Raw genomic sequence first — 461373 nt, 5'->3', positions numbered from 1 at the left:
CTGAATATGCAGAAGGCGAAGCGCGCTCACTGGCTCTGATTAACGGTGTTGTCCAAGAAAAGGCTGACAGCAGGTTCACGCTGCTGAACAGCTCGAACTGGAACCGTCCGCGTTATGCACTGCTGCCTATAGGATCAGCAGATTCCGCAAGTGTTCATGACGCAGACGGGAACCGGCTATGGCAGCAGCGGACGGCAGACGGGGAAGTATTTGTCTATGTTCCGTCTGTGCCTGCACTGGGCACGGCGGTGCTGAAGGTAGTACACGGACAAGCAGGCGAAGCCACCCAGGAGCCGCAGATTCAGCCGCTTGCAGCTGTATCCGGCAACACGCTGAGCACACCGCTTGTGGAAGTGGTGTGGAATGAGCAGGGGCATTTCACTTCGATGATCGACCGGAAGAGCGGCCGTGAGCTGCTGGCTCCCGGGCAGCGCGGGAATGTACTACAGGTGTTTGAAGATAAGCCGCTGGATTTTGAAGCGTGGGATATCGATATTTTTTACCAGGAAAAGATGACCGAGATCTCGCAGCTGACCGGATGTGAGCTAACCGAGAATGGTCCGCTGCGGGCGGTGCTGCGTATGACCTGGACCTATCACCGCACAGCGGTTACCCAGGATATCATCTTCTACCGTGATACTGTGCGGATTGACTTCCATACTGAGCTGGATTGGCACGGACATAACCAGCTGCTGAAGGTGGCTTTCCCGGTGGATATTCATGCGCTGGAGGCTACCTATGATATTCAGTTCGGTAACGTGAAGCGTCCTACACACTGGAATACGAGCTGGGATTACGCCCGCTTCGAAACGGTGGGCCATCAGTGGGCGGATATCAGCGAGAAGGGGTATGGCATTGCGCTGCTTAATGACTGCAAATACGGCTACGATATCAAGGATAGCGTGCTCCGGCTGACGCTGCTGAAATCGGCGGTGCATCCCGATCCGCAGCAGGATCAGGGGCATCATGAATTTACGTATGCCCTGTACCCGCATACCGGTGATTTCGTCGAAGGCAGGGTGGTCCAGGAGGCGTGGGAGCTGAATAACCCGCTGCGCAGTGTCGCAGGCGAACTGGAAGGGAACCCGCTGCTCTATATCGATGGTGCGAATGTGACAGTGGATGCTATCAAACGTTCGGAGGACGGCAAGGATGTGGTGCTGCGCCTGCATGAGTACGCAGGTTCCCGGACGCAGATAACTGTAGACAGTGCTTACTCTATAGACTCCTGGCAGGAATGCAACCTGATGGAGGAGCCGCTGGGAGACTGGCAGGAAGCAGAGGAGCTGAGCTTCCAGGTGAAGCCTTATGAGATCAGAACGTTCAGAATCAAGCTGCGCGGGGCGCAGAGCTGAGAGGAGAGAGGCTAGGATGGGAGCAGGAGAGAAGCAAGCGGTGCCGGTTAGCTGTGTGAGCAAGGAAGAGGTTATGCAGAAGCTGGACCTGGTCACGAATAAGCTGCTGAAGCTGGGCCGGCCGGATAATGAAGCGGAATTGCAGAACCTGGGGGAAGACGCGGGACGCCGGGGGTATTTTGCCAGAGACTTCGGGATGGAAGAGTGGGATTGGCCGCAGGGAGTGGGGCTGTATGGCCTGCAAAAGCTGGACCGGCATTTCGGGGACGGCCGTTATGCGGCATACACCAAGCCGTGGATGGCCCGGCAGCTGGAGAAGGGATTGCCCAGCCGGAATATTAATACGACTGCCCCGCTGCTGTCGCTGATGGAGCTGGAAGAGGCCAGAGAGCTGAGTCTCGAATGGATAGATTGGCTGATGCACGGCCTGCCCCGGACGCTGGAGCAAGGCTATCAGCATGTGACTACGGGGACTCAGAAGCATGAGGTCTCGCTTCATGAGAACGAGATCTGGATTGATACGCTGTTCATGGCGATTCTGTTCACTGCCAAAATGGGTGTGAAGTACGACAACCCGCAGTGGCGCGAGACCTCGCTGCATCAGCTGCTGCTGCATATTAAATATCTGTATGACAAAAAGACCGGCTTCTTCTTCCATGGCTGGCATTTTGCAGAGCGTCACAACTTCAGCGAAGCTTTCTGGTGCCGTGGCAACGGCTGGTTCGCGCTCGGTCTGCCGGAATATCTGGAGCTGATGCGGCCCTATCTGGCAGACGGAGTCTTCAGCTATCTCCAGCAGACGCTACAGGCCCAGGCCGAAGCCCTGCTCGCATGTCAGAGCGAGGACGGATTATGGCATACCCTGCTGGATGATCCCGGCAGCTATACCGAGACTTCGGGTTCGGCTGCGATTGCCGCAGGTATCCTGAACGGTGTGCGCCGGGGACTGCTCCCGGAGGCCTATAGCGAACCGGCTCTGCAGGCAATCCGTGCCATCCTGGACAGAATTGACGGCGAAGGCACAGTGCTCGGGGTGTCCGGCGGCACTCCCATCGGCGCAGCCAAGGAGGACTACAAAGGGATCATCATTGCCCCGATGGCCTACGGCCAGGCGATGGCGCTGGTCGCGCTGGGCGAAGCGCTGCATTACTGCTGAGGCGGGAGTCTAGACAGGGGCGAAGCGGGCTGAGTGATAAGAATTGAACAAGCGGCAGCCATGGACGAATGATTCGTCTGAGGCTGCCGCTTGTCGTATTGTTGGGGGAACGCACTGGGGACGGGGGCTGGCCTGTATGCGCAAACCGAATACATTTGGCGTTGGCGAGAGTGTGTGGCCGAATGTAATCGGAAAACCGATCACAATTGGTGTTGGCGAGAGTGTGTGGCCAAATGTAATCGGAAAACCGATCACAATTGGTGTTGGCGAGAGCGTATGGCCAAATGTAATCGGAAAACCGATCACATCAAGTATCCAATCCGTGGTCCTCATCAATGCACCAATGGAATTCGTCAACAATGGCCATCACCAACCCGGTTATCGCACGCTCCAATGGCTCATCTATCTTAGTTGCCGGCAGAATGACCTCGACCAGGTTCACCGCTTCAATCCCCTCCAGAGTGTAGTAAGCATAATTGCCATCCGAATTTGCGGAGATTCCCTTTACCCCGATATGCGCTCCATGGAATGCCTTCGAGAAAGATAAAGGACCGATTTTGTCAAAACCCATTAAACTAATAAAAAACCGCTCCAGTACCTCCGTCCTTACAGTCTTGGCGTAGCCCACAGAATGAATACTGATATAGTCATACACTTCACTCACCTCACGTATGCATATACTCAATCTTGCTTCTGTACAGATTCAGAATCCGCACCTGTTCCTCGCTAAGCTCCTCGAAGTTCCAATACATATGCATCAGGTTGTATTCAAACAGCTCTTTCAGTCTCATAAACAGCGGCAGTTTTCTGGACATCTCAGCGGAGAGGGGATGCTCTTCCTTATATCCGTCCGTGATTGCCTTGGTAATCGTGCGCTTATAATCCATAAGGTTCTGTCCGCCCGCGAATGAGTACTCCAGTGCAGAATAGATGGGCACAGCTAGATCGTAGGCATAATAATGTCGCTCACAATCCTGAAAATCAATCATCGTCAGGGCAGAGTCACTGTCCACCAGGGTATTGTTCAGCCACAGGTCGCCGTGGATGATGCCGTAGTTCGCCTCATCTTTGGGCAACATTCGGATCTGCTTGAGCACATCCTTCGCAATATCCCGTATGGCCCGCTCTTCAGCAGGAATGTACTTGAGAAAATCATATTCATCGTTATCATACCAATGCGGAATCGGCTGGGCAGCGTCAGACTGCTGATATTCTTTGCTCACCTGATGCATTCTGCCTATTTGCTGTCCGAGGGTTCTGAGGATGGTTTTGTCCCATTTGGCGCGGGGCAGGTGGATTCCGGCTGCCGCCCGGAACAAGACCACGAACTTCTCTTCTTCATTCAGCAGCAGGGTGCTGATAAGCGAATTATGTTCAGTAGGTATAACCTCCGGCACCCGTACGCCCCGATTGAACAGATAGGTTGTCCAGTTCACTTCAGCTAATTGTTCTTCATAGGTCTTATAATTCGTAATTCGGGCGAAAAATGTCTCCTTACCCGAGTGACAACGGTACATTTCGTTGGTGACCGCCTCCACATTGGAGAGTTGAACCGGATAGGTAGTATTCAGAAATTGCAATATTTGTGCTTGCATAGGTTGGTTAACCTCCATTTGACTTACAGATCCTGAGACAGGCGGATCATATCCATAACCTGCATCCCGTTCTCATAGATTTCTTCACTATAATGTCTGATGAAAAAGTCCCTGTCGATCCCCGTGATTCTGAATCCGCATTTCTGATACAACGCAAGCTGGCCGATACTAGAGTTGCCTGTGCCGATCTCCAGCGTTTTGAATCCGAGATGCTTAGCCTCCTGAATCGCGTGATTCACCAGTTGCTTCCCGATCCCCCGGCCTTGGAACTCCTCATCCACTGCAATATTGACCAGCTCGGCGGTCTCCGGTCTGGTAGGCAGTAACACATAGACTCCGACCACTTGTTGATCCGCCTCAGCAACGAAGCATTGTCCTCTTGCAATATAGTCCTTAACCAGCTTCGGTGCAGGGTCTGCCAATAAAAGCAATCCGGTTGGGGGCGGTTCATCTGTGTGTAACGCTCTAATTTCCATTCTAGCATTCGCTCCTTATTCATTAACAGGCCAGATGCAGCCAGTCCGTGATATGAAAGCTACCCTATTAACATTCGTGAAGTCCTGTTAGAGTCTCACAAAAGTGATGTAATCAACGGGAGCCGGTTCTGCCGATTCCATACGAAGGGCCCGGTTGATCTGTCCCCGGTGATATTGCCCATGTAAAAGCACCTGCAGCAGGATGTCCCGCACGGAGGTCTGGAACGAGGTTCCATTTTGGCTGCTGTAGCTAATCATCTGATCCAGCGCAGATTCTTCCAGCTTGCCGATATAGCTGCGGTATTGCTCAGCATTCTCTTCGAACAGTTGCCGGATTGCCGTCAGGTCTTCCGCTTCTTCCCATAATGCGTATTGTGTGCTGCCCTTACCCTGCAAGCGCGACAGCCAGACTTGCTCCGCCACCGCCACATGCCGCACCAGCTTCAGCAGCTCCGCGTCCTTCGTGTGACTCGCTTCAAGCGCTTCCAAAATCCGTCCGTCCGCCCAGTACAGATGGTCCATCATGCGCAGGATTGTCTTCATTTGAGTTCCTCCTTAGAGTTTTTTAGCTTATTTCCACTCATTCAGCCTATACAGAAAAGCTATTTAGGTAAGCTCCATGAATGAATTAGGGTCCCGTTCTTTTCCAATTGGCTGTAACGTATAGCATTCCTGTTCTTGAGTTCATCAAACAACTGATAATAGTCCCGTTCCAAGGCTTCCCAATCGCTATAATGTCCATTCCCCGCCGATTCTCCGCTTGGACAGCTGACATTGGTCTCATTGTACAGGATGCCATGGGAAGTTTGCCATTCAGGCAGGATGTCCTTCCATTCTCCAAATACATGCCCCCGCCACTGCTCCCCTAAAGCCGACCGTAACAGATTCTTATTCACAGGATCAACTGCCCTGAACATTTCCAGTCCGGCAGGACCAAGATCCATGAAGAGGTTCCCGCAATTGGAGCACTGGTAAGCGGATTTGAACAGTCTAGTGATTAAGGATCTAATCCTCATAGCAGCTTCTTCCTTATCCCGCGGCGTCGGACCCGATTTCTCAATAGCATCGTCAATCTCATCCATAAGATCATCCTGATCCTGGTCCGCAAGGAAGTATCCTTTATAGGGCAAATAATCCGTATTGTCGTGGATTCGGTGTCCGCATTCACATCTGAAATTCATCGGCTCACCTCGCATCAGAACGCAGGCTTGCGTACCAGGAAAGCGCCTGTTGTTCCATCGAGCTCACAAATGCTTTTTTGGCCGGGCCGTACTGGCTGGTATCCTCGAAGTGATCCGCTAATTCTTGTTTGAACTGACTGTATCTTGCCGCTTCCGCCGGATGGGCTCTTAAATAATCTCTGAATACGAGATGCCGTTCAATCTGAGGGTTGTCTGCCTGATAACAATGAATATGATGCGTTCTTGCCTCACCGCCTTTGCGGAATAGCCTTCTGCCGGGAATCCCCCAATCTCCACCTGCATCATATCCGAGCAAATGCATCCTATCGTTATATAAGTCTATCTTGTTAATGTCTTTTACAATACACATCATATCAATGACGGGTTTAGCTTTTAAACCGGGTACTGAGGTGCTGCCAAAATGCTCAAAACGTACAATTTCATCTGTGAATATTGTAGTTAAAAACGAAGCTTCCTCTTGGTAACGGTTAACCCAGTCCGGATTATAATCGCTTAGTCTAACTTTCATGAAAAACCCTCCTACGATACAGTTACTACAGGATCACCCTCTGAGTTGATTGGAACAACGGTTTCGCTAGGCTGTAATGCTACATTTCGAGACACAGCACCCTTATGAAAAACGGCTTCCACGAATGCGGCTGCAGCTTCTGCGGTAACGGCATGAATTGGAGCTGCATGGTTATCACCATAATGAAGCGGGATGTCAGAAAAATACATATGCTGAGCACCTTTTATCCGATAGAAATGCGCACTCTCCAAGGATGTAAAGGCATGGCGTTGACCTGTTAATAATTCTAATTACTCCCGCGTTATCCTACTCATCGAGTATAGTGGCTAGAGTGACCGCCAGGATTATTGGAATTAACATTGCAATTGTGCTGATTATTATAGCGATTAAGGATTTCTTTCTATCAGCCTTCATTTGTTGCAAACTCAAAGCTATATTAATGATTCCAAAGACAACACCAATCAGCGACGAGATGAACATGCCTCCAGTTAAGGCAATGAAACTAAGAATAAGTGCTATATTCCTATTAGCTTTCATAAGTAATCTATCCTTCTCTTAGATGCTTCCGGCAACACCTTTAATTTCCAATCTGCTTTTCCCAATTGAATAGACGTATGCTTGCCTGGGGGGGGCGGTAGTCTAAGCACTGGCTAACGAATTAACTGTTTTGAGAGAGTTCTTTCTTCAAATAATAATGAGTATGGCTGCCGGCATTATGTATCGTTCCGAACACTTCATACCCTTGCTTTAAGTAAAAGTCCAATGCCTGAAAGCTTAGGGTATCTAATTTGATGAAATCACATTTTTTTTCTTTAGCCATTTTTTCGGCTTCGAGCAGCAGTTTCTTTCCATATCCGAATTTCCTGTAGTCCTCGTCAACGAATAGATACTGTACCTCTAACCAGTTCCAGCATATTTCACCAGTTAGTCCGCCGTATACATTTCCATCGCTATCCTTCAAAAGAAGGTTGACGGCTTGATATCTGCCCTTCAATTCGTCAGGGAAATGTTTGAGATTGAATTCAATCATTTTGTTTGTAACATAAGATGTATCGTTTGTGCCGGGCGCTTTCACTATTCGTAATTGCATTTGGAACACTCCTTCAAGCAAGAGTTATGATAGCTTAAGTGTATCATTGAGTACCCGTATTTAGCTGTAAAGAACATTTAAAATTAAGCAATACTGCCCCTGCAACTACGTTTATCAATTCATGCTAAGTTCCTACAGGTTCACCCTCTGCGTTGATGGGAACAACGGTTTCTCCAGACTGTAAAGCGAAATTTCGGCCCGCCTCACCCTTACAAAAGACCGCCTCCATGAATGCGGTTGCAGCTTCTGCGGTAACGGCATGAACGGGAACTGCGTGTTGATCACCGTAATGAAGCGGAATATCCGAAAACGACATGTGCTGAGCCCCTTTTACCCGATAGAAATGGGCATTGTTCAGAGAGTTGAAGGCATAGCGCTGCCCATCGATATAGTCGTATGCAATGGTCTCATTCATTGATGCTGCCATCTCCCGGTACGCCGAAGCTTCTTGCCGCAGCAGCAGAACTGGGACAGCAGACTGTACGTCTTCGCGGCGTATGAGGTGAAAACTGGGATCGAGCAGGACAGCCGCCTTGATCCGGTGATCCTGCTTGGCGGCCTCCAGGGAGGCGGCACCTCCGAGCGAATGTCCCAGGACAGCAACCTTATCCAGGTCGAACAGCCCGGCGAGCTCAGCATCATCGGAGCAGTTAAGCGTCTCAAGAACGTCCATAACTGCGTGTATATATTGAACCCGGTTGTGGAGCAGACGGGACCAACTGGTGTAGTCGCTGCTTGCCAGCTCCGCCATTTCTGGTGCCTGCTTGAGATAGCTGCCATCTGGAAATACGGTGAAGACAGACTCATGCGGGGCGCTAATCGTAATTACCACGTAGTTTTTGGAGACTAACTTGGAAATCACTCCGAGATACATATCGCGTTCCACACCGAATCCAGGGGAGAAGAGTACGACGGGATACCCTTCTTGTTTTGGAGCCACTGCCCCGCCTGTTGTTACACTGGCAATGTTCAGGTTGTCCAGCTCAACGCCCATCTCTGTCAAAAGCTTAGCTGCCTCAGCCTGGCAAGGTGCGTACAGGTCGATACCCTTCACCGGTTCTCCCCCGATGGCTGGATAAAAAATGCTAATAACGAGTCTTGGGCTTCCTTCCAGAACCCTTATGAATCTCCCAAGCATGTTAGCTCACCTTTCTTAATGGATATATATTCCTACTAAATAGACGCCTGCTTGTCTGTTTGGTTGCGATGATTATCTCTTAATAAACTCAGTACTGAATCTACGACAGCTTGCGGATAATATAGTTGAATGGAATGCCAGCTGTCCTCTATCACGATCTGCCGGGTTTTTGCGGTTAACTGGAGGAGCTTCTTCTGCGCTTGTTGCCAATCCTCATTCTGCCTTCCGGCAGATAATACGATGATTGGTAATTCCGGAACTAAAGGCTCTGACTCTATTAATTGGAGGGCACTTTCTATAGTGCAGAGAGATTCCAGATATGCCGCTTTATACGCATTATTTCGATATCCGAGTGTATTCACTGTATGTTGAACTGGTGGAGGCAGCCGTTTGGCACCAATAGGTTGTTTTAATAGACGGGGCAACCCTATAGGGGAGAAAAGATAACCCATTCTTAGCCGTCTCAGGTGCCGCAGCCGCTCTTCATATCTGATTTGAATGAAAGTGGAGTCTATGTATCTTTGCTCATGTGTGGAGTCCACAAGAATAATCCCGGAGACCTCTTCAGGATACTTAGAAGCAAACAGCCGCATGATCATTCCACCATAGGAGTGCCCTACAAGAATGTATGGGGGTACTAATTCAAGCTGCGTCAATAATTCCCGCAAATCACGAACATAGCCTTCGCAAGTCGGCTCACTTATAGGTGTAGTGCTCCAACCGAAACCGGCCCGGTCATAGGAGAGGACCTTGGTATGCTTGGCTAATGCGGGCTGAACCAATGACCAATCCAGAGCACAACCGCCCATTCCTGCTTCTAATAGAATCGTCGGAAGATTACTTGTGTTGCTGCCGGTAACCATCGCATGGAGATGATGTGAGCCAACTGAAATCTTTTCTCCTGGAGCTTTATATTTATGGAGAAGGTATCTGGAAAGAGCCGCTTGAATCCATGTGAATGGAAGTCCGATCAGAGAAATAATTACACGAAGCAGGCTTTCGGTAAAATTAATTTTGCTCATGAGACAACACCTCTTTTCCTGTTCTAACTTGCATAATATAGGATTCATTTAATTGTTAAAGAGAAATCTCACGGTATCTATTTCCTATTTTATTTCGGCGTACGCTTATCTGATCTTTTTGAGAAAAGATTTGCTTGAAGCTTTCCCGGGCATGAAGTATACTATTCTCGGGAAGGTTAAGCGCTTACCCTCTGAGGAGGATAAGCGAACATGGTTAAACCGATTGTAGTTGGCATTATCGGAGCGGGAAGAATCGGCCGCCTCCACGCAGACAATCTGCGTGCGATGCCGTCGTTCAAGCTGAAGTCCATAGCTGAAGCTATGATGAGTGAGGAATTGCTGGCCTGGGCAGAGAGCAGGGGGCTTGGCTCTGTTTTTGCTGCGGGTGAAGATATACTGAATGATTCTGAGATTGAAGCGGTGTTCATCTGCACGCCAACCGATTCGCATGCGTCATGGATTGAGCGGGCTGCGCTTGCGGGTAAACATATCTTCTGTGAGAAGCCGATTAGCCTCTCCTCGGAAGAGACCCAGCGGGCTTTGCAGGCGGCAGAGGACGCTGGCGTGCTGCTGCAAGTCGGCTTCAACCGCCGGATGGACCCCAGCTTCCGCAAGCTGAAGCGGCTGGTTCAGTCCGGAGAGCTGGGGAATCCTCATATTGTGAAGATTACCTCACGTGACCCGCAGCCTCCCGGTGAAGCTTATGTACGTTCTTCCGGTGGGATGTTCATGGATATGACGATTCATGATTTCGATATGGCCCGTTATCTGGTAGGCAGTGAAGTGGCTGAGGTCTACACCCGGGGGGCGAACCTGATTGATCCGATGTTCGGCCGTTGCGGGGATGTGGACACCGCCGTCATTACACTGACGTTCGTGAACGGGGCGATCTGCGTGATCGACAACAGCCGGCAGGCCGTATATGGCTATGATCAACGGGTCGAGGTTTTCGGGACGCTGGGTTCGGCGACCGCCGACAACTGCCGCCCGACAACAGTGGAGGTATCCACCGCGACTTCGGTTACCCGCGATCAGCCGGAGCATTTCTTCCTGGAGCGCTATAACCAGGCATTCACGGAGGAGATTGTTGCGTTTGCCCGTTCAGTAAGGCTACAGGAGCCGGTGATCTGCAGCGGCCGTGACGGCGAAGCCGCACAGCTCATTGCTGAAGCAGCCAGAGCATCGTATCTGAGCGGACTTCCCGTCAAGCTGTCTGTAACTGCTGCGGAAGCGGGATTTTCTGAACTGCAGGCCTTGTAAGCGGATACAGATTCTTAAGACAGAGGAGGATGGATGAAGATGTCTGATCTACTGATTAAGGCCGGAGCGCCGGATAAGGATGGCTGTATCGCTGCGGTCAGCCCCGAGAGTGCCGGATGGAAGTATGTCGGGTTCGAGGTGTACCAATTGCAGGCCGGGGCTACCCTTACGCGTGATAGCGGGGGGAACGAGATCTGTCTGGTGCTGCTGGCAGGGAAGGCTGATATTCAAGTGGATGGCGAACGGTTCGCAGGTATCGGCGGACGCATGTCGGTCTTTGAAGATATGGCTCCTTACGCTGTATATGTTCCCGCCGGATCTCATTATGAAGTTACTGCACTGACAGAGCTGGAGCTTGGGGTTTGCCTTGCTCCGGGCAACGGCAAATATCCGGCACGGCTGATTACCCCGTCGGATGCGGCAATCGAGGATCGCGGCTATGGCAGTATGTCACGCAAGGTTGTTAATATCCTGCCTGAGCAGAGTGTGGCCGAGAGCCTGCTGGTGGTCGAGGTGCGCACGGGCGGAGGCAACTGGTCCAGCTATCCGCCGCACAAGCATGACCAGGATAACCTGCCGGCCGAATCCTATCTGGAGGAGACGTACTATCACCGGGTCAATCCCGCCCACGGCTTCGTGGTGCAGCGGGTCTATAATGATGACCGCAGTCTCGACGAGACTATTGCTGTTCCGGATAAGAGCATTGTGCTTGTGCCGGAGGGCTATCATCCTGTCTCAGCACCGCCGGGATATGACTCGTATTATCTTAACGTCATGGCCGGACCGGTCCGCACCTGGGTATTCCACAATGATCCCGATCATGAGTGGCTGTTCAAGCCGGGACAGAGCGTGCCTGCGGCTGCGTCAGCAGCAGAGTGAATAGAGTCGATTAGGGTAGAAGGTTATCTGGCGGCTAGGTAGACAAGTGAATGGATAATTATGGGGCTTCCGCGCAGCGGGAGCCTTATTTAGTATAGAGGAAATTGTGGATAAGTGGCGCGCAGGCGTGTAGCTCGAATATATGCGGAAAACAGCATACATTTGCTGGCGCGCAGGCGTGTGGCCCGAATGTATGTGAAAAACAGCATACATTTGCTGGTACGCAGGCGTGTGGCCCGAATGTATGTGAAAAACAGCATACATTTGCTGGTACGCAGGCATGTGGCCCGAATGTATGCGAAAAACAGCATATATTTGCTGGTACGCGCAGGCGTGTGGCCCGAATGTATGCGGAAAACAGCATACATTTGCTTGCGCGTAGGTAATCTCATTCACCTATAAGGGTTAATTAATAGCTGCGTTGGAGAAGACACACATACCCGATAGATAGACAGCGTGGGAGGACTTCCTTATAATCGAAGGATAAGAAGGCATGAACGCAAAGGCGGGCTTAATAACGATGAAACCTACGATCTATGATGTGGCACGGGAAGCAGGCGTATCTATCGCTACGGTGTCCAAGGTATTGAATAAGAGCGGCCGGATCAGTGACAAGACGCGGGAAAAGGTAGGGCGGGTCATGGAGGAGCTGAACTACCAGCCCAGTCTGGTAGCTTCTGCGTTGACCAGCCGCCGGACGGGTACCATTGGGCTGATGATCCCCGATATTGCCAATCCGTTCTTTGCGGAGACGGCCCGCGGCATCGAGGATTACGCCCAGGAGCAGGGCAGCGACTTAATCGTGTGCAGTACGGACCGCAGCGATGAGAAGGCGGCCCGGTACATCTCGCTGCTGCTGCGCAAACGGGTGGATGGCCTGATTATTGCCTCTCATACGGGGAATCCTGAGCTGATTCGCGGAATGGTGGCTGATCATGTGCCGCTTGTGCTGTTCTCAGCCGATATCCGTATGCTGGAGAGCAACAGCGTCACCGTCGATGATTACAAAGGCGGCTATCAGGCCACGGAATATTTGCTGTCCCTCGGTCACCGCAGGCTGGGAGTGATCTCTGACAATCTGCCGGGGAGCAGGCTGCGGGTGGAAGGATTCCTGGATGCGCTGAAGGCGGCGGGAATTTCTTTTGACAATCCGGCGAATATGATCCACACCTCGGCAACGCTGGAGAACGGGCGTACGGCAGCAGCAGAAATGTTGAACCAGGCACAGAACATACGCCCGACCGCCATCTTTGGCTGCAATGATCTACTGGCGATCGGGGTACTCAAGGAGGCGCGCAGTGCGGGCCTGTCCATTCCCCGCGACCTGTCCGTAGTCGGCTTCGACAATACGATGCTGGCAGAAATCTGCCATCCCTCGCTGACCAGTATCGCCCAACCTCTGCGCGAGATGACCGAGCAGGCGATGCTTCTGCTGAATGAATCAATCAGTAACCCCACCAGCCCCAAGCGCAAAATCATGCTGATGCCCGAGCTGGTCATCCGTCATTCGACGGGTCCGGTTCCGCACTAACCACACATTATCTATTCAAGACCTGTTCCGGCTGCGGCTGGGAGCGGGTCTTTTTTTGCGTGCTGTATTAGTGTGGAAGAGCGCGATTGTGTGGAGGGACATGGACCGGATGTATGTGGAAAACCGAACATATTGGGTCAGTGAGCCGGTGAGTAGGCAGATGTATGCGAAAAACCGAACACAATTTTTCCACCTGTTGTTCCGAGGGGGATCTTCCCCTTCAGTGCATTCCATGCGATTATTGATATCGCTTTCAAATTGAGGATTGCCAAAAGCGCGCTTCTAAACTATACTAAAGTAGAAAATTAGGTTAAGCGCTTACCCTCCCCCAGAGATGAAATGAAACATTCTGATCCAAAGGCAACAATCAATCGTTGAAATACTCAACCTACACGCCAAGTTATACGCCAAATGACTCTTACAGCAGCATATCAATCTAACCTTACGTTAATGCGATGTATAGCTTCATTGTACGAATTACAACTTTACTGTGTAATTTACAGCCTCACTGTCCAATTAATTTCATTGTCCGATGTACAGCCATTCGTGTTACCGAACGAATTACCTTTTCCCTAGCTTGATCAAGGAGGCATCACTATGAACGGTTTACAGTTCGACCCTGACCGGCGGCTGGATGTAGTTGCTGTTGGCCGGTTGTGTATTGATTTGAACGCCAATGAGACCGGGCGGCCGATGGAAGAGACGATGACCTTCACCAAATATGTCGGCGGCTCTCCGGCCAATATTATCATTGGTGCAGCGCGGCTCGGGATGCGTACCGGCTTCATCGGCAAGCTGGCCGACGACCAGATGGGCCGCTTCATCCGCAGCTATCTGCGCAAGGATGGCATCGACGACAGCCAGGTGTGCGTGGACCGGACGGGTGCGGTGACGGGGCTGGCTTTTACAGAAATTAAGAGCCCGCAGGAATGCAGCATTCTAATGTACCGCGACCATGTGGCCGATCTGCTGCTGAACACGGAGGAGATCTCGGAGGAGTACATTGCCAGCTCCAAGGCGCTGCTCATCTCCGGTACGGCGCTGGCCCAGAGCCCTTCCCGCGAAGCGGTGTTTCTGGCGCTGGAATTCGCCCGCAAGCATAATGTGACCGTGTTCTTCGATCTCGATTACCGCCCTTATACCTGGACATCAGCCGCTGAGACAGCGGTCTACTATAACCTCGCTGCCGAGAAAAGCCACTGCATCATCGGCACGCGCGAAGAATTCGACATGATGGAGAATCTGTATAATCTGGCAGGCGCCGATGATCAGGCGACGGCAGCGCGCTGGTTCTCTCATCAGGCGGAGCTGGTGGTCATCAAGCACGGCGGCAGCGGCTCGATTGGCTATACAGCGGATGGGCAGAGCCACCGGAGCGGGATTTTCCCGGCTAAGGTCCTCAAGACGTTCGGTGCAGGCGATTCCTATGCGTCAGCCTTCATCCACAGTCTGATGAGCGGGCACAGTGTCAGTGAGGCGATGCGGCGCGGCAGTGCCTCGGCCTCGATTGTCATCTCCCGCCACAGCTGCTCCGATGCTATGCCAACCCTGGAGGAGCTGGAGGAATTCCTGCGAACGAACGAGGAGGTTACGGCAGGAGCGCAATAAGTAAGGGTAGTCGGCAGACTTTATATAGAACAGAAGGAGTGGACATGAATGACAGAGCAAACGGCACAAGTACTCAAAAATTATATCAACGGGCAATGGGTAACAGCCGATACGGAGCAGACGGAGCCGGTAGTGAATCCGGCCACAGGTGAGCTGCTGGGCAGAACGCCTCTATCCGGCAGAGCCGATGTGGACCGGGCGGTGGCGGCGGCTAAGGCCGCTTTTGCAGGCTGGTCCGCAACACCGGTTCCGCGCAGAGCACGGATTCTGTTCAAATATCAGCAGCTGTTGGTCGAGAATTGGGAGAAGCTTGCGAAGATCATCACCCTGGAGAACGGCAAAAGCTTCAAAGAAGCCTACGGCGAGGTCCAACGCGGCATTGAATGCGTAGAATTCGCAGCAGGTGCTCCGACACTGATGATGGGCCGGCAGCTGCCGGATATTGCGACTGGCATCGAGTCAGGCATGTACCGCTATCCGATTGGGGTGGTCGGCGGGATTACCCCGTTCAATTTCCCGATGATGGTGCCGTGCTGGATGTTCCCGCTGGCGATTGCCTGCGGCAACACCTTTGTGCTGAAGCCTTCGGAGCGTACACCGCTGCTGGCGGCCCGCCTTGCGGAACTGCTGGAGGAAGCCGGACTGCCTAACGGTGTGCTGAATGTGGTGAACGGCGCGCATGAGGTGGTGAACGGGCTGCTGGAGCACCCGGATGTGAAGGCGATTTCTTTTGTCGGATCGCAGCCGGTGGCGGAATATGTGTACAAAAAAGGAACAGACCACCTGAAGCGTGTCCAGGCGCTGGCCGGAGCGAAGAACCACTCCATCGTGCTGGCGGACGCGAACCTGGAAGCCTCAGCCTCCCAGATTGTGAATGCGGCCTTCGGCTCTGCCGGGGAACGCTGCATGGCCTGCTCGGTGGTAACGGTGCAGGAGGAAGTGGCCGATGAGCTGATCTCCATTCTGCTGCGGGAGTGCAATAGCATGACCATCGGGAATGGGCTGGAGGAGGATACGTTCCTGGGGCCGGTGATCCGTCAAGGCCATAAAGAACGGACGGTTAGCTACATCGAACAGGGCATCGCCGAAGGCGCGAAGCTGCTCAGGGATGGCCGTGAGGATGCGGCGGTACAGGGAGACGGTTATTTCATCGGACCTACGCTGTTCGACGGGGTGACAGAGGAGATGAAGATCTGGCAGGAGGAGATTTTTGCGCCGGTGCTGTCGGTGATCCGGGTGAAGGATGTAGCCCAGGCGGTGGAGATTGCGAATCGCTCGCGGTTTGCGAACGGAGCTTGTATCTTCACCAATGATGGCGGTAAAGTCCGTTACTTCCGCGAACATATCGAGTCCGGCATGCTGGGCGTCAATGTTGGAGTGCCTGCACCGATGGCGTTCTTCCCGTTCTCGGGCTGGAAGGATTCGTTCTACGGCGATCTTCATGCGAACGGAAGCGACGGGGTGGAATTCTATACGCGCAAAAAAGTCGTCACTGCCCGCTGGCAGTAGACAAGGCGAAGGGAGGACATGAAGTGGAACGTATCCGATTAACGACAGCGCAGGCGCTGGTTAAATTTCTGAATCAGCAGTATGTGGATTACGGCGGCGGGCCGGAACGCTTCGTGCACGGGGTATTCACCGTGTTCGGGCATGGCAATGTACTTGGATTGGGGCAGGCACTGCAGGAGGCACCGGGAGAGCTGACGGTGTATCAGGGACGCAATGAGCAAGGGATGGTTCACGCGGCAACCGCGTTCGCCAAGCAGAGCCGCAGACGGAAGATTATGGCCTGTACGGCTTCAGTAGGGCCGGGAGCTGCTAATATGCTGACGGCTGCTGCAACAGCAACGGCGAATCAGATTCCTGTGCTGCTGCTGCCGGGAGATACCTTCGCTACCCGCCAGCCTGACCCGGTGCTCCAGCAGATGGAGCATACGTATAATCTGTCGATCACGGTTAATGACGCCTTCAAGGCAGTCAGCAAATACTGGGACCGTGTCACCCGGCCGGAGCAGCTGATGTCGGCCATGCTGAACGCGATGCGGGTGCTGACGGATCCGGGAGATACCGGGGCGGTTACGATTGCGCTGCCGCAGGATGTGCAGGGCGAAGCCTGGGAGTATCCGGCTGATTTCTTCCGCAAGCGGATTCACCGGGTCATCGCCCGGCTGCCTCATCCACAGGAGATCGCGGCTGCGGCTGAGCTGATCGCCGGCAAGCAGCGGCCGCTGCTGGTCTGCGGCGGGGGCGTCCGGTATGGGGATGCCGGAGCGGCGCTGCGTGCTTTTGCCGAGAAATTCGCCATTCCGTTCGGAGAGACCCAGGCCGGCAAAAGCGCCGTAGCCAGCAGCTTCGAGTACAACCTCGGCGGCATCGGCGTCACCGGCAACGGCTGCGCGAATGCGCTGGCCCCGGAGGCCGATCTGGTGATTGGCGTCGGCACCCGGTTCACGGACTTCACCACCGCCTCGAAGAGTCTGTTCAGTCATCCTGAGGTGGAATTCCTGACGCTGAACGCTTCGCCATATCATGCGGCCAAGCTGGATGCGCTGGCCGTGGTCTGCGATGCTGCCGAAGGCTTGAACGCCTTAGCCGCAGCGCTGGAAGAGCGGGGATACCGCTCTGCGTATACGGCTGAGATCGCCCAGGCAAAGAAGTCGTGGGCTGCGGAGAGAGAACGCTTAGCTGGCGTGGAGTATCCGGCGAACACCGATAACACAGGGGCGTTCATTCCCGAGGTAGCCGGTCATCTCGATGAGAAGCTCCCGGAATATGCAGAGGTGTTAGGCACTTCGCTGACCCAGACGCAGGTGCTGGGGATCATTAATGAAGCTATTCCGCAGGATGCGATTGTCATCGGAGCCGCAGGCAGTCTGCCGGGAGATATGCAGCGGATGTGGAACTCGGAGGTGCCGGATACCTATCATATGGAATACGGCTTCTCGTGTATGGGCTATGAGATTGCCGGGGCGCTGGGCATCAAGCTGGCTGAGCCGGGGCGTGAAGTCTACGCGCTGGTCGGAGACGGCAGCTACCAGATGCTGCATTCCGAGCTGGTAACCAGCTTACAGGAGAACCGGAAGATCAACGTTCTTCTGCTGGATAATGCAGGCTTCGGCTGCATTAATAACCTGCAGATGGAGCAGGGAATGGAGAGCATGGCAACAGAATTCCGCCACCGGGGTACGGACGGCCAGCTCAGCGGTGAGCTGATGCGGATCGACTATGCGGCGAGTGCGGCCGGTTATGGGGTGCAGACCTTCCGCGCGTCTACAGTTGAGGAGCTTCGCACGGCCCTGGCGGCGGCCCGCCAGTCGGAACGTTCCACGCTGATCGACATCAAAGTGCTGCCGAAGACGATGACTCACGGCTATGGGGCCTGGTGGAATGTCGGGGTTGCGGAAGTGTCCGGCAAGGAAGCGGTGCAGGAGGCTTATGACCGGAAGCGCAGCGGACTTAAGACAGCCCGGAGCTACTGAGCGGGCGCTGAATGTGCGCGAAGCAGGGCAGACGGCGCACAGGGAATCAAGGATTCTGCCACACTTGGGATAGTGGAAGGGGTAGAACATGAGCATGTTCAGAGACAATGCCGTCCGGCTGGCGATCGCTCCGATTGCCTGGACGAATGACGATATGCCTGAGCTGGGGGGCGGCAATACGTTCGAGCAATGCATCAGCGAGATGGCGCTTGCCGGATATGAGGGCAGCGAGGTGGGCAACAAGTATCCGCGTTCCCCGGAGCGGCTGCACAGGGCACTGGAGCTGCGCGGTCTGAGTATCGCCAGTGCCTGGTTCAGCGCCTTCCTGACGGTGCGCCCATATGAGGAGACAGCGGAAGCCTTCCGTGCGCACCGGGATTTCCTGCATGAGATGGGCGCCAAGGTCATTGTCGTATCCGAGCAGGGCCGGAGCATTCAGGGGCAGATGGATACGCCGTTGTTCGCTGATAAGCCGGTATTCACCGATAGCGAATGGACCACGCTCGCAGAGGGTCTGGGCGGACTCGGGCGGCTGGCGGCAGAGAAGGGCATGACGCTGGTGTATCACCATCACATGGGCACCGGGGTGCAGACCGCAGCGGAGATTGCCCGGCTGATGGAGCTTACAGATTCTAATGAAGTATCACTGCTATACGATACGGGACATCTGGCCTTCTCCGGCGAGAATCCTCTGGAGGTGCTGCGTGAGCATCTGCCGCGGATTAAGCATGTTCATCTGAAGGACATCCGGCCGGAGGTAGTCGAGCGGGTGAAGGCAGAGAACCTAAGCTTCCTTCAGGCGGTAAAAGCGGGAGCCTTCACTGTACCGGGGGATGGCTGCCTCGCGTTCGGAGAGATTTTTGCCGAACTGGCTGCCTCGCCCTATACGGGATGGTTCGTTGTTGAAGCGGAGCAGGACCCGGCGCTGGCCGATCCGCTGGAATATGCAATCAAGGCGCGGCGGTATATCCGGGAGCATAGCGGTTTGTAGCCTGCGGGTTTAGGGTGACCGCCTTAGGATAGTTGATGTATAAAAGAGTATATGGTTTGAACATCTCACCCTTCGGGGTGATTTTGTTATTGTACGGGCTGCGGGTGGAATGACTTTATCTGGTTAGCTGGAGGGGAAGCGCATGTGCTATAATGGCAGGAATTCGAACGGCGGTTAGTTCTGCCAGTTGCACAGTTGAAATAGGCCTGATGTCCAGGATTGCCGCAGAGCACCTTTGGATGACGGGTGTTTGAAGCGGCCGGATACGGCCGGGTATCCTGATGGTTGTGGAGGAGGTTGACGAATGTCCCGTTCCTGGTATCGCCGGTTGCTGCTGTCTTATTTCCCTATATTTCTGCTGACGGTGACGATTCTGATCTTTGCCTCATTTGTGTTCATTAATGATATCTCCCGGACGGAGACGAAGAAGGCAGACCGCATCTCCGCCAGCTATCTCAGGGATAGTGTAGACCGGACGATCAAAGAAGCCGAGCTGTCGGTGCTGGATGCGGTAGAGCGGAGCGAGGTCTACAAACGTTATTTCAATACGCAGAGCCAGCCGGACCAGGCGACGATCTATGCGGTTGCCCAGAGTCTGCGCAATCTGATACAGGAATCCTCATATATCCAGTCGGTGTATTTATATGACCGGGTGCGTGGAAGCGTTCTAACCGATACGGGGCTGAAGGAGCTGGAGGGATTCGCCGATGAGGACTGGATCAGGGCCATGACTTCGACTCCGGCAGTACCGGAAGGCTGGCAACCGGTCAGGGATTATCATTCCGGTCTGTCCCAGCGTACAGAAATTCGCGTACTGACTACCAATAAAGCAATGCCGCTTCCTTTCGGCTCCGGGGGGATACTGGTCATCAATATCAAAATGAGTGCCCTGGAGCAGCTCATCGACAGCATGGTTAACCAGCAGCTCTCGTTCATGACTATTCTGGACGGCAATGGCAACACCGTATACCAGGCTCATTCCGATACAGAAGGTGCTGCTGACGGCAAGGTGCTGAACACACTTAAGCTGGAGAGAAACGGCTGGACGTTCGCAAGTGGAATCAAGGCGGGGAATCTGTTCAGCTGGGTCTCTGTGATCTCTTATCTCTGGGTAGCGATTGCGGTGGGAACTGTGGTCTGTGCGGTATTGTATCTGATCTATGTCACCCGGCGCAATTATAAGCCGATCCAGGTGATTATGAACCGGATTGAGGGCCATCAGATCCGCACGATGGATCAGTCTACCGACAGGCCGGACGAGATGATGCTGATTGACGGCGTGCTGGAGAATCTGATTAACCACATGACCGATTATGATACCAAAACCAGGGAGAACCTGCTGCTGCAGCGCAGCAAGCTGTTCACCGATCTGCTGCACAGCGAGCGGCTGGAGCAGGTGACCCAGCGGCTGGAGGAGCTGTCGCCGCTTACCGGCGCCCAGGCCTCATCGCGCTTCATGGTTGTATTAGCCGAGATTAACCGGTATGAGCAGGTCTTCGAGGACCGCTATACCCGCGGCGACCAGAATACGCTCAAGTTTGCCCTGATGAATGTGTTCCAGGAATTGGCGCGGAGTGCGGAGCTGCAGGGCTGGGCAGAGTGGGTAGGAACCGAACGTGCCGCGATTCTCTTCCTGGCAACCGGCAGCGATAAGGAGATGGAGGCCAAGATCCGCATCTTCGCGGAGGACTGCCGCTCCTGGGTGGAGCAGAATCTGCGGATCTCGCTCAGCTTCGGGATTGGCTCCGCAGCAGCCGGGCCGGCCAAGATCCGGGAGTCTTATGCGGCAGCCGAATATGTCATGCAGCATAAGCTGCTGATCTATGGGGATATCGCTCTGGCAGAGAGCGGTGAAGCGCGCCAGCCGCTGCTGGAGACGTATAAATATCTGCAGATGATCGCGGAGTTCGTGAAGCACTTCCGCATGTCGAGCGGACAGTGGCGGGAGCAGCTTGAGCGGATCTTCGAGGCGTTTGAGCAGGATTTCCTGAAGGACGAAGAGATCCGTTCCTTAATTCAGGCTATGCTGCAGATGCTGGGCCGTGAAGTGGCCGTAATGTCCGAGCAATTGCAGGACGAGCTGTCGGCGGAGAATGCGCAGGTTCGGCTGAAGCAGCTGGAAGAGGCCGAGGCGATTCATGAAGTGAAGGCTATTTTATTCGAATATGTCACCGATTTATTCCGCACCTATGTCTCTGTCAGCGAGACCAAAAGCTACCGGGCCATGGTCAATGAGATGAAGGATTATATCGAAGAGAATTTCGCTAATCCCGATCTGTCGCTGAAGCATCTGAGTGACCGGTTCCAGGTCTCCGGCAAATATGCCAGCTATCTGTTCAAGACGGAATTCAAAATGAAGTTTGTAGACTTCCTCACGGAACTGCGGATGAAGGAAGCGGAGCAGCTGCTGGCGGAGACGGATTATTCCCTGCAGGATATCGCGCTTCAAGTAGGGTATGCGAATGCCATTTCCTTCGGCAGGGTATTCAAACGGATTGCCGGCATCACACCGGGCGATTACCGTTCTTCCAGACGCCGCGAAGCAGCCTCCAGATTGGAGCCGCAGGACTAGAGGAAGTTTCACTATGGAAGGAATTCCGTTAGCCAGTGAAGCATAGGATTCATCTGCTACAACCGTGTAAGCTCCAGGCCGCATCCCTCGTCCGCTAACCTCCGAAAAAGGGTGCGAACAGCGATGCGGCCTGTATTTTTGCCCATGTGAAAGCGGTTTATCGTACGAAAATCGTTGGTCGGATAAACCGGATGTCCGAATTCAGGCGCTTTTGCCCATCCGAAACAGGTTTATTGTCAGACCCCCAAAGGTATGGAATACTGTGGTCATCCCGAAGCAACAAGCAAGCAGCCTTGAACACCACAGGCCGAAATTGCTTGAGGGACACTGCTAAGAATCGGGCACTATAGAAGCTCGGGGGTATCATGAAGTCACCATTATAGCCTGCTAAGGCGAGGGAGATGGAACAATGACAGTGAACGTAAACCAAAGAGTTCTGAAGAAGGCAATCGGCATCGGGTTAACCGCAGTAATGGGGGCTACTCTGCTTGCAGGCTGCTCCTCTGACGGCAAGAGCAATTCGGCAGCCGGAGGTACAGAAGCACCCGGTAAAGCCGAACGCGTCACTCTAAAGGTAGAGATCTTCGACCGTGGTAAAAGTCCGAAGCAATACACCATTACCAATAACTTTATGTCCCAGATGATTCAGAAAAATTTCGGTGATCCCAATAACATTGACGTTCAATTTGTACCAGTGCAGCGCTCCGAGGAAGTCACGAAGCTGAATGTACTTATGGCGAGTAACTCCGATGTGCCGGATATTGTGTTTACTTATGATTCCAGTGTTTTCTACCGTTATGCCCAGCAGGGCGGTCTGACGGAGGTCGGTCCCCTTCTTGAAGAGCATGGTCAGACGCTGAAAAAATTCATTGGTGACGAGACGTTGGCCTTCGGCCAGCTCGACGGCAAGCAGTTCGCCATACCGGGCAAACGGGCCATCACAGGCCGCTACGCCTCATACATCCGCCAGGATTGGCTGGATAAGGTAGGTCTTCCGGTACCGAAGAATACCGATGAGCTGTACACTACTTTGAAAGCGTTTAAGGAGAAGGACCCGGGCGCGCTTGGCACCAAAACGATCCCGATGGGCATGTCCCTCGGCTCGGCTCAGTTAGAGACCCTGATCTACTCCTTCATCAAGCCGATCAGCGGCGACCTGACTTACAGCCAGCGCTACGAGCTTCCGCTGCATGAGGGCTTCAAGGATGCGGCACAGTTCCTCAACAAGCTCTACAATGAAGGGCTGGTCAGCAAGGACTTCAGTCTGGATGAAGACAAGGCCCAGGTGTCCAAGGACATTCAGAACGGCAACGTCGGCTTCTTCTCCGAGGATGTGGATAGCCTGTTCTATGCCGACGGCACACTTGAGAATCTCTACAAAAACGTGCCGGGCAGCAAGCTGCTTCCGGCGGATGTCCTCACCAATGCCAAGGTGGACAATAAGTATATCAAATCCCGTTATGCCTCGAACGGCATGTACATCATGATCCCTAAGAGCAGCAAACGTGCAGTAGAAGCGGTGAAATACCTTGACTGGATGGCGACAGGCAACAATCTGATTGACATCTACAACGGTGTTGAAGGAGAGAACTACGATATGGTGGACGGCATCCCGGTCGTTAAGGCGGATGTATCCCAGGAATTCCAGGACCGTCTGTTCACTTCCGGGGACACCGCGATTATCTCCAACGGCAAGAATCTCGGTGACCAGGCTATGAATGAGAAAGCGTGGATCAGCGGATTCCCTGTGAACAACCAGGAACCGCTGAAGCAGTCGATTGATATTGCCAACACGGATACCGTGGGTCCTATCGTCTTCGGTAAGCCGATTGAGGCAGAATCGAAATACGGCACTACGCTCAGCGACAAGCTTAACGTTATTATCGTGAAGACCGCGATGGCGAAGCCGGATCAATTCGATGCTATATTCGAGCAGGAAATGAAGGACTACATGTCTCTGGGCGGAGACAAGCTGAAGGCGGAGCTGGAGCAGGCGCTTACAGAGATTTCAGCCAAATAAACTAAAAAAAAGTGAAAACCGGGGGGAGCTGGCATGCTGCTCTGCCCGGTTTTTTCTCCATAGGAGGAGAGTAACTTGAGCAAAGCGTCCTACATCAGACGGTACTGGCAACTATACGCGCTGCTTTCACTGCCCATTATGTATTTCCTGATTTTCCGCTACGGCCCGATGTATGGGGTACAGATTGCCTTCAAGGATTTCAACCTGTTCCAGGGGATTAACGGCAGTGAGTGGATCGGCTTCGACGCCTTCCGCGAGGTCTTTGGTATGAAAGAGTTCTACAGCAGTCTGCGCAATACGTTTTTGTTGAACTTTCTGGATTTGGTAGTATCTTTCCCGGCTCCGATTATTCTGGCCATTATGCTGTATGAAGTGAAGTCGGTATGGTTCAAAAAAATATCACAGACCCTTCTCTATATTCCCCACTTTATTTCCTGGGTGATTATCGGGGGAATCGTCTATCAATTGTTCGGCAACCAATCCGGTATGGTGAACGGTTTGCTGGAGAGCATGGGGCTGAACCCCATTCCTTTTTTGACCGAAAAAAATCCATGGCTGATTACCTATCTGTTCACTGGTGTCTGGCAAAGTGCCGGCTGGGGAACCATCCTGTATCTGGCAGCGCTTACCGGTGTCAACCGCGAGCTGTTCGAGGCTGCTGAAGTGGATGGGGCAACCCGACTGAAGAAGATACGCTACATTACGCTGCCCAGTATCAAACCAACCATTATTACCCTGCTGATTCTCAATCTGGGGAAAATGGTCAGCATCGGCTTCGATCGTCCGTACATCATCGGGAATACGGCAGTGCGTGAATATTCCGATGTGCTCAGTACCTTCGTCTACCGGGTTGGTCTGGAATCGGGCCAGTATACGCTGGCGACTGTAGTTGGATTGTTCCAGGCTGTGGTTGGACTGGTATTCATCCTTGGCTCCAATTATATATCGAAAAAAGTGACCGGCGACGGCATTCTATGATCATGAAGAAAGGAGGCGGAGTACTATGAGTGAACGTACCTCAAACCGGATATTCGATATCGTTAACGTTACCTTTATAGCTCTGTTCGTACTGTTTTGTCTGGCTCCGTTTGTACACGTGATTGCGGTGTCCCTCAGCTCGACGCGGGCCATTACCTCCGGGGAAGTCACGATTTTCCCGATTGAACTGAACTGGAAGGCTTATGTGCAAGTCTTTACTGACAGTGCAATGATCCGCTCGCTGATCTTCACTATTATCCTGACCGTGGCCACTACAATATTATGTATGCTCTTCACCGTTGCAGCTGCCTATCCGCTGACCAAAAGCAAGCTTAAGGGCCGCACTATGTTCATGTATCTGATCATCATCACCATGTTCTTCAGCGGCGGGATTATTCCCGAATACCTGCTGATCCGTGATCTGCATATGATTGATACCGTCTGGTCGCTGATTCTGCCCGGTCTGGTCAGCCCGTTCAACCTGATTATCCTGATCTCGTTCTTCCGCAGCATCCCGCCCAGTCTGGAAGAATCAGCTGAGATCGACGGCAGCTCGCATTTCCGCACCCTGATGAAAATTGTTCTGCCGTTATCCATGCCGGTTATGGCTACACTCGCGCTCTTCTACGCGGTCGGCCGCTGGAACGGATTCCAGGATTCCCTGATGTATATCAATAATCCTGATCTGTATCCGCTTCAGCTGAAGCTCTTCCAGATGGTTCAGAACAATATGATCTCTGAGCTGACACAGCTGGAGGGGGCTGTCCGCGCCAAGCTGCCGCCGGAGAGCCTCAAGGCTGCTACTGTCGTCTTCGCTACCGTTCCGATTCTCGTAGTCTACCCATGGCTGCAGAAATATTTCGTCAGTGGTGTTATGCTTGGTGCGGTCAAGGGCTAACCTGCAACACTGCGTTATAGGGAAAGGAGAGAAGGATATGGAGGATAAAGGCGAATTCTCATTCTCCACCTGCTGGAACATCAGACGTCACACTACAGGTGACGGGATGCTGAATGAGATCCGTGAGCTGGGCTTCCGGCGGGTGGAGCTGAATTATAATGTGACGGAGGAAATGCTGGCTACGATCGAACCGATGCTGGAGCGCGGGGAAATCGGCGTATCCAGTGTGCATAATACCTTCCCCCACGTGGCGGACCCTGATTATGGCACGGATTCCGTGCTGCTGGGCTTCGCAGACAGGGAGAAGCGGAAGCGGGCAGTAGACCTGCTGGTCCGCTCTGCGGAATACGCCCATCGCTATGGCGGTGAAGCCGTGGTGGTGCATCCCGGCGAAGTGCCTTTTCCGGGGGATATCTCCGGGGAGCTGGAGCAGCTCTATGGCGGGCAAGGCAAGGAATCGGCGGCTTACCGCAGGAAGTGGGCAGAGCTGATGGAACGGCGTGAAGCCTATAGCGCGGGTTATGTGCAGACCATTATCGAAAGTCTGGACGAGGTGTGTAACCGTGCGGTGTCCAAGGGGCTGAATGTCCGCTTCGGCATCGAGACCCGCTCCAAGCCGCAGCAGATTCCCACGCTCGCGGAAGCTAAGACGATAATCAATGCTTTAAAAGGAGCGCCGGTCGGCATCTGGTATGATACCGGCCACGCCATTATGATGGACCGTCTGGGACTGTACGACAGTATAGGGGAAATGGAAGGGCTGATGGATGATATCGTCGGCGTCCATATTCATGAGACGATCGGCCTCGCCGACCACTGGTGCCCTTATGTGAACAGCGGTGATCCGGATTTCTACGATGCCTATGTGCCGATGATTGAACGGGCGCAGGTCAAGGTGTATGAGCTGAAGGCTGCCTGCCGCCCGGAAGAGATTCATGAGAGCCACCGTCTGCTTACGGCTAAGCTGGCGGGCAGGGGATAGGGCAGAAGGCTGATTGGCGAGAGCTTCGAGATTTCCGAGATTGCCGCAAGGAGGAAGCGCAATGTATAAGCAACTGGTAGATAGTAATGACAGAGCAGTAGAGCAGGGAATTCCCCGGCAGGTGCTGGATCAGAGCAATCTGTATTATGGAGGAACCCTTGATCCCCATACTGGGATTGCCTGGGTGAATCACACCACCGGCACCCCGACGGATATGTGTTACTGGGGAGCCGCCCTGATCAACCCTGATTCCAAATACTACCGGGATGGGGAGCTTCTGGACCGGTTGAAGCTGGCAGCAGAGTTTGTGCTGCGCTTTCAGCATGCGGACGGCTCTATTTCGCCGGGCTGGACGAACTATCATTCGCCGCCGGACACAGCCTTCGTTGTGGTCGGGTATGCCCAACTGTATCAACTCCTGGTCAAGCAGGAATGGGCACCGCTAGAGCCGGTGCTGGACCTGATGCGACTGTTCCTGGAGCGGAGCCTTCCCGTGATGCTCACGGGCGGCATACACACCCCGAATCACCGCTGGGTCATGTGTGCCGCGCTTGGATTTCTACATGAGCTATTCGGCGTGGAGGAGACCCTGCAGCGCGCAGACCAGTGGCTCGCCGAAGGCATGGATATTACACCGGACGGGGAATGGACCGAGCGGAGCAACGGCATCTACAGTGCTGTAAGTGATATTATGCTTATCCATGCGGCCCGGCTGCTTGATAAGCCGGAGCTGCTGGACCCGGTACGCCGGAATCTGCATATGATGGTCTACCTTGTTCACCCGTCCGGCGAAGTCGTGACCGATTATTCCGGCCGGCAGGATCTGGGGGTGCTCCATGATCTGTCTCCTTATTATCTGCCGTATGCGATTCTTGCCCGTTCGGACAAGGATGCCGTGCTGGCCGGTATGGCCGAATGGGCTGGACGCTCCTTGTCCAATCCGGGCGTCTGCTCGGTGAACGCCCTGGTTCGGATGCTGCTGGAGCCGGAGCTGCAGCAGCATCCGGAGGTTACAGCGGAGCTGCCTGTGCAGTATGAGAGAATACTGAACGGTGATTTCCTGCGGAACGGTTATCTGGAGCGGATGGAGTCGGCCGGCCATCAGGGACGAATCTATCACAGCCGGCTGCATACCGACTTCGGCGCGCCTGTGGCCCGGCTTAGAGACGGGGCGACCAGCGTGACGCTGATCACGGAGACACATTCGTTCTTCGCGATGCGCCACGGCGCTGTAAGGCTGCTGGCCGTGCAGTTGAATACCAGCTTCTATCCCGGGTTCGTGCCGATGCAGGAGATGACCCGGCTGCCGGAGGGCTACCTGCTGAAAGGCGTGCAGAAGAAGGGCTACTACGGTCCGGTGGAGGGAGCGCTTCTCCCGCCGGAGGCGGGTACGGCTGTCAGTCCGTGGTATCTTTTGCCGCATCAGAGCCGTCCATTGACCCATGAACAGACGCTATCTGTGGAGACAGAGGTGCACCGTACAGAGACGGGCTGGACTATCCGGCTACATTGCGCGGAGCCTGCCCAGGTCCTGGCTCAGCTATCCTTCAAATTCGGCTGGGAAGGTAATTTCACTTCGGGAGAGCTACAGACACTGGACGAGGATAACTTCCTGTGGAGCGGCGGGCAGATTCGTTATACTTCTGGCGGAGACTGGATCGACCTGACGGGCGGCGAAATGGCGCATCTCGGCAGAACCGCCCCGGAACCCGGAGCGCACAAAAGCTACAAAACCGTGCAGGTTAACCTGGTTACTCCGTTCGACAAGACATTTACGCTTACGCTGTCTCCTGCGCAGTAGAGTTGGCTGGATTTTGAGATAGGATTATGTGGGCGCTGTCATGTTCGCTTGGACATGCGCAAAGACATCAGCATCTTCGGAGGCTGGTGTCTTTGGCGTGAGGATACGGTTGGCACAATGATGAGGAGCATTAGTGCACCTGATTTAGGGAGAAGTTGAGAGAAGTTGGCGGAATACAATAGGCTGGCTGCTATAGCTCTGCAGATCGGAAGGTTTTTCTATTTTCCTGTTCTTTATATCATTTAATAGATTATTTCCTATTTTATGACTTTTATCATAGTTGTCCATTAGGAAAAGTTTTACATTATTTACAAGTTAGTAAATGCAACTCTATCAGTCCTGAGGAGGATGAGGGCGTATGAGATTGTCTAAGTATAACTTCAAACACAGATTAAGCGATGATGTTCTGCTGATCATGAATACATTAACCGGCGCTGTAGACTTGGTTGAGCCCAAGGTAGCCCGTGTTCTTTTTAATAGAAGCTCCGATACATCTGCATTAAACGATCTGGACCCGGAAACGCGTACCCTGCTTAAGAGCAGAGGGTACCTCACGGACATGAACGAAGAACAATATGTCCGTGAATCACTAGAAACCTACTACCGCTCTCATCCGGCCTTACAATTCACAATCTGCCCCACCTACAAATGCAACCTCGCTTGCCCTTATTGCTTCCAATCGGACATTCACCAGGACTCGCCGACGCTTGACCTTGCACAGATTAATGAGATATTTCAGGCCATGGATCAGATGGTGCATCTGAAGCCTGAGGCGGCCGTCCAGTTCGAGCTTTTCGGGGGCGAGCCCTTCCTGGCCCGTAATCAATCTCAGGTGGAGTATATTTTACAGCAGGCTATTGAGCGGAGTTGGCCTATTCTCTCCATTACGAACGGTACCGAACTCGGTGCGTATTTCCCTTTTCTGCAGAAGCATTCGGCGCATTTCCGCCATATGCAAATCACACTGGACGGCCCGAAGGAGATCCACGACCAGCTGCGTAAATACAGGAACAACAGCGGCAGCTATGATCTTATCTGCTCGAACATTACTTTTCTCCTGGAGCACCATATACCCGTAACCGTCCGAATCAACACAGGCCGGGGGAATGTCCGGCATTTGCCGGAGATGTTCGCCGGGTTCGAGCGGCTTCAGTGGACAAGCTCACCTGATTTCTCCTGCCAGATTGCCCCTATCAATGATAATTTCAATACGGGGAAGGTTGCCGGCTTCCAGCCTGAATCTGATCTTCTGAAGCAGCTTCATTTACTCTTCCCGGATTGGGAAGCCACCCGGCGCAGGTATAAGGTCAGCCTGGGGTATTTCATGGAGAAGAAGCTGCGGATACTCCGCAAAGCTATGTTTGACACAGACGATGACCACTATTACTTCGATCTGTCCGGCTGCAGTGCTTCAAAGCGTCATAATCTCGTATTTGGTGCAGACGGGCGGCTGTATCCTTGTGTTGAAACCGTCGGATTCCCGGATTATTCGATTGGAAGCTACCTTCAAGGGCTGCATTTGGATGAAGAGAAGTGGCAGAGATGGCACCGGGATATCGTGGTGAATGACAAATGCAGACACTGTAATCTTGCGCCTCTCTGTGGGGGCGGCTGCGTACTGAAAGGAAGCAGAGACGGGGAATTAAGGGATTTCGAATCGAACTGCAGCGATACAAGGCAATATCTGAAGACCTATCTCGATCTTCACCGGGACCGTCTGCTCGAAAGCTATTGCCAGTGAACTCCATTACCCTGATGTCAAGGTATTTACCTTGCCATAAATATTCTTAGAGGAGAGGAGGTAATGTACATGAAATCACTGACGAAGAACAAGGATCTCTGGACGAATCTCTCAGCCAAAGACCTTGAAGAAATTACGGTTCCAATGGCATGTTGCCAGAAAGCATCCATTCAAATCAACAATCCTGCCAAAAAAGCCATCTAACAGCATCCTTATATTTGGGAAATAGCGGGAAGCGCATCCTTATGCCTTCCCGCTCTTCATACCAGGGGGGATAGATATTGTATATTTCAGAATATATTCTTACGTATCGCTTAAGAAACGGCCGTCATCTTATCTTCAATTCCCTGTCAGGCGCAATGGATATTGTGGAAGAGCATATCAGCCAGTTCCTCCAGAAACAACAGCCTGTTGCCTATACTCTCACCGCTGATGAAGAACAGTTTCTGGCCGGCAGAGGTTATCTGTACAGGGAGCGTGAAGAGGAGCAAGCCCTGATCCGCCGGTACCAAGAATACCAGGATCAGCATGGATCAGGTGACATTTCCTTTGTGTTCTGCCCTTCCATGACCTGTAATTTGAAATGTGTCTACTGCTTTGAGCCTCAAGAGATCCGCTCCAGCCATGAACGGATGACTGAAGATCAGGTGCAGGCTGCCTTCCTGGCCATGGATCAAATCATGCAGCAGCAGCAGTCCACCCGGCATCATTTTGTTATTTTTGGCGGAGAACCGCTCCTGCCCCTGAACCGCTCCATCGTCGGGCTTATTCTTGAGCAGGCCAAAGCAAGGGGAGTCACAGGAACGGTCATATCAAATGGGGTGTTCCTGTCACACTATCAGGAATTGCTGGAGCCTTACAAGGACATGCTCAGAATCCAGTTAACCATAGACGGCCCCCAGGCGGTTCATGACCGGCGGCGGATCACCCGGGCCAATGAGGGAACCTTTATGAAAATAACCGCTCAGATTGACTCCCTCCTGGAGCATGATTTCGACATCGCTATTCGTGTCAATCTGGATGGTGAGAATATAGAGCATCTGAATGAACTCCTGGATTTCTTCCAGGAACGGCAATGGAATGATTACCCTAACTTCTCGGTTTCACTGTCTCCCGTTGAGAATTATGCAGGGAATTCCGCCCCGGGCCTGCTGCCCAGTTATCAGCTCACGGAATTTATCAAAGCGCATGTGCCAAACGATAAACTACAAAGGCTCAATGCCGCGTTAAACAGTGATCTAACCAGACTCTCCCTGCCATTTGAGAACGTGCTGGGAACAGGTCTCGCTAAAGATAGCTATTTTCCTAACTGTTACTTTTGCGAGGCGGCCGGAGGAAAAACATTCACCTTCTCGCCGGACCACCAGGTCTATCCTTGCACCAGTATTATAGGGGATCAAAAATGGAGTCTCGGAACGTATTACCCGCAGCTTGAGCTGGATGAACAGAAGCTGGCGCTCTGGAAGGAACGTCATGTCTTGAATCAGCCGGAGTGTAAAGCGTGCAATATCGCTTTTCTATGCTCCGGGAATTGTCCGGTTCAAGCCGCCCGAACCACCGGTTCGATCTTAGGCGCCTACTGCGGAAATGTGAAGCGTGACCTTGACAGCCATCTGGAGCTGCTGAATGATTCATTAACCGCCTTAAGTTAAATCTTCTCTTACGTGAGGTGATTGGGAAATGATCCAATTGATATGTCCGCCCTATAATGCAGCTGTGGATACCGTTGATCCCCCGCTTAACCTGCTTGTGCTCGGCGCTGCACTTCTTGAAGCGGGGTACGGGGTGTGTCTCACCGATCTGGCATTACTCTATTCAGGCACCAGCCATTTCGATGCAGCAGCCCTTGCCGGTATTGCCCGGTTAATCATCGGCAAGCCATCCAGAGTTCTCGGATTCACGGCGATGTGCGGCAATTATTCGATCGCACTGAGAATTGCGGAGGAATGCAAACGGCTGGACCCGGACAGAATCATTATTCTTGGCGGACCCCATGCGAGCTTCGTAGCGGCTGAAACCTTAACCCATTTCCCAGCGATAGACTATATCGTTGCCGGAGAAGGCGAGCTGACGCTGCCGGAGCTGATTGCGGCCCTGGAGTCGGGCCATCCGCTCTCAGAGGTAGAAGGAATCTGCTACCGTGAAGAGGGGACAATCCGCACCAATCCGCCGCGGCCGATTCTGAGGAATCTCGATGATACGCCATTCCCTGCCTTTCATCTAATCGAGGATATTGAAGCTTATTTTAGCACTCCGGAGAGCCGTTTTTTTCCGGTTGAGGCGGGACGCGGCTGTCCCTTTAATTGCAGCTTTTGCAGCACCTCGACCTTCTTTTCACGAAAATACAGAACTAAAAGTCCTGCACGGATCATCGCCGAGATGAGATACGTCAGGGATCGTTGGGGAATCACCCATTTCAGCTTAACGCATGATAATTTCACGGTTAATCAGAAGTTTGTCAGACAATTCTGCCGGGAGCTGCTGGATTGCAGCGAGCCCTTCACCTGGAGCTGCTCCTCCCGGACGGACCACGTTAATATAGAACTGTTTGAGGTGATGATGCAGGCCGGATGTAATGGCGTCTTCTTCGGGATTGAGAGCGGCAGCCAGCCCATCCAGCAGGTCATTGGCAAAAAGCTCGATCTGAACCAGGCTTATGAGCTGCTCCGCGAGCTTCATCGGCTGGGTCTGTCATGTACGGCTTCATTTATTACCGGATTTCCTGAAGAGACAACCGAAGACCTTAATCAGACGCTGGATATGATTGTCCGGCTGCTCTCCATAGGAATAGCGGATGTGCAGCTGCATCAACTGTCCCTTTTTCCCGGAACCCAATTGTTTGACGCAGCGAAGGGCAGCCTTGTGCTGGACGAGCAGTTCTGGAGCACGAACGATATGAACAGTGATTTCCAGCTATCCGGCATTGAAAAGAACTGGATTGCCAGCTACCCGCAAATTTTCAGCAACTATTACTCCTTGCGGTATGTGGATACACACACTCTGCACAGGATCAGAAAGCTCTACTACCCGCTGGCCCGTTCGTTCTTCCGCACCTTGTATTATCTCAATCATCTGGCGGCTGTTCCATACACCCGTACAATTGATTATGTCTCTGCCAGGCTGGATATGCATGAGGCAATGCCGCCGGAAGCGGAGCTGGCCCTCATTCTTGATGAGCTGGTGCAGGATCTTGTGCCGGAAACCGGGCGGGTCCTTAAGGACTTCCTGTCTTATGAGCGTGCGGTGATGGAACTGATGCAGCAGGATACAGCAACGCAGGACACAACTGCTATGAAGCCTGTCAAAGTGATGCAGCCGCACTATTCCATCCCTGCGCTGAAGCTGCACAGTCCCCTTCCTGCAGAGCTTGAACTTGCGGAAGGGCATGAAGATTGGATTCTGCTGGTGCTGGAGAGCGCACCGGCTCTTGAAGGGCGCAGGCGCTACGTCCGGGTGATGAGCATGGACCCTTTAAGCATTGCTATTATTCAACAGATGGAGGACGGGAGCGACTTCCGGACGGTTGTACACAACCTGGCGTTAGAGAATCCTTTTGCTGCCAGCGAACAGGATCGGCAGGAATGGATCAGCCGGGTGTACGACCATTTCCATACGCATGAATTGCTGACTTCCTAGGGTGACAATACCGAAAGAGAGGGGGGCCTTTCCTTGTGGAGTATGCTGAAGAACGGAGTGTTCCGCCGGTTATGGTGCACGCAGACCTTATCCTCTGTAGGAGATGAGATCAGGAACTGGGCCATCCTGTTCTGGGTATTTGCGGAAGCGGATCAAGCTGTCTTTTACCGGACGGCTCTTTTGTTTGCCCAGATGCTCCCGGTCTTTATCATGGCTCCTCTTGCCGGAACATGGGTTGACCGCAGGAAACCAAAGAAGGTGCTGCAGGCGACACTGGTGATCCGGGCTGCGATGTCTTTTGTACTGGCCGGATTGATCTGGATGGAGCAGGTGCCGCTTTTGCTGGTCATGCTGGCCTTCACGTGTACGGTTCAGCAATTTTTTCAGCCTGCCATCAGTAAATTAACGGTCACAGCCGTGGACAACGAGGATTACGGTACCGCCAGTTCCTCTGTAAAGACGGTAGATACGCTGATCAGTCTTGCCGGGCCTGCAATCGGAGCCTTTGTCTATGAGTGGTGGGGGGCGTCAACTTCTTTAATTGTGGACGGCTTTTGTTTCATCGCAGGCAGCCTGTTCATTCTGAGTCTTAAGGTGAGCCCGGCCCCCCTGGCAGCACCCTCCGATTCCGGTCCGGCAACCTCCTTTTGGATGGATGTCCTGGAAGGCTTCCGGTATATCTTCGCTTCTGCGCTCACCAAACGCTTATTTATCATGTTGGCGGTAATGGGGGCGTGCACAGGGGCGATTAATCTGTTAAATATATATTTCGTGGTGAAAGAGCTGCATTTAGACCAGAATTACTTAGCCTGGGCAAGCACCGCCGGGGGCATCGGTATGTTCGCGGGGGCGCTCGGTCTGAACCTGCTTGGGGCGAAATTCAAAAATTATGTGCGAATCAACATTTGGGGAGCAGCGGTCATGACTCTGGGGCTGTTGCTGCTCACGCTCTCCTTCGGCTCTTGGTCCATGCTGCTCAGCCGTGTCATTATCGGGATTGGCATATCCCTGCTGAGCATTACGCTGTCGACTCTGTTAATGACCTATGTTCCTGAGAACCTGCTCGGACGCGTCGGTTCCGTGTTTGAAGGCGGTCCGCTGGCGACCAATATGCTGTCTTATCTATTCTTCGGATGGTTGTATGTGTACAGTGGCGCCAGATTGATCTTCGGCATCTCCACTATGCTGTTCTTCATGGCGTTTCTGCTGGCTCTTAGCCTTCAGTCTGTACTCTCCCCGGCCCGGAGAGTCCGTGCCGAACAGCAGGAGTTCATCAGCCCGTCCCAGTAATAGTCTAACCCGGGATGCACCGGCGGGATGAGCGAATGAGGTGAAAACTATCACTACATGAGATGAGCCCCCAGGCTGCTGAACTACAGCAGCCTGGGGGCTCTAGTGTCAATTGTATCAGTCTCCGCCACCGCCGCCGGAATCTCCACCGCCGGAATCTCCACCACTGCCGGAATCACCGCCTCCATGGTTGCTGTGACCGCCGCTGTCCCAGCCCCCGTGGCTGCCGTGATTATGATCATGGGTATGATTCCCGTGGTGGTGACCCTGATGATGGCTGGCGCTGCTGTGTCCGTCCGAGTCCGGATGAATTTTGTGCCGGCTGCCTTCGTTAAAGCTGCCCGCATCGGCTCCGGTACCTGTGATGAAATAATGATCCCCCGAGTGAGATCGGGTTCTATTGCCGTAATTTTTGTACCGGGCATTACGATTGCTTCGATTAATAGCCATCACTGCAACGAATATAACTGCTACTACGAATATTAAGCTTCCCATCATGCAGCACCTCTCCTTTAACCAAATGTAGGATTGCCCTCATAGCAGAATCATACCATAATTCTGGAAACTACTTGGAGTGCTGCTTGAATTGTCTCGGGGTGAGGCCAGTATACTTCTTGAATACCTTGGTAAAATAGCTCTGGTCGTTAAAATGCAGACGGGTAGCGATATCCGACAGCGTGATACCGGGCAGCTGGATCAGACGCTTGGCTTCTTCGATCCGCTGCTGCTGGATATAGTCGCTGATGGCGGTGCCGGTTTCTTTTTTGAACAGCTGGGACAGATAACTGGCGCTCATTCCGGCGTATTCAGCCAGCCTGCCGAGTGGCAACTCCTCATACAGATGATTGTAAATATAATTCCGGCACCGGTCGGAGATGCGGGAATGTCTTGCGCTACGGCTGCCCTCCACCTGATCGGCGAAGTCGCATAGAGCGGCCAGCATGGCGCTGTCCACCGCCGGAATATCGCGAAGCTCCTCAATATGCTGGATATGGAAGTCACTCAGGGTATAGGCAGCCTCCCAGAACAGCCCGCCTTCAATTGCCGCGCGGGTGGCCAGCGTGATGGAGGAGACGGCCAGATTTTTTTTGCTGCGCAGCTGGCTTTTACGGGACAATCTTCCGTAGCTCTCCTCGCCAAAAGAAGCATGGGTCCGCAGCAGCCCTGCCTTGTCCCCATTCGTAATATAGCGGAACATTTCGCGCTCCTGCATCGGGTCGTGGTGCAGCCACGTATGCTCACGGCGGTAGGACAAGTCCAGATCCGGGCTGTCGTCCGCGCGCGGTAAAGGTTCCGCCAGCTTACCCGCCGCCAGCAGCAGCTCTGTAACCGATAACGCCTGCCCGGTGACAAGCGTGTAGAGCAGCAGCGCCGCATGATACCAGCGCTTCCGGCTAATTATAGGCAGGTTGCCGTAATACTCTAGCCAGCTTGCCTGCTGCCCGGGCGGGATGTTGTGGTCACGCAGCAGGCTGGTTGCATTATCACCGGTAACAGGTGTGTTCAGCACAGGGCCGATGACGATGGCACCGTCAGCGCCGGGAAGCTGGAGAATAATGAAATTCTCCAGAAATCCAGTCGCGTACAGACACGGTACCGCAGGTGCGGCTGCAGCAGCAGCTCTGCCCGTCACCGCGTTGAGCGTCCCGCCTTCAACTGCTGTCTTGCTGCTAACCGTACTATACGACTCGTCCGTCTCCACATTGAGCGTCCTGCCCGCTGCCGCTCCTCCGTGCCCCCGGACTAGCTCCATCACCTCAACCGGCAGGCCGCCCGTTCCCTGAACGGAGGGCCGATCCGCAACAGGCGGTTCCATAGCTAGACGGGGCGCAGTCGCTTCATCAAGCCACAAGACCGGGACCCGGTAAGCTTCGTAGATCAGCTTGCAGATGTACTGTATACCTTCGTCATTCCCGATTCCCTTCGCCATAGGCCGCCCCCTCTATTCTCTACTTAGAATACCAAAAATCGAATGAAACTACCATAATTGGCCGGAACAGTCCTATAGAATGGAGTCAAGAAACCGTATTCATAGGAGGCTATATAATGGCAAAGGACGTAACAGAGCTTCAAAAGCTCATTTCGCAAATGACACTGGAAGAGAAGGCCGGACTCTGCTCCGGGCTGGATTTCTGGAACACCAAAGGCATTGAACGTCTGGGTATCCCCTCAGTGATGGTAACAGACGGTCCTCACGGTCTCCGCAAGCAGCAGGGTGACGCAGACCATCTTGGATTGAATAACAGTGTACCGGCAACCTGTTTTCCGTCAGCGGCCGGACTGGCCTCCTCGTGGGACCGTGATCTGATCTTCCGGGTGGGCGAGGCGCTGGGAACGGAATGCCAGGTGGAGAATGTCGCCGTTCTGCTCGGACCAGGCAATAATATCAAGCGCTCTCCGTTGAATGGGCGGAACTTTGAATATTTCTCGGAGGACCCGTTCCTGGCCTCAGAGATGGCTGCGAATCATGTGAAGGGTGTGCAGAGCCAGGGAGTGGGGACGTCGCTGAAGCATTTTGCCGCCAATAACCAGGAACACCGCCGCATGTCAGTGGATGCGGTTATTGATGAGCGGACGCTCCGCGAGATTTATCTAGCCAGCTTCGAAGGCACCGTGAAGCAGAGCCAGCCGTGGAGTGTGATGTGCTCGTACAATCAGGTGAATGGAGAGTATGCTTCCGAGAGCTATGAGCTGCTGACCAAGGTGCTGCGCGAGGAATGGGGCTTCGAAGGCTTCGTCGTGTCCGACTGGGGAGCTGTCAATGAGCGGGTAAAGGCACTGGCAGCAGGGCTGGAGCTGGAAATGCCGTCAAGCGCAGGAATCGGAGACGCCAAGATTGTAGCGGCTGTGAAGAGCGGAGAATTGGCTATGGAGACGCTGGATCTCGCTGTAGAACGGATACTGGCCTTTATCTTCAAAAGTGTCGAAAACCGCAACCCGCACGCGGTCTTCGACCCGGAGAAGCATCATCAGCTTGCGCGCGAAGTGGCCCGGGAGAGTATGGTGCTGCTGAAGAATGAAGGCGGGATTCTGCCACTTGTGAAGAGTGGCCGGATCGCCGTGATCGGTGAATTCGCCAAGCAGCCGCGTTATCAGGGCGGGGGCAGCTCGCATGTGAATCCATCCCGGATGGATGATGCCTTCGTTGAATTGCAGGCCGTTGCCGGGGATGCGGCCAGCTTCCTGTACGCACAGGGCTATGAGCTGGAGAGCGATGACATCAATGCGGATCTGCTGCGCGAAGCCTGTGATACAGCAGCTAAGGCGGATGCAGCTGTGCTGTTCCTTGGTCTGCCTGACCGCTACGAATCGGAGGGCTATGACCGTAGCCATCTGCTGCTTCCTGCGAGCCATAAGGCGCTGATCGAAGCGGTGGCCGAGGTTCAGAGCGAGATTATTGTAGTGCTGAGCAACGGCGCGCCGGTCGAGATGCCTTGGCTGCATAGGGCGAAGGCGGTGCTTGAAGGCTACCTGGGCGGTCAGGCTTTTGGCGGTGCGGTTGCGGATCTGTTATTCGGCGATGTGAGCCCGAGCGGCAAGCTGGCGGAGACCTTCCCGATGAAGCTGAGCGACAATCCGTCCTTCCTGAACTTCCCCGGTGAAGGCGATACGGTGGAGTACAAGGAAGGCTTGTTCGTAGGCTACCGCTATTATGATAAAAAAGAAATCGAGCCGCTGTTCCCCTTCGGCTTCGGACTAAGCTACACGGAATTTGAGTACAGCAACCTGGTGCTGGATCAGACCCGCATTCAGGATACAGACACTGTGCAGGTATCGGTCACCGTTAAGAATACCGGCAGCAGAACAGGCAAGGAAGTTGTGCAGCTGTATGTCAGTGATATGGAGAGCAGTGTGATCCGTCCGCTGCAGGAGCTGAAGGGCTTCGCCAAGATCGAGCTGCAGCCTGGGGAAGAACGCATCGTAACCTTCACCTTGGATAAGCGTTCTTTTGCCTACTACAATGTGAAGCTGGCTGACTGGCATGTAGAGAGCGGGATGTTCACAATCTCTGTCGGATCTTCGTCACGCGATATCCGTCTGAGCACGCAGCTTGAGCTGGAATCCACCGTGAAGCTGTCCGGCCGCTTCCACCGCAACACCACAGTCGGCGATCTGCTCGCCAATCCGCTGACGGAGGAGAAGGCGAAGAGCTTCAGCAGCGTGTTCGGGCTGGAGGATGTGCTTGGCGACAATCCGGAGATGCTGCTGGCCATGATGAAATATATGCCGCTGCGCGCCATGATCGGCTTCGGCCAGGGCAAGTATACCGAGGCGGATCTGGAAGCGGATCTGCAGGAGCTGAACAGGCTGGCCGGACAGGAGTAAGAGATGCAGGGGTTGCATTCCGCAGCGTAGTTTGCTAACATACGGTGTAAGTTCATAAGCAGTTAATAGTTCTCTAGGGTTCCGCAGCAGGTACACACCGCTGGCCTGGTCCGAGGGAGAACACACGGATGAAGCCAATCCGTGTATACACGGAGGGACAAAAGCCCGGGAGGTATCGTCAATAATGACGATAACCTTCCGGGCTTATTTTATGAAACAGGAGGCAGGAGAAATGAAGAAGAGCACTAAGAGCTGGATCATGATTGCAGGCGCTGCTTGCTTTGAAGTGGTATGGGTCATCGGGCTGAAGCATGCCTCCGCTCCATGGGAATGGGCGGTTACGGCAGCGGCGATACTGATCAGCTTCTACGCCCTCATCTGGGCCAGCGGCAGGCTGCCGGTCGGGACGGTCTATGCTGTATTTGTCGGACTTGGAACCGCGGGTACCGTTCTTGCGGGCGGAGTCCTGTTCGGTGAACCGCTGCGGCCGCTGAAGCTGCTGCTGATTGGCCTGCTGCTGGCAGGGGTCGTCGGCCTGAAGCTGGTTACCCCGGCTCAGGCTGAATCTGAACAGACAAAGGGGCTGAACTGATATGGCATGGGTTATGCTGATTGCCGCCGGTATATGTGAAATGTTCGGGGTTGCCATGATTGGCAAGCTGCACAAGGACCGCAACTGGCAGTCTGTCTGCCTTCTGATTCTAGGCTTCGGGGCAAGCTTCCTGCTGCTGTCTCTGGCGATGGAGAGTCTGCCGATGGGGATTGCCTATGCGATCTGGACAGGGATTGGAGCATCAGGGGCAGCGGTTATGGGCATGTTGTTCTACGGTGAAGCCCGCGATCCGCGGCGGATCTTCTGCATTGTGCTGATCCTGGGAGCCGTAGCCGGCTTGAAGCTGATTGGCTGAGAATTCCGCTGAAACGTTACTGAGTTGGACACTTAACGGATGTTTCGCTGCCCCGGATATGGTAAGTATAGTTAGTAAGAACATTATTCTTAATAAGGAGACTTATCACATATGAGCAGACCTGTATCTGAGAATATCCGCCTGAAGGACGGAGCTGTGCTGCCCAGACTGGGGCAGGGAACGTGGAGGATTGGCGACCAGCCGGCGAACCGGGCAGAAGAGATTGCTGCGCTTCGCCAGGGTGTGGAGCTGGGTATGAATCTGATTGATACGGCTGAGATGTACGGGGACGGCCGTTCCGAGGAGCTGGTTGGTGAAGCGCTGCGGGGAATCCGCGACCGCGTATTCCTGGTCTCCAAGGTCTATCCGCATAATGCGGGCGGGACTAAGCTGATTAACAGCTGCGAAGCCAGCCTGAAGCGGCTCGGCACGGACCATCTGGACCTGTACCTGCTGCATTGGCGCGGCAACATTCCTCTGGAAGAGACCGTGGAGGGGATGGAGGCACTGGTTGCTTCCGGTAAAATCGCCCGCTGGGGCGTATCCAATCTGGATACGGCAGATATGCAGGAGCTGCTGAGTATTCCCGGCGGTAATCACTGCGCAGTCAATCAAGTGCTCTACCATCTGGGCTCAAGAGGGATCGAGCATGATCTGCTGCCCTGGCTGAGAGGACATAAGATTCCTGTCATGGCCTATTCTCCGCTGGCCCAGGCAGGCACGCTGAGAAAAGGGCTGATTGAGAATGAAGCTGTGCAGCAGATTGCCCGGAATCATGAGGTCACTCCGCTGCAGGTTCTGCTGGCCTGGAGTATCCGGGACGAGGATATCCTGGCTATCCCCAAAGCCGCCACCCGCGAACATGTGAATGAGAATGCAGCTGCCGCGAAGCTTGTGCTTTCAGACGAAGAGTTGTGGCAGCTCGACGATGCTTTTCCCCAGCCGTCGTGGAAGATTCCGCTGGACATGATTTAATCATAGCTTAACCGCTGCTGTATGGCATAGCTGTCTCCGCTTAAGGGGCGGCTTTTTTGTTGTTCTAGGAGACAAAAATATGAAGCTGCTAAGGTGCGCGGGCCGAATGTATGTGGAAAACCGAATACAATGTGCTGGCGCAAAGGTGTGTGGGCCGGATAGCGGCTACAGACCGCCAATGAGGAGCGTACATAGGTTAGATGATATTATACGGGAATTTGTGCATCCTATGAGGAAGCTTGTAGGCCGTTGGAAGCAAGGCGGATACTGGACTTAAGCCCCTTGGCAGGAGCTCTTAAATGTTGTCAACAATGTTCATGCCGAAACCGTGTTTTCAATTTGGTGACAAAGAAAGCGCTTTGATTTACGATGTGTTCAAAGGGAAACACCTTTCAGGAAGAGTTGCGGAAGGTTCCCGTTCATTACAATAAGGGGGCATCTTAAATGGCCACAACGGCAACGAAACAAGCTTCATCCGGCGGTGGAAGGGTGAAGGTTCAACAATTCGGACGTATGCTCAGCGGTATGGTTATGCCGAATATCGGCGCTTTTATCGCTTGGGGATTAATTACAGCATTATTCATTCCGACCGGCTGGTATCCCAATGAAAGCCTGGCAGCACTGGTAGGCCCAATCATTACTTACCTGCTTCCGCTCTTGATCGGGTACACCGGCGGACAGATGGTTCACGGCAAACGCGGTGCAGTTATCGGCGCGCTGGTGACCATGGGAGTAATCGTAGGTACAACCATTCCAATGTTCCTGGGTGCGATGATTGTCGGTCCGCTGGCTGCTTGGATTCTGAAGCAGTTTGACAGAGCAATAGACGGCAAAATCAGAGCCGGCTTCGAAATGCTGGTAAACAATTTCTCACTGGGTATCATCGGCGGCGCTTTGACGCTTGGAGCCTTAAAAGGCGTTGGACCGCTGGTTCAAGGATTGACCAATATTCTATCGAATGGCGTGGAGTTCCTGGTGAACCATAACCTGCTGCCGCTCATCAATATCATCATTGAGCCGGCCAAGGTTTTGTTCTTGAACAATGCGATTAACCACGGCATCTTAACTCCTATTGCTACAGAAGAATCTTTAAGAATAGGTAAGTCTGTTCTTTACATGTTGGAATCCAACCCTGGTCCCGGACTTGGTATCTTGCTGGCTTACTGGCTGGTGGGTAAAGGCTCTGCGAAATCTTCTGCACCAGGCGCAGTAATCATTCACTTCCTGGGCGGGATTCATGAGATCTACTTCCCTTACATCCTGATGAACCCGCGTCTGATTCTGGCAGTCATCGGCGGCGGTGTTTCCGGTACATTCACGTTCCAGCTTCTTGGCGCAGGACTTACAGCGTCACCTTCTCCTGGTAGTATCTTTGCCTACTTCGCAATGACGCCAAAAGGTGGATACCTTCCAATGCTGGCAGGGGTAATTGTTGCTACGGTCGTATCCTTCCTGCTTGCAGCTCTCCTGCTGAAGTCTGTGAAGAAGAATGATGATGAAGAGATGGATCTGGAAGACGCAGCAGCTAAAATGAAAGACATGAAGTCGGCCGGAACTGCAGCTCAGACTGCGGCTACAGCAACCGTGGCTTCCAATATCCGCAACAAAGCAAGTGTCCACAAAATCGTATTCGCTTGTGATGCAGGGATGGGATCGAGTGCCATGGGGGCATCGGTGCTGAGAAAGAAACTGCAGAACGCAGGGGTCAACATCACGGTGACTAACTCTGCCGTCAGTGAAATTCCTGCCGACGCGGATATCGTGGTTACCCAGAAGACGCTGACGGACCGGGCGATTGCCAGCAATCCGAATGCCGAGCATATTTCTATCGATAACTTCCTGAAGAGCCCGAAATACGATGAGCTGGTGGAACGTTTGAAGTAAGAGGCATACGTGTACAATTTAAGTATATAGTTCTCGCAGAAACGGATGCCGTCCCTTATAGGACGGTATAGCCGTTTTTGCTTGATGCAAGGCGGAGGGTTAGCGGAAATGACGAAAATTACCGCCAGACAGCGCCAGATCCTGTGGCTTCTGCTTGAAGCGACCGGAGAGATTACCGCTGTAAAAATTGCCGAGGCTACCGGGGTCAGCGTAAGAACCGTACACCGGGAGATGGAGGATATAGAGTCCGCGCTTGAGGACTTTGGTCTTGATCTGATCAAAAAATCAGGCAAAGGAATTGGGCTGAGCGGCCCGGAGGCCGGTCTTGCGGAGCTGCGCCTGTTCCTGCGGGAAGAGAAGCCGGCGGATTATTCCGGCGAAGACCGCAAGGTATTTGAGCTCTGCGTGCTGCTGGAGGCAGAAGAGCCGGTGAAGCTGTTCACACTTGCGCATTCCCTCAAGGTTACAGTTGCTTCTATTAGCTATGATCTGGATGAACTGGAGCATTGGGTCCGTAAGTTCGGCCTGGAGCTGGTCCGCAGACGGGGCTACGGCGTAGAAATCACCGGCAGCGAGATCGACAAGCGCCGGGCGATTGGCCGGTTAGCCGCAGAGCATCTGGATTTGTCTGATCTGGTCGGCCATGGTTCTCTGGCTGAGAGCAATCCGGCTTTTCGTTTTCTATTAACTACAGTTGGAAAGTCCAACCTTATGGAAGTAGAGAATACCCTGTGGGATATGGAATGGAAATGGACCGCGGAGCTGCCCGAAATTGTCTATATGGAGATGCTCCTGGCCCTTGCTGTCACTACCCGGCGGATTGAGCTTAACCGGAGCATCGACAGCGGGGCGGAAGCGGGCTATTCCAGGGTGTCCGATCACCGGAACATTGCCGGAGCCGAGCGGTTTGTGGGGCAGCTCGCTGAGGTGCTTAAGCTGAAGATCCCCCGGGTAGAGATTCTGTATATCGCCGGGCTGTTCGACCGGGTCCAGGATTCCTTCTCCTCGTCGGGCTACGCCTATGGCGATATTGAATTAATGGAGATTGTCTACAAGCTGACGGAGAGTGTGGTCAAGCGGACAGGGCTGCCCTTCCAGAGTGACCGTTCCCTGCGCGAGGGGCTGCTGGAGCATATTGATCCGGCGCTGAAGCGGATCCGGGAAGGCACACGCATCCGCAACCCGCTGCTCGGCCCGATCCGCAGGGATTACGAATATCTGTTCAACATCATCCGCGCAGCCGTGGAGGATATGGAGCTGGAGCTTGAGATTCCGGATGAAGAAATCGGATTTCTGGTCATGCATTTCGGAGCTTCTGCAGAGCGGCTGAACCAGCTAAGGCGCAACGTAAGAGCCATTCTGGTCTGTGCCAGCGGCCTCAGCTCTTCCCGTCTGCTCGCCACCCGTCTGACCAAGGAAATGCCGCAGATTGAGATTCTCGGCAACATCTCCTGGTATGAAGCGGCACGCCTGCCGGATGAAGATTACGATCTGATTATATCTACCATTGATCTGCCGATTGATAAGGAGCGTTACATTAAGATCAGTCCCCTGCTCACAGCGGAGGAGATTGAGAAGCTGCTGAATTACATCCAGAATACTACCCTGCGGGAACGAGGGAAGGGGATGTCCGGTGAACCGGAACATGCGGCACGGGAGGAAGCCTCGCTTGAACGGCTCAGGAGCTACAAGGGCATTCTGGATGAGATCGTCAGCCTGCTGGAGCGGTTCCGCTTCCATCCGATTGATAATAAGGGGATGGATCTGTCAGCGACGATAGTGGAGATGCTGGAGACACTGAATGGAAACGGTGTGGTCGGGGATGCCGGTATTGTGCTGGAGCGTCTGCTCGAACGGGAGCGGATGACCAGCCAGGTGATCCCGGATACCGCATTGGCGCTGTTCCATACCAGAAGCAGCCATATTCACCTGTCCTCGCTGACCCTGTACCGGCTCGATCAGCCCGTAATTCTGGAGGGGGATACAGAGGTCAGAGTCATTCTGCTCATGCTGGCTCCGCGCAGACTCTCCAAGGAGAGCCTGGAGGTGCTCAGCGAGATCAGTGCACTGCTGCTGAACTCCGAGCTTGTTCAATTGCTGGAAGAGCGTTCAGAGTCAGAGATCCGGGGGTATTTGTCCTCGGAGCTGCTTCATTTTTTCCAAAATAAAAGTTGAAAGCGGGAGAAACCATATGAGTATACTGTCAGAAAATAAAGTGATTATGCACGGTGCAGCAAACGATAAATACGAAGCCATCAAGATGGCGGGCAAGCTGCTGGTTGATGCAGGGCATGTAACGGAAGAATATGTTCCCAAGATGCTGGAGCGCGAGGAAGTGGTGTCCACTTATATGGGCGGCGGATTGGCTATTCCGCATGGTACCAAGGAAGCGCGGCCTTTTATTAAGTCAACCGGATTGTCGATCATCCGTTTTCCGGACGGGGTGGATTTCGGCGGCGATGAGCCGGCGTTTGTTGTCATCGGCATTGCAGCCGCAGGTGACGGGCATATGGAGGTTCTGACGAACGTGGCGATGATATTCACCGAGGATGATGCCATTGACCGCGTCATGAACGCCCCTACGGCTGCTGATGTTATCGCAATCTTCGAAGGGGGACTGGAGTAATGAAGGCGGTCCATTTCGGCGCGGGCAATATCGGCAGGGGCTTCATCGGGCTGTTGCTGTCGCAGGCGGGCTATGAAGTTACTTTTGTGGATGTGAATGAGGCCTTTGTTACCCAGCTTAAGGAGCGCGGCGAGTATCCGGTCACGCTGGCCAGCGACGGTCAGGAAACGGTCATCGTGAAGAATGTAACGGCTCTTAGCAGTGTCACGCATGCGGATGAAGTGGCGGCCGCCATTGCTGAAGCCGATCTAGTTACAACTGCAGTCGGCGTGTCCATTCTGAAGCATATTGCCGGTACTGTGGCAGAGGGTATCCGCAGAAGATTGGCTGTCTCCTCCGCGCCGCTGCATGTGATCGCCTGCGAGAATGCCATAGGCGGCAGTGCACAGCTCAAGGAGCTGGTATATGCGAAGCTGGATGATGAGACCCGTGCGAAGGCTGAATCTTCGGTTGCTTTTCCAAACGCGGCTGTGGACCGGATCGTTCCGCTCCAGCAGCATGAGGATATTCTGAAGGTGGTCGTGGAGCCGTTCTATGAATGGGTGGTGGACGCCTCGCAGATGATCCCGGGCTATACGCCGGTTGAAGGTGTGCATTATGTAGAGAATCTGGAGCCGTATATTGAACGCAAGCTCTTCACTGTGAACACGGGGCACTGCTCTGCGGCGTACCTTGGCTATCTGCAGGGCTACGAGACCATACAGCAGGCTATGGCGGATGAGGCGTTAACGGCGAAGGTTCGCGAGGTACTTGAGGAGACCGGCGCGGTGCTGGTCCAGAAGCACGGCTTCGATGAAGCGGAGCATAGTAAGTATATCGATAAAATCCTGGAGCGCTTCCGCAATCCGGCGCTGACCGATGAGGTGTCCCGTGTAGGCCGTTCGCCGCTGCGCAAGCTGTCGCCAAATGACCGTCTGGTATCTCCTGCAACGCAGGCGTATGACAGAGGGCTGAGCTACAAGGCGTTGACACGTTCCATGGCCGGTGCGCTGCTGTTCAAGGCGGGGGATGACCCGGAAGCGGTGGAGCTGGGGGCCGCAATCGCGGAGCTTGGAGCAGAAGCAGCGCTGACGAAGTACACCGGGCTTGCTGCTGACCATCCGATCCATCAGTCTGCGATGGAGCAATACGCGATTTTGAGATGAGAACATAAAAGTACAGCCGCAGGGAAAGCCTATAAGCTTATCCCTGCGGCTGTTTGCGTTAATGTGTGACTCTTAAAAGTCTGGGGTCCCCGCAAAGAACCTGAATAGGCTTCGGAGCTAAAGCCTCACTTTGCGGGGAGATTGATTAGCTGTTCTCCAGAATCGTCTGCAGTGTCGTGCGGTCCAGTCCTTGCACCAGTTTGATCAGCAGCTCCTTGGCTGCCGCATAATCATCACTGTGGATGATTGAGGTTGCCGTGTGGATGTAACGGGAGCAGATCCCGATCACCGCTGAAGGAATACCGATTCCGCTGAGATGCACCTGACCCGCATCCGTTCCTCCCTGGGAGACGAAATACTGGTATTTGATCTTATGGGTATCAGCTGTATCCTGCACATATTCAATCAGTCCCCGGTGGGTAATCATCGTCGGGTCAAAAATACGCAGCAGCGCGCCCTGGCCCAGATGGCCGAAGGCCTGGCGGTCGCCGGTCATATCGGCAGCGGCGCTGGCATCCAGCCCGAAGAAAATATCCGGTGCCAGCAGATTTGCAGCTGTCCGGGCACCGCGCAGCCCGACCTCTTCCTGAACGGTAGCCCCGCAGTAGAGCGTATTCGGCAAGGCTTGCCCGTGCAGTTCCTTCATTAATTCAATAGCCAGTCCAACGCCATAGCGGTTGTCCCAGGCTTTGGCCATAATCTTCTTCGGATTGGCGAGTGGTGTGAACGGGCAGACCGGCACGACCTGCTGTCCTGGAGCTACACCGAAGCTCTGCGCCTCTTCCCGGCTGTCTGCGCCGATATCGATGTACATCTTGCTGATCTCCCCGGCTTTGCCGCGTTCATCCGCGCTCAGCAGATGGATAGGTGTACTGCCGACCACGCCGTTCAGCGTACCCTTCGGCGTAATAATCTGCAGGCGCTGTGAGGCCACGGCCGAAGCCAGCCATCCGCCCAGCGGTGTGAAGCGGATCATCCCGTTGTCTGTAATGCCGGTAACCATGAAGCCTACCTCATCGAAATGGCCGGCCACCATAATCTTGGGACCGTTAGCTTCACCGCGCACCACACCGAACAGGCTGCCCAGCCGGTCCTGTACGAATTCGTCCGTATAAGGCGTCATAGCCTCCTTGACATAAGCGCGCAGCTCGCGCTCGAAGCCGGAGGCTGAGGGGAATTCTGTTAATGTTTTGAACAATTCAAGTGTGTCTGTATTCATACATATATCGCTCCTTTATGTTATGACATCTAGTATGAACATTCTTACTCCGCTTGTCCATGCCGGGAGGGCAAATGAACACAGAGACTCCCTGTGCGAATACTATACCGTAAGGGCTCTGCAGGCAGGAGCCGGAGAAAGGAAGCGAGGAGAATGTGGCTCTCGGGGAGCGTAGCCCAGGCAGGCAGCCGGAGCGGATTCCGGAAAGTGCCGGCCCGCAGGCAGGGCTTGCCCAGGCGGTACCGCCGCCGGTACGGGCGGGAGAATGAGGCAGTGCTGATCCTGGTGCTGTTTCTGCTGCTGATTGTTGTGCTGTTTTATTTTTCCTGAGCAGGAGGGACATAACGGGGCCGCCTGAAGTGAACAATAAGGAAAACTTAATTCCGCACAGCACGAAGGGACGGGACTACAGCACAGCTTACCCGCTGCCCGTTCCCTTTCGTATCCAACAGTTCAGGGGGTGTCTGCATTGCCGGCAAAAACAAAAAAGTCAGGCGTCAAGCTGAACCTTGACGGTCTGACCCCGAAGTCTTATCAGGAATTGGCCAAGCCTTATGTACCCTCCCGTCCGATATTCAAGAATTGTATACGTGCCTTCCTGTCGGGAGGCTTGATCTGTGTGCTGGGACAAGGCATCCAGGAAGCGTTCATGGCGATATTCGATATGACCTCCCGGGAGGCGGCAAGCCCGACAGTTGCCATTCTGATTCTGCTCTCCGTCATACTGACCAGCTTCGGGGTGTATGATAAGCTCGCCCAGTGGTGCGGTGCCGGCACAGCGGTTCCGGTCACAGGATTCGCCAACAGTATGTGCTCCGCCGCACTGGAGCACCGGGCTGAAGGGCTGGTGCTGGGTGTGGGGGGGAACATGTTCAAGCTGGCCGGGTCGGTTATTGTGTTCGGTGTCGTTGCCGCTTTTATCGTGGGTGTAGTGTATGCCGTTATGGGCTGGGGAGGTGCACATTAAACGATGAAGCAGCTCGGCAGTCAGACCTGGGAATTTACGAACCGTCCGGTGATCCTTGGGACCTCCGCTGTGGTGGGACCTGAAGAAGGGGAAGGGCCGCTGGCCTCAAGCTTCGACTTCATCTATGATTCGCTGGAGATGGGCGAGAAGACATGGGAGAAGGCAGAACGCGCTCTGTTCGAAAAAGCCGCCAAGCTCGCCCTGATGAATGCGAATCTGGAGCAGGATAAGCTGGAATTCTTCGTCGGCGGGGATCTGATGAATCAGATCATCAGCAGCTCCTTCGCCGCGCGGAAGCTCGGCGTGCCTTACTTGGGAGTGTTCGGTGCCTGTTCCACCTCGATGGAGAGCCTCGCCATCGCCTCCATGATTGTGGATTCCGGCGGCGGCAAGTATGCGCTGGCCGGTACATCCAGCCATAACTGTACAGTTGAGAAGCAGTTCCGCTACCCGACAGAGTATGGCTCGCAGAAGCCGCCCACCGCCCAATATACCGTTACAGGCTCCGGCTGCGCAGTGGTAGGAGTGAACGATGGGGCGGTTCAAGGGCCGCAAGTGGTGTACGCAACTCTTGGGCGCATCATGGATCTGGGGCTGAAAGATCCATTCAATATGGGAACTGCTATGGCCCCGGCAGCCGCCGATACCATCACGGCACATTTCCGCGATACGGGGCTGTCGCCCGGTCACTATGATCTGATTGTTACGGGCGATCTGGCTTCCGTCGGCTTGCCGATTGCCAAGGATCTGCTGGCCAAGGAAGGCATCCCGATGGAGGAGACGGTCTTCAATGACTGCGGACTCATGATGTACGACCTGGACAAGCAGAAGTATGTCATTGCCGGGGGAAGCGGCGCGGGCTGCTCCGCCACGGTAACCTACGGGCATATTATCGGCCGGATGAAGAAGGGGGAGTTGAAACGGGTATTGATCGTGGCGACTGGAGCGCTGCTCTCGCCGCTGTCTTATCAGCAAGGGGAGAGTATTCCGTGCGTAGCCCATGCGGTAGCCCTGGAGATCGGAGGTGAGGGAGCATGATTTATTTATGGGCTTTTCTGGTCGGGGGTGCGATATGCGTGATCGGCCAGCTGATGTTCGATGTGCTGAAGCTGACTCCGGCCCATACCATGAGTACGCTGGTGGTGCTTGGTGCGGCTGCCGATGCTTTTGGCATCTACGATCCGCTCGTGAAATTCGCCGGAGCCGGGGCCAGCGTGCCCATTACCAGCTTCGGGAATTCTCTGGTCCACGGCGCGCTGACTGAGCTGGAACGCGATGGCTGGGTCGGTGTCGTCACCGGGATCTTCGATGTGACCAGCGCCGGGATTTCCTCGGCGATTGTCTTCTCTTTCCTGGCGGCGCTGGTGGTCCGGCCGAAGGGGTAACTGACGGTAGATGGAGCGTATACAGATATGTTAATTCCGGGATCGCCCATGGCGGTCCCTTTTTATATGAAGGGGGTGTACGACGCCGGATGCGGGTTTCTTTTAGACAAATCTAGCATGCCGCTCTATAAATTCACTTGGCCTAACATGTACTTTCGGTACTCCTATCATGTAAAATGTATATATTACTGCTTATTCTGATATAGGAGGGTTTAACATACATGCCCGTACGTCAAGAATCCACGCAAATTATGAACGCTGTCCGCACTAATCTGGAATCCTGTATTCTCGGTAAAAGCTTTGAAATAGAACTGCTGCTGACTGCACTGTTAGCGGGCGGACATGTCCTGATTGAGGATGTTCCGGGGACTGGCAAAACCCAGCTGATCCGCGCGCTCTCCCGGTCGATGTCCGGCGAATACCGGCGCATCCAGTGTAACCCGGATATTCTTCCGAGTGATATTACCGGCGTATCCGTCTATCATCCGCGTGATGAGATGTTCCACTTCCGTCCGGGTCCGGTGATGACCAATATCCTGCTGGCCGATGAGATCAACCGGGCGACCACCAAGACCCAGTCCGCACTGCTTGAGGTAATGGAAGAACGCAATGTTACGGTCGATGGAGAGACCTATCCCCTTCCGCATCCGTTCATGCTCTGTGCGACCCAGAATCCGATAGATTTCGAGGGAACCTATACCCTTCCCGAAGCTCAGCTGGACCGCTTCATGCTGCGCATCAGCCTGGGCTACCCCGATGCCGATACCGAGAAGAACCTGCTGCTAACCCATCAGCAGGGCCAGCCGGTGGACAGGCTGGCTCCCGTAACCAGCATGGAGACGATTGCTGCCATTCAGGAGGAGATCCGTGATGTGTTCATCAGCGAGCCGGTGCTGAACTACCTGCTGGATGTGGTCCGCCAGACGCGGGTACATCCGCTGGTGATGCTGGGCGCAAGCCCCCGGGCATCCTTATCGTTCATGATGGCCTGCAAGGCCTACGCTTTTCTCCAGGAACGGGATTATGTGCTGCCTGACGATGTGAAGACCCTGACCCCGTATACACTGGGACACCGGATCCTGCTGCGGCCGGAATCACGCCTGGACAACGTCAGCATGGACTCCCTGCTGCAGAAGCTGCTTCAGAGCATTAATGTGCCTGTAACCATGAGGCAATAAGATGAGGGCCTTACTTACGCGGGCTGCCGCTGCGGTTCAGCTGAGGAAGTTCACGGGCGTTCTGGCAATTTGGGTCATTACACTCTTCTACGTGCTGTTTCAGGGCGGCAAAACCTCGTTCATGCTGTTCATCATGGTCTCTGTTCTTTTTCTGTATCTGTTCATTGGCGGTCTTGAAGGGGTCCGGCGGGCCAGAGGTGCACGCAGCTTCTATTCCGAACAGGATAAGCCGGATCTGCTCTATGCCGGGGGTTTTCTCAAGGTGAAGCTGGAAGTGACCATTCCGGGATTTCTGCCTTTGCCCTACGTGGTTGTAAGAGAAATTCTGAAGCGCCATAACGGAGAGTCCTGGGTGTTCGAGGAGAGCCTGATTCCGAACATGGGCGGACGGGGCGAGCTGCTGTTCCAGACGCCGCTGCTGGAGCGGGGCCGTTATTCTTTTGAGAATACGGATATTCTCAGCGAGGATATCTTCGGTCTGATGGAGCATAAGGGGACCTTCAAGGCAGAAGGCCAATTCCGGGTGATGCCACGGGCCGTCGTAGTGCCGCGCTGGCAGCTGTATGAGCGAAAGGCGCGCCTGTCGGGGCCGCAGGTATCACTGCTTCAGTCCAGGCGCGAGACCACGCAGATCAACGGTGTCCGTGATTATGTCTACGGGGACCGGCTGACGCGCATTCACTGGAATGCAACGGCGAAGACCGGCGAGTGGAAGTCGAAGGAATTCGAGCATGAATCCGTTCCCAGAACCATTCTGGTGCTGGACGGAACCTCCAGCGGCTATTATAACTCTGCACAATTCGAGCTGGCAGTCTCGGTCACGGCTTCTCTCCTCGGCTTCGGCATCCGGGAGCGGATCGGCATCGGCCTGTGCTGTCTGGATAAGCATAATAAGGTGTTCAGTCCGGCGGAAGGCAATGCCGAGCGGCAAAAGATGATTCAGTATCTGATTGACATCAACGCAGAAGGCAAGGGGCCGCTGATTGACAGGCTGGAGAGTGTCCAGCGGCTGTTCCCCAAGGGGTCGTATTTCGTACTGATCAGTCCGCAGAGCGGCAGAGTGGTACTGGATACGCTGCGCTGGGCGGAGAACCGGGGGATGACCCCTTCCCATATTCATGTTCTGCATCCTTCCGGGAAATACCGGGCCGGAGAGTGGCAGAATATTCTGCACTCGCATGGCGTTACCGGACATAGCATCAGCACACTTCAGGAGCTTCCTGCGGTACTTGGAGGTGATTCTGTCCGATGAAGCACTGGTTCCAGGCGATACGTTCCTCATGGCATCACGGGCTGACGCTGCTATGGCTGAGCATTATCGCCATGCAGTGGGTGTCCTATACGGTGCCCTTCTGGCTGCAGGAGACCACCGTTTCTGTGGCGCTAACCCTGCTGGCTGTTACAGCTATTGAAATCATTTTTCCGTTCAAAAGAGTGTACCGCATGCTGCTGGAAGGCGCGGCAGTGGTATTAATTGTATACAACGTGATTATCAGCTACGGGATTTACATTCCCGATCCTCTGCTGCCGGCATTTCTTGACCGGCTGCCCGGGATAGCGGTATCGATGATTCCGTACATGTGGTTTGTGCTGGGGGCTTGGGCGCTGCTGCTTATGTCCGCTTGGTGGGTGAACGGCAAGGCGCGGATTCTGATGTTCATCGCGGCGAATATCACGGCCTTCGCCGCGCTGGATTCATTCACGACAGCGGTAATGTGGCAGGAGGTAGCCTGGACGGTCTTTGCCGGGATGGGCTGGCTGGTCACCCGGCATCTGAGGAATTTCCAGCTGCATTATCCGCGCGGCTGGACCTATATGCTGAGGTATCCGATGAAGGTTGCCTTGAATATAGCGATAGTTTTCTCACTGGTCATCCTTGCCGGGGTGAATATGCCGGGCGTGCGTCCCACCTTGACCGACCCTTATACCGCCTGGCAAAAGTGGAATGGGAACTCCGTCTCTTCCAGACCCTCCTCCGGGAGCGGGGACGCTGCAAGCGGCGGGTCAGCGGCGAACGGGACGACCTCGGGCTACAGCCTGAACGATGACAATCTGGGCGGGGGCTTCAACTTCGATTATTCGCCGGTCATGCAAGTGACCTCCGATCTGCGCACCTATATGCGCGGCGAGATCCGCAGCGTGTATTCGGGCAAAGGCTGGACAGACGATGATACCTCCGGCCGGGGAACGCATAACGAGGTGCAGGTGGGCGAGCCGCTGGAACGTGCTGCCGCCTCCAAGACAGAGACGCGTACGCTCAAGCAGACTGTCAAGCTGCTCGGAGGGAACAGTTATCCGGTTCTGTTCGGCGGCTATTCGATCTCGGGGGTAGACTCGGTGGACGGGCAGGAACAGAGCACCGGCTTGTCCTGGCGGAGTGAAGACAGTGAGCTGCTGTGGAATCCCGGAGGCAAAACAAGAGCTTATCCGCAGACCTATGTGGTAACCTCGGAGGTGCCGGTGGTTCCCCTTCAGGAGTTAAGCAAGCAGACCTTCGAGCAGCTCTATGGGAACAAGAATATCGACCCGCAGTATCTTCAGCTCCCGGATAACTATCCCGAGCGGGTGAGCGCGCTGGCCAAGGAGATTACGGACAGAGCACAGACGCCTTACGAGAAGACGATCCTGCTGCAGCAATACCTGCAAGCAACCTTTCCCTACACGAATCAGCCGGATACCTCACGGGCCAGAAGCAAGGACATGGTCGAGAGCTTCCTGTTTGAGATCAGGGAAGGATACTGCGACTACTATTCCACGGCGCTTGTCACCATGGCGAGGTCACTGGATATACCGGCCCGCTGGGTGAAGGGATATGCTCCCGGGGAGCAGGCCGAGATTCCGGATAGCGTAATGCTTCAGCAGGGTGCTGCCGGTTATGTAAATAACAATTACACGATTACCAATGCAGACGCCCACTCCTGGGCCGAGATCTATTTCGGCGATTACGGATGGGTTCCTGTTGAGGCAACGCCAGGATTCGATGTTCCGGTGCTGACGCAGAGTGAGCAGGATAATCCGGACCAACCTGAGGTAGAGGTAGAGGAGCCTGAAGAGCTTGAACCGGCGGCAGCGGGCCAGACGGACAAGTCTTCCGGATTCCATCCCGGCACCTGGGCCGTGGCTGGAGCAGCGGCTGTACTCCTGCTCTGGACCCTATTCCTGATCTGGCAGCGCCGGCTGAGCCTGCGCTTCCTGATTACCCGTATCCGCCTCGGCGGCCAGCCCACTCCGGCGCAAAAAGTTGCCGCAGAAACGGAGCGCTGGGTAAGGTATATGCGCAGGAAGGGTATGCTGAAGAAAGAGCATGAAACCCTGCGCGAATCCGTGGCACGGTGGAGCGTGGAACGCCCGCAAGCTGCAGGCAGTCTTGCTGCACTGCTGAAGATGTTCGAGCGGGCGAATTACAGCCCTGAGGTTATTGAAGACAAAGACTGGCACAGCGTGTATACTGAAGCTTTGCGGCTGCGAAAAATCATGAAGTCCGGCAAGTAATGCCCACTGGTGGTGAAATGCTGCCGGACCCTGGGATTTTTGCAGTCCTATAGAGCCGGGTTACAAGTTTCCTGTATGAAAATGAGGTGAATGTATTGTTTGAAAGATTAGTCCCCAAGCTCCGGGTCAACACGGTGTTTGATATCGCTCTGGAGGAGCTGTACCGCCAAGGCTACCGGGGAATTATTACGGATCTGGATAATACGCTGGTCGGCGCCAAGGCGCCGCTGGCTACTCCTGAGCTGCTGCTCTGGTTCGCCAAGGTGAAGGAGCTGGGCTTCAAGCTTGTGATCGTATCCAACAACAATATGGACCGGGTGTCGCGTTTTGCCACCCCGCTGAATATTGAATTTGTACATCAGGCCAAGAAGCCCAGCAATTCCCCGTTCCTGCGGGCGATGAAGCTGATGGAGCTGGGACCGGAGCAGACAATTGTGGTTGGCGACCAGATGCTTACGGATGTATATGGCGGCAACCGGCTGGGTCTGTTCACGGTACTCGTGCTGCCGATCTCCGTCAAGGATGAAGGAATAGGAACAAGAATTAACCGCAGAGTGGAGCAGATAGCCTTGACCCGTCTGCGTAAGCAAGGATTGTGGCAAGAGGAGGATAAATCTTAATGAATGCAATGAACGATGGAACAGCGCGGCCTGAGAAATGCAGCGGCTGCGGCATTAAGCTACAGAGCGTAGACAAGGAGCTCCCCGGCTATATTCCGGAGGTCGCCTTCGAACGGGAGCCGGTAATTTGCCAGCGCTGCTTCCGGATCAAGAATTACAATGAAGCCTCTTCCGTATCGGTGAACCAGGATGAATTCCTGAAGCTGTTAAGCGGAGTAGGCGAGAAGAATGCACTGGTAATCCATATTGTGGATCTGTTCGATTTCGAGGGCAGTCTGATTTCCGGGCTGCAGCGGTTTGTCGGCAATAATCAGGTCATTCTGGCAGTGAACAAGATTGATCTGCTGCCGAAGGTGACCAACTGGAACCGATTGCGCAACTGGATGCAGCAGCGCTGCAAGGAAGAGGGACTGCGCACGGCGGAGATTGTCCTGGTCAGCGCGAAGCGTAATCAGGGCTTCGACCGTCTGCTGGAGGCCGTTACCGAGCTGCGCGGCCAGCGTGATGTATACGTTGTCGGGGCTACCAATGTAGGCAAGTCCACCTTGATTAACCGGCTGATCTCCGATTACAGTGACCTGGAAGAGGAGCTGACGACCTCCCGTTATCCGGGCACTACCCTCGATATGGTCAAAATCCCGCTGGATGACGGCCATTCCATCATTGATACGCCGGGAATCGTGTACCCGTGGCGGTACAGCGAGCTGGTCGAGCGCAAGGATCTGGGCGCAGTGATGCCCGAGAATCCGCTCAAGCCTGCGGTCTATCAGCTGAATGAAGGCCAGTCGCTGTTCTTCGGCGGACTGGGACGCTTCGACTTCATTCAGGGGGAACGCCAGTCCTTCACCTGCTTCATCAGCGGCACACTGAAGATTCACCGCACGAAGCTGGAGCGTGCAGATTCTCTGTATCAAGACCACCGGGGCGAGCTGCTGTCTCCGCCGGGAACGGCCGACATGGATAAGCTGCCGCAGTGGCAGCGCCATGAATTCCGTATCGCCAGGAATAGTGAGACCGACCTGTTCATCTCCGGTCTGGGCTGGATCAAAGTGAACGGTACAGCCGGAGCGGTAGTAGCTGTCCATGTGCCGCGCGGCGTCAAGGTGCTTACCCGTCCTTCGCTGATCTAATTGTACAGGAGGAAGGCGACATGACTGAGACAAACAGGAACACGCAGAGTCACGGGGAGCTGCTGCTGGGCGTGATGGGTGACCCGATTGCCCAGTCCAAATCCCCGCTGATGCACGGGGCGGCGCTCCAGGCGCTCGGTCTCTCCGGGGCTTATGTGCCGCTGCACATTACGCCTGACAAGCTGGGCGATGCGGTGCAGGCGATACGGACGCTTGGCTTCCGGGGCGTGAATGTAACGATCCCCCATAAGGTTGCCGTGATGGAGTATCTGGACCGGCTGGATTCAAGTGCGGTGGATGTCGGCGCAGTCAATACCATCGTCAACGACAATGGCATACTGACCGGCTTCAATACGGATGGCATCGGTTATGTCCGCTCACTGAAGACAGAGGCTGCGCCGGATCTTACCGGCGCCCGCATCCTCGTGATTGGAGCCGGCGGTGCGGCCAGAGGGATTGTCTCGGCGCTGCTGAAGGAGCAGCCGGCAATGATCCTGATTGTGAACCGAAATGAGGAACGGGCCCGTCAGCTGGCAGACAGCTTCAGCAGCCGGGGCAGCTTAACCGGAGCAGGGATGGATGCCGTTCCCGGCGTGCTGGGCAGCATGGATATTGTAATTAATACGACATCCGTAGGCATGTATCCGCATATGGAGGACATGCCGATCGATCCGGCGGGGCTGCACGAAGGGATGATCGTCAGCGATCTGATCTATAATCCGCTGCATACCCGGCTGCTTACAGAGAGCCTGAAGCGCGGCTGCACCGTTCACGGCGGGCTGGGCATGTTCGTCTACCAGGGAGCTTACGCCCTGGAGTATTGGACGGGGCTTACGGCTCCCGCAGCGATTATGCGGCAGACTATTGCGGATTGTCTCGGCCAGGTGCCGGGCAAATGATTTTCACTGAACAGGGTAATAATATATGTTAATTAAGGAGTTTTCACATTTATGTTAACAGGCAAACAAAAACGTTATTTGCGCTCTTTGGCTCATCATCTGGATGCTGTATTCCAGGTTGGCAAAGGCGGCGTAAACGATCATCTGATCCGTCACATTGAAGAAGCTATTGAGAAACGCGAGCTGATGAAGATCAGTGTACTGAATAACAACGCTGATGATCCCAAGGAAATTGGTGCCGCGCTTGCCGAGCAGTCCGGTTCGGAGCTTGTTCAGGTTATCGGCAAGACTATCGTTCTGTACAAGGAATCACGCGACAACAAAACGATTGAGCTTCCAAGATAGGAGGTTGACCTCTTGAGAGTAGGCATAATGGGAGGGACCTTCGATCCTCTGCATATCGGCCATATGATGGCCGCTGAGACGGCGCGCGAGAGCTACGGTCTGCAGGAGGTCTGGTTCATGCCTTCGCATATTCCGCCTCATAAGCATGAGGCCGGGGCAACCGGTGAAGAGCGGCTGGCAATGGTGGAGGGAGCGGTGAAGAATCACCCTTCCTTTGGCATTCTTGACTGGGAAATCGTGCGGGGCGGAGTATCCTATACGCTGGAGACGGTGATTAGTCTGCAGGAGGAATATCCGCAGCATGAGTTCTTTTTCATCGTGGGTGCGGATATGGTTCAGTATCTGCCCAAGTGGCAGGGGATCGAAGAGCTGGTGCAGCGGCTGACCTTCATCGGTGTCGGACGTCCGGGCACTCCGCTGGATCTGGGACTGCTGCCGGAGTTCATTGCCGGTAAAGTGCTGCTGGCGGATATGCCGCTGGTCGATCTCTCCTCCACCATGCTCAGAGCCCGGGCCGCCGAAGGAAAGTCGATCCGCTATATGGTTCCGGATGCTGTATATGAATATGTTCAAAGGAGTGGATTGTATGGAGTACAGCCGTGAAGCGCTGATTGAGGCGGTATCCGGCCAGATGCCGGACAAACGCTGGAAGCATACACTCGGTGTGATGGAGTCTGCTGTGAAGCTGGCGCAGCGGTATGGCGCTGACCCGCAGCGGGCCGAGACCGCTGCCATCCTGCATGATGTGGCCAAATATTGGCCGGTGGAACGGATGCGGGAGATCATTGAACAGAATGGATTATCCGCTGAGCTTTTGAAATATGACAAGCAGCTATGGCATGCTGAGGTTGGTGCTTATACCGCCGAGCATGATTATGGCATTACGGATTCGGAGGTACTGGATGCGATCCGTTACCATACCTCGGGCCGGGAGAACATGAGTCTGCTGGAGCGGATCGTCTGTCTGGCTGATTATATTGAGCCTGGACGGGACTTCCCCGGTGTGGAGGAGATCCGCAGGCTATCGAAGGTCAGCCTGGAGGAAGGGCTGATTGCCGGACTGGATTCCACTATACGAGTGCTGCTGGAGAAGCGCCGGGTCGTATTTCCGCTTACGGTGCTGGCGCGCAACGATTTAGTTAGAACATTGGAGGATAAACTATGAGTGTACAATCAAACAAGCTGTTTGAGCTGGCGTTACACGCCGTTCAGGATAAAAAAGCAATGAATGTGGTGGCTCTCGATCTGCGCAGTGTGTCGCCGATCAGCGATTATTTCATCATCTGCCACGGTAATTCCGATACCCAGGTTCAGGCAATTGCCACTGAGGTGCGCAAGGTTGTTCATGAAGCTGGCGGAATGATCAAAGGCATTGAGGGGATGGATGCAGCACGCTGGGTACTGATGGACCTTGGCGATGTGATCGTCCATGTCTTCCACCGCGATGAACGTGAATATTACAATATTGAGCGTCTGTGGTCGGATGCCAAGGTCGTGGAGACGGTATGAGTCTGATTGCAGGAACTAAGGTTACGCTTGAAGTGATGCGGGAGGTATCCCCTTACGGGTACTTCCTGAGCGCAGGCGACCAGGATATCATGCTTCATTACACCGAGCTTGTGGGCAGCAAGCCGAAGATCGGCGACAAGGTGGAGGTATTCCTCTTCTTCGATACCGAGGACCGTCCTGCGGCGACGATGAAGAAGCCGTATCTGACGCTTGGCGAGATGGCGCTGCTGGAAGTGGCGGATATCCATCCGCGGCTGGGCTGCTTCCTGGAGATGGGGCTTGGACGGCAGCTGCTGCTGCCGCTCAGCGAGCTTCCCGAGCTGGTGGAGCTGCGTCCGCAGATTGGCGACAAGGTCTTCGCAATTATGGAGCATGACAAGCAGGGACGTCTCCGTGCCAAGCTGGCCGGAGAGCAGGAGCTTGCGCCGCTGGCCTTGCCTGCACCGGAATCGTGGCAGGGGCAGACGGTCACAGCTCGGGTATACAAGCCGCTGCAGATGGGCACCTTCGTGCTTGTAGATGCTGGTGTGCTCGGCTTCGGCATCATCGGTATGGTCCACTCCTCTGAACGCGTTCGCTTGCTGCGTCTGGGTGAAGTGATTGAAGCGCGCGTGGCCCATATCCGTGAGGATGGCCGCGTCAACCTCAGCATGGGCCACCGCAAGGAAGTGGGCCGTGATGTGGATTCGGCGGCTCTGTTAGATTTTCTGGCTTCCCGTCCGGGCGGCGGAATGCCATATTCGGATGCTACGCCTCCCGATATTATCAAGCAGCGCTTCGGCATCAGCAAATCAGCGTTCAAGCGCGCGCTGGGCAAGCTGATGAAGGAAGGGCTGGTTGTCCAGAAGGAGAACTGGACCTATCTGGCTTCCCGCGAAGAGGAACAGGCCGGACCGGACAGCGATTCTGACAACCAATAGTATAGAGAAAGCGGTGTACGCAGTGTCTTCCTATGGCAAATTTGCTTATGTATACGATGCGCTTATGGCGGATATGCCGTATCCGGATTGGCTGGCCTTTGCCGAGACGGCATGGGGCAAATACGGCAAGCCGCGCACGGTAGCCGAACTCGGCTGTGGTACCGGCAGCCTGACGATTCCGCTGGCGGGGGCAGGGTATCACATGACGGGGATTGATCTTTCTTCGGACATGCTGTCCGTTGCCCAGCGTAAGCTGGAGCAGCAGCCGCAGGGACGGCGCTTTTTGCGGGAGGGCAGTGTGCAGTGGGTTCAGCAGAACATGAAGGAATGGGAGCTGCCGGAGCCGGTGGATTCCGTGATTTCCTTCTGCGACTGCCTGAATTATGTGCTGGAGGAGCAGGACATCCGGAAGGTATTCTCCTGCACGTATGGCGGGCTTAAGCCAGGCGGGACCTTCCTGTTCGATGTGCATCATCCGAACACGCTGATCCGCTATGAGGAAGAGCAGCCCTTCGTGCTGGATGAGCCGGATGTATCCTACATCTGGACCTGTGAGCTGGATGTGCCGCGCCGGGAGATTGAGCATCACCTGTCCATCTTCGCCCGCGAGGAGGGCCGCTCAGACACGTACCGGCGCTTCGAAGAGACTCATACCCAGCGTGCCTATGACCCGGAGTGGATGAAGCAGGAGCTGCTTGCCGCCGGATTCAGCGAGGTGTCGGTGTATGCGGACTTCGAGTGGGTGGCGGCAGATGATTCGGCGCAGCGGCTGTTCTATGTGGCTGTGAAATGAAGCTACAAAAGGAACCTTGAAGCGTAATCGTCACTGCGGAGAACATTTGGACTTCTAGAGCACATAAGAACTTTAAGCGTAAATCGTCACTGCGGAGAACATTTGGACTTACGGCCGCTGTTGTCTGCAGATTTCATGATCTAATACCGCTGTTCGCGGTAGAAATCCGCAGACAAAGGCGGACGCTACCGCTCCTACAGTTCCAAATTTCCCCTCCGTTCCTTTTTGCTTCTCGTTAAATTCTTTAGAGCTTCATATATGGTTGAGGTAGTATGGAGGTCCTTACCCGAAATTGGGTAAGGGCCTTCTTTGATCTTGATATGGACCAAATGTATGCGGAAAACCGAACACAATCGGCGCTGCTTAGGTGCATAGACCAAATGTATGCGAAAAACAGCATACAATCGGCGCTGCTGAGGTACATGGACCAAATGTATGTGAAAAACAGCATACAATCGGCGCTACTGGGTCACATGGACCAAATGTATGTGAAAAACAGCATACAATCGGCGCAACTGAGGCCGCGTGGAGCAAATGTATGTGGAAAACAGCATACAATTGGCGCAACTGAGGCCGCGTGGAGCAAATGTATGTGGAAAACAGCATACAATCGGCGCAATGTGCTGGTGCGAGGGCGAGTGAGGCAGATGTACAAGTACCATCTGTACAAAAGGACGCATCAGCCGTTCTAATCTGCATGACATAGCAAACCGGGCCGTATCTTCAGATACGGCCCGGCCATCTTCCAAGCAGGCTTACCGGTGTTCGAACAAATCGATGGTGCCGAGTACAATATGCGCCAGACCAAATCCAAGAATGCCGGTTGCCGCGATCTTATATCTGCTCCCCAGAAAAGCTGCACTCGAAGCAGTAACTACGGTCCCCAGTACGGCGGGTATCATCCCTTCACGCATTCGAAACACTCCCTCACGGTAGTTTGAAAGACATTCGTTAGTGTGGGTTAAGGCCCGGACAATTATACTTCGAGTTTATGCCAGCGGCGGCAGGGAAGCGGCTGTCTGTTATAAACGGTCAATCTGCCACTCCTGCTGTGGTCACCCGGCCGGAAGGGTCTTCGACCTCATGCACATTGTAGAGCACGCGCGCCAGCAGATCCTGGCTGTAATTGCCGAAATGCTTACCGTAGATCGTCAAGCCGCGCTTGTTCACCGGTTTGTCGGTGACGGCAATGCGGAAGGTCAGCTCGCTTTTGTAATCCAGCTTGATGTCGTCAAGGGTAATGTCTGAGATGCGGCAGCCGTCAATGAAGCTGCCCTCCTGATTGATGCGGATCAGCTTCAGCATGCCGTACTGGTTGAGGTGGGGAGGCCACCAGTCCGGGTTGAAGGTGCCGCGCGCATCGCCGAAGTCACCGGGGCTGGTCCAGAAGCCGATCTCGATGCCGTTCACATAGAAATACAGATCCGAGGGATAATTGTCGCTGAACCCGGGAGCCTCGGAGCCAATCTCCATGGAGAACTGGATTTCCCGGAAGGTCTGGTTGGCTTTGAGATAGTTAGGGATGCGGTATTCCAGGAAGCCTTCGGCCATCCAGATGATCTCGGAGTCGATCCGCTGGGGATCGGCGAAGTAACGCGGCTCGTCGAAGTCCCCGATAATGCTGTCCTTGGTGGCCAGTCCGCAGGTCGGAACAGCCTGATAATTACTGTAATGGCCCACCTGAATCTCGACCTCGTACAGATTATCGACATCCTTGCTGCGCAGATCCACCATCAGCTTATCTTTATTCAGGTAGCAGACCTTCTGAATTCCGTGCTTGCCTACGGCCGTATTAATCTCAATTAAGCCGCTCTCCTCCAGCTTCTTGATATGCATGGTAATAGCCCCGTTGCTGAGATTCAGCTTCTTGGCAATTTCGTTGAGATTCAGGGCCTGATTGGTCGCCAGCAGCTCAAGAATCTGGATGCGGATTTCCGAGCTGAGCGCCTTGAAGATATCAATCCCGCTCATCAGATCTTTAATATAAATCATATTTAGAGTACCTTCTTCCACTGAGGTCATGAGAATCGAAACTATTTTATAAAATTATAAACTAACCGACCCTAAAAGGAAAGTATTCTGCCTTTATTTGTAGAAATCGATTAAATTTAAGCTAAAAGTAAAAGTTAAAGGCTGTTTGTTTTATATAATTATGAATACTTAATGCGCGGTTAAGTCAATATTAAATGATTTTTTTCAGTAAAAAGACAATAAACAACGTTTAGTTTGAATGTATTTAAAAAGATTTAAACTTTTATATTTACACTCCACTTTATATATGCTATTTTATACCTGTAAGCGAATACATTCAATTGAATTTCAATTATTTAATTAAAGAGTGAAACATAATGCGTCATGCGGTAGCTTGAACTAACAGAGCCGGTGAGGTTCCCTAGTTCTTCTATATAGATTGTATCAATCGAATTGCTCAGCAAATCCTAGGAGGGGTTACAGTGTTAAAGAAAAAGGGCTGGTTCACACTGCTGTCGTTGGTTCTGATGGTATCGGTTGTACTTACAGGCTGCGGCGGGAAGAACAATGCATCGTCCGGGGGCAATAGCGGAAGCGAAGCTACGGCGAATGCCGGCAGCAAGGATTCCAAGGAAACCAAGAATCTCACCTTTATGTTCCGCGGGGGAACCGATGAGCAGAAGGCCTATGAGGGTGTTGTGAAAAAATATGAAGCCGATCATCCGAACGTCAAGGTTAAGATCGTTGTGACTGCGGCGGATCAATATGCGACTAAGCTGAAAGCCTCTATTACGGGGAACAGCGTTCCGGACGTTTTCTATTTTGAATCCGGTGACCTGAAGGCTTATGTGAACAGCGGCGTGCTGCTGGACCTGACCAGCTATGTGGAGAAGAACCCTAACATTGATTTGAATAACATCTGGAAATATGGCGTGGATCTGTACCGTTACGACGGCACCATGGCCGGGCAAGGCAATCTGTACGGGATGCCTAAGGACGTAGGCCCTTTTGCACTCGGCTATAACAAGACCATGTTCGAAGCTGCGGGTATCCCGCTGCCGGACAAAGACAAACCGTACACCTGGGATGAATTCATCAAAGTCGCTCAGCAGCTGACGATTGACAAGGACGGGGACGGCAAGCTGGATCAATTCGGCGCAGGCTTCAACGTACAGTGGGCCTTGCCTTCCTTCGTCTGGAGCAACGGGGCGGACTGGCTGGATGCGACCAAGACCAAGGTTACCATTGATGATCCGAAATTCATCGAAGCCCTGCAATTCTTCACTGACATGCAGCTTAAATACGGCATTACGCCGTCTACAGAACAAGCACAGACTCTGGATACCTACCAGCGCTGGATGAAAGGTGAAATGGCCTTCTTCCCTGTAGGTCCGTGGGATATGAGCACTTACGAGAAGCTTCCCTTCGATTATGACCTGATTCCATATCCTGCCGGCTCCACAGGCAAATCCGCCACATGGACCGGCTCACTCGGCATCGGTGCTTCCGCCAAAACCAAGCATCCCGATGAAGCCGTGGATCTGATCAACTATCTGACGGCCTCCAAGGAGGGAATGGAAGCGCTGGTGAAGGCTAAGGTGCAAATTCCGAACCTGATGGATATGGCTAAGGAATGGGCTGCTGATACTACGACCAAACCGGCGAACAAGGAAGAATTCCTCCAGGTCGTGAATGAATACGGACGGGTGCTGCCTGGCCACTACACGTACAATGCTGAATGGTATAACCTGTTCTACACGGACATCCAGCCAGTGCTTGACGGCAAGGTTACCCCTGAGGAGTACGTGAAGACGGAACAGCCGAAGATGCAGAAGCTGCTGGATAAAGCGGTTGAGCAAGAGGCGAAATCTAAGAAATAAGCGGTACACATCGTTCTTATCCAGCATAACAAGTGATGTCCGGTCTCCTGTAACAGCGGGCCGGCATCACTTTGTTGCTGGACCATCCGAATTTGAGGTGATTCTAATGAACACTAAGCTGGGTCTGTACCGCAAGGAGAAAATCTACGGATTTCTGTTTATCCTGCCTCCGCTGCTGGGACTGCTGATTTTTACGCTGTATCCGATGATCTATTCGATCTATGGCTCATTCACGGATTGGGATGGGCTCGGCCAGATGAACTTCATCGGCCTCGGCAACTTCAAGGATCTGTGGTCGGATGAGCTGTTCCATAAGGCCTTATTCAATACTTTGTTTATGATGCTTGGCATTCCGATCGGCATTACGCTGGCGCTGCTGCTGGCGCTTGGGCTTAACCGGGGGGTGCCCGGGACTACAGCGTTCCGGGTCATCTATTATGTTCCGGTCATTTCTTCTCTGGCCGCAGTATCGATCATGTGGAACTGGGCCTATAACGGTGATTATGGTCTCGTCAACCAGTTCCTTGATCTCTTCGGAATCAGCGGGCCGAACTGGATGGCGAATAAATATACGGTCAAGCCGGCGCTGATCATTATGGCGGTATGGAAAGGCCTCGGGTATACGATGCTGCTCTATCTGGCGGCGCTGCAGAGTGTCTCCAGATCTTATTATGAAGCGGCGGAGCTGGACGGAGCCAGCGGCTTCAAGTCCTTCTGGCATATCACCTGGCCGATGGTGCGCCCGGTAACCTTTTTCATCATCGTGACCAACATTATTGGAGGATCGCAAATTTTTACCGAGATGAACATTATGACCCCTACAGGCGGGCCTGAATATGCTTCAGCCTCCGTGGTGTTCTACATTTGGCAAAAAGCCTTCGGCAACTTCCAGATGGGCTATGCCTCTGCTATGGCGGTATTCCTCGGCGTGTTCATATTTGTTGTGACTCTTATCCAATTCCGAATGAACGAGAAGCAATCGTTCGATGTCGATTAACTGAAGAGGGAGGAGACCATAAATATGACGAGCAGAAGAAGAGTTACCCATAGCATTATCTTTGTTCTACTTTTAATCGGCGCGGTGTTCATGATCGGCCCGCTGCTCTGGATGCTGTCCACCTCATTCAAGGATAAGCAGGATGTGTTCGCCCTGCCTCCGGTGTGGATTCCGCGGCCGTTCCATTTCGATAAATACAGTGAGATCTGGACGGCGGGTCCGCTGCTAAGCGGGATCAGGAACAGCTTGATCATCGCGGTGACGGTGACGATTGTAGGTACGTTCACCTCCAGCCTTGCGGCGTTTTCCTTTGCTAAATTGCGGTTTCCGGGTAAAAATAAAATATTCCTGCTGATGCTGTCATCCCTGATGATTCCGTATCCGGCAGTCATGATTCCGCAGTTCTTCATGTTCTCGAAGCTGGGCTGGATTGATACGCTGCTGCCGCTGATCGTGCCGGGCCTGTTCGGCAATATCGTCATGATCTTCTTCCTGCGGCAGTATCTGAGCAGTGTGCCCAATGCCATTATCGAAGCGGCCAAAATCGACGGAAGCTCGTACTTCCGCCTGTACAGCTCGATTACCTTCCCGCTGATCAAGCCGGCGGTGGCAGCGCAGCTGATCCTGTGGTTCATGGGTATCTGGAACGACTACCTGTCTCCGATTATCTATCTGAATTCACCGGAGAAGCAGACCCTCCAGCTGGTTATCGCCAACTTCAATGCGACCTATGCGATCCAGACAGACTATCCGCTGATTATGGCGGCTTCGATTATTGCCCTGCTGCCGATGCTGATTATCTTCCTTGTATTCCAAAAGCAAATTATTGAATCTGTTGCCATCTCCGGAGTGAAGGGCTGACCCTTCCTTCGGAATACCGAATTACCGGCTGAGCACCGCCAGCCACCAGTTCAAGACCAAAGGAGAAACCATAATGAATACAAATAGAGAGTACACTAACCCGCTTGTCGAACAGCGTGCAGATCCCTGGGTATACAAGCATACCGACGGCTATTACTATTTCACTGCTTCTGTGCCGGAATATGACCGGATTGAAGTACGCAGAGCGTTAACGATTGAGGGGCTTCGGGAAGCACAGCCGGTAGTCGCCTGGCGCAAATATGAGAGCGGCCCGCTCAGCGCCAATATCTGGGCACCCGAAATCCATTATATTGATAGCAAATGGTATATTTACTTCGCGGCGGCCCGCACCACGGAGACGAAGGAAGGGCTGTTCGACCATCGGATGTACGCCCTGGAGAATACTTCAGCGAACCCGCTGGAAGGGGAGTGGACCGAGAAGGGGCAGGTGAGAACCGCCTGGGAATCCTTCGCCCTGGACGCTACGACGTTCGAGCATAAGGGCGTGCATTACTATGTATGGGCGCAAAAGGACCCTAAGATTGACGGCAACTCCAATCTGTATATCTCAGCCATGGAGAACGGCTGGACGCTCAAGGGTCCGCAGACGATGATCTCTTCGCCGGAGTATCCTTGGGAGGTCATCGGCTTCAAGGTAAACGAGGGTGCTGCCGTACTGAAGCGGGGCGGCCGGATCTTCGTGAGCTTCTCGGCCAGCGCCACCGATCACAACTATTGTATGGGGCTGCTCACTGCATCGGAGGACAGCGATCTGCTGGACGCCGTATCCTGGACCAAGCATCCTGAACCAGTGTTCCAGACCAGTGAGGAGAACGGGCAGTACGGCCCGGGACATAACAGCTTCACGGTGGACGAGCACGGCGGGGATGTTCTGATCTACCATGCCCGCAGCTATAAGGAGATCACCGGAGACCCGCTCTACGACCCGAACCGCCACACCCGTGCGCAGCGCCTGCGCTGGAACGCGGACGGCACGCCGGATTTCGGCGTGCCGGTGAGGGATGGCGTGAAGTAGGGCAGAGTTCAGTCGGGAAGAGAGTAGGATAGCACGCAGAACTGCGGAGTTCCGTTGAAGTGCATTTCGCAGGCGGGCTACCGGCTGCAATAATGGAACAGGACAGGAATAGCTGTATTGCCTGTACCCGATAAAATGCAAAGAGTCCCGCAACCCTTTGGAGGGGAGCGGGACTCTTTGTGCTGAGCCTCTGGATTAGCCAATGGTCTGGTGGCAGAGCGCCCTGGTAAGGCATCTGCCGTTGCATTTTATGCAGGATTTCCGCACAGGCCGCTCTTATTGGGCTACATTGTTGCATTTTATGCAGGATTTCCGCACAGGCCGCTCTTATTGGGCTACATTGTTGCATTTTATGCAGGATTTTTCTGAATTTGTTACTGTCTGTGGCACATTGTTGCACTTTATGCAGGCGTGTTGATTACCCATATTATGGGATGACAAAAACACCTAGATGATCTTTATGCCGTAGCATCCCCCACTGAACCTGCCACTCCAGCGGAAGATTAAATATACGCCAATGCTGCATAAATTCCCAAAGAGTCAGTTCGGCAAAGACCGGTACCTTCGGATGAATTTCATCAAAAATGTACTTCAAAAGCACATACACAGCAAGGGCCACAAACAATTGGTTATATACTGCATTTTCGGTGGTTCCAAATAAACAAGGGACATTCAGATGCTGCTTCATCCAGCGGAAAAAGACTTCAATCTTCCAGCGTGCTTTGTAGATTTCAGCAATCACCTGAGCAGACTCTTTTCTCAAATCGGTCACGACTCGCACCACTTCACCCCGGTCGTTTTCAAATTCAACGACGCGGTGGCGCTGGGTAGATTGATGTTTCCCTTGACCAATATAACAAGTGATATCGCGTACAATTTGGGTGTCTCCCTCTGCCGGTCGCTGAAGCTTTCGCGGCTTTACCAAATGGAGATTGTCTTTTAGACGAATCACAAAAGACTGACCTTGCTGCACATATTGATCCAATCGACCGATTTTTCCATACGCTCGATCCTGAACTAAAATGTAGTCCTTATGGGCCAAGACTTCTCCAAATGGAGCGTCATTGCGCCGGGCAATCGATTCGACCACCTTCAAGGGGGAATGCTGGCCATGCGAATGAGCGACATGCAGCTTCAGGCCCCCTCTGAATTTTTTATACGGAGCCCAAGACATGCGGGAGTTCGCCGCCGTAACCGTCGTCGAGTCAATCAGCAGCAGATCTTTAGGCAGATTCAGGTGACGCCGGGTTTGCCGGTTACATTTCTGGACAAGCAGTTGAAACAAACGTTTGAAGATATCGTAAGGAACTTCACCGGCTTTGCCCGAAAGAGTGGAGTAATGAACCTTAGGCAAATCGAAGTTCGAGCCCACGCGGGCACTTTGACGAAAGCCATCCCATTGGTGGTAGCAGGCTTGGACAAAGTAGTCGAACAACACACCAACGGTCATTTTGGTTCCGGTATCCTCGTAGTCCTCGGTTTGCCCGGTCACCATTTCAACTTCTTCTGGAGTTAATACTTGTTTGAATACGGCTAAGAATGGGGTATTATTATTCATGAGGTCGCCTCATTTCGGTTTGGTTTGGTCGTACTTACCATTACCCGAAATGACGGCCTTTTTTGTCCCTTTTATTGGGAAATCAACACGCTTGCACTTTATGCAGGAATTCCAGCAGTTTGGTGCTGATTTAAGTTGTAATGTTGCATTGTGTGCAGGATTTCCGCACGGGCCGCTCTTATTGGGCTACATTGTTGCATTTAGTGCAGGATTTTCTCATAGCCGGTTCTATTGAGCCGCATTGTTGTATTCCGTGCAGGATTGTCGTGCTAACTGGTCGCCGTGCTTTATTCTGCGCAAACACCCTTATTTGTCCCCTAGAGGAACCGGAACAGTCTGTCTATAGAACTTAATATAGTGGAAGCCATCCATCATCAGGAATTCCGGCTTCTCCGTGGTCTGGAAGGAATATGTGCGTTCCCACAGGATATTGCCGTTCTTGAGATCCCACGGGCGGGAATCGGATATCGAACTGACGGGAACGGCGGCTCCTCCGGCTTGAACAGCCAAAGTGTCCTTGTCCAGCATAGTGAACTGCTTCCCGGCAATCACGATATCATAGCCGTTAGCAGTCCTAGTGACACTGCGAATCCAGAGCTTCTCCTCGCCGACCAGAACCGACCGGTCCGAAGGCAAGGCCAGAGAGATCGGCTCTTCAACGTTCTGGTATCCGCTGAAATTATCCAGTACAAGTTCAACACTCTGCGGCTTGTCTGTCGGCAGCACATCGTATTCTATGATAAATTCCGGGGCTCCCTTTTTACTGGAATTCGTACCCCGCATCGACCGGAAATCAACCTCAGTCCCATTCACATATAGTTTGGTTACAGCAGAGAATCTTGGATTTTCGCCATTATCCATCTTATAATGTCCTTTTACGATGGTTGACGTAGGAGAAGCCGTAATCGTGTCATAGTAGACGGTTCCCTGATCCACCGGTACAGCCTGGTCAATATCTGCGACGAGCAGGCTTTTCATGGCAAGGTTCGGGTCATATTTGAAGGAGATAGGATAGTGTGCCACTTTCCCGTTCTCCAGCAGTTCGCTGAAGGTAACGGTCAATGTTCTGGAGAAGGGGCTGGCCGGCTCGAATTTGTATACTCCTTCGAAGCGGCTACTGTCCTTGCTGCCGCCGCCGCTCCCCCCCAGCGGATCTGAATCCGTCATGAACCCTTCCAGTTTATCTACTCCGTAACGGAGTGAATAGTTGCCGTCAGGGAAGTCGCCGGTATATATACTGCCTGAAGCCGGATCAATGCTGTAATACATCGTCAGGGCATTGTCGTCTGCAATTACCCCGTTAATGGTAATCACCGTTCCGTCACCTAATGTTTTGCTTTTATTGACGCTTTGACCGTATCCATGGTCCGCCAATTCAGAAAAGGCCATGGTATTCAGCTCAGTCTGACTGAACAGCTTCCCGCCGTAATAGGCCAGCGCAGGATACTGATAGACGCCCACTGTCAGTAACATGGCTGCTGCGGCTGTGGCGACCCAGGACCGTGCCCGTCCAGCCCGTGATTTCCGTCTAACCGGAGCCTGCTCCAGCGCCTTCCGCAATCTGCCTTCAAGTTCTGACGGCGTCTTGATCTGCTGATGTTTCTGTAATCTCTCCTCGATCGTTCTCATAACGGTCACCTCCAATCATAGCTTTTAGTTTCTGTATCCCCTGCGAGATTCTGGACTTGATCGTGCCGACCGGCGCTTCGGTGATATCGGCAATGGTCTGATACGGCAGATCGTGGACATAACGCAGCTCAATCGCCTCCCGCTGCCGGGGATTCAAATGTGCGAGCAGAACGGACAGATCCATTTCAGACTCGGTATCGCGGTACGGGTTAGTTGCAGTCCATGCCTCCATTGCAGGCTCCGGCGCCTCGTCCTCCTCCAGGGGAACGAACCGGTTCTGGTTGCGGAGGACCGTTTTGCAGCGGTTAACCAGAATGGTTTTGCTCCAGCTGTAGAAGGCCTCGCTCTTCTTCAGTTGCGCAAGCTTCTCATAGAGCGTGACGATCATGTCCTCCATTACATCCATCGCGTCATGCTCATTCCTCATGTAGCTATAGGCAAGACGGTAATAAGCGTCCTGTTCGGCTAGGATCAGTTCTAATAATGCTTCTTTGTTGCCGCGCTGTGCGGCTCTGACAAGACGGCTTATATTCATGTGCTCACCCCTTTCACAGATAAGAGTGCGTAGCAGCCCGGAAAGTTCATTATGCTCTCAAAAAAATATCCACAGCCTATTCCAGAGGAATTCTTAGTCTCTGGAGGGCTGTGGAGGGAGCGAGGAAGAGGCAGGAGCTGGCGGATGCTCTCACGCTCATTCGTAGAACAGCAGGCGCTTGGCATAAGCGTTGCGGAACTCGGTGGGAGTGAGGCCGACAATTTTTTTGAACGATTTCATGAAATTATGGCAATCCTTATAGCCTAGCTGCAGTGAGACTTCGCTGACATTCTGGTTGGTGTCGGTCAGCAGGAATTTCGCCAGCTCCATCTTCTGCTGCAGAATATATTGCTTCAGGGAGATCCCGGAGATGACGGTGAACAGATGGGAGAGATACTTCTCGTTATAGCCGAAATAGGCGGCGATCTGGGATACCTTAATATGCTCGCTGCGGCTCCATTTAATGTAGTCCACAATATCGTGGTAGAGCTGCTCCTGCTTCGTTCTTTTGAACGGATCGGCATCGGTTGGCAGGGTCTGGCTATACAGCTCGCACAGAATAACGGTAGACATATAGTTGCCCAGCACCGTCTGATTGTAGCTCCGCACCGAGTCCTGGAGCTGCTTCATCATGACGATGATTTTCTCGACATTCCGCAGGGTTCCGTATTGGGGCAGGTGAATAACGTATTCTTCCTTGTCGCCGTTTGACGGAGGGGGGGCCGCAGTCTGACTACCGTTCGCAGCATGAAAATGCAGCCAATAAAAGCTACAGTCCGAAGACTTGTACCCGTATTGTCTGGTAAGCGGAGGCAGGAGCAGGAACTCGCCTTTGGAGACCACGAACTGCTCGTTGTCACCCGCCAGATAGAGCACGCCTTCGGTCATAACAATCAGCTCATAATCCTGTAAAATCCGGCTTAAGTGAATCCACTCCGCCGAGGGGGCCACGAATTTGCCGGTCATCTCCAGATGTACCGGCTTATCTACCAGCAGTGTGAATGCAGTCATGTTATCATCCCCCTCGGTGTGGAAATAGTCTTATCCTATTACCATATCAAATAAGGGCTATCTTGCATACAGCAGAAGCTGCATCCGAGATAACCCTTGTGTGGAACAGTGTGTTGCATTATGCCAATGGTTATTCTTTCACAATCTGAAGCTTATATTCCTGCACGGTGACATGATCCTCCGCCTTGACCGTGAGCTTCACCTCAGTGCGGCTATGCGGCAGCTTGATCTCGCGCGGGAGTGAATCCTCGATCAGAATCCCGTCTGCATAGACCAGGGCATTGTGATGGTGTGGTGTAACGTTCAGTTGTACCTGGCTTGCCGCTTGCGGAACGCTCAGGCTATACGTGGTTATGCCGCTGCTGAAGGAGGTAGACAGCGTTCCTTCACTGAAGGCAAGCTGGCGCAGTCCGGCATTGTGATCATAACCGGTCATCATGCGCAGCAGGTCGAAGATGCCATTTTCCTTCTCAGGAACCACGAATTTGACTTCCACCTCAGTCTTGCCGCCAATTGCTTCAGCAGGAATCAGATAACTCCGCTCGTAGAAGCTGCGGGCTTCATCCGTATGCAGCACCTCGCTCGCAATCAGCTCCCCGTCTACATAAATCGCTATTTTCTTACCATTATTTCCTGAGAAATAAGTGACCGAGAGGTAGTTGTCCGTGCGCGGTGCCACCTTCATCCGGTAGCTGAACCAGCCGCCGTTCTCCGCTTTGCGGATGTTATATCCGTCCCAGGTGGCTACAGAGGTGTTCTCTCCCTCAATGCCATGCTCCAGCTCATACTGGTCATTGCCGACAGGCAGGCTGTCCAGTGTAGCGTCCTGCACACGCTGCCGGATTTTGCCCTGTAAAATATGCTTCTGCAGCTCAGCCGAATCCGCCTCGACCAGACGCCAGTAGATGCCGTAACGCTCACTATGCTGCTTATAATGCGGGGTGAAGACCAGCCGCTGATCCTCATCCGTTCCCCGCAGCGCAAAGGCCAGTTCTTCCTGCTCCAGCCGGACTACACGGTCCGCAAGCTGCTCCAGCCACTCCTGCGGGCTCTCGTTCACCGTCGTGATGAAGTCCTTCACCAGCATGTTGCGGGTCGGCACACTGACAGCAACCCCTGTAGCGGATACGGACAGGTCACTCTGGCCCAGAGCGGCGCTCAGCACCACCGGCCCATACTTGAACGCGACCACCTGGCGGGCATCCGGCAGGCTGAAGTGCGTCAGCTTCACCGGCAGCTTGAGCTGAAGCATGTCGCCGTCTTCCCATACTCTGCTAGTCACGATGTAATTTCCGCTGACCGCTGAGTTCACAGGCTGCCCGTTCAATAGAAGCTCAGGTTCTCCGGCCAGCCAATCCGGCAGACGAAGCTTCAGCGTGGTGGACTGAGCCTGAGGCTGTATCACTGAGATCTTGAACTCTACAGTATCACTATAAGGCAGATTGGCCGACTGGATCAGCATCAGGCCGTGCGCGGCAGAATCCAGGGTAGAGCTAAGGTACTGGTTGACCACTATGCTGTCCGCATCGTAGAAATACAGGCTGTCATTCAGCTTGGTGAAACTCTCCATGCCGGTTCCCGTACAGCACCAGAAATGCTCGAACGGCGAGCTGTACACCTTGAAATACCCGGTCGCCATAGGCTGGAAATACATCGTCATCCCGGTAAGCGGGTGCTGTGAGGACACAATAGCATTCAGATACGTGTTCTCGTAGAAGTCGGCGTAACGGGTATCTCCCGTGAGTTTGAACAGCTCGCGGGTCAGCTTGAGCATATTGTAGGTGTTGCAGGTCTCCGCTGTGAAGTTGGAGCGTTCCCGGTCCAGCATATCCGGATCACCGAAGTGCTCCCATTCGCTGTTCCCTCCGGTGATGTAGCTGTGATGATGGACAACCATCTCCCAGAACTGCACCGCCGCTTCCAGATAAAAGGCTTCACTCTCCCCAAGTGTCCGGTAACGGTTCAGCGCACCGAGGAATTTCGGAATCGTGGTATTAGCGTGCTTGCCCTTGAGAATATCCCTGCCCTCATGGACAGGAGTGAAGAGAGTCAGCTCGTCGAAGCTGTGTGCGGCGCTTAAATGGTCTGCTTTTCCGGTGATTCTGTACAGGTCGTAGAGGCAGTCATTCATCCCGCCGTATTCCACCGATAATACACGCTGATGGACCTCTTCAGACCAGGAGGCTGTGCGGCGGTATACCCAGTCACCGAGCTTATCCGCCAGGGCATAGGCCGTCTTGCTGCCGGTGGCAGAGTAGGACGCTGTGAGTCCGGCGATGATTTTGTGCATCGTATACCAGGGGACCCAGGCCGGCTGCTTGTTCTCCACATGATCGAAAAGGCGTTCCTCGAATGCGGACAAGTAACCGCTCTCATGCTGACACAGGGCCAGCTCTTCCAGGAGATAGTTCAATCTGAGCGCCAGCCCGTCATCCCGCGTACAGGCATAGGCCTGGGACAGCGCCGACAGATAGTGGCCCAGCGTGTGTCCGCGGATCTCTGTGTTCTCCCAGCCGGGATATTTGTCGGCACGCTTCGGCAGTCCCCGGTTCTCGCGGAAGCCCGCCAGCAGACGGTCTGGATCATAGCTGGTCAGATAATCAATCTCCTTGGCAAAGGCGTTCGCGATATACGGATCGGACACACGGACCTGGTCCATGCGGTATTCCTCGTACAAAGGCTTACCCTGAATCGGGGCCGCAAGCGGCTGATGGGGTGTAATTGTCATTTTGTATCCTCATTCCTATAGGTTCTGTAGGGTTACTGCTGGATGAATATCCTATATTTAAGCTTATAGATAAAGGGCTGGTGGGTAAATAGTGATTGGATTGAATATGTGTGAAAAGGTTAGATTAGTGGAGGGAGACGCAAAAAAGCCACAACCGCTGCTGGGCAACAGGCTGTGGCTTAAGGTTTGTGAAAGGTAAGGGATTAAGGAGGTAGGAGCTCCTTATGGAGTGTACTGCTGCACGATCGATACAATCTGGCCATCCTGAATCGTGAGGTGATAAGGCGAACCGCTTAGATCGAATATATCCGTCTTGGCGAATTCATGAATGAACTGCTTCAGCGTGAGCGATTCGTTCCAGTTAATGTCCAAGTCTTCGAGCTTGCCGGTGCGGTCATAGATCTGCATGGTGACCTTGGCATCCGGGGCTACCGTATAAGTGGTCAGCGTGTCGCTGTCATTCACGATATAGTAACCGTCCGGGGCACCGCCGATTTCGGCTGCGGATTCCGGCTCCCGCTGAGCGAAGACCGCGTCGGCTGCCGCGCCTTCATACCATTCGATTTCATCTCCGGTGAGCGTCGTCTGACCGTTATGGTTCTCTAAGGAATGTATATACACTGTCAGATGCTGGGCCAACCCCTCACTCTTGGCATCTGCGGTTTTTATGGTTGTGCTCGCCGTAGTCACGAGGGAAAGAAACAACAGGACCAGTACAGGAAGCAGGTAGACGTTTTTGTTTTTTAACATTATGAATTTCCCCCTTGGCGTAATCTTGCGCGGCATGAGTCTACACTCCTTATTTACCCTGCCGGAATATTCTCAAACTTGTTTATACCCTAATAAACGTTGGTTCAGCAGAAATGTTGCAAAAGATTTTTTAACTGGGTATATATAACAAATATTCCGTCTTTGTCAACCTCTTTTGAACCGTTCAAACCAGATTGACCTGCCTAATTAAGGGATTTATGATATAGGAATATCTGGATTTTTACTAGAATATCTGGTTCTTGAGGGGCGGTATTGGTTTGCAACAGCACACTACAATTCAAACAGAACTGGCTGCTTTTCTTAGAAAAGAAGGCCAGACAATCAATCAGTTCGCAGGAATCTCCGGTGTCAATTCGGGAACGCTCAGCAGCATTATTAATGGTAACCGTCCTATTGCCATGCAGCAGCTGGACCGGATTACCGCCGGAATGGGGCTTCCTGAAGGAGCATTTTATGAGTTATATATAGATGAATGTGTCGTACATTCCGCACCCGACTGGCGGCGGCTGGGACCCTTCCTGCACCGCTGTGCGGAGCTGGACAAGCTGGAGTGTATCCGGCAGGTGGTTCAAATCATCATGGACAATATTACATATGCCCCGCTACTGTTCGATACGGCGGAGGAATTCTACGGGCAAGGCAAGCTTCAGGCAGCGGCTCTGCTGTATGAAGGGGTAGCCGACACTGAGAAATATCAGCATTCGGAGCGGCTGGCCCTGTGTCAGTACCGGCTGTTCACGATCCGGATCGGCCAGAGCCCGGAGGCGGATTTCCGTGCGGCGACCCGGTTTGAATATTTTGTAGAGCGCCTGGAGGAAATAGACCAGCTGGAAGCGCTTCGGCAGCTGGCGGATATCTATATAGCTCTACAGCACTGGGAGAAGGCCAGACTACTGGCAGAGGAGCTGCGTCATAAGACATCTATCCAGTACGAAATCAGATTCTACAAAACGAAAAAGAAGAAGGAGCTGAGGCAGGCGCCCAGACCTCTTTGCTTCTATATATTGTATGCTTACTGGCTGCAATCCAAGGTATGCGAGGAATCCGGTGAATATGAGCGGGCGCTGGAATATGTGGGCCTTTACACTGAAATGAGCTGGATTGTCGAGGAATCAGAAGAGGTTCAGCAGATCCGGGCGCAGTTCAGCAGGCTGGGGACAGTCTGCAAGTCTCTATACCGTCTGATGTGCGGTGAGCTTGAGGCTCTACCCGAGGTGATGGAATCTATCGGCACCCCCGGGCTTGGACTGCTGGACGGGCTGCTTAAGACAGTTCAAGCAGCTAACCGTTATGGCTGGGAAGTGGACGGGCTTATCAGCCGCTTCCAGCCGCTGCTTACACCGGAGGGAGCAGCCTTCGGGCAAGCCGAAGGAACTCCGGGCAGGGAGACGCCGGAGCAATATCCGGTACTGCTCTATGAGCTGGCGCTGTACTCTCTCAAAGCAGAGAAGATAGAGCAGGGGATACGTTATATCTTCGGGAGCCTGGAGGCTTCCGCCGCACTTGGCAGCATAGCCTGTGTGATCCGCTGTGTAAGATTATTCGAGCAATTCCGGCCGCATGCTTCAGCAGAAGCTCAGGATCGGTATAAGCAGCTTATTAATAGGGTGCAGATTGCTCATGCAGAGCAGACGGTTAAGACACAAGACCAGTTGTAGTATGCCATAGTTCGTATGCAAGGAAGCCCCTTCCGGGATGGAGGGGGCTTCTTAGGATGGACCGAATGTATGCGGAAAACCGAACACATTGCGTCAGGTGGTGGTATGCGGGCGTAATGTAATCGAAAAACCGATCACATTGCGCCGGGTGGTGGTGTGCGGTCCGAATGTAATCGAAAAACCGATTACATTACGCTGGGCGGTGGCGTGCGGTCCGAATGTAATCGAAAAACCGACTACATTGCGCCGGGTGGTGGTGTGCGGGCGTAATGTAATCGAAAAACCGATTACATTGCGCCGGGTGGTGGCGTGCGGTCCGAATGTAATCGAAAAACCGACTACATTGCGCCGGGTTGGTGGTGTGCGGGCCGAATGTAATCGAAAAACCGACTACATTCCGCCGGCCGCCAAGCCATTTCCACTCCATCTCGCCCTTACCACGCCCCGGCCCCACCACGCCCCGGCCCCACCACGCCCCGGCGCCACCACGCCCCGGCCCCACCACGCCCCGGCCCCACCACGCCCTTGCCCTACCCTCCCACTCGCCCCGGCCCTATCGCGCCGGTGCGAAGCCGGCGACCTCGCTGAGGATCGCATCGATCGCCTTCAGTGTATCCGGCTGAAGCTCAGCCTCCACGGCCTGCGAATTCTCCCGCACCTGCTCCGGTCTGCTGGCGCCGATCAGCGCCGAGCTTACGCCGGGCTGGCGCAGTACCCAGGCCAGGGCAAGCTGGGAGAGCTTCAGGTCCAGCTCACCGGCAAGCGCATCCAGCTTGCCAACAACCTCCAGCACATCATCTCGCAGGTAGCTGCGGATGACGCCGTTCACGGACGCATCCGCGCCGCGCGTACCGGCCGGGGGCTGTTGGCCCGGCTTGTATTTGCCGGTCAGAATGCCCTGGGCCAGCGGGGAGAAGACCACTTGTCCCAGGCCTTCCTGCGCCGATACTTCCAGCACCTCGTCCTCGATATACCGCTCGAACATGTTATAGATCGGCTGGTTAGCAGCCAGCGGACGCAGATTCAGCCTGCGGCTGATGCCAGCCGCCTGGGAGATCTGGGCGGCGCTCCATTCGCTGACGGAGGAGTAGAGGATTTTTCCCTGGGCCGTGAGGTCGTCAAGAGCGCGGAGTGTCTCCTCCACAGGCGTATCCTGATCGAAGCGGTGGCAGAAGTACACATCGATATAATCCGTGCCCAGCCGGCGCAGGCTGGCTTCGCATTGCTCCATAATATGCTTGCGCGATAACCCGCGGTCATTCACCCCGTCCCCCATCGGAAAATACACCTTGGTGCTAAGGACATAATCGGAGCGCTTGTACGCGCGGAGTGCAGCACCCATGGCTTTTTCGCCTTCGCCCCGGTTGTAGGCATTGGCCGTATCGAAGAGATTGATACCGCATTCAAAAGCAGCGGCAATACACTCATCCGCCGCCTTCTGCTCGGCAGCCGTGCCGTATGTAAGCCAGCTCCCCAGGCCAATCTCGCTAATCTTAAGTCCGGTGTTGCCCAGTCTTCTGTATTTCATATTATATTCATTCCTTCCATAGAAGATTATGATGAAGAACGATCCCGTCTATCGTATCATATCCGCCGCGTCAAGCGAATGCACACCGGGTTATTCCCCCTTTTGCTGGAGGGCGTGCACGTTTTCCTTGTAGATAAGCCTGTACATATGTCAGCACATACGTCTGTACATACGGTAGATCCATCGTCCGCATACGGTGAATCTACTTTTTCATCTGCTGTGTATTGTCGGAGCGGACGTTCAGGTGACATAATCGAAGAGCAGAGCATCTGCACACAGGAAGGCGTGAAGGACTTGAACTATTTCCGGAAGCAATCATTCAGCAGCAAACTAAAAACCGCATTCTTGGCCGTGATCCTCCTCTCCGTACTGATGACCGGGGGATTGTCGTATTCCATCTCGGCGGCGACTCTGGAGAAGAATGCGCTGAAGCTTACCCAGGATAACGTTGTCAAATCGGCGCAGATTATCGACGAGAAGCTGAACAAGCTGATGCTGATTATGATGACCTTTATGATCAGTCAGCCCTTTCACGATATGATGAGGGATGTCGTCACCGGGGACACGGGCCGGTATTATACTCACCTGAATGATCTTGATAACGTTTTCTCACAAGCGCGGATTGCGGAGCCGCTGATCCATTCGATCTATGTGTCCACGCCGATCGGGGAGTTCTACCCTTCCTCGATGAACCGGAACCGTCTGACGGAGTTCAAGGATACCTTACTATATGAGCGGATCGAACAGGAGAAGAAGAATACATGGGTGGAAGGCCATGAGGACATGCTCTTCTCCGGGAAGGAACGGGTGATTTCACTGATTCTGGAGCCTATCTTTGATACAGCGGTCCGCGGGGTCTATATTATCGTCAACATCCGTGAAGACGGCTTCCGCAAGCTGGTGAGCGGGGACACCGGCGGAGGGGCGCGCAGCTTCCTGCTGAACGCGGCAGGCAGTCCCGTCTATTCTGTGAAGGACCCGCTCGTTCTGCAGGCGGTGGAGGGGAGTGATCTGACCGGAATGATCAGCAGCAGCCGGGATCTCAGCAATACCTTCAAGCTGGGAGGCGAATCGTATCTGCTGAACTATGCCCATCTGGGCATTGCCGATTGGACGATGACCACGATTCAGTCCAAGGCCGGCGTGCTGAAGGATATGATCTATGTGAAATGGCTGCTCGTGGTGGTAGCCCTCTTCGCCTTCACGGTTACAATGATGGTATCAGGAGCCTTTACCCGTTATCTGCTGCGTCCGCTGCAAGGTCTGATGAAGGTGATGAGGCGGGTGGAGAGCAATGATCTGACTGCCAGATTCGAGAGCGGGAGCGGGGACGAGCTGGCCCAGGTCGGGATGCGGTTCAACCAGATGCTGGAGCAGATTGTAGTGCTGATCGGAGAGGTCACACAGGCGCAGACCAATAAGCGCTCGGCAGAGATCAAGGCCTTGTCGGCCCAGATGGACCCCCATTTCCTGTACAACACGCTGAATACGATCTACTGGAAGCTCAATCTGCAGCAGGTGAAGCAGTCGCAGAGCATGGTCATGTCGCTGTCCCGGCTGTTCCAGCTCGGGCTGAACAAGGGGCAGGAGATCACTACGCTGTCTAAGGAACTGGAGCATGTCCGCATGTATCTGGAGCTGCAATGCAGCTGCTATGAAGGGTTATTCCGTTATGAGATCTTTGTCGAGAATGAAGCGCTGGTTACCCTCCCGATTCCGCGCATTCTGCTGCAGCCGCTGGTCGAGAACAGCATTCTGCATGGCTTCCGCAACCGGGAGAGCGGGGGGCAGATCGATATCGAAGTCTTCGATGAGGGAGCACGCTGGTGTCTTAAGGTCAGTGACAATGGAGCTGGTATGGACGAGGAGGCGGTCCGTGCGCTGTTCCGGCGGGAATCGGAGAAGGGCTATGCCGTATCCAATCTGATCCGCAGGCTGCAGCTCTATTATGGGGACAGTGCAGCATTACGGGTGGACAGCGGCCTTGGCCGGGGGACGGCGGTTATCATATCTTTACCCAAACGGGAGGAGCATCAGGATGGACGATCATAGTGTAACCCTGTGTATCATTGATGATATTAAAAGCGTCGTGGAAGGTCTGACCTGCATGAATTGGGCGGAACACGGCATCCGGGTGGCAGGAACGGCGGCTAACGGTGAGGATGGGCTGGACCTGATCGCGAAGCAGCAGCCGGATCTGGTCATTACGGATATCCGTATGCCGAGGATGGACGGGCTGGCCATGCTGCGTGCCGTACTGGAATACCACCGGAACTGTAAAATCATTCTGGTCAGCGGGTATGCCGACTTTGAATATGCGCAGCAGGCGGTACAGCTCGGCGCGTTCGACTTCGTGGTCAAGCCGTTCACGGAAGAGGAGATTATGAAGGCGGTGCTGCGGGCGAAGTCGGAGATTATGGAGGCGCGTTCCAGACAGGATACCCTACGGGAGATGGAGAACAAGCTGCGGGAGAGTCTGCCGGTGCTGCGGCAGGAATATTTCGCTCTGCTGGTCAGCCACAGAACGTCGTGGGAGCAGGCGAAGGCGCGCTGGGAATTCTTAGGCATCGATCTGAACCCCAAGGGGTTCGTGGTGATGCTGCTGGAGATCGATCACTTTCAGGAGCGGGCAGCAGAGCTGTCCATCCGCGAGGTGGAGCTGATCCGCTTCTCCCTGCTGAATATCACCCAGGAGACTATTGCCGGGCATACGCGCTGCGTGGTGTTCCGGGCCAAGCATAACCGCTATCTTGCGGTGATGAATGACTGTGGTCCGGCCAGTGCAGTGGAGATTGCCGAACGCTGCTGCAAGAACATTGAACGGTATACCAAGTTCACGGTATCGGCCGGGGTCGGAGGCCGGGTGGAAGAGACCAGCGAGCTGCCGGATTCCTACCGCCAAGCGCACCGGGCGCTGGCCCATCATCTGTTCACCGGAGGCAATGCGGCCATTATGTATACAGATGTTCACCAGAACGGAAGCCAGGAGCCGCTGGCGCTGGAATATAAGGACGAGCTGCTGCTGGCGCTGCGCTCCGGCAATGTCAGCCGGACTGGCGCGATCCTCGCAGCGATCTCAGAATCGCTGCAGAATCTGAGCTCCGGGCACAATCCCGATTATTTGCTCGCTCTGTATGAGGAGCTGGCCGCATCAGCGATCCGCACCTTCTATGAGCTGGTCCCGTACGGGGAGATTCAGCCGCTGATCCAGCGGTTCCGGGCGGTGCAGGGAACAGCGGGACTGCCGCTTGCCACTCTTCAGCGGCTGCTGCTGGAGCTGTGTACAGAAGGGGCCGCCCTGGTGCGCAGAAGCAGCTTGTCCGAAGGGCAGAAGGTGATCTATGAAGCGGTAGAGTATATCAAAGGCCGTTTGTCCGAGGACATCACGGTCGGGGAATGTGCGGCACATGTTCATCTCAGCCCCAGCTATTTCTCCAGCCTGTTCAAGAAGGTGAACGGAGTGACCGTTACCCAGTATATTACCGCAGAGCGTATTCACCGGGCCAAGCTGCTGCTGGTGGAAGGGGCGCAGGTGCAGGAGGTGGCTGCCGCTGTGGGGTATGAGGAGCGCAGATATTTCAGCGAGATGTTCAAGAAAATCACCGGCCAGACGCCGTCGGAATTCAGGGCGGGGTACCACCCGGACCGCCACGAGGAGTCCTACCCGTGACAGCGTCCGATCCGCAACGGTGCAGCGTCCTGTATGCCAATTACTTCACACACACGCAGCCTCACTCCGTTCAGTATCAGGACGGGTTATCCTTCTATCTCTTCAGACTTCAGATGGAAGGGACCTGCCGTGCGCTGGTAGGAGGAGTGTACGAGACGATCATCCCCGGCGATCTGCTGATCTATGCTCCGGATCAGCCGTACGAGCTGATCGTACAGCCCCGCAGCTATCCAGGCTCTGGCGGAGTTCAGCCCGCCTCGGATTATTTCCTGATCGCCAGCGGCGAGTGGCTGGACTCGTGGTGGCAGGACCGCAGGCTGCCGGCCCGGACGAATATCGGCTTCGATGATACGGTCATTACCCTATGGAAGCATATTGCCGGCGAGAAGAGGAAGGTGATGCGGCATCAGGAGGAGCTGCTGGATTATTTGCTTAGAACGTTCTGCCTGACGCTGGAGCAGGTGATCCAGGCACGGCGGCGCACTAAAGGGGCGGAGACTGCCTACAAGCTGAAGCAGTTCATTGACAATCATGCCCATGAACCGCTCAGCCTGGAGCAGATCTCCGCCTCCGTAGGGTTAAGCATCTCCCGTGCTTCCAGTCTGTTCAAAGCTGCTTTTGGCCAATCGCCATTCGCCTACTGCATTGATGTCAGGCTGAAGTCTGCCGAGCAGCAGGTGCTCTACAGTACACTCTCACTGGAGCAGGTTGCCGACAATACGGGCTTCCAGAGCTACGCCCATTTCTGCCGGATGTTCCGGGAACGGTATGGCGCTCCCCCGGGAGAGTACCGGCGCAGCTTCGGCTTCCGGTTCAATCCCGGGTGAGTCCGGTGGTGTAGAGCACCTGATTGGACGCAAGGAGTAAGGCTTGCAGCCGCTCATACTCCACATCCTGAACCACGCCGTCCGCCTCAAGCGCCAGTACAGCAGCGGCGGCCGCCGATTGTCCCAGAATCATGAAGACCGGCTCCATCCGGATGGAGCCGTAGGCCGCATGAGTGGCCGACAAGCATACCGGTACGATCAGGTTGGTGCATTCGCTGCGTTTCGGCACCATCGCCCGGTAGCTGATCGGATAAGGCTCGTCCAGCCGGATGTAGAATCCGCCCTCTGTGCTGACATGCCCGTCTTCGTTCACATAGTATTGCGTATGGTGCGAGTCCATGGCGAAGGAGCCCATCCCGGCGGAATCCGGCACCGGGTGCTCCCGCCTTACATCATGCTCCGTCACCACATAATCTCCGCTCATTCTGCGGGATTCCCTGATGTAGAGCTGGGAAGGCCAGTGGCCGCTGTCCGTGAATTCATCGAGCGGCAGGCCCCACGGCTTATAGGCTTCCCGGATCTCCTCCGGCACCCGCGGATGGTTCTGGATCGTCCAGACATATCCCTGCTGGTAGATGCGGTGGGCCTCCCATATCTGTTCCCGCGCCGCATAATCCGCCTCTGGATAGCAGTGGTTCATCCCGTTGTAATCTGTTGATATACCGCTGTTGTTATTGGAATCGGTCTTGTCCGAAGTGACCCGGTTCAGCTTGAAGAAGCGTGAGCGCTGCCCCTGCTCAATGGCCCGGAACAGAATCTCATAATCGGCTTCGTGATAGCCCTCAGGCTTGCCGACCATCATCCGGTTGCCCGGATTGTCTGTCAGACACATACGGAAGTTATAGGCTTGCAGCTTACGGTCCCCCTCGCCGGCATCGCCGCCGCGGCCCGCATTAACACGCGAGAGTAATCCGCTCGAAGGCACTCCTTTAATGACATAGGGGTCAATTCCCGGAGGGAGTTCGTTCAGTTCAGGTCCGGGCTGAATGCCGTTTAACGTCTCCCCGTACTGTGCGTTCGGCTCACGGCCGACCACATAGGACACGCCGGAATGGCCCATCAGGTCTCCCTCGTAAGAGGCGTCAATGAACATTTTACCGTGATAGACCTTCCCGGATTCCATAGTAATGGAGGTGATTCTTGCGCCTTGCCGGGTTACCCCATTCTTAAGCTCCAGCCTTTCCCCGCAGACGACTTCAAGATGATGCTCCGCCACCCAGTCCTGCAGCACCTCAAGCGCAACCTTGGGCTCGAACAGCCAGCACGCCCCGTCCTGCGCATATTTCTGCGCAATCCGCTGATAGAATTCCAGAGACAGACCGCCGACTGCCTCTTTCATTCCCACATCCGTATCACCCAGCCCTCCGGTGGTCATGCCGCCGATCCTCCGGCTCTGCTCGATGACTACCGCACTTTTGCCCATGATAGCTGCCTGGACAGCCGCTGTAATGCCTGCAGCCGTTCCGCCGTATATGACAAGATCATACTGTTTCATCCGGCTCATCCTCCTTCGTGGTAACGATTTTGCCTGCAAAAATGATTATAAGCCGCTGCCCGGACCCGCGTGAATGATGGATCTTCCTGATTCAGTTGACGGATCTTACTGTTTTGTCCGAAAGCCCGTTTTCAGGGAAAAAGTCTTTTGAATTCGCGGATGGCCTATGATAAGTTGTTTGCTGAAAAACGGAATATGCCCCTGCTTCAGGAGGCAGACCAGGAGGAACTATGAAACCACAATTTCGCTATTTGAGCAAACCGGCGCTTGAACCTGTACCAGGCTGTGACTGGGCGGACAAAATGGTGTTGAATCCGGCGATCATTCAGGACCCTGACTCGGATGACATTCATATGCTGTTTCGGGCAACGGGCCCGTGGCCGCAGAAGAGAAGAGAGGGCTGTCATGATCCCTATCCGATTTTTTTGGGCTATGCGCGGAGCAGGGATCGGGGAGAGACCTGGGAGGCAGATTTTTCAAGACCAGCTCTGGCTCCGGCCCTCGGGTATGAAGAGGATGAATTGTACATTACGGACATTTACGGAAAAAGAGTGCGGAATTATGCCAACGGTTGCGTGGAGGACCCCCGTATCTTTTATATCGGGAACGAGCTGTATGTCACGGTGGCCTGCCGGGCCTTTCCCCCTGGCCCCTACTGGCTTAGCAGCCAGCAGCCTCCGGTCCAGACGCGCTTTGAATATGTGCCCGATTGGATCTTCGCGGGAGAGAGCCCAGACCCGTTCATTCAATCGGCCCGGGCGAATGATACGGTCAGCGTTCTGTTCAAGCTGGATTTAGCCAAGCTGAAGGAGGGAAAATATGAAGACGCTTTCGGGTACGTAGGCCCGCTTACCGAGGGGCATGTCAGCGATAACCGTGATGTGTTCCTGTTTCCTGAGAAGATGAGGATTGCAGGTAAATGGCAATATCTGATGCTGCACCGGCCGATGAATGTCCTTCCCTTTGCAGGCGGGGAGCAGGCGGGCAAGCCTTCCATCTATCTGGCGGCGGCAGAATCGATTGCGGATTTCGCTTCACCTGCGGCAGTCCACCGGCTGCTGGCCAGTCCGCTGTTCGATTGGGAGGAGAACCGTGTGGGGGCAAGCTGGCCGCCGGTCGCCCTGGGAAATCAGGAGTGGCTGGTGGCTTATCACGCGAAGAAGAATGTACAGTTTGGCTATACGCAGTCCTTTATGATCCTTAAGGAGCAGGAGAACGATTTTCCGGTTATTATTCACCGGTGCTCTGACCGCCTGATGTACGCTGAGCGGGATTGGGAGATGCCGGAGGATTACCCTACGCCCTGCCTGTTTACCACGGGAGGCATTGTTATGGGGGAGGATTTAATCATGTCTTATGGCGCTGCGGATCAGAAGGTTGGCATCGCCTGGGTTCATTTTGCGGAATTATTGGAGTATATCCGGACATTTGATGAGAACGGCATCCTGCTGTAACGGGAGAGCCCGGCCGCTGCCGCCTGCCGCAAAGAATAGAATTCTGTCCCTCAAGAGTGAGTCTGCCGCACTCCTTTTGCGGGAGGGGTGGCCTATAATAGAGAACGAGCTCACAATACAAATGTCAATCAAAGGGGTAGAACGTATGCAGAAAAAATGGTTGGGCCTCAGCCTGAGCCTCATGCTGGCCGCCGGAATCGCCGGCTGCGGCGGGAACGGGAACAATAACAAGAGCGGCGGTGCGGCAGAGGGAACACCCGGAGCGGCAACAGCGAGTCCGACAGCTTCGGCCGCAGCAGAAACAGGCGAGCCGGTACAGCTTAAGTACTGGACGGATGACCGTCATGACCAGGAATATATCAAGGAACTGATCAACAAGTTCAATGAGACGAACGGCGAGAATATCCAGGTGGAACTGACAGTCATGTCTGAGAATTACGCGCAGAGCGTTGACATTGCCTTCACCAGCAACCAAGCACCGGATATCCTGCGTCTGAAGAGCGGCAACACCCCCGAATTTGTCAAAAAAGGCTATCTGGCTCCGATTGACGATTACCTGACCGACGAGATCAAAACGAAATTCGGCAGCTTGCTAATCGACAATGTCAACCGTTTTGACGGCAAGGTGTATTCGTTGGCCAACACCGGCCTGACCCTGCGTCTGATCTACAATAAGGATCTCTTTGACAAAGCAGGCATCGCGAATCCTCCGGTATCGTTGCAGGAAATGGTCGATGACGCCAAAAAAATCACTGAAGCCGGCAAAGCCGAGGGCATATACGGCTTCGCGCTGAACTTCAAAAGCCCGAAGGCGGCCTTCGACCGTTCGATCCGCGAGATTCTCTCCTTGAGCGGCTACCAGGGCCTTGGCTTTGACCTGAAGACAGGCCAGTTCGACTTCGCGCCTTACTCTCAGGTTATCGAGTATTTCAAGCAGATGTACGAAGACAGAAGTATTCTGCCGGGGGCGGAGACACTGGATATCGACCCGCTGCGCGCCCAATTTGCCGCAGGCAAAATCGGCATGTACCTCAGCTTCTCGACGGAGCCGGGCGTATACCAGGACCAGTTCCCGACAGAGATCAACTGGGCAGGTGCGCTGGCCCCTACGCTGGACGGGCAGATTAAGGGAACCTCGGAGATCGTATCCGCCGGCACCTGGCTCGGGATCAGCGCGAAATCGGCGCATCAGGAGGCCGCCTGGAAATTCATGCAGTACATGTACGGCGACGATATTCTGAAGACGTATCATGAGAAGGGCTTCGGGATTGCTGTAGTGCCGAGTATTGTGGAGCAGGCTCAGAAGCCGGAAATTGGCGGTATGGAAGGCTTCCTGGTCGGTGAGCATGACTCGCTCTGGCCTGCTGTGCCGAACGTCACGCCGGAAGGCTCTACCTATGCGGATGCTTTCTTCAAGTATATGCTCTCGGGCGGGGATGCCAAGGCCATTGCTGCTGATCTGAATACAAGATACAATGACGCATTGTCCAAAGCAGTGGAGAAGGGTGAGGTTACCGTTACACCGGACCCGGCCTTTGATCCAATGAAGCCGCAGGGAGAATAACGGGTTACACAGGGGCTTGTACGGGATTCCCGGATCAGCCCCTTTGCTTTCCCTGAAGGAGACTAATTATGATTTACAAATGGAAAAGACTTGGGGAGAATTCCCTGTTCCTGGCACCGAGCATCATTCTGACACTCACGCTCGGCATCTATCCTCTGATCTGGATGCTGCGCTATATGTTCTATGATTATGCCGGATACGGCGAGGCGCTGTTTACCGGGCTGGACAATTTCAGCCGGCTGCTGCGGGATACCCTGTTCTGGGAATCGGTCGGCAATACCTTCATTTTTGCCGGAGGGAAGCTGCTGCTGACCCTGCCGCTGTCCCTGCTGCTGGCTGTTATTCTCAACGGCAGACTGCGCGGGTCGAATCTGCTCCGGGGCATTTATTTCATGCCGACGGTTATAAGTACCGCAGTGATCTCTGTTGTTTTTTATAACATCTTCAATTCCTATAACGGGATGGTTAACACAGTTCTGATGAAGCTGCATCTGGTCTCCCAGCCGGTCGACTGGCTTGGTCCGAAGCACGCCATGCTGACGGTTATTCTTGTGGCCGTATGGGGTGCCGTAGGGAACTATATGCTGCTCTTTCTCGCCGGGCTGCAGAGCATTCCGCAGGACCTGTACGAGAGCGCGTCCATCGACGGAGCGAACGCCGGAAGATGCTTCTGGAATATTACGCTTCCGATGCTGGCTCCGGTAGCCCAGATGGTCATTATGCTGGCGATTATCGCTTCGCTGAAGGGCTATGAGAGCATCATGGTCATCACCGAAGGCGGACCGATCGGCAAAACGGAAGTCATGTATCTCTATCTCTACAAGCTGCTATTCCCTGTATCCACCGGTTCACCGGTAACGCAGCAGCTCGGTTACGGCAGCGCCGTGGGCTTCGCCACCGCTGTGATTGTCGGAGCGGTAACCGGCCTGTACTTCTTCTTCAGCCGCAAAATGAACAAGGTGTATTAGGAGGCTTATCCAAATGAACGAATCTGTGATATCCAAGCAGCCCGCAGGGCGGCCGCAGACGGCTGGCCGGACGCCCGGTTTTGCCGGAAGAATCGTGACCCGGACCGTGATGTGGCTTTTCCTGCTGGCAACGGCGGTCCTGACCCTGTTTCCGCTGCTGATGACGCTGACCGGTTCCTTGAAGACCGGGGCAGAGATGATGACTGGCGGAACCCTGTTTCCCGCCAAGCTGCAATTCAATAATTATGCTGAAGCCTGGAAACAGGCCAATTTCGCCCGCTATACCTGGAACAGCGCTTTTATGAGTGTGATGGTGACGGTGGGGACGCTGCTGGTGGCCTCGATGGCTGCTTATGTGGTGGACCGGCGTGATTTTCCGGGGAAAAGAATCTATGTCACAGTGCAGGCGTCCATGATGTTCATCTCGGTCGGGGCCATCGTCCTGCGCCCGCAGTTCGATCTGATGGTTGCGCTGCATCTGAATACGACGCTGTGGGGGGTTATTCTGATTCTGGTCAGCGCCCATTCCAGCACCTTCTTCATGCTGCAGGGCTTTTTCAAGGCGATTCCCCGGGAGCTTGACGAGGCGGCCATGGTGGACGGTTCCGGCTTCATCCGTACGTTCTTCCGCATCATTCTCCCGCTGCTGAGTCCGGGGCTTGGCGTGGCTGGATTATTCGCCTTCCGCCATGCCTGGAACGAATACATTCTGCCGCTGGTCTTCACGATGACCAATCCGCAGCTGCAGACGCTGACCGTCGGGCTGGCTAATCTCCGCTACGGCTCATCGGCTGCGATGCAGATTCATCTGATGATGGCCGGGGCTTGCCTGTCCATTCTGCCGATGCTGCTGGCGTATGTATTAGCCAACAAGACCTTCATCCAGGTGACGGCCGGGTCGGTGAAGGGGTAATAAATCTAAAGTCATAGCGTATAGGAGGATAAAGATGAATTACGGACATATTACAGTGCCGCAGGCAGAGGTGCCGGTCTCCTGCGAGGTGGATGTGCTGGTTATCGGCGGCGGGGCGGCAGGGATTGCCGCCGCGATCTCCGCTGCCGAAGGCGGAGCAAGCACCATGATCGTGGAGCAGCGCGGGTATCTGGGCGGAATGGGCACCGTGGCGCTGGTGCCTGCCTTCTGTCCCTATACGGACAAGGTTAAGCCGATTATCCGCGGCCTCGGCCTGAAGCTGATGGAGCGGATGAAGCAGGCTTGTGATCCGGGCTATCAGGAGGAATACCGCGAGCAGCTGGACTGGGTGCCGATTGATCCTGAAGTGTTGAAGCGCGTCTATGACAGCGCTGTGCTGGAGAGCGGTGTGACGCCGCTGTTCCACACCTTTGTTTACGATGTGGTGCGGTCTCCCGATGGGCAGACGGTAGAGGGTGTACTGATTGTCAACAAATCCGGGAGGTCCTTCATCCGCTGCCGTTATATCATCGACTGCACCGGCGACGGCGACATTGCTGCCCTGTCGGGCGTGCCTTTCCAGAAGGGCGGCGATGACGGAGAGCTTCAGCCGGGTAGCATGTGTTATCTGCTGGCGAATGTAGACCGTCCCAGCTTCAGCCGCTTCCTGGCGGAGACGGGAGATACAGGTCAATTGCACCGGACCGTGGAGCAGGCCATCCTGGAAGGAGCGCTGCCGGAAGGCCGCAAATCGATCTCCGGCCTGGCCTGGGTGAGCGATCAGCTGGTCGGCGTGAACTTCGGCCATGTGTTCGGGGTGGACGGAACGAAGGCCGAGGACCTTACTCGCGGAGCCATTGAGGGCCGCCGGACGGTGCTGCGGCAGCTTGAATTCTTCCAGAGGCATGTGCCCGGCTTCGAACAGGCGCATCTGGTGGCAAGCGGAGAGCAGCTTGGGATCAGAGAGACGCGGCGCATCCAGGGCGATTATACGCTGACTGTGGACGACTTCGTGGCCGCGCGTTCTTTCCCCGACGATATCGCCCGCAATGCCTACTACATTGATATCCACTTGGCGACCAGCAAAAGTGATATGACCTTCAATCATCTGCCGCCGGGCGTCTCCCACGGGGTGCCTTACCGGGTGATGCTTCCGGTAGGCATCCGCAATCTGTGGGTAGCGGGACGTTCCGTGTCCTCGGACCGGGCGGTGCAAGGCTCGCTGCGCGTCATGCCGAACTGCTTCTCGATGGGCCAGGCCTGCGGGACGGCAGCAACGCTTGCGCTCCGGGACGGCACGGATTCCCGCAGCATCTCGGTTCCTGAGCTTCAGCAGCGCCTGCTGGAGCAGGATGTGTGGCTCGGGGAGAATTTCACTTCCGGGGCAGCGGCTCAGGATGCGGAGCAGGCGCAGTGAGCAGTGTGAAGAATGTGAAGAGCGAGAAGGGCGAGAAGAGTGTGAAGAGCGCGGAGAGTGAGAAGAGCGCGGAGAGTGAGAAGAGCGTGAAGAATGTGGAGAGCGCGGAGAGTGTGAAGAGCGTGAAGAGCGCGGAGAACGTGGAGAGCGTGGAACACGAGAAAAGTGTGAAGAATGTGAGGAGCCTTCCTTTGCGGGAGGAGTGGTTTCATGGGGCGGTCTCGCTGGAGCACCGGCAGGAGGGCATCAAGCCCTGGCGGATTCCCTTCCGGGACTACGACCTGTATCCGCCGGATGGGATCGGCGGCAAGGCGGAGATCTGCTCCGGTATCCGGCTGCGGCTGGCATCCGGCTCGGAGACCCTCCTCCTCTGGTTTGAGCCGCTGGCGGAGGACGCTTCGCTGGATTGCCTTGCTGACGGCCGGCTGGTTCAGACGCTCACGCTTGCTGCGGGAGCTGCGGAGGCCCGCTTCACCCGGCTTCCCCCAGGTATGAAGGGGCTGGAAATCTATCTGCCGCAGAACACCGGTATGACGATCAGCGGTCTTGCAATTGATGATGACGCTGTTGCTGAACCGCTGGCGGACCTGAGGCCGCGCTGGGTGACGTATGGAAGCTCGATTACCCAGTGCGTGGCAGCTTCTAGCCCGTCGCGCACCTGGCCGGTGATCGCCGCCGGGGAAATCGGCTATCACCTGACCAATCTCGGCTTCTCCGGCAACTGCCTGATGGAGCCGATGATAGGCCGGCTGATCCGGGATCTGCCGGCTGACCTGATTACCCTGTGCGTTGGCGTGAACATCTATGGCGCAGCGTCCTCCAACCCGCGGATGTTCAAGCCGCTGCTGATCGGTCTGCTGGAGACCATCCGGGAGAAGCATACAGAGACCCCGTTGGTGGTCATCTCGCCTATCTACGGAACGGAGCGGGAGACGGAGGAGAATCCGCTCGGCTTCACCCTGCCGCTGATGCGCGGGGAGATCGCTGAGACAGTGGAGCTGCTGCGGGCGCGTGGAGACCGTCATCTGCATTACCTGGATGGTCTGGAGTGGTTCGGCCCGGCGGACGGGAACCTGCTGACCGACGGCCTGCACCCCGGCCCCGAAGGCTATGAGCTGCTGGGCAGCCGCTTCGGAAGCAGGCTGGCGGCTGCGCTTCGGGGCGAAATGCTGGATTAGTACAGCATCAGATTTAGAACTGTAAGAATGAACCTCAGGGGTGTTAAAGTCTGAGTATGAACATCGAGCTAGTATTAGGCTGAACCTGCACCCGTTGCCGACTTTTAACTTTTACATTTAAGTATCTGATTGTATTTCCTGCAATAGAAAATGGTTTACAGACCGTAAAATGAGATTCTATTGTATTTCATACAGTAGAATGTTGTGTTTTGGGTGAAAAATGGCCTTTGTTCAACATTCAATTGTACCGAATACAATAGATTCTATTACGAAGCCTTTTTTACAGTATTCCATTGTACAAAATGCAGTTACTATCGTTCCAGCGCCTACAGCATCCGAATGACTGCTGTGCGAATGAGACGCTGGCTCGTTAAGGTCTGGTAATGGTCATATTCACAATATCAGCTCTGATGCGCTACTAGCTGAAAATGGAAGATTTCATGTGAACATTCTATAGATTAACTATGCAATATGATGCATAATAGGGATGAAAAGTCACTGGTTGCGCTTTCATCTATTAACTTACAGAGGGGAATCTGCACAATGAACGATCTGACAACAGGCACGCTGACTTCAAGTCCGGTAATGGTCCGGCATCCGCTTAACCCGATTCTGAAGCCTTCTGATGTACCCTATGGACCGGCCATGGTATTCAACGCCGGGGTGACAAAATTCAAGGGCAGATATGTCATGGTGTTCCGCAATGATTATGGCGATGAGAGCAAGGGAATCGTGGCTCCCCATCATACGACCAATCTGGGCCTGGCCTTCAGCGATGACGGCGTAAGCTGGGAGGTACAGCCGGAGCCCTGCTGGTCCTGGCATGATGAAGAGGTGGTCCGGGTGTATGACCCGCGCCTGAGTGTCGTTGGAGACCGCTGTTATATGTGCTTCGCAGTTGATACGCGTCACGGGTTGCGCGGCGGGATCGCTGTCACTGACGATTTCCGTTCGTTTGAAGTATTAAGCCTGTCGCTGCCTGATAACCGCAACATGGTGCTCTTCCCGGAGATGATCGGAGGCAAGTATGTAAGACTGGAGCGCCCGCTTCCGGTCTACAGCCGGGGCGGCCGCGACCGCTTCGATATGTGGATGAGCGATTCCCCGGATTTGAAGTACTGGGGGAATCATAAGCTGCTGCTGGCCGTTGAGCAAGTGGCTTATGCCAATGACAAGGTAGGTCCCGGTGCGCCGCCGGTGAAGACGGACAAGGGCTGGCTGACCACCTTCCATGCGGTGGACCTCGACCCTGCCCGGGGTAAGAACGGCTGGGAGGACAGCTGGAAGAAGCGCTACACCGCCGGCATTATGCTGCTGGATCTCGAAGATCCCAGCAAGATTATCGGCCGGGCGGAAGCTCCGCTGCTGGTGCCGGAGGCGGTGTACGAAACGGCAGGCGGCTTCCGCAACGATGTGATTTTCCCCGGGGGGATGATTCTGGAGGACACCGGAGAGGTCAAAATCTATTACGGTGCGGCCGATACTGTGGAATGCCTGGCGACGGCCCATGTGGACGATCTGCTCCGGCTCTGCCTGGACCCACAGAGATAATTAGACCGGTTGTATAGGCAGGGGGACTTCCGTTATGCGGAGGGCTTCCTGCCTTTTTCATTAATAAGGAAATTATGATGCATCGGCAGGATGACTATATTCTGGATCAGTAACAGGAATGACTTCACTGATTTCACCGGACACATGGACAGCGCGTGGTCATCTGGGCCGAATGTGGTCGGAAAACCGACTACATTCGGTGCGACAGAGGTGTGTGAGCCAGATATGGTCGAAAAACCGACTACATTCGGTGCGGCAGAGATGTGTGAGCTGGATATGGTCGGAAAACCGACCACATTCGGTGCGGCGGAGGTGTGAGGGCGGGATGTAGTCGAAAAACCGATCACAATGGGGATGCTGCAGGCGTTTTGTTCTAATTATCATAACCTGTCTTGACGCCGGACCGGAGCAGCCGTATGGTACAAGTGACAAGAACCGACAACCCAAGGGAGGTACAAGGTACATGCTTCAGAAGGAAAAGCTATGAATACATTCACAGCCTATGTCCGGCAGCTCCGGCGGCAGATCGCCGGCAGGTATTACCGGATATCCATCAAACAGAGGATTCTGTTCTCGTTCATCGTGCTGATCACGCTGTCCATCAGTGCAATGGGCACCTTCTCGTATTGGATTGCCGCGCAGGAGATCGAGGATAATGCTTACGCCGGCAGCCGGGAGACCGTAAGCAAGACGGCCCAGCTGCTGGATTCCCGCCTGAATGATGTGGCGCTGTCCGTGCAGTCCCTGATGCTGAGCGATGCGTACCGCAAGATGATGCTCGATGTGTTCAGCCACGATGTGTCCAATTACTATGTACATTTGTCGGATCTGCAATATGTGCTCTCCCAGGCAATGTTCAATCAGCCGATCATTGAGAGTGTGCTAATCGTAACCCCGATTGGCGATTTCTATCCCACTACGCAGATCCGGGCGCAGGACAATTCGTTCTACGGCTCGGAATTATATGATCTGAGCAAGGAGCAGCCGGGCGGCTACTGGGCCAAAGGACATTATGACCGGTTGTTTACAGGCAGCCAGCGGGTGGTCTCCTTCATAGTCCGGGGAATTTATGAATACCCTTACACGCCGATCAGCAATGTATTTATTGTGGTCAATATCAGGGAGAGCCGGATCGATGAGCTGCTGAATCAAGGCGGAGAACAAGCAGGGAGGAATTATTATCTGGTGAGCGGGGAAGGAGAGGCGGTGTTGGAGTCCCGCTGGCCGTTCCGGGGCAGATTCCCCTGGAAGCCGGTGCTCGCCGGAGCCGGAAAAGCGGCCGATCCGCAGGATCACTACTACAGCTATGGCGGCAAGGAATATTTGGTGAATTATACAAGCTCAGCCGCATCACCCGACTGGATCATCTCCGGCATGCAGTCGCGGGACCAGCTGCTGGGCAAGCTGCAGCGGGTGCAGCGCATTACCTTCTATGTCATCGTTGTCTTCCTGCTGATCACCTGGCTGATCTCCAATCAGCTGACATCTGTGTTGCTGAAGCCCCTGTTTAAGCTCAGGCGGCTAATGCGCAGAGTCGAAGAGAACCAGCTCAGCGTGGTGTATGAGAGCCGTTATGAGGACGAGGTTGCCCAGGTCGGCTTTCAGTTCAACCGGATGATGTTGGAGATTCAGGCGCTGATCGCGGATGTGAAGACCAAGGAGGAGGACAAGCGGCATGCCGAGATCCGTGCCCTTACGGCGCAGATGGAGCCGCACTTTCTGTACAATACGCTCAATACCATCTATTGCAAATCGGTCATGGGCGAGAATGACGATGTGAATGAGATGATCCTGTCCTTGTCGCAGATGTTCCAGCTCGGGCTCAGCGGCGGCAAGGATATGATTCCCCTTGGGGATGAGCTGTCCCACATGCGGCAGTATTTCGCCATTCAGCAGAAATGCTATGAAGGATTGTTTGAATACACGGTGACGGTGGAGGATGAGTCACTGCTTACTTGTCTGTTGCCCAAAATTATCCTGCAGCCGGTGGTGGAGAACAGCATCCAGCACGGATTCAGTGACCGGACTATAGGAGGCAGGATAGACATCACGGTCAGCCGGGAGCAGGGGCTGCTGCATATTTGCATTACCGACAATGGACGGGGGCTTGACGCTGCACGGGTCAAGCAGGGGATGGCCTCGGCTCCGCAGTCGAGGAAAGGCTATGCCCTGTTCAACATCAGGCACCGGCTGGCCCTGTATTACGGGGACGAAGCCCGTATGGATGTGGGCGGCGAGCCAGGTAAGGGATCACAGACGGATCTGTGGATTCCGCCTAGGGAGGAGAGATGAAGGATGGACCGGAAGCAGGAGCCGGAAAGATTCAAATTATGTGTAATTGACGATATCAAAAGTGTGGTGGAGATGGTCTCGCGCAAGCCGCCGTGGCAGGAGCACGGTATTGAGGTCGCCGGTACGGCGCTTGACGGTGAAGCGGGGCTGCAGATCATCCGCGAGACCCGGCCCGACATTGTGCTGACGGATATCCGGATGCCAAGAATGGACGGCCTGCAGATGACCCGGGCGATTCTGGAGGTGCTGCCGGATTGTAAGATTATTATCCTCAGCGCCTACTCGGAGTTCTCTTATGCCCAGGAAGCCATCCGGCTGGGGGCGCTTGATTTCGTGAAGAAGCCCTTTTCCCTGGAAGAGATTGTGAATGCAGTGCTGAAGGCCAGGGAGCTGTGCCGGGAGGAGCGTCAGGAGACCGCCAGACTTGCTGTGATGGAATCCAAAATCAAGGAAAGTCTGCCTATCCTCCGCCAGGAATACCTCACCTTCCTGCTGCACCACCAGACGACAGAGGCGGATGCCCGTTCCCGCTGGGCCTATCTCGATATCCCGCTGGACCAGCATGATTTCTTCGTGTTTGTCGCTGAGATTGATCATTTCGCGGAAAAGCTGAGCGGGCAGCCTGTGCAGGAGGTCGAGCTGCTAAGGTTCAGCCTGCACAATATTCTCGAAGAGACGATTTCCGCCTGGACCCGCGGCGTTATTATCCGGGAGTCGACAGACCGGTACGTCTGCATCATGAACGGCTCGGACCCGGAGACCGCCGCGCTGATTACCGAGGCCTGCTGCATGAATGTCAGCCGCTTCTCGCGTCATACCATTTCTATTGGCGTGGGTCTGGGTACGGTGGCGATTCAGGAGCTGGGCACGGCGTACAGGCAGGCGCTCAGCGCGCTGGGGTATCATTTCTATACCGGCGGCAACGGGGTCTATCATTATAGCAATATTGAGAACAAACCACTCTCGCTTCACAGCTATTCCGCTGCCGCCGAGCAGGAGCTGCTGTTCGCCCTGCGTTCCGGTAATTCTGTCAAAAGCCTGCAGATGCTGGACCAGCTATTCTCGGAGCTGCTGGACAGCGGGCTTTTGCCTGAGCCGCGTTATGTTGAAAGTGTCGGCTATGAGCTGGGCTCCAGGATCTGCCGGGTCCTGCTGGAGCAGTTCCCTTACGGGCAGGTGGAGCCGCTGGAACTCCGAATTGCCGCCATGAAGAACCAGGTGCATCCATCCCTGCAGGATATCCGGGAACTGCTGTCCTGGCTGTGCCGGGAGGCCTGTGCGCTGGTGGAGGAAGCCCGTTCTCAGGAATCCACGCGGATTATCCGTCAGGCCGTCGAATACATCCATAGTCATCTGGATACGGGGCTGTCGCTGGAGCAGGTGGCGAAGCAGATTAACCTCAGCCAGGGATATTTCTCCAATCTGTTCAAGAAGGTGCAGGGGATTTCGTTCCAGCAGTATGTGATGCATGAGAAGATGGAGAAGGCCAAGGCGATGCTGATCGGCGGCCGGCAGGTTCAGGAGATCGCCCAGGATCTCGGGTATGAGCACAGGCGTTATTTCAGCGAGGTGTTCAAGAAATATACCGGCATGACCCCGTCCGAGTTCAAATTGCATTATCTTGGAAAAGAATAGAAATCAGCAGGGGAGGAATTTCCGCGGGGCGGAGATGACCTCCCTTAACTCTATCTAACTCCTGCAGAAACCTGCCCTTAATGTGGGCTTACCCGCCTTATCCGTTGTGCCCAATCCATCTATAATCAGGTTGTAAGTGAATACAGCAGGGATATATAAGGGGGAACTACCAATGATGAAGCGTACGCTAATAACATCTCTGAGCCTGGTCCTGGCACTTGGCCTGACAGCCTGCGGCAACGGCAACGGTAACGGCGGCAACGCAGTTGAAGGCAAGGGAGAAGGGGCGAAGGCTGGTTCGGGAGAAAAAACTAAAATCAGCTACTGGACAGGCGACCGCCATGACGCGGATTTCATAAAGGAGAAGGTAGCCGAGTTTAACGCATCCAATCCTGACGGGATCGAGGTGGAGCTGGTCGTTAAGGGAGACGACTTCGATACCGCACTTGATCTGTCCTTCCAGACCTCCGATGCGCCGGATGTGATCCGGGTGAAGGAGAATACCATCCAGACCTTTTACAAAAAAGGCTTTCTCGCTCCCATTGACGAGTTCCTCACCGATGAGGTGAAGACGAAATTCCCGGCTATGCCGGATTTGAATGAATTTGACGGCAAGCGTTACAGCCTGCCTAACTTCGGAACGACCATGCGTCTGGTATACAACAAGGATCTGTTCGCCAAAGCAGGCATTGAGCATCCGCCGACCACTCTGCAGGAGCTGGTGGATACAGCCAAGAAACTGACAGCAGCCGGCAAGGCGGATGGTGCTTACGGCTTCGCCCTGAACTTCAAGAACCCCGGCAGTGCGTTCGCACGTTCGGCGCGGGTGGTTGCAGAGATGAGCGGCTATGGCGGCTTCGGGTATGATTTCAAAACGGCCCGCTTCGACTTCAGCGGCTTCGAGCCGATCATCAATGCCTTTAAGCAGATCAAGGATGACGGCAGTATGCTGCCGGGTGTAGAATCGCTGGATATTGACCCGCTGCGGGCGCAGTTTGCGGAAGGCAAGATCGGAATGTACATGTCCTACTCCTCGGAGCCGGGCGTCTACAAGAATCAGTTCCCGGCCAAGATTGACTGGGCGGCCGCTCCGGTTCCGACCATCGACGGCAATGTGAAGGGGGCTTCCGGCTTCCTCGGGGGCCAATGGCTGGCGCTCAGCTCGAAATCAGAGCACAAAGAAGCAGCCTGGAAGTTCATGGAGTTCATGTACGGCGATCAGGTGCTGACGGATTATCAGGAAAAAGGCTTCGGCATCTCCATGGTTCCATCCGTCAGCGCAGCCGCCAAGACACCGGATGTGAACGGCATTGAAGGCTTCCTGCCGAACAAGCACGATGGAGTGTGGCCGGTCTATCCGTCTGTAGCCCCGGAAGGAATGAAATCGGATGACGCCTTCTTCAAATATATGCTGAACGGCGGCGACCTGAAGGCGATTATCGCTGATCTGAACAAACGCTATAATGCTGCACTGGACAGCGTGATTGCGAATGACGGCGTGAAGGCCGAGCCGGATGCCGGCTTTGATCCCGCCGCGCTGGGCGGCAAGTTCGCCAAGTAGATCGAAGGTTAGGGATAGAGATACAGGCCGGGATAGCGGGGGATGAGGGAGCAACTCTCTCATCCCTCTGCTCTGGCCGTAAGGGAGAGGAGCCGGAAGAAACCAGATGAACAAAACAAAACATGCCTTATTTTCATATAGCTTTATCTTTCCAAGTGCCTTGCTCACTGTGGTCCTTGGAATTTACCCGATTGCCTGGGCGTTCCGCTATATGTTCTATGATTACAAAGGGTTCGGAACGGCCCGGTTTACCGGTCTGGCTAATTTCAGCCGCATTCTGAAGGACACCCAGTTCTGGGATTCGGTGGTGAACACATTTGTCTATGCAGGCGGCAAGCTGCTGATCACCATTCCGCTGGCCCTGCTGCTGGCAGCCATATTGAACCGGGGGCTGCGGGGCAGACAGCTGCTGCGGGGGATTTTCTTCATGCCGACCGTTATCAGTACAGCCGTAATGGCCGTAGTCTTCTTCACGATTTTCAACTCGTATAACGGAATTCTCAACCAGTTCCTGATCCGCTTGGGCCTCACAGATTCCGGCGTGGACTGGCTGGGGCCGAAATATGCCATGCTCACCGTCATTCTGGTTGCGGCCTGGGGCGCGGTCGGCAATTATATGCTGCTCTTCCTCGCCGGTCTGCAGAATATTCCCGAGGATGTGTATGAGGCCTCTTCTCTGGACGGGGCAGGGAAAATTCAGCAGTTCCGCTATGTCACTCTGCCGATGCTCGGGCCTGTCATGCAGATGGTTATTATGCTGGCGATCATTACAGCTCTGAAGGGCTACGAGAGCATCATGGTTCTGACCGAAGGCGGTCCTGTAGGCAAGACGGAGGTCATGTTCCTGTATTTATACAAATTATTCTTCCCTGTCGGCGGGGGCAGCGCGGCGGTTCAGGTCCAGGAGTTCGGATACGGCAGTGCGGTTGCCTTTGTGTCTGCGGTCATCGTAGGGATGATATCACTCATTTATTTCTACGCATCCAGACGCATGAATCAGACCGATTGAGGAGAGAGGCTATTATGAGACTAAGAACCATACTGGGCAAAACAATCCTGTGGACTTTTTTGCTGTCGTTTGCTTTTATCACCCTGATTCCTGTTGTGATCACTATTCTCGGCTCCTTCAAGACGAATGCCGAGCTGACTGCGGGAGCGACCTTCCTGCCGGATAGCTGGCACTTCTCGAACTATGCCGAAGCCTGGTCGCAGGCGAATTTCTCCAGATATACGCTGAACAGTCTGCTGGTCTCTCTGGCGGCAGTGGTCGGCACGCTGCTGGTCTCCTCCATGGCGGCTTATGTGGTGGACCGGATGGATTTTGCCGGCAAAAAATTGTATATCGGACTGCAGTCCTTCACCATGTTCGTGGCTGTAGGGGCGGTCGTGCTGCGTCCGCAGTTCGATCTGATGGTTAAGCTTCATCTGCACAGCAGCCTGTGGGGGGTTATATTGATTCTGATCTCTGCCCATGCTTCGATCTTCTTCATTCTGTTCAGCTTCATGAAGGGGATTCCCCGCGAGCTGGACGAGGCGGCGCTGATAGACGGCTGCTCCCCCGGCCGGACCTTCTGGCGGATTATTCTGCCGCTGCTCGGACCCGGACTGGGCGTAGGCGCCCTGTTCACCTTCCGCGGCGCGTGGAATGAATATCTGCTGCCGCTCGTGTTCACGATGACGAAGCCGGAGCTGCAGACGCTGACCGTCGGGCTGGCGAACCTGAAATACGGGATTTCGGCCGCTTCCCAGACCCACTATATGATGGCGGGCGCTTGTTTATCCATTCTGCCGATTCTCGTCGCCTACCTGTTTGCGAACAAATCCTTCATGCAGATGACGGCCGGTTCCCTGAAGGGGTAGCTGTCTGGCTCTGCACATAACACTCAACATTCAACATTCAACACACAACATTCCACATTCAATATTCAAGGAGGTACACCCCATGACTCAACACGTTTCGGCGATTCTGCAATCCGCCCCTTTCATCCGGCGGTATCACGGCAATCCGGTGCTGGATGCAGCGAAGGTTCCTTACCCCACCGCACTGGTATTCAATGCCGGTGTAACGAAATTTAACGGCAAATATGTGATGATCTTCCGCAACGATTACGGCTCACTGGACTATCAGACGCTGGAGCCGCACCACACTACGGATCTCGGCATTGCTTACAGTGACGACGGTCTGAGCTGGACCGCCGGCCCGAAGCCGGTGTTCAAAATGCATGACGAGGAAATTATCCGCGCCTATGATCCGCGCCTGACCGTGCTCGGCGGCCGCTGTTACATGTGTTTTGCCGTGGATACGCGCCATGGCATCCGCGGCGGCATTGCCGTTACCGATGATCTGGAACACTTCGAGGTGCTCAGCCTGTCTACACCGGACCTGCGCAATATGGTACTGTTCCCCGAGACCATCGGCGGCAAGTATGTCCGGCTGGAGCGTCCCTTCACGGTGTACAGCCGCGGCGGCCGGGACCGCTTCGATGCCTGGATCTCCGAGTCGCCGGACCTCGTGCATTGGGGCAACTCCAACCTGCTGCTCGCTGTCGAGCAGGTGCCGTTTGCTAATGATAAGGTCGGTCCGGCTGCACCTCCGGTCCGGACAGACAAGGGCTGGCTGACCACCTTCCATGCGGTGGATGTGGACCCGGCCAGAGGCAAGCACGGCTGGGAGGACACCTGGAAGAAGCGCTATACCGCCGGAATTATGCTGCTGGATCTGGAGGACCCCCGCAAGGTGATCGGCATGAGCAGGCAGCCGCTGCTGGCACCGGAGACAGATTATGAGATTGGCGGGGGCTTCCGTAATCATGTGATTTTCCCCGGCGGGATGATTCTGGAGGATGACGGCGAGGTCAAGATCTATTACGGCTCTGCGGATACGGTGGAATGCCTGGCCACGGCCCATGTGGACGATCTGCTCCAGCTCTGTCTGGAGCCAGGGGAATAAATAAGATGGAAGCTAGCTGAAGGCTGAAAGGTGGAACAACATTGGGGCCATGTGCCATGATTGGAGCGGCGTGCGCGGAGATTGTGCATGAAGTGCAACAATGCCGGCTCAATAGGAGTGACTGTGGGGAGATCGCACAAAGTGTAACAATGCTAGCTCAATAGGAGCGGCCGTGAGGAGATTGTGCATGAAGTGCAACAATTAGCTACATAGGAGCCGCCAGCGCAGGAATCCTGCACAAATTGCAACAATCCAGCACAATAGGAGCCGCCAGCGCGGAAATCCTGCACAAAATGCAACAATGTAGTTCAATAGGAGCCGCTAACGCGTAAATCCTGCACAAATTGCAACAATACAGCTCAAATTAGCACCGGTTCGCCGAAATTCCTGCAAAAGTTGCAACAATAGCTCCACAGCCAGTAACCAATTTAGAGAAATCCTGCAAAAGGTGCAACAATGCCGGAGACAACCGGCACCGTAAGCGGGCTGAAGTGTACAAATGCACCTGATTCGGCCGGAAGCAGGCGCAGGGCGGAAATGAGGTGTATAAATACACCAGATTCAGCCGGAAGCAGGCGCAGGGCGGAAATGAGGTGTATAAATACACCAGATTCAGCCGAAAGCGGGCGCAGGGCGGAAATGAGGTGTATAAATACACCAGATTCAGCCGAAAGCAGGCGCAGGGCGGGAATGAGGTGTATAAATACACCAGATCCAGCCGAAAGCGGACATTAGGCGGAAATAAGGTGTATAAATGCACCACAGCGGGAGCGGCTGGCATCCGGTCAGCCCGTCAACTGCTGGAGCAACATGTGCAGCACCCTCAGCTCGTCAACTGGTGCAGCACCAGCGCGCATGCGCCTGTTGCAACTGCGCGCTCGCCCAGGCTGCTCCGGGTGAAGCGGACGTTATATTGTCCGCGGTAGTAGGTCCGCTCCAGGGCGATCCGCGTGGCTGTCTCGTAGAAATCTGCCGCTAGGAACAGCGGGCCGCCGAGAATAACCTCCTCGGGATGCAAAATATTGATCAGATTCGCCAGCCCGATGCCGCAGGCTACCGCCATCTCTTCGAATAACCTGATCATCACTGGATCGCGCTCCTGGAGCGCTTCCAGCAGATGGACGAATTCTAAAGCCTCCGCATGCTCTGCCAGAGCACGGAGGCTTGTGCTGCTGCCCAGCCGCCAGGCCTCGCGGGCCTGCCCCTCCAGCGTCCGCACCGACACATAGCTCTCCCAGGCCCCGGCGTTGCCGCCGGGAATCTGCGGAGGCACTCCCGCGCGGTCAATGATCATCTGCCCGACCGCTCCCTCGGTATCGATTATGCCGTAGAGCAGCCGCCCATCGTTCATAATAGCGGAGCGCAGGCCGATTCCGGCATGGAGATAGAGAAGGTGCTGCTGCATCCGGTTGCTGCCGGCCCAGTACTCGCCGAGCAGTGCAGTATTGGCTCCATTATCCAGATAGACAGGCACCCCCAGGCGCTGCTCCAGCTGTTCCTTGATATGTACTTGTGACCAGCCCTCTGCAGGAAAGCGGGCCGGATTCAGGATGACTCCGGCTGTACGATCCAGCGGACCAACCGCACCGATGCCAAGACCGGCGACCCGGCTGAGCTGGACAGAGGCTGCGTCAAGCATCTGTAAGCCCTGTCTGTGGAGCGACTCCATTAGAAGCTCAGGGGTAAGCCCTGCATCCATGCTCCAGGTATGCTCGCCCAGCAAGCGCAGATGAAAGTCCGTCAGCACAAGCTTGGCATGGGTCCGGGAGATCTCCAGTCCGAGCAGATAAGCGTATGATGGATTCGTCTCATAAAGGGTAGGGCGGCGTCCTCCGGTGGATTCGCCGAAGCCGACTTCAACCAGAAGCTCCTGGGACAACAGCTCATCCAGGATGCGTGTTAACGTGCTTATGGTCAGCCCGCTTTCGTCCAGCAGGGTCTGCTTGGAGACGGTACCGTGTTTTCTGACCGTGAAATAGATCTCTTTGGCTTTGGGATTGGCGATGATTTCATGAATAGGCAGCACAGATGGTTCTCTCCTTATGAAAAGACTATACCTGACGAATGGACTACATCTGCTTCAACAATGACATAAAAAGCAGGGTGCCGCAACTATCATAAGGAGAGCGTAAGCGCCATTTCGAACTTGTAGCCGCTGCCGGGGAGAGACGCTGGACGGTCAGGCAGCACATGAGGATAAGTAGGCGCTAGTGGAGGGGATTGTTCATCCTAGAGCAGCGCCTTGAAGGAATGGCGGATCACATCGCCGCGGCTGATGATGCCGACCAGCACACGGTTCCGTTCAACGGGAACCTTTTTGATCTGCTTTTTGCCGAGGATGGTGGCGATGGCTTCAATATCTTCTTCGGCATGCACAGTGATGACCTTCTTCTTGGCGATAGCCATTACGTTCAGACCCAGCAGCTTCTGCGCCCGTTCCTCGAACAGATCATTATCCCCGACGAACACATTAATCTGGAAAAAAGAATCCACAATCAGATCCTCATGCCTGCCGATATAGCGCATAATATCCCCGTCGCTGAGGTAGGCGACAATCTCATTCCGGTCATTCACTACAGGCATGCCGCTGATCCGGTGGGCAATACATTTCTCAATAAAAGTCCGTACGGTGTCTTCCTGCTTCACCTTGTACACCTGACGGACCATGAATTCATGGGCTTTCATACCGGTTCCCCCTGAAAATTAGCTTTTGCAGAAATAAGTTGTATCATGAAAGTATATACTTGTATTATACAAGTGGAAAGAGTAAAGTCAATGAATAAAAGAGAAGAGGGGCAACCGGCATGGACAAACATTCAATTGAGACAATAGAGCTGGAAATGGCGGTTCTGTTCCGCCGTCTCACTTCAATTACCACGTTCAAAAAAATCGGCAATCTGGATCGTGCGGCCTACCTGCTGCTGCATCACATTGCATCTCGTGAAGGAACTGCCGGGATCAAGGCAATCTCCGATGAGTTTCAGCTGGATATTTCTACGGTCAGCCGGCAGGCTGCCTCACTGGAGAGTAAGGGGTACATCACCCGGGTACCAGACCCTGTGGACGGGCGGGCTTATTCGCTGCAGATTACGGAGACGGGCCAAGCGAGTCTGGAAGAGAACCGGCAGGTCCGGCAGGAGATGATCGAACAACTGCTAAAGGACTGGTCGGAGGAGGAGGGACAGCTGTTCGGGGAGCTGCTGCGGAAGTTCAATGCAACTTTTCTGGAAGAGGGCTGATGGGTCCCGGAAGTCTCTGGAAGCCCACTGCAGACATCACAGCAAAAGGGCCGTCCGCAGCGTTACTTCACGCTGCGGACGGCCCTTTGCATAGTATTCAGGGAAGCGGAACAGGTCTCAAGCAAAGCCTGCATTCCCGCTCATCCCTACCCACAGCGGGGATTGCTCCAGAGCCGCGGCGAGCTGGAGCAGCAGGTCCTCGCGCCCTTTGGAGGCCATGACCTGGACGCCGATCGGCATTCCTTCGGCCGTAAGATGCACCGGCACGCTCATGGCGGGCTGGCCGGTCAGGTTGGCTAGCTGGGTGAAGGGCGTGTAGGTCAGGCTCGGCTCGAACATCTCATAGATCATCCGCCGCTGCGCATCCTTCGGCAGCCCGCTGACCTGCATCAGCTCCTCTGTCTCCGCCGTGGTCTGGGTCAGCTCTCCGACCTTCGGGGCGGAGTCTGCATTAGCCGGAGTAATATACAGATCGAAGCGGTCCATCAGCGCGGCCATTTGCGCAGCGGCTACATCCCATTCGTGCAGACTGTGCACGAATTCTGCCGCCGAGACCTGCTTCCCGGCTTCGGCCAGCACCCAGGTGACAATATCCACTTCCTCTGCCTTAATTGCACGGCCCATGGCGCTCTCAAGCGACAGGAACATGGCGGATACTTCCCCGGCGTTCATCGTATAGTAGTTGTCCATCAGCCGCACCCCGTTGACCGGGCTCAGCTTCTCTTCCACCTCATAGCCCTCGGACTCCAGCCACTTGACCGTCTTCAGCACGGCCTCTACCGCCTCAGCGGATACCGGTGTTCCCACCGGCGAAGCGGTGGTGAAGGCGATCCGCAGCTTCCGCTGCGCAGGCTTCAGCAGATCGTCCAGGTAGACGCCCGGATACAGCGGCGTCTGAAAAGCCGCTTCCGGCTGCACCACCTGCAGCAGATCCAGCATCGCGGCGCTGTCCCGCACCGAGCGCGTCAGCGCAAAATCAATCGACGCGCCCTGCCACTGGCGGCCGATCCCCGGGCCGACCGGCGTGCGCCCGCGCGTCGGCTTCAGCCCGAACAGGCCGGTGAACGAGGCCGGTATGCGGATGGAGCCGCCGCCGTCACTGGCTCCGGCGGCCGGGACGATCCCGGCGGCAACCGCTGCCGCCGCACCGCCACTGGAGCCGCCGGGTGAACAGGCGGGGTTCCAGGGGTTGCGGGCCGGGCCGTGGAGCAGGGGCTCGGTGATATTTTTGAGCCCGAATTCCGGCGTATTCGTATGGCCCAGCGGAATGAAGCCGCCGCGCCGGATACGGGCCACATAGTTGGAGTCCCGCTTCGCGATATTGTCCTTCATCAGCAGAGCGCCCGAGGTCAGCGGTTCGCCGCCAATCGCCTGCGAGATATCCTTCAGCAGGAAGGGGACTCCGGCGAACGGACGGGGGGTATCCCCGGCCCCGGAATCAAGGGGCATCTCCGCAGCCTCCTTCAGCGCAGCCTCCCGGCGGGTGCGCACCACCGCATTCAGCAGCGGATTCACCTCATCCATCCGGGCATAGGCGGCTTCCACAAGCTCACGCGCCGAGACCTCCCGTGCCTTAACTAGGGCGGCAAGCCCCAGCGCATCATAACCGGAATAAGCAGACAACGACATAGGTATAACCTCTTTCTGCAGGAACAGGCAGGCTACTTAGCGGTCAGGCTATAGCTGCAGTCTCGCGCATAGTATATTGCGTTATAAGGAGGGCAGAGACTTTTCAAGTGCGCTCATCTGTAAGATATTGTTTCACTGGAGGCGGCGTGTACTCTGCGAACTGCTGCAGAATGCCCTCCGGCGTGGTAGCGTTCAGCATGATGGAATGATGCTTCTCCTGCATGAATTGTTCCCGGGCCATGTTGCTGAACAGGGTAATCAGCGGATCATAATAATGATTTACATTAAGCAGTCCGCAGGGCTTCTGATGCAGGCCGAGCTGAGCCCAGGTGAAGATCTCGAAATACTCCTCCATCGTGCCCGGGCCGCCCGGCATAGCAATGAATCCGTCCGCCAGCTCAGACATCTTAAGCTTCCGTTCGTGCATAGAGTCTACCATGATCAGCTCCGTCAGACGGGTGTGCTCGATCTCCCTTTGCTTCAGAAAATGCGGCAGCACCCCGATCACCTGACCTCCGGCCTGCATCACACTATCTGCAATAGCGCCCATCAAGCCTACAGTAGCTCCGCCATAGATCAGCGTAATGTTACGTGCGGCAAGCTCCTTGCCGAGTAGAATAGCGGATTCCTTGTATACGGGCGAAGTCCCTTCACTGGAACCGCAGAACACTGCGATACTCTTCATAAGCTGCTGACTCTCCTTTATCTTAAGATAATGTAATGTGCTTTGAAGAACGGTTGTTTCCTCTACCTAATGTATCACGGATTCAGGTGCATGTAACATTTTTCTCGCTGCCGGAGCAGGCGGTTTACTTGCGGTAGTGCGCCGCATTGACAACCTTTTGCGGAGCGGCTATACTTTCTGTAATCTTATAGTTGGTATACGTTGAACGAGCCAGTAGCAGCCTTGTCCCTGTTCCCAGAGAGCCGGGGGTCGATGGAACCCGGTACACACAAGCGGACTGCGAATTACGCCTCGGGAGTATCTTGGGTAATGCCAAGCGGAGCTAAGCGAACGATAACTCGCCTGAGAGTGGTATGGACCTGCGTGCATCATCAGGTCTGTGCAATTTGGGTGGTAACACGGTTAATGATAATCGTCCCTGTGTCTGAATAGACAAGGGGCGATTTTTTGTTGTCTGTGCGGATTTGCTGGCTGGGTGCGTGGCGGGCATAAGCTTCAGAGGCTGATGCGGTATGGCTGCTGTTTTTTTGACGGATACCAAGGGATATAGAACAATCACTTACACAAAAGGGGCTGTACATGTTGAACATTATCGACGAGCTATTGTGGCGCGATGCCATTAACCAGCAGACAGATGCGGACGGACTGCGTGAATTGACGGAGAGTAAGGCGGTATCGCTGTATTGCGGCGTGGACCCGACGGGCAATAGTATGCATATCGGCCACCTGATTCCATTCATGATGCTGCGGCGCTTCCAGCTGGCCGGTCACCGTCCGGTGATTCTGATCGGGGGGGCTACGGGAACGATCGGCGATCCGAGCGGACGCCAGAGCGAGCGCTCTTTGCAGACGATGGAGCAAGTGCAGGAGAATGTGGAGGCGCTGAGCGCCCAGATGAAGAAGCTGTTCATTACCGATGGCGACAATCAGGTGCGGATGGTGAACAACTACGACTGGACCAAGGATATGAACGTCATTGATTTCCTGCGTGATTTCGGCAAAAACTTCAGCATCAACACGATGCTCGCCAAGGATGTAGTCGCCAGCCGCCTGGACAGCGGCATCTCGTTCACGGAGTTCGCTTACCAGATTCTGCAGTCCATTGACTACCTGCATCTGTACCAGAATGAGGATGTGCAGCTCCAGATCGGCGGCTCGGACCAATGGGGGAATATTACGAGTGGCCTCGATCTGATCCGTAAAAAAGAAGGCAACGAAGCCAAAGCCTTCGGCCTGACCATTCCGCTCATGCTGAAAGCAGACGGTACGAAGTTCGGCAAAACCGCCGGCGGCGCCATCTGGCTCGATCCGAAGCAGACCACCCCTTATGAGTTCTACCAGTTCTGGGCGAACACTGATGACCGGGATGTGGTTAAATACCTGAAGTACTTCACCTTCCTGAGCAAGGAAGAGATTGAGGCGCTTGAGGGGAAGGTAGCCACTGAGCCGCATAAACGCGAAGCGCAAAAAGCACTGGCCGAGGAAATGACCCGCTTCGTGCACAGCGAGGAGCTGCTGGAGCAGGCTAAACGCATCAGCGCGGCACTGTTCAGCGGCGATATCCGCTCCCTGACTGCGGACGAAATTGAGGAAGGCTTCAAGGAAATGCCGACCTTCACAGCGGGCACTGAGACCAAGAACATTGTAGACTGGCTCGTGGACCTGGGAGTGGAGCCGTCCAAACGCCAGGCGCGCGAGGATATTACTAAGGGCGCAATCTCGATCAACGGGGAGCGTGTGAATGAGCTGGAGACGGAGATAACAGCTGACGATGCGATCGGCGGCAAGTTCATCATCGTCCGCAAGGGCAAGAAGAATTACAGCCTGGTGAAGCTAGTCTAAGCGCAAGCTGCCGGGTGATGGTTTGCGGAAGGCGAGTAGCGCGGGCCGGATGTTGAGCCAGATCTGGAGCGTTGTTAGGCTGGAACAAGGCTGAGGGTGAACTGGAACGAGGTTGATGGTGTTTAGGGTGAGGTAGATGAGTGAGGCTGAGCAAGGTGAGCTAGAATGAGGCAACTGAGTGAGGCTGAGCAAATTGAGCTAGAATAAGGCAGCTGAGTGAGGCTTAGCAAGGTGAGCTAGAATGAGGCAGCTGAGTGAGGCTGAGCAAGGGGAGCTAGAATGAGGCAACTGAGTGAGGCTGTGCTAGGTGAGCTAGAATGAGAATGGTGTGAAGTAACTGAGTGATTGGGCTATCCACTGTCAGCAATGACGGGGATAGCCTTTTGTGGTGGTCGCGGAAGGTGAGACGGTCTCCCGCCTTCCTCCCCTGATCACCGTAGGCCGGAAGTGTAGCTGGATATGATGAGATTAGCGGGATAAATCCCTCTGATTTTGCTGGAAGTAGGCTGAATGAGGAAATCAAGTGTATAAATCCCTCTAATCTTGCTGGAAGTGGGCTGAATGAGAGAATCAAGTGTATAAATTCCTCTAATAGCTGCCGGGTGGGAAGAGGGGGCCGATGAGGAGCACAAGTGCACCAGAATTTGGCGCAAACGGCCGAAATGAGCAAATCAGGTGCATTAGTGCCCTTGATTTCGCCGAAAGTGGGCTAGAGTAAGGGAATCAGGAGCATAAGTGCACCCGAATTCAGCCGAAGAGGCCGAAACGAGCAAATGAAGTGCATTAGTGCACCTCACCCGTCCAGCCCGCCATCAGGCGGGCGAGTCAGGCTTCAAAACAAATAGAAAACAATGCCTTTACCAGCAGCGACAGTCTGGCTGTAGAACCGCTTGATCTCGGTGAAGAACTGGAGCAGGTAGGCAAAGAACGCATCCGCGTCATCGTCAGACACCGTATCAGGGTCCAGCGGGTAGACCTCCTCCTCAGCCATGGTCCGGAAATCATATTGCTGGCGCAGCTGCGCTTCATCCAGTCCGGAGATGGCGTCAAGCGCTTCGGCCACTTGTCCGGCACGCAGGCAGAATGCCCCGTATGACCCGAACTCAATACCTTGGTCTGAATGCAGCGGGACCACATATCCGAGCGGCGCTGGCCCATCCGATATATCACCGCAGAGCAGGTAGTGAATCGCCTCCCAGGTACGGTCGATATCCAGCCCCGGGTACTTGTCTATGTTCAAGCTCGCCAGCGGGGTGCTGCCTGCGGCAATTTGCTGCACCAGTTCATCATCCATTGCAAAGTAATATCCGCGTATCGCCATTCTATCAGCCTTCCTTCCATCGTTGGGATAGAGTAGTTGTACTTAATCCTCAAGCAGCGCAAGCTTGTCTTCGAGTTCAGCAATCTTAAGCCGGATAGCTTCTGCCCGGGGCTCGTCCTGTGCTTTCACCGCGACTGCCAATTCATCGGTAGCTATACCGATCTGATATTCCAGATACGTGTAGTCGGATGCGGCAGCGGGGTGGGTGGAGCGTTGGGAATAGGTCATATGCCGAAGCCTCTTTTCTGTGATCTGTGATATATTCATGATACTGGGTTTGCAGGAAGAGCTCAACCTCGTTCCAGGGAAACTCGGCACAGGTTGCGACATTGTTCACAGACAATGAACCCGGTTCTGGTTTTACAGAAGTTAATCGCGAAAGCCCACTCCTTTAGGGGGGATGAATCGTCTTTGTTTAAGGAACATCCTTATGTTGTAAAAATTGTACTAAATGAGCGCGTGTTCTTGTAGTAGTTAAATTGTTTAAATGCTACAATTTAGGTATGAGACAATCCTACAGAAATACCAAAACAACCGTATCATTCATTAACTATCATTTTGTTTTTTTGCTCTAGATACAGACGTAAAGTGCTAGTCGATCAAGTGGTGATTCAGTTTAAGCAAATCGTTATAGAGATATGTGCCGAACAGGATTGGCAGCTACTCGCAATGGAAGTAAAGCCTGATCATGTGTATATTTTTCTAAACGCACTGCCCACCGATTCTCCCGCAGAACTTATGGCGAAACTGAAAAGAATCACTTCACTTCCCGGTGCCTCCGTGAACAATTTAAGCACTTGAACCACTTGCCTTCCCTCTGGACTCGTTCCTACTTGGTCAGTACCGCAGGGAACGTTTCAAGCAAAACGATCAAACAATATGTTGAAGAACAAAAAAAGAGGGGGTGAAACCCTGCAAACCGTAACGATTCAAATCCGCATTTTTCCAACCCATCCGTCTGTATTGGTGGATATGGGGGGCGAATACATTCGAACCGTCAACAAATTAACGGAGCAAGCCGAACGGTCTGGAACGTTTCCCAAACTAACTTCAAAAACCATTAATGCCAATCTACCCTCTGCCGTAAAGAATCAAGTGATTCGAGACGCCAAAAGCCTATTTCAGCGGTTCAAGAAAACGAAAAAGCGGCCTCTTCTCCAAAAGAGGGTGTACTACGTGAACAATCAAAATTATACGATTTTGGGCAACCACATTTCTTTCCCCGTGATCCTGGATGGAAAAGTACAACGGTTTGTTGTTCCTGTGCTTCTGCCGGATCGGGAGCGAGACATGCTTTCAAATGGGAAGCCTGGACTTCTGCGCGTGGTTCAAAAGTCAGCGAAATGGTTTGTTCAAATTTCAATCGAACGCCCTACTGAGCCAGCCGAGGGTCATGAAGTGATGGGGATTGATTTAGGCTTGAAAGTGCCTGCTGTTGTCGTGACTTCTAGAAGCTGACGGATATTCGTAAGACGACAAGAACAAGTCGTAAAAACGCTAAAAACCTGCATCATTGGTCGTTCTATCAGTTGCAAATGTTCATCGGATATAAGGCGACACTCGCTGGAATCCAAGTGGTTGAAGTGAATCCGGCATACACTTCGCAAACCTGTCCCTCTTGTGGAGAGCGGAACAAAGCAAAGGATCGAACGTATCAGTGCGACTGCGGTTATACAGCGCATCGGGATCGGGTCGGTGCCATCAACATCATGCGTCAACCTGTGGCAGATGGTAACAGTCTGCCAGCCTAGATAGCTATACGCTCTGATCTAGGATGGGCGAATGAACTCGCCCTTAACTTAGCAGTAGGGCAAAGCGGAAACGTATGCGCCCGTTAACTAGCTAAGAATCCTACCCTTTTAAGGGTGTGGAGGTTCAACATGAGTAGTATTGAAAATTATAACTTAATTTTTCAGTAACAGCATGCGGGAGGAAGTTCCGTAAAGGAAGGTTTGGTATACATAATGATAGCTGTATCTTTTAACACCTTGGACGAGGCCAGGCACCATCTGGAGGAGCTGGATGTGAACCGTGGGCTGGTGCTGTTCGCTGCGGCTGCGGCTGTCCGGGAATTATCCCGTCATGCGCCTTCACGGGCTGTTTTGTGCTCAACCAAGGGGGAATATACTCCGCAGGGCTACCGCAGTGGCGTAATTACAGGTTTTGAATACGAAGCCGGTATAGCAGATATTGTGGAGATTCTGCATCCTCCCGTGCTTAGCGCAAGTACGCTGGAGATTGCTTACCGCAAGGCCTGTGGCAATCCGAATGCTTTTCTGATGCTGCTCTGTGACGGCACAGGCGGGATGGAAGAGATGCTGCTCTCCTCGCTGTATTTTATGGACCCGCAATTCAAGGTGATTGGCGGCAGTGCGGCTGACGATGAGCGCGGCGAGACTTACCTCTATATAGGAACCCGCCGGGTGCGGAACCTGGGGATTTATTTCAATATGGCTGCCCGCATAGCCCTGGTCAAAGAGAATATATATCTCCCGTCCGGGAAGACGCTGCTGGTGACAGAAGCCGATGTGTTCGGCAGAAGGGTGTATTCCTTCAACGGGCGGCCTGCGGCCGGGGAATACGCGCGTGTCCTGGGCGTGCCGGAGAAGGAGCTGGCAGAGCATTTTCTGAGCAGCCCGCTGGGCAAAAGATACGAGGATGATCTGATCATTGCCTCCCCGAAGGCGGTTCATCCGGATGGCTCTGTCACCTTTTACAGCCAGATGATGTCTAGTACTTATGTGGAGCTGCTGAGTTCAGCCGATCCGCTGGCAGTGCTGGAGGAGACGCTGGGCGGCAGTCCGTTCCAGCCTTCGTTTGTGCTCAATATTAACTGTACGCTGCGGGACCAGCTGTTTACACGGGACGGTCTTTGGGGAGCTTTTGACCAGAGGATGCTTGGGTTCTGCGGCAACACTACAGGCTTCATCAGCTATGGAGAGCAATATTATACTAAGCATGCCAATCAGACTATGATTCTGCTGCTGGTTGAATAAGGGAGAGTTGAAATCGGATGGAGTGGTTAAGCAAACTGCGCACAGCTTGGGGGAGAACCCCCTCTGCTGAAGGCGTTCAAAGTCACAGTAATACAAGCGGGTTAGCGGAGAAAGCCATGGCAGAGCGTGTGATCGCAGCTAAGGATACAGTCGCATCAACAGAAACGGTTATATCAGAGGGAAAAGTCGCAGTAAAGGAAAGGGGTGCTAGCGCACCTGTACCTCTAAGCGGTAAAGATAGCGTAGAACCGTCTGCACACGCTTCAGGCACGGCGTCTTACGGCGAACATGCCTATGCCCTGGCGGAGCAGATCCGCCTTGAGACTGGAGCTATCCTGAAGGAAGAGGCCCGACTGGTGGAGGACTTCGAGGCCTTGCGGGCAGGCGGCGGGGAGATGATCGGCCAAATCGCCGGGACTCAGCGGCTCCTGGAGCATTTGAAGGCCAACAACGGACAGACTGAAGATCTGATTAATGAAATGTACGGCAGCCTGTCCTATTCCTCCAACAAGATCGAATTTGCCAAGGAAGCCAATATCCAGATCTCTGCGGAAATGCAGAAGGCCTCGGAGGTATTTACTGAGTTCGTTGCTTTGAATGAGGATCTGCGGGAGCATTTCCACAGCATTGAGCAGCTGGCCAAGATCATCACGGATATTGCCGAGCAGACGAATCTGCTCTCGCTGAATGCGGCGATTGAGGCGGCGCGGGCTGGTGAGCATGGACGCGGCTTCGCCGTTGTCTCTACGGAGATCCGTAAGCTTGCTGACGGTACCCGCAGCCATGTGAAGGAGATTATGGGTTCACTCTCAGGAATGACCCGCGTCATGGAGCAGATCCACAGCAAGTCCGGGGACGGGATGCTCGCGATGAACGAGACCACGGCGAAGATCGGTGAGTCCACCGTATATATGAATGAAATCGTAGTCGCCGAGGAGCAGGTCTTCGAGCATCTGGAGAAAATCCAGGAGTCCCAGGAGAGCAGCATGGAGGATGTGGAGCAGATCAACAGCGACCTGCTGCGCATTCTGGAAAAATCGGGCCAGGACACAGACCAGTTCCGTAAGCTGGTTCTTACCGTCCAGAAGAAGGCCGACCATTACCAGCAACTGCTGAATCATCTGCATCAGATCGGGCTGCTCCAGCAGGCGGAAGAAGCAGAGAAGACTAACGTATAAGCAGATATGGTAAAAGGAAACCACCCGGCAGTGGGACATGCTGCCGGGTGGTTTTGTGTGCAATGCACGCTTGGCTTGCGCAGGTAAACAAAGATCACACGGGCCGGTGCAGCTCTGTCTGCAAAAGGAGCCGATCCAGCGTATGCCACGCCCCGCCGGTAATCCGGTGCGCTGAGAGCTTACCAACCTCAGGTTATGGTGCATGCAGTAATACTTTATTGCACTTTGTACAACTAAAGCGTCTGATGTATCACCAATCATCGGTTTAGTTGTATTTCGTACATTTAATTCGCCCTCTGTATCTAGGTTCTCACCTATTCGTGAAGATTAGCTGTACAGAATACAGTTAGAAGAGCAATAACGTTCTTTTTGCTGTTTTTAATTGTACAGACTACAATTATCCGCGATTGCCCGCCTCGGATGAAAACTTATACTTTGCTCCAAGAGTGATGGGACGAATTCAATGCATAAGCTCCGATGCTTTGCGCCGCTAATGAGCCCCCAATCAGGCCTACAGGGCAATCAGCCTGTATTCATAAGCGCCAATGGACAGTGGACCGGCGGGTATGGCTGCGCCGGTCAACACATCCTGCCCGCTGCGCGGCAGGGTGACGCTGCCGCCCAGCCCGTCCATGTTGACGAGCGTCCACAGCTCTCCGGCAGTGCCGCGTCTGGGGCAGACGATGGTGCCCGGGGTGACATCACTGCGCCGGGTGACCCCGGCGCGGGAGGCGTAATACTCAATCAGCGCGCACAGCTGCTTGTCGCCCTCGCCGCCTGCGGGCAGCGAGCCGAGCATCACGATGGCTCCCCGGCCATAGGGCTGCTCGGTCACGTAGGCCCGGCCCGGCGTCCGGCCTTCGGTAATGACGCCGACCACAGAAGCTCCTCCCGGCAGCGGCTCGAAGACCGCGCTCCACAGGGACAGCGGCGCGGAGTGGCCGAAGGCCTCCCCGATGCTGCCGGTCCCTTCCATGGGGTAGACGAAGGTGGTCTTCACTCCGGCGTAGCGCTCCAGTTCCCCCAGCGCCGCATCTGTATGCAGCGTATGCTCGGCGGTGCGGCCTCCGCTAAGCGGGCCGGCGATCCAGATGCCGCCGGCTTCAGCGAAGGCGAGTGCCTTCTCCATGTATTCCGGTGACAGATAATGGACAAAAGGCGTGAACAGCAGCTTATAGCCGCTTAAATCGCCGCCTTCCGGCAACAGGTCACGGTGAATCCCCAGATCGAGAATCCGTCTGTAAAAGTCCCCCAGCAGGGAACGGTAGTTCAGCTGCCGGTGCGGCTCCGTGGCCAGGAACGCCTTGGCCCGGTCCGAATAAGTAATCGCCACCTCGGCCTTGAGCGGCCGGGTATTCAGCATGTGCGGCTCGATCCGCAGCCTGGCGGCGGAAGCTGCGCGCACATTGTCATAGCCGAGCGCAGGCTGGCCCCAGGCGCTGATAATCGAGCTGTGCGTCTGCTCGCTGCCCGTGCGCTGCTGCCGCCACAGCCAGTAGCAGAACGCTCCTGCCCCCAGCGCGTAGGCTGCCACGGCTTCGGCGGTGAGATAGCCGTCCGGGTGCGGATCGCCGTAGCTCGTGAGCGAAGCGGCATAGGCCGGGCTGGTCTCCATCAGCCAGAAATCCTGCCCGGACTTGAACCCGCGCCATAGGTCACAATTCAACAGATAAGCGTGCCTGTTCGCCTGAGAGGCGTAGGTGTCGAACGAAGCGAAATCAAGCTCCCGGAACAGCTGCTCATTGTCCAGATGAAAAGGGACATTGCTGTTGTGCGTGATCGGAGCCGCCGAATAGCGGCGGATGATCGCCGCCTGTTCCCCCACGAACTCTGCGACCTTCTCCATCTGGAACAGCCGGTACTGGGTGACGAGCGATGAATTATGCAGGAAAGGCGTAGCTACCGGCTGCGGCACCTGGTCGAACCGCTGGTAGGTCTGGCTCCAGACGCCGGTTCCCCAGGCATCATTGAGCTCAAGGGTGTTGCCGTAGCGGTGCTTCAGCCACTCGTGCCACAGGGAGCGGCAGGACCCGCACATGCATTCCGCCACATGTGCCTTCAGCTCGTTGTCGAGCTGCCAGGCGACTAGGCCGGGGAGCGGCCCCAGCACCCGGGCCAGCTCTTCCGTGATCAGCGCAGCACGCTGCCGGAAATAAGGGTTATTCGTGCAGACATGCTGTCTGGACCCGTGGCTCATGACCGCGCCGTCTGCCCGGATGTGCAGACGCTCCGGGCGCCCGTGGGTCAGCCAGACCGGCGGGGTCGCGGTCGGCGTACACATGACTGTATCGATGCCGTAATCATGCAACTTAACGATATGCTCAGCGAACGGCCTGACATCGATGGAGTCTTCCTCCGGCTCCAGCAGCGACCAGATGAACTCGCCCATACGTACCAGGTTAATGCCGGTCTCCTGCATGAGCCGAAGATCCTGCTGCCGCTCAGCCTCCCCCCATAGCTCGGGGTACCACGCGGCGCCGTAATATAGCTTTTGCTTCATTCTTTTAACCTCCTGGAAAAAGCCCGCACGGGCTCTGTATGATTTTATCTTTCTATTCCCCATCCCTAAGCTATATAGTTTGAACTTGAAAACATAAATTTTGGGAGGAGTGGCGGAGGGGGATTTTGGAGCTGTAGGAGCGGTAGCGTCCGCCTGAAAGCTTTCCGCAGGAAAGCTCGCATCGGAAGCATAGGCTTTATGCGGATTTCTACCGCGAACAGCGGTCTAATCAAAGAAATCTGCAGAAGGGCAGCGGCCGGAAGCCCAAAACTTCTCTGGAGTCACGGCTATCCCATACTGAGTACTTACAAGGTTCAATTTATATAGTGTCCGCCCCCCACATGCAATAGTAAAGTTTTGCCGGTTTTGGACTTTATTGCGGAAGCGGCGCTGAAGCCATACCGGGCGCTGTCCAAAAAGTCCGATTGCCGGAAAAACACCCGCCTACCATAATAGAAAGCGCAACCAAAGCAGTGCAGTGCGAAGGCTGCTTATCCATACGGAGGTGAATGTCAATGAAGCAAGGAGCGGCAATGGAGGCAGCAGAGATCAGCGCGGGTACAAGCTTCCGCCGCAGCAGGCGCGAGCAGCGCTTCAGACGTCTGAAGCGGGACAAATGGCTCTATATTCTGCTCAGCCCCGGACTCCTGTATTTCCTGCTGTTCAAATATGTGCCGATGTGGGGAGTGCTGCTCGCCTTTAAGGATTATCAGCCATTTCTGGGCTTCTGGAAGAGCGGCTGGGTCGGCTTGGAGCATTTCCGTACGTTCTTCCAGAACCCTGATTTCTTCATGCTGCTGCGCAATACGCTGGTGCTGTCGCTGTATAACCTGGTTTTCTTTTTCCCGGCACCGATTATCCTGGCCCTGCTGCTGAATGAGATCCGGCTGTCCTTCTACAAAAGGACGATTCAGACGCTGATTTATGTACCCCATTTCATCTCCATGGTCATCGTCGCCAGTATCTCCTACGTGTTCCTTACGACACAGGGCGGTGCGGTCAACGAATTCCTGTTCGCGGTCACCGGGCGCAAAATTGATTTTCTCGCCAGTCCCGACTGGTTCCGCCCGATGATTATTCTGCAGACCATTTGGAAGGAATGCGGCTGGGGGACGATTATCTTCCTCGCTGCCCTGGCCGGTGTCGATGTGGAGCAGTATGAAGCAGCCGTGGTGGACGGGGCCAGCCGCTGGCGCCAGACCTGGCATATTACACTGCCCGCGATCCGCAGCACGATTGTCATTCTGCTCATTCTGCGGATGGGCACGATTCTGGATAACGGGTTCGAGCAGATCTATCTGATGATGAATGCGCTGAACCGTGAGGTGGCCGAGGTCTTCGATACCTATGTGTACGCGCTGGGGATCACCCAGGGAGCGTTCAGCTACAGCACCGCCGTCGGCTTGTTCAAATCGGTCATCGGGGTCGTGCTGGTGCTCGGCACCAACTGGCTCGCCAAGAAGTCAGGCGAATCCGGATTATATTGAAAAGGAGGCCAAGAGTGTGGCTAAACGTTACCGCAGCGCCGGAGAAATCACCTTTGACGTGTTTAATTACGTGGTGCTGGGCATCATCGGGATCGCGGCCATCCTGCCGTTCCTGTTTGTAGTCGCCGGTTCCTTCGCCACCGAGGCGGAAATTACGAAGCGCGCTGTCTTTTTGATTCCGACGACGATCTCGCTGGACGCTTACCGGTTTATTTTCTCCACAGATACCATTGTCCGCAGCATCGGGGTCTCACTGTACGTGACGGTGATCGGTACGGCAGTTAATTTGTTCTTCACGGTTACCATGGCCTACCCGATGGCGAAGCGGTACCTGATGGGCCGCAATCTGATCCTCAATCTGGTCATCTTCACCATGCTGTTCGGGGGCGGGATGATTCCCACCTATCTGGTGATCCGCGAGCTGCATCTGCTCGATACGCTGAATGCCCTGATTCTTCCGGGGGCGATCAGCGCCTTCAACCTGATTATCGTCAAGAACTTCTTCCAGGAGCTTCCGGCTGAGATGGAGGAGGCGGCACGCATTGACGGCTGTACCGAGCTGGGGCTGTTATGGAGGATTGTGCTGCCGCTGTCGAAGCCTGTGCTGGCGACATTCACGCTCTTTTATGCGGTCGGACATTGGAATAACTTCTTCTCGGCGCTGCTCTACATTAATGATCCATCCAAGTGGCCGCTGCAGGTGATGCTGCGCCAGATCGTCATGCTGTCCCAGTCGGCAGCGGGGGATCTCAGCTCCATGGACCCGAATTTCGTGCAGCCGCCGGAACAGTCAATCAAAATGGCCGTCATCGTGGTCGGCACCCTGCCGATTATGTGCGTCTATCCGTTTCTGCAGAAGCATTTTGCCAAAGGGGTGATGCTGGGTTCAGTCAAAGGGTAACCGGTTAGTCAACATATAAAGGGAGGCCAAGTGATGATGAAGATGAAGCGGAGCCAAGGTTCACGGTCTGCGAAAAAAGGGTTGTTCATGCTGCTGGCTATGATTATGATTCTAAGTGTATTGTCCGGCTGCGGCGGGAATGGGGAGAATGCGGGAGCGGGACAGAAGGAGCCTGCCGGGGATAGCGGGAAGGCGGATGGCACAGCCAAGGCTGAGGAGCCGCTTGCGCTGACATTGATGCTGCCGATTTTCAAAACCAATTATCCGAAGGACGGCAGTCCGGTCGCCGCCAAGCTGGAGGAGCTGACGAACACCAAGATTCATTTCGAATGGGTGCCGAATGCGTCCTATGCCGACAAATTCAACATTACGCTGGCTTCCGGCAAGCTGCCTGATATTATGTATGTAGGTGATGTGAAGGCCTCCAGCTTCGTGAATGCAGCGAGATCCGGCGCGTTCTGGGAGGTGGGTCCGTATCTCAAGGATTATCCGAATCTCAGCGGGGCGAAGGAGGTCATTCTGAATAACTCGGCCATCGACGGCAAGAATTACGGAATCTACAGAGGCCGGGCGCTGGGACGTAACGGCGTGGTGTTCCGCAAGGACTGGATGGAGAAGGTAGGGCTCGCGGAACCGAAGACCGTAGATGATTTCTATAATATGCTAAAAGCGTTCAAGGAGCAGGACCCGGACGGCAACGGCCAGGCGGATACGTACGGCATGGTGCTGGTCAAGTGGACCGGCCAGTGGGCCAGCGGCTTCGATACGATGAAGCTGTGGTTCGGTTCTCCGAACAAGTGGGGCGTTCAGGAAGGGAAGCTCGTGCCTGAGCATGAATATCCCGGTTATTTGGAAGCGCTTAAATTCATGAAAAAGCTGTACGATGAGCAGCTGATCAACGCCGACTTCGCGGTAATGGACAGCTCCAAATGGAATGATCCGGTCGTCAACAACAAGGCCGGCGTCATTGTCGATGTGGTCGATAACGCGGCCCGGCTGGATGACAAGATTCATGCCGCCCTCCAAAAGGAAGGCAAAGATGAGCCGGAACGCCATTATATGGATGTCATCGGCGGTGTGACTGGAGCAGACGGCGCGCTGCATACCCTCCCGACCTCGGGCTTCTCCGGCATGCTGGCCATTCCGAAGTCTTCGGTCAAAACCGAGGAGGAGCTGAAGCAGGTCCTGGCCTTCCTGGACCGGCTGAATGATGAGGATCTGCAGACGATGCTGAACTATGGTATTGAAGGCGTGCATTACAAGCTGGTGGACGGATATATCGAACGCTCCAGCGATACCGTTCTGCTGGAATCGGAAGTGGAAGGCCTGAACCAGATGCTGCCGTTCATCCCTGAGGACAAGGCGAAGCAAGTGAAGCAGACGCCGCTGCGGCTGAAGCAGACCGAGGTGCAGAAGACGAATGAAACGACAATTGTGACCAATCCGGCGGAAGCGCTGATCTCGGCAGTCTATACGCAAAAAGGCTCACAGCTGGATAACGTAATCAACGATGCACGTATCAAATTCATTGTCGGCCAGATGGATGAGGCCGGGTTGAAGTCCGCTTTTGAGGTATGGCGGAAGACCGGCGGAGATGAGCTGGTGAAGGAAATGAATGAATTGTACGCCTCAGCGGGCAAGTAAAATCCGGTCCTGCTCCAGTCTCCGGCCGGTCTGTGCCCGCTGCGGCTGCATAGCTGCAACTCTAAACTAAGGATTCGGCTGGTGAATGCAATGGAGAATGAAGGGGCAGGAGCACGGAACAGGTATACGCGAGGCCGGGCGGGACGCAAGGGCCGTTATTACCGCCATAATCTCATTATTGTGCTGATCGTCTCGTCCATTCCCGGGCTGATCATCGGGCTGCTGGTCTATTTTATGGCCGGGGGAAATCTTGAGAAGGAGCTGCTCCGGATGCATAACCGGCAGATTGAGCAGCGGGCGGACAACATTAATGATCAATTGTCCAATCTGGAGCTGATGCTGGCCCACTGGGCCTTCGATCCGAAGTTCGACTATGGGCTGAGCAACATGGATTTCATCCGCAATCATGAGCGGGCCTGGGATATTACGAAGACGCTGGTAGTCATGCAGGGCTCGAATTCCATGGTGCGGCAGGTTGAGCTGTATCTGGCCGGTAATCAGCCGGTGCGCTTCGGCACGGAGTACGGGACACTGGCTGCGGAGGAGGAAGCGCTGTACTCGAAGCTGCTGAAGCAGGAGCGGAGCACGTACTGGACGGAATGGGCTTTTGATCCGGTGAACCCGGAGCAGAAGGAGCTGACGCTGGTGCACCATATCCCCGGCGGCAGCCGGGAGCCCTTCGGGGCGCTGCTGCTGCGGATGGATACAGAGAAGGTATCCGCGATGCTGCGGACCATGACCCCATACAACACGGGGGAGGTGTTCATGGAGCAGAAATCCGGCGGACTGTTCATCTCGGGGGGCGGGATGGATGCACCCGCGCCGCTGGTTACGGCGCTGCGGACTGCGATTAAAGCCAAAGGCAGCCAGGATAGCGGATCATTTCTGTATGACTGGAATGGGGTTACTTATGCGGTGACCTATGGTGACTTCTCGCGGATTGCCAGTGAATGGCGGTATGTGTCGGCTTCGCCGATCTCCAGCGTAACCTCTCCAGTAGTCTGGCTGTCCCGGATGATTATCCTGGTCAGCCTGTGCGCCTTACTGCTGGCGGCGGTCTTGTCCTGGATTGCTTCCCGCAGAATCTATTCGCCGGTCCGCCGCCTGCTTCAGACGCTGCTCCCTGAGCATGCGGCCTCCGGGGACCGGGTGGATGAGCTGACGCTGATCGAGCGGCACTGGCAGAACCTGCACGGACAGCAGCACGCCCTCCAGTACACGCTCTCGGAGCAGCTTCCGCATGTGCAACAGAGCTTCCTGCACCAGTTGTTCCAGGGGTATCTGTATGCCTATTCCGAACAGGATCTCCAGAGCCGGATGAAGCAGTATAAGTGGGAAGTGGAGAACTGTACGTTCGTGGTCCTGTATATCCAGCTGACCGGCATCTCCAGCCTGGAGGCCAAGTTCCGCAGCGGCGACGAGAGTCTGGTGTCGTTCGCGGCCGTCAATATTACCTTGGAGCTTGCCCGTGAGCATTTCGGCCGGGCGGAGACGGTCAATCTGCATGACCTTACCTCCGGTGTGCTGCTGATGGAACCGGGAAGCGGCCCCGATCCGGCCCGCGTAGGCGCCTTCGGTGAAGAGCTGGCGGCTACCTTGAGCCGGATGCTTAAGCTTCAGGCCACGGTGGCGTACAGTGCAAGGATCGGGAGCATCTCTGCGATTCCGAGGTCGTTCGAGGCGGCGAAGCAGGCGGCCAGCCACAGCAGGTACGGGGGCGGGAACCAGATCATCAGCCTGGAGCAGCTGGAGAGGGAGGGGCAGGGCACTCCCTTGCCGCAGTATTCCTTCGCGCTGGAGCGCGGGCTGATTCAGGCGCTGCGGACCGGAGAAGCAGAGGAGGCAGACCGGCTGCTGGAGGAATTCCTGGAGACGCTCTCCGCAGGCGGCGCGAAGGTGATCGACGTACAGCAGGGCATGCTGCATCTGCTCGGCGCGATCCTTCATGCGGTGCTGGAGGCCGGGATGGCCCAGAGCCAGCTATTGCGCGGCAGGAATCTGTATGCCAGTCTCTCGCAGATTCATGAGCCGGGCCTGATTCTCTCCTGGTTCCGTACGCAGGTCATCGCCCCCTTCCTGAAGGAGCTGTGTGAACGATCGGACGCCGGAATAAGACGGACGATTGATCAGGCGATGCTGTACATTCAGCAGCATTATATGGACAATATCTCGCTGGATAGCTGTGCAGATGTTACAGGCACCAGCCCTTTTCTGCTCAGCAAGTCGTTCAAGCGGGTCACCGGGCAGAATTTCATCGATTATCTGACGGAGCTTCGGCTCACCAAGGCGAAGGAGCTGCTGCGGGACACGGATCTGAAGATGAACGATGTCGCCTTGCAGGTCGGCTATCAGCAGAGCTATTTCAACCGGATTTTCAAAAAACAGGAGGACATCACGCCGACACGTTACCGTGAACTGAGCCGGAAGGAGGGCGATAAGGAGAACGGGACCCGGTAAGCGGGAACCAGGTGAGAATGATAGCGGCTCACTTCCCGTGATCCCCCTGTCCGCAGGCCTCCTGCTCTGGGAACGGTTCATTCGTCCGGGTGATGTCTCATAAAGGAGATGACAGAAGATGACCTCTTTATCTTCGGCCCTGCCGGTCCAGTTACGGTGGCTGAACCCGCCTGCTGCGGCTGCGGGGGTGACCTGGGGAGTTCCCTGGTCCAAGGGCGATCTGAAGCGCGGAGAATTGGCTGCGCTATGTCTGAAAGGAGCGGCAGAAGATTTCAGTCTGCCGCTGCAGAGCCGCCCGGCTGCGTATTGGCCGGACGGCAGCATTAAATGGTCTTTGCATTCTGCCGTATGCCCTGAAGGGAATACGGCAGGATACAGGCTGGAACGCTCTGCCGGGCAGAGCGCTGTGTCCGCAGCCTTCCAGGTATCCTTGGAAGAGACGGAAGAAGCTTATATTGTCGATACCGGCAGTATTCGTTGCACCGTGGTCAAGCGTGGTGCAGGTGTGATCTCCCGGATTATCCGCCGGGACACGGCGGAATCCGGGGGACCGGACGACGATCATGGATATTATGGAGCTGTGGAGGCGTGGTTAGGATCAGGCTCGGGTAAGCTGGTGTGCAACGGAAGCGAGTTGGTCTGTCTCCGCGAGCAGCGGGACATCCTCAGCGGGGAGCTGACGATGCGGCAGGAGCGGTTCACCGGAGTGACGCTGAAGGCCAGTCTGGAGGAGCGGGGACCGGTGCGTGCCGTGATCCGGCTGGACGGGCGGCATAGAAGCACAAGGGGAGCCAGGGAATGGCTTCCTTATACTTTGCGGCTCTATTTCTATGCTGGGCTTGCGTCCATCCGGCTGGTGCATACCTTCCATTATGACGGCAACCCGCAGCAGGATTTCATCAAGGGGCTGGGCCTGCTGTTCAAGGTGCCGCTCAGCGGTCCGCTGTATAACCGCCATGTCCGGCTGGCGGGCAGCGGGGGAATCTTCAGCGAATCCCCCAAGACGCTCCAGACCCGCAGAACCCGGGGCAAATATGCCGATAGGTTCGCCGCGCAGCTTGAGGGGCAGAGCCAGGAATTTGATCCTGTGGAGGATGCCTATTTCACCAGCCTGCTCCAGGACTCGGCAGTATGGGATGACTTCCGGCTGGTGCAGGATTCGTCTGAGCATTATGCCGTGCATAAGCGGACCGGACCGGACTGCACCTGGATTAAAGGGGCGGAAGGCCGGAGGGCCGGAGGACTGGGCTATATCGGCTGTGACGGCGGAGGACTGGCTGCCGGAGTGAAGGATTTCTGGCAGAAGCATCCGTCCGGGCTGGAGATCAGCGGCACCTCCGGCGCGGAAGCGGCGTTAACCGTCTGGTTCTGGACGCCGGAGGCGCAGGCCATGGACCTGCGCCATTATGATACGAAGACGCATGTCGAATCCTCCTATGAAGGCGCGGAGGAGCTGCGGGCAACCCCTTACGGCATCGCCAATACGAACGAGCTGACCTTGTGGTGTACCTTGCGGACGCCGGATTCCGGGCAGCTCCGGCAGATGCAGCGGCAGGCGGATGAACCGCCGCTGCTGGTCTGTGAACCCCGATATTTTCACCGGACCCGGGCGTTTGGACTCTGGAGCCTGCCGGACCGGAGCACCCCGGCCAAGGCGTATCTGGAGGACCGTCTAGACGGGATTATCAGCTTTTACCAGAAGGAAATTGAGCAGCGGAAGTGGTACGGCCTGTGGGATTATGGCGACTTCATGCACAGCTATGATCCGGTCCGCCATGTCTGGAATTATGATCTGGGCGGCTGTGCGTGGCAGAACGCCGAGCTGGTGCCGAATATGTGGCTGTGGGTGAGCTTCCTGCGGACCGGACGCGCGGATATTTACCGGATGGCTGAAGCGATGACCCGGCACACGAGTGAGGTGGATATGTATCATTTCGGGGAATATGCGGGTCTTGGCTCCCGGCATAATGTCGTGCATTGGGGCTGCGGATGCAAGGAAGCGCGGATTGCTATGGCGGGTTTGCACCGCTACTACTATTATCTGACCGGTGATGAGCGGACCGGCGACATCATGGACAGTGTGAAGGATGCGGATTATTCCACGGTGACGCTGGACCCGATGAGGGCTTATTTTCCGAAGGATGAATTCGAGACGCATGTGCGGGTGGGACCGGACTGGGCCGCGTTCAGCTCCAATTGGATGACCCGCTGGGAACGTTATGAGGATACGGCCTACCGCGACAAAATCCTAACCGGCATCGACTGCATCAAAGCGGCCAATCTGCGGCTGATCTCCGGTCCAACCTATGGATACGATCCCGCAACGGGCATTCTCAGCCCAATGGGCGATGACAACTGGGGACGGCATCTGGCGATCTGCATGGGTGGTCCGCAGGTGTGGTTCGAGCTGGCGATGATGCTGGAGGACCCGGAGTGGGAGGACATGCTTGCTGAGTTCGGTGTCTTCTATAACTTGCCGGAGGAAGAGCAGCTGCTTAGATCCGGAGGTGCGATTACAGGCAAGCTGCGCTTCGAGCATCCGGTGCTGAGTGTGGCTATTGCCGCCTACGGCGCTTGGGTCAAGGATGACCGGGCTACGGCGGAACGCTGCTGGAGCATTCTGCTTGAGAATCCGTTTGGCATCGTCAATCTTCAAGCGGAGCTGAAGCAGGTGACTTATACGGAAGCGCTGAATGAGATCGACTGGATGAATACGAATGAAGCCTCGCAGTGGTCGCTGAATACGATCATTGCGCTGGAACTGATTGCCGAAGCTCTGCCTGCGCGGGAAGAAGGTTCCGGGGGAGAAGCCGGAGCCGCTGGAGCTGGAGCTAGTGCAAGAACTGGTGCGGAAACTGAAGCTAGTGCTGGTGAAGAAGGCTATGCGGAAGCTGGAGCCGCTGCAGAAGCTGCAGAAGCTGATACAAAAGCGGGTGCAGAAGCTGGCGCAGGAACTGGTGATAAAGCGGGTGCAGGAACTGATCCCGTAGCTGGGGGTAGTGCACAGGCAGGAGCTAGTGACGGTGCAGGTCGCGGGAAGGGAGCGGATGTCCGATGACGGTGCAGCAGGACTTAGCAATGATTCCGGAAGGCTGGCGCAAGATTTACCGCAATACCCTGGAAGGACCCGCACAGGTGGAAGGCTTCCGTATGGAAGGCGACGGAGCAGTTTCGTTTCCGCAGGGACGGCTGCGGCTGGAGAGCACCCGGGGGGCTGAGGAAGGGCAGAAGGCGAATGTGGTCTTTTGGTGCCCGGAGGTCTTCCCGGCGGAGATTGCCGTATCCTGGAGGTTCCGCCCGCTGCGCGAGCCGGGGCTGGCTATTCTGTTCTTCGCGGCTGCCGGTGCCGGGGGCAAGGATCTGTTCGACCCGTCCCTGCCGGTCCGCACGGGCGAATATGACCAGTACCATCATGGGGAGATGGATGCCTATCATATCTCTTATTTTCGCCGGATGTGGGAGGAGGAGCGGGCTTTTCATACCTGTAATCTGCGCAAAAGCTACGGCTTCCACCTTGTCGCCCAAGGGGCTGATCCGCTCCCGGATACCGCCGATATGACTGCGGACTACCGGATGCTGGTGGTGAAGCGGGGGACTGCTGTGACTTTTGCCATCAATGAATTGCCGGTGCTGTACTGGGAGGATGACGGCTCGTCCTTCGGTCCGTTGCTGGGCGGAGGCCGGATCGGCTTCCGGCAAATGGCACCGCTGATAGCGGAATATAGCGATCTGACCGTGTATGCTCCTTGAAGCATGGAGAGGTGGCTGGAGTCACGGCTATCCCATAACAAAAAATATACAAGTTCAATTTATATAGGGACTGACGATTATGAAGGAGGCTTAACTGCAATGCCGGGAGTCTATTACTGCTACCCGCAAGGCCGTCATAAGGCGCTGACGATGAGCTATGATGACGGACGGCGGGCGGATGAACGTCTGGTGGGCCTGTTCAACCAGCACGGGATCAAGGGCAGCTTCCATCTGAATTCAGGGCTGCTTGGTGAAGGGGACCGCATCAGGGCAGATGAGGTTGCGGCTCTTTATCACGGACATGAGGTCAGCGTACATACGCGGAGTCATCCGACGCTGGCGCGTTGCCCGCAGGAGTCAGTCGTGGAGGAGATTATGGAGGACCGCAGGGTGCTGGAGGGGCTGGTCCGCCAGCCTGTGCGCGGTATGTCTTACCCGAACGGCTCCTATACGCAGGAGATCAAGGCGCTGCTGCCGCATCTGGGCATTGAATATGCCCGGACGGTACAGACCACCGGGGGCTTCGCCCTGCCGGAGGACTGGCTGGAGTGGCAGGCGACCTGCCATCATAACCGGGAGCTGCTTGCTCTTGGGGAGGCTTTTGTGGGGCTGCATAAGCGGCAGTATCTGTACTTGATGTATGTGTGGGGGCATAGCTACGAGTTCGACAATGACAACAACTGGGAGCTGATGGAGCGCTTCTGCGCCATGGCGGGCGGACGCGGGGACATCTGGTATGCGACCAATCTGGAGCTGGTGCATTACATGAAGGCTTGCCGGGGGCTGCTGTTCTCGGCGGCAAGGGACTTTGTTTATAATCCGGGAGCGGCTGCTGTCTGGCTGGAGGTTGGCGGTGCGGTGGTCGAGGTGCCTGGGGGACAGACTGTGGATCTGGGCTGATACAGAACAGGGATAGAGTGAAGGAGGATGTATGGTGAATCATATGGATCATAGTCAAAAGCTGCACCGGCTGGCCGGGTTGGATATCTCTGCCGCCGGTCCAAGATGTAAAATGCTGCTCGGCGATCTGGACGGGGACGGCCGGGCTGAGCTGCTGCTGGTGCAGCCGGATAACCGTCAGGATGTCCGTTATATTCCGCACCAAGTGCGGTGCCTGACGGCTTATAATCTCGATGGCCGTCTGCTGTGGCAGAGGGGAACGCCGGATTCGAACGCGGGCAGCCAAGGCTCCGATTATCCGGCGCAGATTGCCGATATCGACGGTGACGGGGCGCTGGAGGTGCTGTGTGTGATGAAGGACCAGCTGCATATTCTGGAGGGGGCGACAGGCAAGGTCAAAGCGGTTCACCCGCTGCCGGCGAAGGAGGCTCATGACTGCATCATTATTGCCAACCTGTCAGGCGGCGATTATCCTTCCGACATCATTCTCAAAGACCGCTACCATCAGCTGTGGGCGCTGGACCGGGACTTCCGGCTGCTCTGGACCCATCAGGGCAATGTGGGGCACTATCCTTGGGTGTACGATCTGGACGGTGACGGGCGCGATGAGGTGATGGCCGGATATGATCTGCTGGATGCGGACGGAAATAAGCTGTGGAGCTGCCATGATCTGGACGATCATGCCGATTGCCTGTGGGTCGGCGATGTGAACGGGGACGGGGTGCCGGAGCTGGTCATCGGCGGCAGTGTGACGGTGATGTACGACCGCAACGGGCACGAGCTGTGGCGGTACGAAGGCTCTGTCGAGTCGCAGCATCTGGCGCTCGGGCGGTTTCGCCCGGACCTGCCCGGCCTGCAGATTGCCGGTCTTGACCGTATGGTCCGCGAGGATGACGGCAAGGGTCTGCGGGGCAAGGATGCCATGTTCCTGCTGGACTGCTCCGGCCGCGAGCTGTGGAAGGAAGAGCGTACCACTGACGGCTGGCTGACCATTGTCGAAGCCGTCAGCCGATTTTGGCCGGGTGCACCCGACTATATTCTGGCGTACCGCCGGGGCGAAGCGGTGCTTCCCGCACTCTATGACGGCCATATGAATATCGTAGCCGAATTCGCCGAACAGGGCTACGCCGTGCACGGGGATCTGCTGGGCAGTGGAAGTGAGCAGGTCATTATTTATACGGATGAGCTGGCCGCTGTCTATGCCGGTGAAGCACTCCCGCTGCAAGCGGCACACCCCGGGCAACAGCTGCCCCAGCCCAAACGGCTGTACAGCTCCACCCTGTACCCCGGCGGTGAGGTGACGTTGTGATGGGGGGAGGGGAAGGGAATGCAGTGGTGAGCGCAGAGGAAGGACATGGGGTGATAGGTGATGCGGTGCAGGATGGTACTTTGGGGGGGCACGCCGTGAAGGGTGCTGCTATACAGGATAGTGCCTTGGGAGGGGATGCGGTGAAGGGTGATGCCGGGCAGGCCAATGTTCCCGTCTACTTTCATCCGAGTCATTCCATCGTCCGCACAGCCGGAGAGCATACGGAAGCGATGCTTGCCATCATAGCGAACCGCTATATCGGTGCAAATCCGCCGCAGCCTCCGGTCTACCGCGTTCATCTGGAGAACAGCTTCCCGCGCCTGCCGGATTGCCGGTATGAGATGAATCTGAAAGAACGGCTGCCTGAGCTGCGGGACGGGGAATTTGTCTATGCCTGGGGGAAGCTGTGGAGCGATACGGACAGCGAAATACCGCTCGCGCTCAGCTGCTTCGGTCCGGTGACAGTCTATGTTGGCGGCGTTGCCGTTTTCGCTTCCAATCTGAACGATGATGTGTTCCCGGACCGCAAGGCGTTCTTTCGTACCGGGCTGAAGGCAGGCTGGAATCACTTCCTGCTGGAATGTACCGCTGTCGGCACCGGCTGCGGCGGTATTTTTGGCACCGGGAGCGTGAAGGGCGCGCCGCTACATTTTCTGGCCCCGACTGCGGAGCGCAGCGGCTGTGAGGGTTGGATCTACAGCGCGCCGCAGCAGAGCAGATGGACGCTGCAGCCGGAGGGCGGCGGCGTTCCTGAGGGAGAGGCTGCGGCGCACCGCGCGGAGCCTTCGCAGCGCGGAAGTGTCCGCTGCGGCGAAGCCGCGGAGGCCGCCGAAGCTGCGCTGGCGGCCCGCTGTGCGTGGTATCCGGCGGCCGGATGGCCGGATGACAAGGCGCAGGGCGGGAGCCTCGCGCGCGTGCTCGGCGCGGTGCCCGGCGCGGCGGCGCTGGCCTGGAGCCGGCTGGCGGTGACGGCGCCGGGCGGAGCGGACGCGCGGCTGCTTATCCGCAGCCGGGATGTAGCGGCACTCAAGGTCTTTGTAGATGGCAGGCTTGCCGCCATCCAGCCCGAAGCGAGTGCCGGCCTTGAGTGTGTGCTGCCGCTGGACTTCGGCAGCCATGACCTGCTGGTCGAGGCCGTGTGCGGCGGGCCCGGCTGGGGCTTCCGCCTGGAAGCGGCAGAGGCTGGGAACACATCAGAAGTACAGGTGGAAGCGGAGTGTAGCGCGGCTCTTGCGGAAGCTTCACCCTGCTGCTCTCCGCAGGGAACCTTGAATAAGGGAGCTGGCGCCAGTGGAGTCCACGGCACAGTGAAGCTGGTGAGTCCTTGCCCGGTGGAAGGGCAGACCGGTCCATGGCTGTACCTTGGTCCGTTTCTGCAATCGGCGGCACCGCTGCCTGCGGAAGCGGCTTCTATGGATGCTCCCTTCGGTGAAGGGGCGGAGGAATGCTTTTGGCGGGTGGACCGTCCTGGTGGGGCAGTCAGGCCATATCTGGAGAGTGCGCTGTACGGACGCTGGAATTATCCGCTGGGGGTGACCCTCTATGGTCTGCTGCGTACCGGTCAGGCTCTGGGCGATCCTCATTATTCCGCTTATGCCAGAGGACATATTGAGCAGTGCACCCGGCTTCATACGTATTCGCTCTGGGACCGCAGCCGCTATGGTGCTCCGGGTATTAACCAGCAGCTGGCGCTTATGGACTCTCTGGACGACTGCGGCTCCTTCGGTGCGGTGATGCTCGCCGCTCATGCCGAGCAGCCGCTGCATGGAGCGCCCGAAACAGCGGCGTATATCGCCCGGTATATTCAAAATACGCAGTCCCGCGATGAAGATGGGGCGCTCTACCGTACACGGGGCACCACCGAGTTCATGCAGGGAACGATGTGGTGCGATGATCTGTATATGAGCACTCCGTTCCTGAGCCGGTATTATCTGTTGACGGGAGATACCGCTTATCTGGATGATGCAGTGTCACAGTTTCTTCATTACCGTAATCGGCTGTTCCAGCCGGAGCTTGGCATAATGCATCATGTGTATGACTACAAATTCGGCAAGCCGAATGGGGTAGCCTGGGGCAGAGGCAACGGCTGGGTGCTGTTCTCGCTGACTGAGCTGCTGGAGGTACTGCCGGAGCAGCATCCGCAGCGGGAAGAACTGCTGGACTATTACCGGACGCTGTGCGAAGGATATATACGGCTGCAGGACGCCGCAGGATTATGGCATCAGGTTCTGACCGATCCCGGATCTTATGCGGAGGCATCGTGTTCTTCGATGTTCGTATATGCCTTTGCGCGCGGTGTGCGCAGAGGTTGGCTGACAGAGCCGTATCCATATGCCGATGCAGCGCTGCGCGGCTGGATGGCGCTGGCCGAATACTGCATCGACCATCAGGGGAATGTCTACGGCGTCTGCCGGGGATCGGGCTATTCCTTCAACAAACTGTATTACAAAGAACAGCTCACCTGGCAGCTCAACGATACTCACGGAATCGGCATTGTGCTGCTGGCCGGTATTGAAGCGCTTGAGCTCACACGGGAGCTGGAGGCGCAGCGTATATAAGAGTTATATTGTGGAATTTCTGCCGAAAAGAGTAATTTGTCAATCAGAGGCTATTGCTGCTCATGCAGAGTTATCTTCAATCTGCTTGAGTTCGATAGCCTCTTCTTCATGTAGCCGTACAGCCGCAGAACCCGAGAATCGCGCGTATACAGAATACAGGATTGTTGATCGATATAGTGAGAAAAGTAAATTTGATCTTGCTGGGAGCGAAAGTAACGGGAAAGCGGGCCGTGTGTAGGGTGGTAGGCCCAAATGAAAGGGATAAATCCCATTAATACGGCTAACAGTGGATGATAAGCTGAAATGAAAGGGAAAAATCCCATTGATTCAGCTAAAAGTGGATGATCAGTCAAAATGAAAGGGAAAAATCCCATTGATTCAGCTGAAAATGGGCGGTGAGCGAAAATGAGAGGGATAAATCCCTCTGAGCCGTCAGAATGAAGAGCAGAAGTGCACCTGAATTCGCCGAAAGCGGGCGGACAGCGTAAATGAAGAGCAGAAGTGCACCTGAATTCGTGAATAGTTGGCTGAGCGAGCGAATGAGGTGCATTAGTGCACCTGAATTCGCCGAAAGCGGGCGGACAGCGTAAACGAAGAGCACAAATGCCCCTGAATCCCCCATAGGCACGCAAAAAAACCGCAGGCGGAAATTCGCTGCCTGCGGTTTTTTTGCGCGGAGTGCCTTACGGGTATGTAGCACAGGCAGGCTGTGCGGTTAATCCTTATCGATCAGCTCCAGCTTTTCAAGGATCTTAAGGGTGGTAACGGCGGACAATTTCACAGCTAGTTGAATGCTGGCTTGGCTGTTTCCACTCTGCTCCAAGGCAGCTTGGTTCTCGGCTAACACTTCTTCCGTCACCTGCTGGATCAGACTTTTAACGATCTCATTGTTCATAACAGGCTCCTCCTTCCGAATGTAAATACTCTCATTCTATATTTCGGCCGGACCCAGGATTTTACTTAGGGAGCAGGGAATGTTATCCGGTAATCTGAACGAATTCCACTCTTAACACAGACTTGAAGCGGAATCTGTAGTAAACTGGAAGGAATGTATAGTACGCCTGCAATTATTCTACAGAAAAGAATGTGATCAATGTATGCAGCTTCAAGCTCCTCAACCGGCCAAGAAATGGCTGGAAAAATATCTGTCCGGAGACAGCATGGATTACCGGCAAATTATCGCTTTGTTTATCCCGATTCTGATTGACCAGGCCTTCATTATCGGGCTGAACCTGGTCAACACCGCAATGATCAGCTCGTCGGGTATGGCGGCAGTCAGTGCGGTGAATATGGTGGATTCCCTGAATATTTTTCTGATCAATGTATTTGTGGCGATTGCGACCGGGGGGACGGTGGTGGTTGCGCAGTATAAAGGAAGCGGGAATGACCGCATGGTCTCCCAGGCCACGGCCGGATCGGTTACCTCGGTCTCGCTGCTTGCGGTGGGAATCGGTCTGCTGCTGATGTCCTTCCATACGCCAATTCTGAATTTGCTGTTCGGGACGGCCTCCGCCGATGTGCTGGATAATGCCCGGGTCTATATGATCGGCAGCAGCATTTCGTATCTGGGGATTGCCGTGGTTCAGGCTGTATGCGGTGCGCTGCGGGGCGTGGGCCGGACGCGGGCTTCGCTGATGCTGTCGCTGATTATGAACGTGCTGTACGTTATCCTCAACGTTGTCTTTATTAACCTGCTGGACATGGGTGTGCTGGGCATGACACTTGCGGTCAACATTGCGCGTTATGTGGGGATGGCCTGTGCCTTGATCTATCTGTTCAAGTTCGATTCGGTGCTGCGTGTGCAGTTCCGCGACCTGTTCCATGTACCACTTACGATGCTGCGCAAAATCATGTTCATCGGCGTACCGTTCGCCGCAGAGCAGATGTTCTTCAACGGCGGCAAGCTGCTGACGCAGATCTTCATTGTCAGTCTGGGCACGTATGCCATCGCCACCAATGCGATTGCCGGATCGCTGGCGATGGTCTTTCAGATTCCGGCCAGTGCGCTGTCGCTGACGATTGTAACCGTGGTCGGCCAGTGTATCGGACGGGGGGATGTAGCGGATGCCCGGAAGTTCATCAAGTCCTTCCTGTGGATCGGTTCCGCCTCTTACGCCCTGGTGGCCTTGATCCTGATGCCGCTGTTCCATCCGCTGGTGTCGATCTTCTCTCCGCCTGCGGAGATCATCGATGATCTGTTTGTGGTACTGCTGGTCAATGCGATTGCCCAGATTCCGCTGTGGGCCTTCAGCTTCATTCTGCCGTCTGCCCTGCGGGCAGCGGGAGATTCCCGCTTCACCTCAATTGCTTCAATGCTGACCATGTGGCTGTTCCGGGTGGTCTTCGGTTATATTCTCGGGATCGTGCTGGGCTATGGAGTACTGGGTGTATGGCTGGCGATGAACTGCGAATGGGCAGTGCGCGGAGCGGTGTTCCTGTGGCGCTTCAGGGGCAAGAAGTGGTATGCGCACAAGCTGATATAGATCCTGCCGGTTAGAAGACTCCTAATTCAGGGGTCTTCTTTGCTATGCAGTCAGCCGGAATCATCTATAAAAAGCACGGTACAACCTTTAGTTTCAGGTAAGACGCACTTTGGTCCATATGCTACGATTTGGGTGGTGAAGGGGGAGGCTTCCACATTAGCTGTAAGCGCTTAACTCATTGAAACCCAAATTCATACAGAGGAGTGCAACGCATGAAGAGAATAATCAAGCAAGTCTCTCTGGTGCTGCTGGCAGCCCTTCTGCTTCTTCCGGCAGGCGGATATCTTCCGGCTGCTCAGGCAGCCGAGGCACAGACCACGGTATATCACGAGACGTTTGCGAATGGTGCAGGCAAGGCAGTTCAGTCGGGAGGCGCCAAGCTGGAGGCGGTGAAGGAGGTTCCTTTTGCAGGGAATGCCGATGGTGCAGCATTATACGTAAACAACCGGAAGGATAACTGGGATGGAGTTGATTTCAAGTTCACCGATCTCGGTCTCCAGCATGGAAAAACGTACACGGTAACGGCAGTTGTCTACGTTGATGCGAAGGTGACGCTCCCAGAGGGAGCAGAGGCAGCGCTGCAGACTGTGAACAGCTACGGGAATTATGCAGCAATACCCTATGTGGCAGGGCAATCGGTCACACTGACGAAGACATTTACTGTGGACACCAGTGCCGCGGATTCTACTAAGAGAGACCATTCTTTGCGCATCAACTCCAACGATAAGGGAGCCACAGTACCCTTCTACCTTGGCGATCTTCTGATAACGACAGAGTCCACTCCGGGCGGCGGGGAAGAGCCTGTGCGTGAACCGGCTTTGCCGTTCAGTACAGTGACTTTTGAAGATCAGCAAGAGGGCGGCTTCACCGGCAGAGCCGGAACCGAGACGCTGACCGTAACGAATGAAGCGAATCATACCGAGGGCGGTTCGTATTCCCTGAAGGTCGAGGGCAGAAGCAATACCTGGCACGGGCCTTCCCTGCGTGTGGAGAAGTACGTGGACAAGGGCAGCGAATATACCCTTTCTGCCTGGGTGAAGCTGATCGAACCGGCGAGCGCACAGCTCCAGCTGTCTACGCAAGTAGGCACAGACAGCAGTGCAAGTTATGTGACCCTGTCCCCTAAGACGATCAGTACAGCTGACGGCTGGGTGAAATATGAGGGCAGCTACCGCTATAACAGCGTGGGCGGCGAATACCTGACCTTGTATATTGAAAGTTCCAATAATGCAACCGCTTCCTTCTATATCGATGATATTAATTTCGAGCATACAGGTACCGCGCCGGTGGATATTCAGAGAGATCTGATTCCGCTAAAAACAGCCTATCAAAATGACTTCCTGATCGGCAACGCGCTATCCGCCGAGGATCTGGAAGGCGTACGGCTGGACCTGCTGAAGATGCATCACAACGTTGCTACCGCAGGTAATGCCATGAAGCCGGATGCGCTGCAGCCGGCCAAAGGCAATTTCACTTTTACAGCAGCGGATGCGATGGTGAACAAGGTGCTGGCTGAAGGGATGAAGATGCATGGGCATGTACTGGTATGGTATCAGCAATCGCCTGACTGGATGAACTTGACCACGGATGCAGCAGGCAAAAGCGTTCCCCTGGGGCGTGACGAAGCACTCGCTAACCTGAGAGCCCACATCAAGGGAGTCATGGAACATTTCGGAGACCGGGTCATCTCCTGGGATGTGGTCAACGAGGCAATGAATGATAACCCGTCCAATCCTTCGGACTGGCAAGCGGCGCTGCGCAAGGCTCCGTGGTATGAAGCCATCGGTCCGGATTATCTGGAGCAGGCATTCCTGGCGGCCAGAGAAGTGCTGGACCAGCATCCGGAATGGGATATCAAGCTGTATTACAATGATTACAATGACGATAACCAGAACAAGGCCCAGGCCATCTACAGTATGGTCAAGGAACTGAATGACAAGTACGCGCTGACTCATCCCGGCAAGCTGTTGATTGATGGTGTAGGGATGCAGGCGCATTACAATATCAATACAAATCCAGATAACGTCAAGCTGTCGCTGGAGAGGTTCATCTCCCTTGGCGTAGAGGTCAGCATTACCGAACTGGATATTCAGGCCGGCAGCCAGAATACGCAGACAGAGAAGGAACGGATTGCCCAAGGCTATCTGTATGCGAGGCTGATGGATCTCTACAAGGCCCATGCCGACCATATTGCGCGGGTAACCTTCTGGGGCATGGATGACCGCACAAGCTGGAGAGCGGAGTCAAGCCCGCTGCTGTTCGACAGGGATTTGCAGGCGAAGCCGGCTTACTACGCGGTCATTGATCCGGCCAAATTCATGGCTGAGAATGAGCCGAATACGGCAGAAGCTAACGTGTCAGAGGCGGTCTACGGCACGCCGGTTATTGACGGGACAGCGGATGGAATCTGGGCCTCTGCGCCTGAGATGGCTGTGAACCGTTATCAGATGGCCTGGCAGGGCGCAAGCGGAACCACGCGTACCCTGTGGGATGACCAGAATCTGTATGTGCTGGTTCAGGTCAGTGACGCCCAGTTGGACAAGAGTAATGTGAATGCATGGGAGCAGGACTCTGTCGAGATTTTCGTGGATGAGAATTTCGGCCGCACGACCTTCTATGAGAGTGATGACGGACAATACCGGGTCAATTACGACAATGAAGCCTCGTTCAGTCCGGCAGCCATTGGTGCAGGCTTCGAGTCGGTAACCAAGGTTAACGGAACCAACTATACGCTTGAAATGAAGATTCCGTTCAAAAAGATTACGCCAGCCGGCGGCACCAAGGTCGGCTTCGACACCCAGATCAACGATGCCAAGAACGGCGTCCGGCAAAGTGTGGCCGCCTGGAATGATACCACCGGCAACGGCTATCAGGACACCTCCGTCTTCGGCGTGCTGACGCTTAAGGCCAAAGACGGCGGCGAGCCGTCAACGGAGCCGACGCCAACGCCGACTCCGGAACCAACACCTGCGCCAACGCCAACATCGGCACCGGATTCCGGCGGCACCAGCTATACCAGCAGCAGCACACCTGCGCCTAAGCCTGCACAGTTTGATGTCAAGGACGGCGTAGTGACGATCAGACCTGAGGTGAAGACCGAAGGCACAGCGGCCAAAGCCACTGTGACGGGCGAGCTGTGGCAGCAAGCCTTGAAGCAGGCGGCCCCGGCAGCAGACGGGCGGAAGCAGATCATCATCGATCTGGCGAACCAGACAGGTGTGGCCTCCTATGAAGCCCAGTTGCCGCTTCAAGGCCTGAAGACGCAGGAGAAGTTCCTGCTTGTCCTCCAGAACGGCTTTGCTACGCTGTCCATTCCAAGTGAGCAGCTCGCAGGGATTACAGCAACCACTGAATATGTCAGCATCCGGGTCAAGCATTTCACAGCCGAAGGCCTGAATGCCGCTGCTCTTCAGCAGACCGGCAGCCGTCCGGTGGTGGAGCTGAGTCTGCTTGCAGGCGGGCAGAAGGTAGCCTTGTCTGGCAGCGGCACGATAACCGTCTCTATTCCTTACAAAGCGTCAGCAGCAGAGCTTGGCAGCCTGGAGTCCCTTCTGGTCCGTTCGCTCACCGGCAGCGGCGCGTGGTCTGCTGTGGTGAACAGCCGTTATGATGCAGTGAAGGAAGCGCTGGTGTTCCGTATTACAGAGCTCGGCACTTTTGCCGCAGCCTTCGCTCCGCCAGCCTTTACAGATCTCGGCAGCCTGTCATGGGCGAAGCAAGCAGCCGCTGCAATGGTGGCCCGCGGCGTCCTCCCGGATGGGAACAGCTTCTCTCCTGCGGCTCCTATGAATAGAGCAGACTTCACCGCTTCTCTGGTGAAGGTGCTGGAGCTTAAGGCTGCTGCTGAAGCAGTTGCAGGCTTCAGCGATGTCCAGAACAACGCGGCATACAGCAAGGAGCTTGCGGCCGCGAAGCAGCTCGGTATCGTCACAGGCTATGCGGACAATACCTTCAAGCCAGCGGGCATCATCACCCGCCAGGAGATGATGGTAATTGCGGCGCGTGCCCTGAAGGCGGCCGGAATCATCGCTGAAGGCAGCGGATCGATAGCATCTTACACCGATGCCGGTCAAATCTCCGCCTATGCCAAGGACAGCATATCCGCCCTGCTGAAATACGGCGTAGTGAACGGTAAGAACAATAAGCTTGCTCCGGGGGACACCCTCTCACGCGCGGAAGCAGCGGTGATTCTGTACCGGATCTGGAAGTTGTAGCCTGAGTGAGAGGCTGAAATTATTGAAGAAAGTAACTGGACAGCGGTGCACCCACTACGGGGGCACCGCTGTTTCGCATTACGCCCAGCGCCCAATGTAATCGAAAAACCGAATGCAATCTGGTTGGTTTCCAGAGCAAGAACACCCCGTTGCAGCGTGCCGCCTGGCGTAAGCTATTACTTAGATAAAGAGTTACGAACGTCAATTTTTTGGGTAAACAATATGGTTATATTGTAAAGAAACATAGAGGACCCCCGCGCAGAAGTTTGGCGTCAGGGTCTTGAAGGAGGGACACAACATGGGCTATCCGCCGTATAACGATGGAGGTTACCAGCCGTTCGTAGTGGAGGCCTCCCGGGTGAAGCAGCTTTTGCTGTTCACGGGATCGCTGCTTTTTATGCTCTTGGGGGTCCTGCTGCTCAAAACGTCCGGGGAGGTGACGCAAGATCCTGCCATCCTTCTGCGGACGCTGGGAATCGTCTTCACCGTGCTGTTCGGCCTGGGGGTAGTGGTCTATCTCTTCATGCTGCTGCGCCGTTCACCGCTGCTTGTGGCAGATGCCCAGGGCATCGATGACCGCTCTTCTGCAATTCCCGGAGGACGGATCATGTGGGAGGACATTAAGGATATTCGCCTGATCCGCTTCTCCGGACAAAAAAACATCTGCGTCTACCTTGCTGATCCCAAAGCGTATCTGGCCCGGCAACGCGGAGTGAAGCGGTGGCTGATGGCTATCAACCTCCGTCTCGTCGGCACTCCCGTAAATATTGCGAGTCAGGCCATGCGGCTGCCGCTGGAGCGGGTATATGAAGAGCTGGAGCTGAGAAGACGGCTGTGGGCTGGGCAGTAGAGCGGTTCGGGGGCCGGAGAACGTGGCTGTTCTCACTGTGCATGTTCTTCCTCGGCTCGGTGCTGTGTGTTCCTGCCGGTTATGGCTTCAGCCTATGTGGGCCTGACTTCCGGGCAGATTCCCCATGCCAGCAGCACCACCCGGATTATGCAGCAGATCGGCGGCGCTTTTGGTGTTTCGGTGATCGCAGTTATTTTGCAGAAACAGCTTCATGCTGTGCTGTCGCATGAGCGGGCTGCTACGGTTATTGCCTTCGACCATACGTTAATGTGGACGATTGCCTTCTCTGCGGTAGCATTGATCCCGGCGGCGCTCCTGCCCGGAAGAAGAAGCTCATAGCTCAGGTGTCCGGATGAAGCAGGAGATCCCGAAGGCGGCAAGCAGAAGTGCAGCCAATGCTTCAAAAGCCGTCAGGCCGCCGCCTGCGTGCATAAGGCTCAGTGCCGCCTGCGGACCAGCAGAGGCCCCGGTGAACAGCATCAGCGAATATATGGTGATAGCCGGCCCGCGCCGCTCCCCTGCAAGGAGGCCGATCAGTGAGATCAGCACCGGAATCAGGATGGAGATTCCCGCAATATACACAATGCTCATCCCGACCAGCAGAGGCAGGGTACTGCTTAATCCTGCGGCGGCAAGGCCTGCGGCGGCGAGCAGAAGGCCGGCCTGGAGCATCCGCTTGGAGCCGAACCTGGCGGAGAGAAGTCCCGCGAACGGCGACAGGATCATCCCCGCGAGTCCTGCGGCTCTTACCTGCATAAGCTGGGCGGCAGTCAGAGCAAAGGGGGGCTTCGTCAACTCCTCCTGAAAGATTGTGTACATCCCGACAAAAGACAGGAGAATCGTCAGGCAGATCAGATAACACAGCACCAGCCGTTTGTTCAGGAATTGTGCGGGCAGCTGTCTGTAGAGTGCGGCCAGGCTTGCCCGGGTCCGCACCGTTTTGCCTCTTGGAACGAAGAGGCCGGTCAGCAGTGTAGCCGCCAGGCATAGGCCTCCGTGAATATAGAAGACATAACGCCAATCCCAATATCCGCTAACTGTGCTGCTGAACAATTGTCCGGCGATGGCCGAGACGAGAAATCCGGTGCTGATAAGTCCCATGGCCGCCACCCTGCGCTGCGGCGGGAAGCTCTCGGTGATGTAGATCATCACCGTCGGTGCGAAGGTTGCTGCGGCCAGTCCCTGTACGGCGCGGAGCGCAATAAGAATAGAGAGATCCTGTGCCAGTCCCAGCAGAGGGGTTATGAGGCCTAACGCAAGCAGTCCCCAGAACATGACCGGCCAGCGGCCGAGACGCTCGGAGAGCGGGGAGAACAGCAGGAAGCCCAAGGCGTAAGCCAATGTAAAAGCGCTGCTTGCCCATGCTGCCCGGGCTGGTGATGCCTGAAAGGCATCAGCTAACAGGGAGCCTAACGGCAGCGTCACATAAATGCCTGATACAACAACAAGCGAGCATAGGACCAGAACGGCGGTTATCACGGAATATTGTGAAGTGAACGTACTAGGTTGCTGAACAGGTTCTGCCATTCGAATCCTCCATTCTTCTCAGTTATTCGTTGCAAAAATATGGATCACGGTTAAGGTCGGCCAGAAGCGCCGGATGTACAGGCTGCCAGCCGAGCAGCGCCCGGGTTTTATCGCTCGAAGCCGGGATATCCAGGGAGACAAAATGCGCCAGCCAGCCGAAATGCTCCGCAGCTTCCTTAACGGGAATGCTGGCGGCCGGCAGTCCGAGCCGGCGGGCAATCACACCGGCGATCTCAACAAGCGGCACTCCTTCGTCGCCGGTCGCATGAAGTATGGTCCCGGCAGGGGCTCCTTCAAGTGCCAGACGGTACAGACGCGCAGCGTCCAGCCGGTGCACAGCAGGCCAGCGGTTTAAGCCATTTCCTACGTATGCAGATATGCCTGTGCGGCGGGCAAGCTGGATTAGGCCCGGAACAAATCCGGTATCGCCATCCCCATGCACCGACAGCGGAAGCCGCAGCACGGATACCCGGACGCCCTGGCTGGCGAGTGCAAGCGCAGCTTCTTCAGAACCGGCGCGGTGCTTGACTGAAGCATCCGGATCGGGTGCCGTATCCTCCGTGGCCAACTGCCCCGGGGTAAGATGCCCGATGACGGAGGTTACGACCAGCGATCGGCCGGACCCCGCGAGCTCGGCACCCATAGCCCCGATTGCCAGCCGGTCTGTCTCGCCCGCAGCAGTGAGATCCGCATAGTTATGGATGAAGGCGGCATGAATCACGCCATCCGCTGCCGCCGCTCCCCGGCGCAGGCTGTCCGGATCATCCAGAGCGCCGCGGTGTACAGCGGCTCCTGCCGCCATAAGTGCTGCTGCGGCCTGATCCGAACGGGCCAGGCCGGTGACCATATGCCCCGCGTCTATCAATTCCCGTACTACAGCCGAGCCGACAAAACCGCTCGCCCCTGTGACAAATACATGCATAATCATTCCTCCTCTATCGATTACATTCATTATAATTTGCGCGGCGGCAGTAGCTTTGCCTGTTCCTGTTCGCTTTTTGCCCGATCCTGCAAGAATTGCCGCGGGTCCATGGACGACGAAGATTCACTGCACACGTAAACAAGCCCGCAAGCCGTGACGGCTGCGGGCGTTCAATTGATGCTTATGGTGTACTTTGGGCCGGCTGGCGCAATCTGGCGATATCCCTGCTGGGCGGACAGCCGAAGAACCGGCTGTAATCCCGGCTGAACTGGGAATCGCTCACATAGCCGACAAGCCGGCAGGCTGCTGCTGCATCCATGGAGGAGTTCAACATCAGCCGCCTTGCTTCATGAAGACGCAGCGCCTTCTGGTATTGCAGCGGACTCATGGAGGTGACCGATTTGAAATGCACATGAAACGAAGAAGCGCTCATATGTGCCAATTCAGCCAGTTCGGCCACCTTGACCTGCTGGGAGAAATGCTTCTGCAGCCAGGTAATTACCTTCGTCACCCGCTGAACATCCGACGCAGCGAGGCAGGTCAGGGCCAGCCGGGCACCGACCGGACTGCGCAGAATCCGCAGCAGGAGCTCATCTGTTACCAGCGGAGCAAGCAGTTCCACATCAGCGGGATGCTGGAGACATTCGAGCAGCCGGACCACAGCATTCAGAATCGCCGGATTGGCATCAGTCATGTACGGGTTGTCCGTCTGACTTACCGCTGGGAGTCCCCGGGGATACAGCTTCAAGACCCAATCGCCAATCTTCTGCGGATCAAGCTCCAGCTTAACGCCCAGGTAAGGCTCAGACGGGCTGGCTTCCGTAAGCCGCATGGCCACCGGCAGGGCAACAGGCAGCAGGATCATCTGTGTTTTGTCAAAATCATAAAGCTTCTGCCCGATCATGATCCGCTTTGCCCCTTGGACTACGATTATCAGTGAGGCGGAATAGAACGTTTTGATCGTGTCTGCATCTGCTGATGAATAGCGGCTGACATACACACCGGGGATGGGCTGGCTATATATGCCGTCGCCAGGAGCAAGAGCAGAGATCAGGCGCACCAGCCTGGCCTGCTCAGCCTTCAGCGCTTCACCTGCATATTGCTCTTGAATTGTGTTCATCAGGCCACGGCTCCTTAGATAGTCAAATGCGAAAAACAGCAACCCTCCAACATAGGAGAATCACTGCTCTGCTTGAATGTATGGTAGACTTTAGGTTTAACAGAATATGGTCGAGACGACAGGATTCGAACCTGCGGCCTCTTACTCCCGAAGCAAGCGCTCTACCAAGCTGAGCTACGTCTCGACACTATGAATAATGTAAATTATACGCCTGTCTGTAAGCGCTGTAAATATACTTTTTCGCACAGGCTATCCGCCTTGTCCATCAATTTCCCGGTACTTGATTGACAGATATCCACCCACTGGCTATACTTGAAATGTTAAAAAGCAAATCGGACAAAGCGTTGATGAAAACAAGTACGCCGGAGAATGCTTCATCAGAGAACAGGTTCCTTTGCGGATGGTCCGCATCGGGTGTGAGAACCTGGAAGACAGACCGGCCGAAAGCTGATTTCGGAGTGCGGGGACAATCCCGCCGGGGGCACCCGTTAACAGCCGCACAAGGCGATCGTCTGCAGTTGTCCGTGATTCACGGATCAAGGCGATAACCAGGGTGGTACCGCGATAATCATCGTCCCTGAATATATATTCAGGGGCGTTTTTTGTTTTTGATTTTTCGTGTAACGGTTACGGCAAGAATGTGTTTTCCGGCCAGCGTGCCGCATTTTAATGAAGAGACGGGAGCTGTACATGATGAAAGCAAGTGAAATCCGTTCGAAATGGCTGCAGTTTTTTGAGAGCAAGAACCACCGAATTGAGCCGAGCGCCTCGCTCGTGCCCCACAATGACCCTTCGCTGCTGTGGATTAACGCAGGGATGGCGCCGCTGAAGGCCTACTTCGACGGCCGGGAGATTCCGGAGAATCCCCGCCTGACGAACTCGCAGAAATGTATCCGCACCAATGATATTGAGAATGTGGGCAAGACGCGCCGCCACCATACATTCTTTGAGATGCTGGGCAACTTCTCCATCGGGGATTATTTCAAGGAAGAGGCCATCACCTGGGCTTGGGAATTCCTGACCGGCAAGGAGTGGATCGGCTTCGACGGCGACCGGATCTCCGTTACCGTGTATGCTGAGGACGAAGAAGCGTTCAAGCTGTGGAATGAGAAGGTCGGCCTGCCCGCAGAACGCATCATCAAGCTGGGCGACGAGAACTTCTGGGATATCGGCGAAGGCCCGTGCGGCCCGTGCTCGGAGATTTTCTATGACCGCGGTGAAGCGTACGGCAGTGATATGAGTGATCCGGAGATGTATCCGGGCGGTGAGAATGAGCGCTGGCTGGAGGTCTGGAACCTCGTATTCTCGCAGTTCAACCATAATAAGGACGGCAGCTATACGCCGCTTCCCAACAAGAATATTGATACCGGCGCAGGCCTGGAGCGCTTCGCTTCCATTCTCCAGGATGTGGATTCCAACTTCGATACCGATCTGTTCCAGCCGATTATCCAGAAGACCGCCGGGCTTGCCGGTGTAACCTACAAGGATAATGTTGAACAGGATATCGCGTTAAAAGTTATCGCCGACCATGTGCGTACCGTTACATTTGCAGTCGGGGACGGCGTGCTTCCTTCCAATGAAGGACGCGGCTATATCATCCGCCGTCTGCTCCGCCGCGCCGTACGCTACGGCAAGACGCTGGGACTGGACCGCCCGTTCCTGCATGAGCTGACTGAGACGGTTGGAGAGATTATGGGCGTATATTATCCTTCCGTGGTCGAGAACCGTGAATATATCGCCAAAATCATCCGTCTGGAAGAGGAACGCTTCCACGAGACGCTGTCCGATGGTCTGGCGATCCTCGGCGAGATCAGTGCCAAAGCCAAAGCGGACGGCCTGAGCACCATTGCCGGTGCCGATGCGTTCAAGCTCTATGACACCTATGGCTTCCCGTTTGACCTGACCGAGGACTTCGCGTCCGAGCAGGGGCTTGCCGTTGACCGCGCCGGCTTCGATGCCGCGATGCAGGAGCAGCGTGAGCGGGCCAGAGCTGCCCGTCAGGACAGCGCCAGCATGAAGATTCAGGGCGGTGCCCTCGCCGAGCTGACGGTTAAAAGTGAATTTGTTGGATATAATGACACGGTAACAGAGTCCAAGGTGCTGGCAATTGTGGTAGACGGTGCGCTTCAGGATACAGTAAGCGAAGGCGCCGAGTGCCAGGTGATCCTGGAGACAACACCGTTCTATGCAGAGAGCGGCGGCCAAGTCAGCGACACCGGTGTTCTGACCGGCGGATCGGTGACCGCTAAGGTAACTGGGCTATTTAAAGCACCGCACGGACAGCATGTTCATCTGGTTACGGTGGAAGCAGGCGATCTGAAGGTCGGCGATACCGTCCGTGCCGAAGTGAACCGGGCGGAGCGCGAGGATATCGTGAAGAACCACACGGCCACTCACTTGCTGCACAAGGCGCTGAAGGAAGTGCTTGGCAGCCATGTGAATCAGGCAGGTTCTTTAGTAGAAGGCTCACGCCTGCGGTTTGACTTCTCGCATTTTGGAGCCATCACTCCAGAGGAGCTCAGCGATATCGAGCAGCGGGTGAATGCCCAGATCTGGCGCAGCCTTCCTGTAGTCATTGAGAATAAGCCGATAGATGAAGCCAAAGCCATGGGAGCGATGGCCCTCTTCGGAGAGAAATACGGCAATGTTGTCCGTGTCGTTCAAGTCGGCGACTATAGCCTGGAGCTGTGCGGCGGATGCCATGTGTCTAATACAGCGCAGATCGGAATCTTCAAGCTGCTCAGCGAGAGCGGCATCGGTTCCGGGGTGCGCCGGATTGAAGCTGTGACTGGCCGTTACGCCTATCAGTTCACGGAGAGTCAGCTGGACCTGCTGAAGCAATCGGCAGCCCTGCTGAAATCGTCGCTGACCGATGTGCCGAAGCGGATCGAGGCGCTGCATGCCCAGGTACGCGAGCTGGGCCGCGAGAATGAATCGCTTCAGTCCAAGCTGAGCGCAACCTTCGCAGCAGAGCTGACCAGCAGTGTAGTCACAGTAGGCGGAGGAACGCAGCTTCTTGCGGTTTCTGTGCAAGCCGGCAATATTGATGCTTTGCGCTCGACAGCGGACGAACTGAAGTCCAAGCTCCCGGATGCCATACTGGTGCTCGGTGCTGCAATGGAGGACAAGGTGAACTTCGTGGTCGCCGTGCCTCAGGAGCTGGTGAAGAAGGGCTTCCACGCCGGCAAGCTGGTGAAGGAGATCGCTGCCGTCTGCGGCGGCGGCGGCGGCGGACGTCCGGATATGGCGCAGGCCGGAGGCAAGGACGCTTCCAAGCTGGGCGAAGCCCTGAAGAAGGCAGAGGAACTGGTAGCAGCACAGGCTTAAGCAGTATGCAGTAATTCTTGTCTGTAAGAAACTGTGGATTTCTATCAAGGGTTGGGAAGCAGCGGTGCTGAGGGCAATTTCTCGGTGCCGCTGCTTTATTCACACAATGTATATTTTTTGGGGTTATTCATTATTGACCCAGGGCTTGCAATAGCTTAAAACCCAAAAAAACATCTGGTTTTGTAGACAAAATGCCAAAAAAAGCGCTTTAACCAAGGCAGGATTTCCTCGTTGGGGCATGAATATGTTATGATGAGGGCAGCAAGTGAGCTGTACAGCAGCAACTTTGCGAAGCCGCCCGAATCAGGGTGATTTTGCAGAAGGAAGGTGTCACCACATGGACTCCATGGACAAAACGGTCAAATTCAATGTGAAGGGCGACGAAAAGGAAGCCTCTCCCCAGGAAATACTGCTCGCCGTGTACGACGCGCTGGTGGAGAAAGAATATCATCCGATCAATCAGATCGTAGGGTATCTTCTTTCAGGAGATCCGGCTTACATTCCCCGCCACAACAATGCGAGAAGTTTGGTCCGGAGGAAAGAGCGTGATGAGCTGATCGAAGAACTGGTCCGTTTCTATCTGGCCAATCATCGGGTGGACCAGCCCAAATGATGAAGAAGCTGGGACTGGATTACGGCGACCGCAGAATCGGTGTCGCCACAAGCGATATTTTCGGATGGACAGCACAATCTCTGGAGACTATTGAGCGGCGCGGAAACGGCAATGAATTCGAACGTATCCGTGAACTGGTCAAGGAGTACGAAATCGGCGAGATTGTTGTCGGGCTGCCGAAGAACATGAACGGCTCCGTAGGACCCCGTGGTGAAATTTGCATCGAATTCGCAGATAAGCTGCGGGAGCAACTCGATTTACCCGTACACCTTTGGGATGAGCGTCTGACGACGGTATCTGCTGAGCGGGTGCTGATAGACGGGGACGTCAGCCGGAAGAAACGCAAGGGGCTGGTGGACAAAATGGCCGCAGCGCTGATTTTGCAAAATTTTTTGGATGCTAACAGTAAAAGGTGAGGGGTGTGCGGATATGACAAACGAACAGATCGGCCAAGAAGAGGAACCGGAAATTATCTATATTCCCGATGAGGAAGGTAATGAAGAGGAATTCGAGGTCATCATGAAGTTTGAAGTGGACGGATCGGATGCCAAGTATATGATGGTGGTTCCGCTTGATTCCGAGGATGAGGAGACAGATGAGGTCTACGCGTTCCGCTATGAGGAAGACGGCGACGATCTGCAGCTCTTCATGATTGAGAACGACGAGGAGTGGGCCATCGTAGAGGAGACCTTCAATACCTTGGTTGACGAGCTGGATGGAGGAGCAGAGAATGACTGATTTTTCCGCTGATCAGGCGGTATGGACTTCTAAGCTCAAGGAAGTATATGGAGAAACAGTAGAACTGGAGGATGAGCAGGGCAAGTCTTCCGTTTACGATATTATTGCAGAATTTGCTGTGGGTGACCGTGCTTATGCCGTTCTGGCCGGATCGGGAAGAGCTGCGGAGCAGGAAATTCTGCGCATCGTAGTTTCTCCGGACGGACTTCCGGAACTGGAGAGCATTATGGACGATGAAGAGTGGGAGGATATTTCCGAGCTGTACGATGAGCTCACCTTCCCTGCGGATAGCGAGTAGGCGTCTGTGGCAACTTCATGTATGGCAGATACGGAAGAGGGCGGAATTTTTCCGCGCTCTTTTTGCTTATGAGGAGCGGAAGGATCTTTCCGTTTGCCTGAAAAAAGCTTATGCTATAAAAATAGGTTGAATTTTGGACAATACAATTTTATACTTTATAGTCGGAAAGTGAGGCGTAACATTTGAAAGCCGTGATCCGCACTGTGCTTATCTTAATTCTGGTCCTGGCAGCAGCTGCAGGAGGAGGAGCATGGTACATCTGGAATGGAATGCAGCCGGTCAAGCCCGCAGGGCCGGCCGTAACGGTTACGATAGAGAAGGGTATGGGAAGCTCGCAAATCGCCGACCTGCTTGAGCAAGAGGGCATTATCAAGCACAGCCTGTTCTTCAAAGGCTATCTGAAATGGGTCCAGGAGGGCTCCAGCTTCAAGGCCGGCACGTATCAGGTAAGCCCCGGCGACTCCTACGATACGCTGATCAGCCGGTTGAATGCCGGAGATGTTGTGAAGGAAGCTACCGTTACTTTTACAATTCCTGAAGGGTATACTGCGGTCCAGGTGGCAGAGAAGCTGGCCGCTGCATGGAATCAGAAGCCGGAGGTCTTCCTTGCGCTGATTGATTCCGGTAAGGGCATGGAAGCCGTAAGCAAGCTGGAGATTCCGGACAATCCGCTGCTGCGCCACCGGCTGGAGGGGTATCTTTTCCCGGAGACCTATGAACTGGCTAAGGACAGCACCCCGCAGGAAGTCATCGGGGCGATGCTGGAGCAGCTGGTGAAGAAGCTGGATACGATTCCTGAGTGGAAGGCCAAGCTGGCGAACCGCGGGCTCTCCCTGCATGAGCTGCTGACCGTAGCTTCACTGGTGGAGCGTGAGGTGGTCGTAGACAAGGAACGTCCGCTGGTGGCCGGTATTATCTATAACAGACTGGATAAAGGGCAGAAGCTGGAGATCGACGCTACCGTCCAGTACTTACTGGACAAGCAGAAAGAGCGGTTGTATGAGAAGGATCTGAAGGTAGATAGTCCTTATAATACGTATAAGCAGGCAGGCTTGCCGCCTGGACCGATCAGCAGCCCCGGGCTGGCATCGATTGAAGCAGCAATGACGCCGGAGGTCTCGGATTATTTCTTCTATGTCACTAAGAAGGACGGCTCACAGGGGCATTTATTTGCCAGAACCTACAAGGAACATTTAGCCAATATTCAAAAAAGCAAACAAAATCCGTAAGAACCCGCTACAATAGTAAGGATGAGCAATGCACAGGAGGTAACACGATGAATAACACACCGGAGCTGCTGGCGACAGCGGCTTCTCTGGAAGAAGCTGCAGCGCTGCTGGATGCAGGAGCGAGTGCGCTGCTGGTTGGCGATGACCGCTTTGGTATGCGTCTTGCCGGACATTTTACACTTGAAGATACCGCCGCAGTAGTTAAGCTGGCACATGCACGGGGCGGTAAGGTATATGTAAGCATCAATGGATTGATTCCCAATACGATGCTGGAGGAGCTTCCGGCTTATGTGAAGGCGATCGGCGGGCTCGGTGTGGATGGGATAGAGTTCGGTGATCCCGCCGTACTGGCGGCCGTCAAAGCCGAAGCGCCGGGAATGAAGCTGCACTGGAATGCGGAAATGACCTCGACCAACTATGCTACAGCCAATTACTGGGGCCGCAAGGGAGCCACGCGGGTCGTTCTGGCCCGTGAGCTCAATATGGATGAGATGACCGAAATGGTTCCTAACCTTGAGGTGGAAGCCCAGGTCCAGGTGCACGGCATGACGAATATCTATCATTCCAAGCGCAAGCTGGTTGCAAGCTATATGTCCCACCAGGGCCGTCCAAGCGATGGCGGAAGCCTGGGTAAGGAGCGCGGGCTGTTCCTGATTGAAGCGGAGCGTCCGAATGAGAAGTTCCCGATCTATGAAGACGAGAACGGCACGCATATTATGAGCTCAGATGATATTTGCATTCTGGAGGATCTTCACTTCTTGTTAAAAGCTGGCGTACACAGCCTGAAGATCGAGGGTCTGCTGAAGCCGGTGGCTTATAACGTGGCTGTCGTTAAGGCTTACCGTCATGCTATGGACGTCTACGCCGCTGATCCCGCTGAATATGCATTCGAGGAGTCTTGGCTGGAGGAGGTCCGGTCTTTGCAGGACCCTGAGCGTGAACTGTCGTTCGGCTTCTTCTACAAAGAGCAGGTCTATTAATATAAAAAAATCTTTGCTGTTCTAAAAGAGAACTTAAAGCTTTACCTTAAAGATGAAGTAACGGAGGGAAGGTTTGGAACTGTAGGAGCGGTAGCGACCGCCTTTGTCTCCGGATGTTATCCGCTCAGCGGAGTAATCAAAAAAACATCTGGAGACAACAGCGGCCGGAAGTCCAAACGCTTTCCGCAGTTACGTGCTATCTGATAGGAAGTTTTAGGTGGGTTTTTGACAGCAAAGACAACGAAAGGAGAACAGGAATGGGAACCATGACCAAGCCCCAGTTCAAGGGCAAGCGTTACCGTCTGGACAGACCGGAGCTCCTGGCTCCGGCAGGAAACCTAGAGAAATTGAAATTCGCCGTGCATTATGGCGCGGATGCAGTCTATATCGGAGGGCAGAAATACGGTCTGCGCTCGGGAGCGGATAACTTTACCTTCGAGGAAATGCGCGAGGGTGTTGAATTTGCCAAGAAATATGGTGCCAAAGTATTCGTGGCCACCAATATCTATGCTCACAATGAAGATGTCGCGGGGATTGAAGAATACCTGCGTAATTTATATGAGGCCGGAATTGCAGCGATTATCGTAGCCGATCCGGTGATTGTCGATACTGCCCTGCGCCTGGTGCCGGGTCTTGAGGTGCACCTAAGCACCCAGCAGTCCACACTCAACTGGCAGGCAGTATCCTATTGGAAGGAGGAAGGTCTGCCGCGCGTAGTATTGGGCCGGGAGACTAGCCTGGAGGAGATCGTCGAGATCAAGCAGCATGTGGACATTGAGATCGAGAGCTTCATCCATGGCGCTATGTGCTCCTCGTACTCCGGACGCTGTGTATTATCCAACCACTTCACCGACCGCGACTCCAACCGCGGGGGCTGCTGCCAATCCTGCCGCTGGAAGTATGATCTGTTCGAAGACGCCCGTCCCGAAGGGAACTGGGTATCCGAAGAGGAGCAAGCTGAGGCGCCTCAGGCCTTGCAGCCCGGAATTACCCAGCTGCCGCTGCATCAGCCCGAGGACAACCCGTTCACTATGGGATCGAAAGACCTGTGCATGCTGGAGAGTATTCCCGACCTGATTGAAGCCGGGATCGACAGCTTCAAGATCGAGGGCCGGATGAAATCGATTCACTATGTGGCGACCGTAGTGAATGCCTACCGCAAAGCCATAGATGCTTACATGGCCGACCCGGAAGGGTATGTGCTGAAGCCCGAATGGCTGGAGGAGCTGCAGAAGGCGGCTAACCGTCCGCTGAATACAGGCTTCTTCTACGACACACCGGACCATGAGGACCACATCTATGAACCGGAAGAGAAGGCGGCTCCGTATGATTTCGCGGGACTGGTGCTGGAGTATGATGCAGAGAGCGGGATGGCGCTCGTTCAGCAGCGCAATAACTTCAAGCCGGGACAGGAAGTGGAGTTCTTCGGCCCGGATGACACCTTCTTCAAGCAGACCGTAGGAGAGCTGTGGGATGAGGCCGGCAATCCGCTGGATGTGGCCCGTCACCCGCTTCAGCGTGTGCGGATGAAGGTAGATCAGCCTGTTGCGTATTTTGATATGATGCGCAAGCGAAAATAATGGCTTTACAAACTAAGGAATGCCCGTTTACACAAGGGCATTCCTTTTTTTTGCATGCTAAAAAAGGAGGTGTTTTGGGGCCCCCGTAAAGTACCTGAGTAAACATCGATGCTAAAGCTCCACTTTGTGGGGTTATTATATGCCAAATTGCTTATGCAATTCGACAAAAATATATGAGTATTGAAGCAATTTGCAAATAATGCTAAGAAAAATGAGACTTTGTGCCGATATATAGGGCAGGTAACGCTTACATACGTCTTCCAATCTAAGGGATGGGCAGGTGATGGTTATGGGAGCTCCCAATCCGGACAACAAGACAGATAAACCGAAGGAGAGTAGGATAAAAGTGGCGAAAAACAGTAAAAAGCCAAAGAGCACACAAAAGGCTAAGGCCCAGAAGACAGAAGCTTCACAGATAACAAGCAACACGGCAGAGAAGAGAAATTACAAGACAGTATTGAACGGCTCGCTACGCCAGGTGAAAAGGGTGAACCCGACCAAATCCGTAGGGGTGAAGCTGTTCCTGATCTTCTTATCTTCTATCGTGGTGGTGGTCCTGTTCTTAGGACTTCTGTCTTACAACAAAGCGAAGAATACCATTAAAGATAATGTGTCTGAAGCGAACAGGCAGACGATTATTCAGACCTCAGAGAAGCTGGACATTACCTTGAAGCAGTATGAGAGTCTCGCACTTCAGTTATATTTTGATACACAGATGCAGGCGAATCTGACAGAGCTGTCTTCGGCGAAGAGCAGCTACGATAAGTTCGTGGCTACGGATGCGATCAGTAAGAAGCTGTCCAGCCAGACTACAACAGATGCCAATATCGTCGCAATATCACTCATTCCGGAGGACCCTGAGATGGGGATCGTCTCCAGCGGAAGCACCGGTCTCGCGGGCGAGGATGTGAGAGCGCAGGAATGGTACAAGACCGTGGTCAAGAATTCAAGCTCTTATGAGCCTTATTATACGGCAGAAGCCAAATCCGCCCAGAACTACTGGTTCCCTACTGCCATTGAAGGCAGCGGCGGCAAGAATCTGGCGATGGTCAGAACGCTTAAGAATCTGGGCTCCAATGCCTCATATGTAGTCATGCTGGAGCTGAAGAGCACCCTGCTGGAAGAAGCCTTCAAGAGCGTAGAGCTTGGCGATGGCTCGCGGATTCAACTCGTTGCCCCGGATGGAACGGTAGTAGCTTCCTCGCAGCCTGAAGAGGACGGCAAAGCCACCGCACTGAATTTCATCAAGGACAGCAAGGTGAACAATGAAAGCACGGAAGCGAAGGATGAGAACGGCAAGGATATCCTTGCTGTATACAACCCGATGCAGAAGGCAGACTGGAAGCTTGCCGGTGTAGTTCCTACGGGAGAACTGGTTCAAGCTGCCACGCCGATTCTGTTTACCACCTTCCTTGCTGCCGGAGCAGCAGCCCTGCTTGCCATGATTGTCGGCTTCTGGATGGTCCAGATGATCGCCAAGCCGCTGGCACGCCTCAAGGACCTGATGCTGGAGGGAGCCGAAGGCAACCTGAGTGTCCGCACGCAGTATGTCTCGAAGGATGAGATCGGCCAGCTGTCGGCCTCCTTCAATATGATGATGGGTAAGATTACGGAGCTGGTAGCCCAGACTACAGATACAGCCCGCGAAGTCCTTGAGACTGCGGGTGAGCTGGGGGATGCCTCGCGCAAGACGGCGATCTCCGCCAAGGAGATTGCTGCGGCCACGGAAGAGATTGCCGGCGGTGCCGGAAGTCTGGCCCAGGAAGCCGAGCGCGGCAATGAGCTGACTGACCTGATTGCTACGCAGATGCAGAGTGTTATTGCAGCCAACTCTGAGATGGATCAGGCAGCCCGTGGAGTTGGGGAAGCCAGCGGACAGGGTGCTGTCCAGCTGGAAGAGCTGCTGGATCAGACCGGACGCACAGGTGAAATGACCTCTGCTCTGGTGGATAGAGTCAATAACCTCAAGGAAACGGTATATTCCGTAATCAAGGTGCTGGATGTGATGAAGAATATTACCCAGCAGACGAACATTCTGTCTCTGAATGCAACGATTGAAGCAGCGAGAGCAGGCGAAGCCGGCCGTGGCTTCATGGTAGTCGCAGGGGAGGTCCGGCAGCTTGCCGACCAATCCAAGCAATCCATTGCTCTGGTCGCCGGAATTACAGATAAGATCGTAGCGGAGATGGATGAGACGGTTGCTGTCCTGTCTGAAGTGGCTCCGCTGTTCAAGCAGCAGATGGTGTCCGTGAAGAGTACCAGTGAGATCTTCGTATCCGTGAAGGGTCAGATGGAAGACTTCATTATGAGTCTGGAGTCTGTAACAGGGGCCATCGACAGTCTGAACCATTCGCAGGGTGTGCTGTCCGATGCTATGGGGAATGTGAGTGCGGTAGCGCAGCAATCCTCGGCAACCTCGGAAGAGGTGGCATCCCTCAGCAGTGAGCAGCAGAATGTCAGTGACCATCTGGTAGCCTTGTCGAACAAGCTGCAAGGGGCATCCACCCAGCTGGAGAGCAAGCTGTCGCTGTTTACGATCAAATAATGTCAGAGCTGTTCTGATTCAAGGGCGTCACGCAAGCCGCATTCGGCTGCGTGACGCCCTTTTTTAGTTGATGTTTAGGAATGCTGCGCCGATAGATGGGCCTCATGCTTCACAGCTGTAACATTTATAAAGGAATCCTGCAAAAAGTGCAACAATGCTGCCCCTTACAAGCGACCGGTGAGAGAAGGCTCACCTTGGTCGGGGATCGAAGATACAACGTATGCTGTCTTCATTGCTGGAAATGTTTTTCTAAATTCAAGGGAGCCACCAAACTTTCCTGCCCGTTGGCTTATAGAAACTTATTTTCTTCTGACAGTACCTCCTTCCTTGTACATCCTTAAGCGAATGCGTATAATGGTTTTGTTAGGTTTTTGTTATTGTTGTTTGCTGGATTAGTTATGTAATTTGAACCAGGGAGAAGGCCGAATGAGAGCAGCACGCAATCACAACTGGTGGTCTTATATCGAGGACATGTCCATGGAGCGCAAGCTGTTCCTGGTATTTCTGGTCATTATTACGCTCCCGCTGTCCTTCATCAGTGTGATCAGCTTCAAGAGCTATTCCGAATCCATCCAGGCGAACACGATTGCCTATTCCGAGAAGCTGATTGATCAAATGATGGATTCCATCGATGATTACATAGAAGATATGAAACGGATTTCTTCCATGCCCGCCTACGTCAATGAGATTAAGCAGAACCTGATCCGCTCGAACCGCTATTATGAGCAAAAGCAGATGATGGAAGGCAAGCAGGACACGGCTCAGGTGGCTCCCGGCGATTTGGATCTCCTGCTGTCCATTCAGCGCGGCATCGAAGAGAATATATCATTTATTAACAATATTAAGCGGGGAACCAATTCGGTCTATATTTTTGATGCCTACGGGAATGGTTATTATTCTGCCAAGGATGGGGGAGTCCGGCTGGATTTGCAGCAGAGCTACAGGTTCTGGAGCGAGCAGGTAAAGGGCTCCGGCGGAGAAGCGACCCTGCTGGGAACACAGGCATATACAAGCAATTTGCAGAGTACCCGATATGCCTTTACGGTGGTGCGTCCCATTCTGGACGGGCTATGGAAGCCAGCCGGCCTGATCGCGGTGGAGGCTAACTTCAGTAATCTGGAGAATCAGGTGGCGGAGCTGGACAAGGTGACCCGGGGGAAATCTATCCTTGTGGATCAAGCGGGCAAAGTCATCTATGACAGTGAGCAGAAGCTGCTGACTGCGGATATTTCCCGGTCCTCCTTATTCCGTGCTGCGCAAGGGAGCTCCGGGAGCTTTTATGACACCGTATCCGGCAAAGACCGGCTTAATATTTATTCAAGCTCAACCAAGACGAACTGGAAGGTGATTATTTCCATACCGGTGGACGAATTGACCCGTGGAGTGAAGCTGACCCGCAATGCAACTATAGGCGCTACTCTAATCATCATTGTGCTGGCCCTCATCATCTCGCTCATTCTGTCGTTTGCCCTGACCAAGCCGCTGACCCAAATGATCCAGTTGATGAAAAAAGTGCAGGGCGGCGATCTCGATGTGACCTTCCGCATTAAACGCCGTGACGAGATTGGTCTCCTGGGGCATCAATTCAACCGTATGCTGGCCCGAATTCGTCAATTGATCCAGGATATTTACCGGATTGAGGAACAGAAGAAGGAGGCAGAGCTGCAGGCGCTTCAGAGCCAGATCAATCCGCATTTTATCTATAACACGCTTGAAACCATCCGGATGACCGCAGAGATTAATGATGATGTGGAAGCCGCTGACATGATCTCTATCCTGGGGAAGCTGCTGCGCTACAGCACCAGTGACTTGAGCGGCTGGGCGACGATGAAGCAAGAGCTGCTGTATGTGCGTAACTACGTGGAGCTGCTGGGCAGCCGGTATCCTGGCAGATTTGAGCTGACGATTGATGTTCCCGAGGCGCTTGACAGCTATTCCATGATTAAGCTGGTGTTTCAGCCGATTATTGAGAATGCTGCTTATCACGGGCTGGATGATACCAAGTCCCGGATGCAGCTGAGCATCAAGTGTGAGTATACAGAGCAGAAGCTTCTGTTCCATATCCGTGATAACGGCTGCGGAATGGATCAGGTTACACTAGATAAGCTAAGGGAGCGGCTCCGGCACGAGCTCCCCCCGAAGAAGGGCATTAATGGAGGGATTGGCATGGCCAATGTACACCAGCGCCTTCAGCTTCATTACGGTCCGGCCTATGGGATTGAGGTGTTCAGCAAGCCGGGCGAGGGTACGGATGTAATCTTGTCATTGCCGCTGCCGGGGCTTGCCGCCGGGAATGGAAGGGAAGATCCTTTTAAGGAGGAATGAGCTTGAGACGGAGGATTGTACGCTTTCCGGTGTATGCTGTACTGCTGCTAATGCTGCTCCTGCTGGCAAACGGCTGTAACAGCCGGAGCAGCATAGGGCTGGAATCGGTCCCGGCCGCTTCTGCCGGAGAGGAAGCGGTTTCCGGGCTGTCCGGGACCATCGTGATGCTGACGAACCGGATTGACCTGATTGAGAATGGGACCTTCAGGGACTACGCGGATGAATTCAGGAAGCGGTATCCTGAGGCGCATGTGGAATTCGAGGGGCTGTCTAACTATGCCACGGATATCCTGGTTCGCTTGTCCACCAAGGATACAGGGGATGTCCTGTTGCTGCCGGTCAATCTGCCTGCGAAGGAGCTGGAGCTTTTCTTCGAGCCTTTGAGCGGGGAACTGGCGGCGCAGGAGCGATTCACAACCTTTGCAACCTTTGGCGGCAAGCGATACGGTCTGTCTACAGGTACGACTACGAGCGGAATCGTCTACAACAAGAAGGCTTTTGAGCAGGCGGGAATTGAGCAGGTACCGCAGACGCTGGATGAGTTCTACGCGGCCTGTGCCAAGCTGAAGCAGGCGGGCATTATCCCGCTGTATATGAATTACGGGGCAGTCTGGCCGCTGCGGGAGTGGGGCAATAACCTGGTTAATTATATGACGGGTAACCCTGATTATTTGAATGATATGGTCCATGAGGACAGCCCCTGGCAGATCGGTAACGAATGGGGGCAGGCTCTGGGAATTGCCAGGACGATGCTGGCCAAGGGCTATGTCGAGGAACAGCTATTCTCCAACAGCTGGGAGATCTCCAAAGCCAGGCTGGCCAAAGGAGAAGCGGGCATGTATCTCCAGGGGAACTGGACCATCCGGCAGATTATGGATGCAGGTGCTTCACCGGAGGATATCGGCTTCTTTCCTTTTCCCTATGATAATCACCAGGTCCACTATGCTGCGCTGAATCCCGACTGGTTCATGGGGGTCAGCAGGTACAGCCGCAATAAAGAGCTTGCGATGGCTTGGCTGGAGTATTTCATTACAGAAACGCCGTATGCGAGAGACTGGGGGTTTCTTCCGGCGAAGGGTTCGGACGAACCCGCTTTACAGCAATACAGCGAGTTCCTCTCCTATCATCCGAAGCTGGTTGAGGCTACGGTGCAGACGGATGCGTTCATCGATTTGGCGAACCGGACGAAGCTGAGCTTCTGGTCGGGCGATTATATTCAAGATGTGCTCGCGGCACCGGATCTGCAGAAGTCCTTTGACCAGTTGAATGCGAAATGGAAGGAAGCGCGTATGAGTCAGCAGTCTGCTCCGTAACCGCCGGGGGCTGCGAACAAGCAAGATCAAATTCTGGAGGTAGTGTTGTGGCCAAAAAAGTAACGATGCAAAAAATAGCCGATCATCTTGGAGTCTCCAAGTTCGTCGTATCCAAATCGCTCTCCGGCAAGGACGGGGTCAATGAGACCACCCGTGAGCGGGTCATTCAAGCCGCCTCTCAGCTTGGATATTTCACCCAAAAAAACGCCTATGTGCAAAGTCCCAAGCGCCGTTCCCTGTCTGGAGAGCAAGACCGCAATAAGCAGTCCGTGCTGGTGCTGATGCCCAATATCCGCTCTCAGACCCAGGATTCACTATATTGGGGCAAGATCGTCGATGGCATTGCGCTGGCGCTGGATCAGGAGGGGCTGGGCATGGTGATTATTTCAGAGCACCGGGCTGATAATTTCGTTAATGTGCTCAATCCTGACGGCCTGCTCGGTCTGATCGGAGTAGGGCAGATCTCCACCTCACTCCTGCTCGAAGTGCACCGGATCGGGCTTCCGCTGGTCATGATCGACCATGAGGATGCTTTAATTCCGTGTGATACTGTATTTGCGAATAACATCGATTCGATGACCCGGCTCGTCAATCATCTGATAGGCACCGGACATTCTCTATTTCACTTTATCGGCAATATCCGTTACTCCCGCAGCTTCCGTGACCGCTGGATCGGGTTCCGCAGCGCCTTGGAGGAGAATCATCTGAGGGTCCCGGCCATAGGTGACGAACTGCTGCTGGAGGGAATGGATGACCAAATGCTCCGCGACGAATTCAGACGCTGGGTAGCCACCCGGAAAGAATCGGATACGCTGCCTACGGCAATTGTGTGTGCGAACGACTTTACAGCCCTCGACGTCAGTGAAATGCTGCGGGAAGCCGGACTTAGTATTCCCGCTGATATTTCGGTCACAGGCTTTGACAATATCGAGGATTCCCTGCGGGGGGTTACTCCGCTTACAACCGTGCATGTTCCTAAGGAGGCTATGGGCCGGGCAGCTGTAGAGAAGCTGCTGAAGCGTATCCAGAATCCCGCTGTACCGCTGGAGAAAATTCTGATCTCGGCAGATATCGTCCACCGGGACTCTGTAGGCAAACCCCGGTCTTGAAGCAACAAAATAACCCCGCAAAGTGGAGCTTTAGCTGAAATATAAGAATTTATATGTTGCACACGATAACTTATCCTTCTATTTCTCGCTAAAACGGTACCGTCCTCTAAAAGGACGGTACCGTTTCCGCTTGTTTGCGTTATTTCAATTGTAAATTCCGGTCGATCAAAGCGATGCGCTGCTGAACGCAAGCATAGGAACGAAGCGGATCTTCAGGAGTATTCATGACATAATCGAGCAGTTGGTCTACGGTGGTGGTAGCTACATGGATACGGGTATCGGAGGAGGCGTAGTAAATGAATACCTCTCCGTTCTCACGGGCGATTACACCGTTGCAAAAGACAACGTTAGATACGTCACCGACGCGTTCTTCGCCGTCCGGAGCAATGAAATGCCCGCCTGGGGCATGAGTTACGCGGTTAGGCTCCGCAAGGTCAGACAAGAAGGCATACAGCACATAGCGCAGTCCGGCAGCAGTGCCCCGGACACCATGGGCGATGTGCAGCCAGCCGAGCGGAGTTCTGATCGGGGCCGGGCCTTGGCCGTTCTTCACTTCTTTGATGGTATGGTAGTACCGCTGGTCTATAATCGTCTCACGGGTGATAACAGCATTCTCAATCTGCTCCGATAAGCCCCAGCCGATGCCGCCGCCGGAACCGGCGTCGATGAACCCGTCCTGCGGGCGCGTGTAGAAGGCGTACTTGCCGTCAACGAACTCTGGATGCAGGACCACGTTGCGCTGCTGGGCGGAGCCGGTCTTAAGATCGGCGAGACGCTCCCAGGTCTTGAGATCCTTGGTGCGAGCAATCCCGCACTGGGCAACTGCGCTGGACAAATCACCAGGGGGAGCGTCTGGGTCCTTGCGTTCGCTGCAGAACAGGCCGTAGATCCAGCCGTCTTCATGCTGCACAAGGCGCATATCGTAGACGTTAATATCCGGGTCTGCGGTCTCGGGAAGCACTACCGGGTGATCCCAGAAGCGGAAGCCGTCCACCCCGCTGCTGCTCTCGGCAACAGCGAAGAAGGATTTGCGGTCATTGCCTTCCACACGGGCTACGATGTAGAATTTGCCGTTCAGCTCAATGGCGCCGGGATTGAATACGCCGTTCACTCCGATTCTCTCTGCGAAATAAGGGTTGCTCTCTTCATTGAAGTCGTAACGCCAGATCAGGGGGGCGTGCTCCGCAGTGAGCAGGGGATATCTGTAGCGGTCATAAATACCGTTGCCGTAAGGCAGCTTCTCATTGGTGCGGCCGATGAGCGCTTCATAGCGCTGCGTCAACGCCTGCTTCCGTTGTTCAAAGATTGTGCTCATTCAATAATCTCCTCTACATGTAATGGTTCGCCAAGCCGTCTAATCATCTCGAAGCAGGCCCGGCTGTTATGATAGGGACATTTCCAGGCGCTCACCTTAGGTGCATGGGCCAGCGGCTGCAGGGATTCATCCACACCCCAGTGCCATTCGCCCAGCTTATGATCTATAATATATTTCTCTGTGAAGCTCCATGAGTTCTCAGCGGCTTCCAGGAACCGCGAATCTCCGGTTAACTGATACGCATTGTAGAATCCGACCATGGCTTCAGCCTGCGGCCACCAGTCTCTGGACTCATGGGCTTTATCGATGAAGCCGCTACGATCGGCCTCATTCCAGATTCCGCCATCCACTTCAATCCCCTCTGCCAGCGCGGCTTCGGCCATCGACAGGGATGCCTTATGCACACGCCCAAGCAGTTCCTCGTCCCCAAGGGTCTCTGCAGCTTCATAGAGCAGCCAGCTTCCTTCTATGTCGTGGCCGAAAGAGATAAGCTCTGACTTCACCCGCCACTCTTCATCCATGAACAGATGGAAGTGCTTGCCGTCCGAATCCAGGATATGCTCCAGCATGGTTTCGATCAGCTCAGCGAGCTTGTGTCCCAGCACTTCTGATTTCCATACCCGGTACAAACCGGTGTACCCTTCCAGCACATGCAAATGCGTATTCATGGATTTCTTCTCATTCATGTCCTTCGAACTGAGGCTTAGGGAGTCGGTCATCTCCCACTCCCGTGACAAGGCTTCGATATACCCTGTGTGAAGAGGGTCATAACCGTGCTTCTCAATTAAATGGAACAATTGGGTGGCTTGGCGCAGGACGTCTTCCCGGCCGGTGGCATGATGGTACTCAGCCAAGGCATAGATGACAAAAGCAAGTCCGTAGATTTGCTTCTTAGGCTGGGAAGCAGCACCGTGTTCATCCACCATCCAGAAGAATCCGCCAAATTCGGGATCTGTGAAATGCTGAATGAGATAATCATAGGCGCGTTCCGCCATAGTCAAATATTCTGCCGTTCCATAGATTCTGTAAGCACTTGCAAATGTCCAGAGAATCCTTGCATTCAGTACAAGGCTTTTGTCTGCACCGGGTATCACCTGCAGCTTGTTGTCCATCTCACCGATAAAGCCGCCATGAGTTTCGTCGACAGTCTGCTTCATCCAGAAGCCAAGAATGTTGTCTTTCAGCTCTGCTTCCAGCCGGGTGCGCCACACTTCGGTTGCATTGTTCATCCTGTTCTGTTCACTCCTTAATATTGCTTGCTGGTATGGGAGTTGTCTTTTTTATAATTGTTATGATTATATTAGTATATAATAATAACTATATATAACCATGTTATAACCCTTTTCGGGCTGGAATTCAAGCGGGAAATGGATGAAGTAAATTGAAGACTATAAAAGTGGATATGGACACATTTTCTATTGGATCTGTAAAGTTTATAATTAATGATAACGCTATCATTGCGGATAAAATGACGGGGGCGATAGGGTGGTAATCCGGATCATGATTGCGGATGATGAGGAAGTGATCCGCCGCGGGCTTGAGAAGATTGCTTCCAGAATGGATGTGGAAGTCAGGGTAATCGGCTCATACGGCAACGGGCTTGAGGCCTGGAACCATCTGCAGGAGCTAAGCCTGGAAGAGATCGATCTTCTTATTACAGATATCAAGATGCCGAGAATGGATGGATTCAAGCTGATTGAAGAGGCGAGAGCGCATCTCAAGCAGCTGCCAATAGCTGTACTGAGCGGCTTCAGTGAATTCGACTACGCCCGTAAGGCGATGCGCTTCGGGGTACTTGATTATCTGCTGAAGCCCATTGATAAGGCACAATTATATGATCTGCTCAAAAGTGTAGAGGCCACCCGGCAGACGCCTGCGGCTGCTCTCCCGGATGAAGTGCTGCATCAGCCTTCTGAAGGCGGGGAGCATTATGTGGTAGAGCAGATGAAGAGTATTCTTCAGCTGGAATACGGGCTTAATTTCGAGCTTGAGCGGCTGGCTGAGGCCGTGGGAATGAATGCGAGCTATATCAGCAGGCTGTTCAGGCATAAGACAGGGCAGACCATTACGGACTACCTGATCGGCATCCGCATTGTGGAGGCCAAGAAGATGCTGCTCCATCATCCGGACCTGAAGAATTATGAGATTGCTGACAAAGTCGGCTACAGTGATCCGGTCTATTTCAATAAGCTGTTCAAAAAGATGTGCGGCATGACGCCCAAGGAGTATAAAGGCCGGTACAGATCATGATATGCGCCTCTTAGAATGATACGAACACATTTGCACTGCCCTTCACCTCCCCAGAGGTGATTGAGCAGTGTTTTTCTTTATTTTATTTTTTTATATAACAAAAATAACAAATTGAAGACCAGAAAAAGCAATTTAAACCATCGTTTTAAGCATTATAACGGTCTATAATGGCAATGTAAGCGATAACAACATGCAATTTAAGTGTATTTTGGAATGGTTAGGGTTCTATTTGTTGGGTGGATCATTATGTTGTTATTGTTTTGTTATTGTTCTATGACGTTCCAAATGAAGAGAGGGGTCAGAAATATGATGAAAAAAACCAAAGCAGTTACCGGGTTGGCAGCGCTGACACTGATGGCCGGGCTGTTCTCCGGCTGTGCATCTGACAACAATAATACCACTAATGCGGCAGCAACCAATGCAGGCGGCAACACGGGTACCACTGCGGAGGCAACAGCCGCTCCAGAGGGAGATGCCGCGAAGGAGCTCAAGGGTGATATTACAGTGATTACGCAGCGGACGGATATCGTGGATACCGTGTTCAAAGACTACGCCGCCAAGTTCAATGAGAAATATCCAAATATTAAAGTGAATTTCGAAGCCTTATCCAACTATGAGGATCAGATCAAAATCCGCATGAGCACCAGTGATTACGGGGATGTTCTGCTGCTGCCTACCAGCGTAGCGATCAAGGATCTGCCGGACTTCTTCGAGCCGCTGGGTAAAAAGTCTGACCTGGAGCAGCAATATACAGGCCTGGAAGAGCGGACAGTAGACGGGATTTCCTACGGCATTCCGATTACGGTTAATTTCTCCGGCGTGATCTACAACAAGCAGGTCTTCAAGGATGCCGGAGTGACCGAGGTTCCAAGAACCTTTGACCAGTTCTCCGCCGCACTGAAGAGCATCAAGGAGAAGACGGATGCGGTCCCTCTCTACACGAACTATGCTGCGGGCTGGACGCTGACCCAGTGGGAAGCGGATCTGGCTACCGTTGCCGGAGACCGTGAATATGTCAACATCGGCCAGGTGGCCTCCGACGATAACTTCGTTCCAGGCCAGCCGCACTACGAGCTGTATAAGGTAATGTACGATGCAGCCAAAGACGGTCTGATCGAAGAGGACCCGACGACTACAGACTGGGAATCCTCCAAGGCAGATCTGGCGAACGGTAAAATCGGTACGATGATGCTTGGCTCCTGGGCCATCGGTCAGATTAAAGGGCTGGCTGCCAGCCCGGATGATATAGGCTTCATGCCATTCCCTACCAACGCCGACAAGATCCTGGTGCCTCTGTCTGACGACTATAATCTGGGGGTTAGCCTTCACAGTAAAAACAAAGAGGCCGCCAGAGCCTGGGTAGACTGGTTCATCAATGAATCCGGTTACCCGACTACTGAAGGCGGGGGCATGAGCCCTGTAAAAGGAGCGGAATTGCCGGAAATTCTCAAGCAATTTGCAGGCACAGACATTACCTTTGACACGCTTGCTCCAGCCAAAGCCGGTGAAGAGGGCTGGGTGGATGCCATTGATAAAGAAGCTGAAATCGGTCTCTGGCAGCCTGACTTCAAGAAAGTAATCATCGAGGCGGCGATTGGCAACCGCAAGCAATCCTATGATGACATTATGAAAGAACTGAATGATAAATGGAAAGCAGCCAGAGCCAAAATTGTGACTGCCAAGTAAATTAAAGAACAAAGGAAAGGGGAGATGCCGGTAACGGCATAATCCCCTTCACTTTTGCAGGGATGGAAGCGGACTTAAGAGCAGTAAGTTTTCTGGAGGTGTGGAGAGTGCCCAAATTGTCTAACCTGAGCTATAAAAATCAACGGATTTTGATCATCTTTTTATTTTCGCTAGTACCTGTAGTTCTGCTGCTGACATTCTCCTATTTACCTGTGCTCAAAATGTTTCAGTACAGCTTCACCAGCTGGAACGGGCTAAGCAAAAATATGGAGTATATCGGCTTCGATAACTATAAGACGATCTTTACCAAGCCGGAGTACTTCGCCGTATTCAAGGTCAGCTTGTATTACTTTTTTGCCACCTTTGTCCAGATGGGGCTGGCGCTTTATTTTGCCACGATTCTGAGCTTCAATGTCCGGATGAAGAACTGGTTCAAGGGGATTCTGTTCTTTCCGACCTTGCTGAACGGTGTGGCGATCGGGTTCATCTTCCTGTTCTTCTTCAAGCCGGAAGGCACTCTTAATACCATTCTTGATCTGCTTGGCCTCGGGGCGCTGCAACAGAAATGGCTGCTGAATCCGCAGCTCATTAACATCTCTCTCGCTTTTGCCTCGGTATGGAGGTATATGGGGATGAACTTTATTATCTTCCTGGGCGCAATCTCCTCGATCGGCAGCGATATCTATGAAGCCTCGGAGATAGACGGCGCTAACCGCTGGCATCAGTTCCGGCATATTATCATCCCAAGCATCAAGCGTATCCTCCAGCTCAATCTGATCCTCGCGGTCAGCGGGGCGATCGGGGTGTTTGAAATTCCGTACGTTATGACCGGCGGCTCTAACGGCAGCGGCACTTTTGTCATCCAGACCGTCGATGTGGCCTTCAAATACAGTAAGCTGGGGCTGGCTTCGGCAATGGCTGTGGTCCTGCTGGGCATCGTTGTTCTGGTTACCATTCTGCAGCGCATTCTGATCAAGGAGGAGAAATAGAGCGATGCATACCTTGAAATACAATCTGGCGGCCTTCTTCAAATATCTCTCCCTGGTGCTGGGTGCGCTGATGGCGCTGATCCCGATTGTCGTTGTCTTCTTCGCCTCCTTGAAGACCAATGCTGAGTACGCTTCAACCGGTCCGCTGACCCTGCCGGAGAACTGGCTGAATTTCGCCAACTACACCAAAGCCTTCGTAGACGGGAACATGCTGCTCGGCTTCATGAACACGATTATTATTGTGTTGATCTCCATCGCCGGCGCCACACTTACCGGTTCGATGATGGCTTACATTCTGGCCCGGTTCAAATTCAGAGGCAGCAAGGCGCTGATGGGGGCTTTTCTGCTGGCTACGCTGATTCCCGGAGTAACTACCCAAGTAGCAACTTTTCAGATTATCAATGCTCTGGATTTGTTCAATACCCGCTGGGCGCCGATTCTGATGTATCTGGGGACCGATATTATCGCTGTCTATATCTTCATGCAGTTCCTGGACTCGATCTCTGAATCGCTGGATGAATCCGCAATGCTGGATGGTGCCTCCTACTGGACGATCTACTGGAGAATCATTCTTCCGCTGCTGAGTCCGGCCATTGTGACGGTGATCATCGTGAAGGGTGTTAATATCTACAATGACTTCTACACCCCGTTCCTGTATATGCCAAAAAGCAGCCTGCAGGTCGTATCTACCGCACTGTTCAAATTCAAAGGACCCTATGGCTCCCAGTGGGAGGTTATCTGCGCCGCGATTATGATCGCCATCATTCCGACGCTGATTGCGTTCGTAGCGCTGCAAAAATACATTTATAACGGCTTCGCCCAAGGGTCGGTCAAATAAAACGGATGCCGTACACTACACTTATCCGCAGCGACTGCTGTATTTAACATTTGGAGGGATTCTATTATGAGAGAAGTAAAGCTGACTGGCAGCCACAGCCTGCCGAATATACCATGGCAGGACAGACCTGCCGGGAATGATAATCCGGTCTGGAGGCATAGCGATAACCCGGTGATCAGGCGCAATCCGGCCAAAGGGGCCGCCCGTATCTTCAACAGCGCCGTGATTGCTTATGAAGGCAGCTTCCTGGGAGTCTTCCGCGTGGAAGATCACACGACCCGCCCCCATCTGCGGATGGGCCGCAGCGTGAACGGCCTGGATTGGGTCATTGATGAGCAGCCGATCCAATTCACAGACGAGACAGGTAACCCTTACATGCCTCGTTACGCGTACGATCCCCGTCTGGTGAAGGTGGAGGATACGTATTACATCATCTGGTGCACAGACTTCTATGGAGCAGCCATCGGTGTAGCGAAGACACAGGATTTCAAGCATTTCATCAGCCTGGAGAATCCGTTCCTGCCGTTCAACCGCAACGGCGTGCTGTTCCCGAAGAAAATAGGCGGCAATTTCGTCATGCTCTCCCGTCCAAGCGACAGCGGACATACGCCGTTCGGTGATGTCTTCCTGAGCGAGAGCCCTGACTTCGTATACTGGGGCAAACACCGTCATGTCATGACCAAGGGCGGACAAGGCTGGTGGCAGAGCACCAAGATCGGCGGCGGACCTGCGCCCATTGAGACCTCGGAAGGCTGGCTGATGTTCTATCACGGGGTTACAGGGACCTGCAACGGTCTCGTCTACAGCATGGGCGCTGTGATTCTGGATGCGGATGAGCCTTCGAGAGTGAAATACCGCTCCCGGAACTTCGTGCTGACCCCGGAAGAGTGGTATGAAGAAAGAGGGTTTGTCAACAACGTGCTCTTCCCTTGTGCTGCGCTGAACGATGCGGATACCGGCCGGATTGCCATCTATTACGGGGCTGCGGATACCTATGTTGGTGTTGCCTACACTACTGTCCAAGAGATTGTTAACTACGTAATCGATACTCATGAAGAGGTTGGCGATGATGCCGGTCCTGGTAAGATCTAGACCTGTCCGCCATCCGACGCAATTTGCTGCATACAACAAAATCACAGCCACCAAGGAGCTGATGGTATATCATGAATAGGATCATGAATATCAAGAATACATAGAATCTGGCGGTGGTTTTTTGAGCAGTTCAACAGTTCGCAGTAGCTCTATTCTTTCTCGGCTGCATCCCTCCAAGTCTCTGGGGATGCGGCTCTTTCTGGTTTTTTTCATCGCGACCATGGGTATTGTGCTGTCTCTGGGGTATATTTCCTACGCTGTGGCGAGACACACGATTGAGAACAATGCATTGTCCGCTAATCAGCAGACCGTGGAGCAGACGGCAGAGAAGCTGGATGTGAGTCTGCTGCGCTATGAAGATAATCTGGGTCAGCTGTTCTACAATGAGGATATTCAGCAGGCTATTGCCTTGGAAGGTCTTGCTGCCGCGGATTCAGCGAAGCGCACGGAGCTGTCCGAGACGATTAACGGGGAGCTCGATCAATGGCTCTCGGCCGTGCCTGGGGTGCAGGCAGTGTATCTGGTTCCGCTGGATGAAGCGTTGCCCGCTGCCGGAGCCGGTGAAGTGGACAATGATTTCCTGGCGGCTATCCGTGATGCAGCATGGTACAAGCAGCTGCAGGAGAAGCCGCAGAGCCAGTGGATTACTGAAGCGTTGAAGCAGGGAGAGGCCGCAGGAGTAGTGCGTTTCGCTAAGTCTGTGGCGGCGGAAGCGGGTCACACCGGTTATCTGGCGGTCTGCGATATTAAGACTACAGAGCTTGACAGCCAGCTGAAAATGGTTGATCTGGGCCAGGGTTCCTATATCCAGCTGCTGACGTCCTCAGATGAGCTGATCGCCTCTTCCCAGCAAGAGGAGACGGACACCTATCTGCGTCTGGGCGGCACTCTGTTCAAGGGCTTAAGCGACACCTCCGGCTCTCTGCCGACCAAAGATGAGCAGGGCAAATCCATTCTTGCGGTCTACGGCACGCTGCATACCTCCGGCTGGAGGCTGCTCGGTGTGGTGCCTTCCGGCAATCTGACCAAGGACGCGGGACGGATTCTTAACACGACCTACCTGGCGGTGGCCGCCGCTGCCGCCGTTGCCGTGCTGATTGGACTCTGGATGGTACGGATGGTCTCGCGTCCGCTCTCACGGCTGCGGGATCTGATGGTTAAGGGGGCAGACGGGGATCTGCGCGTACGCACTGATGTCGTCACCCGTGATGAGATAGGCCAGCTGTCCGGCTCCTTCAACCTGATGATGGAGCAGATTACAGAGCTGGTCGTCCACACCAATGAGACCGCGCGTGAGGTTACGGAAGCAGCGGAAGCCCTTGGCAATGCCTCGCGGGACACAGCGGTGGCAGCGAAGGATATTGCCGCAGCCACGGAAGAGATTGCCGGCGGTGCCGGCAGCCTCTCACTGGAGGCGGACCGGGGGAATGAGATGACGGCTCAGATCTCGGAGAAGATGGAAGCTGTCATTGCAGTAGCCCATGAGATTGGCGGAACTGCGCATAGTGTGGAGCAAGCGAGTGCAGAGGGGGTAGTCAAGCTGCAGGAGCTGCTGGGCAGAACGCAAGAGACTGGCGACAGGACAGGCAAGCTGGTCCTTAAGGTGAATGAGCTTAAGGATACTGCCTCATCGGTCATTCAGGTGCTGGAGGTCATGCAGAGCATCACCCAGCAGACCAATATCCTGTCGCTGAACGCCACTATTGAAGCGGCGCGGGCAGGCGAAGCGGGCAAGGGCTTCACGGTTGTCGCTGATGAAATCCGCCAGCTGGCGGAGCAGTCCAAGCGTTCCATTGCCGTGGTGGGCGAGATTACGGACCGGATCATGCGGGATATGCATGAGACGGTAGACGCCTTGTCCGAGGTTGCGCCGCTGTTCGGGGAGCAGATGGACTATGTTCAGAACACCAGTGAGATCTTCATTAGTGTGCAGGGGCAGATGCATCAGCTGATCACCAGGCTGGATTCGGTATCTTCTTCGATTGACGGCCTGAACCACTCACAGCAGGTCTTGTCAGAGACGATAGGCAATGTCAGCTCCTTCGCCGAAGAATCCTCGGCCGCCTCTGAAGAGGTAGCCTCCCTGACCGGAGAACAGGAGAATGTCAGCGAATATCTGGTTACGCTCTCCGGTAAGCTGGAGAATGCTTCCTCCAGACTGCGGGAGCGATTATCCAAGTTCAACGTGTGATCTGTTCATCAGCGCCGCCTTTCCCTAGAGGGAAGGCGGTTTTTTGGCATGTAAGCTAAAAACCGAATACAGTGTGCTGGGCTCCTCCCAAAAGTGCAACATTACCATTACTGCTCCTTAAAAGCGGCCGTAGAGAGAGGCATTAGCATCGTTCACCCGCAGGGTTATTTTGCTTCATGAGGTGGGCATAATATTAGCCATGGTTCTGCAGCCCACTGGATGGAGGAATAGCAATTGCACAAGCTGATTCATAGACGTATCTTTTGGGGATGCCTGATCCTGTGTATGCTGCTGGCGGGCCTGATGATCAGGCTGGCCTGGGTACAGCTGCTGCTGAAGGATAGTGTAGTAAGCGGCACCCGTTACACAGTAGCTCAGATGGCAGAGCTGCAAAGTGAGCGGGAGACGGTGCTGGACAGCGGAAGAGGACGGCTGTATGACAAACACGGAAGGGCGCTGGCTGGAGAGACGGTGTGGACCGCTGCGCTGTTCCCGCCGGAGGAAGAGCTTCACCGGCATCATGGTGCCGGTGAATATAACGATGACCAGCAGCTTCACCGTCTGGCGGAGATTCTTGGCGTCAGCTACAGCCAGCTGCAGGCAAGACGGCTGGGGCTGAAGGAGCCGCTGCTCTGGCCTTCCGGCCAAGGCACGGGACCGCTGGCCTTGACTCTGCCGCAAGCCAGAGAAGTGGAGGCGCTTGCGATCGAAGGTGTCCGGGCGCTGCCTTTTGCCCGCAGATATAACGGGTCTGCATCCGGCCGACAGTGGCTCGGTTATCTGTCTGAAGCTTCAGGCGAAGCTGTCACTCAATCCCCTACAGGGCTGAGAATTCCAAGAACCGGTACAGACGGGCTGGAGAAGACGCTGGAGCCGCTGCTGCAGGGCGTGGGGCACACGGAGGCTGTTGCCCAGGTAGACGCGCGCGGCAAACGGGTTCCGGGAAGCCCGATCACAGTCAAGGCGCCGGGCAACCCCTATTATCCGTTGTCTCTATATACCACAATTGATCTGAAGCTTCAGGAGAGCATTGAGCAGCTGGCGGCGGAAGCCGGGGTGAAGGAAGGGGCGGTTGTGGTAATGGACAGCCGGAGCGGTGATATCGCAGCGATGGTCTCCTTGCCGTTCTACAATCCTCAGCAGGTCTCACCGCAAGGTGGAGAATGGAACAACCGTGCTCTTCAAGCGGCCGCCCCGGGCTCCATCTTCAAAATTGTGACGGCCGCTGCCGCACTTGAAGCCGGGCTGACCACACCGGAGGAGCCCTTCTTCTGTGCTGGAGCATATGGGAAATACGGATTGTCCTGTCCCCACGGCAAAGGACACGGCGCCCTTACGCTTAAGCAAGGGTTCGCCGTGTCCTGTAATACTGTATTTGCTACGCTGGCCGAGCGGCTGAGCGGTGTGAAGCTTCAAGCTACCGCCCTTGCCCTTGGACTGGGCCGGAGCATCGGGTGGCAGGCGGAGAATACGCTCGGTCTGCCGTTGCTCCGGCCGCTGGCCGGAGAGCAGCCGGGTACCATCTTCACCACGCTCCTGCCGGATGACGGCGGGGCGAGAGTCCAGACGGCGATCGGCCAGCGCGATGTGCGGATCACTCCGCTGCAGGCGGCGAATCTGGTCGTCACCCTGCTGCATGGCGGTGAGGTGAGAGCGCCGCGGATTCTGGAACGGGTTGCTTTTGCCAATGGACAGACGCTTAAGGAGCTTCCGGGACATCTGGCGCCAGCGCCGGAGGGCCGGATCGCTCCGGCCACTGCCCGTGTGCTGCTGGGTATGATGCGCAGCGTAGTCACAGAGGGCACAGGCCGGATGCTGAAGCCTTCCGCTTGGCCGCTCGCCGGCAAATCAGGCACGGCCCAGACGCTGGTGCATGGCACGCCGCGCAACAATCAATGGTTCATCGGCTATGGTCCGGTTGACCATCCGAAATATGCGGTGTCTGTGGCGATAGAGAATGTGGCTCCAGACAGTCCGCAGGCCGCCACCCGCCTGTTCGGTCAGGTGTTCGAGCTGTTGTCGGGACTGGAAGGCGGATCAACCGGGGCCTGAGGGCCTGGACCGGCAGGCTGCGCATTAGACTCGGCATTCCCGGCTGGACTGCCGCTTACGGGACCGCCTGCCGTAGAGGTCCCCGAGGCCGCGAAGGGCGAGACGACGAACTCTTCCTGCGGCAGATAGATCCACTGCTGGAGATATCCCTGCTGGAGCAGCTCCTTGAGCAGAATCAGCAGAATCGGCGACAGAATGAGTCCTGCTATCCCGAACAGGGAGGAGGACAGAATCACGAAGGAGAGCATCAGGAAGGCAGAGGAGACACCGATCGAATTCCCTGTGATTTTGGGCTCCAGCAGCTGTCTAACTACCATTACTACAGCCAGCAGAACGATGAGCCCGATAGCAAGCGAAGTATTTCCGACAATGAACAGATAGATGATCCAAGGGATCAGCACCGCAGGTACTCCAAGCAGCGGCAGCAGATCGACCACGGCGCAGACCAGCGCGATGGTGAGTACATTGCCCGTCCGAAGAATCAGCAGGCCAGCAAGAATAATGACGAAGGTGATGCTGATCAGGATCATCTGTGCTTTGATATAAGAACCGATAGCCTTGAACACATTGCCCTGCAGGAAGGCATAGGCGGTCTTGAACGTCTTCGGCAGCTTCTCATGGGCAATTCGGCGCCAGTCCTTAATCTCCATGCTGAGGAAGAAGGCGAGAATGATCGCAATCCCGAAATTAGCCATAAAGGAAGAGAAGGAGCCAAGCACTCCGACCATATACTTGAAGAAGGCGACCATCCACTTCGAGAGAATATTGGTGGCATCTGTGAAATAACCGTTCAGCTTATCCGTCACATCGGATGGAAGCGAATCGATTTTGTGCTGAAGATAGGTCGTAGTCTCTGCGAAATGCTGCTGGACCACGTATGTATATTTGGGCAGATTATTCTGAAGGTGAATCGCCTGGGTCGTAATCAGCAGTCCGGCACCAAACAGGACGCCCAGCAGAATGACCAGGAAGAGCACCACGGAGATCGCGGAGGCGAAGGGCTTGGCCATTCCCTTGCGGTTCAGGAAGCGGGCCAGCGGCTCAATCAGCAGAAATACAAAAAAGGACAGGAACACCGGCGCAGCCAGCTCGTACAATTTACTGAAGCCGAGCATCACTAAATATACGGTCAGAACAAGCAGCCCAATGTCGAAAAAGGTGCGCCAATATTTTTTGTACAGCGGCAGCATAGATTTAAACGACCCCTTTGTGAAGATGAATTTGTAACCTGCACTTCAACTCATTGTACACGATTTTAATAAAAAACGTCTATTTCTTTGGCAGCTGTGTTAAACTAGGAGGTGATGTTTTTTAAAGCTGTCGCTTCTACTTACTCTACTTGGCCGTATCACATCGATCTCTTAACAGACGTAAGGCGAGCCAAAGTCAACTCTGGAAAAGCGGTGATTGTACATGCAGACTTTGCTGCTCTGGCTATTTTATATCTCTACCTTTTATGCTTTTATTCCCGGTATGATCAGCCGTTTATTTGGTTATCGTGTCTTCCGCAAAGGAATCGGGCGTACGGATTACGGCCTGACCTTTGATGACGGGCCAGACCCGCATTATACACCGCTGCTGCTGGATCTGCTTAAACGCTACCATGCGAAGGCGACCTTTTTTGTCGTTGGCTCGCACGCGGAGCAGCACCCCGAGATCATCAAGCGAATGCATGACGAAGGGCATTTGATCGGAATTCATAATTATGTGCACAAGACGAACTGGCTGATGCGTCCCGCCACGGTGAGGAAGCAGATTGACCGGACGGACGAGATCATCTTCTCCATTACCGGCGAGCGCAGCACTTATTACCGTCCTCCTTGGGGAATCGTGAACCTGTTCGACTTCTCCAAACGCCGTCAGGTGCAGATTGTGCTGTGGTCGGCAATGTTCGGCGACTGGAAGGAGAAGCTTGGAGCGGAGAAGCTGACCGAGAAGCTCATTGCGAAGCTCGGCCCGGGTGAGGTGCTGCTGCTGCATGACTGCGGGAAGACGATCGGCGCTGATCCGAATGCACCGGAGCATATGCTGATTGCGCTGGAGCGGATGCTGGCCGAGGCCGAGCGGCGCGGACTGCACAGCGTCCGGATTGACGAGATGATCAAGGCGGTGCAGCGCTCCCCGATCACGCATCTGTCCTTCGGCAAGCGGCTGCTTGTCGGATTGTGGCTGGCGTGGGAGAAGCTGTTCCAGCTAATGTTCCAGCTCAAGACGATAACGCCTGCAGATCCGTTCCTTCATTACCGTCTGCGCAAGTATCAGGGTAATACAGTGCTGATGGACAACGGCGAGACCTTGAGCAAAGGCGACAAGGTCATTGAGCTGCATATCGACAACAGGCAGCTGTTCGAGCTGGGGATTCATTCCCGTTCTCCGGCCCAGCTGGCGATCCGCATGATCCGCCGGATGGAGAAGGATCTGCCCCTGCTCGCAGTGCAGATTGCCGGTGAACTCGAGCTGGCCGAAGCGAAGGCGCTCTACGGCGTGAGTATGATCAACCGCGGGCCGGAGAAATTCGGCTTCATGGTGGTGGATCTGCCCAGCGGCATGTTCGCCCGCTCGACCAAATTCTACCTTAGTGTTCTGCTGAGCGTCATCCACCCCTCGGGCGGGGCAAGGCTCAAGGTACGCAGCGAGGTACTGGTGCCCAAGATGATGCTGATGCCGGTGTCTCAGCTGCTGAACCAGATGAACCAGCGGCGTCCGCATAAGCATGTGGAGCGGGTACACGAAGAGGAACTGACGCTTGAAGCTGAGCTGCCCGGAGCAACGGTAGTTCATTGAAGAGGAAGCCTAAGCAGTTTAATGCACTTATATTGATTATAATCTCCGCTGGCCTATCTGGGCTGGCGGTTTTTTGGTGCGCCTCAAAGCTGCAATTCCATGCAACAAAAAGAGCAGCTCCGGCCGCATTCGCGGTTGGAACTGCTCTTCATCATTACATTTGCTTAAGGCTGCGGCTCTGACGATTAGATCTTCAGCACGCCGCCCTTGCTTGCATTGGTAACCAGCTTGGAGTAACGGGCCAGATAACCGGTCTTCACCTTCGGCTCGAATTCTTTCCAGCCCTGGCGGCGGACAGCCAGTACTTCTTCTTCCACCAGCAGCTCAATCTTGCGGTTAATCAGATCCAGTTCGATGATGTCGCCATCCTCTACAAAAGCAATCGGTCCGCCCTCAGCCGCTTCCGGCGAGATATGGCCGATGCTGATGCCGCGGGACGCTCCGGAGAAGCGGCCGTCGGTGATCAGACCGACCTTGGCGCCAAGACCCATACCGACGATCTGTGAAGTCGGTGCCAGCATTTCCGGCATCCCCGGTCCGCCCTTCGGACCTTCATACCGGATAACTACGACATGGCCTTCTTTGACCTTGCCGTTCGCAATCCCTTCCAGCGCCTGTTCCTGGGAGTCGAAGCAGATGGCAGGCCCTTTGTGGTAGCCGCCAACGGAAGCATCTACGGCACCCACCTTGATGATGGAGCCTTCGGGAGCCAGGTTGCCGTAGAGTACAGCCAAACCGCCAACTTGGGAATAGGGGTTGTCGATGGTATGGATAACAGATGTATCCTGGATCTCATGGCCGGTTACATTCTCGGCCAGTGTCTTGCCGGTAACCGTCATGCAATCGCCGAAGATTGCGCCCGGCTTCTTCAGTAATTCGTTCAGCACGGCGCTTACGCCGCCCGCCCGGTCCACATCTTCGATGAAGATATCGGAGGCCGGAGCCAGCTTGGCCAGGTAAGGAACGCGGTTGGCTACTTCATTAATCCGTTCCAGCGGATAATCGATTTCGGCTTCCTGAGCCAGTGCCAGGGTATGCAGTACGGTGTTGGTCGAGCCGCCCATCGCCATATCCAGCGCGAAGGCATTGTCCAGCGATTCCTGGGTTACGATATCACGCGGCTTCAGGTCCAGCTTGATCAGCTCCATGAGCTGGGTTGCTGATTTGCGGACGAAGTCTCTGCGTTCTTCGGCTACGGCCAGGATGGTGCCGTTGCCCGGAAGCGCAAGGCCCATAGCTTCGGCCAGACAGTTCATGGAGTTGGCAGTGAACATGCCGGAGCATGAACCGCAGGTAGGACAGCCGAATTGTTCGAGTTCAAGCAGCTCGGCGTCATTGATTTTACCGACCTGATGCGCACCAACGCCTTCGAAGACGGAGGTCAGGGAGAGCTTCTTGCCTTTGCTGTCTACGCCGGCCTTCATCGGCCCGCCGCTGACGAAGATCGTCGGGATGTTGACGCGCAGTGCGCCCATCATCATGCCCGGGGTGATTTTATCACAGTTGGGAATGCACACCATGCCGTCGAACCAGTGCGCGGATACTACCGTTTCCAGAGAGTCGGCAATGATCTCGCGGCTTGGCAGCGAATAACGCATACCGATATGACCCATGGCAATTCCGTCATCTACGCCGATCGTATTGAATTCAAACGGAACCCCGCCGGCTTCACGGATGGCTTCCTTCACGATCTTGCCGAATTCCTGCAGATGTACATGACCCGGTACAATATCGATATAGGAATTGCAGACCGCGATGAACGGTTTGCCGAAATCCTCTTCTTTAACGCCTGCTGCCCGCAGAAGGCTGCGGTGAGGAGCGCGGTCGAAGCCTTTTTTGATCATATCTGATCGCATTTTCTTGTTTGCCATGATGACTTTTCCCCCTAACAGTATTGGTGAAGCGAATATAGTGCCGCATTAACGCAATGCAATCCCGAAATATACGTACTCTGCGGTGATTGGTTACGAACGTTAATAGAGAGTCTATCACAAAAAAGCTCTTTTTTCTACCGGACAATGTGAAGTTTGTCGGCGGGTTACGCATGTAAAGTCTGGGCTAATATACAGAAAGAAGCCTATTCCGTAAAGGATAGACTTCAGTAAATTGATATAGCGTGGCAGCTTCATTCTATAGAGAGCGCCGGATGGCGGCACGCTGCAGGGAGATCATCCAGTCTACGGACGGCTCCACGAGCGGGTTCAGCAGACGTCTGACCGCAGGCTGGGCGAGCAGCACCGTACATCCTACTGCACCGGCGAGCAGCAATGCTGCTCCGGCAGGATTACTGATATAGGTATACAATCCGGAAATCACCGCCGTGCGGACCACAAAGCCATGCAGCAGAAAAACATAGAGGGTCCGGCGTCCCAGGCCGGTCATGCGGCTTAACCCGTAAGGCACCAGACCCAAAAATGCCAGGGAAGCGATGAATTGCAGGCCATAGACCGCGAGCCGGAACAGACCCGCGTACCATTCATGGGCGCCAAGCTGCATATAAGTCATACTGCCGTATAGCCAGCCTATGGGGAGATTACCGTCAAGCAGGCTGAGAGCAAGGAGCAGCAGGAGCGAAGCGGCGGCGGCAATGCTTTTGACATACCGCTGATACAGCTTCACGAATGCCCCGAAGGAGAAATGGTATCCGATCACAAAAAAGGGCAGATACACAAAGGTGCGGCTGATGCTGAACCAGATCCCGTCCAGTTGCAGATAACCTACGGCCACCCCTGCGGTAACAGCGAAGGCCAGCTGGGCGCTGACGGTCCAGCGGCTCATGCCCAGCATCAGCAGGCGCCAGCAGATGTGGCTGGCCAGGAACCAGAGCAGCAGATAGGGAGCGAAGAACGAATGCTGTATATTATTGACATGAAACAGGGAGGCGTCAAGTAGGGAGTAGAGGCTCTGAAAAATAACATATTGCAGGGCAATCTGCAGCAGGACTTTGCGTCCTGGCGCTCCATGTAAGCTTGAACGGGCGAAGTATCCGGTCACCAGCACAAACAGCGGCATATGAAAACTGAAGATCCACTGGTAAAGAGTGTGAAGTCCGCTCATTTCTTGAATCAGGGGTTCGATCGCATTGGCCACAAAGACAGTTACAATAAGCATGAAGCGCAGATTAAGAAAAAATGTCTCTCCGCGCGTGTTAAGCGGGCTTTCCCGGGTCATGACGTAACCTCCAATGAAATTAGGGTTTGCGCAGGGTACGATACTTTAATTTTAAAATACATGATTTCCGGACAATAAATTGTGAAATACATCACAATAGTAAGCGCTATCATTGGAAATGGATAGGGCCAGATGTGGCGAAGTCTTGAAGGTTGTTTGAAATCAACGATTCCCTTATAATTTTCAGTATGCAGGAATCGGGAGTGAACACTAATGAAAAAGAATATAACCAGACGCCGTGTGCTTATTGGAGTGGTATTGGTTCTGTTGACGGCGGGGGTGTTTATATGGAGATATCTGACTCCGTATACACCGGAGGCACGGGCGGAAACGGCTCTGATCTCTGCCGGGGGAGTCTCTGTCGAGCAGAATGACAACTGGATCTCGTTCGACCCTTCAGTGGTGCTCGGCACCTCCGTAATTTTTTATCCGGGAGCACTGGTCAAGGCAGAAGCATATGCGCCGCTGGCCCGTAAAGTTGCCGCTGCCGGTCACCCGTTCTATATTGCCAGAATGCCGCTTAATCTGGCTGTAATCAAAGGGGATGCCGCCGAAGAGATTATCCGCGTGCATCCGAAGCAGTCCTTCGTCCTGGGCGGACATTCGCTCGGCGGCGTAATGGCTTCACGCTTCGCTGCGGATCATGCCGGCCAGCTGGAAGGCGTTTTTTTTCTGGCCTCGTATCCCGATGAGAAAGGCAGCCTGAAGGACACCACGCTATCCGTCTTGTCTGTGCTGGGGACGCAGGATGAAGTCGTAGACCAGAAGAGCTATAACAAAGGGCGTTCCTATTTACCGGGCAATACCGTATATGTGTCGGTTGACGGCGGTAACCATGCCCAATTTGGCAGTTATGGAGCGCAAAAGGGTGACGGTACCGCTACGATTACCGAAGAAGAACAGCAGACACGGACCGCCCGGGCGATGCTGGACTGGCTGGGGAATCTGCGCCAGAGCAAATAGATACGAATACCTGAAGTAATATAACTTATGCGGAAGGAGCGCTGGAATGCCTGTATTGCACATCAATGAACTCTCTGTTCCCGTAAGCGGCCTCCTGTTCGATAAGGACGGCACGCTGCTTGATCTCCTGGCCACCTGGGGCAGCTGGGCTGAGCTGGTGCTGGAGGGGCTGGGCAGCCAGCTGACTTTAATGGGCAGCAGACCTGTAACGGGAGCAAATTTGGCCCCGGTGCTGGGGACGACGCATGATGCTTCCGGACGAATTACCGGTTATGATCCTGCCGGTCCCCTCTCCATGGCAACGGCTGAGGAATCCACCGGGATTCTGGCCTGGCAGCTCTATACAGCGGGTGTCCCCTGGAATGAAGCGGTGACGCGAGTGAATGCCATCTCCAAGGAGGCCATGAATGAGCTTCGCCGCCGCCGTACGGCTGTGCCCATGCCGGGATTATTGCCATTCCTGGAGCAGTGTGCCGCCGCCTCCCTGAAGCTTGGCGTTGTGACCTCCGACAATCTGTCCACCACCCGCGAGCATCTGGAATGGCTGGGCATCTCCGGGTACTTCGGGGCGGTGGTTACCCGCGACCGGGTAAAGTACGGCAAGCCTGCACCGGAGATGGCCGAGAAGGCCTGCCGGGAGCTGGAGCTGCGGCCTGAAGAGACGGTTATCATAGGTGACAGCAATGCGGATATGCAGCTGGGCCGGGGGGCGGGGCTGCATCTTGCGGTCGGGATCTCCCCGGACGGAAGTACAGACCATCTGCTGGATGCGGATATTGTGGTAACCGGCTATCCGGCGCTCCGCTTAACGAACTGAATTCATTACGATTTACGTACAGAGAGGACAGGTGTAGATTATGGAACAATTACAGCTACTGGCTTCCTGGATACAAGACAGCAACAATATTGTGTTTTTCGGCGGTGCCGGAACATCGACAGAGAGCGGCATCCCGGACTTCCGTTCGGCAGCCGGTCTGTACCAGACCCAGCACAACTCTCCCTATCCGCCTGAGGTGATGCTCAGCCGCAGCTTTTTTATGTCCTCGCCGGACATTTTTTTTGATTTCTACCGCAGCAAGATGATTCATCCCGGAGCGAAGCCGAACGGGGCCCACCGGCTGCTTGCGGAGCTGGAGGATAGCGGCAGGCTGAAGGCGGTCATTACGCAAAATATCGACGGACTTCATCAGATTGCCGGAAGCCGCCGGGTTCTGGAGCTGCACGGCTCTATCCACCGCAATTACTGCATGGGCTGCCAGCGCTATTACGGCCTGGAGGAATGGCTGGAGCAGGAAGGCTCTGTGCCGCGCTGCGAGGACTGCGGGGGGATCATCAAGCCGGATGTGGTGCTCTATGAGGAAGCACTCGATCATGAGGTGCTTGTTGAGGCCGTGGATGCCATTGCAGCGGCGGATCTGCTGATCATCGGCGGTACCTCGCTTACCGTTCATCCTGCCGCAAGCCTGGTCACTTACTTCAGGGGGCGGCATACTGTACTGATTAACGGCGAGCCTACCCCGTATGATGATCAGGCAGACCTGATTATTACAGAACGGATCGGAGATGTGCTGGGCAGAGTGCAGGGACTGCTGGGCTAACGCCCAGTCAGTCTTTTTTTGTAGAACAAGATTACTTATGAAGCCGTGAGTTTATAGAAGGGTATTCACACATGAGATACGAGAGGCAGGGATATAACATGGTATATGTGGCTAGTGATGAACGGTATGAAGGAATGCGTTACAACCGCACCGGCAGGTCAGGTCTCAAGCTTCCGGCCATCTCACTGGGCCTGTGGCATAATTTTGGCGGCATTGATGCCTTTGAGAACGGACGTGAGATGATTACCCGCGCCTTTGATCTCGGAATTACCCACTTCGACCTGGCGAATAACTACGGGCCTCCGGCCGGATCGGCGGAGGAGCTGTTCGGCAAGGTACTGGCCCGGGATCTCGCGCCGTACCGTGACGAGCTGGTAATCTCCACCAAGGCGGGATATACGATGTGGCCCGGCCCTTACGGGGACTGGGGTTCACGTAAATATATCCTGTCGAGTCTGGACCAGAGCCTGAAGCGGCTGGGGCTGGACTATGTGGATATCTTCTACTCCCACCGTCCGGACCCGGACACGCCTATGGAAGAAACGATGGGAGCGCTGGATCATGCTGTACGCTCAGGCAAGGCACTGTACATCGGCTTGTCCAACTATACGGCAGAGCAGACGCAGCAGGCTATTGCGATCCTGAAGGAGCTGGGCACCCCGCTGCTGATTCATCAGCCGAGGTATTCCATGCTGGACCGCTGGATTGAAGGCGGGCTTCAGGATGTACTGGAGGAGCATGGGGTGGGCAGCATCGCCTTCACTCCGCTGGCGCAGGGCCTGCTGACGAATAAATATCTGAACGGCATCCCCGAAGATTCCCGGGCAGCCGGACCTTCGGCTGCGCTGAATGAGAGCCGGATTACGCCGGAGGTGCTGCGCAGAATCCACGCGCTGAACCAGATGGCCGTAGCGCGCGGCCAGAGTCTGGCCCAGTTCGCCCTGCTCTGGACGCTGCGCGGCGGCCGGATCACCTCGGCGCTGATCGGCGCCAGCCGGGTCAGCCAGATCGAGGAGAATATCGCCGCGCTGTCCCACAGTGACTTCACGCAGGAGGAGCTGGACCGGATCGAAACGATCCTTAAGACAGAGGAGTGAAGCCTAAGAGTTGCCATAAGGTCCGGCTTCCATAGATAACCATGCAAGCAGCCCGCTTCCTGTTCAGGAGACGGGCTGTTGCTCTAGGCGATAGGGCTATTTCTCTCCAGGGTTCACCGTGGCCTGGCGGTAAGCGGAGGGGGATTGGCGGTAGAAGCGCTTGAACTGCCGGGAGAAATACAGGGCATCAGTCAGTCCGACCGATGCCGCAACCTGCTCCACGGACAGCTCGGGACGTTCACGCAGCAGCTGGCGGGATTTCTCTACCCGCAGCTTGAGCAGGTAAGTGACCGGAGAGAGCCCCGTCTCCTGCTTGAAGATGCGGGAGAGATAAGCGCGGTTATATCCCAGAGAGCCGCACATCTGTTCAATTGAGACCGGATGGGCATACTGGGAAGCCATGTAGTGAATCATCTGCTTCACCGTCCGCTTGATCTGTGATTCCGCACCCGGCAGCCGGGAGGATGAGACCAGCAGCTCTGCTGCCTCCCCTGCAATGAGGTACAGATATCCCAGAGAGGTCAGGGCGGCGCTCTCCTTATTGGCATAGAAGGCGGACATCATCCCGGCAAGCGCTCCGGGAATGACACTGCCGCCTGTGGTAGACAGCACCGGGGCTAGGGGAGCGAAGCCCGCCTGCTGCGCAAGCTGCCCGGCGTCAGCGCCGGTGAAGGCCGCCCAGCGGTAACGCCAGGGCTGCTGCTGATCCGAGATGTAGCTGACCAGCTGGCCCGGATGGATCAGGAAGCAGTCTCCTGCTCCCAGCTCATACGTGTGCTCCTCTGTCCGGAAGACCCCGGCGCCTGATTCAATATAATGGAGCAGATAGTAATCGTAGATCTTGGGACCCGCCTGATGCAGCGGGAGGGTCTGGCTCTCTCCCGCAAAGAGTACATGCAGCAGCTGCTTATCGTAATATACAGGATTTGATCCTACTGAATAGGTATGTTGCACTGCAAGCCGCCCTTCTTGAAGAGAACGCTCCTATAGCTAAGTGTATAAGGAGCGCCCGTTCACTTTTCTTCTTACTGAGTATAGTCTCTTCAGAGACGAAAGTCACATTTGTCCATATATTGCACACATGATTGCATTATCAGGGCAAGTCTGATTTTATTATAATGTAAGCATGAAGGACGCAAGCTATAATCCACAGTCCCAGCACAAGCAGCGAAAGGATGGAGTGTCAATAATGAGCATACAGGAACTTAACAGTACATTTATCAAGAAGTACGGGGAGAGCGGGGAAGCCGCGCGGGTATTCTACGCACCGGGCCGCGTGAATCTGATCGGCGAGCATCTGGACTACAACGGAGGTTATGTTTTCCCGGCCGCCCTGGACTTCGGAACCACCCTGATCGTGCGCCCGCGTACAGACGGCAAGGTTCAATTCGCATCCACGAATTTCCCTTATGAAGCTTCCATCGACTTCCGCGACATCGGCGCAGCCAAGACCGGCGAATGGGTGGACTACCCGGTCGGCGTAATGGTGGAGCTGGCTAAGAAGGGTCACCCGGTATCCGGGGGCTACGATCTTTTGTTCCATGGTGAGATTCCTAACGGCTCCGGCTTGTCCTCTTCCGCTTCGATTGAGGTTGTGACCGGCTATGCCTTCCTGACGCTGCTTGGCGGTGACACAGATACGGTGGAGATCGCTCTGTTGTCCCAGCGTGCGGAGAACCAGTATGTCGGCGTGAATTCCGGGATCATGGACCAGTTCGCAGTAGCCAACGGCAAGCGCGACCACGCGATTCTGCTAATGTGTGACACGCTGGAGTACAGCCTGGTCCCATTCGTGACGGGCAGCTATAAGCTGGTCATCGGCAACACGAACAAGAAGCGCGGTCTGGTGGACTCGAAGTATAATGAGCGCCGCAGCCAATGTGAAGAGGCACTCGCTATTCTGAAGCAGGAGGTTCCATCCCTGTCCTATCTGGCTGAGATGAAGCCTGAGCAGTTCGAGCTTCACCAGGATAAAATCGCTGACGAGACCGTCAGACGCCGGGCCCGCCATGTGGTGGAGGAGAATCAGCGTGTGCTTGACTCGGTGGAGGTGCTGAAGAACAATGATCTGAAGCAATTCGGACTCTATATGAATGACTCGCACGTATCCCTGCGCGATCTGTATGAAGTCAGCTGCGAGGAGCTGGATGTGATGGTGGAAGAAGCGCAGCGCATTCCTGGCACACTGGGCTCACGGATGACCGGCGCAGGATTCGGGGGATGTACGGTATCTCTGGTACACGAGGATGATGTGCAACGTTTCATAACAGAAGTTGGAGAAGCTTACAAGAACAGAACCGGCCTGACCGGCGAATTCTATGTATGCGGCATCGGCAACGGCGTGGAAGAATTGAAAGGAGTGAAATAAGATGGCGATTCTGGTAACGGGCGGCGCAGGATACATCGGTTCACACACAGTAGCAGAGCTGCTGGACCGCGGTGAAGAGGTTGTGGTGATTGACAATCTGCTGACAGGGCACCGGGAGGCGCTGCTGGGCGGCAAGCTGTACGAGGGCGACCTGCGCGACAAGGCGCTGCTGGCGAAGCTGTTCTCCGAGAATGAGATCGAAGCGGTGATTCACTTCGCAGCCAGCTCCCTGGTGGGCGAGAGCATGAAGGACCCGGTTAAATACTACGACAATAATGTGTATGGAACGCAGTGTCTTCTAGAAGCCATGCAGCATGCCGGTGTGGATAAAATCGTCTTCTCCTCCACAGCCGCCACCTACGGCGAACCGGAAAAGGTACCTATCGAAGAGACCGACCGCACCGAGCCTGCGAATGTCTACGGTGAGACCAAGCTGACCATGGAACGCATGATGGCCTGGTTCGACAAAGTGCTCGGCATCAAATATGTGGCGCTGCGCTACTTCAATGCCGCAGGCGCACACGCCAGCGGCAAGATCGGCGAAGACCACCGTCCGGAGAGCCATCTGATTCCGCTGGTGCTCCAGGCTGCGCTGAAGCAGCGCGAGAATATCGCAGTGTTCGGGGAAGACTATCCGACAGAGGACGGAACCTGCGTACGCGACTACATCCATGTCAGCGATCTGGCGGATGCGCATGTCCGTGCAGTCACTTATCTGCGCAGCGGCAGTGCAAGCAATATCTTCAACCTTGGCAACGGCCTGGGCTTCTCAGTGAAGCAGGTCATTGAGACGGCGAAGAAGGTTACCGGCCTGGACATTCCGGTTGTGGTTCAGGAACGCCGCGCCGGAGATCCGGCAGTGCTCGTCGCTTCCTCTGACAAAGCCCGCAAGGTTCTGGGCTGGGACCCGCAGCATGCCGACCTGGAAGGCATTATTCAGAGCGCCTGGAGCTGGCACTCTGCCAATCCGCAAGGGTACGGGGAGTAAGTAGCAATTCTGCTTGTTGCCCGAAGGTGAAATAGACAGAATGCAAAGCGCCGCATAAGGCACCATAGAAGGAGAAATGAAATGCAGAACGATAATAGTACGGCTTCTGCCGCTGAGAAGGCGCTGTATGCGATTGAACAGCTGGTTCTGTTTGCCGGACATACGGGACTGATCCAGCCAGCAGATGTGGATTACAGCCGCAATGAACTTCTGGACCAGTTCGGCTTCAGCGAGCCGTATCCTGGCGAGTTCACTGAAGGTCCGCTGGACAGTCCGCAGGCCCCGCTGGACCAGCTGATTGATTACGGGTTCAGTCTCGGGCTGATCCCGGAGAATACCGATACGTACCGCGACCTGCTGGATGCGAAGATTATGGGCCTTCTGATGGCCCGCCCGTCTGAGGTCAATGCGGAGTTCGCCGCGATCCAGGCGGCACAGGGCATTCAGGCGGCAACGGACCGCTTTTATAAGCTGAGCATTGATTCCAACTATATCCGTATGGACCGTGTAGCGAAGAATGTGTATTGGCTTCAGGAGTCGCCGTACGGGGATATTGAGATGACGATCAACCTCTCCAAGCCGGAGAAAAGTCCGAAGGAAATCGCCATGGCCCGGCTGCTTCCGCCTCCGGTCTATCCGAAGTGCCAGCTCTGCCGCGAGAATGTCGGCTATGCCGGCCGGGTCAATCACCCGCCGCGTCAGAACCTGCGCGTGATCCCGCTCCCGATGAACAACGAGAAGTGGTTCTTCCAGTACTCGCCGTATGTCTACTATAACGAGCATTGCATCGTGTTCCACCACGATCATGTGCCGATGAAGCTGACAAAGGATACGCTGAAGCGTCTGCTTAGCTTCGTGGAAGCCTTCCCGCATTATTTCATCGGCTCGAATGCCGATCTGCCGATTGTCGGCGGCTCCATTCTGACGCATGACCACTTCCAGGGCGGACGGCATACGTTCCCGATCCAGAAGGCACCCAAAGAGGATACCTTCACGCATGCCTCGTATCCCGGTGTCAGCTTAAGCACTGTGAAGTGGCCGATGTCCGTGCTGCGGATGCATGCGGAAGATCCGGCGGTGCTGCTGGAGGCAGGCAACCATATCTACGAGTCCTGGAAAAGGTATAGCGATCCGGCCGCCGAAGTGCTGGCGTTCAGTGAAGAGGACGGAGAGAGCGTTCCGCACAACACTGTTACCCCTATCGTGCGCCGGGCAGAGGACGGCGGCTATGAGATGGATCTGGTGCTGCGCAACAACCGGACCAGCGAAGAATATCCCGAAGGGATCTTCCACCCGCACCGGGAGATGCACCATATCAAGAAGGAGAACATCGGCCTGATTGAAGTGATGGGCCTGGCTATTCTGCCGGGACGGCTCAAGGAAGAGCTTGACGCCATCGCTGGCATACTGGCGGGCGATACTGCGCTTCTCGGAGCTGTCCAGAGCGAGGGCAAGGATCATCCGCTGGCGCTGCATGCTTCCTGGATTGTAGAGCTGGTAAGCCGCTTCAGTACCTCCCTGAACCGCGAAGAAGCGGTGAAGGCCGTGCAGAATGAGGTGGGCACAAAGTTCACTCACATTCTGGAGCATGCCGGAGTCTACAAACGCACGCCGGAAGGGCAGGCGGCCTTCCGCCGGTTCCTGAACAGCAGTGGTTTTAACTGAGAGCATACTTACTTAATTTAATGATCGCAAAATTTACTGTCTCTGCCGGATTCGGCGGGGGCATTTTTTATCATTGGGAAATGATGATATTCGCCTCTATTGTGGATTAATTACTGCTGCCTGCGGATGAAACGGACTGAGAAGACGTTATATCCCTCAGAAACTAATAAATGAGGATGTAACGGACTGAGAAGCGCTTATCTTGTTCATTTGAGCGTAATATGACGGATATCAGGACGCTTAACGGAATCTCAGTCCGTTTATCCTGTCATCTGATCAGATTTGCCAACATAACGGAATCTCAGTCCAACTTACGGGTAGAGGAGTAAAGTATGCCTGTCTCTGTCCGGGCCATTTGAATGCGCCAAGCCGGAGGACTATAATAGACAGGTGCTTCACATTCACATACTCATGGAGGTTTACACATATGCGCAAGTTTGAATTTTATAACCCGACCAAGCTTATTTTCGGACAGGGAACATTGCAGGCACTCCGTACCGAGGTGCCGAAATACGGTAAGAACGTACTGCTGATGTACGGCGGCGGCAGCATCAAGCGCAGCGGCCTGTACGACAACGTCATCGCTGAGCTGGCAGCGGTTGGTGCCGTAGTTACCGAGCTTGCCGGAGTGGAGCCGAATCCGCGTCTCTCGACGGTACATAAGGGTGTAGCGTTATGCCGCGAGAATAATATCGACCTGATTCTTGCCGTCGGCGGCGGCAGTGTGCTTGATTGTGCCAAGGCGGTGGCCGTCGGAGCGAAATATGAAGGGGATATGTGGGACTTCGTAGAACGCAAGGCCGCACCTCAAGGTGCGCTTCCGCTTGGAACGGTGCTGACAATGGCAGCCACCGGCTCCGAAATGAACAACGGCTCGGTGATCACCAACGAAGTGACCAAGGAGAAAATGGGCTGGGGCAGCATCCATGCCTATCCGGCATTCTCGATTCTTGACCCGGAGAACACCTTCTCCCTGCCGCGTGACCAGACAGTCTACGGTATGGTGGACATCATGTCCCATACGCTGGAGCATTATTTCCATACTGACAGCAATACGCCTTTACAGGACGGCTTCTTGGAGAGTCTGCTTCGCACCGTGATTGAGACGGCTCCCAAGCTGATTGAGGATCTGAACAACTACGAGCTGCGCGAGACCATTATGTACTGCGGGACGATGGCGCTGAACGGAATGGTCAGCATGGGCTTTGCCGGTGACTGGGCTACGCACAACATTGAGCATGCCGTATCCGCTGTGTATGATATTCCCCACGGCGGCGGCCTGGCGATTCTCTTCCCGCAGTGGATGAGATATAACCTCAGCACGAATCCTGCCCGCTTCCGCCAGCTGGCTGTGAACGTGTTCGGCATTGACCCTGCCGGCAAAACCGATGAACAGACCGGCCTCGAAGGCATTGAAGCGCTCCGCCGCTTCTGGGATTCCATTGGCGCTCCGAAGACGCTCGGCGATTACGACATCGACGACAGCGAAATCGTCAGCATGGCCGACAAGGCGGTCCGCTTCGGTCCGTTCGGCAACTTCCGCAAGCTGGAGCGTCAGGACGTAGTTGAAATTTATAAGCTGGCTTTGTAAGTTAGCCATCGGCAGTACAGCCGCTTCCCATCTACGGGGGCGGCTTCTTTGGTCTGTTAATTTTCCCGATTCCGGCATACATTAATGAGAGCAATACCCAACTTTGTGAAACCAAGGGCATGACAGTTGCGTTTATACTAGTATGACAGTCCGGAAGTAATGACGGGAGGAGACTAACATGCAAACGCTGTATTTGGGCTGTTTGGCGCTGGGTATTCTTTTTGCTGTAGTCAGTGTAGTGGTAGGCGACCTGATTGGGAGCGCTCTGGACGGGATTTTTGACATCGTATCCTTTGATTTCCTGAATCCTACCCTATTGGCAGGAGGGATCACTGTATTCGGTGGAGCAGGTATGCTGCTGGGCCGCTACAGCGGACTGGAAGATGGCGTGATTCTCGCCTTGTCCCTGTTGGTTGCGGCATTCATGGGCGTATTGATGCATTTGGTGGTAGTGAAGCCAATGAGGAACAGCGAAATGTCGAACGGCTTCTCCATGAGTGAACTGCCGGGGAGAATCGGTGAGGTTACCGTCCCGGTCCCTGGCACAGGCTACGGTGAGATTATGGTGAAGTTCGGTGCAGGCAACAGCCTGCATACGGCGGCCAGCTTCGAGCAGCATGCACTGCCGGCCGGAATCAAGGTTGTAGTAGTTGAGGTACGTGAGGGTGTAGCACTTGTGTCTGAATTCGAAGAGAGAAAAGGAGTGGACTTATGATGCTAGAGAATATTCCAGAATCCCTATTTATACCTGCGATAGTCATCGCTGTACTGCTTGTCCTCGGACTCGCCTTCTGGGCGCGTTACAAGACGGTTGGCCCGGATGAAGGCATGATCGTCACCGGTTCCTTCCTGGGCAACAATCATATATCAGATGATGGCTCCGGCCGCAAAATCAAAATCGTCCGCGGCGGCGGTGCATTCATACTGCCTGTCTTCCAGAAAGCGGAATTCATGTCTCTGCTCTCCCATAAGCTCGATGTGACGACCCCGGAGGTCTATACGGAGCAAGGCGTGCCGGTCATTGCCGACGGGGTCGCCATCATCAAGGTAGGCAGCTCTACAGAAGATGTGGCAACGGCAGCCGAGCAGTTCATGGGCAAGCCGATTGAATCCCTGAAGAGCGAAGCGCAGGAAGTGCTGGAAGGACATCTGCGAGCGATTCTTGGTACGATGACCGTAGAAGAGGTCTACCGCAACCGGGACCGCTTCGCCCAGGAGGTTCAGGGCGTTGCCGCCCGTGACCTCAAGAAGATGGGACTCCAGATTGTCTCATTTACCATCAAGGACGTACGCGATAAGCACGGATACCTGGAAGCGCTGGGTAAACCGCGGATTGCCGCAGTAAAACGGGATGCGGAGATTGCGGAAGCGGAAGCTGTCCGTGACGCGCGGATTCAGAAGGCCAATGCCGAGGAGCAGGGGCAGAAGGCGGAGCTGCTGCGGGATACCAACATCGCCGAAGCATCGAAGGAGAACCAGCTCAAGGTCGCAGCGTTCAAGCGCGATCAGGATACTGCCAAGGCGGAAGCCGATCAGGCGTACCACATTCAGGAGGCGCGTGCCAAGCAGACCGTGGTGGAAGAGCAGATGAAGGTTGAGCTGGTCCGCAAGGAACGCGAAATCGATATTCAGGCGAAGGAAATCCAGGTACGCGAGAAGCAGTATGATGCTGAAGTGAAGAAGAAAGCGGAAGCAGACCGTTATGCGGTGGAGCAGGCGGCGGAAGCCGACAAGGCCAAGCGGATGCGCGAAGCCGATGCGCTGCAATACAGCATTGAGAAGCAGGCACAGGCGACCTCCGAGCAGAAGCGGCTGGAAGGCCAGGCGATTGCCGATGCAGAGCTGGCCAAAGGTAAAGCAGAGTCTGAAGTTATCCGTCTGCGCGGTCTGGCCGAAGCGGAAGCCAAGGAGAAGCTGGCAGAAGCCTTCCAGAAATTCGGCGAAGCGGCGGTTCTCGATATTATCGTCAAAATGCTGCCTGAGCTGGCCGGGAAGATTGCCGAGCCGCTGGCATCTATCGACAAGCTGACTGTGGTGGATACCGGCAACGGTGAAGGAGCTGCGCGGGTCAGTAATTATGTGACCCAACTGATGTCCACAGCCCCTGAGATGCTCAAAAGTGTGTCCGGTATTGACGTCGAGGCGCTGATCAAAGGGCTGACCAAGGGCAAGTCTGAACAGAAGGATGTTGTCAGACACACAGCAGCACCCATAACCTCTGTGGTCTCAAGACCGGCCCCGGCTGCTCCGGTCCCTCCGGCACAACCGGTGGAACCTTCAGAACACCCTGAAGGATAAGAGCAGAGCAAGCCACCAAGGTATGGCAGGCAGCAGTAACGCCAGCCATACCTTTTTTGTAAGTAATCCGCGCAACAGAGATTCCTTATCTTTCACGCTGAAACGGAGGCAGAGGCATGGAGCTTATACTGGATAATATACGCAAGAGCTTTGACGGCAGAGAGGTGCTGAAGGGAATTGACTTCACCTTCGAGCAAGGCAAGATATACGGTCTGCTGGGCCGCAACGGGGCCGGCAAAACCTCGTTATTCAACTGCCTGAGCGGAGAGATCCAAATGGATAGCGGCGGGGCTTTTCTGCGCAGAGATGAAGTGAGTCTTCCGCTGCTTGAGGAGGAGATCGGCTACGTCTTCTCCTTGCCGATTCTGCCTGACTTCCTGACCGGTTATGAGTTTGTGAAGTTCTACATGGACATCAATAAAGGGAAGATCCAAGCGGACCGGACCATTGAGGAATATTTCGATATCATCCGTTTCGAGGAGGCGGACAGGCACCGTCTGATCAAGGGCTATTCCCACGGGATGAAGAACAAAATTCAGATGCTGTGCTTTATCATTTCCCGTCCGCCGCTGATCCTGCTGGATGAGCCGTTAACCTCGTTCGATGTGGTAGTTGCGCTGGAGATCAAGAAGCTGCTGCGGGAGATGAAGCAGGATCATATCATTATTTTCTCCACTCATATTCTGCAGCTGGCCGCCGATCTCTGCGATGAGCTGGTGATTCTGAATAACGGCACACTGCGGGAGATTCCGGCGGAGACCCTGCACAGTCCGGAATTTGAAGAGCAGATTATTGCCCTGCTGAAGGATGAGGATCATGATTAGGACGCTGAAGGCGATTCTGGAAGTGCGGGGGATGTCCGGCGCTAATCGGCTGATGTTCTATGCCCGTAAGCTCCCTGTGCTGGGCAAGCTGATCCCGGCCTCGGTCTATTCGGAAACTACGCTGAAGCGGACCTTATCTGTTATCGTGCATATCCTCAAGGTACTTATGGCCTTTGTGACGAAGTTCGCTTATCTTGGGATCATGATCTATCTGCCGGTGAAGTTCATCGGTAATGATATCGCCTTATCTCTTTCTGTTCAGTACCAGCTTTATTTGCAGATGCTGCTATGTATAAGCTTCCTTACGGCCGGGGTTTCCAGCGCGGTTATTCTGGAGCCGAAGCGGGATAAATACATATTCGTGAAGCTGATGAGGCTGCCGGCAGAGCGGTATATGCGGACCACACTGACCTTGCGCGGGATCAGCTTCCTGGTTACTTTTATGCCGGCGATGCTGGTCTTCGGGAATCTTCTCGGTGCTCCGCTGTGGCATGGGGCGGTTCTTACGCTGCTGCTGACGTTCTGGCGTACGGCTTGCGAGGCGCTGCATCTGCGGGTGTATGACCGCTACGGCATCGTTATTGTCAAAAAAACAAGCTGGATCTGGACCGCCATCGGCGCTGGCTACCTGCTGGCCTATCTTCCGCTGCTCCCCGGATTTGCGGTAGTAGAGAGCGGAATGCTGTTCAATCTGCCTGTGGTGCTTGGCGTGCTGGTGCTGGGAACCTTAAGTGCGGTCTATATCGCCCGTTATAAGGACTATACGAATGCCGTCGATGCCGTCACCAAAATCGATGATCCGCTGCTCGACATGGGACGGATGATGAAAGAAGCACGGGTGAAGGATGTGGCCACCCAAGATCAGCACTACTCGGCGGAACAACAGAATCAAGGCCAGTTCGAGGGGAAAAGCGGGTACGCTTACCTGAATGCAATCTTTTTCTCACGTCACCGGCGGCTAATCACCAGTCCGATAGAGCGCAGGCTGGTCATCATTGGCTCGCTTTTTGCCGCTGCTTTGCTGACGATGCTGTTGTCCCAATCCGCTTTTACCAAACTGACTCATTATCTGATTACCGCATTGCCGACCTTCCTGATCATTATGAACTATACGTCCATTGGCGAACGCCTCTGCAAGGCGATGTTCTATAACTGTGATCTCAGCCTGCTGCGCTACGGATTCTACCGTGAACAATCGGCGATTCTAAGCAACTTCCGCATCCGGCTGCTGCGTATCAGCGTGCTTAATCTGATCCCGGCTGCCGCGATCTGTCTGGCGGTGAACGTGCTGCTGCTGCTGTCAGCGGAGAACTGGGGGGCGGGGGATGCTGCACTCTTTTGCGTGACGATTGTGGCACTGTCCCTGTTCTTCTCGGTACATCATCTGTTCATGTACTATATCTTCCAGCCGTACAGCACAGAGCTCAATGTGAAGAATCCGTTCTTTACGATTGTGAACAGTGTGGTGCTGGGGGTAGGATTCATCGCCATGCAGTTCAAGAGTGAGCTTGGTATGTTTGCCATGATCGTAGTGCTCTCTGCTGTGGTGTATATGCTGGCTGCCCTGATTATGGTATACAGGTTCTCGGGCCGGACGTTTCGGGTGAAATGAAGGGAGCCTGCGGGCGGGTTGCGGCACACTTCTAATTTGAGATTCTTGATGTTATGATAGGAGCTTAAGGGAACGAATCACACACGTTGAACCATGTATCGTGCTGCTGGAATAGATCAGGATTCAGAAGTAAAAGAGGTGTCGCAAGTGAGCAGCATTACCGTGGGCAAGGTGCTTAACAATAACGTGATCATTGCCGAGCATCCCCAGTATGCCGAGGTTGTGGTTATCGGCAAGGGGATCGGCTTCAACCGTAAGACGCGGGACCGGATCAATCTGTCCTCGGTAGAGAAGATGTTCATCCTGCGCAGCCAGGAGGAGCAGGAGCAATACAAGCAGCTGGTGCCGCAGGTAGACGAGAAACTGATTGAGGTGGTCCAGGAGATTGTGCTGCATATTATGCAGAGCAGCCGCCAGACGCTGAATGAGCATATCCATATTGCCCTTACCGACCATATTTCCTTTGCGATCCGCAGAAGCGAACAGCATATGGCTATTCATAATCCGTTTCTGTACGAGACCCGGGAGATTTATCCGGAGGAATACAGTCTGGCGGAATATGCGGTGGAGCGGATCAATGAGGCGATGAAGGTGACGCTGCCGCCGGATGAGATCGGCTTCGTGGCTCTGCATATTGTCAGTGCGCTTAGCAACCGCCATATCTCCGAGGTGAAGCAGCATTCCCAGCTTATCGGGGATATGGTGGGGCTGGTGGAGGATAATCTGGAATACCGTATTCCGCGGGATTCGCTGGATTATTCAAGGCTGGTGACCCATTTGCGGTTCGTTCTGGAACGTCTGCGCCGGGGAGAGACTGTGCGCGAGACCTCGTCCCTGGATGGACTAATGAAGCGGGAGTATCCCGAGATGTACATGCTTGCCTGGAAGCTGACGAAGGTGATTGAGCAGCGGGTGCGCATTCCGGTATATCCGGCCGAGGTCAGCTATCTGACGATTCATCTGCAGCGTATCGCCCAGAAGAAGGAAGATGAGCCGGAGCTGGACCTGTAGCCGATTTTAGGGGTTGCAACTTCAAATCAATGGTGCTACAATGATCCCTGTTATGAACTACAACAGAATACCTACGTGTAACTGATACGATCAGGCATGAGTGATTTACAGTATTATGGTTGTCCAGCCCCATCTCGGGGTACTCTAACGTTAGCGTTAGCCGGGCAATCTGCGTGCTGTATTGCTCATGCCTTTTTTGGCTTCTGTTGAAAGAAATTAAGGATTAGGAAGTGACCCGAATGTTTAAAAAATTATTTGGCGTTCTGCAGAGAGTCGGTAAGGCGCTTATGCTGCCAGTGGCCATTCTGCCTGCGGCGGGCCTGCTGCTTGGAATCGGGAACATGCTGGTTAACCCGGACTTCCTGCAATATGTGCCTGCACTGGAGAACCATACTGTCCAGGCGATAGCCACAGTGCTTATGAATTCCGGGCAAATCGTATTCGATAACCTCTCCCTGCTCTTTGCAGTCGGCGTAGCCATCGGGCTGGCCGGAGGAGAAGGCGTAGCCGGGCTTGCAGCGATTATCGGCTTCCTGGTGATGAACGTAACCATGGGTACGGTAGTGGGCGTCAATGCTTACGTGCTGACCTGGAAAGATTTCTCGTATTCCAGCGTGCTGGGGATACCCACCTTGCAGACTGGGGTGTTCGGTGGTATCCTGGTCGGGATCCTGGCTGCATCCATGTACAAAAGGTTCTTCCGTATAGAATTGCCGTCGTACTTAGGCTTCTTCGCGGGTAAACGGTTCGTACCGATTATGACGGCGGTGACCTCCCTGATGCTTGGTCTTGCGCTCACGATTGTGTGGCCGCCGATCCAGCACGGTCTGAACTATGTGTCACAGAGTATGATTAATACCAACCTGACGCTGTCGGCCTTTATCTTCGGGGTCATCGAGCGTTCCCTGATTCCGTTCGGCCTGCACCATATCTTCTATTCACCGTTCTGGTATGAATTCGGAAGCTATATTGACAAGGCGGGCGATCTGGTCCGCGGCGACCAGCGGATCTTCATGCAGCAGCTCCGTGACGGTGTGGAGTTCACAGCGGGTACATTTACAACCGGTAAATATCCGTTCATGATGTTCGGTCTTCCGGCTGCAGCCCTTGCGATCTACCATGAGTCGAAGCCTGAGAACAGACGGATTGTCGGAAGCTTGATGATCTCCGCAGCGCTGACCTCGTTCCTGACGGGGATTACCGAGCCGCTGGAATTCTCATTCCTGTTCGTAGCTCCGCTGCTGTTCGCCGTCCATGCCGTGTTCGCCGGTCTGTCCTTCATGACCATGCACATCCTTGATGTCAAAATCGGCATGACCTTCTCCGGCGGGTTCATCGACTATGTGCTGTTCGGCGTCATTCCTAACCGTACCGCCTGGTGGCTGGTTATCCCGGTAGGTCTGGTATTGGCCGTGATCTATTACTTCGGGTTCCGCTTCGTCATCCGTAAGTTTAACCTTAAGACTCCGGGCCGTGAGGATGATTCCGGGGATGAGGATGAAGTAAGCACGGAGAGCGTGTCCAAGACGGGCGACGATCTGCCGCGCAACATTCTGTCCGCCCTGGGCGGCAAAGAGAACATCACCCATCTGGATGCCTGCATCACGCGTCTGCGGGTCGAAGTGAAGGACAAAGCAGGCGTAGACAAGAACCGTCTGAAGAAACTGGGTGCTTCTGGTGTTCTCGAAGTGGGTAACAACGTACAAGCGATCTTCGGCACACGTTCGGACACGATCAAGTCACAGATTCAGGATGTGATGAACGGCAGAACACCGGCTGCAGCCCCTGCTGCTCCGAAGCCGGAGCTTGAACAACAGGCCGGCGAGCAGGGCGATGCTATTATCCCTGAGGATATCGTATCTCCGGTAAACGGCCAGCTGATGGATATTACAGAGGTTCCTGATGCGGTCTTCTCGCAGAAAATGACCGGTGACGGCTTCGCCTTCTTATCCGAAGACGGCAAGATTGCTTCGCCGGTATACGGCAAGGTATTCAACGTGTTCCCTAGTAAGCATGCCATTGGCATCATGTCAGACGGCGGCAAGGAGGTCCTTGTGCATATCGGGGTCAACACCGTTAAGCTTAAGGGCCAGGGCTTCACGGTTCTGGTGGAGGAAGGCGATCTGGTAGCTGCCGGACAGCCGATTATGGAAGTGGATCTGGAGTATGTGAAGGCGAATGCACCTTCTGTCATCTCTCCGGTCATCTTCTCCAACCTGCCTGAAGGCTCCTCTGTTACGCTGAAGAAGCCCGGCAAAGTAGTTATCGGCGACAAGGATATCATCACCATTCAGTAAAATGTGCAATGGCGAAGCGCTTCCATTATAATGAAGGGGAGCGCAAGCCTTCACTATAATTCACCATCCCAAATTAACAGAAAGCGAGTTGGATTATATTATGCAAACAACTTTCAGAATTATTGACGAAGACGGAATTCACGCACGCCCGGCAACAGCGCTGGTAAATACAGCTACAAAATTTAAAGGCACTGAAGCTTTTGCAGAAGCTAAAGGCAAAAAAGTTACCCTTAAATCCATCCTGGGCGTTCTATCCCTGGGCCTTGAAGCAGGAGATACCCTGACTCTTATTACTGAAGGCAGTGAAGAAGCAGAAGCATTGAACGCGCTGCAGGAGGTTATGGTTAAAGAAGGGCTGGGAGAAGTTCATGAATAAAATTTCAGGAATCGCGGCTTCCGCAGGTATTGCAGTAGCCCGTGCCTTTATCCTGGAACACCCGGACTATACCATTACCAAAACAGCGGTCACGGATGTGGACGCTGAGCTTGCGAAGCTGAAGGATGCCCTGGACAAATCCAGAGGCGAACTTCAGACCATCAAAGAGCGTACCCTGGCTGAGCTTGGCGAGAAGAAGGCGGAGATTTTCGAATCACATCTGCTGATCCTTGATGACCCTGAGCTCATTACCCCTGTAATGGACAAAATCCGTGAGGAATCGGTAAATGCGGACTACGCACTGAATGAAGTAGCTACTCAATTCGTGGAAATGTTCCAGAACATGAAGAGCGCATACCTGCAGGAACGTGCAGCGGATATGCGTGACGTAACCAAACGTGTGCTGAACCACCTGCTTGGCATTCACTATGTGAGCCCGGCTGAGATCAGTGAAGAGGTTATCGTTATTGCACTGGATCTGACCCCATCGGATACAGCACAGCTTAACCGCAACTTCGTCAAAGGCTTCACCACCAATATCGGCGGACGGACTTCCCATTCGGCCATTATGGCCCGTTCCCTGGAGATTCCGGCGGTTGTGGGCACGAAGAACGTGATGTCCCTGGTCAAAGCAGGCGATCTGGTTATCGTGGATGGTCTGAGCGGCGATGTACTGATCAACCCTTCGGAAGCTGAAGTGGCCGAATATACAGCGAAGCAGGAAGCTTACAATCTTCAGATTGCGGAATGGAAAAAGCTCCGCGACGAGCCAACGGTATCTGCCGACGGCAAGCATGTAGAGCTGGCAGCCAACATCGGGACTCCGAATGATGTGACTGGCGTGATTGAGAACGGCGGCGAAGGTGTAGGTCTGTACCGCACCGAGTTTCTCTATATGGGCCGCGACAAGCTGCCTTCCGAAGAGATCCAGTATAATGCCTACAAGACAGTGCTTGAGAATATGCAAGGCAAGCCGGTAGTAGTGCGTACGCTAGATATCGGCGGAGACAAGGAGCTGCCTTATCTGGAGCTGCCGAAGGAAATGAACCCGTTCCTCGGCTACCGTGCGATCCGTCTCTGTCTGGACCGTCAGGATATCTTCCGCACCCAGCTGCGTGCCTTGCTCAGAGCAAGTGCCCACGGCGACCTGCGCATTATGTTCCCGATGATCGCTACCCTTGGTGAATTCCGTGCAGCCCGTGATCTGCTGCTGGAAGAGAAGGCCAAGCTGCGTGAAGAAGGCAAAGAAGTGTCCGACAGCATCCAGCTGGGCATCATGGTAGAGATTCCTTCTACGGCTGTACTAGCGGATCAGTTCGCCAAGGAAGTGGATTTCTTCAGTATCGGAACCAACGACCTTATCCAATATACAATGGCTGCGGACCGTATGAATGAACAGGTAGCCTACCTGTATCAGCCATACAACCCGGCAATTCTGCGACTGGTCAAAATCGTCATTGATGCTGCACACGCCGAAGGCAAGTGGACCGGGATGTGCGGAGAAATGGCGGGGGATGCCACGGCTATTCCTCTGCTGCTCGGTCTTGGTCTCGATGAATTCAGCATGAGCGCTACCTCTATCCTGCCAGCACGCAGCCAGATCTCGAAGCTGTCTGCGGCCGACATGAAGGAAATGGCTGCCCAGGCCCTGCAGCTCGGCACGGCCGAGGAAGTAGCCGCACTGGTGCAATCCCGCGTGAATTAATTCTTTACTCAAGCATTGGTTATAACTCCAACTACTTTGCGGCCTCCTTTACAGGGGGCTTTTTTTTGCGGTTATTTGAATTTCAGCAAATCTGGAACCGCCCGCCCGGGCCTTATTTTATATAATGAGTCCATTACTTTCGGAGGGTGGAACCTTTGTGCAGAGATTCAGTGCTTCACAGATTTATTTGTTTATCGTATTTATGATGTCTTTGGCGGCCAGTACTATATTTACAACCTACAGTATTTACTATGTAACGGAGCTTGGGCTGAATCCGCTCCAGCTTGTGCTGGTGGGAACCGTTGTGGAGCTCACCGTGCTTGTGTTCGAGGGAATCACCGGAGTGGTCGCTGATACCTATAGCCGCAGACTGTCCGTCATTATTGCCGTGTTCGTTCTGGGGAGTGCCTTTGTTCTGGAAGGGAGTATTGTCTGGATCATACATCCGGCTTCCCTGTTGCCTGCCTTCGGCTGGCTGCTGATCTCCCAGATACTGTACGGGATCGGCTGGACCTTCCTGAGCGGAGCGGATACCGCATGGATCGTGGACGAGCTTGGAGAAGAACATACAGGAAGCCTCTTCATGCGCTCCAAAATATTCGGCTTAAGCGCTTCCCTGTTAGGCATTGCGGTCAGCGTAGGTTTATCCCAGGTTGCGTCCAATCTCCCTTTTCTGGCGGGCGGAGCCATCTATTTCGTCTTGGGGTTCATATTGATCCGGTACATGAAGGAGACGGGGTTCATACGCCGGGAGCGTGCGCCGCATTCCTCTGCTATCCGTGAGCTGGGCAAGACCTGGGTCAGCGGTGCGGCTATTCTGAGGCATCATCCGCTGCTCCTGCTGCTGACGGTTGTAACTTTATTCAGCGGTGCTGCGTCTGAGGGATATGATCGTCTGTGGCCAGTCTTTCTTATGAATGAAATCGGGTTCCCGGAGATTGGAGTCTCGATGGCGGCTAGCTTCGGGCTGATCAGTGCGGCGACTACTCTGCTGGGTGTGCTGGCTGTCTATATGGCCGGGAAAATCATTGATTTGCAAAAGGAACGTCAAGTAGCGGCCGCCTTGTTCCTCCTGACCTCCGTCCGTGCCGGCTGCATTATACTGGTGGCGCTTGCGCCTAATTTCTACTGGGCGATCGGGGCGGTACTGCTCCTGGGGGTGGTCGCTTCGGTCAGCGACCCGATCTATACCAGCTGGCTGAACACGAAGCTGCCATCCCAGAACCGGGCTACGCTCTTGTCGATGATCAGCCAGTCCGATGCCCTGGGCCAGAGCGCAGGCGGTCCGGTTGTAGGTTATATCGGCAGCCGGATCTCTATCAGAGCTTCGCTGCTGTCGGCGGGCTTCCTGCTGGTACCTGTGATTGCGTTATACGGCAGGGTGCTGCGGAAGCGGTCATGATGTTCTGGAACTTCATTAGCTTCAATCCCCGGCGATCCCTGCCGATATAGGATATATCCGGTGACATAATTCAACCCTTAACCCAGACCTGTGAACATAGTGTTACATATTATATAATGAACCCTATGTAGCAAATCCGGCGTCATCCGCTTGCAGAGCTGTGCAAGTACAAAGTATTAGTTAAGGAGAATGTGGACATAGCTTGATAGTAATAGAATGATAGTTCTCCGGGAGTATTACGGATGAGCGTAGGGATGGTGAATAGCAATGAGCAGCAATTATATACAAGCAGAACAAGAAATCGATACCTATCAAGGCAATGACCTCGGGTTAACCTACACGGCGGAATATAGTGTATTCAAGGTCTGGGCGCCAACAGCCTTCACAGTGTCGCTCGTATTATATGCAACAGGCGGAAACGGGTTGACCCCGCAGACCGCAGATTACAAGGACAGCGGCAAAATTCTTAGTATGGAGCGCGCTGAGGGCGGAGTATGGACGATCCAGGTTCCCGGTAACCTGAAGGGGAAGTATTATATGTACCGCGCCGTATTTGCTGACGGTTCGATTAATGAAGCGGCCGATCCTTATGCAGTAGCTGTATCGGCCAATGGAACACGGACAGCCATCGTGGATTTGTCCGAGACAGACCCGGACGGCTGGGAGAGCGATGCCTCTCCGGTGCTGCCGCATCCGGCAGATGCTGTAATCTATGAGCTGCATGTCCGTGATTTCTCGGCGGACCAGAGCTCCGGTATGACGTATAAGGGGAAATTCAAGGCCTTCACCGAGACTGGCCTGCGGGATGAGGCGGGTCATCTGCTGGGCATTGATCATCTGGCCGAGCTGGGCATCACGCATGTTCATCTGCTGCCGGTGTTCGATTATCAGACGGTGGATGAGCTGGGCAAGCCAGGGGAAGAACCGGCATCCTCCATCTTCACAGACTATAACTGGGGCTACGACCCCCAGCACTATAATGTGCCGGAAGGCTCCTATAGCACAGACCCGGCTAACCCGCTAACCCGTATCCGGGAATTCAAGGAGCTGGTTCAGGCGCTGCACAGCCGCGGCATCTCGGTGATTATGGATGTGGTCTACAATCATACCTATGGCTTCCAGAAGGGACCCTTCCAGCCGCTGGTGCCGGACTATTACTACCGGCATGATCAGAGCGGCCGGCTCTCTAACGGCTCGGGCGTCGGCAATGAGCTGGCTACAGAACGGCCGATGGTCCGCAAGTATATCAAGGATTCCCTGTCCTACTGGGCTAAGGAGTACCATATTGACGGGTTCCGCTTCGATCTGATGGGGCTGATGGACAGCGTGACCATGCGCGAGATTACCGAGGAGCTGCGGCTGGAGATTAATCCGGGGCTGCTGCTCTACGGTGAGCCGTGGACAGGCGGCGACTCCCCGCTTGCCGCCAAGACGCTGAAGGGCGTACAGCGCGGCAAAGGCTACGCCGTCTTCAACGACAACTTCCGTGCGGCCATCAAGGGAGACAGCGACGGCTGGGGCAAAGGCTTCGTGACCGGGGAATACGGCAAGGAAGGTGCGATCGCGTCCGGGGTGAGCGGGGCGATTCATGAATTCACCGATGCGCCTACAGAGACTGTGAACTATGTAACCGCACATGATAATCTCAACCTGTGGGACAAAATTCTGGCGACCCAAGGACTTCGCGGGGAAGCCGGGCTGCCGGAGCTTGAAGGCGGCAAGCTGCGGAGCGGCGGGAATCTGAAGGCCGCACTAGAGCAGGCGAATCCGTATGTGGGAGTAGATCCCGAGAATGTGCTGGACCATGAGACGGTACGCCGTTCGTTGCTGGCTAACGGAATCATTCTGACCTCGCAGGGGATTCCGTTCCTCCATGCCGGGGATGAGCTCCTGCGCAGCAAATACGGAGATCATAACAGCTACCGCAGCCCGGACTGTATCAATGCGATCCGGTGGGAGAACAAAAGCAAATTCCTTGCAGTATTTCAATATTACAAAGGGCTGATTGAGCTGCGCCGGACACATCCGGCCTTCCGCCTGCACGGGCGCCAGGAGATTGAGCGCAGTCTGGAGTTCCTGCGCTGTGATGGCGGAGTCGTTGCCTATAGACTGAAGGATCACGCCGGCGGAGATACATGGAATAATATCGTGGTGATCTACAATGCCAATATGGAGCCGGTCACCCAGTGTCTCCCGGAGACCTCCGGCTGCTGGAACATCGTAGTCGATCATACCCATGCCGGACCTGAGGCCTTCCGGCAGACGGAGAACGGCAGTGTAGAGGTGGCCGGACTGTCGATGATGGTACTCTATGATAAATACGGGGAGCCTGAGCCGAGATCGAAGATTGTAGAAGTTCATTATGACCGTCCGGACGGCGATTACCGGGGCTGGAATCTCTGGGTGTGGGGTACAGGCATTCAGGATGGACAACGGGACTTCCAGTATATGGAGGGAGATCATGCCGTAGCACGGATTGAAGTGCTGCCGGGGACCTCCACGATAGGCTACATCCTCCGGCTGAACGACTGGGAGGAGAAGGACGGCACCGCTGACCGCTTCATCGACTGCTCGGGCAGCGGGGAGCAGGTTATCAAGGTGACGGTTCGGGAGCGTAGTCCGGAGCATAGCACCGAACTGGCTGATCCGCTGCAGCGGACCAGCTAGAACATTAGAAGAGCTGATTAGTTCCATCTCCTTGGGGGAGGGGAGCTAATCAGCTCTTTTTGGCTAGGAGATATGTATAGGAAGTCAGCTTCTGCCCTGTGCTAGTTCCGCTGATCGCTGTACTTCTTATCCACATGCTCGCTGTACAGATTAGCCTCATTGCCACCATGGTTCTTGGAGCGGTACATCGCAAGATCGGCGGCACGAAGCAGCTCGTTGATACTGCTGCCGTGCTGCGGGTACAGAGCCACGCCAATGCTGGCAGAGGTGTGAAAGCTGGAGCCCTGATTGACGGACCAGGATTTGTTGAACAGCTGGAGCAGACGGTTCAGCAGCTCGTCCAGCATTTGCGGGCTGGTGAACCGGTGCAGCACCACCGCGAATTCATCTCCGCCGATCCGGAAGGCCTGGCCGGAGCCCTTTACGGTCTGCTGCAGCTCCCGGGAGAGCAGCTGCAGGAACTCATCTCCGGCCAGATGGCCGAGTGTATCATTGAGCTGCTTGAACCGGTCGCAGTCCAGCAGCGCCACGGCGATCTCCTGCCGGCGCTCCTCAGGCTGGTTGATCAGGTTCTCCATGTACATTTTGAAATGGGCACGGTTGGGAATCGCGGTCAGATGATCATAGAAGGCCAGCTTGTGCAGGCGCTCCTCATATTGCTTGCGCTGGGTAATCTCACGCGAGACCAGCATGAACTGTGCCGGGAAATTGCGGCTGCCCGCAATAGGGGTAACCTTGGTCTCCAGCCACACCCAGTGCCCTTCGGCCGAACGCATGCGCAGCTCGGATATTCTCGGTGAAGACTGCACCACGCTCTTGAGCTTGGCCCAGGAGATTTCGGCTTCACGGATATAGTTGGAGAGCGGCGCCCCTTTGCTTGGCACATAGCCCAGTGCAGCTGCATGGGAAGGCGAGGCATACAGGATCAGACCGTTCGGATCTGTCAGCACAATGAAGTCGGACATCGTCTCACCGATCAGCTGGTAGAGCGATTGCTCGTCCTGCATTTCGTTCTGCAGGGAGATCAGTCTGCGGCTGAGATAGATGATGACCATAACCAGCAGGAACAGAAATACAGAGTAGACGGCGAACAGGGAGCTTTTGAGATTATTGAACTCTGTCATCACTTGGCTTGCATAGGTGTCAATCTTGTCCTCTGCCTGATTCAAGCTTTCCCGTACTTCATTCAGCTCGGTATGTATGGTAAGGGCAGAATAAGAGGCGGGATTCCAGCTCTTCTGAACCCGCTGCGAGATCAGCTCCCGGCCGTTATCCCTCCACGCGGTAAGCGTGGTTCCGAAGTGATCCAGCTCGTTCCTCAGCTCGTCCAGCAGCAGCTCGCTCTGCTTCATTCCATTGAACGGGCTCTTCACAGCATCCAGATTGTAGCGGGCGGTATTGACCCGCTGCAGCGCCTGGGCATTATTGTCCTCGAATTCCTGCGACAGCGTACTGCGCTGCGCGCTGGTCAGCGCCCCGCCGACTGTGGTCTGAAGCGCAAGGGCTGCCTGATAGAGATCGCGGTCGGCATTCAGAATGAGCTCGGAATTCTGGTAGACGTCACTGTATAGGGAGTCGGATAATTTGTTCATCGTATGATTCAGAATCAGCAGGGAGGCCACACTGATCCCAACCAGAAGAACGGTGATGGACGTGAATAATATAATCAGTCTGCGTGTACTTGTGTTTTCCGAAAAAACTGCCACTGTCATCCTCTCCCCGCGCAGAACTTTTGCAAATCTCATGGGTGTAGCTTTGGTGCATGCGAAACTTATCCTTATGCGGAATATGGCTTCATGCAGGCATGTAAGAGAGTATACATTAGCGAGTCCTAGAGAGCAGGGGAAGAAAGAGGCAATAGAAAGAATAACTTCCGGTTAGATCGCGGTTTCTTTTCACCAGTATATAGGACATCCCTTAAGCAGAGCAATTGCTGAAAAAATAATAAGCCCGTCAGCTTCCGCTGCGGATGCACAGGCCGTGAAGCACATCCTGGAGCCGGAGTGGAAACAGTGGAGACATATCCGTTACAGCCGATACAAAGAACTATTATGTATACCCTACTACTATGTAAAAGGTATTCTGACCTTTGAGTCCTATTACCCACTTTTGCTGCAAACGATACCCCTTTGGTATCAATTGTGCATTAAAAATAAAACAGAAAAATCCGCCAGCCCGGGAATCTGAGACTGGCGGATGGAACAGCAGATTACAAACTGCAGCATCTAGGAGGACGCTACTCGTTGCGCAGCGCATGAATAGGGCGCATTCTTGCAGCCTTGCTTGCAGGAATCATTCCGAATACGACACCGATGATCAAGGAGAAGGAAAAGGAGATCAGGACCATATTCCAGGAGGGCGCCACATTCAAGGCGGTATAATGACCGACAGCCCAGCTGGCGCCAAGTCCCAGTGCGACTCCGATCAGGCCCCCGGTGCCGCTTAAGACCACGGACTCGATCATGAACTGCAGCATAATATTCTTTTTTTTGGCCCCGATGGCCTTGCGGATGCCTATCTCTCTGGTTCGCTCATTGACCGAGACAATCATAATGTTCATAATCCCTATCCCGCCTACAAATAACGAGATACCGGCGATACCGCCGAGGGCCAAGGACAGAGTGGCGCTGGTCTCATTTACCGTTTCCAGCATCTCCCGGGAATCAAAAACAGAGTAGGCATTCTCGGCTGCACTGAATTTGGCAGTAAGGCTGGCCTCCAGCTTGGTTTTGACATCATCCACATTGTCATTTGAAGTAGTTGTGAGGGTAATGGAGCGGACTCCCTTGCTCTGCAGGAACCGTTCGGCTGTAGAGATGGGGATCAGCAGCTTCTCGTCGCTTGAGCCGACGCTGGTGGAGCCTTTACTCTCCAGCAGCCCGACGATCTTGAAGCTGCTTCCGTTGATCTGTACCTTTTGGCCTACAGGATTATCTGTACCGAATAGATCCTCCGCTGTATCTGATCCGATTAACGCAACCTTCTGCCGGTATTCTGTATCCATCTCAAGCAGGAATCTTCCGGATTGCACGTGGAAATCCTGAACCTCTTCGTAGGCAGGTGTAATGCCTTCTACGGATACGGAAACGTTCTCGGTACCGTGCTTGGCGGTAACGTTCCCGGAGATTACCGGGGATACATTGTCCACCCCTTCAATCTCACCCAGGGCCAGGGCCTCCTCGTAGGTTAGCGAAGTGGTGGCTCCGCGGCCCATAATGTTGACGGTCAGCTGGTTGGTTCCCAGGGAGCTTAGGGACTCTGTAATCTGTGAGGTGGTGCCCTGGCCCACAGCGACAAGTGCAATAACGGAGGATACCCCGATAATGATGCCCAGCATGGTAAGAAAGGCTCTTATTTTACTGCTGAGGATACTTTTGAAGGCCATTTTCATACTCTGGTACAGCATCATGAATGCGCCACCTTCCGATCCTCTACAAGATCCCCGTCCTGAATCCGGATCACCCGTTTGGCCTGCTCGGCAATCTCCAGGTCATGCGTGATCAGAATAATGGTATGCCCCTGTGCGTTAAGCTCCTTAATCATCTCCAGAACTTCCTTGCCTGTCTTGGAGTCCAGCGCTCCGGTTGGCTCATCGGCAAGAAGAATAGGGGGGGTTCCGGCAAGGGCGCGGGCAATAGCCACACGCTGCTGCTGGCCTCCGGACAGCTCGGAGGGACGATGATTCATTCTGCTCTCCAGGCCTACCCGGACCAGGGCACTGCGGGCAATCTCTCTGCGCTCCCTATGGGACATTCCACGATAGATCAAGGGCAGCTCTACATTCTCTACCGCTGATAATTTCGGCAATAGATTAAAGTTTTGAAATATAAAGCCAATCTTTTCGTTGCGGATCTGGGCCAGCCTGTTGTCAGAAAGCCTGCGGATCTCCTGGCCGTCCAGGAAATAATCGCCTTCATTAGCCACATCCAGGCAGCCCAGCATGTTCATCAGGGTGGACTTGCCTGAACCTGACGGGCCGATGATCGCAACGAATTCACCGTGATGAATGTTGAAGCTCAGGCTTCTCAGAACCGTCATCGATTCTCCGGCCATCGTGTAGCTGTGCTGCATCTTCTCAACCCGGATCAGCGGCTCTGGTGAGGTCATCGTCCGCCACCGCCTCCACTGAAGCCACCGCCGCTGCCACCACCGCCGAAGCCGCCCGTCCCGCCGCCAGCACCTCCACCGGTACCACCTCCGCCACCGAAGCCGCCCATACCGCCCATGCCGCCTTGCTGCGGAAGCTGCGGGGAGGTAGCATTGCCTGAGGAGATCACGGTCGGGAGGATCACTTCATCCCCTTCACTTAAGCCGCTGACGATTTCGATGCTGCTCTCATTGTGGATACCGACCTCAACAGCTATCCGTTTCATGCCTGAGGCGAGACCGGCTGGACCTCTGCTTCCGGCTGCTCTGCCGGGGAACTCCGCGCCAGCAGAGGGCTTGGTTTCAGCAGCACCTCTGTCCGCCCTGCCGGATTCTTCGTCCCCGGTCCCCGGCACATTGACGAAGGATTTCCCGTTTATCTTCGTTACAGCTTCGATGGGAACGATCAGAATATCCTTCTTCTCTTCGATTGTAATCGCCACCTCCGCAGACATGCCGATAAGCACACCCTCTGAGTCATTTAATCCTACAGTGACGTTGAACAGGGAGACACCATTAGAGGAGGTCCCTTCTTTGGCGATATCTATGACCTTACCGGTAAAAGACTTGTCCTCAAGGGCATCCAGTGTAATGGCCGAGGCTTGATTCAGCTTGATTTGGGGGATATCCAGCTCATCTACCTGTACGGTTACGCTTAGATTCACGTAGTCGGTCATAGTGAACAGCTCTGTGCCATTCTGGGCCTGTTCGCCGTCCGTAATATTCACGGCAGTGATCGTTCCATCGATAGGAGCGGTCAGCGGATCAGGCGGAGCCATATCTTCATGGATGGCAGCGATGGATTCCTGCCCGTCCACGATATCGCTATTGGCTTTATCAATAGCTTTTTTTGCCGATTCCAGCTCCTCCTCTGTCGCGTTATTCATAGCCAGCGTCTTGTAGCTCTCCTGTTTATTCTTAAGCTCTGTCTTGAGATTCTCCAGTGACTTTGTCGCTTCCTTCAGCTTATCGTCCAGATCGCCCGCAACAAACGTGATCAGCACAGCACCTTTTTTAACAACATCGCCTTTCTTAACCATGACCGTATCTACCTTCCCGGCTTCTTTGGTACGGATGCTCTCGCTGTTGATCGCCGATACTGCACCTGAACCCGAGACACCCACCAGGATATCCCCCTTACTGGCAACTGCCGTATTCAGCGGAGCGGCATTGATCTGCCGGTTCTGATCCGGCCAGAGCCTATAGCCCGCAATCCCTGCAATAGCAACGAGGACTATCGCTGAAGCGATAATGATGATCTTCTTCTTATTCATTGTGCAGCTCCTTCGGGGGAAGAGGTGGTTGCTTTGGCGGTAACCTCAAGGGAATAGGCCTGGCTGGCGAGCTCTGTCCGCACTCCCTGGAATTCATCGTAGAATTTAAGGGCATAGGTGCCGGAGCTCAGATTTTTGAACAGGACGCTGGTAAGGGGCGTAGAATAAGAATTGTTTGTTCCCAGGGTCAAGTCGGTGCCAAGCATCAGTGCTTTCTCATGAGACTGTCCATAAGGATCTATAACCTGAAGGATGAGCTTATGCTGGTAAGCGCCTGTCTGATAGGTAGTATCCTGATTGAGATTGTAATTGAACGTCACTGCAATGCTGCTTGCACCCTTGGTGAGTTCCCCTGTAGAGCTGGTAACTGCCAGTGTATAAGGGAAGAGGGGGACAGAAGCCAGATTGGTCAAAGGGGTAACCTCTGCCGGTGTCAGTGTCAGCGCTGCCGTATTCACGTATCCCGTCGCAGCCGTTCCTGCGGCAGTCAGCTTGCCATCCGCAATCGCCTGGCTGATATACAGCTGAAGACCTGCGGTGTCCAGGGTGGCCGGGACTTTCGCCCAGAAGGTAACCAGTGTTTTGCCTTCAGGGCTGGTCGACAGCTCGGACTGGTTGGCGGTTGCTTCAAAATATTGCCCGTCAGCAGTCCTGAACTGCCCGTACAGACGGGCCAGATCTGCCTGCCGGACTTCGTCGCTGTTCATTTCCACTTCGCTGTACACCAGGTTCGAGCCGGTTCCTGTATACAGGAGGGTGGAACGTTCCTTCACGGTGGCTTTTTTGCCGGTGGCTGTGATCTTGAAGGCTTCCCCTGCAGCCAGCGGAGCTACACTCTTAACGGTACTGTCGCTTGTACTGAGAGAGAGGAATTGCGACACTTCTGTACCCTTGGTCTCCTGGAGGATGAGCTTGACTAGCCTGAAATCCAGGGTGTATGGAATATGGCCTTGAACCGTTATTTGAGTGCTGGCACCAGGGGCAAGGACTGAAGAGCTGTTGTCCGTATAAGTCTGCGAAGAGGAGCTGAGATCCTTCTGATCCACCAGGAGTATTCCTGTAAAAGCAGGCAAAGTAATGGTCTTGGACGTTGCATTGCGTATCGTTAGTACAGCCTGTACCAGATCCTCGCTGCCCCAAGGCAGACGCAGCAGGGAGTCCAGAGAGACAGCGAAGGTACCATAGGTATTGGTTACGCTGGTCTCGGCAGCGAGATGAATCTGGCTCTCCGGCGTGTAAGGGATGCGGAAATAGGCCACAGGCAGCGTTACTTTATCCGCGCTGGCCGCAGGAGCAATCATTTGCAGCTCCAGAGAATTCTGAGCCAGCTCCAGCGGAACATTCGCGCTCAGCTCAATCAGCTTCTCTTCCAGCGGCTTCAGGGTCAGGCTGCTCAAGGCAGTGGCCGTCACCGGGAAGCTATAGCCTTCCGCCGACTTGACGTTAAGCTCATAAGCAGGCAAAGTGACCGCTGTGCTGCCGGTATTCTTCACCCGGAGCTGATAGCTCCAGACACCGTTCCCGTTATCCGCATGCACATTTGCCTTCAGCAGCTGCATGTCCACCGTATTGCTGCCGATGGAGACCTTCTTGGTGTAGCCCGCCGCTACGGTGAAATCTGCGGTTACTGCAGCCGGAAGTGCGTAGGAAGAGACAGGCAGGTACAGCTTGAGTTCTTCATCCAGCTTGGCGATCTGTAGCGTCAGCTTGCTGACATTCATGTAAGAAGGGATCTCGGTCATATAATAGAGCGTCCTCTTCTCCTGAGGCTGGAGCTTGAATTCGGGGCTGCTGTCATCCAGCGTAAGCGTGAAGACAGAGCCGCCCGAGGATTTCAGGTACAAGGTATAGCCCGGATCTGTAAGCACTTTGTTACCTAGATTGGTTAGGCTAAGCCCGACCTTGGCATAGACTTTGCTGTTATATTTGTAGATTTGCACGGATTCGGCTTTGGTGCCGGCTGTAATACCGCCGAGTTCAACCTTTCGGGTCTCCCCTGTAAGCGAGGACAGAGAATAATTGGAAGGAATCGTGAACGTGCCTATACGCTGTTCATAATTAGAGGCGCTGAAATTCCAGCCGTATATGTTGATTTTGAGTCCTTTGACTGAGGCGGCAGTTCCAATATTCGCATAGTATGTAAGACTGGTGCTTTGTTTAGCAGGGATTTTCTTGACCGCACTGTCTGCGCTGACCGGAATTCCTTTAATGATGCTGCCGCCCGCAGTTACAACTTTGGAGAAATAGTCCGCCAGATTGACGCTGCTGCCGGCAGTGTTGGTATAGGTAAGCGTGTAGGTGAGAATATTACCGCCGGTTTGGCTCTGAATCCCTACATGGCTCAGCTTCACCTGAAGCGCGGTGCCGAGCTTGAGCGCACTTAGACCGTTAAGTGTGGAGACTTCCGTGACCGCGCTTGCTGCTGTGGCAGCCGTTGAACCGGATGAAGCGGCATAGGCCGTGGTTCCCGGGCTGCCTGCGGTTTGACTTGCGGCAAATGTGCTGAGCAGCAGCAGAACAAATGCTTTTTTTCGTGTAAGCATGTAATTTCCTCCTTGTATGATCTCTTAAGGGAAAATATCAACATTGACTGAATGTCCGCTGAAAAAAAAGCCGTCAAACCGCGCTGAAGCTTAAAGGGAGCTTAAAAGAAGATAAAAAATAAGCGGAAGTTGCGCGGCTTGTCAAACGGGCTGTTTTTGCATATAATAGATGGGCATATCTTCCCAAGTGGAGGATCGAAGTGCAGAGGTTATAATCCGCATACATGCAATGATGGAGAAGAGTACGCAGTGCCTGGCTTACAGGGAGGAAGCGCCGCAGATTGAGAGCGTTTCTAAGAGAGCAGAGCTGCCGAAGTTCACTCCGGAGCAGTTCCCTGAATGTGCTTGAAGAGCGCTAGTAGGGGGGACCGGCCGCAGACCGTTATTTCTGTATAAAGTGAGACAGGTCTTTGCCGCACCGAAAGAGGGAATATTGCTCTTAAGGGAAGCGTACGGCCGTCTAACAAGGGTGGTACCACGGTCTTTTCGTCCCTTTACCGGGAGGAAAGGCCTTTTTTTGTTGAACAATATGAGATTTGAGGGGGCAGTACAAGCCATGAAAGACAAATTGGAAGCACTGAAGGCTGAGGCGCTGACGAAGCTGCAGGCGGTAAACGATCCGCAGATTCTGAATGACCTTCGTGTCAAATACCTTGGCAAAAAAGGCGAGCTGACAGAGGTTCTGCGCGGTATGGGCGGACTAAGCGCAGAGGAGCGTCCGGTGATCGGCCAGGTGGCCAATCTGGTGCGCAGCGCCATTGAAGAGGTGATCGGCGCCAAGCAGGAGCTGTTCCAGCAGCAGGAGACAGAGAGCCGTCTGAATGCGGAGAAGGTCGATGTAACCCTGCCGGGCCGCGGCATGCCGCAGGGCGGCATTCATCCGCTGAGCCGGGTGATCCAGGAGATCGAGGATATTTTCATCGGCATGGGCTTCCAGGTTGCAGAAGGACCGGAAGTGGAGACGGATTATTATAACTTCGAGGCGCTGAACCTTCCGAAGAACCATCCGGCCCGCGACATGCAGGATTCCTTCTATATCACGGAAGATATTCTGATGCGTACCCAGACCTCGCCGGTACAGGTGCGTACCATGCAGGCCATGAACGGGGAGAGTCCGGTCAAGGTCATCTGTCCGGGCAAGGTGTTCCGCCGTGACGACGACGATGCGACCCACTCCTTCCAGTTCCACCAGATTGAAGGCCTGGTGATCGGCCGCAATATCCGCATGAGTGACCTGAAGGGTACCCTGCAGCAGTTCACCAAGGAGATGTTCGGGCCTGCGGCGGGCATCCGCCTGCGCCCAAGCTTCTTCCCGTTCACCGAGCCTAGCGTTGAGGTGGATGTAAGCTGCTTCAAATGCGGCGGCGAAGGCTGCCGTCTCTGCAAGCAGAGCGGCTGGCTGGAGATTCTCGGTGCCGGTATGGTGCACCCGAATGTGCTGCGGATGGGCGGATATGATCCAGAAGAATACAGCGGCTTCGCGTTCGGCATGGGCGCTGAGCGGATCGCGATGCTGAAATATGGTATTGATGACATCCGTTACTTCTACACGAATGATATGGGCTTTGTGAAGCAATTCAAGGGTATTTAGGGATTTGGCGGGTGTGTGCGGGGGCGGGACGGATATTGTTAAGCCGGAGGGATGACGGCAGTGCTAATTAAATGACTGCGATTGAAGGACCGGAGGGGAATTTTGGAACTGGAGGAGCGGTAGCGTCCGCCTTTAGGATTGGATTTCTACTGCGGCCAGCAGTGTAATCAGGAAATTCAATCCTAACAGCGGCCGGAAGTCCAAAACTTCTCTGTAGGAACACTGCAATGCAGAATTTTGTTGCGCGAAGTTGACGTGGGCTTGTTTATATCCGCTTCCGCGCCCCGGCGCAGGCCGGCATGGAGATCAATACATCTGAAACAAAAAGGAAGTGTGCGATTATGAAAGTATCAACCGCCTGGCTGGCCGATTATATATCGCTGGAAGGGGTGACCGCAGATGAGCTGGCGGATAAAATCACCACCGCCGGCATTGAGATTGACGGAGTAGAACGCCGCAACAAAGGGATTTCCGGGATTGTGACCGGCTACGTGAAATCCAAGGAGAAGCACCCGGACGCCGATAAACTGAATATCTGTATCGTCGATGCAGGGCAGGGTGAGGATCTGCAGATTGTCTGCGGAGCTAAGAATGTCGCAGCGGGCCAGAAGGTTCCGGTCGCGCTGGTAGGCGCCAAGCTGCCGGGCCTGGAGATCAAAAAAGCCAAGCTGCGCGGCGTGCTGTCGCAGGGGATGATCTGCTCGGCCAAGGAGCTGGGCCTGAACGACAAGCTGCTGCCCAAAGAGCTGCAGGAGGGCATTCTCGTGCTGCCGGAGCAGACCGAGGTGGGCCAGGATATTCTCAAGCTGCTGGGTCTGAATGACGAAATCCTTGATTTCGACCTGACGCCGAACCGTTCCGACTGCCTGAGCATGATCGGTGCCGCTTATGAAGTAAGCGCAGTGCTGGGCCGTGAGCTGAAGCTGTCTGATCCGGCGGCAGAGCTCGTGGAAACGGGCGGGAAGGCTGCGGACTCCATCACGGTTACCATTGAGGACGAGGCATTCTGCAGCCATTACGCCGTGCGTTATATTGCCGGAGTGAAGACCGCGCCGTCCCCGCTGTGGATTCAGAACCGCCTGATGGCGGCCGGGGTACGTCCGATTAACAATATCGTAGACATCACCAACTATGTGATGCTGGAATACGGACAGCCGCTGCATGCATTTGACGGCGGGCAGGTCCAGGGCGGAACCATCGGTGTACGGTTTGCCCATGAAGGGGAAGGACTGGTTACCCTTGACGGACAAGAGCGCAAGCTGGAGCCGCAGATGCTGGTGATTGCAGATGGCTCAGGTGCCATTGGCCTGGCCGGAGTGATGGGCGGACTGTCTACAGAGGTTACCGCAGACACCGTTAATATCGTACTGGAATCAGCCAGATTCGATGGCGGAACAGTACGCAAGACCTCGCGTCAGCTGGGTCTGCGCTCGGAAGCATCCCAGCGGTTCGAGAAGGAAGTTGACCCGAATGCGGTCATCCCTGCACTTAACCGTGCGGCTGCACTGATTGCCCGGTATGCCGGAGGAATGGTGCATGAAGGAATTGTTCAGGCCGGCAGTATCGCTGGTCAGGAGAAGGTGCTGCACTTATCGCTGGAGAAGCTGAACCGCTATCTCGGTACGGAGCTGTCGCTGCTGGAAGTGAAAACCCTGTTCGGACGTCTGCACTTCAAGTGCGGTGATGCCGCCCAGGGAATCGTCGAGGTCGAGGTTCCGACACGGCGCGGAGATATTACCCAGGATGTGGATCTGATAGAAGAGATCGCCCGCTTGTACGGCTACGACAACATTCCGACCACCCTGATCGAAGGCACTACGACGCCGGGCGCGCTTACCAGACAGCAGTCTCTGCGCCGTGAACTGCGACGCCTGCTCTCGCTCGGCGGGTATCAGGAGGTTATGGGCTATTCCTTCATCCAGCCGGAGCAGACCAAGCTCTTCCCGATCCTGGCGGAAGGCAGGCAGTCTGTGAAGCTGGCGATGCCGATGAGCGAGGAGCGCAGCGTGCTGCGTACCAGCCTGCTGCCGCAGCTGCTGGAGATTGCCCTCTACAATACGAACCGCCGCCAAGGCGATCTGGCGTTATTCGAAATCGGCAACGTCTTCTTCACGGAGGAAGAAGTCCTTACCCGCCAGCCGAGTGAGCTGCCGGTACTGGGACTGCTGCTGAGCGGTACGCGTGCAGCCAAGCAGTGGAACGTGACTGCTGAGCCGGTGGATTTCTTCGACCTTAAGGGTGCGCTGGAGACTGTATTTGCGCATCTGGGCCTTACGGATCGCGTAGTCTACGAAGGGGATGCGCCTGAAGGCTATCATCCGGGACGCTCCGCTTCCATCTATCTGCTTCAGGCAGAGGGCCGTGTGAAGATCGGTTCGATGGGGCAGCTTCATCCTGAGCTGCAGCGCCGGATGGATCTGGAGGATACGTACGTATCTGAAGTTCTGCTGCAGCCTCTCTATGATGCGGCACGCGCCCAGCTGCAGTACAGCGAGCTTCACCGCTTCCCGGGCATGGAGCGGGACATTGCGGTGGTAGTGGATGACGCGGTTCCGGCAGGCGACCTGATCGCGGCGATCCGTGAGCATGGCGGCACATTGCTGCAGAATGTGCAGGTATTCGATATCTACACAGGAGGCAAAATGGAGGCGGGCAAGAAGAGTGTTGCCCTGTCGCTCCTGTACCGCCATACCGAGCATACGCTGACAGACGAAGAAGTTGTGGAAGTGCATGACAAAGTGGTCTCTGCGCTTGAACAAACTTTTGGTGCAGAATTAAGAAAATAGCAGGAATTGTGCAAAGCCGCAGCGAATCCATTTAGAAACAGAGATTCGCTGCGGCTTTTCTGTACCCTTGTGAAGTGCGGAGGAACATGCAAATAAATGCAGTGGACGCGTGCTTTTGCCAAAGGTCAGGAAATCACGCTACAATAGGAGTAAGAGCAAAGAAACCAACTTAGAATCCGCACACATACAAAGGAGGGCACAACTGTGGCTATGGACCGGACCCGTGTCGCCGTGGAGATATACGGAACTTCCTACAAGCTTGTCGGAAGCAGCACAGAATATATGAAGCAGGTCGCCCGTCATGTCGATGAGCATATGCGTGCAATATCGAAATCACATTCCAGACTGGATACGCCGCGGATTGCGGTGCTTACAGCTGTACATATGGCAGAGCAGGCAATCCAGGTTCAGGATTTCAAGAATGAGCTGAATATGCTGACCGGTGAACGCACCGAGCTGCGAGTGGAGGTGTCACGCCTTCAGGATGCGCAGCGTGAACAGCAGGAAGAATATGAGAAGCTGGAAGCGGCAGCGAAGGAAGAGGCGGCGCGGCTGATTGCCGCTGCCGAAGAAGAACGCTCAAGGCATCTGGAGCAGCAGGAGCAGGAGCGGCAGCTGCAAGCCCAGCTGCTGGAGGAAGAGAAGCAGGCTGCGGCTGCCGCCCGCGAGCAGCTGGTGCAGGAGCTGAAGGCACGCGAGGAAGAGCTTAAGGCGCTGCGCCAAGGTCATGAAGCAGAACAGGCTGCAAGCCGTGAGGCGGCGCGGCAGGAGCTGGAAGCCGCAGAAGCCATGCGGCTGCAGCAGCTGGAAGAGTTGAAGTCTGCCCATCAGCAGGAACTGGAGCAGCTGCGCGAGACGCTGATCCGCGAGAAGACAGAGACGTTGTCTGCCCTGGAGCAGGAGCTGCATGAGACGCGGGAGTCGATGGGCAGCGAGATCGTGGAGATCCGCTCCACGCTCAGCAAGGAGCTGGCTGATACCAAGGCCGCACTCACGAGTGAGCTTACCGGGGAACGGGAAGCGCTCGAGAAGGAGCTGGCCAAGAACAAGGAGCTGCGGCAGTCCCAGGGGACGCAGGAGCACCGGCACAAGCAGCAGCTTCAGGAGCTGGAGAAGCAGCTTGGCGAGCTGCGCGGCGGAACCGGGCAGCTCCAGTCCCGGCTGCGTGCGGCGGAAGCCGGGCTGAAGGGCGAACGCGATGCGCGGCTGACGCTGCTGGCGCAGTACGAAGCTGTGCTGAAGCGGGAGGAGCAGCTCGGGGAGGATCTGCGGCTCGCGGCAGAGGGGGCGCAGCAGCATAGCGCCGAGCTGGAGGAAGCTCGCCAGCGCTATGGGGCTGTAGAGAGCGAAGCGGCAGAGCTGCGCGGCGCGCTGCAGGAGACGGCGGACAAGCTGAGCACGGCGCTTGAGGAGCTGCACACCGCTACGGAGCTTGGCAATCTGCTGAACGATGAGCTGGAAGGGCTGCGCCAGCGTTATGAGCTGACGCAGGAAGAAGCGGGAGCACTGCGCAAATCTCTGCGGGAGACGGCGGACAAGCTGAGCACGGCGCTTGAGGAGCTGCACACCGCTACGGAGCTGGGCAATCAGCTGAACGATGAGCTGGAAGGGCTGCGCCAGCGTTATGAGCTGACGCAGGAAGAAGCGGGAGCACTACGCACATCGCTGCGGGAGACCGCGGACCAGCTCAGCCGGACGCAGGTCGAATTCGACCGGACGGCCGAGGAGGCTGCTTCCTGGCAGGAGCGTGCGAACAAGCATATGGAGGATATCGGCGAGCTGGAGATGAAGCTTCTGGAAGAAGGGGAGAAGTCGGCAGCACTGCAGCGCGAAGTGGAGACCCTGCGCGGACAGGCAGACGGCATGGTTCAGCAGCTTGATCAGGAAGCGCGGCTTCGTGCCGAAGCGGAGCAGGAGCTTACCGTTCAGCAGGAGGCGGCAGAAGCAGCCCGCAAGGAACTGGCAGCGCTGCGCGGCCGTTACGAGGAGCTGATCGCCCAGTACGACGAGATTCTGCAGGACGGGGAGCAGCTGAAGGAACGCTGCGAGCTGCTGGAAGCTGAAGGCGAGGAAGCTGTGCGGCGAATGGAAGAGCTATACGAGGCAGGCCGTGAAGCTGCCGCTGCGGCGGCGGAGCAGCAGGAAGCACTCCGTGAGACCCGGGAGTACGAAGCTACCTGGAAGCAGAAAGTTGAGGAGCTTCAGCAGCGCGAGCAGCAGTGGAACGAGCAGGAGGCACAGCTGCGAGAGGAGATTGAGATCTGGCAGCAGGAGGCCGGGGAAGCCGAGGCTCAGGCGGAAGCAGTCAGCCGCTCGCGCACTGAGGCGGCGCAGCAGCTGGATGAAATCGGCGAGAGCTATGAGATGGTCCAAGGCCAGCTGCGGCTCGTTCAGGCCCAGTTCGAGCTGCAGCAGGGGGAGCTGGAGAAGCTGTCCCAGGAGCATCGCAGCTTGCAGGCGGAATATGCCAAGCTGCAGAGTGAATATAATGAATGGATTCAACTGATCGAACAGGACAGTTGAATGGCGGATGCATCACAGGAAGAGCTGTTGTAAGCAGGAATGCTTAGAACGGCTTTTTCTGCTGTACAGGGACAGGGGGCGGCCTCCTATTAGGGGGACTGCAAGGGAGGGCTGCTGCTCTAAAGTTGGCTGAAGTGAAGTATTGCACCAATCCTGCACTAAATACAACATTTGTACCTCTGAGGCAGCAAATTGCGGGAAATCCTGCCCAGAATGCAACATATCTTAGGCAATGACCCGCTCCACCGGTAACATTCCTGCAAAATATGCAACATTAGGCGTTCTCAAGCTGCAATCCGCTAGGAATCCTGCAAAATGTGCAACACTTGGCGAGCCCAGGCTGCAATGAAGAGCACAAGTGCCCTTGACATAATAAGTATTGCAACCGGTTACAACCCGGGGTAGGATGTTGGTTGAGGTGAACGGGATGGATAAGAAATGGGTTAGCGGCGCTGGGGTTATTGTGCTTTTTATACTGTTGTCATATTTGTTTATAGGCTTCGCGCGCCATTCTGCCCGGATGGGCAATATCGTCAAGGAATTAAGCGGCCAGCCCAGTCAGGACAAGCCCGGATATCATATTGTGCTGATCGAGCAGGAGCGGTACCACCCGTACTGGGAAATGGTCGAGAAGGGGGCGGCGGAGGCCGCAGCGAAATACGGGATAGAGATCGAATTTACGGGACCGGTGCGCAATAACATGGAGGAGCAGATCAGCCTGCTGGAAAAAGCGATTGCCGCCCAGGTGGATGCCATCATCGTCCAGGGGCTCAACGATGAGAAGTTCACGCCGGTGATTGATAAGGCCGTGAACCGGGGGATTCCGGTGATCACGATTGACACGGATGCTCCGGCCAGCCGGAGACTGGCCTATGTGGGCACTGACAATGTAGCTGCCGGTGAGGCGCTGGGGCGCATGGTAGTGAAGACGACCGGCGGAAAAGGCAAAATAGGCGTAATCATCGGCAGCGAGCTGGCCAAGAACCAGCTTCAGCGTCTGGACGGGCTGAAGAACATCGTGAAGGACTACGGCGGCATGGAGATTGTCGATGTCCGCAGCTCCAACATCTCGCATATGGAGGCGATCCAGCAGGCGGCAGATATGCTGCGGTATCATCCGGAGATCGATGTCATGGTCGGGACCAGTTCAACGGACGCGCTGGGAGTCTTGCAGGCATCGAGGAGCCTGAAGCGCGGGCCGCTGACCATTATCGGCTTCGATAATCAGGCGGAGACGCTGGATGCCATCAGCCGGGGAGCGATCACAGCGACTGTTGCGCAGCAGCCCTACCTGATGGGGAATATGGCGGTCCGGCTGCTCCATGAGCATTTTAATGGTGCTGAGTTACAGCCCCGGTACTATACCGGTGTGAAGGTGCTGGATAAGACCAATGTGCAGGAGGGAGAGAGCCTATGAGTATCCGCCTGAAGCTGCTGATCTGCATTCCGCTGCTGGTGCTGCTGATGAGCTCGGTCTCCTTCGTACTGTTCCAGAGCGGGAAGAATGTGCAGGAGAGCTACCACCTGATGATGAACCGGATCATGCTGTATAAGGAGGTATCCTATGAGGTCGGCGAGAATATGCGCTCCTTGAACCGCTTCATTATGCAGGTGGATACCGACAGCTTCCCGGAGGTGGAGAAGCATCTGGGCGCGGTGCTGGAGCTGCGCAGCAGGCTGGACGGGATGAATACCATCGGGGGCAGCGGCCTTCCGCTGATGAACTACAGCCACCTCATTGATACTTTTGTCGAGCAGGCGGGCCAGATGATCACGGAGATTGACGGACAGGATGCGAATTCGCTGGCAGGTGCCTATATCGAGGCGGAGCAGACACAAAGGTTCATCCGCGAGGAGGCCCAGGAGCTGGTCGATCTGGAGCTGGACCAATATAAGCCGATCTACGCCGAGATTATGTCCACGACAGCGAAGCTGAACCGGATGGGCAGTCTGCTGGTGATTACCGCGGCGCTGCTTAGCATCTGTATGGCGGTCTGGCTGTCCGGCAGTATTACCGGACCGATCCGCCGCCTGGTGGCAACGGCCAAGCAAATCTCGAAGGGACGGATGGATACCAAGGCGCCGGAGAGCGCGGGTAACGATGAGATCAGCATACTGTGCCGCGCTTTTAACGGGATGATCGATAATATCCAGGAGCTGATGAAGGAGAACATCAAGAGTGCGGAGAAGGACCGGCTGGTCAAGGAGCTGGAGCTGAAAATGCTGCAGAGCCAGATCAATCCGCATTTCCTGTTCAACACACTGAATTCCATCGCCAAGCTTGCGTATCTTGAAGGGGCGGCGAGAACCAGTGATCTGACCGTATCCGTCTCGCGTCTGCTCCGCTATAATCTGCAAAAGCTGGACCAGGCCGTTCCGCTGCGCGAGGAGGTCGAGCATGTGAACGAGTATATCAACATCCAGCGGGCCCGCTTCCGGGACCGGATTGCTTTTGAGATGGAGATTGATGAGCAGGCGATGGACGGGATGGTGCCTTGTCTGACGCTGCAGCCGATCTTCGAGAATGCCTTCGTTCACGGTCTGGAGCAGATGGAGAAGGGGGCTATACTTACGCTGTCCATCCGTTACCGCAGCGGGCAGGTGGAGATTGTGATCAGCGATAACGGAGCGGGTATGAACCGCGAGACGGTAGCCCGGCTGATGGGATCGATTCAGCAGGAGGCGCCGCATTCCAGCGGCAAGGGCCAGTCTACCGGGCTTGGGACACATAATGTTTTTAAAAGACTGCATTTATTCTTCGACGGCCAGCAGCTCATCGAGATCAACAGCAGTGAAGGGCAGGGGACGGCGGTGCTGTTCCGGCTGCCCTTCCGGACCTCGGCCTAGAGGCACTCACCTGAAGTGAAGGGGGAAGCGATAACGATGTACAAGCTGCTGATCGCAGATGATGAAGCACTGGAGCGGGAGGGGCTGGAGCTGATGATCCGGCATCTGATCCCGGACAAATTCGAGTTCCTGCATGCGGGGAACGGGCGGAAGGCGATTCAGCTGGCGGAGGAGCACCGGCCGGATATGATTTTCATGGATATTAAGATGCCCGGGATTCAGGGGCTGGAGGCGGTGCGGCAGATCAGGGAGAAGCTACCGGCGGCGCAGATTGTGATGATTACGGCCCATGACTACTTCGCGTATGCCAAGGAGGGGCTGCTGCTGGGGGTGCGCGACTATCTGCTGAAGCCGGCCCGGCGGGAAGAGGTTGCGGAGGTGCTGAGGAAGCTGATGGCGGTCATAGAGGAGGCGCGGGCGCGCAGGAATGAACAGCTGGAGCTCCAGGAAAAGCTGGCCCATCTGCTGCCGCTGGCCGAGAATGAGCTGACCCTGATGCTCATGCTGGAGCATGTGCAGGATCTGGAGCCGGAGCAGCTGGCCGGGCTGCTGGAGCTGCACTTCAGCAAGGGCTACGCAATGGTCCTGTCATTCCCCCGGCATGGGGAGACGGGCTGGGAGACATTCCGGCAGTCCAAGCGGGAGATCTATGAGGCGGTCAAGCAGTTTGCCAAAACAGGACTGGGCTGCCTCGCCGGACCGCTGGCCGGGCATCAGCTGGCGCTGTTCATTCCCTTGCCGCCGGGGAGGACCGGATATTCCCAGCGCGTCAGCTCGCTGGACTGGGGAGAGCGGCTCCGCAACTATACCCGGGAGCGCTTCGGCCTGCCCCTTGGCATCGGGATCGGCTCGATCCGTGAAGGCTGGGACGGGCTTAGCCGTTCCTACCGCGAAGCCGTCCGGGTATGTGCGGACCACCAGCATTCATTCGGTGTGCACCATTACGATGATATGATCCAGAGCTCGGGGCAGACGGCGGTCTCGCTGGATGAAGAGAAGAAGCTGCTTACCGCCCTGCTCCAGCGCAGCAAGCAGGAGGCCGCCCAGCGCTTCAGCCTGCTGTATGACTCCTTCGAGCAGGGAGGGGAGCAGCCGCTGTCCGCCGTGCGCGGGGAGGTAACCGGCCTGCTGCTGTTCCTGGCCAGAGGCGTTCACTCCACGGCCGGTGCGGAGCTGCTGGCTTCGCTGAATGCAGCGGAAGATCCGCATGCTCTGCGGTTAAGCGCGGAGGCCTGGCTGGAGCGGCTGATCGATGGCCTGGAGGAGGAGCAGGAGCATCACCGGTCCCATGTGCATCAGCGGGCGCTGCTCTATATCAGCCAGAAGTACAAAGAGGATATCTCGATGGAGCAGACGGCTGAATACGTGAACCTGAGCCCGCACTATTTCAGCAAATTATTCCGGCAGCATGAAGGAGAGACCTTCATCGACTATGTCACACGGCTGCGGATGAATGAAGCGAAACGCCTGATCTCTGAGGATCAGCTGAACCTGAAGGAAATCTGCTATGAAGTAGGCTATAAGGACCCGAATTATTTCAGCCGGGTCTTCAAGAAGGCTGCGGGGATGACGCCAAGCGAATTCCGCCAGCAGCAGGAGAAGCCGGGTCCTTGCTGAGCGCAGCAAGGACTTTTTTGTGCTGTTGCCCCGGTTTATCCTATGAAAGCCGGGGCGGAGAATTACATTACAGCAGGCAAGACGAAGAATGCGGGTGGAGGGCAAATAAGTGCAGGGAATCGCTGCTCCCGGGGCGGTTTTTCCATGCTACACTTTTTTTGTAAGCGCAATCAAAAATAGGGCTGACGAAAAGGGGCGTAGCAATCGTGAGAAAATACGGAAGAATAGTTTCCCTCGGGCTGGCGGCGATGGTGCTGGCGGCATCGGTGGCGGGCTGCGGTGTGGTCTCAAACGGTGACAACGAGAAGAAGGAGTCTGCGGGAGCGGCCAAGGACGGGGACAAAATTGTCATCGGCATGTCCATGGATACCTTGAAGGAGGAGCGCTGGCAGAAGGACCGGGATATTTTCACAGCAAAAGTACAGGAGCTTGGCGGTGAAGTGAAGGTGCTGGCCGCGAACGGGGATGATGCTACCCAGCTAAGCCAGGCGGAGCAACTGATCTCCCAGGGTGTGGATGTGCTCGTGGTCATTGCCCATAATGCGGAGGCTACGGCTCCCATCGTGGATAAGGCGCATAAGGAAGGCATCAAGGTCATTGCCTATGACCGGCTGATTAACAATTCCGAGGTGGATTATTACATCTCCTTCGATAATGTGCGTGTCGGGGAATTCCAGGCTCAGGCGGTCATCGACAAGGCTCCGAAGGGCAATATCGTTTACATCGGCGGCGCGGATACCGACAACAACGCCCACATGTTCAAGGAAGGTGCGATGAATATTCTGAAGCCGCTGGAGGAGAAGGGCGATATCAAAATCGTCTACGACCAGTTCTCCAAGGACTGGAAGCCGGAAGAAGCGCTGAAGAATATGGAGAATGCGCTGACCGCGAACAATAATGATGTACAGGGCGTGGTAGCTGCGAATGACGGAACAGCGGGCGGCTCGATTCAGGCGCTTACGGCACAGGGCATGGCGGGCAAAATTCCGGTATCCGGCCAGGATGCTGACCTTGCCGCTGTACAGCGCATCGCCGAAGGCACGCAGCTGATGACGGTCTACAAGCCGATCAACGCGATTGCCACGAAGGCGGCGGAAATGGCGGTGGCGGCTGCCAAGGGCGAGACAATTTCAACTGATAAGACTGTTAACAACGGTAAAATTGATGTTCCATCCGTGCTGCTTGATCCGCTTGCCGTCAACAAGGATAACCTGGATGTGCTGATCAAGGACGGCTTCCACAAGCTGGAGGATGTATATAAGAACGTTCCGAAGGACCAGTGGCCGAAACAATAAGGGCAGCCTGTACGGCAAGCAGATGCGGCGCCAGTGGCGAACCCGCATCTGCTTGCTGCTTGAGGGCGGGAAGGAGGACCGGCAGGCATGAATGTACTTGAAATGGTAGAGATCAGCAAGAGCTTCCCCGGCGTGAAGGCACTGGACCATGTGAACTTCAAGGTGAAGCAAGGAGAGATTCACGCCTTGTGCGGAGAGAACGGCGCAGGCAAATCCACGCTGATGAAGGTGCTGAGCGGACTGTACCCTGCGGGGACCTATGAAGGCGAAATCCGCATCGGCGGGGAGAAGAAGGCATTCCACCAAATTACCGATGCCGAGCAGGCCGGTATTGCGATTATCCATCAGGAGCTGGCGCTCGTGAAGGAGATGACGGTCGGCGAGAATATTTTTCTGGGGGCAGAGCCGGTGAAGCGCGGGGCCATCCAGTGGAATGAGCTGTACCATCAGGCTTCGCTGTGGCTGAAGAAGGTGGGGCTGAACCTGTCGCCGGATACGAAGATCGGCAATCTGGGCATCGGCCAGCAGCAGCTCGTAGAGATTGCCAAGGCGCTCTCCAAGCATACCCGGATTCTCATTCTGGATGAACCGACAGCGGCGCTGACCGAGAGCGAGGTGTCCATCCTGATGGGCATCCTGAACCAGCTGCGGCGCGAAGGGGTTACCTGTGTCTATATCTCCCACAAAATGCCCGAGGTGTTCGCACTGGCCGATTCGATTACCGTGCTGCGCGACGGGCGGACGGTGGCAACCCTGGAGCGCCAGGCGACGAACGACGACCAGGTGGTATCGCTGATGGTCGGCCGTGAGCTGACCGAGCGCTATCCGCGCGTCCCGCATTCCCCCGGGGACAAGGTGCTTGAGGTCGCAGACTATAATGTCTGGCACCCGGAGAAGCGTCAGCAGAAGGTGCTTAGAGATATTGGATTTACGCTCCGCCAGGGCGAAATTCTGGGCATTGCCGGGCTGATGGGGGCCGGACGGACAGAGCTGGTCAGCAGCCTGTTCGGTGCGTATGGCGGAAGAAGCGAAGGCACGGTTCTGATCGAAGGCAAGGCCGTTAAGATCCGTTCCATTGCCGAAGCGATCAAGGCCGGGATTGCCCTGGTCACGGAAGACCGCAAGCGCCAGGGGCTGGTCATGGGGATGGATGTCAAGCGCAATACGACGCTGGCTACACTCGGCAAGGTCTCAAGGCTCGGAGTGATCAATGAGAATGAGGAGATCAAGTGGTCTGAGCAGTACGTGAAGGATCTGAAGACGAAGACTGCTTCGCTGGAGACACTGGTCGGCACACTCTCCGGGGGGAACCAGCAGAAGGTAGTTATCGGCAAATGGCTGATGAGTGACCCCAAGATTCTGATTATGGACGAACCCACCCGGGGCATCGATGTCGGGGCGAAGTATGAAATCTATAATCTGATGAACAAGCTGGTAGAGCAGGGAGTAGCTATTATAATGATCTCCTCGGAGCTTCCGGAGGTGCTCGGGATGAGCGACCGGATTCTGGTGATGTGCGAAGGACAACTGGTACGGGAATATGACTGGCGCGAGGCAACGCAGGAGAATATTATGCTGGCCGCCACAGGAGGCAGATAGAGATGCAGCTGCAAAAAGAGCTTAAGGAACCTGAAGCGGTTCCGGCCGCCGGAGGATCGCGCTTGCGTACCCTGTTCGGCAAAATGGATATGCGTGCCTATACGATGATTGGCGCATTAATTCTGATCTGGGTCCTGTTCGGCGCGTTGAATCCGACCTTCCTGACCTCGCGGAACCTGTCCAATCTGTTCACACAGATGTCGGTGACCTCTATACTGGCCATTGGCATGGTGCTGGTTATCGTGGCGGGCCATATCGATCTGTCCGTCGGCTCCATCGTCGGCTTGACCGGCGGGATGGCTGCGATTCTCAGCAACTGGCTGGAGCTGCCCGCTATCGTGGTCATTCTTGGTACCGTGGCCGCAGGTGCGGTGCTGGGTCTGGTTCAGGGCTGGCTGGTCGCCTATAAAATGATCCCCGCCTTCATCGTTACCCTCGGCGGGATGATGGTGTTCCGCGGGGTGCTGATGGGCGTGACTGAATCAATGACCATTCCGGTATCTGATCCGGTGCTGGCGCTGCTCGGCAATGCCTACTTTGCCTCAGGCTTCGGAATCATTCTGGGTGTACTCGCTGTGGCTCTGCTGCTGTATAGCGCGTTCACGAAGCGGCGCTCCCGCAAGAAATACGGGTTCACTGTCGCCCCGCTCGGCATGGATATCGCGAAGGTAACAGGACTGTCCCTGCTCGTAGTAGTCTTCGTGGCCTTGATGAACAATTACAAAGGGATTCCGTTCCCGATCATCTTCGTCATTGTGCTGGCGGCCATCTTCTACTTCCTGTCCACCAAGACGACCTTCGGCCGCCATATCTATGCCATAGGCGGTAATATTGAGGCAGCGCGGCTCTCCGGGATCAACATCAAGCGCAAGACGATGCTGGTCTTCATCCTCAGCGGCCTGCTCGGCTCCATCGCCGCCATCGTGCTGACCTCCCGCCTGGCCTCGGCGACCATTACCGCAGGCAATATGGCCGAGATGGACGCCATTGCCGCCTGTGTCATCGGCGGCACCTCGCTGATGGGCGGAGCCGGAACGGTCATCGGCGCTCTGATCGGAGCGCTGGTCATGACCTCGCTCGATAACGGCATGTCGCTGATGGGACTGGAGTCGTTCTGGCAGTATGTGGTCAAGGGCTCGATCCTGGTCATCGCCGTCTGGCTGGACATTTCAGGCCGCAGCAAGGGTGTGAAGTAAGAGGAGGGGCTGTAGCAGCCCCTTAAGCATACAGAGCAAATAAGCCGGCAGGGATGTTGTCCCTTCCGGCTTATTTGCTGACTAGAAAATCATTATTTTCGTCCGATATGTTGTGCGCGTAGGTGCGAGAATCGAATGTAATCGAAAAACCGATCACATTGGGCACGGCGGAGGCGAGAGGGCCGGATAAGGTCGGAAAACCGTTTACATTCGGCGCTGCGGAGGTGTGTGAGCCGAATAAGGTCGAAAAACCGATTACATTGGGCGCGGCGGAGGCGAGCGGGCCGGATAAGGTCGAAAAACCGATTACATTGGGCGTGGCGGAGGCGAGCGGGCGGGATGTATGCGGAAAACCGAACACAATGTGTCGTACGGGGGTGGGGGAGCCGAATGTATGCGGAAAACCGAACACAATGTGCCAATACTGAGGTGAAGGGTCGGGTGCAGGCCAAACGAGCTAATGAGGTGCACTAGTGCTGCACAATTGCCCTTGAGTCACTGGAAAGTTGACCAACTGAGCGAATGAAGGAAATGAAAGGGATAAATCCCTCTGAATCCGCCGAATGCGGGCGTACGGATCAAACGAAAGGGATAAATCCCTCTGAATCCGCCGAAAGTGAGCGGACGGATCAAATAAAAGGGATAAATCCCTCTAAATTCGCCGAAAGTGGGCGGACGGATCAAACGAAAGGGATAAATCCCTCTGATTCCGCCGAAAGTGGTCGGACGGAGGAAATGAAAGGGATAAATCCCTCTGAATCCGCCGGAAGCTGGGTTATTCCACTCTGTTAATCCCCCCTTTACTCCACAATAATCTTGGCAGTCATTGCGCTGTGGCCGGAGCCGCACATGATGGCACAGGTCATCTCGAAGGTTCCGGCTTCCTCGGGCAGCACCACCTGCGAGGCGTTCTTGGCGTCCAGCCGCAGCTTTATCTCCGGGATCAGAATGCCGTGATTGCCGCTCTCATTTTCAAAGATGATTTTGACAGGGACGCCCTTCTTCAAATGGTACTCCGGCTGGTCAAAGCTATAATTGGTGGCCGTAATGACGAGTTCTTCCTCCGCCGTCAGATTGCTCCCGGCAGCTGCGTTGTTTGCGCTATCAGAATTGCTGCTGTTCCCTCCGCAGGCCGTTAGCAAAAGCACTAAAAGAATAGAACAAAGAATAGCCGACTTCCTGATCATATGCATCCTCCTCATCTACTTGGGCAGTTGACCTTAGCATAGCCTAAATCGGTCAAGTTGTCTTGATCAATCTATGAAAAATACTCTATCCACCGTTATTCAACGCAGCTGCAAACTTTGTCGAATTTTGCAAAAATATGATGCAAAATAGTTTAAAATTAATTATAATTAAGCCTAATATAATTAAAGCTTCATATTATTCCACTAGAAGCAGGGGAGTCAGATCATTATAGATTACGCGTTGCAAAGTGCAGAGAGATGGCACCGGAGAATATTGTATGGCTACTGGATCATCGTACTCTGTCTGCTGCTCGCCCAGTTCCTGTATATGCTGTACTCCCGTTCTGCCCAGATGCAGACGATTTTTAGTCCCGGCAAAGGCCATGTGTTCATAGTCTGCAACCTGATGATTGTCCTGACAATGGCTTCTGCCGAGGTCTGGCTGCGGCGCTCGTTCCGTTATCATAAGCAGGCGGTTGTAGTCTGCAGCTTTATGGTTTCCTATCTGATGTATTTTGTGCTTGAGCCTTATGTAGACGGTGCCCAGATGACGCTGATGATGCCGATTATGCTGGCCCTCATCTATTTCGACCAGCGGTTGCTGTATTCGCTTGGAGCGTTTAGCATTGTATTCTACGGGGGGATCTATTTCGGGCTTGAACGGCCGCTGCTTGGTAAGCCGCTGCTGGAGTTTGTGCTGGTGGAGTGTGTGTATGTTGTTTTTGCCCTGATGGCGCAGGCTGTGATCCTCCGTGGCCGCGAGACGCGCGAATATCTGGAGCAGCTCACCAAGTCGGAGCAGGAGCTGATGGTAGAGCGGGCGATTTCGGACAAGCTGCTGAAGATGGATGCGTTAACCGGCCTATATAATCACAAGACGTTCCATGAGTATCTGGATTCGCTGCTGGAGCAGTGTGAGAGCAACGGACTGAGGCTGCAGCTTGCGCTGCTGGACATCGATAATTTCAAGCAGGTCAATGACAGATACGGACACTGGGTGGGCGATCTTGTGCTGAAAGAGGTGGCGGCCAAGATGGGCAGCCTGATCGGGTTGAATGACTTCGCGGCAAGGTATGGCGGGGAAGAATTCGCAGTGATTTTTACGGATAAAAGCTTCCAGGAAGCCTACGCTGCTGTCGAACAAATGCGTATCAGCATTGCCGCCATGTGCCATCCGTATGCCGGGAACAAGCCCATTACTGTCAGTATCGGACTATGTCACTACCAGCTTGGAGACGGCAAGGAGCTGTTGTTCCGCAAGACGGACGATTCGCTCTATACAGCCAAGCGCAGCGGGAAAAATGCTGTGGTGACCTCTGCGGTTACTTCCGGTGAAGAACATAAATTTACAGAAAACCCCCAAGTTCCGATATAAACCGGGAGCTGGGGGTTTCATTGTCTGCACGGGCCTGGCGTAAGTTATTTGCCTGCTTCGAACGGAGTGGATACCGGCAGGAAGAGGTCGATGATCCCGATGACCAGTGCGGCAAGCAAGGCACCAAGTACCGAGACACTGACTCCGCTGACGACAAACTGGGCAATCCAGATAACCAGAGCGCTGACCAGGAAGCCGACGATACCGCGGCCGAAGGGCGTTGTTTTTTTGCCGAAAATGCCTTCAACGACCCAGCCGAGCAGCGCGATCACCAGAGCAAGCATGAATGCGCTCCAGAATCCCCCGACCGTGAACTGCGGAACAATCCAGCCGACCACCATCAGCACGATTGCAGCGACTATGAACCGTACTACATGAGCTAAGAATCTCAATGAACTAACCTCCTTTGGCGTTCGCTTAAGGATATGTGCGTTGTTATTGTGGCCCGAAGCCGGTTTTCTATGCCCAGAAATCATACCCAAATAGCGAAAATGGGCTAAATTAGGTATAATGGTTCCATCTATGAAGGGAGCTGTGACAGTAATTGGACGACAAAATTTTGCATACGCTTGAATATCGCAAGATTTTAAATAAATTGATGCAGTATACGCAGACGCCGATGGGACGGCTGACCGCCGAGCTCCTGAAGCCTTCCGGTGATTTCGAAGGGGTGAAGAAGCTCCTGCAGGCAACGGATGAGGCGGTAAATGTTGACCGGTTGAAGGGAATTCCTTCATTCGGTGGCATAACCGATATCCGTCCTGCGCTGAAGCGTGCATCAATTGGCGGGATGCTCGGCACAGCAGAGCTGCTTGCGGTAGGCAACACGATTGGCGGGGCCCGCCGGGTCAAGCGGTTCCTGAATGCCATGCATGACGATGAGGGCATTCCTGCGCTCTTCGCGCAGAGTGATCTGCTGTCGGAGCAGAAGCATGTAGAGGATGCCATCCGCATGTGTATTGACGAGAACGCCGATGTAATGGATTCGGCGAGCACGGAGCTTGCTTCCATCCGCCGCGAGCTGCGCGGGGGAGAGACACGCATCCGTGAGAAGCTGGATTCGATGATCCGCTCGTCTTCGGTCTCGAAGATGCTGCAGGATCAGCTCGTGACGATCCGTGGTGACCGGTTCGTCATTCCGGTCAAGGCAGAGTACCGCGCCCACTTCGGCGGTATCGTGCATGACCAGTCGGGCTCAGGAGCCACGCTGTTCATCGAGCCGGAATCCATTGTGGCGATGAACAACAAGCTGCGGGAGACGCGGCTGCGTGAAGAACGCGAGATCGAGATCATCCTGCACCGGCTGACTGCGCTGGTAGGCGATATTGCCGAGGAGATGGCTTATGATATCGACATTCTCGGCGAGCTGGACTTCATCTTCGCCAAGGCGCGGCTTGCACGCGACCTGAAGGCTACCCAGCCGCGGATGAATGACCGCGGATACCTGCGCCTGCGCAAGGGCCGCCATCCGCTAATTCCGGCGGAGCAGGTTGTGCCTCTGGATGTGGAACTGGGCAATGATTACCGCTCCATCATCGTGACTGGACCGAATACGGGCGGAAAGACTGTGACCCTGAAGACGATAGGCCTGCTCAGCCTGATGGCCATGTCCGGTCTATTCATTCCGGCCGAGGAAGGCAGCCAGCTGTGTGTCTTCGATGCGATCTACGCTGACATCGGCGATGAGCAGAGCATTGAGCAGAGCCTCAGTACCTTCTCCAGCCATATGACGAATATTATATCCATTCTGAAGCGGATGACACCGAAGAGTCTGATTCTGCTCGATGAGGTCGGGGCAGGAACAGATCCGGCTGAAGGCTCTGCGCTCGCGATAGCGATTCTGGAGAATATTCACCGGACGGAATCCCGGATGGTTGCTACTACACATTACAGTGAATTGAAGGCATATGCTTATGAACGGGCAGGGGTTATTAACGCCAGTATGGAATTCGATGTGCAGAGCCTGAGTCCTACTTACCGGCTGCTGGTCGGTGTACCTGGACGAAGCAATGCGTTCGCTATTGCTGAACGCCTCGGGATGCCAAGTGCGATCCTTGAGCATGCGCGCGGCGAAGTGAAGGAAGAAGATATGCGCGTTGAGCATATGATTGCATCCCTTGAAGAGAACCGCCTCACCGCGGAGAACGAACGCGTGCGGGCGGAAGAGATTCGCCGCGAAGCGGAGGAATTCCGCAAGCGGCAGCAGCAGGAGCTGGAGAAGCTCGAAGGCTCACGCGACAAACGTCTGGAGAAGGCAGAGAAGGATGCCAGCGATCTTCTGGCCAAGGCGCGCAAGGAAGCTGAGGAGATTATCAGTGACCTCCGCCGCCTGGCGCTGGAGGAAGGCGCGTCCGTCAAGGAGCATAAGCTGATCGAAGCGCGCCGCCGGCTGGATGAAGCAGAGCCTGCCCCGCGTAAGAAGGCTGTGCCGCGCAGCACGGTCAAGGCGCCGCGCAAGATTCAGCCAGGGGATGAAGTTAAGGTAGCGAATGTGAATCAGAAGGGCCTTGTGGTTGAGCTGAGCGGCACCAAGGAAGCTGTTGTTCAATTCGGCATCATGAAGATGAAGGTCAATCTAAGTGATCTGGAGTTCCTGGCTTCCGCACCGGATGCTCCTCCGCCGGCTCTGCGCAGGGCGACAACGGTCAAGCGTACACGCGATGAGAATATCCGTAATGAGCTTGATTTGCGCGGAGCGAACCTGGAGGAGGCGATAATGGAGACCGACCGCTTCATCGACGAAGCTTTTCTCGGCAATTTGGGGCAGATCTCCATTATCCACGGCAAGGGGACGGGAGTCCTGCGGACAGGAATACAGGAATACCTCCGCAAGCACAAGCATGTCAAAAGCTATCGGCTCGGGAATTACAATGAAGGCGGCGCGGGTGTGACGGTAGCTGAACTGGAGTAGCGCCCATAGTCCGGCAGGGAAGAGGGAAAAGTGTGCAGGATAATATTGATCTTTTGCTGGAACATCCGCTGGGGGCGCTGCTAGGCTACTTCACTGTCGCCATATTGGGGCTGGTCGTATTTTTGTCCTTCTTCGAAATGGTAACGAAATACAACTGCTGGGAAGAGATCCGCAAGGGGAATGTGGCCGTAGCCATGGCAACCGGAGGCAAAATCTTCGGAATCTGCAACATCTTACGCTTCAGCATTGAAGCGGGGGCATCAATCTATGAGACGATGAAATGGTCGGTTGTAGGCTTTTTGCTGCTGCTGCTGGCTTACTTCCTGTTCGAGTTTTTTACTCCGGTCTTTTCAATTGATGAAGAGATTGCTGCGGATAACCGGGCCGTAGGACTGACAGCTATGCTGCTCTCCATATCCTTGTCCTATGTTATCGGCGCGGCCATATTCTGAATAGGGGGCAGGAATGATGAAGATTCTGGTTCGGATTTTGTTTATTTCCGCCCTGGCTTTTCTAGCGGCCGGCATTATATATTTAACGGTAAATTGAACCGAATGTGAGGAACGAAGGAGATTATACAGATGGAGACAACAGTTTGCCCATGGTGCCATACCGAGATAGTATGGGATGAGGAGTTTGGACCCGAAGATACCTGTCCGCATTGCAACAACGAGCTGAGCGGCTACCGCACAGTGACGATAGGTGCAGAGGATCTGGAGGATGAAGAGCCGGATACACAGGAAGCTTCCGGGGAGGAAGAGATCAGCGACGATAATTTGTGGGATGACGACGACAAGGATAGCGTGGTGCCTGTATGGGGTACGCTGGGCCAGTTCGGCGATGACTATGATCTGAAGCGTTATGAGGACAAGGTCTCCGCTATTCTGGCTGCCCAGCTGGAAGCGCCGGAATGTCCGCAATGCCATGAGCTGATGCTTCACTCCGGTACGCAGCAGGTGGACGGGTTCACCCCGGCAACGCCGGAAGCGCTGGGCGGTGCAGCTGTGCTGAAGCCTCCTTTTGCGCTGAATCTGTACGTCTGTCCTTCCTGCTTCCATGTGCAGCACAGCCTGGCGCAGGAAGACCGCATCCAGCTTGTCCGCAATCTCAGCACCTCAGCCGAATAAAGATCGGATTCATGCTTTCCCTGCCGTTTGGACATGATATGGATAGATGAAGTGTCTAAGGACGAGCAGGGAGGGCTAAGCATGAGAGGTTCAGAACGGGGACAGGCGGCGCTGCTGCTGGCTGTAGGCGGGCTATACCTTCTGGCTACAGTGCTTGCAGGAACGTTCCTCAACGTATATCTGTGGAAAAGCCGGCAGAACTTCGCCATGATCGGCTGGTTCACCGTGGCCCAGCAGCTTGCCGTGGGTCTCAGCTTTTGGCTGGGCGGCAAGTGGGTGAAAGAGCGTAACAAAATGAATGCCCTACGGCTGGGAATTGCCGTATCGGGCTTTTTTTATTTGCTGGTGCTGTGGCTGCGGGGCGACGCGATTCATTACATTTGGCCGCTGGGCGGGGTCCTCGGGCTATCCATCGGGCTGTACTGGCTGGCGTTCAATATTGTTTTCTTCGAGATTACGGATGCCAAGAACCGCGATTACTATAACGGGTGGATGGGCCTGCTGGGTTCCCTGACGGGAATAGCCGGACCCTGGGTGTCCGGCTGGATGATCTCCCGTTGGCATGGCGGGCAGGGATACCGCATGGTTTTCATACTGTCGCTCTGTATTTACGGGGTTGCTGCTGTACTCAGCTTCGGCCTGCGCAAGCGGCCGCGCGGCGAAGCCTATCTCTGGCTGGAGCCCTGGCGCGAGCTTACCCGCAGACGCAGCTCTTGGCGTCCAGTGGCGGCAGCGCTAGTGTTCCAGGGCATCCGGGAAGGCGTATTCTCCTTCCTGATTGGTCTGCTCGTCTACATTGCAGCACAGGAGGAGAGCAAGCTGGGACAGTTCGCCCTGCTGACCTCCGCCGTCTCCCTGATCAGCTATTATGCGGCCGGCAGATGGTTCAAGCCCCGTGCCCGGCTCAGCGGTATGCTGGCAGGCAGTCTGCTGCTCATCGCCTTCCTTCTTCCGCTGCTGTGGAAGGTGAGCTTCACCACCCTCCTAATCATGGGAATCGGGACCTCGCTCTGCCTGCCGCTCTACATGCTGCCGATGCTGTCCACCAGCTTCGACCTGATGGGAGTGTCCGAGCAGAGCGCCGGCAAACGTGTGGAACTGGTAGTGCTCAGGGAGCTTAGCCTGATGAGCGGCCGCCTCCTCGGCCTGCTGATCTTCATCGCCGTACTGTCGCTGGACCAGTCCCCGCAGACGATTACTCTGCTCATGCTGCTGCTGGGTGCCGCGCCGCTTGGGAGCTGGGTGGCGGTGCGGGGGTTGCTGGGGCAAAGGGGGAGGGTTTGATAGTTTTCATCAAATATCTAGGAAGCGGGTGAGAAGATGTACGAGTTTCATGGCTGGGCTACGATCCGGGAGACGTTTGAAGAAGATTCTGGAAATTTAGAATTGGTGTTCAAAAATATACAAAACTTTATCTTAGAGTTGGGTTGGAGTGCTGGACTCCTAAAAGTCTATCCCGCAAATGGGACGTATCATCTTGCTGTAGGAGGGTTTTTGAATCACAAAAGTTTCGAGGCCGGGGAGATTATTGAGCTATATCAATTCATCGCAGACCAAGCACCGGGTTCTTATGGCTTACTCTATACAAGAGATGATGAGGATATCGAAGGCTATGATAACAAATTCAAAGTATTCGTACTAGCCCGCGGAACTTTAAGGCGGCAAGAGGATACGTGGTTATCGCCGTTTGTTCCGGTCGTGGAGGATGGCATATTACAGTGACCAAACAGGAGAGGATTCAAATGTTTGCAATGAGTACATAAGAAGTTTTACTTTTTACCTAAATGCTATTCCCTTTAATTAAACACGTCGATTATGAAAAAATGAAGATCAACAAGAAATCCCAAACAAAATACAATATAACTTTATTTCGGATGTGGATTACGATAATTATCATGGAAGTATTGATGCAGAAGATTTATATCAAGAAATGAACATGTTTTTTTAATGTTCTGATTACGGAAGGCTTTGGGTATTTTGGGACGGTTTTGGTGAAAAGCCAAGTGAGTATGTCCAAGTGAAAGATTAAAGTAAGATAAAATCTTCATAGAACCTTGATTAGCTAATGCGCAGAGACTGTACGAACAGGAAGTAATAGGTTCTTCAGAGGCCTGGGGATATTTTGAATCAAACTGGTGTAGCGACACCTGGCCAACAAGGATTGTTAGATGCAGGGCACTGGAGTGCTTCTTAAAGAAGAGAGGGCTTAAATGAAAAACTCTTTTAGCGACATCAAGCAGGGGGATTATGGTAAGTCAGTGGGCAACAAGTAATACATAAGGAGTGTGAATGGAATTATAATTTACAGCATAGCAAATGAACCCATACAGCTAAATGTTGATTCTCTTGAACAATCAAACTTGGATAATCTAAACCTGCATAGAGCTATACTAAATAAAGAGATTTTATGCGGAGCAAGTTTAATCGGAACAAATTTACGTGGTGCTGAGTTAAGAGAGGCAAATTTAAGCAGAGCGAATCTAACAAGTGCTTTATTAATGGTGGCGATACTTGAAAATTCTAATTTGGAGTCTTCAAACCTTACAAACGCAAAGCTAACAGGAGCTATCTTAAGTAATGCTAACTTAAATAACGCTATTTTAGTCGGAACTGATGTATGGAAGACTGATTTTAAAGGTGCAAAATTAATGGGAGCTAATATGATGTGTGAAAGGATGCAAGATTGCCTTTTAGAAGGTGCGCTATTCGATGATAACACCGTATGGCCATTAGGGTTTGACCCTTTGGAATACGGAGCAATTAAGGCGCAGAATTAAACCCAAGGCCATTGCTATAAATGATTAGTACACTTTGGTTAATACTACCTCTCAAGGTTTTCTTCAGAACAGGAGTGATCCGATGGCAAAATTCCAATTCTCTAGTCTGATGAACTGTGAGGGGCTGCTTCTTGCAACAGCCTAAATTCATTTCTATAAAACTCAATCAAGCCGTCCCGCTTCATCCATGCCAGCTCTCTGGACAGGGCGCTGCGGTCTACGTCGAGATACTCGGCCATCGCTTCCCGGTCAAAGGGAATCGTAAAAGTTTCTGTTCCAGCTTCACGCCTAACTCTTGTTAAATAAGTTAAAACCTTATCGCGAATAGTCGGCATGATCAGACAATCATTCCGGTCATGCAGTTCTAAAGCCCGTTCTGAAATACTATCGAAAAGATTGCCAAGTAATTGTTCGTGACCCGTACATAGCTTCGTACAACGGCTCAATATGTTTTGGATCGGAATAAACAGCACCTCAAGCGGTTCTATGGCCTGTACTGACATCGGGCATCTTCTTCCACGGCTGGCTGCTGTGAGAACAGCGGTATATCCACCTGGATGATGGAGGGATACAATAATTTGTTTTCCTTTGACGTTCAATTTCGTACTTTGAGCGAGGCCCTGCAATATGATGCCGACATCATCAACGTAATCGCCCTCACGGACAACCATCTCATCTTTTACATATTCTTTCCGTGTAGCTGACAGACATTTTAGCATTTGGGGAATATCATCAGGGGAAATCCCTGAAAATAAACGTGATTGACATATGGACTCTAAGTTATTCTGAGCGGCTTCGCGTTGCATGTGCAACATCCTTTTTATTTCCACTATACTATATTAATCATACATACACACGAAGTTTAGCCACCTTGTCTAACGTCAGAACGGAGGAAGAGCAATGCAAACGAAAGAAGATTCAATCAAAGCGAGAAACCGGCTGTTAGCCTCCAAGGTTATGAAAAATCTGCAAAGCAGAAAATTTGAGGCCTATTACTGTGACAACGCCATAGAAGCTGCGGAAAAGGCGCTATCCTTAATTCCGGAACAGTCTTCGGTATCTTGGGGCGGTTCAGTCACGCTTGAGGAAATCGGGCTTCTTGACCGGGTACGCCAAAGCAACTATGCAGTCATTGATCGTGATACAGCGCAGACAATGGAGGAACGTTATGACCTCATGCGCCAATCTCTTTTGTGCGACACCTATTTAACCAGCTTCAACGCGGTTAGTGAAGATGGGATACTGGTCAATATCGACAGTGTGGGCAATCGGGCGGCAGCGGTTACTTTTGGACCGAGAAGTGTGGTTGCTGTCGTCGGGATGAATAAGGTGTGCAAGACCGCTGAAGATGCAGTGATCAGAGCCAGAACCTATGCCGCTCCCATTAACGCAAACCGTCTTTCGAGTTCGTCCAGCCCATTTTTACATTCACCGCAAAAAACGCCCTGCCTAATCAATGGTGCTTGTGCAGATTGTAAATCAGAGGATTGTATCTGTTCTTACATCGTCGAAACAAGAATGTGTAAAACAGCGGGGAGAATAAAGGTTATCCTCGTTGGTGAATCTTTGGGATTTTAATTTTTTCGGCACCGCTCGGGTAATTTCTCGAATTGGTGTCTTTTTGTTAGTTTTGATTCTATGTCTCAGCACACCTCCCTCCAAAATTCCCCGCCGCAATGTTATATTAGTTGTAGTTATAGTTGCACAAAAGACAAGGAGAACCCATGAACATTAAAGTACTAATCGTTGAAGATGACCCGATGGTGGCGAAGTTTAACCGCCATTATCTGGAGCAGGTTGCGGGCTTTGAGTATGCGGGCTGGGCGGCGACGGGGGATGAGGCGTTGATTCTGCTGGAGAAACAGCAGGTGGATCTGATTCTTCTGGATATTTATATGCCGCGTGTCAGCGGGCTGCAGCTGCTCTCTGCACTGCGGGAGCAGGGGAGCAAGGTGGATATCATTGTGATCTCCGCCGCCAGTGACAATGCCAGCATCCGCAAAGCGCTGCAGAACGGGGCCGTGGATTATTTGATCAAGCCGTTTGAGTTTGCCCGCTTTCAGGCGGCCTTGTCGGCGTATCGTGAGGATTATAAGCTGATGCACAAGGAGCATCTCAGCCAGGAGCAGCTGGATAAGCTGCTACGGCATTCGCTCGGGACGGAAGAGGAGAAGACTGCTGCCCTGCCGCTGCCCAAGGGACTTGCCGAAGGCACACTGGAGAGCATCTGGAGCACGATTAACCGGCTGGAGAGCCCGGTGTTCTCCACGGAGGATATCAGCAGCCATGCGCCCATCTCGCGGATCTCGGTCCGCAAATATCTGGCTTTTCTGACGGAGGCAGGGATTCTGGAAATGGAGCTTAGCTACGGGGCGGTAGGCAGGCCGGTGTATATGTATAAGGTGAGACATGAAGGGCATGAACTTATCTGTAAATATTTGTGAGTGTTCTCTTTAAATAAAACGGAGTCACGGTTGCCTCAAGGCTGCCCCAGGCGTTCCATGACTCCATATAGCCGTCACAGTAGCTGTGAAGGTTAATTAAGCTATTAAGCTATGCCATACATAAGCGTGTGCAGCATCACTCGAAGGCCTGCTGCAGAGCCAGCGGACTGAACTCGTTAATGATTTTATAGGCTACCAGGTGCGGGTTGTTCATGTCATTGTCATAGATAATCATGTGATGCTTGCCCTTCAAAATAATGTCGAACCGCTGCTTCCGGTCGGCCTGGACAATGGTAATGTAATAGCTGTACTTGTTGTCTGTGCTCACATTGCGGGCGGATTTCATCAGGCGGACGCCGGAGAAATCATCGTAGATCTGCTTAATCGCTTCCGGCTCAGTAAGCACAACGTCCTTCTGTTCACCGGGAACAGAAGACAGGCGGGTAATTTCCAGAGCGGCGATATCTTCCAGACGGACGGTTCGGGTAACTACTCTTTTGAATGAAGTATAGCGGCTCGCGGTGTAGCTCATCAGGGAGACACCGGCTGCTGCCAGAACAGCACCGGCCAGCCAATATTTTTCGCTTTTTTCCATAGTTTCTGCTCCTCCTAGTGATACGGTTGTATAAGCTCCAATTATAAATCTATAAACACATTCAAGCAAATTCACTACCTTTATTTACTTTATCATTTCTTTAATTACTAAATATTCTTGTCAGGGCTCCTTCAGGTTATGATGATTGTGAAAATATGCACAATTACAATTGGAGGAGAACAGAATGAACAGAAAGAGATGGGGAAGCCTGCTGGGCAAGGGGCTGCTGCTGGCAAGTCTGGTGGTATTGCCTGCATGTAACAGCACCAAAGGGGAGTCTACGGACATCGTAATTATCGGCGGCGGCGGCGCGGGAATGACTGCTGCCATTGAAGCGCATAATCAGGGAGCCAAGGTGATACTAGTCGAAAAAATGCCTATGCTTGGAGGAAACACCGTCCGTGCGGAAGGCGGATTGAATGCGGCAGGAACACCTTATCAGGAGGCTGCCGGAATCAAGGACAGTCCGGAGCTGCATTTCGAGGATACCATGAAGGGCGGCAAGAACCTTAACAACCCGGATCTGGTCAGAACGCTTACGAACGGCGCGGCGGCTTCGGTGGAGTGGCTGAAGGAGAATGGAGCCGAGCTGTCTGAGGTGGGACGCGCAGGCGGGGCAAGCGTGAACCGGATTCACCGTCCGGCAGGCGGAGAAGCGGCAGGGAATTTCATCGTAGTCGCGCTGAAGAAGAAGCTGGAGGAGTACAAAATTGATGTGCGCCTGCGGACGACTGCCGATGAGATCGTCAAGAATAAGGACGGCGTGGTTACCGGAGTGAAGGTGACGGATAAGGATGGCAAGCAGTACACGATCAGTGCGAATTCCGTTATTCTGGCGGCCGGCGGTTTTGGAGCCAATATGGACATGATCAAGGGGTACCAGCCGAAGCTGGAAGGGTTCTCCACCACTAACCATCCGGGCGCAACCGGCGATGGTACAACGATGGCAGAGAAGATCGGTGCCAAGCTGGTAGACATGAAGGAGATTCAGATTCATCCGACCACCATTCCGAATCAAGGCGTGCTGATCACAGAAGGGGTACGCGGAGACGGTGCAATTCTGGTCAATAGCGAAGGCAAGCGCTTCACGAATGAACTGCTGACCCGCGATGTTGTGTCCCAGAATATTCTGGCCCAGTCCGGCAAAGTAGCTTATCTGATCTTCAATGATGAGCTGCGTGCGAACCTGAAGGCAACCGAGGTTTATTTTGGAATGGATCTGGTCAAAGAAGCGGCAACACCTGAAGAATTGGCGGCACAGATCGGTGTAGACGGCAAAGCACTGGCAGATACACTGAATACGTATAATGGCTTCGTTGCTTCCGGTAAGGATACAGAGTTTGAACGGCCGGATCTTGAGCTGTCTTTTGAAAAGGGTAAGTACTATGCGATTCAGGTAACACCGGGAATTCACCATACCATGGGCGGAGTAGCGATTAACACTCAGGCTCAGGTACTGGATACCAAGGATCAGGTCATTGCCGGGCTGTATGCTGCGGGCGAAGTAACCGGCGGAGTACACGGCGCGAACCGTCTGGGCGGTAATGCACTGGCAGACATCACTACCTTCGGGCGGATTGCAGCGGATGAAGCTGTGAAGGCACTTAAGAAATAGGAACTTTCAGAAGGAGGAATTACTCATGCACAAGTGGACAAAAACCTTGCTGTTCTCTGCCCTCGCGGCTGCAACAGTACTAACGGCGGGCTGCTCTTCAGCTTCCGGCAAGTATGTGGACGGGACATATGATGGTACAGGCAAAGGGGTCAAGAGTGATATTAAAGTGGCGGTAGAGATCAAGGATGAGAAGATCGACGCTATTACCGTAGAGGAGCATAAGGAGACGCAGGCGATGATCGATGCGGCCGTGGAGAATACGATTCCTGAAATTATTGAAAAGCAAACCACAGAAGGCGTAGACGCCCTCTCCGGTGCTTCCGGCTCCAGCGGCGGAATTATTGAAGCGGTGACCCAGGCGCTGGAACAGGCCAAGAAGCAGTAAGTCATCATTCAATTGCTTATAAAAGAGTTGTGGTCATATCACCCGAGCAAGCCCAGCCCTCCTGTCTCCGGCAGAACGGCTGGGCTTGCTGCATAGTTCCATCCCCAGGAAGCGATTCCCGGGAGTAGCTTTACAAATTCAGGTTCAACTAATATAGTTCGAATGGTATAGGAACATGGGACATGAAGGGAGGTCTTCGCACCAGTGGCCAGGAAAAAAAGCTACAGTCTGCGCACAATGATTGCCGTCATGGCGTCTGCCGTTGTCCTGCTGGTATTGCTGATTTTATATTTTATTTTCCGCAATCAGATTATTCCGCAGACCCGGCAGGCACTGGAGGATAAGGCGATTACGATTGCCCGTACCATCGCCCTGATTCCGCTGGTCTCGGAGGGACTCAGTGAAGGCAACAGCAAGGAGATTCAGGACTACACCTCAAGAATCGCCCGCCGTAATGATATTATGTTCGTGGTAGTGACAGATATGAAGGGAATCCGCTATTCCCATCCGGATGCCTCGCTGGTCGGTCTGCCCTTTGCAGGAGGCGGTCAGGAGATATCGCTGCGCGGAGGGGAGAGTATCTCCGAAGGGGCCGGGCCGCTCGGCAGATCCCTGCGCGGCTTCGTGCCGGTCTATAACAACCGGGGGCATCAGGTGGGAGTGGTCATTGCCGGTCTGTCCCTGGAGCGGGTCGAGCGGCTGGTCCTGATGAATGAGTGGACGATTATTGCGATTCTGGTCTCGGGAGCCTTGCTTGGAGCGGGAGGAGCATTCATCCTCGCAGCCCGGATCAAGCGGATGGTGTTCGGGATGGAGCCGGAGGACATCTCCAAGCTGCTCCAGGAACGCAGTGCGATGCTGGAATCCACGCGCGAGGGAATTATTGCCGTAGATCAGGAGGCGCGGATCACCATCCTTAATATGGAGGCGCAGCGGCTTCTGAGGGCAGCGGGGATTGGCGGGAGCGCCATGAACCGGCAGATTGCCGAGTATTGGCCGGAGCTGGGTCTGGAGCGGGTATTGGCTGAGGGAGAAGGAATACAGGACCGGGAGCTGGAGCTGGGAGACAGCTCTCTATTGGTGAACAGCCTTCCTGTCCGTGTTAACGGTAATATTGTTGGCGCGATTGCCACCTTCCGGGATGAGACTGAGCTGGCTGTGCTGGCGGAGAAGCTGTCGGGAGTCTCGGTCTATGCAGAAGCGCTGCGCTCCGGTGCCCATGAGTTCATGAACAAGCTGCACGTGATAATGGGCATGACACATATGGGCCTGTATGATGAGCTGCAGCAATATATTCTGGGGACGGTAAGCAACTACCAGAAGGAGATCGGGGCGATTACGAGACAGATCAAGGACCCGGTGATGGCCGGATTTCTGCTGGGGAAGCTGAGCCGGGCGCGCGAAGCGGGAATCGAGCTGCTGTTGACCGGGGACAGCTATCTGCCGGAGCCGGCCGATCCGCAGGTGATTCATGAGCTGATTACGATTGCCGGCAATCTGCTGGATAATGCTCTGGAGGCGCTGGGGGAGCTCCGCGAGCAACCCGTGAAGCGCGTGGAGCTTGCTTTTCAATATGAAGAAGGGCGGCTGCTATGCGAGGTTAGCGATAACGGTCCGGGAATTCCGGCAGGCCTGAAGGAGAAAATCTTCGTTCAGGGCTACTCCTCCAAGGGTGAACAGCGGGGGATCGGCCTATATCTGGTGAAGAAAAGTGTGGACAAACTCAAGGGCCATCTTGAGCTTGCCGCCGGCTGCGGGCCGGGAGCGCATTTTATCGTGGATGTGCCTTATGAGGTGAAGGAGGAGGAGGGGATGTGAACATTTAAGGTCCATATGCCCGCTTACTTTAGTTACAAAACTCTTTAATAATTTACGGAAGGTTCCACAAACCGCTTCTTTGACGCTATGATAATTGTGAAAATATGCACAAGGGGGCACAACTCACATGAATAAGAGATTAACAGCGGCGCTTATCCTCGTTCTCTCCGTTATGCTTGTTATTGCAGGCTGCGGAAACAACAATGCGGGCAGCAGCAAGAATGAGAGCAAGGGAACAAGCAGCGCGACCACAGAGCCTGCAGCAACGGCTGCACCTAAAGAGACAGCAGAGGCCGTGTCGGGAGCATCCGAAGCGAGCTATACTCCGTACGATCAGTTAAAAGATAAATATGATATCGTCATCGTCGGTGCGGGCGGTGCGGGAATGTCTGCTGCACTGGAAGCCAAAGCGGCCGGCATGAACCCGGTCATTCTGGAGAAGATGCCGGTAGCTGGCGGCAATACTACGAAATCCTCCTCGGGAATGAATGCATCGCAGACCAAGTTCCAGAAGGAGCAGGGCATCGAAGACAGCAACGAACTGTTCTATGAAGAGACCCTTAAGGGCGGACATGATACGAACAATAAGGAGCTGCTGCACTTCTTCGTGGATCAATCCGCAGGGGCCATTGACTGGCTCGATTCCATCGGAATCCGCTTGAACAATATTACGATTACCGGCGGAATGAAGGAGAAGCGTACGCACCGTCCTGAAGACGGCTCGGCAGTGGGACAATATCTTGTAGCAGGCCTCGTCCGCAATGTTCAGGAGCAGGGAATTCCGCTGTTCGTCAATGCGGATGTGAAGGAGCTTACGGTACAGGACGGTAAGGTGAACGGCGTGAAGGTGCTGTTCAACCAGGCCGACGACAAAACGATCAGCGCAGCAGCAGTTATCGTAACCACCGGCGGTTTCGGTGCCAACAAGGAGCTGATCTCCAAAGTCAGACCGGACCTGGAAGGCCTGGTCACCACTAACCAGATTGGCAGCACGGGCGACGGTATCGCCATGATCGAGAAGGTCGGCGGAACTACCGTAGACCTGGATCAGATTCAGGTTCACCCGACCGTACAGCAGGAGAAATCCTACCTGATCGGTGAAGCGGTCCGGGGCGAAGGGGCTATTCTCGTATCTGCTGAGGGCAAGCGCTTCGGCAACGAGATGGACACCCGTGACAAGGTAACAGCTTCAATTAATACGCTTCCTGAGAAATCCGCTTATCTCGTGTTCGATGCCGGAGTGAAATCCCGTGTCAAAGCAGTGGATCAATACATCAAGATGGGTGTGGTCAAGACCGCAGATACCATCGAGGCATTGGCGGATCAGATGAAGGTTCCGGCTGCTGCACTTAAGACTACCGTGGATACTTGGAACGGTGCGGTGAAAAGTAAGTCGGATGCCGAGTTCGGCAGAGCTACCGGTATGGATAATGATCTGTCCGCTGCTCCCTATTATGCCATCCAGATCGGCCCTGGGATTCACTATACGATGGGCGGAGTGGTGATCAACACCAACACAGAAGTCTTGAACAAAGAGGGCAAGGCGATTACCGGCCTGTTCGCGGCAGGAGAAGTGGTTGGCGGGCTGCACGGCGAGAACCGTATCGGCGGCAACTCGGTAGCCGAGATTATTATCTTCGGACGTCAGGCCGGGATCAAGTCGGCTGAATTTGTAAAAGCGCAATAAGCTATTATTTCATATTGTTGTCATGTAAAAGGGATGCCCCGCAGCCGTCACAGACTGTTGCAGGCATCCCTTTTTGATCCTCTTGCCGCACTATACCGTTTAAGCCTCTATAGCCGGGGAGGGCGCAGGCTTCGCCGAACGGGTCAGCGAGAACAGCTCCAGCTCCGGGCGGCTTTTGCCGGACAGTGTATCTGCAAGCAGCTCGGCGGCAATCATGCTGTAGACCGTACCGTTTCCGCCATAGCCTTCAATGAAGTAGCAATGCGGGAACTCCGGGTGCGGTCCCATATAAGGCAGTCCGTCATGGGTGGAGCCGAAGACCGCTCCCCAGGAATATTCGGCCTTGATTCCTTGCAGTTCCGGGAACAGGGCCGTAAGCTCCTCGACCAGACGCTCACACTGGGAGAGGACCCTTACCTCACGCCGCTCCACGCTGGTAAGCTGCTCATCCTTGCCGCCGGCGATAATCCGTCCTTCAGGTGTAGTCCGGAAATACAGATAAGGCCGGGCCGTTTCCCAGAGCAGGCTCTGCTCATGCCATTTTGGAAGATGCGGCAGAGGCTTGGTCATAATAGCATAGGTGTTAATCAGCTCTGCCCCCCGGTCCTTCTTCATCTCCTGGGTCTCATACCCCATAGCAAACACTACCTTCTTGGCGAAGATCCGGCCGTTTGCAGTATGACAGATGACCCCGTCGGCATTGTAATCATAATGAAGGGCTTCGGTCTGCTCATAGACCCGGACTCCGCCGGAGTGCGCTTTATGAATCAGGCTGTGTACGGTGCGCAGCGGATTAGTCTCCGCATCTCCCTTAGCATACAGCGCACCTGGTTTGGAGAAGGCGTAATGGGCACGGATATTCTCCTCCTCCCAGAATTCCGAATCGAAGCCGTGCTTGATCAGATTCTCATTCTCCAGCTTCAGCATAGCTACATCTTCCGGCGTACTGGCATATAGCAGACTGCTGCGCTCAATAATCTGCGGATCGATGTCCAGCTTGCCGGGCAGGGCAAGAATCGCACGCATGGCCTGCTGGCACAGCTTGTAGAACAACACGCCATTCTCTTCCCCAAAAGTATTCATGCAAGCTGTCAGCGACTTGTCATTGGCGATCTGCAGCAGTCCCGTATTGGCGTGGGAGCTTCCGGTGCCGATGGTTCTTTTATCGATGAGGACAGTATCTGCTCCGCTAAGAGACATGCGGTACGACATCATTGCTCCGCCCATCCCGCCGCCTACAATGAGACAGTCGCAGGTTATATCTTCCTCAAGCACCGGATATGCCGGAGGCTCAGGCAGTGTGTGTTCCCAGGGCAGTTGCCCGCTGACGAGTTTCATAGATCTGTTCGCTCCTTTATGTCATTCAGAGTAGTATTATTTGCACTATTGAAGAGTCTCATGCGTCAAGACCTTAAGGATTATTCATCAAGTGTGAGCTTGCTTAATGTACCTTCCGGCACATAAACAGCCTTTCCCGGAAGCATACTAAGGAACGCTTGAACAACCAGAAGGAGGGAATACCGAACATGCAATCTAACCAAATGCAGGCACTAAGCGGAAAAGAATTGGAGTATATCGCCGATTCTATTTCCAATGAGGATTTGCTGATTAAGCAGCTCGCGGCTACAGCCGGAACCACTCAGAACTCGGCCGTGCAGGGGATCTGCATCCAGCAGATTCAGAGTCATACCCATCATATGGATATGCTGGTCCAGCTGCTCCATCAGCATCAGCAGTACGCACCATCGCAGCCGCAATAACAGGGATAACCCACAAATTCTAAAGGAGGTTTTACTGTGTACGCACAGAATGGAACGCCGTTTATGGCGGATGAAGATTTACTCTACACGATTTTGGCCGATCTGAAGCGGACAGTCCGCGAGTACACCACAGCAGCAACAGAATCGAACTGTCCCGCTGTAAGACGGGTATTCAATGATTTGACCATGGATACCCTCAGAATTCAGGGGGAATTGTACATGAAGATGTCGCAAATGAACATGTACACCGTTCCGGGCAAGGCACTGCGCCAGGATGTGGACAAGCAGATTCAGAGTGCCCAGCAGACCCAGCAGAAGCTGCAGCAGTTCGTGCGTGAGAAAACAGGCGGGGCAGGAGCCTATAACCAGGCTTCGAATGTTCAGCAGCACCAGCCGAACGTCCAGCAGCATCATAACGGTTCCTATTATATGTAACCCTGGCGATGGTCCTGTGAAGCATTAGAGCGCTTCCCCGGCCATGCAAGAGAAAATACAAAGGGAATGAAGTCATATAGCCCCGCCTCGGCGGGGTTATTTTGTTTGCAGAACGGTACTTTTCATGTCATATTAATACTAAACTCTTTTTTGCAGGAGGCCCTAAGAATGAATGAATTGAAGAGGAAAGTGCTGGAACTGCTCAAGGAGGACGCGCGAAGCTCAACGGCATTAATGGCGACCCTGCTTGGTGCGGAGGAAGAAGATGTCAAGACCGTGATCGCCGAAATGGAGCAGGATCATGTCATTGTGAAATACGCGACGGTTGTCAATTGGGACAAAGTCGATGATGAACGGGTGACTGCCCTGATCGAGGTACAGATCACCCCGGAACGGGGCCGCGGCTTCGAGGGCATCGCCGAACGCATCTATCTGTATCCGCAGGTTAAATCCGTCTATCTGATGTCCGGCGCTTACGATCTGCTGGTGGAAGTGGAAGGCCGCAATCTGCGCGAGGTTGCTAATTTTGTGTCCGAGAAGCTGTCACCGATTGATGCTGTGCTCTCTACCAAGACCAACTTTACGCTCAAAAAATACAAACAGGACGGTATCATCTTTGAAGAGCATGAGGAAGACAACCGTCTGATGATATCTCCGTGAAGGATGTAATGTCATGATCATTAATAACGCTCAGCATACAGGAGATAAAGGCAAGTCGATGAACTCTTATTTGGCCCCGCTGGTCCAGCAGATTCAGCCTTCGGGCATCCGCAAGTTTTTTGATCTGGCGGCAGGCAGCAAGGATATTATCTCGCTCGGTGTCGGCGAGCCGGACTTCAAGACACCTTGGCATGTCAGAGAGGCCTGCGTCTATTCACTCGAACGCGGCTTCACCGGTTACACCTCCAATGCCGGAATGCCTGAGCTGCGCGAGGGTATTGCCCAGTACCTGGAGACCCGCTTCGCCGTGAAGTATGATCCGGCGAACCAGATTATTGCCACGGTTGGCGGCAGCGAAGCCATTGATTTGGCCCTGCGTGCCCTGATCTCTCCGGGAGACGAGATTCTGATTCCCGAGCCTTGTTATATTTCTTATTCTCCGATTACGGCCATCGGCGGCGGTATTCCGGTGGGCATTGAGACCTTCGGGAAGAATAACTTCAAGCTGACTGCCGAAGATCTGGAAGCTAAGATTACCCCCCGTTCCAAGATTCTGATTCTCTGCTATCCAAGCAATCCGACCGGCGCAATCATGAGCCGTGAAGATTGGGAGCCGATTGCCAAGGTGGTCGAGAAGCATGATCTTATTGTCATTTCAGATGAGATATACGCCGAGCTTACGTATGGAAGCAATCATGTCAGCTTCGCTTCGCTGCCGGGGATGCTTGACCGGACGATCCTGGTCAGCGGGTTCTCCAAGGCCTTCGCCATGACCGGCTGGCGGATGGGCTATGCCTGCGGCCACCCGGACCTGATCTCCGCCATGCTGAAGATTCACCAGTATACCGTCATGTGCGCGCCTTCGATGGGCCAGGTGGCTGCGCTGGAGGCACTCACCAACGGAATGGAAGAGAAGGACCGCATGACAGACTCGTATAACCAGCGCCGCCGGCTGATTGTCAAAGGACTCCGGGAGGCGGGACTTGAGTGTCATGAGCCGCAGGGTGCCTTCTATGCATTCCCGAGTATCCAGGCCACCGGGCTGACCTCCGACCAGTTCGCCCAGCGTCTGCTGCTTGAATATAAGGTCGCTGCTGTTCCGGGAAGTGTCTTCGGTCTGGGCGGGGAAGGCTATCTGCGCTGCTCCTATGCCACCTCGGTGTCCCAGTTGAATGAAGCGGTTGAGCGAATTGGGGCATTGGTCTCACAGCTGGCCCGGGAAGGGGCCTGACAAGGCTCGACAAAGAAGTAAATAGAACTATAGCCGATCACCTTCTGATATGGTATTATTTTACTCTAAGGACAAGAAACACCTGTAATACACTTACAAGGCCCTCTTATTCCGGGAATAAAGGCGCTTCATATCTGGTCGCATAGAACTGCACGGTTCTAATCCGGATGATGCGCGATACTTTTATCAGGAAGGGTGATTGTGCTGAGCGCAGATTATTACTTATCCTCCTATGGCGGGAAATGTGGTTCCGGAAGCGGGCAACCTCCTGCCAGAGGAGATGCGAATGCACGCAGGCTCTCGCTGGAAGATGAAATCCAGATGCTCCGCAGCAGAATGGAACAGCTCTTTATGCAGGAGAATTCCTTTACCTCGGATAATGTAATAGCAATCAGCAGCTTGCTGGATCTCAAGATTAATGAGTATATGAGAGGCCGTCACCGCAAGAGCAATTAATACGGCAGATGTATATGAAGCGGATGTCTTCCTTTGGGGAGATGTCCGTTTTTTTTTGAAAATAATTATAAGCTTTACGCTATAAAATTATCGATCTATTTCTAGTTGAGGGCTTACCGTGCCCCGATCAGTGTGCAAGGGGGAGGTTTATTAGGCTTAACTGCAATTTGTACAACTAAATCGCCGGATGTGCCGCCGAATCTCTGTTTAGATGTATTTCATACAATTAAAATGCCTTTATAACTGGTTTTTCGCTCATTAGGGGATTTTTAGTTGTACAGATTACAGTTAGAAGTGAAAAACCTTACGTTTCACTCTTTTTAGTTGTACAGATTACACTTATCTCTGGTGATTTACTACGAACGAAGCTTTACACCTTGCTGCATTTATGGAATGAAATCACTTGTTTAGTTCTGATAGTTTATTAAAGGGGAAGTCTGAAATGATTAAGGTATTTAAAAGCGGGGCCGGCAAAGAACAGGTTCTAAGGTCCTATAACCAGCTTCTTGAAGCGTGGGGGACGGAATATCAGGAGCTTGATGTGGAGACTCCTTATGGGACAACCCATTGTATAACAGCGGGAGAGCCGGAGTTACCGCCGTTGCTCCTGTTCCACGGGGTAGGCGATAATTCGGCCGTGATGTGGCTGCTGAATATGAAGGAGCTGTCCCGGCACTTCTACTGCATTGCAGTAGATACGCTGGGCGGACCGGGAAAGAGTGTTCCAGGTGAGTTGTTCGATAAACGGACCTTTAACCAGGTGGATTGGATTAACAAGGTTGCTGACGGGCTGAAGCTTGAACAATTCTACGTGGCAGGTGTATCGAATGGAGCGTATATGGTCTTCAATTACACGGTGAACGGACCGGGACGAGTGCTTAGGGCTGTCTGTATGGAGGGAGGAATGGTCACTGCTCCAATTAAAAGCATGATACATACGCTGATGATGATGTTCCCGGAGATTCTTGTTCCTACGCGCAGTAATCTGCTCAAGGCAGCCCGCAAGCTCAGCTCCCCGGCCTCAGGCCTGTTCGACAAGCATCCCGAAGTCGGGGAGCATCTGGTGCTGCTAATGCAGAATCATAACCAGCAGGCGATGTTCGCCCATAAGCTTCAGCCCTACGAACAAGAGAAAGCGGTTACGTTCCGGGATCAGCTATACTTCCTGCTGGGAGATTATAAGCTGAAGCAGAAGCGGGAGCTCACTAGTACACTGGACGCTGGCGGGTTCCGCTCCACGGTTATCCCGGACGCCGGTCACGGCGTGAATCATGAGCAGCCGGAGCGGGTGAACCGGGAGCTGGTGGCTTTTTTGAAGGGGAGTGAAGGGAGTGAGGGGGGTGAATCTATATAAATAACCCCCTGTGCTGGTCCGGAGACCTATCAGGGGGTTGTTAGAACTGCCTCTCTGTTAGTTTACCTTGAACGTGGCCACTGCCTGCTGCAGCCCATCGGCCATCTTCGCCAGCTCGGTAGAGGCTGCGGCTACTTCCTCCATGGAGGCGAGCTGCTCCTCGGAGGCCGCGGCAGCGCTCTGTGAACGCTCTGCGGCCTGTTTCGCCACTTCAGCCATCTCCTCCACCGAAGAGGTCAGCTCCTCGGTTCCGGCCAGCAGCTGCTCGGAGGAAGCAGACATCTCATGAACCTGGGTGTTAATCTCGCCGATGCCGCCGAGAATATCCGTGAACAGACGCCCGGCCTCGCCTACCATCCGCGAGCCTTCCTGAACGGCGCCGGCATTCGCCAGCACCGCATCTGAGGCTGCCCGGTTGCCTTGCTGGATCTCGAGAATCAGGGTGCTGATAGACCCGGCGGCTTCGGCCGTCTGCTCGGACAGCTTCTTCACCTCACCGGCCACCACGGAGAAGCCCCGCCCGTATTCGCCTGCTCTGGCGGCCTCAATCGCCGCGTTTAAGGCCAGCATGCCGGTCTGGTCGCTGATGCCTTTGATCAGACCAATGATGTTGCCGATCTGCTGGGACTGTGCGCTAAGAGAGGTAATCATGCTGGAAGCATCTGCGGCGGTCCGCTCCATCTCTTCCATCCGGTCCACCGCCTCCGTAATGACGGAATACCCGTTCTGCGCCTGGCCTGCCGCCCGCCCGGCAGCTGCGGCAGTGTCCATCGAGGCCTCCGCGATCCGCTGCACACCGGCGGCCATCTCCTCCATCGCCCTTGCAGACTCGCGGGTGGACTGCATCTGCTGATCCGCTCCGGCTGAGAGATCCTGAATATTCTCCACAATGGCCTCTGTGGTGTGATTGGTCTGAGTGGCGCTAGACATTAATTCTTCTGAGGTCGAGGCGACTTGCAGGGAGTGATCGGCAATCGTCCCCAGGAGTCTGCTCAGATTGGTAATCATCTGGTTCAGATGCCCGGCCATTTTGCCGAATTCATCCTCACTGTCCACCTCCAGCTTCCCGGTGAAGTCTCCGGCGGCCATCTGCCGGGACATCTCATTGACACGGGTCAGTTTACGGGTAATATAGCGGCTGTATAGATATACGGCTGCTACCGTCAGGATAAGACCCGCTAAGCTTACCAGCAGAATAGACCTTAGCAGCCCTTTAAGCGGCGCGTACAGCTCTTGCTCCGGCATGGCGAGACCAACGGTCCAGCCGGTATCCGGCAGCTTTTCATAATACATCTGAATGGTCCCGCCCGAATCGGCATAGGTTACCATGCCCTGATTCTGCTGAAGCATTTCCGCTCCTGCTGCGGCCAGGCTTGCGTTTGGTTCGTCGTTTATTTTCAGCTGCATATTCTTCTCGGCATCCGGTCCGGCAATGTAATTCCCCTGCTTGTCCAGCAGGAACGCCCAGCCTGTATTCCCCACCTTGGTCTGTTCGATCCTGCTCTGCAGCGTCTTGAGATCGATATCGCCGGCCATGACACCCAGCAAGGTATTCGTGGTATCCCGGAAAGGAACAGTAAACGTAGCCATCGTTGTCCCTGTAATTGTGTCATAGAATGGATCTGTAAACGCTGCATGCTCCCTGCCAATCGTGTACCAGCTCTGCCCGTGATAATTATAATCGGGGTCATTATACTGCTCGGTAGTCACAATCTTGTCGCCGTCACGGTGGGCATAGGTGGAGAAGTACTTCAGCTTGCTGTCATACCGTCCGGGTTCAAAATAAATACCCACACCATAGGTATCCGGATTGGCCTTCAGCGCACTGGACAGCATGGTACGGTATTGATCCAGTGTGAATTCAGCAGCGTGGCTCTCCAGCGTACGTGCCAGAACCTCGGGAACCTTGCTGTGCACACTTAAGTTCGCATTAATTTCGTTAGAAATATCTGATATCTGCACATTCATTTTTTGCTTAACCTCGCGCTGGATAATGCTTTTGGAATACATGTACGATAACAGAGCGACCAGCACCAGCGTGATCAGAAAGATGGGCAGGATGAATGCAAATGTTCTCATACGTATGCTTTTGAACCGGAGCCTGGAAATTGCCTTGTGAACAACATTAGCCATGTGAATCCCCCCATTATATAGTGAAGCTATTTATACTTATATTGAATATCATCGGCTGGAGAACTGATTTTGTTGTTACTTTTTGTCGAAAAAAATAAAAAAATGTCGTGGATCTAAGTCTGCGGGGTACGACCAAAGGCGGAGACGGCGGCAGACCCGGGACTGATGTCCGCTTCCAATTGTAGGCATATAATAAATATTCACGAACATCACAAAGTATGGGCTTGAACCGTACTGCGTCAGGAGAGGAAGATATTCATGCTACATGATCAGCTGTTGAGGGACCCGAATACATATGAAGAGCTTAAGCTGGTTAGTACGGGGGCGGTCAATCCGGCAAATGGACGGCAGTACCCGTGGAAGCACGGGTATTTGGCTTTTATGGAGGAAGCGGATGCCGCAGGCAGTAACCGGAAGTACCTGGAGCTTTACAACCGGATTGCCCGTTTCTACCGGCTGTCCAACAAGCTGTATTTCGTGCTGAAGTTCGGCGGAGAACGCAGCTATAGAGAGCAGTTCCTGTCTGCGCTTGAGCTGGGCGGCGGTCAGCGTGTGCTGGAGACCTCGGTGGGCAGCGGCGATAATTTCCCGTACCTTAACATGAAGGCCAAGAACGCGCAGGCCGAGCTGTACGGGCTGGATATTTCCAGCGGAATGCTGAAGCAGGCGGTGCGCAATCTGCGGCGGTGGAAGCTGGAGGCACATCTGTTCCAGGGGACTGCTGAGCGGCTGCCTTTTCAGGACAACAGCTTTGACTGCGTGTACCATGTCGGCGGAATCAACTGTTTCAGTGATCCGCATGCTGCGGTACTGGAGATGATCCGGGTAGCGAAGCCGGGCACAAGGCTGATGATTGCCGATGAGACGCAGAAGCTGGTGAAGGGAACGTACGGGAAGGTACCGGTGGTTAAGGGGTATTTTGCAGAGGGAGCGGACTTGCCGGAGATGCTTGGACTGATTCCGCAGGAGATGCTGGAGGTAGAGCACAAGGAGGTGTGCAAGGGCCTGATGTATTGCATTACTTTTCGTAAGCCATGAGGCAGGTTGAGCAGGGAGACAATTAAGGCTTCCTCTTAAGGGAGTTATTTACATAATGAAAAAGTTGATCTTTGTTTGCCACCCTACCTAAGAACGATTACACTATTACTATGTGATTTGCAACTTAGGAGGGAAGTATCGTGGCGATCTATACGCGTACGGGGGATAAGGGCGAGACCTCGGTGATTGGCGGCCGGGTAGGCAAGGACGATGTCCGCGTCGAGGCTTACGGCACCATTGACGAGCTGAACTGCTTCGTTGGCCAGGCACGGAGCCTGATGGAGGACGAGCGGTTTCTAGATGTCCGCGAGCAACTGCTGGAGATTCAGCATGAGCTGTTCGACTGCGGATCGGATCTGGCATTCGTGAAGCTGAGCGAGAACCGCTATAAGGTAAAAAGCGAGATGGCCACGCGCCTGGAAGGCTGGATCGATGCGCTTCAGGCCGAGAATCCGGTGCTGGAGCGCTTCATTCTGCCGGGCGGAAGCCAGCTGTCCTCGGTGCTGCATGTCTGCCGGACGGTCTGCCGCCGGGCCGAGCGCCGGGCAGTGACGCTGGGCCGCAGTGCGGAGATTAATCCTGAGGCGGTAATCTATCTGAACCGGCTGTCCGACTATTTCTTCGCTCTGGCCCGTGCCGCCAACACCCGGCTGGAGATTGCTGAAGTAGAATATCTGCGCAGCAAAAAGGTGTTCCGGAACAAATGACCAGCTATTATCCGCCCATCTCCTATACAGTGCCGCCGCTTGAAGACGGCTGGCTGCTCAAAACCATCCTGCAGAAGCGGATGGATGTCTCCCGCAAGCTGCTCTCCCGGCTCAAAATGACGGACCTCGGCATTACACTGAACGGAGAGCGTGTCTATATCAGCGTTAAGGTTAGCACCGGCGATCTAGTACAGATCCGGATGGAGGAGGAGACCTCAGAGGATATTTTGCCGCAGCCGATTCCCTTCGAGATTCTGTATGAGGACGGGCATCTGCTTGTGGTAAGCAAGGCCGCAGGAATGATTGTCCATCCGACCCACGGCCATTATACCGAGACCCTGGCGAACGGAGTGGTCCATTACTGGGCAGAGAAGGGCGAGCGGGTCCGCTTCCGCCCCGTCCACCGGCTGGACCAGGAGACCTCCGGGGTGCTGGTGATTGCCAAGAACCCGTACAGCCATCAGCACATCTCCGAGCAGATGATCGCCGGAACGGTGGACAAGCGGTATACCGCGTTCGTGCACGGTGTTCCTGCTCTGCCAAGCGGCGATATCGACGGTCCGATCGACCGCGACCCGCTGGAGCCGCACCGGCGGATTGTGACGCCGGACGGCTATCCCTCCTTGACCCGGTATGAGGTCAAGGAGGTCTATGGCAGCGCCGCTTCACGCGTCGAGCTGAAGCTGGAGAGCGGGCGCACCCACCAGATCCGGGTGCATATGGGGTCGGTCGGCTGCCCGCTGATCGGTGACGGGATGTACCGTCACCCGCTGTATGGGCAGGCGGCTGGCAGCCGGGCGGAGGCGTTAGCGCCTGGCGAGGAGCGGCGTACGGGCGAGCTGGCGGTGACCGCAGACGGCGAGGAGCGGCAGGTGCAAGAGCAGGCGGTGACCGCAGGCGGCGAGCAGCAGCAGGTGCAAGAGCAGGCGGTGACCACAGGCGGCGAGGAGCGGCAGGTGCAAGAGCAGGCGGTGACCGCAGGCGGCGAGCAGCAGCAGGTGCAAGAGCAGGCGGTGACCACAGGCGGCGAGCAGCAGCAGGTGCGAGAGCAGGCGGTGACCACAGGCGGCGAGCAGCAGCAGGTGCGAGAGCAGGCGCTGTCGCCGGGCGAAGCCGCCCGGCTCTCGCAGATCGCGGAGCTGGACGCGGCCATTCCGCGCCAGGCGCTGCATGCGGTGCGGCTGGCCTTCCGGCATCCGGTGACACATGCCGAGCTGGTGTTCGAGGCTCCGCTGCCGCCGGATATGGCGCTGCTGCAGGAGAAGCTCCGGCAGTCGGCGCGGTAAAGCAAGCGCCGGATATGTTCTGGCTGCAGCTGTCAGCAGCAGCAGTATGCAGCTTGGCTGCTACAGCCGGAGGAATGTGCTAAGCAGCATGCAGCATTTTACATGCTCCGCCCGCTCATACAGTAACCTTCCTGACGCCGCTGGAGCACAACAGCAGGTAAATAAGTGCCAGGGTGCACTTATTTTCAGCTATATGACGGCTCCGCAGCAAGCAAGTGGAAAAAGTACAACTAAAATTGCCCCATATCCGAAAAGTAACAATTTTTCCCGATTTAAATGTCGGAAATCCAACTATTTCCTCCTGCGATGCGAATTTGGAAGGAATAGTTGTACAATTTCCACCTACTGAGGTCGGTCGTGATGTCAATCGTATTGCCGGTCGGGAAAAGCCACCGTTATGCAGACGACCCAATCAACCATATAAGCAGCAGTGACGACCTGTAGGACTAGCATCACTGCTGCACTTTATAATAGAAGGAGAACCCGATGAGTAACCTCAAGGTATATCAATATCCGAAATGCAGTACCTGCCGCAGCGCAGTGAAATGGCTGAAGGAAGCAGGGCATGAGCTGGAGCTGAAGCATATCGCCGAGCAGCCGCCGACTGTAGAGGAGCTGCGCGTGCTGGTGAAGCACAGCGGCCTGCCGTTGAAGAAGTTTTTTAATACAAGTGGTGAGATCTACCGGGAGCTTGGCCTGAAGGATAAGCTTGCAGACTTAAGCGAAGACGAGCAGCTTGGACTGCTGTCCACACATGGGATGCTGATCAAGCGTCCGGTAGTTACTGACGGCAAGAAGGTCACCGTAGGCTACAAGGAAGACCAGTACGCCGAAGCTTGGGGCAACGCCTAAATTATGGAATACAAGGAGAGGTTACACATGAGCACAGCAACAGAAATGAAGGGCCGGGTCATGATCGTCGATGGAATGGCTCTGCTGTTCCGCGCTTTTTATGCTACCTCTTATGGTGGATATATCCGCAAGACCCGCGCCGGGCTGCCGACGAATGCGGTGTATGGATTTTTGCAGTATTTTTTCGATGCGGTAAGTACATTTGAGCCTTCACATGTCGTCTGCTGCTGGGATATGGGCAAGGGCACGTTCCGCTCGGAGAAGTATGAAGGCTACAAATCGAACCGGATTGACGCTCCGCTGGAGCTGATCCCGCAGTTCGACCTCGTGAAGGAGGTTGTGGCTGAGCTGGGCGTGCCGAATATCGGTCTGGTTGGTTATGAGGCAGATGACTGCATCGGCACACTGGCTTCGTGCTACAGCGGGGAGTCGGAGGTCTATATTCTTACGGGCGACCACGACATGCTCCAGCTGGTGAATGACAGCGTCAAGGTCGTGATTATGAAAAAAGGCCGCTCCAACTATAAAGTGTATGATCCGGCTGAGCTTTTGGCAGAACGGGGCCTCACTCCTGCGCAGGTGATCGACCTGAAGGGCTTCATGGGTGACACCAGCGATAATTATCCCGGCGTGAAGGGCATCGGCGAGAAGACCGCCACCAAGCTGCTGACGGAATACGGTACTGTGGAAGGGGTCATCGAGAACCTGCATCTGCTGCCTAAGGGCGTGCGGGCTAAGATTGAAGCGGACCTCGACATGTTGCATCTCTCACGGGAGCTGGCGGAAATCCGCTGTGATGTGCCGGTGGTCTGCGAGCTGGCCGAATGTCTCTGGGAACTGCAGCGGGATAACGCCGCACGCAAGTTCAATGAGCTGGAGTTCGGCAGCTTGATGCATCTGATCGGCGGGATCGCCGAGGAACGGGATGACCGGGGAATCGTGCAGATTGAGCTGGGAGATCTGGGCTGAGGCCGGAATAGACTGCAATGAAAACAAGACAGTATGTACTCACCTATCGTGAGCGTGTACTGTCTTGTTTGCGTGTGAAGAGATAGACCGCATTGTCCTTGGAGGGCGGCACAAGCAGGCGGGATAATTCCTCATTCAGCTCCATGCTGAAATGCTTAGCCTGATCATACGCGTCGAAGTCACCGGTGATCGCCGGGTCTCTTGTGCCGATTACTATATACAACTCTACAGAATCCGTATTAAAAACATGCTTCTCATACGGGTTGCCGGGCACCGGCCAGGAACAAAGTACAACCTTAGGAGCGTATTTGCTCAGGGCGGCTTTGGCATCGGCTTTTTCCACAAAATCCGGGTAGGTGATATAATGCGCCCAGCTATAATCATCGGTTGCCCGGCAGGCTGTGCCGTTATCGTTAAGGAATCTCGTCAAGGTACCGTCACCCGCACCGATCTCCAGGCACTCCTTATCCCCAATCAGAGCGGACAGCCGCTTAATTAACGTACGGGAATAGAAGCAGTAGATCCCTTGTTTATTGACAAGCGGCATCAGCGTTTTGGGGCGGATAATCAGCTTCCAGCATACCCGGAACAGAGGGAGCGATACGGGCTTCCGTACAAGCTTTTCCTTGAACAGGAGCTTCTGCAGAATATAACCGTCCCAGAGATTGAACCGGACAGGACCGGAGGCTGATTCGGTAGACACCGTGAGTTGCAGCTGTTCAATCAGATAAATGGCGAAGCGGGCTTTAATAATATTAGGAAGAAAAGCGTTAATGGTGGTTTGATTAAAGCCACTTTTGACAATTTTGCTCTTCGCTATTTTGGCGCTGCTTGTATAGCTGGCGAGTAAATGTTGGATCAGCTTGGCGCGTTTTTGGCTCGATAGGGCATTGATCTCAAGCAGCACTTCTTCTTTGTAGTCCGGATATTCTGACAAAAGCGTGCGGGTATCGGTCTCATTCCTCAGAATTTGCTCGGCGGCCGTCTTACTGAAGGTTAGCGCTCTCAGGTCCCGGCTCAAATGACAATACCCTCGCAGTGATCCACCTCATGCTGGATAACCTGCGCTGTAAATCCGGTAAAGCTATCCCGGTGCTTCTTAAAATTATAATCGAGGTATTCTACCTCAATGTAGTCGTACCGTTTCGTTGGGCGTACGCCTTCAAGCGACAGGCAGCCTTCCTCAGTGTCATAAGGACGGGCGCGCTTGACGATCACCGGATTGATCATCGAAATGGTCAGCTGCTGCTCTACACGGACGGCAATGATGCGTTTGTTGACACCAATCATGTCCGCAGCCATGCCGACGCACCGGTCGGAGTTGGCGTTCAGAGTCTCCACAAGATCCATTAACACGGGCAGATCCTTTTCCGTGGCCGGAGCAGATTTCTGGCTAAGAAGCGATATATCTTTATTGATAGGTCTAATCATCATACTCTCCAATTATGCTGTATTTGTGTGTCCATAATATCATTTTTGGCGGGGAAGTGAAATGCGGGAATACGAGAGATATGCGGTTAAGATAAAGATTGACGAACCGGAGGAAGCATGATTATAATGTTAATATAAGTATTAAATGATTAACAAATATATTAACTTAAAGAGGAGCGTTAACTTCCCATGGCAGAACGCATTGTACTGAACACCGACATCCGCAAAGGTAAGATTGACCGCAACATCTACGGACATTTCGCTGAGCATCTTGGACGCTGTATCTATGAAGGCATCTGGGTGGGCGAAGATTCCCCAATTCCGAACACTAAGGGTATCCGCAACGACGTAGTGGAAGCGCTTAAGGAAATGAAGATTCCGGTACTTCGCTGGCCGGGCGGCTGCTTCGCCGATGAATACCACTGGAAGGACGGCATCGGCCCGAGCGAAGAGCGCAAGCGGATGATCAACACACACTGGGGCGGTGCGGTAGAGAACAACCATTTCGGTACGCATGAATTCATGCTCCTCTGCGAGATGCTGGGCTGCGAGCCGTACATCAACGGTAACGTAGGCAGCGGAACTGTTCAAGAGATGTCCGAGTGGGTTGAGTATTTGACCTTCAACGGAGTCTCGCCAATGGCTGAGCTGCGTCAGAAGAACGGCCAGGAAGATGCCTGGAGTGTCAAGTATTTCGGCGTGGGCAACGAGAACTGGGGCTGCGGCGGTAACATGCGTCCTGAATTTTATGCTGACCTGTACCGCCAATATCAGACCTATGTGCGTAACTACGGTGACAACAAGATCCACCGGATCGCCTGCGGTGCGAATGCGGATGATTATAACTGGACGGAAGTGCTGATGCGCGAAGCTACCCGCTTCATGGATTCGATTACCCTGCACTATTACACCCTGCCTACTTCGGACTGGAATCATAAAGGCGCGGCTACAGGCTTCGGAACAGACGAATACTTCACAACGTTGAAGAAAGCACTGTTCATGGATGAACTGGTTACCCGCCATATTGCGATTATGGACAAATACGATCCGGAGAAAAGAGTAGGCCTGATCGTTGACGAGTGGGGCACCTGGTATGATGTTGAGCCGGGGACGAACCCGGGCTTCCTTTACCAGCAGAACACGATCCGCGATGCGCTGGTTGCCGGCCTGACCCTGAATATTTTCCACAAGCACAGTGACCGTGTACGGATGGCGAACATTGCCCAGACCGTGAACGTGCTGCAGGCAGTTATTCTGACTGAAGGCGAGAAAATGCTCCTGACTCCTACTTACCATGTATTCAACATGTACAAAGTGCATCAGGATGCAGAACTGCTGGAGCTCACTGTTGACAGTCCGGTATACAGCTATGATGGCGTAGAGATTCCTGAAGTATCGGCTTCGGCTTCGGTCAATGCTGAGGGCATCATTCATGTCAGCCTGTGTAACCTGAATCACGCGTCATCGGCAGTGTTGCCGCTTGCCCTGCGCGGTTTGGCTGGTCAAGCATCCGTAAGCGGAACGACGCTGGCCGGAGCTTCCATCGATGCCCACAATAGCTTTGAGCAGCCGGAAGCTGTAACACCACAGGCATTCAGCGCCTTCAAGCTTGAAGGGGATACGCTGACTGTAGAGCTGCCGCCAATGTCGGTAACGGTACTGGCTATCACTCCACAAGCCTAAGGAGAGAACCGCATGACAACCACTTCAGCCTGCAAAGGATGCCGGGAGGAGTACAAGGTCACGGAAGCACAGATTGCCCGCATTCTGGCCTCCTCCATGTTCAATCCCGGCAATTCGGCTTCCAATGAGGTCTATGCCGAGCGGCTTGCGCTTTGCGGGGCTTGCCCCAAGCTGCAGGATGGCGTGACCTGTACCGCCTGCGGCTGTATCATCCCTGTCGTGGCCCGGCTGAAGGCCCGCAGCTGTCCGCTGCCGGGCGGCGGAAAGTGGCAGCCGGTGGCGGAATGACGGCCCACGCCTAACGGCAAGGGGCCAGGCGAAAAGATAGGCTAGAAGCCGCTCTTGCCATAAGAGACGGACCGATCACCGATAGCCCCTCCAACCTGCACAATGCGGCGGTTGGAGGGGCTTTTTTTGCGTTGTGGAGGAGAGGGGGCTGGATGAGGAAAAGAGAGGGATAAATCCCTCTAATGCGGCGGAAAGCGGGCTGGAGGAGGAAAAGAGAGGGATAAATCCCTCTAATGCGGCGGAAAGCGGGCTGGAGGAGGAAAAGAGAGGGATAAATCCCTCTGGTGTGGCGGGAAATGGGCTGGAGGAGGAAAAGAGAGGGATAAATCCCTCTGGTGCGGCGGGAAGTGGGCTGGGTGAGGAAAAGAAAGGGATAAATCCCTCAAATGCGGCGGAAAGTGGGCAGCTGAGCGGAAATGAGTAGCATTAGTGCACCTGAGTCGGCGGAAAGTGGGCAGCTGAGCGGAAATGAGGAGCATTAGTGCCAATGTCATTAAGATAAGTTCAAAGATAAGTTTGGAATTAATAAAGAGAATCCAAAACGGTATGGGGAAACGTCCTATGCCGTTTGTTTTTGGTGTAAGGAAGGAAAAAAGCGCATAGCAAACAAAGCGGATGGAAGATCCACTTAAAAAAATGTTCATGCGAACCGAATTATGCTACTCTGTAGACGAAGCTAATGGCGGATTTGCTACGTATTCTGCGTGTATTCCTTTGCCCAGGACGGGTGAGACGAATCGGCAAAATATTTTTGCGAATCAAAGCTTCCACATCAGGCGGGGGTCCATCGCCCTTGGAGCGCAGGAAATGTCTACAGACGTGAACGGCCACCGTGAAGTTGACTTGGTAGAGGTGCCGTTTATCCTTTTGGGAAATGACTACGTGCGAGGTAATCATTTCAGCGAAATTGTAGAGGATCATTCTTGCGAATATCTCTTGGGTAATGGACTCTTGCTTCTTTGCGTGAAAATGGGTCAGACCGATGGTGTATTTTAAGGCCCGGAAAGAGGTCTCAATCCCCCATCGCAGGTGATACAGTTCCCGGAGTTCATCCGGTGAGAATTCAGCAGCCGGTAGATTGGTAATGACGGTTTCATAATCGCCACTGGGCAGGAGGAAACGAACCACCCGAAAGGAAATCGGGTAAAACAGGTTCTTTTGCATGTCCAGAAAATCAAAGCTAGAGGTGGCCGGAAGAATTTTATAGATTTCGGGGTGATCCCTGAACGCTTTCGTTCGTTTTTTAGTCAGCGTCAGGTGAATCTCCTGATCAAACGCCCCTTCAAAGGTCAAGTGCAAGCCCGAAAGAATGCCATTCGAATGCAAATCCTTGACCCGTATGACGTACTTCCATCCTTTCCGTTCCAGATGCGCGAACGTATTGTAGCTTTCCAATCCTCGATCCGCCAACACAATGACGTTCCCCTGAATAGGGGACCGATCCACCATCGTGGACAGCGCCCTTCCTTCGTTGCGCAGCTTTCGAGGTTGAAGGATGGCGTCCACGTAAAGCCGGTTACAGAGGTCATAAGCAGCGTTCAAGTGCAGAAGGTTAAAGCCTTTCGAGTGGGGCTGACTTTGAGAATAGGTCAACGGGTCCGCAGGATCTGTTGCAATATGCAGATCGGAACCGTCAATGGCCAATAATCGATAGCCTCGATAATCCTTGAATTCCGTATGGGACGCGGTAAAGGTGTGAAACAAAGATTCGACCGCAGACGGCAAAATTTTATTTCTTTGCTGAACAAAAGCAGAAGAAGTTGCGGTGTTAACGTCATAGCCCTGCGATTCCAACAGTTCCTTATAGAGGCTGTTGCCGCCCATAAAGATCAGGGTTTGCATAACCATTTCAAAGGGTAGTTTTTTCGTTCGGGTAAAATCCTTTCCCGGGTTTCTGACGTAAGGCGCGGGGGCAGCCGCCATCTCACGGATGAGAGATGTCAGTCTGTCTTTCAGCGAATTTGCATAAGCATTCATTGGCGTAACCTCCTCGTTTTTTCAAGGGGCTTCGCCACACGTTTTCTACGGATTGTCAAGATTTTTTTGTGCAAAAAAAGAGCAGGCTATCTTTTCGATAACCTGCCTTTTTCTTGTTTTTGGCTCTATATCTTAACTTAATGACATTGGCACAAATGCACCTGATTCGGCCGAAAGTGAGCTATGAGCGGAAATGAGGAGCACTAATGCACCTGAGTCGGCCGAAAGTGGGCGTTAAGCAGAAATGAGGAGCATTAGCTCCAAAAGTAGCTGAATCGAAAACTAACCTAATTAGTCTAACTAATCTATCTCCACTACCTACCTACCTACCTACCTACCTACCTACCTACCTACCTACCTACCTACCTACCTACCTACCTACCTACCTACCTTCTACACACCCTAATCTGGATTTCATATAGAACCCGGCAAATCTGCCACGCCATCTGTATAAAACAACTCAAACACAAGGTCCTCGTTGTAATTGCCGAAGCCTTTACCGAACAGGGTGAGGCCGCCGATGTGCTCGGCATCCTCCTCGACAGAGAGCCGGAAGGTCCATTGTTTGTTGCGGATGCCTACCTGATCCAGGGTGACCTCCGACAGCTTTTGCCCATCCATGAAAGTGCCCGTCTGAGTAATCCGCAGCTGCTTGAGCAGGCCGTATTGATTGGTGAGTGCAGGCCACCAGGCCGGGGTGTATTTTCCCGGATTATCTCCGTAGTCACCGGGGCTGGTCCAGAAGCCAAGCGATTGTCCGTTCAGTGTGAAGGTAATATCCGACGGCCAGTTGTTGTTGACCGACGGGGCTTCGGAGGCGATCTCCATCGTGATGGCAAGCTCCTCCGGCTGCTGGCTCGACAGCAGGAAATTCGGGATTTTATACTCGACGAACCCCTTGCCGAACCAGAGAATCCCGGCGTTCACGCGCTCCTGGTCCCAGAAATAACGGGGATCGTCAAAGTGCCCGATGACCCTCTCTGTCGTAGACAGTCCACAGGTAGGCTCAATCTGGAAGTCGGAATAATGCCCCACCGGAATGTCCTTGCGGTACCCCCTGCGCGGAGTCCGGGCTTGTCCCGGAAAAACAATCTCAGCCCCGTCGGCGGCCAGTGTACAGATCTTCTGCAGACCGCTTTTGCCGGGAGCCATATGGCTGCGGATCAGCCCGGCGGCTTCGAGCTTGCGCACATGCATGGTCATAATCGCACTGCTGAGCTTGAGGGCTGCGGCCAGCTCCTTCACGTTCATGGGCTTCTCGGACAGCAGCCGCAGCATATGCAGGCGCACGGTACTGGACAGGGCCTCGTACACGGGCAGGGATTGTTCGGTTAGATCAAGTTTCATCGGATGCCTCCACGTTCAGGTTATATAGTTAATAATTATATTACTCAAATAAAATTTCTACAAGCCATGATTGGCTTCAGGACAGCTTTTCCAATTTATATCACAGACACGCTAAGCCCGGTCCGCTATGATGTGAGATGAATTAGCGATGAAACAAGGTGCTCTTGCCGGAAGCGGCAAGGGATAACAGGGAATCGGGTGCAACTCCCGAGCGGTCCCGCCACTGTATGGAAGAGCTGCACTTCATGAGGTCACTCGGGAAGCCCCGGGGAAGACGAAGTCTGCGGCGCCTGTATTCCAAGCCAGGAGACCTACCTTGTCGACGCACACCACGACTCTACGCGGATAGGAGCGGTGTACGGATAGGTTAATGAGAAGAGGCGTTCTGCCCTGATGGACCGGAGGAATCTTGGAATCTTAGAGATGACCCCCGGCTTACAGCTGCGGGATACAAGGACACGGCCCATAGTGATGGGACGATGAGAAGCACCTTGTTTCGCTTGGCTGCGTGCAGCGCGCTCTATCGAACTTGCCTGCGTACATACACTCCCACCCTTTAGGGTGGGTTTTTTGGAATATAAGGATTTTTATGCTTCACGCTATAAATCATCCTTATATTCCTCGCTGAAACGTACCGTCCTATAAAAGGACGGCAAAGATGTTTCCACTTGGGCTTTAAGATCTGTAATGGGAAAACAACAAACATGGAGGGTGACAAATGAAAAAGCACAGATGGTGGAGCTTTGCGGCACTGGTTGCCGGATTTACGGTGTACTTTATGCTGAATGAACCGGGGACGGCCCGGGCAATGCACATTATGGAAGGATTCCTGCCGGTAGGCTGGGCGGTGTTCTGGTGGGCGGCGTTTATCCCGTTTTTTGTGCTCGGAATCTTCAAGCTGAAATCCATGACAAGGGAGAATCCGGAGCTGAAGCTGCTGCTGGGTCTGGCCGGGGCGTTTACCTTCGTACTGTCTGCGCTCAAAATGCCTTCCGTGACCGGAAGCAGCTCCCACCCCACGGGTACCGGACTTGGTGCTGTTATGCTGGGGCCGCTGCCTATGAGCGTAATCGGCTCGATTGTCCTGCTGTTTCAAGCGCTGCTGCTGGCGCACGGAGGGATTACTACGCTCGGGGCGAATGCGTTCTCAATGGCGGTGGCGGGTCCTTTTGCCGGATATGCAGTGTATAAGCTGATGATGAAGCGGCCGGACCGTGAGAAGCTGGCGTTGTTCTGTGCGGCTGCGGTGGCTGATCTGAGTACGTATGTAGTGACTTCCTTTCAGCTGGCGGTGGCTTTTCCGGCGGCGGATGGCGGCGTGCTGGCTTCTTTTCTCAAATTCGGGGGCATCTTTGCCGTGACGCAAATCCCGCTGGCCATCAGTGAAGGGCTGTTGACGGTACTGCTCTGGAACTGGCTGAAATCGTATAGTCCGAATGAATTGTCGCTTCTGAAACGCAAGGTGAACGGAGGAAGAGCCTAATGAGCAATAAATGGAAAAATGGGTTGATGCTGCTGGTTGTTATTCTGCTGGTTATTCTGCCGCTGCTGCTGGTCAATGGGGAATTCGGCGGGGCCGATGATGCGGCTGAAGGTGTGATTACCGAGATGAATCCTGACTATAAGCCGTGGTTCAAGCCGCTGACCGAGCTGCCGGGTGAGACGGAGAGTATGCTGTTTGCATTGCAGGCAGCGATTGGTGCCGGTGTGATCGGTTATACCTTGGGGCTGCTCAAGGGCAAGCAGGGCGGGACGAAGCAGCATAACAGCAAGTGATTCGGAGGATTGACGTTCTCTCCTACAATAATGCTCTGCGCCAGTTATCCCCGATGTGGAAAAGCTCGTTCGCAGCCCTGATGCTCCTGCTCTCTTACACTGTACATCCGGTACTACAGGCTGCAATCACCCTATGGATGATGTCCTGGTGTGTATTGCAGGCCCGTATTCCCTTGCGTGCTTATGGCATGCTGTTCGGCACAGCGCTGCTGTTCTATGCGCTTAGCGTACCGGCGCTGCTCGTGGAATTCGGGCATCCTGCTGCGGGAGAGGCAGGAATATTCCCGCTTCCGGGACTGAATCTGCCGGTATATGTCACAGCGGCGGGACTTCAGCGGGCAGGGGAGCTGCTGGCCAGAATCTCTGCCTGTATGAGCTGTTTCTTTTTCCTGATGTTCACTACTCCGTTCAGTGAGCTTTTGCAGGTGCTGCGCAGGCTGCGGATGCCGCAGATTGTTCTGGAGCTGATGCTGATTATGTACCGCTTCTTATTCCTGCTGAGTGATGCAGCGCATGGGCTGCTGCTGGCCCGCAGGCTGCGCGGAGGCCGTAGAGGCTATAAGGCGAAGCTGCGTGAGACAGCGGCTATGGCAGGAGCGCTGTTCGGCAACACGATGCACCGGTATAACGGACTATCGCAGGGGCTGCTGGCCCGCGGATTCACCGATGAGATTATTCTCCCGCCTTATACGGCGCGTCCTGTGCCGCGGCGCTATGCTGTCCAGGCGTATGCCGGGATAGCAGTGCTGGTGCTGGCGCAGCTCTGGCTGTGGACGCGGGGGTGAAATCATGCGCAAAGTACAACAACTTCCGATCGGCCAAATCATATTAGAGGAGCAAGTGATGGATATGGAATATAGTCTGGCTTGTGACGGAGTGGTGTTCCATTACCCGGATACGAGGGAGCCTGCACTGCATGAACTGACGTTATCCATCCCCGCAGGAAGCAAGACGGCGGTGCTCGGTCATAACGGTTCGGGCAAATCGACGCTGTTCCTGCATGCCGTCGGCATTCTGCGCCCGCAGCAGGGGACGGTTATGCAAGGAGGGAAGGCGTTATCCTACTCCAAAAAAGAGCTGGCCGCTCTGCGGCGGAAAGTGGGCCTGGTCTTCCAGGACCCCGAGCAGCAGCTGATCCTCAGCACTCCGCTGGAGGATGTGTCTTTCGGGCTGCGCGGCAGCGGCATGGCTGAACCGGCTATCGCTGCGCGCTGCCGGGAGGTCATGGAGCTGCTGAATCTGACTGATCTGGGCGATAAACCGATTCACCAGCTTAGTCTGGGCCAGAAGAAACGCACGGCACTCGCCGGTGTACTGGCTATGGAGCCGGAGCTGATTCTGCTGGATGAGCCGACCTCGTATCTGGACCCGTTATCGGAGCAGCAGATGCTGAAAGGGCTTGAAGCCATACATGATAAAGGGACAACCGTAGTTATGGCTACGCATGATATGGACCTGGCCTACCGCTGGGCGGACTGGATTATTGTGCTGGAGCATGGAAGATGCCGGGCGGCGGGGACGCCGCAGGAGATTTTTGCGGGACGGGAGGAGCTATTGTCCATCGGGCTGGGATTGCCGCTGCTGGCTGATCTATGGTTCAGCCTGCCAGCCAGCCTGACCGCAGGGCAGAGCGCTCCCCGCACCGCCGGAGAATTCCAGGTGCAGCTGCGTAAGCTGCTTGCGCTTGACCACAGCTATTCATGAACGGGGGAAGAAGAATGAAGAAACAAGGAAAGCTGCTGATTATCGGCTTCGGCCCCGGAGCGCTGGAGCATATTACCGGCCGCGCACTGGCTGCGCTGGATGAGAGTGAGGCGGTCATCGGCTATACCACTTATGTAGATCTGATCAGGCCGCTGCTGCGGCACCAGGAGATCGTCGGCACGGGGATGACCGAGGAGGTCAGCCGGGCCCAGGAGGCCGTCCGCAGAGCAGAAGAAGGACAGAGCATTGCGGTAATCTCCAGCGGCGATGCCGGTGTCTACGGAATGGCCGGGCTGGTCTACGAGGTGCTGATCGAACGCGGCTGGAGCCGCTCAGAGGGGGTACAAGTGGAGGTGATCCCGGGAATATCGGCGATCCAGTCCTGTTCCTCACTGCTGGGGGCCCCGATTATGCACGATTCCTGCACGATCAGCCTGAGTGATCATCTAACACCCTGGGAGAGCATTGCTGCACGTGTGGAAGCGGCGGGGGCTGCGGATTTCGTTATCGCTTTCTACAATCCGCGCAGTGGCAGACGAACACGGCAGATTGAAGAAGCGCGGGGCATTCTGTTGCGTTACCGTGACCCGGCTACACCGGTAGGCATTGTCAAAAGCGCCTACCGTGACCGTCAGCAGACGATCGTAACAACGCTGCAGGATATGCTGGAGCATGAGATCGGCATGCTCTCGACCGTGGTAGTAGGCAACTCTGCTACCGTTGTCTATGAGGACCTTATGATTACGCCGCGCGGATATGAGCGCAAGTACAATCTCGGATCACAGGCGCAGACGCTGAAGCCGCACGAGCGGCTGCGCACGGCAGCAGAGCCTTGGTCGCTGGCTGCGGCGGAGTCCGGGCAGGCAGAGGGGGCAGCCGGAGCAAGAGCGGCACAAGCTGTGGATGCGGGGAGAGAAGCTGCTATCGCAGGAAGAGAAGCGGAATCAGGGCGGGCGGAAGAAGCGGCTGTGCAGAGTCTGGCTGCTGCTCCGCAGGTGGAGCGGCTACGTAGCTTGTCCGATCGCCTGACGGCATCAACCGATTCTTCCTTCGAGCTGGAGATTGCTCCCGTAATCGGCAGCCGCAGCTTCAGCGGCGATCAGATGAAGCTGCTGGCTGAGCTTGCAGGCAGCGATGGGCAATTGGTCTATACGAAGGACGGGTATTTCCTGCTGCGCGGCAGCCGGAGTGAAGAGGCAGAGGCAGGAGCAGGAGCAAGGCTGCTGGAGGCCGGACTGAATGTAAGTACGCCTGGAGATTACGTGAAGGTGAAGACCTGCGGGTTCTGTGAGCTGCGCAGAAGCGGGGCGTTAAGTACGGCTGTCCGCCTGCATGAGCTGTTGCACGGGCTTGCCGTGCCGAGAGAGCTGCACATCAGTGTAGCCGGCTGCGGGATGGCTTGCAGCTCCGCTGTGCTGGATGATATCGGACTGGTAATGTCGCGCGGCAGCTATGAGTTGTATCTCGGCGGCAAGAAGTCCGGGCGGGGTGCCCATGCAGGGATTTTGGTGAGTGAAGGGATGGACGAAAAGCAAGCGGTAGCCGCGGTAGCTGCGGCAGTTGAGGATTACAGGGTCCATGGCCGGGAGCAGGAGCGTTATTATGCGTTCCGGGAACGGATGGACAGAACCAAAGGTGATGCAGCCCTTACATCCGACAACAATAACAGCATAGAAGGAGTGCAGACGATGAGAACGGTATTACTGGTGGGACACGGGAGCCGGGTTCAAGCGGGCAATGAGGAGCTGCTGGAATTCACCAGCCTGCTCGCGGCCCGGAAGCCGGAGCTGAAGGTCGAGACCTGCTTCATAGAGCTGGCCTCGCCTTCCATCGCTGGCGGAATTGCCAGATGTATCGAGGGCGGTGCGGCGGAGATATACGTTGTGCCGATTATTTTGTTCGCGGCGGGGCATTCCAAGCTCGATATTCCACTGGCCATTGATGAAGCCAAGCGGAGATATCCCGGGGTGAAGTTCATCTATGGACGTCCGCTGGGGGTGCAGGACCGTGCCGTCGATATTCTGCTGGAGCGGATTCAGGAAGCAGAACAACCTCCATTGGCGCAGGAGAAGGCGGCTGGCGGAATGGGGCTGGACCTGCACGGGAACAGTGCATCCACGATAGAGGATAAGGACACCATCGTGCTGCTGATGGGACGCGGGGGCAGTGACCCGGATGCCAACAGCGATCTGTATAAAATAAGCCGGCTGCTCTGGGAGAGAACAGGCTACGGCAGCGTGGAAAGCTGCTTCATTGCCATCGCCAAGCCTTCGCTGCCGGACGGGCTTGAACGCTGCCTTGCACTGGGGGCGCGCAGAATTATCGTTCTCCCGTACCTGCTGTTCACCGGAGTGCTGATGCAGCAGTTCACTAAGAGAGTCGCACAATTCGCAGCCGCACATCCAGAGCTTGAAGTGGAGATCGGCGGCACACTGGGCGCACATCCGCTGCTGGTGGATATGCTGACAGAGCGGATCGAGGAGACGCTGGAAGGCCGTGCCTTCAGCAACTGCGATAACTGCAAATACCGCGATGCAGCCTCTGTGCATCATCATCACCATCATGGTGAGGAGGGGCACGGGGAGCATGGGCATGGACATCACGGGCATGGGCATCACAGTCATGAAGGACATGGACATTGCAGCCACGGGGAACATGGGCATCACAGCCACGGGGAGCACGGGCAACACAGACACGGGGAACATGGGCATCACAGCCACTGCCAGCATGGGCAACACAGCCACGGGGAGCGTGGACATCACAGCCACTGCCAGCATGGACATCACAGCCATGGGGAGCGTGGACATCACAGCCATGGGGAGCGTGGACATCACAGCCATGGGGAGCATGGACATCACAGCCACTGCCAGCACGGGCATCACAGTCAAGGTGAACATGAGCAACGAAAGCATGAGCATCACAGCCATGTCCATCATGGGCAGCATGGGCGGCATGATGTAACGGAGGCGGCGGCTCCGGCAGACGATCAGGCGCTTCGCCAGCCGCGATGATCTTCATGTTATGCGGCACCAGCGACGCCCGGGAGCTGGCACAGAGTCTGATGCGCCAAGGTCTGCCGCTGCAGGCCAGCGTGGTGACGCCCAGCGGGGCTGAACGCCTTATGGCTGCTGGCATCCGCACCCGCACCGGCAGACTGGACCGCACGGCGATGATCGCTTTGCTGCAAGCGGGCGGGTACCGTGCCGTGGTGGACGGCAGCCATCCTTTTGCGCTGGAGGCCCATGCTAATGCAATGGAAGCCGCAGCAGCGCTGGGATTGCCTTACTTCCGCTACGAGCGGCAGAGCCTTATCTATAACAGCCATCCCCGGCTGTTGCTTGTGCATTCCTATGAAGAGGCTGCGCGCAAGGCTAAGGAGCTGAAGGGCTCTGTGATGCTGACTACCGGCGGCAAAACGCTGGAGATTTTTGCGGAGGAGCTGCTGGGAGATCCAGATATTAGGCTGACCGTAAGGCTGCTGCCTTGTCTGGAGAATCTGGAGAAGTGCCTGGCTCTTGGGATAGAGCAGCGGAATATTATTGCGCTTCAGGGCCCTTTTAGCAGAGAGATGAATGAGGCCTTGTACCGGCAGTACGGCACCCGGGTGATGATTACCAAGGAGAGCGGAGCTGAGGGGTCGGTGGATGAGAAGCTGCATGCTGCGCTGGATATGGGATTATATGTGATTTTGATTATGCGGCCGGGGCTGTCCTTCGGGGATGGCGGAACGGTGTTTGATTCTTTTGACGAGATTACGGCTGCTGTGAAGAATGCGCTGCTAATGACCAGGGAAGAGGGATGAATGTGGATTTCGGGACAGAGTTCAAGCCGGTGACCGTACAGCCGCAGGAGATAGAGGGTCTAAGCTTTCAGATGATTACGGAGGAGCTGGGTGAACATTCGTTTAGTGCACTCGAGTACCCGATTGTACAGCGGATTATTCATGCTTCGGCTGATTTTGAGCTGGGACGCAGCCTGGTGTTCCATCCGGGGGCGATTGAGGCGGGGATTCACGCGATTCTGCAGGGCAAGCCGATTATAGCGGATGTGCGGATGGTAGAGGCGGGCATTGCCAAGGAGCGGATTCAGCGGTACGGCGGCGAGGTCCGGGTACATATTTCAGATCCTGATGTGGTGGATGAGGCGAAGGCGCTGGGAACCACAAGGGCGATTATCGCAACGCGCAAGGCCTGCGCCCAGGCACCGGGGGGCATCTATGTCATCGGCAACGCGCCGACTGCCCTGCTGGAGCTGATCCGTCTGGTAAAAGAGGGCACAGCGCAGCCGGGCCTTGTCATCGGCATGCCGGTAGGCTTCGTCTCGGCGGCGGAATCCAAGGATGAGCTGCGCAAGCTGGATATTCCCTACATCACCAATATCGGCCGCAAAGGCGGCAGTACAATCGTGGTCGCCGCAGTCAACGCGCTAAGTCTGCTGGCAGTCCGCCGGGCAGCGGGCGAGCCGGGTTAGCGGATTAGAGAAGCAGATGCTTGGAGCGTAGGGCTGTGAGTTGTCATATCCCGATTAAGTTGTAAGCGGTAAGTTTAATCGCACTCTGTACAACTAAATGCTCTGATGTACGATCGAATATCCATTTTAGCTATATTACGTGCAATTAAACTTTTCTCTAATCGGTGTTCTCCCTCTTTTTGGGCAGATATAGTTGTACAGATTACAGTTAGATGAGGGAATCCTTCCTTTTTGCGGGGTTTAAATGTACAGAATACAGCTATCTCAAATTATTTACTTCTTTAGTTCTAACAGTCTGGCAGTTGAAGTTTGTGGCTGGAGCATTCTCACCGATGACCGGGTTAATGTGCTTAATGTACGGGGTTGCGGTAGCGTGTAGGCTCACTAATTGTATTCTCTGCAACAGAATTCGTAATTTTATAGTTGAAATCCGGTTCTGTTGCAGTTCGTACACTTGATTTTTGAAAAAGGGCTCCACAACAGCTCCCTCACCAAATTCTAATGTACAAAATGCAGAAGATTCACTTTTTTGGCGGATATGGGGTTTAACTAATGTACAAAATGCAGTGGAGCTAGAAAGACTAGAAAAATTTGTATAAAAATCTCCTGATTTGCTTAGAAGCAGCAGTATAATCAGGTTATATAGAGAGTAAGACAGGTTACCTGCCAAGGACGAACGCTCAGAGGATAAGCTTCAGCTATGTGCAGATTGTTCAGATTGTGAGGATTCATTCTTAGACCATCAGCAAAGAGGGATTGCCATGACCAAGGAAATACCCGGTCACGCCATCAGGCAGAACCGGAGCCAAGAAAGCGGGAAGGCAGGGGAGGGGCAAGCCAAACAGCCTGCCGGACCCGCATTCAAGCAGTTACAGGAGCAGTCGTCACAAGCGGATGGTACTGCATTCGAGCGGTTACCGGAGCAGTCGGCGCAAGCGACCGGACCCGCATTCGAGCGGTTACCGGAGCAGTCGGCGCAAGCGACCGGACCCGCATTCGAGCAGTTACCGGAGCAGTCGGCACAAGCGGATGGTACTGCATTCGAGCAGTTACCGGAGCAGTCGGCGCAAGCGGCCCGTCCTGCAAGGCCCGATCCCTCCGGAGAGGCAACCCCTGCTCCCCCGCTGCGCAGGGGCTACACGACAGGGGCCTGTGCCGCAGCGGCAGCCGCAGGTGCGGCCACCCTGCTCATTACAGGGGAGAGCCTGCCTGCGGTAGAGATTGATCTGCCGGCCGGCTTCCGTCATACCTTTGAGCTGACCGGCTGGCAGCGTACAGGATCACACACGGCAAGCTGTGCCACCGTCAAGGACGCCGGAGACGACCCGGATGCGACGCATCTGGCGTGGATCGAAGCGGCGGTGAGCTGGCAGGATCAGCCGGGCGTGGAGATTGACGGGGGCCGCGGTGTCGGCCGGGTGACGAAGCCGGGCCTGCCGGTAGGCGTGGGAGAAGCGGCGATTAACCCGGTCCCCCGGAGGATGATTCAGGAGGCGGTAACCGCCGTGCTGGAGGAGCACGGTGCAGCGCGGGGCCTTAGGGTAGTCATCAGCGTGCCGGAAGGCGAGAGCATCGCTCTTAAGACGCTGAATCCCCGGCTGGGTATTCTGGGCGGCATTTCCATCCTGGGCACGCGGGGTGTGGTGACGCCTTTCTCCACCGAAGCCTATAAGGCGAGCGTGGTTCAGGCCATCTCGGTGGCGGCTGCGGCGGGGAACCGGCAGATCGTGCTTACCACAGGCGGCAGCAGTGAGAAATACGCTATCGCGATGTTCGCGGAGCTTCGGGAGGAAGCTTTTATCCAGATGGGGGAATATGTAGGCTTCTCGCTGGAGCATGCGAAGGCTTACGGGATTGGGAAGGTTACCTTCGTCGGGATGGCCGGTAAATTCTCCAAGGTAGCTCAGGGGGCCATGCTGATTCACTCCAAGAACGCGCCCGTAGATTTCGGATTTCTGGCCTCCGTTGCGGCTGGTGCGGGAGCAACCCCGGAGCAGGTGCAGGAGATTGCTGCCGCCAACACAGCCTCACAGGTCGTGGACATGATGACTGAGGCGGGGAATCACGTTTTTTTCGAGCAGCTGTGCAGGCATGCCTGTGAACAGAGTCTGGCGCATATGAACGGAGGCATGATTGTGGAGATGGTGCTCATTACAATGAAGGGCCGGGTGCTGGGAAGGGCGGAGATTCATGGATAACCTGATTTATGTGATCGGGATCGGTGAGGATGGCGCCGGCGGCCTGACACCGGATAGCTTAAGCATAGTGAACAACAGCGAGGTGCTGCTGGGCGGCGAGCGGCAATTGAATTTTTTCAGCAGGTACAGAGGGGAGAAAATCGTCCTGCAAGGCGGCCTGAAGCCTTTTACAGACAAGCTGGAGAAGGTGTGGCGTGAGCGGCGGACGGTGGTGCTGGCCTCGGGGGACCCGTTCTTTTTTGGGATTGCCGGGTATCTCGTCCGCAGGTTCGGGCCGGAGCATGTGGAGGTGATCCCCCATTATAGCAGTGTGCAGCTTGCGTTTGCACGGCTTGGGGACAGCTGGCAGGATGCGGAGCTGATCAGTCTGCACGGGCGTCCCATTCAGGGACTGGCCCAGCGTATCGACGGCAAGCACAAAATTGCCCTGCTGACAGACGAGAACAACACCCCTGCGGTCATTGCCGCTTATCTGCAGGAGTTCGGGATGATGGAATATGAGGCGTTTATCTGTGAGCGGCTTGGCGGGGCGGAGGAAGTCTGCCGGTTCTGGACGCTGGAGGAGATGGTGACCAGGGAGTTCGCAGCGCTTAATGTCGTGATCCTGCGCCGTAAGCAGGAGGTCACTGCTCCTGTGCGGCGCGGCTTCGCCTATCCGGATGAGGAGTTCCGGCAGCGCAAGCCGGAGAAAGGCCTGATTACGAAGCGCGAGGTCCGCGCTCTGGTGCTGTCGGAGCTGAACCTGTCCGAGGATGCAGTCGTGTGGGACATCGGCTCCGGTTCGGGTGCGGTGGCTGCGGAATGCGCGCGGATCGCCAGACTCGGGAAGGTCTACGCGCTGGAGAAAAGTGCCGAGAACCTGCCCAACATGGCTGCGAACCGTCTGAAGTTCCGGGCGGATTTCCAGATCATTCAGGAGAAGGCGCCGCAGGGCCTGGCCGCTCTGCCTGACCCGGATGCCGTCTTCATCGGCGGCAGCGGGGGGGAGCTGGCGAACATTATTGCGCACAGCGCCGCCAGACTGCGCCCGGAGGGCCGGATTGTGGTGGGGGCGATCACGGTGGAGACGCTGCATGGCAGCATGGAGGCGCTTAAGGCCGCAGGACTGGCCTGCGAGGTGACGATGCTACAGGCGTCACGCGGCAAGCCGATTCTCGGCATGACCCGGTTCGACGGAATGAATCCCGTCTACGTGGTCAGCGGCCGGAGGCTTCATTAATCATCAGACAATAACGAAGGAGGAACCCGCAATGAAGACCAATGTAACTTCGCCGCGTGAGCAGGCTGCGGACGGACAGGAAATATCGTCAGGAGAAGCGGCCGGAACGCTGTGGACAGAAGCAGCGATGCAGGCGGCAAGTGCGTTATTTGACCCGCTGGATGCAGAAGAGCCGGAGCTGGAGGAACGGCTGACTCCCCGGGCGCTCGGAACGTTATACGGCGTAGGCGTTGGCCCCGGCGACCCGGAGCTGATTACGCTTAAGGCTTGCCGTCTGCTGCGGGAATGTCCGGTGATTGCCTACCCGGCAACCAAGAAGGGCGGCAAATCCTACGCCTATGAAATCATTGAGCTGCATGTAGACCCGCAGGACAAAATCATGCTCGGACTGGTCTTTCCGATGACGAAGGACCCGGAGCTGCTGGCCAGCGGCTGGACCCGTACGGTAGAGCTGTGCTGGGGAGAGCTGAGACAGGGCCGGGATGTGGCTTTTGTGACGGAAGGCGATCCTAATCTCTACAGCACCTTCATTCATCTGGCCCGGCTGATGCAGGAGCTGCATCCCGGTGTGCCGGTCATCTCGGTTCCGGGAATATCCTCGGTGCTGGGCGCGGCGGCTGCGCTGGAGCAGCCCCTGGCGGACGGCAATCAGCGGGTGGGGATCATCCCGGCTACGGACGACAGGGAGGCGCTTAGAGAAGCGCTGCTGCATCATGATACGGTGGTGTTCCTTAAGGTGGCCAAGGTGCTGGATGTGGTGCTGGATGTGCTGGAGGAGCTGGGCTTGTCCGGCCGCGCCTCGGTGGTGACCAAGGTCACCTCCCCCTATGAGACTGTCTGGCGCGATGCACGGGACCTGCGGGGCAAGGAAGTGGAGTACCTGAGTCTGATGGTGGTGAGCAAATGACGAATAAGCTGTTGGAGCCAAAAGTATATATTGTCGGTGCCGGACCCGGCGATCCCGAGCTAATTACGGTAAAAGGCAGCCGAATCTTGCGCTCCGCTGATCTGGTGCTCTATGCGGATTCGCTGGTCAGCGAGGAGCTGATCCGCAGCGCCAAGCCCGGTGCGCAGGTGCTTCAGAGCTCGGGCATGGATCTGGAGCAGCAGGTGGAGCTGATGACGCTTGCCGTGCAGTCCGGTCAAAGCGTAGCCCGCGTCCACACCGGAGACCCCGCCATGTACGGCGCGATTCTGGAGCAGATGTCGCTGCTGAAGCTCTGCGGCGTAAGCTATGAAATCGTGCCGGGCGTAAGCTCGGTTTTTGCCTCGGCGGCGGCGGTTGGCGCAGAGCTGACCGTGCCGGAGCTGACGCAGACGGTCATTCTGACCCGTGCGGAAGGGCGCACACCCGTGCCGGAGCGCGAGCAGCTGCGCAAGCTGGCGGAGCATCACTGCACGGTGGCGCTGTTTCTGAGTGCATCACTGGCCGGTCATGTGAGCAGTGAATTCCTGGCCGCAGGCTGGAGCCCGGAGACCCCGGTGGCGGTCGTGAAGCGGGCCACTTGGCCGGATCAGCAGATTCTGCGGACCACGGTTGAGAAGCTGGAGGCGGACCTGCAACAGGCTGGCATCACCATGCATGCCATGATCCTGGCCGGCTGGGCGCTGGACCCCGGACTGACGGACCGCGATCAGCACCGTTCCAAGCTGTATGACAAGACCTTCACCCACGGCTGCCGGGAAGGAATCGGCTCCGGTGAGTAAGCGGTATGCGGCTGTTGCCATTACGCGCAACGGGATAGAGCTGGCTGTGAAGCTTGGCGGGCGGCTTGGCGGGACTGAGGTCTTTGTCTATGCCAAGTATAGCGGCGGGCTGGAGGCGCGGAGCGGGGAGATCACTGTTTTTGACGGACCGGTCAGAGGGTTGCTGCCTAGGCTCTTCGGGAGCTATGAGGCGGTCATTCTGTTCTTCTCGCTGGGGGCGGCAGTCCGGCTGACGGCTCCGCTGCTGCGGGATAAAAGAACCGATCCTGCCGTCATCGTCATCGATGAGCGCGGGGAGCATGTCATCAGCATGCTCTCCGGCCATCTCGGCGGAGCGAATAAGCTGACACTGGAGATTGCGGAGCTGCTGGGCAGCCATCCGGTGATCACCACGGCTTCGGATGTGCAGGGCACCTTCGCTGTTGACCTGCTGGGCCGGGAGTACGGCTGGCGCGCGGACAGCTTCACCCCCATGAAGGGGGTTAGTGCTGCGCTCGTTAACGGGGAGCCGGTGGCCTGGGTGCAGGAGAGCGGGGAACGTGACTGGCTGCCGCCGGGTGCTGAGGTGCCGGAGCATGTCTCTATGTTCGCAAGCAGAGCTGAGCTTCGGCATAGCGGACGCAGCTTCAGTGCAGCGATTGTGGTAAGCGACCGGCTGGCGGAGGAACCGGAGGAGGACGCACCGGCAGGTACTACTCTGGCCGAGCACACTGTAGTGTATCGCCCGCGCAGTCTGGTGCTTGGACTCGGCTGTAACCGCGGGACGTCTGCGGAAGAGCTGGAAGCCGTGGTCCTGAACACGCTGAATGAGCTTCATCTGTCGCTCCATAGTGTGCGGAATGTGGCGACGGCCGGAATCAAGGGGGATGAAGCAGGGCTCTTGGCCTTGTGCGCCAAATACAGCTGGGAGCTGGTTCTGTACACCCCGGAGCAGCTCAACACAGTAGAACTGGACCATCCGTCTGAGGTGGTATTCAGGGCAACGGGGGCTTACGGTGTCTGTGAACCTGCTGCGCTGCTGTCTTCAGGTGCGCATTCGCTTCTGCAGCCTAAGCTCAAGAGCGGTAATGTCACCATTGCTGTAGCCCGGATTGACTATCCCGGAGAGAAGGAGGGGAAGAGCAGTGAATGAGCCAGGGAATGCAGCCGGATATGAAAAAGAGCCTGGATCAGCCCCCCGTGAGCCGCAGGCGCGTCCCCGCCTGGTCATCGCAGGCACAGGCAGCGGCTCGGGCAAAACAACGGTCACGCTGGGGCTGATGTGCGCTTTTGCCCGGCGGGGCCTGAAGGTTCAGGGCTTCAAATGCGGCCCTGACTATATCGATCCCGCCTATCACACTGCGGTCACAGGCTCTCCCTCGCGCAATCTGGACTCCTGGATGACTTCAAGCGCTTATCTGCAGGAGTATTTCCTGCAAGCCTCGGCACAGGCGGACCTGTCCGTCATTGAGGGCGTGATGGGGCTGTATGACGGTAAGGAGGATACGGCACTGACGGGATCAACGGCGGAGATCGCCATCCTGACCGCCAGCCCTGTGCTGCTGGTGGTCGATGTCCGCAGCATGGGGCGCAGTGCGGCGGCGATAGTGCTGGGCTTCCGGCAGTTGGAGCCGCAGGTGCGGATTGCCGCCGTTCTGGTGAACCGCTGCGGAAGCGAGGGTCACTACCGGTTAGTTAAGGCGGCCATTGAAGCAGCCTGCGGGATTCCCGTGGTCGGCTGGCTCCCCCGCGACAGCGGGCTGGACATCCCGGAGCGGCATCTGGGCCTGCTGCCCGCCGTGGAGCGCGGGGAGCTTGCGCCCTTGTTTGACCGTGCTGCCGACCTGCTGGAGCAAGGCACGGATCTGGAGCGGATGCTGGAGCTTGCTGCTGCCGCTCCTGCTGTGCCTGCCTGCGAGCAGACGCCGGACCAGCAAGTTCGCCCAGTTCCATATGATGCTGAACTTTGTAAATCCGCTGCGCCGATGATACATAAGACACAGGCAGGCCCGGCGGAGCCTGCCCCGGTCATTGCTGTAGCCCGGGACGCGGCATTTAATTTCTACTACGCCGATAATCTGGAGCTGCTTGCATGTGAAGGTGCGAGGCTGGTGTACTTCAGTCCGCTCAGCGGTGAAGGCATTCCGCCGGAAGCTGACGGCATCTATATCGGCGGCGGATTCCCTGAAGAATTCGCGGCGGTGATTGCCGCGAACCAGTTGTTCCTCGGCGGCCTGAGGACTGCCGCAGCCGCCGGAATGCCGCTGTATGCGGAGTGCGGCGGCTACATGGTGCTGGCCCGCAGTCTGACCGACCGCACCGGCATGGTGCATGAGATGGCCGGAATCATTCCGGCACACACCGTGATGCAGGAACGCCGGGTGGCGCTTGGGTACCGTGAAGTCACGGCACTTCACGACTGTCTGCTGCTTAGGCAGGGAGAGCGCCTGCGCGGCCATGAATTTCATTACTCCGTCATGAGCTATCCTGAGGGGGCAGCCTGGACCTATGCCTACGAGAGTATGGGCAGAGGGGGCTGCCAGCCTGAAGGCTACATCAGAGGAAGCATCATGGCTGCTTATGCGCATATCCATCTGGCCTCCCATCTCCCGGCAGCAGCCCGGCTTGTAGCAGCCTGCCGGGCCTATCGTGACCGCAAACAGACTGTGCAGCAGCATGATTCCGATTCCTGCAACCAACAAATGGAATAATGTATCTTAATTTATTGATTGTAACGGTGTACTCGGTAACAAGTGGAAAAACAACAGCTGATCATGTTACTTTTGGCTACTTGGGCTAAAATGGGCGGAATTAAGTGTTGTTTTTCCAAATGTTGTCCCAGCATCGGCCATTCGTTCATTAGCAGGTGTACAAAATCCAACGATCTCCCGTTCCCATTCAATCCAGCCTAAGCCTCATCAGCAAATCACTTGTTTAACCTGTATGTCAACCGCTTGTCATACATATAAGAGCCACGTATAATAGGATAAGAGAACGCTTTATCATTGCGCTGTGCCGGTCAACCGGCATATTTGTATCACGGAAATCTGTAGCTGTGCTAGAGAAATCTATCGCCGCCGTACTTAGAGAAATCTATCGTATCCGTGAGAGCGATCATCGTGTTAGGCAAATCTATTGAAGTTATGAGAAGCAACAGCATATGGATGCATCTGGAGAAGGGGGAACGCTGCAGTGAAATTGTTGGGAGCGATTGAAGCAGGGGGAACGAAGTTTGTATGCGGTATCGGGAATGAGGACGGGACGATTATCGACCGGGTGAGCTTTCCGACAGCCACTCCTCAGGAGACTATGGGCCAGGTAATGGATTATTTCAGCGGAAAATCAGTGGAGGCTATCGGGATCGGTTCCTTCGGACCGATTGATCCTGTTATCGGCAGCCCCACCTATGGATATATTACAACCACACCTAAGCCGCATTGGGGCGGGTATAATCTGGTGGGAGCCGTGGAGGAGCAATTCCAGGTTCCTATCGGCTTTGATACCGATGTGAACGGTGCAGCGCTGGGCGAGTACACCTGGGGAGCAGCGCAAGGGCTGGACAGTTGTCTCTATATCACGGTGGGCACCGGGATTGGTGCCGGTGCTGTGGTAGGCGGGAAGCTTGTTCACGGGCTGTCCCACCCGGAGATGGGCCATATTCTGGTCCGTCGTCATCCCGAGGACCACTACGAAGGCTTCTGCCCTTATCACGGCGATTGTCTGGAGGGTCTGGCGGCAGGTCCAGCCATCGGCAAGCGCTGGGGTAAGCCGGCGGGCGAGCTGCCTGCGGATCATCCGGCCTGGGCGATGGAGGCCCACTATCTGGCCCATGCTCTTATGAACTATGTGCTGATCCTCTCGCCGCAGAAGATCGTAATGGGCGGCGGTGTGATGAAGCAGAGCCAGCTCTTCCCGCTGATCCATGCCAAGCTGCAGGAGCTGCTCGGCGGATATGTGCAGCATCCGGCGCTCAATGAAGAGATTGGCAGCTATATTGTGCCTCCGCAGCTTGGAGATAACGCCGGTCTGTCGGGCGCACTGGGTCTGGCCAAGCTGGCTTTGGACCGCAAGTAGGATCTTCTGTCAAAAAGACATTGACTGTTACGTAATATATGGTATTCTAGTTTCTAACAGTATAGCATTTAAGAGGAAGCACCTCTTTCACGAATGTCGTGGGAGAGGTGCTTTTTTGCGTTCAAATATATCATGCGTACTGTAAGACGACGAAAGTAGGGATTTATATGCAAATCGTATTTATGAACCGTTTGTGCAAAAGATCAGGAGTGGACGAAGAGATTTTTGCTCAGCTATGGATTGGAGAGGAAGAGGGGCAGTGGCGTCTGGGCTGGCGCGATTTCTCCGGGGAACAGGAGACGGACGACAGCCTGTGGTATGAAGGCGGATCATGGAATGAGATGCTGTGTGTATACCGGCACGAGCTTGCCGTGAAGATGGGGGAAGGCTACCGCCCGCTGATTGACGGGGTATTTCATGACGAGGATAACCTCAGCAGCCGCAGCCAGGAGCAGCTTAAGCTGCAGTATTTCAGTGAGCAATACGGGAATGAAGCCATCTTCGAGGAGCTGTGCTCCTGGCGCAGGGGGAAGGCTTCCAGTGAACGGAAGGCGCCTTATATCCTGGCCAGCAACCGTCTGCTGCGCATGATCAGCGCATTTCTTCCCCGTACGGAGGAGGAGCTGCTGCAGCTTCCGGGTGTGGGTGAAGGCAAAGTTTCACAGTATGGTGCAGACTGGCTTAGCATCACCGCGGCGGCTGAGCGTGAGCATGATTTTCCGCTAAGCTGGGTGAATCATGCAATAGACGAAGAGAGCTTCGTATCCTGGCACTATAAGCAGAAGGAGCTTAAGTACAAGAAGCAGCTGGAGCGGCTGAGACTGCGGCGCGTTCTATTACAGGGGATCGAGGAGGGGCAAGGGATGGAGCAGCTCAGGGCACTTAGCGGAGTTTCCCGCCGTGAAGTGCTTGAAGTATTGGAAGAGCTGGAGAAGGACGGCTACTCGGCCGAGAAGCTCATTGCCCTGGAGCTGAGTGAAGTGAGCCCCGAAGAACAGAACAATATTTGGACAGCCTATGAACTGATCGGCGACAACTTCCTGAAGCCTGTCCTCTACAAAGCCTACGGTGACAACTTCGTACCTGCTGACGGACTTGATCTGTATTATGAACGCCTGCGGCTGATCCGCATCCGCTTCCGGCGGGAGCATCCGGCGGCGCTTGGAATGGCTGCCCCTTTGTAAGAGGGTGACTGACGGCCTGCATCACTCCCAATCTGCGGTCCTGGTAACCGGAGCTCCTGATCGGCGCAGACGCATTACATACTGGTGACATACCAAAAAGACGAAGGCTCTCCGAGTCCCGGTAGCCGGGTATACGGTGCCTTCGTCCTTCGTATTCGTCCGCTCTGCTTCATAGCCACTCCTTTTTACGGAAGATAATGAGCATTCCGCAGCCTAGCGTCACCATGACGGCAATGACGCCATAGTAGCCGTACTCGGTGTGGATCTCCGGGATATTGTCAAAGTTCATGCCGTAGATCCCGGTAATCACGGTCAGCGGCATGAATATAGTGGTAATCGCCGTAAATACACGCATGATTTCATTGGCGCGGTTCGCAATACTGGACTGATAAGCTTCGCGCAAGTTGCCCATGAGATCGCGGTATGTTTCGAAGGTCTCAGAGATCTTGACCGCATTCTCATAGATATCGCTGAAATACTTCTGCAGCTGATCGTCGATCAGACGAAGATCCTTTTTGTTGAGCGTGTTGATAACTTCCTTCTGCGGGCCGAGCATCTTCTTCAGCCAGAGAATCTCACTGCGCAGACCGATGATCTCGCTCAGATGCGATTTCTTGGTATGCATGAGGATGTCTTCCTCGAGCTTCTCGATCCGCGCTTCAATCCGGTCACCGACCGAGAAGAAGTTGTCGACAACGAGGTCGATCAGCAGATACAGGAAGCGGTCAGGCGTACTGACCTCCTGCTCCCACAGTACGGGCTTCAGGACACGCAGCTCATGGATCTTCTGCTTCGTAACGGTAATAATATAATGTCTGCCAAGGAATACGTTGAGCGCACGGAGGAAGATTTCCTCATCATCGAACCGGATGCTGTTCACCACGATGAAATAATGACTCTCATAAATCTCCAGCTTCGGACGCTGATCCTCTTCACTCAGACAGTCTTCCACAGCCAGATCATGCAGGCCGTATATAGGCTGAAGCTCTACAAGGTCCTCCACATCCGCATCAATCCAGTAGAACCCCTCGGCAGGGGCGGTTAAAGTTTCTTCAATATTGTCAATAGGCGTAAAAACCCCTGCATTCACCAGCCGGATTTTCATCTGATTCACTCCTTATGTCCCTGGTCTTCTCCAGGGGTATGCTAATTTCAGCACACGGAAAAAATCAGCTTGGCCGGTGGTACAATCATGGATGAAGGCCAAAAGACGGTCCGAGAGCATGAAGAAAAAGGGCTCCCGCCGCCGGCAAGCTGATGTTAATCCTGTGTGGTTGTTCATTCTGCACGCTTATTCGCGAGCCCGGGTCGCCTTCCATTGTTCTCTCACCTCTTCTTTTCGCCGTTTTTGGGTTTGAAACACTTGTCTAGTATAACGCCGGGATATGGCTCTTACAAGAGAAATTGTTTTCTGTCATAAGGCCCCTTCAGCATTGTATGGACTTGACGAAAAGGAGGTTCATGATTTAAAGTGAAATTTAAGAAAAAGCATCGTTCAGATGCTTAAGGTTATTCAACTGAATACAGCTAAATCTTATCAAGAGCAGGTGGAGGGACTAGCCCGATGAAACCCGGCAACCGGCGTGTGAACGCACGGTGCTAATTCTTGCGGAAGCTTTGCAGGGCGTTATTCGTCCGGCGGAAGTTCTCTGGCAGATGAGAGAGGCGCATATGACTGCATGATATGACCTTTCTCGCCCGGGAAAGGTCTTTTTTCGCTACCCTGCCTCAGGTTGAACCACCAAGTGGAACCCCATTTCAGTTAAGGAGTGAACAGCAATGCCTATCAAAATTCCCGACAGCCTGCCGGCCAAAGAAGTGTTATCCGGTGAGAATATTTTTGTAATGGATGAAAGCCAGGCCTTCCATCAGGATATCCGTCCTCTGCGGATCGCCATCCTGAATCTGATGCCTACCAAAGAAACTACTGAGACCCAGCTGCTGCGCCTTATCGGGAATTCCCCGCTTCAGGTGGATGTTGTTCTGCTTCATCCCAGCTCCCATACGTCGAAGAATACTTCGGCTGAGCATTTGAAGAGCTTTTACAAAACCTTTGATGAGATCAGCCACCGCCGGTTCGACGGCTTGATTGTAACAGGCGCTCCCGTAGAACAGCTGGAGTTCGAGGATGTGAACTACTGGGAGGAGCTGAAAGTGATTTTTGAGTGGAGCAAGCAGAATGTAACCTCGACCATGCACATCTGTTGGGCGGCACAGGCAGGACTGTACCATCACTTCGGCGTGCGCAAGGTGAGTCTGCCGGACAAATGCTTCGGAGTGTTTCCGCATACAATGAGCCATAATAATGTCAAGCTGCTGCGCGGCTTCGATGAAGTGTTCCATGTTCCGCATTCCCGCCATACCGACGTCTCCCGTGAAGATATTGAGCAGAACCCGGAGCTGCAGATTCTGGCAGAATCCGAGGAAGCCGGGGTGTACCTGGTGGCTACGCATGACGGGAAGCAGATTTTTGTCACCGGACATTCGGAATATGATCCCTTCTCTCTGAAATGGGAGTATGACCGGGATATCGCCAAGGGGATGGAGGTTGCCCTGCCGAAGCACTATTATCCCAAGGATGATCCGACGCGTACTCCGCCGGCAGTCTGGCGCGCCCATGCCAACTTATTATTCGCTAATTGGCTCAATTACTATGTATACCAGGAGACTCCTTACGATATCGGGGCATTTATCTGAGAGGTTGACTTATTCTTAATAGAAGTAATTAATCAGGAGGCAATGGAGATGGATGAGAAACTGAGAATTGAGAGCAGACTGGCACAGATTGGTTCGATGGAGGACCCCGCCACCGGGGCCATTAATTACCCGATTTATCATGCGACGGCTTTCCGTCACCCTAGACTTGGGCAGAGTACAGGCTTTGACTACATCCGCACCAAAAATCCTACCCGCTCTGTCCTCGAAGAAGCGGCAGCGGCCCTGGAATCCGGGGATGCCGGCTTCGCCTGCGCTTCCGGTATGGCTGCACTGACTACGGTGTTCACCTTGTTTGGACAAGGGGACCATCTCATTGTATCGCTGGACTTGTACGGCGGTACTTACCGGCTGCTGGAACGGATTCTCTCCAAATACGGCATCAGCGCCTCCTATGTAGATACGAATGATCTGGATGGACTGGAAGCGGCCCGCCAGCCGGGCACGAAGGCTGTATTCATTGAGACGCCGACCAACCCGCTGATGATGATAACGGATGTCGAAGCCGTATGTACCTGGGCCCGCCGTCACGGGCTGCTCACGATTGTAGACAATACGCTGCTGACTCCGTTCTTCCAGCGCCCGCTGGAGCTTGGAGCAGATATCGTGGTTCACAGTGCGACTAAGTACCTGGGCGGGCATAACGATGTGCTGGCGGGTCTGATCGTGACCAAGGGAGCAGAATTGTCGGCTGAAATGGCTGTCCTGCATAACTCCCTGGGAGCGGTTCTCGCGCCGAATGACAGCTACCAGCTGATGAAGGGGATGAAGACCCTCGCGCTGCGCATGGAGCGGCATGAGAGCAACGCTCTGGCTATTGCCCGTTATCTGCAGGAGCATCCGGCGATTGCCGAGGTCTTCCACCCGGGCCTGCCTGATCATCCGGGCTATGCCATCCAGAACCGCCAGTCCTCCGGCAACACGGGAATCTTCTCCTTCAAGGTAAAAGAGGCCAGCTATGTGGAGCCGCTGCTCCGCCATATCCGGCTGATCGCCTTCGCCGAGAGTCTGGGCGGTGTTGAATCGCTGATGACCTATCCGGCGATACAGACCCACGCCGATATTCCGGCTGAAATCCGCGATGCGGTCGGTGTGGATGACCGGCTGCTGCGCTTCTCTGTCGGCATAGAGCATGTAGATGATCTGATCGCTGATCTGGGACAGGCCCTGGAGGCCGCCCGGAGCGAGCTGGAATAAGGCACCGCCGGACCCGCCAGGCTGTGCAGCAACCGCAGAACGTACAAGCAGCAGTGCCTTCGGGCGCTGCTGTTTAATTTTGTATGGGACAAGGGAAATTATCCGTCCTGCGATGCGAAACATTTTTCAAGAACAGCCGATTGTGATACGATGGGAGAACGGACTATTTTTATTTCAAATTGTATTTATCTCATAGACTTCATAGATGAAGAGGAGGCCGTCAACAGTGAGTGCAGTCGATCTTATACTGGATAAGGCACTGAAAGGTGAACGTCTTCAGTTGGAAGATACGGTCACATTGTTCGAGAGCAATGAAATTGAGAAAATGGGCGCTGCCGCAGATATTATTATGAAGCGCTGGCACCCGGAGCCGGTGACGACATTCGTCATCGGCCGCAATATTAACTACACCAATGTATGTGATGTCTATTGCCGCTTCTGCGCCTTCTACCGCAGACCCGGTTCGGAGGAAGGCTATGTGCTTCCCGATGAGACAATCTATCAGAAGATTGCTGAGACCATGAGCGTGAACGGAACTGAGATTCTGATGCAGGGCGGTACGAATCCCAACCTGCCGTTCAGCTATTATACGGATATTCTGCGCGGCATCAAGCAGCGGTTCCCGGAGATTACCATGCATTCCTTCTCACCAGCTGAGATTATGAAAATGGTTGAGGTCTCCGGCCTGCCGCTGGAACAGGTCATGCGTGAGATTCATGCTGCAGGCCTCGATTCCCTGCCCGGCGGTGGCGCAGAGATTCTCGATGACCGCACCCGCCGCAAGATCAGCCGGCTCAAGGGCTCCTGGCGTGAGTGGATGGACGTCATGCAGACCGCACACCGGATCGGTATGAATACAACGGCCACGATGGTCATTGGTCTGGGTGAGACTATGGAAGAACGGGCGCTGCATCTGCTTCGTGTCCGTGAAGCCCAGGACGAATGCATTGCGAACAAATATGATTCCGAAGGCTTCCTGGCGTTCATCTCCTGGACCTTCCAGCCGGATAATACGAACCTGAAGCTGGACCGCCAGACCCCTGAGGAATACCTGAAGACCGTAGCCATCAGCCGCCTGGTGCTGGACAATATTAAGAACTTCCAGTCCTCCTGGGTAACGATGGGTCCTGAAGTAGGCAAGCTCTCCCTGCAATACGGCTGCAATGACTTCGGCAGCACGATGATTGAGGAGAACGTAGTCTCCTCGGCGGGCGCGACCTACAAGGTCAACATCGAGTCGATCACCCAGCTCATCCGTGAAGCGGGCAAGATCCCGGCGCAGCGCAACACGCGCTATGACATCCTGCGGACGTTCGAGGATGCGAATGCCAAGATTGACAATGATTTTGTGATGCAGAATTAGAATATAGCTATTACCAACAGATCAATAACGGGGCTGTGCTACCTATAGGTAGCACAGCCCCGTTATGTTTTTTGGAAACTATTGTTTCCTCCAGTTCCGAACAAGAAGTATATCAATGCTAAAACTACGCGAAAACCGAATAGCAATCGTTACAGCGTCATGTAGCTAATGTATACGAAAAACAGCATACATTGTGTTCACTTGCAGGCATATGACCGAATGTATGCGGAAAACAACATACATTGTGCTTGCTCACAGGCATATGGCCCTAATGTATGCGGAAAACAGCATACATTGTGCTCGCACGCAGGCGCATAACCCGAATGTATGTGAAAAACAGCATATATTGAGCTGGATTTCCAGGTAATCCCATTGTATTGGATTTTCGTTGTTTTTGTCATAGAGTTGTAAAATTTAATCGGTATATTTTACAAAATTCGCTGAATTAATGTGAGATTTTACACAACAATTTATAAGAGTTAATGGAATTTGATAGATTCATAGGGAAGGCTATGATACAATTTTTCGGACAGTGGTAGAATAATCTAGCAATCACAGGGAGGAAATTAGATTTATGGGAGAGAGAAGATGGAACAAGCCGATAGCTTCTTTATTGGCTACCACAGTTCTGGCAGCACAGATGCTGGGCGGAGTATTCAATGTTCCTGTGCTGGCGGCAGGAAAGGCTGAGGCTTCTCCGGTGATTAATCCGGGAACCATTAATTTACGCTTGATGAGCACCACTGATGTTCATACGAACGTATATGGATGGGACTATTTCAAGGGTGCCGCCTCTGCGACTGTAGGTCTGGACCGTACTTCAACCTTGGTAAAGGCTGCACGCAATGATCCAGAGGGCGAGTACAACCTTTTGCTGGATAATGGCGATTTGATTCAAGGGACACCACTGGGAACGTATATGGCCCAAGTGTCTGATTTCAAGACCAGTGAAGACCAGATTCATCCGATCATAGCAGCTATGAACCTCATGGGTTATGATGCAGCAACCTTCGGCAATCATGAATTCAATTATGGATTGGATTATCTGGACCGGACCGTTAAAGGCAATGTAAACAGCGCAACTTATAAGGAGTCTACGGGAGCGAAGTTCCCTTATGTGAATGCAAATATTTATAATGTGTCCGATAATAATAATACATTTGAACCTTATAAAATCATCGATAAAGAGGTAAAGGACAGCAACGGCAACACCGTTACCATTAAAGTCGGCCTCCTGGGTCTGGTTACTCCGCAGATCATGGAGTGGGACAAGGTGAACCTGGAGCAAAAGGTTATTGCCAAAGATATTGTGGAAACGGCGAAGAAGTTTGTTCCTGAAATGAAGACGGCTGGTGCGGACGTTATCGTCGCCATGACTCATTCCGGGTTCGACGCTGCTGCCGCAGAAGGAACCGGAGCAGAGAATGTCATTAACCTGCTGAGCAAGGTTCCCGGCATTGATGCCATTACCTTCTCGCATACCCACAAGGTATTCCCGACGAACGGCGTTGACAGCGCGCTGGATGCTTCCTTCAAAGATCCGTCCACCAAGAAACCTTACAATAATGATGTAGCTAAGGTAGATAACGTTAACGGACACATCAATGGGACTCCGGCAGTACAAGCAGGCTATGGCGGTGGTTACCTGGGCCTTATCGATCTGAAAATCGCCCAGAACAGCAGCGGCAAGTGGACAGTAGACAAAGCAGCTTCCAAGGCTTCTACGCGCTCTATTGCTGGCGCAGCCATTGACACTGCTATTGACGATCTTGCCGGAGCAGCACATCAAGCTACGATTGATTATGTGAATCAACCGCTTGGTGTAACATTTGCGCCGATGAACAGCTATTTTGCTATGGTGCAGGATGATCCGACAGTCCAGATCGTAACCTATGCCCAGCAGCAGTATGTATCTAACTTGATTCATACGAACGAGAATCTGGCCGGGTATAGAAACCTGCCGATCCTGAGCGTTGGTGCGCCATTCAAGGCTGGACGCAACGGACCTGAGGAGTATACAGACATCAAGAAAGGCAACCTTACGATTGCCAGTGCAAGCGATCTGTATCTGTATGACAACACGCTGAAGGCGATTGTAGTGAAAGGTTCGACCGTCAAAGAATGGGTAGAGATGAGCGCAGGAGCGTTCAACCGCATTAAGCCGACCATCTCCACGCCTCAGCCGCTTTTGAATTCAGCATTTGCTGTGTTCAATTTCGATGTGATTGACGGCATCCAATATACACTTGATGTCACACGCAATGCGAAGTACAAACCCGATGGCAGCATCAACGATCAGTCCTCCAGCCGGGTAACCTCCATTACTTATGGCGACAAGCCACTGGATCTGGATCAGGACTTCGTGGTCGTTACCAACAACTACCGTGCAAGCGGCGGAGGAAACTTCCCGGGTGTCAAAGGCGCTAACATGATCATTGATTCCCAGATGGAGAACCGCCAGGTGCTGATGGATTACATCAAGGAAGCGGGAACCGTTGATCCTACCGCAGACAACAACTGGTCGATTGCACCTATTGAAGGCAATGTTACTGTAACATTCCCGTCTTCACCCAAAGCAGCAGCAGTCGCTCCTGCAAACATTACTGCTACGGGAACTCAAGATGTCAATAAATTTGAAATCTACAACCTTGATTTGAAAAAAGCTCCTCCAGTCCCAACAGGAGATGTTGAAGTCCATCTGCTGGGCATTAATGACTTCCACGGCCAACTGGACACTACCTCGGTGGTGAATGGGGAAGCAGTAGGCACAGCGGCTACACTTGCGGCTTATTTGAAGGAAGCCCGTGCCAAATATGAGCACTCGCTGCTGTTCCATAACGGCGACTCTGTGGGCGCATCCGCTCCGGTATCTTCGCTGGAACGCGACAAGCCTACAATGGAATGGATGAACCTCATGAAGTTCGACGTCGGCACCCTGGGCAACCATGAATTTGACCAAGGTGTTGAGGCGATGAAGGCTCAAATCTATGGCGGTAAAGACCCTAAGAACGAGAAAGTCGTCCATAACGGCGCAGATTTCGATTATATCAATGCCAACGCAGTAGACAGTACTACTGGCAAACCTATTATCACCCCTTATGTTGTAAAAGAAGTTGGCGGCGTGAAGATCGGCTTCATCGGAGTTGTGACCAAAGCAACGCCAAGCAAAGTATCGCCAGCCGGTACAGCCGGTGTGAAGTTCCTGAGTGCTGAGGAAGAGGTCGCGGCGATTGAGAAATATGCGGCCGAGCTGAATGCTCAAGGCGTCAAGACGATCGTGGTGCTTGCCCATGATCCGGCAACAACCAAGACTGATCCGGTTACCAAAAAGAATGTATCCACCGGCGAAGCTGTAGATCTGGCTAATGCGCTTCCTGCCAATTCCCCGGTTGATGTGATCGTAGCCGGAGACAATCATGGCTATGCCAATGATACAGTGAACGGTAAGCTGATCGTTCAGGCTTACTCTTACGGAACAGCTTTCGAAGACATTAAGCTGGTGATTGACGGAGCTACAGGTACAGTGAAGAGTAAAACAGCTACTGTAACGAACACGGTTCAGAGTAAAATCGCACCGGATGCCGAAACTAAGGCGTTGGTGGACTACTATTTGAATCTTCACCCTGAGCTGACTCAGCCTGTAGGAACTACTGACGGTACAATTACCCGTACAGATGCCTACACTAAGGAATCAGCATTGGGTAATCTGATTGCAGATGCGATGCGCAGCGCTGATTTCGAAGACGGTTCTACGGTTCCTGCTGATTTCGCCTTCATGAACCCGGGCGGTATCCGTGCGGATCTTCCGAAGGGTAATGTAGCGTTCGGCGATCTGGCGAAGATTCAGCCATTCGGCAACACGCTGGTGAAGCTGACGCTGACCGGTCAGCAGATCAAGACTCTGCTGCAGCAGCAATGGGCGGTTAAGGCTGACGGCACCGCAGACACGAAGACACTGCAAATCTCAGGTCTGAAATATACAGCCAACATGTATCTGCCGGTTGCAGAGCGTGTGGCTAACCTGACCAAGACAGACGGAACACCTATTGAAATGTCGAAGAGCTACACGGCTGTAGTCAATAACTTCATGGCTGCGGGCGGCGATAATTACAAGGTATTGACTGAGGCGAGCGCTTCGCTGGCCGGACCGATTGACCTGAATGTATTCTATGAATATATCGTCAAAACATTCAACGGCGGTGCGATCACGGCTGCCATTGAAGGCCGGATCACTAATGTGGAGAAAGACCCTGGAACAGCTACTCCAAGTCCTAGTCCTAGCTCTACCCCTGGTACTGGATATAACCCGGGACCGGTTGTAACAGCAACGCCTAAGCCGACAGCTACACCATCGGCTACGCCAGCAGCCTCTGCTACACCAGCTCCTGTGGCTACACCGGCACCTACAGCAACTCCTGCTGTACCTGTTGTAGCCTTCAAGGATCTGGGCAAGGTAGCCTGGGCCGCAGATGCCATTAATGTATTGGCAGCCAAAGGCATTATCAAAGGAATGGACGGCACAAACTTTGCACCCATGAAAAGTGTAACCCGTGCAGAATTCGTAACCATGCTGGTTCGTTCACTTGATTTGAGCAATTCGGCTTCACCTGCGAAATTCAGCGATGTGAAGCAGGGAGTCTGGTACTCGGGTACGATTGCTGCGGCTGTCAATGCAGGTCTTGTAAAAGGCTCCGGCAACGGTAAATTCGAGCCGGGCCGTGAGATTACCCGCGAGGAAATGGCGATTATGATCGCGAATGCCCTTAAGGGTCAGCTGCAGCCGGTTGATGCTGCAACGTTGAATAAATTCACGGATAAGGGCAAGATTGCCCCTTACGCTCAGCAGGCAGTGGCACAGCTGACTCAGATGGGTATCGTCAACGGTGTGGATGCCAAGCAGTTCGCACCGAAGAGCATGGCCAACCGTGCTCAGGCTGCGGTCATTATCTTCCGTATGCTGGAGAACAAAGCTTCATAAGTTAAAGTTTCATGATCATGTGATCATGAAATGATAATCAATCAGAGGAAGGCCCGTGCTGAAATAGCACGGGCCCTTTTCTGGCCTGAGGACGGGCAGCTGTTTTGCGCTTGACGGAAGATAAGCTGAGATTTATAATTGCCTTAATTCATGTTATCAGCGTTGACAAAGATATGAACCGTTTGCTTTGGACCGTTTCAGAGAGAGGAAGCCTCAGGCTGCAACTTCCTCCGGTACCGGTATTGGTTTACCCCTTTGTAGCTGCGGTTATGAACTCCTGAGAGTTTCCATATTATGGAATCTTAATGGATAGTAAGAACCGCCGGTTCATGACCGTTATCCCCATGCTAACGAAGGATTATATTCTGCAGTGAAGCTGAAGCATAGGCAGCAATTGCAAGGATAGATCGAATTTGGGTGGAATCACGGGTGCAATCACTCGTCCCTTTGCGGGACGGGTGTTTTTTGTGTGAAGAGTTCAGCGAAGTATAGCCCAACAAACCTTAGGAGGAAGTAATCATGTCAGTAAATATTAAGCTTCCGGACGGATCGGTCCGGGAATACGCAGACGGCAGCAGCATTGAGGATGTAGCCGCCTCTATCAGCAGCGGACTGCGCAAGAACGCCGCAGCAGGCAAGCTCAACGGGATTGTCGTAGACCTGTCAACACCGCTGCAGGAAGGCGATCTGGTAGAGATAGTAACTCTGGATTCGCCGGAAGGTCTCGAAGTGATGCGCCACAGTACAGCTCACCTGATGGCGCAGGCAGTAAGACGCCTGTTCGGCACCAAGGAAGTGAAGCTTGGAGTAGGTCCTGTAATCGAAGACGGCTTCTATTATGATATGGACCTGGAGCATCCGCTCAATCCCGAGGATCTGCTGAAGATCGAGAAGGAAATGGACCGCATCGTCTCGGAGAATCTGCCGATTGTCCGCCATGAGGTCAGCCGGGGGGAAGCACTGGAGCGCTTCGGCGAGCTGGGTGATCCTTACAAGCTGGAGCTGATTGAAGCTCTGCCGGAAGACAGTGTCATCACTATCTATGAGCAGGGCGAATTCTTTGACCTCTGCCGTGGGCCGCATTTGCCGTCTACGGCCAAGATCAAGGTATTCAAACTGATGAATGTGGCCGGGGCTTACTGGCGCGGGGACAGCAAGAACAAGATGCTGCAGCGTGTCTACGGCACAGCCTGGATCAAGAAGGCACAGCTGGATGAGCATCTGCGCCTGCTGGAGGAAGCGAAGAAGCGCGACCACCGGAAGCTGGGCAAGGAGCTGGAGATTTTCACCTTCAACCAGTTAGTTGGACAGGGCCTGCCGATCTGGCTGCCTAAGGGTGCGAAGCTGCGCAGTATTCTGGAGCGTTATATTGTCGATCTGGAAGCAAGCCTCGGATACCAGCATGTCTACACTCCTGTACTCGGGAACGTAGAGCTGTACAAGACTTCCGGCCACTGGGAGCACTACCAGGAAGATATGTTCCCTAAGATGACTATCGATAACGAAGAGTTCGTGCTGCGCCCGATGAACTGCCCGCATCATATGATGATCTACAAGAGCTCGATGCACAGCTACCGCGATCTGCCGATCCGTATTGCCGAGCTCGGGATTCAGCACCGTTATGAAATGTCGGGAGCCTTGACAGGTCTGCACCGTGTGCGTTCCATGACGCTGAATGATTCGCATATTTTCTGCCGTCTGGACCAGATCAAGAGCGAGTTCATCCGCGTGCTGGAATTAATTAAGCAGGTATACAGTGACTTCGGGATTGAAGATTACCGGTTCCGCCTCTCTTACCGTGATCCTAAGGATACTGAGAAATATTATGCCAACGACGAGATGTGGGAGACGGCACAGCGTATGCTGCGTGAGGTAGTCGAAGAAGCCGGTCTGCCGTTCTACGAAGCCGAAGGCGAAGCGGCCTTCTATGGTCCGAAGCTTGATGTGCAGATTAAGACTGTACTCGGTAAAGAAGAGACACTCTCGACCGTACAGATTGACTTCCTGCTGCCGGAGCGCTTTGAGCTGGAATATGTCGGCGACGACGGCCAGAAGCACCGCCCGGTGGTCCTGCACCGCGGGATTCTGGGAACGATGGAACGGTTCGTAGCCTTCCTGCTGGAGAACTTTGCCGGTTCACTGCCGCTGTGGCTGTCTCCGCAGCAGGTGAAGATTATCCCGGTCTCGTCAGCCTTCGATGAATATGCGAAGGAAGTAGAAGCGAAGCTGCTGAAGAGCGGCATCCGTGCGGAAGTGGACTTACGCAATGAGAAGATGGGCTACAAGATCCGTGAAGCTCAGCTCGAGAAGCTGCCATACATGTTCGTTGTCGGCGAGAACGAGATGAATGCGGGCAGCGTATCGATCCGCAAACGCGGCGAAGGCGACATCGGCGCCCGTCCGCTGCAGGAAGCCATTGATTCGCTTGCCCAGGAAATTGCCGGACGTGTAATCTAATTCATTCTGCTCACTGAACCTCTGTTATAAGCCTCATGAGACCGCTATGGCGCGGTGTCATGTATAAAGTTTTGTGAATCGGGAAACCCTCGTACTATGGGGAGGGTTTAACTAATGAACAAAATGGGCTTATACCAGAGGTTTTGGTGTCTTTTCGTCACGATCGTCCTTATGCTGACCGCTGCCGGGATCTTCCCGGACTACGCGCGGAAGTCAGTCCAGGCGAGAGGGATGGAGGACACTGCAGGGCAGCATGGAAGCAGCATACAGAAGCAGTCACCCGTTGATCGTCAGCAGACAGGCTCAGCATCCCGTCTTGGAGGCTCTTCAAGAGCCGCACAGCCGGATGCCGCAGACAAAGCTGCTAAGCCAGAGGTACAGGCAGCTAAGCCTAAGAATGCTGTCAAAGCACCCGGCTCGGTACCGGTAGCCGCTCCGGCTCCAGAGCAGATTATCACCTCGCTGAAAGTAATGGCGACCGGCTATACAGCCGGATACGAATCCACAGGCAAGACCGCGAAGCATCCGGAGTACGGGATTACGTATTCAGGAGTGAAGGTACGGCGGGACAAGAATGCGGTATCCACGATTGCAGCGGACCCGAAGGTACTGCCGCTGGGAAGTATTTTATATATACCGGGTTACGGATATGGCATTGTGGCCGATACCGGATCGGCAATCAAAGGGCGCAAGATCGATCTCTACTTCAGCACCACCAAGCAGGTCTACAAAGAATGGGGCAAGAAGTCAGTCGTGGTTCAAGTGATTAAGCGCGGCGACGGCAAATGCACAGAAAGTATGCTGAAGAGCCTTGGCCACGCCATTCAGACTTATAATGCGGTTCCGCAATATTTGCTGGAAGAAGCTATTTAGAGGTTGCTCACGCCGGTCAAACCGGAGTTTGAATTTATTTTCACGTGAGCATGCATAATACAGCGGTCTGCTTCCCATAATATCGACTGGAGCAAATACTTGCTTCTTCCGATACAATAGGGAGGTGATTCTCGTGGCTAATTCCAAGAAACCAAAGGTACAAGAAAATTTCAAAACACCAAATGAAAAATACAATGCAGAGTTCGCTGTTGAAAATGACGGTGCTACTAAGCAAAGCAGCAATTCTATGACCAAACCGGCTCAGAAACCGCAGCAGTAATGCTGGGTTCCCGGTAAGCTCCTGAAGCAACAAGCTGTCCTGCCATGTCCGGATTACGGGCTGGAGGGCAGCTTTTTTAATAGAATTTATATATTTTGGGTTATTTTATACAGCTACAATCTTACTTAATATTCCAGCTCTCTCGGTCTGGAGACGGAGATACGGTTCCTTCTTACGCCGCTGTTCTCCGCCGCATTCTTCCTGTAGACTAAGGTTATAAATGTTTACTAAGGAAGAGTTGTATTTACGACAAGGGGGATGACATTATGAAACGAAGGTTCACCAGCCAGGTACTCGGAGGCCTGCTCCTTATCGGTCTTGGGGGAATGTTCCTGCTCCGGCAAATGGGCTACACGGATTTCAGTCTGGGTTCACTGATCTCCACCTATTGGCCGGTTATTCTGATCGTGATGGGAATCAAACGGTTTTTGGCTCCGGATGAGGAGCACTCCAGATTCTCGGCAACACTCGGCGGGTTCATCTATCTGGCCATCGGGGTGTTTTTCCTGGGAAGGAATTTAGACTGGTTTTACTACTCGGCAAGCGATTTCTTCAAAATGCTGATTCCGCTCATGCTGATCGGCGGCGGATTATCCGTCATCTTCAGGCCGCGGCCGGGTACTCCGCCTATACCTCCGGCACCGCCTTCACCGCCGGGCTACTACCCGCCTGGACCCGGCAAGAGTCCGCTGGATACAACGCCGCCCGCTCCGCTGGAATCTACGCTCGATCAGCAGTTCGAGCAGAAATTCGGCAAGCCCGCTGGCAGCGAGGACCGGAACTGGAACGATTATCTGCATAAGGGTGAGGAGGACTCAGACGGTAACCCGCTGCATGCCTCGTCAGATACCCGCTGGCAGGAGAAGCAAGAGCGGCAGGAGCGCAGACGCCAGGAGCGTCAGGAACGGCATGCCCGCCGTCACGGCGAATGGCATGAGGAGTTTCAGGATTCCGGGCATGATAAGGATGCGACGAACCGTTCGGCTTTTATCGGCGATGTGCATATGGGCAAGGAACATTTTCAACTGAAGCGGACCAACATTTCGCAGTTCATCGGGGATACGGTGCTGGATCTGACCAATGCGCAGATTCCTTACGGCGAGACCAAGATTAATATCTCTGCTTTTGTCGGCGATATTAAAGTGTACATTCCAGACGATATGGATCTGGGTGTGGCTGTGACCGGCAGCTCGTTCATCGGTGACATGCAGGTGCTGGAGCAGTCGCGCAGCGGGTTCATGAGCAATGTACAATGCAAGACACCATATTACAAGGAATCCGGCAAGAAGGTCCGTATCAATGTCAGCTGCTTCATCGGCGACGTTAAAGTGAAAACGGTGGGTTAAATGGGGATCTTCAGTAATACCAAGTGGATGCTGCTGGTGTATTTCCTGCTGAGCGGCGGGGTAACGGCGGGGCTGATGTATGCCGGGACATGTCTGGGCTATATTCAGGTGGTGGATACCCGGATGTGGATCTACCTGTGTCTGGGCATTGTATTGTTCACAGTCATCATCGGCTACATCGCCGGTCAGCGGATTCAGCGGCGGATCGATCATCTGGATCTGAATATGCTGCAGGTGGCCAAGGGGAATATGTCGGTGCGGATGCCGGAGAGCGAGGACCAGTCTTTCGCACGTGTCTACCACGAGTTCAACATCATGATGGATACGGTGGAGAAGAAGATGAAGCGGCTCCAGCAGCTCGGAGAGCAGGAAGTGATCGAGAAGGAACAGGCAGCGGAGAGCGCGGTACTGGAAGAGCGCAGGCGTATGGCCCGGGATCTGCATGATACGGTGAGCCAGCAGCTGTTCGCTATTCACATGTCAGCCTCTTCGCTGCCTAAAGTGCTTGAGCGCAGCGCAGAGCACGGGCAGACGGTGATGGATCAGCTGATCAGCATGTCCCAGATGGCACAGAAGCAGATGAGGGCGCTGATCGCACAGCTGCGTCCGGTGGAGCTGGAGGGGCGCAATCTGTTCGAGGCACTGGAGAAGTGGTTCCCGGATTACTGCCGTCAGAACGGGCTCAAAGGGGTGAAGGAGCTCGAGCTTCAGGGTGAGCTGTCCGAAGCGATTGAGCATCAGCTGTTCCTGATTATTCAGGAGTCGATGGCGAATATCGTGAAGCATGCCGGTGCACGGGTGGTCAGTCTGTCCCTGCGGGAGGTGCCGCGCCAGGTGGTGCTGAGCATCAGCGATGACGGTCAGGGCTTCGAGCATGTGCAGCACAAGCAAGGCTCCTACGGGCTCACGACCATGCGTGAGCGTGCCGAGAAGCTCGGCGGTCAGGTCGAGATTATCAGCCGCAGGGGAGCGGGAACGACGATCCGTGTACATATTCCAAAGTTTGTCCAAGAGACTGAGGCCGATTCTGAAGAGGCTTGATGTGCTCTTGCTGTGATGAAGCCGGGGCCGAATCATGCTTACACAATATTAGGGGGAGTACAGAATGAGTCTCGTAAAAGTACTGCTTGTAGATGATCACGATATGGTGAGGATGGGCCTCAAAACCTATCTGATGCTGGAGCCGATGTTTGAAGTGATTGGAGAAGCAGCCAACGGGCATGAAGCGCTGGCGATGCTGCGTGAGCTGGGACAGGAGGCGCTGCCGGATCTGGTGCTGATGGATCTGATGATGCCGGTAATGAACGGGGCTGAGACTACCCGCGCGGTCCTGGCCGAATTCCCCGGGCTCAAAATTGTCATCCTTACCAGCTTCCTGGAGGACGATCTGGTGGTTGATGCGATTGAAGCCGGGGCTGTCAGCTATGTGCTCAAGACGGTCTCGGCAGAAGAGCTGATCTACGCACTGCAAGGCGCCTATCGCGGCATGCCGGTGATGACCGGTGATGTGTCGCAGGCGCTGACGCGCGGTATCCGCCAGCGCACGGTCCAGGGCGACTCCTCCGGCTTGACCGAGCGGGAGAAGGAAGTGCTGCTGCTGATCGCTGAGGGCAAGACGAATAAGGATATCGGCGAGGAGCTGCATATCAGCATCAAGACCGTGAAGACCCATGTCAGCAACCTGCTGATGAAATGTGAGCTGGACGACCGCACCCAGCTGGCGATCTACGCCCACCGCAAGGGCTGGGCGCAGGGGTAGCATTTGCAGGCTTTTTGACTGAATCTAATGATCTATTGAACCGATAAGGAGGCTATCCGAATAGCAAACGCTAATTTGATGAAGGAAATTAACCTGAATCATGTGCGCCAGGTGATGAAACGTATGGAGACGGCTACAAAACCCCAGCTGGCTGCACGGACCAAGCTAAGCGTAGTAACTGTGAACTCATTAGTTAAGGAGCTGTCCGAGTTAGGGGAGTTGTTTGAAGACTTGGTGGTGCCTTCCAACGGGGGAAGACCCGCACAGACCTATCGCTTTAATTACGATTTCAGCCTCGCGTTGGTGATGTACGTGACAGAAAAAGCGGGAAAGGTCCTGATCTCCGCCACAGTTATCAATTTGAAGGACGATATTCTGATGAAGGATGAGCATATCATCCCGGTTTTCGAAAGAGATTATTGCTATACAATCATTGAACATGCCCTGAGCCAGTACCCTTCCATCAAGGTCATTGGCATAGGTATTCCGGGACAGGCGGTAAACGGTGAAATTAAAGTCAGCAGTCTCCGGGAACTGACGGGCTCCAGGTTGATAGAAGAGATTGAATCCCGGTTTGGACTGCCTATCCTGGTGGAGAATGATGTGAATGCTGCGATCAGCGGATATTGCATGAAGCATAGCGAAGGCGAAGAGCAATATTTACTGGGTCTCTACTTTCCGAACGGGTACCCGCCGGGTATGGGGATCTACCTGCACGGCAGCATCCTGAAAGGAAATCAGGGGATGTCAGGAGAGGTAAAGTTCCTTCCCGATATGCCTGAGTGGAGCCTGGAGATGACCCCGGACATATTCATAGCTGCAACCTGCAGGATCTTACAGACGGTGAATGCTGTTCTGGCCCCGGATAGAATTGTCATCTATCAGGACAGAGTGGAGGATTCCGTCTGGACATCGGCCTGGACAGCCTATCAGCTTCAGCACCCCATGCCTGTTTATCCGGAAGTCGTCTTACAGCATACCTTTCAGGAAGATTTCGAGAACGGTTTGCGCAGGCTGACCCTGAAGGAGCTAGAGCCGGAGCCCGTTTAGACCTAACGTGCGAAGAACCCTTGTTAACTACAGGGGTTTTTTGTTGTTTTCTGGATATGTAAAACCGCTTCTTGACAACAAACAAGAGAGAGAACATACTTAGTATATATACTTTATAAAGTTTATTTATTAAGTGGTTTTAGGAGGAGAATCTTTGTCTATGTATTTTTTAATTATTATTTATCTGGCTTTTATTAGTCTGGGACTTCCCGATTCTTTACTTGGCTCTGCGTGGCCTGTGATCTGGCCGGAGATGGGTTCATCGCTTGGATCGGCGGGAATCATCTCGATGATTATTGCCGGAGGGACCATCGTGTCCAGTCTGTTCAGTAATATAATAGTCAAGCGCTTGGGGACAGGACGAATAACTCTTGTCAGTTGCCTCGTAACCGCCGCTTCATTGTTCGGATTCTCCATGTCGCCATCCGTGTTGTGGTTCATAGTAATGGCCGTTCCGCTAGGTCTTGGGGCAGGTGCAGTGGACGCGGCACTGAATCATTATGTGGCCGAACATTACAAGGCTCATCATATGAGCTGGCTGCACTGCTTCTGGGGCGTAGGCGCGACACTGGGACCCATGATTATGGCAGTCAATCTCGTACACGCCCAGTCCTGGAGAGGGGGATATGCGGTTGTGGCCTTCATTCAGTTCGGGTTCGCCTTGATTCTGTTAGTGACGCTTCCGTTATGGAACAAGGTTGCTGCCACGCGGGAGCCTCAGCTTCCCGCAGCGCTTAGCGGCAAGCTTCCGGATGAAGCAGCTGTGAATCTTAAGCCGCAGGCGAACACCATCCGCTTGCGGGGCGTTAAGCCTACCCTGTTGACGTTCTTGTTGTACTGCGGAATAGAAGCAATGGTTGGACTGTGGGGCGCCAGTTATCTGGTAGGCGCAAGGGGAGTGGCGCCAGATACAGCAGCGGCTTGGATCTCCGTATACTACGCGGGCATTACAGTTGGCAGGCTGATTACCGGCTTCATCACGTTAAAAGTCCATAACCGCCTTCTTATCCGTTACGGTCAATTGGTGACCATCGCAGGCGGGGCTGTTCTTGTATTGCCGTTCGATCCGGCCCTCTCACTTGCAGGAATGATATTGATTGGTCTGGGCCTCGCACCGATTTATCCGGGTCTCCTGCATGAGACGCCGGCCCGGTTCGGCAAGGAGAATTCAGCCCGCTTAATCGGGTATCAGATGGCGGTAGCCTACACGGGGACAACGTTAATTCCGCCGTTATTCGGGCTTTTATCCGTGCGCACCAGCATTGCCGTATTCCCCTTTGCTGTACTTGCGCTACTGATCTTCATGTTCTGCAGTGCAGAGCGGGTGAACCGGCTGCTGGGCCAATCCATTTTAGGGAGGGAATAAACTGATGGCTTATATTCTTATATGCGCAATCATCTGGCTGGCCGCCTACTTTCATATGGCAGCATTCAAAGAACCTATGGAAGTGAAGCCTATCCGTACGGTAGAAGATCTGTTTGATTAATCAACTATTTATCATCGTCTGGGTATCTTTTATCTCCGCTTAAATTGTTTTTAATGTGACCTTAAGGTTTACAGTACAAAATAAGGACATCAAAACAAATAACACTTTGCCTGACACGGCAAGGCGCGGGAGGAAAGTAAACATGGACGATAACAAAAACAACTTCAATCGTGAGAACAACTACAATCGTGATCATGAACCGGGACCGGATCGTGAATGGGACAATAATCATAATGATACTGATAACAGCACTAATTCATCCGCAGAAGGCGGCTCCTACTACTATTCTTACGGACCTTTCAAATCGATGAACAATGATGAGATGAACGGCAATGACCCGCAGCATTATAACCGCCGCGAACCCGAACGGGTAGAGGTTACGCCGCCACAGCCGGTGAAGTCCTTACCGTATAACACATCGCTCCGCACTACCGGCAATGACGGGAACGGCGGACGCGGCGGCAATCCTCCAGAGGGGGGCAACGGCTGGCAGTATAACCGTAAACCGAAGAAGCCGGTGAAAGCGGTACTGGTATCTTTTCTCGCCGGAATGGTGGTCTTATCAGGCTCCATGTTCATGGCAGACCGGGGGAACTGGTTCACCGGAGGCCAGGAGGCAGCCACGGTTGCAACGAATCCGGCAGGGAAGACGGCTAGCGGCAATGCCAACATTACACCTTCCACTTCTGCAGCGGCGCTGGTTACCGGCTCAGGAGATGTATCCGGCGTAGTTGAAGGGGTAGGGCCGGCAGTCGTCAAAATTGAGACACTGGTGAAATCAAATAACTCGCGGAATAGAAGCAGCAGCCCGAATATGAGTGATCCGTTCTCACAGTTCTTCTTCGGGGATCAATTCGGCGGAGGAGGTTCCGGCTCGAATAATTCGGAATCCCAGCAGGGCTCGAATAATTCTTCTCCGCAGCTTACACCTTACGGTATTGGTACAGGCTTCATCTATGATTCGAACGGTTATATACTGACCAACCAGCACGTGGTAGATGGTGCCGATGTCATTCAGGTTACCGTAGACGGCACCTCCAAGACTTATGAAGCGAAGCTGCTGGGCTCCAGCAAGGATCTCGATCTCGCCGTACTGAAGATTGAAGGCTCGGACTTCCCGTCTGTGGCGCTTGGCGATTCCGACAGCATCAAGGTCGGCTCAGAGGTCGTGGCGATCGGGAACCCGCAGGGCTTCGACCATACGGTGACAACCGGAGTGCTTAGCGCCAGAGGCCGCAGCATCGATATCAACGAAGAAGACGGCAGCGGCGTGAAGACCTACAAAAATCTGCTGCAGACTGACGCCTCCATTAACCCGGGGAACTCCGGCGGACCGCTGCTCAACATGAACGGCCAGGTCATTGGTATGAACGTTGCAGTAAGCAGAGACGCTCAGGGTATCGGCTTTGCCATTCCGGTAAATACCATAAAAGGCGTAGTAGATAAGCTTGAAGCCAATCAGGAAATTCCGAAGGAACCGGTACCATTCATTGGGGCTACTCTGATGACAATTACCGATGAAGTTGCCAAGCAAATGGGAACCACGATTAAAGAAGGATCTGTAGTAGCTGAAATTGTCTTTAAATCTCCTGCTTATACAGCGGATCTGCGTCCTTACGATATCATTACAGGAATTGACGGAAAGAGCTACGCTACCAGCCAGGATCTGATCACTTACATCCAGACGCTTAAAGTAGGCGATAAGGCGACACTGAATGTGGTCCGTGACGGTAAGAAGCTGGATCTGCCGGTAACGATCGGCAACAAGAATGATTTCGAGACCACGCAGACTCAGAAGCAATAAGCACATCATGCGGTGGGCGTTAGAGCGGAAGGGGCAACCCTTCCGCTCTGTGCTGTTCGTGTACGGATGCGGAGAGACGGGTGCATCTGATACAATAGAGATATATGAATGAGACAATGGGGGCTGCCGGATGCGACCGAATATACTGATAATTGATGATGATGAGAAAATAACCTCTATGCTCCGCCGGGGGCTGGCTTTTGAGGGCTATGATGTCAAGACCGCGTCCAACGGGGCAGACGGGCTGCGTGCCGTTCTGAACAGTGATCCCGATGTGGTCATTCTGGACGTTATGATGCCCCAGGTCGACGGGTTCGAGGTCTGCCGCCGTCTGCGGGAGGGCGGAAGCAGTGTTCCAGTGCTGATGCTGACGGCCAAGGATGAAATCGAGCACCGGGTGAAGGGGCTGGACCTCGGCGCGGATGACTATCTGGTGAAGCCGTTTGCCCTGGAGGAGCTGCTGGCCAGAGTCCGGGCGCTGCTCCGGCGCAAAAGCGAGCAGGGCGGAAGCCCGGATCAGGCGGTCACCTATGAGGATATTACGCTGGATGTGGATTCCCGGGAAGTGACCCGCGCCGGACGGCGTCTGGAGCTGACGGCGAAGGAATTCGAGCTGCTGCATCTGTTCATGCAGAATCCGAAGCGGGTGCTCTCCCGCGATCTCATCATGGATAAGATCTGGGGCTACGATTACAGCGGGGAATCGAATGTCCTGGAGGTATATATTGCCATGCTGCGCCAGAAGACGGAGGAGCATGGCGGCAAACGACTGATTCAGACGATCCGGGGAGCCGGTTACATCCTAAGAGGTGACTAATATGTCCATACGACTGCGGCTGACTGCCTGGTACTCGGGGATTCTTGCCGTTATGCTGCTGGTCTTGTCCGGCGTGATCTACGCGTTTGTCTATATTAATACGTACGGCGATTTGAAAAGCCGGCTCCTGAGCCAGTCTCATCAGGTTGAACTGAAGCAGGGGCTGACCTCTGACGGTACGCTGCAGCCGATTTTAGGCGGACCTGCGGGCCAAAGCCTGTTCGCCCAGATGTACATCTATGATCTGGACAGACTGATCCCCAGTCCGAACATGACCGAGATCAGCTTGAAGTTCAAGGTTCCCGCCAAGGAGGATCTCCCCGGACAGGAGGGATTCCTGCAAGCCAGCTATGGCGGCAATCCTTTTCTGATTTATCAGAAGGGCTTTGACATTAATCTTAATAACAGCAGTTTTCCTGCTGTCCTTCAGGTTGCTGTGTATACGGGTGAGCAGGTCACCCTGCTGAACCGGCTGAAGAATATTCTGCTGGCCGGCTCCTTCGCTACATTGCTCGCAGCCTTCACCTTCGGCCTCTTCCTGGCCCGTAAGGCGATGAGTCCGATTGGCAAGGTCATTGAAGCTGCGAACGGGATACAGACGGGAACTGACCTCAGCTCGCGGATCGTATATGACGGTCCGCAGGATGAGATCGGGCGGCTGATTGAGACGGTGAACAGTATGCTTGGGCGCATGGAGGGCTTCTATACAGGGCTGGAGGAGGCCTACGCCACGCAGCGCCGCTTTGTCTCGGATGCTTCGCATGAGCTGCGGACACCGCTTACAACCATCCGCGGGAATATCGATCTGCTGCAAAAGGTCTGGGAGATGAAGCCGGATGACAGCCGGATGTCCGAGGCGGATATCCGCCAGCTCTCGCTTGAATCGGTGAAGGATATCGCTGATGAAGCGGCACGCATGAGCCGTCTGGTAGCGGATATGCTCTCCCTGGCCCGGGCGGATACCGGCCGGACCTTCGAGATCGAGCCGGTGGCGCTGGAGCCGATGATGACTGAGGTAGCCCGCCGGGCGTCCTTCCTGACGCGCGAAGCGGAGTGGTCTGTCGGTGAGATGGGCCATCTGAACGGTAAGTATATCCTGGGTAATAAGGATTATCTGCAGCAGATGATGTTCATTTTCATTGACAATGCTTTCAAATACACCCCGGCCGGTGAGGTAGCGCTGGATGCCTTACTGTATCAGAATCAGGTGGGAATCCGCATTGCCGATACGGGAATCGGGATGGACAAAGATGAGGTGCCGCATATCTTCGACCGCTTCTACCGCGCAGATGAATCCAGAGGAATTACGGAAGGCATCGGGCTCGGACTGTCCATTGCCAAATGGATTATTGAGGAGCACGGAGGCTCTGTTGAGGTGGTTACCCGTCAGGGGGAAGGGACGACCTTTGTGATCTGGCTGCCGCTTCTCTTTGCCCCGCCGCTGGAATAGGGTATAATTGAGTAGCTCCTATTACAGCAGTCATTGACAGCAGAAAGCGGTGAATTCATGGAAGTCATCAAAATCTCTCCCCGGGGTTATTGCTATGGCGTCGTCGATGCTATGGTAATGGCACGGCAGGCTGCGCAGAATCTGGATCTGCCCCGGCCGATTTATATACTGGGCATGATTGTGCATAACAGCCATGTCACGAACTCCTTTGAGGACGACGGAATTATTACGCTGGACGGGCATAACCGTCTGGATATTCTAGATAAGGTGGACAAGGGCACAGTTATTTTCACTGCGCACGGCGTATCTCCCGAGGTACGCAAGATGGCACGGGCCAAAGGGCTGACTACGGTGGATGCTACCTGTCCGGATGTAACGAAGACGCATGACCTCATCAAGGAGAAGGTTGAAGAGGGCTGTGAGATTATTTATATCGGCAAGAAAGGCCATCCCGAGCCGGAGGGGGCGGTGGGCATTGCTCCTGAGCATGTCCATCTGATTGAGAAGGAGGAGGACATTGCCGGCCTGAGAATTCCTCCTTCACGTATTGTCATTACGAACCAGACTACTATGAGCCAGTGGGATATCAAGCATATTATGCGCAAGCTGCTGGAGACCTTCCCTGGTGCCGAAGTTCATAATGAGATTTGTATGGCTACGCAAGTGCGGCAGGAAGCTGTCGCTGAGCAGGCGGGCCAGTGTGAGCTGGTTATTGTGGTCGGTGATCCGCGCAGCAATAACTCCAACCGCTTGGCGCAGGTATCAGAGGAGATCGCGGGAGTTACGGCTTACCGGATCGCTGACGTCTCCGAGTTGAATACGGAGTGGCTGAAGGGAATTACCAAGGTAGGCGTGACTTCCGGCGCTTCTACGCCGACGCCGATCACCAAGGAAGTCATTAATTATCTGGAGCAGTATGACGAAGCGAAGCCGGAGACCTGGGAGATCAAGCGCACGGTCAATATGGCGAAGCTTCTGCCGCCGGTGAAGAATAAGACGGCCAGCACCAGCTGACAGGTCTGAATAACAATAACGATGAACTCATAGCGGTTACCCGGCAGTGCGGCCTGAGAGGGCTGTGCTGCTTTTTTGTAGTGTGGACTGGATACAATTTACATAAAACGGGGGAATAACGGTTGACGGAAAGGGGAATATGCGTTAAAATCACTTTAGTGCTTAAAAGCGTACACGCGTCGTAGCGAGATAGTATATCAGAGGATTAGCAGTGTGCCGGTCTATCTTACAACACTAATACGGGTCCAAAAGGGGAGCTATAATATGATCGTTATTACATCCAACCAAACACCTCAGGAACAGGTGAATGAGATTATTGCCGTGATTGAGAAGGAAGGCTTGCAGGTCCATCTCTCTGTAGGCGCTGACCATACCGTAATCGGACTGATCGGGGGCGTCACTCCGAAGCTTGCCGAGCATCTTCGTCAGATGAAGGGCGTGGAGAATGTAGTTAAGATTACCAAATCCTATAAGCTGGCGAGCCGCGACTTCCATCCAGAAGATACGGTTATCGATATCCGCGGAGTAAAGATCGGCGGAGAGAATATGGTCATTATGGGCGGTCCGTGTGCCGTGGAATCTCCGGAGCAGATCGATGAGATTGCCCGGCTGGTTAAGGCTTCCGGCGGCCAGGTACTGCGCGGAGGTGCCTTCAAGCCGCGTACCGGACCTTACAGCTTCCAAGGGGTTGGCGTGGAAGGGCTGACAATGATGGCTGAAGCCGGCAAACGTCACGGCCTGCTGACTATTACTGAGGTCATGACGCCGGAATACGTGGATATCTGTGCCGAGCATGCGGATATTCTGCAGGTAGGTACACGCAACATGCAGAACTTTGACCTGCTGCGCAAGCTGGGGACTTGCGGCCGTCCTGTGCTGCTGAAGCGCGGGTTCAGTGCGACCTATGATGAGCTGCTGAATGCGGCAGAATACATTCTCGCCGGGGGCAACCGGGATGTCATGCTGTGCGAGCGCGGCATCCGTACCTTCGAGACTTACACGCGTAATACGCTGGATCTGTCGGCCATTCCTGTGCTGCAGAATCTCAGCCATCTTCCTGTGATCTCTGACCCGAGCCACGGTACTGGACGCCGTGAACTGGTAGCCCCTATGGCCAAGGCCTCGGTTGCTGCCGGAGCCAACGGTCTGATCATCGAGATGCATACCGACCCCGATAACTCCATGACCGGTGACGGCGTTCAGTCCCTGTTCCCTGAGCAATTCGACAGCCTGCTGCGGGATCTGGAGAAGCTGGCACCGCTGGTGGGCCGCAAGTTCTCTCCGTCACTGGAGGCTGCGCCTGTAGTATGAGTGTCAACGTATAAATGACTATTGAACAGCTCTCTTCTCCCGTTTCAGGATGGGGGATGAGGGCTGTTTTTGCTGCATTTTTATTGAACATGGGACAAAGGTGACATGGAATCCGGATGAATTTGGTATTTTCACCAAAGCGTCAGAATATCTTACATTGTCGCAAGAAATACCTGACATAAGCATTGACGATGTTAGGTATGCGATTTATAATGACGACAGCAAAAAAATAAAAACAAGAACATTTGATACGATGAGCGGCCTAATGTTCGGAATCTGGGGAGGAATTAAGCATGTCGGTTGAAAAAGTATTGCAGACGATCAAGGAAAACAATATCGAGTGGGTGGATTTCCGGTTTGTAGATTTGGGTGGACGTGCTCACCATATCTCTTTGCCAGCATCCGCAGTTGAAGAAGAAACATTTGTAAATGGAGTAGCATTCGATGGTTCTTCCATTACAGGCTTCCGGGGGATTGAAGAGTCGGATATGGTAATGATGCCTGATCCAAGCACCACTTACATTGACCCGTTCACTGCTCACCCGACACTGAACATTATGTGCGACATTTTCACACCTGATGGCGAACGTTATGAGCGCGACCCGCGCGGGATCGCAGTGAAGGCTGAAGAATTCCTGCAATCCAGCGGTGTAGGTACAGCAGCATTCTTCGCACCTGAATCCGAGTTCTTCATCTTCGACGATGTACGTTACGAGAGCGGAATGAATACTTCCTCCTTCTACGTAGATTCCGAAGAAGCAGCATGGAACACAGGCCGCAAGGAAGAAGGCGGCAACATGGCATTCAAGGTTGGCGTGAAGGGCGGATACGTGCCTGTAGCTCCAGTGGATTCCCAGCAGGATATCCGCAGTGAAATGTGCCGTTTGCTTGGTGAAGCCGGACTCGAAATCGAGCGTCATCACCATGAAGTAGCAACAGCAGGCCAAGCGGAAATCAACTTCCGTTTCGACACCTTGAAGAAAACAGCTGATAATCTCCTCACTTACAAATACATTGTGCAGAACACTGCACGCCAATACGGCAAGGTAGCCACCTTCATGCCAAAACCGCTGTTCGGCGATAACGGTAGCGGAATGCACGTTCACCAATCGATTTTCAACGGCGATGCCCCATTGTTCTACGAAAAAGGCGCCTATGCCAACCTGAGTGAAATGGCGCTGCACTACATCGGCGGTATCCTGTATCATGCTCCTGCATTGATCGCGCTGACGAACCCAAGCACCAACTCGTTCAAACGTCTGGTTCCCGGCTATGAAGCACCGGTCAACCTGGTATATTCTAAGGGTAACCGTTCCGCTGCAGTCCGTATCCCGGTAGCTGCTGTGACACCTAAGGGCTGTCGTATCGAATTCCGTACACCGGACTCCACGGCTAACCCATACCTGGCCTTCTCCGCTATGCTGATGGCTGGTCTGGACGGAATCAAGAAGAAGATCAACCCTGAAGAAATGGGCTACGGTCCGCTGGACAAGAATATCTACGAATTGTCTGATGCAGACAAAGAGAAGATCCGCAGCGTTCCGGGTACCCTGGACGAAGCTCTGGATGCACTGGAAGCTGACTTCGAATTCCTGACAGAGGGCGGCGTATTCACCAAAGACTTCATCGATAACTATATCGCCCTGAAGCGTTCCGAAGCTCAAGCCGTTGCCATCCGCGTTCATCCGCATGAATACTCCCTGTACTTCGACGTATAAGATAAGCTAATCTATTGTAATATAGTAGGACAGAAAAGCCCCTGGAATCATTGATTCCGGGGGCTTTTTGCATTTATCGTGTAAACAAACTTCGGTGGCGGCTGATCGTGCTGGAGGGCGAGGTGAATGGTGGAAGGTGAAAGGGATAAATCCCTCTGATTTAGCGGGGAGTTGGCTGGAAGGTGAGATGAAGGGGATAAATCCCTCAGAATTAGCTGGAAGTTGGCAAATGAGTGAAATAAAAGGGATAAATCCCTCAGATTCAGCGAAAAGTTGGCTGGAAGCTAAAATGAAAGGGATAATTCCCTCTGTTGCTGCTGCTGATGATTAAAGCTGAGGGAGAGTAATGATGAAGAGCACTAGTGCACCTGAATTCAGCAATAGTGGGCAAATGAGCTAAATGAGGAGCACTAGTGCACCTGAATCCGGCAAAAGTAGGCAAATAAGCTAAATGAGGAGCACTAGTACACCTGAATTCGGCAAAAGTAGGCAAATGGGCTAAATTGGGAGCACTAGTGCACCTGAATTCGGGGAAGTTGTGTGCTAGTTGGGCAAATGTGGAGGCCTGTTCTCATTTGTCGCAAATAGCTTAATATTGTGGTTTCGTTAAGTTTCGTTACTAAAATACTATTAATGTAATAAAGTTACAATAATATGTGGTGATCTGAGTTTTGGAGTATTAATTGTGCACATTAATCTCTGCTCATAAGTCACAATTAACGCTTTACAAAGGGAATTAACGGTGTGATAATGAAACCGAAACCGATTTCGGAAAGCGGTATCGGGCATTGCGATTAAGTGTTCATGCAACTAAGTGGTTATGCAACTATGTATTAATCAATTATGTGGTTATCCAATTATGTGGTCATCGCAAACAAGAAGATATCTACTGTTAGGGAACAGGGAGGATGAATGTATTGAAGGAGCAATCAAAGGTGTCAAGATCAGGATGGAGCTTCACCGGAAATAACGGGGACTTTCGGCTGGAGCAGCCGGACCGGAGCAGCTTTTTATATTTTCCGCTAGTGAATGAAGGGGGCATGATGTCCTCGGTCAGTCCCAAGCTGCATGGTCAGGCCACTTCGGGCCATAATACCTTTCTGACACCGCCAATCTCCGTGGAGGATATGCATAATTCCCGCGCATCGCGCAATTTCTGGGTGTACATTGAAGGCAAGGGCGCCTGGTCAGCTGCGGGTAATTCTGCACGGCAGAATGCGGCGTTCTATGGCGAAGCAGCAGATGAATCCTTGCTGGAGGCAGGACTTCTGTGGCATCGGGTGACGCGGGAGAGTAAGGAGCTGGGGCTGAGGGCGGAGATCACAAGCTTCGTACCCTGCGGCAGCGACAAGGTTGAGCTGATGAAGGTGGTACTTACGAACAGCGGCACGGAGGCGCTTACGCTGACATCTACTGCGGCTATTCCGTTGTATGCGCGTTCTGCGGATGATCTGCGCGATCACCGGCATGTCACCTCGCTGTTGAACCGGATCTATACTTCGGCGTATGGCGTAGAGGTGCAGCCTGCGCTGTCGTTCGACGAACGCGGCCATCGGGTGAATCACACTTCGTACGGGGTATTCGGGGCTGGTGAGGGCGGAGCGCTGCCAACCGGATTATTCCCGGTGCAGGAGGAATTCATCGGTGAGGGCGGAAGTCTGGACTGGCCGGAAGCGGTTGTGAACAATCTGGCTCCGTCGATTGGGGAAGATGGCGGAGTGCCTTGGGAAGGGTATGAGGCACTGGGAGGCCTGCGGTTCGCCGCGATTACTCTGGAGCCGGGTCAGAGTCATTCTTATGTCGTAGTCATGGCGATTGACAATGATAGAATCGATGTGCAGGCGCTAATGGCCAAATATGGCTCGGCTGCGGCTTTTGACGCGTTGCTTGATGAGAATAAACGCTTCTGGGCGGATAAAGTCAATACGGTAGAATTCCATACTGGAGATCATGCCGCCGACGAATGGATGAAATGGGTCACATTGCAGCCAGTGCTGCGTAGACTATACGGCAACTCGTTCCTGCCTTACCACGATTATGGCAGAGGGGGACGCGGCTGGCGCGATCTTTGGCAGGATTGCCTGGCTCTATTGATTATGGAGCCTGCGGATGTGCGCAGCCTGCTGCTGAACAACTATGCCGGAGTGCGAATTGACGGCAGCAATGCGACGATCATCGGGCAGCAGCCGGGCGAATTCATTGCCGACCGCAACAATATTCCCCGGGTCTGGATGGACCATGGAGCGTGGCCGTTCCTGACCACCATGCTATACCTGGATCAGAGCGGGGATCTGGACTTCCTGCTGCAGGAGCAGACCTACTTCCGTGATACCTTCATGAACCGCTGTAAGGACCGCGATGCCTCCTGGGAGCCGGTTGCAGGAAGTAGTCTGCGGACGAATGCGGGCGAAGTCTATACAGGTACTATTCTGGAGCATATCCTGCTGCAGAATCTGATTCCATTCTTCAATGTGGGTGAGCATAACAACATCCTGCTGGAAGGAGCGGACTGGAACGATGGCCTCGATATGGCAGCGCAGCGGGGCGAAAGTGTTACATTCACAGCCTTCTATGCCAGCAACCTGCTCGATCTGTCCAAACTGCTGGTTACCCTGAAGGAACGGACTGGCGGACATACGCTGGAGCTGGCCGAAGAGATGGTGCTGCTGCTTGACTCGCTCGGCCAAGCTGTCGATTATGAATCGGTTACGGCCAAGCATGAGCTGCTCAACCGCTTCTATGCTGCCGCACCGAATAAGGTGAGCGGGGTAAGAGCCGTTCTGAAGCTTGAAGAGGTTGCAGCAGATCTTGCCCGTAAGGCGGAATGGATATTCAATCACCTGCGCCGCAATGAATGGGTAGAGAGCGGACACGGCGACGGCTGGTTCAACGGCTATTATAATAATGACGGTGAGCGCGTAGAAGGGGAATGGGCTGAGAGTACACGGATGACGCTTACCGGACAGGTCTTCCCGCTCCTGGGACACGCGGCTGCTCCAGAGCAGATTCCTGCGATCATCTCTGCGGTAGAGCGCAATCTGTACGATGAGAAGATCGGCTACCGTCTGAACAGCAACTTCGGCGGCATTCAGCAGAATCTGGGCCGGGCGTTCGGCTTCGCCTTCGGACACAAGGAGAACGGGGCCATGTTCAGCCACATGACCGTTATGTACGGCAATGCGCTGTATAAGCGCGGATACGTCAAAGAAGGCCGCAAAGTACTGGATTCACTGTATAACCTGAGTGCGAACTTCGAGGTCAGCCGGATGTATCCCGGAATTCCGGAATATATCAACGAGCAGGGCAGAGGAATGTACACGTATCTGACAGGCTCGGCAAGCTGGCTGCTCCTGACGATGGTAACTGAAGTATTTGGCGTCAAAGGCAAGCTTGGCGACCTGCTGCTGCAGCCGAAGCTGGTGAATGAACAGTTTGACGGCGATAAGAGCGCCTCAATCAAGACTATCTTTGCCGGACGTGAGCTGAAAGTCGTCTATATGGCCTCTGGAAGCACGGAATACGGAGAGTATCAAATACACGCAGCCCGCTTGAACGGAGCTGAGGTAACGCTTCAGCGCGTCTCAGAGGGTGCTGTGATCCCGCGCAGTCTGTTGACAGACCTGCCAGAAGGAGAAATTCATCTGCTGGAGGTAGAACTGGCCTAAAGCCGGAGCTGCTGAATTCTACGCCTGCTCTGCCGGTCTGCGCGGAGCAGGCATTTTAATATCCAAATATCCGGTATAGAATGGCCCAGGAAATGCTATGATAGGATGTGCTGCGTCCAACCAGGACAGAAAGGAAAGAGATCAATGACACGTATATTATCCAACGGAGTACTGACCGTAGAGATTGCTGATGTAGGGGCATACGGAGGCACCCGTTTTGACTGGACGGGATTTATTACAGGAGTGAAGCTGGAGCAGGGAGGACATACCTTTTGCGTTCCGGAAAGTCTGGTGCCTGGGCAGGGTACGGGAGGGATAGGCCTCTGCAATGAGTTTGGCATTTCCCGGGCAATTGGCTATGAAGATGCTGCTCCTGGGGAATGGTTCCCCAAGCCCGGCATCGGGCTGCTGCAGAAGCAAAGTGATGAGCCTTATTCATTCGTCGGGGAGTATCCGCTTAAGCGATTCCCGATCACAGAAGAGTGGAGCGAAGACTCGGTTACATACACTGTGCAGCCGCTGGAATGCCGGGGCTACAGCATGCGGCTGGTCAAGACATTGAAGCTTGAAAATAACCGGCTGGATATTTCCTACATGATAGAGAATACAGGGACCGAAGCGCTGCGGATTGAAGAGTATATTCATAATTTTGTCGGCATTGATGGGGCGCTCGTAGGGACGGATTATGAGCTTAGGCTGCCGGGAACGCCGCAGATCGTGGCCCCGGAATCGGCGTATACGGAGAATTTGCTCAGCATAGACGGGAATAGCCTGACATGGGCCGGGGAAACGGACCGCCAATTCTATTGCAGACTCGAAGGCTGGGAGCAGGCGGAGGCGGACTATTACTGGGAGCTGATCCATAAGCCTACTGGAGCCTGCATCAGAGAGAGCGGAGATTTCGCTGCTGAGCGGATTGCGCTGTGGGGAGACAAGCATGTGATTTCACCTGAGGTTTTTGCTGACATCACTATTTTACCGCGTCACAGCAAGGGGTGGAGCCGCAGTTACCTGTTTTCAGCCTTCTGATTGCGGTCTAGCTTACCTCATATGTGAATAATTATACTTGCTGGTGTTTATCGTTATCTGCTATCATAGCGATATCCATATTCATAGGAGAGAAAGGGTGGGAGTTATTTTGAGCAAGAGAGCATACAATTTTAATGCCGGTCCGGCAGCATTGCCGCTGGCAGTATTGGAACGTGCACAGGCGGAGTTCGTTGAATTCCGGGAGAGCGGAATGTCCATTATGGAGATGTCGCACCGCGGGGCGATATACGAATCCGTGCATAATGAAGCTCAGGAACGCCTGCTTTCGCTCCTCGGCAATCCGCAGGGCTACAAGGTATTGTTCATCCAGGGCGGAGCAAGCACACAGTTCGCCATGGTTCCGATGAACCTTATCGCTGAAGGCCAGGTCGGCAGCTATGTCATGACAGGAAGCTGGGCGGACAAAGCCCTGAAGGAAGCCAAGCTGACAGGCGGCGGCCATGTAGCCGCATCCTCCGCAGACAAGAAATTCCTGGCTATTCCCGAGCTTAGCAGCATCAAGGCTGCGGACAATGCGGCTTACCTGCATATCACCTCGAATGAGACGATTGAAGGCACACAGTATGCACAGTATCCTGATGCCGGTAACATTCCGCTGGTTGCCGATATGTCCAGTGATATTCTGAGCCGCGACTTCGATGTGAACCAATTCGGCCTGATCTATGCCGGTGCACAGAAGAATCTCGGACCGTCGGGCGTTACCGTAGTGATTGCCAAGGAAGAGCTGATCGCAAGTTCTCCGGCGAATATTCCGACGATTCTGCGGTATGATACTCATTACAAGAACAACTCTCTCTACAATACGCCGCCATCCTTCTCTGTATATATGGTTAACGAAGTGTTAAAATGGATTGAGGAACAGGGCGGGCTTGCCGGCACTGAAGCCAAGAACCGTGACAAAGCAGGTCTCCTGTATGATTATATCGACGGCAGCGACGGCTTCTACCGCGGAGTTGCGGAAGAAGGCAGCCGTTCCATCATGAATGTAACGTTCCGGATGCAATCGGAGGAGCTGGAGAAGCAGTTCATCAAAGCTTCCGAAGCCGAAGGCTTTGTCGGCCTCAAGGGACACCGCAGCGTAGGCGGCTTACGGGCTTCGATCTACAACGCCGTTCCGCATGAGAGCGTGAAGGCACTGGCTGATTTCATGAAGCATTTCCGGCAAACTCAAGGGTAATCTAAGAACGTTCCTGACCTTCCGCCTGGCAGCGGAAGGTTTCTTCTTGCCCGCAGCCAGGATCATTGAGTCCGGCCTGTGTCCGGCCTGTGTCCGGCCTGTGTCCGGCCTGTAACTGCAAGCAGCATCAAGAATACATCACAGGGCCATGGAAGGCACTGCGGATACTTACGCCGCCGCACTCCTTAAGACCCTACAGAGAGGAAGCATCAGACTTATGGCATTACACATTGTGCTGGTGGAACCGGAAATACCGGCGAATACCGGCAATATCGCCCGTACCTGTGCGGCCACAGGAACCCATCTCCATCTCGTGCACCCGCTGGGCTTCCGCACAGACGATGCTACACTGAAGCGTGCCGGACTCGATTATTGGCATGCCGTGAATATTGAATATCATAATTCCTTCAGTGAAGTACTGGAGAAGTATCAGGAAGGGCGGTTCTTCTACGCGACTACCAAGGCCAAGAAGCGCTATAGCGATTTCGCCTTCCGGGATGGAGACTTCTTCGTGTTCGGGAAAGAAACCAAGGGGTTGCCGGCAGAGATCCTGGAGGCTGGGCAGGAAACGGCGATGCGGATGCCGATGAGCGAGGCGGTCAGATCGCTTAATTTGTCCAATTCGGCAGCGATTGTGGTCTATGAAGCGCTCCGGCAGCTCGATTTCCCACAACTTTTCTAAAAGTTGACATCATTTTTTATTTTTTTCAGCAGGATTCGACATTTTAGTAACGAAATAGTTGATTAGTGCCGAAGAAAGTAATAGGGTACGTGAACTTGGATGTCAGAAATGGCACTACTAATCATAAGTTGAACAGGAGAGTGTAAGTTAGATATGAAACCTGCTGGCGTTGTACGTAAAGTAGATCAGCTGGGTAGAATCGTTCTGCCTAAGTCTCTGCGTAAAAGGTATCAAATGAATGAAGGGGATCCTGTAGAAATTCTTGTTCAGGGTGACCACATTATTCTGGAGCGTTACCGTCCGAAGTGTGTCTTCTGCGGATCGATGGAAGGCGTAAGCGAGTATAAAGACCGTTACATTTGTTCAAGCTGCCTTACCGAGATGACCCAACTGCCAAAACACGCGTAAGCGTAGAGCGCATCAATTATCTACATAGGGTAAAACGCGTAAGCGCGTCTTATAACATGGATGCTGGTTGGACTCGGCTTCAGTGAATAGTGAAGAACACAAAAAGAGCGCCGCACACATCAGTGCGGTGCTCCTTTTTGTGGTATACGTCCATCAGATTGTTCGCGGAGGGCGTGTCACAGCCCCTTAGTCTTGTCGTCGTTGTAGGAAGAAGTAAGAATACCAGCCAGAAACAGTACAAATACCAGGGTCACGATCCAAAAAGTCAGGGAGAACGACATGCAGGCACCTCCATTATTGACTATCTTCGTTACCCTGAGTATACCCTTTTAATCTGTAAAAATAAATGAAAATGTGATATTTAGCATTGACGGTTATACTCGGAATTACTTGAAGAACAAGAAGTTGGTTGGGACGCGGCGCAAATTGCCGTCGGAAGGTCTGTTAATGACCTTGCCGCGGAAAATCATGGACGATGAGCCGCCGCCATCCAGGTTATAAGCATCGATGACGCCGAGATTGTACAGCTTATCCTGCAGCTCAGCCAGTGTAGCTCCCGAGTTACCGTTCTCGTTATATCCGTCAGCGACCAGAATCAGCAGCTGATTATCCTTGTAGTTACCGATGATGGTCCGCGGTGCCCGCTTCGGGGCCAGCTGCCATTTCAGCGGAATGGCTGTCTTGCTCTGATTCTTCAGCAGCACAGGGACGAAGGTTGCTCCGAATACCGGCTCCAGCTGATCGAGCTGGTCACGGCTGGTGAATTTGCCGCCGATCAGCTGGCCGGATTTGTTCAGGCCGACGAAGCTGAGATCCTTGTAGCTGGGCTCGAAGCCGTACAGATATTCTCCGCCGACGATGGTGGTCGAGAGCGGATAACGCTTGCCGTTCTGGTCAGCGAAGCCGCCGGCATTAATACCGGCCGAGGCACCGTAGCGGTTCACGGCCTGCAGTGTGGTCTCGGAAGCGCCCGTGCCGTCACCGGCCAGGCTCATCTTCATGGCTGAGGTATCCTTCAGCTTAATCTTCATTGCGTATGCTGTATAATTGCCGGGGTTCAGCCGGTATAATTCAATGGTAATCCGGTCGCTGCTGATCACATCGGCAGGAATGCCGAGCCGGGAACTAATCCGGCGGTTGTAGATCCGCTCAGGACGGGAGGTCTGGGCCGTTGCTGTGCTGACCAGTGCGTTCATAGCGTTCGTGGTCTGCTTGTAGAGCTGTGCGCTGGTGCCGATAGAGTCTATGGTGTAAGCGGCATAGCTCTTGGCCACAGCCAGGTCCTGCTTCAATTGTGCGGTTTCATTCACGGGTCCGGGGTCAGCTGCGAAGGGGGCGGTATTCAGCTTAAGCTCAAGCGGAGGCTGGTACAGCCACAGACAGAGCAGCAGTCCGAACAATGGAGCGGTCAGGAGCATGAAGAACCGGTTCACTCTTTTGACAGGAGTCATCATTTCAGCAGATCCATCTCTTTCTTGAGCGTATCAAGCTGTTTCTTGACCTCGCTTAATTGCGTGTACAGCTTGTTGCTGTTGTCCGTCTTGTTACTGGCATTATCCTTGGTGAAGGTCAGCAGCTCGTTGAATGTCTGCACGGTGCTCTGAAGCTCCTTCACTTGTTCTGACAGGACGGCGATCTTCGACTCGTAGTCGGTCTTCAAAACGGTAAGCTGCTGCTGGCTTTGAGATCCAAGCTCGCTCAGCACCTGATCCTTCAGATGATTGGTGTAGCTGTACACGGCGTATACGCCGGCTGTGATCATCAGAATCCAGAACAGTAGAAACCATTTGACGGACGAGCCGCTTCTCTCTGCACTCCGGCGAGAGTGTACCCGGGTCGATTCCGCTAGCGGTTGCATTTCATCACCTCAAGCCATATTTTTCAAGATAAGAATTTACATGTTTCGGGGTCCCCGCAAAGTATCTGAGTAAACATTGAAGCCAAAGCCTCACTTTGTGGGGTTATTTTTCAAGTCCTCATTCTATCAGACTTTCAGGTTTTTCGCAAAAGTGAAAGAGCCGCGCAGAAACGACAAAAAGTAATTGCATCCTGTTAAACTACTGCGATACAATTTCTATAGATTGGAATATCTGATGGACGTATTCAAGGTAAAAGTAGGAAGAATAGACTTATGACAGCATAGATCCTTGCTTGCGTGTTGACGGGAAACGCTTACAGCGCTTTCCATTCTGGAAAATTATATAGATAGCAGGAGGTCTGGGCATTAATGACGAAGGTCTGGCAGGTGGTCATCGTGGGATGTCATCCCACAAGTATGCTGGGAACAAAATTAATTCTGGAAGATGAGGAGGGACTGACGGTAGACGGCATGTTCGCTACCTGGGAAGAATGTCTCGCGGGCATGGAGGAATTAAGGCCTGATCTGGTGCTGAGTGATTATCAGATGCACGATGGAACCGTAGAACAGGTGCTGCCGGACATGAAAAAAAGCTCACCTTGCTCCCACATTATTATCATGACGGAGGAGAACGATAAGGAGATATTCCTGCCCCTGATTGAACTGGGAGCGAGCGGGGTATTGTCGAAGGGAGCCACTCCGGGTCAGCTTCTGCAGATGATCCGCGGTATCCGCGAAGGGTTCCTCTCCATTCCGCTGGAATGGATTGAAAAGGGCTTCCGTCCGGTAGCCTCCTCCAGAGGGCTGGAAGGCGTCTTGCAGCTGACACAAACGGAGATGTTCATCATGGAACGCATTGTGCAAGGAATTACATACGACAAAATCGCACTTGAAATTGAAGTCAGCCGCCGTTCGATTGATAACTACCTGCGCAAGATTTATGTGAAGCTGGAAGTATCGACAAGAGCGCAGGCGATTGAGAAGTTCGCGCTTTTCTCAAGACAGAACAAGCAAATCTACGCATAATCCCTGTATTACGACATAATAGCATCAGGACTGGAATATTCTTAAACCAGATAAAGGGGGGAAGCGTATGAAGTATGAGTTTTCATCGCGCGCACATACATTGTTATCTTCACCGCTGCTGAGTATCCGTAAGGAGACACGCCGGGGTACGCTGATCTCGCTGGCCGAGGAGCTCCCGGCTGAAGAATTATTTCCGCTGTCACTGCTGTCTGAGGCGGCATCCACCGTAATCTCCACAGATGCAAGTGCGCTGCAGTACGGGGAGCCTGAAGGGTATGGCCCGCTCCGCGAATGGCTGACCGGAGACTGGCTCCGCAGCAAAGGAGTGGCGGTAGCCGATGGCGGAGTGCTGCTGACAACGGGCAGCCAGCAGGCCATTGACCTGCTGTGCAGGGTATACATTGATCCCGGGGATCATGTGCTGGTTGAGAATCCGACTTCACCCGGTATTCTGCAGGCGCTGCGGATGCAGGGAGCCGTCATTATTCCGGTCCAGGGGGATGGGGACGGCCTGCTGCCGGATCATCTGCGCCGAACGATCCGCAGCTATAGGCCCAAGATGCTGTTCGCTGCGCCAAGCTTCACCAATCCCAGCGGAGTGCTCTGGAGTCTTGCCCGGCGGCAAGAGATTCTGGAGCTGTGCATCTCACATAATGTGCTGATCGTGGAGGATGATTCGTATGGCGATCTGCACTTCCAGCGGAGTGAGGGCCATCCCTCCAAGAAATATCCTACTCTATACGCGCTGGAGAATGTCAGCGAAGGCGGGCATGTGCTATACATCGGCTCCTTCAGCAAGACGGTCGCGCCAGCGCTGCGGACGGGCTGGGCGGCGGGAAGCCGCGAGCTAATCGGCATGATGGCTGCCGCCAAGCAGATGGCGGACTGGCAGTCCAGCTCGCTGAACCAGCGGCTGCTGCATCATCTGCTCAGTGTGTCGGCCTTTGATCTAAGGGAGCATATCGCTCTGCTGAACCGCGAATACAATACCCGCCTGAAGCTGATGGCGGAGCTGCTTAAGCGTCCGGCCTGGAAGAACAGCGTCTACGACATGCCGGCCGGCGGCATGTTCCTCTGGGTATCGCTGCCTGAAGGCCTGGACGCGATGGCTCTGCTGCGTGCTTCGCTATCCAAGGGGGTAGCCTTCCTGCCTGGTCCGCTCTGCAGTGTAAGCGGAGGCTCGGACCGCATCCGGCTCAACTTCAGCCATCCCGGCCGTGATGAGCTGCTGCTGGGAATGAACCTGATGAGTGAAGCGGTGACCGAGTTCACGGCGCGCAGCTAGGCGAGAAGGAACGGGCGCAAATATGGCTTCACGGAAATTGAGCGGATTTTCATTTGAATTTTACCGGATGCTATGTTAGGCTGGAGTCAATTAAATCTTCCATAAACACATCGTTTACTGGATTGTTACTGGCCGTGCCAGGCAAAACCTAAACTGATGGTGACTGATTTGAACCCGTTCGCCGGGCTCGATGATCTTGCCATAGGTTTAGGTTTTTCTGTTATATAGGCCATGCAGAAAGATCATAATGAAAAGGGGTAAGGACTATGGCTACAGTACTTAACGGATTTCCTGAGCATTTCTTATGGGGCGGCGCAACCGCTGCCAATCAGCTGGAGGGCGCTTTTGATCAGGGGGGCAAAGGGCTGTCTACGGCAGATATGATCGCCTTCGTGCCCAAGGATAAGCGCACAGGGGATCATTCCATGGAGATCTCTTCGGAGCGTATCGCCCGGATTCTTGCCGGAGAGACGGATGACTGGTTCCCGAAACGCGAAGGCGTTGACTTCTATCACCGCTACAAGGAGGACATTGCTCTATTCGCCGAAATGGGCTTCAAGGTGTTCCGGCTGTCGATTAACTGGGCACGGATTTTCCCGAACGGCGATGATGCCGAGCCTAACGAGCAGGGGCTGCAATTCTACGACGATGTATTTGATGAACTGTTGAAATACGGCATTGAGCCGCTGGTTACTCTCTCGCACTATGAGACTCCGCTCGGTCTTACACAGAAGTATAATGGCTGGGCCAGCCGTGAAGTGATTGGCTTCTATGTGAAGTATGCTGAGACTGTATTTACACGTTACCGGAAAAAAGTGAAGTACTGGCTGACCTTCAACGAGATCAATGTCATGCTGTTTAGCCCGTATACCGGAGGCGGTATTCTTACAGACTGCGTGGAGAACAAGCTGCAAGCGGTCTTTCAGGGGCTGCACCATCAGTTTGTAGCAAGCGCCCTGGTCACCAGACTGGGACATGAGATTATTCCAGGCTCGCAGATCGGCTGTATGCTGGCCCGTATGGAAAGCTACGCGAATACCTGCAATCCGGCGGACGTACGTAAGAGACAGCAGGAGGACCAGCTGAATCTGTTCTTCACGGATGTGCATGCGCGCGGCAAGTACCCGCGTTATATGAATCGTTATTTTGCCGAGAACCAGATTGAGATTGTCCGTGAGCCGGGGGATGATGAGCTTCTTGCTGCGAATACAGTAGATTTCATCTCGTTCAGCTATTATATGACGCTTACGGTGTCCGCAGGTCCGGAGGGTGAGGCGACTGAAGGAAATCTGCTGGGCGGTATCAAGAACCCGTATCTGAAAGCCTCTGATTGGGGCTGGCAGATTGATCCTATGGGTCTGCGCATTACCCTGAACAACCTGTACGACCGTTACCAGAAGCCGTTGTTCATCGTAGAGAACGGGCTGGGTGCCTATGACAAGGTGGAGGAAGACGGATCGATCCATGACCATTACCGGATTGATTATTTGCGGGAACACATCAAGGAGATGAAGGAAGCGCTTAAGGACGGCGTGGAGCTGATGGGCTATACGGCCTGGGGTCCGATTGACCTGGTGAGCATGTCGACCTCGGAAATGTCCAAGCGCTACGGCTTCATCTACGTAGACCTGGACGACACGGGAAGCGGCACGCTGAACCGCAGCAAGAAGGATTCGTTTGAGTGGTACAAGCAGGTGATTTCGTCGAACGGTGAAATATTGTAGGTGAAATGGGGCAAGCTTAAGAAGCACAGACCTTAATAAAACGTTTTCATAAAAGTGTTGTCATATTAACAATGATATGCTAAGATGCTGCTACAGGTAGAATAACTGGATTGTTACTGTTCATTCAGGCAAAACCAGAAACGGGCACTCTTTTGATGCCGTTTTGGTTTTGCCTTTTTTAACACAATAATGTTGTATCCCCGCGCCTGCGGGAGATTATATTACTCTGACGGTGTAAGGTGATGGAATGAAAATTGCTAAGGTGCTCAACAACAATGTGGTCACCGTACTCGATGCCAGCGGGAAGGAACGGGTCGTAATGGGCCGTGGTATCGCCTTCAAGAAGCAGGCCGGGGATGCTGTTGAAGATGCTCAGGTCGAGAAGGTATTCGCCCTGGAGAATAAAGAAGGTTCACAGAAGCTGATGTCGCTTCTCTCGGAGATCCCGCTGGAATATGTGGAATGCACCGATGAAGTGATCCGTTATGCCGAGACGGTGCTCGGGGAGAAGCTGCATGACAGCATCTATATCTCACTGACGGACCATATCCATTTCGCCATCGACCGCCACCGTCAGGGGCTTCAAATCAAGAATGCACTGCTGTGGGAAATCAAACGGATGTACCGCAAGGAGTTCTCCATTGGACTCAAGGCGCTGCAAATTATCGAGGAACGGCTTGGGGTTCTGCTGCCGGAGGACGAGTGCGCTTTCATCGCGATGCATCTGGTTAATGCGCAGATGAACAGTGAGATGCGGGAGACGGTAAGCATCACAAATATCGTGAAGGACATCTTGAATATTGTCCGGCGGAGCTTCCTCATCGAGCTGGATGAAGAATCACTCGGGTATTACCGCTTCCTGACCCATCTGAAGTTCTTTGCGCAGCGGGTGGTTCAGGGCACTCCGATGGAGGAGCGGGACCAGGATCATGCGCTGCATGATCTGGTCATGAAGCAGTACCCGGCTGCCCATGCGGTTGCGGTGAAGATAGCGGACTATTCCCGCAAGATATACAAACGGGTCTTGTCCAAGGAAGAAATATTGTATCTGACCATTCATATTGAACGGATTATCCGTAGTGGGGATATAACAGAATAATGTGGTGCAGGATTGCTACTCGATACAGAGGCAAAACCTAAACCCGGACAGTGCTGGAGGCAGAAGACTGCTTTTCCCCGCTGATCGGCGTTTAGGTTTTTTTAAATATAAAAATTTATATGTTTCACGCTATAAATTATCCTTCTATTTCTCGCTGAAACGGTACCGTCCTTTAAAAGGACGGCGAAGCCGTTTCTGCTTGTGCGGAAAACATACTACATCTAAGGAGCAACATCTTATGAATACAAAAGAGCTGTCCAAAGAAATATTGAAGCTTGTTGGCGGAGAAGACAATATCGATCAGGTAACCCACTGTATGACCCGTCTGCGCTTCAACCTGAATGACAACAACCGTGCGGACAAAGCGGCCCTGCAGAAGACGGACGGGGTTATGGGCGTGATGATTAACGGCGGGCAATTCCAGGTCATTATCGGCAATGATGTCCCGGTGGTCTACAATGAGCTGATTGGCAATATGTCCGTTTCTCCTGAGAAGAAGGCTTCCGGTGACAAGGTGGAGAAAAAGCAGCAGAATCCGCTCAGCAAGCTGTTTGACTTCATCTCGGGCATCTTCACACCGATCCTGCCGGCCATTACCGGTGCGGGGATGATCAAGGGGATTGTCGCCCTGCTTGTCGCAGTAGGCTGGATGGGAACGGAGAACTCCACGTATATCATACTATCGGCAATCGGGGACGGCGCCTTCTACTTCCTGCCGATTGTTCTGGCCATCAGCGCTGCCCGTAAGCTGGGAAGCAATATGTACATCGCTGCTGCGATAGGGGCGGCCATTCTGCATCCGACTGTCACCACACTGCTGGGGTCCGGAGAGCCTGTTACTTTCGCTTCACTGCCGGTGGTAGCTGCAACCTACGCTTCGTCCGTCATTCCGGTTGTAATTGCAGTATGGCTGGCCTCCTATGTGGAAAAAGCCGTTGATAAAGTAACCCATGCTTCCCTGAAGCTGATTATCGTTCCGACGGTTACGCTGCTGGTCATTGTACCGCTTACCCTGATTGCTGTAGGCCCGCTGGGAGTAATTATCGGGGATGGCCTGACTGGAGGGATCAGCTGGCTGTTCGAGAATACGGGATTGTTCGCAGGCCTGCTGCTGGGCGGAACCATGTCGCTGCTGATCATTACCGGGATGCACTATGCCCTGATTCCAATCATGATCGCATCTATTGCGCAGCTTGGTTATGACTATATGATTCAGATTATGATGGTAGCGAACTTCGCCCAGGCGGGCAGTGCGCTTGGTGTCTCTCTGAGAACGAAGAACAGCAAGCTGAAGTCCCTCTCCCTGTCCACAAGTATCACGGCCTTCATGGGGATTACAGAACCGGCTATGTACGGTGTGAATATGCGTCTTAAGAAACCGTTCATCTCTGCCCTGATCGGCGGAGCCGCCGGTGGTGCGTTCCTCAGCTTGTTCAAGGTAAAAGCGTATGTCATCGGCGGACTCGCCGGACTCTCCGGCATTCCGATGGTTCTCGGTGCGACCTTTGTCTATTCGGTCATCGGCTTCGCCATCGGGGCGGCAGTTGCTGCGATTGTCACTTATATTCTCGGTTTCGAGGATGAGCCGGGAGCTGCTGCTGCGCCTGCGGTGACTCCTGCCGAGCCTGTAGTATCTGCCGCTAACACTACTGTAATGGGCGCTGCTGCTGAGTCTACGATGGTGAATCAAGAGGTATTCAGTCCGATTGCCGGAGCGGTGAAGCCGCTCAGCGAAGTGAGCGACCCGGCCTTCTCGGAGGAGATCATGGGTAAGGGGTATGCGATTCAGCCGTCCGAAGGCCGCGTAGTCTCGCCGGTCCAGGGAACGGTGTTCTCGCTCTCGAAGAGCGGACATGCCATTGGTCTGGTCAGCGACAGCGGAGCGGAAATGCTGATCCATATCGGCATCGACACGGTGAAGCTAAAGGGCCTGCATTTCTCGCCCAAGGTAACCGCCGGAACCCGGGTGGCTGTCGGCGATCTCCTGATGGAATTCGATCTGGCCCAGATCGAGAAGGCGGGCTATAGCACGATTACGCCGGTTATTATTACGAACATCCAGCAGTACCAGTCCATCCAGTCTGCTGGCGCCACCTCGGTTAAGGAGAAGGAGCTGCTGTATACGGTGCTTGCTTAGGGCGAGCCATGAGCGAATAAGCGAAGGGCTGGGGGCTTGGAGTGAATGAGCGAAGAGCAAGGTATAAACCAGTAGGACATTCTAGAGTATAGATCAGGTAAGTGGATAGAGAAGGTACAAAGGAGTTGTCGCTCGCAGCAGGTCTGCGTGCGGACAACTCCTTTTTGGCTTGTATAATTGCCGGAAGGGAAGGGAAGTAGGCCGGATGGGTGTGGAAAACTGAGTACAATGTGATGGGACGAGGGTAAGCGGGCCGGATGTGTATGAAAAACCGAATATAATGTGTTGGCGTCTGTCCAGTAACCTTGTTCTGTGGAGATAGGTGGAAAAAGAGCAGCTAATTTGACTGGATTCCTGAGAGTTGGGACTTTAGTTGGAAAAAGTACATTTATTCAGCTGAAATAGGCTACTTGAGACAAAATGGTGGAAAAGAAGTGTTGTTTATCCAACTAATCTTTTACGACGGGAAAAACTCAACAAATTAAGTGTTGAATTTCCAACTATTGGCTGGGTGGTGGAGCGCGAACGCCTCATGGTTGCGTGAATGCCTATGTAAGGCGCGCGGGCCTACAGCTTGCCCGCGCTAATCTCCGCGATCGCCGCATACTCGATCAGCGCCGCTTGTCCGGCGGCCGTGAGCGTGTAGCGGCCGCGCTGCACCCGGAAGAACCACGCATAGTAGTTCTTCTGCAGGATCGCAGCGGCGCCGGGCACACCGCTGCGCTTCCGCAGCGCGGCGGGCGTGACGCCGCGCGCGCTCTCCGCCCGGCTGTGCGCAGCAGCCGGGCCCGCAGCAGCAGCGTCCCCCGCCGCTGCTGCCGTACCTGCGGCCGCCGTCTCCCCGGCGGCCAGGGCAGTGCCCGGCGCGCCGCTTAGCGCCGCGCGCCCTCCGCCGAGGCCGGCCGCTCCGGCGGCTTCGGCCTCCAGGGCCTGCAGCGCGAGTGCTACGCGCAGCGCCTTTTCGCGGTAGGCCGTCACGAGCTTGACGCGCGTGCTGCCGCCGGTGTTGTAGTCCCCGCTGCGTTCGCGGAACTCGTAGAGCAGCCGCTCGCGGCGGCGGACGGCGCTGCGGGCCTGCGGCGGCGCGTCGCCCGGCTCCGCGAGCACCTCGACGAGCGGGGCCTTCGTCTTGTAAAAGACGACGGTGATCAGCCCCAGGCCGAGCCGGCGGCACAGTCCGGTGAGCTCGCCCCAGCGCTGGTTGACCGCGCCCTTCTTCTCCCTGACGCGTTCAACCGCGAGGTAGACGTTAGGGCTGAGCCGCAGCCGTTCAATCCCCTGCAGCAGCAGGGCGAGATTGAACGATTTTTTCATCTCCACAATGAGCGGCTGCGCCTCGTCCTCCCGGATGCCCACCAGATCACAGGTCCGCACCTCACCCTTGATGTCATAGCCTTGCCGCTCAAAAAAACTCTTCAAAGGAGCATACAGCTCCGTCTCCTGCTTGATCGCCATTCTGTATTCACTCCTGCCCTGAATTGCAGCGTAATTATTCTATAGAAATCATGATTCTCTATTATAGCACAGCAAAAAAGAGGTCAACTATTCCGGGCTCGCCGCATAGGTATGTAATACACTTTCTAAGCTTGGTGGAGCAAGTAGGAGCGCAAGAGGAGGCAGCGAGCCATGGATATTTTTGAGCGTATAGCAACGCATCGGGCTGAGAACAACCGTTTGGCGTGGAGCGGCACTTTCAAGGACTATATAGAACTGCTTAAAGTAGACCCTTCTCCCGCCAAAACGGCTCATTCCCGCGTATACGACATGATCAAGTCACACGGCGTCGAGGACATTAACGGACGTAAACGGTATAAGTTTTTTGAACAGGAGATCTTTGGACTGGATCGTGCGGTGGAAAAGCTGGTGGAGGAATACTTCCATTCCGCAGCCCGGAGGCTGGATGTACGTAAACGGATTCTGCTGCTGATGGGACCGGTCAGTGGAGGAAAGTCCACCCTGGTCACGCTGCTGAAGCGCGGCCTGGAGCAATATTCTCGCACGGATGCGGGTGCGGTGTATGCCATTGAGGGCTGCCCGATGCATGAGGACCCGCTGCATCTGATTCCGCTGGAGCTGCGGCCTGAGATCGAACGCGAGCTGGATGTACGGATTGAAGGCAATCTCTGCCCGTCCTGCCAGATGCGGCTGAAGAATGACTACCAAGGGGATATTGAACGTGTGGCGGTTACCCGGGTGCTGTTGTCCGAAGAGGAGCGGGTAGGGATTGGTACATTCAGCCCTTCCGATCCGAAGTCGCAGGATATCGCGGATCTGACCGGCAGCATCGACTTCTCCACCATTACCGAATTCGGCTCGGAATCCGATCCGCGGGCCTACCGCTTCGACGGGGAGCTGAACAAGGCCAACCGCGGGATCATGGAATTCCAGGAAATGCTGAAATGTGACGAGAAGTTCCTGTGGAATCTGCTGTCGCTGACTCAGGAGGGCAACTTCAAGGCCGGACGGTTTGCGTTAATTTCGGCGGATGAGATGATTATTGCCCACACGAATGAGACTGAATATAAATCCTTCATCTCCAATAAAAAGAACGAAGCGCTCCAGTCCCGCATGATCGTCATGCCGGTTCCCTATAATCTGCGCGTCTCTGAAGAGGAAAAGATCTACGCCAAGCTGATCGGCCAGAGCGATATGAAGCATGTTCATATTGCCCCTCACGCGCTGCGCGCGGCGGCGATCTTCTCGATCCTGACCCGGCTCAAGGAGAGCAAGAAGCAGGGGATGGATCTGATCAAGAAGCTGCGCATGTACGACGGCGAAGAGGTCGAGGGCTACAAGGAAGCGGATCTGAAGGAGATGCAGACCGAATACTTAGATGAAGGCATGTCCGGCATCGACCCGCGTTATGTCATTAACCGCATCTCCAGCGCCCTGATCAAAGGCGATCTGCAGTGCATGAACGCGCTGGATGTGCTGCGGGCAATCAAGGACGGTCTGGATCAGCATCCCTCGATTACGAAGGAGGAGCGTGAGCGTTATCTGAACTTTATTTCCATTGCCCGCAAGGAATACGATATTCTTGCCAAAAGCGAAGTGCAGAAGGCCTTCGTTTACTCTTTTGAAGAATCCGCCAAAACGCTGTTCGAGAATTATCTCGACAATATCGAAGCCTTCTGCAACTGGTCCAAAATCCGCGACCCGCTCACCGATGAGGAGATGGAACCGGATGAGCGGCTGATGCGCTCCATTGAAGAGCAGATCGGCATCTCGGAGAATGCGAAGAAGGCCTTCCGCGAGGAGATCCTGATCCGTATTTCCTCCTACTCCCGCAAGGGCAAAAAGTTCGAGTACAACAATCACGACCGGCTGCGGGAAGCCATCGAGAAGAAGCTGTTCACGGATCTCAAGGATATCGTCAAAATCACCACTTCCTCCAAGACACCGGATGAAAGCCAGCTCAAACGGATCAACGAGGTCAGCCGCCGCCTGATCGACGAGCATAACTACTGCCCGATCTGTGCCAATGAGCTGCTGAAATACGTCGGAAGCCTGCTGAACCGCTGACGGAGGCGGCTTCACGGATACTGGGGACCGGGGACTGCCATCAGGCAGTCCTCTTGTCTGTCCCGGAGTTAATTAAGACTTGTACGCTCAGCCAAAAGGGAATATCCCAGGCCATGTTGATGGCTTAGGGATATTCCCTTTAGTCTAGCGAAGTGCCTGATTGGCGAATCCGTGCGGACTGGATAACCGGCAGTGTCAGGGGATTCTTTATCATCCTGAAGAACGCTAATTCTCCTAATCCTCCTGAGAGTCCTTAGGCTCCTGCTCCTTACCGCCAATCTTGAAGCTGAATTGGCCTTTATATTTGCCGAGCTGCCCGCCCACGCCGATGCCTGCGCCTTCGCCGCCGCCGAACTGGGCCTTGGCCTCAGCCCCGACCCCCTTGTTGCCGCCTAGCTGAACATGGGAGTCAAAACCGGCGCCTTGACTGAGACCCAGATGAGCACCCGCATCTGCATCTAGCCCGTGGTCACCGCCGGCCTGCGCCCCCATGTGAACATCGGCTCCCTGCCCGCCGCCGAGCTGGGCCTTGCCCTGCGCGGCGACGCCGTATTTGCCGAAGGCTTGGGCTCCGGCGCTCACTCCGAGGCCCTGCCCGTTACCTAAATGGGAATCACCTTGCGCTTCAATGCCATAGGAGGGGCTGCCAATATGGCCGCCTGCCTGAAGATCAGCGCCGCTGTAGGCCAGATTCCCGCCGGCATGTAAGCCAATGCCGTGTTCGCCCCCGATTTCGCCTCCCGTATCGATATGAATTCCATTTGCTTCAGTCTGACTTGGTCCGGGATGGCCGTCCACCGCCTTATTCGCGGCAGCCGGATGTCCGCTTTCCACGACCTTTTGCGGCTTGCTGGCACTCTGAAGCTGCTGCCAGCCGTCCATTTTGTCCTCCGCAGGGTCATTCTCAAGCTTACTTGGAGCGGCCGGGGGTTCGGAAGCCCTGACAGCTTGAGTATTCCCGGCAGCTGCAGACTTCTGAGCAATTCTCTGAGGGGTCTCCTCAGCGGTCTCTGAATGTACCAGGTAGTGGTAATGCGAATAAGGATAGGGCTGCGGCAGATGCCGATAGCCTGACGAATGGGCTGAACTGCTTGAATCTTCGTTCCTGTAATTCATGCGGGAACCCTCCATTCTTGATTTCATTACAATAGCCTATTCGTCGAAATGGGAAGTGATTCGTATCAGACCAATATAAAAGTACATTGTAATGGCTGCATGGCTGTGCTACATTGTGTGAATGAATTGAAAACGATTCACTCAGGCATGGAGGGCTTATAGATGGAAGATAAGAAGGCAGAGATTTTCAGATGCGGTACCGAGCTGTTCAGCTCCAAGGGCTTCAAGGACACTAATGTGTCCGACATCACCAAGCTGTGCGGATATGCCGTAGGCACGTTCTATAATTATTACGCCTCCAAAGAGAAGCTGTTCATAGAGATCTACCTGCGGGAGAATGAGGAGCTGAAGCGGAGCATGATGGCTAAGGTCGATGTGGATGATGAGCCAGCCAAGGTGCTTAAGCAGATGATGGAGCTTAATTACAGGGGAATGAATGAGCACCCTATCCTGAAGGAATGGTACAATAAAGCACTCTTCAGCAAGCTGGAGAAGGAATTCTATGCCCATGGCGGGATAGAGGGTATTCATGAGATGATGAACAGCGGCATGCTGGAGCTAATCCGGCTCTGGAAGTCCAAGGGGAAAATCAGAACGGATCTTGCGGACGGGATGATTCTCGCTTTGTTCAACTCTATTCCGTATATCGACATTCACAAGGAAGAGATCGGGGCAAGCCATTTTCCGCAGCTTCTGGATTATATGGTGGAATTCATCATGAAAGGCTTGACGGATACGCAGCGCTGATAATATAGCAAGACTGGAACGGTGCCGCATGCCGCTGTCTGCTATAATGTTTTCACCTATGTGTACTGAAAGGCCGGTGAAGTCAATGAATTACAGCAGAGAGATCGGGCAGACGATTGATTATATTGAGGAGCATCTCAAGGACCCGCTGACAGCGGAGCAGATTGCGGCGTATGCGGGTTATTCGCTGTACCATTTCTGCCGGATGTTCAGCCAGTCGCAGGATATGCCGGTCATGGAATATGTGCGCACCCGGAGATTGTCGCGGGCTGCCGTTGAATTGTTCAACGGGCGGAGAATTACGGAGATTGCGCTGGAATATGGCTTCGAGACACCCGGGGGCTTCGCCAAAGCCTTCCGCAAGACCTACGGCTACAGTCCCTCCCAGTATGCGGCGCGGATGAGCGGGTATCTGCGGGACAGGTTGGAGTATGAGATTAAGGCGTATATGGCAGAGCCGGTGAGGGTAGAGCGGCCTGCTTTTAACGTAGCGGGTTACGGGATTGAGACGAATGTGGAGGCGGGGAATGCTACGCAGGATGTCGCTTCTTTCTGGTATCATTACGAGGGCGACAATCTGGAGGACCAAATGTATGCGAAGCTGAATCCGCCGAAGCACGGGGAGGTCGGCTTATGTATACCGTCAGACGCTGGCGGTAATGCTGTGTATCTGCTGGGGGTTATTGTGGAGGACTTCAGTAAGGCCACTCCTGACATGCTTACGGCTGTTGTGCCTGCGGCACAGTATGCGGTATTTACGACACCACCGGTAGACGCTACCGATGAGGCGGGACCGGAGACTTTTGCTGAGGTGGTCAAGAGTACCTGGAGATATATCTTCGAGGACTGGTTCCCAGGCAGCGGCTACATGCATGACGAAGATAAACTGAACTTTGAGTTCTACGACGAACGCTGTCACGCCCGCGTGGATTCCGTGATGGAGATTTATGTCCCTGTACGGGAGCGGGTTTCATGAAATCACTAACCGTTTAATTGTAATATGTGGAAAAATAGTATGAAGGAGCTAACCATGGTCAAACAACGCAAGATTCTACTAACAGTAACCGTATTGTACACGCTGCTTGTGCTTTATTTTATGTTCTTTGCTTTCGGCAGAGGAGAGGCTTCGGATCATACCGTTTACACCTTTATTTTCATGCCTGAAAACTTCATTTTGATGCCGACTCCGTCTGATCTTTTTCCTCCCACCCTGATGGATTTGGTGGGTTTCGGGAACACGCTTGCGTTTGTTCCTTTCGGTATATTGATTCCATGGTTGTACCGGGTCAGCTTCGTCCGGTTCATCACCTTGTTCTTCATCGCGATTCTTGTGCTTGAAACGCTTCAGGCCCTTACCTTCCTGGGCAGCTTCGATATCAATGATGCTCTTCAGAATTCGGTTGGTGCAGCCCTCGGTTTCGGGGCGTACAAGCTTGGCTTCCGTTACCGGAGCCTCGGGCGCAATCTGGCGGCAACGGCTATAGCGGGGTTGGTCCTTTTTATAGCTTTATGGGGACTAGGCGCAGCGGTAAACAAAATAATAACTAAAGTAGAGGGTCCGTTCACAGCGATCACGGAATGGACGGACACCTCGGGCAATTCATCCGCAGACAAACCGGACAGCATTCAAATCAACGGACAGCAGATACCGCTCCGCTATAACCTGTATGGCGCTGAAGGCGGAGATTCCAGAACATTCACGTACAAGGCTGAGGGTCAGACGACTTTCTGCTTCACTTTCGGAAACCCCGAACCAACGGATTATTCCGGTGAGATCAGTATTACCCGGGATGGCCAGGAATTCTTGAATTATACTGGAGATTTTCAGCGTACTAATCCTGAACAGTACCCTGTAGTATACGAGATGCCGGTTGAGCCAGGGCAAGAGCTGAAGATCACGATTAAGGGCGAATTGAAAATATGGGATGTCGGGTATAAGAAGATGCAGTATATTTGGAACTGAGTGCTTAATCTTCCATTAGGAGAGGATAGGTGACAGTAATGAGAATGGCGTTTGTTCTGTTTGACGGCATGACCAGCATGGATTTTGTCGGGTTCTATGAAGCAGTGAGCTGGGTAGCGATCCTGAAGGCGAAGGAGAACGTATCCTGGACCTTCTGCGCTAACAAGGCGGAGGTGAGTGATGACCGGGGGTTGAATATCAAGGCTAATGAGATACTGCCTGATCTGGGGACATTCGAACTGGTGTTTCTCCCGGGCGGCCATGTGACCCGGACGCTCCGCTACGATGAGGACTTCATAAGCTGGATACGGACGGCAGAAGGCGCACGTTATAAGGTCTCGGTCTGCACAGGTGCATTGTTGTTAGGTGCGGCAGGATTCCTGGAGGGGAAAAAAGCGACCACGAACTCGTCTGCCTACGATTTGCTTGCCCCTTACTGCGGGGAAGTCATTAAAGCCCGGGTGGTCCGGGACGGTGATACCTTCACCGGAGGCGGAGTGACGGCTTCAATCGACCTTGGCCTGTACCTGATCGAGTGCTTAGTAAATACAGACACTGCGCGACAGGTGCAACAAAAACTGGAGTACCCCTATTATCAGGCAGGTAACCTGAGCGATATTTACTATCCGTATGAAGAGGAATAATGAGGGTTCAGCAAAAAAAGGCAAGCCCCGTAGCAGGGGGTTGCCTTTTTTTGTCCGTTATAGCTGGGCTGCGGCGTCCAGTTGAACCGCCACGTAGCTTCCTAACTCCACCATGCCTGCACTATCCAGCTTAGTGGCATCGTGTTGCTTGATGACCTCGGCGGTTTTCTGCATCAGCTCCGAGCTGTCGGTATTGCCCAGAACGCGCAGAACTACCAGCGTCTCGCCTTTCTTCAGCTGTTCGGCCAGCTTGGTCTTGTAGGCTTCCAGGGAATCTACTTCAAGTCCTTGCGTCACATAATAATCGTAGGCATTGCTGGTGGCCTTGAACAGAGGCAGCTCATGGTCCAGCCAGTAGGCCTTGTCCATCACATACTCTACATAGGAGGCTGTAGCGTCATTGGAGTTATAGAGCAGATAAGGAAGTCCGGTATTGGTGGCGTTATTGGTCGGGTCAACGTTGACCCATTCGTCGCCGATCTTCACCTTGTTCCAGGCGTGATTCACGCCGCTCATGGTTCCTGTGACGACCATCGAAGGGACCTGGACGAGATCCGAGAGCAGCTGGAAGGTATGGGCATAGCTCATGCATACGCCGACTTTTTTAACCAGAATGCCATAGGTATTGAAAGAATCGTTATACTTCGCATCTACTGTCTTGAACTCCTGCTCCATGGCATTCTCCAGAGCAGCATCGTCATAGGCGGTGTTATCATTCAGATAATCGTAGATTGCCATCTGCTTCTCATCCGCGCTCATGCCTTCCTTGATCACAGCAGCGATTACTTTATCTGCCTCGGCAAGGATCTCCTTCTGCTTGGAGCGGATGGTCTCGGCAGAATCATCGTACTTCACAATCAGCGTCAGCTTCTCATAATCGTAGCCATAGCCGCGGAAGCCGAGAATGAGCGGGTTCTGGTAGACTACCTTCTCAATTACATCGACCAGGGTACGGGCATTCTGCGCCTCCGGGAAGGCTTGCAGCGAGATTTCGGTGTCGCCGTTCATCAGCGTCAATGCGAGATATTCCTCCAGCGCAGAGTCGGCATGAATCAGGTCTGCCCGGATCGTAGTGCCCGGTACCGCCTGTTTGTTGCCTTCCTCTACCTTGCTCTTCGTATTTTCTTTTTGCTGGTCGATGACATTATCTCCAGGTACACTGGCGTTCCCGTTATCGTTGTCGATGATGGTCGGTACGTCCGGTGCAGGCACATAATCCGTGTTATTCTGCGGCTCCACATACCCGGGATTCGCCTTGTTACTCTGGGCGGCGGCAAGACTGGAAATATCCGCTGCCGTCAATTGTGCAACCTGAACATATCCCTTGAGCGCAGTACCTTGAAGCGTGTAGGGGACATCAGTTGGACCGGAAGCCTTAAGAGTCACAGCTCCGGTGTCGTACATCACTGTTACTGAGGCTTTGGAGCCGTCAATGAACTGGACCGGAACGGTCTTGGGCAGCTCTTTGGCATTCTTGTACAATTTCAGGTTGATGTTATCCTCAGGAGCCACAGTGCGCGGCAGACGTTTGGATAACGCTACGGTATCTGCCGAACGGCTGAACCGGGATTCTTTGTCCCCCTGAACGGCAGTGACGTAATATTCCCCTTGGACATTATTATTCTGTACGCTCGTAATCATCTCATCTACTACACCGAGCGCACCGCGTCCGTCCTTCATGAAATCGTTATACGAAGTGCCCTTCACGGTTGCAATCAGCAGCGGACGCTGATCCGCATAGCCCTGCTCGGCGCCGCTGAGCGGCTCATTGATGTTCTCCATTGTAATATGGGAGGCGCTGTAAATATTGTAGCTCTCCGCGCCCGGAACTTCATTCCACACCAGAGTCAGTCTTCCGTCAGGACTGATGTCGGCTTGCAGCGTCGGCGTGGGCAGATCCGATTTCACCGTAAACGGAATAATCACCGGCTGCTTCAGCAGAGTAGGCGACTTGGCATCCAGGTCATAGTTGAGCCGGATGTAGTAGACAGGCGCGTTCCCCCAGGAGCTGGCTCCAGTAGCGCGCAGGGAATCGGAGGGAAGGACGCCGAAGCCGAGTGGCTTGATGGAGTACACGCTTTTGCCGTCAACAAGCTGTGAATCCTCAAGGGTCCCGACCTTACTCTCCGGCAGTGCCTTGATATCGGTATGTACGGATAACGTCTTGCCAATGGCTTCGGAGCCAAGATCGGTATTGAATCTGAAGATGAATTCCATATCCTGCTCCACATTATACATAGGCATGATGCCTGGGCTGTGATCTGCTTCGTCCGAATCATACTTCTGTTTCAGATCGTACACGGTCTGTGAAGCGTCCGGCGGAGGGTTCCCCGAAGTGTTCTTCGTCTCGGCAGTTGCCGTGGCGGCCGGGCTGGATGAAGGCGCTGGACTTCCTTCTTTGCTGCCCCCCATGCAGCCTGTCAGAATCACACACATGATGAGCAGCAGTATTGCCATTTGTTTCACTTTCACTAACGTCCTCTCCCGTCTGGTTTCTGTATGAGAGTAATCATGGACCATCCAGAATTACCCATTATAAATCACAGGAGATATATAACCCATTGGGATACTATTAAAACAAAATTGGGATAATTTATATTTAAGTATTTTTTGCAGCAGGGGATATGGGGGAGGGGGCGCTGAGTAATGGCGGTGATTCATGTTATAATTCACTTACACGTAATCCGCTAGGAAGCGAAGGAGGCAGATCCAAGTGTCGAATCCGGATGAGCAGAGGCAGCATTCGTATCAGGATTGGTTGTCATGGGACGGTGTATGGGAATTAATTAACGGCAAAGCCTATAATATGTCTCCAGCGCCTACAGCCCTGCACCAGTATGTTGTAGGAGAGCTATATTTTGCATTGCGTACGCACCTGGAAAATAAGAGCTGTCATGTGTTTGTCGCTCCGTTCGATGTGTTCTTCAGCGAGGATGATTCTGCTGCAATGCCCGATCATGTCGTCCAGCCCGATCTGTCTGTGGTCTGCTCTAAGGATCAGATTACGAAGAATGGCTGTCACGGCGCGCCCACAATGATTATCGAAGTGTTATCGCCGTCAACAGCTCTCAAGGACTTCAATGAGAAGTTCAATCTGTACCAGAAGTATGGCGTCCAGGAATATTGGATCGTCGATCCCGGCAACCGCACGGTTCATGTATATGCGCTGCAGGATGGCGTGTATCAGGTGAGGGACTTATATTCGGAGCAGGATAGTGTGCGGTCAAATGTGTTTAAGGATTTTCAGCTGCCGCTGGGTAAACTGTTTGACCTCCAAATCTGATACCATTCAAAAACAAGCCGCAGCGTAATTGCACTTAGCAACTACACTGCGGCTTATTGTGCGAAACCATACGTTTCTTTACATAAACTTCCGCTGCACCTTCTTGCCGTCATAGGTGAACAGGGCGTTTTTGTCCTCCACAACGGTCTGCAGATGCACGGTCCGGCCCCAGAGGGCGTAGATATGCGGGAGCGTGCGCTCCAGGTATTTCAGATCCAGCTCGATGCTCTCATAGCGATGGGCAATCAAGAGTTCGCCGTTCCGCTCATAATCGGCATCCTGGACGACGAGGTACGGAGAGCCGCCGTTCACCCGGGCCAGCACCAGCTGGTCGCGCACATTCTCCCAGGCTTTATCGGTGATTTTCCATTCCGGGCCTTTTTTCTCGAAAACATAGAGGTCGAGGTCATTCACCAGTTCTTTCGACAGATAACTGCGGATGAAGGAGAGGTCGGAATCCAGTTCGCGCACCTCGAACATTTTGTCCCGGTCCCAGCGCTTCTCAATGTCCTCGAAAATCTTCAGGCCTAGGTAATACGGGTTCAGGCTCTGGCGGGAGGGCTGCACCACCGATGAATTCAGCTTGGCGTATTCGACCGTCTCTTCGGCAGTCAGGTCCAGCTCGCGCATAATCCGCTGATGCCAGTAGGAGGCCCAGCCTTCATTCATGATCTTGGTCTCCATCTGCGGCCAGAAATAGAGCATTTCGTCATGCAGCATCGTCATGATGTCGCGCTGCCAGTCTTCTAGAGCGGTGGAATACTGCTGAATGAACCAGACGATATCCTTTTCCGGCTCCGGGGGGAAGGTGCGCTTACCGGCGGTTTCGGGCTCTGGCGGGACGTCAGTACTCTTCTCCAGATCCCACAGTTCGCTGTAGGCATTAGGCGGACCAGATCCGCCGGGCGGGGCGTCCTTGCGCTCCTTCATTTTGGCTTCGAGCAGATGAGTCTTGCCCAGCTTGCGCGGCTGGATCAGGCTGGGATCGATATGCTCCTGGATCGCCAGCACGGAATCGATGAAGCTCTCAACGGTGTCTGTGCCATAAGTGACGGAATAATCGTTGATCCGGTCGGCGGTAGCAGCCATGCTCTCGACCATATCCCGGTTGGACATGGAGAAGCGCATATTGTTCTTGAAGAAGTCGCAGTGCGCCAGTACATGCGCCACAATCAGCTTGTTCTGCACCAGGGAGTTGCCGTCCAGCAGGAAGGCGTAGCACGGGTTAGAGTTGATGACCAGCTCATAAATTTTGCTCAGGCCAAAATCGTATTGAGCCTTCATTTTATGAAAAGTCTTGCCAAAGCTCCAGTGCCCGAACCGGGTAGGCATCCCGTACGCACCGAAGGTATAAATAATATCCGCCGGACATATCTCATAACGCATCGGATAAAAATCGAGCCCAAACCCGGAAGCAATCTCCGTGATCTCGGCAATCGACCGCTCCAGCGCTTTAATCTCATCATCACCGGGCATGCATCCATCTCTCCTTCCAGCTTGTAAACCGTTCTTCCTATGTATATGGGGGGAGGGGTGGGAGTATGATGGGGGATGCGCACGGCGGGAGAGGCAAAAGAGTTATTGTACAAAAAACAGCCTAACCACAGTGAATACGCTAAGAGGTCAGGCTATTCTTCATCTGGATCAATACCCCAAAATACATAATGAGACAGTCCAGTATTAGCAAAGTAACAAGCATCGACATACACTTTACGAAGATCCTCGTCAATCCTGTAAATAATGATCACATTACCGATTAAAACCCAGTAGTATCCGTTAAATTCAAAGCCAGGGAAGTCCGATACTCCATCAGCTTTGTATTTCGGCTCATCATTCAAAACGCTTATAGAACGCTTAAAAACGTTTGCTGAATTTACTTTGAACTTCCCCATACGGGCAAGAGCTACCCGCGCATATGTGGTCCACAGAACATTGTAGCGGTCATTGTTCATTCTGGACCTCTTTCAGTAACTGGGCAAACTCTTCTTCGCTGTTGCTATATGTGGAGATTCCATTCTCACGGTCATTTTTGGCTTTGCGAAGCTGTGAAAGAACGTCCTCATCTTTAAAAATGACGGTACTCATTCTCTTCTTCTGGTCTTCCGTAAATTTGGGGTGATCTTCTTTTCTTTGCAATGTAACGTTGAATCCAAAGTTTTCTTCAATTAGCTGGACCAGGTCTTTAAGGTCTACGTAAGATTTTCCTTGAAAGCTCTGTTCCAATTGTTCCTTGGAAATGGACATTCTGCTCACCTTCCTTTTGCTCATTATATCATAAACCAATAGCAATCTTGATGTGTTAAGATTACATTTATTAACACTTGGAAAACGGATTTTGTAGATCAAAAGGGGGTCAATCTATATGTGCCAACACTGTTGTATATTGCATGAGATCGTTAATAAAATGATTCGACATCATTTTCCCTTCGAGGACAACCTCATCCCCAGTAATGGGGTCTATCTGCTCTTTGAAACAGGGGAATGCGGGCATGACGCAGATCGGATTGTTCGAGTTGGTACCCACACAGGCCCTAATCAACTCAGGTCGCGTTTGAAGCAGCATTTTGTTCAGGAGAATAAGGATAGAAGTATTTTTCGTAAGAACATAGGCAGGTGCTTGCTGAACCGAGACAAAGATCCATACGCAAGTGTATGGGAACTCGATTTTACAACTAGGGAAGCTAAGCTTAAAAATGGTCATTTAATAGATTCAGCATATCAGTCAACTATCGAGGGCAAGGTTAGTAATTATATTCAGAAACATTTCTCATTTTGTGTGCTGGCTATAGAAGATAAAACAGAGCGCTTATCCTTGAAATCCAGGCTTATATCTACGTTATCATTATGTGATGAATGCGCTCCTTCTGTTCAATGGCTTGGGATGTCATCACCCCATGAAAAAATAAGAAGTAGTGGACTTTGGCAAGTGAATGAGTTGTATAAAGAACCATTGAATATCCAAGATTTTGACAGAATCGAGGTGCTTGCCAGTGAATCGAGATAAATCGCTTTGTATTATTCCCTGCGGTGCCGCGAAGATATGGGATAAACAGCCTTCATTGGGACCTGTAGAAGCGCAGAATGTTTATACTGGTGTTTTTGCGGTTGCCTGTCAAAGGTATGCTACAACCTTCTTCAATCAATGGGTGATTCTGTCTGCAAAATATGGCTTTCTATATCCTCAGGATATCATTCCAGAGGACTATAACGTGTCCTTCATTAAGCCTTCCAGTGAGACTATTCTTATCTCAGAATTGAAAGAGCAGGCTAAAAGCAAGGGATTATTTAGTTTTAAGGAGATTACAGTACTGGGCGGCAAGCATTATGCGGATCGAGCTAAGACTGTATTTAATCAAGGACAGGAATTGTTCTTTCCTCTAAGCGATTGTAGGGGGATTGGCTATATGCTGCAAAAATTGACCCGAGCGCTGGAAGGGCGGGAGGCGATGTCTGTTGATTCACTGGAGTCACCGTCTGAAGTTATTGTTCGGCCTACTTTGAAAAAACATAGGGATCAGCCAAAGAAACTTACGGAGAATAACGTTGGAAAATATAGTTCACTTTATCGATATTTGCTGAGTACTAAAAGCAAGCAAGTGATTATGACCATAGATCAAATTGAAGCGGTACTAGGTTTCATACTGCCTGCATCTGCGAGAAAATATCGTCCGTGGTGGGCTAATGCGCTAACGAATACACAAGCTAAGTCATGGCTGCACGCTGGTTGGGAAGTGGATTCAGTTAAGCTTGGAGAAAAAACTGCATTCAGAAAAACAGGTGATGAGGTGTAGCACTGTTGAAAATAGAAATCGGAGAATCCTTGATGCTCTCATGGCTGAGACATGCAAAGAATTGTCAGCTTGTTCAGTTGAACTGGAAGCCATCGGTGAAGTCGTGGGAAATTCATAACGAAGCTGTCGTCGAGAGTATGATGAAAGATGCAGACCTATATTTTAAAGAGAAATATAGCCTTGATTTGTTTAAGCAGAACAGTTCATTCTCCCAACTACTCCAACAGGCGGAGATTGATGCTCTGGGCTTAGAAGTAGGAGGGGAGAATGGTGTTCAAAACATATATGGTATTGATGTAGCTTTTCATGAGAATGGCTTGAATTACGGCTCCAAGGAAGAAACGATATCCAGAGTACTGAAGAAAATGATTCGCACTGCTATGGCGATCCATGGCTACTTCAATTTGAATGTTGGAAATATTATATTTGCTGCTCCAAAAATATATGGTGCAATATGTGAGCCGCTGCAACTCTACATAGCCGAACTCCAGGATCTGTTCCATGCAAAAGGTCTAGATTTTCGTTTTGAGCTTCTGTGCAATGAAGACTTCAAGGAGAAAATCTTCAATGTGGTTACAGCCTTATCCAATTCTGTGTCTGATACTTCGGAGCTGTTTATGCGAAGTATACAAATGTATAATCTTTTTGCAGATGATAAGCAGCCAGTAGGCCTACCGAAATCGCCAGTAAAAGTAAAGAAATTACCTGCTGATTTTAAAGGATCTGAGGAAATAAAAATTGGTGCTTTGGTCAGATCCAGTTTTGAGCGACTGATTGCAGATGATCTATTAACAGAGCGCGAAGTTGAGCGGTTGCAGCGACTGGACTACGCCAAGAGGACATTTAATATCACTTATCCTGTATTGAAAAAAGTCGACCCTACCCTTTCTTTAATCGAACAACGAAATATTAACGGACGGCCGAGATTTTACAGTGATCCATATTCGATCTATGGTTATGATTATCTATTATGTAATCATTGGGTGGAGAACCTCAGCAGAAGTTATTTCGATGCTTGGCTAAGACGTATAGATGAAACAAATGTAGGGGACTCAATTTGAGTCCTCATTTTTTTATACTCCCATTGTATATAGACATGCTATTATGAACTTAGGAATATTTTCCTATGAATCATTTTACATTTTACGAATAAAGCATCCAGAGGTGAATGGAGTAAGGAAGATGTTACTCAAGATATATATTTAAGAAGGGATCACTGAAGAATAAAGGGATTTTTTAGTCTGGATATGCAACAAGTCCATAGAACTAAATTCAAACTGGATTGTCGTAGTGATCATTGTGAACCATTTACGATAGTTAGTAATATACATAACCACTTTTAATAAGAACTTCATAATATTCATCCAGGTGAAATCAGAGGGAAAGGATTGAGCACATGGCAAAGAGAGATTTATCTGAAGAAGATATCAAAGCCAGATATATCACACCAGCAATTACTAACGCAGGATGGGAATTAAAAAAACAAATTCGAATGGAATATCCTTTTACGGACGGAAGAATCATTCTGCGTGGAAATATCACTACCAGAGGCAAGCGGAAACGGGCAGATTATGTTCTGTTCTATAAGAACAACTTTCCTCTGGCGGTCATTGAAGCAAAAGATAATAATCATCCAGTTGGTGCGGGGCTGCAGCAGGCCATTAGCTATGCAAAAGCACTTGACATCTATTATGTTTATGCTTCCAACGGGGATGGATTTGTTGAACAAAATTTAATCACTGGTGAAGTAAGTGAACTAAGGCTTGAGGAGTTCCCCTCGCCAGAGGATTTATATAGAAGATACCTAAAGGATAAGAATGTAACTGATGCAGAAGAAAAAGTGCTTCTTGAACCTTATTATTATGTGCCGAATTACAAGACCCCTAGATATTATCAGCGTGTAGCTATTAATCGAACTGTGGATGCAGTAGCAAAGGGACAAGATCGAGTATTATTGGTATGTGCCACTGGAACAGGTAAAACCTTCATGTCATTTCAAATTATATACAGACTTTGGAAAGCTGGCTTAAAGAAAAAGATATTATTTTTAGCGGACCGAAATGTATTGGTTGACCAAACGATATCTGGTGATTTCAAGCCATTTGGCGGTAAGATGACAAAGGTTGAAAACAGAACTCTAGACAGTTCTTATGAGATTTATCTTGCCTTATACCAGCAGCTTTCAGGGGATGACGGACAAGAAGCCTACCTGCAATTCCAACCGAATTTCTTCGATCTGATTGTTATAGACGAGTGTCATAGAGGCAGCGCGAAAGAGGATTCTGCATGGAGAAAAATCCTGGATTACTTTTCATCAGCCACACATGTAGGGTGTACTGCCACTCCTGTTGAAACGAAGGTAGCCTCAAGCCAAACTTACTTTGGTGAGCCTATTTATGAGTATTCTTTAAAGCAGGGGATTGATGATGGCTTCTTAGCACCATATAAAGTGATAAGAATTGGCCTTGATAAAGACCTTGAAGGCTATCGGCCAGAGATTGGAAAAGTCGATAAACATGGATATGAAATCCAGGATAGAGAATATAATGTCAAGGATTACGACAGAACCTTGGTTATTGACGACAGGACGAGGGTGATTGCAGCCAAGATTACTGAGTTTTTAAAGAAGACAGACAGATTTAGCAAAACTATTGTTTTCTGTGTGGATATTGAACACGCGGAGCGAATGCGACAAGCTCTGATTAATGCAAACAAGGATTTGTATGCTGCAAATAATAAATATATCATGCGTATAACAGGGGATAATGATGAAGGGAAAGCGCAACTGGAATATTTCATTGACGAAGAAAGTACATACCCTGTTATTGCAGTTACCAGCAAATTAATGACCACTGGTGTGGATGCGAAAATGTGTAAATTGATTGTGCTGGACAACAATTTTGGTGATAATGGAATGACCGAGTTTAAACAAATTATCGGAAGAGGAACAAGGCTTCTCGAAGAATACGGGAAGACCTATTTCACGATCATGGATTTTCGTAATGCCAGCAGATTATTTGCTGATCCATCATTTGATGGGAAGCCAGAAGTCGTATTGGAGATTAATGGCGATGAGCCAGTAATCGAGCCAATTGAAGAATTTTTTTATGAAACAGATAGTTACAATAATGCAGGTGGCGTCATTGAAACAGAAGGGGATTACAACACAGACGGTTTTGATGATAAATACAAACCTAAAAAGTATTATATTGGTGATGTTGTCGTAAAGGTCCTTTCAGAAAGGGTTCAATATCTGGATAAGGATGGTAAGCTTATTACCGAGAGTCTTATAGATTATACTAAGAAAAATATCCTGCAACAATACGCAAGGCTAGATGATTTTCTTAGAAAATGGACAGAAGCGCAAAAAAAACAAGCTATCATTGACGAATTAAAAGATGAAGGCGTTTTGCTGGATGCGGTAAGAGAAGAATTGGGCAAAACAGAACTGGATGATTTCGATTTGATTTGTCATTTAGCCTATGATAAACCACCTCTAACCAAAGCTGAAAGAGCAAACAACGTAAAAAAACGTCATTATCTTTATAAGTATTCTGAATTAGCACAGCAAGTATTAGAAACATTGCTTGATAAGTATGCCGATGAAGGCATCAAGGAAATTGAAGAAACCAAAGTGCTCCAACTCAAGGAATTCTCCAAATTCGGAAGTCCTATGAAGATAGTCAAGGCCTTCGGTGGAAAAGATGCGTACCAGAAGGCGGTTCAGGAATTAGAGAATGAGATTTATTACGCATAACACCATAAACCAACACGACGAGGCAGGTAAACAAGAATGGCAGTAACTAATTTTGTTAAAAGAATTCAAGACGTTATGAGAAATGATGCAGGGATTAATGGCGATGCTCAACGGATTGAACAAATCGTCTGGATTCTATTTCTAAAAATTTTTGATGCAAAAGAAGAGGCATGGGAACTGTACGATGATAATTACAAATCAATCATTCCCGAGGGCTTAAAGTGGAGAGATTGGGCTGTAGATGAGAAAGATGGTCAAGCACTTACTGGCGATTCTTTATTAACCTTTGTTAACAACACGCTCTTCCCGACCCTTAAAAATCTTGAAATTGATGATGAAACACCTATGAACCAGGTCATTGTGAAATATGCATTTGAAGATGCCAACAACTATCAAAAGGATGGCGTGTTGCTGCGGCAAGTTATAAATATCATTGGTGAGATTGATTTTACAGAATACGAAGAACGCCATACTTTTGGTACGATTTACGAATCTTTCTTAAAAGATTTGCAAAGTGCAGGTAACGCAGGGGAGTTCTATACTCCAAGAGCGGTAACCGATTTTATGGTAGAAGTGATTAAGCCGATTCTAGGCGAAAGAATTGGGGACTTTGCTTGTGGTACAGGTGGATTCTTAGTTTCTGCTCTAAATGACCTAGAGAAGCAGGTTGGCAACTCCCTTGAAAACAGGGAGATTTACAATAACTCTGTTTATGGAGTGGAGAAGAAAGCACTACCACACATTCTATGTGTTACCAACATGCTGCTGCATGATATTGACAACCCAAACATCATTCATGGCAATACGTTAGAAACGGATTACAAGGAATACAGGAAGATGGAGCAGTTTGATGTAGTCCTTATGAATCCGCCTTATGGTGGCAATGAAAAGGATAGCGTAAAAGTCAATTTCCCATCAGACCTTAGAAGCTCTGAGACTGCCGACTTATTCATCAACATCATCATGTACAGGCTTAAGAAAAACGGAAGATGTGCCATCATTCTTCCAGACGGATTCCTGTTTGGAACGGATAATGCCAAAATCAATATTAAAAAGAAATTAATTGGGGAGTTCAATCTCCACACTGTTGTGAGGTTACCTCATAGTGTATTTGCTCCCTATACGTCGATCACAACGAATATTTTGTTCTTCGACAACACGCATCCAACAAAAGAGACTTGGTTTTATCGCCTGGATATGCCAGAAGGTTATAAGAACTTCTCGAAGACAAAACCGATGAAGCTGGAGCATTTTGAACCAGCCTTATCTTGGTGGGTCGCACGAGAAGAAATCCAAGTTGATGGGTTCCCAAAGGCTAAGAAATATACAGTTAATGAGATAGCCGCCTTAAACTATAACATTGACTTGTGCGGATTTCCCCATGAGGAAGAAATTATTTTAGAGCCAATGGATTTGATCCATCAGTATCAAGAAAAAAGAGCTTCACTCAATGCTGAAATCGATCATGTGCTAGAGCAGATTACTTCTATGCTTGGAGGTAATTAGGATGAATGCACAGGATTTGAAAAATAGTATTCTCCAATTGGCGATTCAAGGAAAGCTTGTTGAGCAAAGAGAAGAAGAGGGAACTGCGAAAGAACTGCTAAAACAGATTAATGCAGAAAAAGAGCAGTTGATAAAAAGGGGAAAGCCAATACCAGGAATCACAGAGAATGACATACCGTTTGACATTCCTGAAAGTTGGGAATGGGTGAGGTTAGGGGAAGTTATATTATTAACATCAGGTCAAGATATGACACCAAATAACTATAAGGATACAAAAGTGGGTGTTCCATATTTGACAGGGGCTAGTAACATAGTTGATGGTAGACTAGTTATTAATAGATGGACAAATGAACCAAAGTCTATTGCATTGAAAGGTGACTTATTATTAACATGTAAAGGAACTGTTGGGACTACAACAATTTTACAAGAAGAAGAAGTTCATATCGCCAGACAGATCATGTCTTTAAGAACATTTATTATGGATATTGAATATATACATATATTCATTAAAAGTTATGTAAATACGTTAAAGGCTAAAGCTAAAAGTATGATACCTGGAATCGAAAGAAAAAATGTGCTTGAGGCTGTGATTCCTATTCCCCCACTAGAAGAACAAAAGCGAATCGTTGCCAAGATTGAAGCATTAATGCCTTATGTTGAAAAATACGGTGAAGCCCATTCAAAATTAGAGGTGTTTAATAAGAAGTTTCCAGAGGATATGCAGAAATCCATTTTGCAATATGCTATCCAGGGGAAATTGGTTGAACAACGAGAAGAAGAGGGTACTGCCGAAGCATTGTATCAGCATATTCAAGAAGAAAAAGTTAAGCTGATTAAGGAAAACAAGATTAAGAAGGAAAAGCCACTGCCAGTAATAACAGAGGATGAGATACCTTTCGAAATTCCAGAGAGTTGGAAGTGGGTGAGATTACAACAAATTGGAGAATTGAGCCGAGGAAAATCAAAACACAGACCTAGGAACGATGTTAAGATATTTGAAAATGGTACATTCCCTATGATACAAACTGGAGATGTTGCTAGAGCCGATGAAATTATTACTCAGTACACTACTATGTATAACGAATTAGGTGTTGCACAGAGTAGGGTATGGCAAAAAGGAACAGTTTGTTTGACGATTGCAGCTAATATTGGCGATGTTGCAATTTTGGGATTTGATGCATGTTTTCCTGATAGTGTTGTAGGGTTTAATGCATACCACCCTATTGACACGAATATGTATTTCTTATACGTGTTAATGTGTTATAAAGATATACTTGATAAAATGTCACGTTCAACGGCGCAAAAAAATATTAATATTGAAATTCTTTCAAAGGTAGCATTCCCATTACCGCCACTTGCTGAACAGAAAAGGATAGTTGAAAAAATTAAAGAAATGATGCCATATTGTAAGCAAGTTAATAAATAGTTTGCTTGATATTCGATTTTCCAAAGCTCCAATGATGACTTGATAAACAGATGCCAATCATCAGGCCTCTGTTTATTTCTTTAGGACTCAATACAGATCAGATTCATAAGGATTTTCAACATAACTTTTATATTCTTGATTACATCGAATGTATTCTTATTACAAGAAAGAACTTCATAAAATACATCAAATCCTTTGAAGTCCTTTTTTAAGTATAGAATACATGAGTTCTATCACTGTACCCAAATAAGGTTTATCTTCATTCAGTATTAATTTACACTAAGAATAAATCAGTTGCTCAGAGCCGAAAGTTTACACATTTAGGAATAAAACTGGAGGTACAAGGAAGTGGATAAACGGGATTATTTAGTTAAAACTTTATCGCGAACTAAGAGAAAGGATTATGAAAACTACATTATCAATGCGATTTGGCATAAGCTTGATAATATGGAGTTGAAACCTGTAAGTCAACAATATGTAAAGCGTAAAGATGGTGGACATGCTCTAATGGATATCTACTTTCCACAACTCCAGGTAGCGATAGAAGTGGATGAATCGTATCACAAAAATAATCAAGAGGCAGACAAATTACGTATGGATGACATAATTGCCGCAGTTAATGAAAATGAAAATACTGATTTTATCTGCTTAAGAATCGATGCATCGCAGCCAATAGAAGCGATTAATAAACGAATTATTGAAGTCGTTTCAATTATTAAAAACAAAGCGTCAAAGATACAATTAAAGTGGTTGACATATGAAGAAGAACTGAGCCAAATCAAACAGCAAGAGTACTTATCTGTTTATGATAATGTGTCGTTTAAACAAATAACAGATATAGCCAACAATGTTTTTGATAAAGGTTATATAGGGTTTCAAAGAAGTGGTTTCCGAGTGTCCAATACACTATGGGTTTGGTGTCCAAAGCTATCTGTTATTGTTGATGAAGATGCTAAGTCCGCTGCAAGAGGATGGTTAAATTTTTTATCTGATGATTGGACTTATATTGATGAGTCACATGAAAATCAAACTGAAGACGAAAGAATGGCTCTCATTAAAGATGACTTCAGGTTAAATAAGGAAAGGGCAGTTTTTGCAAATTATAGAGATAGTTTAGGTATAAAACGTTACAGATTTGTCGGGATATTCAAATGTTCAGGCTTGTCACCTGATAACAAAAATTATATAAGATATAGCCGTATCGACGATAAAACTAAAGTCTTTAGGGCAGGAGCATTACGTGAAGAACATGGCACAAATTAACCAAATGATTAACTAGTTCAGAGCTTGTCCCTTATAAATCAAGGTCAGGGACGTTTGCAGCAACCCATCCACATATTCAATTTTCATGCTGCACGACTCTCCGCAACCCACGAAGAGTACGAATCTCAACCTTCAGTTGTTGTTTGCGGTATGCGACACAATCAACCATCCTTAGACTGCAGCAATTCTTTTGTCGCTTCTTTCGGGTCCTGAAGAGCACGAATCAGTGCGACTTCATCAACACACTTGGTGTTACCTCCGTTATGTGAGGCAAGGATTTGCAGCTTTACGTATTGATCGAGATAGATCTGCCGAACTTCTTCCCATTACATTACTGGTACCTAAAATCGGGCTTGTCCTTTTATTGTATCAGATTATTTGCCATTAAAAAGCTCTCCAAAACGATGAATATCGTTCACGGAGAGCCTTTTTTCGTAAGCACCTTGGAGATACGAGGCCCAGCCTTCGTTCATGATCTTCGTCTCCATCTGCGGCCAGAAATACAGCATCTCGTCATGCAGCATCGTCATGATGTCGCGCTGCCAGTCCTCCAGAGCGGTGGAGTATTGCTGGATGTACCAGACGATATCTTTTTCCGGCTCCGGGGGAAAAGCACGCTTACCAGCGGCCTCCGGCGCAGGGTCCTCAGTTTCCTTTTTCTCCAAATCCCACAGCTCGCTGTAGGCACTAGTCGGTGATGAATTGCCAGGATGGGCGTCCTTGCGTTCCTTCATTTTGGCTTCAAGCAGATGGGTCTTGCCCAGCTTGCGCGGCTGGATCAGGCTGGGATCGATATGCTCCTGGATCGCCAGCACGGAATCAATGAAGCTCTCAACGGTGTCTGTGCCATAGGTGACGGAGTAATCATTGATGCGGTCGGCGGTGGCTGACATGCTCTCAACCATATCCCGGTTGGACATGGAGAAGCGCATATTGTTCTTGAAGAAGTCGCAGTGCGCCAGCACATGCGCGACAATCAGCTTATTCTGCACCAGGGAGTTGCCGTCCAACAGGAAGGCGTAGCACGGGTTAGAGTTGATGACCAGCTCATAAATTTTGCTCAGGCCGAAATCGTATTGAGCCTTCATTTTATGAAAAGTCTTGCCAAAGCTCCAGTGCCCGAACCGGGTAGGCATCCCGTACGCACCGAAGGTATAAATAATATCCGCCGGACATATCTCATAACGCATCGGATAAAAATCGAGCCCAAACCCGGAAGCAATCTCCGTAATCTCGGCAATCGACCGCTCCAGCGCTTTAATCTCATCATCACCGGGCATGCATCCATCTCTCCTTCCAGCTTGTGAACCGTTCTTCCTATGTATATGGGGGGAGGGGAGGGAGTATGATGGGGAAGAATGCGGCATGAGAGGGCAGATGAGTTATTGTACAAAAACAGCCTAACCCGCAGCGAATATGCTAAGGGGTTAGACTATTTATTCGTTCTGGATATTGTTCAGTAACTGAGCAAACTCCTCTTCGCTGTCACTGTAAGTGGAAATTCCATCTCTGCTATCCTTTTGAGCTTGTTGAAGTTGAGAGAGGACACCTTCATCTTTGAAGATAACCGAGGTCATTTGTTTCTTTTGTTTGTCTGTAAGTGTCCTAGTCATTCGAGCGGCTCTAGGTCTTCTAAAGGCACGAATCTCAACATTCAGTTCTTCGTTTGCAGTATGCGACACAATCACACCATCCTTAGCCTGCAGCAATTCTTTGGTAGCTTCTTTCGGGTCATGGATAGCACGGATCAGTGCGACTTCATCAACATACTTAGTGTTTCCTTCGGTATGTGATGCAAGGATTTGCAACTTGACGTATTGATCAGGATAAATCCTACGAACCTCTTCCCATTGCACGGCTGGCACCTCCAATTAGGCTTGTCATTTTATTGTACCAGAATATGATCTATAAAAAAGCTCTCCAAAACGATCCTGCATCGTTCATGGAGAGCTTTTTTACGTAAACATCTTGGCGGTTCAAGCCCGCCCTAAATCCCTCACTCCGCTTCCGTATAGAATAGCTTAAGCAGAATATTCTGCGGATAATTTCCAAAGTGCTCCCCGAAGATGGTAAGTCCGCCTTTGTTTGTAGAATTCCCATCAATCCCAATCCTCAGCTTGATGAAGGGAGAGTCTTCGATCTTTAGCTCAGCGAGGGTGACCGATGATATTTTTTGACCGTCTATTCCAGTATCCTTCTTGGTGACTCTTAAATGCTTCAAAAGTCCATACTGGCTTAGTTCGTTATCCCACCAGTTTGGTGTTAATTTCCCGCGCACATCTGAAAAATTACCCGGAGCCGTCCAGGTGCCTAAAAAAACATCGTTGATATAAAAGGCGATATCACTTGGCCAATTATTGTTGGACCCAGGAAACTCTGAAGATAGCTCCAAGGATAACTCTAATAATTCTGCAGTAAAATTTCGGTTAAAATCATTCGGAATCATATATTCAACGAAGCCTTCCGCAAACCAAACTAAAGAAGCATCGATCCGGTCATTGGAAACGAAGGTCCGTTGATCATCTAACTTTCCGATGACTTTAGTCTGGCTGGCTAATCCACAGGTAGGGGTGACTGAAAAGTTAGAATAGTATCCCAGCTTGATTTCATTCGTAATGACTTTAAAAGGAAGATGGAGCTTTTGGGGTAAGTTGAGGGCAATATGATCAACGGCAAGCACAAAACTCTTCTTTCTGTTATCGGTACTCTCTAAGTTGTCCTGGAGCTTGATGATCTTGGCGTCCTCCAGTAACCGGATATGGCGTGAGACGATCGCTTTGCTTAAGTTAAGCTTTGTGGCGAGCTCACTGACCGTAAGCGGTGTATGTAACAATAGTCTGAGAATCGAAGCTCTGGTGTCAGATGCCAGTGCTTTCAAAACAGCAATGCCATGATCATCGAGTTCTAAGAACATATGGACCTCCAATTGTTAACTTTTTGGTTTACAATAAACGATCTGGTTAAGCGCTGATTTTATTTAGTATACCACAAAGTTGAAAATCAGGAATAACGCTGATATAGCCTTGAAAGAACGCTTTCATCATGATAGTATTTGCTTGCTTGCGGGGGAGATTTATTGCGATAACCACAAATAAGTTAACTTTTATTGTTGTGGACTACTAAGATGGGAGCTGAAGCTAAATGACACACAGGATGGAATATCCGCGTCCGCAGTTCGTCAGAGACGCATGGCTTAACTTAAATGGAACCTGGCAATTTGAATTTGATGACAGCAATGAGGGAGCCGCGCAGCGATGGTTTGATCCAGGTGAGAGCTTCAGCCAGACCATTCAAGTTCCCTTTGCTTTTCAGACCCCTGCCAGCGGAATACACGATACTACTTTTCATGACTATGTCTGGTATAAGCGTAATTTCACACTCGATCCGGACTGGTATCAGAAGCGTGTGATATTACATTTTGGAGCGGTAGATTATCGGGCATGGGTGTATGTGAATGGTCGTTATATCGGCGTGCATGAGGGTGGACACACTTCATTTTCTTTTGATATTACGCATGCCTTAACCGGTCAGGAGGAGCAGGTCACTGTTCATGTGGAGGACCCTTCAACGGATGAGACTATCCCTCGGGGCAAACAGTTCTGGCTTGAGAAGCCCGAAAGCATCTGGTATACCCGCACGAGCGGAATTTGGCAGACCGTGTGGCTGGAGGCGGTCAACCCTGTGCATATTCAGCAGGTGAAATTTACGCCTGATCTGGATCAAGGAAGTGTTGGAATTGAAGTGAAGTCTGAGGGGCATGGATCAGAAGAATTAGATTTGGAACTTCGTATTTCTTTTGGCGGAGAACTGGTTATTCAGGACCGGGTACGATTGTTACAGCCTATAACACGCAGAATGGTAGATCTGTTTGGTCTGAAAATATTCCGCACAAACTTTCACCGCGCCGGCTGGACATGGAGCCCGGAAGCTCCTAATTTGTTCGATGTGGAAATGAAGCTGTACGATCACGGGGTTGAGGTGGACTCTATAGAGTCGTATTTCGGCATGCGGAAGGTTCATACAGAGGATGGTATGGTCTATCTGAATAACAAACCTTATTATCAAAAGCTTGTACTAGACCAAGGGTATTGGCAGGAAGGACTGCTTACAGCGCCAACGGATGAACACCTGAGGAAAGATATTGAATTAGCCAAAGAATTAGGGTTCAACGGTTGCCGTAAGCATCAAAAGGTCGAGGACCCGCGGTTTTTATACTGGGCAGATCAGATAGGGTTTCTTGTATGGGGAGAATGTGCGGCGAACGCCTCTTACAATAATGATGCTGTAGCCCGGTTAACCAAAGAATGGATTGAGATTATTGACCGTGATTTCAATCATCCCTCTATTGTGGCATGGGTTCCGCTTAACGAAAGCTGGGGCATTCCCATGGTGAAATCGGATAAGCAGCAGCAGTATCACAGCGTAGCCATGTATAGTCTGATTCATTCCTTGGATGATACCCGGTTAGTGATATCGAATGACGGATGGGAAATGACGCTGACGGACATTTGTGCGGTTCACAATTATCAGCATGGCCGGGCAGATGAGCCCGATAAGTATGAAGAGTTCAAGCGGATTCTTTCTACAAAAGATACCATGCTTGCTTCCAAGCCATCGGCCCGCAGTGTATATGCAGACGGATATGAGCATCGGGGCGAGCCCATCTTGTTGACTGAATTCGGCGGGATTAGCTATAAGGCTGGCGCGGACGATGGCTGGGGATATACCAGTGCACAATCTGCAGAGGATCTTGTTCTGGAATACGGAAGAATTATGAAAGCGGTATACGCGTCGAAGATTATTTACGGATATTGTTATACACAGTTAACAGATGTGGAGCAGGAGATTAACGGCCTGGTAGCCTATGACCGGACACCCAAATGCGACCTGTCGTTAATTAAAGAAATTAACGATCAATGGCATCTGCGGACCATTTAACCGGGCTTATTTAATAATAAGGAGCTGATGGAATGATGACAAACGAACTATTGCTTCAAAAGATCGGTCTGGTCGTAGACAGGCTTATGAACCTGGGCGGCAGCGACTATGAAAAGGATAAAACCGTGGTTCAGGCCGATACCAGGGTAGGGATTGTGCAACGTGATTTCGGAATTGAAGAATGGGATTGGCCTCAGGGCGTAGGTCTTTATGGTCTTTATAAGCTGCAGAACTACTACGGCGATACGCGTTATATGGAATTTTTTCAGAATTGGGTTTCCCGTAATCTGGAGGCGGGATTGCCTTCCAAAAATATCAATACGACAGCTCCCTATTTGCCTTTGGTGCTGCTCCTGGATCAGCTTGAGCCTTCCAGCGAACTGGAAGAGCTATGCCGGGAGCATGCGGATTGGCTCATTCATGAGCTGCCCAAAACCAAAGAAGGCGGCTTCCAGCATACGGTCACTGCGATTGGCAACCGGGATGGAATTCACCTGCACAATGGACAGCTATGGATTGATACGCTCTTTATGGCGGTTCTGTTTCTGAACCAGGCGGGGCTCAAGTTCAACCGGCCGGACTGGGGGCATGAGGCTGAACACCAGATTTTGCTGCATATCAAGTATTTGTTCGACAAACATACCGGTCTGTTCTTCCACGGCTGGAGCTTCGAACGCAATGATAATTTCGGCAGTATCTTCTGGTGCCGCGGCAACTCCTGGTTCACCTATGGGATCGTCGATTACCTGGAAGCTTGCCAGGATTCGATTAGTCCGGGTTTCCGGCAGTTTCTGGTTGATACGTATACAGCCCAGGTCAATGCCCTGGTATCCCTCCAGGCAGCTTCCGGTCTGTGGCATACAGTCCTGCAGGACCCGTCCAGCTATGAAGAGGTATCGGGATCGGCCGCAATCGCCGCAGGGATTATCAAAGGGATTAAAGCCGGTATTCTGGATGCCTCCTATCAGGCTGCGGCAGACAAGGCCATTCAGTCGGTATGTCAAAATATTAGCGCAGACGGCACCGTGCTGAATGTGTCGGCCGGAACCGGCATGGGGATGGATAAGGAGCATTACAAGAACATTGCCCTCCGACCTATGGCGTACGGACAGTCCTTGGCTCTTATCGCTTTATATGAAGCGTTAAATTAAACAGCAGAAAGCCTGATCCTTGAGCATTTACGCCAGAGGATTAGGCTTTTTTTCACAATAAATTATGTTAAGATTACGTTAATTAACACTTGGAAATCGACGAACGGGGAGAGAGAAGTAATGACTGACTTTACAGCGATTCGGGACCTGTTCCACATTACGGAACCGTGCGGATTCGATAATGAATCGTTAACACCGTGGCTGGAACGCTACGGGCATATTCCTCAGGTGTTGCGGGCTTATTATACTGAGCTTGGGGCCCACTCTGCATTGAACGCAACTCAGGATTTTCTGGTTCCGCCTCACAAATTTCCGCGTTATATGGAAGAAGACTACTGCATCTTTTATACCGAAAATCAGGAAGCCTGCGTCTGGGGAATCCGTGCAGCGGATATGAAGCTTGATAATCCTCCCGTTTATGTGCGCAGCGGAGAAGAATGGGAGCGCCTGCGTTCGACTGTCAAGGAATTTTTGCTGGCCATGGCCCATATGCAGGCAGTGCTGGCGATGGAGTATAGCAGCGAAGAATATTGGGAGATCGATGAGGCTGTTGCGGAGCGGATTGAGCAGAACTTTCCATCCCGTCAAGCGGATTCAGATTTGTACACGGGGGTTCGTTTTTTTGGCCGGCCGGGTGAATTGATTATGATTATGAACAACAACGGGGGCCATCTGCTAATGTTCGCGGCCGAAGACGAGGAACGCCTTGATGAATTGTACAACCTCTTTGAGCAGTGGACGGATCAATAGCTCTTTCCGCGTCAAAAGGGCCTGACCGCAGTCAGGCCCCGCTCAACATACATCAAACAGCTTTCATTCCATTTGAACTGGAACCAAGTTAAATTTGCAACTGTGGAGGAATCTGACTTCACAAAAGTAACATATAACGTATGGGTTCCTACCGCTGTTCCAGCATTGATCGGGATATTCTTAACTGACCATGTCTGCCATCCATACTTGTTTTAGCTGTACTACTGAAGTCCACATTTTAAATGCTATAGCCTTCCGCTTCAAATTTCAATGTGTTAAATTTAGTCCGCTCCCTTAACCATATACCCGCACTTCAATAATCTCCGCATACTCACTGCCGTTGGTCTCAAGCACTACCACGCGAAGGCGGCCTGTTCTCACAGCTTCGTTCAGCGTGTGCACCCGCTTGCGCTTGTGGTTGTCACGTTCCCCGGCAACTGTGGTCCATTTGCCGTCCAGGTAAGCTTCAATACGATACTCCTTAACGAGTGTTGGCAGGATGTCGTAAGGCGTAATATGATGATGCAGGTTGATCAGATCCTCGTTGACATCGTCATTGAAGGTGATGTGTACCTGACGGATGGTAACCGGCTCGTTCCAGGCCAACTCCAGCCACTCCGGCTGGCCGGAGGACATCCGGTCAGAGGACCACAAGTGCGGACCGCCGTACGGGCGGAGGTAGCCGTCGATAACTTTATCCGCAGCGAAGGCACTCGTTATCCCGGACAGACGGAGGCATGGAGCTTTGTGGTCAAATTTCTTTTTGTCCCACTGCACTACGGGCTGTGCAGGCGGATTCTCGCCGAAATCCCGCGAGGCTGCGGGGGTCTCATTATGCCCGTAGGCGAGCATACCCGAAGCTGGCTCATCCGCCATATGCAGCGACAGTGCAGGATTGGCCTTCAAGATCAGGAACGCGTTGCGCGGTGACTCCGGCTGCCACTGAACCGGGAGCTTCACCCACTGGGCGGCTCCGGCCTGAACGGGAGCTGACGCGGACTGAATCAGCGTATGGGGAACATAGTTCTCGGGACGTCCGGTCTCCCATAGCTCGACCGTCAGCTCTGCGGCTTCGGCCGCATCGATCAGCAGCTCAATTCCGTCCAGCCCCGGATCGGCCGCAACGGTGATGCCGATGTTCGCTGTGAGCGGGACGCTGAACGCGGATTGCTCTACGCCGAACCGGGTCCGCTCGCTGGAAGCGCTAAGCGCAGCCTTCAGCGCCAGATCGGCATCATCCTCGTTGCGTAGCCCGAGGACGGAAGCATCCTGGCGCAGCATCGTCTGCTGCAGCTCGTTCAGGTGAGCCGCATGGAGTTCGCGCGGCGATATTCTCTTGGCGGCGCAGAGTGCCGCGCCGGTACCAGCCGCTTCGCCAATGACCGCGCAGGTGGCCATGACGCGGGTCGTGCCGAACGCTACATGTGAAGCGCTGATGTCGCGGCCGGCCATCAGCAGATTGCCGACGTTCACCGAATACAGCGAACGGAACGGGATGTGATAGCTGCCGTCCGAATACATATGCTTCGAGCCTGACTCTGTAGCGTATACTCCCTGCGGCGGATGCAGGTCAATGGACCAGCCGCCGAACGCCACACGGTCCGGGAATTCGCGCTGGGCCAGGATATCGTTCTGATTCAGGACATAATCGCCAATGAACCGGCGGTACTCCCGCTTGCCCGGAGTCGAACCGACCCATTCCAGCGTCATGTTGTCAGCGTCGAATTTGCCGGAGTTCTTAATATAGTCCCAGATCCCGTAGATCACAGACCACAGCTCGTCGCGGATGGCCTCATTGTCGTGAACAGTGTCCTGCTCGCCGCCGAATTCGATCCACCAGTAGGCGCAGCCGTTGTCGCCGCTGCGGATGATGCGGCGCTCGGCAATAGAGGTTTGTGTAATATCCTTTGCCATGGCTGGAGCGATATATTTGACCGGATGACCTGCGTCCTTGGTATAGAAGAGCAGTGTGCTGCCGAGCGTAATATCATCTGCGATTAACGGTGCCCATTCCTCATTATATTCTTCGCGTGCTTCACGGCCCAGCCGGTACTCTGCCCCTGCCAGGAAGCCTACCAGGCCATCTCCCGTACAGTCCAGAAAGACCGCGCTTTCAAAAGTAATTCTCCGCTCCGACCCCATCATCCACCCGGTCACGGACCGGAGGCTCCGCTGGCCGCTGCCATCCTCGTAAGCATCGACCTCATGAACATCCGTGTTCAGAAACAGCTGAATGTTCGGTTCGGCCTTAACCGCTTCCAGCACAACCATATCCCAGAGATACGGATTGCCGTCTTTGTTGCGGTACTGGTTCTCCACAAACAGCTCGCCCATAATCCCCGTCTCACGGGCATACCGGTGGATACCGTGCGAGGTTGCGCCGCATACCCATACCCGCACCTCACTGCTGGAGTTACCGCCGAGCACCGGACGGTTATTAATCAGCGCCACACGCTGGCCCAGACGGGCTGCCGCAATCGCCGCGCATCCCCCTGCCAGTCCGCCGCCTACCACAGTTACATCCGTGTTGACCGTTTCACTACGCATTGTTGAACCTCTCCTTTGGTATGTGTTAATATATCCGTAGTTTCATGATAGGATAATCTATAATCAAATGACATGCATATAATTTCTTGATTTATACACTTTATTTCATTGAATAATGCATCTAAGGAGCGTCAGACATGCGCATGAATTGGTCGGTTCGTCCGGCAGTCTATCTGTATTGGGAGCAGAAAAAACAGTTCCTGCTGGAGCACGACACCTACCCCGTGTGGACCTTATTTGCGGTGGAGCAGGGACAATTCGCTTACCGCTTCGGAGACCACGAAGGGGAAGGCGGGTCCGGGGATATCATTGTATGTCCGCCGGGGACAACCTTTTACCGGAGAACACTTAGTCCGTTGACCTTTCATTTCATACAATTCGAATGGGAGGAAGAGGAGGGACCGGAGGACGCCGCAACGCTTGGAGGCAGATGGACTGTCCGGGATGTGGAGCGCCTGATGTCTACCTGCCGCTATATGCGGAGTATCGGAAGAGGGATTCAGGAGGAGCCGGGCTATAGCCGGATGAAGCATATGCTGGAGGATCTGTGGAGGCTGCTTGAAATTGAGCGCAGCAGTGCATCCGAGGAGCTGCGCTCTGGAGAGACAAGCCCGGGCCCGCTGATGCAGCAGGCTAAGCAATGGCTGCTGGAGCATGCCTGTACACCTATGACCCTGCAGGAGCTGGCTGCTACCCTTGATATTACACCGGTACAATTAACGCGGCGTTTCCGTGCAGCCTATGGGACGGCCCCTTCAGATTTCGTGACCGGACTCCGGCTCAGAAGGGCCTGCCAGCTCTTGGAGGATTCAAGGTTGCCCATTGAAGGGATCGCCCAGCAGTGCGGTTACGAGAACGGCTTCTACCTGAGCCGGGTGTTCACGGCGAAGCTGGGCTTAACGCCATCCCGGTACCGTAAGCTGCACCGCGTATAATAATAACAATTGTATGGATCAACGAATTATATTATCATGTAATTAGCTGTTTATCTAATTTGTTGTAAACCATACTGTTTTCTCTAGAAAGGAACGTTTTGAAATGATCGAGAACGAAGCTTCTGCCATCGCGGCAAGAAATATAATGGATGCTGATCAAGATAACACTTTTCCCACATTTGCGTATTCGGTATTAGACCGTTACATTGCCGGGGACATCATCATCGATAAGTCTTCGGCGCTGATCGGTACTTCTTCAGGCATTTATGCAGTGATGGGGGATGAGACTAATGATGATTTTGCACTCATGCTTATGCACGAATTCAAGCGCAGAGAGAAGCTTAATCAGAGGTTTACGTTATTTTCATCCTCTGAACGATGGGATCGAAGAATTAATGAGCTTTTAGGGGCGAAGTTGCAGCGGATGCAGAGGTATTCTTTTACATTCAATGAGCATCGTTTCATGCAATCGGGAAGAGCGGGTATACCGGATGGCTTCCGGCTGAACAGGACAAATGAGGAATCGCTTGAGGGACATAGAGAGTTCGATGCAGCGTACATCCGGAAATATTGGGGATCGGTGGAGCGTTTTGCGGACAAGGGCTTCGGTTTCTTTGTTACGGAACACGAAGTTTTTGCAGGAGAGTGTGTCTCTATATTCTCGTCTGATCAGTATGCGGAGATTGATATTGTGACGAATCCTTTGTATAGGGGAAGGGGCGTGGCGGGGTGTGTTGCCGAAGCTTTTATCCTGGAGAGCTTAGAACGTCAGATAACGCCAAGATGGGACTGTGACCTTCACAATACGGCCTCCATGCGATTGGCGCAGAAACTACATTTTGCCGCTCCAGAGACCTATTCGCTCTATGTGAGGAAGTAAGGCTGAATTATTGTTGTAATATATTCATACAGCGACAGCCAGAGACGTTATCCGTCCTCTGCTGTCGCTGTTTCTATTTGCAGGACAAGAAAGTATAAAAAACAAGAAAAAGAACATAGAAAGCGCAAGAAAATTAAACTTATACGAACTATAATGGGTTATGCTTACCTATCGTTGATTGAGTGTTTGTACATAATGCCCGTGTGAAGGAGGACTTCCGAATTTGAGAACATTCCGTAATCCGGTGCTGCCGGGCTTCTATCCAGATCCTTCGGCCATCCGTGTAGGAGAGGACTATTATCTGGTCACTTCAAGCTTTGAATTCTACCCCGGGGTTCCGATTTTCCACAGCAGGGATCTTGTCCACTGGCGCCAGCTGGGCCATGTGCTGGACCGTCCGTCCCAGCTCAATCTGGACGGGATTCTCCCGTCGAGGGGGATTTGGGCGCCGACCCTCCGGTATCATCAAGGTCTCTTTTATATGATCACAACGTTCGTAGATAATCACAAGGACCCGCATAATTTTTATGTCACATCCGCCGATCCGGCGGGAGACTGGTCAGATCCGGTCTGGCTGGAGGATGCGCCCGGCATTGATCCTTCCCTGTTCTTCGATGAGGACGGCAAGGTCTACTACACCGGTAACCGGGTGCCTCCCGGAGGCCAGGATTATCCGAAGCATATGGACATCTGGCTGCAGGAGATTGATCTGGCGCAGGGCAGGCTTACCGGTCCGAAGCACAGTCTCTGGCAAGGTGCGCTGAAGACTGCCCATGCCCAGGAAGGGCCGCATCTGTATTCCATAGGAGGATGGTATTATCTGCTGATCGCCGAGGGCGGCACCGGCCATACCCATGCGGTAACGGTTGCCAGAAGCCGGAACGTGACAGGGCCTTATGAGGGGCACCGGGCCAATCCAATCCTGACCCACCGCCATCTCGGCAGGGAGTACCCCATCGTGAATACGGGTCACGGGGAGCTTGTGGAGACGCAGCACGGGGATTGGTGGATGCTCTGCCTGGCCTCCCGGACCTGCGGGGGATATTACCGCAATCTGGGCCGGGAGACCTTCCTGACTCCAGTCAAATGGGAGGACGAATGGCCGGTAGTCAATCCCGGCAAGGGCGTACTTGAGCTGGAGGGGCCAGCGCCGGATCTGCCGGTGACGCAGTGGCCGCTGCTGCCGGTGCGGGATGATTTCGATGCCAGGGAGCTTAGCCCCGTCTGGAACTTCCTGTGCACGCCGCGCGGTGAATTCTGGAGCCTCAGCGAGCATCCCGGATATCTGCGGCTGCGGCTGAAGCCGGAGGGGCTGGCGGATACCGGCAATCCGGCTTATGTCGGAAGACGGCAGCAGCATCTCAGCTTCAGAGCCGCAGCGGAGATGCGCTTCCAGCCGGAGGCCGCAGGCGAGAGCGCCGGACTGGCCCTGATCCAGAATGCGGACAACCACTTCCGCTATGAACGGGCGCTGGAGGATGGCAGCCAGCTGCTGAAGCTGACCGTGCGCAGCAGAGGAGCTGAGCAATTGTTGGCCTCTGCGCCGTATCCGCTGGATACCGTACAGCTTAAGGTAGAAGCCAGGGGGCAGGATTACAGCTTTTATTATAGAGCTTCAGTATCAGATACCTGGACCGCACTGCATGAACAGGCTGACGGCCGGGTGCTGAGCACGGATTGGGCCGGTGGTTTTACAGGGGCCTATATCGGAATGTATGCCAGTGCGGGCGGAGAACGGAGCAGCAATGTTGCGGATTACGGCTGGTTCAGCTATGAAGAGCTTGAATAGATCTTGATTAGACAGAGATGGAGGAATACGATGAATAATAAATATGATTCCGAAGTTTATCCAATCCCGGAGCTGCCGCAGATTCCGCAGCGGACCTTCTGTATTACAGACTATGGGGCAGAAGCTGAAGGGCTGCTCTGTACATCTGCTATACAGGATACCCTGGATGCCTGCGCAGCTGCGGGAGGAGGAACGGTGATCATCCCGCCGGGAATCTGGCGTACCGGGCCGCTGACGCTGCACAGCCGGATCAATCTGTGTGCCGAGCGGGGGGCACTGGTACGCTTTGAACCCGAGTATAATCTGTATCCGCTGCTGTTCTCCCATTACGAAGGGACCGCCGGCTGGCGGTGCCAGGCTCCGCTGGACGGTGAGGATCTGAGCGATGTAGCCATTACCGGTGAAGGCATCTTCGATGGCAGCGGTGAGGCCTGGCGTCCGGTGAAGCGCTTCAAGCGGACGGAACTGGAGTGGAATAGCCTGCTTGCCTCCGGGGGAGCCTTGGATGAACAGGGTGAGATCTGGTGGCCTTCCAAGGAAGCGCTTACGGGAGAAGCTTATGTTCTGAAGCTGAAGGAAGGCGGCGAGACAGCAATGGAAGCCTACCTTCCTGCCCGGGCGTATCTGCGTCCAGCGCTGCTGAGCCTGCGGAATTGCCGCAGAGTGCTGCTGGAGGGGCCGACCTTTCAGAATTCTCCTGCCTGGTGTCTGCACCCCATGGGCTGTGAGCAGGTTACAATCAGACATATTCAAGTGCGCAATCCATGGTACTCCCAGAACGGGGACGGGCTGGATCTGGAGTCCTGTACACATGCGCTGGTCGAGCGCTGCGGGTTCGATGTAGGCGACGATGCCATCTGTCTGAAATCGGGCAAGGATGAGGAGGGCCGCCGGGCAGGAAGAGCTTGCCGGTACATTACGATCCGTCATTGTACGGTCTATCACGGGCATGGCGGGGTAGTGATCGGCAGTGAAATGTCGGGCGGTGTATATGCGGTCCGGGTGAACGACTGCGTGTTCATGGGTACGGACATCGGGCTGCGCTTCAAGAGTACCCGGGGAAGAGGCGGCGTAGTAGAGGATATCCGGGTAGAAAATATACAAATGTCAGGCATCGTCCATGAAGCGGTATCCTTCCACCTGTTCTATGCCGGGGTTGAGGGGTCTGAGGGCTATGACGAGCAAGAGGTTCCGGTCACGGAGGAGACTCCTCAGTTCCGTAACATTACGCTGCGGAATATGGCCTGCCACGGGGCGGCAACCGCGCTGCTGGTGAACGGGCTGCCGGAAATGCCGCTTGCTGCGCTTACGGTGGAGAACTTCAGCGCCATAAGCAAGCGGGGGATCATCCTGCGCCATGCAGCAGGTCTGAAGCTGGACCGGATCAGGCTGCAGACGCAGGAGGAGCCGCAGGTACAGATGCATAAGTGCAGTGATGTTGAGCTTGTCCGTTCAGGAGAGCTGGCCATCACGGAGCTTTAAGCAGAGGTGCGGGGCGGACCGGATATTACCCTCCGGACTCCGGTGCAGCCTGTGCTCCCGCTTCCTTACGGTATTGGAGCGGGGTCAGGCCGGTTGATTTTTTGAAAGTTTTATTGAAATGGGACAGATGCTCGAAGCCGACTGCCCCGGCAATCTCCTGGATTCTGGCGGGGGTCCCGGCCAGCAGACGCTGGGCCTCGCGGACCCGGATATGGACGATATATTCCCGGAAATGAAAGCCGGTCAGACGATGAAATACCCGGCTCAAATAAGAGGGACTGATGAAAAAGTCCTTGGCGGTCTCTTCCAGCGTAAGCGCTTCCCGGTAATGGGTGCGTATATAGGTGGCGACATCTGTTACCAGATGGTGCAGCGGATGGCGGGTGCCGCCAGCCTGGGCCGTACTCTCCGAACGCTGGAGCAGAATCATCAGCTCGGTCAATAGCGCGGTGACACAGGCTTCGTACAAGGGCCGCCGGATGCGGGATTCCTCCAGCATGCGGTTCAGCAGGGACTCCGCTTCATTCTGCTCACGCAGGGTCAGCCTGAACAAGCGGTAGCGGCGGCTCTGGAACCACTGCTGCTCGTCCCTCAGCACCGGAGGCAGTAGCAGCGGGTCATAATTGATCAGAATCCGCTCGAACTCGGCCTTCTCGGAGCTTGCCGTGGAATGGAGCTCGCGGCCGGGAATCAGAATCAGCTCGCCTTTGTGAACCGTAACCACCCGGTCGTCCACAAAATATACACGCTCCCCGTCCGTCAGATAATACAGCTCCGTCCATTCATGGCTGTGGGGGCGCGGCATCGCAGTGATGCCTTTGCGCTTCATATGCTGGATGCTGAAGCGTCCGTCTTCAAGATAATATTTGGGATTAGGGCCAGATACGCTGTTCATACATCTCCTCTTCTCCTGGAAGCTGTTACAGTTATTATAGAATACATTCAGGTTGCTGTGAAAGGAGCCGTCCATGTTAATTATAGTCTCGAAGAATGCCGGAGAAGGATTCAGCAGTCTGCAGGAGGCGCTGGATTCCATTCCGCCGGGGGAGATGCAAGCCGTAACTATACGGATTAAGCCAGGGATCTATGAGGAAAAGGTTACGATCGCCCGCGAAGCCCCGCCCATCCTGCTGCTGGGAGAGGATCAGCATTCCACCATTATCTCGTGGAATGATAATGCCCATACGCTCGGCGCGGACGGTGAACCGCTGCGCACCTTCCGTACCGGGACGCTGAATGTGTTCGCAGAAGGCTTCACTGCCGAGAATCTGACCATCCGCAACACTTCCGGCCCGGGAACAGGACAGGCGGTCGCGGCGTTCGTGGATGCCGGGCAGGCTGTGTTCCGTCGTGTACGTCTGTTAGGGGATCAGGATACCCTGTATACCGGGCCGGGGCGGCAATATTATGATGATTGCTACATTGAGGGGGATGTGGATTATATTTTTGGTCCGGCCACCGCGATGTTTGACCGCTGCCATCTCCATAACAAGCGCTCGAGAGGGTATATCACAGCGGCTTCAACGCCGGAGGGAGCCGCCTTCGGTTATGTGTTCCTGGATTGCCGGATTACCGGCGGCGAAGGGGTAAGTGAGTGCTATCTCGGACGCCCTTGGCGCCCTTACGCGCATGTCGCCTTCATCCGCACGGTGATGGACGGCTCGGTGACCGGCGAAGGCTGGCATAACTGGGGGCAGCCGGACCGGGAGCAGACCAGCCGCTATGAAGAGTATGGCAGCAGCGGCCCGGGCGCTTGCCCCGAAGGCCGGGTGGCGTGGTCACGCCATTTAACTGCGGAGGAAGCCGCACAGTACCGGATTCTGTCTGTGCTGGACGGCTGGCATCCCGAGGGCTATTAATCGCTTGGACCATGGTTCATCCTTACCCAGTAACAGGATTGGAGGATTCCCTGATGGAATCACTTGAACAATATATCAATCAACTGACGGCTTCTGCACCGCGCAGCTCTGCCTTCAGGGCAGACCTTCCATTCCGACAATGGCGGGCATCCCTTGCCGCAGGATTCATAGTGCGGCTGGGCGGATTCCCTGCTCAGAGGGCGGCGCTTGAACCGGTACAGCTGGAGCGGACAGTCTGTCCCGGCTATATCCGCGAACGGGTCGGGATTACCACCTATGAAGGACTGCGAATGGCAATGTATCTTCTGCTCCCGGAGCAGCCGCTGTCTTCGCCCTGCCCGGCTGTGCTGGCTATTCACGGGCATGGCTACGGCAGCCGCGAGATCACCGGCTTGAGCCCGGACGGGTCGGAGCGGACAGGGGACCCGGGTCTGCATAAGGATTTTGCCGTCTCCCTGGTGAAGCAAGGCTTCGTCGTTGCGGCTCCCGAGGTACTCGGTTTCGGAGACAGGCGTCTGGCTGAGGATCTGAAGAGCGGCGAGCCTGGACGTAATTCCTGCTTCCGCCTGTCCGCAGCGCTGCTGATGACAGGGCAGACGATGGCAGGCTGCCGCATCTATGAGACGATGCGGGCGCTGGATTATCTGCAGCAGCGGGATGAGGTTGACGGTGAGCGGATCGGCATTATGGGCATCTCCGGCGGCGGGCTGGTGGCAGGCTTCACGGCTGCACTGGATGAACGGATCAGCAGTGCGGTGGTCAGCGGCTACGCCAATACGTTCCAAGACAGCATTCTCACGCGGAATCATTGTCTGGACAATTATATTCCGGGCATTCTGCTGGAAGCGGAGATGCCGGACCTGCTGGGCCTGATTGCACCGCGCGGGCTGTTCCTGGAGGCGGGGGACGCAGACCATCTGTTTGGTCCCGCCGGCGCGAGGGATGCTCTGGAGCGGCTGGAGCAAATCTATGCCGCAGAGGGTCATGGCGGGCAGCTTGCGGCGGATTTTTTCACAGGGGGTCATGAGATTCACGGGGAACCGGCGTATGCCTGGCTGCTTAAGCAGCTTGCCGGTCCGCAGGAGTAGGGTAACAGGTAGCGCAAATGACAGGAGGAATAGAGATGTCTATATCAGAAGCAGTAAGCACAGGCTTATCCCGCAGAATTGCGGATACATTCATCGGTCAATGCAATGAACAAGGGGAGCATGAGTATGTGATGGAGCGCTGGGCGTATGTTCCCGGCATGCTACTGATGTCAGTAGCCCGGGCCGGGATGCAGCATAGCGAGCCTGAGTACCTCTCCTTCATGCAGCGGCATATGGACAGCTTCATCGGGGAGGACGGGGCCATCCGCTCCTATTCGCTGGAGGAATATAACCTGGATCAGATCAATCAGGGTAAGAATCTGTTCTGGCTGTACCATCAGACGGGCGAGCAGCGCTATGCGGAAGCCGCCCATCTGCTGGCAGCGCAGCTCATCGGACAGCCCCGGACCTCCGAAGGCGGCTTCTGGCATAAGAAAATATATCCCTTCCAGATGTGGCTGGACGGATTATACATGGCTTCGCCGTTCCTGGCCGAATACGGGGCGGTCTTCGGGCGTCCGGAGCTGATCGATGAAGCCGCCCGTCAGCTGCTGCTGATTGAGCGCAGAACCCGTGATCCGCGGACCGGCCTGTTCTATCACGGCTGGGATGAATCCAGGGAGCAGGAGTGGGCGGATTCCTCCACCGGATTGTCCGCCCACTTCTGGAGCCGGGCGATGGGTTGGTACGCGATGGCTGCCGTGGACTGCCTGGAGCACTTTCCGCTGACCCATCCGCAGCGGGGTACGGTGATGGGGATTTTTCAGCGGATGTGCGGTGCGCTGGTCGAGGTGCAGGATCAGGAGACCGGCCTCTGGTATCAGGTGCTGGATCAGGCGGGACGCAAAGGCAACTACCTCGAAGCGACAGGCTCCTGCATGTTCGTCTATGCGATGGCCAAAGCCCTGCGGCTGCGTTATCTGGAGCCTTCCTTCAAGGCAGCGATGCTTCGGGGCTACGAGGGAATCCTTAAGCATCTGGTTACCGAAGACGAACAAGGTGTTCATCTGCACCAGATCTGCCACGGGGCAGGTCTCAGCAAGGACCGCAACGGCTCCTACGATTACTACATTTCCGAAGCGGTTGTATCAGATGTGCCCATGGGTGTAGCGCCCCTGCTGCTGGCATCTCTTGAAGTGGAGAGGTACGTTGCCGGGCAATAGACAGACGGTGGAATAAGCTTCACCGTTGCCGGAATTTTGCTGGAAGGGCAGCAGCTTCCCGGGCCGCATTGTATGATAGTATAAGATGTTATTACATCTATCAAGGATATGCGGAGGACACAGGCCAATGGAACAGGAATTACAGAGAATCGTCAAGTGGATCAGCGGTCAGACCGGGAGGGTTATCATAGGGATTTCGGGTCACGGAGCATCGGGAAAGACGACGTTTGCCAGTCATCTGATCAGCCTGCTCGGGCAGGAGAATGTGAATCTTTTGAATACAGACCCTTACATTATCGGTTCTAGTCTCAGGAAGTACGCGATGATTGACTATGAATACCACAATGAACAATACCGTGATAAAATGACGGCGTGCCACCTGCTGGCCCATAACGTTGCCGCGCTGGAGCGGGATATCCGTATGCTGAGGGACGGCCTCGGCCTGTATACGATGGATACCCATTACACCAAGAGTACGCTGTTATCTTCGCGCAACAAGATTAATATTGTCGAAGGCATGAGTGTTGCTTTTACCGATCCGGGGCTGTATGACCTCAAAGTATACCTGCACACGGATGGGGAGACCGAGCTGAGGCGCAGGGGAATCCGGGATGTGGCCGAGCGGGGCACGGATATCGGATACTTAATGAAGTCCCATGAACAGCGTAGAATTCAGTATGAATTATTCATGCATCCGTATCATGAGAAGTTCGAGATTGTGATTAGGAATCAGGAAGCTTAGTTTCTGACCACAAGTAGGTTGAAAAGCTGCGGCTCCATCTATCCAGATTTCAGTGGACAGACGGGGTCGCAGTTTTATGATTTAGGGACCGCAACTGATGCTGCATATTTCTCTATCTGCTTCTTATGATGCTTGTCGTGGGAGATGAAATCTCTCAGATACCTGCGGATGTTGAATTTCTTGCCGTCCCCATCGGGATGATTCTGTTCCAGCGCCGCATCGCTGAAAGAGGCCGCAAGCCCGGTAATCTTGGTCCGGTACAGGACGAATTGCCGGATGGCTTCCTGCCGGGTCACAGTTCTGGCGTATAGAACCGCATTGGCATTGAATGCATTGAAGTCCAGATGCGCAGCTGTCAGCGGCAGGCCTTCTTGGATTTTGACCAGGGCCTCTTCATAAAAGTATTTGTCCCACAGCATGATGTGGCAGAGGACATCCTGCAGGGACCATTTTCCGGCCTCCAGCGGAGCCTCCCAGTCTGCATCTTCCAAGCGGTCCAGCGATTGAATATAGGTGATGAACGATTCAAATTCAAGGATGAGCTGCTTATTGGTTTTGGCTGCCATGATCATTCCGCCTTTTCTGTCAGATTGAATAAGAGATTATATCACTCATTATAATATGAGAAACTGGACGACAGCCTGTCAGGTTCACAGAATTCATAGACCGGATGATAAATCAGTCATTAGGAGGTTTTTTTCACTTTCCCGGTTAGAAAATAAAATCCGGAAATATACCAATCTTTTACCGGAATCATGCTATAATTTTAACGGATTCATAGGGCTTAAGGATTAGATAGAGCAAGGGAATTTATAATTTGTATGCTTTTATAACTACATAGTCGGGGGAATCAGTTTGTTTATCACGAGAAGTGTAAGAAAAAAAGTAATAGCTGGAGCACTCGCCATATGTCTTGCGATATTGCCGGCTGTCTCAGCTTTTGCGGGCAATGTATCCGATCTCGGTGGTAATTGGGCGAAGAATCAAATCAGTAAATGGATGGATCAAGGTCTGATCGCCGGCTACCCTGATGGTGAATTCAAGCCGAATAACCCGGTGACTCGGGCGGAATTAACGGTTTTGATTAATAGGGCTTTTGGATTCACTGAAACGAAAAAAGCTAATTTTAGCGATATCTCCAGCAGTAAATGGTATTATTCAAGTATTTTGCAGGCTAATGCTGCGGGCTATGTTCAGGGCTACGAGGATGGGACCTTTAAGCCTGATCAGAAGATCAACCGTCAGGAGCTGGCTGTGATCATTAGCAAGCTGCTCAAGCTGACAGCACCGGCTGCGGCTCCTGAGTTCAGGGATATTACTAAGAGTGCAGCTTGGAGCAAAGGTGCTATCGGGGCTGTAAGCGAACAAGGTATCATGACGGGTTCCGGTGATGGGAACTTTCGGCCCCTCGCTTATGCAACCCGGGCAGAGACAGTAGTCATTTTGGACAGGGCGCTATCCTTGCTAAATGCAGATTCCGATGAATATGTAATCATCTATGAAACACCAGGTATCTATGGTCCGTTGTCAGGAATGTCGGAAGTAGACAGTGATGTAGTGGTCAGCGTGCCAGGTATCACACTCCGTAATATGAATATCACTGGAGATCTGCTGCTGGGCGAAGGCATAGCTGAAGGCGATGTGCGGCTCCAGAATGTAACAGTAAGAGGAAATACCGCAATTGAGGGCGGCGGGGCTAACAGTATTCATCTTGCGGATTCCACACTGGGTTCTGTGCGTGTTGACAAGGAAGAGGGCAGTGTAAGAGTGGTTGCTGAAGGAAAGACCCAAATCCATAACCTTCAGATTCAGTCCGCTGCTGCCGTTGAATCCCTCACCGGTGCTGAGATCAGTACCCTTACGTTATCACCTGAAATTCCAGCCGATGCCCGCATTCTGTTGACCGGCAGCTTCAAGGCTGTAAATATTCTTGCATCACGCCTTAACATTGAACTCAGCGGGGGCACTGTCGAGACAGTCAACGTTGATAAGACAGCGGGCAGTAATAAATTGGCCAATAGCAGCAATATCAAATCTATGACAATGAACGCCGGAATACAAGTATCGGGTAAAGGCAACATCGGGAATGCGGTAGTCAACGCTTCGGGCATTACAATAGAGAATGCTCCAGGTAATCTTACGATCGGCACAGATGTTCCGGCAGATGTGAAAGTGAATATAGCTGGTTCTGATAAAACAGTAGCTGCGTCTTCTACAGTTCCTACAGCGGCCGTGTTAGTTGGAGGCGGAGGGGGAGGAACTGGTGGAGGCGGCAGTACGGCAGAAACTCCGGTGCCAGCAGCGACACCAACAGCAGCACCAACGGAGGAGCCAACAGCAACGCCAATACCAACAGCGGAACCGACGGCAACGCCGACACCAATAGCAACGCCAGAACCGACGGCAACGCCGACACCAATAGCAACGCCAGAACCGACGGCAACGCCGACACCAGCGGCGACAGCGAAGCCAACGGCGGTAACTTCACCATCACCATCACCATCACCGTTAGCGACACCAACGGCGGTAACTTCACCATCACCGTCCCCATCCTCGTGGCCGGAAGTAACACCGACGCCCACACCTTGGTCAACGGCAACGGCAGCTCCAACACCGCCTAATATTAATCTTAGTCTTATAAAAGGGGTCATTGAGCATGCAGACGGGAAGGTTGTAGATACAGGCACTATATACGTAGAACGGGATAACGATCATACGATTTACATCGCTGGAGTGATGAACGGGCAATTCTTGATGAATTTACCGGATGGGACGTACAGAATTTACTCCATGCGTTCTACAACTACACAAGAGAATATTTCACTCTACTATATGTTTTACGTTATGAATGGCAAGGCTGACCGGGAAGTGCATATTCTCATTCCTGAGCAGCAGGCAGGCATGATACAGTATTCGGACGGGACAATAGTTGAGGATGGAGAAATTTTTGTACAGCGCCTGGACAGCGGGCCGATTGGCTGGTATAGTGCCAAAATCCAAGCAGGCAGGTTCAACTTTAATTTACCCGACGGTCATTATAACGTAGAAATGTTAATCTATGGCGAAACTAACAATCAATTAAGAATTAATTATTTATTTGAGGTCATTGACGGGAAGAGTAATCTGAATATAAAATTGCCTCCAAAAATTGAAGGAAGCATTACCTTCGCGGACGGCTCCCCGATTGACGACGGATGGCTGGAAATTAGAGAAATGAATGCTCAGAATTTCGGGGTTTATACGGTCAATGTGGTTGCAGGTAAGTTTGATCTTTATTTACCGGATGGCGCTTATAACATACAGATGCTGAACATTAAGAATTCAGAAAGTATACCCTTACGTACACAGATAACAATTGTCAATGGTGAACCTGCCGCCGGACCGGTTGATATCAAGGTACCTTTAGCAATATCAGGCAAGATCTATAATGAGGATGGAACTCCACATGCTAATGGAGTGCTAATGATTACTGAGGCCGGTACGGATTCTCCGCTTTCCTATGCAGCAACAGTTACCAATGGCAATTTTGATTTTTATCTGCCGGATGGGGAATACGATGTATATTTCTATTGGGATGCTGAGCATCAGAAGAGAATCGATATAAATCGTAAATTTAAAGTTAAAGAGGGCCGGCTTGTTGATCCCCTGGATATTACTTTGGCTAAGGAATAATAACCAAATACAGCAGATTATCAGAAATAACAGAGCAGCGCTTCTCCCGTTACTTGGAGAGCCGCTGCTTTGTTGCATATTGTTCTGGCGGTATCAGCGGGTAATATGCAGTCAACCCAGAGTTAAGCTGCTGAGCAGTGATGCTGTATTTGAATAATGTTGCAGATATTACAACTTGGTTCTGTAAATAGCTTTTGTTCGGAGGGGGTTGTTGCACGAAATGCAAGAATTTTTCTATTAATCCGCCTGTAGGTGGAGAAATGCTGCATTTCCTACAACAATTCTAATTTATGGACGCTTTTATGAGCAGAATGTTGTATTATGGGCATGATTTAAAAAAAAGAAGCGGCGTACCCTCTACCCCATACTGTAAGCTAATTGAGAGCTTGTTGCGGCAACGGCAGTTGGAAGTTCTATCAGTAATTATGGTGAAATCCGGAAGTATGTTACTAACTTAAGTTCCGAGTGTAGAGATAGCTCTTTTTAGTAGAATCGCGTCCGCAGCATTGGTATACTTTAACAAAAGCTCCATCCGATCATGGTATTGTCATTGAAATCAACGATTTTTGCTTGTCGCAGATCTATATACTCGGGCTTGTAGAAGCCGGCGTTAGTTTGTTATAGCTGCCTGTTACTACATGCGATGTTAAATAGAAGTACAGGAGGTTCATTATGCAACAGAGGGTGCTGCTGATCGAGGATGATGAAGCGATCAGCGAAATGGTCCATTCTTATCTGACCAAAGAGGGCTATGAGGTGGAGATCGCATATGACGGGGACATGGCAGTGAGCAAGTTCATGGGCGGCCATGCTTACGATCTCGTGCTGCTGGATTTGATGCTGCCGAAGCGCAGCGGCACGGATGTGCTGCAGATCATCCGCAGCGGCAGCCTTGTGCCGGTGCTGATCATGTCGGCGAAGGATAGCGATGTGGACAAGGCGCTGGGGCTGGGCTTCGGCGCGGATGATTATATTACGAAGCCGTTCTCGATGATTGAGCTGGCGGCCCGGGTGAAGGCGGCAATCCGCAGGGCGGGGTATGCTGCATCTGGAAGCCAGGCTGCTGCCGGGAGCGGATCGCAGGGCAGCGGGGAGTCTCAGCCAGAGAAGCCGAAGGGCATCGAGCTACGCGGACTGAGCGTGGACCTGGATAACTTCTCCGTGCGGAAGAACGGGCAAGACCTGAAGCTGACCGCCAAGGAGTTCCACATCCTCAAGCTGTTCGTGAGCAGTCCGGGCCGGGTATTCACCAAGGCGCAGATTTACAGCCAAGTCTGGGAAGAGGATTATTTTGGCGATGAGAACGTAATTAATGTACATATGCGCAGATTGCGCGAGAAAATTGAGGATGATCCCTCCCGTCCAGAGTATATCAAGACGCTGTGGGGGATCGGCTACAAGCTGGGGGATGTCCTATTATGATCATCCTGTTGCTGGTTCTGCTTGTGCTGCTGCTTGTGATCACTACGCTGCAGTTCCTGAATTCACGGCAGCATGCCCGCCAATTGGACTACATTCACTATAAACTGGAGAGCATCATAGAAGGCGGATCGCATGAGCGGCTGCTGCTGATGAGCAGCAGTCCGCAGGTGCAGCAGCTGCTGACCGATCTGAACCGGCTGCTCGATGTCAATCATCAGGGAGCGGCCAAGCAGAGTAAGCTGGAGCAATCCATGCGCGGAATGCTGGCGAATGTGTCGCATGATCTGAAGACGCCCCTGACGGTGGTGCTGGGCTATATTGAGACGCTGCTGCATGATGAGGCGATATCCAAGGAAGAGCAGGAACGGATGCTGCGGACGATTCATAACAAGGCTGGTGAGGTCATTGTGCTGATGAACCGGTTCTTTGATCTGGCGAAGCTGGAGTCCGGGGACCGGGATATCCCGCTCTCGCGGGTAGAACTGGGCGAGGTCTGCCGCCGGAATATTCTGGCCTTCTATGATCTGCTTAGTGAGAGCGGCACGGATGTGCAGATCGAGATCCCGGAAGAGCCGCTTCATATCATGGGCAACGATGAGGCGCTGGACCGGATTCTGACGAACCTGCTCTCTAACGCGATTACCTACGGTAATGCAGGGGGAGTGCTGGGGCTGAAGCTGTACCCGGACGCCGGACGGGTCTGCATAGAAGTGTGGGACCGGGGCAAGGGCATTGCCGAAGGCCACGAGGATAAAGTATTCGAGCGGCTGTACACCCTGGAGGATTCGCGCAACCGCGACTACCAGGGCAGCGGCCTGGGGCTGACGATTACGAAGCGGCTGACCGAGCAGATGAACGGCACCATTTCCCTGAGCAGCCAGCCACACGTGCGTACGGCGTTTACGCTTTCTTTTCCCAGACAGTCCTTCTGAAGCTTCTTAAGAATTAAGTAAGATTTCAGTAAGAAAAAAGCAAATTCCGCCCTGTAGAATAAATACCAGGAAGAACAAGACGAGGCTAAAGGGGATAACGGAAAATGACAACGATACTCCGGACATGGGATCTGACCAAGGTCTATGAGGATAAGGAAATTGTAAGCAGTGTGAATATGGAGATTAAGCAGGGTGAAATTTACGGATTCCTGGGGCCGAACGGCGCGGGCAAAACAACGGTGATGAAAATGATCACGAATCTGGTGAAGCCGACGGCGGGCGAGATTGAATTTGCCGGGGAGAAGATGACCCACCGCTCTTACGACATGCTGAAGCGCATGGGCAGCATTATTGAATACCCGGTGTTCTACGACAAGCTGAGTGCCCGCGAGAACCTGGCGCTGCATGGGGAGTATATGGGTTTTTATGATACCAACGCGATAGAGGAAGCACTCGAATTGGTGAAGCTGAGAGCGGTGGACAGCAAGCCGGTGAAGAATTTCTCCCTGGGGATGAAGCAGCGGCTGGGCATTGCCAGAGCGGTCATGACCAAGCCGGAGCTGCTGATCCTCGATGAACCGATCAACGGGCTGGACCCGCTTGGAATCAAGGAGCTGCGCGAGGTGTTCCGTATGCTGAGCCGTGATTATGGCATGACCCTGCTGATCTCCAGCCACATTCTGGGCGAAATCGAGCAGATTGCCGACACGATCGGCGTAATCCGTGAAGGGGTGCTGGTAGAGCAGGTGGCTATGGATACGATCCGAAATCAGCAAACTCAGTATATCGAACTGGTGACTAGCGAGTGCACGAAGGCCGTCTTCATCCTGGAGGGGAAGCTGGGCATCCGCAATTACAAGGTGCTTGACCCGCGGACCATTCGTGTCTATGAAGATATCCCGCAGCTAGAGCTGAGCCGGGCCCTGTCCGCAGCAGAGGTGGAGCTGGAGAGTATGAGCAAGAAGCATCATTCGCTGGAGGATCATTTTGTGGAACTGATGGGGGGCGTCAACCATGCTTAAGTTAATCCGTTTGGAGCTGCGCAAGAGTAAATTCACTTTTCTTAAGGGCGTGCTGATTGCGGATCTGGCCATTTTGGTCCTTATGCTTCTTCTAGCCTTTACCGGGATGGATGATGGGGAATTCGGAACGTATGGCGATTTATTTCAAGGGGTGTCTGTTTTTGTAAAAGCGACCTATATCATCTTCGCCTCCGTTCTGATCAGCAAGCTGGTCATCGACGAGTATAAGAATAATACAATCACAGTGCTGTTCATGTACCCTGTACCGCGTAAAATGCTCATGGCGGCCAAGCTGATCATTGTCTTCCTGTTCACCTTCTTAAGTATTTGGCTGTCTAATATTGTGATTAGCGGTATTCTTGCAGGTGTCGGTTATTTCCTGCCTAATGTTATTCAAGGCGCGCTGACACAGAAGCTGCTGCTTACCCACCTGATAACAGCCGGAACAGATGCGCTCTACGCGGCAGGCATCGGACTGATTCCGTTATACTTCGGGATGCGCCGCAAATCTGTATCGGCTACGATTGTCTCCGCCGTGCTGATCGTCATGCTGATCTCCTCAGGCTTCGGGAACTTCCGCATGGGTAACCTGCTCGGGATCTTGGTTAGCCTGGCCCTGGCCGGGGTGGCGATTGCCTACCTCTCCATCCGCAAGATCGAGCATCAGGATATAAGCTGACATCGCCGGAATTCAAGCCTGTCCTCTCATAGAAATGCAGTGAACAGTGCGGTCCTTCTACAGGACTTGCACTGTTTCTGTCGTTGTACAGTCTGCCCCGGTGCCATGTTTTTCTGGCGACCGTTAACGTTTTTTTTGCTATAATAGGAACTAATTCAGAGAGTTCTACATAATCAGAGCGTTTATACAGTCTTCGGACGCTAACTATAGCAGGGTTGAAGGAGCAGCGGAGGAGGTGGGCTATGCTTAAAGACTGGGCTTCTATTCTGGACAACGCGCTGTCTGGTGAAAGTGTTTATAGGGCGTTGTTCGATCATCATCCGGACCTCATCATTGTGCTGGACAGGCAGGGAAGGTACAGGGACAGTAACCGGATGTTAAGTGCCGAGGAGGCAGGCATATTGAACGATTGCCGGATGCATCCGCCCGGTGAGGCTCATTTCGCAGCGGCCCTGGCCGGGATTACATCGGGCTTCGAGCTGGCCATGGAAGCCTCGAAAGGACATGAAGAGACGGGGAGAGGGGCCGGCGGTGCTGAGTCTGGGGGAAATTATGGTGCTGGAAGTGCGGGAAATACTAGTGCTGTAAATGTGGTAAGTACTGGTGTTGGAACTACTGAGAGTGCTGAGAGTGCTGGGAATTCTGGAAGTGCCAAGGGTACGGGAAGTGCTTGCGGTGCGGGGGTTACGGTACGCTATGTGCCGCTTCACACAGACGAAGGCATTGCCGGTGTATTCGCTATCCTCCATGATCCCGGGAACCAGCCCCTGTCCAGTCTGCTGCATAGCTGGGTGAGCATGAGCAGCAGTCATGCAGCAGGTGCTGAGCGGAATGTGCAGGCAGGAGACGGGTATTCTGCGTATGCGGATGAAGTGGCCGCCGCGAAGGATGACGAGGAGCTGCCGCAGGCCGAATTCGTGTTCGAGATGGCCGAGGACAAACGGCTTAGCCTCATTCTGAACTCCGTCTCTGCCGGAATCTTCGGCCTGGACAACCTCGGACGGACCATCTTCATTAACCGTGAAGGGGCAGAGATGCTGGGCTACGAGCCGTCAGAGCTGACCGGGCTGCCGATGATGGAGATGATCCATTACATGCATGGAGGCGCGCCCCGCCATTCTCCGCTGGAGTGCCCCATCGTGCTTACCCTGCAAGACGGAGTTACCCGCAGCAAGGCGGATGATGTCTTCTGGCGCAAGGATGGAACCAGCTTCTTCGTGAATTACCGGATCGCTCCGCTGCTGGACAGAGGCGTGATCTGCGGTGTGGTTATTTCGTTCAGCGATATTACGAACGAGCGGGAGATCCTCCGCGCCAAGGAATCAGCAGAGCAGGCTGCACAGGCCAAGTCGGATTTCCTGGCGATGATGAGCCATGAGATCCGTACGCCGATGAACGGAATGATCGGCATGGCCGACCTGCTGCTGGAGACCGAGCTTGGGGAGGAGCAGCGCAGCTACGCCGAGATTCTGCGCAGCAGCAGCTACAGCCTGCTGCAGATTCTTAATGACATCCTCGATTTCAGCAAGATGGAGGCCGGCAAGATGCCGCTGCAATCCGAACGCTTCGATCTGCGGGAGATGCTGGAGGGCATTATTGATCTGTTCACTCCAAAGGCGGAGGAGAAGAAGCTCTCCCTGCGCTGGTGGGCAGATACCAGTGTGCCGGACATTGTCACGACCGATCCGAGCCGGCTGCGCCAGATTATCGTTAATCTGGTCGGCAACGCGCTGAAATTCACCGATCGGGGCAGTGTCACCTTGTCAGTCAAGAACATCCCGCTGCCCGCTTCAACGGAATATCTGCTGGAGTTCTCGGTCCGTGATACCGGTGTAGGCATTGCCGACAGCAAGCTGAATCTGCTCTTTCAGTCCTTCTCCCAGCTGCATCCGTCCATTAACCGCAAATACGGCGGAACCGGGCTGGGACTTGCCATCTGCAAGCAGCTCGTGGAGCTGATGGGCGGAACGATCTTCGTGGAGAGCGAGGAGGACCGGGGATCGATCTTCCGGTTTATGCTGCCTTTTATGAAGGAAGAGGCGGAGGCGGAGCCCGAGCCTGAGTTACTCTCCTGAGGGGTAACCCGAGCCGAGTGCTGACGTTCATTTGTGTTCTCGTATATCGAGGACAATCACCTGTTCTCAACTATCAAGCCAGACAACCCGTTCCCCAAGATACAGTGGGAGCGGGTTGTTTCTGTCTGTTATATCCACTCTAACGCTTGGGCAGCGTAAACAATTGTATGTTCTCCACTTGCTCACCTTCGATTGGCTCTTAACGGGACACAGTAAAAATGCTTGTTGCATTGTAAGCGGATTATAGTAGAATCAGAAAGTGCCATTTCCAAATTCTTCTTACAAGGGGGAGTAACATGCAGGAGCAGATGTCGCGTGCGAATAAGGCGGCTTGGGAGACGAAAGCGTATCAGGCTTGGACACAGTACCATGGTTCACCTGAGGAGCTTGCAGTGCGGCTGCAACAGGACCCCGCACATACGCTGCGGTATTGGCTCAAGTACACGGGCGATCCGTCAGGCTTGAAGGTGCTGAATCTGCTCGGCTCTCACGGCAGGAAGGCCATTTGCTTCGCTGTGCTGGGAGCAGAGGTCACCGTTGTGGATATTTCTGAAGAGAACCGTTTATATGCCTGCGAGGTAGCGGAAGCAGCGGGAGTGAAGCTGGATTACATCTGTGCAGACGTCATGAATATCCCCGATGAAGAAGCTTTGGGAACGTTCGACGTAGTGCTGATGGAGTTTGGTATTTTACATTATTTCACTGATTTGAATGCGGTGTTTGCCTTGGTCCGCAGACGGCTGAAGGCAGACGGACGACTCCTGCTAACCGACTTCCACCCGTTCGCCAGGGCATGGCTGACCACGAAGACGCTTCAGCATCCCACCGGTAATTATTTTGACGATACGCTTAGAGAAGGTGAAGTTGCATTCGCCAAGCTGCTTCCTGAAGAGGAGCGCTCCGGCCTAGGACAAGTGGTGGTGCGGAGCTGGACGCTGGGGGATATCCTGACCTCTGTCGCTTCGCAAGGGTTATATATCCGTACCTTCGAAGAAATCAAGAGTGCCGAGCACCCGGGATTCCCCGAATTCTACACGCTGGTTGCCGATGCTGTTGAGGGTCCGCTGAGCCCGTTATATCCCGATACGACAACTTAATTCAATCCCATACACAAGAAAAACAGCAGGTCCCCTCGGAGGGCCTGCTGTTTCTTGTTGGCAGAATGTAATCGAAAAACCGATCACATTGCGCTACCGTCAGGCAAGTGGGTCAAATGTAATCGAAAAACCGATCACAATGGGCTGGCGCGGGGCCTATGGACGAAATGTTATCGAAAAACCGATTACATTGGGCCGCGAGGCAAGTGAGCCCAATGTAATCGAAAAACCGATCACATTGTGCTACCGTGAGGCGAGAGAGCCCAATGTAATCGAAAAACCGACCACAATAGGAGCCGCGACAGCACATCGGCCAAATATGGTCGAAAAACCGATCACAATGGGCGGCGCGGAGGCACGTGAGTCAAATGTAATCGAAAAACCGATCACATTACGCTACCGCGAGGCAAGTGAGTCAAATGTAATCGAAAAACACTGCCTGACCTGATGCCTGCTGCGGGGCTCACCCGCTCTAGCGCATATACATCAGACCCACCGTTGCAGGTCCGCAGTGACTCCCGATGACACAGCCGGCATGAATGACGGCGATCTCCTCAACACTGGTCTGCGCGCGCAGCGCGGTCTCCAGAATCTTGGCATCCTCTTCAGCCAGCGTATGGGCAATAATGAGCAGCTCCTTGTCCATATTGGCGGCATTCGCCAGCGCATGGTGGAGCATCTGCTCCACGGCCTTCTCCTTCTTGCCGCGGATGCGGGCAACGGGGACAATGGCTCCGTCTACCAGCCGGAGGACCGGACGGATCTTCAGCAGGCTGCCGATAAAGTTCTGCATCCCAGAACAACGGCCGCCCATGTATAAGTAGTCCAGCGTATCGACCACGAATTCCGATTCTACCCGGTTACGGGCTTCGGTAATCATTGCTGCGATGTTGGCAGCGCTCTCGCCTTTGGCTGCGGCACGTGCAGCCTTCATGACCAGCAACGCGATTCCGCCGCATAAGGTCTCAGAATCTACGACATGCACCCGGCCTTCGGGGAATTCACCCGCTGCCAGGAGTGCATTCTGATATGTAGAAGATAAAGAAGAGGACAGACTGATATAGACAATATCATGGCCGCTGCTGATCACTGGCTGGAACGCGGCGATGAAATCAGCAGGGGAAGGCGCAGCAGTCTTAGGCAGGGCGCCGCCTGCAGCAACGCGGCGGTAGACCTCTTCAGGGGTGATTTCGACCCCGTCCTTGAAGGTACCATCTCCAAAAACAACATATAACGGCACAATACCGATATCATATGTGTCCTTCCAGCCTTGCGGCAAATCGGAAGTGCTGTCTGAAAAGATTTTTACGATAGACATGAATATCTCCTTCACCGTTCTTGGATGAGAATACACTAGATTAAGAAAACTATAATCTGTTTATTATACCAAGCTTGGGAAGAATCTCAAAACAAAAAAAACAGCTCCACCGTCCATACAGACAGGCGAAGCCGTTCCCGCATTACATGTAACCCTTGATTCTTATTTCTTCATCACCGGAATCCAGACTTCACACACATAATCCTCAGCTGACGTATCGCCGGGCGGGTATAGCTCAATCTCAGGTCCGCCGGTATGCTCATAGCCGGTTCCCGGGAACCATTCCTGATAGATCCGCTGCCAAACCCCTTGAATCGCATGCGGCAAAGCACCCTCGGACCGGAATACGGCCCAGCTGGCAGCCGGAATGACAGTGGTCTCATAACCTTGAGCATCTGTCTGCGGAGTACCTTCGACACCGATCCAATAGGTAAGCTGTTCCTTTTTCATATCCATATCCGTGCAGATGCCAAGCCATTCGCGGGAGGCACTAAGCTCAATCAGCTTGTCGGAAGTGCCGTCCTCATTGCATTCGTCCCAGAACTGCGGGATTCTGCGGAAATTCTCCCCGTCACGGGTAGTTACCTCCATTGATTTGCCGATAACGGTAAAAGCTGGTTTATCCACGATTTTGTAGTCCATATCCTGATCTCCCTTCAATGATAGGTGGAACGAGATGCGGGGGAAAGCTTTGAGCTGGACGCCAGACTTACGCGCTGCTGAAGGGGTAATCCCATGGGCTTTGCGGAACGCCTTGGCGAAGGACTCCGGCGAGTCATATCCGTATTTCAGCGCCACATCCAGTACACGGATATTGGATACCGCCAGCTCCTGGGCGGCCAGCGTCAATCTGCGTTTGCGGATATAGTCGGCTACCGTGAAGCCAGTCAGCATACTGAACATGCGCTGGAAGTGGAACGGTGAGACATAAGCTACCTCAGCCACATCCTCGATACGCAGAGTTTCAGTCATTTTCAGCTCCATATAGTCCAGTGCATGCTTCATTCGAATCAGCCATTCCAAAGCTCCCCATCTCCTTCTGAGTTCATCCTAACATGCCACCGCACAGATGTTCCTGTTATTCTCTGCTCATTAATGACAGGTCATGCGTTCTATCCACCTATGATGTCATATTCGAAGGGATTTGTCAGCTTTCGTTACGCTACCCGATCCGGCAGACTCTGGCCTCGTAAGGGCGGAGGGTGCTGCGGTCCATGGCTGCGGGCTCCTCCGGATAATTGCTGATGATCGTTCCGGTGACGGCGTTCAGTTCATCTGTAAGCTCTACAGTCTGCGGGGTATCACCGAAATTGAGCAGGATGAGCCACTTTTCATCGTCCAAGGTGCGGGTATAGGCATAGATATATTCATGCTCCGGCAGCAGCAGCTCATACTCGCCATAGACCATAATGGGATGCTGCTTACGCAGACGAATCAATTCCTGATAATAGTAAAATACAGAGTCCGGATCAGCCAGCGCCTGCTCCACATTAATCTCGGTGTAGCGCGGATTGAGCTTCAGCCACGGGGTTCCGGTGGTGAAGCCGGCGTTGCTTGAGGCATTCCACTGCATCGGAGTGCGGGCATTGTCGCGGCCTTTGGAATGAATCGCCTGGAGAATGGTGTCGTGGTCTGCGCCGCCTTCGGTCACCTTTTCCCGGTACATATTGAGAATCTCGATATCCTTATAATCCTCCAGCGCGGGGAACTTCACATTGGTCATGCCAATTTCCTCGCCCTGATAGATGTAAGGCGTGCCTTTGAGCGTGTGCAGCAGGGTAGCCAGCATTTTGGCCGATTGTACGCGGTACTTGCCGTCATCTCCAAACCGTGAGACCATCCGCGGCTGATCGTGGTTGTTGAGATAGAGACTGTTCCAGCCCTTGTCTGCCAGACCCACCTGCCATTTATGCAAAATATCCCGCAGCCCCTTCAGCGTCCACGGCACCACATTCCATTTGCCGCCCGGGCCGGAATCTACGTCCATATGCTCGAACTGGAACACCATTTGCAGCTCATGGCGGTCTTCGTCTGTATAGAGAATGGCATCCTCTACGGTGGCTCCCGGCGTCTCCCCGACAGTCATTACGTCGTATTTGGAGAGAACTTCACGGTTCATCTCCTGCAGATACTCATGAACCCTGGGTCCATTCATATAGTATTCGCCGCCGCCGGCAAGCTCGCCCGGGGCCAGGTCCTCATGCTGGACGGAAGGCAGGCCGTCCACCTTGGAAATCAGGTTAATGACATCCATCCGCAGCCCGTCCACACCCTTGTCGAGCCAGAAGGCCATCATCTTGTAGAGCGCCTCCCGCAGCCGGGGGTTCTCCCAGTTCAGATCCGGCTGCTTGCGCGAGAACAGGTGGAGATAATATTCGCCGGTAGCCTCATCCCGCTCCCAGGCGGGTCCGCTGAAGATGGAGCTCCAGTTGTTCGGCAGTGCGCCGTCCGGTCCGCCGGGACGCCAGATGTAATAATCGCGGTAGGGATTATCCTTGGAGGAACGGGATTCTACGAACCAGGCATGCTCGTCCGAGGAATGGTTAATGACGAGGTCCATCATCAGCTTGATGCCGCGTTCATGCAGTCCAGCGAGCAGCTCCTCCCAGTCCCGCAATGTGCCGAACTCATCCATAATATCCTCGTAGTCGCTGATGTCATAACCGTTGTCATCGTTCGGTGATTTGTAGACCGGTGACAGCCAGACGACAGTAACGCCCAGCTTCTGCAGATAATCCAGCCGGGAGAGGATGCCCTGCAGGTCGCCGATACCGTCTCCGTTGCTGTCCTGGAAGCTGCGCGGGTAGATCTGGTAGACTACGGCTTCTTTCCAAAAGGTTCTTTTCATTAATGTAGCTCCTTTACCATGGTATATTAGGTTTATAGGTTACAAGGGAATGGAGGGATTGGATTGTCAATCCAAGCGGTTCTTTTTGATTTGGATGGAACATTGCTGGACCGGGATACATCTCTGTTAAAGTTCGTACAAGATCAATACAGGCGTTACCCGGAGCTTCAGATTGTTGATCATGATTTGTTTGTTCAGCGCTTTATCGAACTTGATAATCACGGCTACCTGTGGAAGGATAAAGTATATCAACAGATCCTACAAGAGTTCTCTATTTCAAAGCTGGACTGGAGCTTGCTATTGGATGATTACTTATACAACTTCCAGCAACACTGTACAGGCTTCCCGAATTTGTTAACTATGCTTACTGAACTGAAGAATCATGATCTGAAGATTGCGTTAATCTCGAACGGTTATGGTCAATTTCAATACGATAATTTCAAGGCCTTGAACATCGGGCATTTATTCGATGAGGTGCTTATCTCCGAATGGGAGGGACTCCGTAAACCAGATCCGGCCATCTTTCATCGTGCATTAACAAGATTAGGTGTAGATGCGGGCAATGCTCTTTTTGTTGGCGATCATCCGGATAACGATATTCGGGCAAGCCGCGAAGCGGGAATGAAGGCCGTCTGGAAACGGAATGAACAGTTTGTCACAGCGGCGGAAGCGGATGCTGTTATTGATGATTTGGGAGAATTAGTAGATCTCTTATTGAAAAAAGCCCCGAAGAAGCCATACATCTTCGGGGCTGATAAGCTTACACCGTAACAGAAGTGCCCCCGGCGCTGACAGTGCCCAGTCCGTTCACCGTATACTCCTTGCCGTGAATGGTGAGGGAGGCTGGAACCTCGGTTTCGTTGCTGACGGTAACCTGTGCATCGGTCACGGTCACTTTTAGCCGGGAGCCGCGGAACATGATTTTGAACGAATAGGAGGTCCAGTGTCCCGGGTTAGACGGGTTCAGAACCAGCCGGTCGTTCAGAACGCGAAGTCCGCCGAAGCCATGAACAACGGACATCCATGTACCCGCCATGCTGGTGGTATGGCAGCCGTCCTCCGTATCGTTATTGTAATTGTCGAGATCCAGGCGTGAGGTCCGCAGGTACATCTCATACGCCTTCTCCTTGTAGCCCAGCTCACTGGCCAGAATGGAATGGATGCAAGGGGAGAGGGAGGACTCATGCACGGTGATCGGCTCGTAAAAGTCGAAGTTGCGCTTCTTGGTCTCCAGATCATAGCGGTCGCCGAGGAAGTAGAGTCCCTGAAGCACATCTGCCTGCTTGATGAAGCATGAGCGCAGAATCCGGTCCCATGACCATTTCTGGTTCAGCGGCAGGTTCTCCGGCAGCACATCCTTGACCTGAATGATCTCCTTGTCAAGGAAGCCGTCCTGCTGGAGGAAGATGCCGCGTTCCTCGTCAGCCGGATAGTACATTTTGGCGATAATCTCACTCCACTTGGCCGTTTCGCTCTCCAGCAGCTCCAGCTTGTCGGCCAGCTCAGCGTAACGCGAAGCCTCATTCTCCTGCACATAGGCCAGAGCCTCAAGCGTGTATTCCATCGTCCAGGCGGCCATCCGGTTCGTGTACCAGTTGTTATTGACGTTATTCTCGTATTCATTCGGGCCGGTGACGCCCAGCATCACGTATTTGTCCTTATGCGCCACATAGTTCACACGCTCCTCCCAGAAGCGCGCAATCTCCACCAGCACCTCCAGGCCGTATTGGCCCAGATAAGCCTTGTCGCCGGTATAGTTCACATAGTTATAATTAGCATAGGCAATCGCGCCGTTGCGGTGAATCTCCTCGAACGTAATCTCCCACTCGTTGTGGCATTCCTCGCCGTTCATTGTGACCATCGGGTAGAGCGCGCCTTTGCCGTAGCCAAGCTTGCGGGCGTTCTCCTTGGCCTTCTCCAGATGCTTGTAGCGGTAGATCAGCAGATTGCGGGCAATCGCGGAGTCGGCGGTACTGAGATAGAACGGCACACAATAAGCTTCCGTATCCCAGTAGGTGCTGCCGCCGTATTTTTCCCCGGTGAAGCCCTTCGGTCCGATGTTGAGCCGGTCATCCTCGCCCGTATACGTCTGATTCAGCTGGAAAATATTGAACCGGATCGCCTGCTGCGCCGACACATCGCCTTCAATAATAATGTCGCTCTCTTTCCACTTGTCGCCCCAAGCCGCAGCCTGTTCCGCCAAAAGCGCCACAAAACCCGCCTCCCGCGCACTCTGAAGTGCAGCCGATGCGGCATCCACGAGCTGTCCCAGCCCGTAATTGCGGGAGGTGACATTCGCAGCATACTTATAAATAACCAGCTGATTGCCGGATTCTACCGGAACGTTCACTGTACTGCCCACATATTTGTCCTGCTCCAGCACCTCTGCTTCGGCCGCAACCGGCTCCCCATTCAGCAGAATGTCGAAGGCGAAGGCGGAGGTGACATGGAAATCAAGCTTTTTGGTCTTCAGGGTCAAATGTCCGCCTTCTGGTCCTGCCTTCTTCTCCACTTCGTTCCAGAACTTCTCGTCATAGTTGGAATCCTTGTTCTTGATATCGCCGTCCAGGTAGGGGGTTACGGTAATATTCCCTGCAAAATTGAGCGGAGTGAGCGAATAGCGGATCGCCCCGATCTCCTGACGGACCATGCTGACGATGCGGATGCTCTCTACCTTGACTTCTTTGCCTTCCTGGGTGGTTGCGGTGAAGCTGCGGGAGAGGGTGCCTTCCTTCATATTAAGTACCCGGCGGAACTCACTGACCGTACAGTTGGCCAGGTCCAGCGGCGTCCCGTCCAGCTCAATGTTAATCCCGATCCAGTTGGTGCTGTTCAGCACTTTGGCAAAATACTCCGGGTACCCGTTCTTCCACCAGCCGACCCGTGTCTTGTCAGGATAATAGACCCCGGCCATGTAGCTGCCTTGCAGGCTGTGCCCGCTGTACTGCTCCTCGAAGTTGGCTCTCCCGCCCATGTATCCGTTCCCGATACTAAATACGCTTTCGGATATCTCCTGGGTCTGCGGATCAAAGGACTCTTCGATAATGGACCATTCGTTGATTGTTAAGTATTGTTTCATGATTTTGGCTCCTTTAAGGGGGGATGTGAAATGAACTGAACCTCGTAATAAAATTATGGGGACTACATCGCCACTGCGCGAAAGATTTGGGCTTCCGGCCGCTGTTATAATCAGATTTCTTTATTGAAGTGGTTCTCAGCGGATGAAATCTGATTATAAAGGCGGTCGCTAACGCTCCTACAGCTCCAAACTTTCACTCCGCAGCTTCATCCCCATGAGTTTAATAACTACCTTCAGTTCTTTTACTGATGGTAGGGTAGAAGATGCAAGTGCAGCATTCGCTCTGACTGATGAACTTGAACTGATGAACTGAACTAATAAGTGCATAGAGTAATTGACGCTTTCTGCACCCGGAGTGAAGCGCAAAGGTTCAGACTTAGAGTTAGTTGTATTCTGTGCATTTAAAAGGTGCGATTAGAGGGACTTGAGCCGTATAACTGTAGTCTGTACAACTAAATCTGCCCTAAAAGGTCATATCAGCCTAAAAGTGATTGCATAATTGTACAATGTACAACTAAGCGGATGATCGGGGGGCTAATGGCTGAATAGTTGTACAAAGTGCAGTAAGGCTGTCCGGCCGACTAGAGATTCCGTTCAACGGAAGGTCTCGCGTTCCGGCTCCTGTACTGTTACTATTCGTCATACAGTGGCAAAAGATTCCTTTAGCGTGGCAACACTAAGCTGCCGCAGTGAAGGGACAACTAGCGTCGCTTCGCCTAGCGTCTCGGGTGAGCCTATGCCCACGCTGCGCATACCGGCACGGGAAGCGGCCAGGATACCGGCAGCGGCATCCTCGAAGACAACGCATTGTGCGGGAGCGGTGTCCAGAGCCTTCGCACCCAGCAGGAAGACCTCCGGGTCAGGCTTGGCCGCGCTGGTATGCGTGCCGTCGATGATGGCATCGAAGTATGGGGTCAGGCCGGTATTGTTCAGGATGGTCATCGCGTTCTTGCTGGCGGAGCCGAGGGCTACCTTGATGCCGGCTGTCCGGCATTCCTGCAGAAAGTCCAGGGCGCCGGGCAGAATCTCCGAGCTGTCCATCTTGGCGATATACTCGACATAGCGGTTATTCTTCTGCTCGGCCAGCCGGGCTTTCTCGTCTTCGCCAAGTGTGATGCCGCCGATCTCCAGCAGAATATTCAGCGAAGCGGCCCGGCTGACCCCCTTGAGCCGCTCGTTATCCTGCTCTGTGAAGACAAATCCAAGCTCTTCGGCCAGCTCCCTCCAAGCAATATAGTGGTACCGGGCAGTGTCTACGAGAACGCCGTCCAGATCGAACAGGCAGGCTTTGATATCTGACATGTTGAACCTCCTAAAATGATTAGTGAACAAATAGATATGGGCAACCCGCCAAATGGGCGGAATTCCTGCAAAAGGTGCAACATTCCTGTGCGGAACAAGTCCCGCTGGCGGAAATCCTGCATAAAGTACAACAATCGGTGAGAGTTGCGCGCCAAATGGGCGAGAATCCTGCAAAACATGCAACATTTGTCTGCGAATCGTACCCTTGGTGGCTGAAATCCTGCAAAAGGTGCAACATTTCTCTGCACAGGAGGGAAGGCTTTAGAGTAGTATCGAACATCCCAAAGTGTGTATTAGCCCCGAAGCTCCAGCCTCCGTATGAGCGCCGCCATCAGTTCCGGGCTCGATCACCAGTATCAACACCAACTTCAGTCCCGGGCTCGATCACCAGCATCAGTATCAGTCCCGCCGCCAGCACTTGTACCAGCACTAACGTCAGCCCCAGCTCGATCACCAGCCCTCGTTATGAGCGCCGCCACAAGTTCCGGGCTCCCACCAGCCTCCATATGAGCGCCGCCATCAGCCTCAGCGCCACTTTAGCACAGGGGAAATGCCGCTGCCGGCAACATTCTTATATATTAGCGCAAACGTTTGAACAATGCTCCAAAAAATAAATGAAGCGAAGGTCTGCTTCATTCATTTTCTTGTACATGCCTTACAATTTCTTCTACACGCCCTGATTTCCCGGAGCATGCATAGAGGACTCCCGTACGATTAGACGGTGGGGAATGACAAAACGATTCGTATATCCGTCCTGATTATCCGGCTTCTGGATGTTCTGGATCAGTACCTGTGAGGCCGTATAACCAAGATGATAAATCCCGATATCAATACTGCTGATCGGAGGACTGGACAGCTCGGACAGCGGGATGTTGTTGAAGCTGACTATCGCCAGATCCTCGGGGACCTTGTACTTCAGCTCGTTCAATCCGCGGAGTACCCCGAAGGAGACCATATCATCCACCGCGACAAGTGCTGTCGGACGGTTCGGAAGATTCATGAAGAAGGACATCGCCCTATAGCCGCTGTCCTGCAGGAATTCGCCTTCAACGATCCATTCTTCCTTCATCGTAAGCCCCTTACCTTGCATGGCCTTGCGGTAACCCTCCAGACGGTCGCTTGAGACGATGAGGTTCGGCGGGCCGCTGACGAAGCCGATGCGTTCATGTCCCATGGAGATGAGATGATTCGTCGCATCATAGGCGGCCATGATATTATCATTGTCCACTGACAGAATATCCTCGTAGCGGTCGCTTCGTCCTACCAGGACAAAGGGATAACCGCCCGACTGCAGGAAATCGATCACCGCATCGTCTTTACGGGAATACAGCAGAATAACGCCGTCCACACGGCGTCCCTTGAGCAGACGGGAGACAGCTTCAAGCTCCTCCTTCTCGTTCGCTCCAGAGCTGATCAGCACATCATAGCCCGAACGGCTGGACTGAGTGACGATCCCGCGGATTAATTCCATAAAAAACAAATTGGAGAACAGCTCTTCGGCCGGTTTCGGAAGAATGATGCAGATACTGTTAGTGGTCTTGGATACCAGACTTTTGGCCATCATGTTCGGGGTGTAGCCCATTTCTTCCATAATCACTTTGACCTTACGGGAAGTTTCTAAGCTGATTCTGGGATGGCCTGACAACACCCGGGACACCGTGGAGGGAGAGACTCCCGCTTTCTTGGCAACGTCCTTAATGGTAACTGTCATAGAAACCTCCTAATGGAACCGTTTGCTTTACACAGTAATATTAATCGAAGTGGGGATGATTGTAAATAGTGAAACCTCGCATAGGGCGTAATCCCCGTGGCTTCTACGTTCTGAGCACCACACAGCGATACGGCTTAAGCTATTGTGAATCTGGAAGTGGAGCAGAGGTGTATGCAAATCTGTGCAATTAACAAGGGGATTTTGTGCACAATTAGTGCAAGTGGAGTAGAGTTTGTCTTATCCATCTCTAAAAAATAAGTAGTTGAACATTACTTTTCCGGAAGATTAGCAGGTTCAAAATTTCAACCGACACCTATAAATACTGATTATATAGAGGACACAACAGAATTGATTCTATTGTGTCCTGTACTAAGCAGTAGCTCTGTTTCATTCTACAAACGTTTGCGCCAAAATGTTCTGAATCAGCTTATAAGAGAACGAGCAGAGATTAGGACAAGCTCGCCTGAAGCACGGCGAAGCCGTATGCAGGCAGTCTCAGTGACAGCTTGCCGCGTTCGGCATGGATCGCTTCGCCAGTCCACAGATTCTCCCAATTGCGTTCCTGGACGTCCAGCCGGAAGGTCTGCACCGTCTCCTCCGTATTAATCAGCACGATGATCAGATCATCGCCCAGACTGCGCTCATAGGCCAGCTTGCTGCCCCCGGCTCCGGCTTCAAGGAAGGTGAAGCGTCCGGTGCGCAGCGCCGGATGGCTGCCGCGGATCTCAATCAGCTTACGGTAAAAGTTGAATAAATCGCGATCCTGCCGCTCCAGGTCCCACTCCATGCATTTACGGCAGTCCGGGTCGCCTGCGCCATCCATTCCGATCTCGTCCCCGTAGTAAATGCAGGGCGTGCCCATGAAGGTGAACTGGAACAGTGCAGCCAGCTTCATGACGTTCTTATCGCCCTCGGCTACAGTCAGCAGACGCGCAGTATCATGGCTGTCGAGGAGATTGAAGGCGACCTCACTGGCCTGGAGCGGATACCGGGACAGCTGTCTGCCGATTGAATGGGCGAAGCCTTCCGCATCCAGCGTTCCGTAGACGAAGAAGTCAAGCACCGCGTCTGTGAACGGGTAGTTCATGACGGCATCGAATTTGTCGCCTTCCAGCCAAGGGGCTGATTCATGCCAGATCTCGCCCAGAATGTAAGCCTCGGGATTGGCACGCTTCACGACTTTGCGGAAATCACGCCAGAATTCGTGATCCACCTCGTTGGCCACATCCAGACGCCAGCCGTCGATGCCGACCTCCTTGATCCAATACTCGGCGACCTTCAGCAGATACTCCTTCACCTCAGGATGCTCCGTGTTCAGCTTCGGCATCAGCGGCTCGAAGGCGAAGGCATCGTAAGTCGGGATATTGTTCACTACCTGGAGCGGATATTCCCGGATATGGAACCAGTTCTTATACTCCGAATCCTCGCCCTTCTCCAGTACATCCACGAACGGGGCGAAGGTACGGCCCGCATGGTTGAAGACTGCGTCCAGCAGCACACGGATGCCGCGCTCATGACAAGCATCGACCAATCTTTTCAGCGTGTCCACATCACCGAAATGCGGATCGACCTGCATATAGTCCTCCGTGTCATATTTGTGATTGGTGGTGGCAGTGAAGACCGGTGTGAAATAAATGCCCGTAATGCCCAGCTCCGTCAGATGGTCCAGATGATCTATGACACCCTGCAGATCTCCGCCGAAGAAATTATCCGGCCGGGGGGTTCCGCCCCAAGGCTCCACATTAGCAGGGCTTATGCCGGGATTGCCGTTAGCGAACCGCTCCGGGAAAATCTGATAAAACACCGCATCCTTGACCCAGGCCGGAGGCGTGAAGACATCACCGCGGCTTATGTAGGGGAATTCAAACAGCCGGTTGGGGTTCGCGGGACGCTCCTTCTGGAAATCACTCTCTGTCATCCAGATGCGCTCTTTGCCCTGCTGCAGCAGGAAGCCGTATTTCAGCCTGCGGTAGAGCGGAACCGATTCGCATTCCCAGTAATCGAACATCGCATCGGAAGTGAACAGGGTCATCGGGATCAATTCCTTGGTGGTGTCCCAGGCATATTTATCGCCCGCCCAGGCGAAGACCTCAGTCAGATCCCCCTTCTTGGCCCGCAGCCGCAGGTGGATGGTATTGTGATCATAGGCATACGACCAGTTCAGACGGGGACGGTGATACACGGCTTCTAATAACATATTAATTCCTCCTAGATTTAGATTAGATAAGAAGCACTAAAGACATTAATAAAAAGCAAAAAGAAGCGGAGGGGAAATTTGGAACTGGAGGAGCGGTAGCGTCTGCCTTTGTATTTGGATTTCTACCGCGAGGAGCGGTTTTCATCAGGAAATCCAAATTGGGCAGCGGCCGGAGGGCCAAATGTTCACCGCAGCGACGACAATGCTTCAAGTTGAATTCTTAAGTGCATCTTATCTTGCTAGATTACGCACCCGATTCTGCACATGACAAATAGGCACAACCGCCGGGTAGATTACGCCGAGGTTGTACCTGATAAGGGACAGTGCCTTTAGATTAGTGAAGAATGGGTGTTTCATAATGGTTTGGATTATAGCATGGAATAAAATGAGGTTCAAGAGGTTTGTACAAACAGTTGCACAAAGTTTTAGGAAGGGGAAACCGATTTCCAAAGTCTGTAAATTGATAATATTTAGCAATTATACAACAATATTCGTCTAAATACGACAAAAAATGCAGAAATGAATTTTGAAACTGAAGTAAATTCAAGTTATTTAAAGAAATCATGTGATAAATAGAGTAAATGAAACATTATCCATTATAAACGGCTGAATTTTATTGATTTTAGTATGTGCAAACGTTTTTACATCTGCGAGCCTGCTGATGTATTATGGATTCAGGAATGAAGCGCTTTCTAAACAGGGTATAACGTATTCGGAAGAGGCAATTGGAGAAAGAAGAATTTTTTTTGAATCCTCTGAAATCGTTTGCGCAAAGTGGGAAGCACGATCGTCAAATGAAGCACCATCGTCAAATCAAGTGATATACACACAGGAGGGGTTAAAAGGAATGGATCTCAAAAAACTTATGGTTCTCACCGCAGCGTGTTCGATGGCAATCTCAATTACGGCGTGCGGCTCAAACAACAATGCCGGGGGAAATGCAGCGGCGACGAATGCTCCTGCAGATAGTGCAGCAGCAACGGATAATGCGGGGGCAGGCAGCGACAACGCACCGGCAGCGGGTGAGATCGTCCCGGAAGAGGGCGCTTCCCTTGTGATCTGGGAGAGTAAGGAAGAAAGACAGTTCGCCGAAGAGGTCGCCAAGCAGTTCACTGCCAAGTATAATGTTCCAGTCAAAATCGAAGAGGTAGCCCCGCCGGATCAAGTCGGCAAGCTTACCCAGGATGGACCTTCCGGCCTGGCAGCTGATGTCATCGTCATTCCTCATGATAATCTCGGTAAGGCGGCCAGCGCGAGTCTGCTGCTCCCAAATGATATCTTCGGAGAAGAGACCAAGGCGGAGAACACCGAGGCTTCCATCGTGGGTTCATCCTATGACGGCGAGCTGTACGGCTATCCGAGAGCGGCAGAGACCTATGCGCTGTTCTACAACAAGTCTCTGGTCAAAGAAGCCCCGAAATCCTTCGATGACGTCATTGCCTTCAGCAAAACGTTCACGGATAAAGCTAAGAACCGTTACGGTATTATGTGGGAAGTCGGCAATATGTACTTCAACTATCCGTTCATCGCCACTACAGGAGGTTACCTGTTCGGCAAAGACGGTACCGACAAGGACGATATCGGCCTGAACAATGAAGGTGCGATCAAAGGCCTGACTGAATTTGCGAAGCTGAAGGAAGTCTTGCCGATCAAGAGCGGCGACATTAACCCGGACATCAAGCGCAGTCTGTTCAACAGCGGCGATGTAGCCATGGATATCACAGGGCCATGGGAGCTTGCCGGATATAAAGAAGCGCTGGGCGACAACCTGGGAATCGCTCCGGTTCCTACCATTGACGGCAAGACTGCCATTACCTTCTCCGGGATCAAAATCTTTACCGTCAACGCCTATACGCAATATCCGAATGCTGCTAAGCTCTATGCCCACTTTGCTTCCGGCAAAGATTCGCAGCTGACACTCAACAAGCTGATCGGCTCCGTACCGACGAACAATGAAGCCCTGCAGGACCCGCAGATTACGGGTGATCCGTTCGTATCCGCATTTGCAGAACAAGCGAAGAACTCCCAGCCGATGCCTTCGATTCCTGAGATGGGGAACGTATGGAGCCCGGTGAATGCAGCACTTCCGGCCATCTGGGATAACAATACAGATCCGAAGGCAGCCATGGACAAAGCCGTAGAGCAGATTAAAGACCTGAACAACGGGGCTTCTGCCCAGTAACTACACAATCATCAGCTTACCGTGGAATTAGAGTTGCCCGCCGCATAGCCTGCGGCGGGCAGTTTCCTTGAATTCCGCACGGAGAGGAGAACGGAAGGGAAATGCAGCGACACAAAGCGAGAGCTGGAATACTGTCGGCCATTTTTATGGGACTCGGGCAAATATATAACCGCCAATTCATCAAAGGGCTTATTTTCATAGCTGTAGAGGCTGTGGCACTTATCTATTTCATTAGCAATCTGGGAAGAGCCTTCTGGGGGATCACCACACTCGGGGAATCGCCAAGCCGGCTGGAGAAGGTTAAAGGCATTGCCAAAATGGTTCCCGGGGACCATTCCATCGTCATTCTGATTGAAAGCCTGATCACCCTGCTATTCTTTGTGTTATTCCTGATTCTCTGGTACATGAATATTAGGGATGCCTATAAAATCGGAGCAGAACGCGAAAACGGCCGTCCATCGCATACATTTACACAATCCGTACGTTATATTCTGGATTACAAATTCGCCCAGAGCTTCTTGCTGCTCCCGGGTATGGGCATTCTGTTCTTCACCATTATGCCGATTATCTTTATGATCATGCTGGCTTTTACCAACTATGCTGCACCGAACCACATTCCTCCGGCCAAGCTTGTAGACTGGGTTGGATTCGAGACCTTCCGCAATCTGCTGGTGCTGAAATCCTGGAGCCATACCTTTTACGGTGTACTTACCTGGACGATTATCTGGGCGGTTCTTTCGACTGTAACTACTTATTTCGGCGGGATGCTGGTTGCCCTGCTGATTAACCAAAAAGGTATCCGCTTCAAGGGCATGTGGAGAATGCTCCTGATCATCCCTTATGCCATTCCGCAGATGATCTCGCTCCTCTTGATGCGCAATCTGTTCAACGGGCAGTTCGGCCCGATCAACCAGTATCTTGGGTTTTTCGGACTGCATGGCCTACCTTGGCTGACTGATCCGTTCTGGGCTAAGGTTACGGTTATTGTCGTGAACATGTGGGTCGGTATTCCGGTATCCATGCTGCTGATCATGGGGGTATTGACTACGATTCCGCGTGATATGTATGAGGCGGCTGAGGTGGACGGTGCAACCAACTATCAGAAATTCCGCATCGTCACCCTGCCGATGATTCTTTTCTCTACCGCACCTACGCTGATTATGCAGTTCGCCGGTAACATCAACAACTTCAATGCGATCTTCCTGCTGACGGGAGGGAACCCGGTGAACGGGAACTACCAGTATGCGGGTTCAACGGATCTGCTCGTTACCTGGCTGTATAAGCTGACGCTGGATCAGAACAAGAATAATATGGCGTCGGCGATCGGCATCATTCTGTTCATCATTGTTGCCGGGTTCTCCCTGTACAATTACCGCCGGACCAAATCGTTCCAAGAGGAGGATATGATTCAATGATTATCGGACGCAAAGCTGCGAACTTTATTCGCCTCTGCTTAAGCTATATTGTTCTCGTTGCCCTGGCGGTCGCTGCAATCTATCCGGCACTCTGGATCCTGCTTGCATCCTTCCGTCCGGGTAAATCCCTGTACAGCAAGACGCTGATTCCCGAGACATTCACCCTCGCCCACTATAAGGAGCTGTTCACCTCACCAGTCTATATGTTTGGAACCTGGTATGGGAATACGCTTAAGATTGCGGTGTTCTCGATGCTGATCGGGGTGGTGCTGACGCTGTTGACCAGCTATGCCTTATCCCGGTTCCGGTTCAAAAGCCGCAAGACCACCATGTCCACACTGCTGATTCTCGGGATGTTCCCGGGCTTCATGAGCATGATTGCCATCTATCTGCTGCTGAAGGAGTTCAATTTGCTGGATACTCATCTGGCGCTTATTATCGTATATGCAGCCGGAGCACCGCTCGGAGGGACACTGATCGCCAAGGGCTTCCTGGACACGATTCCGCGTTCGCTGGATGAAGCCGCGCGGATTGACGGGGCGAGCAACTTCGGGATTTTTACCCGGATTATTCTGCCTTTATCCCGTCCGATGATCACTTATATCGCGCTGACCCTGTTTGTCGGCCCGTGGGTCGATTTCATCTTCGCCAAGCTGATTCTGCGGACCAAGGAGAACTGGACGGTCGCCGTGGGGATGTGGGATATGGTCAATACGATGCAGAATTCCAACTTCACCCTGTTCGCGGCGGGAGCCGTGCTGATCTCTGTACCAATTATGATTCTCTTCGCCTTCCTGCAGCGTCTGCTGGTTGACGGTCTGACGGCGGGGGCAAGTAAGGGTTAGGAATTCAGGAAGTTAGAAATATAGGAAGTTGTCCATGTTTGTACGAATAACAGGTGCGGCCTTGAAGCAGTTCTGAGGGGCTGCACCTTTCTTTTGTCGGGAAATCGTGATCTGGATGATAAGGGGAGAATGTAATGCAACGGTGGCGATTCATTAATTTCAGCTCGGTTGGCGTCAAGTTATTCGTAATTCTGTTCTGTACTATTGTCCTGTTGTCCTCAGTTCTAGGCTTAACCTCCTATTATGCGGCAAAAGGGATCATTACCGATGAGGTGGCAGCAGCCTCCTCACAGTCTATTGTCCAGGCGGCGGACAAGCTGGATTTCCTGTTCGCTGAATATGAAGCGCTCTCCAGGCAATTCGCTGTAGATCCGGCGCTAAAGGCTGATATGGAGACGGTTAATCTTCCAACCGCCGGTACGGTTGCGCGGGCAGCCGCAGAGGACCGGATACGCCGCAAGCTGGACTCCGTCAGAGGATCGGATGAGCGGCTGCTTGGTGTCCGGCTGGTCGCAAGAAGCATGGTGGACGCCGAATCCTACAAATCGACGGGCATTAGCGGTGTGCGCAGTGATGAGGGCATCCTTGCCCGGATGAAGGAGATCGATAACGGTAAAGGCAATCCCGTCTGGTTCCCCGTCCGGGCTAGAGGCTTCTTCGACGCGTACAGCGAGTCCGCTATGACGATGGGCCGTCTGCTGCGGAATATTCAGAATCCGGCGGCAGAGTATTACATGCTGATTGAGGTGAAGGGCCGGGCGCTGACGGATGTGCTGTCCAACCTGCATATCGGGCTGGGTGGGGAGATCCGCATCCTCGATTCTTCGGGCCGGGTTGCATACAGTGCTGACGATGCACTGCTCGGGCAGGCTTCTTACATACATAGCGGAGAGTTGAAGTCCGGAACGCAGAAGGGTGAGGAGCAGAAGCTGCCGGGGGCAGGGAAGAGTGAGGAGCAGGAAATGACCGGGCAACGGGAGAATGAGGGACAAGAGCCGGCCGGAGCACCGCAGGGGGAGAGCGGGAAGCGGTCCTTCACGGCCGGGGATGAGCAGGGGAGTCCGCAGCTGGTAGTCTACCAGCCGCTGAGCACAGCGAACTGGACGCTGCTGGGCTATGCGCCGGTGAGTGATTTTACCAAATCTGCCGACAGGCTTCTCTACATAACCTTGCTGGTAGTCTTGGCTGCAGCCTTGATTGCTCTCATCATCGGCTATGTTCTGGTGCGGCTGATCGGCCGTCCGCTTGGCAAGCTGGCCCGGCTGATGGAAGAGGGCGAGCGGGGCAATCTGCAGGTGCGGACCAGCTTCAAGGGCCGGGATGAGATCGGGCGGGTGGGTCACAGCTTCAACCGGATGATGGAGCAGATCTCCCGGATGGCCGGGCAGAGCAGCAGTTCGGCTGCGGAGGTGCTGGCGACCTCGGAGCAGCTCGTTGCCGCTTCCGGCACGATTAGCGGCCAGGCCAGTGAGGTCGCAACTGCCACCGGTGAAATTGCCGGGGGAGCCGCCAGTCTGGCGGCCGAGGCCGAGAGCAGCAATACCAAGGTGGAGCTGATGGGCGGCAAGACCAGTGAAGTAGCGGAGAAGAATGCAGTCATGGCTGCTTCCGCAGAGAAGGTCATGGAGGTCAGTGACCAGGGAGCGGAGCGGATGAAGAAGCTGGTATCGCAGAGTGAGGGTGTGCTGAAGCTGATGGACCTGATTCAGGAGAATTCAGCCATGCTGCGGGATAGCACAGTGCTGATCCGCAGCATCCTCTCCCCGATGATTGCGATGAATAAGCAGACGAATATTCTGGCGCTGAATGCTTCAATTGAAGCCGTGCGCGCTGGCGCCGCCGGGAGAGGCTTCATTGTCATTGCCAATGAGATCAGAGGGCTGGCCAACCAGTCGAGCGAATCGATTGCCTCCGTCTCCAGAATTACTGAGGAGATCGGCAGCCACATCGAGAACACGGTTAAGGTTGTGGGTGAAGCTGCGCCGATGTTTGGCAGCCAGCTGGCCTCGGTCCGGGAATCCTCGCTGATCTTCGAGAGCGTACGGGCCGAGATGGAGGTCTTCAGCGGATACCTGGGCCAGTCCTCGGCGGCTGTCTCGGAGCTGGCCGAATACCAGCAGCAGCTGGGACAATCCATGGCAAGTGTGATCTCGGTAGTGCAGCAGACCAGCGCCTCCACGGAGGAGGTGGCGTCCATGTCCTCACAGCAATTCACGGTCAGCAGGGAGCTGGTCGCCCTCTCGGGCAAGCTGGAGGAGCTGGCGGAGCAGCTGAAGCAGTCGATGATTTCTTTTCAGGGTTAAGGGCTGAAGGGGGATAAAAGGATGAAGGGAGAGTGGTTGTGGAAGCGTATTGCGGGAACCTGCGCTTTTCTATAAGATGGATGAGGTTAGATGCAGGATATCTTGAATACTGAAGGTGATGTCATGGACAAGCATTTATTTCTGAACGGCGGCGGTCCGCCGTTTACCCGTGGTCTGGCACGGAGATTCGTAAGCGTGATGGCAGCAGGACCAGTCGCTGTATTATTTGAAGAAGGTGAAGACTGGCCGGACTATATGGCTGCTTGCATGCAGCCACTGGTTGACGCGGGGATATCCGAGATCCGTTATTTGCCGCTGAAATCCACTGGGGTGAGTACTGCTATAGAGTGCCTCCGGACCTGCGGCGGAATCATCATCGGGGGCGGGGATACGGATCTGTATGCCGACCTGATTGTGGATACCCCTATCGGTGAGGTGATCCGGCAGCGTTATGAGGCGGGAATACCGGTTGCGGGATTCTCGGCAGGAGCGTTGATTAGCCCGGAGCGGTGTGTAATTTCCGCCAAGGATAATGAGAGCAGACAATTCAAACACCGCAAGGGTCTCCATCTGATTCCTGATCTGCTGCTATCCGTCCATTTCACCCAGTGGGATGAGGAGGAGCATTTACGGACAGCGGTCCGTACCCTCGGCGAGCTGCCGAATTACGGAATAGACGAAGAGACCGGCATCTACCTGCTGAACGGACAGCCCGAAGAGATAGAGGGCGGCGGGGTGTATAGTCTGGTGAATGGAATATTGACAAGAATCCACTGAGGATGATGAGCGGGAGCAGAGGGCGCGGGCCTTCTGCTCTTGTTTTTTGCGCCGGGATAAAATGGATAGGTCAGGGGTGTGTGCCGAATGTAATCGGAAACTGATCACAATCGGCTGGCGAGGGGTGCGTGGGCGGAATGTAATCGAAAAACCGATCACAATCGGCTGGCGAGGGGAGTGGTGGCAAAATGTAATCGAAAAACCGATCACATTTTGCTGGTGGTGCGCCGCGTCGGCCAAATGTAATCGAAAAACCGATCACATTTTGCTGGTGAGGGGAGCGTGGGCGAAATGTAATCGAAAAACCGATCACATTTTGCTGGTGAGGGGAGCGTAGGCGGAATGTAATCGGAAAACCGATCACAATGTGTTGGGAGGAGGCATCCGGGCCGGAGGGGTTAACCCGCTGCTTGTCCTGCCTGCGCTCAAGCGATACACTTGTGCTATCGATACTGGCAGAGGGGAGGCGGGCGATGTGGCAGAGATGAACGGGAGTCTTTTTGAGCAGGGATTGCTGGAGAGGGATTACAGTCCGCACTTTCTGGCTTATTACTATAGGCAATGGAGCAATTACGCGATGCCTTACCATCATCACAACTCCACGGAGATCATGTATCTCATCTCAGGCAGCTGTGTAGTGGAGGTGCGGGATGAAGCGGGCGGCGATACGCCCTTCCGGCTGAAGCGGGGAGAGATGATTCTGCTGGATGCGGAGGTGCCGCACCGGCTGATTGTGGAAGAGGGCTCCTCCTGCCGGATGCTAAACGTGGAATTTGCTTTTACCGAATATGGGGGCGTAGTTCCGTCCATTGGCAGCTTGGCCCGGGAGGAAGAGGTGCTGGCAGAGCTGCTTCGGCATCCGTTCGATAGTCTGGTGCTGTCAGATCAGGAGGAGGTCTTCCATGTGCTGAAGGCGCTGGTGCTGGAGCTGGATCAGCGCGGGCGGAAGGGGAGCAGCATGGTGCATCTGCTCTTCGCAGAGCTGCTGCTGCGTCTGGCCCGGCTGCGCATGGAGTCGCTCCCGTCCAGCCAGCAGCCCTCACAGCTCTATGTGCGGCGGGCGATCGAGTTCCTGCATCAGAATTATGACCGGAGCATTCAGGTTAAGGAGGTTGCGCTCTCCGTGAATGTTCACCCGGGTTATCTGCACCGCATCTTCAGGACGCACACGGGGCAGACCCTGACGGACTACTTGAACCAGCTGCGTATGGAGAAGGCCCGGATGCTGCTGGGTCAGGGGGAGATTCCGGTAGCGGAGATTGCCGACTATGTGGGGATCAGCAGCAGGCAGTATTTTCATCTGCTATTCAAGAAGTATTCAGGCTGTACTCCTATCGAATACCGCAACGCTATCGAACGCCACTACTGGAGTGAAGGATAGTTTCGTGTTCAACCCTGGAGGGGTATGGTATGGAGAAAGTTAGGATTGTTGACAGGTTACCCGCAAAATGGTCATGATATTGGTTACGCTTCCGGCAGTCCCCTTGTTACAATGGACAGGAGTCAATAATTCATTGCCGGAGGATGATTATTATGTCTTTTAAAGTAACTTTTATCGGGGCGGGCAGTATCGGATTCACCCGCGGACTGCTGCGTGACCTGCTGACTGTGCCGGAATTCCGTAATATCGAAGTTTCGTTCATGGATATAAACAGCCATAACCTGGACATGGTCACTGAGCTGTGCCAGCGGGATATTAAGGAGAATGGTCTGGATATCACTATCTCTTCCACGACGGACCGCAGGGAAGCGCTCAAGGATGCCAAGTACGTATTTTGTACTATCCGTATGGGGGGCTTGGAGGCCTTCGCTACCGATGTGGATATTCCACTTAAGTATGGCGTGGATCAGTGTGTAGGAGATACGCTGTGTGCAGGCGGGATTATGTACGGGCAGCGCGGGATTGCGGAGATGCTGGAGATCTGCCGTGATATCCGTGAGACAGCTGCTCCGGATGTGCTTCTGCTGAATTACTCGAACCCGATGGCTATGCTGACCTGGGCCTGCAATAAATACGGCGGGGTGCAGACCATCGGGCTGTGCCATGGCGTGCAGCATGGGCATTCGCAGATCGCTCAGGTGTACGGCCTGGAGAAGTCGCAGGTGGATATTATCTGTGCCGGAATCAATCACCAGACCTGGTACATCTCTGCGAAGCATGAGGGCAAGGATCTGACGGCGGGTCTGCTTGAGGCCTTCGAGAAGCATCCCGAGTACAGCCGCACCGAGAAGGTGCGGATCGATATGCTCCGCCGCTTCGGCTATTACAGCACGGAATCGAACGGACACCTGAGCGAATATGTGCCCTGGTACCGCAAGCGCCCGAGCGAGATCATGGACTGGATCGATCTGGGCGTATGGATCAACGGGGAGACGGGCGGCTACCTGCGGGTCTGTACGGAAGGCCGCAACTGGTTCGAGACGGATTTCCCGAACTGGATGAAGGACCCGGCGCTGGAGTACATCCCGGAGAAGCGGGGAGAGGAGCACGGCTCGTATATCATCGAAGGGCTGGAGACAGGACGCGTCTACAGAGGTCACTTCAACATGGTGAATAACGGCGTCATCTCCAATCTGCCGGATGATGCCATTATTGAAGCGCCGGGCTACGTGGACCGTAACGGCATCTCGATGCCGCTGGTCGGCGACCTGCCGCTCGGCCTGGCGGCCGTCTGCAACGTCAGCATTTCCGTGCAGCGCCTGGCGGTGGAAGCGGCTGTGCATGGCGACGACAAGCTGCTGCGCCAGGCGTTCATGATGGACCCGCTGGTCGGCGCCGTCTGCAATCCGAAGGAAATCTGGCAGATGGTTGACGAGATGCTGGTGGCCGGAGAACAGTGGCTGCCGCAGTACGGTTCAGCCATTGCTGAAGCGAAGGAACGCCTTGCCTCCGGTGATCTGATCCCGACGAATGCCGGCAACGAAGGTGCGGCCCGACTGAAGGTGAAGACGGTAGACGAGATGATGCAGGACCGCGAGGCCGCGAACAAGAACGCCGGGGAATCCGACAAGGGCAAGGACAGGGAGAAGGTGCAGTAAGCGGAGGAGACATAAGTCTGGGCGGAGCGGAGAAATATTGGAATGAGGGCTGTCCCAAAAGTCATGATGACTGCTTGGGATAGCCCTTTTTTGGGTAGAGTTGGAAGTGTGCATGAGCGCGTAGGGCCCAGTGTGTGTATGCGAAAAACCGAACACAATTTACTCAGCGTAGGCGCTTGAGTCAGATGTATGCGAAAAACAGCATCCTTTCCCTTAATGGGGGAAATAGGCAGGTGTAACCCCTCACTCCCGAATCAGCTTCTCCTGCTGCAGACGGAGGATCTTGCGGCGGACGGGTATGCTGAGCCAGACGAAGAACAGGCCCAGAATGATAACAGACACTCCCACGATGAGGTTGATTTTGTAGATGTTAGATGAAGTATTCAGCGTAATCAGCATGATATTTAAGGAGCCGATGATCAGCTCCATGAACGCGAGGGACAGATAGACTTTATAGATTCTCTGATAGTGCTTGATCTTGGAGTCTGCATCGGTATAGATCTGGAAGGGGCCTTCTGAGGCCTTCCTTCTGAAGAACACCCAGCGTTGGTTCATAAAGGCACGATTGGCCTTGTTAGGGGTCCCGGACGGCACCCGCTCGGCTCCGGTCTCCTCCATGAATTGCAAGTAGCCTGCCGCCTCCTTCGGGTCCTTCTCCAGCAGCTCAATCCGGTAAATATACTCCCCCTTAGCGCTCTCTTCGAACACATAACGGGCCCAAGAATGCTCCACCAGGGCCAATCCCTTGGCCGACATTTGATTCAGCCACGCTTCTTCCTTCTCGTAATCCATGAAAAATTTGCGCACCACCTTACTCATTACGCTTCGCCTCCCATTAGCTTTCTTCCATTGGTGAGCAACTCGTCAAGCCGGGTCATTTCACTCCGGACTATCGATTTGCCCAGCTCTGTAATCTGATACTCCTTCTTGCGGGAATCTTCTCCGCCAGCCAGCAGCGTGATCCATCCTCGTTCCACAAGTGTGCTTAACGCCCCGTATAACGTGCCTGCACCCAGCTCCACACGCTGATTGCTCAGCAGCTTCACGTTCTGCATAATCCCGTAGCCGTGCATCGGGGTGAGCAGTGACAAGAGGATATAATAGACGCCTTCGGTCAGCGCCCCGTATTCATTGTTGCCGGACAATGCCATCACCTTCCTTATCGCGCATCTTTAAATCTCATTTCACAGACCGGAAATTTCCTTTGTATCATTCGGCGTTATAGCATCTGACGTTATACCATCCATCGTTATATCGTCAACCGATACACTTAGTATATCGGCTGACGATATAATAGTCAATAGACTTTTGCGGCACAATTGGATTCCACATCAAAAATCCCCCGCCCGCCGTTCGCACGGTTTGCAGGGGATCGTCATTACAATATGAATCTGCGCGTAACGCTCGCTCTACGGTCAGTCCGGAGAGCAGGCGCTCAGGCTTCGATTGCCTTTTTGCCGAAAAAAGCCTTCAGCGCCAGATACACTTCCTTCTTATCCTTAATCACATAATGCATGAACTGCTCCTGCTTCAGGTGGCGGTAGGCGGACATCAGGGTGCTGCTGCGGTTGTACTGGTTCACCTCGCCGTAGCCGAACATGTTGCTGCGCTTCAGCAGCTCGCCGATCAGCTTGACGCAGCGCTCATTGTCGGAGGTCAGATTGTCGCCATCCGAGAAGTGGAAGGGATAGATGTTGTACTTGGCAGGCGGATAGCGGCTGTCGATAATCTCCAGTGCTTTCTGATACGCCGAGGAGCAGATCGTCCCCCCGCTCTCGCCCCGGGTGAAGAAGTCATGCTCGCTGACCTCCTTAGCTTCCGTATGATGGGCCAGGAACACAATATCCACCTTCTCATACTGGCGGCGCAGGAAGCGGGTCATCCAGAAGAAGAAGCTGCGGGCGCAGTATTTTTCAAAAGTGCCCATACTGCCCGAGGTGTCCATCATGGCAATAATCACGGCATTCGAGTGAGGGACCGTGATGTCATCCCAGGTTTTGTAACGCAGATCATCGGGGCTGATGCTGTGTATTCCAGGGTTGCCGCTGCTGGCATTGCGCCGCAAATTCTCAAGTAACGTACGTTTTTTGTCGATGTTCGACATCATGCCTTTTTTGCGGATATCGTTGAAGACAATCGATTTGACCTCAATCTCTTCCTTATCCTTCGGCTTCAGATGGGGAAGCTCCATGTCCTGGAACAGTATATCCTCCAGATCCTCCAGATCGACTTCGGCCTCAACGGTATCTGCGCCGGGCTGATCCCCCGCTTTATCCCCTTTGCCCGGCTGGGCCGACTGGGAATCGCGGCCAAGTACATCCCCCACCTGGCTGTCCCCGTCCCCCTGGCCGACATGCTTCTGCTTGCGGAAATTATAGATAATCCGGTATTCATCCAGACTGCGGATCGGCACCTTCACAATCTGCTTGCCGCCCGACAAAATAATATTCTCTTCAGTAACCAGATCGGGCAGGTTGCCCTTGATGGCTTCTCTGACCTTTTGCTGGTGACGCTCCTGATCCTGATGGCCTTTGCGGTGAAGGGACCAGTCTTCTTTGGATACGACAAATGCGTATGGACCGGACGGCTGGGACAAGGATGACCACCTCCCATGGACTGTATTCTTCGGTATTGTCACTACGGAGACTGAGACGAAGCAGCAGGTTGTAACTAAAGTATATTCAGGGAGATGGGGGATATGTGAGCAGTATTATTCACTGATTTCTTCAATGAGCAGCCGATAGCTGTTAGAACGGGCTTCACCGGAGTACCGGCGTCCGTCGATGGTGAACAGATACAGGGCGGCCGTAGAGCCTTGAAGATCCTTGCCCATATAATCCGCATTTATTCTGACAAAATAAGTGAGTGTGACGGTCTGCCCCGCTTCCAGCGTTCCCAGAGCAACTGTTCCGCTATACGGCGTACCGGGCACGGCGATAGCGCTTATGGTAACGATATCGGGATCAATGACGGTACCCTGCGGTACAATTCGGATCACCGAGACCTCAGCCGGATAATTCCCGCTGTTGGACACGTAAATGTTGAATTCAGCTATGCCTCCAGCCTCGACAACGGGCGGCTCTCCCTGAATCTGAATGGAAATGATGGGCGTGAACAGCAACGTGGTCACCGCATTGGAGCGGGAGAGCTGCCCGACATTGCGCCCGTCCGGCAGGGAGAACGTATACTGGACCACTCCCTGATTCTGAATGGCCGGCGTCTGGCGGATATCGGTGGCACCTGGAATAGATACGAGAAAATCTACTGCCACAACAGCACCTGCCCGTAAGGTGCCCAGCGGAATTCCGTCCCCGGGGCGAACGCCCCTCTGGGGAACCCCGTCAATACGGACGCTGTCCCAGACGAACAGTACGCTTGGCGGAATGGCGTCCGTCAGCAGCGCGTTCACCGCCAGATTGCCGCTGTTCTGTACAGTGAACTCGTACCGCAGGTTGTCGCCGGGCGCTGCGCTGTAGAGATCAACCTTCAGCGTTACCGATAATCCGGGCTGGATGACCGTAATCTGAACCGTGTTGCTTGTGGTGGAGGTTCTGTTGTCGTTAGCCTCATAAGAGATCTGTGCATTCGCCAGAATCACCGATCCTGGAGGATTCGAGGTCACCCTAGCGCGGTAGGAGACCTCGGCGGCTGCGCCTGCTGGGAGCGAACCCAGCCCGATGCCTGAAGCCGGGTCGGCCTCAGGCTGATAAATCCCGGCTGCAGTAACACTTCCGGGAAGGAATGAGGTGCCTTCCGGCAGGGGGAGCACAGCAAGGACTCCGGTCAGCGGCAGGGTGCCTTCATTCCTGAGCTGAAGGGTATAGGTGACGACATCCCCAATGAAGGTAGTGGGAGTGCTGGCCGAGAGCAGTGAGGATAACTGGTAAGACAGCAGGGAGACACTGACCGGATTGGAGCGGATCTCCCCGTTCACCGTTCTTCCTTCAGGTGTACTGAAGGAATACGTGCCAACCGCCCTGTTATGCAGCGCGAGTGAAGGCGGAAGCGAGATGACAATGACCTGGAAGGCGATACTGACTCCCGAATGGGGGGCGAGTAGGCCCAGAGGAATGCCGGAAGACGGAGTGACCCCCGGAAGGGGGACTCCGTCTCTAAGCACACTATTGGCAATGAACGAGACGCCTGGGGGAAGCACATCCGTGATGGTGACAACCGCCCCGGTATTGCCGCTATTCCTGGCGGTCACAGTGTAGACGAGCGTCTCTCCCAGGGAGGCGCTCAGGCGGTCTGCTTGCTTCTGCAGCGATAGTACCGGACCTACGACAAGCGTATAGACGGTATTGGAATAGGTAACCGATTCAGTGCCCTCTGCCGAGCTGTACAGAACCATGGACTGATTACTTACGACAGGCTGGAGCCGTGAGCCGTCTGTCATATGACGATGACCTGAACCTGGAAGGTTACCGTTGTGGTCGCTCCCGGGGCGATCGTTCCGATCACGATACCGGTGCCCGGATTGGCTCCGGGACGCGGAGTGCCGTCCACAGTTACGCTGCCAGCAACGAATTGGCTTCCGGCCGGGATCGGGTCAACAAGGACCACATTGTTGACGGGAACAATGCCGTTGTTGGTTACGGCAATCGTATAGGTGATGATATCGCCGACAACCGCGTCGACAGCTGGTGTGCTCTTCACTGCTGTTACATCCGGTGAGGAGACCGGGATGACGAGTGTATTCGATAGTGTAGAGCCTGAGAGCAGACGTCCATCAGGCGGCGTGAAGGTGAAGGTTGCCGCCGCCTGGTTCACCAGCTGCTGCGGTGAAGGCAGGGAAGCGACAGTTACCTGCAGGGTGACTGTCATGGTGACGGTAGCTCCGGCTGCAACGGTGCCAAGATTGATGCCGGTAGTCGGATCTGCACCCGGAACAGGCTGGCCGTTGATCAGGACGCTGTTCGGAATGAATACAGCTCCTGCCGGAATGGAGTCTGTTAAGGTAACAACCGCTGCAAGATTGCCCGTATTCGTCACACTGAGGAAATAAGTGACGGTATCTCCAACTGTGGCATTAGTAGTATCAGCAGATTTCAGGACACCGATAATCGGCTGGAATACCGGGGTAATCAGATTATTGGAATAAGAGGCGCCGGAGAATGCCCCGGAGGTGAAGCTGACCGAAGCCTGATTGTTGAGTGTGGCCGGATTAGGAAGACTGTTGACGAGAATATTGAAGGTGACCTGGACCACTGCGCCAGGGGCGATAGTGCCGAGCGAGATCCCGTTCGCAGGGTTCCCTCCCGGCAGCGGAGTGCCGTCCACGACCACGCTACCGGCTACAAAGGAAGAACCGGCCGGAATCGGATCACTCAGCACCACATTGCTGACCGGGGCAATGCCGCTGTTGGTAACTGTAATACTATACGGAACGGTATCGGTCACTACGGCATCGGTAACAGTGGTGCTCTTGACCACAAGTACATTCGGCGAAGATACGGAAATCTGGTTGATGTTCGAGCTGGCCGACTGGTTGAAGACGCGTCCGTCAGGCAGCGTATAGTTGAAGGCGATAATGGCCTGATTGCTGAGCTGCTGGCTGGCTGGCAGCGTGTCGATCACCACAGAGAATAGTACGGCCAGTGATGCACCGGCTGCAACACTGCCCAGAGGGATTCCGGTAGCGGGATCTGCACCCGGAGCAGGGAAGCCGTTAATCAGCACACTGTTCGGAACCAGAGTTGTACCTGCGGGAATGGTATCAGTCAGCGTGGCCGATGCCGCATAGTTCCCTGAATTGCTGACATTGACGGTATAGACAATGGTATCGCCTACCGTTGCATTCTGAGAGCTGGAGCTCTTGGCTGCAGCGATAACCGGCTGGAAGACCGGAGTGGTCACAATGTTCGAGAAGGCTACACTGGACAGGGCGCCGGAAGTGAAGCTGACGGATGACTGATTGTTCAGTACACCTGAAGCCGGCAGAGAAGTAACCGTTACGTTAAAAGCCACCGTTACAGAAGCGCCCGGAGCGATGCTGCCTATGGTCACCCCGGTAGCCGGTGAAGAAGCAGGTCGGGACACGCCGTCTACGAGCACACTGCCCGGAACAAAGGAGGTACCGGCAGGCAGAGCATCTGTGAATACCACATTATTAACCGTAGCAATACCGTTATTGGTCAGGGTTACGGAATAAGTGATGGTGTCGCCCACATGGGTTGCGGTGGTTGCGGTGGTTTTGACGACAGCCAGATTCGGGTTCGAGACAGGGATGGTCAGGGTGTTGGTGAGCACCGACCCTCCCAGGGTTCTTCCGTCAGGCAAGGTGAAGCTGTAAGCAACCGTTCCCTGATTCACCAGCAGCTGCGGCGATGGCAGTGAAGTGATCACCACCGAGAACGAGACAGCTACAGTCGCCCCCGGAGCGATAGTTCCGGCAGCAATTCCTGTGGAGGGATTAGCCTGCGGCAGAGGCAGCCCGCCAATCAGCACGCTATTGTCTACAAAGGTGGTGCCGGCCGGAATATTGTCCGTAACCGTCAGGCTTGCTCCATAGTTGCCTGTATTGGTGACATTTATGGTGTAGGTTACGGTATCGCCGACCGTTGCATTTGCAGTATTTGCAGTTTTGGAAGCGGCGATATTCGGCTGGAAGACAGGGACTGAGACCGGATTCGAGAAGGTGGAGCCGGTAAAGACACCGGAGGTGTAGGTGACAGTCGCCTGATTATCGATCGCGGCATCCAGAGGCACCGAGGTTACGGTAACGCTGTAGGAGACCACCGTAGAAGCGCCGGAGGCAAGTGTGCCGATAGTGATCCCCGAGGCCGGATTGGCACCCGGGAACAGCACACCGTTCACCGATACACTGCCCGGTACGAAGGCAGCCCCGTCCGGTGTTGGATCACTGAGCACGACATTGTTGACAGGGTCCATCCCGTTATTAGTGATGTTCACGGAGTAGGAAATCGTATCCCCAAGGGCAACGGAAGTGGAGGTTGTGCTCTTCACCACCGCCAGATTGGGGGCGGAGACTGCGATGGTTACGGTGTTGGAGACGGCGCTGCCGCTCAGCAGCCGTCCGTCGTGCGGAGTGAAGGTATAGGTAGAAGCGGCCTGATTGACAAGCTGCTGCGGTGAAGGCAGAGATACGATGAAGACGGTGAAGCTGACGGATACACTTGCCCCGGGAGCGACGGTTCCGACTGTGATTCCGGTATCCGGTGCAGCCCCCGGCTGAGGAAAACCGCCGACAATGACGCTGTTGGGGTCAAAGGTGGTACCGGCCGGAATATTGTCGGTTAACGTGACATTGGCCGCAACATTACCGGTATTGCTGACCAGAATGGTATATATGACCGTATCACCGACTGTAGCGTTCAGGTCATTGGCGCTTTTGACAAGGGAGATCTGCGGCTGTGTGACTGGTGTGGTGGTGACGTTGGACGATGAAGAGCCGGAGAAGACCCCGGAGGTGAAGCTGACGGTGGACTGGTTATTCACCTGTGAAGGAATCGGCATGGTTATTCTCACCTCGAATGTGACGGCAACGGAGGCTCCAGGCCCCAGGCTGCCGATTGGGATGCCGGCGGACGGAACTGACAACGGCTGGGAGACGCCGCCGACAATTACGGTTCCGGGAAGGAAAGCTGTATTCTCTGGCAAGGGATCGCTGAGAATGATGTTGCTGACAGAAGTAATACTGTTATTCGTCAGCACAGAGGTGAAGGTAAGAATGTCTCCGGTGACCGCATCAACGGCATTGACGCTTTTGACAACACTGACATTCGGAGCCGAGACGGGAAACGTAAGTGTGTTCGACACTGTGTTACCCCCGAGCTGACGGCCATCCGGCAGTGTGAAGGTGAATGAGGCGGCGGCCGAATTAAGCAGCTGCTGGTTTGGGGGAAGCGAAGTAACCGTAACAAGGAAGCTGACTACGACACTGTCTCCGGGAGCAAGCGGCCCCACCGGAATGCCAGTTAATGGGCTATACCCGGGCAGGGGGGTCCCGCCTATACTTACGCTGTTGGTCTCGAATACCGTCTGCGGCGGCAGGGCATCGGTCAGATTCAGCATTGCCGCGATATTGCCAGTGTTGCTGGCCAGGATGGAGAAGGAGAGCAGACTGCCGACAGAGGCCTGCGCAGGGCTAGAGCTTTTGACAAGTCCAATGACTGGAATGAAGACCGGGGTAGACACTGTATTGGACAGGGCTGCTCCGCTGAATGATCCGGCCGTAAAGGATGCGCTGGCCCGGTTGCTCAGTTGAGGCGGGCTTGGAATAGAGTTCGCATTAACCTGAAAGGCAACGATGCTTGTGGCGCCCGCAGCAAGTGTTCCGAGAGCAATCCCGGCATTTGGATTGGCAGAGGGTACGGCCGTTCCGTTCACCGTAACAGTTCCTGCTACAAAGGCACTGCCTGCCGGAGCCGGATCAGACAGCACTACATTGTTAACAGCTACGCCGCTGGGGTTGGATACAGAGACGGTGTAGGTAAGATATTCGCCTACAGCCACTGAGGTGAGATTGGCATTTTTGAGAATCGTGATGTTGGGGGCAGAGACTGGAATAGTCACCGTATTGGATACACTTCCGCCGGACAGAGAGCGTCCGCTGGGCAACTGATAGGTATAGCTGCTGCTGCCCTGGTCCGTCAAGGTTGCCGGAGACGGCAGGGATTGGACAGCGGTCAGGAAGGTTACGGTCAAGGCGGCTCCCGGTGCTGCAGACCCGAGCGGGATTCCGCTTACCGGAGAATCTGACGGACGGACCACACCGTTTACGGTGACGCTTCCGGCGACGAAGGCAGACCCGGCAGGGATCGTGTCAGTTAAGGTTACCGTTGCCGCGAGGTTGCCAGTATTTTGTACTTGCAGGGTATACAGAACATTTCCTCCAACCGTGGCGCTGCTTGGGCTGGAGCTTTTGACGATACCGATTATTGGCTGGTACACAGGAGTGAGGATTGTATTGGACTGTGTGATGGCGTTAAAAGTCCCCGAGCTGTAAGAGACCGATGACTGGTTGGCGAGCTGGCCGTTTCCCGGCACAGAGGTGACACTAACCTGGAAGGTTACCGTTACGCTGGTGCCCGGAGCGATAGTACCCACAGATATCCCTGAAGCCGGATCAGCCGAAGGCCGGGCGGTACCCGCCACCACCACGCTTCCGGGCACTAGAGTGCAGCCTGCGGGTATCGGATCAGAGAGCACAACGTTCGTGATGGCGACGATTCCGTTATTAGTAACCACAGACGTATACTGCAGGGTATCGCCTACGGCGGCATCCGGGAAGCTGGCGCTTTTGACAAGGGCAACATTCGGCAGTCTGACCGGTATGGTGAGCGTATTGGAGGCAGCCGTACCGTTCACGGTCCGCCCGTCAGGAACCTGGAAGGTATAGGCGGCTGTAGCCTGGTCCACCAGTTGCGGGGGAGAAGGCAGACTGTTCACCAGTACACGGAACTGGACCGTAGAGCTTCCTCCCGCCGCGATGGTGCCGATGGCGATCCCGGCGGCGGGATTACCCGCCACAGGCGTGCCGTTTACCGTGAAGCTTCCCGGAATATAGGAGCTGCCGGCAGGAATGTTATCCGTGAGCGTAGTAGTGGCGCCGATATTACCGGTGTTGGAGATTTGCAGGGTGTAGAGAATCTGGTCTCCGACCGTTGCGTTGGTCGTATTGGCGCTTTTGACAATGCCGAGAACGGGAGAATATACCGGCAGTGATTGTGTATTGGATGGAATGACTCCGCTGACAATCGGGCCTCCGGCTACACTCTGGAAGGTGAAGGCAGCGTTAGCCGTGTTGGGCACAAATTGCGGATTCGGCAAGGAAGTCACCCTGGCTTGATAAGTCACCGTTATGGAAGTGCCCAGAGCAAGTGAACCCAGCGGGATGCCGGAGGTTATATCATAAGTCGGTCTGGCAACACCGGCTACCACCACGCTTCCTGTGACAAAAGTAAGGCCTGCCGGTAATGCGTCCGACAATACAACACTGGCTGCGCTTGCCGTACCGGTATTGTTGACCGTTACAGTGTAGGTGACCAGATCACCAACGATGGTACCGGCGACATTTGCGCTTTTGGTCAAGGAGATCTTGGGCGCATTGATATCTATTTGCAGCCCGTTGGCGTTAACGACATACGCATCGCCCGATGTAGTCAAGGTCAGGAGAGCAGAGGACTGGTTATTGACCAGGCGTGCAGAGACATCCACATTTGTAATATCCCAGCCCTGCCGCCCGCCGATAATGTTGGAGCCCGGACTGCCGTTGGTCTGGTTACGGGTGCCGAACGTGCCGGTCGTATTCAGATTGCCGGTATCATTGTTAATCTGCGAGGCGAAGAAGTTGCCCGCAAAATTGTTAGGCCCGGAGAGGGCGACTTGAGTGGTGGAGGTAGGGCCGAATAGTGCCTGGTCGCCCGAGCGGTTGGCATCTCCTTCCTGGGCGCTGAACTGGATACGTCCGCCCAGCGCACCGGTGACGGGGGTGGCGAACCCGGTAATCGTCGTAACTACCGGTGCCGAGGAGGCTTGGACAAGGACAGCACCTGCGCGCAGAGACATGTTGCGGAAGGGCAGCGACGGATTCTGGTAGATAACGGCAAGTGTCCAGCCGGCATGGTTGGCAGTGGAATCACCGGGAATTACGATAGTCCCAACTACACCGCCAGTGACATAGGTTCCGGCACCGGAGGCTTGAATGGTGCTGGTGACATTGGCGGAACGGACATATGCGAGTGCACCGCCGCCCAGATCCACCGAATTGGCTGTGGCTGAATCGGGGGTTACAATGACCGTGTTCCCGAGCGGTGTAGTGAAGGATACAGGGTTGTTGATTGCCGCAGTGAGATTGACGGTACCGTTAACATAGGAGCCGCCCCAGATCAGCTCGGCATACAGAACTGTGCTTCCGGCAGGGAGAACCAGAATGGCTGCTGAACTATTGTTCTGATATAGACTGGTAGTGCCGGCAGGGTAAGTGCCGTATACAGAAGCTGTATTAATCGTAGAGAAGCCTCCGATACTGTCCTGTGTACCCGGTACACCGGCAGTTTCAGAGCGGCTTAGTCCCAGCGTGTTGCCAGTGAAAGTGATGGCGCCTGTTGCATTAACCGTAGACCGAACGACTAGAGGAATAATTTTCACCTCCTTTTGAGTAGAAGCTCAGACAGTCAAAAAAAAGCAGACCGGCTCCTGTGTGAGCCGATATGCCATCTTGCTTGTGTTGTATTAGCCTATGTTCCGTTTTGGGCAATCTTGTATGTCCACCCCGAATTTTATAACATATATTTCCTGTTCTGCAGCCGGAGCCGGCGCTCTAGCAGTGCCTGTGGTTCAGGCAGCACCTTCCGGCTCATCGCCTCCAGTTCCTCATCGGTAATCTCCCGCTTAATGACGGCGAAGTGGTACATAATTTCGTGAATGACATTGGACTGCAGCGTCTTCAGAACCTCGAGCTCTTCCGCATCATACAGGTTGTCGTCATACGGATATTGATAGAACAGCTCCATCCGCAGCAGTCTGAAGTCAAACGGCGGCAGCGGCACGGGATAATCCGGGATCTCCGGGCACAGCGGGCTTTGATAGGGCTGGAAGAAGCAGCCGGTGAAATACCGTGGGGTATACTCATCGAACTTTTGCTTAAACATAGGGTTGGAGGCATGCGGGAAGCTATGGGCATAGGGTGAGAGAATACACACGACCGCTTGGTGCGTGCTTATTCTATAAATCTCTGACATCGCTGCAAACAGATCGTTCACGTAAGGCATCACCCGGCTGGCCATAACGAATTCAGCCGTATTGTCGGGCAGGGGGATTCCTTCGCAAATATCGCAGACGATATCCACTCCGGGGTACTGGGTGCGGTCGATTCCCAGATACCCGGACTCTTTGCCGGGGCCGCAGCCGATATCGATTCTCAAGGATACCACTCCTTCAAATGCTGAATAAGGCTCTTCATGTATTGTATTAGTCCGGCGCTTCTGTGCGTACGGCTGATGCCCAGCCCGTAACGGCAAGTTTACACTACCCGGCTTGCTGGGTAATCCTTAGGTAAGGTAAGCAGCACACCACCAACAGAGGAGGTACACATCATGAGACTAGAGCGTACGCTACCCGCTATGACAGCAATCGCTGTATTGATGCTCACCCTGACGGCTTGCGGCGGAAACAGCCCTGCGGAAGCCCCCGGAGAATCGTCCTCAGCAGGCTCATCGGGAATCCCTGTACAGACAGCGGCGGTACCTCTCGCCAGTCCGGTGCTGAAGCCTGGTCCTTCCGCAGCCGCAGAGTCAGAGAAGATCCAGGGCTCAGGCACTTATGTCGGGCAGATGGATACCCATTCCGTGGAGATTGTGACAGAAGAAGGGCCGACGGCCTTTGAACTCGGTGCAGGCACAGCGGATGCACCGGAAGGGCTTGAGATGGATGATCCTGTAGTATTTACTTATGTGGAAAAAATAGTCGGAAAAGATCCTCTAGTGATTCAGCGGGTATTGTCCAGTCTGACAAAAGCGGACTGATTCGGCAGAGTGCCCTGAACCGGACCCGGGCTGCAACAGGCGGAATCCTCCCTGCTGCAGTCTTTTTGCCGCCTTTGGATTTGTCTCCAAAGGTTATTTTTTTGTAACCGGTTCAGAGAGAAACTTTTTCCGCCCGGCTTGCGTCAAAGAGATAGAAATTGAGAATGGTTTCCTATCCGGGAGGGTGAGCTTGTGAAAAAGTTATGGATTTCGATTGTAGCAGGATTATTGGTGTTCCCGATGTTGTTTCAGGCTCCGGCCCAGGCAGCAGCAAAACCCATCAGAGTTATTATTGACGGAGTGACCTTGTCCACTGACCAGCCGCCGGTAATGGTGAACGGACGGACCATGGTTCCGCTGCGGGCTATCTTTGAAGCCTTCAATGCCGACATCAAGTGGAATCAGAAGACACAGACAGTAACAGCTTCCCAGAACGATACAACGATTGTACTGAAGATTGGCTCCAAGATCGCAACCATCAACAACAAGGCAGTCAGTCTGGATGTGCCGGGCCAGAATCTGAAGGGCCGCACAATGGTGCCTACCCGGTTCGTAAGTGAAGCGCTCGGCCGCGAGGTCGGCTGGAATCCGGCTGCGCAGATTGTAACGATCACCACTCCGGTTCCGGTTGGCGGGAATGCGGCTCCGGTATCGGGAGTAGCCGCCCAGGATATCGGCGATTATGGAGACGGCCGGGATCTGCAGGTCAGCTTCAACCGTGCAGCTGACGAGTCGCTGGTGGATCACTACCGCGTACTTATCGCCAAGAGCGGTACCACACTGAATCTGTCGTCTGCACTGGCAGTAGGTTCCTCTAACTATTCCGTTGCTCTGGTAACAGGAGCCAATCCTGTTGTGAAGCTGAACGCTGCCGCCAGAACGATCGACGGTGACCTGATTAAGAATAATCAGGGATATAGCGTATATGTAGTGACAGTCGGCAAAGGCAATAATACCAGTGCCCTCTCCAGTGCAGCTGCCGTTATTACATTGCAGAATAAGGCAGTTCCGGCACTGGGCACCGTCCAGGCAACGGATACCAGTGATTACGGGGATGGCCGGGATCTCTCTGTCAGCTTCAACAAGCTGGCCGATGAGAGTAAGATAAGCTCCTACCGGATCTTCGTAGTCAAAGCGTCCAATTCCACGGTGTTTGACCTGGGCAGAGCCAATGCGGTCTCCATCAGCAATTACACCCAGATCAACAAGACGGGGAACAACATCAGTATGAACCTCTCCTCCGGCTCCAGAGATACAGATGGAGCGCTGATCAAGACGGGTGTCAGCTACCGGGTATACGTACTGGCGGTTGACAGCAGCAATGCTGCGAATAATGTGCTGTCACCTGCTTCGGCGGCCCTTACACTGGCCAATGCAGGGGTATCCAACCTGAATGTGACCGATGTGAACGATTATAATGACGGGCGGGACTTGAAGGTTACCTTCAACCATGCCTCAGACGAGACCAATATCAGCCAGTACCGCATTCTGGTTGTGCCAACGAACTTTTACAGCAGCTTCAGCTTAAATGATGCGAATAATGTATCCAGTGCGAATTATACGGCGGTAAACACATCAGGAACCTATACCGAGCAGATCCTGAATTCCTCCAGCAGAGATGTGCGCGGTTCCCTGATCAGGAACGGAACCAGCTACAAATTGTATGTGCTCGCGGCAGGCAACTGGAACAATTCGGGCTCGAATGTGCTTTCCGCTGCTTCTCCGGCGATTACGCTGGTGAATACCTCCGGCCTCAGTGCTATATCGAATCTAAGTGTGAGTGATGTGAACGATTATGGAGACGGCCGTGATCTGAGAGTATCGTTCAATCATGCCGGAGACGAATCCTACATCAGCCATTACCGGATTCTGGTGGTGCCTATGAATTATTACAACAGCTTCAGCTTGTCGGATGCGAATAATGCGGGGAATTATACAACCGCAGGTACATCCGGGGACAGCACCAATCAGGTGCTCGATGCTTCAGCCAAAGACGTACGCGGTGCAGCCATCAAGCCGGGAGTCAGCTACCGGGTATATGTATTGACGGTCAGAAACGGCAGCTATCAGGGAGCTAATGTATTATCGGAGGGATCGGCAGCCATTACCTTATCGGCTAAGCTTCCCGTCACCTCCGTGACGAATGTGACCTACGGCATGGATAACGGCAAACTTGCGGTTAACTTCACCAAGTCTGCCCGTGAGTCGAATATTTCCGAATACCGGGTATTCGTTGTCCCTTCCAAGCAGAGCTTCGGTACTGCAGAAGCCCTTAGCGTGCAATCGTCTTACTACAGATCAGCAGTCCCTAACGGAAGCAATCTCTCGATAGCGGCTGCAGCCAGAGATATTAACGGTAACCCGATAGTAAAAGGAACCAAGTATAAGGTATACGTGCTTGCGGTAGCCAACAGCTCTGGAGTGCAGAACGGCGGACTGTCCGATTCAAGCGAAGAGTTCGAGATCTAAGCGTCCAGCTCTGTATATAAGGCTCCACAACAAAACACAGCATGTCCCGGTTAGGGGATATGCTGTGTTTGCTGTAGAGCGGGCTATCAGGACGCTCCGGCATTCACCAGAACAACGGATAGCAGAAGCATGAACAGAAGCAGGAAGCCGGCGTTGATGATGGTGCCAATGACAGCAAAAACCTTGCGCCTTCTTCGCAGGGTCAGACCGATAATACCGGTAACCGCCCCGATGATATTCACTGCGACCAGGATCAGCATCGTCAGGCCCAGATACATGATCGTTTCTGCCGAACCGGCAATCAGCATTTTATTCTCATTCATTAGAGAAGCTGCTTGGGCTCCTACATACACGAAAGTAATGGCGTAACAGATCAAGGTAATCAGAGCGATTACGAACGAAGCGATACCGGGGCCCGAGTGTTTATAATCGCGTTTGTTCTCCTGGTAAGCATAATCCGGGTTCATGTCTTGTTCCGAAGAGCCCCATCTTGCAGGCTCGGTTGCTGCGGTGTCCGGTTTGGGAGGTGAATGATAGTCCATTTGGCTGCACTCCTTGGGGTGTAATAGGTTATTACTACCACTTCATCATAACAGCGCTCTAAATGCAAGTCCTCAGGACATACAGCTACAGAATGATGCGGCTGGCAAAAGGCGAAGCTGATTGTTAAGATAGGAGAAGTTCAACTCAGGGAAGGAGCTGTATATCCATGCAACGAAGATGGGTAGGCTGGGGAGCCTTGCTGGGTATGCTGTCTGTTGCCATTGGCGCGTTCGGATCGCATATCCTTAAGCCTGTAATCAGTGAGCACTATCTGCAGGTGTACGAGACGGGCGTACAGTATCATATGTTTCATGCGCTGGCCCTGATACTTATCGGGCTTACCGCTGGGCAGTGGGGCGAAAGTGTCCGTCTGCGCTGGGCAGGGCGGCTGATGGTTGCCGGGGTTGTCCTGTTCTCGGGCAGCCTGTACATCCTCAGTATTTCCGGTGTTAAGGTTCTCGGAGCAATCACTCCGCTGGGAGGCGTATGCTTCATTGCGGGCTGGATCTGCCTGGCCTTGGAGGCCTTCTCGCGCAAGAAGTGAAGTGCGGCAAGAGCTGCGTATTCGCCAAAATAATCGTAAGAGAAAGAAGCACCCGCCCCCGGAACCCGGAGCGGGTGCTTCTGTGTCTTACAGAAATTCATCGATTTCATTAAGCTTGAACGTGTAGACCTGCTTCTCGTCTACATGGTATACACTCAGCGAATTCTCCGTTTCGTCTAAGTTCAGAATACGGCAGGGCATGGATACCTGTTTGCCATGCCGGTTCGCACGCAGCCGGACGAGCTGGTTATTCTGAATGTACTGTCTGATTTTGCCGAATACATCTGCTGGAGTTTCTGCCGGTGCTGCTACAGGCTTCTTAGCTGCGGGCTTCTCCGCAGGCTTGGCTGCCTGAGGGTCTGCCGGCTTCTCCGGCAATTTCACTGGCACCGGAGCAGCTGTGAAGCTGTCATTCTTCAGAGCCATTTTTGCGGACTTCAGCAGATGATCAATGGCTCTTCCAAGCTCCAGCCCGGAGTTGATGTTGAAATCAGTGACTTTGTCGCTTGAATTCAACATTTCAAGCAGGAACTGCAGCGCAAGCGGGTTGGTGCGGGCATTAATCAGGATGTCGACATTGAAAAGATAATTGCCGTCGGTGTGTTGTAGTTTCTTATCCATTAATCCCCCAGCTTAATCGTTAGTCACGATTTCTTTAATTTAAATTAGTGTATAAACTATACCACTAAATAAGCGGAAATTATATACCCTCCTGCATAGAAATAAGGACTTCTGACCCTCCGATTTCTCCATGAACTAGGACCATCGTCCACACGCGCTCCGAAATGAAAGCATAACCTACAACGTGAGTGTGAAAAGAAGGAGGTGCTGCAAATGGTAACGTTAGAGCCTATGCAGGTCGGCGGTCATGTCCTGGTGGGAGTTGAGGTGAAGCTGCCCAAAACTACGCTGCTCAGCATAAGTACAGACAAGGGGTATATCATGTGCGGGGCGCTGGATATAGGACTGCTGAACGAGGTGCTGAGCGACCGGCAGATTATTGCGGCAAGGGCTGTCGGGGTGCGCACGCTTCAACAGCTGCTGGCCGCGCCGCTGGAGTCTGTAACTATAGAAGCAGAGAAGCTGGGAATCGTTCCGGGCATGTCCGGTGCAGAGGCCCTGCTGCTAATGATGTAAGGCGCATAGCGATGTGTAGTCAGCCAAGGAGCTTCCCGGCTCCTTGGCTGACTTTATTCTGTCTTGAACCGCCTCATTTAGCATAACCGGCGCTTGCTTGGTTCATCCTACGGGTGAAGACACAAGCTTGCAGCCAGCGGGCGGGGAAGAGGGCTTGTCCGGGGTCAGACTTGTTTCGCTCTCCAGGCAAAAGGGTAAATGGAGAATAGACAACTGCAAGGCCGGACAATGGACAAGCAGCCGGCTAAATTCAATGGATAAGGAAGGGATCATCTCATGGCTAAAGCATCAAACAAAGTGAACACCGCTTCATTGGAACAGGTACTGAACCGTCAGGTTGCCAACCTGAACGTATTGTATGTGAAGGTGCATAACTATCACTGGTATGTGAAGGGTGAGCAGTTCTTCGCCTTGCATGTGAAGTTCGAAGAGCTGTACGATGATATTACACTCAAAATGGACGAGGTGGCTGAGCGCCTGCTGAGCATCAAAGGCAGTCCTGCAGCAACTATGAAAGAATATCTGGAGCTGGCTACCATTCAGGAAGCCACAGGCAAAGAAGATGCCCGCGGTATGGTTCAGGCGCTGATTGAAGACTTCGCTACAGTGGCTGAAGAACTGACAGAGGGCATCGAGCTGGCGGAAGAAATCAGCGACCAGCCGACAGCAGACCTTTTCATCAAGATCCGCACGGATCTGGAGAAGAACCAGTGGATGCTGCGCGCTTTCCTGGGCTGATTGCCGGATAAATAGCACAATGAATTGAATATAGGAATAAAGTCTCCCTTCGGGAGGCTTTATTTATTTTTCAAAATATAAGGATTCATGTGCTTCATACACACCCCTTTAAAAAGACAGCGTAGCCGTTTTTACTTGTCGAATTGACTAAGATTTAAGGGAAGCATTGTATTCTCATCAATCATCGTTTGAATGAATTTCAGTGAAGCCTGCAGCTCCGGTTCCGAGAATTCACCCATTTTCTCGATGAATTTCTCCTCCAGGTTCTCGTGCATCCGCGCGTGGAGTTCAAAGAGCTGTCTGCCTTTAGGAGTAAGGCTGAAGTAGATTTCTTTCTTGTTGTCATTCATCCGGCTCCGCTTAATGCAGCCATCCTGGAGAAGCTTGGTGCTGATCTTAGTGATGCTCGCCTTGGACAATTTCATGGCCTCCGCGATGGTGGTGCTGTTGACAGGCTCTTGATGGCCGATGCAGTCGATGACATGAATACTGGTCAAGCTGGTTGAAGTGAGAGTAATCCCGTATTTCCGTGTGAGATCAGTAAATACATCCATTTCGGTTGCAAAAGTCTCTTCAACTAAATGGGATAGATGGAGAAAACGGTCATACAGCAGCCGCTTAAGTCCTTCAGAGGAATGCATAGGGGTTAGCATCTCCTTTCTGCAAAGTACCTTTATTCTAACTTAAAATTATTAACGTGTAAACTAACTGTTCAGATAAGTTATTTATAATAAATTACTGATATTAAATTTAATAATACAGATTGACATCGTGTTTCTTTCAAAATATAGTTAACTGGTAAACAATATTAATTATTGATTGCCAAACGATATTTTGGGGGGGGATGAAGATGAAGGATGTGTTCACAACGGTTAGAGAACGGCGGACCATTCGGAGATTCAGCGCTGCACCGGTTGAACAAGAACGGATTATTTCGTTGGTGAATGAGGCAGCTGGCTTATACGAAGCCAAAGGAAGCCCGCACTGGCGCTGTCTTTACTTTGGCACTCCCGAGTCCCGTGAAGAGCTGGCTGAATCCATGATGGCGAAGGTGACGGGAACACGGCTCGGGAAGCTCCTTCCTGCTCCAATGACAGATCTTCTAAAAAAGCAAATCACGGGTACTCCCGCTCATATGATCTTCATTGCCGAGTCTGCCGGTACGGAGCTGGAGCGGGACGAGAATTACGCCGCGGTCTGCAGCATCATGCAAACGGTACAACTTCTGGGCTGGGAACAAGGGCTGGGGATGCTGTGGTTCTCAGATCCCATGATTCTGAGCGAATCGTTCTATGAGCTTATCGGTTGGCGTGAAGGTGAGAGGTTTGCCGGAATGCTGGAAATCGGCTACTTTGACAAAGCACCGCGAGGACGAAAAAGAACACCGGCAGAACGAAAATGGACGATTATCGGCGAAGACAACAGCCAGCTTGCGGATGCCGCCCCTTTCTCCGCATACAATGTCCTGAGGCTGCTGAACGAGGCGGTCTGGGCGCCGAATGACGGCATGCGGGAGCCTTGGCGGTTCATCTATGTGACGGGCGATCAGACAGAGGCCTCAGGCAAACGTCGGTTCTCTGAAGAGGCACCTTCTCCGCCGTTCCTTCTAGTCGTAGCCAGAGAAGAGACAGACCCGCACAAGCAGAACGAGGATTATGCCGCGGTGTGCAGCTTGATACAGAATTTTCAACTGCTGGCCCAGTCCGAAGGGCGGCACATTCGCCGCAGGATTCCGGGATGGGTCTATGACCGGAAGCAGTGTGAGTCCTTCGGGCTTCGTCCGCTGGAGAGGATCGTCGCAGTGCTTGAAGCGGGGGAACCTAAGCGATATTCAAATTCCGGGTTTCGTTCTCCCGCAGTGAAGATAACCATTAATTAATTTGATAAAAAAGGGCCGTTGTAATAAAATTAGTGAGAATCATTGATAATCATCCTGATTCACTTTATAATAATTATAATGTGATATAAAATCTAATTGCTTGTAATCAGGGTTAACCTGTGACAATACAACTTTCTGATTTCGCAAATCGATCAATGGAGGGAATATTAATTATGGCAGCAGAATTTGTCATTGAGGGACTGAAAGCGACGATTGAAGGAAAAGAAATTCTGAAGGGGATCAACCTTCAGATGAAGGGCGGGGAAATTCACGCCGTAATGGGACCGAACGGTACTGGTAAAAGTACTCTGGCCTCCGCGTTGATGGGTCACCCGAAATATGTTGTTACAGAAGGCACAGCTGTGCTTGAAGGTGAGGATCTGCTGGAGATGGCCGTGGATGAACGTGCCCGTGCCGGACTATTCCTGGGGATGCAATATCCAAGCGAAATCAGCGGAGTGACCAACTCCGACTTCCTGCGCAGTGCGATTAATTCCCGCCGTGAAGAGGGCAGTGAAATCTCGCTGATCAAGTTCATCCGTCTGATGGAAGCCAAGATGAAGGAGCTGGATATGAACCCTGAATTCCTGCACCGTTATCTGAATGAAGGCTTCTCCGGCGGGGAGAAGAAACGTAATGAAATCCTGCAAATGATGATGCTGGACCCTAAGATCGTCATCCTTGACGAGATTGACTCGGGCCTTGACATTGATGCGCTCAAAATTGTCGCCGATGGTGTGAACTCCATGCGCAGCCCGGAACGCGGCTTCCTGGTTATTACCCACTATCAGCGTTTGTTGAATTATATCAAGCCTGACTATGTTCATGTCATGATGCAGGGACGGATTGTGAAATCGGGCGGTCCTGAGCTGGCACAGAAACTGGAAGCAGAAGGCTACGAATGGATCAAGGAAGAGCTCGGCATTGAAGACGAAACCGTAGGACAAGACGCTTAGAAACGCTGGAAGGAGGAAACCACTTATGACGACGCAAACCATACTTCCCGTGGACGCCCAGCAGCTCAGCGCACAGTCGCAGAGTAGCGGCGAACCGGGCTGGCTGAAGGACAGCCGCTTGAAGGCACTGGAGCTTGCTGCTGAGCTTGAACTGCCGAAGCTGGAGAAGACACGGATCGACCGCTGGAATATCAACAACTATGGCGAATTTAAGGCGAGCCAGGCGCTGGCCTCCCTTAACGAGGCTCCTGCCTCTATCGCCGGACTGATCAAGGGCCAGGAGGAAGGCAGCCTGATTATTCAACGCAATTCAGGGGCAGTGTATGCCCGCCTGGCTCCGGAGCTGGCTGCGCAAGGCGTAATCTTCACTGATTTGCAGAGTGCTGTCAAAGAGCATGGAGACCTGGTCCAGCGTTATCTGCACAAGGCAGTCTTGCCGCAAGAGCACTCGATTGCAGCACTGCATGCAGCGCTGTGGAACGGCGGGGTGTTCCTCTATGTTCCGAAGAATGTGGTCATTGAGACTCCGCTGCAGGCGGTGCTGCTCGCTGATGACGCCGAAGCTGCTTTTGCTCCGCATATTCTGATTGTGGCTGATTCTAACAGCTCTGTAACCTATGTAGACAACTATGTATCTGATAAATCCGAAGCGGGGCTGCACAACGGAGCCGTTGAAGTATTCGTCGGCGCTGGTGCGACGGTGCGTTACGCCACTGTACATCAACTGGGACAGGATACAACGGATGTGACTTACCGCCGTGCCGTTGTGGAGAATGACGGTACTATCGAATGGATCATCGGTGAGATGAACTATGGAGATACAGCCAGCGATACCAAATCAGTGCTCAAAGGCAACGGTTCAAGCTCAGATGCGAAGGTCATTGCTGTAGGCTCCGGCTCGCAGAAGCTGAGCTACACTACACAGGCGCAGCATTTCGGACGGAATACACCGAGTGACATGATCACCCGTGCTGTTATGCGGGATTCAGCAACCTCGATTATTAACGGAATTACGAAGATTGAGAAGGGCGCTACCAGAGCTGACGGACAGCAGACAGAGAAGGTTCTGATGCTAAGCCCCAAAGCACGCGGAGACGCCAACCCGATCCTCCTTATAGATGAAGATGATGTAACCGCAGGCCATGCCGCTTCCGTAGGACAGGTCAATTACGAGCAGGTCTATTACCTGATGTCCCGGGGATTATCGCGGCATGACGCAGAAACACTGATCATATACGGCTTCCTTGCACCTGTTGTGTCGCAAATTCCACTGGAGGGACTGCGCAATCAGCTCCAATCTCTTGTGGAAAGGAAGTTAGGCCAATGATTAGCAGTCAGATCCGGGAGCAGTTTCCCATCCTGAACCAGAAGATCAACGGCCATCCGCTGGTCTACCTGGACAGTGCGGCAACTTCCCAGAAGCCGCGTCAAGTCATTGAGGCGGTCAAGTCTTACTACGAATGGGATAATGCCAATGTACACCGCGGGGTGCATACCCTGGGGAGCCGGGCAACCGATGCGTATGAAGGCGCCCGCGAGAAGCTGAAGAACTTCATTAATGCCCGCAGTGTGAAGGAAATTATCTACACACGCGGGACAACGACCGCGCTCAATATTGTAGCTTCCTCTTACGGTCCTTCCGTCCTGAAGGAAGGGGATGAGATCGTGATTACCCAGATGGAGCATCACAGCAATTTCATTCCCTGGCAGCAGCTGGCCAAGAACACCGGGGCTACCCTGAAATTCCTGCCGCTGCAGAAGGACGGTACGATCACGCTGGAGGATGCCGAGCAGACGATTACTGCCCGGACCAAGATCGTAGCCATAGCATATGTATCTAATGTCATGGGCGTTACTCATCCTATCAAAGAGCTTGCAGCGATTGCCCACCGGAACGGTGCAGTAATCGTGGTGGACGGTGCACAGAGCACTCCGCATCTGAAGGTGGATGTGCAGGACCTGGATTGCGATTTCTACGCCTTGTCCGGGCACAAGATGCTTGCGCCTACTGGTATTGGTGCTCTCTACGGCAAGAAGGCGCTGCTGGAAGCTATGGAGCCGGTTGAATTCGGCGGCGAGATGATCGATGACGTCGGGCTGTATGAGTCTACCTGGAAGGAGCTGCCATGGAAGTTCGAAGGCGGAACACCGATTATTGCAGGTGCCGTCGGCTTAGGAGCAGCGATTGATTTCCTGCAGGAGGTCGGGATGGATGAGATCCACCGCCACGAAATGCAGCTTGCAGCATATGCGGAACAGCGGCTGTCGGAGGTCAGTGATCTGACGATCTATGGTCCCCGCAACCGTCAGGTGGGGGTAGTCACCTTCAACCTGGGTGATGTTCATCCGCATGATGTGGCCACCGTGCTGGATGCGGAAGGCGTGGCTGTCCGCGCGGGGCATCATTGCTGCCAGCCGCTCATGCGCTGGCTGGAGGTTAGCTCCACCGCCCGGGCGAGCTTCTACCTGTACAACACTGAACAGGATGTAGATGCGCTGGTGCAAGCCTTAATTAAGGCAAAGGAGTATTTCAGCTATGAACTTGGATGATTTATATAGACGAGTAATTATGGATCATTACAAAAATCCCCGGAATCGCGGCTCATTTGAAGATGACGCACTTAAGATTGAGCTCAATAACCCTACCTGCGGCGACCGCATTACGCTTCAGCTTAAGGTGGAGGACGGCGTCGTCCAGGACGCCCGTTTCAGCGGCGAAGGCTGTTCAATCAGCATGTCGTCGGCTTCGATGATGACGGAAGCGGTCAAAGGCCAATCGATAGCGCATGCGCTTGAGATGGCTGACAGCTTCTCCTCTCTAATGAAGGGTGAGGAAGCAGATTTCGGTGACTACGAAGATATTGAAGCCCTGTCCGGTGTTAATAAATTTCCGGCGCGGATCAAATGTGCCACTCTGGCCTGGAACGCGCTGCGCAAAGGCATAGATACGCAAAGAAGCTTATAAAATAATATTACACTCAAGGAGGCTGACACCATGGCTAAGAAAGCGCCTGATATGGAGGAATACCAGTACGGATTCCGTGACGAGCACAAGTCGATATTTCAGTCTGGTAAAGGACTCACGGAAGAAATCGTCCGGGAAATCTCCGCAATCAAAAACGAGCCGGATTGGATGCTGGAATTCCGGCTGAAATCCCTGGAGCAGTTCCGTAAGATGCCAATGCCGAAGTGGGGCGGCAATCTGGATGATCTGGATTTCGAGGATATCCAATATTATGTTAGACCTTCCGAGAAGCAGGGCAAGACTTGGGAGGAGGTTCCTTCCGAGATCAAAGAGACCTTCGACAAGCTGGGAATTCCGGAAGCGGAGCAGAAGTTCCTTGCCGGTGTCTCTGCACAGTATGAATCTGAGGTAGTCTATCACAGCATGCAGCAGAACCTGGAGGATCAGGGTGTGATCTTCACAGATACGGATTCCGCACTGCGTGATCATCCTGAGCTGTTCAAGAAGTTCTTCGGCACAATCATTCCGCCTGCTGACAACAAGTTCGCCGCACTTAACAGTGCCGTTTGGTCAGGAGGCAGCTTCATCTATGTTCCGAAGGGTGTGAAGTGTGAAGTTCCTTTGCAGGCCTACTTCCGCATCAACTCCGAGAATATGGGACAATTCGAGCGTACGCTGATTCTGGCAGACGAAGACAGCTTCGTGCATTACGTTGAAGGCTGTACTGCCCCGATCTACAGCACGAACTCTCTGCATAGTGCAGTGGTTGAGATTCTCTGCATGAAGAACGCCCGTGTCCGTTATACCACCATTCAGAACTGGGCACCGAACATCTATAACCTCGTTACCAAACGTGCGGTTGCCGAAGAGAATGCTACGATGGAATGGGTAGACGGCAACATCGGCTCCAAGCTGACTATGAAATATCCGGCGGTTGTTCTTAAAGGCCGTGGAGCCAAGGGTTCTGTATTGTCCATCGCGGTAGCGGGCAAGAATCAGCATCAGGATGCAGGCGCCAAAATGATCCACCTGGCACCGGATACCACCTCAACCATCGTATCCAAGTCGATCAGCAAGCACGGCGGCAAGGTCACTTACCGTGGACTCGCTTCCTTCGGCCGCAAGGCAGAAGGCGCGAAATCCAATATCAAATGCGATACGCTCATTCTGGATAACGAGTCCACCTCGGACACGATTCCTTACAATGAGATCATGAACGATAACATTGTGCTTGAGCACGAAGCGACGGTCTCCAAGGTATCTGAGGAGCAGCTATTCTACCTCATGAGCCGCGGTCTTTCCGAAGCTGATGCCACACAGATGATTATCATGGGCTTCATCGAGCCGTTCACCAAAGAGCTGCCGATGGAATATGCGGTCGAGATGAATCGTCTCATTAAGTTTGAAATGGAAGGGTCAATCGGTTAACCCGAAACCTCATCCATGAGCCAGGCAATAACCTAGACGTGTTCCTTGAATCTTAATGGCCTAAGGCCGGAGATTCGGGGGCACGTTTTTTTGTATGGGGACTCAGAAGCGCTTATTTCATCATAAGAGCTGCAATTGGTGTTGGGAATAATACATAAAATTCCTATTATCAGGCTGGCAAAAAGCCCCTTCGCCCAGTTGAATCTTGCTATATCTTAATTGAGCAGTATTTGCGAGGAAATAGCAGCATTTAAAACGACGGGCGTCCTTTAGCCCCTGCTTAAGCCCGGTTTATTCCGGAAAAAGAGGGAAAACGGTGGTTTCTCCCCTTTGCCGCATTAAATTAGGGATGATAAACTGCTTAAAGTCACTAAATTGGAAGCGCTAAAAAAACTAGCTTACGGTGCGATATTTAGAGACCAAGTTCTTGCTTACGGGGCAGGTTACTTCGTAAAGCTAAGTTTATGCTTACGGAGCCAGCTTTACTTCGTAAAGCTTTAAGGAGGAGAGATATGGATGTTCTCAGGCAACTGCGGGGCTTTTATCGGGAGAAGCTGCACTATCTGATTCTGTCGATTGTATGTTTGGCGGCCGCAACTGCAGTGGGGCTTATTACCCCCAATTTGTTAAGGAGATTGATCGATGATGTTATTGTTCCCCTAAAGTTTACTGAGGTGCCCGTACTCGCTCTCAGTGTGCTTGCTGTCATTATTGTCAAGGCGTGCCTGCAGTTTGCCCATGGATTTTTCGGCGGACGGCTGGGGAATTTCCTGGCCTACCGGCTGCGCAATGCCTGCTATGAGAAGCTGCAATTCCTGTCCTTCCGTTATTATGATACGGCGAAGACAGGTGACCTGATGTCCCGGCTGACCGGGGATTTGGAAGCAATCCGGATGTTCATCGGCTTCGGATTTGCCCAATTGCTGAATGTGTTCTTCATGGTTCTGTTCGGCTCCATTATGATGTTCACCATCAATTGGCAGCTGACGCTGGTTACTCTGATCACAATGCCGTTTCTGGCGGTAGTCGCACTCAGATTTGAATCCAAGATTCATCCGGCCTTTCAGGAGATGCGCCTGGCGTTAAGTTCCCTGACAACGGCTGTACAGGAGAATGTCACCGGGGTAAGAACGGTCAAATCGTTTGCCAGAGAGGCCTACGAAGTTGATAAATTCTCACACCGTAATGAACGTTATAAAGATAATCAGATTTTTGCAGCGGAGCTGTGGAGTAAATTCTTCCCGTTCATGGAGCTGCTGGCTTCGGTCAGTGTAGCGATCCTGCTGGGTGTCGGCGGTACGCTGGTGATCAACGGGAAGATGTCACTGGGTGAGCTGGTTGCGTTCTTCAGCCTGATCTGGTACATCATCGGTCCGGTATGGGGGCTAGGGTTCCACATCAACAACTATACCCAGTCCAAGGCCTCTGGCGAACGTGTGCTGGAAGTGCTGAATCAGCAGATTGATGTCCGGGATAAAGAGAATGCCCGCGAGCTTGCAGCGGCTGAAGTGAAAGGGGAGGTCGAGTTCGATCATGTGACCTTCGCTTACGGCAACAAAATGCCGGCAGTCAAGGATATTCATTTCCATGCCGAGCCCGGCGCGGTCATTGGCTTCCTTGGCGGAACAGGGTCCGGTAAATCCACGATTACCCAGCTGATGATGCGTGCTTATGATGTGAATCAGGGCAGTATTAAGCTCGACGGTGTGGATATCCGCGAGTTCCAGGTCCGCAGTCTGCGTTCACAAATATCGACGGTATTCCAGGAGACCTTCCTGTTCTCCTCATCGATCCGCAATAATATCTCTTATGGACTGAAGAATGTCAGCATGGATGAGATCATCCGTGCCGCCGAGCTGGCGAAGGCGCATGACTTCATTATGGAGATGCCGGAAGGCTATGATACCGTAGTCGGTGAGCGGGGAATGGGTCTCTCGGGCGGCCAAAAGCAGCGGATTGCCATTGCCCGCGCACTGCTCAAGAATCCGCGGATTCTTATTCTGGATGATGCCACCAGTGCGGTGGACATGGAGACGGAGCATGAGATTCAGGCCGGGTTCCAGGAGGTTATGCGCGGACGGACCACCCTGATTATTGCCCACCGGATCTCCTCCCTGCGTCATGCCGATCAGATCATTGTCATGAATGAAGGGAGAATGATCCAGCAAGGCACCCATCAGGAACTGATCGCGGTCCCTGGACCTTATCAGGATGTATACCGGATTCAGTACGCCGATTATTTATCCAGGGATAACAAGCGAGAGGCGGGTGATCCGGCATGAGTCTTGAGACCTCCAAGCAGACCGCTGAAGGCGTATTAAATACCGACAACAGTAAGGTTGAAGAACAGACGCTTGAAGAACGTTTTATCTATAAAGACGATGATGTGATCGACAAGGCTTTTGACTGGAAGCAGTTCACCCGCTTGTTCGGCTACATGAAGCCTTATGCTAAGCAGATGCTGCCGCTGGTCTCGATCATGATGATTCTGGGCACGATTACCAAGCTGACGGTTCCATTCCTGACCAGTATGGCGATTGATAAAGCGATTGCTCCAAAAGAGGGAAGCACCAGCCTGACGCTGCTCTACACGCTCACAGCCAGTGTAATCGTGCTGTATCTGATTCAATGGATCGCCGGCGTATACCGGATCAAATATACGAATGTGATCGGCCAACGGGTGATCTATGACCTGCGCTCGGACCTGTTCCGGCATATCCAGAAGCTGTCCTTCAACTTCTTCGATAAACGTCCGGCCGGATCAGTCCTTGTCCGGGTGACCAATGATATCAACTCGCTGCAGGATTTGTTCACCAACGGGGTCGTCAATCTGATGATTGACTGTGTGCAGCTGCTGGGCATTATGATTATTCTGCTGCTGATCAACTGGAAGCTGGGGCTGGCGGTGATGATTACCGTTCCAATCATGTTCCTGATCTCTACCAAGCTGCGGCAGAGAATCCGTATCGCCTGGCAGGATGTGCGCATGAAGAATTCCCGGATCAACTCCCATCTAAATGAGTCGATACAGGGGATTCGCGTCACCCAGGCCTACACACAGGAAGAAGAGAACATGCATTATTTCGATGCCATGAATATGGACAGCCGGAAGTCGTGGAACAAGGCCTCAGCCATGAACCAGGCATTCGGTCCGATCATTGAAGTCACCGGCGGCTTCGGGACGATGATTCTCTTCTGGTTCGGGGCTTACCTGATCCAGTCTGGAGAGCTTACGGTCGGCTTCCTGGTCGCCTTCAGCAGTTATGTCAGCAACTTCTGGGACCCGATCAACCGGCTGGGACAGATGTACAATCAGCTGCTGGTGGCGATGGCTTCCTCCGAGCGGATCTTCGAGTATCTCGACGAACAGCCTGCGGTGCAGGATAAGCCGGGAGCAACGCCGCTGTCCAAGATTCAAGGGGATATTCACTTTAATAACGTAGTGTTTGAATATGAGAAAGGCCGTGCGGCACTCAAAGGCATTAACCTGGATGTCAAAGCAGGCCAGTCCATCGCCCTTGTAGGACATACCGGCTCCGGCAAAAGCACGATCATCAACCTGATCGGCCGGTTCTATGATATCAAGAGCGGCGGCATTACCATTGATGGACGGGATATCCGCGAGGTTACACTCCAGAGTCTGCGCGAACAGATCGGGATTGTACTGCAGGATACCTTCATCTTCTCGGGAACGATCCGTGACAACATCCGCTTCGGGCGGCTGGACGCCACGGACGAAGAGATTGAAGCGGCTGCCAAGGCCGTAGACGCCCATGATTTCATCATCAAGCTGCCTGCCGGCTATGATACCGAGGTGGAGGAGCGGGGAAGCGCACTGTCCATGGGACAGCGCCAGCTGCTGTCCTTCGCCCGGGCGCTGCTGGCCGATCCGCGGATTCTGATTCTGGATGAAGCGACCGCCAGCATTGATACGGAGACGGAGATCAAGATTCAGGAAGCGCTGAAGCTGCTGCTTCAGGGCCGGACCTCCTTCATCGTCGCCCACCGCCTCTCGACCATCCGCCACGCGGATAAGATCGTGGTGCTGGATCACGGCGAGATCAAGGAAGAAGGCAACCATGCCGAGCTGACCAAGCACGACGGTATTTATAACGGATTAATAGAAGCACAGTTCCGCTTCTTATAGAAGCACACGCAGCAGCCTGGCCCCGATGTGAGGGAGAGGCTGCTGTTTTTTGCGTTTGGAATAATAAGGGGAAATGTAGAGTTCCTTCCCGTTAAGGCCGTTTCCCCGGCTTCCCGCTTACCCGGACCTCCAGCAGCTGCACACTGATCTCCTGCTGCCATCCGGTATCTTGAGTACCCTCTGCCAACAGAGCTTCGATATGGAGGCGGGCCATTTCCCAGCAGTAGACGGTGTTGACATGCAGGCAGTGCTGAAGCTCGTCTTGCTCCGCCGGAGCCAGCGGACGCTTCAGACTAAGGGTATATAGCTCGGCAAGGCGCTGATGAACCGCAAGCATCCTATCTCCTCCTTGTATTACTGTCTTCTATTAGCGTGACCCTGGAGGTGCGGTTTCAAACCGGAATGAAGCCTAATATGAATATTCAGATCTTTAGAATAAAAAAGTTCTTGAAATCGCTTTTATTTATGCTACAATAACAGTAATACAGGATTGTGACCGGTAACGCGGGCAATGCCTAAGCTGATGCGAGTATCATTTTATGAATGATATTGGGATCAACTTAGGCTTTTTTTGTACAAACTATGCGTCAGGAGGTGAAATTGAGATGATTATCGAGAAGGTGCTGAACAATAATGTGCTCCTGACCAAGAACCAGAAGGGCAAGGAGGTTATTGTGATGGGCAGAGGAATTTCCTTCAATAAGGTGGCGGGTGATTATGTGGACCCTGCCAAGGTGGATAAGATTTTTCTGCTGAATGAGAATGAATTCACTGCCCGGCTGACTGAACTGCTGAATGATATTCCGGTAGCTCACCTGGAGCTGGCCAGCGGCATCGTCACCTACGCGAGTGGAGTGCTGCACACAGAGCTGAACGATAATCTCTATCTGACGCTGACGGATCATATTCATTTCGCGCTGGAGCGTTTTGAGAAGGGGATTCAGCTGAAGAATGCGATGCTGTTTGAGATCAAGCGCTTTTACCCGAAGGAATTCGGAATCGGGCTGGATGCCCTGAAGATGATTGAACAGACCACCGGCCTCTCGCTGGGTGAGGATGAAGCCGGCTTCATTGCCCTTCACCTGGTCAACGCCAGAATGGATGGCACGGAGGTAAGATCGACGATCAAGATGACGGAGATCGTTCAGAATATCCTGAACATCGTTACCTATCATTATAAGGTTGTGCTGGACGAGACCTCGCTTAATTATTCGCGGTTCTTGACCCATCTGCAGTATTTTTCCATGCGGGTGCTGAAGAAGGAGACCAACAACAGCGGGGAAGAGTTCCTGTACAATCAGGTGAGGCTAACCTATGTCAAGGCTTTCGAATGCGTAGGCAAGATTAATGAATATCTGGAGAAATCCCATGGCCAGAGCCTCAGCAAGGATGAATATGTCTATTTGACGATTCACATTCAGCGTGTAACTGAACGCAATAACCTGGAGTAACACTTAACATTACGTTAGACTACAATATTTCATATATTTTATATCATCTGTCAGGGTGTAACTGGTCATGCAGGCAAAACCTGAACTGATGGCAAAATAGCGTGTGTTCTACGCCTTTTTTGCCTTGAGTTCAGGTTTTTCTTGTTTGCAGAGGGGAAAGATAGAAGGGCTGGCACAACTCCCCTCTGCAGCGATGCTTATATTACAGATTTCAAAAGGAGCAAACCCAAATGAGCAATAAAGACTTATCCAAACAAATTATCACACTCGTTGGCGGAGAAGAGAATGTGAATTCCGTCTTCCATTGTGCCACGCGCTTAAGATTCAAGCTGAAGGATAACAGCAAAGCCAATAAAGCAGCGCTGGAGAAGACTCCGGGAGTCATCACAGTTGTTGAGAACAGCGGACAATTTCAGGTGGTCATCGGCAACAATGTCAGCCAGGTGTTCGAGCAGATTATGAAGGAAACCTCGCTTCAGGATGCGGAGAAAAGCGGCAGTGACGAAAGCTCGGAAAGCACCGGAGTTCTGGGTAAAGCGGTGGACATCATTTCGAGTATTTTCTCGCCGATTCTGGGTGCACTGGCTGGGGCCGGGATTCTCAAGGGCTTGCTGGCCCTGATTCTGTCACTGGACTGGATTAGTGCTGCCAGCGGCACCTACATGATCCTCAATGCGGCTGCCGACAGCGTGTTCTATTTCCTGCCTGTCTTCCTGGCGGTTACGGCAGCGCGCAAATTCAAGGCAAATCAATTTGTGTCCATTGCCATAGCCGGAGCCTTGATCTATCCCGCAGTCATTGCGGCTGTAGGCTCACCTGACCCGCTGCACTTCCTGGGGATCAAGATCGTACTGATCAACTATTCCTCCAGCGTGATCCCGATTATTCTGGCGGTATGGGTGCAGTCGTATGTGGAACGCTGGTTCCGTTCCTTCATTCATGAGTCCGTGCGGAATATTCTTGTTCCCATGTTCGCACTGCTCATTGTTATTCCGCTTACGTTCCTGGCCTTCGGACCTGTCGGCTCCCTGATCAGTGACGGCTTGGCCTCTGGCTATACCTGGCTCTACAATCTAAGTCCGCTTGTGGCCGGAGCCATAGCCGGGGCGTTCTGGCAAGTGTTCGTAATCTTCGGTGTACACTGGGGCTTCGTACCGATCATGCTCAGCAATATTGCTACACTGGGACAGGATACCATGCTGCCTATTCTCAGTGCAGCCGTTCTGTCGCAGGCCGGGGCTGTATTCGGTGTATTCCTGAAATCGCGGAACCCTCAGCTTAAGGCACTCGCCGGTTCTTCTACACTATCTGCGGTCTTCGGGATTACTGAACCAACCATTTATGGAGTCACCCTGAAGCTCAAAAAACCGTTCATCTATGCGTGTATCTCCGGCGCTATCGGCGGTGCAATTATTGCAACAGGCGGCGCAAGAGCATTATCCTTCTCACTGCCGGGTCTGCTGGCGCTGCCGACCTATTTCGGCACCGGATTTGTCTGGGTAGTCATTGGTATACTGGTAGCATTTGTACTGGCCGCTGTACTGGTGCTGGTGTTTGGCTACGAGGAGCCTGAGACAGATGCTGCGGCATCAGTTAACTTAAGTGCAACCTCGGGTACGACTACACCGACGCTGATTGATAAAGAACTGGTTGTAAGCCCGCTGGCAGGAACGCTGCAGCCGCTTGACACCCTGCCTGACGAAGCTTTTGCTTCCGGCGCCATGGGCAAGGGCATTGTAATCGAGCCTTCTTCCGGCATCTTAACCAGCCCTGTGAACGGAACGGTAACTACTGTATTCCCGACAGGACATGCCATCGGCATCACTTCGGAGGGCGGTGCGGAGCTGCTGATTCATGTCGGTGTCAATACTGTGAAGCTTAAGGGTCAGCATTTTACCAAAAAAGTGAAGGAAGGCGAGAAGGTGGTCAAGGGTCAGCTATTGCTTGAATTTGACCTCGAAGCCATCCGTGCAGCCGGATTTGTAACCGCGACACCGGTGATTGTCACCAACTCGGCACAATACCTTGATGTGCTTAAGAGCACAGGGACAGAAGTGCCTAGCGGCGAGATACTGTTTACACTTATTCGATAAAAGGATAGCCTCCCCCGGCCGGGGGAGGCTATCTAGTTGGTATTCAACTTCAAGCAGCACTTCTGCGGCAACGCAGGGGGCTGCTTGATTTATTTTGCGTAGAGGAAATCTCTCTACTCCATGTAAATCTCAACGACGGCAATTGTGCGTTCGCGGGACAGGTCAAGGAACTTGCCATCGCTCTGTACAAGCGGACGGAAGACATCCAGCGGGTTGTTCATCACGATAACACCCATATCACCGGTGCTCAGCAGAACACGCTTGCCGATAAAGTTCGGCATCAGGTGATTGATGAAGGCCTGAACCGGTTTGCCGTTCAGCTTCCCGAAGCTGAGGGAGTTGATCTCACGCAGAACGGAAATCAGCTCCTGCTTGGACTGGTAGACCCGGTGAGTGGTCATGGCGCTGTAAATATCCGCAACGGCTGCAATCTGGGCGTAAGGATGAATGTCTGTCTTGGTCAGCTGCTTGGGATAACCGGAGCCGTCCTCGCGTTCATGATGCTGCAGGGCAACCAGAGCTGTGAAAGGATCGTTCATGGAATTCTGTATGATTTCGTACCCGTAAACCGTATGTAATTTGATCTCTTCGTATTCATCAGGGGTTAACTTGCCGGGCTTGTTCAGAATCGCGGGGGAGATGCGGCATTTGCCGATATCGATCAGGTATCCCGCACGCCCGATCTCATAGCACTCTGTCTTGGAGTATCCAAGCCAAGAGGCAAGATAATAGGAGAGCATGCCTACCTGCAGGGAATGGTTGTAGGTATAATTATCTTCCCGGTCCAGCAGCAGCAGGAGTGTTACTACGTCCTTATGTTTGTCCAGCGTGGACAAGGTCGGCTGAAGAATATCATCCACTACGGACTGATTGAAGCTGCCTTTGCTGAGCGCTTCCATATATAGAGACTCAAAACCGTCAATCGTGGTATCGAAGCTGCTGGCTGCTGCCTGAATGATTGAGGTGCGGCTGGAAGGGGCAGGCTCTTCCTGTACCGTTTCAATATCTACATAATCAACGCCGTGCTGTATCAGCTTGGCGATTTCCTCCAGTTGCAGCCGTGATCCCTTAGGGAGTACATGCAGCCCGCGGGAGCTGAAGGTATCCATCCGCAGATGATCACCCGGTTTAAGATCCATCACGTGTACTCTCAATGAATAGGCCACCTTACTATAGCAATTTTTTACAGCATAGCAACAAAGTCTGCAATATTCAATGGTGTAAGAGTACTGATTGTAGCTTGCAGATTGTGCAAACCGCTGGTCCTACCCTGTTGTGTATCTGTGCAGATTCGCGGAAGGGAAACGGTCCGGTTAACCGCCGGACACGGGCGGAATGAAGGCCACCTCTGAGCCTTCGGTAATATCCGTATCATCGGGCGCATATTCCTGATCAACGGCTACCAGGGATACACCGATCTGCGGCGCGGCGTCAGGATAGGAGGCGGAGAGGAGTTCCTTCAGCCGGCCTGCTGTCACAGGGGACTCATGGGCGTGGAAGACCAGCGTGGAGGAGCCGATGATTTCGGCCAGACCGGCGAACAGCCGGATGGAGATATGCATGCTTTCTTCACCCTTTCTGGACTTAAGCTTAGGACAGCTTATAATGATTACAATATACCATATTGAGTCTGAAAATGTTATGCTAACTCTAGAACTGAACAAGCCTGCCGCTTACTTTATAAACGGCTGTACAAGTGGGAGGGAAGCCAGCTTATGAAGCCTGGGCCGCAAAGATTAACCATTATTCATACCAATGATATACATAGCCACTTTGAAATGATGAGTCCGCTCGCGGCAGTGATATCCGCGATGAAGGCAGAGGCGGGCGGGGAGCCGGTACTGCTGCTTGATATCGGCGATCATATGGACCGCGCTGCTGTAGAGACGGAAGGCACGATGGGTCAGGCCAACATAGACATTATGAATCTGACCGGATACGATGCGGTTACCATCGGCAACAACGAGGGTCTCACCTTCTCCAAGGAGATGCTCTCAGCCATATTTACAGGTATCCAGTGTCCTGTGGTATGCTGCAATTTCCTGGAGTCCGCCACCGGTGAGCCGCCGCACTGGATGCAGCGCCGCGCGGTTCTGGAGAAGGATGGCATCAAGATTGGGCTGACCGGTGCGACGGCGGCATTCACCTCCTTCTATTCCTTGCTCGGCTGGGATGTGCTGGACCCGGAAGAGGCGCTGCGCGAGCAGGTTCAGCTGCTTGCCCCGCAGGTGGATATCGTGATCATTCTGTCTCATCTGGGGCTGCCCGCAGACCAGAGACTGGCAGAGAAGCTGGAAGGCGTGCATGCCATTCTGGGCGGGCATACCCACCATATGCTGGAGCAGCCGCAGATGATTAACGGGACAGCCGTATGCGGCGCCGGCAAATTCGGCAGGTACGTCGGACGGCTGGTCTTCGAGCGGGAGCAGCCGGACGGAGTATTTCACTTGGCCGAAGGAGGCTGCACGGAAGTTGATCCTGCCTTGACAGAGGAGCTTATTGCTCCGGCGGCAGCGATCCATCTGCAGCGCGGGCGTGAGGCCCTGGAGGAGACGGTTGCCATCAGCGACCGCATGCTGCCGCTGGATCTGCAGGGGGAGTCTCCTTTTGGCAACCTGCTGGCTCAGGCGGTCCGCCAGTTCACTGGCAGTCCCATCTCGCTCGTTAATACAGGCCAGCTGCTCGGCCCGCTGCCGGAGGGTAACATTACCGCAGGCATGCTGCATGCCTTATGTCCTTCTCCGATTAATCCCTGTATTGTACAGCTGACAGGCAAGGATATCCGCACTGCACTGGAACAGAGTCTGATGGCAGAGTTCCGGAATAAGGTCATCTACGGATATGGCTTCCGGGGAGAGGTACTGGGCACCCTGGCCGTGGACGGATTAAAAATCTTGTACGATCCAAGGGTCATGCCTTATGATAACGGTATTGCGATTTTTTCCGGCGGGGAGCAGCTGGAGGATACCAAGGTATATAGTGTCGGCACGCTGGATATGTTTACATTCCGTACAGGCTACGAGAGTATAGCTAATGGCCGGGAGGCGGTATATTTGCTGCCTCATTTCCTCCGCGATCTGCTGCGGATGGAGCTGCAGCGGCCGGGGAGTCTGGATGAGTGTGAAGCGGTTCGCTGGGAGAGGCAATCCACCTGATGATCCACACCATTTTTTGTCAAATTGATAGTTCACGCAGTACCAGGTTTCATTGACTAGATCAGGAGGAGTAATATGGATACAATTACAGCCATTATTCTGGCAATTGTGGAAGGAATCACGGAGTTCATTCCGGTTTCTTCGACGGGACACATGATTCTAACGACTAAGCTTCTGGGATTCAATGAGCAGGATTCGATTATGAAGACGTATGAAATTGTGATTCAGCTGGGGGCTATACTGGCGATTGCGCTGGTCTACCGCCAGCGGATTGTGGATCTGCTCGGATTCGGCCGCAGAGACAGAGGGGGCGTAATGCCGGCAGCCCGATTGAACCTGATTCATGTGCTGCTGGGTATCGTGCCTGCGCTCGCTGTAGCTTTTTTTGCCCGGGACTTCATCAAAAGCCTCTTCGGGGCATCCACCGTCCTCTGGGCGCTGGTCGCAGGCGGTATTCTGATGATCATTGCCGAATGGGTTAACAAACGCAAGATCCGCGTGACAGCGCATGATCTGGATGATCTGTCCTACGGGCAGGCACTCTCGATCGGACTGTTCCAGATTATTTCCGTCCTCTGGCCCGGGTTCTCCCGCTCCGGCTCGACGATTTCCGGGGGGATGCTGAGCGGGGTGAGCTACAAGGCCTCGGCCGACTTCTCCTTCCTCATCGCAATTCCGATTATGTGCGCGGCCTCGGGGTATGAGCTGCTGGATTCCTACAAGAATTTCACGAGTGAGACGATCGGATATTTTGTCATCGGCTTCATTATTTCCTTCATCGTGGCTTATGTGGTGGTGGTTCTGTTCATGAGAATGATCCAGAAGATCAGACCGACGCATTTTGCTATCTACCGCTTTATCCTTGCAGCCGTCTTCTGGCTGTTTATTATGCGTTGATTCTCAGCTTGGCATCACAGCAAAGCAATTTTACCGTTAAAGGCAGGAGTGAGCCAAGGTGCGTCTAGTATCCGTTAACCGGCTTCAGGCGGGAATGAAGCTGGGTAAAAAAATATATAATGATGAAGGGCTGGTTCTGCTTGCGGACGGAGTGGAGCTTACCGATTCCCTGATCAAGCGGCTCGCCAGAATCGATATCGGCTATATCTATATTGAGGATTCGCTCACGGAGGATATTGTGATCCCCGGAATGCTGCAGGATGAGACGCGTAATCAGGCGCTCAAGGTGATCCGGAACCAGTTCCAGCAGATGTCCGGTGCCTCGGGGATCACCAAAGGCTTTTATCATCTGGATAAGAAGTTCTCCAAGGTGATGGACTCCATCCTCGACGACATGTCCCTGCAGGAGGACCCGATGATCATGCTGCTTGACATGCACACGGCTGACAATTACCTGTACGTCCATTCCCTGAACGTATGCCTGTATACGCTGGTGCTGGGCATTGCCCATGGCTACAGCAAAGAAGAGCTGCGGGTCATCGGGCTTGGTGCGCTGCTGCATGATATCGGCAAGACGCAGATTCCTGTCAAAATTGTTCAAAAGCCCGGCATGCTCAGCGAGGAGGAGTTCCGGCATATGCAGGCGCATACCGAGATCGGATACCGCATTCTTAAGGAAGAGCCGAATATTCCTCTGCTGGCGGCCCACTGTGCCCTGCAGCATCATGAACGGATTGACGGCTCCGGCTATCCGCGCGGACTGACCGGCCCGCAGATCCATGAATATGCGAAATGGCTGGGGGTCGCAGATTCCTATGATGCGATGACCTCCAACCGGATCTACAAAAAAGCCATGCTGCCCCATCAGGCGGTAGAAGCGCTGTATGTCGGCTCTGGAACTCTGTACGAGCAGAAGCAGCTGGAGTTATTCAGAGACCGTGTGGCCATCTATCCGCTGGGGCTTACGGTGAAGCTCAGCTCCGGCGAGAGCGGTGTGGTGGTCAAGATTGATCCCAGCACACCGCATCGGCCTGTTGTCCGGGTGCTGAATGGACCCGAAGGCGAAACGGTTACCCCCTATGAGCGTGATCTCAGCAAAGCCCTCTCTGTAGTCATTGTGGATGTGACGGACGGGGGAGAACCTGTAGTGAAAAGTACCGGATAGGAGTTCTGCGCAGCGAGGAGAGAATAGGGTATCTGCAGGAATTGCGGAGCTGTATTCTCCGCCTTGCTGTTTTTTTGAGTAGTCGTGGTATGATATAGCTTAAGTTATCGTTCTTTTTCTTTTGTTTTGGGTTAATAATAAGGAATAAGCATTAAAGGAGCATTAAGAAATGAGTATATTAGAGCCATCATCTATAATTCCTGTAAAAGAGCTGTCGCCGGAGTATGATCCGTGGGACCCGATTACTTCACTCCGCGAGTACGGACAGCATGTGCTGACCAGTGTAGAGATGACGGTCACGAATCTATGCAACATGCGCTGTGAGCATTGCGCCGTCGGCGACAGTCTTACGATGAAAGAGGGGGAACTGCTGCCTTTAACCAAGATGCTGAAGCGTCTGGACGAGGTAGAGCACCTGCAGACTATCAGCATTACGGGCGGGGAGCCGATGTTCCGTGCCGGGACGGTGGAGAATACCATCGTACCGCTGCTGAAATATGCACGGGAGCGCGGCATCCGTTCACAGATCAACTCGAATCTGACCATGCCGTATTCCCGTTATGAGCAGCTGCTCCCTTACCTGGACGTCATGCATATCTCGTTCAATTATGTGAACGGCGATGATTTCCACGAGGTGGGCTTCGCGAACAGCGGGCACCCGGTCTCGAAGGAGGCCGCCTACCGGCTCTACGACACGATGCTGGAGAATTCCCGCCGGCTGAGCAGCGACGGTATGCTGATCTCTGCCGAGTCGATGATCAACTACCGTACACACACCAAGCTTCCCGAGATTCACCGGCTGATTGGGGACATGGGGGCAAGACGGCATGAGGTACACCCGATGTACGCATCCAGCTTCGCCTCGAAGCTGCCTGTGCTGTCGCTCCGGGAGATGAATACTGCCATTCATTCCTTGCTGGATCATCGTGACCCGGAGATGTGGATGCTGTTCGGCACGCTGCCGTTCTTCGCCTGCAGCTTCCTGGAGGAAGACCAGAAGCTGCTGGGCAGACTGCGCAGCGAGAAGAATGTAACGCTGCGCAATGATCCGGACGGAAGAAACCGGGTCAATGTCAACCTGTTCACGGGCGATGTCTTTGTAACGGACTTCGCCGATATATCCGCTTTTGGCAATATCAGCGACGCGAAGCTGGATGACATTTTCACTGAGTGGCAGACTAAGCATCCCTTGAATCAGCAAGTGAACTGTTATTGTGATGCAGCAGGCTGTTGCGGGCCTAACCTGCTCGTGGCCGATATGTATTATCCCGGGGTCGATTTCAAAACCAGAAAAGCGATCACCTTGTAGAAATGGGGCGTTATTATAGTGCATACGGAATTTGAAATAGGAAGATTAGTGCTTAATCTTTTGCTCGTTCTGGTGCTCGTATTATTAAATGGTGTATTTGTTGCGGCGGAATTCTCGCTGGTTAAGGTCAGACAGTCCCGTCTGACCCAGCTGGTCAGCGAAGGGAACAAAATGGCGGGATATGCGCTAAAGGTCAACAAGCGGCTGGATTCGTATCTGTCGGCCACCCAGTTCGGGATCACACTCGCTTCCCTTGGACTCGGCTGGGTCGGGGAACCGGCGATCTCGGAGCTGCTGGTGGAGCCTCTGATGTACCAGATCGGTGTTACTGACCAGACGCTAATCTCAACGGTATCTGTGATTATCGGCTTCTCGATTATTACCTTTTTACATATTGTGCTGGGGGAACTGGCACCGAAATCTCTGGCTATTCAAAAAACAGAAGGCTCAGCACTGCTGCTGTCCGCTCCGCTGATGTTCTTCTATAATCTGTTTCTGCCCTTCATCTGGGTGCTGAATGCATCAGCGAACGCTCTGCTGAGACTATTCGGCGTGGAGCCGGCCAGTGAAGCCGAGGCTGCCCATTCGGAGGAGGAAATCCGCATTCTGATGAATCAGAGCGCGAAGAGCGGGGTAATCGATCAGGATGAGATGAAGCTGATGGATAACATCTTCGAATTCTCGGACCTGCTGGCCCGTGAGGTCATGCTGCCGCGTACGGATATGGATGTACTCTACAGCAATCTTCCGCTGGAGGAGAACATGCGGATCATCACGGAAACGAAGCATTCGCGTTATCCGGTGGCCTTCGAGGACAAGGACCGGATTATCGGCTTCATCCATATCACGGATCTGCTGTTCGCCCCGCCGGAGCAGCAGAATGATCTGGCTTCCCTGGTCCGGCCGATTCTGAACGTGCCGGAATCGATGGAGATCAGCCATGCGCTGCGGCTGATGCAGAAGAACAAGGCCCAGCTGACACTGGTCGTTGACGAGTACGGCGGAACGGCGGGGCTGCTGACCGCTGAAGAGATTCTGGAGGAGATCGTCGGCGATCTGCATGACGAGTTCGAGGATGAACGCCCCAGCGTAGAGCGTAACGGGGATTACATCTCCGTGGAAGGCCGGATGCTGATTGAAGACGTCAACGATCTCACAGGCGTCGTGATTGAGGATGACGAGGTAGATTCCATCGGCGGCTGGCTGTTCAAGGAGCTGGAGGGCAACCCGTCCAAGGGCAAGAAAGTTGTGGTTGGCGATGTCACCTTCGAGGTGGAGGAGTCCACCCGGCTGCGGATTACCCGGATCAACATCCACCGCGAGCCCGCGCCAGAGCCTGAAGAGGATGCGGAAGGCGGGGAAGAGGAGAAGGAGTAAATGTAGTGAGTGGAAGGGGAAGCGTAAGATAAGCGGGATGCTTAAGCGAATGCGGCTATCCCCCGCCCTTATATTTTCCAATATAGCAGGGTACTTCAGAAGCCGGTTTACAAGGTTTTTGGGGTCCCTGTTTTTTTGTTGTGCAGGAATGATGATTATCGGCGGCGATTTTATTGGGCTGTTGTTCTTTTCCACCCTTGGACCGTCATAAGTTAGTTACGAAGGTAATGATCAGAGATCTGGACATCCATCAGGCAATACTGTCAAACCCAAAGAGGAGGAATGATCATTGAACTCCCAGGATCGCGTATGGACACCGTACAGGGGACCGTTTGATCCTTGTCCGCCAGTGCCGTTCAAGACGTATGTTGTGCCGCCGAACCAATTCGTCACGTTTCAGCCCCCGAATCTGCCGCAGTTCTCCCTGCCGGAGGCGCTTAAGCATGGAACGTTATGGCCATCGCTATACAGCCCTTATGAATCCAAGTTCAAAGGAGGGAAGTAGGCTATGGAAGCTAATCCTTGCGAGCCCCGTTATTACGAGATGCTGGAGCAGCTGCAGGTACTTGATTTTGCACTCGTAGAGCTGAATCTGTACCTGGACACTCATCCGCAGGATGTGAAGGCGATTGAGCAGTTCAATCAGCTGACGTATGAGCGCACCAAGCTGGCGAACCAGTTCCAGGAGCTATACGGACCGCTGCAGAATTTCGGCCGCGCCTATTCCAAGGCTCCATGGCAATGGAGCGAGAGTCCCTGGCCTTGGCAAGTCTAAGGCATGAAGCCGAGAATGAAATAAGTCTTAAGGAGGGGGAAGTTCACGAATGTGGATCTATGAGAAAAAGCTGCAATACCCGGTGCGTGTCGGCAAATGTGATGTGCGGATGGCCCGGTATCTGATGGAGCAATACGGCGGTGCGGACGGCGAGCTGGCTGCGGCGCTGCGCTATATGAACCAGCGGTATGCAATACCCGATAAGGTAATTGGTGTACTTACAGATATTTCCACTGAGGAATTCGCCCACTTGGAAATGATTGCCACCATGATCTACAAGCTGACCAAGGACGCCTCGGTGCAGGAGCTGGAAGCCGCAGGCTTAGGCCCGAACTATGCGCAGCGGGATCATGCGTTGTTCTACAACAACTCTGCCGGTGTTCCGTTCACAGCTGCCTACATCGCTGCGAAGGGAGATCCGATCGCTGACCTGTATGAAGACATCGCCGCAGAAGAGAAAGCCCGGGCTACATACCAGTGGCTGATTGACATGACCGACGATGTGGATCTGCAGGACAGCCTCAAGTTCCTGCGCGAGCGGGAGATCATTCATGCGATCCGGTTCAAGGAATCGGTGCAGATTTTGATTGAGGAGAAGGATAAGAAGCGGGTGTTTTGAGCGCTGATGCATATACAAATAGTTTAAAAAGAAGAGCCACAGGAGCAACATCTGCGGCTCTTCTTGCATTGAATGCGAACATGTGTGCTTTTTGTTATATTGAATTCCACTAAAATGGAATATACTCACAAGAAACAGGCAGGATATAACAGGAGGCGACTAAAATACCCTTACCACATGATGAGGCTTTTAAGAAGCTGCTGGAGACGTTTTTTCAGGAATTTATTGAGTTGTTTTTTCCTGAGCTTGATTCCATGCTGGACTATAGTGAAACCCGGTTCCTCATGCAGGAATTGCTGGTGGATATTGTTGGCGAGGAAGCGCGGGAGCTGGATCTGCTGCTAGAAATCCGTTACAGAGGGTTGGACGGTTATATTCTGATACACCTGGAGCCGCAGTCGTATAGAGATACACGGTTCCATGAACGGATGTTTATTTACTTCAGCCGTCTGTTTGAGCGCTACCGCAAAGAGCATAAGCTGATTATTCCGATTGCCATCTTCACTTCAGATGAGATCAGGGAAGAGCAGGACACCTTGGAGATGGTTATTCCTGAGCATCAGATCCTGCGCTTCCAGTTTCTCAAGGTAGAATTGCGTAAGCAGAACTGGCGCCGGTTTATTGATTCGGATAATGCAGTAGCTGCTGCGTTACTAGCCAAGATGGGGTATACTACAAGAGAAGCGAGAGATGTGCGCCGGGAGTTTCTGCGCATGTTCATGAAGCTGAAGACACGACTCGATCAAGGTCGGCTGGCGCTTGTGATGTCAGTGGCAGATTTATATTTCCAGCCGGACCGGGCCCAGGATGAAGAGATTATACAAGAATTGATGATACAATACCCGGAGGAGGGTGAAGCGATTATGGAACTCATGCCAGCCTGGAAGCGTTGGGGATATGAAGAGGGTGTAGCTGAAGGAATAGAACAAGGCATAGAAAAGGGCCAAGCCGAGATTATCCGTAAGTTACTGCTTCATGGATTTACCCCGGAAGAGGTGTCCAAAGCCGTGGAGTTACCGGTGGACGAGATTAAGAAGCTGGTGTAAGCAGGGCTGCTTCAAATAACGGAATATTATGCTAAGAGAGCTGCAAAAAACGCCTCCAGACCCAAGTAAGGGCCGGAGGCGTTTTAAATATGAACTCTTTTGGTATGTTTTCATGGGTTTTTCTGAAATAACCATTAATAACCAGAATATCAAAGGAAATGATAGCATGACCTTGTTGGGGGAGTGTACAAGGGCCTAGAGGTATTCGTATGTAAAATTATGTAATAATACCAATGTTGAGCAAAAGGGAATTTAGACTTACACTAAATATGTAAATAAATTACAAATATTCAGATGGAGGAAGGCGATCAAGGTGGCTAATCCGATCAAGCCGTTACGCATACTCTCTCATACATCGTGATCATACCCGCACGTAAGTCCCAATACCATCAGAAAGGAATGTGAAATTTTGTGAACAGAGTTGCATTGGTTAGTCCCTTACGGACAGCAGTTGGTTCATTTAACAACGGACTTTCGACACTAAGTGCTACAGAATTAGGAGCAAAGGTGATGACGGCCTGTCTTCAGCAAAGCCATATAGAGCCTGCGCTAGTGGAGCAGATCTATCTGGGCAATGTCCTACAGGCGGGTGAGGGTCAGAATCCTGCCAGACAGGCGGCACTGCAAGCCGGTATCCCTATTGAAGTCCCTGCAACAACCATTAACACCGTTTGCGGTTCAGGGCTTCATGCGGTCGCTTTAGCTTACAACTCTATTCGGGCTGAACAAGGGAGTGTCCTTCTGGCCGGGGGGATGGAGAGCATGTCGAATGCCCCATATGTGCTGAGGAATGCAAGAAACGGCTACAAGCTTGGGAACAGCGAGCTGATTGATACCGTGGTGGCTGACGGCCTGACCTGTCCTATTAATAAATATCATATGGGCATTACTGCCGAGAACATTGCCGAGAAATATCATATTTCACGACTGGAGCAGGATGAATTTTCCTATGACAGCCAGATCAAGGCCGCCGAAGCTAAACGGAACCAGGTTTTTGCAGAGCAGATTGTGCCCGTGATGACTAAAATCAAAAAAGAGACAGTCTGGTTTGCGGAGGACGAGCATGTAAGAGGAGAGGTCAGCAAAGAGAAGCTTGCTCATCTGAAGCCTGCTTTTAAAGAAAACGGGTCGGTTACTGCCGGAAATGCCTCGGGGATCAATGATGGAGCGGCGGCTGTGCTGGTCATGTCGGAAGACAAATGCAAGGAGCATGAGGTAGAGCCTGTAGCCTATATTAAGGGTTATTCACTGGTTGGCGTAGATCCTGCCTACATGGGAATGGGTCCGGTAAGAGCTATTAAGTCGCTGCTTAAGAACCAGGATATCCCTCTAGAAGCTATCGATCTGTTCGAGATTAATGAAGCCTTCGCGGCACAAGCCATAGCGGTATTGCATGAGCTGGAGATTAACCCGGAGAAGGTGAATGTCAATGGCGGCGCGATTGCGATTGGACATCCTGTCGGGGCAAGCGGAGCCAGGGTACTTGTTACGCTGGTCCATGAAATGGTCCGAAGCTCTAAGCATTACGGTATAGCCAGCTTGTGCATCGGAACGGGGATGGGCATTGCCATGCTGGTTGAGAACGCACACTATTAACACAACGCTGACAGAAAGGGAGTTTAAGATCATTATGAATGCAAATGACGTGCTATCGCTGCAATCCATGCCTGCGGCCAGTCCGGGTTACGGGCGTCCGCCTTACCGCTTCATTGACCGTGAATTTATGATCATCACTTATGAATCTGACCCTGCTGCGATCAGACAGGCAGTCCCGGAACCCTTACAGCCGGATGGAAGCAATACCGTGTCTTATGAATGGATCAAGATGCCCGATTCGTCGGGCCTGGGAAGCTATGAGGAGAGCGGGATCGTGATTCCGTGTACCTTTCAGGGGGAGCCGTGCAATTTTGTAGCCCAGATGTATCTGGATAATGCGCCTGCCATTCTGGGGGGACGGGAAATCTGGGGGTTCCCCAAAAAGTGGGCCTCTCCCCGCCTGACCGTCGCAGGCACAGAGACGCTGACCGGTACGCTACATTATAACGATGTCCTAGTGGCTGTAGGAACGATGCCTTACAAGCATAACCTGCTGGATACAGAGGACACTGCTAGAGCTATCGCCAAAACCCAAGTGAATCTGAAGCTCATTCCTGATGTGGATGGGACCCCTAAGATTGCGCAGCTGGTTGCCTACACTCTTGAAGATGTTCATGTGAAAGGCGCTTGGACCGGGCCAGCCCGCTTAAGCCTGATTCCCCATGTGAATGCCCCTGTGGCCGATTTGCCGGTGAAGACGTACCTCGGGGGAAAGCATTTTATTGCCGATCTAACACTGCCCTATGGCCAAGTCATTCATGATTATCTCCAGTAACCAGCTTTTCTCCAAATAATGAACAAGGAGCCTGAAATCTATGATAAACAAATTAATCTCCGCCGAAGACGCCGTGAAGAGGGTGAAGGATGGAGATACCGTGATGGTCGGCGGTTTTCTGGCTGGAGGCCACCCCGAAGAACTGGTGCGTGCGCTTGTCGAGACGCAGTCAGCCGGTCAGCTCACGCTTATTTCCAATGATACGGGCACCCCGGAATTATCTATCTATAAGCTGGTCAAAAGCGGCCGGGTCAAGCGGATCTATGCTTCTTATATCGGCGCAAACCCGGAAACCGGAAGACTGCTGATGACCAGAGAAGCTGAGGTGAATCTCTATCCGCAGGGCACGTTAGCTGAGAAAATCCGGGCCGGTGGAGCGGGGCTGGGCGGTGTGTTAACCCCTGTAGGGGTAGGGACGATTGTCGAGGAAGGGAAGAGGAAGCTCGATATTGAAGGAAGGGAATATCTGCTTGAGCTGCCCCTTCATGCAAATGTGGCGCTGATCCGGGCCCATAAGGCGGACGAAGCGGGGAATCTGGTGATCGACGGCTCTTCCCGGAACTTCAATTTTGTAATGGCGATGGCGGCGGATTATGTAGTAGCTGAGGTAGATACTTATGTGAAGCTTGGGGAGATTGATCCCAATCATGTCAACGTCCCGGGGATTTTGATCGATGCCATTGTAAAGGTGGGGAATACGCATGAATAACCGGGAATTTATTGTCAGAAGAATCGCCCAGGAGTTCAGAGACGGCGATGTAGTGAATCTGGGGATCGGTATGCCGACCCTGGCGGTAGACTATATTCCTGATCATGTCCAGATTATGCTACAGGCGGAGAACGGAATACTTGGAGTCGGCCCCAAAGCGGCGAAGTCAGAAGAAAACATCGATTGTATAGATTCTGGCGGCAGCTTCGTGACCACGATGGCCGGAGCCTGCTATTTTGACAGCGCGGTCTCCTTCTCGATCATCCGTGGCGGGCATGTGGACATCACTGTGCTGGGCGCGCTTGAAGTCGATGAGCAGGGCAATCTGGCAAGCTGGATGATTCCGGGGAAAAAAGTACCGGGCATGGGCGGAGCTATGGATCTGGTAGTCGGGGCTAAACGGGTCATTATCGCCATGGATCATGTGAGCAAGGACGGGCAGCCGAAAATAGTGAAAGACTGCAAGCTCCCCCTGACGGCGGTACATGTCGTAAATACGATTGTCACTGAAATGGCGGTCATCGAGGTGATCCCGGGCCAGGGGCTGATGCTGATGGAAATCGCACCGGGTCTGACGGTGGAAGAGGTTCAGCAGGCAACGGGGGCCGAGCTATGGATCTCCCCGGACCTTAAGGCGATTGCTGTCTAATACAATAAAATTTAATATGCTTACATTGCGATGATTCTACGAACATATTACGCCGTTATGCTGTCTACTAGAACAGACAACAAGGAGCGTGAAAGTTCGTGAGTAATCATCCATTTGTAAAGAGAGTCTTGAGCGGAATTCTGGCAGTAACAGTTCTGCTTCCGCTCATGCCACCCTCTCTATCCCAGTCACCCACCGTCTATGGAGAAGCAGGGGAACCTAGCGGGGTCGTGAAGGTAGAGGATTTTGAACAGGTACGCTTAGCGGATCTAACCTTTGACAGTGCCCGCATTCATAGCGGTAGTATGGCGCTTGAGACGAATCCGAAATACGTACATAGCGGAGCGAAGTCCCTGCGGATTGATTATGACTTCATTGGCATCACCGATAACCCCTCTCAGGTTGCCGTGGGTCCGGCGACTCAGCTCCCCTTGACAGACCGAACCCCTAAAAGAATCGGGATGTGGGTATATGCCAATCAGGAAGGCCATGGCCTGACCTCCAAGTTCTACGTGTCTTCCACCGGCAAATCCAAAACGTATGAAATCAGGAGTGAAGAGACCGGGATCGACTGGAGCGGCTGGAAGTATGTGGAGGCTGAAATAGGGTCAGATCTGACCATGCCGGGTACACTGGCCTTCTACTTCCAGATGAAAGAAAGACAAATGAGCAAAAAAAATAAAGGTTCCATATGGATTGATGACGTCAGGCTGATCTATGATGAGCCGGTTAATGAAGATATGGATGTACCTGTGCTGACTCCAGCGGCACCAGCTCCTAATCAAACCTTGAGCGCCCCTGTCTCTGACATTATTCTATCAGCAGAGGATGCCAAGTCGGGCATTGACCCGGATTCCATCCGGTTAACGGTGGATGGTCAGCCTGCGGCACCTTCAACTTATGCCTATGATCTGAATCATAAGCAGATTACCTATCACCCGGAGCTTCCGCTGGCTGGAGGTTATCATCAAGTGCTGGCAGAAGTGAAGGATAGGGCCGGCAATCCGGCAGCGGCAGAATATGCTTTTCAGATTGAGCATGGAGCCAGATTTACCATGGAAGCCCCGGAGGAGGCTGTCAGTAATGAGACCTACCGGCTGAAGCTGAAGGCAACGGATGTAGGAGAGGCTAAGAGCTTCCATGCCAGAATCAAGTTCGATCCAGAGACATTGCAGGCCAATGTGATTACTGCACGCTCCGGCCTCAGCCATGTGCAGACAGTCCTCGATAATACAGGCGGCTATGTTGAAGTCAGTGCCGAGGGATTGCAAGGGGATCAGGCGGATGCGCTGGCAAGTATTGATTTTGAGGTGGACCGGTCTGCGAAAATGGAACGCGGCGAGACAGCTAAGCAGATGGCTATGGTGGAAGGCAGTTTCGGGTATGAAAGCGGGACGCCAGTTCGTTCCTTCGCCTCTCCGTTAAGTTATAAGATCGGGTTTCCTTACAAGCTCAGCATCAAGGGATCAGCGCTGCACACTCAGAGTATCATCACGGTTACCTCTCGCGCAGGAGCGCCGGTGGAAGGAGCCGGGATTGATTTTAGCGATACCAGCGGTCCTCAGACTTATGTGCGTGTAACCGCCGACGGGTCCATAGTATATGCCAAAGCTGATCCATCATCCGCAGTGCTCTTTAATGCAGAGAAAAACGCGCAGATGTTCGCCACAGCAGGCAGTGCTTCCGGATTCGTCAAGGTGTATTTGCCGGATGGCAGCAAGGCAGGGTACATCTCATCCGCTGATGTGGAGCAGAGTGATCTTACCACAGGAATGGGCTTGACGGATGCCAAGGGAGAGATTCATACGACCCTGACTAACCTTGCCATTGGCACTTGGAGCGTTCAGGCTGTCAAGGATGGCGGTACCAGTGAGAGTATCCGTATGAATGTTGTAGCTCCGTTTGGCGGGGCAGATCCGCAATATGTGCAGACCTTTGTGACCGAAGATATGAAGACGATGATGAGCGTAGGGTGGCAGAGCGCGCCAACTGTTCAAGAAGCTTACATCCAGTACATGAAAGATAGTGATTGGGCGGACAGTGACCTGACGAATGCGCCGGCAAAAGCAGCTATGCAGCGTGCACTCTCCGAGGTGGAGGTTATTCCTGAGGTGGCAGGCGGACCTATGGGCGAAATCAAGTTTCATAACGCATTAGTCACGGGTCTTGAGCCAGGTACGGGCTATCGTTACAGAGTTGGCTACGAAGGCCATTGGAGCGATTGGTCCAATTATAAGACGGTGGAGGCTGCGCCGGACAAGCCCGTTTCTTTTGTATTTGTAACCGATTCGCATACCAAAGGGGATAACGGGCTGGAGACCTATCAACAATTGATCAAGAATGCGCTCACTAATTATCCCGATACCCAGTTCGTTATGCATGGCGGTGATATGGTCGATGATGGGGCGGTTTTGAATGAATGGAACCAGTTCTGGCAAGCCTCCTCGGTCTATTCCTCCTCTGTTCCTTCAGCGTATGCCATGGGGAATCATGATGTAAAAGGGGGAGGAAAGTACATTTTCGCCAAAGGATTGGGGCTTCCTAATAATGGGCCAGAGCTCCAGAAGGAGTATGCTTATTCGTTCGATTCAGGAGAGGTGCATTTCGTGGTGCTGAACTCTGAAGCAGACGAAGTCACGATGGGCAAGCAAGCAGAGTGGCTGCGGGAGGATCTTCTGAGCAGTAATAAAAAATGGAAGATTGTCATGTTCCACAAACCTGCTTATCATACCGAAGATGGACGCGGCAATCTGATTGAATACACACAGACTTATTTTGCCCCTATTCTCGAAGAATTGAAGGTCGATCTGGTGCTGGAAGGCCATGACCATGTATATGCACGCACCTATCCGATGAGCAAAGGCAAGCCACTGCCAAGCGGGGAGCAAGGAACAGTCTATCTGGACGGCGGGGCGTCGGGCTGGAAGTTCTATGATGGAAGCAAATACGAGTATCTTGATTTCATGTTTGACGAGGATGTTCCCGTCTATTCTGCCATTCAGGTAAGCCATGATAAGATCATCATCCAAGCCCGCACTACGCAGAGCGCCGAATTAATTGACAACTATACGATTATGAAAAAGGATGAGCGGACAGTGACTTCCGTGGCCGTAGCCCCGGCCGAATTGAAGCTGAATGTCGGCGACACGCACGCGACGGTGCTTACGGCTACCTATAGCGATAACTCCACTGCCGATGTCACGAATCAAGCGGTATGGACATCTTCTAATGAGCGGGCAGCTACGGTAGACGCCCAGGGTATCATTCATGCCGTTGAAGTGGGAGAAGCTACCATCCAGGCGAACTACGGTAACATGCCGCCGGTGAAGCTATCGGTAACGGTTCAGACAGAAGGTACGGTGCCTAGTCTGCTGAAGCTGACCGCCGAGCCTGGCACACACACCTTACAGGTGAACAAGCAAGCGGCTTCCGTGATTACAGCGGTATATGACAATGGAGCAAATATAGTGGTTACGGATCAGGTTCGTTGGACAACTTCAGATCCTGCGGTCGCCTCGGTGTCGGACAAGGGGATCATTACGGGTATTGCAGCGGGGGACGGGGTAACGATTACTGCTTCCTTCGGCGGCTTAACCATTGCGATTCCCATCGTGGTTGAGGGCGGAACGGTACCGGTGGCAACGCCGACGCCGACACCAACACCAACGCCACAATCGGGAGGAACACCGGCAGCAACGCCAACACCAAAGCCGGCGGTAACACCGACGGCAACACCGTCACCAACAGCAACGTCGACACCGGTACCAACACCAGCTATAACTGCCGGTCCCGCAAAGCCAACGGTAACCAGGCCTGTCCTGAAAGACACCTTGGACTTAGATGTGCTTAAATCTATCGTTGCAAAAGGCCGGACGGCTGCAGTTGTCAAGTTCCAGGATGTACCTGCCGTTCTGTGGAGTGCATCATTCATTGATCGTGCAACCCGGATGGGGATGATAACGGGTTACGCGGATGGTTCATTCCATCCTGAAGCCAAAGTAACACGCGCCGAGTTTGCTGCCATGCTTGCAAAAGCTTTTGGCCTGACGGGCTCGCAAGGGGCCGGATTCTCCGATACACAGGGGCATTGGGTTTCGGAGGCGCTTGCGGCGCTTAAAGAGCATGGTGTGATCCAGGGCTACGCCGATGGTTCCTTCCACCCCAAGCAGGAAATCACCCGTGCGGAAGCTGTTGCTATGCTGGCGCGTCTTACGAGCTATGTGCCCGGTACACCGGCGCTATTCTCCGATCTCCCGGCAAGCTGGGCTGCGGAGCCGATCAATGCCTTCGCTAATGCGGGGATTATCTCAGGGAAAGGCAACGGAGCCTTTAAACCGGAGGAATCTGCTTCCCGCGCTGAAGCCGTAGTGATGATTATCCGGCTCATGGATAAGCTTGTTGAACCGGGTGAGGAGTAGGATAAGTAGACAAAGCTAAAGCTTCTGAGCAGACAAGGGCAGCCCCATTTAATCGGGGCTGCTCTTTTTTTACGACCGAAATAGGAACGCATGTGCGTTTTATTATACCGAATTCCATTGAAATGGAATATACTCACAAGAAATAGGCAGGATATAACAGGAGGCGACTAAAATACCCTTACCACATGATGAGGCTTTTAAGAAGCTGCTGGAGACGTTCTTTCAGGAATTTATTGAGTTGTTTTTTCCTGAGCTTGATTCCATGCTGGATTATAGTGAGACCCGGTTTCTGATGCAGGAATTGCTGGTGGATATTGTTGGCGAGGAAGCGCGGGAGCTGGATCTGCTGTTGGAAATCCGCTATAAAGGACTGGACGGTTATATTTTGATTCACCTGGAACCGCAGTCGTATCGGGATTCACGGTTTCATGAGCGGATGTTTATTTACTTCAGCCGTCTGTTTGAACGCTACCGTAAAGAGCATAAGCTGATTATTCCGATTGCCATCTTCACTTCAGATGAGATCAGGGAAGAGCAGGACACCTTGGAGATGGTTATTCCTGAGCATCAGATCCTGCGCTTTCAGTTTCTTAAGGTAGAATTGCGTAAGCAGAACTGGAGAAGATTTATTGATTCAGACAATGCAGTGGCTGCTGCGTTACTGGCCAAGATGGGGTATACTACAAGAGAAGCGAGAGATGTGCGCCGGGAGTTCCTGCGCATGTTCATGAAGCTGAAGACACGGCTCGATCAAGGACGGCTGGCACTTGTGATGTCAGTGGCGGATTTATATTTCCAGCCGGACCGCGCCCAGGATGAAGAGATTATAAAGGAATTGATGATACAATACCCGGAGGAGGGTGAAGCGATTATGGAACTCATGCCAGCCTGGAAGCGTTGGGGATATGAAGAGGGCATAGCTGAAGGAATAGAACAGGGAATTGAGAAAGGCATAGAACAAGGAATAGAACGAGGAATTGAACAAGGAGTAGAAAAAGGCCAGGCGGAGATTATCCGCAAGTTACTGCTTCACGGATTCACTCCGGAAGAGGTGTCCAAAGCGGTGGAGTTACCGGTGGAAAAGATTAAGAAGCTGATGTAAGCAGGCTTTCTTCAAATAACGCATACGCCCAAAGTAGACCGTCTACCCTAAGACGGTCTCTTTGGTGCGTTCTGATCCAAATCTTTTATTCAATATAGCCCTTAGTCGCCTCATACATCTGGGCTGCATATTCGTCAATCCGGTCCCGTGACATGCGCAGCCGTTCCACCGAACTGCCGTAGCCGATCTCTTGAAGTCCGTCAGCGAGTCCCTGAAAGATCCCATCCGTGAACGCAGCTAACGGCTCGCCATGGACATGAAGCCCTGATCCGCCGAGATCTGTAATTACGGCTGGCGGGGCAACCTCGATAACTTCAACGCGGGTCCCGGACAGCTGGAGCCTTAGACTCATGGTGAACGAATGAAGGGCAGCCTTCGTTGCTGAATAGATGGGTGCGATGGCAAACGGAGTAAAGGCTAGGCCGGAGGTCACGTTAATGATGGTTGCGGCCTCCTGGCTTGCGAAGAATGGAGCAAACAGCATAGCCAGATGAAGAGGGGCTTCAAGGTTGGTGGTGATTTCCTGATTGAATTCAGCCCAATGGTTCCTTACATCCGCTGTCTGTACATTGAAGCGCTGCTGAATCCCGGCATTGTTCACCAGGACGTTGACTCCGGGATAGTTTGCAGTTACCCAGTCGAACAAAGCGAGACGTTCAGACTCTGCTTTTAAATCACATATATGGGTAATTAGATTTGGGAATCTGTCCTGTGCAGCCTGCAATACCTGCTCACGCCGTCCGGTAATGATGACTGTGTTCCCCATACGGATGAACCGTTCCGCCATAGCCAGTCCGATGCCGGAGCCACCGCCTGTAATCAGAAGAGTGTTTCCTGAGAGCTTCATGATAAAACCTCTTTCCCGTTAGTCTCTAAATAATTCGTATAACGTTCTATTTTCTTCTCAATACCCTGCAAGGCTTCGGTCATGAGCGCGATTTGTGCCAATACAGCCTGCTTATGTTCTTGAAACATGGCTAGCCGCAATGCAATCGTGTTGTCTCCCTCCGCCATCCAGTCTACATATTGCCTGATCTGGCTTATGGGCATCTGTGTATTTTTCAGATAGAGAATGATCTTAAGGAAAACCAGGTAATCCTCCGTGAAAATCCGCCTGCCCGCTTCATCGCGCTCCATCCGGGGCAATAGCCCCTTCTTCTCATAATAACGTATGGTAGATTCCGGAATCCCTAACCGCTTTGCAGCTTCGCCAATGGAATAATAGTTCATCTGGAGGCCTCCAAGTGATTGTTTAGGTGTCGACAGTTATAGGATACGACTTAAACCAAGGTTTAAGTCAAGATACCTTTTAGATTGAAGTATAGATGAAACGTAAATCCGACAAAATCCTTATATCTAAATTCTTTTCGACAAAAAAACATGACTAAGGAACTATAACTTTCTCCTCTGTTAACTTTAATAGAGTAAAGATAAAAAACGTCTATAAGGGATCAATGAACTATTTTAGCAGAAAATGTTATGTAAAATATAAACTATTTACTTGATGATCCGATAAAAAATAAAGCCTGTCCCAATTTAATGAAAATATACAATAATTGTTTAAAAATTAAATTATCTTCTTCGTAATCCAAAATTCCTATCCAGTGGTGATGAAAAAATGAACATTCAAGAAATGACAACCAATCAGGTACAAAGAACCCCCCGGATTAAACCAAACTACCCGGTAGGAGTGCTGGAGCTGGAAGATCCCGCCAGGCCTTCGGAGAAACCTTCCTTCTCCTGGTTAACCATTATCGTCCCGCCGCTGGGAATGCTGATCATATCTATTTTTATGTCAACCCTGACCCGATCCTATATTATGCTTGTCTCCACGATGGGGATGACAGCGCTCACGGTTATGGTCTCGATCATGAATTATAGAGCCAGTGTGAACAAGCACCAGGAGCACAACAAGAAATTAGAAAAGAAATATCTCAATTATTTATTTCAGGTTCGCAATGATCTGCAAGGAGCTGCCAGCACGCAGCGTGAGGCCCATACATATATTCATCCAAGCATTCAAAGCTGTACAGAAATTGCCCGTAGCCGGAGTAAACAGCTCTGGGAGAGAACAGCTATTGAGGACGATTTTTTACACATACGGATTGGTGTCGGGGTTCAGCCGATCTCTCTCGTACCTACATACACCCCGACTACCAAGGCTATAGATGATGAGAATCCGCTCGAAGAGATTGCCAGTAAGATCTGCGAGGAGATGTATTACGTAAAAGATATCCCGGTCTATATCCCGCTAAGCAGCATCAGCACGCTCGGGTTATACGGTAAACGGCCGGAGGTTCGCAATTTCCTGAATGCTGCAATCGTTCATCTCACCACACACCAGGGATACGATGATATAAGGATCGTGTGTGTCATGCAGCCCGAAGATCTGGAGCACTGGGAGTGGCTGAAATGGCTGCCGCATACCTGGAATAAGGACCGGAGTCAAAGAACTCTGGCCACGACAGCCTACGAGGCTTCTGCGATTGCCGATGAGCTGCTGGCGGATCTCAGGAAGAGAGAAGAGGGTAACAAAGGAAGCTATGGCCTGCAGAATTTGCAGACACCGCATTATGTTTTTTTGGTTTTTGCTCCTGAACTGTGGGACAGTACGGAAATGATGAAATACTTGCTGTCAGGTGATTCGATGCTTGGAATGACAAGTATTTTTATATCGGAGAAAATCGACGTTGCTTTGCCGCTGAATTGCCAGGTCATTCTGGAGATTAAGGACGGGCAAGGACTGGTCCGTAAGGATACTCATAATCTGCTGGGCCATTTGGCTGATTTTTTCACAACAGATTCAATGGATAACACTCAAGCAGAGTATTTCGCCCGGTCTTTGGCACCGCTCCGCATTAAGGCCGCACAGAATAACAGCTACATTCCGCCTATGGTTACTTTTCTGGAGAGCTTTGAGGTGGAGCAGGTCGAGGAGCTGAAGATACTGGAACGCTGGTCCAGAAACCAGGCTAACCGTACGCTGTCCACTCCCCTTGGGCTGGGTGCAGGCGGAAAGTCTCTTGTCTTCGATATGCATGAGACAAGCTATGGTCCCCATGGACTGGTAGCCGGTACAACCGGATCCGGGAAAAGTGAGCTGCTTCAATCTCTGCTGCTCGGTCTGGCGGTGAATTATCATCCGCATGAAATTGCGTTTGTGCTGATTGACTATAAGGGTGGCGGGATGGCCAATGCCTTCACAGGACTTCCGCATCTGGTGGGAACGATCACCAACCTGGGCGGCAATCAGATTAACCGGGCGCTGGCCTCCATCAAAAGCGAGCTGATGCGCAGGCAGAGACTCTTCAGTGAAGCCGGTGTGACCAGTATTGACAGCTATATTGTTCTTTACCGCAATAAGGAAGCTCGGCTTCCCCTGCCGCATTTAATCATCGTGGTTGATGAGTTCGCCGAGCTGAAATCGGATCAGCCGGAGTTCATGAAGGAGCTGGTCAGTGCGGCGCGGGTCGGAAGAAGCTTGGGCATTCACTTAATATTGGCAACTCAGAAGCCATCCGGAGTGGTGGACGATCAAATCTGGAGTAACTCCAGATTCAAGCTGTGCTTGAAGGTGCAGACTCCCTCGGACAGTAATGAGATGCTGAAACGTCCGGAGGCTGCCGAGATCAAAGAAAAAGGCCGCGGCTATCTGCAGGTGGGCAATAATGAGCTGTTCACCTTGTTCCAGTCTTCCTGGAGCGGAGCGCCCTACCATTCAGGTGAAGCTGAAGGTGAGGGGATGCCTAAGCTGGACATCGTTTCATTAAGCGGGGAGCGCAGAGCGCTGCTTCCGAAGCAGCAACAGGGTGACAATGACTTGGCCTTAAGTGAACTGCAGGCTGTAGTACAACACATTGCCGAACTTTCAGCAAAGGAATCCATTGGAGAGGCCTTCCAGCTGTGGCTTCCTCCGCTTCCGGAGACTTTGGCGCTGTCGGAAGTGCTTCATCAGGAACAGATATGGGATGGACAACAGTGGCAGGAGCCAAGGGATCAGCTGGTGGCAAGCGTTGGGCGTGTAGACAATCCTTCAGATCAGGAGCAGTACAATCTGGACATTAATTTTAATCTGAATGGACATTTGCTGGTCTATGGAGCGCCTAGCAGCGGGAAGACCACTCTACTGAAAACAATGATCATGTCGCTTGCCATGAAGTATGATCCGGGGTATGTGAATTTTTATATTCTGGATTTCGGTACAAGAACCTTGGGCGTCTATCATGAGCTTCCGCATTTAGGGGATGTCATTTATCCGGAGGATGAACAAAAGCTCGGGAAGCTGATTAGCTGGCTGCTTGCCCAATTAAATGAGCGTAAACACAAATTTTCTCAGCTTGGCATCAGCAATCTGGTCTCCTACTGTAACGCAACTGGAGAAAAGGTCCCTTATATCGTTATTATGCTGGATAATTTCACAGGCTTCGCAGAGGCGTACGATGACTATGTTATGGATCTGGCTAAGCTTGTGCGAGAAGGGGGCGGCTACGGAATTTACTTTGTGTTTACAGCCAATACGGTCAGCTCCTATCCTTACCGGATTAGCCAGAATATTAAGCAGTCGCTTGTATTTCAAATGTCTGACAGGCTGGATTACTCCAGCGTTCTGGGAAGGACAGATGGAATGGAGCCAACCTATACCGTAGGCCGTGGCTTGCTCAAAGATAGCCGGATTCTGGAATTCCATATTGCGCAGCCGGCCGAAGGCGGCTCGGATGATCAAATAGCGGCCTCCATCCGCCGGATCAGCTCAGAGATGAGGGCGGTAGCAGGAGACACTAGTCCTGCCGAGATTTCAGTAATACCGGATAAGCTTTCACTTGCAGAGCTTCTGGAGCGTGCAGTGAAGAACCGGCCGGAAGGAACCGGGGGAACGCTGGTGCCGCTTGGACTGGAACAGGACACGACGCTGCCGGTAGAACTCAATCTGAAGGAAATCAGCAGCTTTGTAGTCTCTAATACCGGGCAACAAGATGCAGAGCTAGTGATTACTTCGATCCTGAAGGCGTTTGAAGCCTCTGCCGATTCCATAACCAAGGAGCTGTATGTATTCGACAGCAGCGCTGCTAAATGGGCAGGCCTGAGATCCATTTCCGCTCTTACGGTTACGGATACAGCAGAGGAGTTTTTGCAGCTCACCCACTCCTTCATAGAGCAATTGCAGCTTAGAAAAAACGATGCCCGTCAAGCTTTGGCTAACAGCTCCACACCTGGAGAATTTGATGAAACGGATTATATTTTGTCCAAGTATCCGCTCCTTGTCATGGTCATGCCGCATTTCAAGTCGGCCTTTGACCGGATGGAGAATGATTCACTGGATCACCTGGAGCGGATAGCCCGCTTTGGCGGCGGGCTTGGCGTGCTGCTCATGGTTGGCAGTGATGTGCATGAGCTTAACCAGCTGCAGCTAATCACGAACCTGGCCGGTGAGATGATCAATAGCGGCAACGCGCTGCTGACCGGCGGAAGGTTGAGCGATCATATGGCTTATGCCCACTTACTGGAGAGTATGGAGTATAACGAGCTTAATCAAATGATGGAGCCGGCTGAGGCGATGCTGCTTATTGCAGGCTCCAGAACGCAAATTAGAATGGCAACAGAATGATAGATGGCAGGTGAATGAAGCGATGGAACCGGCACGAGAGAGTTTTGAATTACAGGCTCTAGAGATTATATATTTAGCTGCATTAACCGGGGAGACGGGTTTTCCGGGGTTAGCCGTAGATTTGGAAGCAGAAACGGAGAGCAGGCAGCGTGCCTTGATGAATGCCCAGATGAGGACGCTCGAAGCGAAGGGATATCTGGAGATCGACTTCATGGGGGTTGCCAAAGTAAATGAAGTGCTTCATCAATGTATTGCCGCAGGTGCCAATAGTACTTCTTACCTCTGCCAGCTTGTACAGAACGGGGATATCCCTTCTACAATCTATTATTTTCATCAGGGGAACAAGCGGTTTCAGTTGGAGCATCTGCCTGAGACCAATACATATATTCTGCAGGAACTCTATGCACAGCATGAAATGATGTTCCAGGTTATAGAGCGGATTCCACTGCTCCAGAGCCTGGAGGACGAAGGCAATGTTGAACAAGCATTCTTCGATGAACCGGACCTTAAGCATTGGACAGAGGGACTT

Annotated in this window: 364 protein-coding genes, 1 tRNA gene, 5 pseudogenes, 3 riboswitches and 1 other annotated feature (2 of these 374 running past the window's edge); of the genes and pseudogenes, 280 read left to right on the top strand and 90 right to left on the bottom strand. The window is 53.5% G+C overall.

Annotation, left to right across the window (positions count from 1 at the left end):
* Positions 1-1355: the final stretch of an alpha-mannosidase gene (locus NSS64_RS20860; RefSeq protein WP_341141377.1), read on the top strand. 1780 nt of this gene lie to the left of the window's left edge; the window shows 1355 of its 3135 coding nt (coding positions 1781-3135); its start codon lies beyond the left edge, outside the window; it ends in the stop codon at positions 1353-1355.
* A 16-nt stretch (positions 1356-1371) separates the two neighbouring features.
* On the top strand, positions 1372-2511 hold the full coding sequence (locus tag NSS64_RS20855; protein ID WP_341141376.1) for a glycoside hydrolase family 88/105 protein: 1140 nt from the start codon (positions 1372-1374) through the stop codon (positions 2509-2511).
* A 307-nt stretch (positions 2512-2818) separates the two neighbouring features.
* Here NSS64_RS20855 and NSS64_RS20850 read toward each other — a convergent pair whose 3' ends face one another.
* The 9 genes from NSS64_RS20850 to NSS64_RS20810 all read right to left on the bottom strand — a co-directional run bounded on the left by NSS64_RS20850 (position 2819) and on the right by NSS64_RS20810 (position 9542).
* Complete coding sequence (locus NSS64_RS20850) at positions 2819-3196, bottom strand: hypothetical protein (protein WP_341141375.1); 378 nt, start codon at positions 3194-3196, stop codon at positions 2819-2821.
* Positions 3177-4106 carry a phosphotransferase enzyme family protein gene (locus tag NSS64_RS20845; RefSeq protein ID WP_341141374.1) on the bottom strand — a complete coding sequence of 310 codons (930 nt, stop codon included), beginning with the start codon at positions 4104-4106 and terminating at the stop codon, positions 3177-3179. The genes NSS64_RS20850 and NSS64_RS20845 overlap by 20 nt, the downstream gene beginning before the upstream one ends.
* 23 nt (positions 4107-4129) lie before the next feature.
* Positions 4130-4582, bottom strand: a complete 453-nt coding sequence (locus NSS64_RS20840) for a GNAT family N-acetyltransferase (RefSeq protein ID WP_341141373.1) — start codon at positions 4580-4582, stop codon at positions 4130-4132.
* An 87-nt stretch (positions 4583-4669) separates the two neighbouring features.
* On the bottom strand, positions 4670-5125 hold the full coding sequence (locus NSS64_RS20835; RefSeq protein ID WP_340942920.1) for a DinB family protein: 456 nt from the start codon (positions 5123-5125) through the stop codon (positions 4670-4672).
* Between the two features lie 59 nt (positions 5126-5184).
* Positions 5185-5763, bottom strand: a complete 579-nt coding sequence (locus NSS64_RS20830) for a hypothetical protein (protein ID WP_341141372.1) — start codon at positions 5761-5763, stop codon at positions 5185-5187.
* A 4-nt stretch (positions 5764-5767) separates the two neighbouring features.
* A complete protein-coding gene (locus NSS64_RS20825; protein ID WP_341141371.1) occupies positions 5768-6292 on the bottom strand; it encodes a GrpB family protein in 525 nt (174 codons plus the stop codon).
* Between the two features lie 658 nt (positions 6293-6950).
* Positions 6951-7382: a GNAT family N-acetyltransferase gene (locus NSS64_RS20820; RefSeq protein WP_341141370.1), complete on the bottom strand. Its 432-nt coding sequence runs from the start codon at positions 7380-7382 to the stop codon at positions 6951-6953.
* A 124-nt stretch (positions 7383-7506) separates the two neighbouring features.
* Positions 7507-8436, bottom strand: coding sequence for an alpha/beta hydrolase family protein (locus NSS64_RS20815; protein WP_341141369.1), 930 nt, complete (start codon positions 8434-8436; stop codon positions 7507-7509).
* Positions 8437-8555: 119 nt separating this feature from the next.
* Positions 8556-9542, bottom strand: a complete 987-nt coding sequence (locus NSS64_RS20810; RefSeq protein WP_341141368.1) for an alpha/beta hydrolase — start codon at positions 9540-9542, stop codon at positions 8556-8558.
* Between the two features lie 210 nt (positions 9543-9752).
* On the opposite strand from NSS64_RS20810, the gene iolG reads away from it, so the two are divergent.
* The 19 genes from iolG (at position 9753) to NSS64_RS20715 (ending at position 35694) form a co-directional block, all read left to right on the top strand.
* A complete protein-coding gene (gene iolG, locus NSS64_RS20805; protein WP_341141367.1) occupies positions 9753-10802 on the top strand; it encodes an inositol 2-dehydrogenase in 1050 nt (349 codons plus the stop codon).
* A 39-nt stretch (positions 10803-10841) separates the two neighbouring features.
* Positions 10842-11681 (top strand): 5-deoxy-glucuronate isomerase, encoded by an 840-nt coding sequence (iolB, locus tag NSS64_RS20800; RefSeq protein WP_341141366.1) that lies wholly within the window; start codon positions 10842-10844, stop codon positions 11679-11681.
* A 520-nt stretch (positions 11682-12201) separates the two neighbouring features.
* Positions 12202-13212 carry a LacI family DNA-binding transcriptional regulator gene (locus NSS64_RS20795; protein WP_341141365.1) on the top strand — a complete coding sequence of 337 codons (1011 nt, stop codon included), beginning with the start codon at positions 12202-12204 and terminating at the stop codon, positions 13210-13212.
* Between the two features lie 597 nt (positions 13213-13809).
* Positions 13810-14820: a 5-dehydro-2-deoxygluconokinase gene (gene iolC / locus NSS64_RS20790; protein WP_339254693.1), complete on the top strand. Its 1011-nt coding sequence runs from the start codon at positions 13810-13812 to the stop codon at positions 14818-14820.
* Between the two features lie 48 nt (positions 14821-14868).
* Complete coding sequence (locus NSS64_RS20785; protein ID WP_341141364.1) at positions 14869-16329, top strand: CoA-acylating methylmalonate-semialdehyde dehydrogenase; 1461 nt, start codon at positions 14869-14871, stop codon at positions 16327-16329.
* Between the two features lie 23 nt (positions 16330-16352).
* Entirely contained in the window at positions 16353-18299 is a 1947-nt protein-coding gene (iolD, locus tag NSS64_RS20780; protein ID WP_341141363.1) for a 3D-(3,5/4)-trihydroxycyclohexane-1,2-dione acylhydrolase (decyclizing), read from the top strand.
* 94 nt (positions 18300-18393) lie between these two features.
* Positions 18394-19290, top strand: coding sequence for a myo-inosose-2 dehydratase (gene iolE / locus NSS64_RS20775; RefSeq protein WP_340995532.1), 897 nt, complete (start codon positions 18394-18396; stop codon positions 19288-19290).
* Between the two features lie 304 nt (positions 19291-19594).
* Positions 19595-21862, top strand: a complete 2268-nt coding sequence (locus tag NSS64_RS20770; protein WP_341141362.1) for a helix-turn-helix domain-containing protein — start codon at positions 19595-19597, stop codon at positions 21860-21862.
* 409 nt (positions 21863-22271) lie between these two features.
* Complete coding sequence (locus NSS64_RS20765; protein WP_341141361.1) at positions 22272-23882, top strand: extracellular solute-binding protein; 1611 nt, start codon at positions 22272-22274, stop codon at positions 23880-23882.
* Positions 23883-24020: 138 nt separating this feature from the next.
* On the top strand, positions 24021-24860 hold the full coding sequence (locus NSS64_RS20760) for an ABC transporter permease (RefSeq protein WP_341142862.1): 840 nt from the start codon (positions 24021-24023) through the stop codon (positions 24858-24860).
* 25 nt (positions 24861-24885) lie between these two features.
* On the top strand, positions 24886-25758 hold the full coding sequence (locus tag NSS64_RS20755; RefSeq protein WP_341141360.1) for a carbohydrate ABC transporter permease: 873 nt from the start codon (positions 24886-24888) through the stop codon (positions 25756-25758).
* Positions 25759-25795: 37 nt separating this feature from the next.
* Positions 25796-26740 carry a sugar phosphate isomerase/epimerase family protein gene (locus tag NSS64_RS20750; RefSeq protein ID WP_341141359.1) on the top strand — a complete coding sequence of 315 codons (945 nt, stop codon included), beginning with the start codon at positions 25796-25798 and terminating at the stop codon, positions 26738-26740.
* Positions 26741-26801: 61 nt separating this feature from the next.
* The gene (locus NSS64_RS20745) at positions 26802-28541 is read left to right on the top strand and encodes a hypothetical protein (RefSeq protein WP_341141358.1); all 1740 of its coding nucleotides are present in this window, start codon (positions 26802-26804) and stop codon (positions 28539-28541) included.
* Positions 28542-28899: 358 nt separating this feature from the next.
* On the top strand, positions 28900-30282 hold the full coding sequence (locus NSS64_RS20740; RefSeq protein ID WP_341141357.1) for a radical SAM/SPASM domain-containing protein: 1383 nt from the start codon (positions 28900-28902) through the stop codon (positions 30280-30282).
* 69 nt (positions 30283-30351) lie between these two features.
* Entirely contained in the window at positions 30352-30486 is a 135-nt protein-coding gene (locus NSS64_RS20735) for a hypothetical protein (RefSeq protein WP_339223142.1), read from the top strand.
* Between the two features lie 77 nt (positions 30487-30563).
* Entirely contained in the window at positions 30564-31934 is a 1371-nt protein-coding gene (locus tag NSS64_RS20730; protein WP_341141356.1) for a radical SAM/SPASM domain-containing protein, read from the top strand.
* A gap of 28 nt (positions 31935-31962) precedes the next feature.
* Positions 31963-33918 (top strand): B12-binding domain-containing radical SAM protein, encoded by a 1956-nt coding sequence (locus NSS64_RS20725; protein WP_341141355.1) that lies wholly within the window; start codon positions 31963-31965, stop codon positions 33916-33918.
* Between the two features lie 42 nt (positions 33919-33960).
* A complete protein-coding gene (locus NSS64_RS20720) occupies positions 33961-35208 on the top strand; it encodes an MFS transporter (protein ID WP_341142861.1) in 1248 nt (415 codons plus the stop codon).
* A gap of 105 nt (positions 35209-35313) precedes the next feature.
* Positions 35314-35694 (top strand): hypothetical protein, encoded by a 381-nt coding sequence (locus NSS64_RS20715; protein WP_341141354.1) that lies wholly within the window; start codon positions 35314-35316, stop codon positions 35692-35694.
* Between the two features lie 79 nt (positions 35695-35773).
* On the opposite strand, the gene NSS64_RS20710 is transcribed toward NSS64_RS20715, so the two are convergent.
* Positions 35774-37138, bottom strand: coding sequence for a helix-turn-helix domain-containing protein (locus NSS64_RS20710; RefSeq protein ID WP_341141353.1), 1365 nt, complete (start codon positions 37136-37138; stop codon positions 35774-35776).
* Between the two features lie 116 nt (positions 37139-37254).
* Between NSS64_RS20710 and NSS64_RS20705 the strand changes: the two genes are divergently transcribed.
* The 8 genes from NSS64_RS20705 to NSS64_RS20670 all read left to right on the top strand — a co-directional run bounded on the left by NSS64_RS20705 (position 37255) and on the right by NSS64_RS20670 (position 47072).
* The gene (locus tag NSS64_RS20705; protein WP_341141352.1) at positions 37255-39534 is read left to right on the top strand and encodes a glycoside hydrolase family 3 C-terminal domain-containing protein; all 2280 of its coding nucleotides are present in this window, start codon (positions 37255-37257) and stop codon (positions 39532-39534) included.
* A gap of 62 nt (positions 39535-39596) precedes the next feature.
* Positions 39597-39708, top strand: a riboswitch (guanidine-I (ykkC/yxkD leader).
* Between the two features lie 58 nt (positions 39709-39766).
* The gene (locus NSS64_RS20700) at positions 39767-40126 is read left to right on the top strand and encodes a DMT family transporter (RefSeq protein ID WP_036725854.1); all 360 of its coding nucleotides are present in this window, start codon (positions 39767-39769) and stop codon (positions 40124-40126) included.
* A 1-nt stretch (position 40127) separates the two neighbouring features.
* Positions 40128-40442, top strand: a complete 315-nt coding sequence (locus tag NSS64_RS20695) for a DMT family transporter (protein ID WP_036725732.1) — start codon at positions 40128-40130, stop codon at positions 40440-40442.
* 111 nt (positions 40443-40553) lie between these two features.
* Positions 40554-41417, top strand: a complete 864-nt coding sequence (locus NSS64_RS20690; RefSeq protein WP_341141351.1) for an aldo/keto reductase — start codon at positions 40554-40556, stop codon at positions 41415-41417.
* A gap of 444 nt (positions 41418-41861) precedes the next feature.
* A complete protein-coding gene (locus tag NSS64_RS20685) occupies positions 41862-43301 on the top strand; it encodes a PTS mannitol transporter subunit IICB (protein ID WP_036725729.1) in 1440 nt (479 codons plus the stop codon).
* Between the two features lie 108 nt (positions 43302-43409).
* Positions 43410-45476, top strand: coding sequence for a BglG family transcription antiterminator (locus tag NSS64_RS20680; RefSeq protein WP_341141350.1), 2067 nt, complete (start codon positions 43410-43412; stop codon positions 45474-45476).
* A gap of 16 nt (positions 45477-45492) precedes the next feature.
* The gene (locus tag NSS64_RS20675) at positions 45493-45927 is read left to right on the top strand and encodes a PTS sugar transporter subunit IIA (RefSeq protein ID WP_076079725.1); all 435 of its coding nucleotides are present in this window, start codon (positions 45493-45495) and stop codon (positions 45925-45927) included.
* Positions 45927-47072 (top strand): mannitol-1-phosphate 5-dehydrogenase, encoded by a 1146-nt coding sequence (locus tag NSS64_RS20670; protein WP_341141349.1) that lies wholly within the window; start codon positions 45927-45929, stop codon positions 47070-47072. The genes NSS64_RS20675 and NSS64_RS20670 overlap by 1 nt, the downstream gene beginning before the upstream one ends.
* Positions 47073-47217: 145 nt before the next feature.
* Here NSS64_RS20670 and NSS64_RS20665 read toward each other — a convergent pair whose 3' ends face one another.
* Positions 47218-48291 carry a M42 family metallopeptidase gene (locus tag NSS64_RS20665; protein WP_341141348.1) on the bottom strand — a complete coding sequence of 358 codons (1074 nt, stop codon included), beginning with the start codon at positions 48289-48291 and terminating at the stop codon, positions 47218-47220.
* Between the two features lie 153 nt (positions 48292-48444).
* Here NSS64_RS20665 and NSS64_RS20660 point away from each other — a divergent pair, with 153 nt between their 5' ends.
* The 16 genes from NSS64_RS20660 to NSS64_RS20585 all read left to right on the top strand — a co-directional run bounded on the left by NSS64_RS20660 (position 48445) and on the right by NSS64_RS20585 (position 61529).
* Entirely contained in the window at positions 48445-48621 is a 177-nt protein-coding gene (locus tag NSS64_RS20660) for a hypothetical protein (protein WP_155991454.1), read from the top strand.
* Between the two features lie 139 nt (positions 48622-48760).
* Positions 48761-49258 carry a stage V sporulation protein AC gene (gene spoVAC / locus NSS64_RS20655; protein ID WP_036725723.1) on the top strand — a complete coding sequence of 166 codons (498 nt, stop codon included), beginning with the start codon at positions 48761-48763 and terminating at the stop codon, positions 49256-49258.
* Between the two features lie 3 nt (positions 49259-49261).
* Positions 49262-50296 (top strand): stage V sporulation protein AD, encoded by a 1035-nt coding sequence (gene spoVAD / locus NSS64_RS20650; protein ID WP_036725720.1) that lies wholly within the window; start codon positions 49262-49264, stop codon positions 50294-50296.
* Positions 50293-50643: a stage V sporulation protein AE gene (spoVAE, locus tag NSS64_RS20645; RefSeq protein ID WP_036697920.1), complete on the top strand. Its 351-nt coding sequence runs from the start codon at positions 50293-50295 to the stop codon at positions 50641-50643. The genes spoVAD and spoVAE overlap by 4 nt, the downstream gene beginning before the upstream one ends.
* Before the next feature lie 221 nt (positions 50644-50864).
* Positions 50865-51821 (top strand): AAA family ATPase, encoded by a 957-nt coding sequence (locus tag NSS64_RS20640; RefSeq protein ID WP_036725719.1) that lies wholly within the window; start codon positions 50865-50867, stop codon positions 51819-51821.
* A 1-nt stretch (position 51822) separates the two neighbouring features.
* Positions 51823-53073 (top strand): DUF58 domain-containing protein, encoded by a 1251-nt coding sequence (locus NSS64_RS20635; RefSeq protein WP_036725716.1) that lies wholly within the window; start codon positions 51823-51825, stop codon positions 53071-53073.
* On the top strand, positions 53070-55313 hold the full coding sequence (locus tag NSS64_RS20630; RefSeq protein WP_036725714.1) for a DUF4129 domain-containing transglutaminase family protein: 2244 nt from the start codon (positions 53070-53072) through the stop codon (positions 55311-55313). Before NSS64_RS20635 ends, NSS64_RS20630 begins: the two co-directional genes overlap by 4 nt.
* 95 nt (positions 55314-55408) lie before the next feature.
* Positions 55409-55933: a YqeG family HAD IIIA-type phosphatase gene (locus tag NSS64_RS20625; protein ID WP_036697929.1), complete on the top strand. Its 525-nt coding sequence runs from the start codon at positions 55409-55411 to the stop codon at positions 55931-55933.
* 8 nt (positions 55934-55941) lie between these two features.
* Positions 55942-57063: a ribosome biogenesis GTPase YqeH gene (gene yqeH / locus NSS64_RS20620; RefSeq protein WP_036725851.1), complete on the top strand. Its 1122-nt coding sequence runs from the start codon at positions 55942-55944 to the stop codon at positions 57061-57063.
* Between the two features lie 20 nt (positions 57064-57083).
* A complete protein-coding gene (aroE, locus tag NSS64_RS20615) occupies positions 57084-57962 on the top strand; it encodes a shikimate dehydrogenase (protein ID WP_340942853.1) in 879 nt (292 codons plus the stop codon).
* Between the two features lie 51 nt (positions 57963-58013).
* A complete protein-coding gene (gene yhbY, locus NSS64_RS20610; RefSeq protein WP_036697934.1) occupies positions 58014-58307 on the top strand; it encodes a ribosome assembly RNA-binding protein YhbY in 294 nt (97 codons plus the stop codon).
* 12 nt (positions 58308-58319) lie between these two features.
* Entirely contained in the window at positions 58320-58910 is a 591-nt protein-coding gene (locus NSS64_RS20605) for a nicotinate-nucleotide adenylyltransferase (protein WP_036725703.1), read from the top strand.
* Positions 58894-59472 carry a bis(5'-nucleosyl)-tetraphosphatase (symmetrical) YqeK gene (gene yqeK / locus NSS64_RS20600; protein ID WP_036725702.1) on the top strand — a complete coding sequence of 193 codons (579 nt, stop codon included), beginning with the start codon at positions 58894-58896 and terminating at the stop codon, positions 59470-59472. Before NSS64_RS20605 ends, yqeK begins: the two co-directional genes overlap by 17 nt.
* Positions 59469-59816 (top strand): ribosome silencing factor, encoded by a 348-nt coding sequence (gene rsfS, locus NSS64_RS20595; RefSeq protein ID WP_036725699.1) that lies wholly within the window; start codon positions 59469-59471, stop codon positions 59814-59816. Before yqeK ends, rsfS begins: the two co-directional genes overlap by 4 nt.
* Positions 59813-60736, top strand: coding sequence for a CvfB family protein (locus NSS64_RS20590; protein ID WP_036725698.1), 924 nt, complete (start codon positions 59813-59815; stop codon positions 60734-60736). The genes rsfS and NSS64_RS20590 overlap by 4 nt, the downstream gene beginning before the upstream one ends.
* A gap of 22 nt (positions 60737-60758) precedes the next feature.
* The gene (locus tag NSS64_RS20585; protein ID WP_036725696.1) at positions 60759-61529 is read left to right on the top strand and encodes a class I SAM-dependent DNA methyltransferase; all 771 of its coding nucleotides are present in this window, start codon (positions 60759-60761) and stop codon (positions 61527-61529) included.
* A 755-nt stretch (positions 61530-62284) separates the two neighbouring features.
* Here NSS64_RS20585 and NSS64_RS20580 read toward each other — a convergent pair.
* Entirely contained in the window at positions 62285-62443 is a 159-nt protein-coding gene (locus NSS64_RS20580) for a hypothetical protein (RefSeq protein ID WP_036725695.1), read from the bottom strand.
* Between the two features lie 118 nt (positions 62444-62561).
* The gene (locus NSS64_RS20575; RefSeq protein WP_036725693.1) at positions 62562-63521 is read right to left on the bottom strand and encodes an ArsR/SmtB family transcription factor; all 960 of its coding nucleotides are present in this window, start codon (positions 63519-63521) and stop codon (positions 62562-62564) included.
* A gap of 461 nt (positions 63522-63982) precedes the next feature.
* On the opposite strand from NSS64_RS20575, the gene NSS64_RS20570 reads away from it, so the two are divergent.
* From NSS64_RS20570 to NSS64_RS20555, 4 genes are all read left to right on the top strand, one after another.
* On the top strand, positions 63983-65380 hold the full coding sequence (locus NSS64_RS20570; RefSeq protein ID WP_036725692.1) for an ABC transporter substrate-binding protein: 1398 nt from the start codon (positions 63983-63985) through the stop codon (positions 65378-65380).
* A 106-nt stretch (positions 65381-65486) separates the two neighbouring features.
* Positions 65487-66377 (top strand): carbohydrate ABC transporter permease, encoded by an 891-nt coding sequence (locus NSS64_RS20565; RefSeq protein ID WP_036725691.1) that lies wholly within the window; start codon positions 65487-65489, stop codon positions 66375-66377.
* A gap of 24 nt (positions 66378-66401) precedes the next feature.
* Positions 66402-67238, top strand: a complete 837-nt coding sequence (locus NSS64_RS20560; RefSeq protein ID WP_445321988.1) for a carbohydrate ABC transporter permease — start codon at positions 66402-66404, stop codon at positions 67236-67238.
* Positions 67239-67311: 73 nt separating this feature from the next.
* A complete protein-coding gene (locus NSS64_RS20555) occupies positions 67312-68274 on the top strand; it encodes a glycoside hydrolase family 43 protein (RefSeq protein WP_341141347.1) in 963 nt (320 codons plus the stop codon).
* A 427-nt stretch (positions 68275-68701) separates the two neighbouring features.
* Here the strand turns inward: NSS64_RS20555 and NSS64_RS20550 are convergent, their stop codons facing one another.
* From NSS64_RS20550 to NSS64_RS20525, 6 genes are all read right to left on the bottom strand, one after another.
* Entirely contained in the window at positions 68702-69832 is a 1131-nt protein-coding gene (locus NSS64_RS20550; protein WP_341141346.1) for an IS4 family transposase, read from the bottom strand.
* 306 nt (positions 69833-70138) lie between these two features.
* Positions 70139-71461, bottom strand: a complete 1323-nt coding sequence (locus NSS64_RS20545) for a DUF4179 domain-containing protein (protein ID WP_341141345.1) — start codon at positions 71459-71461, stop codon at positions 70139-70141.
* The gene (locus NSS64_RS20540) at positions 71400-71996 is read right to left on the bottom strand and encodes a sigma-70 family RNA polymerase sigma factor (RefSeq protein ID WP_341141344.1); all 597 of its coding nucleotides are present in this window, start codon (positions 71994-71996) and stop codon (positions 71400-71402) included. The genes NSS64_RS20545 and NSS64_RS20540 overlap by 62 nt, the downstream gene beginning before the upstream one ends.
* A 156-nt stretch (positions 71997-72152) precedes the next feature.
* On the bottom strand, positions 72153-73007 hold the full coding sequence (locus tag NSS64_RS20535; protein ID WP_341141343.1) for an AraC family transcriptional regulator: 855 nt from the start codon (positions 73005-73007) through the stop codon (positions 72153-72155).
* 130 nt (positions 73008-73137) lie between these two features.
* On the bottom strand, positions 73138-75735 hold the full coding sequence (locus NSS64_RS20530; RefSeq protein ID WP_341141342.1) for a beta-L-arabinofuranosidase domain-containing protein: 2598 nt from the start codon (positions 75733-75735) through the stop codon (positions 73138-73140).
* Positions 75736-75957: 222 nt separating this feature from the next.
* Positions 75958-76485: a hypothetical protein gene (locus tag NSS64_RS20525; protein WP_341141341.1), complete on the bottom strand. Its 528-nt coding sequence runs from the start codon at positions 76483-76485 to the stop codon at positions 75958-75960.
* Positions 76486-76763: 278 nt separating this feature from the next.
* Between NSS64_RS20525 and NSS64_RS20520 the strand changes: the two genes are divergently transcribed.
* Positions 76764-78164, top strand: a complete 1401-nt coding sequence (locus tag NSS64_RS20520) for a transcriptional regulator (RefSeq protein WP_341141340.1) — start codon at positions 76764-76766, stop codon at positions 78162-78164.
* A 553-nt stretch (positions 78165-78717) separates the two neighbouring features.
* On the opposite strand, the gene NSS64_RS20515 is transcribed toward NSS64_RS20520, so the two are convergent.
* Positions 78718-79692 (bottom strand): aldo/keto reductase family protein, encoded by a 975-nt coding sequence (locus NSS64_RS20515; protein ID WP_341141339.1) that lies wholly within the window; start codon positions 79690-79692, stop codon positions 78718-78720.
* Positions 79693-79986: 294 nt separating this feature from the next.
* On the opposite strand from NSS64_RS20515, the gene NSS64_RS20510 reads away from it, so the two are divergent.
* The 3 genes from NSS64_RS20510 to NSS64_RS20500 are packed head-to-tail and all read left to right on the top strand — an operon-like array spanning position 79987 to position 84189.
* The gene (locus tag NSS64_RS20510; protein ID WP_341141338.1) at positions 79987-81744 is read left to right on the top strand and encodes a cache domain-containing sensor histidine kinase; all 1758 of its coding nucleotides are present in this window, start codon (positions 79987-79989) and stop codon (positions 81742-81744) included.
* Positions 81731-83362, top strand: a complete 1632-nt coding sequence (locus NSS64_RS20505; protein WP_341141337.1) for a response regulator — start codon at positions 81731-81733, stop codon at positions 83360-83362. Before NSS64_RS20510 ends, NSS64_RS20505 begins: the two co-directional genes overlap by 14 nt.
* Positions 83359-84189, top strand: a complete 831-nt coding sequence (locus tag NSS64_RS20500; RefSeq protein WP_340942812.1) for an AraC family transcriptional regulator — start codon at positions 83359-83361, stop codon at positions 84187-84189. Before NSS64_RS20505 ends, NSS64_RS20500 begins: the two co-directional genes overlap by 4 nt.
* On the opposite strand, the gene NSS64_RS20495 is transcribed toward NSS64_RS20500, so the two are convergent.
* Positions 84176-85684, bottom strand: coding sequence for an FAD-dependent oxidoreductase (locus NSS64_RS20495; RefSeq protein WP_341141336.1), 1509 nt, complete (start codon positions 85682-85684; stop codon positions 84176-84178). The two genes, NSS64_RS20500 and NSS64_RS20495, sit on opposite strands and share 14 nt — an antisense overlap.
* 230 nt (positions 85685-85914) lie before the next feature.
* Here NSS64_RS20495 and NSS64_RS20490 point away from each other — a divergent pair, with 230 nt between their 5' ends.
* From NSS64_RS20490 to NSS64_RS20425, 14 genes are all read left to right on the top strand, one after another.
* Positions 85915-87138 (top strand): glycoside hydrolase family 130 protein, encoded by a 1224-nt coding sequence (locus tag NSS64_RS20490; protein WP_341141335.1) that lies wholly within the window; start codon positions 85915-85917, stop codon positions 87136-87138.
* Positions 87139-87283: 145 nt separating this feature from the next.
* Complete coding sequence (locus tag NSS64_RS20485; protein ID WP_341141334.1) at positions 87284-88702, top strand: ABC transporter substrate-binding protein; 1419 nt, start codon at positions 87284-87286, stop codon at positions 88700-88702.
* A 68-nt stretch (positions 88703-88770) separates the two neighbouring features.
* Entirely contained in the window at positions 88771-89670 is a 900-nt protein-coding gene (locus NSS64_RS20480; protein WP_341141333.1) for a carbohydrate ABC transporter permease, read from the top strand.
* A gap of 13 nt (positions 89671-89683) precedes the next feature.
* Positions 89684-90583 carry a carbohydrate ABC transporter permease gene (locus NSS64_RS20475; protein WP_341141332.1) on the top strand — a complete coding sequence of 300 codons (900 nt, stop codon included), beginning with the start codon at positions 89684-89686 and terminating at the stop codon, positions 90581-90583.
* Positions 90584-90617: 34 nt separating this feature from the next.
* Entirely contained in the window at positions 90618-92000 is a 1383-nt protein-coding gene (locus NSS64_RS20470) for an FAD-dependent oxidoreductase (RefSeq protein WP_341141331.1), read from the top strand.
* On the top strand, positions 91997-93178 hold the full coding sequence (locus NSS64_RS20465) for an SGNH/GDSL hydrolase family protein (protein WP_341141330.1): 1182 nt from the start codon (positions 91997-91999) through the stop codon (positions 93176-93178). Before NSS64_RS20470 ends, NSS64_RS20465 begins: the two co-directional genes overlap by 4 nt.
* Before the next feature lie 543 nt (positions 93179-93721).
* A complete protein-coding gene (locus tag NSS64_RS20460) occupies positions 93722-94729 on the top strand; it encodes a glycoside hydrolase family 130 protein (protein WP_341141329.1) in 1008 nt (335 codons plus the stop codon).
* Positions 94730-94819: 90 nt separating this feature from the next.
* Positions 94820-95047, top strand: coding sequence for a hypothetical protein (locus NSS64_RS20455; protein ID WP_341141328.1), 228 nt, complete (start codon positions 94820-94822; stop codon positions 95045-95047).
* Between the two features lie 165 nt (positions 95048-95212).
* Entirely contained in the window at positions 95213-97021 is a 1809-nt protein-coding gene (locus NSS64_RS20450) for a cache domain-containing sensor histidine kinase (protein ID WP_341141327.1), read from the top strand.
* Between the two features lie 3 nt (positions 97022-97024).
* A complete protein-coding gene (locus NSS64_RS20445; protein WP_341141326.1) occupies positions 97025-98656 on the top strand; it encodes a response regulator in 1632 nt (543 codons plus the stop codon).
* A gap of 172 nt (positions 98657-98828) precedes the next feature.
* Positions 98829-100217, top strand: a complete 1389-nt coding sequence (locus NSS64_RS20440; RefSeq protein ID WP_341141325.1) for an ABC transporter substrate-binding protein — start codon at positions 98829-98831, stop codon at positions 100215-100217.
* Positions 100218-100323: 106 nt separating this feature from the next.
* A complete protein-coding gene (locus tag NSS64_RS20435; protein WP_340942787.1) occupies positions 100324-101226 on the top strand; it encodes a carbohydrate ABC transporter permease in 903 nt (300 codons plus the stop codon).
* Positions 101227-101240: 14 nt separating this feature from the next.
* Positions 101241-102077 (top strand): carbohydrate ABC transporter permease, encoded by an 837-nt coding sequence (locus tag NSS64_RS20430; protein ID WP_340942786.1) that lies wholly within the window; start codon positions 101241-101243, stop codon positions 102075-102077.
* An 82-nt stretch (positions 102078-102159) separates the two neighbouring features.
* Complete coding sequence (locus tag NSS64_RS20425) at positions 102160-103167, top strand: glycoside hydrolase family 130 protein (protein WP_341141324.1); 1008 nt, start codon at positions 102160-102162, stop codon at positions 103165-103167.
* A gap of 823 nt (positions 103168-103990) precedes the next feature.
* On the opposite strand, the gene NSS64_RS20420 is transcribed toward NSS64_RS20425, so the two are convergent.
* Together NSS64_RS20420 and NSS64_RS20415 are read right to left on the bottom strand one after the other, a co-directional pair.
* Positions 103991-105193, bottom strand: a complete 1203-nt coding sequence (locus tag NSS64_RS20420; protein ID WP_341141323.1) for an ROK family protein — start codon at positions 105191-105193, stop codon at positions 103991-103993.
* Between the two features lie 203 nt (positions 105194-105396).
* Positions 105397-105852 carry a CBS domain-containing protein gene (locus tag NSS64_RS20415; protein ID WP_340942781.1) on the bottom strand — a complete coding sequence of 152 codons (456 nt, stop codon included), beginning with the start codon at positions 105850-105852 and terminating at the stop codon, positions 105397-105399.
* Positions 105853-105971: 119 nt separating this feature from the next.
* Between NSS64_RS20415 and NSS64_RS20410 the strand changes: the two genes are divergently transcribed.
* Complete coding sequence (locus tag NSS64_RS20410; protein WP_341141322.1) at positions 105972-106406, top strand: MarR family winged helix-turn-helix transcriptional regulator; 435 nt, start codon at positions 105972-105974, stop codon at positions 106404-106406.
* A gap of 117 nt (positions 106407-106523) precedes the next feature.
* Here NSS64_RS20410 and NSS64_RS20405 read toward each other — a convergent pair whose 3' ends face one another.
* Positions 106524-108035: an amidase gene (locus NSS64_RS20405; protein ID WP_341141321.1), complete on the bottom strand. Its 1512-nt coding sequence runs from the start codon at positions 108033-108035 to the stop codon at positions 106524-106526.
* Positions 108036-108138: 103 nt separating this feature from the next.
* Positions 108139-108720, bottom strand: coding sequence for an LOG family protein (locus NSS64_RS20400; protein ID WP_341141320.1), 582 nt, complete (start codon positions 108718-108720; stop codon positions 108139-108141).
* Between the two features lie 582 nt (positions 108721-109302).
* On the opposite strand from NSS64_RS20400, the gene tyrS reads away from it, so the two are divergent.
* Positions 109303-110562 (top strand): tyrosine--tRNA ligase, encoded by a 1260-nt coding sequence (gene tyrS, locus NSS64_RS20395; RefSeq protein ID WP_341142860.1) that lies wholly within the window; start codon positions 109303-109305, stop codon positions 110560-110562.
* An 832-nt stretch (positions 110563-111394) separates the two neighbouring features.
* Here tyrS and NSS64_RS20390 read toward each other — a convergent pair.
* Together NSS64_RS20390 and NSS64_RS20385 are read right to left on the bottom strand one after the other, a co-directional pair.
* The gene (locus NSS64_RS20390; RefSeq protein ID WP_341141319.1) at positions 111395-111883 is read right to left on the bottom strand and encodes a YfbM family protein; all 489 of its coding nucleotides are present in this window, start codon (positions 111881-111883) and stop codon (positions 111395-111397) included.
* A gap of 42 nt (positions 111884-111925) precedes the next feature.
* A complete protein-coding gene (locus NSS64_RS20385) occupies positions 111926-112111 on the bottom strand; it encodes a hypothetical protein (protein ID WP_076079676.1) in 186 nt (61 codons plus the stop codon).
* A 275-nt stretch (positions 112112-112386) separates the two neighbouring features.
* Here NSS64_RS20385 and tnpA point away from each other — a divergent pair.
* The 5 genes and pseudogenes from tnpA (at position 112387) to NSS64_RS20360 (ending at position 116057) form a co-directional block, all read left to right on the top strand.
* Positions 112387-112791: pseudogene (gene tnpA, locus NSS64_RS20380) on the top strand (IS200/IS605 family transposase).
* Positions 112763-113341, top strand: coding sequence for a hypothetical protein (locus tag NSS64_RS20375; protein WP_341141318.1), 579 nt, complete (start codon positions 112763-112765; stop codon positions 113339-113341). The pseudogene tnpA and the gene NSS64_RS20375 overlap by 29 nt, the downstream one beginning before the upstream one ends.
* Positions 113338-113634, top strand: a complete 297-nt coding sequence (locus NSS64_RS20370) for a transposase (RefSeq protein ID WP_341142859.1) — start codon at positions 113338-113340, stop codon at positions 113632-113634. The genes NSS64_RS20375 and NSS64_RS20370 overlap by 4 nt, the downstream gene beginning before the upstream one ends.
* Positions 113635-113847: 213 nt before the next feature.
* Positions 113848-114879, top strand: a complete 1032-nt coding sequence (locus NSS64_RS20365) for an FIST signal transduction protein (protein WP_341141317.1) — start codon at positions 113848-113850, stop codon at positions 114877-114879.
* 116 nt (positions 114880-114995) lie between these two features.
* Positions 114996-116057: a methyl-accepting chemotaxis protein gene (locus NSS64_RS20360; protein ID WP_341141316.1), complete on the top strand. Its 1062-nt coding sequence runs from the start codon at positions 114996-114998 to the stop codon at positions 116055-116057.
* Between the two features lie 511 nt (positions 116058-116568).
* Here the strand turns inward: NSS64_RS20360 and NSS64_RS20355 are convergent.
* A complete protein-coding gene (locus NSS64_RS20355; RefSeq protein ID WP_341141315.1) occupies positions 116569-118557 on the bottom strand; it encodes a beta-galactosidase in 1989 nt (662 codons plus the stop codon).
* A 515-nt stretch (positions 118558-119072) separates the two neighbouring features.
* On the opposite strand from NSS64_RS20355, the gene NSS64_RS20350 reads away from it, so the two are divergent.
* The 9 genes from NSS64_RS20350 (at position 119073) to NSS64_RS20310 (ending at position 133563) form a co-directional block, all read left to right on the top strand.
* On the top strand, positions 119073-120044 hold the full coding sequence (locus NSS64_RS20350) for an ABC transporter permease (RefSeq protein ID WP_340942761.1): 972 nt from the start codon (positions 119073-119075) through the stop codon (positions 120042-120044).
* A gap of 16 nt (positions 120045-120060) precedes the next feature.
* Positions 120061-120945, top strand: coding sequence for a carbohydrate ABC transporter permease (locus tag NSS64_RS20345; RefSeq protein ID WP_036722627.1), 885 nt, complete (start codon positions 120061-120063; stop codon positions 120943-120945).
* Positions 120946-120981: 36 nt separating this feature from the next.
* The gene (locus tag NSS64_RS20340; RefSeq protein WP_341142858.1) at positions 120982-122589 is read left to right on the top strand and encodes an extracellular solute-binding protein; all 1608 of its coding nucleotides are present in this window, start codon (positions 120982-120984) and stop codon (positions 122587-122589) included.
* A gap of 90 nt (positions 122590-122679) precedes the next feature.
* A complete protein-coding gene (locus tag NSS64_RS20335) occupies positions 122680-125046 on the top strand; it encodes an AraC family transcriptional regulator (RefSeq protein ID WP_341142857.1) in 2367 nt (788 codons plus the stop codon).
* A gap of 118 nt (positions 125047-125164) precedes the next feature.
* Positions 125165-128104, top strand: coding sequence for an exo-rhamnogalacturonan lyase family protein (locus NSS64_RS20330; protein WP_341141314.1), 2940 nt, complete (start codon positions 125165-125167; stop codon positions 128102-128104).
* On the top strand, positions 128101-128796 hold the full coding sequence (locus tag NSS64_RS20325) for a DUF1961 family protein (protein ID WP_341141313.1): 696 nt from the start codon (positions 128101-128103) through the stop codon (positions 128794-128796). The genes NSS64_RS20330 and NSS64_RS20325 overlap by 4 nt, the downstream gene beginning before the upstream one ends.
* A 99-nt stretch (positions 128797-128895) precedes the next feature.
* On the top strand, positions 128896-129696 hold the full coding sequence (locus NSS64_RS20320; RefSeq protein ID WP_341141312.1) for a polysaccharide deacetylase family protein: 801 nt from the start codon (positions 128896-128898) through the stop codon (positions 129694-129696).
* A gap of 31 nt (positions 129697-129727) precedes the next feature.
* Entirely contained in the window at positions 129728-131005 is a 1278-nt protein-coding gene (locus tag NSS64_RS20315) for a hypothetical protein (protein ID WP_341141311.1), read from the top strand.
* Positions 131005-133563, top strand: a complete 2559-nt coding sequence (locus NSS64_RS20310) for a glycoside hydrolase family 88/105 protein (protein ID WP_341141310.1) — start codon at positions 131005-131007, stop codon at positions 133561-133563. Before NSS64_RS20315 ends, NSS64_RS20310 begins: the two co-directional genes overlap by 1 nt.
* Positions 133564-134278: 715 nt before the next feature.
* Here NSS64_RS20310 and NSS64_RS20305 read toward each other — a convergent pair.
* A complete protein-coding gene (locus tag NSS64_RS20305; protein WP_341141309.1) occupies positions 134279-134458 on the bottom strand; it encodes a hypothetical protein in 180 nt (59 codons plus the stop codon).
* A gap of 202 nt (positions 134459-134660) precedes the next feature.
* On the opposite strand from NSS64_RS20305, the gene NSS64_RS20300 reads away from it, so the two are divergent.
* From NSS64_RS20300 to NSS64_RS20285, 4 genes are all read left to right on the top strand, one after another.
* Positions 134661-136046, top strand: coding sequence for an MATE family efflux transporter (locus tag NSS64_RS20300; RefSeq protein ID WP_340942746.1), 1386 nt, complete (start codon positions 134661-134663; stop codon positions 136044-136046).
* A gap of 212 nt (positions 136047-136258) precedes the next feature.
* On the top strand, positions 136259-140260 hold the full coding sequence (locus NSS64_RS20295; protein ID WP_341141308.1) for an endo-1,4-beta-xylanase: 4002 nt from the start codon (positions 136259-136261) through the stop codon (positions 140258-140260).
* A gap of 298 nt (positions 140261-140558) precedes the next feature.
* Positions 140559-141110 (top strand): STM3941 family protein, encoded by a 552-nt coding sequence (locus tag NSS64_RS20290; RefSeq protein ID WP_340942741.1) that lies wholly within the window; start codon positions 140559-140561, stop codon positions 141108-141110.
* An 81-nt stretch (positions 141111-141191) separates the two neighbouring features.
* A complete protein-coding gene (locus tag NSS64_RS20285; RefSeq protein ID WP_340991773.1) occupies positions 141192-141449 on the top strand; it encodes a hypothetical protein in 258 nt (85 codons plus the stop codon).
* Here NSS64_RS20285 and NSS64_RS20280 read toward each other — a convergent pair.
* From NSS64_RS20280 to NSS64_RS20265, 4 genes are all read right to left on the bottom strand, one after another.
* Positions 141444-142637 carry an MFS transporter gene (locus tag NSS64_RS20280; protein ID WP_341141307.1) on the bottom strand — a complete coding sequence of 398 codons (1194 nt, stop codon included), beginning with the start codon at positions 142635-142637 and terminating at the stop codon, positions 141444-141446. The two genes, NSS64_RS20285 and NSS64_RS20280, sit on opposite strands and share 6 nt — an antisense overlap.
* Positions 142638-142659: 22 nt before the next feature.
* Positions 142660-143559, bottom strand: a complete 900-nt coding sequence (locus NSS64_RS20275; RefSeq protein ID WP_341141306.1) for an SDR family oxidoreductase — start codon at positions 143557-143559, stop codon at positions 142660-142662.
* Between the two features lie 181 nt (positions 143560-143740).
* The gene (locus NSS64_RS20270) at positions 143741-144679 is read right to left on the bottom strand and encodes an AraC family transcriptional regulator (protein WP_341141305.1); all 939 of its coding nucleotides are present in this window, start codon (positions 144677-144679) and stop codon (positions 143741-143743) included.
* A 107-nt stretch (positions 144680-144786) separates the two neighbouring features.
* Positions 144787-144863, bottom strand: a tRNA-Pro gene (locus NSS64_RS20265).
* A gap of 509 nt (positions 144864-145372) precedes the next feature.
* On the opposite strand from NSS64_RS20265, the gene alaS reads away from it, so the two are divergent.
* From alaS to NSS64_RS20205, 12 genes are all read left to right on the top strand, one after another.
* A complete protein-coding gene (alaS, locus tag NSS64_RS20260) occupies positions 145373-148006 on the top strand; it encodes an alanine--tRNA ligase (RefSeq protein ID WP_341142856.1) in 2634 nt (877 codons plus the stop codon).
* A 337-nt stretch (positions 148007-148343) separates the two neighbouring features.
* Positions 148344-148619, top strand: a complete 276-nt coding sequence (locus NSS64_RS20255; RefSeq protein WP_036696603.1) for an IreB family regulatory phosphoprotein — start codon at positions 148344-148346, stop codon at positions 148617-148619.
* Positions 148619-149035 (top strand): Holliday junction resolvase RuvX, encoded by a 417-nt coding sequence (ruvX, locus tag NSS64_RS20250; protein ID WP_200869510.1) that lies wholly within the window; start codon positions 148619-148621, stop codon positions 149033-149035. Before NSS64_RS20255 ends, ruvX begins: the two co-directional genes overlap by 1 nt.
* Positions 149036-149048: 13 nt before the next feature.
* Complete coding sequence (locus tag NSS64_RS20245; RefSeq protein ID WP_036696606.1) at positions 149049-149357, top strand: DUF1292 domain-containing protein; 309 nt, start codon at positions 149049-149051, stop codon at positions 149355-149357.
* On the top strand, positions 149350-149655 hold the full coding sequence (locus NSS64_RS20240) for a DUF1292 domain-containing protein (protein ID WP_341141304.1): 306 nt from the start codon (positions 149350-149352) through the stop codon (positions 149653-149655). The genes NSS64_RS20245 and NSS64_RS20240 overlap by 8 nt, the downstream gene beginning before the upstream one ends.
* A 182-nt stretch (positions 149656-149837) precedes the next feature.
* Positions 149838-150884, top strand: coding sequence for an endolytic transglycosylase MltG (gene mltG, locus NSS64_RS20235; RefSeq protein WP_200869505.1), 1047 nt, complete (start codon positions 149838-149840; stop codon positions 150882-150884).
* Between the two features lie 47 nt (positions 150885-150931).
* A complete protein-coding gene (locus tag NSS64_RS20230; RefSeq protein WP_341141303.1) occupies positions 150932-151864 on the top strand; it encodes a peptidase U32 family protein in 933 nt (310 codons plus the stop codon).
* Positions 151865-152121: 257 nt separating this feature from the next.
* Positions 152122-153444: a peptidase U32 family protein gene (locus tag NSS64_RS20225; RefSeq protein ID WP_341141302.1), complete on the top strand. Its 1323-nt coding sequence runs from the start codon at positions 152122-152124 to the stop codon at positions 153442-153444.
* A gap of 346 nt (positions 153445-153790) precedes the next feature.
* Positions 153791-155989 (top strand): methyl-accepting chemotaxis protein, encoded by a 2199-nt coding sequence (locus NSS64_RS20220; protein WP_340942730.1) that lies wholly within the window; start codon positions 153791-153793, stop codon positions 155987-155989.
* Between the two features lie 426 nt (positions 155990-156415).
* On the top strand, positions 156416-158314 hold the full coding sequence (locus NSS64_RS20215; RefSeq protein ID WP_341141301.1) for a cache domain-containing sensor histidine kinase: 1899 nt from the start codon (positions 156416-156418) through the stop codon (positions 158312-158314).
* Positions 158315-158316: 2 nt separating this feature from the next.
* On the top strand, positions 158317-159627 hold the full coding sequence (locus NSS64_RS20210; protein WP_445667805.1) for an ABC transporter substrate-binding protein: 1311 nt from the start codon (positions 158317-158319) through the stop codon (positions 159625-159627).
* A gap of 47 nt (positions 159628-159674) precedes the next feature.
* A complete protein-coding gene (locus tag NSS64_RS20205) occupies positions 159675-160736 on the top strand; it encodes a LacI family DNA-binding transcriptional regulator (RefSeq protein WP_341141299.1) in 1062 nt (353 codons plus the stop codon).
* Between the two features lie 139 nt (positions 160737-160875).
* On the opposite strand, the gene NSS64_RS20200 is transcribed toward NSS64_RS20205, so the two are convergent.
* Positions 160876-162051 carry a glycoside hydrolase family 130 protein gene (locus NSS64_RS20200; protein WP_341141298.1) on the bottom strand — a complete coding sequence of 392 codons (1176 nt, stop codon included), beginning with the start codon at positions 162049-162051 and terminating at the stop codon, positions 160876-160878.
* Positions 162048-163280 carry an AGE family epimerase/isomerase gene (locus NSS64_RS20195; protein ID WP_341141297.1) on the bottom strand — a complete coding sequence of 411 codons (1233 nt, stop codon included), beginning with the start codon at positions 163278-163280 and terminating at the stop codon, positions 162048-162050. The genes NSS64_RS20200 and NSS64_RS20195 overlap by 4 nt, the downstream gene beginning before the upstream one ends.
* Before the next feature lie 256 nt (positions 163281-163536).
* On the opposite strand from NSS64_RS20195, the gene NSS64_RS20190 reads away from it, so the two are divergent.
* The 7 genes from NSS64_RS20190 (at position 163537) to NSS64_RS20155 (ending at position 173149) form a co-directional block, all read left to right on the top strand.
* Complete coding sequence (locus NSS64_RS20190; protein WP_341141296.1) at positions 163537-164301, top strand: response regulator; 765 nt, start codon at positions 163537-163539, stop codon at positions 164299-164301.
* Between the two features lie 309 nt (positions 164302-164610).
* The gene (locus NSS64_RS20185; RefSeq protein ID WP_341142855.1) at positions 164611-165987 is read left to right on the top strand and encodes an ABC transporter substrate-binding protein; all 1377 of its coding nucleotides are present in this window, start codon (positions 164611-164613) and stop codon (positions 165985-165987) included.
* Positions 165988-166094: 107 nt separating this feature from the next.
* On the top strand, positions 166095-166976 hold the full coding sequence (locus NSS64_RS20180) for a carbohydrate ABC transporter permease (protein ID WP_341141295.1): 882 nt from the start codon (positions 166095-166097) through the stop codon (positions 166974-166976).
* A 4-nt stretch (positions 166977-166980) separates the two neighbouring features.
* On the top strand, positions 166981-167814 hold the full coding sequence (locus NSS64_RS20175) for a carbohydrate ABC transporter permease (RefSeq protein WP_339254863.1): 834 nt from the start codon (positions 166981-166983) through the stop codon (positions 167812-167814).
* Positions 167815-167880: 66 nt separating this feature from the next.
* Complete coding sequence (locus NSS64_RS20170) at positions 167881-168906, top strand: glycoside hydrolase family 130 protein (RefSeq protein ID WP_341141294.1); 1026 nt, start codon at positions 167881-167883, stop codon at positions 168904-168906.
* 121 nt (positions 168907-169027) lie between these two features.
* A complete protein-coding gene (locus tag NSS64_RS20160) occupies positions 169028-171097 on the top strand; it encodes a methyl-accepting chemotaxis protein (RefSeq protein ID WP_341141293.1) in 2070 nt (689 codons plus the stop codon).
* A 234-nt stretch (positions 171098-171331) separates the two neighbouring features.
* Entirely contained in the window at positions 171332-173149 is a 1818-nt protein-coding gene (locus tag NSS64_RS20155; RefSeq protein ID WP_341141292.1) for a peptidoglycan D,D-transpeptidase FtsI family protein, read from the top strand.
* On the opposite strand, the gene NSS64_RS20150 is transcribed toward NSS64_RS20155, so the two are convergent.
* Entirely contained in the window at positions 173098-174339 is a 1242-nt protein-coding gene (locus NSS64_RS20150) for an AI-2E family transporter (protein ID WP_341141291.1), read from the bottom strand. The two genes, NSS64_RS20155 and NSS64_RS20150, sit on opposite strands and share 52 nt — an antisense overlap.
* A gap of 223 nt (positions 174340-174562) precedes the next feature.
* On the opposite strand from NSS64_RS20150, the gene NSS64_RS20145 reads away from it, so the two are divergent.
* Positions 174563-175933, top strand: coding sequence for a polysaccharide deacetylase family protein (locus NSS64_RS20145; RefSeq protein WP_341141290.1), 1371 nt, complete (start codon positions 174563-174565; stop codon positions 175931-175933).
* Positions 175934-176118: 185 nt separating this feature from the next.
* Here NSS64_RS20145 and ilvD read toward each other — a convergent pair whose 3' ends face one another.
* Both ilvD and NSS64_RS20135 read right to left on the bottom strand, forming a co-directional pair.
* Positions 176119-177804, bottom strand: coding sequence for a dihydroxy-acid dehydratase (gene ilvD / locus NSS64_RS20140; protein ID WP_340991805.1), 1686 nt, complete (start codon positions 177802-177804; stop codon positions 176119-176121).
* 259 nt (positions 177805-178063) lie between these two features.
* Positions 178064-179104 (bottom strand): acyltransferase family protein, encoded by a 1041-nt coding sequence (locus tag NSS64_RS20135; protein ID WP_341141289.1) that lies wholly within the window; start codon positions 179102-179104, stop codon positions 178064-178066.
* 213 nt (positions 179105-179317) lie between these two features.
* Here NSS64_RS20135 and NSS64_RS20130 point away from each other — a divergent pair, with 213 nt between their 5' ends.
* The 4 genes from NSS64_RS20130 to mgrA all read left to right on the top strand — a co-directional run bounded on the left by NSS64_RS20130 (position 179318) and on the right by mgrA (position 182762).
* Positions 179318-180067 (top strand): alpha/beta hydrolase, encoded by a 750-nt coding sequence (locus NSS64_RS20130; protein WP_341141288.1) that lies wholly within the window; start codon positions 179318-179320, stop codon positions 180065-180067.
* Between the two features lie 46 nt (positions 180068-180113).
* Positions 180114-180884 (top strand): HAD family hydrolase, encoded by a 771-nt coding sequence (locus NSS64_RS20125; RefSeq protein ID WP_341141287.1) that lies wholly within the window; start codon positions 180114-180116, stop codon positions 180882-180884.
* Between the two features lie 40 nt (positions 180885-180924).
* Positions 180925-181665 carry an NAD-dependent protein deacylase gene (locus NSS64_RS20120; protein ID WP_341141286.1) on the top strand — a complete coding sequence of 247 codons (741 nt, stop codon included), beginning with the start codon at positions 180925-180927 and terminating at the stop codon, positions 181663-181665.
* A gap of 98 nt (positions 181666-181763) precedes the next feature.
* Entirely contained in the window at positions 181764-182762 is a 999-nt protein-coding gene (mgrA, locus tag NSS64_RS20115) for an L-glyceraldehyde 3-phosphate reductase (protein ID WP_341142854.1), read from the top strand.
* A 96-nt stretch (positions 182763-182858) separates the two neighbouring features.
* Here the strand turns inward: mgrA and NSS64_RS20110 are convergent, their stop codons facing one another.
* On the bottom strand, positions 182859-183716 hold the full coding sequence (locus tag NSS64_RS20110; protein ID WP_341141285.1) for an AraC family transcriptional regulator: 858 nt from the start codon (positions 183714-183716) through the stop codon (positions 182859-182861).
* Between the two features lie 235 nt (positions 183717-183951).
* On the opposite strand from NSS64_RS20110, the gene NSS64_RS20105 reads away from it, so the two are divergent.
* The 14 genes from NSS64_RS20105 to pulA all read left to right on the top strand — a co-directional run bounded on the left by NSS64_RS20105 (position 183952) and on the right by pulA (position 203566).
* A complete protein-coding gene (locus NSS64_RS20105) occupies positions 183952-185130 on the top strand; it encodes a galactokinase (protein ID WP_340942702.1) in 1179 nt (392 codons plus the stop codon).
* Between the two features lies 1 nt (position 185131).
* A complete protein-coding gene (galE, locus tag NSS64_RS20100) occupies positions 185132-186118 on the top strand; it encodes a UDP-glucose 4-epimerase GalE (protein ID WP_340942699.1) in 987 nt (328 codons plus the stop codon).
* A gap of 81 nt (positions 186119-186199) precedes the next feature.
* Complete coding sequence (locus NSS64_RS20095) at positions 186200-187783, top strand: UDP-glucose--hexose-1-phosphate uridylyltransferase (protein WP_340991818.1); 1584 nt, start codon at positions 186200-186202, stop codon at positions 187781-187783.
* A gap of 427 nt (positions 187784-188210) precedes the next feature.
* The gene (locus NSS64_RS20090; protein ID WP_341141284.1) at positions 188211-189374 is read left to right on the top strand and encodes an iron-containing alcohol dehydrogenase; all 1164 of its coding nucleotides are present in this window, start codon (positions 188211-188213) and stop codon (positions 189372-189374) included.
* 178 nt (positions 189375-189552) lie between these two features.
* Entirely contained in the window at positions 189553-190089 is a 537-nt protein-coding gene (locus NSS64_RS20085; protein ID WP_341141283.1) for a protease, read from the top strand.
* Positions 190089-191672, top strand: coding sequence for a flotillin family protein (locus NSS64_RS20080; RefSeq protein ID WP_341142853.1), 1584 nt, complete (start codon positions 190089-190091; stop codon positions 191670-191672). The genes NSS64_RS20085 and NSS64_RS20080 overlap by 1 nt, the downstream gene beginning before the upstream one ends.
* A gap of 116 nt (positions 191673-191788) precedes the next feature.
* A complete protein-coding gene (locus NSS64_RS20075; protein ID WP_076082681.1) occupies positions 191789-192496 on the top strand; it encodes an ABC transporter ATP-binding protein in 708 nt (235 codons plus the stop codon).
* Entirely contained in the window at positions 192489-194108 is a 1620-nt protein-coding gene (locus tag NSS64_RS20070) for a hypothetical protein (protein ID WP_341141282.1), read from the top strand. The genes NSS64_RS20075 and NSS64_RS20070 overlap by 8 nt, the downstream gene beginning before the upstream one ends.
* 147 nt (positions 194109-194255) lie before the next feature.
* Complete coding sequence (gene glcT, locus NSS64_RS20065) at positions 194256-195119, top strand: glucose PTS transporter transcription antiterminator GlcT (protein ID WP_340991825.1); 864 nt, start codon at positions 194256-194258, stop codon at positions 195117-195119.
* A gap of 239 nt (positions 195120-195358) precedes the next feature.
* Positions 195359-197416, top strand: a complete 2058-nt coding sequence (gene ptsG / locus NSS64_RS20060; protein ID WP_340942689.1) for a glucose-specific PTS transporter subunit IIBC — start codon at positions 195359-195361, stop codon at positions 197414-197416.
* A 100-nt stretch (positions 197417-197516) separates the two neighbouring features.
* Positions 197517-197792, top strand: coding sequence for an HPr family phosphocarrier protein (locus NSS64_RS20055; protein WP_036696683.1), 276 nt, complete (start codon positions 197517-197519; stop codon positions 197790-197792).
* Positions 197785-199497 carry a phosphoenolpyruvate--protein phosphotransferase gene (gene ptsP, locus NSS64_RS20050; RefSeq protein WP_341141281.1) on the top strand — a complete coding sequence of 571 codons (1713 nt, stop codon included), beginning with the start codon at positions 197785-197787 and terminating at the stop codon, positions 199495-199497. The genes NSS64_RS20055 and ptsP overlap by 8 nt, the downstream gene beginning before the upstream one ends.
* 157 nt (positions 199498-199654) lie before the next feature.
* Complete coding sequence (locus NSS64_RS20045; protein WP_341141280.1) at positions 199655-200899, top strand: MFS transporter; 1245 nt, start codon at positions 199655-199657, stop codon at positions 200897-200899.
* A 267-nt stretch (positions 200900-201166) separates the two neighbouring features.
* Positions 201167-203566: a type I pullulanase gene (gene pulA, locus NSS64_RS20040; RefSeq protein ID WP_341141279.1), complete on the top strand. Its 2400-nt coding sequence runs from the start codon at positions 201167-201169 to the stop codon at positions 203564-203566.
* A gap of 101 nt (positions 203567-203667) precedes the next feature.
* On the opposite strand, the gene NSS64_RS20035 is transcribed toward pulA, so the two are convergent.
* The 5 genes from NSS64_RS20035 to NSS64_RS20015 form a co-directional block, all read right to left on the bottom strand.
* Entirely contained in the window at positions 203668-205272 is a 1605-nt protein-coding gene (locus NSS64_RS20035) for a sensor domain-containing diguanylate cyclase (RefSeq protein WP_341141278.1), read from the bottom strand.
* 530 nt (positions 205273-205802) lie between these two features.
* Positions 205803-206975 carry an ABC transporter permease gene (locus NSS64_RS20030; RefSeq protein WP_340942680.1) on the bottom strand — a complete coding sequence of 391 codons (1173 nt, stop codon included), beginning with the start codon at positions 206973-206975 and terminating at the stop codon, positions 205803-205805.
* On the bottom strand, positions 206972-207673 hold the full coding sequence (locus NSS64_RS20025; protein WP_340942677.1) for an ABC transporter ATP-binding protein: 702 nt from the start codon (positions 207671-207673) through the stop codon (positions 206972-206974). The genes NSS64_RS20030 and NSS64_RS20025 overlap by 4 nt, the downstream gene beginning before the upstream one ends.
* Entirely contained in the window at positions 207670-208986 is a 1317-nt protein-coding gene (locus NSS64_RS20020; protein WP_341141277.1) for an efflux RND transporter periplasmic adaptor subunit, read from the bottom strand. Before NSS64_RS20020 ends, NSS64_RS20025 begins: the two co-directional genes overlap by 4 nt.
* Positions 208983-211529, bottom strand: a complete 2547-nt coding sequence (locus tag NSS64_RS20015; protein ID WP_341141276.1) for a hypothetical protein — start codon at positions 211527-211529, stop codon at positions 208983-208985. The genes NSS64_RS20020 and NSS64_RS20015 overlap by 4 nt, the downstream gene beginning before the upstream one ends.
* 220 nt (positions 211530-211749) lie before the next feature.
* Positions 211750-212026 (top strand) — a binding site (T-box leader).
* 59 nt (positions 212027-212085) lie between these two features.
* Here NSS64_RS20015 and pheS point away from each other — a divergent pair.
* The 10 genes from pheS (at position 212086) to NSS64_RS19965 (ending at position 227411) form a co-directional block, all read left to right on the top strand.
* Positions 212086-213120: a phenylalanine--tRNA ligase subunit alpha gene (gene pheS / locus NSS64_RS20010; RefSeq protein ID WP_341141275.1), complete on the top strand. Its 1035-nt coding sequence runs from the start codon at positions 212086-212088 to the stop codon at positions 213118-213120.
* 341 nt (positions 213121-213461) lie between these two features.
* Positions 213462-215906 carry a phenylalanine--tRNA ligase subunit beta gene (pheT, locus tag NSS64_RS20005; protein ID WP_341141274.1) on the top strand — a complete coding sequence of 815 codons (2445 nt, stop codon included), beginning with the start codon at positions 213462-213464 and terminating at the stop codon, positions 215904-215906.
* A gap of 204 nt (positions 215907-216110) precedes the next feature.
* On the top strand, positions 216111-218429 hold the full coding sequence (locus NSS64_RS20000) for a hypothetical protein (RefSeq protein WP_341141273.1): 2319 nt from the start codon (positions 216111-216113) through the stop codon (positions 218427-218429).
* Between the two features lie 427 nt (positions 218430-218856).
* The gene (locus NSS64_RS19995; RefSeq protein ID WP_340942665.1) at positions 218857-219846 is read left to right on the top strand and encodes a sugar-binding protein; all 990 of its coding nucleotides are present in this window, start codon (positions 218857-218859) and stop codon (positions 219844-219846) included.
* Entirely contained in the window at positions 219843-221276 is a 1434-nt protein-coding gene (locus NSS64_RS19990; protein WP_341141272.1) for a sensor histidine kinase, read from the top strand. Before NSS64_RS19995 ends, NSS64_RS19990 begins: the two co-directional genes overlap by 4 nt.
* A 36-nt stretch (positions 221277-221312) precedes the next feature.
* Entirely contained in the window at positions 221313-222893 is a 1581-nt protein-coding gene (locus NSS64_RS19985; RefSeq protein WP_341141271.1) for a helix-turn-helix domain-containing protein, read from the top strand.
* Positions 222894-223141: 248 nt separating this feature from the next.
* Positions 223142-224188, top strand: coding sequence for a D-xylose ABC transporter substrate-binding protein (gene xylF, locus NSS64_RS19980; RefSeq protein WP_341142852.1), 1047 nt, complete (start codon positions 223142-223144; stop codon positions 224186-224188).
* Positions 224189-224275: 87 nt separating this feature from the next.
* Positions 224276-225787, top strand: a complete 1512-nt coding sequence (locus NSS64_RS19975) for a xylose ABC transporter ATP-binding protein (protein ID WP_341141270.1) — start codon at positions 224276-224278, stop codon at positions 225785-225787.
* A 2-nt stretch (positions 225788-225789) separates the two neighbouring features.
* Entirely contained in the window at positions 225790-226983 is a 1194-nt protein-coding gene (locus tag NSS64_RS19970) for a sugar ABC transporter permease (RefSeq protein WP_341141269.1), read from the top strand.
* A gap of 122 nt (positions 226984-227105) precedes the next feature.
* On the top strand, positions 227106-227411 hold the full coding sequence (locus NSS64_RS19965; protein ID WP_341141268.1) for a hypothetical protein: 306 nt from the start codon (positions 227106-227108) through the stop codon (positions 227409-227411).
* Positions 227412-227783: 372 nt separating this feature from the next.
* Here the strand turns inward: NSS64_RS19965 and NSS64_RS19960 are convergent, their stop codons facing one another.
* Complete coding sequence (locus NSS64_RS19960; RefSeq protein WP_341141267.1) at positions 227784-228170, bottom strand: cytochrome C oxidase subunit II; 387 nt, start codon at positions 228168-228170, stop codon at positions 227784-227786.
* A 274-nt stretch (positions 228171-228444) separates the two neighbouring features.
* Between NSS64_RS19960 and NSS64_RS19955 the strand changes: the two genes are divergently transcribed.
* Entirely contained in the window at positions 228445-229545 is a 1101-nt protein-coding gene (locus NSS64_RS19955; protein WP_340991855.1) for a GGDEF domain-containing protein, read from the top strand.
* A gap of 44 nt (positions 229546-229589) precedes the next feature.
* Here NSS64_RS19955 and NSS64_RS19950 read toward each other — a convergent pair whose 3' ends face one another.
* On the bottom strand, positions 229590-229937 hold the full coding sequence (locus tag NSS64_RS19950; protein ID WP_076083650.1) for a phage holin family protein: 348 nt from the start codon (positions 229935-229937) through the stop codon (positions 229590-229592).
* Positions 229938-230089: 152 nt separating this feature from the next.
* Between NSS64_RS19950 and NSS64_RS19945 the strand changes: the two genes are divergently transcribed.
* The 6 genes from NSS64_RS19945 (at position 230090) to NSS64_RS19920 (ending at position 236360) form a co-directional block, all read left to right on the top strand.
* Positions 230090-232456: an endonuclease MutS2 gene (locus tag NSS64_RS19945; protein ID WP_341141266.1), complete on the top strand. Its 2367-nt coding sequence runs from the start codon at positions 230090-230092 to the stop codon at positions 232454-232456.
* Between the two features lie 32 nt (positions 232457-232488).
* Positions 232489-232908 (top strand): DUF350 domain-containing protein, encoded by a 420-nt coding sequence (locus NSS64_RS19940; RefSeq protein ID WP_036696710.1) that lies wholly within the window; start codon positions 232489-232491, stop codon positions 232906-232908.
* A gap of 129 nt (positions 232909-233037) precedes the next feature.
* The gene (locus tag NSS64_RS19935; RefSeq protein ID WP_076083656.1) at positions 233038-233583 is read left to right on the top strand and encodes a hypothetical protein; all 546 of its coding nucleotides are present in this window, start codon (positions 233038-233040) and stop codon (positions 233581-233583) included.
* An 81-nt stretch (positions 233584-233664) separates the two neighbouring features.
* On the top strand, positions 233665-234867 hold the full coding sequence (locus NSS64_RS19930; RefSeq protein ID WP_341141265.1) for an MFS transporter: 1203 nt from the start codon (positions 233665-233667) through the stop codon (positions 234865-234867).
* Between the two features lie 36 nt (positions 234868-234903).
* Positions 234904-235305, top strand: a complete 402-nt coding sequence (locus NSS64_RS19925; RefSeq protein ID WP_340991862.1) for an Imm7 family immunity protein — start codon at positions 234904-234906, stop codon at positions 235303-235305.
* Between the two features lie 563 nt (positions 235306-235868).
* Entirely contained in the window at positions 235869-236360 is a 492-nt protein-coding gene (locus NSS64_RS19920; protein ID WP_341141264.1) for a pentapeptide repeat-containing protein, read from the top strand.
* 101 nt (positions 236361-236461) lie between these two features.
* On the opposite strand, the gene NSS64_RS19915 is transcribed toward NSS64_RS19920, so the two are convergent.
* Positions 236462-237166, bottom strand: coding sequence for a Crp/Fnr family transcriptional regulator (locus tag NSS64_RS19915; RefSeq protein ID WP_341141263.1), 705 nt, complete (start codon positions 237164-237166; stop codon positions 236462-236464).
* Between the two features lie 94 nt (positions 237167-237260).
* Here NSS64_RS19915 and NSS64_RS19910 point away from each other — a divergent pair, with 94 nt between their 5' ends.
* Complete coding sequence (locus tag NSS64_RS19910; RefSeq protein ID WP_340755512.1) at positions 237261-237938, top strand: lactate utilization protein; 678 nt, start codon at positions 237261-237263, stop codon at positions 237936-237938.
* A gap of 146 nt (positions 237939-238084) precedes the next feature.
* Positions 238085-238804, top strand: a complete 720-nt coding sequence (locus NSS64_RS19905) for a response regulator (protein WP_341141262.1) — start codon at positions 238085-238087, stop codon at positions 238802-238804.
* A 136-nt stretch (positions 238805-238940) separates the two neighbouring features.
* On the opposite strand, the gene NSS64_RS19900 is transcribed toward NSS64_RS19905, so the two are convergent.
* Positions 238941-239399 (bottom strand): hypothetical protein, encoded by a 459-nt coding sequence (locus NSS64_RS19900; protein WP_340942621.1) that lies wholly within the window; start codon positions 239397-239399, stop codon positions 238941-238943.
* Between the two features lie 184 nt (positions 239400-239583).
* Here NSS64_RS19900 and NSS64_RS19895 point away from each other — a divergent pair, with 184 nt between their 5' ends.
* From NSS64_RS19895 to NSS64_RS19880, 4 genes are all read left to right on the top strand, one after another.
* Positions 239584-241014, top strand: a complete 1431-nt coding sequence (locus NSS64_RS19895) for a flavocytochrome c (RefSeq protein ID WP_341141261.1) — start codon at positions 239584-239586, stop codon at positions 241012-241014.
* Between the two features lie 25 nt (positions 241015-241039).
* On the top strand, positions 241040-241399 hold the full coding sequence (locus tag NSS64_RS19890) for an FMN-binding protein (protein WP_341141260.1): 360 nt from the start codon (positions 241040-241042) through the stop codon (positions 241397-241399).
* Between the two features lie 204 nt (positions 241400-241603).
* Entirely contained in the window at positions 241604-243217 is a 1614-nt protein-coding gene (gene dcuS / locus NSS64_RS19885) for a DcuS/MalK family sensor histidine kinase (RefSeq protein ID WP_341141259.1), read from the top strand.
* Positions 243218-243344: 127 nt separating this feature from the next.
* Positions 243345-244904: a flavocytochrome c gene (locus tag NSS64_RS19880; RefSeq protein WP_341141258.1), complete on the top strand. Its 1560-nt coding sequence runs from the start codon at positions 243345-243347 to the stop codon at positions 244902-244904.
* Positions 244905-245003: 99 nt separating this feature from the next.
* Here the strand turns inward: NSS64_RS19880 and NSS64_RS19875 are convergent, their stop codons facing one another.
* On the bottom strand, positions 245004-246242 hold the full coding sequence (locus NSS64_RS19875; protein WP_341141257.1) for an NAD(P)/FAD-dependent oxidoreductase: 1239 nt from the start codon (positions 246240-246242) through the stop codon (positions 245004-245006).
* Between the two features lie 188 nt (positions 246243-246430).
* On the opposite strand from NSS64_RS19875, the gene NSS64_RS19870 reads away from it, so the two are divergent.
* The 6 genes from NSS64_RS19870 (at position 246431) to NSS64_RS19845 (ending at position 250800) form a co-directional block, all read left to right on the top strand.
* The gene (locus tag NSS64_RS19870) at positions 246431-246664 is read left to right on the top strand and encodes a hypothetical protein (RefSeq protein ID WP_036696741.1); all 234 of its coding nucleotides are present in this window, start codon (positions 246431-246433) and stop codon (positions 246662-246664) included.
* A gap of 36 nt (positions 246665-246700) precedes the next feature.
* Entirely contained in the window at positions 246701-247099 is a 399-nt protein-coding gene (locus NSS64_RS19865; RefSeq protein WP_076083710.1) for a spore coat protein, read from the top strand.
* A gap of 168 nt (positions 247100-247267) precedes the next feature.
* Positions 247268-247759, top strand: a complete 492-nt coding sequence (locus tag NSS64_RS19860; protein ID WP_036696743.1) for an Lrp/AsnC family transcriptional regulator — start codon at positions 247268-247270, stop codon at positions 247757-247759.
* Positions 247760-247772: 13 nt separating this feature from the next.
* Positions 247773-248990 (top strand): aminotransferase class I/II-fold pyridoxal phosphate-dependent enzyme, encoded by a 1218-nt coding sequence (locus NSS64_RS19855; RefSeq protein WP_341141256.1) that lies wholly within the window; start codon positions 247773-247775, stop codon positions 248988-248990.
* Between the two features lie 201 nt (positions 248991-249191).
* The gene (locus tag NSS64_RS19850; protein ID WP_340991874.1) at positions 249192-249446 is read left to right on the top strand and encodes an aspartyl-phosphate phosphatase Spo0E family protein; all 255 of its coding nucleotides are present in this window, start codon (positions 249192-249194) and stop codon (positions 249444-249446) included.
* Positions 249447-249888: 442 nt separating this feature from the next.
* Complete coding sequence (locus NSS64_RS19845) at positions 249889-250800, top strand: alpha/beta fold hydrolase (protein WP_341141255.1); 912 nt, start codon at positions 249889-249891, stop codon at positions 250798-250800.
* Between the two features lie 57 nt (positions 250801-250857).
* On the opposite strand, the gene NSS64_RS19840 is transcribed toward NSS64_RS19845, so the two are convergent.
* On the bottom strand, positions 250858-252879 hold the full coding sequence (locus NSS64_RS19840; RefSeq protein ID WP_341141254.1) for a methyl-accepting chemotaxis protein: 2022 nt from the start codon (positions 252877-252879) through the stop codon (positions 250858-250860).
* Between the two features lie 312 nt (positions 252880-253191).
* On the opposite strand from NSS64_RS19840, the gene NSS64_RS19835 reads away from it, so the two are divergent.
* From NSS64_RS19835 to NSS64_RS19815, 5 genes and pseudogenes are all read left to right on the top strand, one after another.
* Positions 253192-253971 (top strand): class I SAM-dependent methyltransferase, encoded by a 780-nt coding sequence (locus NSS64_RS19835; RefSeq protein ID WP_341141253.1) that lies wholly within the window; start codon positions 253192-253194, stop codon positions 253969-253971.
* 140 nt (positions 253972-254111) lie between these two features.
* Positions 254112-254678 carry a cob(I)yrinic acid a,c-diamide adenosyltransferase gene (locus tag NSS64_RS19830; RefSeq protein ID WP_036696754.1) on the top strand — a complete coding sequence of 189 codons (567 nt, stop codon included), beginning with the start codon at positions 254112-254114 and terminating at the stop codon, positions 254676-254678.
* Positions 254675-255442 (top strand): annotated as a pseudogene (locus NSS64_RS19825) (RluA family pseudouridine synthase); the annotation flags it as partial. The gene NSS64_RS19830 and the pseudogene NSS64_RS19825, both read left to right, overlap by 4 nt.
* Positions 255443-256450: 1008 nt before the next feature.
* Positions 256451-256816, top strand: coding sequence for an arsenate reductase family protein (locus tag NSS64_RS19820; protein WP_341141252.1), 366 nt, complete (start codon positions 256451-256453; stop codon positions 256814-256816).
* 27 nt (positions 256817-256843) lie between these two features.
* Positions 256844-257785, top strand: a complete 942-nt coding sequence (locus NSS64_RS19815; protein WP_341141251.1) for a 5'-3' exonuclease — start codon at positions 256844-256846, stop codon at positions 257783-257785.
* A 43-nt stretch (positions 257786-257828) separates the two neighbouring features.
* On the opposite strand, the gene NSS64_RS19810 is transcribed toward NSS64_RS19815, so the two are convergent.
* Both NSS64_RS19810 and NSS64_RS19805 read right to left on the bottom strand, forming a co-directional pair.
* Positions 257829-258806 carry a hypothetical protein gene (locus NSS64_RS19810; protein ID WP_341141250.1) on the bottom strand — a complete coding sequence of 326 codons (978 nt, stop codon included), beginning with the start codon at positions 258804-258806 and terminating at the stop codon, positions 257829-257831.
* Positions 258803-259216 carry a peptide deformylase gene (locus tag NSS64_RS19805; protein WP_340991887.1) on the bottom strand — a complete coding sequence of 138 codons (414 nt, stop codon included), beginning with the start codon at positions 259214-259216 and terminating at the stop codon, positions 258803-258805. Before NSS64_RS19805 ends, NSS64_RS19810 begins: the two co-directional genes overlap by 4 nt.
* Before the next feature lie 189 nt (positions 259217-259405).
* Between NSS64_RS19805 and NSS64_RS19800 the strand changes: the two genes are divergently transcribed.
* The 3 genes from NSS64_RS19800 (at position 259406) to NSS64_RS19790 (ending at position 261611) form a co-directional block, all read left to right on the top strand.
* Positions 259406-260899 carry an alpha-N-arabinofuranosidase gene (locus tag NSS64_RS19800; protein ID WP_340991889.1) on the top strand — a complete coding sequence of 498 codons (1494 nt, stop codon included), beginning with the start codon at positions 259406-259408 and terminating at the stop codon, positions 260897-260899.
* Positions 260900-260911: 12 nt separating this feature from the next.
* Entirely contained in the window at positions 260912-261187 is a 276-nt protein-coding gene (locus NSS64_RS19795; RefSeq protein ID WP_341141249.1) for a DUF6171 family protein, read from the top strand.
* Positions 261188-261320: 133 nt separating this feature from the next.
* Complete coding sequence (locus NSS64_RS19790; RefSeq protein ID WP_341141248.1) at positions 261321-261611, top strand: hypothetical protein; 291 nt, start codon at positions 261321-261323, stop codon at positions 261609-261611.
* Positions 261612-261841: 230 nt separating this feature from the next.
* Here NSS64_RS19790 and NSS64_RS19785 read toward each other — a convergent pair whose 3' ends face one another.
* Positions 261842-263164, bottom strand: a complete 1323-nt coding sequence (locus NSS64_RS19785) for an IS4 family transposase (RefSeq protein WP_076086935.1) — start codon at positions 263162-263164, stop codon at positions 261842-261844.
* 414 nt (positions 263165-263578) lie between these two features.
* Positions 263579-264511, bottom strand: a complete 933-nt coding sequence (locus NSS64_RS19780) for an ArsR/SmtB family transcription factor (RefSeq protein WP_076079751.1) — start codon at positions 264509-264511, stop codon at positions 263579-263581.
* A gap of 139 nt (positions 264512-264650) precedes the next feature.
* Positions 264651-264844, top strand: a riboswitch (cobalamin riboswitch).
* A 385-nt stretch (positions 264845-265229) separates the two neighbouring features.
* Between NSS64_RS19780 and NSS64_RS19775 the strand changes: the two genes are divergently transcribed.
* The 16 genes and pseudogenes from NSS64_RS19775 (at position 265230) to NSS64_RS19705 (ending at position 282822) form a co-directional block, all read left to right on the top strand.
* Positions 265230-265994, top strand: coding sequence for an energy-coupling factor ABC transporter permease (locus NSS64_RS19775; protein ID WP_340942585.1), 765 nt, complete (start codon positions 265230-265232; stop codon positions 265992-265994).
* Positions 265994-266287 (top strand): energy-coupling factor ABC transporter substrate-binding protein, encoded by a 294-nt coding sequence (locus tag NSS64_RS19770; protein ID WP_341141247.1) that lies wholly within the window; start codon positions 265994-265996, stop codon positions 266285-266287. The genes NSS64_RS19775 and NSS64_RS19770 overlap by 1 nt, the downstream gene beginning before the upstream one ends.
* Positions 266284-267072 (top strand): cobalt ECF transporter T component CbiQ, encoded by a 789-nt coding sequence (gene cbiQ, locus NSS64_RS19765; protein WP_341141246.1) that lies wholly within the window; start codon positions 266284-266286, stop codon positions 267070-267072. Before NSS64_RS19770 ends, cbiQ begins: the two co-directional genes overlap by 4 nt.
* A gap of 58 nt (positions 267073-267130) precedes the next feature.
* A complete protein-coding gene (locus NSS64_RS19760; protein ID WP_445667847.1) occupies positions 267131-267991 on the top strand; it encodes an energy-coupling factor ABC transporter ATP-binding protein in 861 nt (286 codons plus the stop codon).
* A gap of 14 nt (positions 267992-268005) precedes the next feature.
* A pseudogene (gene cobJ, locus NSS64_RS32795) lies at positions 268006-269634 on the top strand (precorrin-3B C(17)-methyltransferase); the annotation flags it as partial.
* Entirely contained in the window at positions 269611-271002 is a 1392-nt protein-coding gene (locus NSS64_RS32790) for a sirohydrochlorin chelatase (RefSeq protein ID WP_445667846.1), read from the top strand. The pseudogene cobJ and the gene NSS64_RS32790, both read left to right, overlap by 24 nt.
* Positions 270999-271793: a precorrin-6A reductase gene (cobK, locus tag NSS64_RS19750; RefSeq protein WP_341141243.1), complete on the top strand. Its 795-nt coding sequence runs from the start codon at positions 270999-271001 to the stop codon at positions 271791-271793. Before NSS64_RS32790 ends, cobK begins: the two co-directional genes overlap by 4 nt.
* 2 nt (positions 271794-271795) lie before the next feature.
* Positions 271796-272461: a precorrin-8X methylmutase gene (locus tag NSS64_RS19745; RefSeq protein WP_340991903.1), complete on the top strand. Its 666-nt coding sequence runs from the start codon at positions 271796-271798 to the stop codon at positions 272459-272461.
* 1124 nt (positions 272462-273585) lie between these two features.
* The gene (locus NSS64_RS19740) at positions 273586-274659 is read left to right on the top strand and encodes a cobalt-precorrin-5B (C(1))-methyltransferase (RefSeq protein ID WP_341142851.1); all 1074 of its coding nucleotides are present in this window, start codon (positions 273586-273588) and stop codon (positions 274657-274659) included.
* Positions 274652-275878: a precorrin-6y C5,15-methyltransferase (decarboxylating) subunit CbiE gene (gene cbiE, locus NSS64_RS19735; RefSeq protein ID WP_340991905.1), complete on the top strand. Its 1227-nt coding sequence runs from the start codon at positions 274652-274654 to the stop codon at positions 275876-275878. Before NSS64_RS19740 ends, cbiE begins: the two co-directional genes overlap by 8 nt.
* 31 nt (positions 275879-275909) lie before the next feature.
* Positions 275910-276785 carry a precorrin-2 C(20)-methyltransferase gene (gene cobI / locus NSS64_RS19730; RefSeq protein ID WP_341141242.1) on the top strand — a complete coding sequence of 292 codons (876 nt, stop codon included), beginning with the start codon at positions 275910-275912 and terminating at the stop codon, positions 276783-276785.
* Positions 276782-277585, top strand: a complete 804-nt coding sequence (gene cobM / locus NSS64_RS19725; RefSeq protein ID WP_341141241.1) for a precorrin-4 C(11)-methyltransferase — start codon at positions 276782-276784, stop codon at positions 277583-277585. Before cobI ends, cobM begins: the two co-directional genes overlap by 4 nt.
* Positions 277578-278717, top strand: coding sequence for a cobalt-precorrin 5A hydrolase (locus NSS64_RS19720; protein WP_341141240.1), 1140 nt, complete (start codon positions 277578-277580; stop codon positions 278715-278717). The genes cobM and NSS64_RS19720 overlap by 8 nt, the downstream gene beginning before the upstream one ends.
* Positions 278718-278787: 70 nt before the next feature.
* Positions 278788-280275 carry a cobyrinate a,c-diamide synthase gene (locus tag NSS64_RS19715; protein WP_341142850.1) on the top strand — a complete coding sequence of 496 codons (1488 nt, stop codon included), beginning with the start codon at positions 278788-278790 and terminating at the stop codon, positions 280273-280275.
* 481 nt (positions 280276-280756) lie between these two features.
* Positions 280757-281638, top strand: a complete 882-nt coding sequence (locus NSS64_RS19710; RefSeq protein ID WP_076079761.1) for an ROK family protein — start codon at positions 280757-280759, stop codon at positions 281636-281638.
* A 167-nt stretch (positions 281639-281805) separates the two neighbouring features.
* Positions 281806-282822 (top strand): HRDC domain-containing protein, encoded by a 1017-nt coding sequence (locus NSS64_RS19705; protein WP_341141239.1) that lies wholly within the window; start codon positions 281806-281808, stop codon positions 282820-282822.
* A 169-nt stretch (positions 282823-282991) separates the two neighbouring features.
* Here the strand turns inward: NSS64_RS19705 and corA are convergent, their stop codons facing one another.
* Complete coding sequence (corA, locus tag NSS64_RS19700; protein ID WP_036696789.1) at positions 282992-283927, bottom strand: magnesium/cobalt transporter CorA; 936 nt, start codon at positions 283925-283927, stop codon at positions 282992-282994.
* Between the two features lie 426 nt (positions 283928-284353).
* Positions 284354-284485: riboswitch (SAM riboswitch) on the top strand.
* Between the two features lie 116 nt (positions 284486-284601).
* On the opposite strand from corA, the gene metA reads away from it, so the two are divergent.
* From metA to NSS64_RS19580, 24 genes are all read left to right on the top strand, one after another.
* Positions 284602-285519 (top strand): homoserine O-acetyltransferase MetA, encoded by a 918-nt coding sequence (gene metA / locus NSS64_RS19695; RefSeq protein WP_340942568.1) that lies wholly within the window; start codon positions 284602-284604, stop codon positions 285517-285519.
* 48 nt (positions 285520-285567) lie between these two features.
* Positions 285568-286734, top strand: coding sequence for an aminotransferase class I/II-fold pyridoxal phosphate-dependent enzyme (locus tag NSS64_RS19690; protein WP_341141238.1), 1167 nt, complete (start codon positions 285568-285570; stop codon positions 286732-286734).
* A 226-nt stretch (positions 286735-286960) separates the two neighbouring features.
* Positions 286961-288097 carry a cyclic dehypoxanthinyl futalosine synthase gene (gene mqnC / locus NSS64_RS19685; protein WP_340755444.1) on the top strand — a complete coding sequence of 379 codons (1137 nt, stop codon included), beginning with the start codon at positions 286961-286963 and terminating at the stop codon, positions 288095-288097.
* 574 nt (positions 288098-288671) lie between these two features.
* Entirely contained in the window at positions 288672-293075 is a 4404-nt protein-coding gene (locus tag NSS64_RS19680; RefSeq protein ID WP_341141237.1) for a bifunctional 2',3'-cyclic-nucleotide 2'-phosphodiesterase/3'-nucleotidase, read from the top strand.
* A 519-nt stretch (positions 293076-293594) separates the two neighbouring features.
* Positions 293595-295532, top strand: coding sequence for a threonine--tRNA ligase (gene thrS, locus NSS64_RS19675; RefSeq protein WP_341141236.1), 1938 nt, complete (start codon positions 293595-293597; stop codon positions 295530-295532).
* Positions 295533-295703: 171 nt separating this feature from the next.
* Positions 295704-296405, top strand: coding sequence for a 3D domain-containing protein (locus NSS64_RS19670; RefSeq protein ID WP_445667845.1), 702 nt, complete (start codon positions 295704-295706; stop codon positions 296403-296405).
* A gap of 133 nt (positions 296406-296538) precedes the next feature.
* A complete protein-coding gene (locus tag NSS64_RS19665; protein ID WP_156949683.1) occupies positions 296539-296685 on the top strand; it encodes a hypothetical protein in 147 nt (48 codons plus the stop codon).
* Positions 296686-296951: 266 nt separating this feature from the next.
* On the top strand, positions 296952-298031 hold the full coding sequence (gene liaF / locus NSS64_RS19660) for a cell wall-active antibiotics response protein LiaF (protein WP_341141234.1): 1080 nt from the start codon (positions 296952-296954) through the stop codon (positions 298029-298031).
* Positions 298032-299072, top strand: a complete 1041-nt coding sequence (locus NSS64_RS19655) for a sensor histidine kinase (RefSeq protein ID WP_340991925.1) — start codon at positions 298032-298034, stop codon at positions 299070-299072.
* Positions 299073-299136: 64 nt separating this feature from the next.
* Positions 299137-299790, top strand: a complete 654-nt coding sequence (locus NSS64_RS19650; RefSeq protein ID WP_341141233.1) for a response regulator transcription factor — start codon at positions 299137-299139, stop codon at positions 299788-299790.
* Positions 299791-299844: 54 nt separating this feature from the next.
* Entirely contained in the window at positions 299845-300840 is a 996-nt protein-coding gene (locus tag NSS64_RS19645; RefSeq protein ID WP_341142849.1) for an ROK family protein, read from the top strand.
* A 160-nt stretch (positions 300841-301000) separates the two neighbouring features.
* Positions 301001-302206, top strand: a complete 1206-nt coding sequence (locus NSS64_RS19640; RefSeq protein WP_445667804.1) for an MFS transporter — start codon at positions 301001-301003, stop codon at positions 302204-302206.
* Between the two features lie 263 nt (positions 302207-302469).
* Positions 302470-304131, top strand: a complete 1662-nt coding sequence (locus NSS64_RS19635; RefSeq protein WP_341141231.1) for a S1C family serine protease — start codon at positions 302470-302472, stop codon at positions 304129-304131.
* A 130-nt stretch (positions 304132-304261) separates the two neighbouring features.
* Positions 304262-304948: a response regulator transcription factor gene (locus NSS64_RS19630; protein WP_036722376.1), complete on the top strand. Its 687-nt coding sequence runs from the start codon at positions 304262-304264 to the stop codon at positions 304946-304948.
* Between the two features lies 1 nt (position 304949).
* Positions 304950-306398, top strand: a complete 1449-nt coding sequence (locus NSS64_RS19625) for a sensor histidine kinase (RefSeq protein WP_340942551.1) — start codon at positions 304950-304952, stop codon at positions 306396-306398.
* Between the two features lie 57 nt (positions 306399-306455).
* The gene (locus tag NSS64_RS19620; RefSeq protein ID WP_340944648.1) at positions 306456-307412 is read left to right on the top strand and encodes a 4-hydroxy-3-methylbut-2-enyl diphosphate reductase; all 957 of its coding nucleotides are present in this window, start codon (positions 306456-306458) and stop codon (positions 307410-307412) included.
* A gap of 264 nt (positions 307413-307676) precedes the next feature.
* Positions 307677-308723, top strand: a complete 1047-nt coding sequence (gene aroF, locus NSS64_RS19615; RefSeq protein WP_341141230.1) for a 3-deoxy-7-phosphoheptulonate synthase — start codon at positions 307677-307679, stop codon at positions 308721-308723.
* Positions 308724-309016: 293 nt separating this feature from the next.
* Entirely contained in the window at positions 309017-310441 is a 1425-nt protein-coding gene (gene glnA, locus NSS64_RS19610; protein WP_340942542.1) for a type I glutamate--ammonia ligase, read from the top strand.
* A 136-nt stretch (positions 310442-310577) separates the two neighbouring features.
* The gene (locus NSS64_RS19605; protein WP_341141229.1) at positions 310578-310772 is read left to right on the top strand and encodes a hypothetical protein; all 195 of its coding nucleotides are present in this window, start codon (positions 310578-310580) and stop codon (positions 310770-310772) included.
* Positions 310773-311376: 604 nt separating this feature from the next.
* Positions 311377-314106 (top strand): GH36-type glycosyl hydrolase domain-containing protein, encoded by a 2730-nt coding sequence (locus NSS64_RS19600; RefSeq protein ID WP_341141228.1) that lies wholly within the window; start codon positions 311377-311379, stop codon positions 314104-314106.
* A gap of 144 nt (positions 314107-314250) precedes the next feature.
* The gene (locus NSS64_RS19595; protein ID WP_341141227.1) at positions 314251-315135 is read left to right on the top strand and encodes a hypothetical protein; all 885 of its coding nucleotides are present in this window, start codon (positions 314251-314253) and stop codon (positions 315133-315135) included.
* A gap of 106 nt (positions 315136-315241) precedes the next feature.
* The gene (gene serC / locus NSS64_RS19590) at positions 315242-316333 is read left to right on the top strand and encodes a 3-phosphoserine/phosphohydroxythreonine transaminase (RefSeq protein WP_036722639.1); all 1092 of its coding nucleotides are present in this window, start codon (positions 315242-315244) and stop codon (positions 316331-316333) included.
* A gap of 217 nt (positions 316334-316550) precedes the next feature.
* Positions 316551-317015: a tRNA (uridine(34)/cytosine(34)/5-carboxymethylaminomethyluridine(34)-2'-O)-methyltransferase TrmL gene (trmL, locus tag NSS64_RS19585; protein WP_036697752.1), complete on the top strand. Its 465-nt coding sequence runs from the start codon at positions 316551-316553 to the stop codon at positions 317013-317015.
* Positions 317016-317168: 153 nt separating this feature from the next.
* Positions 317169-317423, top strand: coding sequence for an AbrB/MazE/SpoVT family DNA-binding domain-containing protein (locus NSS64_RS19580; RefSeq protein ID WP_036697751.1), 255 nt, complete (start codon positions 317169-317171; stop codon positions 317421-317423).
* 386 nt (positions 317424-317809) lie between these two features.
* Here NSS64_RS19580 and NSS64_RS19575 read toward each other — a convergent pair whose 3' ends face one another.
* Positions 317810-318877: a phosphodiester glycosidase family protein gene (locus NSS64_RS19575; protein WP_341141226.1), complete on the bottom strand. Its 1068-nt coding sequence runs from the start codon at positions 318875-318877 to the stop codon at positions 317810-317812.
* Positions 318874-319281: a hypothetical protein gene (locus NSS64_RS19570; RefSeq protein ID WP_036722356.1), complete on the bottom strand. Its 408-nt coding sequence runs from the start codon at positions 319279-319281 to the stop codon at positions 318874-318876. Before NSS64_RS19570 ends, NSS64_RS19575 begins: the two co-directional genes overlap by 4 nt.
* Positions 319282-319650: 369 nt before the next feature.
* Between NSS64_RS19570 and NSS64_RS19565 the strand changes: the two genes are divergently transcribed.
* The 5 genes from NSS64_RS19565 (at position 319651) to NSS64_RS19545 (ending at position 326552) form a co-directional block, all read left to right on the top strand.
* Positions 319651-320307 carry a response regulator transcription factor gene (locus NSS64_RS19565; protein ID WP_340991942.1) on the top strand — a complete coding sequence of 219 codons (657 nt, stop codon included), beginning with the start codon at positions 319651-319653 and terminating at the stop codon, positions 320305-320307.
* A gap of 67 nt (positions 320308-320374) precedes the next feature.
* Positions 320375-321592, top strand: a complete 1218-nt coding sequence (locus NSS64_RS19560) for an aminotransferase-like domain-containing protein (protein ID WP_341141225.1) — start codon at positions 320375-320377, stop codon at positions 321590-321592.
* Positions 321593-321858: 266 nt separating this feature from the next.
* Entirely contained in the window at positions 321859-323316 is a 1458-nt protein-coding gene (locus tag NSS64_RS19555; RefSeq protein ID WP_341141224.1) for a glycoside hydrolase family 1 protein, read from the top strand.
* A gap of 247 nt (positions 323317-323563) precedes the next feature.
* A complete protein-coding gene (gene licT, locus NSS64_RS19550) occupies positions 323564-324415 on the top strand; it encodes a BglG family transcription antiterminator LicT (RefSeq protein ID WP_341141223.1) in 852 nt (283 codons plus the stop codon).
* Positions 324416-324653: 238 nt separating this feature from the next.
* Positions 324654-326552, top strand: coding sequence for a beta-glucoside-specific PTS transporter subunit IIABC (locus NSS64_RS19545; RefSeq protein WP_341141222.1), 1899 nt, complete (start codon positions 324654-324656; stop codon positions 326550-326552).
* 567 nt (positions 326553-327119) lie between these two features.
* Here the strand turns inward: NSS64_RS19545 and NSS64_RS19540 are convergent.
* On the bottom strand, positions 327120-328007 hold the full coding sequence (locus NSS64_RS19540) for a DUF2161 family putative PD-(D/E)XK-type phosphodiesterase (RefSeq protein WP_341141221.1): 888 nt from the start codon (positions 328005-328007) through the stop codon (positions 327120-327122).
* Positions 328008-328178: 171 nt separating this feature from the next.
* Between NSS64_RS19540 and NSS64_RS19535 the strand changes: the two genes are divergently transcribed.
* Entirely contained in the window at positions 328179-330074 is a 1896-nt protein-coding gene (locus tag NSS64_RS19535) for a PrkA family serine protein kinase (protein ID WP_340942520.1), read from the top strand.
* Positions 330075-330308: 234 nt separating this feature from the next.
* Here the strand turns inward: NSS64_RS19535 and NSS64_RS19530 are convergent, their stop codons facing one another.
* Positions 330309-331190, bottom strand: a complete 882-nt coding sequence (locus NSS64_RS19530; protein ID WP_341141220.1) for a hypothetical protein — start codon at positions 331188-331190, stop codon at positions 330309-330311.
* Between the two features lie 162 nt (positions 331191-331352).
* Between NSS64_RS19530 and NSS64_RS19525 the strand changes: the two genes are divergently transcribed.
* The 4 genes from NSS64_RS19525 to NSS64_RS19510 all read left to right on the top strand — a co-directional run bounded on the left by NSS64_RS19525 (position 331353) and on the right by NSS64_RS19510 (position 334544).
* Positions 331353-331937, top strand: coding sequence for a TetR/AcrR family transcriptional regulator (locus NSS64_RS19525; protein ID WP_341141219.1), 585 nt, complete (start codon positions 331353-331355; stop codon positions 331935-331937).
* An 85-nt stretch (positions 331938-332022) separates the two neighbouring features.
* Entirely contained in the window at positions 332023-332913 is an 891-nt protein-coding gene (locus NSS64_RS19520; protein ID WP_341141218.1) for an AraC family transcriptional regulator, read from the top strand.
* 54 nt (positions 332914-332967) lie between these two features.
* Positions 332968-333900 (top strand): VanZ family protein, encoded by a 933-nt coding sequence (locus NSS64_RS19515; protein WP_341141217.1) that lies wholly within the window; start codon positions 332968-332970, stop codon positions 333898-333900.
* Positions 333901-333938: 38 nt separating this feature from the next.
* A complete protein-coding gene (locus NSS64_RS19510) occupies positions 333939-334544 on the top strand; it encodes a DJ-1/PfpI family protein (protein WP_341142848.1) in 606 nt (201 codons plus the stop codon).
* A 57-nt stretch (positions 334545-334601) separates the two neighbouring features.
* Here the strand turns inward: NSS64_RS19510 and NSS64_RS19505 are convergent, their stop codons facing one another.
* Positions 334602-337016: a transglutaminase domain-containing protein gene (locus NSS64_RS19505; protein ID WP_341141216.1), complete on the bottom strand. Its 2415-nt coding sequence runs from the start codon at positions 337014-337016 to the stop codon at positions 334602-334604.
* A gap of 241 nt (positions 337017-337257) precedes the next feature.
* Between NSS64_RS19505 and NSS64_RS19500 the strand changes: the two genes are divergently transcribed.
* Positions 337258-337827, top strand: coding sequence for a Uma2 family endonuclease (locus tag NSS64_RS19500; protein ID WP_341141215.1), 570 nt, complete (start codon positions 337258-337260; stop codon positions 337825-337827).
* Between the two features lie 78 nt (positions 337828-337905).
* On the opposite strand, the gene NSS64_RS19495 is transcribed toward NSS64_RS19500, so the two are convergent.
* The 3 genes from NSS64_RS19495 to NSS64_RS19485 form a co-directional block, all read right to left on the bottom strand.
* Positions 337906-339303, bottom strand: coding sequence for a SpoVR family protein (locus tag NSS64_RS19495; protein ID WP_339254999.1), 1398 nt, complete (start codon positions 339301-339303; stop codon positions 337906-337908).
* A gap of 152 nt (positions 339304-339455) precedes the next feature.
* Complete coding sequence (locus tag NSS64_RS19490) at positions 339456-339779, bottom strand: hypothetical protein (RefSeq protein ID WP_341141214.1); 324 nt, start codon at positions 339777-339779, stop codon at positions 339456-339458.
* Positions 339769-340071: a hypothetical protein gene (locus tag NSS64_RS19485; RefSeq protein WP_341141213.1), complete on the bottom strand. Its 303-nt coding sequence runs from the start codon at positions 340069-340071 to the stop codon at positions 339769-339771. Before NSS64_RS19485 ends, NSS64_RS19490 begins: the two co-directional genes overlap by 11 nt.
* 160 nt (positions 340072-340231) lie before the next feature.
* Between NSS64_RS19485 and NSS64_RS19480 the strand changes: the two genes are divergently transcribed.
* From NSS64_RS19480 to NSS64_RS19450, 8 genes and pseudogenes are all read left to right on the top strand, one after another.
* Entirely contained in the window at positions 340232-340831 is a 600-nt protein-coding gene (locus tag NSS64_RS19480; protein ID WP_341141212.1) for a hypothetical protein, read from the top strand.
* A pseudogene (locus tag NSS64_RS19475) lies at positions 340818-341270 on the top strand (DUF6884 domain-containing protein); the annotation flags it as partial. The gene NSS64_RS19480 and the pseudogene NSS64_RS19475, both read left to right, overlap by 14 nt.
* A gap of 3 nt (positions 341271-341273) precedes the next feature.
* On the top strand, positions 341274-341618 hold the full coding sequence (locus NSS64_RS32785; protein WP_445667844.1) for a DUF7662 domain-containing protein: 345 nt from the start codon (positions 341274-341276) through the stop codon (positions 341616-341618).
* A 5-nt stretch (positions 341619-341623) separates the two neighbouring features.
* Complete coding sequence (locus tag NSS64_RS19470; protein ID WP_341141211.1) at positions 341624-342679, top strand: hypothetical protein; 1056 nt, start codon at positions 341624-341626, stop codon at positions 342677-342679.
* Positions 342680-343014: 335 nt separating this feature from the next.
* A complete protein-coding gene (gene hsdR, locus NSS64_RS19465) occupies positions 343015-345375 on the top strand; it encodes an EcoAI/FtnUII family type I restriction enzme subunit R (RefSeq protein WP_341141210.1) in 2361 nt (786 codons plus the stop codon).
* A 36-nt stretch (positions 345376-345411) separates the two neighbouring features.
* Positions 345412-346881: a class I SAM-dependent DNA methyltransferase gene (locus NSS64_RS19460; RefSeq protein ID WP_341141209.1), complete on the top strand. Its 1470-nt coding sequence runs from the start codon at positions 345412-345414 to the stop codon at positions 346879-346881.
* Between the two features lies 1 nt (position 346882).
* On the top strand, positions 346883-348307 hold the full coding sequence (locus tag NSS64_RS19455; RefSeq protein WP_341141208.1) for a restriction endonuclease subunit S: 1425 nt from the start codon (positions 346883-346885) through the stop codon (positions 348305-348307).
* A gap of 348 nt (positions 348308-348655) precedes the next feature.
* The gene (locus NSS64_RS19450; RefSeq protein WP_076086676.1) at positions 348656-349570 is read left to right on the top strand and encodes an AbaSI family restriction endonuclease; all 915 of its coding nucleotides are present in this window, start codon (positions 348656-348658) and stop codon (positions 349568-349570) included.
* 449 nt (positions 349571-350019) lie between these two features.
* On the opposite strand, the pseudogene NSS64_RS19445 reads toward NSS64_RS19450, so the two are convergent.
* The 3 genes and pseudogenes from NSS64_RS19445 to NSS64_RS19435 all read right to left on the bottom strand — a co-directional run.
* Positions 350020-350850, bottom strand: a pseudogene (locus NSS64_RS19445) (SpoVR family protein); the annotation flags it as partial.
* 156 nt (positions 350851-351006) lie between these two features.
* Positions 351007-351426, bottom strand: coding sequence for a hypothetical protein (locus NSS64_RS19440; RefSeq protein WP_341141207.1), 420 nt, complete (start codon positions 351424-351426; stop codon positions 351007-351009).
* A 140-nt stretch (positions 351427-351566) separates the two neighbouring features.
* Positions 351567-352484 (bottom strand): ArsR/SmtB family transcription factor, encoded by a 918-nt coding sequence (locus NSS64_RS19435; protein WP_341141206.1) that lies wholly within the window; start codon positions 352482-352484, stop codon positions 351567-351569.
* A gap of 227 nt (positions 352485-352711) precedes the next feature.
* Here NSS64_RS19435 and NSS64_RS19430 point away from each other — a divergent pair, with 227 nt between their 5' ends.
* The 3 genes from NSS64_RS19430 (at position 352712) to NSS64_RS19420 (ending at position 356409) form a co-directional block, all read left to right on the top strand.
* Positions 352712-354508, top strand: coding sequence for a glycoside hydrolase family 2 protein (locus NSS64_RS19430; protein WP_341141205.1), 1797 nt, complete (start codon positions 352712-352714; stop codon positions 354506-354508).
* A gap of 32 nt (positions 354509-354540) precedes the next feature.
* Positions 354541-355659: a glycoside hydrolase family 88/105 protein gene (locus tag NSS64_RS19425; RefSeq protein ID WP_341141204.1), complete on the top strand. Its 1119-nt coding sequence runs from the start codon at positions 354541-354543 to the stop codon at positions 355657-355659.
* Positions 355660-355779: 120 nt separating this feature from the next.
* The gene (locus NSS64_RS19420; RefSeq protein ID WP_341141203.1) at positions 355780-356409 is read left to right on the top strand and encodes a hypothetical protein; all 630 of its coding nucleotides are present in this window, start codon (positions 355780-355782) and stop codon (positions 356407-356409) included.
* 294 nt (positions 356410-356703) lie between these two features.
* Here NSS64_RS19420 and NSS64_RS19415 read toward each other — a convergent pair whose 3' ends face one another.
* Positions 356704-358956 (bottom strand): FAD-dependent oxidoreductase, encoded by a 2253-nt coding sequence (locus NSS64_RS19415; protein WP_341141202.1) that lies wholly within the window; start codon positions 358954-358956, stop codon positions 356704-356706.
* A 137-nt stretch (positions 358957-359093) separates the two neighbouring features.
* Here NSS64_RS19415 and NSS64_RS19410 point away from each other — a divergent pair, with 137 nt between their 5' ends.
* The 4 genes from NSS64_RS19410 (at position 359094) to NSS64_RS19395 (ending at position 364042) form a co-directional block, all read left to right on the top strand.
* A complete protein-coding gene (locus NSS64_RS19410) occupies positions 359094-359891 on the top strand; it encodes an AraC family transcriptional regulator (protein ID WP_341141201.1) in 798 nt (265 codons plus the stop codon).
* A 103-nt stretch (positions 359892-359994) separates the two neighbouring features.
* Positions 359995-360771 (top strand): GNAT family N-acetyltransferase, encoded by a 777-nt coding sequence (locus NSS64_RS19405; RefSeq protein WP_341141200.1) that lies wholly within the window; start codon positions 359995-359997, stop codon positions 360769-360771.
* Between the two features lie 223 nt (positions 360772-360994).
* A complete protein-coding gene (locus NSS64_RS19400; protein ID WP_341141199.1) occupies positions 360995-362560 on the top strand; it encodes a glycoside hydrolase family 43 protein in 1566 nt (521 codons plus the stop codon).
* A 30-nt stretch (positions 362561-362590) separates the two neighbouring features.
* Complete coding sequence (locus NSS64_RS19395; RefSeq protein WP_341141198.1) at positions 362591-364042, top strand: glycoside hydrolase family 28 protein; 1452 nt, start codon at positions 362591-362593, stop codon at positions 364040-364042.
* A 25-nt stretch (positions 364043-364067) separates the two neighbouring features.
* Here the strand turns inward: NSS64_RS19395 and NSS64_RS19390 are convergent, their stop codons facing one another.
* On the bottom strand, positions 364068-364937 hold the full coding sequence (locus NSS64_RS19390) for a helix-turn-helix domain-containing protein (RefSeq protein ID WP_341141197.1): 870 nt from the start codon (positions 364935-364937) through the stop codon (positions 364068-364070).
* A gap of 73 nt (positions 364938-365010) precedes the next feature.
* Between NSS64_RS19390 and NSS64_RS19385 the strand changes: the two genes are divergently transcribed.
* The 4 genes from NSS64_RS19385 (at position 365011) to NSS64_RS19370 (ending at position 368894) form a co-directional block, all read left to right on the top strand.
* Complete coding sequence (locus NSS64_RS19385) at positions 365011-365901, top strand: pectinesterase family protein (protein ID WP_341141196.1); 891 nt, start codon at positions 365011-365013, stop codon at positions 365899-365901.
* A gap of 53 nt (positions 365902-365954) precedes the next feature.
* Positions 365955-366989 (top strand): dienelactone hydrolase family protein, encoded by a 1035-nt coding sequence (locus tag NSS64_RS19380; protein ID WP_341141195.1) that lies wholly within the window; start codon positions 365955-365957, stop codon positions 366987-366989.
* 35 nt (positions 366990-367024) lie between these two features.
* Positions 367025-368152: a glycoside hydrolase family 88/105 protein gene (locus tag NSS64_RS19375; RefSeq protein WP_341141194.1), complete on the top strand. Its 1128-nt coding sequence runs from the start codon at positions 367025-367027 to the stop codon at positions 368150-368152.
* A gap of 127 nt (positions 368153-368279) precedes the next feature.
* On the top strand, positions 368280-368894 hold the full coding sequence (locus tag NSS64_RS19370) for a uridine kinase family protein (protein WP_341141193.1): 615 nt from the start codon (positions 368280-368282) through the stop codon (positions 368892-368894).
* 74 nt (positions 368895-368968) lie between these two features.
* Here NSS64_RS19370 and NSS64_RS19365 read toward each other — a convergent pair whose 3' ends face one another.
* Positions 368969-369460 carry a DinB family protein gene (locus NSS64_RS19365; protein ID WP_341141192.1) on the bottom strand — a complete coding sequence of 164 codons (492 nt, stop codon included), beginning with the start codon at positions 369458-369460 and terminating at the stop codon, positions 368969-368971.
* 289 nt (positions 369461-369749) lie between these two features.
* On the opposite strand from NSS64_RS19365, the gene NSS64_RS19360 reads away from it, so the two are divergent.
* From NSS64_RS19360 to NSS64_RS19325, 8 genes are all read left to right on the top strand, one after another.
* Positions 369750-372566 (top strand): S-layer homology domain-containing protein, encoded by a 2817-nt coding sequence (locus NSS64_RS19360; RefSeq protein WP_341141191.1) that lies wholly within the window; start codon positions 369750-369752, stop codon positions 372564-372566.
* A 672-nt stretch (positions 372567-373238) separates the two neighbouring features.
* Positions 373239-373988: a response regulator transcription factor gene (locus NSS64_RS19355; RefSeq protein WP_341141190.1), complete on the top strand. Its 750-nt coding sequence runs from the start codon at positions 373239-373241 to the stop codon at positions 373986-373988.
* Positions 373985-374920, top strand: coding sequence for a sensor histidine kinase (locus NSS64_RS19350; protein ID WP_341141189.1), 936 nt, complete (start codon positions 373985-373987; stop codon positions 374918-374920). The genes NSS64_RS19355 and NSS64_RS19350 overlap by 4 nt, the downstream gene beginning before the upstream one ends.
* Positions 374921-375024: 104 nt before the next feature.
* A complete protein-coding gene (locus NSS64_RS19345; protein WP_341141188.1) occupies positions 375025-375942 on the top strand; it encodes an ABC transporter ATP-binding protein in 918 nt (305 codons plus the stop codon).
* A complete protein-coding gene (locus NSS64_RS19340; protein ID WP_341141187.1) occupies positions 375935-376621 on the top strand; it encodes an ABC transporter permease in 687 nt (228 codons plus the stop codon). Before NSS64_RS19345 ends, NSS64_RS19340 begins: the two co-directional genes overlap by 8 nt.
* A 242-nt stretch (positions 376622-376863) precedes the next feature.
* Positions 376864-378696, top strand: coding sequence for a PAS domain-containing sensor histidine kinase (locus NSS64_RS19335; protein WP_341141186.1), 1833 nt, complete (start codon positions 376864-376866; stop codon positions 378694-378696).
* 296 nt (positions 378697-378992) lie between these two features.
* Positions 378993-379793, top strand: a complete 801-nt coding sequence (locus NSS64_RS19330; RefSeq protein ID WP_340991975.1) for a class I SAM-dependent methyltransferase — start codon at positions 378993-378995, stop codon at positions 379791-379793.
* A gap of 88 nt (positions 379794-379881) precedes the next feature.
* A complete protein-coding gene (locus NSS64_RS19325; RefSeq protein ID WP_341141185.1) occupies positions 379882-380241 on the top strand; it encodes a hypothetical protein in 360 nt (119 codons plus the stop codon).
* A gap of 24 nt (positions 380242-380265) precedes the next feature.
* On the opposite strand, the gene NSS64_RS19320 is transcribed toward NSS64_RS19325, so the two are convergent.
* From NSS64_RS19320 to NSS64_RS19310, 3 genes are all read right to left on the bottom strand, one after another.
* Positions 380266-381111, bottom strand: a complete 846-nt coding sequence (locus NSS64_RS19320; protein WP_341141184.1) for a DegV family protein — start codon at positions 381109-381111, stop codon at positions 380266-380268.
* Positions 381112-381273: 162 nt separating this feature from the next.
* On the bottom strand, positions 381274-382134 hold the full coding sequence (locus NSS64_RS19315) for an AraC family transcriptional regulator (RefSeq protein WP_340755323.1): 861 nt from the start codon (positions 382132-382134) through the stop codon (positions 381274-381276).
* Between the two features lie 139 nt (positions 382135-382273).
* Positions 382274-383959, bottom strand: coding sequence for a glycoside hydrolase family 13 protein (locus NSS64_RS19310; protein WP_341141183.1), 1686 nt, complete (start codon positions 383957-383959; stop codon positions 382274-382276).
* Positions 383960-384022: 63 nt separating this feature from the next.
* Between NSS64_RS19310 and NSS64_RS19305 the strand changes: the two genes are divergently transcribed.
* A complete protein-coding gene (locus tag NSS64_RS19305; protein ID WP_341141182.1) occupies positions 384023-384730 on the top strand; it encodes an HAD family hydrolase in 708 nt (235 codons plus the stop codon).
* Here NSS64_RS19305 and NSS64_RS19300 read toward each other — a convergent pair.
* The 4 genes from NSS64_RS19300 to NSS64_RS19285 form a co-directional block, all read right to left on the bottom strand.
* On the bottom strand, positions 384720-387038 hold the full coding sequence (locus NSS64_RS19300) for a glycoside hydrolase family 65 protein (protein ID WP_341141181.1): 2319 nt from the start codon (positions 387036-387038) through the stop codon (positions 384720-384722). The two genes, NSS64_RS19305 and NSS64_RS19300, sit on opposite strands and share 11 nt — an antisense overlap.
* Before the next feature lie 639 nt (positions 387039-387677).
* Positions 387678-388340: a beta-phosphoglucomutase gene (pgmB, locus tag NSS64_RS19295; RefSeq protein ID WP_340942445.1), complete on the bottom strand. Its 663-nt coding sequence runs from the start codon at positions 388338-388340 to the stop codon at positions 387678-387680.
* Between the two features lie 667 nt (positions 388341-389007).
* Positions 389008-390051 (bottom strand): LacI family DNA-binding transcriptional regulator, encoded by a 1044-nt coding sequence (locus NSS64_RS19290; RefSeq protein WP_341141180.1) that lies wholly within the window; start codon positions 390049-390051, stop codon positions 389008-389010.
* Positions 390052-390499: 448 nt separating this feature from the next.
* On the bottom strand, positions 390500-392248 hold the full coding sequence (locus tag NSS64_RS19285) for an alpha-glycosidase (protein ID WP_341141179.1): 1749 nt from the start codon (positions 392246-392248) through the stop codon (positions 390500-390502).
* Positions 392249-393095: 847 nt separating this feature from the next.
* On the opposite strand from NSS64_RS19285, the gene NSS64_RS19280 reads away from it, so the two are divergent.
* The 7 genes from NSS64_RS19280 to NSS64_RS19250 all read left to right on the top strand — a co-directional run bounded on the left by NSS64_RS19280 (position 393096) and on the right by NSS64_RS19250 (position 402809).
* On the top strand, positions 393096-394430 hold the full coding sequence (locus NSS64_RS19280) for a sugar ABC transporter substrate-binding protein (RefSeq protein ID WP_340942439.1): 1335 nt from the start codon (positions 393096-393098) through the stop codon (positions 394428-394430).
* A gap of 101 nt (positions 394431-394531) precedes the next feature.
* Positions 394532-395845 carry a sugar ABC transporter permease gene (locus tag NSS64_RS19275; RefSeq protein ID WP_341141178.1) on the top strand — a complete coding sequence of 438 codons (1314 nt, stop codon included), beginning with the start codon at positions 394532-394534 and terminating at the stop codon, positions 395843-395845.
* Positions 395842-396690 carry a sugar ABC transporter permease gene (locus tag NSS64_RS19270; RefSeq protein ID WP_340942434.1) on the top strand — a complete coding sequence of 283 codons (849 nt, stop codon included), beginning with the start codon at positions 395842-395844 and terminating at the stop codon, positions 396688-396690. The genes NSS64_RS19275 and NSS64_RS19270 overlap by 4 nt, the downstream gene beginning before the upstream one ends.
* Positions 396691-396824: 134 nt before the next feature.
* Entirely contained in the window at positions 396825-398993 is a 2169-nt protein-coding gene (locus NSS64_RS19265) for a methyl-accepting chemotaxis protein (RefSeq protein WP_341141177.1), read from the top strand.
* A 123-nt stretch (positions 398994-399116) separates the two neighbouring features.
* Positions 399117-399770, top strand: coding sequence for a Type 1 glutamine amidotransferase-like domain-containing protein (locus tag NSS64_RS19260; protein ID WP_341141176.1), 654 nt, complete (start codon positions 399117-399119; stop codon positions 399768-399770).
* A gap of 484 nt (positions 399771-400254) precedes the next feature.
* A complete protein-coding gene (locus NSS64_RS19255) occupies positions 400255-401151 on the top strand; it encodes an AraC family transcriptional regulator (RefSeq protein ID WP_341142847.1) in 897 nt (298 codons plus the stop codon).
* 152 nt (positions 401152-401303) lie between these two features.
* Entirely contained in the window at positions 401304-402809 is a 1506-nt protein-coding gene (locus NSS64_RS19250; protein ID WP_341141175.1) for an alpha-glucosidase/alpha-galactosidase, read from the top strand.
* A 243-nt stretch (positions 402810-403052) separates the two neighbouring features.
* Here NSS64_RS19250 and NSS64_RS19245 read toward each other — a convergent pair whose 3' ends face one another.
* The 6 genes from NSS64_RS19245 to NSS64_RS19220 form a co-directional block, all read right to left on the bottom strand.
* The gene (locus NSS64_RS19245) at positions 403053-403628 is read right to left on the bottom strand and encodes a DUF2812 domain-containing protein (protein ID WP_341141174.1); all 576 of its coding nucleotides are present in this window, start codon (positions 403626-403628) and stop codon (positions 403053-403055) included.
* Positions 403628-403960: a PadR family transcriptional regulator gene (locus NSS64_RS19240; RefSeq protein WP_341142846.1), complete on the bottom strand. Its 333-nt coding sequence runs from the start codon at positions 403958-403960 to the stop codon at positions 403628-403630. The genes NSS64_RS19245 and NSS64_RS19240 overlap by 1 nt, the downstream gene beginning before the upstream one ends.
* A gap of 284 nt (positions 403961-404244) precedes the next feature.
* The gene (gene yhbH, locus NSS64_RS19235) at positions 404245-405405 is read right to left on the bottom strand and encodes a sporulation protein YhbH (protein ID WP_209872814.1); all 1161 of its coding nucleotides are present in this window, start codon (positions 405403-405405) and stop codon (positions 404245-404247) included.
* 114 nt (positions 405406-405519) lie between these two features.
* A complete protein-coding gene (locus tag NSS64_RS19230) occupies positions 405520-407205 on the bottom strand; it encodes a hypothetical protein (RefSeq protein ID WP_341141173.1) in 1686 nt (561 codons plus the stop codon).
* Positions 407202-413921 carry a DUF7507 domain-containing protein gene (locus NSS64_RS19225; RefSeq protein ID WP_341141172.1) on the bottom strand — a complete coding sequence of 2240 codons (6720 nt, stop codon included), beginning with the start codon at positions 413919-413921 and terminating at the stop codon, positions 407202-407204. Before NSS64_RS19225 ends, NSS64_RS19230 begins: the two co-directional genes overlap by 4 nt.
* 131 nt (positions 413922-414052) lie before the next feature.
* Positions 414053-414697 carry a methyltransferase domain-containing protein gene (locus tag NSS64_RS19220; protein ID WP_340942421.1) on the bottom strand — a complete coding sequence of 215 codons (645 nt, stop codon included), beginning with the start codon at positions 414695-414697 and terminating at the stop codon, positions 414053-414055.
* Between the two features lie 171 nt (positions 414698-414868).
* Here NSS64_RS19220 and NSS64_RS19215 point away from each other — a divergent pair, with 171 nt between their 5' ends.
* Together NSS64_RS19215 and NSS64_RS19210 are read left to right on the top strand one after the other, a co-directional pair.
* On the top strand, positions 414869-415297 hold the full coding sequence (locus tag NSS64_RS19215; protein WP_341141171.1) for a hypothetical protein: 429 nt from the start codon (positions 414869-414871) through the stop codon (positions 415295-415297).
* 192 nt (positions 415298-415489) lie between these two features.
* Entirely contained in the window at positions 415490-417766 is a 2277-nt protein-coding gene (locus tag NSS64_RS19210; RefSeq protein ID WP_341141170.1) for a copper amine oxidase N-terminal domain-containing protein, read from the top strand.
* An 86-nt stretch (positions 417767-417852) separates the two neighbouring features.
* On the opposite strand, the gene NSS64_RS19205 is transcribed toward NSS64_RS19210, so the two are convergent.
* Entirely contained in the window at positions 417853-418308 is a 456-nt protein-coding gene (locus NSS64_RS19205) for a hypothetical protein (RefSeq protein WP_340942415.1), read from the bottom strand.
* Between the two features lie 167 nt (positions 418309-418475).
* On the opposite strand from NSS64_RS19205, the gene NSS64_RS19200 reads away from it, so the two are divergent.
* A complete protein-coding gene (locus NSS64_RS19200; protein WP_341141169.1) occupies positions 418476-418853 on the top strand; it encodes a DUF423 domain-containing protein in 378 nt (125 codons plus the stop codon).
* An 87-nt stretch (positions 418854-418940) separates the two neighbouring features.
* On the opposite strand, the gene NSS64_RS19195 is transcribed toward NSS64_RS19200, so the two are convergent.
* Complete coding sequence (locus NSS64_RS19195) at positions 418941-419474, bottom strand: hypothetical protein (RefSeq protein WP_341141168.1); 534 nt, start codon at positions 419472-419474, stop codon at positions 418941-418943.
* Between the two features lie 213 nt (positions 419475-419687).
* Between NSS64_RS19195 and NSS64_RS19190 the strand changes: the two genes are divergently transcribed.
* Both NSS64_RS19190 and NSS64_RS19185 read left to right on the top strand, forming a co-directional pair.
* Entirely contained in the window at positions 419688-419990 is a 303-nt protein-coding gene (locus tag NSS64_RS19190; protein ID WP_340942412.1) for a YunC family protein, read from the top strand.
* Positions 419991-420266: 276 nt separating this feature from the next.
* Complete coding sequence (locus NSS64_RS19185) at positions 420267-420728, top strand: Dps family protein (RefSeq protein ID WP_036692784.1); 462 nt, start codon at positions 420267-420269, stop codon at positions 420726-420728.
* A 131-nt stretch (positions 420729-420859) separates the two neighbouring features.
* Here the strand turns inward: NSS64_RS19185 and NSS64_RS19180 are convergent, their stop codons facing one another.
* A complete protein-coding gene (locus NSS64_RS19180) occupies positions 420860-421369 on the bottom strand; it encodes a MarR family transcriptional regulator (RefSeq protein ID WP_341141167.1) in 510 nt (169 codons plus the stop codon).
* A gap of 209 nt (positions 421370-421578) precedes the next feature.
* Between NSS64_RS19180 and NSS64_RS19175 the strand changes: the two genes are divergently transcribed.
* From NSS64_RS19175 to NSS64_RS19140, 8 genes are all read left to right on the top strand, one after another.
* Positions 421579-422607 (top strand): nitroreductase family protein, encoded by a 1029-nt coding sequence (locus NSS64_RS19175; protein WP_341141166.1) that lies wholly within the window; start codon positions 421579-421581, stop codon positions 422605-422607.
* Positions 422608-422780: 173 nt separating this feature from the next.
* Positions 422781-423563 carry a Fe-S cluster assembly ATPase SufC gene (gene sufC / locus NSS64_RS19170; RefSeq protein WP_340942409.1) on the top strand — a complete coding sequence of 261 codons (783 nt, stop codon included), beginning with the start codon at positions 422781-422783 and terminating at the stop codon, positions 423561-423563.
* A 25-nt stretch (positions 423564-423588) separates the two neighbouring features.
* Positions 423589-424890, top strand: a complete 1302-nt coding sequence (gene sufD / locus NSS64_RS19165; RefSeq protein ID WP_341141165.1) for a Fe-S cluster assembly protein SufD — start codon at positions 423589-423591, stop codon at positions 424888-424890.
* The gene (locus NSS64_RS19160) at positions 424887-426113 is read left to right on the top strand and encodes a cysteine desulfurase (RefSeq protein ID WP_341141164.1); all 1227 of its coding nucleotides are present in this window, start codon (positions 424887-424889) and stop codon (positions 426111-426113) included. Before sufD ends, NSS64_RS19160 begins: the two co-directional genes overlap by 4 nt.
* Positions 426100-426528, top strand: a complete 429-nt coding sequence (sufU, locus tag NSS64_RS19155) for a Fe-S cluster assembly sulfur transfer protein SufU (protein WP_036721441.1) — start codon at positions 426100-426102, stop codon at positions 426526-426528. Before NSS64_RS19160 ends, sufU begins: the two co-directional genes overlap by 14 nt.
* Positions 426529-426558: 30 nt before the next feature.
* Complete coding sequence (gene sufB / locus NSS64_RS19150; RefSeq protein ID WP_340942403.1) at positions 426559-427956, top strand: Fe-S cluster assembly protein SufB; 1398 nt, start codon at positions 426559-426561, stop codon at positions 427954-427956.
* Between the two features lie 512 nt (positions 427957-428468).
* Positions 428469-430238, top strand: a complete 1770-nt coding sequence (locus NSS64_RS19145) for an ABC transporter ATP-binding protein (protein ID WP_341141163.1) — start codon at positions 428469-428471, stop codon at positions 430236-430238.
* Positions 430235-432103 carry an ABC transporter ATP-binding protein gene (locus NSS64_RS19140; RefSeq protein WP_341141162.1) on the top strand — a complete coding sequence of 623 codons (1869 nt, stop codon included), beginning with the start codon at positions 430235-430237 and terminating at the stop codon, positions 432101-432103. The genes NSS64_RS19145 and NSS64_RS19140 overlap by 4 nt, the downstream gene beginning before the upstream one ends.
* Before the next feature lie 91 nt (positions 432104-432194).
* Here the strand turns inward: NSS64_RS19140 and NSS64_RS19135 are convergent, their stop codons facing one another.
* Positions 432195-432440: a DUF7667 family protein gene (locus NSS64_RS19135; RefSeq protein ID WP_340942397.1), complete on the bottom strand. Its 246-nt coding sequence runs from the start codon at positions 432438-432440 to the stop codon at positions 432195-432197.
* Between the two features lie 268 nt (positions 432441-432708).
* Between NSS64_RS19135 and licT (NSS64_RS19130) the strand changes: the two genes are divergently transcribed.
* Both licT (NSS64_RS19130) and NSS64_RS19125 read left to right on the top strand, forming a co-directional pair.
* Complete coding sequence (licT, locus tag NSS64_RS19130; protein WP_340942395.1) at positions 432709-433554, top strand: BglG family transcription antiterminator LicT; 846 nt, start codon at positions 432709-432711, stop codon at positions 433552-433554.
* A gap of 230 nt (positions 433555-433784) precedes the next feature.
* The gene (locus NSS64_RS19125) at positions 433785-435647 is read left to right on the top strand and encodes a beta-glucoside-specific PTS transporter subunit IIABC (RefSeq protein ID WP_341141161.1); all 1863 of its coding nucleotides are present in this window, start codon (positions 433785-433787) and stop codon (positions 435645-435647) included.
* Between the two features lie 113 nt (positions 435648-435760).
* Here NSS64_RS19125 and NSS64_RS19120 read toward each other — a convergent pair whose 3' ends face one another.
* Complete coding sequence (locus NSS64_RS19120; RefSeq protein ID WP_341141160.1) at positions 435761-436801, bottom strand: HD-GYP domain-containing protein; 1041 nt, start codon at positions 436799-436801, stop codon at positions 435761-435763.
* A gap of 159 nt (positions 436802-436960) precedes the next feature.
* The gene (locus tag NSS64_RS19115; protein ID WP_036692939.1) at positions 436961-437209 is read right to left on the bottom strand and encodes a MoaD/ThiS family protein; all 249 of its coding nucleotides are present in this window, start codon (positions 437207-437209) and stop codon (positions 436961-436963) included.
* Positions 437210-437362: 153 nt separating this feature from the next.
* Here NSS64_RS19115 and NSS64_RS19110 point away from each other — a divergent pair, with 153 nt between their 5' ends.
* The 15 genes from NSS64_RS19110 to NSS64_RS19040 all read left to right on the top strand — a co-directional run bounded on the left by NSS64_RS19110 (position 437363) and on the right by NSS64_RS19040 (position 455239).
* On the top strand, positions 437363-438802 hold the full coding sequence (locus NSS64_RS19110; RefSeq protein WP_341141159.1) for a bifunctional metallophosphatase/5'-nucleotidase: 1440 nt from the start codon (positions 437363-437365) through the stop codon (positions 438800-438802).
* Positions 438803-438877: 75 nt separating this feature from the next.
* Entirely contained in the window at positions 438878-439699 is an 822-nt protein-coding gene (locus NSS64_RS19105) for an undecaprenyl-diphosphate phosphatase (RefSeq protein WP_036721455.1), read from the top strand.
* A gap of 58 nt (positions 439700-439757) precedes the next feature.
* Entirely contained in the window at positions 439758-440864 is a 1107-nt protein-coding gene (locus tag NSS64_RS19100) for an HD-GYP domain-containing protein (protein WP_036721458.1), read from the top strand.
* Between the two features lie 169 nt (positions 440865-441033).
* Positions 441034-442173, top strand: coding sequence for a radical SAM/CxCxxxxC motif protein YfkAB (gene yfkAB, locus NSS64_RS19095; RefSeq protein WP_341141158.1), 1140 nt, complete (start codon positions 441034-441036; stop codon positions 442171-442173).
* A gap of 18 nt (positions 442174-442191) precedes the next feature.
* On the top strand, positions 442192-443550 hold the full coding sequence (locus NSS64_RS19090; protein ID WP_445321990.1) for a hemolysin family protein: 1359 nt from the start codon (positions 442192-442194) through the stop codon (positions 443548-443550).
* A gap of 289 nt (positions 443551-443839) precedes the next feature.
* Positions 443840-444055, top strand: coding sequence for a spore coat associated protein CotJA (locus NSS64_RS19085; RefSeq protein WP_036692819.1), 216 nt, complete (start codon positions 443840-443842; stop codon positions 444053-444055).
* Positions 444056-444058: 3 nt separating this feature from the next.
* Positions 444059-444325, top strand: a complete 267-nt coding sequence (locus tag NSS64_RS19080; protein ID WP_036721463.1) for a spore coat protein CotJB — start codon at positions 444059-444061, stop codon at positions 444323-444325.
* Between the two features lie 49 nt (positions 444326-444374).
* Positions 444375-444944: a manganese catalase family protein gene (locus NSS64_RS19075; RefSeq protein ID WP_036692823.1), complete on the top strand. Its 570-nt coding sequence runs from the start codon at positions 444375-444377 to the stop codon at positions 444942-444944.
* 164 nt (positions 444945-445108) lie between these two features.
* The gene (locus tag NSS64_RS19070) at positions 445109-445990 is read left to right on the top strand and encodes an Rpn family recombination-promoting nuclease/putative transposase (protein WP_341142845.1); all 882 of its coding nucleotides are present in this window, start codon (positions 445109-445111) and stop codon (positions 445988-445990) included.
* A 411-nt stretch (positions 445991-446401) separates the two neighbouring features.
* On the top strand, positions 446402-447586 hold the full coding sequence (locus NSS64_RS19065) for an acetyl-CoA C-acetyltransferase (RefSeq protein WP_341141157.1): 1185 nt from the start codon (positions 446402-446404) through the stop codon (positions 447584-447586).
* 34 nt (positions 447587-447620) lie between these two features.
* Positions 447621-448361 carry an acetoacetate decarboxylase gene (locus NSS64_RS19060; RefSeq protein ID WP_341141156.1) on the top strand — a complete coding sequence of 247 codons (741 nt, stop codon included), beginning with the start codon at positions 447621-447623 and terminating at the stop codon, positions 448359-448361.
* A gap of 40 nt (positions 448362-448401) precedes the next feature.
* On the top strand, positions 448402-449070 hold the full coding sequence (locus NSS64_RS19055) for a CoA transferase subunit A (RefSeq protein ID WP_341141155.1): 669 nt from the start codon (positions 448402-448404) through the stop codon (positions 449068-449070).
* Positions 449063-449719: a 3-oxoacid CoA-transferase subunit B gene (locus NSS64_RS19050; RefSeq protein ID WP_341141154.1), complete on the top strand. Its 657-nt coding sequence runs from the start codon at positions 449063-449065 to the stop codon at positions 449717-449719. The genes NSS64_RS19055 and NSS64_RS19050 overlap by 8 nt, the downstream gene beginning before the upstream one ends.
* Before the next feature lie 98 nt (positions 449720-449817).
* Positions 449818-454137: an S-layer homology domain-containing protein gene (locus tag NSS64_RS19045; protein WP_341141153.1), complete on the top strand. Its 4320-nt coding sequence runs from the start codon at positions 449818-449820 to the stop codon at positions 454135-454137.
* A gap of 172 nt (positions 454138-454309) precedes the next feature.
* Positions 454310-455239: an Rpn family recombination-promoting nuclease/putative transposase gene (locus NSS64_RS19040; RefSeq protein WP_341142844.1), complete on the top strand. Its 930-nt coding sequence runs from the start codon at positions 454310-454312 to the stop codon at positions 455237-455239.
* 85 nt (positions 455240-455324) lie between these two features.
* Here NSS64_RS19040 and NSS64_RS19035 read toward each other — a convergent pair whose 3' ends face one another.
* Positions 455325-456086: an SDR family oxidoreductase gene (locus tag NSS64_RS19035; RefSeq protein ID WP_341141152.1), complete on the bottom strand. Its 762-nt coding sequence runs from the start codon at positions 456084-456086 to the stop codon at positions 455325-455327.
* On the bottom strand, positions 456083-456469 hold the full coding sequence (locus NSS64_RS19030; RefSeq protein WP_341141151.1) for a MerR family transcriptional regulator: 387 nt from the start codon (positions 456467-456469) through the stop codon (positions 456083-456085). The genes NSS64_RS19035 and NSS64_RS19030 overlap by 4 nt, the downstream gene beginning before the upstream one ends.
* A 388-nt stretch (positions 456470-456857) precedes the next feature.
* Between NSS64_RS19030 and essC the strand changes: the two genes are divergently transcribed.
* Positions 456858-460844, top strand: a complete 3987-nt coding sequence (essC, locus tag NSS64_RS19025) for a type VII secretion protein EssC (protein ID WP_341141150.1) — start codon at positions 456858-456860, stop codon at positions 460842-460844.
* 22 nt (positions 460845-460866) lie between these two features.
* Positions 460867-461373, top strand: partial view of a hypothetical protein gene (locus NSS64_RS19020; RefSeq protein ID WP_341141149.1) — the 5' portion only. 204 nt of this gene lie beyond the right edge of the window; 507 of the gene's 711 nt are visible here — the first part of the coding sequence; it begins with the start codon at positions 460867-460869; its stop codon lies beyond the right edge, outside the window.

The sequence above is a fragment of the Paenibacillus sp. FSL H8-0122 genome (genome assembly GCF_038005345.1).
Classification (GTDB): Bacteria; Bacillota; Bacilli; order Paenibacillales; family Paenibacillaceae; genus Paenibacillus_AQ.
Note: the sequence above shows the minus strand (reverse complement) of the source record. Positions and strands in the feature narration are given on the sequence as shown.

Coding starts and splice junctions, on each gene's coding strand:
- spoVAD (WP_036725720.1), top strand. CDS start 49,262: ATGAAGCAGCTCGGCAGTCAGACCTGGGAATTTACGAACCGTCCGGTG.
- NSS64_RS19355 (WP_341141190.1), top strand. CDS start 373,239: ATGCAACAGAGGGTGCTGCTGATCGAGGATGATGAAGCGATCAGCGAA.
- NSS64_RS20145 (WP_341141290.1), top strand. CDS start 174,563: ATGCAGACTTTGCTGCTCTGGCTATTTTATATCTCTACCTTTTATGCT.
- NSS64_RS19185 (WP_036692784.1), top strand. CDS start 420,267: ATGGCTAAAGCATCAAACAAAGTGAACACCGCTTCATTGGAACAGGTA.
- NSS64_RS20335 (WP_341142857.1), top strand. CDS start 122,680: ATGGAGAATGAAGGGGCAGGAGCACGGAACAGGTATACGCGAGGCCGG.
- NSS64_RS20305 (WP_341141309.1), bottom strand. CDS start 134,458: ATGAACAATGAGATCGTTAAAAGTCTGATCCAGCAGGTGACGGAAGAA.
- NSS64_RS20185 (WP_341142855.1), top strand. CDS start 164,611: ATGAAAAAAACCAAAGCAGTTACCGGGTTGGCAGCGCTGACACTGATG.
- yqeH (WP_036725851.1), top strand. CDS start 55,942: ATGAACGATGGAACAGCGCGGCCTGAGAAATGCAGCGGCTGCGGCATT.
- NSS64_RS19105 (WP_036721455.1), top strand. CDS start 438,878: ATGGATACAATTACAGCCATTATTCTGGCAATTGTGGAAGGAATCACG.
- NSS64_RS19035 (WP_341141152.1), bottom strand. CDS start 456,086: ATGAAGCTCTCAGGAAACACTCTTCTGATTACAGGCGGTGGCTCCGGC.
- NSS64_RS19845 (WP_341141255.1), top strand. CDS start 249,889: ATGATTAAGGTATTTAAAAGCGGGGCCGGCAAAGAACAGGTTCTAAGG.
- NSS64_RS19970 (WP_341141269.1), top strand. CDS start 225,790: ATGCAGCTGCAAAAAGAGCTTAAGGAACCTGAAGCGGTTCCGGCCGCC.
- rsfS (WP_036725699.1), top strand. CDS start 59,469: ATGAGTGTACAATCAAACAAGCTGTTTGAGCTGGCGTTACACGCCGTT.
- ruvX (WP_200869510.1), top strand. CDS start 148,619: ATGAAGAAGCTGGGACTGGATTACGGCGACCGCAGAATCGGTGTCGCC.
- NSS64_RS19265 (WP_341141177.1), top strand. CDS start 396,825: ATGCAACGGTGGCGATTCATTAATTTCAGCTCGGTTGGCGTCAAGTTA.
- NSS64_RS19080 (WP_036721463.1), top strand. CDS start 444,059: ATGGAAGCTAATCCTTGCGAGCCCCGTTATTACGAGATGCTGGAGCAG.
- NSS64_RS20490 (WP_341141335.1), top strand. CDS start 85,915: ATGAAACCACAATTTCGCTATTTGAGCAAACCGGCGCTTGAACCTGTA.
- NSS64_RS20240 (WP_341141304.1), top strand. CDS start 149,350: ATGACTGATTTTTCCGCTGATCAGGCGGTATGGACTTCTAAGCTCAAG.
- cobM (WP_341141241.1), top strand. CDS start 276,782: ATGACGAATAAGCTGTTGGAGCCAAAAGTATATATTGTCGGTGCCGGA.
- NSS64_RS20055 (WP_036696683.1), top strand. CDS start 197,517: ATGCAAACAACTTTCAGAATTATTGACGAAGACGGAATTCACGCACGC.
- NSS64_RS19215 (WP_341141171.1), top strand. CDS start 414,869: ATGAGACTAGAGCGTACGCTACCCGCTATGACAGCAATCGCTGTATTG.
- NSS64_RS32790 (WP_445667846.1), top strand. CDS start 269,611: ATGGACAGAACCAAAGGTGATGCAGCCCTTACATCCGACAACAATAAC.
- yqeK (WP_036725702.1), top strand. CDS start 58,894: ATGGAGTACAGCCGTGAAGCGCTGATTGAGGCGGTATCCGGCCAGATG.
- NSS64_RS19635 (WP_341141231.1), top strand. CDS start 302,470: ATGGACGATAACAAAAACAACTTCAATCGTGAGAACAACTACAATCGT.
- NSS64_RS20375 (WP_341141318.1), top strand. CDS start 112,763: ATGTTGAAGAACAAAAAAAGAGGGGGTGAAACCCTGCAAACCGTAACG.
- NSS64_RS20675 (WP_076079725.1), top strand. CDS start 45,493: ATGAGTATACTGTCAGAAAATAAAGTGATTATGCACGGTGCAGCAAAC.
- glnA (WP_340942542.1), top strand. CDS start 309,017: ATGTCGGTTGAAAAAGTATTGCAGACGATCAAGGAAAACAATATCGAG.
- NSS64_RS19655 (WP_340991925.1), top strand. CDS start 298,032: ATGGGGATCTTCAGTAATACCAAGTGGATGCTGCTGGTGTATTTCCTG.
- NSS64_RS19420 (WP_341141203.1), top strand. CDS start 355,780: ATGACTGACTTTACAGCGATTCGGGACCTGTTCCACATTACGGAACCG.
- NSS64_RS19415 (WP_341141202.1), bottom strand. CDS start 358,956: ATGCGTAGTGAAACGGTCAACACGGATGTAACTGTGGTAGGCGGCGGA.
- NSS64_RS19960 (WP_341141267.1), bottom strand. CDS start 228,170: ATGATCAGGAAGTCGGCTATTCTTTGTTCTATTCTTTTAGTGCTTTTG.
- NSS64_RS20720 (WP_341142861.1), top strand. CDS start 33,961: ATGCTGAAGAACGGAGTGTTCCGCCGGTTATGGTGCACGCAGACCTTA.
- yhbY (WP_036697934.1), top strand. CDS start 58,014: ATGTTAACAGGCAAACAAAAACGTTATTTGCGCTCTTTGGCTCATCAT.
- NSS64_RS19200 (WP_341141169.1), top strand. CDS start 418,476: ATGCAACGAAGATGGGTAGGCTGGGGAGCCTTGCTGGGTATGCTGTCT.
- NSS64_RS19525 (WP_341141219.1), top strand. CDS start 331,353: ATGGAAGATAAGAAGGCAGAGATTTTCAGATGCGGTACCGAGCTGTTC.
- NSS64_RS20230 (WP_341141303.1), top strand. CDS start 150,932: ATGAATAACACACCGGAGCTGCTGGCGACAGCGGCTTCTCTGGAAGAA.
- NSS64_RS19190 (WP_340942412.1), top strand. CDS start 419,688: ATGGTAACGTTAGAGCCTATGCAGGTCGGCGGTCATGTCCTGGTGGGA.
- pgmB (WP_340942445.1), bottom strand. CDS start 388,340: ATGTCAGATATCAAAGCCTGCCTGTTCGATCTGGACGGCGTTCTCGTA.
- NSS64_RS19370 (WP_341141193.1), top strand. CDS start 368,280: ATGGAACAGGAATTACAGAGAATCGTCAAGTGGATCAGCGGTCAGACC.
- NSS64_RS19180 (WP_341141167.1), bottom strand. CDS start 421,369: ATGCATTCCTCTGAAGGACTTAAGCGGCTGCTGTATGACCGTTTTCTC.
- NSS64_RS19890 (WP_341141260.1), top strand. CDS start 241,040: ATGCACAAGTGGACAAAAACCTTGCTGTTCTCTGCCCTCGCGGCTGCA.
- NSS64_RS20745 (WP_341141358.1), top strand. CDS start 26,802: ATGTATAAGCAACTGGTAGATAGTAATGACAGAGCAGTAGAGCAGGGA.
- NSS64_RS19250 (WP_341141175.1), top strand. CDS start 401,304: ATGTCTTTTAAAGTAACTTTTATCGGGGCGGGCAGTATCGGATTCACC.
- pheT (WP_341141274.1), top strand. CDS start 213,462: ATGAAAGTATCAACCGCCTGGCTGGCCGATTATATATCGCTGGAAGGG.
- NSS64_RS19055 (WP_341141155.1), top strand. CDS start 448,402: ATGATAAACAAATTAATCTCCGCCGAAGACGCCGTGAAGAGGGTGAAG.
- NSS64_RS19495 (WP_339254999.1), bottom strand. CDS start 339,303: ATGCCCGGTGATGATGAGATTAAAGCGCTGGAGCGGTCGATTGCCGAG.
- NSS64_RS19630 (WP_036722376.1), top strand. CDS start 304,262: ATGCGACCGAATATACTGATAATTGATGATGATGAGAAAATAACCTCT.
- NSS64_RS20445 (WP_341141326.1), top strand. CDS start 97,025: ATGGACCGGAAGCAGGAGCCGGAAAGATTCAAATTATGTGTAATTGAC.
- NSS64_RS20475 (WP_341141332.1), top strand. CDS start 89,684: ATGAACGAATCTGTGATATCCAAGCAGCCCGCAGGGCGGCCGCAGACG.
- NSS64_RS19395 (WP_341141198.1), top strand. CDS start 362,591: ATGAATAATAAATATGATTCCGAAGTTTATCCAATCCCGGAGCTGCCG.
- licT (WP_340942395.1), top strand. CDS start 432,709: ATGATTATCGAGAAGGTGCTGAACAATAATGTGCTCCTGACCAAGAAC.
- NSS64_RS20095 (WP_340991818.1), top strand. CDS start 186,200: ATGCAGAACGATAATAGTACGGCTTCTGCCGCTGAGAAGGCGCTGTAT.
- ilvD (WP_340991805.1), bottom strand. CDS start 177,804: ATGGCAAACAAGAAAATGCGATCAGATATGATCAAAAAAGGCTTCGAC.
- NSS64_RS20830 (WP_341141372.1), bottom strand. CDS start 5,763: ATGAATTTCAGATGTGAATGCGGACACCGAATCCACGACAATACGGAT.
- NSS64_RS20435 (WP_340942787.1), top strand. CDS start 100,324: ATGAACAAAACAAAACATGCCTTATTTTCATATAGCTTTATCTTTCCA.
- cobK (WP_341141243.1), top strand. CDS start 270,999: ATGATCTTCATGTTATGCGGCACCAGCGACGCCCGGGAGCTGGCACAG.
- trmL (WP_036697752.1), top strand. CDS start 316,551: ATGGCATTACACATTGTGCTGGTGGAACCGGAAATACCGGCGAATACC.
- NSS64_RS19880 (WP_341141258.1), top strand. CDS start 243,345: ATGAATAAGAGATTAACAGCGGCGCTTATCCTCGTTCTCTCCGTTATG.
- NSS64_RS19245 (WP_341141174.1), bottom strand. CDS start 403,628: ATGAGTAAGGTGGTGCGCAAATTTTTCATGGATTACGAGAAGGAAGAA.
- NSS64_RS19330 (WP_340991975.1), top strand. CDS start 378,993: ATGCAGGAGCAGATGTCGCGTGCGAATAAGGCGGCTTGGGAGACGAAA.
- NSS64_RS20315 (WP_341141311.1), top strand. CDS start 129,728: ATGGTGAATCATATGGATCATAGTCAAAAGCTGCACCGGCTGGCCGGG.
- sufB (WP_340942403.1), top strand. CDS start 426,559: ATGGCTAAGAAAGCGCCTGATATGGAGGAATACCAGTACGGATTCCGT.
- NSS64_RS19385 (WP_341141196.1), top strand. CDS start 365,011: ATGTTAATTATAGTCTCGAAGAATGCCGGAGAAGGATTCAGCAGTCTG.
- NSS64_RS19930 (WP_341141265.1), top strand. CDS start 233,665: ATGAGAGGTTCAGAACGGGGACAGGCGGCGCTGCTGCTGGCTGTAGGC.
- NSS64_RS20030 (WP_340942680.1), bottom strand. CDS start 206,975: ATGATGCTGTACCAGAGTATGAAAATGGCCTTCAAAAGTATCCTCAGC.
- galE (WP_340942699.1), top strand. CDS start 185,132: ATGGCGATTCTGGTAACGGGCGGCGCAGGATACATCGGTTCACACACA.
- ptsG (WP_340942689.1), top strand. CDS start 195,359: ATGTTTAAAAAATTATTTGGCGTTCTGCAGAGAGTCGGTAAGGCGCTT.
- NSS64_RS19985 (WP_341141271.1), top strand. CDS start 221,313: ATGTACAAGCTGCTGATCGCAGATGATGAAGCACTGGAGCGGGAGGGG.
- NSS64_RS20090 (WP_341141284.1), top strand. CDS start 188,211: ATGCGCAAGTTTGAATTTTATAACCCGACCAAGCTTATTTTCGGACAG.
- NSS64_RS20085 (WP_341141283.1), top strand. CDS start 189,553: ATGCAAACGCTGTATTTGGGCTGTTTGGCGCTGGGTATTCTTTTTGCT.
- NSS64_RS19455 (WP_341141208.1), top strand. CDS start 346,883: ATGAATGCACAGGATTTGAAAAATAGTATTCTCCAATTGGCGATTCAA.
- NSS64_RS19110 (WP_341141159.1), top strand. CDS start 437,363: ATGAAGCCTGGGCCGCAAAGATTAACCATTATTCATACCAATGATATA.
- NSS64_RS20825 (WP_341141371.1), bottom strand. CDS start 6,292: ATGAAAGTTAGACTAAGCGATTATAATCCGGACTGGGTTAACCGTTAC.
- NSS64_RS20660 (WP_155991454.1), top strand. CDS start 48,445: ATGTGGCTCTCGGGGAGCGTAGCCCAGGCAGGCAGCCGGAGCGGATTC.
- thrS (WP_341141236.1), top strand. CDS start 293,595: ATGTCAGTAAATATTAAGCTTCCGGACGGATCGGTCCGGGAATACGCA.
- NSS64_RS19380 (WP_341141195.1), top strand. CDS start 365,955: ATGGAATCACTTGAACAATATATCAATCAACTGACGGCTTCTGCACCG.
- NSS64_RS19405 (WP_341141200.1), top strand. CDS start 359,995: ATGATCGAGAACGAAGCTTCTGCCATCGCGGCAAGAAATATAATGGAT.
- NSS64_RS20275 (WP_341141306.1), bottom strand. CDS start 143,559: ATGCATGTATTTGTCACAGGGGCGAGCGGTTTTGTCGGCTCGGCTGTA.
- NSS64_RS20415 (WP_340942781.1), bottom strand. CDS start 105,852: ATGAAAGCCCATGAATTCATGGTCCGTCAGGTGTACAAGGTGAAGCAG.
- NSS64_RS19350 (WP_341141189.1), top strand. CDS start 373,985: ATGATCATCCTGTTGCTGGTTCTGCTTGTGCTGCTGCTTGTGATCACT.
- NSS64_RS19310 (WP_341141183.1), bottom strand. CDS start 383,959: ATGAAAAGAACCTTTTGGAAAGAAGCCGTAGTCTACCAGATCTACCCG.
- NSS64_RS19620 (WP_340944648.1), top strand. CDS start 306,456: ATGGAAGTCATCAAAATCTCTCCCCGGGGTTATTGCTATGGCGTCGTC.
- xylF (WP_341142852.1), top strand. CDS start 223,142: ATGGTGCTGGCGGCATCGGTGGCGGGCTGCGGTGTGGTCTCAAACGGT.
- NSS64_RS20545 (WP_341141345.1), bottom strand. CDS start 71,461: ATGAGAACGATCGAGGAGAGATTACAGAAACATCAGCAGATCAAGACG.
- NSS64_RS20120 (WP_341141286.1), top strand. CDS start 180,925: ATGGAACAATTACAGCTACTGGCTTCCTGGATACAAGACAGCAACAAT.
- NSS64_RS20845 (WP_341141374.1), bottom strand. CDS start 4,106: ATGCAAGCACAAATATTGCAATTTCTGAATACTACCTATCCGGTTCAA.
- liaF (WP_341141234.1), top strand. CDS start 296,952: ATGAAACGAAGGTTCACCAGCCAGGTACTCGGAGGCCTGCTCCTTATC.
- NSS64_RS20385 (WP_076079676.1), bottom strand. CDS start 112,111: ATGACCTATTCCCAACGCTCCACCCACCCCGCTGCCGCATCCGACTAC.
- NSS64_RS19255 (WP_341142847.1), top strand. CDS start 400,255: ATGAACGGGAGTCTTTTTGAGCAGGGATTGCTGGAGAGGGATTACAGT.
- NSS64_RS19870 (WP_036696741.1), top strand. CDS start 246,431: ATGCAATCTAACCAAATGCAGGCACTAAGCGGAAAAGAATTGGAGTAT.
- NSS64_RS20430 (WP_340942786.1), top strand. CDS start 101,241: ATGAGACTAAGAACCATACTGGGCAAAACAATCCTGTGGACTTTTTTG.
- NSS64_RS19490 (WP_341141214.1), bottom strand. CDS start 339,779: ATGAACAATGACCGCTACAATGTTCTGTGGACCACATATGCGCGGGTA.
- NSS64_RS20565 (WP_036725691.1), top strand. CDS start 65,487: ATGAACACTAAGCTGGGTCTGTACCGCAAGGAGAAAATCTACGGATTT.
- iolB (WP_341141366.1), top strand. CDS start 10,842: ATGTCTGATCTACTGATTAAGGCCGGAGCGCCGGATAAGGATGGCTGT.
- NSS64_RS20405 (WP_341141321.1), bottom strand. CDS start 108,035: ATGTCGTTGTCTGCTTATTCCGGTTATGATGCGCTGGGGCTTGCCGCC.
- NSS64_RS19545 (WP_341141222.1), top strand. CDS start 324,654: ATGAATACAAAAGAGCTGTCCAAAGAAATATTGAAGCTTGTTGGCGGA.
- NSS64_RS19785 (WP_076086935.1), bottom strand. CDS start 263,164: ATGAATGCTTATGCAAATTCGCTGAAAGACAGACTGACATCTCTCATC.
- NSS64_RS20580 (WP_036725695.1), bottom strand. CDS start 62,443: ATGCGTGAAGGGATGATACCCGCCGTACTGGGGACCGTAGTTACTGCT.
- NSS64_RS19390 (WP_341141197.1), bottom strand. CDS start 364,937: ATGAACAGCGTATCTGGCCCTAATCCCAAATATTATCTTGAAGACGGA.
- pulA (WP_341141279.1), top strand. CDS start 201,167: ATGAGCAGCAATTATATACAAGCAGAACAAGAAATCGATACCTATCAA.
- NSS64_RS20635 (WP_036725716.1), top strand. CDS start 51,823: ATGAGGGCCTTACTTACGCGGGCTGCCGCTGCGGTTCAGCTGAGGAAG.
- NSS64_RS19910 (WP_340755512.1), top strand. CDS start 237,261: ATGCAAACGAAAGAAGATTCAATCAAAGCGAGAAACCGGCTGTTAGCC.
- NSS64_RS19030 (WP_341141151.1), bottom strand. CDS start 456,469: ATGAACTATTATTCCATTGGCGAAGCTGCAAAGCGGTTAGGGATTCCG.
- sufC (WP_340942409.1), top strand. CDS start 422,781: ATGGCAGCAGAATTTGTCATTGAGGGACTGAAAGCGACGATTGAAGGA.
- NSS64_RS20495 (WP_341141336.1), bottom strand. CDS start 85,684: ATGAAACAGTATGATCTTGTCATATACGGCGGAACGGCTGCAGGCATT.
- NSS64_RS19915 (WP_341141263.1), bottom strand. CDS start 237,166: ATGCAACGCGAAGCCGCTCAGAATAACTTAGAGTCCATATGTCAATCA.
- aroE (WP_340942853.1), top strand. CDS start 57,084: ATGACTGAGACAAACAGGAACACGCAGAGTCACGGGGAGCTGCTGCTG.
- NSS64_RS20530 (WP_341141342.1), bottom strand. CDS start 75,735: ATGACAATTACACCCCATCAGCCGCTTGCGGCCCCGATTCAGGGTAAG.
- NSS64_RS20245 (WP_036696606.1), top strand. CDS start 149,049: ATGACAAACGAACAGATCGGCCAAGAAGAGGAACCGGAAATTATCTAT.
- NSS64_RS19075 (WP_036692823.1), top strand. CDS start 444,375: ATGTGGATCTATGAGAAAAAGCTGCAATACCCGGTGCGTGTCGGCAAA.
- NSS64_RS20480 (WP_341141333.1), top strand. CDS start 88,771: ATGATTTACAAATGGAAAAGACTTGGGGAGAATTCCCTGTTCCTGGCA.
- NSS64_RS20705 (WP_341141352.1), top strand. CDS start 37,255: ATGGCAAAGGACGTAACAGAGCTTCAAAAGCTCATTTCGCAAATGACA.
- NSS64_RS20795 (WP_341141365.1), top strand. CDS start 12,202: ATGAAACCTACGATCTATGATGTGGCACGGGAAGCAGGCGTATCTATC.
- NSS64_RS20765 (WP_341141361.1), top strand. CDS start 22,272: ATGACAGTGAACGTAAACCAAAGAGTTCTGAAGAAGGCAATCGGCATC.
- NSS64_RS20700 (WP_036725854.1), top strand. CDS start 39,767: ATGAAGAAGAGCACTAAGAGCTGGATCATGATTGCAGGCGCTGCTTGC.
- NSS64_RS20310 (WP_341141310.1), top strand. CDS start 131,005: ATGGGGGGAGGGGAAGGGAATGCAGTGGTGAGCGCAGAGGAAGGACAT.
- NSS64_RS20820 (WP_341141370.1), bottom strand. CDS start 7,382: ATGCAATTACGAATAGTGAAAGCGCCCGGCACAAACGATACATCTTAT.
- NSS64_RS20285 (WP_340991773.1), top strand. CDS start 141,192: ATGGCTTCAGCCTATGTGGGCCTGACTTCCGGGCAGATTCCCCATGCC.
- NSS64_RS20810 (WP_341141368.1), bottom strand. CDS start 9,542: ATGAGCAAAATTAATTTTACCGAAAGCCTGCTTCGTGTAATTATTTCT.
- NSS64_RS20170 (WP_341141294.1), top strand. CDS start 167,881: ATGAGAGAAGTAAAGCTGACTGGCAGCCACAGCCTGCCGAATATACCA.
- NSS64_RS19690 (WP_341141238.1), top strand. CDS start 285,568: ATGGATGAGAAACTGAGAATTGAGAGCAGACTGGCACAGATTGGTTCG.
- NSS64_RS20270 (WP_341141305.1), bottom strand. CDS start 144,679: ATGAACACAATTCAAGAGCAATATGCAGGTGAAGCGCTGAAGGCTGAG.
- pheS (WP_341141275.1), top strand. CDS start 212,086: ATGAAAGACAAATTGGAAGCACTGAAGGCTGAGGCGCTGACGAAGCTG.
- NSS64_RS19480 (WP_341141212.1), top strand. CDS start 340,232: ATGATTCGACATCATTTTCCCTTCGAGGACAACCTCATCCCCAGTAAT.
- NSS64_RS19760 (WP_445667847.1), top strand. CDS start 267,131: ATGGATATGGAATATAGTCTGGCTTGTGACGGAGTGGTGTTCCATTAC.
- NSS64_RS20555 (WP_341141347.1), top strand. CDS start 67,312: ATGAATACAAATAGAGAGTACACTAACCCGCTTGTCGAACAGCGTGCA.
- NSS64_RS19555 (WP_341141224.1), top strand. CDS start 321,859: ATGGCTACAGTACTTAACGGATTTCCTGAGCATTTCTTATGGGGCGGC.
- NSS64_RS19595 (WP_341141227.1), top strand. CDS start 314,251: ATGACACGTATATTATCCAACGGAGTACTGACCGTAGAGATTGCTGAT.
- sufU (WP_036721441.1), top strand. CDS start 426,100: ATGAACTTGGATGATTTATATAGACGAGTAATTATGGATCATTACAAA.
- NSS64_RS19535 (WP_340942520.1), top strand. CDS start 328,179: ATGGATATTTTTGAGCGTATAGCAACGCATCGGGCTGAGAACAACCGT.
- NSS64_RS20410 (WP_341141322.1), top strand. CDS start 105,972: ATGGACAAACATTCAATTGAGACAATAGAGCTGGAAATGGCGGTTCTG.
- NSS64_RS20690 (WP_341141351.1), top strand. CDS start 40,554: ATGAGCAGACCTGTATCTGAGAATATCCGCCTGAAGGACGGAGCTGTG.
- NSS64_RS20355 (WP_341141315.1), bottom strand. CDS start 118,557: ATGAAGCAAAAGCTATATTACGGCGCCGCGTGGTACCCCGAGCTATGG.
- NSS64_RS19680 (WP_341141237.1), top strand. CDS start 288,672: ATGGGAGAGAGAAGATGGAACAAGCCGATAGCTTCTTTATTGGCTACC.
- NSS64_RS19570 (WP_036722356.1), bottom strand. CDS start 319,281: ATGCAACCGCTAGCGGAATCGACCCGGGTACACTCTCGCCGGAGTGCA.
- licT (WP_341141223.1), top strand. CDS start 323,564: ATGAAAATTGCTAAGGTGCTCAACAACAATGTGGTCACCGTACTCGAT.
- NSS64_RS20525 (WP_341141341.1), bottom strand. CDS start 76,485: ATGTTAAAAAACAAAAACGTCTACCTGCTTCCTGTACTGGTCCTGTTG.
- NSS64_RS20015 (WP_341141276.1), bottom strand. CDS start 211,529: ATGCTTACACGAAAAAAAGCATTTGTTCTGCTGCTGCTCAGCACATTT.
- NSS64_RS20105 (WP_340942702.1), top strand. CDS start 183,952: ATGAGCATACAGGAACTTAACAGTACATTTATCAAGAAGTACGGGGAG.
- NSS64_RS19430 (WP_341141205.1), top strand. CDS start 352,712: ATGACACACAGGATGGAATATCCGCGTCCGCAGTTCGTCAGAGACGCA.
- NSS64_RS20505 (WP_341141337.1), top strand. CDS start 81,731: ATGGACGATCATAGTGTAACCCTGTGTATCATTGATGATATTAAAAGC.
- NSS64_RS20135 (WP_341141289.1), bottom strand. CDS start 179,104: ATGACCCGGGAAAGCCCGCTTAACACGCGCGGAGAGACATTTTTTCTT.
- NSS64_RS20255 (WP_036696603.1), top strand. CDS start 148,344: ATGGACTCCATGGACAAAACGGTCAAATTCAATGTGAAGGGCGACGAA.
- NSS64_RS20470 (WP_341141331.1), top strand. CDS start 90,618: ATGAATTACGGACATATTACAGTGCCGCAGGCAGAGGTGCCGGTCTCC.
- NSS64_RS19560 (WP_341141225.1), top strand. CDS start 320,375: ATGAAGTATGAGTTTTCATCGCGCGCACATACATTGTTATCTTCACCG.
- NSS64_RS20325 (WP_341141313.1), top strand. CDS start 128,101: ATGACGGTGCAGCAGGACTTAGCAATGATTCCGGAAGGCTGGCGCAAG.
- NSS64_RS19205 (WP_340942415.1), bottom strand. CDS start 418,308: ATGGACTATCATTCACCTCCCAAACCGGACACCGCAGCAACCGAGCCT.
- NSS64_RS20350 (WP_340942761.1), top strand. CDS start 119,073: ATGAAGCAAGGAGCGGCAATGGAGGCAGCAGAGATCAGCGCGGGTACA.
- NSS64_RS20710 (WP_341141353.1), bottom strand. CDS start 37,138: ATGGCGAAGGGAATCGGGAATGACGAAGGTATACAGTACATCTGCAAG.
- NSS64_RS20360 (WP_341141316.1), top strand. CDS start 114,996: ATGGCAGAGCGTGTGATCGCAGCTAAGGATACAGTCGCATCAACAGAA.
- NSS64_RS20290 (WP_340942741.1), top strand. CDS start 140,559: ATGGGCTATCCGCCGTATAACGATGGAGGTTACCAGCCGTTCGTAGTG.
- NSS64_RS19425 (WP_341141204.1), top strand. CDS start 354,541: ATGATGACAAACGAACTATTGCTTCAAAAGATCGGTCTGGTCGTAGAC.
- NSS64_RS20840 (WP_341141373.1), bottom strand. CDS start 4,582: ATGGAAATTAGAGCGTTACACACAGATGAACCGCCCCCAACCGGATTG.
- NSS64_RS19650 (WP_341141233.1), top strand. CDS start 299,137: ATGAGTCTCGTAAAAGTACTGCTTGTAGATGATCACGATATGGTGAGG.
- NSS64_RS20440 (WP_341141325.1), top strand. CDS start 98,829: ATGATGAAGCGTACGCTAATAACATCTCTGAGCCTGGTCCTGGCACTT.
- NSS64_RS20320 (WP_341141312.1), top strand. CDS start 128,896: ATGCCGGGAGTCTATTACTGCTACCCGCAAGGCCGTCATAAGGCGCTG.
- NSS64_RS20575 (WP_036725693.1), bottom strand. CDS start 63,521: ATGATTTATATTAAAGATCTGATGAGCGGGATTGATATCTTCAAGGCG.
- NSS64_RS19195 (WP_341141168.1), bottom strand. CDS start 419,474: ATGGATAAGAAACTACAACACACCGACGGCAATTATCTTTTCAATGTC.
- NSS64_RS19050 (WP_341141154.1), top strand. CDS start 449,063: ATGAATAACCGGGAATTTATTGTCAGAAGAATCGCCCAGGAGTTCAGA.
- NSS64_RS19795 (WP_341141249.1), top strand. CDS start 260,912: ATGACAACCACTTCAGCCTGCAAAGGATGCCGGGAGGAGTACAAGGTC.
- NSS64_RS19705 (WP_341141239.1), top strand. CDS start 281,806: ATGCAAATCGTATTTATGAACCGTTTGTGCAAAAGATCAGGAGTGGAC.
- NSS64_RS19875 (WP_341141257.1), bottom strand. CDS start 246,242: ATGAAACTCGTCAGCGGGCAACTGCCCTGGGAACACACACTGCCTGAG.
- cbiE (WP_340991905.1), top strand. CDS start 274,652: ATGGATAACCTGATTTATGTGATCGGGATCGGTGAGGATGGCGCCGGC.
- NSS64_RS19175 (WP_341141166.1), top strand. CDS start 421,579: ATGAAGGATGTGTTCACAACGGTTAGAGAACGGCGGACCATTCGGAGA.
- NSS64_RS20540 (WP_341141344.1), bottom strand. CDS start 71,996: ATGAATATAAGCCGTCTTGTCAGAGCCGCACAGCGCGGCAACAAAGAA.
- NSS64_RS19510 (WP_341142848.1), top strand. CDS start 333,939: ATGAGAATGGCGTTTGTTCTGTTTGACGGCATGACCAGCATGGATTTT.
- NSS64_RS32785 (WP_445667844.1), top strand. CDS start 341,274: ATGTCTGTTGATTCACTGGAGTCACCGTCTGAAGTTATTGTTCGGCCT.
- sufD (WP_341141165.1), top strand. CDS start 423,589: ATGACGACGCAAACCATACTTCCCGTGGACGCCCAGCAGCTCAGCGCA.
- NSS64_RS20770 (WP_341141362.1), top strand. CDS start 19,595: ATGTCCCGTTCCTGGTATCGCCGGTTGCTGCTGTCTTATTTCCCTATA.
- NSS64_RS19935 (WP_076083656.1), top strand. CDS start 233,038: ATGGAGACAACAGTTTGCCCATGGTGCCATACCGAGATAGTATGGGAT.
- NSS64_RS19375 (WP_341141194.1), top strand. CDS start 367,025: ATGTCTATATCAGAAGCAGTAAGCACAGGCTTATCCCGCAGAATTGCG.
- NSS64_RS20075 (WP_076082681.1), top strand. CDS start 191,789: ATGGAGCTTATACTGGATAATATACGCAAGAGCTTTGACGGCAGAGAG.
- NSS64_RS20455 (WP_341141328.1), top strand. CDS start 94,820: ATGACTATATTCTGGATCAGTAACAGGAATGACTTCACTGATTTCACC.
- NSS64_RS20400 (WP_341141320.1), bottom strand. CDS start 108,720: ATGAAGAGTATCGCAGTGTTCTGCGGTTCCAGTGAAGGGACTTCGCCC.
- NSS64_RS20330 (WP_341141314.1), top strand. CDS start 125,165: ATGACCTCTTTATCTTCGGCCCTGCCGGTCCAGTTACGGTGGCTGAAC.
- ptsP (WP_341141281.1), top strand. CDS start 197,785: ATGAATAAAATTTCAGGAATCGCGGCTTCCGCAGGTATTGCAGTAGCC.
- NSS64_RS19625 (WP_340942551.1), top strand. CDS start 304,950: ATGTCCATACGACTGCGGCTGACTGCCTGGTACTCGGGGATTCTTGCC.
- NSS64_RS19275 (WP_341141178.1), top strand. CDS start 394,532: ATGCAGCGACACAAAGCGAGAGCTGGAATACTGTCGGCCATTTTTATG.
- NSS64_RS19895 (WP_341141261.1), top strand. CDS start 239,584: ATGAACAGAAAGAGATGGGGAAGCCTGCTGGGCAAGGGGCTGCTGCTG.
- NSS64_RS19855 (WP_341141256.1), top strand. CDS start 247,773: ATGATCATTAATAACGCTCAGCATACAGGAGATAAAGGCAAGTCGATG.
- NSS64_RS20670 (WP_341141349.1), top strand. CDS start 45,927: ATGAAGGCGGTCCATTTCGGCGCGGGCAATATCGGCAGGGGCTTCATC.
- NSS64_RS19145 (WP_341141163.1), top strand. CDS start 428,469: ATGGATGTTCTCAGGCAACTGCGGGGCTTTTATCGGGAGAAGCTGCAC.
- NSS64_RS19335 (WP_341141186.1), top strand. CDS start 376,864: ATGCTTAAAGACTGGGCTTCTATTCTGGACAACGCGCTGTCTGGTGAA.
- NSS64_RS19290 (WP_341141180.1), bottom strand. CDS start 390,051: ATGACAGTTACCATTAAGGACGTTGCCAAGAAAGCGGGAGTCTCTCCC.
- NSS64_RS19540 (WP_341141221.1), bottom strand. CDS start 328,007: ATGGCGATCAAGCAGGAGACGGAGCTGTATGCTCCTTTGAAGAGTTTT.
- NSS64_RS20755 (WP_341141360.1), top strand. CDS start 24,886: ATGAGTGAACGTACCTCAAACCGGATATTCGATATCGTTAACGTTACC.
- NSS64_RS19995 (WP_340942665.1), top strand. CDS start 218,857: ATGGATAAGAAATGGGTTAGCGGCGCTGGGGTTATTGTGCTTTTTATA.
- NSS64_RS20070 (WP_341141282.1), top strand. CDS start 192,489: ATGATTAGGACGCTGAAGGCGATTCTGGAAGTGCGGGGGATGTCCGGC.
- NSS64_RS19805 (WP_340991887.1), bottom strand. CDS start 259,216: ATGATTAGACCTATCAATAAAGATATATCGCTTCTTAGCCAGAAATCT.
- NSS64_RS19770 (WP_341141247.1), top strand. CDS start 265,994: ATGAGCAATAAATGGAAAAATGGGTTGATGCTGCTGGTTGTTATTCTG.
- NSS64_RS20735 (WP_339223142.1), top strand. CDS start 30,352: ATGAAATCACTGACGAAGAACAAGGATCTCTGGACGAATCTCTCAGCC.
- NSS64_RS20280 (WP_341141307.1), bottom strand. CDS start 142,637: ATGGCAGAACCTGTTCAGCAACCTAGTACGTTCACTTCACAATATTCC.
- NSS64_RS19860 (WP_036696743.1), top strand. CDS start 247,268: ATGAATGAATTGAAGAGGAAAGTGCTGGAACTGCTCAAGGAGGACGCG.
- NSS64_RS19320 (WP_341141184.1), bottom strand. CDS start 381,111: ATGTCTATCGTAAAAATCTTTTCAGACAGCACTTCCGATTTGCCGCAA.
- NSS64_RS19905 (WP_341141262.1), top strand. CDS start 238,085: ATGAACATTAAAGTACTAATCGTTGAAGATGACCCGATGGTGGCGAAG.
- NSS64_RS20485 (WP_341141334.1), top strand. CDS start 87,284: ATGCAGAAAAAATGGTTGGGCCTCAGCCTGAGCCTCATGCTGGCCGCC.
- NSS64_RS20750 (WP_341141359.1), top strand. CDS start 25,796: ATGGAGGATAAAGGCGAATTCTCATTCTCCACCTGCTGGAACATCAGA.
- hsdR (WP_341141210.1), top strand. CDS start 343,015: ATGGCAAAGAGAGATTTATCTGAAGAAGATATCAAAGCCAGATATATC.
- yfkAB (WP_341141158.1), top strand. CDS start 441,034: ATGAGTATATTAGAGCCATCATCTATAATTCCTGTAAAAGAGCTGTCG.
- NSS64_RS20695 (WP_036725732.1), top strand. CDS start 40,128: ATGGCATGGGTTATGCTGATTGCCGCCGGTATATGTGAAATGTTCGGG.
- NSS64_RS20785 (WP_341141364.1), top strand. CDS start 14,869: ATGACAGAGCAAACGGCACAAGTACTCAAAAATTATATCAACGGGCAA.
- NSS64_RS19515 (WP_341141217.1), top strand. CDS start 332,968: ATGGTCAAACAACGCAAGATTCTACTAACAGTAACCGTATTGTACACG.
- NSS64_RS20550 (WP_341141346.1), bottom strand. CDS start 69,832: ATGAATAATAATACCCCATTCTTAGCCGTATTCAAACAAGTATTAACT.
- NSS64_RS19780 (WP_076079751.1), bottom strand. CDS start 264,511: ATGAAACTTGATCTAACCGAACAATCCCTGCCCGTGTACGAGGCCCTG.
- NSS64_RS19435 (WP_341141206.1), bottom strand. CDS start 352,484: ATGTTCTTAGAACTCGATGATCATGGCATTGCTGTTTTGAAAGCACTG.
- NSS64_RS19060 (WP_341141156.1), top strand. CDS start 447,621: ATGAATGCAAATGACGTGCTATCGCTGCAATCCATGCCTGCGGCCAGT.
- iolC (WP_339254693.1), top strand. CDS start 13,810: ATGAACGGTTTACAGTTCGACCCTGACCGGCGGCTGGATGTAGTTGCT.
- NSS64_RS20760 (WP_341142862.1), top strand. CDS start 24,021: ATGTATTTCCTGATTTTCCGCTACGGCCCGATGTATGGGGTACAGATT.
- NSS64_RS19300 (WP_341141181.1), bottom strand. CDS start 387,038: ATGAAACAATACTTAACAATCAACGAATGGTCCATTATCGAAGAGTCC.
- NSS64_RS19640 (WP_445667804.1), top strand. CDS start 301,001: ATGTATTTTTTAATTATTATTTATCTGGCTTTTATTAGTCTGGGACTT.
- NSS64_RS20390 (WP_341141319.1), bottom strand. CDS start 111,883: ATGGCGATACGCGGATATTACTTTGCAATGGATGATGAACTGGTGCAG.
- metA (WP_340942568.1), top strand. CDS start 284,602: ATGCCTATCAAAATTCCCGACAGCCTGCCGGCCAAAGAAGTGTTATCC.
- NSS64_RS19670 (WP_445667845.1), top strand. CDS start 295,704: ATGCTGACCGCTGCCGGGATCTTCCCGGACTACGCGCGGAAGTCAGTC.
- NSS64_RS19840 (WP_341141254.1), bottom strand. CDS start 252,879: ATGAGAACATTTGCATTCATCCTGCCCATCTTTCTGATCACGCTGGTG.
- NSS64_RS19160 (WP_341141164.1), top strand. CDS start 424,887: ATGATTAGCAGTCAGATCCGGGAGCAGTTTCCCATCCTGAACCAGAAG.
- NSS64_RS20300 (WP_340942746.1), top strand. CDS start 134,661: ATGCAGCTTCAAGCTCCTCAACCGGCCAAGAAATGGCTGGAAAAATAT.
- NSS64_RS20740 (WP_341141357.1), top strand. CDS start 28,900: ATGAGATTGTCTAAGTATAACTTCAAACACAGATTAAGCGATGATGTT.
- NSS64_RS20340 (WP_341142858.1), top strand. CDS start 120,982: ATGAAGATGAAGCGGAGCCAAGGTTCACGGTCTGCGAAAAAAGGGTTG.
- NSS64_RS19260 (WP_341141176.1), top strand. CDS start 399,117: ATGGACAAGCATTTATTTCTGAACGGCGGCGGTCCGCCGTTTACCCGT.
- NSS64_RS19365 (WP_341141192.1), bottom strand. CDS start 369,460: ATGGCAGCCAAAACCAATAAGCAGCTCATCCTTGAATTTGAATCGTTC.
- NSS64_RS19270 (WP_340942434.1), top strand. CDS start 395,842: ATGATTATCGGACGCAAAGCTGCGAACTTTATTCGCCTCTGCTTAAGC.
- NSS64_RS20630 (WP_036725714.1), top strand. CDS start 53,070: ATGAAGCACTGGTTCCAGGCGATACGTTCCTCATGGCATCACGGGCTG.
- NSS64_RS20855 (WP_341141376.1), top strand. CDS start 1,372: ATGGGAGCAGGAGAGAAGCAAGCGGTGCCGGTTAGCTGTGTGAGCAAG.
- NSS64_RS19900 (WP_340942621.1), bottom strand. CDS start 239,399: ATGGAAAAAAGCGAAAAATATTGGCTGGCCGGTGCTGTTCTGGCAGCA.
- NSS64_RS19520 (WP_341141218.1), top strand. CDS start 332,023: ATGAATTACAGCAGAGAGATCGGGCAGACGATTGATTATATTGAGGAG.
- NSS64_RS20450 (WP_341141327.1), top strand. CDS start 95,213: ATGAATACATTCACAGCCTATGTCCGGCAGCTCCGGCGGCAGATCGCC.
- alaS (WP_341142856.1), top strand. CDS start 145,373: ATGAAAGCAAGTGAAATCCGTTCGAAATGGCTGCAGTTTTTTGAGAGC.
- NSS64_RS19280 (WP_340942439.1), top strand. CDS start 393,096: ATGGATCTCAAAAAACTTATGGTTCTCACCGCAGCGTGTTCGATGGCA.
- NSS64_RS20685 (WP_036725729.1), top strand. CDS start 41,862: ATGGCCACAACGGCAACGAAACAAGCTTCATCCGGCGGTGGAAGGGTG.
- NSS64_RS20150 (WP_341141291.1), bottom strand. CDS start 174,339: ATGCTGCCGCTGTACAAAAAATATTGGCGCACCTTTTTCGACATTGGG.
- NSS64_RS19800 (WP_340991889.1), top strand. CDS start 259,406: ATGGCAGAACGCATTGTACTGAACACCGACATCCGCAAAGGTAAGATT.
- NSS64_RS20590 (WP_036725698.1), top strand. CDS start 59,813: ATGAGTCTGATTGCAGGAACTAAGGTTACGCTTGAAGTGATGCGGGAG.
- cobI (WP_341141242.1), top strand. CDS start 275,910: ATGAAGACCAATGTAACTTCGCCGCGTGAGCAGGCTGCGGACGGACAG.
- NSS64_RS20130 (WP_341141288.1), top strand. CDS start 179,318: ATGAAAAAGAATATAACCAGACGCCGTGTGCTTATTGGAGTGGTATTG.
- NSS64_RS20195 (WP_341141297.1), bottom strand. CDS start 163,280: ATGAACAATGCAACCGAAGTGTGGCGCACCCGGCTGGAAGCAGAGCTG.
- NSS64_RS20640 (WP_036725719.1), top strand. CDS start 50,865: ATGCCCGTACGTCAAGAATCCACGCAAATTATGAACGCTGTCCGCACT.
- aroF (WP_341141230.1), top strand. CDS start 307,677: ATGATCGTTATTACATCCAACCAAACACCTCAGGAACAGGTGAATGAG.
- NSS64_RS19115 (WP_036692939.1), bottom strand. CDS start 437,209: ATGCATATCTCCATCCGGCTGTTCGCCGGTCTGGCCGAAATCATCGGC.
- NSS64_RS20515 (WP_341141339.1), bottom strand. CDS start 79,692: ATGAAATACAGAAGACTGGGCAACACCGGACTTAAGATTAGCGAGATT.
- NSS64_RS20560 (WP_445321988.1), top strand. CDS start 66,402: ATGACGAGCAGAAGAAGAGTTACCCATAGCATTATCTTTGTTCTACTT.
- NSS64_RS19135 (WP_340942397.1), bottom strand. CDS start 432,440: ATGCTTGCGGTTCATCAGCGCCTTGCCGAGCTATATACCCTTAGTCTG.
- NSS64_RS20835 (WP_340942920.1), bottom strand. CDS start 5,125: ATGAAGACAATCCTGCGCATGATGGACCATCTGTACTGGGCGGACGGA.
- NSS64_RS19140 (WP_341141162.1), top strand. CDS start 430,235: ATGAGTCTTGAGACCTCCAAGCAGACCGCTGAAGGCGTATTAAATACC.
- NSS64_RS19990 (WP_341141272.1), top strand. CDS start 219,843: ATGAGTATCCGCCTGAAGCTGCTGATCTGCATTCCGCTGCTGGTGCTG.
- NSS64_RS19925 (WP_340991862.1), top strand. CDS start 234,904: ATGTACGAGTTTCATGGCTGGGCTACGATCCGGGAGACGTTTGAAGAA.
- NSS64_RS19340 (WP_341141187.1), top strand. CDS start 375,935: ATGCTTAAGTTAATCCGTTTGGAGCTGCGCAAGAGTAAATTCACTTTT.
- NSS64_RS19835 (WP_341141253.1), top strand. CDS start 253,192: ATGCTACATGATCAGCTGTTGAGGGACCCGAATACATATGAAGAGCTT.
- NSS64_RS20425 (WP_341141324.1), top strand. CDS start 102,160: ATGACTCAACACGTTTCGGCGATTCTGCAATCCGCCCCTTTCATCCGG.
- iolE (WP_340995532.1), top strand. CDS start 18,394: ATGTTCAGAGACAATGCCGTCCGGCTGGCGATCGCTCCGATTGCCTGG.
- NSS64_RS19975 (WP_341141270.1), top strand. CDS start 224,276: ATGAATGTACTTGAAATGGTAGAGATCAGCAAGAGCTTCCCCGGCGTG.
- NSS64_RS19345 (WP_341141188.1), top strand. CDS start 375,025: ATGACAACGATACTCCGGACATGGGATCTGACCAAGGTCTATGAGGAT.
- NSS64_RS20680 (WP_341141350.1), top strand. CDS start 43,410: ATGACGAAAATTACCGCCAGACAGCGCCAGATCCTGTGGCTTCTGCTT.
- corA (WP_036696789.1), bottom strand. CDS start 283,927: ATGAAAATCCGGCTGGTGAATGCAGGGGTTTTTACGCCTATTGACAAT.
- NSS64_RS19240 (WP_341142846.1), bottom strand. CDS start 403,960: ATGGCATTGTCCGGCAACAATGAATACGGGGCGCTGACCGAAGGCGTC.
- NSS64_RS19410 (WP_341141201.1), top strand. CDS start 359,094: ATGCGCATGAATTGGTCGGTTCGTCCGGCAGTCTATCTGTATTGGGAG.
- iolG (WP_341141367.1), top strand. CDS start 9,753: ATGGTTAAACCGATTGTAGTTGGCATTATCGGAGCGGGAAGAATCGGC.
- NSS64_RS19575 (WP_341141226.1), bottom strand. CDS start 318,877: ATGATGACTCCTGTCAAAAGAGTGAACCGGTTCTTCATGCTCCTGACC.
- NSS64_RS19820 (WP_341141252.1), top strand. CDS start 256,451: ATGAGTAACCTCAAGGTATATCAATATCCGAAATGCAGTACCTGCCGC.
- NSS64_RS19230 (WP_341141173.1), bottom strand. CDS start 407,205: ATGACAGACGGCTCACGGCTCCAGCCTGTCGTAAGTAATCAGTCCATG.
- NSS64_RS20020 (WP_341141277.1), bottom strand. CDS start 208,986: ATGAATAAGAAGAAGATCATCATTATCGCTTCAGCGATAGTCCTCGTT.
- NSS64_RS20460 (WP_341141329.1), top strand. CDS start 93,722: ATGAACGATCTGACAACAGGCACGCTGACTTCAAGTCCGGTAATGGTC.
- NSS64_RS19775 (WP_340942585.1), top strand. CDS start 265,230: ATGAAAAAGCACAGATGGTGGAGCTTTGCGGCACTGGTTGCCGGATTT.
- NSS64_RS20535 (WP_341141343.1), bottom strand. CDS start 73,007: ATGACTGCATTCACACTGCTGGTAGATAAGCCGGTACATCTGGAGATG.
- NSS64_RS20365 (WP_341141317.1), top strand. CDS start 113,848: ATGATAGCTGTATCTTTTAACACCTTGGACGAGGCCAGGCACCATCTG.
- NSS64_RS20175 (WP_339254863.1), top strand. CDS start 166,981: ATGCATACCTTGAAATACAATCTGGCGGCCTTCTTCAAATATCTCTCC.
- NSS64_RS19580 (WP_036697751.1), top strand. CDS start 317,169: ATGAAACCTGCTGGCGTTGTACGTAAAGTAGATCAGCTGGGTAGAATC.
- NSS64_RS20215 (WP_341141301.1), top strand. CDS start 156,416: ATGAGAGCAGCACGCAATCACAACTGGTGGTCTTATATCGAGGACATG.
- mgrA (WP_341142854.1), top strand. CDS start 181,764: ATGGTATATGTGGCTAGTGATGAACGGTATGAAGGAATGCGTTACAAC.
- NSS64_RS19530 (WP_341141220.1), bottom strand. CDS start 331,190: ATGAATTACAGGAACGAAGATTCAAGCAGTTCAGCCCATTCGTCAGGC.
- NSS64_RS20725 (WP_341141355.1), top strand. CDS start 31,963: ATGATCCAATTGATATGTCCGCCCTATAATGCAGCTGTGGATACCGTT.
- NSS64_RS19815 (WP_341141251.1), top strand. CDS start 256,844: ATGAGCACAGCAACAGAAATGAAGGGCCGGGTCATGATCGTCGATGGA.
- NSS64_RS19485 (WP_341141213.1), bottom strand. CDS start 340,071: ATGTCCATTTCCAAGGAACAATTGGAACAGAGCTTTCAAGGAAAATCT.
- NSS64_RS20295 (WP_341141308.1), top strand. CDS start 136,259: ATGAAGAGAATAATCAAGCAAGTCTCTCTGGTGCTGCTGGCAGCCCTT.
- NSS64_RS20200 (WP_341141298.1), bottom strand. CDS start 162,051: ATGAGCACAATCTTTGAACAACGGAAGCAGGCGTTGACGCAGCGCTAT.
- NSS64_RS20025 (WP_340942677.1), bottom strand. CDS start 207,673: ATGACCTCACCAGAGCCGCTGATCCGGGTTGAGAAGATGCAGCACAGC.
- NSS64_RS20080 (WP_341142853.1), top strand. CDS start 190,089: ATGCTAGAGAATATTCCAGAATCCCTATTTATACCTGCGATAGTCATC.
- NSS64_RS20125 (WP_341141287.1), top strand. CDS start 180,114: ATGCCTGTATTGCACATCAATGAACTCTCTGTTCCCGTAAGCGGCCTC.
- NSS64_RS19285 (WP_341141179.1), bottom strand. CDS start 392,248: ATGTTATTAGAAGCCGTGTATCACCGTCCCCGTCTGAACTGGTCGTAT.
- NSS64_RS19125 (WP_341141161.1), top strand. CDS start 433,785: ATGAGCAATAAAGACTTATCCAAACAAATTATCACACTCGTTGGCGGA.
- NSS64_RS19460 (WP_341141209.1), top strand. CDS start 345,412: ATGGCAGTAACTAATTTTGTTAAAAGAATTCAAGACGTTATGAGAAAT.
- spoVAE (WP_036697920.1), top strand. CDS start 50,293: ATGATTTATTTATGGGCTTTTCTGGTCGGGGGTGCGATATGCGTGATC.
- NSS64_RS20665 (WP_341141348.1), bottom strand. CDS start 48,291: ATGAATACAGACACACTTGAATTGTTCAAAACATTAACAGAATTCCCC.
- essC (WP_341141150.1), top strand. CDS start 456,858: ATGAACATTCAAGAAATGACAACCAATCAGGTACAAAGAACCCCCCGG.
- NSS64_RS19565 (WP_340991942.1), top strand. CDS start 319,651: ATGACGAAGGTCTGGCAGGTGGTCATCGTGGGATGTCATCCCACAAGT.
- NSS64_RS20225 (WP_341141302.1), top strand. CDS start 152,122: ATGGGAACCATGACCAAGCCCCAGTTCAAGGGCAAGCGTTACCGTCTG.